The sequence below is a fragment of the Escherichia sp. Marseille-Q3837 genome (assembly GCF_916618735.1).
In the GTDB taxonomy this organism is placed as follows: Bacteria; Pseudomonadota; Gammaproteobacteria; order Enterobacterales; family Enterobacteriaceae; genus Escherichia; species Escherichia ruysiae.
The window spans coordinates 1,494,919-1,956,291 of record NZ_CAKAKC010000001.1 but is presented as its reverse complement, the minus strand read 5'-3'; the positions used below and the strand labels follow the sequence as shown (position 1 = coordinate 1,956,291).

Annotated in this window: 408 protein-coding genes, 8 tRNA genes, 2 other RNA genes, 13 pseudogenes and 1 riboswitch (2 of these 432 cut by a window edge); of the genes and pseudogenes, 191 read left to right on the top strand and 240 right to left on the bottom strand. The window is 50.5% G+C overall.

The genetic code is table 11. The features are described from left to right. On the top strand, positions 1-1,221 hold the 3' portion of the coding sequence (gene sdaB / locus LG381_RS09125; protein WP_000626400.1) for an L-serine ammonia-lyase II. 147 nt of this gene lie to the left of the window's left edge; 1,221 of the gene's 1,368 nt are visible here — the last part of the coding sequence; its start codon lies off the left edge, out of view; its stop codon occupies positions 1,219-1,221. 282 nt (positions 1,222-1,503) lie between these two features. Further along, entirely contained in the window at positions 1,504-2,259 is a 756-nt protein-coding gene (gene xni, locus LG381_RS09120) for a flap endonuclease Xni (protein ID WP_225762309.1), read from the top strand. A gap of 104 nt (positions 2,260-2,363) precedes the next feature. Here the strand turns inward: xni and LG381_RS09115 are convergent. The 5 genes and pseudogenes from LG381_RS09115 to LG381_RS09095 form a co-directional block, all read right to left on the bottom strand. Further along, positions 2,364-2,438, bottom strand: a pseudogene (locus LG381_RS09115) (hypothetical protein); the annotation flags it as partial. Between the two features lie 37 nt (positions 2,439-2,475). After that, positions 2,476-3,576, bottom strand: a complete 1,101-nt coding sequence (gene rlmM, locus LG381_RS09110) for a 23S rRNA (cytidine(2498)-2'-O)-methyltransferase RlmM (protein ID WP_001045520.1) — start codon at positions 3,574-3,576, stop codon at positions 2,476-2,478. After that, a complete protein-coding gene (locus tag LG381_RS09105) occupies positions 3,569-3,964 on the bottom strand; it encodes a DUF423 domain-containing protein (protein WP_000203904.1) in 396 nt (131 codons plus the stop codon). The genes rlmM and LG381_RS09105 overlap by 8 nt, the downstream gene beginning before the upstream one ends. An 18-nt stretch (positions 3,965-3,982) precedes the next feature. Continuing rightward, a complete protein-coding gene (gene gcvA, locus LG381_RS09100; protein ID WP_000044401.1) occupies positions 3,983-4,900 on the bottom strand; it encodes a glycine cleavage system transcriptional regulator GcvA in 918 nt (305 codons plus the stop codon). Between the two features lie 350 nt (positions 4,901-5,250). Further along, the gene (locus LG381_RS09095; protein ID WP_000750399.1) at positions 5,251-5,478 is read right to left on the bottom strand and encodes a YgdI/YgdR family lipoprotein; all 228 of its coding nucleotides are present in this window, start codon (positions 5,476-5,478) and stop codon (positions 5,251-5,253) included. Positions 5,479-5,669: 191 nt separating this feature from the next. Here LG381_RS09095 and csdA point away from each other — a divergent pair, with 191 nt between their 5' ends. Together csdA and csdE are read left to right on the top strand one after the other, a co-directional pair. Beyond that, entirely contained in the window at positions 5,670-6,875 is a 1,206-nt protein-coding gene (gene csdA / locus LG381_RS09090) for a cysteine desulfurase CsdA (RefSeq protein ID WP_225762308.1), read from the top strand. Then, positions 6,875-7,318 (top strand): cysteine desulfurase sulfur acceptor subunit CsdE, encoded by a 444-nt coding sequence (gene csdE / locus LG381_RS09085; RefSeq protein WP_000184243.1) that lies wholly within the window; start codon positions 6,875-6,877, stop codon positions 7,316-7,318. The genes csdA and csdE overlap by 1 nt, the downstream gene beginning before the upstream one ends. A gap of 49 nt (positions 7,319-7,367) precedes the next feature. Here csdE and tcdA read toward each other — a convergent pair whose 3' ends face one another. Both tcdA and mltA read right to left on the bottom strand, forming a co-directional pair. After that, on the bottom strand, positions 7,368-8,174 hold the full coding sequence (tcdA, locus tag LG381_RS09080) for a tRNA cyclic N6-threonylcarbamoyladenosine(37) synthase TcdA (protein ID WP_225762307.1): 807 nt from the start codon (positions 8,172-8,174) through the stop codon (positions 7,368-7,370). 238 nt (positions 8,175-8,412) lie between these two features. Next, on the bottom strand, positions 8,413-9,510 hold the full coding sequence (gene mltA, locus LG381_RS09075; RefSeq protein ID WP_000678631.1) for a murein transglycosylase A: 1,098 nt from the start codon (positions 9,508-9,510) through the stop codon (positions 8,413-8,415). 208 nt (positions 9,511-9,718) lie between these two features. Between mltA and LG381_RS09070 the strand changes: the two genes are divergently transcribed. The 3 genes from LG381_RS09070 to LG381_RS09060 all read left to right on the top strand — a co-directional run bounded on the left by LG381_RS09070 (position 9,719) and on the right by LG381_RS09060 (position 10,016). Next, positions 9,719-9,795 (top strand) — tRNA-Met (locus LG381_RS09070). A gap of 33 nt (positions 9,796-9,828) precedes the next feature. Then, positions 9,829-9,905 (top strand) — tRNA-Met (locus tag LG381_RS09065). 34 nt (positions 9,906-9,939) lie between these two features. Further along, positions 9,940-10,016 (top strand) — tRNA-Met (locus tag LG381_RS09060). A 78-nt stretch (positions 10,017-10,094) separates the two neighbouring features. Here the strand turns inward: LG381_RS09060 and LG381_RS09055 are convergent. The 8 genes and pseudogenes from LG381_RS09055 to amiC all read right to left on the bottom strand — a co-directional run bounded on the left by LG381_RS09055 (position 10,095) and on the right by amiC (position 17,902). Then, positions 10,095-11,042 (bottom strand): phosphoglycerate dehydrogenase, encoded by a 948-nt coding sequence (locus LG381_RS09055; protein ID WP_105289893.1) that lies wholly within the window; start codon positions 11,040-11,042, stop codon positions 10,095-10,097. A 70-nt stretch (positions 11,043-11,112) separates the two neighbouring features. Continuing rightward, positions 11,113-11,709 carry an SIS domain-containing protein gene (locus tag LG381_RS09050; RefSeq protein WP_105289892.1) on the bottom strand — a complete coding sequence of 199 codons (597 nt, stop codon included), beginning with the start codon at positions 11,707-11,709 and terminating at the stop codon, positions 11,113-11,115. Next, positions 11,678-12,775, bottom strand: a pseudogene (locus tag LG381_RS09045) (MalY/PatB family protein); the annotation flags it as partial. The pseudogene LG381_RS09045 and the gene LG381_RS09050, both read right to left, overlap by 32 nt. 58 nt (positions 12,776-12,833) lie before the next feature. Continuing rightward, complete coding sequence (locus LG381_RS09040) at positions 12,834-13,802, bottom strand: IS5-like element IS903B family transposase (protein ID WP_013815099.1); 969 nt, start codon at positions 13,800-13,802, stop codon at positions 12,834-12,836. Positions 13,803-13,835: 33 nt separating this feature from the next. Further along, positions 13,836-13,952 (bottom strand): annotated as a pseudogene (locus LG381_RS09035) (beta-cystathionase); the annotation flags it as partial. After that, complete coding sequence (locus LG381_RS09030) at positions 13,952-15,532, bottom strand: PTS transporter subunit EIIC (protein WP_222680434.1); 1,581 nt, start codon at positions 15,530-15,532, stop codon at positions 13,952-13,954. The pseudogene LG381_RS09035 and the gene LG381_RS09030, both read right to left, overlap by 1 nt. Positions 15,533-15,563: 31 nt before the next feature. Continuing rightward, a complete protein-coding gene (locus tag LG381_RS09025; protein ID WP_225762977.1) occupies positions 15,564-16,388 on the bottom strand; it encodes a PRD domain-containing protein in 825 nt (274 codons plus the stop codon). Positions 16,389-16,648: 260 nt separating this feature from the next. Further along, positions 16,649-17,902: an N-acetylmuramoyl-L-alanine amidase AmiC gene (gene amiC / locus LG381_RS09020; RefSeq protein WP_000016908.1), complete on the bottom strand. Its 1,254-nt coding sequence runs from the start codon at positions 17,900-17,902 to the stop codon at positions 16,649-16,651. A gap of 230 nt (positions 17,903-18,132) precedes the next feature. Between amiC and argA the strand changes: the two genes are divergently transcribed. Further along, a complete protein-coding gene (gene argA / locus LG381_RS09015) occupies positions 18,133-19,464 on the top strand; it encodes an amino-acid N-acetyltransferase (RefSeq protein ID WP_000237965.1) in 1,332 nt (443 codons plus the stop codon). 81 nt (positions 19,465-19,545) lie between these two features. Here argA and recD read toward each other — a convergent pair whose 3' ends face one another. The 13 genes from recD to LG381_RS22340 form a co-directional block, all read right to left on the bottom strand. Further along, entirely contained in the window at positions 19,546-21,372 is a 1,827-nt protein-coding gene (gene recD, locus LG381_RS09010; protein ID WP_032226109.1) for an exodeoxyribonuclease V subunit alpha, read from the bottom strand. Next, positions 21,372-24,914, bottom strand: a complete 3,543-nt coding sequence (gene recB, locus LG381_RS09005) for an exodeoxyribonuclease V subunit beta (RefSeq protein WP_225762306.1) — start codon at positions 24,912-24,914, stop codon at positions 21,372-21,374. Before recB ends, recD begins: the two co-directional genes overlap by 1 nt. Then, complete coding sequence (ptrA, locus tag LG381_RS09000; RefSeq protein WP_225762305.1) at positions 24,907-27,795, bottom strand: pitrilysin; 2,889 nt, start codon at positions 27,793-27,795, stop codon at positions 24,907-24,909. The genes recB and ptrA overlap by 8 nt, the downstream gene beginning before the upstream one ends. A 175-nt stretch (positions 27,796-27,970) precedes the next feature. Continuing rightward, positions 27,971-31,339, bottom strand: coding sequence for an exodeoxyribonuclease V subunit gamma (recC, locus tag LG381_RS08995; protein ID WP_225762304.1), 3,369 nt, complete (start codon positions 31,337-31,339; stop codon positions 27,971-27,973). 12 nt (positions 31,340-31,351) lie between these two features. Continuing rightward, on the bottom strand, positions 31,352-31,675 hold the full coding sequence (locus LG381_RS08990; protein ID WP_001276468.1) for a prepilin-type N-terminal cleavage/methylation domain-containing protein: 324 nt from the start codon (positions 31,673-31,675) through the stop codon (positions 31,352-31,354). Further along, on the bottom strand, positions 31,660-32,067 hold the full coding sequence (locus LG381_RS08985) for a DUF2509 family protein (protein WP_222680429.1): 408 nt from the start codon (positions 32,065-32,067) through the stop codon (positions 31,660-31,662). The genes LG381_RS08990 and LG381_RS08985 overlap by 16 nt, the downstream gene beginning before the upstream one ends. Then, positions 32,064-32,627 carry a prepilin peptidase-dependent protein gene (locus tag LG381_RS08980; RefSeq protein ID WP_105281174.1) on the bottom strand — a complete coding sequence of 188 codons (564 nt, stop codon included), beginning with the start codon at positions 32,625-32,627 and terminating at the stop codon, positions 32,064-32,066. The genes LG381_RS08985 and LG381_RS08980 overlap by 4 nt, the downstream gene beginning before the upstream one ends. Further along, complete coding sequence (locus tag LG381_RS08975) at positions 32,618-33,088, bottom strand: prepilin peptidase-dependent protein (protein WP_225762303.1); 471 nt, start codon at positions 33,086-33,088, stop codon at positions 32,618-32,620. The genes LG381_RS08980 and LG381_RS08975 overlap by 10 nt, the downstream gene beginning before the upstream one ends. Positions 33,089-33,273: 185 nt before the next feature. Next, entirely contained in the window at positions 33,274-34,068 is a 795-nt protein-coding gene (gene thyA, locus LG381_RS08970; protein WP_000816232.1) for a thymidylate synthase, read from the bottom strand. 6 nt (positions 34,069-34,074) lie between these two features. After that, complete coding sequence (lgt, locus tag LG381_RS08965) at positions 34,075-34,950, bottom strand: prolipoprotein diacylglyceryl transferase (protein WP_000204651.1); 876 nt, start codon at positions 34,948-34,950, stop codon at positions 34,075-34,077. Positions 34,951-35,100: 150 nt separating this feature from the next. Next, a complete protein-coding gene (gene ptsP, locus LG381_RS08960; RefSeq protein WP_000957932.1) occupies positions 35,101-37,347 on the bottom strand; it encodes a phosphoenolpyruvate--protein phosphotransferase in 2,247 nt (748 codons plus the stop codon). A gap of 12 nt (positions 37,348-37,359) precedes the next feature. Then, entirely contained in the window at positions 37,360-37,890 is a 531-nt protein-coding gene (gene rppH / locus LG381_RS08955) for an RNA pyrophosphohydrolase (RefSeq protein ID WP_000564488.1), read from the bottom strand. 352 nt (positions 37,891-38,242) lie between these two features. After that, complete coding sequence (locus LG381_RS22340) at positions 38,243-38,389, bottom strand: hypothetical protein (protein WP_300979950.1); 147 nt, start codon at positions 38,387-38,389, stop codon at positions 38,243-38,245. 185 nt (positions 38,390-38,574) lie between these two features. Between LG381_RS22340 and mutH the strand changes: the two genes are divergently transcribed. The 4 genes from mutH (at position 38,575) to LG381_RS08935 (ending at position 41,550) form a co-directional block, all read left to right on the top strand. Continuing rightward, positions 38,575-39,264, top strand: coding sequence for a DNA mismatch repair endonuclease MutH (mutH, locus tag LG381_RS08950; protein WP_000082203.1), 690 nt, complete (start codon positions 38,575-38,577; stop codon positions 39,262-39,264). Positions 39,265-39,332: 68 nt separating this feature from the next. Beyond that, the gene (locus tag LG381_RS08945; protein WP_000895631.1) at positions 39,333-40,046 is read left to right on the top strand and encodes a TerC family protein; all 714 of its coding nucleotides are present in this window, start codon (positions 39,333-39,335) and stop codon (positions 40,044-40,046) included. A gap of 137 nt (positions 40,047-40,183) precedes the next feature. Beyond that, the gene (ygdR, locus tag LG381_RS08940) at positions 40,184-40,402 is read left to right on the top strand and encodes a lipoprotein YgdR (RefSeq protein ID WP_000758660.1); all 219 of its coding nucleotides are present in this window, start codon (positions 40,184-40,186) and stop codon (positions 40,400-40,402) included. 107 nt (positions 40,403-40,509) lie between these two features. Continuing rightward, positions 40,510-41,550 carry an NADP(H)-dependent aldo-keto reductase gene (locus LG381_RS08935; protein ID WP_225762302.1) on the top strand — a complete coding sequence of 347 codons (1,041 nt, stop codon included), beginning with the start codon at positions 40,510-40,512 and terminating at the stop codon, positions 41,548-41,550. A 32-nt stretch (positions 41,551-41,582) separates the two neighbouring features. On the opposite strand, the gene lplT is transcribed toward LG381_RS08935, so the two are convergent. Both lplT and aas read right to left on the bottom strand, forming a co-directional pair. Next, positions 41,583-42,776 (bottom strand): lysophospholipid transporter LplT, encoded by a 1,194-nt coding sequence (lplT, locus tag LG381_RS08930; RefSeq protein WP_225762976.1) that lies wholly within the window; start codon positions 42,774-42,776, stop codon positions 41,583-41,585. After that, a complete protein-coding gene (aas, locus tag LG381_RS08925; RefSeq protein ID WP_225762301.1) occupies positions 42,769-44,928 on the bottom strand; it encodes a bifunctional acyl-ACP--phospholipid O-acyltransferase/long-chain-fatty-acid--ACP ligase in 2,160 nt (719 codons plus the stop codon). The genes lplT and aas overlap by 8 nt, the downstream gene beginning before the upstream one ends. A gap of 586 nt (positions 44,929-45,514) precedes the next feature. Between aas and galR the strand changes: the two genes are divergently transcribed. Continuing rightward, a complete protein-coding gene (gene galR, locus LG381_RS08920; RefSeq protein WP_000201036.1) occupies positions 45,515-46,546 on the top strand; it encodes an HTH-type transcriptional regulator GalR in 1,032 nt (343 codons plus the stop codon). Positions 46,547-46,552: 6 nt separating this feature from the next. On the opposite strand, the gene lysA is transcribed toward galR, so the two are convergent. Then, positions 46,553-47,815 (bottom strand): diaminopimelate decarboxylase, encoded by a 1,263-nt coding sequence (gene lysA / locus LG381_RS08915; RefSeq protein ID WP_222680424.1) that lies wholly within the window; start codon positions 47,813-47,815, stop codon positions 46,553-46,555. A gap of 121 nt (positions 47,816-47,936) precedes the next feature. Between lysA and lysR the strand changes: the two genes are divergently transcribed. Next, positions 47,937-48,854 (top strand): DNA-binding transcriptional regulator LysR, encoded by a 918-nt coding sequence (gene lysR, locus LG381_RS08910; RefSeq protein WP_000741845.1) that lies wholly within the window; start codon positions 47,937-47,939, stop codon positions 48,852-48,854. Between the two features lie 4 nt (positions 48,855-48,858). Here the strand turns inward: lysR and LG381_RS08905 are convergent, their stop codons facing one another. From LG381_RS08905 to LG381_RS08885, 5 genes are all read right to left on the bottom strand, one after another. Beyond that, positions 48,859-49,551: an aspartate/glutamate racemase gene (locus LG381_RS08905; protein WP_000848678.1), complete on the bottom strand. Its 693-nt coding sequence runs from the start codon at positions 49,549-49,551 to the stop codon at positions 48,859-48,861. Between the two features lie 128 nt (positions 49,552-49,679). Further along, positions 49,680-51,098 (bottom strand): arabinose-proton symporter AraE, encoded by a 1,419-nt coding sequence (gene araE / locus LG381_RS08900; protein ID WP_000256430.1) that lies wholly within the window; start codon positions 51,096-51,098, stop codon positions 49,680-49,682. Positions 51,099-51,413: 315 nt separating this feature from the next. Continuing rightward, positions 51,414-52,175: a 2-dehydro-3-deoxy-D-gluconate 5-dehydrogenase KduD gene (gene kduD / locus LG381_RS08895; RefSeq protein WP_000602499.1), complete on the bottom strand. Its 762-nt coding sequence runs from the start codon at positions 52,173-52,175 to the stop codon at positions 51,414-51,416. Between the two features lie 29 nt (positions 52,176-52,204). Beyond that, the gene (kduI, locus tag LG381_RS08890) at positions 52,205-53,041 is read right to left on the bottom strand and encodes a 5-dehydro-4-deoxy-D-glucuronate isomerase (protein ID WP_000383255.1); all 837 of its coding nucleotides are present in this window, start codon (positions 53,039-53,041) and stop codon (positions 52,205-52,207) included. A gap of 284 nt (positions 53,042-53,325) precedes the next feature. Beyond that, positions 53,326-54,507, bottom strand: a complete 1,182-nt coding sequence (locus LG381_RS08885) for an acetyl-CoA C-acetyltransferase (protein ID WP_000656049.1) — start codon at positions 54,505-54,507, stop codon at positions 53,326-53,328. A gap of 256 nt (positions 54,508-54,763) precedes the next feature. Here LG381_RS08885 and LG381_RS08880 point away from each other — a divergent pair, with 256 nt between their 5' ends. The 5 genes from LG381_RS08880 (at position 54,764) to LG381_RS08860 (ending at position 60,719) form a co-directional block, all read left to right on the top strand. Then, on the top strand, positions 54,764-55,993 hold the full coding sequence (locus LG381_RS08880; protein ID WP_000036849.1) for an amino acid permease: 1,230 nt from the start codon (positions 54,764-54,766) through the stop codon (positions 55,991-55,993). Between the two features lie 458 nt (positions 55,994-56,451). Beyond that, on the top strand, positions 56,452-57,084 hold the full coding sequence (locus tag LG381_RS08875; RefSeq protein ID WP_010354900.1) for a helix-turn-helix transcriptional regulator: 633 nt from the start codon (positions 56,452-56,454) through the stop codon (positions 57,082-57,084). Between the two features lie 332 nt (positions 57,085-57,416). Then, positions 57,417-58,232, top strand: coding sequence for a transcriptional regulator (locus LG381_RS08870; protein ID WP_225762300.1), 816 nt, complete (start codon positions 57,417-57,419; stop codon positions 58,230-58,232). Continuing rightward, on the top strand, positions 58,219-58,701 hold the full coding sequence (locus LG381_RS08865) for a hypothetical protein (RefSeq protein WP_225762299.1): 483 nt from the start codon (positions 58,219-58,221) through the stop codon (positions 58,699-58,701). Before LG381_RS08870 ends, LG381_RS08865 begins: the two co-directional genes overlap by 14 nt. 611 nt (positions 58,702-59,312) lie before the next feature. Next, the gene (locus LG381_RS08860) at positions 59,313-60,719 is read left to right on the top strand and encodes a winged helix-turn-helix domain-containing protein (RefSeq protein WP_000362639.1); all 1,407 of its coding nucleotides are present in this window, start codon (positions 59,313-59,315) and stop codon (positions 60,717-60,719) included. A 181-nt stretch (positions 60,720-60,900) separates the two neighbouring features. On the opposite strand, the gene LG381_RS08855 is transcribed toward LG381_RS08860, so the two are convergent. After that, positions 60,901-60,974 (bottom strand) — tRNA-Gly (locus LG381_RS08855). Between the two features lie 78 nt (positions 60,975-61,052). Then, the gene (actS, locus tag LG381_RS08850; RefSeq protein WP_010347985.1) at positions 61,053-61,808 is read right to left on the bottom strand and encodes an amidase activator ActS; all 756 of its coding nucleotides are present in this window, start codon (positions 61,806-61,808) and stop codon (positions 61,053-61,055) included. A 389-nt stretch (positions 61,809-62,197) separates the two neighbouring features. Between actS and xdhA the strand changes: the two genes are divergently transcribed. The 3 genes from xdhA to xdhC are packed head-to-tail and all read left to right on the top strand — an operon-like array spanning position 62,198 to position 65,860. Continuing rightward, positions 62,198-64,495, top strand: coding sequence for a xanthine dehydrogenase molybdenum-binding subunit XdhA (gene xdhA / locus LG381_RS08845; protein ID WP_000388092.1), 2,298 nt, complete (start codon positions 62,198-62,200; stop codon positions 64,493-64,495). A 10-nt stretch (positions 64,496-64,505) separates the two neighbouring features. Continuing rightward, complete coding sequence (xdhB, locus tag LG381_RS08840; protein WP_225762298.1) at positions 64,506-65,384, top strand: xanthine dehydrogenase FAD-binding subunit XdhB; 879 nt, start codon at positions 64,506-64,508, stop codon at positions 65,382-65,384. Beyond that, positions 65,381-65,860 carry a xanthine dehydrogenase iron sulfur-binding subunit XdhC gene (xdhC, locus tag LG381_RS08835; protein WP_001016617.1) on the top strand — a complete coding sequence of 160 codons (480 nt, stop codon included), beginning with the start codon at positions 65,381-65,383 and terminating at the stop codon, positions 65,858-65,860. Before xdhB ends, xdhC begins: the two co-directional genes overlap by 4 nt. A gap of 39 nt (positions 65,861-65,899) precedes the next feature. Here xdhC and LG381_RS08830 read toward each other — a convergent pair whose 3' ends face one another. Further along, positions 65,900-67,678 (bottom strand): sigma-54-dependent Fis family transcriptional regulator, encoded by a 1,779-nt coding sequence (locus tag LG381_RS08830; protein WP_032226135.1) that lies wholly within the window; start codon positions 67,676-67,678, stop codon positions 65,900-65,902. 479 nt (positions 67,679-68,157) lie between these two features. Here LG381_RS08830 and ygeW point away from each other — a divergent pair, with 479 nt between their 5' ends. From ygeW to arcC, 5 genes are read left to right on the top strand one after another with little or no spacing between them, the layout of a single operon-like run. Beyond that, entirely contained in the window at positions 68,158-69,345 is a 1,188-nt protein-coding gene (gene ygeW, locus LG381_RS08825) for a knotted carbamoyltransferase YgeW (RefSeq protein WP_000859787.1), read from the top strand. A 57-nt stretch (positions 69,346-69,402) separates the two neighbouring features. Then, entirely contained in the window at positions 69,403-70,599 is a 1,197-nt protein-coding gene (gene dpaL / locus LG381_RS08820) for a diaminopropionate ammonia-lyase (RefSeq protein ID WP_000110494.1), read from the top strand. A 56-nt stretch (positions 70,600-70,655) separates the two neighbouring features. After that, entirely contained in the window at positions 70,656-71,867 is a 1,212-nt protein-coding gene (locus tag LG381_RS08815; RefSeq protein ID WP_001107129.1) for a YgeY family selenium metabolism-linked hydrolase, read from the top strand. A 52-nt stretch (positions 71,868-71,919) separates the two neighbouring features. Then, positions 71,920-73,305 carry a D-phenylhydantoinase gene (hyuA, locus tag LG381_RS08810; RefSeq protein ID WP_032226517.1) on the top strand — a complete coding sequence of 462 codons (1,386 nt, stop codon included), beginning with the start codon at positions 71,920-71,922 and terminating at the stop codon, positions 73,303-73,305. 47 nt (positions 73,306-73,352) lie between these two features. Further along, positions 73,353-74,285, top strand: coding sequence for a carbamate kinase (gene arcC / locus LG381_RS08805; protein ID WP_225762297.1), 933 nt, complete (start codon positions 73,353-73,355; stop codon positions 74,283-74,285). Positions 74,286-74,461: 176 nt separating this feature from the next. Here arcC and yqeB read toward each other — a convergent pair whose 3' ends face one another. Both yqeB and yqeC read right to left on the bottom strand, forming a co-directional pair. After that, entirely contained in the window at positions 74,462-76,087 is a 1,626-nt protein-coding gene (gene yqeB / locus LG381_RS08800; protein WP_225762296.1) for a selenium-dependent molybdenum cofactor biosynthesis protein YqeB, read from the bottom strand. Between the two features lie 47 nt (positions 76,088-76,134). Next, positions 76,135-76,905 (bottom strand): selenium cofactor biosynthesis protein YqeC, encoded by a 771-nt coding sequence (gene yqeC / locus LG381_RS08795; RefSeq protein WP_225762295.1) that lies wholly within the window; start codon positions 76,903-76,905, stop codon positions 76,135-76,137. A gap of 104 nt (positions 76,906-77,009) precedes the next feature. Here yqeC and mocA point away from each other — a divergent pair, with 104 nt between their 5' ends. The 8 genes from mocA to ghxQ all read left to right on the top strand — a co-directional run bounded on the left by mocA (position 77,010) and on the right by ghxQ (position 90,497). Next, a complete protein-coding gene (gene mocA, locus LG381_RS08790) occupies positions 77,010-77,588 on the top strand; it encodes a molybdenum cofactor cytidylyltransferase (RefSeq protein WP_105280254.1) in 579 nt (192 codons plus the stop codon). A 322-nt stretch (positions 77,589-77,910) separates the two neighbouring features. Next, a complete protein-coding gene (ygfK, locus tag LG381_RS08785) occupies positions 77,911-81,009 on the top strand; it encodes a putative selenate reductase subunit YgfK (RefSeq protein ID WP_225762294.1) in 3,099 nt (1,032 codons plus the stop codon). Positions 81,010-81,011: 2 nt separating this feature from the next. Then, the gene (gene ssnA, locus LG381_RS08780) at positions 81,012-82,340 is read left to right on the top strand and encodes a putative aminohydrolase SsnA (protein ID WP_175118802.1); all 1,329 of its coding nucleotides are present in this window, start codon (positions 81,012-81,014) and stop codon (positions 82,338-82,340) included. A gap of 50 nt (positions 82,341-82,390) precedes the next feature. Further along, on the top strand, positions 82,391-83,170 hold the full coding sequence (gene ygfM, locus LG381_RS08775; protein WP_225762293.1) for a molybdopterin-dependent oxidoreductase FAD-binding subunit: 780 nt from the start codon (positions 82,391-82,393) through the stop codon (positions 83,168-83,170). Continuing rightward, complete coding sequence (locus tag LG381_RS08770; protein WP_225762292.1) at positions 83,167-86,037, top strand: molybdopterin-dependent oxidoreductase Mo/Fe-S-binding subunit; 2,871 nt, start codon at positions 83,167-83,169, stop codon at positions 86,035-86,037. The genes ygfM and LG381_RS08770 overlap by 4 nt, the downstream gene beginning before the upstream one ends. A gap of 332 nt (positions 86,038-86,369) precedes the next feature. Continuing rightward, positions 86,370-87,770, top strand: a complete 1,401-nt coding sequence (xanQ, locus tag LG381_RS08765) for a xanthine/proton symporter XanQ (RefSeq protein ID WP_001280173.1) — start codon at positions 86,370-86,372, stop codon at positions 87,768-87,770. Positions 87,771-87,787: 17 nt separating this feature from the next. Next, positions 87,788-89,104, top strand: a complete 1,317-nt coding sequence (guaD, locus tag LG381_RS08760; protein ID WP_010347969.1) for a guanine deaminase — start codon at positions 87,788-87,790, stop codon at positions 89,102-89,104. A gap of 25 nt (positions 89,105-89,129) precedes the next feature. Further along, complete coding sequence (gene ghxQ / locus LG381_RS08755; protein ID WP_000012141.1) at positions 89,130-90,497, top strand: guanine/hypoxanthine transporter GhxQ; 1,368 nt, start codon at positions 89,130-89,132, stop codon at positions 90,495-90,497. Between the two features lie 35 nt (positions 90,498-90,532). On the opposite strand, the gene LG381_RS08750 is transcribed toward ghxQ, so the two are convergent. Further along, positions 90,533-91,021, bottom strand: coding sequence for a 4Fe-4S dicluster domain-containing protein (locus tag LG381_RS08750; RefSeq protein ID WP_225762291.1), 489 nt, complete (start codon positions 91,019-91,021; stop codon positions 90,533-90,535). Continuing rightward, positions 91,018-92,940, bottom strand: coding sequence for a formate-dependent uric acid utilization protein YgfT (ygfT, locus tag LG381_RS08745; RefSeq protein WP_225762290.1), 1,923 nt, complete (start codon positions 92,938-92,940; stop codon positions 91,018-91,020). The genes LG381_RS08750 and ygfT overlap by 4 nt, the downstream gene beginning before the upstream one ends. Positions 92,941-93,374: 434 nt before the next feature. Between ygfT and uacT the strand changes: the two genes are divergently transcribed. Together uacT and yqfG are read left to right on the top strand one after the other, a co-directional pair. Beyond that, positions 93,375-94,823: a urate/proton symporter UacT gene (uacT, locus tag LG381_RS08740; protein ID WP_010347966.1), complete on the top strand. Its 1,449-nt coding sequence runs from the start codon at positions 93,375-93,377 to the stop codon at positions 94,821-94,823. Position 94,824: 1 nt separating this feature from the next. Then, positions 94,825-94,950, top strand: coding sequence for a protein YqfG (yqfG, locus tag LG381_RS08735; protein ID WP_016159664.1), 126 nt, complete (start codon positions 94,825-94,827; stop codon positions 94,948-94,950). Here yqfG and LG381_RS08730 read toward each other — a convergent pair. Further along, entirely contained in the window at positions 94,947-95,018 is a 72-nt protein-coding gene (locus tag LG381_RS08730; RefSeq protein ID WP_123056740.1) for a hypothetical protein, read from the bottom strand. The two genes, yqfG and LG381_RS08730, sit on opposite strands and share 4 nt — an antisense overlap. A gap of 54 nt (positions 95,019-95,072) precedes the next feature. Here LG381_RS08730 and idi point away from each other — a divergent pair, with 54 nt between their 5' ends. Next, complete coding sequence (gene idi, locus LG381_RS08725; RefSeq protein WP_001192779.1) at positions 95,073-95,621, top strand: isopentenyl-diphosphate Delta-isomerase; 549 nt, start codon at positions 95,073-95,075, stop codon at positions 95,619-95,621. 43 nt (positions 95,622-95,664) lie between these two features. On the opposite strand, the gene lysS is transcribed toward idi, so the two are convergent. The 5 genes from lysS to xerD form a co-directional block, all read right to left on the bottom strand. Beyond that, positions 95,665-97,182 carry a lysine--tRNA ligase gene (gene lysS, locus LG381_RS08720; RefSeq protein WP_000003093.1) on the bottom strand — a complete coding sequence of 506 codons (1,518 nt, stop codon included), beginning with the start codon at positions 97,180-97,182 and terminating at the stop codon, positions 95,665-95,667. Between the two features lie 9 nt (positions 97,183-97,191). Then, positions 97,192-98,290 (bottom strand): peptide chain release factor 2 gene (gene prfB / locus LG381_RS08715; RefSeq protein ID WP_001701073.1). Its coding sequence is split into 2 segments (ribosomal slippage): positions 97,192-98,214 and positions 98,216-98,290, totalling 1,098 coding nucleotides; the frame shifts between segments, so codons are not numbered across the junction. 90 nt (positions 98,291-98,380) lie between these two features. Further along, on the bottom strand, positions 98,381-100,114 hold the full coding sequence (recJ, locus tag LG381_RS08710; protein WP_000813172.1) for a single-stranded-DNA-specific exonuclease RecJ: 1,734 nt from the start codon (positions 100,112-100,114) through the stop codon (positions 98,381-98,383). 5 nt (positions 100,115-100,119) lie between these two features. Next, positions 100,120-100,830 (bottom strand): bifunctional protein-disulfide isomerase/oxidoreductase DsbC, encoded by a 711-nt coding sequence (gene dsbC / locus LG381_RS08705; protein ID WP_000715233.1) that lies wholly within the window; start codon positions 100,828-100,830, stop codon positions 100,120-100,122. A 24-nt stretch (positions 100,831-100,854) separates the two neighbouring features. Continuing rightward, entirely contained in the window at positions 100,855-101,751 is an 897-nt protein-coding gene (gene xerD / locus LG381_RS08700) for a site-specific tyrosine recombinase XerD (RefSeq protein ID WP_000806649.1), read from the bottom strand. A 111-nt stretch (positions 101,752-101,862) separates the two neighbouring features. Between xerD and fldB the strand changes: the two genes are divergently transcribed. Continuing rightward, positions 101,863-102,384, top strand: a complete 522-nt coding sequence (gene fldB / locus LG381_RS08695; protein ID WP_225762289.1) for a flavodoxin FldB — start codon at positions 101,863-101,865, stop codon at positions 102,382-102,384. Positions 102,385-102,423: 39 nt separating this feature from the next. On the opposite strand, the gene LG381_RS08690 is transcribed toward fldB, so the two are convergent. Further along, positions 102,424-102,831, bottom strand: a complete 408-nt coding sequence (locus tag LG381_RS08690; RefSeq protein WP_000244777.1) for a protein YgfX — start codon at positions 102,829-102,831, stop codon at positions 102,424-102,426. After that, complete coding sequence (gene sdhE, locus LG381_RS08685) at positions 102,812-103,078, bottom strand: FAD assembly factor SdhE (RefSeq protein ID WP_000354046.1); 267 nt, start codon at positions 103,076-103,078, stop codon at positions 102,812-102,814. Before sdhE ends, LG381_RS08690 begins: the two co-directional genes overlap by 20 nt. A 242-nt stretch (positions 103,079-103,320) precedes the next feature. Here sdhE and ygfZ point away from each other — a divergent pair, with 242 nt between their 5' ends. Then, positions 103,321-104,301 (top strand): tRNA-modifying protein YgfZ, encoded by a 981-nt coding sequence (ygfZ, locus tag LG381_RS08680; protein ID WP_225762288.1) that lies wholly within the window; start codon positions 103,321-103,323, stop codon positions 104,299-104,301. Positions 104,302-104,496: 195 nt separating this feature from the next. Here the strand turns inward: ygfZ and LG381_RS08675 are convergent, their stop codons facing one another. Both LG381_RS08675 and yqfB read right to left on the bottom strand, forming a co-directional pair. Further along, positions 104,497-105,156, bottom strand: coding sequence for a hemolysin III family protein (locus LG381_RS08675; protein WP_225762287.1), 660 nt, complete (start codon positions 105,154-105,156; stop codon positions 104,497-104,499). Between the two features lie 163 nt (positions 105,157-105,319). Then, positions 105,320-105,631, bottom strand: a complete 312-nt coding sequence (yqfB, locus tag LG381_RS08670) for a N(4)-acetylcytidine aminohydrolase (RefSeq protein ID WP_001182940.1) — start codon at positions 105,629-105,631, stop codon at positions 105,320-105,322. A gap of 44 nt (positions 105,632-105,675) precedes the next feature. Between yqfB and bglA the strand changes: the two genes are divergently transcribed. Then, a complete protein-coding gene (gene bglA / locus LG381_RS08665; protein ID WP_024212661.1) occupies positions 105,676-107,109 on the top strand; it encodes a 6-phospho-beta-glucosidase BglA in 1,434 nt (477 codons plus the stop codon). A gap of 61 nt (positions 107,110-107,170) precedes the next feature. On the opposite strand, the gene LG381_RS08660 is transcribed toward bglA, so the two are convergent. The 8 genes from LG381_RS08660 to ygfB form a co-directional block, all read right to left on the bottom strand. After that, positions 107,171-107,914 (bottom strand): SDR family oxidoreductase, encoded by a 744-nt coding sequence (locus tag LG381_RS08660; RefSeq protein WP_225762286.1) that lies wholly within the window; start codon positions 107,912-107,914, stop codon positions 107,171-107,173. A gap of 228 nt (positions 107,915-108,142) precedes the next feature. After that, positions 108,143-111,016 carry an aminomethyl-transferring glycine dehydrogenase gene (gene gcvP, locus LG381_RS08655; protein ID WP_225762285.1) on the bottom strand — a complete coding sequence of 958 codons (2,874 nt, stop codon included), beginning with the start codon at positions 111,014-111,016 and terminating at the stop codon, positions 108,143-108,145. A 117-nt stretch (positions 111,017-111,133) separates the two neighbouring features. After that, the gene (gcvH, locus tag LG381_RS08650) at positions 111,134-111,523 is read right to left on the bottom strand and encodes a glycine cleavage system protein GcvH (protein ID WP_002461349.1); all 390 of its coding nucleotides are present in this window, start codon (positions 111,521-111,523) and stop codon (positions 111,134-111,136) included. 23 nt (positions 111,524-111,546) lie between these two features. Then, complete coding sequence (gene gcvT / locus LG381_RS08645; RefSeq protein ID WP_000068701.1) at positions 111,547-112,641, bottom strand: glycine cleavage system aminomethyltransferase GcvT; 1,095 nt, start codon at positions 112,639-112,641, stop codon at positions 111,547-111,549. A gap of 446 nt (positions 112,642-113,087) precedes the next feature. Next, positions 113,088-114,290 carry an FAD-dependent 2-octaprenylphenol hydroxylase gene (gene ubiI / locus LG381_RS08640; RefSeq protein ID WP_225762284.1) on the bottom strand — a complete coding sequence of 401 codons (1,203 nt, stop codon included), beginning with the start codon at positions 114,288-114,290 and terminating at the stop codon, positions 113,088-113,090. Positions 114,291-114,312: 22 nt separating this feature from the next. Continuing rightward, complete coding sequence (gene ubiH / locus LG381_RS08635; RefSeq protein ID WP_225762283.1) at positions 114,313-115,491, bottom strand: 2-octaprenyl-6-methoxyphenyl hydroxylase; 1,179 nt, start codon at positions 115,489-115,491, stop codon at positions 114,313-114,315. Beyond that, positions 115,488-116,813, bottom strand: a complete 1,326-nt coding sequence (pepP, locus tag LG381_RS08630; protein ID WP_032226168.1) for a Xaa-Pro aminopeptidase — start codon at positions 116,811-116,813, stop codon at positions 115,488-115,490. Before pepP ends, ubiH begins: the two co-directional genes overlap by 4 nt. A 25-nt stretch (positions 116,814-116,838) precedes the next feature. Beyond that, entirely contained in the window at positions 116,839-117,417 is a 579-nt protein-coding gene (gene ygfB / locus LG381_RS08625) for a UPF0149 family protein YgfB (protein ID WP_001295378.1), read from the bottom strand. Between the two features lie 166 nt (positions 117,418-117,583). Here ygfB and zapA point away from each other — a divergent pair, with 166 nt between their 5' ends. The 3 genes from zapA to LG381_RS08610 all read left to right on the top strand — a co-directional run bounded on the left by zapA (position 117,584) and on the right by LG381_RS08610 (position 118,761). After that, the gene (zapA, locus tag LG381_RS08620; RefSeq protein ID WP_001276008.1) at positions 117,584-117,913 is read left to right on the top strand and encodes a cell division protein ZapA; all 330 of its coding nucleotides are present in this window, start codon (positions 117,584-117,586) and stop codon (positions 117,911-117,913) included. 41 nt (positions 117,914-117,954) lie between these two features. Next, a non-coding RNA gene (ssrS, locus tag LG381_RS08615) (6S RNA) lies at positions 117,955-118,138 on the top strand. 20 nt (positions 118,139-118,158) lie between these two features. Next, the gene (locus LG381_RS08610) at positions 118,159-118,761 is read left to right on the top strand and encodes a 5-formyltetrahydrofolate cyclo-ligase (protein ID WP_000192749.1); all 603 of its coding nucleotides are present in this window, start codon (positions 118,159-118,161) and stop codon (positions 118,759-118,761) included. 99 nt (positions 118,762-118,860) lie between these two features. On the opposite strand, the gene ibsC (LG381_RS08605) is transcribed toward LG381_RS08610, so the two are convergent. The 4 genes from ibsC (LG381_RS08605) to rpiA all read right to left on the bottom strand — a co-directional run bounded on the left by ibsC (LG381_RS08605) (position 118,861) and on the right by rpiA (position 121,701). Next, on the bottom strand, positions 118,861-118,920 hold the full coding sequence (gene ibsC / locus LG381_RS08605) for a type I toxin-antitoxin system toxin IbsC (RefSeq protein ID WP_071524576.1): 60 nt from the start codon (positions 118,918-118,920) through the stop codon (positions 118,861-118,863). A gap of 333 nt (positions 118,921-119,253) precedes the next feature. Then, positions 119,254-119,313: a type I toxin-antitoxin system toxin IbsC gene (ibsC, locus tag LG381_RS08600; protein ID WP_071525914.1), complete on the bottom strand. Its 60-nt coding sequence runs from the start codon at positions 119,311-119,313 to the stop codon at positions 119,254-119,256. Between the two features lie 238 nt (positions 119,314-119,551). Further along, entirely contained in the window at positions 119,552-120,784 is a 1,233-nt protein-coding gene (serA, locus tag LG381_RS08595; protein ID WP_001151617.1) for a phosphoglycerate dehydrogenase, read from the bottom strand. 257 nt (positions 120,785-121,041) lie between these two features. After that, a complete protein-coding gene (rpiA, locus tag LG381_RS08590) occupies positions 121,042-121,701 on the bottom strand; it encodes a ribose-5-phosphate isomerase RpiA (protein WP_024191163.1) in 660 nt (219 codons plus the stop codon). A gap of 439 nt (positions 121,702-122,140) precedes the next feature. On the opposite strand from rpiA, the gene argP reads away from it, so the two are divergent. The 5 genes from argP to scpC all read left to right on the top strand — a co-directional run bounded on the left by argP (position 122,141) and on the right by scpC (position 128,668). Continuing rightward, entirely contained in the window at positions 122,141-123,034 is an 894-nt protein-coding gene (gene argP / locus LG381_RS08585; protein WP_000828352.1) for a DNA-binding transcriptional regulator ArgP, read from the top strand. A 201-nt stretch (positions 123,035-123,235) separates the two neighbouring features. Further along, a complete protein-coding gene (gene scpA / locus LG381_RS08580) occupies positions 123,236-125,380 on the top strand; it encodes a methylmalonyl-CoA mutase (RefSeq protein WP_225762282.1) in 2,145 nt (714 codons plus the stop codon). Continuing rightward, the gene (meaB, locus tag LG381_RS08575; RefSeq protein ID WP_000606488.1) at positions 125,373-126,368 is read left to right on the top strand and encodes a methylmalonyl Co-A mutase-associated GTPase MeaB; all 996 of its coding nucleotides are present in this window, start codon (positions 125,373-125,375) and stop codon (positions 126,366-126,368) included. Before scpA ends, meaB begins: the two co-directional genes overlap by 8 nt. Before the next feature lie 10 nt (positions 126,369-126,378). Further along, a complete protein-coding gene (gene scpB, locus LG381_RS08570) occupies positions 126,379-127,164 on the top strand; it encodes a methylmalonyl-CoA decarboxylase (RefSeq protein WP_000122066.1) in 786 nt (261 codons plus the stop codon). A gap of 25 nt (positions 127,165-127,189) precedes the next feature. Beyond that, on the top strand, positions 127,190-128,668 hold the full coding sequence (scpC, locus tag LG381_RS08565) for a propionyl-CoA:succinate CoA transferase (RefSeq protein WP_001056014.1): 1,479 nt from the start codon (positions 127,190-127,192) through the stop codon (positions 128,666-128,668). Here the strand turns inward: scpC and LG381_RS08560 are convergent. The 7 genes from LG381_RS08560 to epd all read right to left on the bottom strand — a co-directional run bounded on the left by LG381_RS08560 (position 128,665) and on the right by epd (position 135,914). Next, positions 128,665-129,561, bottom strand: a complete 897-nt coding sequence (locus LG381_RS08560; RefSeq protein ID WP_000350788.1) for a LysR family transcriptional regulator — start codon at positions 129,559-129,561, stop codon at positions 128,665-128,667. The two genes, scpC and LG381_RS08560, sit on opposite strands and share 4 nt — an antisense overlap. Positions 129,562-129,729: 168 nt before the next feature. After that, positions 129,730-130,470 (bottom strand): oxidative stress defense protein, encoded by a 741-nt coding sequence (locus LG381_RS08555; RefSeq protein ID WP_000669825.1) that lies wholly within the window; start codon positions 130,468-130,470, stop codon positions 129,730-129,732. A gap of 92 nt (positions 130,471-130,562) precedes the next feature. Continuing rightward, positions 130,563-131,198 carry an arginine exporter ArgO gene (argO, locus tag LG381_RS08550; RefSeq protein ID WP_000493354.1) on the bottom strand — a complete coding sequence of 212 codons (636 nt, stop codon included), beginning with the start codon at positions 131,196-131,198 and terminating at the stop codon, positions 130,563-130,565. Between the two features lie 137 nt (positions 131,199-131,335). Then, on the bottom strand, positions 131,336-132,196 hold the full coding sequence (mscS, locus tag LG381_RS08545) for a small-conductance mechanosensitive channel MscS (RefSeq protein ID WP_000389806.1): 861 nt from the start codon (positions 132,194-132,196) through the stop codon (positions 131,336-131,338). A gap of 191 nt (positions 132,197-132,387) precedes the next feature. Further along, entirely contained in the window at positions 132,388-133,467 is a 1,080-nt protein-coding gene (fbaA, locus tag LG381_RS08540) for a class II fructose-bisphosphate aldolase (protein ID WP_225762281.1), read from the bottom strand. Between the two features lie 214 nt (positions 133,468-133,681). After that, positions 133,682-134,845: a phosphoglycerate kinase gene (gene pgk, locus LG381_RS08535; RefSeq protein WP_000111269.1), complete on the bottom strand. Its 1,164-nt coding sequence runs from the start codon at positions 134,843-134,845 to the stop codon at positions 133,682-133,684. A 49-nt stretch (positions 134,846-134,894) separates the two neighbouring features. After that, entirely contained in the window at positions 134,895-135,914 is a 1,020-nt protein-coding gene (gene epd / locus LG381_RS08530; protein ID WP_225762280.1) for an erythrose-4-phosphate dehydrogenase, read from the bottom strand. A gap of 371 nt (positions 135,915-136,285) precedes the next feature. Between epd and LG381_RS08525 the strand changes: the two genes are divergently transcribed. From LG381_RS08525 to LG381_RS08505, 5 genes are read left to right on the top strand one after another with little or no spacing between them, the layout of a single operon-like run. Further along, positions 136,286-136,717, top strand: coding sequence for a PPC domain-containing DNA-binding protein (locus LG381_RS08525; RefSeq protein WP_225762279.1), 432 nt, complete (start codon positions 136,286-136,288; stop codon positions 136,715-136,717). A gap of 22 nt (positions 136,718-136,739) precedes the next feature. Next, on the top strand, positions 136,740-137,318 hold the full coding sequence (locus tag LG381_RS08520; protein ID WP_225762278.1) for an ECF transporter S component: 579 nt from the start codon (positions 136,740-136,742) through the stop codon (positions 137,316-137,318). Next, positions 137,319-138,026 carry an energy-coupling factor transporter transmembrane component T gene (locus LG381_RS08515; RefSeq protein WP_225762277.1) on the top strand — a complete coding sequence of 236 codons (708 nt, stop codon included), beginning with the start codon at positions 137,319-137,321 and terminating at the stop codon, positions 138,024-138,026. Further along, positions 138,014-138,691 (top strand): energy-coupling factor ABC transporter ATP-binding protein, encoded by a 678-nt coding sequence (locus tag LG381_RS08510; RefSeq protein ID WP_225762276.1) that lies wholly within the window; start codon positions 138,014-138,016, stop codon positions 138,689-138,691. The genes LG381_RS08515 and LG381_RS08510 overlap by 13 nt, the downstream gene beginning before the upstream one ends. Continuing rightward, entirely contained in the window at positions 138,685-139,362 is a 678-nt protein-coding gene (locus tag LG381_RS08505; protein ID WP_225762275.1) for an ABC transporter ATP-binding protein, read from the top strand. The genes LG381_RS08510 and LG381_RS08505 overlap by 7 nt, the downstream gene beginning before the upstream one ends. Here the strand turns inward: LG381_RS08505 and LG381_RS08500 are convergent. The 6 genes from LG381_RS08500 to cmtB are packed head-to-tail and all read right to left on the bottom strand — an operon-like array spanning position 139,334 to position 144,688. Continuing rightward, a complete protein-coding gene (locus tag LG381_RS08500; RefSeq protein ID WP_225762274.1) occupies positions 139,334-140,047 on the bottom strand; it encodes a nucleoside/nucleotide kinase family protein in 714 nt (237 codons plus the stop codon). The two genes, LG381_RS08505 and LG381_RS08500, sit on opposite strands and share 29 nt — an antisense overlap. Continuing rightward, on the bottom strand, positions 140,044-140,553 hold the full coding sequence (gene fumE, locus LG381_RS08495; RefSeq protein ID WP_225762273.1) for an MltR family transcriptional regulator: 510 nt from the start codon (positions 140,551-140,553) through the stop codon (positions 140,044-140,046). Before fumE ends, LG381_RS08500 begins: the two co-directional genes overlap by 4 nt. A 21-nt stretch (positions 140,554-140,574) precedes the next feature. Next, a complete protein-coding gene (gene glpX, locus LG381_RS08490) occupies positions 140,575-141,540 on the bottom strand; it encodes a class II fructose-bisphosphatase (RefSeq protein ID WP_222687817.1) in 966 nt (321 codons plus the stop codon). After that, complete coding sequence (locus LG381_RS08485; protein WP_225762272.1) at positions 141,537-142,814, bottom strand: zinc-binding dehydrogenase; 1,278 nt, start codon at positions 142,812-142,814, stop codon at positions 141,537-141,539. Before LG381_RS08485 ends, glpX begins: the two co-directional genes overlap by 4 nt. Positions 142,815-142,828: 14 nt before the next feature. Then, on the bottom strand, positions 142,829-144,217 hold the full coding sequence (cmtA, locus tag LG381_RS08480) for a PTS mannitol transporter subunit IICB (protein ID WP_225762271.1): 1,389 nt from the start codon (positions 144,215-144,217) through the stop codon (positions 142,829-142,831). Positions 144,218-144,244: 27 nt separating this feature from the next. Next, complete coding sequence (gene cmtB, locus LG381_RS08475; protein ID WP_225762270.1) at positions 144,245-144,688, bottom strand: PTS mannitol transporter subunit IIA; 444 nt, start codon at positions 144,686-144,688, stop codon at positions 144,245-144,247. 389 nt (positions 144,689-145,077) lie between these two features. On the opposite strand from cmtB, the pseudogene LG381_RS08470 reads away from it, so the two are divergent. After that, positions 145,078-145,252 (top strand): annotated as a pseudogene (locus tag LG381_RS08470) (prohibitin family protein); the annotation flags it as partial. Between the two features lie 217 nt (positions 145,253-145,469). Here LG381_RS08470 and tkt read toward each other — a convergent pair. Beyond that, entirely contained in the window at positions 145,470-147,461 is a 1,992-nt protein-coding gene (tkt, locus tag LG381_RS08465) for a transketolase (RefSeq protein ID WP_000098618.1), read from the bottom strand. Between the two features lie 277 nt (positions 147,462-147,738). On the opposite strand from tkt, the gene loiP reads away from it, so the two are divergent. Beyond that, positions 147,739-148,497 (top strand): metalloprotease LoiP, encoded by a 759-nt coding sequence (gene loiP, locus LG381_RS08460; RefSeq protein ID WP_010347931.1) that lies wholly within the window; start codon positions 147,739-147,741, stop codon positions 148,495-148,497. Between the two features lie 208 nt (positions 148,498-148,705). On the opposite strand, the gene speB is transcribed toward loiP, so the two are convergent. From speB to LG381_RS22330, 6 genes and pseudogenes are all read right to left on the bottom strand, one after another. Next, the gene (gene speB / locus LG381_RS08455; RefSeq protein WP_000105566.1) at positions 148,706-149,626 is read right to left on the bottom strand and encodes an agmatinase; all 921 of its coding nucleotides are present in this window, start codon (positions 149,624-149,626) and stop codon (positions 148,706-148,708) included. Positions 149,627-149,761: 135 nt separating this feature from the next. Then, on the bottom strand, positions 149,762-150,493 hold the full coding sequence (locus tag LG381_RS08450; RefSeq protein ID WP_225762269.1) for a hypothetical protein: 732 nt from the start codon (positions 150,491-150,493) through the stop codon (positions 149,762-149,764). 145 nt (positions 150,494-150,638) lie between these two features. Next, positions 150,639-152,615 carry a biosynthetic arginine decarboxylase gene (gene speA / locus LG381_RS08445; RefSeq protein WP_010347927.1) on the bottom strand — a complete coding sequence of 659 codons (1,977 nt, stop codon included), beginning with the start codon at positions 152,613-152,615 and terminating at the stop codon, positions 150,639-150,641. An 8-nt stretch (positions 152,616-152,623) separates the two neighbouring features. After that, the gene (gene yqgB, locus LG381_RS08440) at positions 152,624-152,755 is read right to left on the bottom strand and encodes an acid stress response protein YqgB (RefSeq protein ID WP_001338822.1); all 132 of its coding nucleotides are present in this window, start codon (positions 152,753-152,755) and stop codon (positions 152,624-152,626) included. Between the two features lie 95 nt (positions 152,756-152,850). After that, the gene (locus tag LG381_RS22335; RefSeq protein ID WP_272941840.1) at positions 152,851-152,994 is read right to left on the bottom strand and encodes a hypothetical protein; all 144 of its coding nucleotides are present in this window, start codon (positions 152,992-152,994) and stop codon (positions 152,851-152,853) included. Positions 152,995-153,104: 110 nt separating this feature from the next. After that, a pseudogene (locus tag LG381_RS22330) lies at positions 153,105-153,356 on the bottom strand (hypothetical protein). A 55-nt stretch (positions 153,357-153,411) separates the two neighbouring features. Between LG381_RS22330 and metK the strand changes: the two are divergent. From metK to ruvX, 8 genes are all read left to right on the top strand, one after another. Then, positions 153,412-154,566: a methionine adenosyltransferase gene (gene metK, locus LG381_RS08430; RefSeq protein WP_001062128.1), complete on the top strand. Its 1,155-nt coding sequence runs from the start codon at positions 153,412-153,414 to the stop codon at positions 154,564-154,566. 482 nt (positions 154,567-155,048) lie between these two features. Beyond that, positions 155,049-156,443 carry a galactose/proton symporter gene (galP, locus tag LG381_RS08425; RefSeq protein ID WP_001112301.1) on the top strand — a complete coding sequence of 465 codons (1,395 nt, stop codon included), beginning with the start codon at positions 155,049-155,051 and terminating at the stop codon, positions 156,441-156,443. Between the two features lie 76 nt (positions 156,444-156,519). Further along, positions 156,520-157,017, top strand: coding sequence for a SprT family zinc-dependent metalloprotease (locus tag LG381_RS08420; protein WP_225762268.1), 498 nt, complete (start codon positions 156,520-156,522; stop codon positions 157,015-157,017). 94 nt (positions 157,018-157,111) lie between these two features. After that, positions 157,112-157,819 (top strand): deoxyribonuclease I, encoded by a 708-nt coding sequence (gene endA / locus LG381_RS08415; RefSeq protein WP_000286195.1) that lies wholly within the window; start codon positions 157,112-157,114, stop codon positions 157,817-157,819. 79 nt (positions 157,820-157,898) lie between these two features. After that, entirely contained in the window at positions 157,899-158,630 is a 732-nt protein-coding gene (rsmE, locus tag LG381_RS08410) for a 16S rRNA (uracil(1498)-N(3))-methyltransferase (RefSeq protein WP_010350368.1), read from the top strand. 12 nt (positions 158,631-158,642) lie between these two features. Beyond that, positions 158,643-159,593 (top strand): glutathione synthase, encoded by a 951-nt coding sequence (gene gshB / locus LG381_RS08405; RefSeq protein ID WP_000593254.1) that lies wholly within the window; start codon positions 158,643-158,645, stop codon positions 159,591-159,593. 108 nt (positions 159,594-159,701) lie between these two features. Further along, positions 159,702-160,265: a YqgE/AlgH family protein gene (locus tag LG381_RS08400; RefSeq protein WP_010347742.1), complete on the top strand. Its 564-nt coding sequence runs from the start codon at positions 159,702-159,704 to the stop codon at positions 160,263-160,265. Then, complete coding sequence (gene ruvX, locus LG381_RS08395; protein WP_000017102.1) at positions 160,265-160,681, top strand: Holliday junction resolvase RuvX; 417 nt, start codon at positions 160,265-160,267, stop codon at positions 160,679-160,681. The genes LG381_RS08400 and ruvX overlap by 1 nt, the downstream gene beginning before the upstream one ends. A 208-nt stretch (positions 160,682-160,889) precedes the next feature. Here the strand turns inward: ruvX and LG381_RS08390 are convergent, their stop codons facing one another. Continuing rightward, positions 160,890-161,870: a type IV pilus twitching motility protein PilT gene (locus tag LG381_RS08390; protein ID WP_225762267.1), complete on the bottom strand. Its 981-nt coding sequence runs from the start codon at positions 161,868-161,870 to the stop codon at positions 160,890-160,892. Between the two features lie 17 nt (positions 161,871-161,887). Here LG381_RS08390 and yggS point away from each other — a divergent pair, with 17 nt between their 5' ends. The 5 genes from yggS to hemW are packed head-to-tail and all read left to right on the top strand — an operon-like array spanning position 161,888 to position 165,193. Next, positions 161,888-162,592, top strand: a complete 705-nt coding sequence (gene yggS, locus LG381_RS08385; protein ID WP_225762266.1) for a pyridoxal phosphate homeostasis protein — start codon at positions 161,888-161,890, stop codon at positions 162,590-162,592. A 17-nt stretch (positions 162,593-162,609) separates the two neighbouring features. After that, on the top strand, positions 162,610-163,176 hold the full coding sequence (yggT, locus tag LG381_RS08380) for an osmotic shock tolerance protein YggT (RefSeq protein WP_001094831.1): 567 nt from the start codon (positions 162,610-162,612) through the stop codon (positions 163,174-163,176). After that, a complete protein-coding gene (yggU, locus tag LG381_RS08375) occupies positions 163,173-163,463 on the top strand; it encodes a DUF167 family protein YggU (RefSeq protein WP_001277222.1) in 291 nt (96 codons plus the stop codon). Before yggT ends, yggU begins: the two co-directional genes overlap by 4 nt. Positions 163,464-163,470: 7 nt before the next feature. After that, on the top strand, positions 163,471-164,064 hold the full coding sequence (locus LG381_RS08370) for an XTP/dITP diphosphatase (protein WP_225762265.1): 594 nt from the start codon (positions 163,471-163,473) through the stop codon (positions 164,062-164,064). Beyond that, entirely contained in the window at positions 164,057-165,193 is a 1,137-nt protein-coding gene (gene hemW / locus LG381_RS08365; RefSeq protein ID WP_105280227.1) for a radical SAM family heme chaperone HemW, read from the top strand. Before LG381_RS08370 ends, hemW begins: the two co-directional genes overlap by 8 nt. A gap of 62 nt (positions 165,194-165,255) precedes the next feature. Here the strand turns inward: hemW and LG381_RS08360 are convergent, their stop codons facing one another. The 5 genes from LG381_RS08360 to trmB form a co-directional block, all read right to left on the bottom strand. Continuing rightward, entirely contained in the window at positions 165,256-166,263 is a 1,008-nt protein-coding gene (locus LG381_RS08360) for a DUF1202 family protein (protein ID WP_225762264.1), read from the bottom strand. A 116-nt stretch (positions 166,264-166,379) separates the two neighbouring features. Further along, complete coding sequence (gene ansB, locus LG381_RS08355) at positions 166,380-167,426, bottom strand: L-asparaginase 2 (RefSeq protein WP_032226203.1); 1,047 nt, start codon at positions 167,424-167,426, stop codon at positions 166,380-166,382. A 175-nt stretch (positions 167,427-167,601) separates the two neighbouring features. Further along, positions 167,602-168,321 (bottom strand): DUF2884 domain-containing protein, encoded by a 720-nt coding sequence (locus tag LG381_RS08350; protein ID WP_225762263.1) that lies wholly within the window; start codon positions 168,319-168,321, stop codon positions 167,602-167,604. Positions 168,322-168,503: 182 nt separating this feature from the next. Beyond that, positions 168,504-168,830 carry a YggL family protein gene (locus tag LG381_RS08345; RefSeq protein ID WP_001107564.1) on the bottom strand — a complete coding sequence of 109 codons (327 nt, stop codon included), beginning with the start codon at positions 168,828-168,830 and terminating at the stop codon, positions 168,504-168,506. Next, the gene (gene trmB / locus LG381_RS08340) at positions 168,830-169,549 is read right to left on the bottom strand and encodes a tRNA (guanosine(46)-N7)-methyltransferase TrmB (protein WP_000786911.1); all 720 of its coding nucleotides are present in this window, start codon (positions 169,547-169,549) and stop codon (positions 168,830-168,832) included. The genes LG381_RS08345 and trmB overlap by 1 nt, the downstream gene beginning before the upstream one ends. Before the next feature lie 160 nt (positions 169,550-169,709). On the opposite strand from trmB, the gene mutY reads away from it, so the two are divergent. The 4 genes from mutY to nupG all read left to right on the top strand — a co-directional run bounded on the left by mutY (position 169,710) and on the right by nupG (position 173,665). Further along, on the top strand, positions 169,710-170,762 hold the full coding sequence (mutY, locus tag LG381_RS08335) for an A/G-specific adenine glycosylase (RefSeq protein WP_225762262.1): 1,053 nt from the start codon (positions 169,710-169,712) through the stop codon (positions 170,760-170,762). A gap of 27 nt (positions 170,763-170,789) precedes the next feature. Next, the gene (locus LG381_RS08330; protein WP_000091700.1) at positions 170,790-171,065 is read left to right on the top strand and encodes an oxidative damage protection protein; all 276 of its coding nucleotides are present in this window, start codon (positions 170,790-170,792) and stop codon (positions 171,063-171,065) included. Positions 171,066-171,129: 64 nt separating this feature from the next. Next, entirely contained in the window at positions 171,130-172,209 is a 1,080-nt protein-coding gene (gene mltC / locus LG381_RS08325; RefSeq protein WP_225762975.1) for a membrane-bound lytic murein transglycosylase MltC, read from the top strand. Between the two features lie 199 nt (positions 172,210-172,408). Beyond that, positions 172,409-173,665: a nucleoside permease NupG gene (nupG, locus tag LG381_RS08320; RefSeq protein WP_001049787.1), complete on the top strand. Its 1,257-nt coding sequence runs from the start codon at positions 172,409-172,411 to the stop codon at positions 173,663-173,665. A gap of 47 nt (positions 173,666-173,712) precedes the next feature. Here the strand turns inward: nupG and speC are convergent, their stop codons facing one another. Both speC and LG381_RS08310 read right to left on the bottom strand, forming a co-directional pair. Beyond that, on the bottom strand, positions 173,713-175,848 hold the full coding sequence (speC, locus tag LG381_RS08315) for an ornithine decarboxylase (protein WP_225762261.1): 2,136 nt from the start codon (positions 175,846-175,848) through the stop codon (positions 173,713-173,715). A gap of 162 nt (positions 175,849-176,010) precedes the next feature. Continuing rightward, positions 176,011-176,094, bottom strand: a complete 84-nt coding sequence (locus LG381_RS08310) for a hypothetical protein (RefSeq protein ID WP_212741836.1) — start codon at positions 176,092-176,094, stop codon at positions 176,011-176,013. 152 nt (positions 176,095-176,246) lie between these two features. Here LG381_RS08310 and LG381_RS08305 point away from each other — a divergent pair, with 152 nt between their 5' ends. Together LG381_RS08305 and LG381_RS08300 are read left to right on the top strand one after the other, a co-directional pair. Further along, on the top strand, positions 176,247-176,954 hold the full coding sequence (locus LG381_RS08305; RefSeq protein ID WP_000234488.1) for a DUF554 domain-containing protein: 708 nt from the start codon (positions 176,247-176,249) through the stop codon (positions 176,952-176,954). A gap of 104 nt (positions 176,955-177,058) precedes the next feature. Further along, positions 177,059-177,134 (top strand) — tRNA-Phe (locus LG381_RS08300). A 76-nt stretch (positions 177,135-177,210) separates the two neighbouring features. Here the strand turns inward: LG381_RS08300 and LG381_RS08295 are convergent. From LG381_RS08295 to tssB, 21 genes and pseudogenes are all read right to left on the bottom strand, one after another. Then, a complete protein-coding gene (locus LG381_RS08295) occupies positions 177,211-178,614 on the bottom strand; it encodes a VasL domain-containing protein (RefSeq protein ID WP_225762260.1) in 1,404 nt (467 codons plus the stop codon). Positions 178,615-178,703: 89 nt separating this feature from the next. Next, positions 178,704-179,156, bottom strand: a complete 453-nt coding sequence (gene tssE / locus LG381_RS08290) for a type VI secretion system baseplate subunit TssE (protein ID WP_001000321.1) — start codon at positions 179,154-179,156, stop codon at positions 178,704-178,706. Then, entirely contained in the window at positions 179,149-179,685 is a 537-nt protein-coding gene (gene tssJ / locus LG381_RS08285) for a type VI secretion system lipoprotein TssJ (RefSeq protein ID WP_024165233.1), read from the bottom strand. The genes tssE and tssJ overlap by 8 nt, the downstream gene beginning before the upstream one ends. After that, positions 179,666-180,769, bottom strand: coding sequence for a type VI secretion system baseplate subunit TssG (gene tssG, locus LG381_RS08280; protein WP_137598319.1), 1,104 nt, complete (start codon positions 180,767-180,769; stop codon positions 179,666-179,668). The genes tssJ and tssG overlap by 20 nt, the downstream gene beginning before the upstream one ends. Beyond that, on the bottom strand, positions 180,724-182,487 hold the full coding sequence (gene tssF, locus LG381_RS08275) for a type VI secretion system baseplate subunit TssF (protein ID WP_225762259.1): 1,764 nt from the start codon (positions 182,485-182,487) through the stop codon (positions 180,724-180,726). Before tssF ends, tssG begins: the two co-directional genes overlap by 46 nt. A gap of 584 nt (positions 182,488-183,071) precedes the next feature. Beyond that, a complete protein-coding gene (gene tssA / locus LG381_RS08270) occupies positions 183,072-184,667 on the bottom strand; it encodes a type VI secretion system protein TssA (RefSeq protein WP_225762258.1) in 1,596 nt (531 codons plus the stop codon). Then, a pseudogene (locus tag LG381_RS08265) lies at positions 184,667-188,078 on the bottom strand (ImcF-related family protein). Before LG381_RS08265 ends, tssA begins: the two are co-directional and overlap by 1 nt. Then, a complete protein-coding gene (locus tag LG381_RS08260; RefSeq protein WP_222680378.1) occupies positions 188,065-189,225 on the bottom strand; it encodes a hypothetical protein in 1,161 nt (386 codons plus the stop codon). Before LG381_RS08260 ends, LG381_RS08265 begins: the two are co-directional and overlap by 14 nt. Continuing rightward, on the bottom strand, positions 189,226-189,495 hold the full coding sequence (locus LG381_RS08255; protein ID WP_094185004.1) for a PAAR domain-containing protein: 270 nt from the start codon (positions 189,493-189,495) through the stop codon (positions 189,226-189,228). It lies immediately after the preceding gene. 286 nt (positions 189,496-189,781) lie between these two features. Next, the gene (locus LG381_RS08250) at positions 189,782-190,555 is read right to left on the bottom strand and encodes a hypothetical protein (RefSeq protein WP_222680377.1); all 774 of its coding nucleotides are present in this window, start codon (positions 190,553-190,555) and stop codon (positions 189,782-189,784) included. Between the two features lie 3 nt (positions 190,556-190,558). Then, positions 190,559-191,332 carry a hypothetical protein gene (locus tag LG381_RS08245; protein WP_222680376.1) on the bottom strand — a complete coding sequence of 258 codons (774 nt, stop codon included), beginning with the start codon at positions 191,330-191,332 and terminating at the stop codon, positions 190,559-190,561. Beyond that, a complete protein-coding gene (locus LG381_RS08240; RefSeq protein WP_225762257.1) occupies positions 191,325-193,352 on the bottom strand; it encodes a lipase family protein in 2,028 nt (675 codons plus the stop codon). The genes LG381_RS08245 and LG381_RS08240 overlap by 8 nt, the downstream gene beginning before the upstream one ends. 30 nt (positions 193,353-193,382) lie before the next feature. Further along, a complete protein-coding gene (locus tag LG381_RS08235) occupies positions 193,383-193,814 on the bottom strand; it encodes a hypothetical protein (protein WP_000776718.1) in 432 nt (143 codons plus the stop codon). Then, the gene (locus LG381_RS08230; protein ID WP_225762256.1) at positions 193,811-196,678 is read right to left on the bottom strand and encodes a type VI secretion system Vgr family protein; all 2,868 of its coding nucleotides are present in this window, start codon (positions 196,676-196,678) and stop codon (positions 193,811-193,813) included. Before LG381_RS08230 ends, LG381_RS08235 begins: the two co-directional genes overlap by 4 nt. A 236-nt stretch (positions 196,679-196,914) precedes the next feature. Further along, complete coding sequence (gene tssH / locus LG381_RS08225) at positions 196,915-199,530, bottom strand: type VI secretion system ATPase TssH (RefSeq protein WP_225762255.1); 2,616 nt, start codon at positions 199,528-199,530, stop codon at positions 196,915-196,917. A 177-nt stretch (positions 199,531-199,707) separates the two neighbouring features. Then, positions 199,708-200,199 carry a type VI secretion system effector Hcp gene (gene hcp, locus LG381_RS08220; protein ID WP_001007319.1) on the bottom strand — a complete coding sequence of 164 codons (492 nt, stop codon included), beginning with the start codon at positions 200,197-200,199 and terminating at the stop codon, positions 199,708-199,710. Positions 200,200-200,203: 4 nt separating this feature from the next. Continuing rightward, positions 200,204-201,940 carry an OmpA family protein gene (locus LG381_RS08215; RefSeq protein WP_225762254.1) on the bottom strand — a complete coding sequence of 579 codons (1,737 nt, stop codon included), beginning with the start codon at positions 201,938-201,940 and terminating at the stop codon, positions 200,204-200,206. 3 nt (positions 201,941-201,943) lie between these two features. Continuing rightward, the gene (tssL, locus tag LG381_RS08210) at positions 201,944-202,597 is read right to left on the bottom strand and encodes a type VI secretion system protein TssL, short form (RefSeq protein ID WP_225762253.1); all 654 of its coding nucleotides are present in this window, start codon (positions 202,595-202,597) and stop codon (positions 201,944-201,946) included. Further along, positions 202,594-203,931, bottom strand: a complete 1,338-nt coding sequence (tssK, locus tag LG381_RS08205; RefSeq protein ID WP_225762252.1) for a type VI secretion system baseplate subunit TssK — start codon at positions 203,929-203,931, stop codon at positions 202,594-202,596. Before tssK ends, tssL begins: the two co-directional genes overlap by 4 nt. An 18-nt stretch (positions 203,932-203,949) precedes the next feature. After that, positions 203,950-205,497, bottom strand: coding sequence for a type VI secretion system contractile sheath large subunit (gene tssC, locus LG381_RS08200; RefSeq protein ID WP_225762251.1), 1,548 nt, complete (start codon positions 205,495-205,497; stop codon positions 203,950-203,952). Between the two features lie 33 nt (positions 205,498-205,530). Then, a complete protein-coding gene (tssB, locus tag LG381_RS08195) occupies positions 205,531-206,028 on the bottom strand; it encodes a type VI secretion system contractile sheath small subunit (RefSeq protein WP_225762250.1) in 498 nt (165 codons plus the stop codon). 593 nt (positions 206,029-206,621) lie between these two features. Here tssB and LG381_RS08190 point away from each other — a divergent pair. The 8 genes from LG381_RS08190 to LG381_RS08155 all read left to right on the top strand — a co-directional run bounded on the left by LG381_RS08190 (position 206,622) and on the right by LG381_RS08155 (position 216,178). Further along, positions 206,622-207,095, top strand: a complete 474-nt coding sequence (locus LG381_RS08190) for a hypothetical protein (protein WP_225762249.1) — start codon at positions 206,622-206,624, stop codon at positions 207,093-207,095. Beyond that, the gene (locus tag LG381_RS08185; RefSeq protein WP_000789901.1) at positions 207,092-207,427 is read left to right on the top strand and encodes a lysozyme inhibitor LprI family protein; all 336 of its coding nucleotides are present in this window, start codon (positions 207,092-207,094) and stop codon (positions 207,425-207,427) included. The genes LG381_RS08190 and LG381_RS08185 overlap by 4 nt, the downstream gene beginning before the upstream one ends. Positions 207,428-208,236: 809 nt before the next feature. Continuing rightward, positions 208,237-209,220 (top strand): SIS domain-containing protein, encoded by a 984-nt coding sequence (locus tag LG381_RS08180; RefSeq protein WP_001298261.1) that lies wholly within the window; start codon positions 208,237-208,239, stop codon positions 209,218-209,220. A 71-nt stretch (positions 209,221-209,291) separates the two neighbouring features. Beyond that, complete coding sequence (locus LG381_RS08175; RefSeq protein WP_225762248.1) at positions 209,292-210,440, top strand: capsule biosynthesis protein; 1,149 nt, start codon at positions 209,292-209,294, stop codon at positions 210,438-210,440. Between the two features lie 23 nt (positions 210,441-210,463). Then, a complete protein-coding gene (locus LG381_RS08170) occupies positions 210,464-212,140 on the top strand; it encodes a polysaccharide biosynthesis/export family protein (protein ID WP_010348153.1) in 1,677 nt (558 codons plus the stop codon). Between the two features lie 9 nt (positions 212,141-212,149). After that, entirely contained in the window at positions 212,150-212,890 is a 741-nt protein-coding gene (gene kdsB, locus LG381_RS08165; protein WP_225762247.1) for a 3-deoxy-manno-octulosonate cytidylyltransferase, read from the top strand. Next, the gene (locus LG381_RS08160) at positions 212,887-214,914 is read left to right on the top strand and encodes a capsular polysaccharide biosynthesis protein (protein WP_225762246.1); all 2,028 of its coding nucleotides are present in this window, start codon (positions 212,887-212,889) and stop codon (positions 214,912-214,914) included. Before kdsB ends, LG381_RS08160 begins: the two co-directional genes overlap by 4 nt. 34 nt (positions 214,915-214,948) lie before the next feature. Then, entirely contained in the window at positions 214,949-216,178 is a 1,230-nt protein-coding gene (locus tag LG381_RS08155) for a capsular biosynthesis protein (protein WP_225762245.1), read from the top strand. Between the two features lie 627 nt (positions 216,179-216,805). Here LG381_RS08155 and LG381_RS08150 read toward each other — a convergent pair. The 27 genes from LG381_RS08150 to glcD all read right to left on the bottom strand — a co-directional run bounded on the left by LG381_RS08150 (position 216,806) and on the right by glcD (position 252,372). Next, positions 216,806-218,383: a nucleotidyltransferase family protein gene (locus tag LG381_RS08150; RefSeq protein WP_225762244.1), complete on the bottom strand. Its 1,578-nt coding sequence runs from the start codon at positions 218,381-218,383 to the stop codon at positions 216,806-216,808. Beyond that, a complete protein-coding gene (locus LG381_RS08145; RefSeq protein ID WP_001564070.1) occupies positions 218,380-218,748 on the bottom strand; it encodes a capsule biosynthesis phosphatase in 369 nt (122 codons plus the stop codon). Before LG381_RS08145 ends, LG381_RS08150 begins: the two co-directional genes overlap by 4 nt. Before the next feature lie 2 nt (positions 218,749-218,750). Then, the gene (locus LG381_RS08140) at positions 218,751-219,467 is read right to left on the bottom strand and encodes a glycosyltransferase family 2 protein (protein WP_225762243.1); all 717 of its coding nucleotides are present in this window, start codon (positions 219,465-219,467) and stop codon (positions 218,751-218,753) included. After that, entirely contained in the window at positions 219,464-220,834 is a 1,371-nt protein-coding gene (locus tag LG381_RS08135) for a hypothetical protein (protein ID WP_225762242.1), read from the bottom strand. Before LG381_RS08135 ends, LG381_RS08140 begins: the two co-directional genes overlap by 4 nt. Before the next feature lie 19 nt (positions 220,835-220,853). After that, the gene (locus LG381_RS08130; RefSeq protein WP_225762241.1) at positions 220,854-224,327 is read right to left on the bottom strand and encodes an HAD-IA family hydrolase; all 3,474 of its coding nucleotides are present in this window, start codon (positions 224,325-224,327) and stop codon (positions 220,854-220,856) included. Positions 224,328-224,369: 42 nt separating this feature from the next. Then, complete coding sequence (locus tag LG381_RS08125; protein WP_225762240.1) at positions 224,370-225,032, bottom strand: ABC transporter ATP-binding protein; 663 nt, start codon at positions 225,030-225,032, stop codon at positions 224,370-224,372. Next, positions 225,029-225,805 (bottom strand): ABC transporter permease, encoded by a 777-nt coding sequence (locus tag LG381_RS08120; protein ID WP_225762239.1) that lies wholly within the window; start codon positions 225,803-225,805, stop codon positions 225,029-225,031. The genes LG381_RS08125 and LG381_RS08120 overlap by 4 nt, the downstream gene beginning before the upstream one ends. A 1,145-nt stretch (positions 225,806-226,950) precedes the next feature. Further along, entirely contained in the window at positions 226,951-227,487 is a 537-nt protein-coding gene (gene yghD, locus LG381_RS08115; RefSeq protein ID WP_225762238.1) for a GspM family type II secretion system protein YghD, read from the bottom strand. Position 227,488: 1 nt separating this feature from the next. Beyond that, positions 227,489-228,667, bottom strand: a complete 1,179-nt coding sequence (gene gspL / locus LG381_RS08110) for a type II secretion system protein GspL (protein ID WP_225762237.1) — start codon at positions 228,665-228,667, stop codon at positions 227,489-227,491. Further along, the gene (gene gspK, locus LG381_RS08105) at positions 228,664-229,641 is read right to left on the bottom strand and encodes a type II secretion system minor pseudopilin GspK (protein ID WP_225762236.1); all 978 of its coding nucleotides are present in this window, start codon (positions 229,639-229,641) and stop codon (positions 228,664-228,666) included. Before gspK ends, gspL begins: the two co-directional genes overlap by 4 nt. After that, positions 229,638-230,243 (bottom strand): type II secretion system minor pseudopilin GspJ, encoded by a 606-nt coding sequence (gspJ, locus tag LG381_RS08100; RefSeq protein ID WP_225762235.1) that lies wholly within the window; start codon positions 230,241-230,243, stop codon positions 229,638-229,640. The genes gspK and gspJ overlap by 4 nt, the downstream gene beginning before the upstream one ends. Beyond that, complete coding sequence (gspI, locus tag LG381_RS08095) at positions 230,240-230,611, bottom strand: type II secretion system minor pseudopilin GspI (RefSeq protein ID WP_000820130.1); 372 nt, start codon at positions 230,609-230,611, stop codon at positions 230,240-230,242. Before gspI ends, gspJ begins: the two co-directional genes overlap by 4 nt. After that, positions 230,608-231,171 (bottom strand): type II secretion system minor pseudopilin GspH, encoded by a 564-nt coding sequence (gene gspH, locus LG381_RS08090; RefSeq protein WP_032226244.1) that lies wholly within the window; start codon positions 231,169-231,171, stop codon positions 230,608-230,610. Before gspH ends, gspI begins: the two co-directional genes overlap by 4 nt. 3 nt (positions 231,172-231,174) lie before the next feature. Then, entirely contained in the window at positions 231,175-231,630 is a 456-nt protein-coding gene (gene gspG / locus LG381_RS08085) for a type II secretion system major pseudopilin GspG (protein WP_001087291.1), read from the bottom strand. A gap of 16 nt (positions 231,631-231,646) precedes the next feature. Then, positions 231,647-232,870 carry a type II secretion system inner membrane protein GspF gene (gene gspF, locus LG381_RS08080; RefSeq protein WP_225762234.1) on the bottom strand — a complete coding sequence of 408 codons (1,224 nt, stop codon included), beginning with the start codon at positions 232,868-232,870 and terminating at the stop codon, positions 231,647-231,649. After that, on the bottom strand, positions 232,870-234,363 hold the full coding sequence (gene gspE / locus LG381_RS08075) for a type II secretion system ATPase GspE (protein ID WP_222679694.1): 1,494 nt from the start codon (positions 234,361-234,363) through the stop codon (positions 232,870-232,872). The genes gspF and gspE overlap by 1 nt, the downstream gene beginning before the upstream one ends. Beyond that, positions 234,363-236,423, bottom strand: coding sequence for a type II secretion system secretin GspD (gspD, locus tag LG381_RS08070; RefSeq protein WP_225762233.1), 2,061 nt, complete (start codon positions 236,421-236,423; stop codon positions 234,363-234,365). Before gspD ends, gspE begins: the two co-directional genes overlap by 1 nt. A gap of 29 nt (positions 236,424-236,452) precedes the next feature. Further along, a complete protein-coding gene (gene gspC, locus LG381_RS08065) occupies positions 236,453-237,412 on the bottom strand; it encodes a type II secretion system protein GspC (protein ID WP_225762232.1) in 960 nt (319 codons plus the stop codon). A gap of 15 nt (positions 237,413-237,427) precedes the next feature. After that, entirely contained in the window at positions 237,428-237,838 is a 411-nt protein-coding gene (gene gspS2, locus LG381_RS08060) for a type II secretion system pilot lipoprotein GspS-beta (RefSeq protein ID WP_024165221.1), read from the bottom strand. A gap of 65 nt (positions 237,839-237,903) precedes the next feature. Then, a complete protein-coding gene (gene pppA, locus LG381_RS08055; protein WP_225762974.1) occupies positions 237,904-238,713 on the bottom strand; it encodes a prepilin peptidase PppA in 810 nt (269 codons plus the stop codon). Positions 238,714-238,906: 193 nt separating this feature from the next. Then, on the bottom strand, positions 238,907-243,457 hold the full coding sequence (gene sslE / locus LG381_RS08050; protein WP_225762231.1) for a lipoprotein metalloprotease SslE: 4,551 nt from the start codon (positions 243,455-243,457) through the stop codon (positions 238,907-238,909). A 495-nt stretch (positions 243,458-243,952) separates the two neighbouring features. Further along, a complete protein-coding gene (gene glcA, locus LG381_RS08045) occupies positions 243,953-245,635 on the bottom strand; it encodes a glycolate permease GlcA (RefSeq protein ID WP_000259282.1) in 1,683 nt (560 codons plus the stop codon). A gap of 349 nt (positions 245,636-245,984) precedes the next feature. Next, positions 245,985-248,156, bottom strand: a complete 2,172-nt coding sequence (glcB, locus tag LG381_RS08040; RefSeq protein ID WP_225762230.1) for a malate synthase G — start codon at positions 248,154-248,156, stop codon at positions 245,985-245,987. A gap of 21 nt (positions 248,157-248,177) precedes the next feature. Next, complete coding sequence (locus LG381_RS08035; RefSeq protein WP_021557205.1) at positions 248,178-248,582, bottom strand: GlcG family protein; 405 nt, start codon at positions 248,580-248,582, stop codon at positions 248,178-248,180. 4 nt (positions 248,583-248,586) lie between these two features. Further along, positions 248,587-249,810, bottom strand: a complete 1,224-nt coding sequence (gene glcF / locus LG381_RS08030; protein WP_001194819.1) for a glycolate oxidase subunit GlcF — start codon at positions 249,808-249,810, stop codon at positions 248,587-248,589. Between the two features lie 10 nt (positions 249,811-249,820). Beyond that, positions 249,821-250,873, bottom strand: a complete 1,053-nt coding sequence (gene glcE / locus LG381_RS08025; protein WP_225762229.1) for a glycolate oxidase subunit GlcE — start codon at positions 250,871-250,873, stop codon at positions 249,821-249,823. Continuing rightward, positions 250,873-252,372, bottom strand: a complete 1,500-nt coding sequence (gene glcD, locus LG381_RS08020; RefSeq protein WP_225762228.1) for a glycolate oxidase subunit GlcD — start codon at positions 252,370-252,372, stop codon at positions 250,873-250,875. Before glcD ends, glcE begins: the two co-directional genes overlap by 1 nt. A 250-nt stretch (positions 252,373-252,622) precedes the next feature. Here glcD and glcC point away from each other — a divergent pair, with 250 nt between their 5' ends. Further along, the gene (gene glcC / locus LG381_RS08015) at positions 252,623-253,387 is read left to right on the top strand and encodes a transcriptional regulator GlcC (protein WP_029365893.1); all 765 of its coding nucleotides are present in this window, start codon (positions 252,623-252,625) and stop codon (positions 253,385-253,387) included. A gap of 82 nt (positions 253,388-253,469) precedes the next feature. Here the strand turns inward: glcC and yghO are convergent, their stop codons facing one another. Continuing rightward, on the bottom strand, positions 253,470-254,594 hold the full coding sequence (yghO, locus tag LG381_RS08010; protein WP_225762227.1) for a protein YghO: 1,125 nt from the start codon (positions 254,592-254,594) through the stop codon (positions 253,470-253,472). Positions 254,595-254,972: 378 nt separating this feature from the next. On the opposite strand from yghO, the gene LG381_RS08005 reads away from it, so the two are divergent. From LG381_RS08005 to LG381_RS07990, 4 genes are read left to right on the top strand one after another with little or no spacing between them, the layout of a single operon-like run. Then, a complete protein-coding gene (locus LG381_RS08005; protein WP_225762226.1) occupies positions 254,973-256,694 on the top strand; it encodes a fatty acyl-AMP ligase in 1,722 nt (573 codons plus the stop codon). Beyond that, complete coding sequence (locus tag LG381_RS08000) at positions 256,691-257,605, top strand: NAD(P)-dependent oxidoreductase (RefSeq protein ID WP_225762225.1); 915 nt, start codon at positions 256,691-256,693, stop codon at positions 257,603-257,605. The genes LG381_RS08005 and LG381_RS08000 overlap by 4 nt, the downstream gene beginning before the upstream one ends. A 31-nt stretch (positions 257,606-257,636) precedes the next feature. Continuing rightward, positions 257,637-257,885, top strand: coding sequence for an acyl carrier protein (locus LG381_RS07995; RefSeq protein ID WP_000248097.1), 249 nt, complete (start codon positions 257,637-257,639; stop codon positions 257,883-257,885). Next, on the top strand, positions 257,885-259,057 hold the full coding sequence (locus LG381_RS07990; protein WP_000524983.1) for an aminotransferase class I/II-fold pyridoxal phosphate-dependent enzyme: 1,173 nt from the start codon (positions 257,885-257,887) through the stop codon (positions 259,055-259,057). Before LG381_RS07995 ends, LG381_RS07990 begins: the two co-directional genes overlap by 1 nt. 34 nt (positions 259,058-259,091) lie before the next feature. Here LG381_RS07990 and lptG (LG381_RS07985) read toward each other — a convergent pair whose 3' ends face one another. From lptG (LG381_RS07985) to gss, 5 genes and pseudogenes are all read right to left on the bottom strand, one after another. Continuing rightward, positions 259,092-260,171, bottom strand: a complete 1,080-nt coding sequence (gene lptG / locus LG381_RS07985; RefSeq protein ID WP_225762224.1) for an LPS export ABC transporter permease LptG — start codon at positions 260,169-260,171, stop codon at positions 259,092-259,094. Next, positions 260,168-261,238, bottom strand: coding sequence for an LPS export ABC transporter permease LptF (gene lptF, locus LG381_RS07980; RefSeq protein ID WP_000779663.1), 1,071 nt, complete (start codon positions 261,236-261,238; stop codon positions 260,168-260,170). The genes lptG (LG381_RS07985) and lptF (LG381_RS07980) overlap by 4 nt, the downstream gene beginning before the upstream one ends. A 30-nt stretch (positions 261,239-261,268) precedes the next feature. Beyond that, complete coding sequence (locus LG381_RS22325; protein WP_300980035.1) at positions 261,269-261,775, bottom strand: YtfJ family protein; 507 nt, start codon at positions 261,773-261,775, stop codon at positions 261,269-261,271. Beyond that, positions 261,767-263,044: pseudogene (pitB, locus tag LG381_RS07975) on the bottom strand (inorganic phosphate transporter PitB); the annotation flags it as partial. The pseudogene pitB and the gene LG381_RS22325, both read right to left, overlap by 9 nt. Positions 263,045-263,334: 290 nt before the next feature. After that, positions 263,335-265,194: a bifunctional glutathionylspermidine amidase/synthase gene (gene gss, locus LG381_RS07970; protein ID WP_010347796.1), complete on the bottom strand. Its 1,860-nt coding sequence runs from the start codon at positions 265,192-265,194 to the stop codon at positions 263,335-263,337. A 204-nt stretch (positions 265,195-265,398) separates the two neighbouring features. On the opposite strand from gss, the gene yghU reads away from it, so the two are divergent. Beyond that, positions 265,399-266,265, top strand: a complete 867-nt coding sequence (gene yghU, locus LG381_RS07965; RefSeq protein WP_225762222.1) for a glutathione-dependent disulfide-bond oxidoreductase — start codon at positions 265,399-265,401, stop codon at positions 266,263-266,265. A 132-nt stretch (positions 266,266-266,397) separates the two neighbouring features. Here the strand turns inward: yghU and hybG are convergent, their stop codons facing one another. The 10 genes from hybG to yghX all read right to left on the bottom strand — a co-directional run bounded on the left by hybG (position 266,398) and on the right by yghX (position 274,543). Then, positions 266,398-266,646: a hydrogenase maturation factor HybG gene (gene hybG, locus LG381_RS07960; protein WP_000334896.1), complete on the bottom strand. Its 249-nt coding sequence runs from the start codon at positions 266,644-266,646 to the stop codon at positions 266,398-266,400. 128 nt (positions 266,647-266,774) lie between these two features. Next, positions 266,775-267,116, bottom strand: coding sequence for a hydrogenase maturation nickel metallochaperone HypA (gene hypA / locus LG381_RS07955; protein ID WP_000544957.1), 342 nt, complete (start codon positions 267,114-267,116; stop codon positions 266,775-266,777). Next, on the bottom strand, positions 267,109-267,597 hold the full coding sequence (gene hybE, locus LG381_RS07950; RefSeq protein ID WP_000134014.1) for a hydrogenase-2 assembly chaperone: 489 nt from the start codon (positions 267,595-267,597) through the stop codon (positions 267,109-267,111). The genes hypA and hybE overlap by 8 nt, the downstream gene beginning before the upstream one ends. Next, a complete protein-coding gene (locus tag LG381_RS07945) occupies positions 267,590-268,084 on the bottom strand; it encodes a HyaD/HybD family hydrogenase maturation endopeptidase (protein WP_001221938.1) in 495 nt (164 codons plus the stop codon). The genes hybE and LG381_RS07945 overlap by 8 nt, the downstream gene beginning before the upstream one ends. Beyond that, the gene (hybC, locus tag LG381_RS07940; RefSeq protein WP_085461188.1) at positions 268,084-269,787 is read right to left on the bottom strand and encodes a hydrogenase 2 large subunit; all 1,704 of its coding nucleotides are present in this window, start codon (positions 269,785-269,787) and stop codon (positions 268,084-268,086) included. Before hybC ends, LG381_RS07945 begins: the two co-directional genes overlap by 1 nt. After that, positions 269,784-270,962 carry a Ni/Fe-hydrogenase cytochrome b subunit gene (hybB, locus tag LG381_RS07935; RefSeq protein ID WP_000017694.1) on the bottom strand — a complete coding sequence of 393 codons (1,179 nt, stop codon included), beginning with the start codon at positions 270,960-270,962 and terminating at the stop codon, positions 269,784-269,786. Before hybB ends, hybC begins: the two co-directional genes overlap by 4 nt. After that, on the bottom strand, positions 270,952-271,938 hold the full coding sequence (hybA, locus tag LG381_RS07930) for a hydrogenase 2 operon protein HybA (protein ID WP_001081870.1): 987 nt from the start codon (positions 271,936-271,938) through the stop codon (positions 270,952-270,954). Before hybA ends, hybB begins: the two co-directional genes overlap by 11 nt. A 2-nt stretch (positions 271,939-271,940) precedes the next feature. Then, positions 271,941-273,059, bottom strand: a complete 1,119-nt coding sequence (hybO, locus tag LG381_RS07925; RefSeq protein ID WP_000145410.1) for a hydrogenase 2 small subunit — start codon at positions 273,057-273,059, stop codon at positions 271,941-271,943. A 188-nt stretch (positions 273,060-273,247) separates the two neighbouring features. Continuing rightward, complete coding sequence (gene yghW / locus LG381_RS07920) at positions 273,248-273,535, bottom strand: DUF2623 family protein YghW (RefSeq protein WP_001059138.1); 288 nt, start codon at positions 273,533-273,535, stop codon at positions 273,248-273,250. A 120-nt stretch (positions 273,536-273,655) separates the two neighbouring features. Further along, on the bottom strand, positions 273,656-274,543 hold the full coding sequence (yghX, locus tag LG381_RS07915) for a YghX family hydrolase (RefSeq protein WP_032226273.1): 888 nt from the start codon (positions 274,541-274,543) through the stop codon (positions 273,656-273,658). 156 nt (positions 274,544-274,699) lie between these two features. On the opposite strand from yghX, the gene gpr reads away from it, so the two are divergent. Further along, a complete protein-coding gene (gene gpr / locus LG381_RS07910) occupies positions 274,700-275,740 on the top strand; it encodes an L-glyceraldehyde 3-phosphate reductase (protein ID WP_222679677.1) in 1,041 nt (346 codons plus the stop codon). A 39-nt stretch (positions 275,741-275,779) separates the two neighbouring features. On the opposite strand, the gene LG381_RS07905 is transcribed toward gpr, so the two are convergent. Continuing rightward, positions 275,780-276,274 (bottom strand): TIGR00645 family protein, encoded by a 495-nt coding sequence (locus tag LG381_RS07905; RefSeq protein WP_000439331.1) that lies wholly within the window; start codon positions 276,272-276,274, stop codon positions 275,780-275,782. 190 nt (positions 276,275-276,464) lie between these two features. Here LG381_RS07905 and yghA point away from each other — a divergent pair, with 190 nt between their 5' ends. After that, on the top strand, positions 276,465-277,349 hold the full coding sequence (gene yghA, locus LG381_RS07900) for an NADP(+)-dependent aldehyde reductase (RefSeq protein ID WP_032226275.1): 885 nt from the start codon (positions 276,465-276,467) through the stop codon (positions 277,347-277,349). A gap of 158 nt (positions 277,350-277,507) precedes the next feature. Here the strand turns inward: yghA and exbD are convergent, their stop codons facing one another. Both exbD and exbB read right to left on the bottom strand, forming a co-directional pair. After that, entirely contained in the window at positions 277,508-277,933 is a 426-nt protein-coding gene (exbD, locus tag LG381_RS07895) for a TonB system transport protein ExbD (RefSeq protein WP_001240712.1), read from the bottom strand. A 6-nt stretch (positions 277,934-277,939) separates the two neighbouring features. Further along, on the bottom strand, positions 277,940-278,674 hold the full coding sequence (gene exbB / locus LG381_RS07890) for a tol-pal system-associated acyl-CoA thioesterase (RefSeq protein ID WP_000527844.1): 735 nt from the start codon (positions 278,672-278,674) through the stop codon (positions 277,940-277,942). A 251-nt stretch (positions 278,675-278,925) separates the two neighbouring features. Here exbB and metC point away from each other — a divergent pair, with 251 nt between their 5' ends. Both metC and yghB read left to right on the top strand, forming a co-directional pair. Continuing rightward, complete coding sequence (metC, locus tag LG381_RS07885; protein WP_010347810.1) at positions 278,926-280,113, top strand: cystathionine beta-lyase; 1,188 nt, start codon at positions 278,926-278,928, stop codon at positions 280,111-280,113. Positions 280,114-280,252: 139 nt separating this feature from the next. Next, positions 280,253-280,912 carry a DedA family general envelope maintenance protein YghB gene (yghB, locus tag LG381_RS07880; RefSeq protein WP_000268433.1) on the top strand — a complete coding sequence of 220 codons (660 nt, stop codon included), beginning with the start codon at positions 280,253-280,255 and terminating at the stop codon, positions 280,910-280,912. Between the two features lie 39 nt (positions 280,913-280,951). Here the strand turns inward: yghB and yqhC are convergent, their stop codons facing one another. Further along, positions 280,952-281,851: a DNA-binding transcriptional regulator YqhC gene (gene yqhC, locus LG381_RS07875; RefSeq protein WP_000817719.1), complete on the bottom strand. Its 900-nt coding sequence runs from the start codon at positions 281,849-281,851 to the stop codon at positions 280,952-280,954. Positions 281,852-282,044: 193 nt separating this feature from the next. Between yqhC and yqhD the strand changes: the two genes are divergently transcribed. The 4 genes from yqhD to yqhH all read left to right on the top strand — a co-directional run bounded on the left by yqhD (position 282,045) and on the right by yqhH (position 285,575). After that, complete coding sequence (yqhD, locus tag LG381_RS07870) at positions 282,045-283,208, top strand: alcohol dehydrogenase (protein ID WP_001058817.1); 1,164 nt, start codon at positions 282,045-282,047, stop codon at positions 283,206-283,208. Positions 283,209-283,313: 105 nt separating this feature from the next. Further along, on the top strand, positions 283,314-284,141 hold the full coding sequence (dkgA, locus tag LG381_RS07865; RefSeq protein WP_000013137.1) for a 2,5-didehydrogluconate reductase DkgA: 828 nt from the start codon (positions 283,314-283,316) through the stop codon (positions 284,139-284,141). A gap of 199 nt (positions 284,142-284,340) precedes the next feature. Next, positions 284,341-285,267, top strand: a complete 927-nt coding sequence (locus tag LG381_RS07860; protein WP_225762221.1) for a YbjP/YqhG family protein — start codon at positions 284,341-284,343, stop codon at positions 285,265-285,267. Between the two features lie 50 nt (positions 285,268-285,317). Beyond that, entirely contained in the window at positions 285,318-285,575 is a 258-nt protein-coding gene (gene yqhH, locus LG381_RS07855; protein WP_000848539.1) for a lipoprotein YqhH, read from the top strand. Between the two features lie 42 nt (positions 285,576-285,617). Here the strand turns inward: yqhH and LG381_RS07850 are convergent, their stop codons facing one another. From LG381_RS07850 to ygiW, 7 genes are all read right to left on the bottom strand, one after another. After that, positions 285,618-287,837, bottom strand: a complete 2,220-nt coding sequence (locus tag LG381_RS07850) for a YgiQ family radical SAM protein (RefSeq protein WP_225762220.1) — start codon at positions 287,835-287,837, stop codon at positions 285,618-285,620. A 110-nt stretch (positions 287,838-287,947) separates the two neighbouring features. After that, on the bottom strand, positions 287,948-289,360 hold the full coding sequence (gene ftsP / locus LG381_RS07845; protein WP_000059392.1) for a cell division protein FtsP: 1,413 nt from the start codon (positions 289,358-289,360) through the stop codon (positions 287,948-287,950). A 72-nt stretch (positions 289,361-289,432) separates the two neighbouring features. Further along, positions 289,433-290,170 carry a 1-acylglycerol-3-phosphate O-acyltransferase gene (plsC, locus tag LG381_RS07840; protein ID WP_000965725.1) on the bottom strand — a complete coding sequence of 246 codons (738 nt, stop codon included), beginning with the start codon at positions 290,168-290,170 and terminating at the stop codon, positions 289,433-289,435. A 229-nt stretch (positions 290,171-290,399) separates the two neighbouring features. Then, a complete protein-coding gene (gene parC / locus LG381_RS07835) occupies positions 290,400-292,658 on the bottom strand; it encodes a DNA topoisomerase IV subunit A (protein ID WP_032226284.1) in 2,259 nt (752 codons plus the stop codon). A 137-nt stretch (positions 292,659-292,795) separates the two neighbouring features. After that, complete coding sequence (locus tag LG381_RS07830) at positions 292,796-294,403, bottom strand: ABC transporter substrate-binding protein (protein ID WP_225762219.1); 1,608 nt, start codon at positions 294,401-294,403, stop codon at positions 292,796-292,798. A 109-nt stretch (positions 294,404-294,512) separates the two neighbouring features. Then, complete coding sequence (locus LG381_RS07825) at positions 294,513-294,995, bottom strand: GyrI-like domain-containing protein (RefSeq protein WP_225762218.1); 483 nt, start codon at positions 294,993-294,995, stop codon at positions 294,513-294,515. Positions 294,996-295,047: 52 nt separating this feature from the next. Beyond that, positions 295,048-295,440, bottom strand: coding sequence for an OB fold stress tolerance protein YgiW (ygiW, locus tag LG381_RS07820; protein WP_010347824.1), 393 nt, complete (start codon positions 295,438-295,440; stop codon positions 295,048-295,050). A gap of 151 nt (positions 295,441-295,591) precedes the next feature. On the opposite strand from ygiW, the gene qseB reads away from it, so the two are divergent. The 4 genes from qseB (at position 295,592) to LG381_RS07800 (ending at position 298,633) form a co-directional block, all read left to right on the top strand. Beyond that, positions 295,592-296,251: a quorum sensing response regulator transcription factor QseB gene (gene qseB, locus LG381_RS07815; protein ID WP_001221481.1), complete on the top strand. Its 660-nt coding sequence runs from the start codon at positions 295,592-295,594 to the stop codon at positions 296,249-296,251. Continuing rightward, positions 296,248-297,597 (top strand): quorum sensing histidine kinase QseC, encoded by a 1,350-nt coding sequence (gene qseC / locus LG381_RS07810; protein WP_032226297.1) that lies wholly within the window; start codon positions 296,248-296,250, stop codon positions 297,595-297,597. Before qseB ends, qseC begins: the two co-directional genes overlap by 4 nt. Before the next feature lie 109 nt (positions 297,598-297,706). Continuing rightward, complete coding sequence (gene mdaB, locus LG381_RS07805) at positions 297,707-298,288, top strand: NADPH:quinone oxidoreductase MdaB (RefSeq protein WP_000065430.1); 582 nt, start codon at positions 297,707-297,709, stop codon at positions 298,286-298,288. Positions 298,289-298,318: 30 nt separating this feature from the next. Further along, positions 298,319-298,633 carry a putative quinol monooxygenase gene (locus tag LG381_RS07800; RefSeq protein WP_032226299.1) on the top strand — a complete coding sequence of 105 codons (315 nt, stop codon included), beginning with the start codon at positions 298,319-298,321 and terminating at the stop codon, positions 298,631-298,633. Positions 298,634-298,680: 47 nt separating this feature from the next. On the opposite strand, the gene parE is transcribed toward LG381_RS07800, so the two are convergent. Genes parE through nudF form a run of 5 tightly spaced genes read right to left on the bottom strand, consistent with a single transcriptional unit; the run spans position 298,681 to position 303,086 of the window. Further along, positions 298,681-300,573 (bottom strand): DNA topoisomerase IV subunit B, encoded by a 1,893-nt coding sequence (parE, locus tag LG381_RS07795; RefSeq protein ID WP_000195277.1) that lies wholly within the window; start codon positions 300,571-300,573, stop codon positions 298,681-298,683. A gap of 27 nt (positions 300,574-300,600) precedes the next feature. Continuing rightward, positions 300,601-301,182: an esterase YqiA gene (gene yqiA / locus LG381_RS07790; protein ID WP_000105733.1), complete on the bottom strand. Its 582-nt coding sequence runs from the start codon at positions 301,180-301,182 to the stop codon at positions 300,601-300,603. Beyond that, entirely contained in the window at positions 301,182-302,009 is an 828-nt protein-coding gene (gene cpdA / locus LG381_RS07785) for a 3',5'-cyclic-AMP phosphodiesterase (RefSeq protein WP_000444758.1), read from the bottom strand. Before cpdA ends, yqiA begins: the two co-directional genes overlap by 1 nt. A 24-nt stretch (positions 302,010-302,033) precedes the next feature. Beyond that, positions 302,034-302,456 carry a DUF1249 family protein gene (locus LG381_RS07780; RefSeq protein WP_000833387.1) on the bottom strand — a complete coding sequence of 141 codons (423 nt, stop codon included), beginning with the start codon at positions 302,454-302,456 and terminating at the stop codon, positions 302,034-302,036. Next, on the bottom strand, positions 302,457-303,086 hold the full coding sequence (nudF, locus tag LG381_RS07775) for an ADP-ribose diphosphatase (protein ID WP_000917117.1): 630 nt from the start codon (positions 303,084-303,086) through the stop codon (positions 302,457-302,459). A 205-nt stretch (positions 303,087-303,291) separates the two neighbouring features. On the opposite strand from nudF, the gene tolC reads away from it, so the two are divergent. The 6 genes from tolC to dsbI all read left to right on the top strand — a co-directional run bounded on the left by tolC (position 303,292) and on the right by dsbI (position 310,412). Then, on the top strand, positions 303,292-304,773 hold the full coding sequence (gene tolC / locus LG381_RS07770) for an outer membrane channel protein TolC (RefSeq protein ID WP_000735301.1): 1,482 nt from the start codon (positions 303,292-303,294) through the stop codon (positions 304,771-304,773). Between the two features lie 147 nt (positions 304,774-304,920). Beyond that, positions 304,921-305,592 (top strand): DUF1190 family protein, encoded by a 672-nt coding sequence (locus LG381_RS07765; RefSeq protein WP_000831533.1) that lies wholly within the window; start codon positions 304,921-304,923, stop codon positions 305,590-305,592. Positions 305,593-305,597: 5 nt separating this feature from the next. Then, entirely contained in the window at positions 305,598-306,758 is a 1,161-nt protein-coding gene (locus tag LG381_RS07760) for a glutathionylspermidine synthase family protein (RefSeq protein ID WP_000442852.1), read from the top strand. Positions 306,759-307,242: 484 nt separating this feature from the next. Beyond that, positions 307,243-309,039: an aryl-sulfate sulfotransferase gene (locus LG381_RS07755; protein WP_225762217.1), complete on the top strand. Its 1,797-nt coding sequence runs from the start codon at positions 307,243-307,245 to the stop codon at positions 309,037-309,039. Positions 309,040-309,057: 18 nt separating this feature from the next. Beyond that, positions 309,058-309,726, top strand: a complete 669-nt coding sequence (locus LG381_RS07750) for a thiol:disulfide interchange protein DsbA/DsbL (protein ID WP_000040018.1) — start codon at positions 309,058-309,060, stop codon at positions 309,724-309,726. 14 nt (positions 309,727-309,740) lie between these two features. Beyond that, on the top strand, positions 309,741-310,412 hold the full coding sequence (dsbI, locus tag LG381_RS07745; RefSeq protein WP_225762216.1) for a protein-disulfide oxidoreductase DsbI: 672 nt from the start codon (positions 309,741-309,743) through the stop codon (positions 310,410-310,412). 48 nt (positions 310,413-310,460) lie between these two features. Here dsbI and ygiD read toward each other — a convergent pair whose 3' ends face one another. Beyond that, the gene (gene ygiD / locus LG381_RS07740) at positions 310,461-311,249 is read right to left on the bottom strand and encodes a 4,5-DOPA dioxygenase extradiol (protein WP_175119611.1); all 789 of its coding nucleotides are present in this window, start codon (positions 311,247-311,249) and stop codon (positions 310,461-310,463) included. Positions 311,250-311,391: 142 nt separating this feature from the next. On the opposite strand from ygiD, the gene zupT reads away from it, so the two are divergent. Then, a complete protein-coding gene (gene zupT / locus LG381_RS07735; RefSeq protein WP_000115866.1) occupies positions 311,392-312,165 on the top strand; it encodes a zinc transporter ZupT in 774 nt (257 codons plus the stop codon). Positions 312,166-312,222: 57 nt separating this feature from the next. Here zupT and yqiD read toward each other — a convergent pair whose 3' ends face one another. Further along, positions 312,223-312,393: a protein YqiD gene (yqiD, locus tag LG381_RS07730; protein WP_000469260.1), complete on the bottom strand. Its 171-nt coding sequence runs from the start codon at positions 312,391-312,393 to the stop codon at positions 312,223-312,225. 263 nt (positions 312,394-312,656) lie between these two features. Then, positions 312,657-313,310 carry a 3,4-dihydroxy-2-butanone-4-phosphate synthase gene (ribB, locus tag LG381_RS07725; protein WP_001076999.1) on the bottom strand — a complete coding sequence of 218 codons (654 nt, stop codon included), beginning with the start codon at positions 313,308-313,310 and terminating at the stop codon, positions 312,657-312,659. Between the two features lie 103 nt (positions 313,311-313,413). Next, positions 313,414-313,583: riboswitch (FMN riboswitch) on the bottom strand. Positions 313,584-313,704: 121 nt separating this feature from the next. On the opposite strand from ribB, the gene ubiK reads away from it, so the two are divergent. Next, positions 313,705-314,004 (top strand): ubiquinone biosynthesis accessory factor UbiK, encoded by a 300-nt coding sequence (gene ubiK, locus LG381_RS07720; protein ID WP_010347865.1) that lies wholly within the window; start codon positions 313,705-313,707, stop codon positions 314,002-314,004. A 34-nt stretch (positions 314,005-314,038) separates the two neighbouring features. Here ubiK and glgS read toward each other — a convergent pair whose 3' ends face one another. Next, positions 314,039-314,239, bottom strand: a complete 201-nt coding sequence (glgS, locus tag LG381_RS07715; protein WP_010348753.1) for a cell surface composition regulator GlgS — start codon at positions 314,237-314,239, stop codon at positions 314,039-314,041. A gap of 266 nt (positions 314,240-314,505) precedes the next feature. Here glgS and LG381_RS07710 point away from each other — a divergent pair, with 266 nt between their 5' ends. From LG381_RS07710 to ibsE, 3 genes are all read left to right on the top strand, one after another. Beyond that, positions 314,506-315,135 carry an OB-fold-containig protein gene (locus LG381_RS07710; protein WP_225762215.1) on the top strand — a complete coding sequence of 210 codons (630 nt, stop codon included), beginning with the start codon at positions 314,506-314,508 and terminating at the stop codon, positions 315,133-315,135. A gap of 26 nt (positions 315,136-315,161) precedes the next feature. Then, complete coding sequence (locus tag LG381_RS07705) at positions 315,162-316,823, top strand: flotillin family protein (protein WP_000341010.1); 1,662 nt, start codon at positions 315,162-315,164, stop codon at positions 316,821-316,823. Between the two features lie 238 nt (positions 316,824-317,061). Beyond that, a complete protein-coding gene (gene ibsE / locus LG381_RS07700) occupies positions 317,062-317,121 on the top strand; it encodes a type I toxin-antitoxin system Ibs family toxin (RefSeq protein WP_001387082.1) in 60 nt (19 codons plus the stop codon). A 119-nt stretch (positions 317,122-317,240) separates the two neighbouring features. Here the strand turns inward: ibsE and hldE are convergent, their stop codons facing one another. From hldE to ygiF, 3 genes are read right to left on the bottom strand one after another with little or no spacing between them, the layout of a single operon-like run. Continuing rightward, entirely contained in the window at positions 317,241-318,674 is a 1,434-nt protein-coding gene (gene hldE, locus LG381_RS07695) for a bifunctional D-glycero-beta-D-manno-heptose-7-phosphate kinase/D-glycero-beta-D-manno-heptose 1-phosphate adenylyltransferase HldE (RefSeq protein WP_000869176.1), read from the bottom strand. Positions 318,675-318,721: 47 nt separating this feature from the next. Continuing rightward, a complete protein-coding gene (gene glnE / locus LG381_RS07690) occupies positions 318,722-321,562 on the bottom strand; it encodes a bifunctional [glutamate--ammonia ligase]-adenylyl-L-tyrosine phosphorylase/[glutamate--ammonia-ligase] adenylyltransferase (protein ID WP_225762214.1) in 2,841 nt (946 codons plus the stop codon). Positions 321,563-321,584: 22 nt separating this feature from the next. Continuing rightward, positions 321,585-322,886, bottom strand: coding sequence for an inorganic triphosphatase (gene ygiF, locus LG381_RS07685; protein ID WP_225762213.1), 1,302 nt, complete (start codon positions 322,884-322,886; stop codon positions 321,585-321,587). Positions 322,887-323,127: 241 nt separating this feature from the next. Between ygiF and LG381_RS07680 the strand changes: the two genes are divergently transcribed. After that, positions 323,128-323,748 carry a TIGR04211 family SH3 domain-containing protein gene (locus LG381_RS07680; RefSeq protein WP_001125317.1) on the top strand — a complete coding sequence of 207 codons (621 nt, stop codon included), beginning with the start codon at positions 323,128-323,130 and terminating at the stop codon, positions 323,746-323,748. A gap of 63 nt (positions 323,749-323,811) precedes the next feature. Continuing rightward, entirely contained in the window at positions 323,812-325,050 is a 1,239-nt protein-coding gene (gene cca, locus LG381_RS07675; RefSeq protein WP_225762212.1) for a fused tRNA nucleotidyltransferase/2',3'-cyclic phosphodiesterase/2' nucleotidase/phosphatase Cca, read from the top strand. A 162-nt stretch (positions 325,051-325,212) separates the two neighbouring features. On the opposite strand, the gene bacA is transcribed toward cca, so the two are convergent. Further along, positions 325,213-326,034 carry an undecaprenyl-diphosphate phosphatase gene (gene bacA / locus LG381_RS07670; RefSeq protein WP_001305111.1) on the bottom strand — a complete coding sequence of 274 codons (822 nt, stop codon included), beginning with the start codon at positions 326,032-326,034 and terminating at the stop codon, positions 325,213-325,215. A 90-nt stretch (positions 326,035-326,124) separates the two neighbouring features. Then, on the bottom strand, positions 326,125-326,493 hold the full coding sequence (gene folB / locus LG381_RS07665; RefSeq protein ID WP_010347879.1) for a bifunctional dihydroneopterin aldolase/7,8-dihydroneopterin epimerase: 369 nt from the start codon (positions 326,491-326,493) through the stop codon (positions 326,125-326,127). 104 nt (positions 326,494-326,597) lie between these two features. Here folB and plsY point away from each other — a divergent pair, with 104 nt between their 5' ends. Then, on the top strand, positions 326,598-327,215 hold the full coding sequence (gene plsY, locus LG381_RS07660; protein ID WP_001272794.1) for a glycerol-3-phosphate 1-O-acyltransferase PlsY: 618 nt from the start codon (positions 326,598-326,600) through the stop codon (positions 327,213-327,215). A 12-nt stretch (positions 327,216-327,227) separates the two neighbouring features. Here the strand turns inward: plsY and ttdR are convergent, their stop codons facing one another. Further along, positions 327,228-328,160 (bottom strand): L-tartrate utilization transcriptional activator TtdR, encoded by a 933-nt coding sequence (ttdR, locus tag LG381_RS07655; RefSeq protein WP_000935221.1) that lies wholly within the window; start codon positions 328,158-328,160, stop codon positions 327,228-327,230. Positions 328,161-328,366: 206 nt separating this feature from the next. On the opposite strand from ttdR, the gene ttdA reads away from it, so the two are divergent. Genes ttdA through ttdT form a run of 3 tightly spaced genes read left to right on the top strand, consistent with a single transcriptional unit; the run spans position 328,367 to position 331,392 of the window. Beyond that, positions 328,367-329,278 (top strand): L(+)-tartrate dehydratase subunit alpha, encoded by a 912-nt coding sequence (ttdA, locus tag LG381_RS07650; protein ID WP_000986723.1) that lies wholly within the window; start codon positions 328,367-328,369, stop codon positions 329,276-329,278. Beyond that, positions 329,275-329,880, top strand: coding sequence for a L(+)-tartrate dehydratase subunit beta (gene ttdB, locus LG381_RS07645; protein ID WP_000722957.1), 606 nt, complete (start codon positions 329,275-329,277; stop codon positions 329,878-329,880). Before ttdA ends, ttdB begins: the two co-directional genes overlap by 4 nt. Before the next feature lie 48 nt (positions 329,881-329,928). After that, complete coding sequence (gene ttdT / locus LG381_RS07640) at positions 329,929-331,392, top strand: L-tartrate/succinate antiporter (RefSeq protein ID WP_225762211.1); 1,464 nt, start codon at positions 329,929-329,931, stop codon at positions 331,390-331,392. 42 nt (positions 331,393-331,434) lie between these two features. Here the strand turns inward: ttdT and tsaD are convergent, their stop codons facing one another. Continuing rightward, entirely contained in the window at positions 331,435-332,448 is a 1,014-nt protein-coding gene (tsaD, locus tag LG381_RS07635; RefSeq protein WP_001264365.1) for a tRNA (adenosine(37)-N6)-threonylcarbamoyltransferase complex transferase subunit TsaD, read from the bottom strand. A 237-nt stretch (positions 332,449-332,685) separates the two neighbouring features. On the opposite strand from tsaD, the gene rpsU reads away from it, so the two are divergent. The 3 genes from rpsU to rpoD all read left to right on the top strand — a co-directional run bounded on the left by rpsU (position 332,686) and on the right by rpoD (position 336,793). Beyond that, on the top strand, positions 332,686-332,901 hold the full coding sequence (rpsU, locus tag LG381_RS07630; RefSeq protein WP_001144069.1) for a 30S ribosomal protein S21: 216 nt from the start codon (positions 332,686-332,688) through the stop codon (positions 332,899-332,901). Between the two features lie 110 nt (positions 332,902-333,011). After that, positions 333,012-334,757: a DNA primase gene (dnaG, locus tag LG381_RS07625; protein ID WP_000918843.1), complete on the top strand. Its 1,746-nt coding sequence runs from the start codon at positions 333,012-333,014 to the stop codon at positions 334,755-334,757. A gap of 194 nt (positions 334,758-334,951) precedes the next feature. Beyond that, the gene (rpoD, locus tag LG381_RS07620) at positions 334,952-336,793 is read left to right on the top strand and encodes an RNA polymerase sigma factor RpoD (protein WP_000437367.1); all 1,842 of its coding nucleotides are present in this window, start codon (positions 334,952-334,954) and stop codon (positions 336,791-336,793) included. Between the two features lie 77 nt (positions 336,794-336,870). Here the strand turns inward: rpoD and mug are convergent, their stop codons facing one another. Continuing rightward, a complete protein-coding gene (gene mug, locus LG381_RS07615; RefSeq protein ID WP_000227303.1) occupies positions 336,871-337,377 on the bottom strand; it encodes a G/U mismatch-specific DNA glycosylase in 507 nt (168 codons plus the stop codon). A 125-nt stretch (positions 337,378-337,502) separates the two neighbouring features. Between mug and LG381_RS07610 the strand changes: the two genes are divergently transcribed. After that, positions 337,503-337,578: transfer RNA gene (locus tag LG381_RS07610), tRNA-Ile, on the top strand. 49 nt (positions 337,579-337,627) lie between these two features. On the opposite strand, the gene nfeF is transcribed toward LG381_RS07610, so the two are convergent. Continuing rightward, entirely contained in the window at positions 337,628-338,392 is a 765-nt protein-coding gene (nfeF, locus tag LG381_RS07605; protein ID WP_225762210.1) for an NADPH-dependent ferric chelate reductase NfeF, read from the bottom strand. Positions 338,393-338,668: 276 nt separating this feature from the next. Between nfeF and nfeR the strand changes: the two genes are divergently transcribed. After that, on the top strand, positions 338,669-339,292 hold the full coding sequence (nfeR, locus tag LG381_RS07600; RefSeq protein WP_000018005.1) for a DNA-binding transcriptional regulator NfeR: 624 nt from the start codon (positions 338,669-338,671) through the stop codon (positions 339,290-339,292). 117 nt (positions 339,293-339,409) lie between these two features. On the opposite strand, the gene aer is transcribed toward nfeR, so the two are convergent. Beyond that, positions 339,410-340,930, bottom strand: coding sequence for an aerotaxis sensor receptor Aer (aer, locus tag LG381_RS07595; protein WP_000094747.1), 1,521 nt, complete (start codon positions 340,928-340,930; stop codon positions 339,410-339,412). A 418-nt stretch (positions 340,931-341,348) separates the two neighbouring features. On the opposite strand from aer, the gene ygjG reads away from it, so the two are divergent. Next, positions 341,349-342,728 carry a putrescine aminotransferase gene (gene ygjG / locus LG381_RS07590; protein ID WP_001309772.1) on the top strand — a complete coding sequence of 460 codons (1,380 nt, stop codon included), beginning with the start codon at positions 341,349-341,351 and terminating at the stop codon, positions 342,726-342,728. A 41-nt stretch (positions 342,729-342,769) separates the two neighbouring features. Here the strand turns inward: ygjG and LG381_RS07585 are convergent, their stop codons facing one another. Continuing rightward, positions 342,770-343,102, bottom strand: coding sequence for a tRNA-binding protein (locus LG381_RS07585; RefSeq protein ID WP_000450588.1), 333 nt, complete (start codon positions 343,100-343,102; stop codon positions 342,770-342,772). A gap of 218 nt (positions 343,103-343,320) precedes the next feature. Between LG381_RS07585 and ebgR the strand changes: the two genes are divergently transcribed. The 7 genes from ebgR (at position 343,321) to fadH (ending at position 355,356) form a co-directional block, all read left to right on the top strand. Then, entirely contained in the window at positions 343,321-344,304 is a 984-nt protein-coding gene (ebgR, locus tag LG381_RS07580; protein WP_225762209.1) for a transcriptional regulator EbgR, read from the top strand. Positions 344,305-344,487: 183 nt separating this feature from the next. Continuing rightward, positions 344,488-347,580 (top strand): beta-galactosidase subunit alpha, encoded by a 3,093-nt coding sequence (ebgA, locus tag LG381_RS07575; protein ID WP_225762208.1) that lies wholly within the window; start codon positions 344,488-344,490, stop codon positions 347,578-347,580. Then, positions 347,577-348,026, top strand: coding sequence for a beta-galactosidase subunit beta (locus LG381_RS07570; RefSeq protein WP_001219943.1), 450 nt, complete (start codon positions 347,577-347,579; stop codon positions 348,024-348,026). The genes ebgA and LG381_RS07570 overlap by 4 nt, the downstream gene beginning before the upstream one ends. A 62-nt stretch (positions 348,027-348,088) precedes the next feature. Continuing rightward, the gene (locus LG381_RS07565) at positions 348,089-349,522 is read left to right on the top strand and encodes an amino acid permease (RefSeq protein ID WP_001285446.1); all 1,434 of its coding nucleotides are present in this window, start codon (positions 348,089-348,091) and stop codon (positions 349,520-349,522) included. Between the two features lie 133 nt (positions 349,523-349,655). Beyond that, on the top strand, positions 349,656-350,726 hold the full coding sequence (ygjJ, locus tag LG381_RS07560; RefSeq protein ID WP_225762207.1) for a protein YgjJ: 1,071 nt from the start codon (positions 349,656-349,658) through the stop codon (positions 350,724-350,726). A gap of 16 nt (positions 350,727-350,742) precedes the next feature. After that, positions 350,743-353,091, top strand: coding sequence for an alpha-glucosidase (gene ygjK, locus LG381_RS07555; protein ID WP_225762206.1), 2,349 nt, complete (start codon positions 350,743-350,745; stop codon positions 353,089-353,091). Positions 353,092-353,337: 246 nt separating this feature from the next. Further along, positions 353,338-355,356 (top strand): NADPH-dependent 2,4-dienoyl-CoA reductase, encoded by a 2,019-nt coding sequence (gene fadH, locus LG381_RS07550; protein WP_225762205.1) that lies wholly within the window; start codon positions 353,338-353,340, stop codon positions 355,354-355,356. Positions 355,357-355,473: 117 nt separating this feature from the next. Here the strand turns inward: fadH and rlmG are convergent, their stop codons facing one another. Continuing rightward, a complete protein-coding gene (gene rlmG / locus LG381_RS07545) occupies positions 355,474-356,610 on the bottom strand; it encodes a 23S rRNA (guanine(1835)-N(2))-methyltransferase RlmG (protein ID WP_225762204.1) in 1,137 nt (378 codons plus the stop codon). Between the two features lie 84 nt (positions 356,611-356,694). Between rlmG and LG381_RS07540 the strand changes: the two genes are divergently transcribed. The 5 genes from LG381_RS07540 to sstT all read left to right on the top strand — a co-directional run bounded on the left by LG381_RS07540 (position 356,695) and on the right by sstT (position 361,925). Further along, positions 356,695-357,198 (top strand): M48 family metallopeptidase, encoded by a 504-nt coding sequence (locus tag LG381_RS07540; RefSeq protein WP_065227709.1) that lies wholly within the window; start codon positions 356,695-356,697, stop codon positions 357,196-357,198. 76 nt (positions 357,199-357,274) lie between these two features. Continuing rightward, entirely contained in the window at positions 357,275-357,967 is a 693-nt protein-coding gene (locus tag LG381_RS07535) for a vancomycin high temperature exclusion protein (RefSeq protein ID WP_085461215.1), read from the top strand. Positions 357,968-358,045: 78 nt separating this feature from the next. Beyond that, positions 358,046-359,032 (top strand): Gfo/Idh/MocA family oxidoreductase, encoded by a 987-nt coding sequence (locus tag LG381_RS07530; RefSeq protein ID WP_225762203.1) that lies wholly within the window; start codon positions 358,046-358,048, stop codon positions 359,030-359,032. Positions 359,033-359,315: 283 nt separating this feature from the next. After that, on the top strand, positions 359,316-360,281 hold the full coding sequence (alx, locus tag LG381_RS07525) for a TerC family membrane protein Alx (protein WP_225762202.1): 966 nt from the start codon (positions 359,316-359,318) through the stop codon (positions 360,279-360,281). A 399-nt stretch (positions 360,282-360,680) separates the two neighbouring features. Continuing rightward, positions 360,681-361,925 carry a serine/threonine transporter SstT gene (gene sstT, locus LG381_RS07520; protein ID WP_000211391.1) on the top strand — a complete coding sequence of 415 codons (1,245 nt, stop codon included), beginning with the start codon at positions 360,681-360,683 and terminating at the stop codon, positions 361,923-361,925. 3 nt (positions 361,926-361,928) lie between these two features. Here the strand turns inward: sstT and LG381_RS07515 are convergent, their stop codons facing one another. The 3 genes from LG381_RS07515 to uxaC form a co-directional block, all read right to left on the bottom strand. Further along, entirely contained in the window at positions 361,929-362,480 is a 552-nt protein-coding gene (locus tag LG381_RS07515) for a YgjV family protein (protein WP_000128138.1), read from the bottom strand. An 82-nt stretch (positions 362,481-362,562) separates the two neighbouring features. Then, positions 362,563-364,050: an altronate dehydratase gene (gene uxaA / locus LG381_RS07510; protein ID WP_001199359.1), complete on the bottom strand. Its 1,488-nt coding sequence runs from the start codon at positions 364,048-364,050 to the stop codon at positions 362,563-362,565. 14 nt (positions 364,051-364,064) lie between these two features. Next, the gene (gene uxaC, locus LG381_RS07505; protein ID WP_000187442.1) at positions 364,065-365,477 is read right to left on the bottom strand and encodes a glucuronate isomerase; all 1,413 of its coding nucleotides are present in this window, start codon (positions 365,475-365,477) and stop codon (positions 364,065-364,067) included. Between the two features lie 478 nt (positions 365,478-365,955). Here uxaC and exuT point away from each other — a divergent pair, with 478 nt between their 5' ends. Then, positions 365,956-367,254, top strand: a complete 1,299-nt coding sequence (gene exuT / locus LG381_RS07500; protein WP_024165155.1) for a hexuronate transporter ExuT — start codon at positions 365,956-365,958, stop codon at positions 367,252-367,254. Between the two features lie 77 nt (positions 367,255-367,331). Here exuT and LG381_RS07495 read toward each other — a convergent pair whose 3' ends face one another. The 4 genes from LG381_RS07495 to LG381_RS07480 form a co-directional block, all read right to left on the bottom strand. Next, a complete protein-coding gene (locus LG381_RS07495; protein WP_225762201.1) occupies positions 367,332-368,417 on the bottom strand; it encodes a CfaE/CblD family pilus tip adhesin in 1,086 nt (361 codons plus the stop codon). Then, entirely contained in the window at positions 368,414-371,098 is a 2,685-nt protein-coding gene (locus LG381_RS07490; protein ID WP_225762200.1) for a TcfC E-set like domain-containing protein, read from the bottom strand. The genes LG381_RS07495 and LG381_RS07490 overlap by 4 nt, the downstream gene beginning before the upstream one ends. Positions 371,099-371,188: 90 nt before the next feature. Then, positions 371,189-371,689 (bottom strand): CS1 type fimbrial major subunit, encoded by a 501-nt coding sequence (locus LG381_RS07485; protein ID WP_225762199.1) that lies wholly within the window; start codon positions 371,687-371,689, stop codon positions 371,189-371,191. Between the two features lie 29 nt (positions 371,690-371,718). Beyond that, on the bottom strand, positions 371,719-372,435 hold the full coding sequence (locus LG381_RS07480) for a fimbria/pilus periplasmic chaperone (protein ID WP_000225830.1): 717 nt from the start codon (positions 372,433-372,435) through the stop codon (positions 371,719-371,721). A gap of 295 nt (positions 372,436-372,730) precedes the next feature. Between LG381_RS07480 and exuR the strand changes: the two genes are divergently transcribed. The 10 genes from exuR (at position 372,731) to LG381_RS07430 (ending at position 378,818) form a co-directional block, all read left to right on the top strand. Next, on the top strand, positions 372,731-373,507 hold the full coding sequence (exuR, locus tag LG381_RS07475) for a transcriptional regulator ExuR (protein ID WP_000406033.1): 777 nt from the start codon (positions 372,731-372,733) through the stop codon (positions 373,505-373,507). A 343-nt stretch (positions 373,508-373,850) separates the two neighbouring features. Further along, the gene (gene yqjA / locus LG381_RS07470) at positions 373,851-374,513 is read left to right on the top strand and encodes a DedA family general envelope maintenance protein YqjA (protein WP_000422149.1); all 663 of its coding nucleotides are present in this window, start codon (positions 373,851-373,853) and stop codon (positions 374,511-374,513) included. Between the two features lie 3 nt (positions 374,514-374,516). Beyond that, positions 374,517-374,900, top strand: a complete 384-nt coding sequence (gene mzrA / locus LG381_RS07465) for an EnvZ/OmpR regulon moderator MzrA (protein ID WP_001166774.1) — start codon at positions 374,517-374,519, stop codon at positions 374,898-374,900. Between the two features lie 146 nt (positions 374,901-375,046). Then, on the top strand, positions 375,047-375,415 hold the full coding sequence (yqjC, locus tag LG381_RS07460; RefSeq protein ID WP_010346332.1) for a DUF1090 family protein YqjC: 369 nt from the start codon (positions 375,047-375,049) through the stop codon (positions 375,413-375,415). A gap of 37 nt (positions 375,416-375,452) precedes the next feature. Then, complete coding sequence (locus LG381_RS07455; protein ID WP_225762198.1) at positions 375,453-375,758, top strand: YqjD family protein; 306 nt, start codon at positions 375,453-375,455, stop codon at positions 375,756-375,758. A gap of 2 nt (positions 375,759-375,760) precedes the next feature. Beyond that, complete coding sequence (locus LG381_RS07450) at positions 375,761-376,165, top strand: phage holin family protein (protein ID WP_000785727.1); 405 nt, start codon at positions 375,761-375,763, stop codon at positions 376,163-376,165. Further along, positions 376,155-376,454 (top strand): YqjK-like family protein, encoded by a 300-nt coding sequence (locus LG381_RS07445; protein WP_000015589.1) that lies wholly within the window; start codon positions 376,155-376,157, stop codon positions 376,452-376,454. The genes LG381_RS07450 and LG381_RS07445 overlap by 11 nt, the downstream gene beginning before the upstream one ends. A 185-nt stretch (positions 376,455-376,639) precedes the next feature. After that, a complete protein-coding gene (locus LG381_RS07440; RefSeq protein WP_000732221.1) occupies positions 376,640-377,032 on the top strand; it encodes a DoxX family protein in 393 nt (130 codons plus the stop codon). A gap of 138 nt (positions 377,033-377,170) precedes the next feature. Further along, positions 377,171-378,157: a glutathionyl-hydroquinone reductase YqjG gene (gene yqjG, locus LG381_RS07435; protein ID WP_000531183.1), complete on the top strand. Its 987-nt coding sequence runs from the start codon at positions 377,171-377,173 to the stop codon at positions 378,155-378,157. 292 nt (positions 378,158-378,449) lie between these two features. Further along, positions 378,450-378,818, top strand: coding sequence for a DUF805 domain-containing protein (locus LG381_RS07430; RefSeq protein WP_000384146.1), 369 nt, complete (start codon positions 378,450-378,452; stop codon positions 378,816-378,818). Positions 378,819-378,851: 33 nt separating this feature from the next. Here the strand turns inward: LG381_RS07430 and yhaJ are convergent, their stop codons facing one another. Further along, positions 378,852-379,748: a DNA-binding transcriptional regulator YhaJ gene (gene yhaJ, locus LG381_RS07425; RefSeq protein WP_001041002.1), complete on the bottom strand. Its 897-nt coding sequence runs from the start codon at positions 379,746-379,748 to the stop codon at positions 378,852-378,854. A gap of 104 nt (positions 379,749-379,852) precedes the next feature. Here yhaJ and LG381_RS07420 point away from each other — a divergent pair, with 104 nt between their 5' ends. Together LG381_RS07420 and yhaL are read left to right on the top strand one after the other, a co-directional pair. Continuing rightward, positions 379,853-380,554: a pirin family protein gene (locus LG381_RS07420; protein WP_000633570.1), complete on the top strand. Its 702-nt coding sequence runs from the start codon at positions 379,853-379,855 to the stop codon at positions 380,552-380,554. Positions 380,555-380,576: 22 nt separating this feature from the next. Continuing rightward, positions 380,577-380,741 carry a protein YhaL gene (gene yhaL, locus LG381_RS07415; RefSeq protein ID WP_010346326.1) on the top strand — a complete coding sequence of 55 codons (165 nt, stop codon included), beginning with the start codon at positions 380,577-380,579 and terminating at the stop codon, positions 380,739-380,741. A 140-nt stretch (positions 380,742-380,881) separates the two neighbouring features. On the opposite strand, the gene cyuA is transcribed toward yhaL, so the two are convergent. The 9 genes from cyuA to tdcA all read right to left on the bottom strand — a co-directional run bounded on the left by cyuA (position 380,882) and on the right by tdcA (position 392,615). Beyond that, a complete protein-coding gene (gene cyuA / locus LG381_RS07410; protein WP_000460496.1) occupies positions 380,882-382,192 on the bottom strand; it encodes a cysteine desulfidase in 1,311 nt (436 codons plus the stop codon). Between the two features lie 27 nt (positions 382,193-382,219). Beyond that, the gene (locus LG381_RS07405; RefSeq protein ID WP_000401618.1) at positions 382,220-383,551 is read right to left on the bottom strand and encodes an amino acid permease; all 1,332 of its coding nucleotides are present in this window, start codon (positions 383,549-383,551) and stop codon (positions 382,220-382,222) included. Positions 383,552-383,827: 276 nt separating this feature from the next. Further along, the gene (gene tdcG, locus LG381_RS07400) at positions 383,828-385,192 is read right to left on the bottom strand and encodes an L-serine ammonia-lyase (protein ID WP_000622149.1); all 1,365 of its coding nucleotides are present in this window, start codon (positions 385,190-385,192) and stop codon (positions 383,828-383,830) included. A gap of 68 nt (positions 385,193-385,260) precedes the next feature. After that, positions 385,261-385,650 (bottom strand): enamine/imine deaminase, encoded by a 390-nt coding sequence (locus LG381_RS07395; protein ID WP_000719986.1) that lies wholly within the window; start codon positions 385,648-385,650, stop codon positions 385,261-385,263. A 13-nt stretch (positions 385,651-385,663) separates the two neighbouring features. Continuing rightward, a complete protein-coding gene (tdcE, locus tag LG381_RS07390) occupies positions 385,664-387,958 on the bottom strand; it encodes a 2-ketobutyrate formate-lyase/pyruvate formate-lyase (RefSeq protein WP_225762197.1) in 2,295 nt (764 codons plus the stop codon). A 33-nt stretch (positions 387,959-387,991) separates the two neighbouring features. Continuing rightward, on the bottom strand, positions 387,992-389,209 hold the full coding sequence (tdcD, locus tag LG381_RS07385) for a propionate kinase (protein ID WP_225762196.1): 1,218 nt from the start codon (positions 389,207-389,209) through the stop codon (positions 387,992-387,994). A gap of 25 nt (positions 389,210-389,234) precedes the next feature. Further along, on the bottom strand, positions 389,235-390,566 hold the full coding sequence (tdcC, locus tag LG381_RS07380; RefSeq protein ID WP_000107715.1) for a threonine/serine transporter TdcC: 1,332 nt from the start codon (positions 390,564-390,566) through the stop codon (positions 389,235-389,237). Positions 390,567-390,587: 21 nt separating this feature from the next. Then, positions 390,588-391,577 (bottom strand): bifunctional threonine ammonia-lyase/L-serine ammonia-lyase TdcB, encoded by a 990-nt coding sequence (gene tdcB / locus LG381_RS07375; RefSeq protein WP_000548353.1) that lies wholly within the window; start codon positions 391,575-391,577, stop codon positions 390,588-390,590. Between the two features lie 99 nt (positions 391,578-391,676). Further along, entirely contained in the window at positions 391,677-392,615 is a 939-nt protein-coding gene (gene tdcA / locus LG381_RS07370) for a transcriptional regulator TdcA (protein WP_000104199.1), read from the bottom strand. A gap of 313 nt (positions 392,616-392,928) precedes the next feature. Between tdcA and tdcR the strand changes: the two genes are divergently transcribed. After that, positions 392,929-393,147, top strand: coding sequence for a transcriptional activator TdcR (gene tdcR, locus LG381_RS07365; protein ID WP_225762195.1), 219 nt, complete (start codon positions 392,929-392,931; stop codon positions 393,145-393,147). A gap of 233 nt (positions 393,148-393,380) precedes the next feature. Here the strand turns inward: tdcR and rnpB are convergent. The 4 genes from rnpB to garL form a co-directional block, all read right to left on the bottom strand. Next, positions 393,381-393,757, bottom strand: an RNA gene (gene rnpB, locus LG381_RS07360) — RNase P RNA component class A. A gap of 32 nt (positions 393,758-393,789) precedes the next feature. Then, positions 393,790-394,935, bottom strand: coding sequence for a glycerate 2-kinase (garK, locus tag LG381_RS07355; protein WP_222679652.1), 1,146 nt, complete (start codon positions 394,933-394,935; stop codon positions 393,790-393,792). Between the two features lie 96 nt (positions 394,936-395,031). Further along, positions 395,032-395,922 carry a 2-hydroxy-3-oxopropionate reductase gene (gene garR, locus LG381_RS07350; protein WP_105280914.1) on the bottom strand — a complete coding sequence of 297 codons (891 nt, stop codon included), beginning with the start codon at positions 395,920-395,922 and terminating at the stop codon, positions 395,032-395,034. Positions 395,923-395,951: 29 nt separating this feature from the next. After that, positions 395,952-396,722: a 2-dehydro-3-deoxyglucarate aldolase gene (gene garL / locus LG381_RS07345; RefSeq protein ID WP_001058058.1), complete on the bottom strand. Its 771-nt coding sequence runs from the start codon at positions 396,720-396,722 to the stop codon at positions 395,952-395,954. A gap of 544 nt (positions 396,723-397,266) precedes the next feature. Here garL and garD point away from each other — a divergent pair. The 3 genes from garD (at position 397,267) to yhaV (ending at position 399,786) form a co-directional block, all read left to right on the top strand. After that, the gene (gene garD / locus LG381_RS07340; RefSeq protein WP_032226362.1) at positions 397,267-398,838 is read left to right on the top strand and encodes a galactarate dehydratase; all 1,572 of its coding nucleotides are present in this window, start codon (positions 397,267-397,269) and stop codon (positions 398,836-398,838) included. Positions 398,839-398,986: 148 nt separating this feature from the next. Beyond that, positions 398,987-399,322: a type II toxin-antitoxin system antitoxin PrlF gene (gene prlF, locus LG381_RS07335; RefSeq protein ID WP_016159726.1), complete on the top strand. Its 336-nt coding sequence runs from the start codon at positions 398,987-398,989 to the stop codon at positions 399,320-399,322. Beyond that, the gene (gene yhaV, locus LG381_RS07330) at positions 399,322-399,786 is read left to right on the top strand and encodes a type II toxin-antitoxin system ribonuclease toxin YhaV (RefSeq protein WP_032221941.1); all 465 of its coding nucleotides are present in this window, start codon (positions 399,322-399,324) and stop codon (positions 399,784-399,786) included. The genes prlF and yhaV overlap by 1 nt, the downstream gene beginning before the upstream one ends. 54 nt (positions 399,787-399,840) lie before the next feature. Here the strand turns inward: yhaV and agaR are convergent, their stop codons facing one another. Then, positions 399,841-400,650 carry an aga operon transcriptional regulator AgaR gene (gene agaR, locus LG381_RS07325; RefSeq protein WP_225762194.1) on the bottom strand — a complete coding sequence of 270 codons (810 nt, stop codon included), beginning with the start codon at positions 400,648-400,650 and terminating at the stop codon, positions 399,841-399,843. Positions 400,651-400,899: 249 nt separating this feature from the next. Here agaR and kbaZ point away from each other — a divergent pair, with 249 nt between their 5' ends. The 12 genes and pseudogenes from kbaZ (at position 400,900) to LG381_RS07270 (ending at position 410,436) form a co-directional block, all read left to right on the top strand. Beyond that, positions 400,900-402,180 carry a tagatose-bisphosphate aldolase subunit KbaZ gene (gene kbaZ, locus LG381_RS07320; protein ID WP_225762193.1) on the top strand — a complete coding sequence of 427 codons (1,281 nt, stop codon included), beginning with the start codon at positions 400,900-400,902 and terminating at the stop codon, positions 402,178-402,180. Between the two features lie 21 nt (positions 402,181-402,201). After that, entirely contained in the window at positions 402,202-402,675 is a 474-nt protein-coding gene (gene agaV / locus LG381_RS07315; protein WP_032226366.1) for a PTS N-acetylgalactosamine transporter subunit IIB, read from the top strand. A 10-nt stretch (positions 402,676-402,685) separates the two neighbouring features. Next, positions 402,686-403,465 (top strand): PTS N-acetylgalactosamine transporter subunit IIC, encoded by a 780-nt coding sequence (agaW, locus tag LG381_RS07310; protein ID WP_000406229.1) that lies wholly within the window; start codon positions 402,686-402,688, stop codon positions 403,463-403,465. Next, complete coding sequence (agaE, locus tag LG381_RS07305) at positions 403,455-404,333, top strand: PTS N-acetylgalactosamine transporter subunit IID (protein WP_024212648.1); 879 nt, start codon at positions 403,455-403,457, stop codon at positions 404,331-404,333. The genes agaW and agaE overlap by 11 nt, the downstream gene beginning before the upstream one ends. Before the next feature lie 17 nt (positions 404,334-404,350). After that, on the top strand, positions 404,351-404,785 hold the full coding sequence (gene agaF, locus LG381_RS07300) for a PTS galactosamine/N-acetylgalactosamine transporter subunit IIA (protein ID WP_000948825.1): 435 nt from the start codon (positions 404,351-404,353) through the stop codon (positions 404,783-404,785). 420 nt (positions 404,786-405,205) lie between these two features. Beyond that, positions 405,206-406,354, top strand: a complete 1,149-nt coding sequence (locus tag LG381_RS07295) for an AgaS family sugar isomerase (protein ID WP_001114846.1) — start codon at positions 405,206-405,208, stop codon at positions 406,352-406,354. A 12-nt stretch (positions 406,355-406,366) separates the two neighbouring features. Beyond that, complete coding sequence (kbaY, locus tag LG381_RS07290; RefSeq protein WP_000022777.1) at positions 406,367-407,227, top strand: tagatose-bisphosphate aldolase subunit KbaY; 861 nt, start codon at positions 406,367-406,369, stop codon at positions 407,225-407,227. 167 nt (positions 407,228-407,394) lie between these two features. Then, a complete protein-coding gene (gene agaB / locus LG381_RS07285) occupies positions 407,395-407,871 on the top strand; it encodes a PTS galactosamine transporter subunit IIB (protein ID WP_222679656.1) in 477 nt (158 codons plus the stop codon). Positions 407,872-407,909: 38 nt separating this feature from the next. Continuing rightward, complete coding sequence (gene agaC, locus LG381_RS07280) at positions 407,910-408,713, top strand: PTS galactosamine transporter subunit IIC (protein WP_032226370.1); 804 nt, start codon at positions 407,910-407,912, stop codon at positions 408,711-408,713. Continuing rightward, positions 408,703-409,494 (top strand): PTS galactosamine transporter subunit IID, encoded by a 792-nt coding sequence (agaD, locus tag LG381_RS07275; protein ID WP_000534351.1) that lies wholly within the window; start codon positions 408,703-408,705, stop codon positions 409,492-409,494. Before agaC ends, agaD begins: the two co-directional genes overlap by 11 nt. Positions 409,495-409,555: 61 nt before the next feature. Continuing rightward, positions 409,556-409,654: pseudogene (locus LG381_RS22320) on the top strand (hypothetical protein); the annotation flags it as partial. A 68-nt stretch (positions 409,655-409,722) separates the two neighbouring features. Then, the gene (locus LG381_RS07270) at positions 409,723-410,436 is read left to right on the top strand and encodes a galactosamine-6-phosphate isomerase (protein WP_001194195.1); all 714 of its coding nucleotides are present in this window, start codon (positions 409,723-409,725) and stop codon (positions 410,434-410,436) included. 49 nt (positions 410,437-410,485) lie between these two features. On the opposite strand, the gene rsmI is transcribed toward LG381_RS07270, so the two are convergent. After that, the gene (gene rsmI / locus LG381_RS07265) at positions 410,486-411,349 is read right to left on the bottom strand and encodes a 16S rRNA (cytidine(1402)-2'-O)-methyltransferase (RefSeq protein ID WP_000809263.1); all 864 of its coding nucleotides are present in this window, start codon (positions 411,347-411,349) and stop codon (positions 410,486-410,488) included. A 64-nt stretch (positions 411,350-411,413) separates the two neighbouring features. Between rsmI and lpoA the strand changes: the two genes are divergently transcribed. Genes lpoA through dolP form a run of 4 tightly spaced genes read left to right on the top strand, consistent with a single transcriptional unit; the run spans position 411,414 to position 414,998 of the window. Then, positions 411,414-413,450 (top strand): penicillin-binding protein activator LpoA, encoded by a 2,037-nt coding sequence (lpoA, locus tag LG381_RS07260; protein WP_225762192.1) that lies wholly within the window; start codon positions 411,414-411,416, stop codon positions 413,448-413,450. After that, the gene (locus LG381_RS07255; RefSeq protein ID WP_000246839.1) at positions 413,408-413,803 is read left to right on the top strand and encodes a YraN family protein; all 396 of its coding nucleotides are present in this window, start codon (positions 413,408-413,410) and stop codon (positions 413,801-413,803) included. The genes lpoA and LG381_RS07255 overlap by 43 nt, the downstream gene beginning before the upstream one ends. Positions 413,804-413,822: 19 nt before the next feature. After that, entirely contained in the window at positions 413,823-414,413 is a 591-nt protein-coding gene (gene diaA / locus LG381_RS07250) for a DnaA initiator-associating protein DiaA (protein ID WP_001158034.1), read from the top strand. 9 nt (positions 414,414-414,422) lie between these two features. Further along, entirely contained in the window at positions 414,423-414,998 is a 576-nt protein-coding gene (gene dolP, locus LG381_RS07245; RefSeq protein ID WP_000646033.1) for a division/outer membrane stress-associated lipid-binding lipoprotein, read from the top strand. A gap of 121 nt (positions 414,999-415,119) precedes the next feature. Here the strand turns inward: dolP and LG381_RS07240 are convergent, their stop codons facing one another. Further along, positions 415,120-416,160 (bottom strand): permease, encoded by a 1,041-nt coding sequence (locus LG381_RS07240; RefSeq protein WP_225762191.1) that lies wholly within the window; start codon positions 416,158-416,160, stop codon positions 415,120-415,122. 72 nt (positions 416,161-416,232) lie between these two features. Then, positions 416,233-416,868, bottom strand: a complete 636-nt coding sequence (locus LG381_RS07235; protein WP_032226377.1) for an NAD(P)H-binding protein — start codon at positions 416,866-416,868, stop codon at positions 416,233-416,235. 127 nt (positions 416,869-416,995) lie between these two features. On the opposite strand from LG381_RS07235, the gene yhbO reads away from it, so the two are divergent. Beyond that, positions 416,996-417,514, top strand: coding sequence for a protein/nucleic acid deglycase (yhbO, locus tag LG381_RS07230; RefSeq protein WP_000037602.1), 519 nt, complete (start codon positions 416,996-416,998; stop codon positions 417,512-417,514). Here the strand turns inward: yhbO and LG381_RS07225 are convergent. Beyond that, complete coding sequence (locus LG381_RS07225; RefSeq protein ID WP_000449460.1) at positions 417,494-417,937, bottom strand: YhbP family protein; 444 nt, start codon at positions 417,935-417,937, stop codon at positions 417,494-417,496. The genes yhbO and LG381_RS07225 overlap by 21 nt on opposite strands. Before the next feature lie 50 nt (positions 417,938-417,987). Here LG381_RS07225 and yhbQ point away from each other — a divergent pair, with 50 nt between their 5' ends. Further along, positions 417,988-418,290, top strand: a complete 303-nt coding sequence (yhbQ, locus tag LG381_RS07220; protein ID WP_000189371.1) for a DNA damage response exodeoxyribonuclease YhbQ — start codon at positions 417,988-417,990, stop codon at positions 418,288-418,290. Here yhbQ and LG381_RS07215 read toward each other — a convergent pair. Together LG381_RS07215 and LG381_RS07210 are read right to left on the bottom strand one after the other, a co-directional pair. Further along, on the bottom strand, positions 418,277-418,780 hold the full coding sequence (locus tag LG381_RS07215) for a GNAT family N-acetyltransferase (RefSeq protein WP_000908553.1): 504 nt from the start codon (positions 418,778-418,780) through the stop codon (positions 418,277-418,279). The two genes, yhbQ and LG381_RS07215, sit on opposite strands and share 14 nt — an antisense overlap. Continuing rightward, positions 418,774-419,298 carry an SCP2 domain-containing protein gene (locus LG381_RS07210; RefSeq protein WP_001517154.1) on the bottom strand — a complete coding sequence of 175 codons (525 nt, stop codon included), beginning with the start codon at positions 419,296-419,298 and terminating at the stop codon, positions 418,774-418,776. Before LG381_RS07210 ends, LG381_RS07215 begins: the two co-directional genes overlap by 7 nt. A 208-nt stretch (positions 419,299-419,506) precedes the next feature. Between LG381_RS07210 and LG381_RS07205 the strand changes: the two genes are divergently transcribed. From LG381_RS07205 to LG381_RS07195, 3 genes are all read left to right on the top strand, one after another. Then, on the top strand, positions 419,507-420,502 hold the full coding sequence (locus LG381_RS07205) for a peptidase U32 family protein (RefSeq protein ID WP_000421305.1): 996 nt from the start codon (positions 419,507-419,509) through the stop codon (positions 420,500-420,502). Positions 420,503-420,510: 8 nt separating this feature from the next. Beyond that, positions 420,511-421,389 carry a U32 family peptidase gene (locus tag LG381_RS07200; protein ID WP_016159712.1) on the top strand — a complete coding sequence of 293 codons (879 nt, stop codon included), beginning with the start codon at positions 420,511-420,513 and terminating at the stop codon, positions 421,387-421,389. 80 nt (positions 421,390-421,469) lie between these two features. Beyond that, positions 421,470-422,477, top strand: coding sequence for an LLM class flavin-dependent oxidoreductase (locus LG381_RS07195; RefSeq protein WP_000130415.1), 1,008 nt, complete (start codon positions 421,470-421,472; stop codon positions 422,475-422,477). A 72-nt stretch (positions 422,478-422,549) separates the two neighbouring features. On the opposite strand, the gene mtr is transcribed toward LG381_RS07195, so the two are convergent. The 12 genes from mtr to LG381_RS07135 form a co-directional block, all read right to left on the bottom strand. Next, positions 422,550-423,794: a tryptophan permease gene (gene mtr / locus LG381_RS07190; RefSeq protein ID WP_222679660.1), complete on the bottom strand. Its 1,245-nt coding sequence runs from the start codon at positions 423,792-423,794 to the stop codon at positions 422,550-422,552. Positions 423,795-423,947: 153 nt separating this feature from the next. After that, positions 423,948-425,837, bottom strand: coding sequence for an ATP-dependent RNA helicase DeaD (gene deaD, locus LG381_RS07185; RefSeq protein ID WP_001301504.1), 1,890 nt, complete (start codon positions 425,835-425,837; stop codon positions 423,948-423,950). Then, positions 425,830-425,910 (bottom strand): protein YrbN, encoded by an 81-nt coding sequence (gene yrbN, locus LG381_RS07180; RefSeq protein ID WP_010723222.1) that lies wholly within the window; start codon positions 425,908-425,910, stop codon positions 425,830-425,832. Before yrbN ends, deaD begins: the two co-directional genes overlap by 8 nt. 106 nt (positions 425,911-426,016) lie before the next feature. Continuing rightward, entirely contained in the window at positions 426,017-426,901 is an 885-nt protein-coding gene (gene nlpI, locus LG381_RS07175) for a lipoprotein NlpI (protein ID WP_000802080.1), read from the bottom strand. 108 nt (positions 426,902-427,009) lie between these two features. Then, a complete protein-coding gene (pnp, locus tag LG381_RS07170; protein ID WP_000933927.1) occupies positions 427,010-429,145 on the bottom strand; it encodes a polyribonucleotide nucleotidyltransferase in 2,136 nt (711 codons plus the stop codon). Between the two features lie 246 nt (positions 429,146-429,391). Continuing rightward, positions 429,392-429,661: a 30S ribosomal protein S15 gene (gene rpsO / locus LG381_RS07165; RefSeq protein ID WP_000059470.1), complete on the bottom strand. Its 270-nt coding sequence runs from the start codon at positions 429,659-429,661 to the stop codon at positions 429,392-429,394. 148 nt (positions 429,662-429,809) lie between these two features. Then, a complete protein-coding gene (gene truB / locus LG381_RS07160) occupies positions 429,810-430,754 on the bottom strand; it encodes a tRNA pseudouridine(55) synthase TruB (RefSeq protein ID WP_000089704.1) in 945 nt (314 codons plus the stop codon). Beyond that, positions 430,754-431,155 carry a 30S ribosome-binding factor RbfA gene (gene rbfA / locus LG381_RS07155; RefSeq protein ID WP_001040205.1) on the bottom strand — a complete coding sequence of 134 codons (402 nt, stop codon included), beginning with the start codon at positions 431,153-431,155 and terminating at the stop codon, positions 430,754-430,756. The genes truB and rbfA overlap by 1 nt, the downstream gene beginning before the upstream one ends. Before the next feature lie 162 nt (positions 431,156-431,317). After that, entirely contained in the window at positions 431,318-433,990 is a 2,673-nt protein-coding gene (infB, locus tag LG381_RS07150; protein WP_000133059.1) for a translation initiation factor IF-2, read from the bottom strand. Positions 433,991-434,014: 24 nt separating this feature from the next. Then, a complete protein-coding gene (nusA, locus tag LG381_RS07145) occupies positions 434,015-435,502 on the bottom strand; it encodes a transcription termination factor NusA (protein ID WP_001031044.1) in 1,488 nt (495 codons plus the stop codon). A 27-nt stretch (positions 435,503-435,529) separates the two neighbouring features. After that, positions 435,530-435,982, bottom strand: a complete 453-nt coding sequence (gene rimP, locus LG381_RS07140; RefSeq protein ID WP_001300397.1) for a ribosome maturation factor RimP — start codon at positions 435,980-435,982, stop codon at positions 435,530-435,532. A gap of 206 nt (positions 435,983-436,188) precedes the next feature. Continuing rightward, positions 436,189-436,265 (bottom strand) — tRNA-Met (locus LG381_RS07135). Positions 436,266-436,612: 347 nt separating this feature from the next. Between LG381_RS07135 and argG the strand changes: the two genes are divergently transcribed. The 3 genes and pseudogenes from argG to LG381_RS07120 form a co-directional block, all read left to right on the top strand. Next, positions 436,613-437,956: an argininosuccinate synthase gene (gene argG / locus LG381_RS07130; RefSeq protein ID WP_000207675.1), complete on the top strand. Its 1,344-nt coding sequence runs from the start codon at positions 436,613-436,615 to the stop codon at positions 437,954-437,956. Positions 437,957-438,359: 403 nt separating this feature from the next. Beyond that, positions 438,360-438,464 (top strand): annotated as a pseudogene (locus LG381_RS07125) (integrase core domain-containing protein); the annotation flags it as partial. Continuing rightward, positions 438,454-438,669, top strand: a pseudogene (locus LG381_RS07120) (integrase); the annotation flags it as partial. The pseudogenes LG381_RS07125 and LG381_RS07120, both read left to right, overlap by 11 nt. A gap of 9 nt (positions 438,670-438,678) precedes the next feature. On the opposite strand, the gene LG381_RS07115 reads toward LG381_RS07120, so the two are convergent. Continuing rightward, positions 438,679-439,853, bottom strand: a protein-coding gene (locus LG381_RS07115; protein WP_225762190.1) for an IS3 family transposase whose coding sequence is annotated in 2 segments (ribosomal slippage) — positions 438,679-439,595 and positions 439,595-439,853 — 1,176 coding nt in all. Because the reading frame shifts where the segments join, the coding sequence is not laid out codon by codon here. A gap of 413 nt (positions 439,854-440,266) precedes the next feature. Here LG381_RS07115 and LG381_RS07110 point away from each other — a divergent pair. Together LG381_RS07110 and dcm are read left to right on the top strand one after the other, a co-directional pair. Then, positions 440,267-440,986: an Eco47II family restriction endonuclease gene (locus LG381_RS07110; RefSeq protein ID WP_000054478.1), complete on the top strand. Its 720-nt coding sequence runs from the start codon at positions 440,267-440,269 to the stop codon at positions 440,984-440,986. An 80-nt stretch (positions 440,987-441,066) separates the two neighbouring features. After that, positions 441,067-442,299, top strand: coding sequence for a DNA (cytosine-5-)-methyltransferase (gene dcm, locus LG381_RS07105; RefSeq protein ID WP_105280915.1), 1,233 nt, complete (start codon positions 441,067-441,069; stop codon positions 442,297-442,299). Between the two features lie 34 nt (positions 442,300-442,333). Here dcm and LG381_RS07100 read toward each other — a convergent pair. Then, positions 442,334-443,541, bottom strand: a pseudogene (locus tag LG381_RS07100) (IS256 family transposase). 177 nt (positions 443,542-443,718) lie between these two features. Further along, positions 443,719-444,411 carry a SinI family restriction endonuclease gene (locus LG381_RS07095; RefSeq protein ID WP_000032527.1) on the bottom strand — a complete coding sequence of 231 codons (693 nt, stop codon included), beginning with the start codon at positions 444,409-444,411 and terminating at the stop codon, positions 443,719-443,721. A 163-nt stretch (positions 444,412-444,574) separates the two neighbouring features. Here LG381_RS07095 and LG381_RS07090 point away from each other — a divergent pair. Continuing rightward, positions 444,575-444,751, top strand: a pseudogene (locus LG381_RS07090) (transposase); the annotation flags it as partial. A 393-nt stretch (positions 444,752-445,144) separates the two neighbouring features. Here LG381_RS07090 and LG381_RS07085 read toward each other — a convergent pair. Continuing rightward, positions 445,145-445,229, bottom strand: a tRNA-Leu gene (locus tag LG381_RS07085). A gap of 153 nt (positions 445,230-445,382) precedes the next feature. Between LG381_RS07085 and LG381_RS07080 the strand changes: the two are divergent. Then, positions 445,383-445,514: pseudogene (locus LG381_RS07080) on the top strand (alcohol dehydrogenase); the annotation flags it as partial. Between the two features lie 116 nt (positions 445,515-445,630). Beyond that, positions 445,631-447,133 carry a helicase HerA-like C-terminal domain-containing protein gene (locus tag LG381_RS07075; protein WP_225762189.1) on the top strand — a complete coding sequence of 501 codons (1,503 nt, stop codon included), beginning with the start codon at positions 445,631-445,633 and terminating at the stop codon, positions 447,131-447,133. Positions 447,134-447,321: 188 nt separating this feature from the next. On the opposite strand, the gene lptG (LG381_RS07070) is transcribed toward LG381_RS07075, so the two are convergent. The 3 genes from lptG (LG381_RS07070) to ytgA form a co-directional block, all read right to left on the bottom strand. Beyond that, the gene (lptG, locus tag LG381_RS07070) at positions 447,322-448,404 is read right to left on the bottom strand and encodes an LPS export ABC transporter permease LptG (RefSeq protein ID WP_010346283.1); all 1,083 of its coding nucleotides are present in this window, start codon (positions 448,402-448,404) and stop codon (positions 447,322-447,324) included. Next, a complete protein-coding gene (gene lptF / locus LG381_RS07065; protein WP_000584137.1) occupies positions 448,404-449,504 on the bottom strand; it encodes an LPS export ABC transporter permease LptF in 1,101 nt (366 codons plus the stop codon). Before lptF (LG381_RS07065) ends, lptG (LG381_RS07070) begins: the two co-directional genes overlap by 1 nt. 62 nt (positions 449,505-449,566) lie before the next feature. Then, entirely contained in the window at positions 449,567-449,617 is a 51-nt protein-coding gene (ytgA, locus tag LG381_RS07060; protein WP_211180521.1) for a protein YtgA, read from the bottom strand. Positions 449,618-449,770: 153 nt separating this feature from the next. Between ytgA and pepA the strand changes: the two genes are divergently transcribed. The 3 genes from pepA to valS all read left to right on the top strand — a co-directional run bounded on the left by pepA (position 449,771) and on the right by valS (position 454,714). Next, positions 449,771-451,282: a leucyl aminopeptidase gene (gene pepA / locus LG381_RS07055; RefSeq protein WP_000397144.1), complete on the top strand. Its 1,512-nt coding sequence runs from the start codon at positions 449,771-449,773 to the stop codon at positions 451,280-451,282. 133 nt (positions 451,283-451,415) lie between these two features. After that, on the top strand, positions 451,416-451,859 hold the full coding sequence (gene holC / locus LG381_RS07050) for a DNA polymerase III subunit chi (protein ID WP_000786399.1): 444 nt from the start codon (positions 451,416-451,418) through the stop codon (positions 451,857-451,859). After that, positions 451,859-454,714 (top strand): valine--tRNA ligase, encoded by a 2,856-nt coding sequence (valS, locus tag LG381_RS07045; RefSeq protein ID WP_000416362.1) that lies wholly within the window; start codon positions 451,859-451,861, stop codon positions 454,712-454,714. Before holC ends, valS begins: the two co-directional genes overlap by 1 nt. 46 nt (positions 454,715-454,760) lie before the next feature. On the opposite strand, the gene LG381_RS07040 is transcribed toward valS, so the two are convergent. Further along, positions 454,761-455,948, bottom strand: coding sequence for a DUF898 family protein (locus LG381_RS07040; protein WP_001014714.1), 1,188 nt, complete (start codon positions 455,946-455,948; stop codon positions 454,761-454,763). A 192-nt stretch (positions 455,949-456,140) separates the two neighbouring features. Between LG381_RS07040 and LG381_RS07035 the strand changes: the two genes are divergently transcribed. Further along, positions 456,141-456,644: a GNAT family N-acetyltransferase gene (locus tag LG381_RS07035; protein WP_010346276.1), complete on the top strand. Its 504-nt coding sequence runs from the start codon at positions 456,141-456,143 to the stop codon at positions 456,642-456,644. Positions 456,645-456,689: 45 nt separating this feature from the next. Here LG381_RS07035 and rraB read toward each other — a convergent pair whose 3' ends face one another. Next, a complete protein-coding gene (gene rraB, locus LG381_RS07030; RefSeq protein ID WP_000002947.1) occupies positions 456,690-457,106 on the bottom strand; it encodes a ribonuclease E inhibitor RraB in 417 nt (138 codons plus the stop codon). Between the two features lie 161 nt (positions 457,107-457,267). Between rraB and argF the strand changes: the two genes are divergently transcribed. Next, positions 457,268-458,272 carry an ornithine carbamoyltransferase gene (argF, locus tag LG381_RS07025; RefSeq protein ID WP_085461232.1) on the top strand — a complete coding sequence of 335 codons (1,005 nt, stop codon included), beginning with the start codon at positions 457,268-457,270 and terminating at the stop codon, positions 458,270-458,272. Between the two features lie 45 nt (positions 458,273-458,317). Here argF and tabA read toward each other — a convergent pair whose 3' ends face one another. After that, positions 458,318-458,770 (bottom strand): toxin-antitoxin biofilm protein TabA, encoded by a 453-nt coding sequence (tabA, locus tag LG381_RS07020; RefSeq protein ID WP_000583474.1) that lies wholly within the window; start codon positions 458,768-458,770, stop codon positions 458,318-458,320. Between the two features lie 261 nt (positions 458,771-459,031). Here tabA and pyrL point away from each other — a divergent pair, with 261 nt between their 5' ends. From pyrL to ridA, 4 genes are all read left to right on the top strand, one after another. Beyond that, positions 459,032-459,166 carry a pyr operon leader peptide gene (gene pyrL, locus LG381_RS07015; RefSeq protein WP_001296693.1) on the top strand — a complete coding sequence of 45 codons (135 nt, stop codon included), beginning with the start codon at positions 459,032-459,034 and terminating at the stop codon, positions 459,164-459,166. Between the two features lie 2 nt (positions 459,167-459,168). Beyond that, the gene (gene pyrB / locus LG381_RS07010) at positions 459,169-460,104 is read left to right on the top strand and encodes an aspartate carbamoyltransferase (protein WP_000013052.1); all 936 of its coding nucleotides are present in this window, start codon (positions 459,169-459,171) and stop codon (positions 460,102-460,104) included. Between the two features lie 12 nt (positions 460,105-460,116). Continuing rightward, positions 460,117-460,578 (top strand): aspartate carbamoyltransferase regulatory subunit, encoded by a 462-nt coding sequence (gene pyrI, locus LG381_RS07005; protein ID WP_000148581.1) that lies wholly within the window; start codon positions 460,117-460,119, stop codon positions 460,576-460,578. A 72-nt stretch (positions 460,579-460,650) separates the two neighbouring features. Beyond that, entirely contained in the window at positions 460,651-461,037 is a 387-nt protein-coding gene (ridA, locus tag LG381_RS07000; protein ID WP_000047539.1) for a 2-iminobutanoate/2-iminopropanoate deaminase, read from the top strand. Between the two features lie 205 nt (positions 461,038-461,242). Here the strand turns inward: ridA and mgtA are convergent, their stop codons facing one another. Beyond that, a protein-coding gene (gene mgtA, locus LG381_RS06995) for a magnesium-translocating P-type ATPase (protein ID WP_105279311.1) crosses the window boundary here: on the bottom strand, positions 461,243-461,373 show its end. Its footprint extends 2,566 nt past the window's final position; 131 of the gene's 2,697 nt are visible here — the last part of the coding sequence; the start codon falls outside the window, past its right edge; it ends in the stop codon at positions 461,243-461,245.

Here is a 461,373-nt window from a genome sequence, read left to right as displayed (position 1 = left end):
TACGGCTCGCTCTCTCTGACCGGTAAAGGCCACCACACTGATATCGCCATTATTATGGGGCTGGCGGGTAACCTGCCGGATACCGTTGATATCGATTCCATCCCTGGTTTTATTCAGGATGTGAATACTCATGGTCGCCTGATGCTGGCAAATGGTCAGCACGAAGTGGAGTTCCCGGTTGATCAGTGCATGAACTTCCATGCCGACAACCTTTCTCTGCATGAAAACGGTATGCGCATCACCGCGCTGGCGGGCGATAAAGTTGTTTACAGCCAGACTTACTACTCCATCGGCGGTGGCTTTATCGTTGATGAAGAACATTTTGGTCAGCAGGATAGCGCACCGGTTGAAGTTCCTTATCCGTACAGCTCAGCAGCCGATCTGCAAAAGCATTGTCAGGAAACCGGGCTGTCACTCTCTGGCCTGATGATGAAAAACGAACTGGCGCTGCACAGCAAAGAAGAGCTGGAACAGCACCTGGCGAACGTCTGGGAAGTGATGCGCGGCGGTATTGAGCGCGGTATTGCCACCGAAGGCGTGCTGCCAGGCAAACTGCGCGTTCCACGCCGTGCGGCGGCTCTGCGCCGGATGCTGGTCAGCCAGGACAAAAACACCACTGACCCGATGGCGGTTGTTGACTGGATCAACATGTTCGCTCTGGCGGTGAACGAAGAGAACGCTGCTGGTGGTCGCGTGGTGACTGCACCGACTAACGGCGCGTGCGGGATTATCCCGGCAGTGCTGGCGTACTACGACAAGTTTATCCGTGAAGTGAACGCTAACTCACTGGCTCGTTACCTGCTGGTGGCAAGCGCCATTGGTTCTCTTTATAAGATGAACGCCTCGATTTCTGGTGCCGAAGTCGGCTGCCAGGGCGAAGTTGGCGTAGCGTGCTCTATGGCAGCGGCGGGTCTGGCAGAACTGTTAGGCGCAAGCCCGGCACAGGTATGCATCGCGGCAGAAATCGCAATGGAGCATAACCTCGGCCTGACGTGTGACCCGGTTGCCGGACAGGTACAGGTGCCGTGCATTGAGCGTAATGCCATTGCGGCAGTGAAAGCGGTGAACGCCGCGCGTATGGCGCTGCGCCGTACCAGCGAGCCGCGCGTCTGCCTCGATAAAGTTATCGAAACCATGTACGAAACAGGTAAAGATATGAACGCCAAGTACCGTGAAACTTCTCGCGGCGGCCTGGCAATGAAGATTGTTGCCTGCGATTAATCTCTCTCCAGAGGCCTCGTTTTGCGAGGCCTCACATTGTTGAGAATGTGCCTGTTGTTTATGTCGGATGCGGCGTAAACGCCTTACCCGACCTACAAAACAGCGAAAATTCAATAGATTGTGATTCTTTTGTAGGCATGATAAGCGTAGCGCATCAGGTAATTTGCGTTGTCATCAATATCAGACCTCGTTTTGCGAGCTCTCTTCCCGATTTCTCATCCAGCCGTAGCCTGTTCCGACATCGAATGTTACCCTTATCGCCTGATCTTTAAGGGGGTTATCGTGGCTGTTCATTTGCTTATTGTCGATGCACTGAATCTTATTCGTCGCATTCATGCCGTTCAGGGCTCACCCTGCGTGGAGACCTGCCAGCACGCGCTCGATCAGCTCATTATGCACAGCCAGCCAACCCACGCCGTCGCCGTTTTTGATGATGAAAACCGCAGTAGCGGCTGGCGTCATCAGCGTTTACCGGATTACAAAGCCGGTCGTCCGCCAATGCCGGAAGAGTTGCACAACGAAATGCCTGCGTTACGCGAAGCCTTTGAACAACGCGGAGTCCGATGCTGGTCAGCCAGCGGCAACGAAGCAGATGACTTAGCCGCCACGCTGGCAGTAAAAGTGACCCAGGCCGGGCATCAGGCAACCATTGTTTCGACAGATAAAGGCTACTGTCAGCTCCTTTCACCTGCACTGCGTATTCGTGATTACTTTCAGAAACGTTGGCTTGATGCGCCGTTTATCGATAAAGAATTTGGCGTTCAACCTCAGCAATTACCCGATTATTGGGGGCTGGCGGGGATCAGCAGCTCAAAGGTGCCGGGTGTTGCGGGGATTGGGCCAAAAAGCGCCACGCAGTTACTCGTCGAGTTTCAGAGTCTGGAAGGGATATATGAAAATATCGACGCGGTTGCCGAAAAGTGGCGCAAGAAACTGGAAGAACATAAAGAGATGGCGTTTCTGTGTCGCGATATTGCCCGCTTACAAACCGACTTGCATATCGACGGCAATTTACAGCAATTGCGGTTGGTACGATAACGGCGTGCCGAATACTACCGATTAACACCTCATTGAATTAAATGCACTTGTAGGCCGGATAAGACGCGGCTAGCGTCGCATCCGGCATTATCACATCAGCGCATTTACCAGGCGGTATGGTAAAGCTCGACAATATCCTCAAGCGTTGCTTCACGCGGGTTGCCACCGATACAAACATCGGATGCCAGACCGGAGTCAATGCCCCTGCCAACTCACTTACCGTTCGTCGCGACGACCACCCACCGCAGCCCAGATACGACGGACATGCACCGTCACTTCTTCTCGATCGTGATACAACTGCCGCGCCTGAATCTGGGCGTTAATACCATGTTCATCAAGCTGTGCCTGAATGTACGCCAGATTGTGTGACACTTCTTCGTAGCGTTTTTTCATCGGCAGCTTAAGGTTGAAGATAGTTTCACGACACCAGCCATTAACCAGCCACTGTGCCATCAGTGCCGCAACTTTCGCTGGTTTTTCAACCATATCGCATACCATCCATGAGATGTTGCTACGTGTTGGGCGGAATTTGAAACCATCTTCCCGCAGCCACGTCACCTGTCCGGTATCCATCAGACTTTGCGCCATCGGGCCGTTATCGACGGAGTATACCCACATGTTGCGCTTCACCAGTTGGTAGGTCCAGCCGCCTGGACAAGCGCCCAAATCTACCGCCCACATTCCATTTGCCAGGCGTTCATCCCACTCATCCGCAGGAATAAACACATGAAATGCCTCTTCCAGTTTGAGGGTGGAACGGCTTGGCGCATCCGCCGGAAACTTCAGGCGTGGAATCCCCATATAGAACGGCGAATTATTATTGCTGTAGGAGTAGCCGGTATAGCAGCAGCCTGGTGCAATAAAGAATACATGCACCACCGGACGCTTCGGCGTTTCATAGTTCGCCAGCACACCCGCATCGCGCAAGGCAGCGCGTAGCGGCACGGTGAATTTACGGCAGAATTTCAGCAACTCTTTGCTTTCGTTGGTATCGGCAACTTCAACACGCAGTTCACCGCCCTTCTCTACTACGCCCTGTAACATGCCGACAATGGGGGTAATACGATCTTCTGGCGGCAAATGCTGCAGGAGCTCCCCCACTACAAACCACTGGCGAGCAAAAATTAATGAACTGAACGGCAGCTCACGGATTAACTTATCGCCATCATCAGGTTGATAACATTCATAAATGACATAACCCGCATTCTCTTTCACGCGGGCAAAACCGAAAATTTCCCGCTGGCCGGCTTTATCGGTAATTTCCGCAGCACACTCTTTTTCAAAGCCAGGACGGCACAACAATACAACCTTATTCATGATTTACGCCCTTGCGCTTTAAACGGATAGCTCCGACTAACATTAACGCCCAGCCCGCGAGGAAGCTCACGCCGCCAACCGGTGTGACAAACGCCCACAAACGCAGATGGGACAGCGCCAGGCAATAAAGGCTGCCGCTGAACAGCACCGTGCCTAACGCGAGGAAAACGCTACTCCAGTAAAACCAGATACTGATGCGACGCTGCATCGCCACCGCCAGACCTAAAATCGCCAGCGTATGGAACGCCTGGTATTCGAGGCCGGTCTGGATCCAGCCCATCTCAACGGCTCCCATGGTTTTACTTAACACATGCGCGCCAAAAGCGCCGAGAGCCACAAAAATGAAGCCGCTAATGGCGGCGAAAATCAGCATAAAACGGCTGGTCATGGTCGTACCCTACGTAAATTATTGTTCATAACGAAAGCGGAATTTTTCTTGTTCAGCAGCGGCTTTCGCCAGGATCCATTGGCGAAAGGCGGCTATTTTACCCAGTTCTGCCTGGCTGTCATGACATACCAGATAAAAAGCATTTTTACTGACCAGAACATCATTAAACGGGCAGACAAGGCGTCCGGCCTCGATTTCCGATTGCGCCATCACATTATTCGCCAATGCGACTCCCTGCCCGTGGATAGCCGCTTGCAGCACCATCGCGCTGTGACTGAAGATCGGCCCTTGTTGAACGTTGATATGATTTAACCCCAACTGGCGAGTATATGTCTGCCAGTCACGCCGGGACGCATCGTGTAATAACGTATGTTTAGCCAGATCTTCTGGCGTCTTCAAGGGTTTTTCGCCGGTTAACAGTAGCGGGGAACACACCGGCAACAAATATTCGGCATAAAGTTTTTCGACCCGCAGCCCCGGCCAGTTGCCCCGACCATAAAATATCGCCACATCAACATCATCCGCCAGTTTATCTTCCTGGCGATCGACCGCCTGGATTCGAACGTCGATTCCCGGATAAGCTGAATTAAAGCTGGAAAGTCGCGGCACCAGCCAGTGGATGGCAAAACTGGGGAGTAAACTGACCGTCAACGCCCCCTTGGCGCTACGAGCCTGGAGTTTACGCGTCGCTTCGGTTAATTGCGAAAATATCTCTTTGATATCGAGGAAATAGCTTTGCCCTTCCTCGGTCAGCAGGAGTGAACGATTACGGCGACGGAACAGTTTCAGTCCCAAAAAATCCTCAAGTGACTTGATTTGATGACTTACTGCGGCCTGGGTCACAAAAAGCTCTTCTGCTGCGCGCGTGAAGCTTAAATGGCGTGCGGCGGCATCAAAAACTCGTAAGGCATTTAGCGGTGGTAATCGTTTTGACATGGCTTTTAAACTTTGATGTTAAATGAATTTAACAATTAGATCACACTATGTAACCTATTAGTTTTTTTTATCTGAGCCATTATAAATTGTCCGTTGAGCTTCTACCAGCAAATACCTATAGTGGCGGCACTTCCTGAGCCGGAACGAAAAGTTTTATCGGAATGCGTGTTCTGGTGAACTTTTGGCTTACGGTTGTGATGTTGTGTTGTTGTGTTTGCAATTGGTCTGCGATTCAGACCATGGTAGCTAAGCTACCTTTTTTCACTTCCTGTACATTTACCCTGTCTGTCCATAGTGATTAATGTAGCACCGCCTAATTGCGGTGCTTTTTTTTACCTTGCGATCGCGAATTACTGATCCAGCTCGACCATCTCTTTCACGTCGGTACGGTTGATCTGCTGTTTGTTGCCATTAGCGTCTTTATACGAAATCATACCGGTTTCATTATCAGTTTGTGGTTTACCGTCAGAGACGATGGTACGTCCGTCATTGGTGTGCATCACATAGTTCGAACCGGAACAGGCGCTCAGGGCAAAAGTCAGCATACAGGCAGAGATAATTGCGGCAGTCTTTTTCATCTTCTTCTCCTTAAAGCGATTAATAAATCTTAATAGTATTGATTAACAGGCTAAAATTAACGCCTAACACTATTCAGCATATGTTACTGACGCGGCTTCGCCAGGATATCCAGATAATTCCGATGGTTAGCACTCTCCTTGTATCAAAGTGAATTTTGCGTCACGATCGGTGAATCAAGCCGAGGAGTACCATGAACGTTTTTAATCCCGCGCAGTTCCGTGCGCAGTTTCCCGCATTACAGGATGCGGGCGTCTATCTCGACAGTGCCGCAACCGCGCTCAAGCCCGAAGCCGTGGTTGAGGCTACCCGACAGTTCTATAGCCTTAGCGCCGGAAACGTCCATCGCAGCCAGTTTGCCGAAGCCCAACGTCTGACCGCACGTTATGAGGCTGCGCGGGAGAAAGTGGCGCAATTGCTCAATGCTCCAGATGACAAAACCATTGTCTGGACGCGCGGCACCACCGAATCCATCAACATGGTGGCGCAATGCTATGCGCGTCCGCGTCTGCAACCGGGCGATGAAATTATTGTCAGCGTGGCAGAGCACCACGCCAACCTCGTCCCCTGGCTGATGGTCGCCCAACAAACCGGAGCCAAAGTGGTGAAGTTGCCGCTTAATGCGCAGCGTCTGCCAGATGTCGATTTGTTACCAGAGCTGATTACTCCCCGTAGCCGGATTCTGGCGTTGGGCCAGATGTCGAACGTCACTGGCGGCTGCCCGGATCTGGCGCGAGCGATTACCTTTGCCCATTCAGCCGGGATGGTGGTGATGGTTGATGGTGCTCAGGGGGCGGTGCATTTCCCTGCAGATGTTCAGCAACTGGATATCGATTTCTACGCATTTTCAGGTCACAAACTTTACGGCCCGACGGGTATCGGCGTGCTGTATGGCAAACCAGAACTGCTGGAAGCAATGTCGCCCTGGCTCGGCGGTGGCAAAATAATTCACGAAGTCAGTTTTGACGGCTTCACCACACAGTCTGCCCCGTGGAAACTGGAAGCCGGAACGCCCAACGTCGCAGGCGTCATTGGGTTAAGCGCGGCGCTGGAATGGCTGGCAGATTATGATATTAACCAGGCAGAAAGCTGGAGTCGTAGCCTGGCGACGCTTGCAGAAGATGCGCTGGCAAAACGTCCAGGCTTTCGTTCATTCCGCTGCCAGGATTCCAGCCTGCTGGCCTTTGATTTCGCGGGGGTTCATCACAGCGATATGGTGACTTTGCTGGCAGAGTACGGTATTGCCCTGCGCGCCGGGCAGCATTGCGCTCAGCCGCTACTGGCAGAATTAGGCGTAACCGGCACACTGCGCGCCTCTTTTGCGCCATATAATACAAAGAGTGATGTGGATGCGCTGGTGAACGCCGTTGACCGCGCGCTGGAATTATTGGTGGATTAATGACAAACCCGCAATTCGCCGGACATCCGTTCGGCACAACCGTTACCGCAGAGACGTTACGCGATACTTTCGCGCCGTTGACGCAGTGGGAAGAGAAATATCGCCAGTTGATCATGCTGGGGAAACAGCTTCCGGCTTTACCTGATGAATTAAAAGCACAGGCCAAAGAGATTGCCGGATGCGAAAACCGCGTCTGGCTGGGGTATACCGTGGCTGAAAACGGCAAGATGCATTTCTTTGGCGACAGCGAAGGACGCATTGTGCGCGGTCTGCTGGCAGTGTTGTTGACCGCCGTGGAGGGCAAAACCGCCGCCGAGTTACAAACGCAGTCGCCGCTGGCGTTGTTTGATGAGCTGGGATTGCGTGCGCAACTTAGTGCCTCACGCAGTCAGGGGCTGAATGCGTTAAGCGAGGCGATTATCACAGCGGCGAAACAGGTTTAAGCACAAATCCAGGTCGGATAAGACGCTCGCGTCGCATCCGACATAATGGTTATTCCTTGCGCGCCGCTTTCGCCATCATCTTCTTCAGCGCATGAGAAACCGCAACAAAACCAAAGGTGGCGGTCACCATCGTTGCCGCACCAAATCCTGATGAGCAATCCATTCGCTTTGGTCCTTCCGCCGTGGCTTTCATCGCACAGACCGTACCGTCTGACTGCGGATATACCAACGCCTCGGTAGAAAACACGCAATCCACACCGAGCTTACCTTTGCTGTTTTTCACCACGCCAAAATCGCTTTTCAGGCGCTCGCGCAGCTTCGCCGCCAGCGGGTCCTGAATAGTCTTCGCCAGGTCAGTAACCTGAATCTGCGTCGGATCAATCTGCCCGCCGGCCCCCCCCGTCGTTACCAATGGGATTTTATTGCGACGACAGTATGCGATTAGTGCCGCTTTGGGGCGCACACTGTCAATGGCATCAATAACATACGAATAACCGGCATTCATATATTGCGCTACGTTATCCGGCGTCACGAAATCGTCCACCACTGTCACCCGACACTCCGGGTTAATCTGGCGAATACGCTCCGCCATCACTTCCGCTTTTGCCAGCCCGACGTTATCACGCAGCGCGTGAATTTGCCGATTGGTATTGGTGACACACACATCATCCATATCGATAAGCGTTATTGCGCCAATCCCCGTGCGCGCCAGAGCTTCCGCCGCCCAGGAACCTACACCACCAATGCCGACCACACAGATATGTGCATCGGCAAATAGTTGCAAGGCTTTCTCACCATACAGACGCGCAGTGCCGCCAAAACGCTGACGCCAGGCATCACTAATTACCACAGACATAGCACCTCAGAATTAAAAAGGGTGAGGTTATCCCCCACCCTAAACGCATAAATGCCTGATGCGCTACGCTTATCAGGCCTACATAACTCCTGCAATATATTGAATTTGCATGATTTGTAGGCCGGATAAGGCGTTCACGCCGCATCCGGCATGAACAATGCGCACTTAGTCAACAATCAGGAGATGAGGTTATCCCTCACCCTGTCGTATCCGTCAAAACGGTATACAGAATATCACATCAGCCGCTAAAGACGTTACCTGCGCCCGGAGCCGTTTTCAGCACCCAGACACGTCCATAGTGGTTGTACCAACCTGCTCGGTGTCCGGCTTCCGGCCCGATCCCTTGATAGATATCGAAATGTTGGCCTTTGATTGCGCCACCGACATCCAGCGCCACCATCAGACGCAGTTCGTACTGACCGTTAAATTTACCGTTATTATCCAACAACGGTACTTCTGCCAGCAAGGTAGTGCCTGGCGGGATGAGCGAGCGATCGGAGGCAACAGAAGCACGACCAACCAGCGGCACAGCACTTGCTCCTTTCACCGGTGCAAAAGATTGTGGCTTAAAGAAGACGAAAGACGGATTCTGTTCCAGCAGTTCGCGAACTTCGGCTTCACTGTGCGTTTCCCCCCAGTGACGAATCGCCTGCATCGACATATCTTCTTTTTTCACTTCGCCACGATCGATCAGCACCTTACCAATACTGCGATAGGCATGACCGTTCTTTCCGGCATAGCTGAAGAAGTTAAGCGGACTGCCGTCGCCAAAATCGATATACCCGCTACCCTGTACATCCATAATGAAGTTATCCATCAGGGAGTTGCTGTAAGCGAGGATATATTTATCGCTCAGTGCCCCCGCGTAGATCTCCGCACGAGACGGCAGACGGCCGCGTTTTGGCGGCATACGGTAAATAGGATACTGGAACTCGCCCTGGCGGGTATGGCGCGCCTGAATTACCGGCGTGTAATAGCCTGTAAACTGCACGTTGCCATAGTTGTCCGCGCCTTCCATCTGCCAGGCGTCAATGCCGAACTGGCGCATATTGCGGGTATCACCGCCTGCGCGCAGCCACTCTTGCACCGCGTTATAAACATTACTCTGGTTGCCATACAGACGCGGTGACGAGTTACGAATATGGTTAATTTGCTCGGCAAAATCACCGGCGTTAATTGGTGCGCCAACGGCATCTGGCTGGTTCACCAGAGAGAAAGGCTGGGTAAATTTCCCGTCTTTATATTGCTGTCCGCGATCGGTTGGTTTGGAGGAGCAGGCGGCAAGCATCGCCACAACAGCGCCCATAAGAAGGTACTTTACCCAACGTCCTTTCATTGTTCTCTTCTTCAGGTTAAAAAATAAGGCACAACGAAGATAACAAACCGTCGCGTTTAATGAAATGAGCAGACTCTCCCTGACGCAAATTTTGCACAAAAAATAGGCGGTAGTGTTTTGTTTTTGTTCAAAATCATGCCAAATCCGTGATCCGGGTAAAAAAAAGGTTGCATGAAAACGCGAGCGGAGTATAGTGCGCATCCACGGACGCGGGGTGGAGCAGCCTGGTAGCTCGTCGGGCTCATAACCCGAAGGTCGTCGGTTCAAATCCGGCCCCCGCAACCAATTAAAATTTGATGAAGTAAAGCAGTACGGTGACGCGGGGTGGAGCAGCCTGGTAGCTCGTCGGGCTCATAACCCGAAGGTCGTCGGTTCAAATCCGGCCCCCGCAACCAATCAAAATTTGATGAAGTAAAAGCAGTACGGTGACGCGGGGTGGAGCAGCCTGGTAGCTCGTCGGGCTCATAACCCGAAGGTCGTCGGTTCAAATCCGGCCCCCGCAACCAATACTTAGAATGCTGATAAACCGCAACGTGTTTCACGGATTGCGGTTTTTTTGTATCTAAAATCTTCGTTCGCTGAACTCACAGCACGTTTTTTATCTCCCTCCCCGCAAAGAAATCAATTATCGACTGGGCAACGTGTATCCCGGTTTGCTGGTATGACTCAACGGTGGAGGCTGCAATATGCGGCGTTGTAATGATATTTTTGGTATGCAGCAATGGGCTAAATTGCGCCAGCGGTTCAGAGCTAAAAACATCCAGCGCCGCAAAAACATTTCGTTCTTCAATCACCTGAAGTAAAGCGCCCTCATCCAGCAATTTTCCCCTTGCGGCATTGATGATCAGCGCGCCATTGCGCATCATCGACAAATATTTATGGCTGATGAAGTTCTCCAGATCAGGCGAAAAAGGCAAAAGAACAATGATGACATGCGATTGCATAAAGATATCTTCAATTGATACAAACTGAACTCCGGTTTTGCCAGCAACCTGATAATCGGGTTGTTTGTCAAAAGCTAAAAGCTCAACATCAAAACCGGACAACCTTTTCGCCAGGGTTTTACCTATATTACCGTAGCCAAGCAAGCCAATCCGTTTCCCCTGTAATTCACAACCATGCGACTCACCCCAGTAACCATTTTGCATTGCATAATAGCTGCCTGGGATATTTCTTATGCTCGCGAAGATAAGGCCAATGATAAATTCCGCAACCGCATTTGAATTAATCCCAACCGCATTATTGACCACAATCCCTGAATGTCGTGCCGTGCGAAGATCAACATTATCAATTCCCGTCCCAAATCTCGATATTATTTTCACACCGGGCAGTAGTGATAGCGTGTCCGCCTGATAACAATCCTTTCCGGCAATGACCGCACAAATAGATTCTCGTAATGCCGTGGATTCTGATTTAACCAGATGCTCCACATTATTCTTAATAATAAGGTTAAAATTATTCTCTCTTAGCAACTTGCTGGCGGAAACACAGCGTGCTGAAAAGCTGGGAACGGTGACCAGAACGTTTTTCATAGCTGACACTCACTTCAATGAACGCCACCCCAAAGATGGCGTGACCGGTTACTGTTTTTATATTCTGAAACTATGAGTTTGCTTTAATACCGAGCGCACCTCCTGGATGATATAAGCCGAAATCGGCACGAGTAAATTTTTTCAATTCGGAGAGTGCAAGCGCCACCGCATCACCAACAACCAAAACCACTGTAGACGAACATGACGGCGCTAAACCTAAATTATCCGCCTCGCTTTTGACGGGAATTTCAACGGATAAATCACAACTTATCGCAAGCGATGAGCGATGACTGCGAGTAAAGGAGACCAAATAATTACCCATTTTTTTCAGACTCGGTAGTGTTGCCAGAATTTCTGCCGTCTCACCACTGTTTGAAATAAGAATAACAATATCGTTTTTCGTCACCATTCCAAGATCGCCATGTACCGCTTCCGTACCGTGAATAAAAAACGAGGGAGTTCCGGTGCTGGCAAATGTTGCAGCAAGTTTTCTGGCAATAATGCCGGACTTCCCTACGCCAATAAAAACAACTTTACCCTGACAAGATTGTAATATTTTAATTAAAGCAGCAAATTCCGAAAGGGGAGAATCGATAACCTCTTCAACTGCTTTATGCTCGTTGCGCATAAAATGTTTAATAAGATGGATAAGATCCGTGTTGTTCATTTTCTTTTTCCTGATTAATATTTCTGATTACACCTGCAATGCGCGTAAGTCCCATATATAACTTTTCTCGACTGCAAGCCAGGTTCAGACGAAGATAGCCCTCCCCTTCTGTTCCATAGACATGACCCGCCATAATGCCTACTTTGCCTTCGTGAATTAATCGGCTGTAGAATTTATCAAAGGGATAACCAATGGCAGAGCAATTAATCCACGAAAAATAGCAACCAGCAGCCGGCTTCACGATTAACTCCGGAATGTTTTCATTTATATACCGCTGGGTAAATTGAATATTTGAAGAAAGATGTTTCTTTAATGACGTTAACCATTCCTCACATTCGTTATAGGCAACAATGGTCGCAATTACATTCAGTACTGATGGGGAGTTTACAAAATCGCGATACCTCGATATCGTTCTGAATTGGTGATTGAAATTCTCATCAGGTGAAATCATATACGAACCCGTTAGCGCAGGAACGTTAAATGTTTTCGATATCGAATTAAACACCACCACCTTTTCATTTATTATTTTAAGCGCAGACGTGAAGCAACGATTAAATACAAAATCACTATGGATTTCATCTGAACACAACCAAACGTTGTGTCTTGCACAGCTTGCAGCGATTTTATGCAGACAATCATCAGACCAGACGGTTCCTGTCGGGTTATGAGGATTGCATATTAACACCATCTTCGCTTTTTTAATTTTTAGATCAAAATCTTGCCAGTCGATAACGTAACCTCCCTCGTTATCTTTACTCAAAGAAGTTTCCAGCGTATTTCGTCCACTATTTTTAATTACATCAAAAAATGCGTTATAAACAGGTGTGAAAATGAGAATATTATCGCCACTCGATGTCAATAACTCTATTGCTTTAGCAATGGAATACATCACACTTGGGCTATAAGTTATCCATTCTTGTTTAATGTCTGTTTTATACTGTTTATAATACCAATTAACTATCGCATTCAGATAGTCATCATGTTGCCAACGGCTGTACCCTAAAATCGGGTGTTCCAGGCGTTTTTTTAATGCTCTGGTGATAGCTTCCGGTATCGGAAGATCCATATGGCTTTGTTGAATAAATCAGATTTCGGGTAAGTCTCCCCCGTAGCGGGTTGTGTTTTCAGGCAATACGCACGCTTTCAGGCATACCTGCTTTCGTCATTTTGTTCAGCGCTCGTACCAGGGCCATAGCCTCCGCAACCTGACCATCGTAGTCACGCAGCGTCAGTGAACCCCCGAACAGCTGTTTTACCCGGTACATCGCCGTTTCCGCTATCGAGCGACGGTTGTAATCTGTTGTCCATTTCCACCGCGCATTACTCCCGGTCATTCGCTGATTAGCCACTGCACGGTTACGGTCTGCATATTCACCGGGCCAGTAACCCGCACCTTTTCGGGGAGGGATAAGCGCGCTGATTTTCTTACGCCGCAGTTCATCGTGACAGAGCCGGGTGTCGTAAGCGCCGTCTGCCGATGCTGCCCTGATTTTTCTGTGAGTCTGCCGGATAAGACCCGGGAAGGCTTCTGAGTCCGTCACATTGTTCAGCGACAGGTCAGCGCAGATGATTTCATGTGTTTTACTGTCAACGGCGAGATGCAGCTTACGCCAGATACGGCGGCGTTCCTGGCCATGCTTTTTGACTTTCCACTCGCCTTCACCGAAGACCTTCAGCCCGGTGGAATCAATTACCAGGTGTGCGATTTCACCCCGGGTGGGCGTTTTGAAACTGACGTTAACCGACTTTGCCCGCCTGCTGACACAGCTGTAATCCGGGCAGCGTAGCGGAACGTTCATCAGAGAAAAAATGGAATCAATAAAGCCCTGCGCAGCGCGCAGGGTCAGCCTGAATACGCGTTTAATGACCAGCACAGTCGTGATGGCAAGGTCAGAATAGCGCTGAGGTCTGCCTCGTGAAGAAGGTGTTGCTGACTCATACCAGGCCTGAATAGCTTCATCATCCAGCCAGAAAGTTATGGAGCCACGGTTGATGAGGGCTTTATTGTAGGTGGGCCAGTTGGTGATTTTGAACTTTTGCTTTGCCACGGAACGGTCTGCGTTGTCGGGAAGATACGTGATCTGATCCTTCAACTCAGCAAAAGTTCGATTTATTCAACAAAGCCGATCCATATCTGAAATAGAGAATGGCAATACATCTTTTACACCAAATCTGTCCTGACAAAAGTCCCACTGGGTACAATATGTTCCTTTACGGGAAATTGGGGTATTAAAAATATCCATTAGCGTATCCCCATGTAATTATCCATATCCCGACGTAGGGCGATGACTTTAGTGCCGATAATGACTTGTAGGGTATTTTGATCAAGTTTAACAACCGCAATCCCTCCAGCTCTTTTTATCGCAACCTCATCAATTAATCCCATATCTGCGATAGTTAAACGTAAACGAGTTACACAATTATCCAGAGATTTAATATTCTCTCTACCGCCAAGTGCCTGAACCATCTGCGCCGCCGCCTGCAGCTCTGATTTATCATGAGTTGGGATATTCGCTATAGCAGTATCTTCGTGAGCGTTTATCGCGATGGGGCTGGACTCTTCACGTCCTACGGTCATCAGGTTAAATTTAAGAATGGTCCAACGGAACACAAAGTAATAAATAAAGAAATAGGCCACTTCTACACAAACCGCTATCGGCCAGCCCGTTCTTGTGCCACGTAAGACACCAAAGCTAATAAACTGAATCAGATCGCCAGTAAACCCCATCTTCACGCCCATATATGGCAGAACCATGTTAGCGAATCCATTCATAAAAGCATGGAAGACAAACAGCAGCGGACTGACAAACAAGAACAGAAATTCAATCGGTTCGCTAACGCCACCAATAATGACCGTCAGCACACCGGAAATAAGCAATGCTTCGATGGCCTTTCTGTTCTGAGCATGAGCGGTGCGATACATCGCCAGCGCGGCACCAGCCAGACCATACTGGATCATCAGTTTGCCCTGTTCCATTTTCCCCGCCAAATCCAGCGGAATAACAGTATTCTCTTTGACGTACGCCATAAACATATTCAGGGTGCCGTAATATTCTTCGCCACCAATTACTGCCGAACCGCCAATTGGGGTAAATCGGAAAACTGATGTCACCAGATGGTTTAGGCCAAAAGGTATCGTCACGCGTTCAGCAACTGCATAGAAGAAATAACCGACAGGACCGGAAGTTGAAATCCAGTGACCAATGAGCATGAAAAGATTGAAAAATGGCGGCCAGATAAAAGGAATAATCAGGCCAAACCCACTCATCACAATTAGTGTAATGATAGGCACCAGGCGCGGACCACTATAAAAACCTAATGACTCAGGAATGCGTAAGTTAACGATCTTTTTATACATGCTGGCGACTAATAATCCTGAAACAATCCCTCCCAGCACACTGGTATTATAGGACTGGATACCAAGAATGATAGTTTGTCCATGTGTCGACATTTGGTCAGCAGCGACCAATAAATCGTGTTGTTTAAGGTAAAAATTTGTTCCCAAATGCATCGCCATAAAACCAATTAAGCCAGAAAATGCACCATAGGCTTTATCATCTTTCTCTTTTAATAATCCTAATGGAATCGCTATTGCAAATAGTACAGGTAAATTAACAAAAGCAAACAAACCAAGACTAACAATGAAATCAAGTATGGTTTTAATTATTGGAATGGCCAGCAATGGAATTAACTTTGCCATGTCATCACTGGCTAAACCACTTCCCAGGCCTAACATCATGCCACATACACTTAGCAGAGCGATGGGATACATAAATGCTTTCCCCAGGCTCTGAAAAAAACTCCAGGCTTTCTTTTGTTTCATGCTGGTTATCTCATAAAAATATTATATGTAGTTAGTCCATTAATACTTTGGTGCGAATAGAGAGATATAGCTTTTCTTCTAAAATCAATTCATATTTAAACGTGCTGTACAGATACCTTTCTATTTCATGAATAGCGCGTTGCAATTGAATATCTTTTTCAAGAAACTGTTCATAGATATCGCCAATATCTTTCTGTTTTATTTTTTCATTGCATAATACTCGACAAGAAAAATACTTAAGATGCATCATAAATCTTGAATAGTTAAATGAACTCCTGTCCACCCTTCTGTTATAAATGCCCTCAATAATCTCCGTAATTTTTTGAGACAACTCAATAATTCTTACAGATTCATAATCAATTGAGTTTTCATAGTTATTTAAAATATGTAATGCAATAAAACCAATCTCGTCATCCGGAAGTTGAAAGCTAAACTGATCATTGATGATTGTTAATGCATCCCGACTTATCACATATTCTGCTTTATACAACGCTTTGATTTCCTCAAGGAAAACATTATTAATTTGTATTCCGGAGGCGATTCGGGATATTGCATTCGAAATGTGATCGGCAAGAATCAGTAGTAGCGAAGGATTTAGCTTTTTTTCAAGATTGATCTCCGCATATTGCACTATCTTTTCAGCCACAAATACATACTCAATATCCACATGCTCAATCAGTTTGTAGAGTTTATTTTTTTGCTCATTCCTGACATAAAAAATTCGGTTAGCCGGATGCTCGGGTACAGACATACCATATTTTTTGTTGTAACCGACGCCAGGTCCAGAAATGATAACCTCCTGTCCATTCATCGATGCCTGCACACAATTATTGTTCATGACTTTTTCGATGATCATTTCATGGCTCCAAAAAAAAAGGCAAGGCACGTCAGAAGTAATAATTACTTCAAACATTGCCTTGCCTGATTTAACAGTTACAAGATGATTAACTAATGCCTATACCTTACACTGGATTGTCTTTAATAAAAGAGACGCTAGGCTTATTTTTCAAGCTAACTTTCAAATATTCGACAGCAGTCACAAAATCATCGTTTAACATTCATATAAATGATATCCATTCAATTAAATATAAATTCATTGAATGGATAAATTAAACATCATCCCCTTCTCGCCAGCGTCGCTCCATCGGCAAAATACGCTTTAATTCCCGCAAGAATGGACTCTGCAACTTCCTGCTGGAAAGTCGCCGTTTTCAGTTTGCGCTCTTCCTCAACGTTACTGATAAACGCCGTTTCGACCAGAATGGAGGGAATATCAGGCGCTTTCAGCACGGCAAACCCGGCCTGCTCGACCTGATTTTTATGCAACTTATTGATTTTCCCTAGTTTATTCAGTACTGCTCTACCAAACTTCAGGCTGTCGGCAATGGTCAGCGACTGAACCATATCAAACATGGTGTGGTCGACATAGCGGTCGCCACTTTTGCTCACACCACCAATTAAGTCCGAGGCGTTCTGGGTTTGCGCCAGATATTTTGCCGCAGTACTGGTTGCGCCTTTGGTCGAAAGCGCAAACACCGAGGAGCCGCTCGGCTGGCGGCTGGTAAAGGCGTCGGCATGGATAGAGACAAACAGGTCAGCACGTTGTTTCTGTGCTTTTGCTACGCGCACTTGCAATGGAATGAAGATGTCTTCATTACGCGTCATGTACACCTTCATATTGCCCTCTTTCTCGATCAGAGAGCGCAGACGGCGGGCAATCTGTAATACCACGTCTTTTTCACGCGTTTTGTATTTCCCCACCGCGCCAGAGTCTTCGCCACCGTGGCCAGGGTCAAGCATGATGACAATTGGGCGATCGCGCCCTGCCTTACCTGGCTGCGGACCACTTTGCGCAGGCGGCACCTGTTTTTCGAGATCGCCTTTGTTGTAATCCTCCAGCAGCGCCAGCAGCGGGTCTTGCATATCCTGCGCATTGACCGGATAGAGATCCATCACCAGACGCTCTTTAAATCCGGCAACCGGCGCGAGGGCAAACATCTGTGGTTTTACGTTTTGCTTTAATTCAAAAACCATCCGCACGGTTTGCGGATCAAATTGCCCGACGCGTGCTGACTTGATGAACGGGTCGTCAGCACGAATTTGTGCCGCCATCCCCTTGAGCACCGAGTTCAGGTTTACATCTTCAATATCTACCACCACGCGCTCAGGATTACTCAACGCGAACTGCTTATATTTCAGCTGACGGTTTGATTCAACCGTCACACGGGTATAGCTGGACGCAGGCCAGACGCGCACCGCCACGACCTGGCTGACCGCAGCCAGGCTGACCTGACTTACGCTCAATAGCCACATGGCACCCGCGCCTTGCAGTAAACGACGACGGCTGATTGCAGTATTGGATCCTGACATGCCTCTCCCGAGCAAAAAAATCTAAGCTGTGTAACAAGTAAACGACCAATTTGACCGGAAACTTTAGCGAAAGACGCATAATCTGTCATCTATAAAACGGTAAACATTCTTTTTATATTCACGGCATTACTGATAAAAAAGTTGCTCATGCGTAAAATTCGCACTTGCACACGGCGAAAAAACAGAATAAAAATACATTAATTTCGAATAATCATGCAAAGAGGTGTGCCGTGGTGAAGGAACGTAAAACCGAGCTGGTCGAGGGATTCCGCCATTCGGTTCCTTATATCAATACCCACCGGGGAAAAACGTTTGTCATCATGCTCGGCGGCGAAGCCATTGAGCATGAGAATTTCTCCAGTATCGTTAATGATATCGGGTTGTTGCACAGCCTCGGCATCCGTCTGGTCGTCGTCTATGGCGCGCGTCCACAGATCGACGCGAATCTGGCGGCGCATCATCACGAACCGCTGTACCACAAGAATATACGCGTGACTGACGGCAAAACGCTGGAGCTGGTGAAGCAGGCTGCGGGGACATTGCAACTGGACATCACTGCTCGCCTGTCGATGAGCCTCAACAACACGCCGTTGCAGGGCGCTCATATCAACGTCGTCAGTGGCAATTTTATTATTGCACAACCGCTGGGCGTGGATGATGGCGTGGATTACTGCCATAGCGGACGCATCCGGCGGATTGACGAAGAAGCAATTCATCGCCAACTGGATAGCGGTGCCATTGTGCTGATGGGCCCGGTGGCGGTTTCGGTCACTGGCGAGAGCTTTAACCTGACCTCGGAAGAGATTGCCACACAACTTGCCATCAAACTGAAAGCCGAGAAGATGATTGGTTTTTGCTCTTCACAGGGCGTCACCAATGATGATGGCGATATTGTCTCCGAACTTTTCCCTAACGAGGCGCAGGCGCGGGTAGAAGCCCAGGAAGAGAAAGGCGATTACAACTCCGGTACGGTGCGCTTTTTGCGTGGTGCGGTGAAAGCCTGCCGCAGTGGTGTTCGTCGCTGTCATTTAATCAGTTATCAGGAAGATGGCGCGCTGTTGCAAGAGTTGTTCTCACGTGACGGTATCGGTACGCAAATTGTGATGGAAAGCGCGGAGCAGATTCGTCGCGCAACAATCAACGATATTGGCGGCATTCTGGAGTTGATTCGCCCGCTGGAGCAGCAAGGTATTCTGGTGCGCCGTTCTCGCGAGCAGCTGGAGATGGAAATCGACAAATTCACCATTATTCAGCGCGATAACACGACTATTGCCTGCGCCGCGCTCTATCCTTTCCCGGAAGAGAAGATTGGGGAAATGGCCTGTGTGGCAGTTCACCCGGATTACCGCAGTTCATCACGGGGCGAGGTTCTGCTGGAACGCATTGCCGCTCAGGCGAAGCAGAGCGGCTTAAGCAAATTATTTGTGCTGACCACGCGCAGTATTCACTGGTTCCAGGAACGTGGATTTACCCCAGTGGATATTGATTTACTGCCCGAGAGCAAAAAGCAGTTGTACAACTACCAGCGTAAATCCAAAGTGTTGATGGCGGATTTAGGGTAAGCGATGGAAATCGCCGGATGCGACATGCATAACACTCGTAGGCATGATAAGACGCCCATGCGTCGCATCCGGCAATCACGTTTATTCCCGCGCACCAAACAACGCTGCCAGCCCGCTACGTCGCTCGGTACGAGTGGCGATTGCCGCACTCAAAATACGCTCATCGGCATACAGAGACAAACGTCGACGCGCGCGGGTTACCGCAGTGTAAACCAGTTCTCGCGTTACTACCGGTGTACGCTGGCTCGGTAAAATCAACGCCGCATGGTCGAACTCCGATCCCTGCGATTTATGTACCGTCATCGCCCATGTGGTTTCGTGCTCTGGCAGGCGGCTCGGTTGTACTGACTTGATATTACCGTCCGGCATCGCAAACCAGACGCGCGTCCCCTGCCCGCGATCCAGCGCAATACCGATATCACCATTAAACAACCCAAGCGCACTGTCATTACGGGCAATCATCACCGGTCTGCCTTCGTACCAGCGCGAATGCGGATGACGATGAATTTTGCGCTTCTGTTGCATAAACTGTTCAATTCGCTCATTCAGTCCAGCCACGCCAAACGGCCCTTCCCGCAGGGCGCACAAAAGCTGGTACTCATTGAACGCCTGAATGATTAAATCCGGCTCGGCACGCGCTTGCAGCAGATCCAGATAACGTCCGTAACCCGCAAGAGCTTCCTCAAGCATCGCAATATAGTCTTCGCCGTTCTGCAAAAGCCGTTTTTCGATGTCAGTAAAATCCTGCTGAAAAACCGTTTTCACTGCCGTTTTATCACCACGGTTAATCGCCGCAGCTAACTGACCAATGCCAGAATCGCTGCCGAAACGGTAGCTTTTTTGCAGCAGGCAGAGACTGTCACGCAAAGATGCCGCTTCTGTGCCAGTTCCTGCCGGAACGTGAGTTCCCGTCAGGCGGCTTAGCTGCCCGGCACGCTCGGCGGTAAAGCCGGCGTTGGCATAAGCGCAGATATCGCCCAGCACAGCCCCTGCCTCAACCGAGGCCAGTTGATCGCGATCGCCAAGAAAGATCACTCGCGCATGATCGGGCAAGGCGTCGATCAGCCTCGACATCATAGGCAGATCGATCATTGATGCTTCATCTACCACCAGCACATCAAGATGCAGCGGGTTACCGGCATGATGACGTAAACGCTGGCTACCTGGCTGCGCACCCAGCAATCGGTGCAAAGTGCTGGCATCTTCCGGAATGCGTTTCTTTTGTTCATCGGTCAGCGGTAACTGGCGCAAAGCCTTGCCAAGCGATTCGGTTAAGCGCGCAGCAGCTTTCCCCGTTGGCGCGGCCAGTCGGATACGGCAGCGTTCACCGTCGGCCATCTGAATTAACGCAGCCAACAACTTCGCCACGGTGGTCGTTTTACCGGTGCCAGGGCCGCCGGAAATCACCGAGATCCGCCGCGTCAGCGCCACCGCTGCCGCCACTTTTTGCCAGTTAATTTCATCGCTTACTGGAAAAAGTTTGTCCAGGGTTTGCGCCAGTAGAGCTTCATCCACCTCAATGGCATGATTCACTTCGTTGAAAAAGCGTGCCACTGTGCGCTCGTTACACCACATGCGATTCAGGTAAAGACGATCGCCACAGAGGATCATTGGCGTTGGTTCATCTCCCCGGCTGACCGCTTGTGAAGCCAGCAAGCACTCTTCCCAATTTTGTAGCTCACCGATTTCACTGACACAGGTCGCCAACAGCGGATGCGACGCCTCATTATTTTCCAATCGTGAAAGCGGCAAACAGACGTGTCCCTCTCCGGCATCATGACTTAACAGTGCCGCCGCGAGGGTGACGGCAGGATGTTCATCTCCCGCCACAGTCAGGGCAAATTGCACATCCAGCGGGCGTAGCTGTTTGTGCTCCACAGCTTCCAGTAATTGCTTTTGCAATTTCATTACGCCTCCTCCAGGGTCATACCGGCAAACATCTCATCCATCAGGTCAATCAACCCGGCGTTGGGTCGGGTCGCGTAGATCCCTTGTTGCGGATGTTCTTTATCAACGCCACGCAGGAACAGATAAATAACGCCACCAAAGTGACGCTCATAGTCGTAATCAGCAATGCGATGGCGCAGATAACGATGCAGCGCCAGGGTATAAAGCTGATATTGCAGATCATAGCGGTGTGCCTGCATCGCCGCTGCCATAGCCTGTTGGGTGTAAGCCGAACTGTCTTCACCCAACCAGTTAGATTTATAGTCGAGCAGGTAATAACGCCCTTCGTGGCGGAACACCAGGTCGATAAAGCCTTTTAACATGCCGCGTACCTGCATGAACTCCAGCGGCGGGCAGCCAGCGGATAGCGAGTCAAACTGGCGGATTAGCGCATCAAGCTGGCTGGCAATAAGCGGCTCGCTAATCGGCAGGTAAAACTCCATCTCCACCTGTTTATCGCGGGCGGAAAGCTGACTCAGAGTGACGCCAGTTTCATTGAGCGGCGCCTGAAGAATAGCGGTGATCCACTCAGTCAACACCGGTTCCCACTGCGGTTCAAAGCCGCCAAGTTCCAGTTTTTCCCGCACCCAGTTCGGGTCAACCGGCTGGGTAAAATCGAGGTCTTCAAACAAACTGTGCAAGAATGTCCCCGGTGACGCACCGCGCGGGAACTGATGCGGTGTTAACGTCGGTTCTTCAACGACGCTGACCACGCCTGCGGCATCAACATCCAGCCGTGGCATCAGATCCTGAGCGATACCGTGACCACGCTGCTGCAAACCGGAGTAGCTGGTGACACGCCAGTTATCGCCGGGCAATCGTTGTAGCGTCCTCGCATTCAGTTCTGCTGTAGAAACATCATTAACCTGCCACGGTTGATTATCACCCGTTTGCGCCGTTTGCCAGGCAATATCCTCATCGCATAGTGCCTCAATACAGGCGCGAAGCCCTGCCGCATCTTGCGGTTCCCCTTTTTGCAGCAAACGCCCGAGCGCACTTTGGTGGACGTCGGTGTCACCTTTTTTATCACCACGACGGCGCACCAGCGGCGCAACGCCGAGACTGCAATGCCAGACCGAACGCGTCAGCGCCACGTAAAGCAAACGCAGATCTTCCGCCAGACGCTCTGCCTCGGCGAGATCGACGCTTTCTGGCGCAGCGTTAAGATCAAGTACAGCCTCAAATGAATGACGATCGTGATAGAACGCCTGATCCTGGACGCGAAAATTGGTAATAAACGGCAACCAGACCAGCGGATATTCCAGCCCTTTTGATTTATGGATCGTGACGATCTGCACCAGATGTTTGTCACTTTCGAGGCGCATTTGCTGGCTGGAGGCATTACTGTCGGGTTCGAGGATATGTTGCGATAACCAGCGTACCAGCGCATGTTCACTTTCCAGCTGCGTTCCGGCTTCTTGTAGCAGTTCGCTGATATGCAAGATATCGGTAAGACGCCGCTCGCCACCTGCCGTGGCCAGCAGGTTTTCTGCAATGTTGCGCGCCGACATCAGCGCCCGCAGCATCGGCATAACGCCGCGTTTGCGCCAGATTTGTCGATATCCATCAAATTCTTCGACGACTGCATCCCACGCATTTTCGTCATCATTCAACGTTTCGATATCCAGGGCGTTCAACCCCATCATCGACGTTGCTAACGCACTGCGCAGAGTGTTCTCACGTTCAGGCGTCATTACAGCCTGCAACAGCCAAAGCATCTCCTGCGCTTCCAGTGTTTCAAAAACACTGTCGCGGTTCGAAAGGTAAACGGAAGGGATTTCCAGCAGCGTTAAGGCATCGCGCACCTGGGCGGCCTCCTGGCGGCTGCGTACCAGCACACTGATGTCCGAGGCGCGAACAGGACGCGCGGTGTCGCCATTCATCAGCAATGCTTCGCCCCGCTGCCCGGCCTGTAGCCAGTCGCGGATTTGCGCAGCACATACCTGCGCCATGGTACTTTGATAATCGCCAATACCGCAGCTTTCACCTTCCATCAGCCACATTTTCATCGCCGGCTGCGTTTCACCTTTAAATACAAAACGCAGTGCCTGATTTTTTCCGGCTGATTTCACTGGAATAAACGGAATTTCGCGGAACATGAAAGCGTCATCAGCCTGGCTGAAAAGTTTGTTCACACTGTTCACCATTCCCGGCGCAGAACGCCAGTTGGTATCTAAGGTGTAGTGAGCGTGAACTTCGCTACGCGCCTTCATGTAGGTGAAAATGTCTGCGCCACGGAATGCGTAAATGGCCTGCTTCGGGTCACCAATCAGCAATAACGCCGTTTCCGGCTGATGGTGCCAGATACGGCGGAAAATCCGGTACTGCTGGGGGTCGGTATCCTGAAATTCGTCGATCATTGCCACTGGAAAGCGCGTACGGATCGCCGTTGCCAGCGCCTCTCCGCTTTCGCTACGCAGCGCGGAATCGAGCCGACTTAGCATGTCATCAAAGCCCAGTTCGCCACGGCGGCGTTTTTCGCGCGCTACTGTTTCGCGGATCTCAGCCAATGCGCGGGTGATCACCACATCACGGATCGACAATGGTTCGGCAAGCAGTTGATCGATCGCCTCAAACAGCGGATGTCGCGGGGTTTCCCCCCCGGCTTTCGTGCGATCTTCCAGGAAACGCTGGGAGAATTTTTCCAGCGACTCTGGCAACTGATAACTGTTGGTCTCTTCTTCTGCCCAGGCGCTGATCTTGTCTATCCATTTAGCCTGATTGCTACGGTTAAACTTGCGGCGATCAATACCGGAAGATTCGATCAGCGCATCCAGTTCACCTACTGCGTCACGCCACTGCTGTTTTACGGCATCGATACGCGCCACAATTTGCGCATGGCGGGAAGCCAGAGTTTCATCATCGGGCGGCGGCGCTTTGATAACCGGCGCTTCCCCTTGCAGATAACGGTTAATATCTCGCAGTAACGCCTGCGGCCCTTTCCAGGTTTCAAAGACGACCTGGGCAATTTCACGCGGTAACGGGTAGCAATGGCGACGCCAGAAATCGGCGCAGGCCTGGTAGCGCAGTAGAGACTCGTCTTCAATCAGCTGCTGCTCAAACAACATGCCGGATTCAAAGGCATTCAGGTTGAGCATTCGCTGGCAAAAACCGTGGATGGTAAAGACTGCTGCTTCATCCATCTGTCGCTCAGCTAACAGCAACCACTGCGCGGCTTGCGCTTTATCGTCGATCTCTTCCAGCAGGCGTGCATACAGCGGATTGTCGGTGGTTTCACGCAGACAGGCGATGCGTAATTCATGAATATTGCTACGGATACGACCGCGCAATTCTGCAGTGGCAGCCTCGGTAAAGGTTACTACCAGCAGTTCTTCAACGGTCAATGGGCGGGGAAAGGCGGAGGAACCGCCTAGTCCAAGTAACAGGCGCAAATAGAGCGCCGCAATCGTAAAGGTTTTGCCTGTGCCGGCAGAGGCTTCAATCAGGCGCTCGCCCTGTAAGGGCAAGCGCAAAGGATCTAGTGTCTCGGCGACATCACTCATTCTTTTCACTCATCAGGGGCATTGTTTGCTGCAACGCGCTGACGTTCTCCCATACTTTCCAGCCTTCAGGATGCACATATTCGGCTTTCCCGTTCTGGCTGCCGGAAATCTGCGACAGGATAGCCATGCCTTGCGGCTCGACCACCGCCTGATGGAAGAAATCGGCCAGTTTTTGCGGCGTCAGCAGTTTTATCTGTGCCACGATTTTATCACGCGAATCGAAGCGCATATTGCCGCGATCGAAATCTTTACTTAACTTCGATGCTTCTTCGCCGAGCGTTTGCGGAGCCTGCAGCATCTGGGTAATCACCGCCTGCTGGATTTGGGCAAACTCTTCTGGCTTCATCGCCCGCAATTTTGCCTCTGCGATTGGGAAAAAGGCTTTGTATCGCTCCCACAGGTATGAGGGCTGTTTATCATTGCTTTGCAGCAAGAAGCCCATGCCCCACTGGCGACCCACACTCATAGGAAACGCGAACACGGCATAGCCCAACTGTTCTTCGGTACGCAACTGATTGTAGAACCACGGCTGAACAATCTGCGCCAGCAGAGAACTGTAGGCTGAACTGGTGTATTCATCGTAGCCAGTCGGTACGAAAACCGCTGCCAGGGCAGAGTCGGTACTGTTACCGGCTTTTTCAAAGATGACGGACTGTTTTTTCTCAACCACTACATCTTTGTTACGACACCACTCTGAACCATCAGCGCCCAACTGTTTTTGCACATCGCGTGCCAGCGTTGTTGCCTGGGCTTCGGTCATGTTGCCGATAACCATAAACTCTGGTCGTGCCCCCGTTTTTAAGGCGTCGCGGTAAGCCAGCACCTCTTTCAGAGTGATGGAGGGCAAAATTTTACGTCGCTCATCTCGCGAGAAGTACGGCACCTGCGAGAGCATTTGCGCGGGCATAATCGCCTGCTCAAACGCTTTGCCCTTTTCTGCGGAATCCATCATCTGGGTATACCAGGATTTTGCCTGCTCAAGCTGATCTTCCGTAGCGGTATAGCTAAAGTACCCATCGAGCAGAGCCTGGAAAAGCTGCGGCAGACGCTGGGTGTAACCATTAGCATTAACCATAAGACCGTTGTTAGCGTTGGTGGAAAAACTAATGCCACCAACCGACGCCTGGTTGCTTAACTGATCAAGCGCCAGCCCTGCGAGATAATCATTGAGCGCAAACATTACCTGATTACGGGCGCTGTCCATGGCTTTCGGGTTACGCAAAATCAGGCTGACATCTGCTTTGGGTTCGCTGGCAAAATAACGGCTTGGCGCATACACCACACGCAGATTCGACTCATCAACAATCAGCTCTGGATGGTCGTATTTCTTCTCTGACTTAATCAGCGAGAAATCGTCAGGAATATAGGGGTTAAGCTCCGGCAAGGAGAGCGCAATGTCGGCGGCTTTTTTCTGCCAGTCAGCGAAGGTTTGTTCGCTGATTTTATCGACCTGATACGGCGCATCGACAAAGTAAGCCGTTTTATTGTGCGGCTCTTTCGGGCTGATATACCAGATACGCGCGTTCTGCGGCGTCATCATCGCCAGACGTTCTTTTACTGCTTTAGCATCGTACCGATCGGCAATATTGACTGCATCCAGCGTATGCTCAACAGGAACGCGAATCATGGTATCCGCCAACCATTCGACGTAATCCATATCACGGGTGATTGACGGATAACGGAAGTCGATATCCAGCACATTCGCCAGCTCATCGAAATACTGTTTATCAATCCCTTTTTCGCGTAACAGATTGAGGTAGCTGAAAATGGCCGCCACAACCTGATCGCGATTCGCCAGACCTTTATCGGTTAAGGACGCAGAAATCGCTAATACGCCGCTGTTACCGTTGACGATAGGATCGGAGTTGGCGCTAATGCCCTCAACTAATCCCTGCTTTTGCAGCCAGTCAGAAAGTGTACCTGGGCTGCGATTACCAATCAGATAGGTAATCAACTCATCCGTTTTACTACGGAACTTCTCCGAGTTGTTATCGATGCGAAACTCGACGCGCAGCACTTTACGCGGCAGCGCCGGGACGTAATGAATGATAATGCCCTTTTGCGCGTCGGTGACTACCGGCACGGTGATTTCCGGTTTCTGGCTCTCTTTGTTAGGCACGCGACCGAAGGTGTCCGCCGCCATTTTTGCCAGTTCCGGCAATGGTTTGTTGCTGTAGATAACCGCCTTCATCAGATTGGCAGAGTAATATTTCTCATGGAAATCTTTCAGCGCCTGCTGCACAGGATTACCGGGTTTGTCGCTTAAGGTTTCCAGGTTACCGCCAGAAAACTTTGAACCTGGGTGCGCCGGGTTAATGGTTTCTGCGCTGACCTGCGCCATGCGCATCCCGTCACGCGTGCGCGCCATGGTTAATTCAGCGTTCACTGCATTACGTTCACGTTCGGCATATTTCTTGTCGAGCAAGGGTTCTGCAATAGCATCGGCCAGGCGATCTACCGCACCGGGCAAGGCGTCGTTCTCAACTTCCAGATAGAAAGCCGTGCGATATGGTGCCGTGCTGGCATTGTGACTGCCGCCGTGCATTTTAAGATATTCAGCGAGGCTATCTGCTTGAGGGTACTTTTTCGAACCCATCAGACTCATATGTTCAAGGTAATGTGCCAGCCCCTGATACGCTTCAGGATCTTCCAGCGACCCAACGGGCACTACCAGCGCCGAAAGCGATTTAACCGCCTGCGGATCAGAAACCAGCAAGACCACCATACCGTTATCCAGACGTATAGCCTGATACTGGCGGTTATCTTTATCACTTTTACGGATGGTTTCCTGAATCGGCTGCCATCCCGTTTCTGCCTGACTTAAGGGTGCCCAAAGGGCAACAAACAACAGTAATGCTTTGAACCAGGTGCTGCGGGGCATTCACGAACCTCATTATCAACTTTATTTTTCGACCAGATTCAATAAATTAAAGAAAATCATCCGGCAGAATATAATCTTGTGCTGAACGAGTCAGCCTGTGTCTATATAACCATCAGTCCGTGACTGGTGCGCATCATAAAGTAAGCAGATGAATTGCGCAATTTTTATACAGAACTCATGATTGATTAAAACGAAATAGCGGTAACAAGAAACGCTGCGACTGATCAACGATGGCTTCCATTGTCTCTGGCGTTAATTGCCGCCAGAGCCGTTGATACCAGATATCATCACCTTCACCACGCACCATCATGTTGCCCTCGTAAGCCTGAAGGAATTTCGTTCGAGCTTTTTGCAACGTGGAATCGTCATCCAGCATGGCATCGTTTGCCGCGTCATAACAGGTTTTTAGCCATGCGCCGCCACTTTCAGGTAACACCAGCAACGGCGCGGACATTCCTTCACGATACCCCTCAATCAGTTGTGAGAGGTAATGTAAAGCCTGTTCGGCTGCAAGCGGCGGGAAACGCCACTCGCCGTCTTTGCGTAGAAAAAGGCGGCTTTCACCGTTACCACCACTGGCACAGTAGACAAGGTGTTCTAACCAAAGTTGCATTCCCTGTGCAACACTGAGCAAAGAGGGACGCCAGCGCAGCAGGCCATCCGGCTGAACCTGCGGCAACCACCCAGTAATCTGCACACCGTTGCACGCGAGATCGATTTCCATACTCTGCCCCGGCTGGCGACAGGCAATGACTCTGTCGGCAAGCTGCTGCATCTCCTGACACTGCATTTCCCAGAAAATTTCACCAAAAGCACCGTACGGTAAATCCCCTGCCGCCCGGAAGCGGCGGAACAAGCGTTCTGCATCATCCTGATCCACCAACGCATTTAATAACTGCTGATTGATTTGATAACGACTAAGCCCTTCGAGAATAAATGGCTCGGTATCGGGAATTTCGCTGTCTTCGGTACGAAAATGCACCTGTAAACGCATCTGGAAAAACGCTCGCACCGGATGCGCCCAGAATCGTTGTAGCGTTTCCAGCGGCACGGTTTCTGGCAAGGTAAACGGTAAAGGCTGGACAAATTCAGAATGCGCCTTGCCTGCCTGGCTGGCTGCCGGTAGCCACTCACGCGCATAGCTTTGTAACTCGCCAGGCTGGTAGTTTTGCGGATCAAACGGCATCCGGGTATGGAGGCACGTAAGATGCTCTTTTACTCTTGCCTCGCTTTCATCACAGTTAAGCTCTTCATCACCCGGCAGATAATGACTTTGTCCGATGTAGTCGATCAGTTCCTGCACCAGCACCGACGGGAAACGTTCACTGTTATCCTGGATGGAACGCCCGATATAGCTGATATAGAGTTTTTGCTGCGCGGAAATTAACGCTTCCAGGAACAGATAGCGGTCGTCATCGCGACGGCTACGGTCGCCACGCTTCGGTTTCTGGCTCATTAAATCAAAGCCCAATGGTGCAAGCTGGCGTGGGTAAACGCCATCGTTCATCCCCAGCAGGCAAACCACTTTGAACGGGATTGAACGCATTGGCATCAGCGTACAAATGTTAACCGGACCCGCAAGAAAACGCTGGCTGATACGTTCTTGATCGAGGCGTTGTGCCAGTTCATCACGTAACAGTGACAGCGGCACCGCGTCGCCATACTGCGCACCTAAACCTTCGGCGATAATCGCCTGCCACTGCTGCTCAATAAGCGTCATCGCCGCTTCGGTTTCCGCATCCGGCAGGAAGAAGGCGTTGAGCATATCGCGACAAACCGGCAGCCACTCCTCAAGCGGGCGCTCCTGCGCTAACCCTCGACGCCAGATATTCAGTTGCATTAGCAGTGACGCCAGATGCCCTACCAGTTCTGCAATTAAGCCGCTCGATTCGTCATAAGGAAGAACCGATTGCCACTCGCCCTGGGCGCTCTCCATTGCATAGCCCAGCAACATGCGCGTCAGGCCAAATCGCCAGGTGTGTTGCCCGGTGGCGGGGAGTTCCAGCTCGCGAACGTTGTCGTCATCAATCCCCCAGCGAATGCCGGATTCATTAACCCACAGACGTAAATAACGTAGCCCTTCTTCGGTGATATCAAACCGCGCCGCCAGTACCGGCACGTCCAGCAGCGCCAGCACGTCCTCCGACACAAAGCGGCTGTCTGGCAGTGATAACAGGCTGATAAACGCTTCCAGCACCGGATGCGACTGCCGCGCCCGACGGTCGGAAATGGCATAAGGCAGGTAACGATCCGCAGGCGCGCTACCAAATACAGCCTGAATAAACGGACTGTAGCTATCGATGTCGGCCACCATCACGATGATGTCGCGTGGAGTAAGTGTCGGATCTTCTTCCAGCATCGCCAGCAGGCGATCGTGCAAAACTTCCACTTCGCGCTGCGGGCTGTGGCATACGTGGAAGGTGACGCTGTTATCCTGCGGATCAAGCAGACGTTTGTTGTCGCTGCGGGAAAACTCGCTCAGATTCACGCCTGCGACCGCACGGTTTTCCAGTTCCAGAATATCGGACTGGATGTTATGCAACAGGCTGTCTGACGTGACATCAACGAATGCGTCCAGCTCCTGACTGCTCTGGAGATCGGCAAGCAGATAGATGTAGTCGCGCCCCAGCTTGCCCCATGAGGCCAGTAGCGGGTTACCAACATCCTGTTCGCCGTCGCTGTTAAACAACTGGCCGGCGTTTTCGCTATCGCGGAATAGCGGCAATTCGCGATCTTCAAAACTGTGTCGCCGCTGGCGAGCTAGAAGCTTTGCCAGATAAGCCGGATCTTTAATATCACCCCAGTAATAACGGCAAGGGTTGGTAAACAGAAGATGGATTTCAATATGTTTACCCAGCGCCTGTAGCGCCTGTAGATAAACAGGCGGTAACGCGGAAATACCGCATATAAAGACACGCGAAGGTAACCCCGGCGGGCAGGTCGTCGCGGACTCCAGCGTTTCGATAAAGCGCTGATAAAGATTGGCGCGGTGCCAGCGCGGTTGCCCGAGTTCGTCGGTATATTCCACCAACGCCTTCCACAACGGCGCTTGCCAGGCCTGCGCTTCTCCCAGCCCTTCAACCAAATGTCCTGTTTCCCACTGTGCCAGCCAGTCCGGACGATAGACCAGATACTGGTCAAACAGGTCCGCCGCTTTTGAAGAAAGCTGGAACAGTTTACGCTTGTCGCTATCATCAGTCAGATAATGCCGCAACAGGGTAAAGTCTTCGCGCTCCAACAGTTGCGGCAGCAGAGTCATCAGTTTCCAGCTCATGCTCTGTTTGTTAAAGGCGCTCTCTTTGGGGATCTCCGGTAACACCCGGACGAACATATCCCAGATAAAGCTCGCCGGCAGCGGGAAATCAATGTTTGCCGCAATGCCGAACTTCTGCGACAGCGTCATTTGCAGCCACTGCGCCATACCGGTACTTTGCACCAGAATCATTTCTGGCTCAAAAGGATCGTCCAGCCGTTCGCGTTCGACGATAAACTCCATCAACGCTTCCAGCACGTCCAGACGATTGGAATGGTAGACCCTTAACATAGCGGCTCCTGACTACTGACGATTCGGGCAATGCAGGCGGGTCATCTCGCCTTCTCTGCCCCCGGGTGAAACTAACGTAACGCTGATGCTGACACATCCCGCCTGCGATGTCTGCATTCGGTTAACCTGCCAGTTGGCAGGTGGCGAAATCGCGCGCAGTTGCGTTTGCTGCCAGCCATGCCGCCAGAGTTGCAGATACTGGTTTCTGCTGGCAAGACTGTTCATTAATGTTCTCTGATACCCCGATAACGCAGTGACAATCATCACCATCAGCACCATCGCCAACATCACTTCCGGCAGGCTAAAGCCTTGTTGATTCTTCAGGGAAGCTGACATAACGCCCCCTCTTTCTGCGGACAAAAATCACTCCAGCCGCGTGGCGAAAAAACAATGTTTCCATCGTTCACTTCGCCTGTTCGCCACAATGAAACGCCTTCATAACCGGCAATCAGCAAGATTTCATTATCTGCCAGTAAACGCAGACAAACCCGGGCACCGGTTGCAGCGTACTGTGAGCACTGAACTGCGGGCTGTGTCTGCCAGGAGTGCATTCTGCCCCATTCCAGCGCCGACTGTACGATAGCCTGGCGACGCAATGACTGGCTTTCCATAGTCACCCGAGAGGCAAAACTGCGATCCTGTTGGCACATTCCCTGTAGCAGCAAACTGCCCAAAACCAGCAACATCAGAACCAGTGCCAGCGATGAAACTCCCCGTTCACGGTTCACAGGTTGAATCCTGTTACGCTATAGCTGGCATCCACCACAGTTTGTGGTTCAGCCTTACTGGCGCCCCGCATATTAACCGTCAACACCGGCGAGAAGCCGCTAACATCCTGACGTACGACCTGAAAAGTGTCGATAATGATGGCATCCGGATTAGTGACTTTATCCCAGCCCTTACCTTCACAAGATGTCGCACCACGTAGCGTTTCCAGCACATGCTCCTTCAGACGAAATCCAATCTGGTCGGACTCTTTTACCGGTTCGCGCTCCCAGATACCGTTACTGTTCGCATCCCACTGTACAATGATGCAGTCACCCTGCCCGACAATGACCAGCCCCTCGCCAGTGCAGCTACCATGACAATAACCCGCTCTCTGGAGATGCTTCGCGACTGTAAATATCCGCAGCCAGATTTCATCTTCCAGCGCCAGCTTACGGGCGCTCGTCAAACTTTCACGCTGTAATGCAGGCAGAAATCGTGCAGCCCCCAGCAACAGTACGCTACTGATCGCCATAGCAATCAAAACTTCCAGCAGAGAAAATCCTTGCTCTTTTACAGACATCCTTCTGTTTCTCCTTGCTGGCAAAGCCGGAGCCTTCCCCATGGCGAAACCACCAGCCACCACTCGCCCGTTGAGTTTTTGAAGCGAATATGCCCTGCCCATGCGGTATTGCGCATGCCAAAGAAAGCAAGCGAAGGTGTCAGGTCGCTCATTTCTACGTCGGGCCAGCGTGGCACGAAGAGCAGCGGTGAACTGCCATGACAGGCATTCGCCCCTGCGGCAGAACTCACAAGACACCATAACTTCCCCTCCCTGATGACGCTGATACTGTGGTCGCGGTTATGCCAGTTGGCATCCTCACGTAAATAGAGCAAATAGTCCCGCGCCTGGCTGGCGGTTTGCCATAGCCGTTGCGACTGCTGCCAGTATTGCCAGCCATAAAGTCCACTTGCGCTTAGCATGACCAAAATCAGCATCGCAACCAGCGTTTCAATCAGCGTATAACCACGTTGTGTTTTCATGCCGGCAGTATGCGACGAGGAGAAAAAAAGACGAGGGTCAGTTTCTCATTCTTCGGCGCGTCTTCCGGACTATTTACGCTGTTGCAGGGCGTTGCAAAATTTCGGGAAGGCGTCTCGAAGAATTTAGCGAAGGATAAAAAAAACCGACGCACACTGGCGTCGGCTCTGGCAGGATGTTGCGTAATTTAGATAGCAACCGGCGCTTTAATGCCCGGATGCGGATCGTAGCCTTCAATCTCAAAGTCTTCGAAACGGTAGTCGAAGATGGATTCAGGTTTACGTTTGATAATCAGCTTCGGCAGCGGACGCGGTTCACGACTTAATTGCAAATGGGTTTGATCCATATGATTGCTGTACAGGTGCGTATCGCCACCGGTCCAGACAAAATCACCCACTTCCAGATCGCACTGCTGCGCCATCATATGCACCAGTAACGCGTAGCTGGCAATGTTAAACGGCAGGCCGAGGAAAACGTCACAGGAACGCTGATAAAGCTGGCAAGAGAGTTTGCCGTCTGCCACATAGAACTGGAAGAACGCATGGCACGGCGCCAGCGCCATTTTATCCAGTTCGCCTACGTTCCACGCCGAAACAATAATACGGCGGGAATCCGGATCGTTTTTCAGCTGGTTCAGTACCGTAGTGATCTGGTCAATATGACGACCATCTGGCGTTGGCCAGGCGCGCCACTGTTTACCATAAACCGGACCGAGATCGCCGTTTTCATCGGCCCACTCGTCCCAAATGGTGACATTGTTTTCGTGCAGGTAAGCAATGTTAGTGTCGCCCTGCAGGAACCACAGCAGTTCATGGATAATGGAACGCAGGTGGCAACGTTTGGTTGTCACTAACGGGAATCCATCCTGCAGGTTAAAACGCATCTGATGACCAAAAATGGAAAGCGTTCCGGTTCCGGTACGGTCGTTTTTCTGTGTGCCTTCGTCGAGCACTTTTTGCATCAGTTCTAAATACTGTTTCATGGTTCCTCAGGAAACGTGTTGCTGTGGGCTGCGACGATATGCCCAGACCATCATGAAAACACCCGCGACAATCATCGGGATGGAAAGAATTTGCCCCATGCTGATGTACTGCACCCATGCACCGGTGAACTGCGCATCGGGCTGGCGGAAAAACTCAACAATGATGCGAAACGCGCCATAGCCAATCAGGAACAAGCCTGAGACAGCCCCCATCGGGCGCGGTTTACGGATATACAGGTTGAGGATAATAAACAGCACCACACCTTCCAGCAGCATCTCGTAAAGTTGCGACGGGTGGCGCGGTAGTACGCCGTAGGTGTCGAAAATGGATTGCCACTGTGGGTTGTTTTGCAGCAACAGAATGTCTTCGGTACGGGAGCCAGGGAACAGCATGGCAAACGGGAAGTTCGGGTCAACGCGCCCCCACAATTCACCGTTAATAAAGTTGCCCAGACGCCCGGCTCCAAGGCCAAATGGAATGAGCGGTGCGATAAAATCAGAAACCTGGAAGAAGGAACGTTTGGTGCGGCGGGCGAAGATAATCATCACCACAATCACGCCAATCAGACCGCCGTGGAAGGACATGCCGCCGTCCCAGACACGGAACAGATACAGCGGATCGGCCATAAACTGCGGGAAGTTGTAGAACAGAACATAACCAATACGTCCGCCAAGGAAGACGCCGAGGAAGCCCGCATAGAGTAAGTTTTCAACTTCATTTTTGGTCCAGCCGCTGCCTGGACGGCTAGCCCGACGCCCAGCCAGCCACATTGCAAAAATGAAACCCACCAGATACATCAGGCCGTACCAGTGAAGCGCCACGGGTCCTATTGAGAAAATGACCGGATCAAATTCCGGAAAATGCAGATAGCTACTGGTCATCTGTCACCACAAGTTCTTGTTATTTCGCTGAAAGAGAACAGCGATTGAAATGCGCGCCGCAGGTTTCAGGCGCTCCAAAGGTGCGAATAATAGCACAAGGGAACCTGGCTGGTTGCCGGATACCGTTAAAAGATATGTATATGATCCGCGCTATAACCCCCCGCGAATCAGCCCGCCCATACCGCGACGCTCCATAAATGCCGCTACCTGATGACGAACTTCGGTCGCCAGTTGCGCTTCCAGACTGCGCTGCGCAAGATTTTCTGCTTCGGCAAAATCAATGCGCCGCAGCAGGTATTTTACGCGCGCGACAGAACGTCCGTTCATAGACAGATGGCGATACCCCAGCCCAATGAGGATTGCCACGCACATGGGATCGCCCGCCATTTCACCGCATAAACGCAGATCGATTCCCTGCGTTTCCGCCTCACGGGCGATCATCGCCAGAGCACGTAACATTCCAGGATGAAGACTGTCATAAATGTTCGCTACTCTGGTGTTGTTGCGATCAACGGCCAGGATGTATTGAGTCAGGTCGTTGGTGCCAACAGAGATAAAATCGATCCGGTTTGCCAGATGCGGCAGCATAAATACCATTGAAGGTACTTCCAGCATGATACCGATGCGTGGTTTGGGAATTGCGTAACCGATCATCTCCTCGACTTCACGTCCGGCACGTTCAATCAGGCGGCGTGCTTCGTCAACTTCATCCAGGCTTGTGACCATTGGCAACAGAATGTGCAGGTTGCCCGTTGCAGCATTGGCGCGCAACATCGCCCGCACCTGGATCAAAAAGATCTCCGGCTGATCGAGCGTAATGCGAATCCCACGCCACCCCAGGCATGGATTCTCTTCGCTGATCGGCATGTAGGGCAATTGTTTGTCAGCACCGACATCCAGCGTACGCAGGGTGACGGGTTTATCATTGAACATTTGCAGCATCCCCTGATACTGCGCCACCTGTTCTTCTTCCGACGGGAAACCACTTTGCAGCATGAAAGGGATTTCGGTGCGATAAAGACCGATACCATCAATGCGACTGCCCAGTTTTTCTTCATGTTCTGGGCTTAATCCCGCATTGAGCATAACTTTTATGCGCTCGCCGCTTTTTAACTGCGCAGGTAAATTGACATCATCTTCTGCCAGACGGCTAAGCTCAATCTCTTCGCTAATCAGCCGCTGATATTCTTGCAGCAGTACCGGCTCCGGATCGACCAGCAATTCACCGCGATAACCATCAACGATCAGCGTCCGACGATGCAGCACCGAAGGCTGAATGTCCGCGCCCATCACGGTAGGGATCCCCAGCGCACGTACCATAATCGCAGCATGGGAGTTGGCTGCGCCATCGCGCACGACAACGCCGACTAAGCGATCCTGAGGCAGCTCTGCAAGGGTTGTCGCTGACAGTTCATCTGCCACCAGAATGAAACGTTCCGGCCAGGCGTTCGCCCCCTGGTTGGCATCATCAAGGTGAAACAACAATCGCTGGCCCAGCGCACGTAAATCACCGGCTCGCTCTTTGAGATAGCTATCACTTAGCGCAGCAAACTGTTCGGCGAATTTTTCAATGACCGTTTTCACCGCCCACTCTGCAACTGAGCCTTTATCCACCTCGTCAAATAATTCGCGACGCAGACGCGTGTCAGAAAGCAGGTGTGAGTAAAGATCGAAAATAGCCGCTGTTTCTTTTTGTGCACCGGCAGCAAAGCGTTTGCTGTAGCGACGAAACTCGTTAGCCGCTTCTTCCAGCGCCCCGGTCAGTCGCTCGCGTTCCAGAGCCGGATCCAGCGTTGATGCCTGATATACCTGTTCCATTAAAGGTAACGTGGCATCCTGCCAGCCTTCAGCAATCGCCACGCCGGGCGCTGCCGGTAATGCGCGGATTCGCGTCTGGCGATATTGCCCAAACAAGGCAGTCAACTGCGACTGAGAAAGAATAGCTGCCATCTGGGTGGCAAGCGTCACCAGGAAAGATTCTTCACTTTCGTTGTACTGCCGCAACTCTCGTTGCTGTACCACCAGTACACCAAGTAACTGGCGACGTTGAATAATTGGCACGCCTAAAAACGCGCGGAAACGTTCTTCTTTTACGGAGGGGATATATTTGAAGCTGGGGTGTTTTTGCGCATCCGCAAGGTTTATCGGTTCCGCCAGCCTGCCAACCAGGCCGACGATCCCTTCATCAAACGCGAGCGTTACGGTGCGACCACGTGGCTTTTTTAATCCTCGGGTCGCCATCAGGTAGTAACAACGTCGGTCGTGATCGGCCAGGTAGACCGAACAGACCTCGGTATCCATCGCAAGACAGATGTCGGTAACCAGAATATTTAACGCCTCATTCAGGCGTGGTGCGCTGGCTACCTTTTCGACTATTTCGCGCAGGCGAGTGAGCATAATGGGCGTGACTTAACCTCTTTTACGTCGATAAGCAGATACGTTTTGTGGTTTAGGCGTATTTTCTTGCAGCGCCATCACAACACTTGCGAACTCTTTCATTACCCTACGGTAGACATCACGTTTAAATGACACCACCTGTCTGACCGGATACCAGTAACTTACCCATCGCCAGCCGTCAAACTCTGGTGTACTGCTGGTTTGCATATTGATTTCCGCATCGCCGCTCACCAGCTGCAAGAGAAACCATTTTTGTTTTTGGCCGATACAAACCGGCTTCGTGTCCCAACGCACCAAACGTTTCGGTAATTTGTAGCGCAACCAGTTACGCGTTGAAGCAAGGATTCGAACGTCTTTACGGCTTAATCCTACTTCTTCAAACAATTCACGGTACATCGCCTGTTCTGCGGATTCTCCGGGATTAATTCCGCCTTGCGGAAATTGCCAGGAGTGCTGACCAAATCGCCGGGCCCACATCACTTGCCCCTGACGATTACAAATCACGATACCTACGTTTGGGCGGTAGCCATCGTCATCAATCACCGGACTACCTCAAAATAAAGCTTTATATACGAATGATTGTTTCATACTCCAGGAAGACGGTAAACCACTCTCTGCAGGGCATTACACACTAATAACAATTGAATAACTCACAGTTAAGTGCAGAGTTATAAACAGAGGACGGGGTGGATAGCCGTTTTTATTCACCTTTTCTGTGGATAGAGTTGTGAAGAACTACGGAATTACCACGGGAAAACCCAGAGCATTCTGAATCAGTCGCTAAAATACACTTTAAAATATTCGTTATTAATCAATATATTAAACACATAAATATTGATAAAACAGAGAAATTCGTGACCCATGTCACACCACTCATTTTCGCATTGGTGAAAGATCAACCAATGTCGTATTTATCCACAGAATGTGCCACTAAGTTAAGCACCGCACCACTAAAAATTAGAGTTTCGTCGCACGTCAAGGCTGTAAATGGAAACAGTAGTGAGGGTTTTTCACAGTTATCCCAGCTTTCTGTGGATAACATGGTGTAAGATCCTGTTTATTTTCAGTGACCAGAATTGGAAAACCCACCAGGACGTTGCGCAACACCGTCACCTGTGGATTAAAAAACAAGATAAATCATAGAATTGAATAACGCTTGTGGAAAAAGTTACACTCTGAATATTCGGTACAAAATAGCTGCTTATTTTTTAACCAAGGTGTAATGCCATGTCTCAACCTCGCCCATTGTCCTCTCCTCCCGAAACTGAAGCGCAGTTATTAGCACAAGCACAGCAACTTTCTGGCTACACCCTGGGTGAACTGGCAGCACTTGCCGGGTTGGTTGCGCCGGAGAATTTAAAACGCGATAAAGGTTGGATCGGTGTGTTGCTGGAGATCTGGCTTGGCGCCAGCGCAGGGAGTAAACCTGAACAAGATTTTGCCGCATTAGGCGTGGAACTCAAAACTATCCCTGTGGATAGTCTTGGTCGTCCGCTGGAAACGACATTCGTTTGTGTTGCACCATTAACCGGCAATAGCGGTGTGACCTGGGAAACCAGTCACGTCCGCCACAAACTTAAACGGGTGTTATGGATACCGGTTGAAGGCGAGCGCAGCATCCCGCTGGCGCAGCGTCGCGTAGGAGCACCGTTGTTGTGGAGTCCGAACGAAGAGGAAGACCGCCAGCTACGCGAAGACTGGGAAGAATTGATGGATATGATTGTCCTCGGTCAGGTTGAGCGAATCACCGCTCGTCACGGGGAATATTTGCAAATACGACCGAAAGCGGCGAATGCGAAAGCTCTCACCGAAGCCATTGGCGCCCGGGGCGAACGAATTCTGACATTGCCGCGCGGATTTTATCTGAAGAAGAAGTTCACCAGCGCACTGCTGGCCCGTCATTTTTTGATCCAGTAGCCATCGCTTTGACCTGCTGCATTCCGGGCATATAATTACCGCTTCATTTTTTTGGCAGGGCTTTTTAGATGTTATTTGCATGGATAACCGATCCTAACGCCTGGCTTGCGCTCGGTACGCTGACGCTGCTGGAGATCGTTCTTGGGATCGATAATATTATTTTCCTTTCTCTGGTGGTCGCAAAGTTGCCCACCGCACAGCGTGGTCACGCGCGGCGTCTGGGACTGGCTGGAGCCATGGTTATGCGTCTGGCGCTGCTGGCGTCGATTGCCTGGGTTACGCGCCTGACGAATCCGCTTTTTACAATTTTCAGTCAGGAAATTTCCGCTCGTGATTTGATTCTGCTGCTGGGTGGTCTGTTCCTTATCTGGAAAGCCAGTAAGGAGATCCACGAATCTATCGAAGGTGAAGAAGAAGGGCTGAAAACACGCGTTTCATCATTCCTCGGTGCTATCGTACAGATTATGCTGCTGGATATTATTTTCAGCCTCGATTCAGTGATTACCGCCGTGGGTCTGTCGGATCATCTGTTTATTATGATGGCGGCCGTCGTCATTGCAGTAGGTGTGATGATGTTCGCCGCGCGTTCGATTGGTGATTTTGTTGAACGCCACCCTTCGGTAAAAATGCTGGCGCTCTCTTTCCTGATTCTGGTGGGCTTTACCCTGATACTGGAAAGTTTCGATATCCACGTACCGAAAGGTTACATCTACTTCGCAATGTTCTTCTCCATTGCAGTAGAAAGCCTCAACCTGATTCGCAATAAAAAGAATCCGCTCTGATATTCCGTTCGCTCTCCAGTGGGAGAGCGAACGTCTTCCCTTTATTCTCACAGTTTAAGACTTTCCTGCTTTCAAGATGTATAACGTCAGATTATAAACAGACTATTATCATTGATGGGCTTAATGAGGATAACCGGATGAAAAAATGGGCAGTATTAATTTCCGCAGTCGGACTGGCATTTGCTGTTTCCGGTTGTAGTAGTGATTATGTGATGGCCACTAAAGATGGTCGAATGATCCTGACTGATGGAAAACCGGAAATTGACGATGATACCGGGCTTGTGAGTTATCACGATCAACAAGGTAACGCGATGCAAATTAACCGCGATGATGTCTCGCAAATTATTGAACGTTAAAAAATAAGGTCAGCATCCGGCTGACCTTAAGATTTTTCGCTTTCCCTTTTCCCTTCCCTCTGCCATTTTTATATTCCTTATGTCGTGATTATAAAAAGGAAACGGCTATGCAATATCACCGTATACCCCACAGCTCGCTGGAAGTCAGCACGCTGGGGCTTGGCACGATGACGTTTGGTGAACAGAACAGCGAAGCCGACGCCCACGCACAACTCGACTATGCCGTCGCTCAGGGCATTAATCTTATTGACGTTGCCGAGATGTACCCTGTACCGCCGCGCCCCGAAACGCAGGGATTGACTGAAACCTATGTCGGTAACTGGCTGGCAAAACATGGCAACCGCGAAAAGTTAATTATCGCCTCCAAAGTGAGCGGACCGTCGCGCAATAATGACAAGGGAATTCGCCCGGATCAGGCGCTGGACAGGAAGAATATCCGCGAAGCTCTGCATGACAGCCTCAAGCGCCTACAGACTGATTACCTCGATCTTTATCAGGTACACTGGCCGCAGCGCCCGACCAACTGCTTCGGCAAACTCGGTTATAGTTGGACGGATTCCGCGCCTGCGGTTTCGCTGCTGGATACGCTGGATGCACTGGCAGAATACCAACGCGCAGGGAAAATTCGTTATATCGGCGTGTCGAATGAAACCGCATTTGGCGTAATGCGTTATCTACATCTGGCGGACAAACACGATCTGCCGCGCATCGTCACTATTCAGAATCCCTATAGTCTGTTAAACCGCAGCTTTGAAGTGGGTCTGGCGGAAGTCAGCCAGTATGAAGGCGTCGAGTTGCTGGCCTATTCGTGCCTGGGTTTCGGCACGCTGACCGGTAAATATCTCAATGGTGCAAAACCGGCTGGTGCGCGTAATACGCTCTTTAGTCGGTTCACCCGTTATAGTGGTGAACAAACGCAAAAAGCCGTCGCGGCGTATGTTGATATTGCCAGACGTCATGGCCTGGATCCTGCTCAGATAGCGCTCGCTTTTGTACGCCGCCAACCGTTTGTTGCCAGCACGCTGCTGGGCGCAACGACGATGGAACAGTTGAAAACCAACATCGAAAGTTTGCATCTGGAGTTAAGCGAAGACGTATTGGCTGAAATTGAAGCGGTGCATCAGGTTTATACTTATCCGGCACCTTAAGGATTAACGCCGGTTAAAACCGGCGTTAAATATTAATGACGGCGTTGCCAGACCCACAGCGCCGTTATTGCCAGCGCAAACAGCGTACCGAAGCCAATGCCAATGGGCACGACCGGGATGCCTACCATGACCGCCAGTGAATAAATCCCCAACATCAGCAACATAGCACTGTTTTCGCCCAGGTTCTGTACTGCAATCGCATTCCCCGCCCCGACGCTTTTTTTACCCCGCTCCTGTAACAACGCATTGAGCGGAACGACAAAAAAGCCGCCCAGCACGCCAATCAGCATCAGCAAGGCATAGGCTGGCAGCAGCTCATGTTGCAGGGAGAAAATCAGCACTACCACGCCAATCAAAATCCCGGCAGGCATACAGCGTGAAACGGTTTCCAGCGTGACCAGCTTCGCTGCCGCACCTGCGCCAACCACGATGCCAATCGCCACCATGGCGTTGAGATAGGTCGGCGTAGCGTTATCGGTAATGCCCAGCGCCACCGGCACCCATAGCACCAGCAGGAAACGCAGCGTGACGCCCGCTCCCCAGAACAAACTGGTGCCTACCAGCGAAAAACGCGTTTCACCATTGCGCCATAGCGAGGTGCAGGCATTCAGGAAACTGCGGGTCATGTTGATGAGATTCCACGACTGCCCCGGACGCGCCGCCGCCAGTTTTGGAATATAGATATTGGCGACGACCGCCCCGCCGTAGGCCAGCGCACATGCCGCCAGGGCGACCAGAATATGCCAGTCTGCCAGTACACCACCGGCTACGGAACCGAGCAAAATCGCCGCAATGGTGGAGGCTTCCATTAAACCGTTAGCTTTCACTAACTTACTACCCGTGGTTAATTCACCAAGAATCCCGTATTTCGCCGGTGAATACGCTGCCGCGCCAATTCCCACCAGCGTATAGCCGAGAAACGGATTGATACCAAAGCAGATACTGGCTGCGCCCAGCAGCTTCAGGCCGTTGGCAAACATCATCACCCGGCCTTTAGCGAAGCTATCCGCCACCTGCCCGACAAACGGCGCAAAAAGAATGTAAGCACCTACAAACACCATTTGCAGGATGGGCTGGCTCCACTCCGGATAGAACTGCGCTTTCAGTAACGCCAGAGTAGCAAACAGCAGCGCGTTATCACCAAACGCAGAAAGAAACTGCGCGACGATAACTGCTTTCATCCCCTTCGACCACAGCGAAGTGTTAGTGTGCACTGACTCACTCATCATGTTGTTCCGCTTCGTCTACCCAGCTTTTCAACGTGACAAAGTCAGGTTTACCGCTGCCCAGTAATGGCATCTGTTTCAGATAGCGAATGTCGCGCGGTACGGCAAGTTCCGGCACGCCGTGCTCGCGGGCATACTGTTGCAACTTATCGCGCGTCAGTTCGTTATCTGTGGTGAAAAGCACCAGCGCCTCACCTTTGCTGGCATCACTCTTAATCGCAGTGGCATGGACTTTATCTGGCGAAACACCAAGTGCCAGTTGTTCCACCATTTCCAGCGACACCATTTCGCCTGCAATTTTGGCAAAGCGTTTCGCGCGCCCCTGAATCTGCACAAAGCCCTGTTCGTCGAAACGCACGATATCGCCCGTGTCATACCAGCCGCGCTCCATCTCGCCGCGAACATTCTCGGCGGTGGGCACTTCCAGCACGCCCGGTTTCTCCACGCGCAGGTAGCCGTTCATAATGTTCGGCCCTTTTAGTTGCAGGCGACCACCGTCTTCGATACCCGGAACCGCCAGCAGTCGAGCATCCATACCAGGCAAAATACGCCCTACCGTACCTGGTTTCGCCGCCATCGGTACGTTGATGGACACCACCGGTGCACATTCCGTCACACCGTAACCTTCAAGAATGCGCAGGCCAAATTTATCCTGCCAAAGCTGTTTGGTGCTTTCTTGCAATTTCTCCGCACCTGCCACCACATAGCGTAGACGATAGAAGTCATACGGGTTGGCAAAGCGCGCGTAGTGACCGAGGAAGGTCGAGGTGCCAAAAAGCACGGTACAACTGCGGTCGTACACCAGTTCCGGCACAATGCGGTAGTGCAGCGGACTTGGATAAAGGAACACTTCCGCCCCCGTCAGCAGTGGCGTAAACAGGCCAACAGTCAGACCAAAAGAGTGGAACAGTGGCAATGCCGACATAAAGCGGTCATTGGTGGTGAAGTCGGCAATAGTTTTAATCTGCTCGACGTTCGCCAGAATACTTTTATGGCTATGGACCACGCCTTTCGGATGGCCCTCAGAACCGGAGGTAAAGAGGATCAGCGCCTCTTCTTCTGGCTGCTGTTTTACCTGTGCCAGGCGCGGCACCAGCAAATGCGCGAAGATCCACACTTTGTCGGCAGTGGTGACGTCCGCTTTTAAATCTTCCAGATAAATCCAACGCACCTGAGTAAGCTGTTCCGGCAGATGCCAGAGTTTGCCTTTATCGAGAAACTGACGGGAAGTGAAGATGGTTTTTATTTCAGCCGCCGTAATGGCGCTGGTCAGCCCTTTTACCCCGGCAGTGTAGTTCATCATGGCCGGAATACGACGACGAGCGATAGCCCCGAAAATCACTGCCGCACTGATGCCCGCATTGGGCAGCATTAAGCCAATGCGCTCTCCTTCAACACTGTATTTTTCGAGGATGCGACCAACAAACAGCGTTTTGGTAAGTAATTTGCGATAGGTATCAGGGGTAAAATTGACATCTTCGACACACTTTTTACCCGCACCGAAGCGGTACATTGCACTCAAAAAGGATTCGTACAGCGTTTCACGCGGGCGCACAGCCATACGCGCTTCCATCATAATTTGATGCAGCATTTCGCCAGCGATTTTGCGACGGTCACGGGCACGCGGCGCATCCGGCATCTGCACTTGCGTTGGTGGCAAAATATGCAGATGAATTTGCGGGAACAAGCGACGTTTAACCAGACCTTTCAGGCGGCTGAAGTGTGTAAGTTCCGCCCCTTCAATACGCACTGGAATGACTGTCGCACCTGACTTCGCAGCGACAAAACCCGCGCCATCGTAGATTTTCATCAGCGAGCCGGTTGTCGTAATTCGTCCTTCAGGGAAAATAACCACCGGTCGCCCCTGTTCAACCAGACGTACCAAATGTTTAATTGCCATGGGTTGCGTCGGGTCGAGAGGAACGAAGTCGATAAATGATTTCAGCCAACGCATATACCACTGCTGGCTGATAGAGGTGTAAACGGCAAAAACAGGGCGAACGGGTAAAAACAGCGCCAGCAATATGCCATCAATAAATGAGACGTGATTGGGCGTGATAAGAACACGCTCGCCCTTCAGTGCCTTGGTGTCGCCTGTCACGCGAACACGGTACAGGACACGGCACAAATTACGAAAAAAGCTAAAAAGCATTCCAACTCCCTTTGCTCAATCTTCAGTAAAAGCGAATGGTGCGAGATTACACCAGAAGGAGAACACGAGCGACAGTAAAATGGGGGCGAAAAAAAACCTGCGCATCCGCGCAGGCTGGTGCAAGAGACAGGGTACGAAGAGCGTACCGAATAATCTCACCAATCAATACCTCTGGGATCTTGATTGTGGTCTGCACACAGACTGTTCGCCAGCGAGAAAACGCAAAGGAGTGAAGGGAAATGCAACCAGGTGTGTAAATTATCGGTTACTGTTACAGATTGATGACAGACAAAAAAAACCTGCGCATCTGCGCAGGTTGGTGTAATTCATGTGATCAACCCGAAGTTGACTTCACCTATCAATACCTCTGGGATCACCACTTTATCAATCTGAAGCCAAACGCCACCAGCGGTCAATCGCAACAGCGTTTCGCAAAGTGTAACCAAAGGTTTGCAATCTCTTTTTTTGTCTTACTTATTTGCGTTTCGCTCACAATCCCCGCGCTGAAAGTACCACGCCCCTTGAACCAACGGACGTTTTCCGTAACACTGACAGAATGTAAGCGTTTACCCACAAAGGTATTTTCATGGCGACCATAAAGGATGTAGCCCGACTGGCAGGCGTTTCAGTCGCCACAGTTTCCCGCGTCATTAATAATTCTCCCAAAGCCAGCGAAGCTTCCCGGCTGGCTGTACATAGTGCAATGGAGTCTCTTAGCTATCACCCGAACGCCAACGCCCGGGCGCTGGCACAACAGGCCACCGAAACCGTTGGGTTGATTGTTGGTGATGTCTCCGATCCTTTTTTCGGCGCAATGGTGAAAGCGGTTGAACAGGTGGCTTATCACACGGGTAATTTTTTATTGATTGGTAATGGTTACCACAACGAGCAAAAAGAACGTCAGGCCATTGAGCAGTTGATCCGCCATCGCTGCGCCGCGCTGGTCGTTCATGCCAAAATGATTCCCGATGCCGATTTGACAGCATTGATGAAACAAATGCCCGGCATGGTGCTGATCAACCGGATCCTTCCGGGGTTTGAGAATCGTTGCATCGCACTGGACGATCGTTATGGCGCCTGGCTGGCGACGCGTCATTTGATTCAACAAGGCCATACTCGCATTGGTTATCTCTGCTCTAACCACTCTATTTCTGACGCCGAAGATCGTCTGCAGGGTTATTACGATGCCCTTGCCGAAAGCGGTATTCCGGCCAATGATCGGCTGGTAACTTTTGGCGAACCGGATGAAAGCGGCGGCGAACAGGCAATGACTGAACTGCTGGGAAGGGGGCGAAATTTCACTGCCGTGGCCTGTTATAACGACTCAATGGCGGCGGGCGCGATGGGTGTACTCAATGATAATGGTATTGATGTACCGGGTGAGATTTCATTGATTGGCTTTGATGATGTGCTGGTATCGCGCTATGTTCGTCCGCGTTTGACGACAGTACGCTATCCAATTGTAACGATGGCGACTCAGGCTGCCGAACTGGCTTTGGCACTGGCGAACAATCACCCGCTTCCTGAAATTACCAACGTCTTTAGTCCAACGCTGGTACGTCGCCATTCAGTTTCAACACCGTCACTGGAGGCAAGTCATAACGCCTCCAGCAACTAGCCGCGATTAAAGCAACTCAAGCGCCAGTAATTCTTCAATGGTCTGGCGACGGCGAATCAACCGCGCCTGACCATTATCAAACAGAACTTCTGGCAGCAGTGGGCGACTATTGTAGTTTGATGACATTGACGCACCATATGCGCCAGTATCATGCAGTACCAGATAATCCCCCGCCTTCACTTCCGGCAAAGCACGGGTTTCGACATTCCCCCCCTCCTGCTGGGTAAAAACATCCCCCGATTCACATAGCGGCCCGGCGACAACGGTTTCCACCGTTGGCGCGTGCTCAAGGGAATGACCATCAGCCGCCAGTGCGCTAATGTGATGGTAACTGCCGTACATTGCCGGGCGCATCAGATCGTTAAATCCGGCGTCAACCAGCACAAAGTGGCGGCACCCCATCTGTTTGACGCTTCGCACCTGGGTAATCAACACACCAGACTGCGCCACCAGGAAGCGACCCGGTTCAATTTCCAGTTTCACAGGGTGACCCAGATGATGAGCAATCTGCTCACGTGCCGCATTCCACAGGCCATAATAATGTTCGGTATCAACCGCTTCTTCTCCCTGCTGATAAGGCACAGAAAGCCCACCGCCAGCAGAAATCGCCTGTAAATCCTGACCAAAGTCGATAACCTGCCGCACCATCGCACCACACACCTGTTCCAGATGTGCATAGTCAACACCGGAACCAATGTGCATGTGAATGCCGACCAGCTGCAATTGATGCCGCTGTATCACTTCCAGTGCGGCGGAAAGATCGGTATACCAGATACCGTGCTTGCTGTTTTCGCCGCCGGTATTGGTTTTTTGGCTATGCCCATGACCAAACCCCGGGTTAACGCGCAGCCATACCCGATGCCCTGGCGAAACCTGGCCTAGTTGGTCGAGCATATCGACAGAACCCGCATTCACCGGAATTTGCAATTCACTGACACGCTCGAGCGTCGCCTGGTCGATAACATCAGCGGTAAAGACGATGTCATCGGGATGCGTTTGTGGATTGTAACCCGCCGCCAGCGCGCGCTCGATTTCGCCCAACGAGACGGAATCTACTTTCACGCCCTGCTCTCGCATTAAGCGCAAAATATGAATATTGGAACAGGCTTTCTGTGCGAAGCGCACCACATCAAACTGCTTCAGAGCCGCAATCTGCCGACGAATAATTTGTGCATCATAGACCCAAACCGGGCAGCCAAATTCTGCGGGCAAGCGCAGCAGATTTTCGGCGGTGAGATCGGTATCGGTGCTGAACAGTGAATGTGGCATAACAAACTCCGAATAAGTGCTTTTTTATGATTACGCCACATCATAAAAAGAATAAAAAATATCGATTTATGCCAGGTCTATGCAAAAATGATATGGATTACCGGAGAATGAGATTAAGCAGATGGCCGCCGTTAACTTACGTCATATTGAAATTTTTCATGCGGTAATGACCGCCGGAAGCCTGACTGAAGCAGCACAACTGCTACATACTTCACAACCCACCGTCAGCCGCGAACTGGCGCGCTTTGAAAAAGTGATTGGGATGAAATTGTTTGAGCGCGTACGCGGACGATTACATCCTACCGTGCAAGGGCTGCGGTTGTTTGAAGAGGTGCAGCGATCCTGGTACGGCCTGGATCGCATTGTCAGTGCCGCAGAAAGTTTGCGCGAATTTCGCCAGGGCGAACTGTCTATTGCCTGCTTGCCGGTCTTTTCGCAGTCTTTTTTGCCGCCACTGATGCAACCGTTTCTGGCCCGCTATCCTGAAGTCAGCTTAAACATTGTGCCGCAGGAATCGCCGCTACTTGAAGAGTGGCTCTCAGCCCAGCGCCATGATTTAGGCCTCACCGAGACGCTGCATACGCCTGCGGGTACGGAACGTACTGAATTACTGTCTTTAGATGAAGTCTGTGTTTTACCACAGGGGCATTCGCTGGCGGCAAAAGAGGTATTAACGCCGGAAGATTTTCAGGGTGAGAATTACATCAGCCTTTCCCGTACTGATAGCTATCGCCAGTTGTTGGATCAACTATTTAATGAACATCAGGTTAAACGCCGCATGATTGTGGAAACCCATAGCGCCGCGTCAGTCTGCGCGATGGTACGGGCGGGGGCGGGAGTTTCCGTGGTTAACCCGCTCACCGCACTGGATTATGCGGCAAGCGGTTTAGTGGTGCGGCGATTTAGTATTGCAGTTCCGTTCACCGTTAGCCTGATTCGCCCCCTGCACCGTCCGTCATCAGCACTGGTGCAGGCATTTAGTGAGCACTTACAGGCAGGTTTACCGAATCTGGTTGCCTCACTTAACGCTATTTTGTAGCGAATTACGACAGCATAAAAGCGACGGCATCCTCGGCATGAAGAGCGGTGGTATCGAACACGGGCAGGACACTGCGCTCTTCTGGCACCAGTAAACCAATTTCAGTACAGCCAAAAATGACGCCCTGCGCCCCCTGTTCTGCGAGACGAGTAATGACTTGCGCATAATAAGCGCGTGACGTTTCGGTAAATTGCCCCAGACACAGCTCTTCAAAAATAATCTGATTAATTTTCGCCCGCTCATCCGCTTCAGGCACCAGACAATCGATAGAAAATTGCTCTGCCAGCCGTCCACGATAAAAATCCTGTTCCATGGTGTAGCGCGTTCCCAGCAGCGCCACGCGCGTCATTCCAACACGGGTGATGGCACGCCCGGTGGCATCCGCAATATGTAAGAAAGGCAGTGAGCAACGAGACTCGATGACATCTGCTACTTTGTGCATCGTATTGGTACATAACACAATGCCTTCTGCTCCTGCCCGCTGTAATCCAAGCGCCGCACTGGCAAGAATCTCTCCTGTTTTGTCCCACTCACCGCGACGTTGGCACTCTTCTATTTCATGAAAATCGACGCTGTGTAGCAGCACTTGCGCAGAGTGAAGCCCGCCAAGTCGCTGTTTAATGCCTTCATTTATCAGGCGATAGTAAGGAATGGTGGATTCCCAGCTCATTCCTCCCAGCAAACCAATTGTTTTCATTCCTCTCTCCTGATGTGAGTTACCGCAACAGAGCTGATTAAGGAACGAAACAAACGCCTCAACGGCCTGGTGCCAGATCTCTATTAGCGAAAAAAAGGCCGGATGTACAGCACATCCGGCCTGTGAAATCAGACACCGATATTTCTCAATTTCTCACCAGCCATCAGTCTACGTTCGATATGTTCCAGCGTGACATTCTTGGTTTCCGGAATAAGCCAGAAGGTGATGCCAACAAACGCAATGTTCAGCGCAGTGTAGAGCCAGAACGTACCTGCCGCACCGATGCTATCGAGCAGAGTCAGGAAGGTCGCGCCGATAATCATGTTCGACACCCAGTTCGTAGTGGTCGAACAGGTAATACCAAAATCGCGGCATTTCAGCGGCTGAATTTCGGAGCACAGGATCCACACCACTGGCGCGGCGCTCATCGCATAACCGGCAATACACATCATCGTCATGCCAACAGAGAGCCAGGACAAACCACTGGAAGCCGTACCGTTATCAAACTGCATCAGGCAATAGCCCAACACCAACGTGCCCAGCGCCATCACGCTAAAACCAATTTTCAGTGCCGGTTTACGCCCCGCTTTATCTACCGTAAAGACAGCAATAAAGGTGGCGAACATAAATGTCAGCCCCACCACCAGAGTCGCAATCATCTGTTGCTCTGTGGTCGTAAAGCCCGCCATTTTGAAGATGCGCGGCGCGTAGTACATGATGATGTTCATACCAGTAAACTGCTGCATCGCCTGCAACAACATACCGAGGAACACTGCTCGACGGACATTACGGTTGATCTTAAACAGCGCCCAACCGCCCTGTTTTAATTTCAGGCTTTCACGAATTTCATTGAGTTCTTCTCGCGCTTTTTCCGACGTATCGCGCAGCATACGCAGCACTTCTTCCGCCTCAATATGACGCCCCTTTTCCGCCAGCCAGCGCGGGCTATTCGGCAGAAATACCACCAGAATAATCAACAGAACTGCCGGTAAGGCAAGAACACCTAACATCGCACGCCAGTTACCGCTATAGCTGAATGCCGTGTCGGATAAAAACGCCAGAACGATGCCAAGCGTGACCATTAACTGGTACATACTGATCATCTTGCCACGCACGTTTTCACTCGCCATTTCAGAGAGATACAGTGGCGCAGTGTAAGAGGCAATCCCCACCGCAATCCCCAGAACCACACGGGCCGCGATTAACATTTCGACACTGGTGGCAAACGCTGATCCTATTGAGCCCAATACGAACAGTACAGCACCAGCCATCAGGCTGTATTTACGTCCCAAACGGAACGACAGCCAGCCGTTAAACAGCGCACCGATTGCTGCGCCAAGCATCATGCTACTGACCACCCATTCCTGCAAACGACTGGTCAGCACAAAGTGATCGGTGATAAATGGTAATGCACCTGCGATAACCCCGATATCAAGACCGAATAACAATCCCGCGACCGCAGCAGCTACCGAAACAAACATATTCATACGCCGCGTATCACGCAGAGGGCGCGGCGTTAAAGCAGATTCCGTATTGATAGTAACCATTTTTTCCTGCCAGCACAGAGTAAGACATAGTGAAAAAATACGTGAACAATTAACTCAGGTGTCAGGTCGGAAATAGCATAAATATGGATTAAATTGCTGCCACATGCAGTTATGTGATGGACATTACACTTTTAAAATTAAGTAAAATTAATGACATTATAATTAAGCAACTAATTTTAAAGCAGTTAAAACTAACAAAACTCATCAATTGATAATTAATATGGATTATTTAATAGCCATGATATGGATTATGTTGATTATCAGAAATAAAAAACCCTGCCAATGTGACAGGGTCATAAATGTAAGCAAGATGAATTAACGTGCTAACCAGCCGCCATCCACGGCAATGGTGTAGCCATTAACATAGTCAGAAGCACTGGATGCCAGAAACACCACCGGCCCCATCAGATCGCTCGGCAACCCCCAACGCCCCGCAGGAATGCGATCCAAAATTTCCGCACTACGCTGTTCATCAGCCCGCAGTTGCTGAGTATTGTTGGTCGCCATATAACCCGGAGCAATCGCATTAACGTTGATGTTGTGTTTTGCCCATTCGTTCGCCATCAGGCGCGTCACACCCATCACGCCGCTTTTTGATGCGGTATATGAGGGCACACGGATCCCGCCCTGGAATGAAAGCATTGACGCGATATTAATAATCTTGCCGCCATTACCCTGCGCGATAAAGTGCTTCGCCGCCGCCTGGGACATGAAGAACACGCTTTTGATGTTCAGATTCATCACATCGTCCCAGTCTTTTTCGCTGAAATCGAGAGCATCTTCGCGGCGAATTAATCCGGCGTTGTTCACCAGGATGTCAATATGCCCAAATTCAGCCACCGCACGATCCAGCAGTGCTGGAATACCATCAATCTTACGCAGATCGGCGGTCAGACTTAAAAAACGGCGCCCCAGCGCAGTGACCTGTTCAATGGTCTCAGTTGGCTCAACAATGTTGATACCCACAATGTCACAGCCCGCTTGCGCCAGACCCAACGCCATTCCCTGCCCCAGCCCAGTGTCACAACCGGTGACAACTGCAACTTTACCTTCAAGAGAAAATGCATTTAAAATCATGATAATACCTTATTAATTTATATCCGCGACTAGCGCAGATCTTTAATGGCAACGTGGTCCATATCATCAAAGACCTGGTTTTCACCGACCATGCCCCAGATAAAGGTATAAGCCCGGGTTCCTACACCTGAATGGATAGACCAGCTTGGGGAAATCACCGCCTGTTCGTTATGCATCACAATGTGACGCGTTTCTTGCGGCTGCCCCATCATGTGGAAAACGCAGGCGTCATCGTCCATGTTGAAATAGAAGTAAACTTCCATCCGGCGCTCGTGGGTGTGGCACGGCATGGTATTCCACAGGTTTCCCGGTGCCAGTTCTGTCAGCCCCATACTCAACTGGCAGGTTTCCAGCACATCCGGCACAAAGTATTTGTTAATCGTGCGGCGGTTACTGGTGAGATTATCGCCCAGCGTAACCGGAGACACTTCAGATGGCGTGACTTTTTTCGTGGGATACGTCGTGTGAGCAGGTGCGCAGTTGTAATAAAACTTCGCCGGAGTGGCACTATCAATGCTGGCAAAAACAACTTCTTTTGCACCTTTACCAACATAGAGGGCGTCGCGGTGACCGATTTCATAGCATTGACCATCGACGGTAATCGTACCGGTTCCGCCAATATTGATAACCCCTAGCTCGCGACGTTCAAGGAAGTAGCTTACGCCCAGTTGCTTACCAACCTCCCCGCCAACGGAAACCGTTTTAGTTACCGGCATAATGCCGCCAACAATAATACGGTCAATGTGGCTGTAAACCATGGTGTACTCATCCGCGACGAATACCTTTTCAACCAAAAATTCATTGCGCAGCCCTTGGGTATCCAGTGTTTTCGCGTGCGCGCTATGGATGCTTTGTCTTACGTCCACATCAACCTCCGATAATCATTGAAGTGTGAAACCAGAACGATTATGAAACATCGTTTCGTTTTTCTATTGAAGGATGATAAGCCCGTGATGTGCTCTTTTCAATTAAAAATAAAACATTGTTTCATTTTTAAGATGACGATTGTAAAAAGTGTAGTATCGATCACGAATAAGCAGGGGAAAGGAAAAAGTCAGGTTCTATATGGGACATGCATAGACGTGCCAGCCATCATTATAAAGCAGCTTGATGGCGGTAGAGGTTTAACAGATAAGGAAGAAATACAGATCTAATCGTCACGCTCAATAGTTAATGCCACGCCCTGACCACCACCAATACAGAGTGTAGCCAATCCTTTACGAGCGTTGCGTTTCACCATTTCATGAACCAAAGAAACCAAAATGCGACAGCCAGAGGCGCCAATCGGATGACCCAATGCAATCGCGCCGCCATTGACATTGACCCGGCGTTCATCCCATTCAAGCATCTTGCCAACAGAAAGCGCCTGCGCGGCAAATGCTTCATTAGCCTCAATAAGATCGACATCAGCCAACTGCCAGCCTACACGCTCCAGGCAACGGCGAGTCGCATACACAGGAGCAATGCCCATCAGCGCAGGATCAACACCAACGCTGGCAAAGGCGCGAATACGTGCCAGTACGGGTAAATTCAACGCATGTGCTTTGGCTTCGCTCATCATCATTACCGCAGCCGCGCCATCATTGATGGATGAGGCATTTCCTGCGGTAACAGAACCGTGACTATCAAAGGACGGATTTAAACTAGCCAGCCCTTCGGCACTGGCATCGGTACGCGGCTGCTCATCGGTATCAACAATCAGTAACTGCCCATTGCTTTGCGTTCTGACCGGGACGATCTCATCTTTGAATCGTCCGGCATCAATGGCCGCCCGCGCTTTCTGTTGTGAGCTAAGTGCGTAGGCATCTTGTAATTGACGACTGATACCATATTCGCGCGCCAGATTTTCGGCAGTGACACCAATATGGTAATCATTGAATGCATCCCACAAGCCATCATGCACCAGGCTATCAACCAATTGGCTATCGCCAAGCTGTGCTCCGGTGCGGCTATCAGTCAAAACATGTGGCGCACGACTCATATTTTCCTGACCACCGGCAATAACAATATCAGCCTCACCACACTGAATCGCCTGAGTAGCAAGATGCAGAGCTTTTAGCCCGGAACCACAAACATCATTAATGGTAATTGCCGAAACGCTGTTGGGAAGACCACCTTTAATGGCCGATTGCCGTGCTGGATTCTGCCCTGCCCCGGCAGTAAGAACCTGTCCAAGAATCACTTCATCCACCGCATGTGCAGCAACGCCGGTGCGCTCTAATAATGCTTTCACGACCAGGCTGCCTAGTTCCACCGCAGAATGACCAGCCAACGCTCCACGAAAGCAGCCAATAGGTGTCCGTAACGCACCGACAATCACAACATCTTTCATCACAACCTCGCACCAATTAACAGCGCAATAGTAAATGATTGTTAATTTCAATTATCAAAAATGTTTAAAAAAAGTGATTTTTATCACAAAGGAAATTTACCGTAAGAAGGGAGGATGATATCTGACTGGCACGCAAGGTTTGCATCTACTAACACACCAATCCAGAGGTTGATATAGCGTTAATCTCCCATGACTGGCCTGGTTTATGGTAAATTGCCCTCCATTTTGTTTAATTTGTAGATGATACGTTCAAATAATGTCTAAAATTTGGTCAAAAGAAGAAACTCTCTGGAGCTTCGCACTCTACGGCACAGCCGTTGGCGCAGGCACGCTCTTCCTTCCTATTCAATTAGGTTCAGCAGGAGCGGTGGTTCTGTTTATTACTGCACTGGTCGCCTGGCCTTTAACATATTGGCCACATAAAGCCTTATGCCAGTTCATCCTTTCTTCAAAAACATCGGCAGGCGAAGGGATCACTGGCGCGGTAACTCACTACTATGGCAAGAAGATCGGTAATCTGATTACCACTCTGTACTTCATTGCCTTTTTTGTCGTGGTGTTGATATACGCAGTGGCAATCACCAACTCACTCACTGAACAGCTGGCGAAGCATATGGTCATTGATCTACGCATCCGTATGCTGGTGAGTCTTGGCGTTGTGTTAATCCTGAATCTTATTTTTCTGATGGGGCGTCACGCCACAATTCGGGTAATGGGATTTTTGGTTTTCCCGCTGATTGCCTACTTCTTATTTCTTTCCATCTACCTGGTCGGTAGCTGGCAGCCTTCTTTATTAACAACCCAGGTAGAGTTCAATCAGAATACCCTTCACCAGATATGGATATCGATTCCCGTGATGGTTTTCGCCTTTAGCCATACTCCGATTATTTCTACGTTTGCTATCGACAGACGAGAAAAATACGGCGAACACGCTATGGATAAATGCAAAAAAATTATGAAGGTCGCTTATCTCATCATCTGCGTGAGCGTGCTGTTCTTCGTCTTTAGCTGCCTGTTATCAATTCCACCTTCATATATTGAGGCGGCAAAAGAGGAAGGCGTCACCATTTTATCGGCACTATCTATGCTGCCAAATGCCCCTGCGTGGTTGTCAATTTCCGGGATTATTGTCGCGGTAGTTGCCATGTCTAAATCATTTTTAGGCACCTACTTTGGCGTTATTGAAGGTGCGACGGAATTAGTCAAAACCACGTTACAGCAGGCGGGAGTTAAAAAAAGCCGAGCATTTAACCGCGCGCTGTCAATTATGTTGGTATCGCTGATTACTTTCATCGTCTGCTGCATCAACCCTAACGCAATTTCGATGATTTACGCGATCAGTGGTCCGCTCATTGCCATGATTCTTTTTATCATGCCAACACTGTCTACGTATCTCATTCCTGCCCTTAAACCCTGGCGTTCCATCGGAAATCTAATTACGTTGATCGTGGGTATCCTGTGCGTATCGGTAATGTTCTTTAGTTAATCGCTGATGTGAATGGTTCAAAATAGTCCTTATTTTGAACCATTCCAGTTCTTACAATGCCTCTCCACCATTAATCACCCTCCTGACCATCTATAGCATAAACAAACAATATCAAGCTGTTATCCTCAGTAAAAATCTGAACATCTTAAATAAGACTATTTAAGATGCATCACTTAGATTTACACGATATCGTCTGGTTATTCGAAAACAATTTGCAGTATAGATATTCCTAATGCGTTAGGCACTTATCTGATTTGCAATAAGCCCAACATGGTTAACCGAGTGAAATCCAGCCATATTTAAAACTTAATGATGTATTCTTAAATATCTTATTGAGAATAATATCAAATACAGATTAAACGCAAATCCCCATTAAAAGCTTATTAAATCAGAGCGTATTGACATCATCAATAACCAATGAAATTATGCGATTATCTATGAATAGGGAGGTTATTAACATGAGACTTTGTAGTAGATATAAAAGTCTTACATGCAATAGTTGCTCAATGCATTGCCAAATAATGCCAGAAAAGTCACCGCGCTTGCAGTATTGTGCAAACGCCTGTTTTTGTATGTGGCCCGAAGATAGTTCGTATTTTAATCGTGGTGTGGTTGAAGGCATATTAAGTAAAAATCACAATGCTCGATTAAGTGGATATATTTTTGTAGATTTTTCAGTAAGTTTTTTACGTCTTTTTCTGGATAAAGACTGGATTGAGTATCTTGCAAGTACGGAAATGGGAATTGTGTTGATAAGCGACAGGAATATGCAATCTCTTGCTAATTACTGGAGAAAACACAATCCCGCAATATCAGCTATTATATATAATGATGATGGACTGGATGTTGCTAACGAGAAGATCAGGCAGCTGTTTATTGGTCGTTACCTGTCATTTACCAGAGGCAATACATTGACTCAAATGGAGTTCACCATAATGGGGCATATGGTATCTGGCTATAATCCATATCAAATTGCAGACACTCTCGACATGGATATCCGCAGCATCTACGCCTACAAGCAAAGAATTGAAAAAAGGATGGGTGGTAAAATAAACGAATTATTTATACGTTCGAACTCAGTTCAGCATTGAAACGTAACTATCGACAATAATAATTGTATATACGGGCATTTATAATGATGCCCGTGTTTTATAAGATGAGCTTCCAATTCCGCTTGTTAATTTTTAGTTTAATTATGTGAATTTTGTGTGCCATTTCAAAAATTCATGAGCGAAAAAGTCCGGGAAGTAGACGTTATAAGCGTTAAATATGTTAATACACATGGTGTTTTAAGTTGCATTAATATATTGCAATTATAATTGTCGTAGTGAATATAAAATTAATATATATTTATTAGGTAAATACTAATATACTTACCAAACTATCTCATTTCAATTTTCTTAATGCTGTGTTTTATTGACCTATGTACTGGATTATTAACAATAATATTGAGTTCTGGCCGGAACACAAGAAATTAATTTCGGTACATGACGCCGAGTTGAACGTTGTTCTGACAACGCCCGCAAGCAGGTGTTTATCGTTGCTACTCGAAGCTTTTCCAGATGTGGTCGCCCAGCAGGACTTTTTCTCCAGAGTCTGGGAAGAAGAAGGTATGCGTGTACCGGTCAACACGTTATACCAAAACATATCGATTATCAGGCGTGGGTTTCGCGCGGTTGGTGATACGACTCATTCGCTTATTGCAACCGTGCCGAGAAAAGGGTTCAAGCTCAATAACGATATCAACATAGAAAATCATACCCTACCCTCTTCAATAGATGTTCAAAAGCATAACTCTCCCCTCAATTTGAACGTTACAGATGAGGTTAAAGAGATAAATGCTGCTCCAGATAATCATGTCAGGAACATACTCTCGCGCTCTAAATTTTATTTACCAATGTTAAGTGCATTTGGTGTGGGTTTGCTTACCGCATTTTTACTATGGAATAATAACCAACCCAAACCATTCTTTAGAGATTACCGGACTGTTGCAGAAATAAATGGTTGTCATTTTAATGTTATAGAAGATAGCATCGATGGTCTGAAAGATTTCGATAAATATAAAAACCATATATTAGAGACAGGAATTGACTGCAAAAAATATCCATGGTTATATTTCCCCCTTGCCAGGTCGTTTCCGGGTTTGATTGTTATGGCCTGCAAAAAAAGCTATAGAAATAACGAAGTTACAGGCTGTTTAACTTTGTCTTATCGTGGGGTTAATCGTGACTCGTTATAAAAAAAGCCTGATACTTATTTTATGTTTTATTAGTGGATTTGTGTTTTTTATTACCTATAATTATTCTAAAGAGAAAATCGCATACAATGAAAAACGTACAGCTAACTGGGTTATTTTTAATGACCATGGACAAGCCAATCTCACCCTTGACTTTATGTATAACCAAAACAAAAAGACAGGTATAGTTGCACTGAGCGGCACATGGAAACAAAATACAAAGGCTTATAAAGCAATTCGACGTGATATTGAATACACATGGACTGAAAATTATAACACCTTGCATCTCACCTCCAATAAAATAAATAAATTCGATATTATTGATCAAGTTGAGGATGATAAACTGGCACTACTTCTTCCTGACTTCTATGTCTTTTCAGGAAAAATGATAAGCTATAATATACAAACACAAGGTAATCGCGGTTTTCTTTTTAACATTAGTAACAGAGCCATCATGTATTGTGCAAGATAACCCCTGATACGATTGAAATAAAAATAACACATGTAATATTTCTATAATTTTATAACTATGCCATCTATACAGCAACCTTCCACTCTCTAAAAATATTAGCAATGCATCCCCCTTCTCTCAGTATAATGCTCACTCTTCAAATTAATACATTGCCGGTATTAATTTGAAGAAATATCCTCATCGAGAATACTCCATTGTAGAAGTGATATACATGATTGTGTAAAAACCAAAAAATATATATTTTATATATAATAAACTGCAGAGAAAGCTATTGTTACTATAACGTTCACAAACAAGGTTCGAACTCGATACATAGCTATCACTTGGGTATTTTCTCTTATCTTAAATCAAAATCAGCACTCAGTTAAGGAATGAAAGACGTGTAAGTTTATTGTTGTCTTTCAACAAGTTATGTATAAACATGATTAAAAAGCATTAATTAAGGATATTTCAGGTTACATTCGAAACAATCCTGGATAAATTAATTCAAACAGTCATGGAATTTTATATATACAAAATCATATACAGTTTAATAAAACATATATGAATATTAGTTATATTTATTACTCATTCAGGACGCAAATAACCATAAATTTTACAGGGGTTAGCTAATGGATTTAGAAATTAAGTTTTCATATCATTTTTCTGATGGAATAATACTTACAGAAGATGGTATTCTTACAAAAGGGAATGAGCAGTCTTACATACCTCCGAAAGAGCTTGGCGTATTATTTGTATTGCTTGAATCATCTGGCAACGTTGTATCAAAAGATATGATCATCGAGTCCGTGTGGAAAAATGTAATTGTAAGTGACGAATCCCTTACACGGTGTATATATTCATTAAGATGTATTTTTGAACGCATCGGCTATACTCGCTGTATAGAAACCATATACAGAAAAGGGTATCGATTCAGTGGGCAAGTTTTCAAGATAAAAGGGAACCAAAATAATAAAGCAGGTAGTGCTGTTGCTTTATTTCCATTTATAACATCCCACAGTCATCATGATCCATTAAAACTAAATCAGGATCTTGTACAACTTATTTCAAACCAAAAAGATGATGACCTTTACATATACCCACTGGCGGCAACCCAGTATTGTATAGATAATAAATCTCAAACAGCTTTTCTGGCCAGATTCAAACCAGATTATTTTATAACTGGAAGAATTAGCCAACATGGAGCATCAAATAGCTTATATGTAGAGGTGATCGATGCAAAAAGCTTTTATCTTGTTGCCAGCACACATCTGCAAGCGGATGATATACAAAAAGTATCACAATTTATAATCAGTAACTTGAATCTGGCTATGAAGAAACCTAAAGCCGCGCAGGAAATGATCAGTCAACGCGATTCTTTTAATGACAATATTTTATCAAAAGAAATGTCTAACGGAAAAAACGCACTGAATGAGTTCACACCTGAAAGTATTGTCAAAGCAATAACAATATTTGAACACCTGAAAAAAAAATACAATATTCCGTCTCTAATAAATGAGTGTCATTGCCTGTTGGCTGAATGCTATATATCCCTGGCTCTTCATGGTATGAACGAGCATAAAGATGCAACTCAAAAAGCATTAGCATTTATAGATAAGGTGTCAGATAAAACTATTTGTGATGGAAAGATTTTAGGGATCATGGGATTGATAACCGGCCTTTCCGGACAAGCAACGACATCACGTATTTTTTTTGAACATGCGCAGACACAAATATTAGATATCGCCGCCTTATACTATTATCGATCACTGGTAAATATATATAACGATAGAATTGATGATGCAATTGCTTGTATAGATCAAGCACTGTTACTTGAGCCTAATATACATAAAGCTGTAGTAATAAAAAAATGCATTAATGCATATATTTCTGCAACGCAGAATAAAAAATGTACACACGTTTATCAAGGAACAGAGAACGAATGTCATTTGGTTATTATTAATAACATCCAAAAGTTAAAGCAATTGACAAAAACGAACAATAGTATCGATTTTAACAGTCAATATGCAGTAGCTTGAGTCGTGATAATCCTCGACTGGTATAACGAATGCAAACTCGTTTATGACTGCCGATGTCGAGGAGCACTCAAGTTCTACTTATTTTTGATTGTTGTTATTTGATTCAGCCATACCTGATGTGAGTACATTAAAAGAATGGAACGTTTCGATAAAAAAGAAAAATAAATGAGGATATAAAAACTGGAGCGGGCGAAGGGAATCGAACCCTCGTATAGAGCTTGGGAAGCTCTCGTTCTACCATTGAACTACGCCCGCTTTGAGATGCGTAAGGCATTATAAACCTTACGCTCTTCTTAGCAAGTGCCTTGCTACTGACTGCTGATTAATTCACCATCAGCACTTTGGTTTGCTGCCCTGTGGCGGCAAGTAGCGCAAAGGATCAATCGCCGTAGCACGGTAACGAATCTGGAAATGTAACCGCACGGATTCAGCATCCGTACTGCCCATCGTCGCTATCTTTTGCCCAGCCTTAACATTTTGCCCATTGTTTACCAGCATCGTGTCGTTATGAGCGTAGGCAGTGATGTAATCTTCACTGTGTTTAATCATGATGAGATTACCGTAGCCACGTAATTGGTTACCGACATACACAACCTTGCCGGCGCCAGCTGCATATATTGGTGTCCCGCGCGCTGCAGCAATATCAATCCCTTTATTGCCGCCATCCGCCATTGAGTAAGGCATGATAACTTTTCCACTCGCTGGCCATATCCAGCAGCGTTGTCCGACGGGTGGCCATGAAGATTTCGGAACCACTGGCGGTGGAGTGACTGACGCTGTTTTCGTCGTTGATTTGGCTGTATTTTTTCTCGAGCTGCGGTTACTTTTTGCCCCACCAAGCTTCAACTTTTGACCAACTTCGATGGTATAGGGTGGAGAAATGCCGTTAAGCCGGGCAAGTTCTTTTACGCTTGTTCCCGTGGTGCGTGAAATACGATAAAGCGTATCCCCCCGTTTCACGGTGTAAACGGAGCCGGAATACGTTCCTGTGTCTGATGATTTGCTACCAGAACAGCCCGCCAGAAGCAGCCCTGCCGATAACAGCATCACGATACCCAGCGTTTTTTTATTCGGGCGTCCTGCGCTCAAAATCTTTCCTCGCTCAAAAAACAAGACGCTATATCATAGCAGCCACCTGTCAGATACCCAATCCATTGCTCGGAAAATGGATGTACAAATCAAGAATTGTGAATGAATCCATTAGGATAGCGATCCCCCATTTGCACATCGTCATAACGAAAAAGAGAGCCCCCTGAATGTCGCCTAATATTCATTTATCACAATGATTTTTATCACACTCATATTGATACACTGCCCTCTCTTTCTTTGCTGATAAAAACGCATCATCCCTGGCGTTTTATTAACAACATCACACTTCCCACCTCCCACCATGTTTATAGTCGTTTCTGGCGTAATTCTTGCCTGCAAAGACTAAATCATTGCCATAAGAACCAAATGTTCAAATCAAGGGGATTTCTATGGAAGCGCGGGAAGCAACCGCTACAGGTGAATCATGTATGCGCGTAGATGCCATTGCTAAGGTTACCGGGCGGGCACGATATACAGATGATTATGTTATGGCAGGCATGTGTTACGCAAAATATGTACGTAGCCCTATCGCACATGGTTATGCCGTAAATATTAACGATGAAAAAGCCAGAAGCCTGCCGGGCGTACTGGCGATTTTTACCTGGGAAGATGTACCGGATATCCCATTCGCGACGGCAGGACATGCATGGACGCTTGACGAAAATAAACGCGATACCGCCGATCGCGCACTGTTAACCCGCCATGTTCGTCATCATGGTGATGCTGTTGCCATCGTCGTAGCCCGCGATGAGCTCACGGCAGAAAAAGCGGCGCAACTAGTCAGCATCGAGTGGCAAGAATTACCCGTTATCACCACGCCAGAAGCGGCACTGGCAGAAGACGCAGCACCAATCCATAACGGCGGCAATTTACTTAAACAAAGCATGATGTCGACAGGCAATGTCCAGCAAACAATCGATGCGGCAGATTACCAGATCGAGGGGCATTATCAGACACCGGTCATTCAGCATTGCCATATGGAAAGTGTGACCTCTCTGGCATGGATGGAGGATGACTCGCGAATTACCATCGTCTCCAGTACGCAGATCCCGCACATTGTTCGCCGTGTTGTCGGTCAGGCGCTGGATATTCCCTGGTCATGTGTGCGAGTCATCAAACCGTTTGTCGGTGGCGGTTTTGGTAATAAACAGGATGTGCTGGAAGAGCCCATGGCGGCATTCCTGACCAGCAAGCTCGGTGGTATTCCGGTGAAAGTTTCCCTTAGCCGTGAAGAGTGTTTTCTCGCAACCCGAACCCGCCACGCCTTTACCATTGATGGGCAAATGGGCGTGAACCGTGATGGTACGTTGAAAGGTTATAGTCTGGATGTTCTGTCCAACACCGGCGCTTACGCCTCTCACGGTCACTCCATCGCTTCCGCAGGCGGTAATAAAGTCGCTTACCTTTATCCTCGTTGTGCTTACGCTTACAGTTCAAAGACCTGCTATACCAATCTGCCCTCGGCTGGCGCGATGCGCGGTTATGGTGCACCGCAAGTCGTTTTTGCTGTCGAATCCATGCTGGATGACGCCGCTACTGCGCTGGAACTAGACCCAGTAGAAATTCGTTTACGTAATGCCGCTCGTGAAGGCGATGCAAATCCACTCACGGGCAAGCGTATTTACAGCGCCGGATTACCAGAGTGTCTGGAAAAAGGACGAGAAATCTTTGAATGGGAAAAACGCCGTGCAGAGTGCCAGAACCAGCAAGGCAATTTACGGCGAGGCGTTGGCGTTGCCTGTTTTAGCTACACCTCTAACACCTGGCCTGTTGGTGTAGAAATCGCTGGCGCACGCCTGTTGATGAATCAGGATGGAACCATCAACGTACAAAGCGGTGCGACGGAAATCGGTCAGGGTGCCGACACCGTGTTCTCGCAAATGGTGGCGGAAACCGTGGGTGTCCCGGTCAGCGATGTCCGCGTAATTTCGACACAAGACACCGACGTTACCCCCTTCGACCCCGGTGCGTTTGCGTCACGGCAGAGCTATGTTGCCGCGCCAGCGTTGCGCAGTGCGGCGTTGCTGTTGAAAGAGAAAATCATCGCTCACGCCGCAGTCATGCTACATCAGTCAGCGATGAATCTAACCTTGATAAAAGGCCATATCGTGCTGGTTGAAAGACCGGAAGAGCCATTGTTGTCATTAAAAGATCTGGCAATGGATGCGTTTTATCATCCCGAGCGTGGCGGACAGCTTTCTGCAGAAAGCTCCATCAAAACCACCACGAACCCACCAGCGTTTGGCTGTACCTTTGTTGATCTGACGGTCGATATCGCGCTGTGCAAAGTCACTATCAACCGCATCCTCAATGTTCATGATTCGGGGCATATTCTTAATCCGCTGCTGGCAGAAGGCCAGGTACACGGCGGGATGGGAATGGGCATTGGCTGGGCGCTATTTGAAGAGATGATCATCGACGCGAAAAGCGGTGTGGTACGTAACCCAAATCTGCTGGATTACAAAATGCCGACCATGCCAGATCTGCCACAACTGGAAAGCGCGTTCGTCGAAATCAATGAACCGCAATCCGCATACGGACATAAGTCACTGGGTGAGCCTCCGATCATTCCTGTTGCCGCAGCTATTCGTAACGCGGTGAAGATGGCTACCGGTGTTGCAATCAATACACTGCCGCTGACGCCAAAACGGTTATACGAAGAGTTCCATCTGGCAGGATTGATTTGAGGATAACATCATGTTTGATTTTGCTTCTTACCATCGCGCGACCACCATTGCCGATGCCATCAGCCTGCTGACCCACAATCCGCAGGCAAAACTGCTCGCCGGTGGCACTGACGTACTGATTCAGCTCCACCATCACAATGACCGTTATCGCCATATTGTTGATATCCACAATCTGGCGGAGCTTCGGGGGATTACGCTGGAGGAAGACGGCGCGCTGCGAATCGGCTCCGCGACGACATTTACTCAGCTCATTGAAGATCCGTTAACCCAGCGTCATCTTCCGGCGTTATGTGCTGCGGCTTCGTCAATTGCCGGGCCACAGATCCGTAATGTCGCTACCTACGGTGGAAATATTTGCAACGGTGCCACCAGCGCAGATTCCGCCACGCCAACGCTGATTTATGAGGCGAAGCTGGAGATCCACTCACCGCGAGGAGTTCGTTTTGTCCCGATAAATGGCTTTCACACCGGGCCGGGCAAAGTATCTCTTGAGCATGACGAAATCCTTGTCGCCTTTCATTTTCCGCCGCAACCGAAAGAACATGCTGGTAGCGCGCATTTTAAATATGCCATGCGCGACGCGATGGATATTTCAACGATTGGCTGCGCCGCGCATTGTCGGCTGGATAATGGAAGTTTCAGTGAATTACGCCTGGCATTTGGTGTTGCCGCTCCAACGCCGATTCGCTGCCAACATGCTGAACAGGCTGCACAAAACGCGCCCTTGAACCTGCAAACGCTGGAAGCCATCAGCGAGTCTGTCCTGCAAGACGTCGCCCCGCGTTCCTCATGGCGTGCGAGTAAAGAGTTTCGTCTGCATCTTATCCAGACGATGACCAAAAAAGTCATTAGCGAAGCCGTCGCTGCGGCAGGGGGAAAACTGCAATGAACCACAGCGAAACAATTACCATTGAATGCGTCATTAACGGAATGCCTTTTCAGCTCCGCGCCGCGCCGGGTATGCCGCTTTCAGAACTGCTACGTGAGCAAGGATTACTTAGCGTCAAACAAGGATGCTGCGTTGGAGAATGCGGCGCGTGTACTGTGCTGGTTGATGGCACCGCGATAGATAGCTGCTTATACCTTGCCACCTGGGCTGAAGGAAAAGAGATCCGCACACTGGAAGGCGAAGCAAAAGGCGGCAAACTTTCTCATGTACAACAGGCTTATGCGAAATCAGGCGCGGTACAGTGTGGCTTTTGTACGCCCGGGTTGATTATGGCCACCACGGCAATGCTGGCAAAACCACGCGAGAAACCATTAACTATTACGGAAATTCGTCGCGGCCTGGCGGGAAATCTTTGTCGCTGCACCGGTTATCAGATGATTGTGAATACAGTGCTGGACTGCGAGGAAACGAAGTAAAACGAAATCCGGCCTGAATGCAGGCCGGATTTACGGCGGTTACGCGCTTAACAATTCATATTTTTTAATCTTACGATAGAGCGTAGCAATGCCGATGCCCAGTTCATCAGCGACTTGCTTCTTGCTGTTATGACGTGAAAGCGCCTCGCGGATCATCTGTTTTTCCATCTCCTCCAGCGCCGTACCACCAGCATCATCAAGTGCCAAATGTGCTTCGCTGGCTTCTGGGCTCTCACTTTGCTCTGTCACGCCGTTATTTACCAGATTGGGCGGCAGGAGTGTGCTGTCAATGACTTCACCTGAAGGAACAACGTTGACCAGATATTCCATCAAATTGCTTAGCTCTCGCAGGTTTCCAGGCCAATAATGCTTACGCAGCAACTCAACAACATCAGGAGCAATGCCAGGATAAACCGACCCCAGACGACGGGTATGCAGATGTAAAAAGTAATGCACCAGCAGTTCAATATCTTCCTGACGTTCACGCAAAGGCGGCAACGTTATCGGAATAACATTCAGGCGATAGAAGAGATCCTCACGAAACTTACCTTCAGCAATAAACTGAGCCAAATTCTGGTTAGTTGCAGAAATGATGCGAATGTCGACCTGTATTGGGCTGCTGGCACCAATCGGCAGAATTTCACGCGCCTCAATAGCTCGTAACAATTTTGCCTGCAACATTAATGGCATATCGCCAATTTCATCGAGAAACAGCGTGCCCGTATTCGCCGCCTGAATCAGCCCTGTTTTTCCGTTGGCAGAAGCCCCCGTAAAAGCGCCTTTGACATAACCGAACAGCTCACTTTCCAAAAGCTGCTCCGGGATCGCGGCACAGTTGATAGCAATAAAGGGTTTATTCCGTCTTCCACTCAACTTATGGATTGCACGAGCGACAACTTCTTTACCGGTGCCACTTTCCCCGACCACCATTACGCTAGATGGGCTGGGCGCGATACGGCTAATGAGCCGTTTTAATTGCCGCATAACCCGGCATTCACCCACTAATTGTTCTATATGCGGTTCATCAGAAACGTTCGCCACAGAAAAACTGGTATGTGACTGGTGAAACGCCATCAAAAATAACTGTCGCCCCTGGATGTTATGCAACTGACCAATGATTAATTCACTTTTATCATCCCACGAAACGATATGTTGCATATGTCCATGAGTAAAATTACTCTCAAATGTTAATGGTCTGAAACGAATAGGTTTCCCAACCATATTATTTTGAGCAACACCAAGAGTTTTTAATGCAGTCTGGTTAACAAACTGAATACGATTGTCTTCATCAATAACTAACACTCCCTGATCCATATTATCGATCATGGTAGCGAATATTTTACTTATATTATCTCCTGGCCCCTGATCTTCCAGAAGTTTCGAGACAAAAATAGTAGATATATGGCGAACGTAATCTGAAAATTCGCGTAAATTATCACTGATATGTTCTTGTTGCTCATGAGTAACAGCAATCAAACTTATCACTCCGACACAACGATCCTGCAGAATAACGGGCGTGCCCAGGAATGCCTTTTCACGACAATTTTCTTTACTGTCACAACCTTCACAAAGGGGATCGAAGCGAGACTGTGTCACAACCTTTTCGGTTTTGGTTTCCAGGACATAGCGGAGCAAGCGTGAATTACCACTTAGCTGGCGACCAAGAAATTTCCCATATGCGCCAGTTCCAGCGACGCGACACAAGTTTTCATCAACGATCTCAACCTCAAGCTGCAAAACGCTGGCTAGCATTCTGGCAAAACGCTGAATTGTTGGTTGAATTTGCATCAATACTGACTGCGTAGTAACAAGCTCCATAGCTTTACCTTCCAGAATCACTTAAAAGTCGATCATTGAAGACGTTGATGGTTCACAGGTCATGACGATATTAACTCAGACAAATATAGCTTTGCTAAAAACATAGGATTTTTATCACTTTCTAATGAAATTATGGAAGTGATATCACATTTCTATATCAATATGAGAATTACAGGACTGCATTTATCAAACTGACGACAATTCTCCTCTCCCTTATATCTTATTTATGATACTTAGCAGCAAATAAATAACGGCAGAAAAAAAGCCAATCGTTTCCGTATATTTTTATGCTCTATAGTGCAATGTTAATTTGTGATCAGCCCCACATATTATCCGTCAAATTACTCTTTCGCAGCCGCGTGAATAATTCTGGCACACTTATTGTTAGTCCCAGGTATAGCTGTGAAAACACCAATCACTTTGGCAAGTCACAGTGAAATAAACCACTTTGCCTGTCATTCCACTATCGGGACTTTATGATGAAAACTGTTAATGAGCTGATTAAGGATATCAATTCGCTGACCTCTCACCTTCACGAGAAAGATTTTTTGTTAACGTGGGAACAGACGCCAGATGAACTGAAACAAGTACTGGACGTTGCCGCAGCGTTAAAAGCACTGCGTGCTGAAAACATCTCGACCAAAGTCTTTAATAGTGGATTAGGTATTTCCGTATTCCGCGACAACTCTACTCGTACCCGCTTCTCTTATGCTTCCGCGCTTAACCTGCTCGGTCTGGCACAGCAAGACCTTGATGAAGGTAAATCACAAATCGCTCACGGCGAAACCGTTCGCGAAACCGCTAATATGATCTCTTTCTGCGCCGACGCTATCGGTATTCGTGACGATATGTATCTGGGTGCAGGTAACGCCTATATGCGTGAAGTTGGCGCTGCACTCGACGACGGCTACAAACAGGGCGTGCTGCCGCAGCGTCCGGCTTTAGTGAACCTACAATGCGATATCGACCACCCAACGCAGTCGATGGCTGACCTGGCATGGTTGCGTGAACACTTTGGTTCGCTGGAAAACCTGAAAGGTAAAAAAATCGCCATGACCTGGGCCTATTCACCAAGCTATGGCAAACCGCTCTCTGTACCGCAAGGCATCATCGGTCTGATGACCCGCTTCGGTATGGATGTCACCCTGGCTCATCCGGAAGGTTACGACCTGATCCCGGATGTCGTTGAAGTGGCGAAAAACAATGCTAAAGCATCCGGCGGCAGCTTCCGTCAGGTCACCAGCATGGAAGAAGCGTTTAAAGATGCAGACATCGTTTATCCGAAGTCATGGGCACCTTATAAAGTGATGGAAGAGCGTACTGAACTGCTGCGCGCTAACGATCACGAAGGCCTTAAAGCTCTGGAAAAACAGTGCCTGGCGCAGAACGCGCAACACAAAGACTGGCATTGTACTGAAGAGATGATGGAGCTGACCCGTGATGGCGAAGCCCTGTATATGCACTGCCTGCCGGCCGATATCAGCGGCGTATCCTGTAAAGAAGGTGAAGTCACTGAAGGTGTATTCGAAAAATACCGTATCGCGACCTACAAAGAAGCCAGCTGGAAGCCTTATATCATCGCCGCGATGATCCTGTCCCGTAAATACGCCAAACCGGGTGCACTGCTCGAACAACTGCTGAAAGAAGCGCAAGAACGCGTGAAATAACCCCTCGGGCCGATCGACAGATCGGCTCTCTATTTACAGAGGCCAAAAGGATAGGATATGTCCGTTTTCTCATTGAAGATTGATATCGCCGATAACAAATTTTTCAACGGCGAAACATCACCGCTCTTTTCGCAAAGCCAGGCAAAACTGGCGCGCCAGTTCCATCAGAAGATTGCTGGCTATCGCCCAACACCGCTTTGTGCGCTGGACGATCTCGCAAACCTTTTTGGTGTGAAGAAAATTCTCGTTAAGGACGAATCAAAACGATTCGGTCTGAACGCCTTCAAGATGCTCGGCGGTGCATATGCCATCGCTCAGTTACTGTGCGAAAAATATCATCTTGATATCGAAACGCTGTCATTTGAACACCTGAAAAATGCTATCGGCGAAAAAATGACCTTTGCGACCACCACCGACGGCAACCACGGTCGCGGTGTCGCATGGGCAGCGCAGCAACTTGGGCAGAATGCGGTGATTTACATGCCGAAAGGCTCCGCTCAGGAACGCGTTGACGCCATTCTGAACCTCGGTGCCGAGTGCATCGTCACAGACATGAACTATGACGACACCGTTCGCCTGACCATGCAACACGCACAGCAGCACGGCTGGGAGGTGGTGCAGGATACCGCCTGGGAAGGCTACACCAAAATCCCAACCTGGATCATGCAGGGCTATGCCACGCTGGCAGATGAAGCCGTCGAGCAAATGCGTGAAATGGGCGTAACCCCAACGCACGTTCTGCTGCAAGCCGGCGTCGGCGCGATGGCTGGTGGTGTGTTGGGTTATCTGGTCGATGTCTACAGCCCGCAAAATCTGCACAGCATTATTGTTGAACCGGACAAAGCTGACTGTATTTATCGCTCTGGCGTCAAAGGCGACATCGTCAACGTTGGCGGCGATATGGCGACGATCATGGCGGGCCTGGCCTGCGGCGAACCTAACCCGCTGGGCTGGGAAATCCTACGTAACTGCGCCACTCAATTCATCTCCTGCCAGGACAGCGTTGCCGCATTAGGTATGCGCGTGCTGGGTAATCCGTATGGCAACGATCCTCGCATCATCTCCGGTGAATCTGGCGCTGTCGGTTTGGGCGTTCTCGCGGCGGTTCATTATCACCCGCAACGACAAAGCCTGATGGAAAAACTGGCGCTGAACAAAGATGCCGTGGTGCTGGTTATCAGCACTGAAGGCGACACCGACGTGAAGCACTACCGCGAAGTTGTCTGGGAAGGCAAACACTCTGTAGCACCTTAATCACACTATTGGAACAGCTCCCCGCAAAACGGGGAGCAAAAAACTGGAGAAAAATAATGGCTAAGAATATTCCATTCAAACTGATTCTTGAAAAAGCAAAGGATTACCAGGCAGACATGACTCGCTTCCTGCGCGACATGGTTGCGATTCCCAGTGAAAGCTGTGACGAAAAACGCGTAGTGCATCGTATTAAAGAAGAGATGGAAAAAGTTGGTTTCGATAAAGTTGAAATCGACCCGATGGGCAACGTTCTCGGTTATATCGGCCACGGCCCGCGTCTGGTTGCGATGGATGCTCACATCGACACCGTCGGCATTGGCAACATCAAAAACTGGGAATTCGACCCGTACGAAGGTATGGAAACTGATGAGCTGATCGGTGGTCGCGGTACTTCCGACCAGGAAGGCGGCATGGCGTCTATGGTATATGCCGGTAAAATCATAAAAGACCTCGGTCTGGAAGATGAATATACCCTGCTGGTTACCGGTACGGTGCAGGAAGAAGACTGCGACGGTCTGTGCTGGCAGTACATTATTGAACAATCTGGCATTCGCCCGGAATTTGTGGTCAGTACTGAACCGACTGATTGCCAGGTATACCGTGGTCAGCGCGGTCGTATGGAAATTCGTATTGATGTTCAGGGCGTTAGCTGTCACGGTTCTGCGCCAGAACGCGGTGATAACGCCATTTTCAAAATGGGACCGATTCTTGGCGAATTACAAGAACTGTCCCAACGTCTGGGTTATGACGAATTCCTCGGCAAAGGTACGCTGACCGTTTCTGAAATTTTCTTTACCTCCCCAAGCCGTTGCGCTGTAGCAGACAGCTGCGCAGTTTCTATTGACCGTCGTCTGACCTGGGGTGAAACCTGGGAAGGCGCGCTGGACGAAATCCGCGCCCTGCCAGCAGTTCAAAAAGCGAATGCTGTCGTTTCTATGTACAACTATGACCGTCCGTCCTGGACTGGCCTGGTCTACCCAACCGAATGCTACTTCCCGACCTGGAAAGTGGAAGAAGATCACTTCACTGTTAAAGCCCTGGTGAATGCCTACGAAGGTCTGTTTGGCAAAGCGCCGGTCGTTGATAAGTGGACCTTCTCAACTAACGGCGTATCCATCATGGGTCGTCACGGCATTCCGGTGATCGGCTTTGGCCCAGGTAAAGAACCTGAAGCGCACGCGCCAAACGAAAAAACCTGGAAATCACACCTGGTGACCTGTGCCGCTATGTACGCTGCAATCCCGTTAAGCTGGCTGGCAACCGAATAATTATTCTTAACTTATTCCCCTCCGGTTCGCCGGAGGGTTTTTGGAGTTTGCTATGCGCGTATTGATCAAAAACGGCACTGTCGTGAACGCAGATGGACAAGCAAAGCAGGATTTGTTGATTGAAAGCGGGATTGTTCGCCAGTTGGGCACCAATATTTCGCCGCAGCTCCCTTATGAAGACATTGATGCCACTGGCTGTTACGTTTTCCCTGGCGGCGTGGATGTCCATACGCATTTTAATATTGATGTCGGCATTGCGCGCAGTTGTGATGATTTTTTTACCGGTACTCGCGCAGCCGCGTGTGGCGGTACAACAACCATTATTGACCATATGGGATTTGGCCCAAATGGCTGCCGGTTACGCCATCAACTGGAAGTTTATCGTGGCTATGCCGCCCATAAAGCGGTCATCGACTACAGCTTTCACGGTGTGATTCAGCACATTAATCACGCCATCCTCGACGAAATCCCGATGATGGTCGAGGAAGGGCTGAGCAGTTTTAAACTCTATTTAACCTATCAATATAAACTCAACGATGATGAAGTGTTGCAAGCATTACGCCGCTTGCATGAGTCTGGTGCCCTGACCACTGTGCACCCGGAAAATGACGCAGCTATCGCCAGCAAGCGGGCGGAGTTTATTGCCGCCGGGTTAACCGCGCCACGCTATCACGCCTTGAGTCGACCTCTGGAATGCGAAGCTGAAGCTATCGCCCGCATGATTAATCTGGCGCAACTTGCCGGCAACGCCCCACTCTATATCGTCCATCTGTCTAACGGCTTAGGTCTGGATTACCTGCGCCTTGCCCGCGCGAATCACCAGCCTGTCTGGGTTGAAACTTGTCCGCAATATCTTCTGCTGGACGAACGCAGTTACGATACAGAAGACGGAATGAAATTTATCCTTAGCCCACCGCTGCGCAATGTTCGCGAGCAGGACAAACTGTGGTGTGGCATCAGCGATGGTGCGATTGACGTGGTGGCGACCGATCATTGCACCTTCTCGATGGCTCAACGCCAGCAAATTTCTAAAGGCGATTTCAGTCGCTGCCCAAATGGCTTGCCCGGTGTGGAAAATCGTATGCAATTGCTGTTCTCCAGCGGCGTAATGACCGGACGTATCACACCGGAACGTTTTGTTGAGTTAACCAGCGCGATGCCCGCCAGGCTGTTTGGCCTGTGGCCGCAAAAAGGATTATTAGCGCCCGGTTCCGATGGCGACGTGGTGATTATCGACCCACGTCAGAGCCAACAAATTCAACATCGCCATCTCCACGACAACGCCGACTATTCGCCCTGGGAGGGCATTACCTGTCAGGGCGCAATTGTCAGAACGCTATCCCGTGGTGAAACGATTTTCTGCGACGGAGCCTTCACAGGCAAAGCCGGACGCGGTCGTTTCCTGCGACGCAAACCGTTTGTCCCTCCCGTGCTCTAACCACTACCAGGGATCTATACACAATTAAGAATGATGAGTGAGGAAAAATGAGTAAGAAAATTGTTCTCGCCCTCGGCGGGAATGCGCTGGGCGACGATCTGGCCGGACAAATGAAAGCGGTAAAAATTACGTCTCAGGCAATTGTTGATTTAATTGCGCAGGGACATGAAGTTATCGTCACTCATGGTAATGGGCCGCAGGTAGGCATGATTAACCAGGCATTCGAAGCTGCCGCAAAAACGGAAGCACACTCGCCGATGCTGCCAATGTCTGTCTGTGTCGCCTTAAGCCAGGGATACATTGGATACGATCTACAAAACGCCTTAAGGGAAGAGCTGCTTTCTCGTGGTATTAATAAACCTGTAGCAACGCTGGTTACTCAGGTCGAAGTCGACGCTAACGATCCGGCATTCCTCAATCCGACCAAACCGATCGGGTCGTTCTTTACCGAGCAGGAAGCCGAGCAACTGACAAAACAGGGTTACACCCTGAAAGAAGACGCGGGGCGTGGCTATCGTCGTGTAGTAGCCTCACCGAAGCCTGTTGATATTATTGAAAAAGAAACGGTTAAAGCTCTGGTAGAAGCAGGTCAGGTTGTGATCACCGTTGGCGGTGGCGGTATCCCTGTGATTCGTGAGGGTAACCATCTGCGCGGTGCCAGCGCGGTTATCGATAAAGACTGGGCCAGCGCCCGTCTGGCAGAAATGATCGATGCCGATATGCTGATCATTCTGACTGCGGTAGAAAAAGTGGCCATTAACTTCGGTAAAGAGAATGAGCAGTGGCTCGACCGCCTGTCATTGGCCGATGCAGAACGCTTTATCGAAGAAGGTCATTTTGCGAAAGGTTCTATGCTGCCGAAAGTAGAAGCTGCCGCCTCGTTTGCTCGCTCTCGCGCTGGTCGTGAAGCACTGATTACCGTATTGAGCAAAGCGAAAGAAGGGATTGAAGGCAAAACCGGAACGGTAATTCGTCAGTAATTTAAAGGTCGGATGGCGACGCCATCCGACCAGATATTGCTGACAAACTGGCTCAATCGCCAATGTTGGCACGGTTTTCCCCCTCTCTCCGAAGGGGCGAGGGGACTGTCCGAACTCTTTTTGGACTTTGTCATCAGTCTCAGGCCGGGCGGGTAATACCATCCGGCCGTTTTCATTTAAGCCACTTCCAGCACTTCTTCTGTCGCTTTAACGCCCTGATGCATCAACATCATTAACGCCTCAAGGACACCGCCGCCAATCGCCCTGGCTTTATCTGAAACACTGGTGAAATCGGCCGTTTCGCCACGAGGATCGATATCACCGATTTTAAAACCACCGACCACCGCCAGTCCGTCGTTCAACAAGCCACGCACCATCCCCGTCAACGGAGCTTTAATTTCATGCTCACCAATCCAGGCAATCACATCGCCCTCTTTCACCAGATCGCCTAATTTCACATTGGATCGCATAATGCCTGCCGCCGGAGCACGGATCACACGTCGGGTGGTGTGCCCCATGATATTACCGGGAACACCGGTATTCTCCTGTGCACAACCGGAGTAAATCACCTGACCGAGCCAGTGCCCGCGATTCGTTTCAATTACCGCATGGCAATCTTTCCCTGCGGTAAACCCCGGCCCAAGCGCGATCGTCACCGGTGCCATATCTGCACGCGTACCCAAATTCTGTTTCGCAAGAATAGCGTCCACAACGCAAAGCGGTTTCAGTTCATCAAGCAGTGAACAGGCAGGATCTACCATCACCGGGATGAATCCACGTTCGGTAAGTTTCATCGCCTCCGCAGAGCTGGTTGCCAGGCGGGCTGTGACGCCTTCGACCGTCATTTCGCCGTCGAACACGGCCTGGGCAAACGCCACGGTACAACGAATCACCGTTGGCTTTTCCACTTCCAGCATGATCACTTTGAACCCCGCATGATACAAGCGTAACGCCACACCACTGGCGATATCTCCCGCGCCGCGAATTACCACCAGTTGGTGTCCGGAAGGATGCGTAGGTTTCATCATCAGCCCACCCGGCGCGTTATTTTTCACCTGTAATATTTCTGCCAGCACGCTGATGGCGATCTCCTGCGGCGTTTCCGCACCTATGTTGTAACCAACCGGCGCGTGTAAACGGGCAATATGTTCTTCAGCCACGCCTTTCTCGCGCAATTGACGCAGGAAAAGCTGCACCTTGCGGCGACTTGCCAGCAAACCCAGCCATGCAATGGGCTGTTCAATGAGTTTATCGAGGGCTTCACGATCCTGATTATTCGTGGCAATCAGGACAAAATTATCAGGGCGAATCTCCAGTGCTTCTACTGCCGCGCCAAACGAATCGGCATGGAGAAGCGTAGTTGACGGCGGGAAAAGTTCAGGATTGAGGCTTTCGCGATAAATATCGGCAACGGCGATATCAAACCCTAATAGCGCAGCACTCTGGGCAATCGCCCGGTTGACATGCCCCGCGCCGATCAACACCAGACGTGGTCTCATACCATGCACGCTGATAAACACTGACATTGCGCCTCCGCAATCTGACCCGACAGCATCCACACCGTTACGAGCCATACGTCCATGGAATAATCGCGGCTTACGTTCCTGCAATGCCTGAAGCGACTCTTCAATCACCTTCCGCTCAACCATTCCACCACCAATTGTACCGACGATAGAACCATCGGCACGCACTAACATTTGTGCAGAATGGCGGGGAGTCGAGCCTCGGCTATCCACAATTTGCGCCATCGCAAACGGACAATTTTGCTCTTCGAGTTTTGCAGCCTCTGTGAAAATATTCATACCAACCTCAATGGATATCCTTTCAGTAACCCGGAATGCCCGAGCTGCTAATTCACAAATCTGCGCGCGATTGCAGGATCTTCTTGTATATCGCCCAGCCAGATTGCCTCTACGTCGTGTTGTTGCAGCGGTTTGAGTAGCTCGCTTTGCGCAATCGCATTCTCACATTGAGAAAAACGGTTAATGAACCAGACTCGCCGACAGCCTTGCGGTACGTTTTTAAACGCCCCCTGCGGATGGCGAACCAGCGCAACGAGATCGCTCAGCTGCAAGGTTGCATCAGGTGTTAACCCTGTAATCTCAGCGAACTGCGACCAGCGATGGACATTTTCAGCACCAACTTTAGTGCCCAAAATATGCCCTCCCATCACAGCAATCACGCAGCAACTGCTTTTAGGTATGCAAGGTTCGTGCTCATCTGGCGCTTTTAACGGCATTCCACGCGAGCCATCTGCCTCAATGAGAATTACGTCACATTCTGGTCGTTGCGCCAGTACATCAATGGTATCTGGCGTAAATCCCTGCGCTTTTCCCTGTTTCGCTTTGAAGCGGTGAAAACAAAATGCAATGGGGGATGTGAGAGACGCATGAGGAAGCATGGCGGGATCGCGACAGAAAACCACGGGCCAGTGAGACGTTGGTATAAACATATGTGTCGTCGTCGTGATTAACACGCGCCTGCCACTAGACTGAAGTAACTCTGCCAGCCAAAAAAGCAGACTGGTTTTCCCCCCTGCACCAACAACAGAAATGACTGCCGGAGCGTTCTGCACGCCTAAATCAATGAATAATGCTGATGGGTCAATTATACTTTTCACGAGTCTTCATAGACCTCTCTGGGATAAATTAGCCCACAAATTCATTAACCAGGAAGTAACGCAATTTTCAGGCGTTATTAACCGATATAAATAATGGAATCACTATGTCATCTATCGACTGTATAATTACCGCTGCTGGATTATCATCAAGAATGGGACAATGGAAAATGATGTTACCCTGGCAACAGGAAACAATTCTTGATGCAAGTATCAAAAACGCGTTGCAGTTTTGTAGTCGAATTATTTTAGTTACGGGTTTTCGCGCTAATGAACTGCACCATCGCTACGAGAACACTGGCAATATTACTCTTATTTATAATCCAGATTATGAGCAGGGCTTACTGACCTCGGTGAAGGCTGCGGCTCCCGAAGTGCAAACTGAACATTGCTTTATTACTCATGGTGACATGCCAAGTCTTAATGCCAATATATTTAATAAAATCTGGAAGTTACGCAACAACGGTGCAATTCTCCCACTCCACAATGGTATCCCTGGTCATCCCATTTTAATCTCAAAATCGAGTCTGATGCAGGCTATCCAACGTCCCAACGTGGCCAATATGCGTCAGGCATTGCAAATGGGTGAACATTATTCCGTCGAAATAGAAGATGAAGAAATAATTTTAGATATTGATACCCCCGAGGACTTTATTAATGCACAAAAGTGGCATACTGAATTTTAGAAAATCAGGTTAAACGATTGCGTTCAAATATTCATTCCGCTCAGTACCCTTTTATCATAATGATAAGGAGCCACTGATTTTGAGAAATGAGAAAAAATGATAAAACCCCTGGTAATAATAACTCTCAGTAGTGATTTTAATTCTCATTTAGCACCTGTGAGATCATTCACAAAAAAACATTAAGTTTCGAGGCGCCTCACATTTTTTTATATTTCCGAGCCAACCTGGCAATAGTGGTGCGATTGTTGCTCTGTCTCCTTAAACCACCGGATTTATCAATACCGGTCACTCAATGATATCTGTATAAGCTAAGGAGAGGGTTATGGGGGATATTATGCGTCCCATTCCGTTTGAGGAACTTTTGACGCGCATATTTGATGAATACCAACAACAACGCTCAATCTTTGGTATTCCTGAGCAACAGTTTTACTCACCCGTAAAAGGTAAAACTGTTAGCGTCTTCGGTGAAACCTGTGCCACCCCCGTCGGCCCTGCCGCTGGTCCGCACACGCAACTCGCGCAAAACATCGTCACTTCCTGGCTGACTGGCGGACGCTTTATCGAACTAAAAACCGTCCAAATTCTTGACCGCCTGGAGCTGGAAAAGCCCTGTATCGATGCCGAAGACGAATGCTTTAACACCGAATGGTCAACCGAATTTACCCTGCTTAAAGCCTGGGATGAATACCTCAAAGCCTGGTTTGCCCTGCATCTTCTCGAAGCCATGTTCCAGCCTTCTGATTCTGGTAAATCGTTTATCTTTAATATGAGCGTCGGTTACAACCTCGAAGGCATTAAGCAGCCGCCGATGCAGCAGTTCATCGACAATATGATGGACGCATCTGACCATCCGAAATTCGCTCAATACCGCGATACGCTGAATAAAATCCTCCACGATGACGCATTTTTAGCCCGCCACGGATTGCAGGAAAAACGTGAAAGCTTGCAGGCCTTAGCAGCCCGTATCCCCACCAGCATGGTACAAGGCGTTACCCTCTCCACCATGCACGGCTGCCCTCCGCATGAAATCGAAGCCATTTGCCGCTACATGCTGGAAGAAAAAGAGCTGAACACCTTTGTGAAACTCAATCCGACCTTACTGGGGTACGCGCGTGTTCGTGAGATTCTTGATGGATGTGGATTCGATTACATCGGCTTAAAAGAAGAGTCATTTGATCACGACCTCAAGCTAACGCAGGCGCTGGAAATGCTGGAACGCCTGATGGCGCTGGCAAAAGAAAAATCACTCGGCTTTGGCGTCAAACTGACTAACACTCTCGGCACCATCAATAACAAAGGCGCACTGCCTGGTGAAGAGATGTATATGTCCGGCCGTGCACTGTTCCCGCTCTCTATCAATGTCGCGGCAGTTCTGTCCCGTGCCTTTGACGGCAAACTGCCAATTTCCTATTCCGGTGGTGCCAGCCAGCTGACTATCCGCGATATTTTCGATACTGGCATTCGCCCTATCACCATGGCAACCGACTTACTGAAACCCGGCGGCTATTTGCGTTTAAGTGCCTGTATGCGCGAGCTGGAAGGCTCCGACGCCTGGGGACTTGACCACGTTGACGTGGAACGACTGAGCAAGCTGGCCGCAGATGCGCTGACCATGGAGTACACCCAGAAACACTGGAAGCCAGAAGAGCGTATAGAAGTGGCAGAAGACCTGCCGCTGACCGACTGCTACGTTGCCCCCTGTGTCACTGCCTGCGCCATCAAACAGGATATTCCGGAATACATTCGTCTGCTTGGCGAACATCGCTATGCCGACGCGCTGGAACTCATCTACCAACGTAATGCCCTGCCCGCCATTACTGGTCACATTTGCGATCACCAGTGCCAGTACAACTGTACCCGCCTGGATTACGACAGTGCGCTGAATATCCGCGAACTGAAAAAAGTCGCGCTGGAAAAAGGCTGGGATGAATATAAGCAACGCTGGCACAAACCAGCGGGTTCCGGTTCTCGCCATCCGGTTGCCGTCATTGGCGCAGGTCCGGCGGGTCTGGCAGCAGGCTACTTCCTTGCCAGAGCGGGCCATCCGGTGACGCTATTTGAACGCGAAGCTAACGCCGGCGGCGTGGTGAAAAATATCATTCCACAGTTCCGTATTCCTGCTGAGTTGATTCAGCACGATATCGATTTTGTTGCCGACCACGGCGTGAAATTTGAGTATGGCTGTTCACCGGATCTGACCGTCGAACAGTTAAAAAATCAGGGCTTCCACTATGTTCTGATTGCCACCGGCACCGATAAAAACAGCGGTGTGAAGCTGGCGGGCAACAACCAGAATGTCTGGAAATCGCTCCCCTTCCTGCGCGAGTACAACAAAGGCGCAGTGCTCAACTTGGGTAAACATGTGGTGATTGTCGGTGCGGGTAACACCGCAATGGACTGCGCCCGTGCGGCGTTACGCGTTCCGGGCGTTGAAAAAGCGACTGTCGTTTACCGTCGTTCACTACAAGAGATGCCAGCATGGCGCGAAGAGTATGAAGAAGCACGACACGATGGCGTAGAGTTCCGTTTCCTCAATAACCCAGAACGTTTCGATGCGGATGGCACCTTAACGTTGCGCGTTATGTCGCTTGGCGAACCCGATGAGAAAGGCCGTCGCCGTCCGGTTGAAACCAACGAAACAGTAACGCTACACGTAGACAGCCTGATCACCGCCATTGGCGAACAGCAGGATACCGAAGCCCTGAACGCAATGGGCGTGCCGCTGGACAAAAACGGCTGGCCTGATGTCGACCATAACGGCGAAACTCGTCTGACTGACGTCTTTATGATTGGTGACGTACAGCGCGGCCCGTCCTCTATTGTCGCGGCTGTCGGAACGGCTCGACGAGCCACCGATGCCATCCTTAGTCGAGAAAATATCCGCTCCCACCAGAGCGATAAATACTGGAACAACGTCAACCCGGCGGAAATCTACCAACGTAAAGGCGATATCTCTGTCACCCTGGTGAACAGTGACGATCGTGACGCGTTTGTCGCCCAGGAAGCCGCTCGCTGCCTTGAATGTAACTACGTTTGCAGCAAGTGTGTGGATGTCTGCCCGAACCGCGCCAACGTCTCAATTGCCGTCCCTGGCTTCCAGAACCGTTTCCAGACGCTGCACCTCGACGCTTACTGTAACGAATGCGGCAACTGCGCTCAGTTCTGCCCGTGGAACGGTAAACCGTACAAAGACAAAATCACCGTCTTTAGTCTGTCGCAAGACTTTGATAACAGCAGCAACCCAGGCTTCCTGGTGGAAGATGATCGTGTGCGTGTACGTCTGAATAACCAAAGCTGGGTGCTGAATATCAATAGCGAAGGTCAGTTCGACAACGTACCGCCAGAGCTGAACGATATGTGCCGCATCATTAGCCATGTCCACCAGCATCATCATTATCTGCTGAGCCGCGTGGAGGTGTAATCATGTTGATTCTGAAGAATGTCACCGCAGTACAGTTACACCCGGCAAAAGTGCAGGAAGGCGTCGATATCGCCATCGAAAATGATGTGATTGTCGCGATCGGCGATGCTCTGACGCAGCGTTATCCTGACGCCAGCTACAAAGAGATGCATGGCCGGATTGTGATGCCTGGGATTGTCTGCTCACACAACCATTTTTACTCGGGACTTTCGCGCGGAATTATGGCGAACATCGCTCCCTGCCCGGATTTCATCTCAACGCTGAAAAATCTTTGGTGGCGGCTCGATCGTGCCCTTGATGAAGAGTCGCTCTATTACAGCGGGCTGATTTGTTCACTCGAAGCAATCAAGAGCGGATGCACGTCGGTTATCGATCACCATGCGTCCCCGGCTTATATCGGCGGGTCGCTCTCGACGCTGCGCAACGCATTTTTAAAAGTTGGCCTGCGTGCGATGACCTGTTTTGAAACCACTGACCGTAACAACGGCATCACAGAGTTACAGGAAGGTGTAGAAGAAAACATCCGTTTCGCCCGTCAGATTGACGACGCAAAGAAAGTAGCTACCGAGCCATATCTGGTGGAAGCGCATATTGGTGCTCACGCGCCGTTTACCGTGCCGGATGCCGGTCTGGAAATGCTGCGCGAAGCCGTAAAAGCCACCGGACGTGGTTTACACATTCACGCTGCTGAAGACCTTTACGACGTTTCTCACAGTCACCACTGGTACGGCAAAGATCTGCTGGCACGACTGGCGCAATTCGATCTTATCGACAGCAAAACGCTGGTCGCCCACGGCCTGTATCTGTCGAAAGAGGATATCGCCCTGCTTAATCAGCATGACGCGTTCCTGGTACATAACGCCCGCTCCAACATGAATAACCATGTTGGTTACAACCATCATCTTAGCGATATCCGCAATCTGGCACTGGGAACCGACGGTATCGGTTCAGACATGTTTGAAGAGATGAAATTCGCCTTCTTTAAACATCGTGACGCTGGTGGTTCGCTGTGGCCTGACAGTTTTGCCAAAGCCCTGACTAACGGCAACGAACTAATGAGTCGCAACTTTGGTGCGAAATTCGGCCTGCTGGAAGCAGGTTATAAAGCCGATTTAACCATTTGCGATTACACCTCGCCAACGCCGTTGCTGGCGGACAATATCGCCGGTCATATCGCTTTCGGCATGGGTTCAGGCAGCGTTCACAGCGTGATGGTCAACGGTGTGATGGTCTATGAAGACCGTCAGTTTAACTTCGATTGCGATTCCATTTATGCGCAAGCCAGAAAAGCCGCCGCCGGTATGTGGCGTCGGATGGATGCGCTGGCATAAATGACAGATACCCTCTTCCTTCAAGGAAGAGGGTTAAATAAGGAAAGAAGATGATTGAACAATTTTTCAGACCCGACTCTGTCGAACAGGCGCTGGAACTGAAGCGCCGCTTCCAGGATGAAGCCGTCTGGTTTGCCGGGGGCAGCAAACTCAACGCCACACCAACCCGTACCGATAAAAAGATTGCCATTTCCTTACAGGATCTGGAACTGGACTGGGTTGACTGGGATAACGGCGCATTGCGTATTGGCGCAATGTCTCGCTTGCAGCCACTGCGTGATGCACGATTTATTCCTGCAGCACTGCGTGAAGCCCTCGGCTTTGTCTACTCTCGCCATGTACGGAATCAGTCCACCATTGGTGGCGAAATCGCCGCCCAACAGGAAGAGTCCGTACTGCTTCCGGTGCTGCTGGCGCTGGATGCTGAACTGGTCTTTGGCAACGGCGAAACGCTATCAATCGAGGACTACCTGTCCTGCCCATGCGATCGTCTGCTGACGGAAATCATCATTAAAGATCCGTATCGCACCTGCGCGACTCGCAAAATTAGCCGTTCCCAGGCTGGGTTAACGGTAGTGACTGCGGCTGTTGCATTAACCGACCACGACGGTATGCGAATTGCGCTGGATGGCGTCGCCAGTAAAGCACTGCGTCTGCACGATGTCGAAAAACAAAATCTGGAAGGCAATGCACTGGAACAGGCCGTCGCCAACGCCATTTTCCCGCAGGAAGATTTGCGGGGCAGCGTGGCCTATAAACGCTATATCACGGGAGTTCTGGTAGCCGACCTGTATGCCGACTGCCAACAGGCTGGGGAGGAAGCCGTATGATTATTCACTTTACTTTAAATGGCGCGCCCCAGGCATTAACCGTTAATCCTGGCGAAAACGTGCAAAAGCTGTTGTTTAACATGGGAATGCACTCTGTACGCAACAGTGATGATGGTTTCGGTTTTGCCGGTTCTGACGCAATTATCTTTAACGGTAATATCGTCAACGCATCCCTGCTTATTGCCGCACAGTTAGAAAAAGCAGACATTCGTACCGCAGAATCACTGGGCAAATGGAACGAATTAAGTCTGGTTCAACAAGCAATGGTTGATGTCGGCGTGGTGCAGTCCGGTTATAACGATCCGGCTGCGGCTCTGATTATTACCGATCTTCTTGATCGCATCGCCGCACCTACCCGCGAAGAGATCGACGACGCGCTTTCTGGTCTGTTCAGCCGCGATGCAGGCTGGCAGCAATACTACCAGGTCGTTGAACTGGCGGTTGCACGTAAAAATAACCCACAGGCCACGATTGATATCGCCCCGACTTTCCGCGATGACCTTGAAGTCATTGGTAAGCACTATCCTAAAACTGATGCCGCGAAAATGGTGCAGGCGAAACCCTGCTATGTTGAAGACCGCGTAACGGCTGACGCCTGCGTCATTAAAATGTTACGTAGCCCACACGCTCACGCACTGATTACTCATCTGGATGTCAGCAAAGCCGAGGCTTTACCGGGCGTTGTTCACGTTATTACTCACCTGAATTGCCCGGACATCTACTACACCCCTGGTGGTCAGAGCGCACCGGAACCGTCACCACTTGACCGCCGCATGTTCGGCAAGAAAATGCGTCATGTCGGCGATCGCGTTGCTGCGGTCGTTGCTGAAAGTGAAGAAATTGCGCTCGAAGCACTGAAGCTCATCGACGTTGAATATGAAGTGCTTAAACCGGTAATGTCGATCGACGAAGCAATGGCGGAAGATGCACCTGTCGTGCACGATGAACCGGTGGTGTATGTCGCTGGTGCACCAGATACTCTGGAAGATGACAACAGTCATGCAGCCCAGCGCGGCGAGCATATGATCATTAACTTCCCTATCGGTTCTCGCCCACGCAAAAATATCGCCGCCAGTATTCATGGTCATATTGGCGATATGGATAAAGGCTTCGCCGATGCCGATGTGATCATTGAGCGAACCTATAACTCAACTCAGGCGCAGCAATGCCCGACTGAAACACATATCTGCTTTACCCGCATGGATGGCGATCGGCTGGTTATTCACGCCTCCACTCAAGTACCGTGGCACTTACGCCGCCAGGTTGCGCGCCTTGTAGGTATGAAACAACATAAAGTTCATGTCATTAAAGAACGCGTAGGCGGCGGTTTTGGTTCCAAACAGGACATCCTGCTGGAAGAAGTGTGCGCCTGGGCAACCTGCGTGACCGGGCGTCCGGTGCTGTTCCGCTACACCCGTGAAGAAGAGTTTATTGCCAACACTTCTCGTCACGTCGCGAAAGTCACCGTCAAACTGGGGGCGAAAAAAGATGGTCGCCTGACGGCAGTGAAGATGGATTTCCGCGCCAACACAGGCCCTTACGGCAACCATTCACTCACCGTACCGTGTAACGGGCCGGCTCTGTCGCTGCCGTTATATCCGTGCGATAACGTCGATTTCCAGGTCACCACCTACTACAGCAACATTTGTCCAAATGGTGCTTATCAGGGTTATGGCGCACCGAAAGGTAACTTCGCGATCACCATGGCATTAGCGGAACTGGCTGAACAGTTACAGATCGACCAACTGGAAATTATCGAACGTAACCGGGTACACGAAGGGCAAGAGCTGAAAATTCTCGGTGCAATCGGTGAAGGTAAAGCGCCGACCTCCGTTCCTTCCGCCGCCAGCTGCGCACTGGAAGAGATCCTGCGTCAGGGTCGCGAGATGATCCAATGGTCGTCACCGAAACCGCAAAATGGTGACTGGCACATCGGTCGCGGCGTCGCCATTATCATGCAGAAATCGGGGATCCCGGATATCGATCAGGCTAACTGCATGATCAAACTGGAATCTGATGGCACCTTTATCGTTCACTCCGGTGGTGCGGATATCGGAACCGGCCTGGATACTGTGGTGACCAAACTGGCGGCAGAAGTGCTGCACTGCCCGCCGCAGGACGTGCATGTTATCTCCGGTGACACCGACCATGCGCTGTTTGATAAAGGCGCGTATGCCTCGTCCGGTACTTGTTTCTCAGGCAACGCGGCGCGTATGGCTGCGGAAAATCTGCGGGAGAAAATCCTGTTCCACGGTGCACAAATGTTGGGTGAGCCACTGGAAGATGTTCAACTGGCAACGCCGGGCGTCGTGCGCGGTAAGAAAGGCGAAGTGAGTTTCGGGGATATTGCCCATAAAGGCGAAACCGGTACTGGCTTTGGTTCGCTGGTGGGAACAGCCAGTTATATCACGCCTGATTTCGCCTTCCCGTATGGTGCAAACTTTGCTGAAGTTGCCGTCAACACGCGTACCGGTGAAATCCGCCTGGACAAATTCTACGCCCTGCTGGATTGCGGTACGCCGGTCAATCCGGAGTTAGCGTTGGGACAAATCTACGGCGCCACCCTGCGTGCTATCGGGCACAGTATGAGCGAAGAAATCATTTATGACGCCGAAGGTCACCCGTTAACCCGCGATTTACGCAGTTACGGCGCACCGAAAATTGGCGACATCCCACGTGATTTCCGTGCCGTACTGGTGCCGAGCGACGATAAAGTCGGCCCGTTCGGGGCGAAGTCCATCTCGGAAATTGGCGTAAATGGCGCAGCACCAGCAATTGCTACTGCAATTCACGATGCCTGCGGCATCTGGTTACGCGAATGGCATTTCACTCCGGAGAAAATACTCACCGCGCTGGAAAAAATATAAGTAATAAATGGCCGCTTCGGCGGCCTGGATTGCTGACAAATGCGAAATTGCCTGATGCGCTGCGCTTATCAGGCCTACATGTCGACTGCAATATATTGAGTTAGCATGATTTGGTAGGCGGATAAGGCATTCACGCCGCATCCGGCATGAACAAAGCGCGATTTATCAACAATCTGTTACCGCTTCGGCGGCCTGTTTCTCTGTTTGAACGATGACTAAATAGTAACTGCGAAAATGAGATAAGCCGTTCTCAAGGCGTCCTGCGCCCCAAATTCGTGGGTATTTATTTTACTGATTCAGATGATCAAATTTACTTTAAAAGGAGTGAAGGGATGTCTGATATAAACCATGCAGGTTCCGACCTTATATTTGAACTGGAGGATCGCCCTCCCTTTCATCAGGCTATTGTTGGCGCAATTACCCATCTGTTGGCAATTTTCGTTCCGATGGTGACTCCCGCATTAATTGTGGGTGCGGCCTTACAACTTTCCGCAGAAACGACCGCCTATCTGGTTTCAATGGCGATGATCGCCTCCGGTATTGGAACATGGTTACAGGTAAACCGTTATGGCATCGTAGGTTCCGGTTTACTCTCCATTCAGTCAGTCAATTTTTCATTTGTTACCGTCATGATTGCGCTGGGCAGCAGCATGAAAAGCGACGGTTTCCACGAAGAATTAATCATGTCGTCGCTGCTTGGCGTTTCCTTCGTTGGCGCATTTCTGGTTGTCGGTTCTTCTTTTATCCTGCCTTATCTACGTCGGGTTATCACCCCCACCGTCAGCGGCATTGTGGTGCTGATGATCGGCTTAAGCCTGATTAAAGTCGGCATTATCGATTTTGGCGGTGGATTTGCAGCCAAAAGCAGCGGTACGTTCGGCAATTACGAACATCTCGGCGTTGGTTTATTGGTTTTGATTGTGGTGATCGGCTTTAACTGCTGCCGTAGTCCGTTGCTACGCATGGGCGGGATCGCCATTGGACTTTGCGTCGGCTATATCGCGTCGTTATGCCTTGGCATGGTGGATTTCAGCAGTATGCGCAACCTGCCGTTAATCACTATCCCACATCCGTTCAAATACGGGTTTAGTTTCAGCTTCCATCAGTTCCTGGTGGTCGGCACGATTTATCTACTTAGCGTGCTGGAGGCAGTAGGCGATATCACCGCCACGGCAATGGTTTCCCGCCGTCCTATTCAGGGAGACGAATATCAGTCACGGCTGAAAGGTGGCGTGCTGGCAGATGGTCTGGTCTCTGTTATCGCCTCCGCAGTCGGTTCATTACCATTAACCACCTTTGCGCAAAATAACGGTGTTATTCAGATGACCGGCGTCGCCTCACGTTATATCGGGCGAACCATCGCGGTTATGTTGGTTATCCTCGGGTTATTTCCGATGATCGGCGGCTTCTTCACCACTATCCCCTCGGCAGTTCTGGGGGGGGCAATGACGTTAATGTTTTCCATGATTGCCATTGCCGGTATCCGCATCATTATCACCAATGGCTTAAAACGCCGTGAAACACTTATCGTCGCCACCTCATTAGGTTTAGGTCTTGGTGTTTCCTACGATCCCGAAATTTTTAAAATATTGCCTGCCTCTATTTATGTATTAGTTGAAAACCCTATTTGTGCAGGCGGGTTAACTGCGATTTTATTAAATATTATTCTCCCTGGTGGCTACCGACAGGAAAACGTTCTGCCTGGTATTACCTCAGCGGAAGAGATGGATTAAAAGTAAAGGAGTCAATGATGTCAGGAGAACACACGTTAAAAGCAGTACGAGGCAGTTTTATTGATGTCACCCGTACAGTCGATAACCCGGAAGAAATCGCCTCCGCACTGCGTTTTATTGAGGATGGTTTACTACTCATTAAACAAGGGAAAGTGGAATGGTTTGGCAAATGGGAAGACGGAAAGCATCAAATTCCTGACACTATTCGCGTCCGTGATTATCGCGGCAAACTGATAGTTCCGGGCTTTGTCGATACACATATCCATTATCCGCAAAGTGAAATGGTCGGTGCCTACGGTGAGCAGTTGCTGGAATGGTTGAATAAACACACATTCCCCACAGAGCGTCGTTATGAGGATTTAGAATACGCCCGCGAAATGTCGGCGTTTTTCATCAAGCAGTTATTGCGCAACGGCACAACTACGGCGCTGGTGTTTGGGACTGTTCATCCGCAATCCGTTGATGCGCTGTTTGAAGCCGCCAGTCATATCAATATGCGTATGATTGCCGGCAAGGTGATGATGGATCGCAATGCGCCGGATTATCTGCTTGATACCGCAGAAAGCAGTTATCACCAAAGCAAAGAACTGATCGAACGCTGGCACAAAAATGGACGTCTGTTGTACGCCATTACACCGCGCTTCGCACCGACTTCATCTCCCGAACAGATGGCAATGGCGCAACGCCTGAAAGAAGAGTTTCCCGATACGTGGATACATACCCATCTGTGTGAAAACAAAGATGAAATTGCCTGGGTGAAAGAACTTTATCCTGAACATGATGGTTATCTGGATGTTTATCACCAGTATGGCCTGACCGGTAAAAACTGCGTCTTTGCTCACTGCGTCCATCTGGAAGAAAAAGAGTGGGATCGTCTCAGCGAAACTAAATCCAGCATCGCGTTTTGTCCAACCTCCAACCTTTATCTCGGTAGCGGCTTATTCAACTTGAAAAAAGCATGGAATAAGAAAGTCAAAGTCGGCATGGGGACTGACATTGGTGCCGGAACCACCTTCAACATGCTGCAAACACTGAACGAAGCCTACAAAGTGTTGCAGTTACAGGGCTATCGTCTCTCAGCATATGAAGCGTTTTACCTTGCCACGCTCGGTGGCGCGAAATCTCTGGGACTTGACGATCTGATCGGCAATTTTATACCAGGCAAAGAGGCTGATTTCGTGGTGATGGAGCCTACCGCCACGCCACTGCAGCAATTGCGCTATGACAACTCTGTTTCTTTAGTCGACAAATTGTTCGTGATGATGACGTTGGGCGATGACCGTTCTATCTATCGCACCTACGTTGATGGTCGTCTGGTGTACGAACGTAACTAATAATAAACCTCGTGAGGACATCATTATGTCTGGAGACATCCTACAAACACCGGACGCACCAAAGCCACAGGGCGCGCTGGATAATTATTTTAAAATTACCGCTCGTGGCAGCAGCGTTCGCCAGGAGGTACTGGCGGGTCTGACCACATTCCTCGCTATGGTTTACTCCGTTATCGTAGTGCCGGGAATGCTGGGTAAAGCAGGTTTTCCTCCCGCAGCGGTCTTCGTTGCCACCTGTCTGGTCGCTGGCTTCGGCTCTCTGCTGATGGGGTTATGGGCTAACCTGCCAATGGCGATTGGTTGCGCCATTTCCTTGACAGCATTTACCGCATTCAGCCTGGTACTCGGGCAACAAATTAGCGTTCCGGTAGCACTAGGGGCGGTCTTTCTGATGGGTCTGATATTTACAGCTATCTCCGTAACTGGCGTGCGAACCTGGATCTTACGCAATTTACCAATGGGTATTGCGCACGGTACAGGTATCGGTATTGGTCTGTTCCTGCTACTGATTGCCGCTAACGGCGTTGGTATGGTTATCAAAAACCCGATTGAAGGCTTACCCGTCGCGCTTGGTGCGTTTACCTCTTTCCCGGTGCTGATGAGCTTGCTGGGATTAGCGGTGATTTTCGGCCTGGAGAAGTGCCGCGTACCTGGTGGGATCTTGCTGGTGATTATCGCCATCTCGATCATCGGCTTAATCTTTGATCCGGCAGTCAAATATCATGGTCTGGTAGCAATGCCAAGTCTGACTGGCGAAGATGGTAAGTCTCTGATTTTCAGCCTCGATATTATGGGCGCACTTCAACCAACTGTACTTCCGAGTGTACTGGCATTAGTGATGACCGCAGTGTTCGACGCCACCGGCACCATCCGTGCAGTAGCCGGACAGGCGAATCTGCTGGATAAAGACAACCAGATCATCAACGGCGGTAAAGCCCTGACCAGTGACTCGGTTAGTTCAATATTCTCCGGTTTAGTGGGTGCAGCACCTGCGGCGGTATATATCGAATCAGCAGCCGGAACTGCCGCCGGGGGCAAAACCGGTTTAACCGCAACGGTAGTTGGCGCGTTATTCCTGCTGATTCTGTTCTTATCTCCGCTGTCGTTTCTGATCCCTGGTTATGCCACTGCCCCTGCACTGATGTACGTGGGTTTGCTGATGTTAAGTAATGTCTCGAAGCTCGACTTCAATGACTTTATTGATGCGATGGCAGGCCTGGTATGTGCGGTTTTCATCGTTCTGACCTGTAATATCGTCACCGGTATTATGCTGGGCTTTGTGACACTGGTCGTAGGCCGCGTCTTTGCACGCGAATGGCAAAAGCTGAATATTGGTACGGTTATCATTACCGCCGCACTGGTCGCATTTTACGCAGGTGGTTGGGCAATCTAATAGACTCTCCGCGCCTTTCAGCGCGGAGATTTCTTTCAGAGAGAATTCTCACCGCTGGCAGCAAGACGCTGCTGGCGGACTTGCCTGAGTTCTCTCTCAGTCATCAACTGCAACGCCTGCGTTGGGCAGGACTCAACGCACGCAGGTTCCTCTTGCCGCTGTTCGCAAAGATCACATTTCACGATGAGTTGACGAGTATGACCGGGCAACGACTGAACAGTGATCATCCCAAACGGGCACGCACTGACGCAACTCTGACAGCCAATACAACGGGCAGAATTGGCCTGCACCACCTGCTCGCCTATCGTCAGAGCCCCCACAGGGCAAGCGCCAACACAAGGGGCGTTTTCGCATTGATGGCACATCACCGGCGCACTAATGTTGTTCAGACGCTGCACTTTTAAACGTGGGAGAAAGAAACTAGCATTCAACTCCTGTTCTAACGGATGGGCGACCACGCAAGCCACTTCGCAAGTACGACAACCAATGCAGTCAGTTGAATTAACGATAATTAACGATTTCATCGCGATGCCTTCGTATTAAACATGGCTAACATATCGTGTGCTGCCTGTCTTCCTGCGGCCATTGCAGTGACGACCAGATCCGCGCCATGAACAGCATCACCACCAGCAAAGACTTTTCTCAGATGCGTCTGGGTGGGTAAATACCCGACGTCGCCGGTTTGAATCAGCCCCCATTTATCGAGCTTAACGCCACTGCCCTGCAACCACGGCATGGCATGTGCCTGGAACCCAAAGGCCATAATCAGCACATCGGCGGGCAGTTCAAACTCAGATCCCGCCACCGGACGTGGACGACGGCGACCATCAGGTCCCGGCTCACCCATTGCGGTACGAATCAAACCCACCGCTTTTAAGCGCCCGTCATCATCAAGAGCGATATATTGCGGCTGAACATTGAACTGAAACTCAACGCCTTCCTCTCGCGCATTAACCACCTCTTTTCGCGAGCCGGGCATACTGACTTCATCACGCCGATAAGCACAGGTCACGCTGGTGGCATTCAGGCGAATGGATGTGCGCAGGCAATCCATTGTTGTATCGCCGCCCCCCAATACGACAACTCGCTTACCTTCTACATCCGTCAGCGGATACTCTGCAGACTCTGGCAGCCCCATCAACTGGCGGGTATGGGCGATCAGGAACGGTAGCGCCTGAATGACACCGGGCGCATCTTCATGCGGCAGATCCGCTCGCATCATCCCGTAAGTCCCCACGCCGAGGAAAACGGCATCATATTCCGCCGTTAATTCGTTGAAAGAGATATCACGGCCAATTTCACAGTTGAGATGAAAGTCGATCCCCATCGCGGTGAATATCTCCCGCCGCTGGCTTAACACCGCTTTATCGAGCTTGAAAGGAGGAATACCAAAGGTCGACATGCCGCCAATTTCTGGATGGCGATCAAAGACATCAACATGAACGCCAGCGCGCGCCAGAATATCGGCACACCCCAGCCCTGCTGGCCCTGCGCCAATCACCGCCACTCTTTCCATACGCGGAACGACCAGGCTGACATCGGGACGCCAGCCCATCGCCAGCGCGGTATCGGTGATGTAGCGTTCCAGATTACCGATAGAGACTGCGCCAGAGTGATCTTTCAAAGTACATGCGCCTTCACAAAGACGGTCCTGCGGGCATACCCTGCCGCAGATTTCGGGTAAGGAGCTGGTCTGGTGGCAGAGTTCTGCCGCTTCAATAATCTTCCCTTCCTGTACCAGATGGATGTAATCCGGAATGGCGTTATGCAGCGGGCAATGCCAGTTGCAGTTGGCTTTTTCGGCACAATAAACACAGCGGTCACTCTCATAAGTCGCTTGTTGCGGATCCAGTCCACAATAGATTTCGCCAAAGTGGGTTTTCCGCTCACTCGCTGAAATTTTATCTGCACCTTTACGCGGGTTAACGGGGAGCAACGCTGCACGGCGAGATGACTGAGCATCTGATGACACCTTTCCTTCTGCCGTTTTGCGCTGGCGGGTCATCTTTATCTGCTGTAACCCTTTATCATCCATCAGGCGTAATGCCTGCGTTGGGCAGACCTCAATACAGGCTTGAACGCCGGAACTGCGCTGGTTACAAAGGTCGCATTTCTGCGCAATAGAACCGACCATCTCGATTACGCCAAAGGGGCAAGCGATTGCGCATCTTTTACAACCAATACACTTTTGCTCGTCCAGTTGTACGCTATCAGGCTGGAAAGTCAGAGCATTTACCGGGCAAACCGTAACGCAGGGGGCATTATTGCAATGATGACAGGCCACCGGATTCGCGTGCAGGCCTTTCCCAACAACGTGAATACGGGGTTTAAAGTCACTGTGGCTCTGCGGCCAGTTTTCTTGGTTGTGTGCCGCCGCACAGGCAATTTCACAGGCATGACAGCCTATACATTCCGCAGCTTCAGCAGCGATAAACTTATTCATTTGCATCCCTTTCATTTGATGAGTTATGTCTTCTCAAATGTCGCAATGCAATAAACGGGCATATATTATAAAACGTGTCCGCTTTAATGATATTTTGCGACTGAGGTCAAATTATTACCCCTCAATCTGTGCCGCTTTCATTAATTAAACATCGTTGCTGAAAACAGAGTAATCCAACTCAAAAACATTAAATGCGAGAGTGCGATATGCCAGAATGATTAAAGACATATCAATATGAGAAAATTAAAGATAATTCCATTATCTGATTCTTTTCTCATTTTCTCGGTTTAACCACGATTATGTGATTGCCTCCGCAATTCCTGTCTCTAACTTCCCTTCCTCGTTAAAACTGGCATCCCACGAGCATGTAATTAAACAGTTTTATTAACGTAAACGGTTGCTTTTAACTCTGGCGAGCGAAAGGAGAATGACTGATGAGCGCCATAGATTCCCAACTTCCCTCATCTTCAGGGCAAGACCGCCCCACCGATGAGGTTGACCGCATATTATCACCAGGAAAGTTGATCATACTCGGTCTGCAACACGTACTTGTGATGTATGCAGGTGCAGTCGCTGTTCCACTGATGATTGGTGACAGACTCGGCCTTACCAAAGAGGCGATCGCGATGCTTATTAGCTCCGACCTCTTTTGCTGCGGTATCGTCACACTTTTGCAATGCATTGGCATCGGTCGTTTTATGGGGATTCGCCTGCCCGTTATTATGTCGGTGACCTTTGCTGCTGTAACGCCAATGATAGCTATCGGGATGAACCCGGATATCGGGCTGCTGGGGATTTTTGGCGCAACCATCGCAGCAGGATTTATCACCACATTATTAGCGCCGCTTATTGGTCGCTTAATGCCTTTGTTCCCACCGCTGGTTACCGGTGTGGTTATTACCTCTATCGGGCTGAGTATTATTCAGGTGGGCATTGATTGGGCTGCGGGAGGTAAAGGAAATCCGCAATATGGTAATCCCGTTTATTTAGGAATCTCCTTCGCAGTCTTAATTTTCATCTTGCTTATTACTCGCTATGCAAAAGGATTTATGTCCAATGTCGCCGTATTACTGGGGATTGTATTTGGCTTTTTACTTTCGTGGATGATGAATGAAGTCAATTTATCCGGGCTGCATGATGCTTCGTGGTTTGCGATTGTTACGCCGATGTCGTTTGGTATGCCGATTTTCGACCCCGTTTCTATTTTGACCATGACCGCAGTACTCATCATCGTATTTATTGAGTCGATGGGGATGTTCCTGGCACTGGGTGAAATAGTCGGTCGTAAGCTCTCTTCGCACGACATTATTCGCGGGCTGCGCGTGGATGGCGTAGGAACCATGATCGGCGGAACGTTTAACAGTTTTCCGCATACATCTTTTTCACAAAACGTCGGTCTGGTCAGCGTGACGCGCGTTCATAGCCGCTGGGTGTGTATTTCTTCGGGGATTATTTTAATTCTGTTCGGCATGGTGCCCAAAATGGCGGTGCTGGTGGCTTCCATTCCGCAATTTGTGCTGGGCGGCGCGGGGCTGGTGATGTTCGGCATGGTGCTGGCTACAGGGATTCGGATTCTGTCGCGCTGTAACTACACCACCAACCGTTACAACCTCTATATTGTGGCAATCAGTCTCGGCGTTGGCATGACTCCAACGCTTTCTCACGATTTTTTTTCTAAATTACCGGCCGTACTGCAACCGTTGCTGCATAGCGGCATTATGCTCGCAACCCTTAGCGCCGTTGTGCTGAACGTCTTCTTTAATGGCTATCAGCATCATGCTGACCTGGTAAAGGAATCCGTCTCTGATAAAGATCTAAAAGTCAGGACAGTACGTATGTGGCTTCTGATGCGCAAGCTGAAGAAAAATGAGCATGGAGAATAATATGAATCTTTTAATGCGCGCTATATTCAGTCTGTTATTACTCTTAATGATCTCCATTCCTGTCATTTCTGACTGCGTTGCAATGGCTATTGAAAGCCGCTTCAAATATATGATGTTGCTTTTTTAAATGGTCTTTCTCTGTCGGCATCCGCTCAAAACGGGCGGTTGTCGATAAACGCTCACTTGGTTAATCATTTAACACTTCTGTTATCTATAATGACGAGTGATTAGAATTACATGTGAGAAATTATGCAAACGGAACACGTCATTTTACTGAATGCACAGGGAGTCCCTTCGGGTACACTGGAAAAATATGCTGCACACACGGCAAATACCCCCTTACATCTCGCGTTCTCCAGTTGGCTGTTTAATGCCAAAGGGCAATTATTAGTTACCCGCCGCGCACTGAGCAAAAAAGCATGGCCGGGTGTGTGGACAAACTCGGTTTGTGGGCATCCACAATTGGGAGAAAGCAACGAAGACGCGGTGATCCGCCGTTGCCGCTTTGAACTGGGTGTGGAAATAACATCACCAGAACCGGTCTATCCTGACTTTCACTACCGCGTCACCGATCCGAGTGGCATTGTCGAAAATGAAGTGTGCCCGGTATTTGCCGCACGCGTGATCAGCGAGTTACAGCCCAACAATGATGAAGTGATGGATTATCAATGGTGTGATTTAGCAGATGTATTACGCGGTATTGATGCCACTCCGTGGGCATTCAGCCCGTGGATGGTGATGCAGGCAGCCAATAGCGAAGCCAGAAAACAATTGTCTGCATTTACACAGCTTAAATAAAAAACCCCGACGGTTGCCGGGGTTATGTGCTTACGCGTAATACTTATTTTACCGGACGCATCGCCGGGAACAGAATAACGTCGCGGATAGTATGGCTGTTGGTGAAAAGCATAACCATACGGTCGATACCAATTCCCAGACCTGCTGTCGGCGGCAGACCATGTTCCAGTGCAGTAACGTAATCTTCATCGTAGAACATTGCTTCATCGTCGCCTGCGTCTTTCGCCGCAACCTGATCCAGGAAACGCTGCGCCTGATCTTCTGCATCGTTCAGTTCGCTAAAGCCGTTACCAATCTCACGACCGCCAATAAAGAATTCAAAGCGATCGGTGATTTCCGGGTTGACGTCGTTACGACGCGCCAGCGGAGAAACTTCAGCCGGGTATTCAGTAATGAAGGTCGGCTGAATCAGATTCGCTTCTGCCACTTCGTCAAAGATCTCGGTCACAATACGACCCAGCCCCCAGCTCTTCTCAACGTGAATGCCGAGAGATTCAGCAATCGCTTTCGCAGAGTCAAAGTTATCCAGGTCTGCCATGTCGGTTTCCGGGCGATATTTCTTAATCGCTTCACGCATGGTCAGTTTTTCGAACGGCTTACCGAAGTCCAGTACCACATCACCGTAGGTTACTTCAGTCTTACCGAGAATATCCTGAGCCAGAGTGCGGAACAGCGATTCGGTCAGTTCGATCAGATCTTTGTAATCCGCGTAAGCCATATAGAGTTCCATCATGGTGAACTCTGGGTTATGGCGCACGGAGATACCTTCGTTACGGAAGTTACGGTTGATTTCGAACACGCGTTCAAAACCGCCAACCACCAGACGCTTGAGGTACAGTTCCGGCGCAATACGCAGGTACATGTCGAGATCCAGCGCGTTGTGATGGGTAATAAACGGACGTGCTGCCGCACCGCCCGGGATCACCTGCATCATCGGGGTTTCAACTTCCATAAAGCCGCGATTCACCATGAACTGGCGAATGCCAGAGAGGATCTGTGAACGCACTTTAAAGGTGTTGCGGGAATCATCGTTAGAGATGAGATCCAGATAACGCTGACGATAACGCGCTTCCTGATCTTGCAAGCCGTGGAATTTGTCTGGCAGCGGGCGCAGTGCTTTGGTCAGCAGACGCAGCTCGGTGCAGTGGATAGACAGCTCGCCGGTTTTGGTTTTAAACAGCTTACCTTTTGCGCCGATAATATCGCCAAGATCCCATTTCTTAAATTGATCGTTATAAACGCCTTCCGGCAGATCATCACGAGCTACATACAGCTGAATGCGACCACCGACGTCCTGCAGGGTAACGAAAGAGGCTTTACCCATAATTCGGCGAGTCATCATGCGACCAGCTACAGCAACTTCGATGTTCAACTCTTCCAGCTCTTCGTTCTCTTTACCGTCGAAGTCTGTATGCAGTTGGTCAGAAGTATGGTCGCGACGAAAATCATTCGGAAAGGCAATCCCCTGCTCGCGCAGGTTCGCCAGCTTTTCGCGACGAGTTTTCAGTTCATTGTTAAGATCGGTTACCGCGTCAGTGCCTTGTACGTGTTGTTCAGACATGTTGGTTCCTTATAACCCAGCTTTCAAACTTGCTTCGATAAATTGATCCAGGCTGCCATCCAGCACTGCCTGCGTGTTGCGGGTTTCAACCCCGGTGCGCAGATCTTTAATGCGGGAGTCATCAAGGACATAAGAACGAATCTGGCTGCCCCAGCCGATGTCAGATTTATTGTCTTCCATCGCCTGTTTCTCAGCATTCTTCTTCTGCATCTCCAGCTCATAAAGTTTTGCTTTCATCTGCTTCATGGCCTGGTCTTTGTTCTTGTGCTGGGAACGGTCGTTCTGGCACTGGGTCACAATCCCGGTCGGGATGTGAGTAATACGCACCGCAGATTCGGTACGGTTAACGTGCTGACCGCCCGCACCGGACGCGCGATAGACATCAATGCGCAGATCCGCTGGGTTGATTTCGATATCAATATCGTCATCCACTTCTGGGTAAACAAACGCGGAACTAAACGACGTGTGGCGACGACCGCCGGAGTCAAACGGGCTTTTACGCACCAGACGGTGAACACCGGTTTCTGTGCGCAGCCAACCATAAGCGTAATCGCCGGAGATCTTGATAGTTACGGATTTGATACCCGCTACTTCACCTTCCGACTCTTCGATAATTTCAGTTTTGAAACCGCGCGATTCTGCCCAGCGCAGATACATACGCTCAAGCATACTTGCCCAGTCCTGCGCTTCCGTACCGCCGGAACCAGCCTGGATATCAAGGTAGCAGTCGGCGCTGTCATATTCGCCGGAGAACATGCGGCGGAACTCAAGCTGCGCCAGTTTTTCTTCCAGGGCGTCGAGTTCAGCAACGGCTTCGTTAAAGGTTTCTTCGTCGTCAGCTTCTACAGCCAGTTCCAGCAGACCGGAAACATCTTCCAGCCCTTGTTTCATTTGGTCGAGGGTATCGACAACAGCCTCGAGGGAGGAACGCTCTTTACCCAGCGCCTGTGCGCGTTCGGGTTCGTTCCAGACATCCGGCTGTTCCAGCTCGGCGTTTACTTCTTCCAGACGCTCTTTCTTGGCGTCGTAGTCAAAGATACCCCCTAAGAACGTCGGAGCGTTCCGTGAGGTCCTGAATGCGATTATTTACCGGATTAATTTCAAACATGGTCTGATTTCTTTTATTGAGCTAGTCAAAATGCGGTGATAAGAGCGGGATTGTACCCAATCCACACTCTTTTTTATAGAGAGGACGATGCTAAAGTGGCCAGATATTATCGATGATAATCTGTAGACTGCGGTTGCCGCGAAACTCGTTGATATCCAGCTTGTAGGCCAGTTGTACTTCACGAACGCCGTTATCCGGCCAGAGGGCGGTATCGACATTAAAAGCAATACCATCCAGCAGCGGGCCGCCGCCGACCGGTTCAACCATAACCTTCAGATGGCGCTCTCCCACCAACCGCTGTTGCAGCAGGCGAAAATGACCGTCAAACAGCGGTTCCGGGAACATCTGCCCCCACGGACCGGCATCACGCAGCAGTTGCGCAACTTCCATGGTCATCTCCGCTGCACTTAACGGGCCGTCGGAAACTACTTCACCCTGTAATAATGCCGGATCCAGCCACTCGGTAACCAGTTCGCCAAAGCGTTGCTGAAAGAGTTCGAATTTATCCTCTTCCAGCGACAATCCTGCCGCCATCGCATGACCGCCAAACTTGAGCATCATGCCAGGGTAGAGCGTGTCTAACCGCTCCAGCGCATCACGCATATGCAATCCCTGGATGGAACGACCAGAACCTTTCAGCGTACCGTCGCCCGCAGGCGCAAAGGCGATAACCGGACGATGAAAACGCTCTTTGATGCGCGAAGCCAGAATACCAACGACGCCCTGATGCCATTCAGGGTGATACATTGCCAGCCCGCCAGGCAGCGTATCGCGGCTACGCTCCAGTTGCTCGCACAAGGTCAGTGCTTCGACCTGCATTCCCTGTTCAATCTCTTTTCGCGTCTGGTTTAGTGCATCAAGCTCATTAGCCAGAACGCGCGCTTCGCCGATGTTGTCGCAAAGTAACAGTGCCACGCCAACGGACATATCATCCAGTCGTCCGGCGGCATTGAGACGCGGCCCCAGCGCAAAACCTAAATCGCTGGCAGCGAGTTTTTGTGCATCGCGGTTTGCCACTTCCAGCAGGGCTTTAATCCCCGGGCGGCATTTCCCGGCACGAATGCGACTCATCCCCTGCCAGGTCAGAATGCGATTATTGGCGTCCAGCGGCACTACGTCCGCCACCGTACCCAGCGCCACCAGATCCAGCAATTCCGCCAGATTCGGTATTGCGATACCACGCTCATCGAACCACCCCCGATCGCGCAAAAAGGTGCGTAACGCCAGCATCAGATAAAACGCTACGCCAACGCCTGCCAGCGATTTCGACGGGAACTCGCAGTCACGCAGATTAGGATTAATAATGGCTTCCGCCGCAGGTAAAGTTTCGCCAGGCAAATGATGATCGGTAACAATAACCGGAATGCCCAACGAGCGAGCATGTTCAACTCCTGCGTGAGAAGAAATGCCGTTATCAACCGTTACAATCAACTGCGCACCACGCGCATGAGCTTGATCGACCACTTCAGGACTTAAGCCGTAACCGTCTTCGAAACGGTTCGGTACAAGGTAGTCGATGTTGTCACAGCCGAGAGAACGCATCGCCAGCACGCTAAGAGCTGTGCTGGTGGCACCGTCGGCATCGAAATCCCCGACCACAATAATCCGCGTTCCTTCGCGAAAAGCGTTGTAAAGGATCTCAACGGCCTTTTCGACACCGCTCAGTTGCTGCCAGGGCAGCATACCTTTAACGCTGCGCTCCAGTTCCTGCGCGCTGCGCACGCCCCGACTGGCGTATAAACGCCGCAGCAAGGGGGGCAAGTCAGCGGGCAAGTCTGCCGTTTCGTCGACTTCACGACGACGAAGTTGTATCTGTTGTTTCACGCGAATTATTTACCGCTGGTCATTTTTTGATGTTCGTCGAGGAATTCTTTCATCGCTTTCGGCGGCTGGTAACCCGGAACAAGTGTGCCATTGCTCAGCACAACTGCCGGAGTACCGCTAACGCCAAGCTGTACGCCAAGTGCGTAATGGTCGGCAATATCAATATCGCAACTTGCCGGAGTGGCAGCTTTACCTGCCATCACATCATCAAACGCTTTGTTTTTATCTTTTGCACACCAGATGGCTTTCATTTGTTGTTCAGCCTGGCTCTCCAGCCCCTGGCGCGGGAACGCGAGATAACGCACGGTGATCCCCAGCGCGTTGTAGTCAGCCATCTGCTCATGCATTTTGTGGCAGTAACCGCAGGTAATGTCGGTAAACACGGTGATGACGTGCTTTTCTTGCGGCGCTTTGTAGATAATCATCTCTTTTTCCAGCGCATTCAGTTGCTTTAACAGCATCTGGTTGGTGACGTTGATCGGTGCCGCGCCGCTAACGTCATACATTGGCCCCTGAATGATGTGTTTACCATCATCGGTGATGTACAACACACCGCTGTTAGTCAGAACTGTCTTCATGCCTGCCACGGGTGCTGGCTGAATATCGCTGCTTTTAATGCCCATTTTGGCTAACGTTTGTTGAATTGCCGTGTCATCAGCCTGAGCAAAGCCAGAAAACGCCGTCAACAAAGTAAACAACATAAAACCTTTCTTCATAAGTCATCCCGTTCTTTTCAGCTATCACGCCCGAGGGTGATGCTGTTGATGAAGTTGCCGCAGACGCTCAGTAGCGACATGCGTATAAATTTGCGTGGTGGAAAGATCGCTGTGGCCCAGTAGCATCTGTACCACGCGTAAATCCGCACCATGATTTAATAAATGAGTGGCAAAAGCGTGACGCAACACATGCGGTGACAGCTTTTCGCTGTCGATCCCCGCCAGCACGGCATAATGTTTAATGCGATGCCAGAAAGTTTGTCTCGTCATCTGCTGCGCACGCTGGCTGGGAAACAGTACATCAATCGACACACCGTTTAGCAACCACGGTCGCCCGTGTTCCAGATAGGTTTCCAGCCAGTAGACTGCCTCTTCACCTAACGGCACCAGGCGTTCTTTATTGCCTTTACCGATTACCCGCACCACGCCCTGACGCAAGCTGATATCGCTCATCGTCAACCCTACAAGTTCAGAGACACGCAATCCGGTAGCATACAGCACTTCGAGCATCGCTTTGTCGCGTAGCTCCAGAGGCTGATCAACCAACGGTGCCTGCAATAACCTTTCGACTTGCGCTTCACTTAAATCTTTCGGTAGACGCTGGGGTAATTTCGGCGAAGCAAGATGCGCACTGGGATCGTCTTCACGAAATTTTTCGCGATAAAGATACTGGAACAATCGGCGCACCGCACTCAGCAAACGAGCGGAACTGGTGGCTTTATACCCGCCTTCCAGCCGTTCTGCCAGTAATGCCTGTAAGTCGCCGCTTTGCGCCGTTGCCAGCGTCAATCCACGATGATGCAACCACTCCACCATCATTGACAGATCGCGACGATATGCGTTCAACGTATTTTCTGCCAGATTTTTCTCCAGCCACAGGGCATCAAGAAACTGCTCGATGCGTGCCAGATCCTGTTTCACTTGCGCCCCTTATCGTTACTCGTTTGATCCATTATGCCTTATTGTGCCGTGACTAAAGCGATTCTGATACACTAGCCGCAAAAGCCACAGCAGAATCGAGAAGCTTACGTTATGAATATGGGTCTTTTTTACGGTTCCAGCACCTGTTACACCGAAATGGCGGCAGAAAAAATCCGCGATATTATCGGCCCAGAACTGGTGACCTTACATAACCTCAAGGACGACTCCCCGAAATTAATGGAGCAGTACGATGTGCTCATTCTGGGTATCCCGACCTGGGATTTTGGCGAAATCCAGGAAGACTGGGAAGCCGTCTGGGATCAGCTCGACGACCTGAATCTCAAAGGTAAAATTGTTGCGCTATATGGATTAGGCGATCAACTGGGATATGGTGAGTGGTTCCTCGATGCACTCGGTATGCTGCATGACAAACTCTCGACCAAAGGCGTGAAGTTCGTCGGCTACTGGCCAACGGAAGGATATGAGTTTACCAGCCCGAAACCGGTGATTGCTGACGGACAACTGTTCGTGGGTCTGGCGCTGGACGAAACTAACCAGTATGACCTTAGCGACGAGCGTATTCAGAACTGGTGCGAGCAAATCCTCAACGAAATGGCAGAGCATTACGCCTGATGTCACTGACGGCTTAGCGCATATGCTTTGCCGTCATCTTTATCTTTGCGTCTCTTGTTGCAACAATATCCGCCGTAAATCCCGCCATTCGGCTTCGTCCATGCTGTCGGCTGCCAGCCATAAATGTTGCCGTTTACCGCCATCAGAACGTAAACGCAGCATCATGCCGCTCTTAATCATCCACGGTGCTTTGACGATGCTCCACTCCTGCCCTTGCCAACGCAAACGCCCGTCCATCAACAAGCGAATTTCCCCCTGGCGAGCATTAATGCGTCGCTGGCTGCGAACGCAATCAAACACCACCAGCGAAAGTAACACCATCCATAACGGGGTGTAACTGAGCGGCCAGGGCATGAGTAAAATAACAGCGGCAACCAGCCCGTGGATCAGCAAGGAAAGCCACTGCGCGCGCCAGGAGACGCGCAGATCAGATTGCCACAGGACCACGTTCCCGGTTCCGTGTCTGGATGAGTCGGACCATCATTTCCAGTTCTGCATCGGCCGGTTTACCGTGATTCATCAGCCAGTTGAACAGATCGGGATCGTCACATTCCAGCAGACGAATAAAGATGCGTTTTTCGTCATCGCTTAAGCTGTCGTACTCATGTTCGAAAAACGGCATGATCGAAATATCAAGTTCGCGCATACCACGGCGGCATGCCCAATGAATGCGGGCTTTGTTGTTAATGTCCATCTTCTTCCTGTCTCACGAAAATCCAGTACCTGGCTATTGTAACGTGTTTTTCGACTTCTTTTGCGGGAATATCGGTAAACACAATCACGATCGCGAAATTAATCCACAACAATTCAAAGGCTTCATTTTTTTGGAAGTCGCCTCGCAGAAGGCACAGATCGCGTAGTGAAAGCACTTGCATTGCCTCATAGCTCTTTTACCATTAGTCATTAATACGCCGTTAAGCAACTCAGGACTCTATTATGGCTTTTACACCTTTTCCTCCCCGTCAGCCTACGGCTTCTGCCCGTTTACCGCTGACGCTGATGACGCTTGATGACTGGGCGCTTGCCACCATTACTGGCGCGGACAGCGAAAAATATATGCAGGGTCAGGTGACAGCAGATGTCAGCCAGATGACAGAAGATCAGCACCTGCTCGCCGCACATTGCGATGCTAAAGGTAAAATGTGGAGCAATTTACGTCTGTTCCGCGACGGCGATGGCTTTGCATGGATTGAACGGCGCAGCGTGCGTGAACCGCAGCTGACTGAACTGAAAAAATATGCGGTGTTCTCTAAAGTGACCATCGCGCCAGACGACGAGCGTGTGCTGCTTGGTGTTGCCGGTTTTCAGGCGCGCGCCGCGCTGGCCAATCTCTTTAGTGAACTGCCTTCGAAAGAAAAACAGGTAGTCAAAGAAGGCGCGACTACTCTGCTTTGGTTTGAACATCCGGCAGAACGTTTTCTGATCGTGACCGATGAAACTACCGCCAGTGCGCTGACCGATAAACTGCGCGGCGAAGCGGAACTGAACAATAGCCAACAGTGGCTGGCATTAAACATTGAAGCGGGTTTCCCGGTGATTGATGCGCCTAACAGCGGGCAGTTTATCCCCCAGGCTACCAACCTCCAGGCGCTGGGCGGCATCAGCTTTAAGAAAGGCTGCTATACCGGGCAAGAGATGGTAGCGCGAGCAAAATTCCGTGGTGCCAACAAACGCGCGCTCTGGTTGCTGGCAGGTAGCGCCAGCCGGCTGCCGGAAGCAGGTGAAGACTTAGAGCTGAAAATGGGCGAAAACTGGCGTCGTACCGGAACCGTGCTGGCGGCGGTCAAACTGGAAGATGGGCAGGTCGTAGTGCAGGTCGTCATGAATAACGACATGGAACCGGACAGCGTTTTCCGCGTTCGTGACGATGCGAATACATTGCATATCGAGCCGCTGCCGTATTCGCTGGAAGAGTAAATTTCTGTATCGCTTCGGGCATCTATTGCCTGATGCGACGCTGACGCGTCTTATCAGGCCTGGGAATTGGTGCCTTTTTCACAAATGGGAAGCAGCTCGTAGGCCGGATAAGGCGTTCACGCCGCATCCGGCAGTTGCGCTCCGATGCCTGATGCGACGCTGGTGTGTCTTTTCATTCCTACAAAGGCACACCAATTACGCCTGCCCAATATACAAATAAATCGCCAGAAAGTGGCACACGCTGCCGCCGAGCACAAAGCCGTGCCAGATGGCGTGGTTGTAGGGAATGCGTTTGTAGACGTAGAAAACCACGCCAAGCGAGTAAACCACGCCACCGACCGCCAGTAAGGTAACGCTGCCTGCCGCCAGCTTAACTGCCATTTCATAAATCACCACCAGCGACAGCCAGCCCATCGCCAGATAGGTCACCAGAGATAAGATTTTAAATCGGTGCGCGATGGTCAGTTTGAACAGAATCCCCAGCAATGCCAGGCTCCAGATAACAATCATCAGCCCGCGCGCTAACGGAGAATCCAGCCCCACCAGCAAAAACGGCGTGTAGGTTCCGGCAATCAACAGATAAATGGCGCAGTGGTCAAATTTCTTCAGCCACATTTTTGCCCGTTGATGAGGAATGGCATGATAAAGCGTCGAAGCGAGGAACAGCAGGATCATACTGCCGCCATAGAGGCTGTAACTGGTTATCGCCGTGGCGCTGGCATTGAGATCCACCGCCTGAACCAGTAGCAATACCAACCCGACGATACCAAACACCAGTCCAATACCGTGACTGACGCTGTTGGCAATTTCCTCTGCCAGCGAATATCCCTGCTTAATGAGAGGCTTCTGAACCATAACTTACTCCGGAGAAACGTACACGCACGTGTATACCTCTCCAGCGTAACTGAGAATAGTTCCAGTGAACACCTGTTAGCTAAAATAAATTCTGATTTGAGATTAATCTCCGAAAAATCATGAAATTAAATGCAAAATTTCAACTAACAGGCGTGAGTTCAATTTAAAGACATTTAAATTCAATCACATAAAACTGTGTCTGATCGGGATAGATGTCGGCAATGACCTTTTTCAATTCAGCCAGGGTCATATTTTCCTGTTGTGCGTGTTTTTCTGTGAGAGTATCCAGCGTCACCGTTGAGGTTGCAGTGACTTCAATGGTGCAAAAATAGCCGTCATCTTCAAAGCGCCCGACACGAAGCACATCGCCAGCTTTAAAGTGCGATTCAGACTCGTCACGGATTGTGATGGTTTTACGCCCAGCCAGAATGTCATCCTGGAATCGTTGAAAAAAAGTGATGTCGTTTGGCTGCATGGTACTATTTCCTGTAAGAATTGACTCATCTGGAGCCTATGATAGTGAAAAAACTCACCTTACCGAAAGATTTCTTATGGGGCGGCGCAGTTGCCGCTCATCAGGTCGAAGGCGGCTGGAACAAAGGCGGCAAAGGGCCGAGTATTTGTGACGTACTGACAGGTGGCGCACACGGCGTGCCGCGCGAAATCACCAAAGAAGTCTTGCCGGGCAAATACTATCCGAACCATGAAGCGGTAGATTTTTACGGTCACTACAAGGAAGACATCAAGCTCTTCGCTGAAATGGGCTTCAAATGTTTTCGTACTTCCATCGCCTGGACGCGCATTTTCCCCAAAGGCGATGAAGCTCAGCCAAACGAAGAAGGGCTGAAGTTTTACGACGATATGTTCGATGAACTGCTGAAATACAATATCGAACCGGTGATCACCCTCTCCCACTTTGAAATGCCGCTACATCTGGTGCAGCAATACGGTAGCTGGACCAACCGTAAAGTGGTTGATTTCTTTGTCCGTTTCGCACAAGTGGTATTTGAACGCTATAAGCACAAAGTCAAATACTGGATGACCTTCAACGAAATTAACAACCAGCGTAACTGGCGTGCGCCGCTGTTCGGTTACTGCTGCTCCGGCGTGGTGTATACCGAGCATGAAAACCCGGAAGAGACGATGTATCAGGTGCTGCATCACCAGTTTGTCGCCAGCGCCCTGGCAGTGAAAGCTGCGCGTCGCATTAACCCGGAGATGAAAGTCGGCTGTATGCTGGCGATGGTGCCGCTCTATCCTTACTCCTGTAACCCGGACGATGTAATGTTTGCCCAGGAGTCGATGCGCGAACGTTACGTCTTTACCGATGTCCAGCTACGCGGCTACTACCCTTCTTATGTATTGAACGAGTGGGAACGTCGCGGATTTAACATCAAAATGGAAGACGGCGATCTCGATGTACTGCGCGAAGGCACCTGCGATTATCTTGGCTTCAGCTATTACATGACCAACGCGGTGAAGGCCGAAGGCGGCACCGGCGATGCAATTTCTGGTTTCGAAGGCAGCGTACCGAACCCGTATGTTAAAGCGTCTGACTGGGGCTGGCAGATTGATCCGGTAGGTCTGCGTTACGCGCTTTGCGAATTGTATGAGCGTTACCAGAAGCCGCTGTTTATTGTCGAAAACGGTTTTGGCGCTTACGACAAAGTGGAAGAAGATGGCAGCATCAACGACGACTACCGCATTGACTACCTGCGCGCCCATATTGACGAGATGAAAAAAGCGGTGACTTACGATGGTGTGGATCTGATGGGCTACACGCCGTGGGGCTGCATCGACTGTGTATCGTTCACCACCGGGCAGTACAGCAAACGCTACGGTTTTATCTATGTGAATAAACATGACGACGGTACTGGTGATATGTCGCGTTCACGTAAGAAGAGCTTTAACTGGTACAAAGAGGTGATTGCCAGCAACGGCGAGAAACTTTAAGTAGATGAAGTACCGGATGCAATGCTTGTTGCGTTGCATCCGGTCAGACAACTTTCCTGCTTTATTTCCCACCAGCCAAATCGATAAAACTTCCCGTGACATAAGAGGCTTTATCGCTTAACAGCCAGACAATGGCCTGCGCGACCTCTTCCGCCTGTCCACCGCGCTGCATGGGGATGTTCGACTTAACGCGATCGACGCGTCCAGGTTCGCCACCGCTGGCGTGCATTTCGGTATAAATAAACCCAGGCCGCACGCCGTTAACGCGAATTCCCTGCGCGGCGACTTCCAGCGACAGTCCTGTGGTTAACGTATCAATCGCCCCTTTCGATGCCGCATAATCAACGTATTCTCCGGGTGATCCCAGCCTGGCTGCTACCGAAGAAACATTGACGATAGCGCCGCCATTACCGCCGTTTTTTAGCGCCATGCGCTTTACTGCTTCGCGGCAGCAGAGAAAATAACCCGTCACGTTGGTGGAAAGTACTCGGTTGATTCGCTCTGCGGTGAGATTTTCCACTGTGCATTGGGTAAACAATATTCCTGCGTTATTGACCAGCGCGGCTAACGGTTCATCACGCTGATCGATTGCTGTAAACATTGCGATGACCTGATTTTCGTCGCTGATATCCGCCTGGAGCACAAATGCCTTGCCACCGGCTTGCGTTATTAAGTTCACCACTTCCTGCGCCGCGTGGAGGTTTTGCTGATAATTAACCGCCACCGTATACCCTTCTTTTGCCAGCAGCAGCGCAATTGCCCGCCCAATGCCGCGACTACCACCGGTCACAAGTGCTATAGCCATTTGTTTTCCCCAAAAATAAAGGCGCCGAAGCGCCTTTCAAATTGATGACAAAGTGCGTTTTTATGCCGGATGCGGCGTGAACGCCTTATCCAGCCTACAAGATCGTGCAAATTCAATACATTGCAGAGACCATGTAGGCCTGATAAACGAAGTGCATCAGGCAATGTTGAGTTTGTCATCAGCCTCAAAGGCGCCGAAGCGCCTTTAGAAGATAGTCGAATCAGTGAATTACTGGTATTCGCTAATCGGTACGCAGGAGCAGAACAGGTTACGGTCTCCGTAAACATCATCCAGACGTTTCACCGTCGGCCAGTATTTGTCTGCCACGCCTGCCGGGAATACCGCAACTTCGCGGCTGTACGGATGCGTCCACTCGGCAACCAGTTCGCTCTGAATGTGCGGCGCGTTCACCAGCGGGTTATCTTCCAGCGGCCAGACACCGGCTTTCACTTGGTCAATTTCTGCGCGGATAGCCAGCATCGCGTCGATAAAGCGATCCAGTTCCACTTTGCTTTCAGATTCGGTCGGTTCAACCATCAACGTACCCGCCACCGGGAACGACATCGTCGGCGCGTGGAAACCGTAGTCGATCAGGCGCTTGGCAATATCCAGTTCGCTGATGCCGGTTTCTTCTTTCAGCGGACGAATATCGAGAATACATTCGTGCGCCACGCGACCGTCGCGACCGGTATACAGCACCGGGAAAGCATCCTGCAGGCGGCTGGCAATATAGTTAGCGTTGAGGATTGCCACCTGGCTTGCTTTTTTCAGCCCTTCTGCGCCCATCATGCGAATGTACATCCAGCTGATGGGCAGAATGGATGCGCTACCGAACGGTGCCGCAGAAACCGCGCCCTGACGGGTTAACATGCCTTCGATTTGCACCACGCTATGACCCGGTACAAACGGCGCCAGATGCGCTTTCACGCCGATCGGTCCCATACCTGGGCCGCCACCGCCGTGCGGAATGCAGAAGGTTTTATGCAGGTTGAGGTGCGAAACGTCCGCGCCAATAAACCCCGGCGAGGTGATGCCAACCTGGGCGTTCATGTTCGCGCCATCAAGGTAAACCTGACCGCCGAACTGGTGTACAACTTCACACACTTCACGGATCGTTTCTTCGTACACGCCGTGAGTGGAAGGATAGGTCACCATGATGCAGGAGAGGTTATCGCCCGCCTGTTCCGCTTTCGCGCGCAGATCAGTCAGATCGATGTTGCCGTTTTTATCACACGCCACAACCACCACCTGCATTCCTGCCATATGTGCAGAAGCGGGGTTAGTTCCGTGCGCAGAAGCCGGGATCAGGCAGATATCGCGATGCCCTTCGTTGCGGCTTTCGTGATAATGACGAATCGCCAGCAGACCCGCGTATTCGCCCTGTGCGCCAGAGTTCGGCTGCATACAGACGGCGTCGTAGCCGGTCAGTTTCACCAGCCACTCAGCCAACTGCGCAATCATCTGCTGATAACCTTCGGCCTGTTCTGGCGGGCAGAACGGGTGCAGTTCGGCAAATTCCGGCCAGGTGATTGGGATCATCTCGGCGGCGGCGTTCAGTTTCATGGTGCAGGAACCCAGCGGGATCATCGCCTGATTCAGCGCCAGATCTTTACGCTCCAGCGAGTGCATATAGCGCATCATTTCGGTTTCGCTGTGGTAGCGATTAAACACCGGATGAGTGAGGATTTCGTCGTCGCGCAGCATCGCAGGCTGAATAGAGCGGCTGTCGTGAGCCACGTCTTTGTCCAGCGTGTCGATGTCCAGCCCGTGGTTATCGCCCAGCAGCACGCTGAAAAGCTGCATCACATTTTCGCGCGTGGTGGTTTCATCAAGGGTGATCCCAACCGCGTTCAGAATATCGCTACGCAGGTTGATTTCAGCCGCTTCGGCACGCGTCAGTACGCCCGCTTTGTCTGCCACTTCCACACACAAGGTGTCGAAATAGTGCGCATGGCGCAGCTTCAGACCTTTTTGTTGCAGCCCCGCAGCCAGAATATCGGTCAGACGATGAATACGGTTAGCGATACGTTTCAGACCAACCGGACCGTGATAAACGGCATACAGACTGGCGATGTTTGCCAGCAGAACCTGGGAAGTACAAATGTTGGAGTTCGCTTTCTCGCGACGAATATGTTGTTCGCGAGTCTGCATTGCCATGCGTAGCGCAGTATTACCAGCCGCATCTTTCGATACGCCGATAATGCGCCCCGGCATGGAGCGTTTGTATTCATCTTTCGCCGCAAAGAATGCTGCGTGTGGGCCACCGTAGCCCATCGGTACGCCAAAGCGTTGCGCCGAACCAAAGACAATATCCGCGCCCTGTTTACCCGGCGCGGTTAACAGCACCAGCGCCATAATATCGGCGGCAACGCTGACCACAATTTTGCGTGATTTCAGTTCGCTGATAAGCGCAGTGTAGTCGTGAATCTCACCAGTAGTACCAACCTGCTGTAACAGCACGCCGAAGACTTCCTGATGATTGAGCACTTTTTGCGCGTCATCGACAATGACTTCAAAACCAAATGTTTCGGCACGAGTACGTACCACATCCAGCGTTTGCGGATGAACGTCAGAAGCAACGAAGAAGCGATTGGCATTTTTCAGTTTGCTGACGCGTTTAGCCATCGCCATTGCTTCGGCGGCAGCGGTGGCTTCATCCAGCAGAGATGCAGAAGCCATATCCAGCCCGGTTAAATCCAGCGTTACCTGCTGGAAGTTGAGTAGTGCCTCAAGGCGCCCCTGAGAAACTTCAGGTTGATACGGGGTATACGCGGTATACCAGCCCGGATTTTCCAGCATGTTACGCAGGATAACCGGCGGTAACTGCACGGCGGTGTAACCCATGCCGATGTAAGACGTGAAGCGTTTATTGCGACTGGCAATAGCCTTGAGTTCTGCCAGTGCGGCGTATTCGGTCGCCGGTGCGCCAACCTGCGGCGGAGTCGCAAGCTGAATATCTTTCGGCACAATCTGGCCGGTCAGCGCGTTTAACGATTGTGCACCAACGGCATTCAGCATTTCTTGCTGTTGCGCGGCGTCCGGTCCGATATGGCGTTCAATAAAAGCGCCGCTGTTTTCAAGCTGGCTTAACGTCTGTGTCATGAGCGATGGTTCCTGAAACGTGCAGTGAATTGTGAACCTCTCTCCTTGCGAAGAGAGTGAGGGTGAGGCGTAAATTTCCTCACCCTGATCCTCTCCCGCAGAAGAGGAATAAAGCCGTTACTCGTCTTCTAACAATGCTTCGTATGCGGTCGCATCCAGCAGTGAATCCAGTTCGCTTTCATCGCTGGCTTTGATTTTAAAGATCCAACCGCCTGCATACGGTTCGCTGTTCACCAGTTCCGGGGAATCGCTCAGTGCGTCGTTTACCGCCACGATTTCACCGCTTACTGGCGCATAAATGTCTGACGCCGCTTTTACTGATTCGGCAACCGCGCAGTCATCGCCCGCGCTAACCGTTGCGCCCACTTCCGGCAGGTCAACAAACACCATATCGCCTAACAGCTCCTGAGCGTGTTCGGTGATGCCAACGGTGTAAGTGCCGTCGGCTTCTTTACGCAGCCATTCGTGTTCTTTGCTGTATTTCAGTTCTGCTGGTACGTTGCTCATCAATCAATCTCCAAAAAAGTAAATCACGCGACGGCTTTGCCGTTACGCACAAAAACAGGTTTCGTCACTTTAACCGGCATTTCACGGTTGCGAATTTGCACAATCGCTGTTTCACCAATACCTTCCGGCACGCGCGCCAGCGCAATGCTGTAACCCAGCGTCGGGGAGAAAGTACCGCTGGTGATAATGCCTTCATGCTGGTTGCCCTGCGCGTCAGTAAAACGTACCGGCAGTTCATTACGCAGCACGCCTTTTTCGGTCATCACCAGACCAACCAGTTTTTCTGTGCCATGCTCACGCTGCACTTCCAGAGCTTCACGACCGATGAAGTCACGATCTGCCGGTTCCCAGGCGATAGTCCAGCCCATGTTGGCGGCTAAAGGAGAAATAGTTTCGTCCATCTCCTGACCATAAAGATTCATACCCGCTTCCAGACGCAGTGTGTCACGCGCGCCCAGGCCACAGGGTTTAACACCCGCTTCCACTAGCGCGCGCCAGAAATCGGCCGCTTTTTCATTGGGCAGCGCAATTTCATAACCCGCTTCACCGGTGTAACCGGTGGTGGCAATAAACAGATCGCCCGCCTGCACGCCAAAGAACGGTTTCATCCCTTCCACCGCCTGACGCTGGGCGTCATTAAACAGTGTGGCAGCTTTTGCCTGCGCATTCGGCCCTTGTACGGCGATCATGGAAAGGTCATCACGAACGGTAATTTCGATGCCGAAAGGTTCAGCGTGTTGGGTAATCCAGGAGAGGTCTTTTTCGCGGGTGGCGGAGTTTACAACAAGGCGGAAGAAATCTTCAGTGAAGTAGTAGACGATGAGGTCATCTATCACACCGCCAGAGGCATTCAACATCCCGGAGTAGAGGGCTTTACCGCTTTTGGTGAGTTTCGCCACATCGTTCGCCAATAGATAACGCAGAAACTCCCTGGTGCGGCTGCCGCGAAGATCGACGATGGTCATATGCGACACATCAAACATTCCGGCATCGGTACGTACCGCATGATGTTCGTCGATTTGCGAACCGTAATGCAGCGGCATCATCCAGCCGTGGAAATCCACCATGCGAGCGCCGCAAAGCGTGTGTTGTTCGTACAAAGGAGTCTGTTGTGCCATCTTGTCCTCATTGAATAAGCGGGGCTGACAACTTTTCATGGTGAAATTATCACCACGAAACCCAGCATCGGAGCCACTCCCGGTCCCCAACGCAATCGTTCTCTTTTGCCTGAACTTACCACTGAAACAGACTGTTAACCATAAGGTAAAATTGATCATCACATTAGCTTATGGTTAAAAAACACAAAAATCCCAACAGAATAAAAAACCAAAAATTTATTTTATTTTTATACAAATATGATGCTTTCAGGAATACGATTTGGATAAACCAATATTAAGAACTGAAAATATGCCAAAAATCACTCAATAAAAAAATCGTAACATTAGAAAATATAATGCGAAATTGGTGGTGAAATTAGTTTATTTCAAATGAGCAAAATCTCCCGGCGAAAAAACCGGGAGAAGAAAGTGTGATGGGTATCAAATAAACAGTTGAGGAGAAATTTTTAACGCAGCCATTCAGGCAAATCATTTAATCCCATAGCCTGACGGATCAGTTGTGGTTTAACGCCAGGAAGCGTATCGGCCAGTTTCAGGCCAATATCGCGCAGCAGTTTTTTCGCCGGATTGCCCCCGGAAAACAGATCGCGAAAGCCCTGCATACCAGCCAGCATCAGCGCCGCACTGTGCTTGCGGCTACGCTCATAGCGACGCAGGTAAATATACTGTCCGATGTCTTTGCCCTGACGATGCAACCGTTTCAGTTCAGCAATCAGTTCTGCGGCATCCATAAAGCCGAGATTAACGCCCTGCCCCGCCAGCGGATGAATGGTATGCGCGGCGTCGCCCACCAGCGCCAGACGGTGCGCGGCAAACTGGCGCGCATAACGCCCCGTCAGCGGAAACACCTGACGCTCGCTCTCAACCTTGCATAAGCCCAGGCGATTATCAAAAGCGATATTTAACGCGCGATTAAATTCGTCTTCGCCTGCCTGCTGCATCCGCTGCGCTTCCTCTGGCGACAGTGACCAGACAATCGAACAAAGATGCGGATCGCTAAGCGGTAAAAAGGCCAGAATGCCTTCGCCATGGAAAACCTGCCGCGCTACTGCGTCATGCGGTTCTTCAGTGCGAATGGTCGCCACCAGCGCGTGATGCTGATAATCCCAGAAAGTCAGCGGAATATCGGCTTTGTTGCGCAACCAGGAGTTTGCCCCGTCTGCGCCAATCACCAGACGCGCCGTTAACATACTGCCGTCTTTCAGCGTCAGGAAGGTTTCGTTTTCTCCCCAGGCGACCTGCTGTAATTCTGCGGGGGCCAACAGAGTGATATCTGACGACTGATGCGCTTTGTTCCACAGCGCGTAGTGAATCACTGAGTTTTCAACGATATGCCCAAGATGGCTATAGCCCATGCTCTGATCGTCAAACGAGATGTGACCAAAGCTGTCTTTGTCCCACACTTCCATGCCGTGATAGCAACTGGCTCTACGGGACATAATGTCCTGCCAGACGCCAAGACGGGTAAGTAATTTTTCGCTGGCGGCATTGATAGCCGAAACGCGCAATTGTGGTGGTGCATCCGCCGCCAGAGGTTCAGGTACGCGCTGCTCCAGTACGGCGACGCGTAAGCCGCTGCCCTGTAAGCCGCAGGCAACCGCCAGCCCCACCATGCCGCCGCCAACAATGGCTACATCAACACTTTGCATTGTTTATTCCTTAAAACCGCCTTCAACGCGCCACCCAACCGAGAGTGCGCTGCGCCAGCACATCGCGTGCCGGGGTGAATAATTCCATTGCCATCAGCCCGATGTTGCGCCCAACAACCAGCGGCGCCCAGCGGTTGGCAAAAAGATGAACAAGGCTGTCCGTGACGCCGATGGTTGCTTCGCGATCGCTCTGCCGACGCTGCTGATAACGGCACAATACGCCGTAATCCCCCATGTCGTCTCCGCGCTCCTGCGCCTGAGTCAGAGTTTCAGCAAGGCTCATGACATCACGCATACCGAGATTAAATCCTTGCCCGGCAATCGGGTGCAGGGTTTGCGCCGCATTGCCCACCAGCACGGTGCGGTGGGTAATAGGTTTGGCGGCGCGGGTTAACGCCAGCGGATAAGCACTGCGTTTTCCGGCATGAGTAATTTGCCCCAGTCGCCAGCCAAACGCAGACTGGAGTTCACGGCAGAACTCATCATCACTCCACGCCAGTACCTCTTCGCGCCGTTCCAGTGGATGACACCAGACCAGCGAACAGCGTCCGTCAGACATCGGCAACATCGCCAACGGGCCATGTTTCGTGAAGCGTTCAAAAGCGCGCCCTTCGTGCGCAACGGAGGTCGCAACGTTGGCAATCACCGCCAGTTGCTCATAAGGCTCCTGCTGCCAGTCAACGCCGCACGCGGTGGCTAACGCTGAATGGGTGCCGTCAGCGGCTACCAGCACGCTCCCCGTCAGCGTCTCACCACTCTCCAGTTTCACCTCAACGTTACTCTGAGTACGTGCAACGTTAACAACGCGATCCGGACAGTGCAGCGTTACGCCAGGCGCTTTGCGCAACAGCGCAAACAGTCGTTGTCCGACATTGTGCAACTCGACAACCTGCCCCAGCGCCGCCAGTTGATAATCTTCTGCGGCGAGGGTGACGAATCCGGCATGACCGCGATCGCTGACATGCACGGTAGTGATGGCGGTTGCGCAATCAGCCAGAGATTGCCAGACGCCGATACGTGCCAGTTGCTGGCAGGTGCCCGCCGCCAGCGCAATAGCCCGGCCATCAAAGCCCGGATGGGCATGTGACTCTGGCGCAGTCGCTTCAATCAAATGTACCGGCAGCGCCCCGTGACTTAACCGGGAAATAGCCAGCGCCAGCGTCGCGCCCGCCATGCCGCCACCGACGATGATTACGCTCATTGCTTTCTCGCAGCTGCCATCAACGCTTCGATTTCTTCCGGCTTTTTCACCACGCTGGCGGTGAGGTTTTCGTTGCCAGTTTCGGTAATCACAATGTCGTCTTCAATACGAATGCCGATACCGCGATATTGTTCTGGCACATCCGCATCCGGCGCGATATACAGACCTGGCTCTACGGTCAGTACCATGCCCGGTTCAAGAATACGCGAACGATCCTGACCATAAACACCTACGTCATGGACATCCAGCCCTAACCAATGGCTAAGGCCATGCATAAAGAAAGGACGGTGGGCGTTTTGAGCGATCAGTTCATCGACATCACCTTTCAGGATACCGAGTTTTACCAGGCCGTTAATCATAATGCGCACAACTTCACCGGTGACTTCCTGAATGGAGGTTCCCGGACGATACAGACGCAGGCTGGTTTCGAGAGACTCCAGCACAATGTCGTAGATTTCACGCTGAGCCTGAGTGAATTTGCCGTTGACCGGGAAGGTACGGGTAATATCGCCAGCGTAACCTTTATATTCACAGCCCGCGTCAATCAACACCAGGTCGCCGTCGCGCAGTTCACACTCGTTTTCGGTGTAGTGCAGAATGCAGCCGTTTTCACCGCTGCCGACAATGGTGTTATAGGAAGGATAGCGCGCGCCGTGGCGGTTAAATTCGTGGTGAATTTCGCCTTCCAGATGGTACTCGAACATTCCCGGACGGCATTTTTCCATCGCCCGTGTATGCGCCAGTGCGGTGATTTCACCCGCGCGGCGAAGTACGGCAATCTCTTCTGGCGATTTGAACAGGCGCATTTCATGAACAACAGGACGCCAATCGATCATCGTTGCCGGAGCGGTGAGATTTTGCCGTGAGCCTTTACGCAGTTTTTCCAGCGCGCTGTTCACGATTTCATCAGCATAGGTATATTCGCCCTGAGCGTGATAAATCACATCCAGGCCATTAAGCAGTTGATAAAGTTGCTGATTGATTTCGCTGAACGCCAGTGCACGGTCAACGCCCAGTTTCTCTGGCGCGGCATCCTGACCTAAGCGACGACCAAACCAGATCTCCGCCGTCAGATCGCGCACACGGTTAAACAGAACGCTGTGGTTATGAGTGTCATCGCTTTTAATCAGCACCAGCACCGCTTCCGGTTCGTTAAAGCCGGTGAAGTACCAGAAGTCACTGTTTTGACGATACGGATATTCGCTGTCGGCGCTACGGGTCACTTCCGGGGCGGCAAAAATCAGCGCGGCGCTGCCGGGTTGCATTTGCTCCACCAGAGCCTGACGGCGACGCTGAAATTCTTGCGGGGATATATCACTCATAACACTCTCCTTACGTTTTTTGTTTTTAGTGTAGAGTCGGTTTTTGTACTTCTGGCGCGGTCGGTTGCGGATGAGTAAAGGTGTCGTGGCATAACAGCGCAGCAACACGGACGTACTCGATGATCTCTTCAAGCGACATTTCCAGCTCTTCCTGATCTTCGTCTTCGTCATATCCCAGTTGCGCGATGTTACGCAGATCGTCGATGGCTTCACCGGTTTCGCCAGTCACTTTATCCAGCTTCGGCTGAGTCACGCCAAGACCAAGCAGGAAGTGATTTACCCAGCCTGCCAGCGCATCAGCGCGATCGAAAACGCTGACATCATCGCCATCAGGCAGATAAAGCTGAAAAAGGAAGCCGTCATCCTGCAGGGCATCGCTGGTGGCTGAGTGCATTTTGCGCAATGCCTGTGCCAGCTCATGACCGAAAGCCATGCCTTCGTTCGTCAGGTCGTGAAGCAGCGGCAACCATGAACTGTCGTCATTGCCACCGCAAATCATCCCGCTGATTAAACCGTGCATCTCAGCAGGGGTCAGACCCGTCCCTTGTTGGTTCAGATACTGGTTCATTTCGTTGTAACCAGGCATTTCGTTCTGTATAGACATAAGCATTCGTCATCAAAGGGAGGAAGATTCATGATATGCTACCACTTTGGACCCTGGTGAACCAGAAAAGGGCTTGTCTCTTCTCATCAGGGTAGCTATAGTTCGCCCCTTCGCAGACCATGAGTCTGAAGACGAAGGAAGCGCAGTCAATCAGCAGGAAGGTGGCATGTCTGCACAACCCGTCGATATCCAAATTTTTGGCCGTTCACTGCGTGTGAACTGCCCGCCTGACCAAAGGGATGCGTTGAATCAGGCCGCAGACGATCTGAATCAGCGGTTGCAAGATCTGAAAGAACGCACTAGAGTCACAAATACTGAACAGTTGGTCTTCATTGCTGCATTGAATATCAGCTATGAGTTAGCGCAAGAAAAAGCGAAGACTCGTGACTACGCGGCAAGTATGGAACAGCGTATTCGGATGCTGCAACAGACCATAGAACAAGCGTTACTTGAACAAGGTCGCATCACCGAAAAAACGAACCAAAACTTTGAATGACACTTTTCGGTTTACTGTGGTAGAGTAACCGTGAAGACAAAATTTCTCTGAGATGTTCGCAAGCGGGCCAGTCCCCTGAGCCGATATTTCATACCACAAGAATGTGGCGCTCCGTGGTTGGTGAGCATGCTCGGTTCGTCCGAGAAGCCTTAAAACTGCGACGACACATTCACCTTGAACCAAGGGTTCAAGGGTTACAGCCTGCGGCGGCATCTCGGAGATTCCCTTCTTACCTGGCACCAGCCATGACGCAACTACCAGAACTCCCTCTGACATTATCCCGACAAGAAATCCGCAAAATGATTCGGCAACGTCGTCGTGCGTTAACGCCGGAACAACAGCAAGAAATGGGTCAACAAGCCGCTACCCGGATGATGACTTATCCCCCGGTGGTGATGGCGCATACGGTCGCTGTATTCCTCTCTTTTGATGGCGAGCTCGACACCCAACCGCTCATAGAACAACTGTGGCGTGCCGGTAAGCGCGTGTATCTTCCAGTTTTACACCCTTTTAGTGCTGGTAACTTACTGTTCCTGAATTACCATCCGCAAAGCGAATTGGTGATGAACAGATTGAAGATCCACGAGCCGAAACTGGACGTGCGCGATGTGCTTCCCCTTTCCCGGTTAGATGTGCTGGTCACGCCGCTGGTAGCCTTTGATGAGTACGGTCAACGCCTGGGAATGGGCGGCGGTTTTTATGATCGGACATTGCAAAACTGGCAGCACTACAAAATGCAGCCGGTAGGTTATGCGCATGATTGCCAGTTAGTAGAAAAACTGCCGGTTGAAGAGTGGGATATCCCACTGCCTGCGGTGGTTACACCGTCGAAAGTCTGGGAGTGGTGAGGGCGATACACCTGCATCGCCCTGATTGACATCGTTGATTCTTTGACCTAATTTAGTGAGTAAGGGTAAGGGAGGATTACTCCTCCCTGTGACTGACTGTTAATAAGCTCCGAAACTTATCAGTAACAGTACAATCAGTATGATGACAAGTCGCATCATAACCCTTCTCCTTTAAGCCCTCGCTTCGGTGAGGGCTTTACCGTTACAGCCCCATGCTGCCCTGCCATCGTAAACTCTCTTTAAATAACCACAACGCATTGATCTACCTTTAAATCTTTTCTTCGAGCGCACTCGTAAAACGTTATGTAAGGCAGACATACATTGCAGGGATAAGGGATTAATTACGGCAGTTAACGCGGGCGATGAAGTGGCTATCCAAAAGATCGGTTCAGGGCGATGCACCCCGCATCGCCCTGATTGACATCGTTGATTCTTTAACCTAATTTAGTGAGTAAGGGTAAGGGAGGATTGCTCCTCCCCTGAGACTGACTGTTAATAAGCTGGGAAACTTATGAGTAACAGTACAATCAGTATGATGACAAGTCGCATCATAACCCTTCTCCTTCAAGCCCTCGCTTCGGTGAGGGCTTTACCGTTACAGCCCTGTGCTGTCCCGCCATCGTAAATCCTCTTCGAATAAAGGCAACGCATTGATCTGGCTTTGATTTATTTCTTCGAGCAGACTCGCAAAGGCGATTGCAGCACACTGCAAATACAGTTATAAGCGCGGGAAAAGAGATAAAAAACGGGCAAGTCAGCGACCTGCCCGTTGTTTGTCAGAGAAGGGAAATCAGTACAGCAGACGGGCGCGAATGGTGCCCGGAATCGCTTTCATTGCCTGTAATGCTTTTTCAGCAACGTCTTCATCTGCTTCAATATCAATAACTACGTAGCCCATCTGAGCAGACGTTTGCAGATACTGCGCGGCGATGTTAACGCCCTGCTCGGCAAAGATTTTGTTCAGCGCAGTCAGCACGCCCGGACGGTTTTCGTGGATGTGCATCAGACGGCGGCCACCGTGCAGCGGCAGCGAGACTTCCGGGAAGTTCACCGCAGAGAGCGTGGAGCCATTGTCAGAGTACTTGATCAATTTACCCGCAACTTCCAGGCCGATATTCTCCTGCGCTTCCTGAGTCGAACCGCCAATGTGCGGCGTCAGCAGGACGTTGTCGAATTCGCACAGCGGAGAAGTAAACGGATCGCTGTTGGTCGCTGGTTCTGTTGGGAATACATCGATTGCCGCACCAGCCAGATGTTTGCTCGCCAGTGCGTCACACAGCGCCGGAATATCGACCACAGTACCGCGCGAAGCGTTAATCAGCAGCGAGCCGGGCTTCATCAGTGAGATCTCTTTCGCGCCCATCATGTTTTTGGTAGACGGGTTTTCAGGCACATGCAGGCTCACCACGTCGCTCATATTCAGCAAGTCGGAAAGATGTTGCACCTGCGTCGCGTTACCCAGCGGCAGTTTGTTTTCAATATCATAGAAGTAAACATACATCCCCAGCGACTCCGCCAGAATGCCAAGCTGCGTACCGATATGACCATAACCAATGATACCCAGCTTTTTGCCGCGCGCTTCAAAAGACCCCGCCGCCAGTTTGTTCCACACGCCACGGTGCGCTTTGGCGTTGGCTTCCGGCACTCCGCGCAATAGCAGCAGAAGTTCACCAATCACCAGCTCAGCGACAGAACGCGTATTCGAAAACGGTGCGTTAAATACCGGAATCCCGCGTTTTGCCGCAGCATTTAAATCAACCTGGTTTGTGCCTATGCAAAAACAGCCAATAGCGACCAGCTTTTCTGCGGCATTGATCACTTCTTCGGTCAGATGGGTTCGGGATCGCAGGCCGATGAAGTGGGCATCGCGGATGGATTCTTTTAATTGTTCATCATCCAGCGCGCCTTTATGAAATTCGATGTTGGTGTAACCTGCCGCGCGAAGACTTTCCAGCGCCTTTTGGTGCACGCCTTCTACCAGCAGAAACTTAATCTTGTCTTTCTCCAGCGATACCTTTGCCATTTACCCAATCCTGTCTTTGAAATGTTGTGTGTGGATTTGCATCCGCCTTTCAACATATCAAAAAATAATATTGCGGCAATATGAACGTTTGCGTCGCGATGTTGAGGAAATATCACGAGAGGTTGATTAACAGAAGAAAATGCTGAAGATGAGACGTTCTTTAGCGTGTTAGGCAAAAGTGAGTTAAAAACGTGATAGATGTCACCAAATTTAACAATGCAAAAAATTTTTAACGGGGGACGAACTCCCCCGTCAGATCATTTCACAATGGTTTTAACGCCGTCAGGCGTGCCAATCAGCGCGACGTCCGCGCCACGGTTGGCAAACAGACCAACAGTAACCACACCCGGAATCGCGTTAATCGCATTTTCCATCGCCACCGGATCAAGGATTTCCATACCGTGGACGTCGAGGATCACGTTGCCGTTATCAGTCACCACGCCCTGACGATATTCCGGACGACCACCAAGTTTCACCAGTTGACGAGCCACTGCACTACGCGCCATCGGAATCACTTCCACCGGCAACGGGAATTTGCCCAGAATATCGACCTGCTTGGAGGCGTCCGCGATGCAGATAAATTTCTCTGCAACCGAAGCAATGATTTTTTCACGCGTCAGCGCCGCGCCGCCGCCTTTGATCATCTGCATATGGCCGTTGATTTCATCTGCACCGTCAACGTAGATGCCGAGGCTGTCAACTTCATTGAGGTCAAACACATGAATGCCAAGGCTTTTTAGTTTTTCAGTGGATGCATCCGAGCTGGAAACTGCCCCTTCAATCTGACCTTTCATCGTGCCGAGTGCATCAATAAAGTGTGCGGCGGTGGAACCTGTACCAACACCAACAATGGTTCCGGGCTGAACATACTGAAGTGCCGCCCATCCTACTGCTTTTTTCAATTCATCCTGCGTCATGATCGTTTCGCCTGTGGTATGAAATTTCAGACGCATTATATACAAAAAAAGCGATTCAGACCCCGTCAGCAAGTCGTGCGGATAACTCATCCATGAAATAACAGGCAATGGCGGGCATCCTCTTTCACCCTGGCAAATCTGGGTATCAGGAGGTATCAGGATTACCCTTCTATCCCCCATTCTGCATATCTGAAACTACGCCGATAAAGGTGAAGCACTTCAATACAACCAATTGATAATATTAATAATAAAAATAACATCTATTGTTAGCATCTCGCCCACAGAACGTTGCCTTTACGCTCTACAAAGACTAAAAAAACACGGTATTGTCAGTCAAAATTTCCATTATGGCTGCTTTTGTATACGTTAAATGCTCTGTACCCAAAGCAAAATTATGTCATAGTTCGGCATAAGAAAATTTGAGGAGCAGGTTAAAGCAATGAAACGCCCGGACTACAGAACATTACAGGCACTGGATGCGGTAATACGTGAACGAGGATTTGAGCGCGCGGCACAGAAATTGTGCATTACGCAATCAGCCGTCTCACAGCGCATTAAGCAGCTGGAAAATATGTTCGGGCAGCCGTTATTAGTGCGTACTGTCCCGCCGCGACCTACAGAACAAGGGCAAAAACTGCTGGCACTGCTTCGCCAGGTGGAATTGCTGGAAGAAGAGTGGCTGGGGGATGAACAAACCGGTTCAACCCCGCTGCTGCTTTCACTGGCGGTCAACGCAGACAGTCTGGCAACCTGGCTGCTACCGGCGCTGGCTCCGGTGCTGGCTGATTCGCCTATTCGTCTGAACTTGCAGGTGGAAGATGAAACCCGCACCCAGGAACGCCTGCGTCGCGGTGAAGTAGTTGGCGCGGTGAGTATTCAACATCAGGCGCTGCCCAGTTGTCTTGTCGATAAACTTGGCGCGCTTGACTATCTGTTCGTCAGCTCCAGACCATTTGCTGAGAAATACTTCCCTAACGGAGTAAGCCGCTCCGCGCTGCTCAAGGCACCGGTGGTGGCGTTTGACCATCTTGACGATATGCACCAGGCATTTTTGCAGCAAAACTTCGATCTGCCGCCAGGTAGCGTACCGTGCCATATCGTTAACTCGTCTGAAGCCTTCGTTCAACTCGCTCGCCAGGGAACAACCTGCTGTATGATCCCACACCTGCAAATTGAGAAAGAACTGGCGAGCGGCGAGCTGATCGACCTTACGCCAGGGCTGTTTCAACGGCGAATGCTCTACTGGCACCGCTTTGCCCCAGAAAGCCGCATGATGCGTAAAGTCACTGATGCTTTACTAGACTATGGTCACAAAGTACTTCGTCAGGATTAATCAATCACTTAATGCCTGATAGCACATATCAGGCATTTTCCTTTTTTCTTTTTATCTTCTTTGAACAACGTCACGAAACAGACAAATCTCACGCGGCAAAAAACGACGTCCCAATGCATTTTTTTTGCTGGCGACAACCCCGTGTAAAAAGCTCACCGTAAGCGCATCCCACCAATTTGATTGCGTTTTATGGAGCAAATAATGTCTAACGTGCAGGAATGGCAACAACTTGCCAACAAGGAATTGAGCCGTCGGGAGAAAAACGTCGACTCACTGGTACGGCAAACGGCGGAAGGGATAGCCATCAAGCCGCTGTATACCGAAGCCGATCTCGACAATCTGGAAGTAACCGGCACCCTTCCAGGCTTGCCGCCCTACGTTCGTGGTCCACGTGCCACCATGTATACCGCTCAACCGTGGACTATTCGTCAGTATGCCGGTTTCTCCACGGCAAAAGAATCTAACGCCTTTTATCGCCGTAACCTCGCTGCCGGGCAAAAGGGTCTTTCCGTTGCTTTTGACCTCGCCACCCACCGTGGTTACGACTCTGACAATCCGCGCGTTTCAGGCGACGTCGGTAAAGCAGGCGTCGCTATCGACACCGTTGAAGATATGAAGGTGCTATTCGACCAGATCCCGCTGGATCAAATGTCGGTTTCGATGACTATGAACGGGGCAGTCCTGCCAGTACTGGCGTTTTATATTGTGGCCGCTGAAGAGCAAGGCGTTACACCCGATAAACTCACAGGCACCATCCAGAACGACATTCTGAAAGAGTACCTCTGCCGCAATACTTACATTTATCCGCCAAAACCGTCGATGCGTATTATCGCTGACATCATCGCCTGGTGTTCCGGCAATATGCCGCGCTTTAATACCATCAGTATTAGCGGTTACCACATGGGCGAAGCGGGAGCCAACTGCGTGCAGCAGGTGGCGTTTACTCTCGCTGATGGAATTGAGTACATCAAAGCGGCACTTTCTGCTGGCCTGAAAATTGACGACTTTGCCCCGCGCCTGTCGTTCTTCTTTGGCATCGGTATGGATCTTTTCATGAACGTCGCCATGCTGCGCGCCGCACGTTATCTCTGGAGTGAGGCGGTAAGTGGATTTGGAGCCAAAGATCCGAAATCACTGGCACTGCGCACCCACTGTCAGACCTCAGGCTGGAGTCTCACCGAGCAAGATCCCTATAACAACGTTATCCGCACCACCATTGAAGCGTTGGGCGCCACACTTGGCGGGACACAATCACTGCATACCAACGCTTTTGATGAGGCACTTGGACTGCCAACCGACTTCTCGGCACGTATAGCCCGTAATACTCAGATAATCATTCAGGAAGAGTCAGAAATCTGCCGCACCGTCGATCCGCTGGCCGGATCTTATTACGTTGAGTCGTTGACCGATCAGATCGTCAAACAAGCTCGATCCATCATCGCTCAGATCGACGAAGCCGGGGGTATGGCGAAAGCGATCGAAGCGGGTTTGCCAAAACGCATGATCGAAGAAGCGTCTGCGCGTGAGCAGTCACTGATCGATCAGGGCAAACGCGTGATTGTTGGCGTTAACAAGTACAAGCTGGATCACGAAGACGAAACCGATGTCCTTGAGATAGACAACGTGATGGTACGTAACGAGCAGATTGCTTCACTGGAGCGCATTCGCGCCACCCGCGATGATGCTGCCGTAACCGCCGCACTGAATGCTCTGACTAATGCGGCACTGCAAAACGGAAACCTGCTGGCTGCTGCTATTAATGCGGCACGCGTTCGCGCGACATTGGGTGAAATCTCCGATGCGCTGGAAGCCGCTTTTGACCGTTATCTGGTGCCGAGCCAATGTGTTACCAGCGTGATTGCGCAAAGCTATCATCAGTCGGAAAAATCAGCTTGCGAATTTGATGCCATTGTTGCGCAAACGGAACAGTTCCTCGCGGATAACGGCCGTCGCCCGCGCATCCTGATCGCCAAAATGGGGCAGGATGGACACGATCGCGGGGCCAAAGTCATTGCCAGCGCCTATTCCGATCTTGGATTTGACGTTGATTTAAGTCCGATGTTCTCGACACCAGAAGAGATCTCCCGCCTGGCGGTGGAAAACGACGTTCATGTGGTGGGCGCGTCCTCACTCGCTGCCGGGCATAAAACGCTGATCCCGGAACTGGTAGAAGCCCTCAAAAAATGGGGACGCGAAGATATCTGCGTAGTCGCTGGCGGCGTTATTCCACCGCAGGATTATGCCTTCCTGCAAGAACGCGGCGTGGCGGCGATTTATGGTCCAGGTACGCCCATGCTCGACAGCGTACGTGATGTACTGAATCGGATTAGCCAGCGTCATGATTAACGAAGCCACGCTGGCAGACAACATTCGGCGCTTACGTCAGGGTGAGCGTGCCACGCTCGCCCAGGCGATGACGCTGGTAGAAAGCCGTCATCCACGTCATCTGGAACTAAGCACTCAGTTGCTCGACGCCATCATGCCGTTTTGTGGTAATGCACTACGCCTGGGCGTTACCGGCACACCTGGCGCGGGGAAAAGTACCTTTCTTGAAGCCTTCGGTATGTTGCTGATTCGCCAGGGGCTGAAAGTCGCGGTGATTGCCGTCGATCCCAGCAGCCCAGTGACCGGTGGCAGCATTCTTGGCGATAAGACTCGGATGACCGAACTGGCGCGTGCCGATGCGGCATTTATTCGCCCGGTTCCGTCATCCGGTCATCTGGGCGGCGCCAGCCAGCGGGCGCGGGAGTTAATGCTGTTATGCGAGGCGGCAGGTTATGACGTGGTGATCGTTGAAACCGTCGGCGTCGGGCAGTCGGAAACCGAAGTCGCCCGCATGGTGGACTGTTTTATCTCACTGCAAATCGCCGGTGGTGGTGATGATCTCCAGGGCATTAAAAAGGGACTGATGGAGATGGCAGATCTGATTGTCATTAACAAAGACGATGGCGATAACCACGCGAATGTCGCCATTGCCCGCCACATGTACGAGGGCGCTCTGCATATTCTGCGTCGCAAATATGACGAATGGCAGCCGCAGGTTCTCACCTGTAGCGCGCTGGAAAAATGCGGTATCGATGAGATTTGGCGCGCAATTATCGATTTCAAAACCGCACTTACCGCCAGCGGTCGTTTGCAACAAATGCGGCAACAACAATCGGTGGAATGGCTGCGTAAACAAACCGAAGAAGAAGTGCTGCACCACCTGTTCGCGAATGAAGATTTCGATCGTTATTACCGCCAGACGCTATTAGCAGTCAAAAACAATACTCTCTCGCCGCGCACTGGCTTGCGGCAGCTCAGTGAATTTATCCAGACTCAATATTTTGAATAAAGGAATTTTTATGTCTTATCAGTATGTTAATGTCATTATCATCAACAAAGTTGCGGTCATTGAGTTTAACTATGGCCGCAAACTCAATGCATTGAGTAAAGTCTTTATTGACGACCTGATCCAGGCACTAAGCGATCTCAACCGACCGGAAATTCGTTGTATCATTCTGCGTGCTCCGAGTGGTTCCAAAGTCTTCTCCGCAGGCCACGACATCCATGAACTGCCATCAGGCGGTCGCGATCCTCTCTCTTACGATGATCCGCTACGGCAAATTACCCGTATGATCCAAAAATGCCCCAAACCGATCATTTCGATGGTCGAAGGTAGCGTCTGGGGAGGTGCTTTTGAAATGATCATGAGTTCCGATCTGATCATCGCTGCCAGCACGTCGACCTTCTCAATGACCCCAGTTAACCTTGGCGTACCGTATAACCTGGTGGGCATCCACAACCTGACCCGCGACGCGGGCTTCCACATCGTCAAAGAACTGATTTTTACCGCTTCGCCAGTCACCGCCCAACGCGCGCTGGCTGTTGGCATTCTCAACCACGTTGTTGACATCAGCGAGCTGGAAGATTTCACCCTGCAAATGGCGCACCACATTTCCGAAAAAGCACCGCTGGCGATCGCGGTAATCAAGGAAGAACTGCGCGTGCTGGGCGAGGCGCACACGATGAATTCAGACGAATTTGAACGTATTCAGGGGATGCGCCGAGCGGTTTATGACAGCGAGGATTATCAGGAAGGTATGAATGCTTTCCTGGAAAAACGTAAACCTAATTTCGTCGGTCATTAATGCTCAGCGAATGAAGGAGTAAAAGATGAATATGATCTGGGCAAGGATGACCGCCGATGAAGCGGCGGAAATTATCCAGCACAATGATATGGTAGCATTCAGCGGCTTTACCCCTGCGGGTTCACCTAAAGCTCTACCTGTCGCTATTGCTCATCGTGCCAACGAACAACATGAGGCGAAAAAACCGTACCAGATTCGCCTGCTAACCGGCGCGTCAATTAGCGCCGCCGCCGATGACGTGCTCTCTGAAGCTAACGCCGTTTCATGGCGCGCTCCGTATCAAACATCATCTGGGTTACGCCAAAAGATCAATCAGGGGGCAGTCAGTTTTGTTGATCTACACTTGAGCGAAGTCGCGCAAATGGTTAACTACGGCTTCTTCGGCGACATTGATGTTGCGGTAATTGAAGCCTCAGCCATTGAGCCAGATGGACGTGTCTGGTTAACCAGTGGGATCGGTAACGCTCCGACCTGGTTACTGCGGGCCAAGAAAGTAATCATTGAACTCAATCACTATCATGATCCGCGCGTTGCGGAACTGGCGGATATTGTGATTCCTGGCGCACCACCGCGACGCAATAGCGTTTCGATCTTCCATGCGATGGATCGCGTCGGTACTCGTTATGTGCAAATTGATCCGAAAAAGATTGTTGCGGTCGTGGAAACCAACTTACCTGATGCAGGTAAGCTGCTGGATAAGCAAAATCCCATGTGCCAACAGATCGCCGACAATGTGGTTACCTTCTTATTGCGTGAAATGGCACAGGGGCGCATTCCGCCGGAATTTCTGCCACTGCAAAGTGGGGTAGGCAACATCAATAATGCGGTAATGGCGCGTCTCGGGGATAACCCGGATATTCCACCGTTTATGATGTATTCGGAAGTGCTACAGGAATCAGTAGTTCATCTTCTGGAAACCGGAAAAATCACCGGAGCCAGCGCCTCCAGTCTGACTATCTCCGCCGATTCACTGCGCAAGATTTATGACAATATGGACTATTTCTCCTGTCGGATTGTGTTACGTCCGCAGGAGATTTCCAATAACCCGGAAATTATCCGCCGCCTTGGTGTTATCGCTCTGAACGTCGGCCTGGAGTTTGATATTTACGGGCACGCCAACTCAACGCATGTTGCCGGAGTTAATTTAATGAACGGTATCGGCGGCAGCGGTGATTTTGAACGCAATGCTTATCTGTCAATCTTTATGGCGCCGTCGATCGCCAAAGAAGGAAAAATATCAACCATCGTGCCGATGTGTAGTCATGTTGATCACAGCGAGCACAGCGTGAAAGTGATCATCACTGAACAAGGGATCGCCGACCTGCGCGGCCTCTCTCCACTTCAACGCGCACGCGCTATCATCGATAACTGCGCCCATCCCATGTACCGTGACTATTTGCATCGCTATCTGGAAAATGCCCCAGGAGGGCATATTCACCACGATCTTAGCCACGTTTTCGATCTGCATCGTAACTTGATCGAAACGGGTTCAATGTTGGGTTAATTGCTCGTACCATCACGATCTTCAGCAATTTGCTGTAGTATCGTGGCGGTATAGCGATGATTTTTCAGTGAATAGAGGTATTCCTGCATATACATTGGCGTATGCGGTGCATCGAAATATTTCAGCGTTGCTGGATTCACCAGTCGCCAGGCAAAATGTGGAATGACTGTCAGAAAATGTCCGCGCTCAACGGCGCTGATTTTGGCCATAAAACTGTAGGGGCGATAAATGATTGTTGGATTGATCCCACAAGGGCGCATGTTCGCATCAATCATCGCTTCATAGTTAGCGCGGTTCTGAAAGCGCATCTGTAACCACGGTAACTCCTGTAATAACTCCTGCTCCTGACGTTCTTCAAAACGGCGGGAAACAAGAAACCCCAGTCGCAGCGGCGACAGCTCGCTGATAGTTAGATTTTCCAGCCCCTTAACACGGGCGGATACATGCTGCGGAGAGATAATAAAATCAAACTGGCGGTAGAAGAGATTATCGATAACCCCATTTTCGCTAAACTCAACCGGCTGGGCAGTCACCCCTTCATATTTATCACCAAGACTGATTAGCTGATCAAAAATAATCGTCGGATACGTATTATCGATGCCAATGACAATTTCATGAGAATGACGCCCGGAATTATGAATTTCATTATCAATAGCAGAAAGTCGTTGGTAAACCGGAAATAGTTTTTGATAAAGTTCCTGTCCGGCTTTATTGAGACTAATGTTGTTATCTTTACGGGTAAACAGCGTATAACCAATTTGTTCCTCCAGCGCGGCAATACTTTTGCCAAACGGTGAAGCCGTCATATGTATTTTTTCTGCTGCCCTGGCAATATTATTGGTTTGCGCTAATAAAATAAAATTGCGCATCTTTTTTGAAATAAAAATATCCATACCCTCTCCCCAAACATCACTGTCCGCTTAACCGTTTCAGTTATTCAATCTTTGATGATATCGCGAGCAAAGATAGGTAATTGCATCATGGTTTTACAGAAAATTACAGAAAAAGGAGACGATATAAGGTGAAGACATTAGCCCGACAAATGAGTCGGGCTAAATGTATTATTGTGCGGTAGGTGTTTTTGCCGGTTGCTGATCAACGGGTTCTAACTGGAAGACCACATCCACCTGGTCATCAAACTGAATAGCGGCCTGCTCGTAAGTTTCCTGAGTAGAAACCGGCGCGGCATCAGCTTTCATCATCCGAACCATCGGGCTGGGCTGATAGTTGGAAACATGGTAGCGCACGCTATACACCGGTCCCAGTTTGCGATTAAAGCCATTCGCCAACTCCTGCGCCTGATGAATCGCGTTATCTATCGCAGCCTTACGCGCTTTATCTTTATAGGCATCCGGTTGCGCTACTCCCAGCGAAACAGAACGAATTTCATTAAGACCAGCCTTCAGCGCGCCATCCAGCAAAGAATTCAGCTTGTCTAACTGACGAACTGTTACCTCTACCGTTCTCACTGCCCGGTAGCCTTTCAGAATACTTTTGCCATCCTGGTAATCGTAATCTGGCTGGGTACGTAAATTCGCAGAACTGATATCTTTTTTCGCGATCTGATTGAGTTCAAGGAAAGAGATATATTGCGCCACGCGCTCATCCGCTTGTTTTTTGGCGGTAGCAGCATCCTTCGCGGCCACATTAACTTCAATAGCAAGAGTGGCAATGTCTGGCACCGCATCTACGCTTGCCGTTCCTGAAGTGACAATGTGCGGACCATCTGGTAGTTCATTGGCCTGTACTGCCATCCCGCTGAAACCCATCAATGCCGCCAGGGCGATAACTTTGAACTTCACGTTAGTCTCTCCGTGTTTATTTACTTGCCCAAAATTCAAAACCTCTGTAGGCAAGCTTAGCGTCTCTGTTTTTATTTTCCATCAGATAGCGCCTAACTGAACAAGGCTTGTGCATGGGCAATACCATCTCTCGCCAGCTGTAGGGCGATAAACCACATTACGCCACCAACAATAATATTAATAATACGCTGCGCTTTGGCGGTACGCAGACGCGGTGCCAACCAGGCTGCGAGAAGAGCCAGACCAAAGAACCACAAGAAAGAGGCGCTAATCGTCCCAAGCGCAAACCAGCGTTTTGGTTCAACATCGAGCTGCCCGCCGAGGCTCCCCAATACCACAAAGGTATCCAGATAAACATGGGGATTCAGCCAGGTCACTGCCAGCATGGTGGCAATAATTTTCCAGCGTCCCTGTTTCATGACTTCAGCACTAACCAGCTCAATATTACTGCTCATCGCCGTTTTAAAAGCGCCAAAACCATACCACAGCAAGAAGGCAACGCCGCCCCAGGTGACCAGCGCCAGCAACCACGGTGACTGCATCAGTAACGCGCTACCGCCAAAAATCCCGGCGCAAATCAGAACCAAATCGCTGATTGCACAAAGTAAGGCAATCATAATGTGGTACTGGCGGCGAATACCCTGATTCATCACAAAAGCATTTTGTGGACCGAGCGGCAGGATCATAGCCGCCCCAAGTGCAAGACCTTGAAAGTAATAAGAAAACACGTTGGATATTCCGAATTAAGTATCTGATGCAGAGAATATAGCGCGGGAATGTTATTAGTGGAAATTGATATTATTAATTGGCAATCAGAATAACTAATAAGAGAGAGGCCAGATAAATTATCTGGCCTCAGCGTTGATTATGCAGCTTTGTCCTCTTTCACCCGCTTAAAATTCACATCCATTTGCGGATACGGGAAGCTGATACCAGCGGCATCAAACTCGCGTTTAATACGCTCCAGCACATCCCAGTAAACGTTTTGCAGATCGCCGCTGTTACTCCAGACGCGGACCACGAAATTAATCGAGGATGCGCCAAGCTCGTTCAGACGCACGGTCATTTCGCGATCTTTTAAAATGCGATCGTCAGACTGGATAATATCGGTCAGGATCTGCTTCACCTGATCGATATCGGAATCATACGCCACACCAATGATAAATTCGTTACGGCGCGCAGGCTCGCGAGAGAAGTTAATAATATTACCGGCAATAATTTTACCGTTCGGAATAACGATAATTTTACCGTCTGCAGTGCGCATAGTCGTAGAGAAAATCTGCACGCTCTGCACTGTACCGGCAACACCGCCGAGGTCGACATATTCACCGGCACGGAACGGACGGAACAGTACCAGCAACACACCTGCGGCCAGGTTAGACAGAGAACCCTGCAACGCCAAACCTACAGCTAAACCTGCGGCACCCAGCACGGCGATAACCGATGCAGTTTGTACCCCCACACGACCTAACGCTGCGATCAGCGTAAAAGCAATAATCGCATATCGGGCTAATGCAGAGATAAAATCAGCAACGGTGGCATCTATGTTACGGGAGATCATCAGGCGATTCACCGCGTTGGAGATCATCCGCGCGATAATCAAACCAATGATGATGATCGCGAGAGCCGCCACGATGTTTACAGCATAACTCAGCAACAGCGCCTGGTTGTTCACCAACCACGAACCTGCACCGTGTATGCTATCGACAACATTCAAATCTTCCATTCAATATTCCTTTTTAACTGACTCAAAATGGAGAAATACACTCCGCTGCCTTATGACGGGCAGTCTGACAAGGGTAAACAATAAAGCATAACTTTGCCAAATAGATCACAGATTTCTCCTGTCCATCACCTTGCTTTTGGCGAAAAAAAAGACCCGCAGAGCGGGTCTTGAGATAAGCAGAAAGGAATATCTTACAGAACGTCGATCGCGTTCAGTTCCTTGAATGCTTTTTCCAGACGAGCGATCATCGAAGTCTGACCGGCACGCAGCCATACGCGCGGATCGTAGTATTTCTTGTTCGGCTGATCTTCGCCTTTCGGGTTACCCAGCTGACCCTGCAGATAAGCTTCGTTCGCTTTGTAGTAGTTCAGAACGCCTTCCCAGGTTGCCCATTGGGTATCGGTATCGATGTTCATTTTCACTACGCCGTAGCTTACGGAGTCTTTGATTTCCTGAGCAGTAGAACCGGAACCACCGTGGAATACGAAGTTCAGGCTGTTGTGCGGCAGGTTGTGTTTCTTAGAAACATATTCCTGAGAATCACGCAGGATGGTCGGAGTCAGAACCACGTTACCCGGCTTGTAAACACCGTGTACGTTACCGAAGGACGCTGCGATGGTGAAACGCGGGCTGATTTTGCTCAGCTCGGTGTATGCGTAATCAACGTCTTCTGGCTGGGTGTACAGTGCAGAAGCGTCCATGTGGCTGTTGTCCACGCCATCTTCTTCACCACCGGTGCAACCCAGTTCGATTTCCAGAGTCATGCCGATTTTGGACATGCGCTCCAGGTATTTAGAGCAGATTTCGATGTTCTCTTGCAGAGATTCTTCAGACAGGTCGATCATGTGAGAAGAGAACAGCGGCTTGCCGGTAGCTGCGAAGTGTTTTTCACCCGCGTCCAGCAGACCGTCGATCCACGGCAGCAGTTTCTTCGCGCAGTGGTCGGTGTGCAGGATAACCGGAACACCATAATGTTCAGCCATCTGGTGAACGTGATGCGCACCAGAGATCGCGCCCAGGATAGCAGCACCCTGCGGAACGTCAGATTTCACGCCTTTACCAGCGATAAAGGAAGCACCACCGTTGGAGAACTGAACGATAACCGGCGCTTTAACTTTAGCAGCGGTTTCCAGTACGGCGTTGATGGAGTCAGTACCGACGCAGTTTACTGCTGGCAGTGCGAAGTTGTTTTCTTTTGCTACCTGGAAAACTTTCTGTACGTCATCACCAGTGATTACGCCAGGTTTTACGAAATCAAAAATCTTAGACATGTCTCTTGTCCTGTATCGTCGGGCCTTATACTCGTCATACTTCAAGTTGCATGTGCTGCGTCTGCGTTCGCTCACCCCAGTCACTTACTTATGTAAGCTCCTGGGGATTCACTCTCTTGTCGCCTTCCTGCAACTCGAATTATTTAGAGTATGAAAAAATGCGTGCTCTAAAAGCGCGCTGAAACAAGGGCAGGTTTCCCTGCCCTGTGATTTTTTACTTCTTAGCGCGCTCTTCGAGCATCGCTACTGCAGGCAGTACTTTACCTTCCACGAATTCGAGGAATGCGCCGCCGCCAGTGGAGATGTAGGAGATTTTGTCAGCAATGCCGAACAGGTCGATTGCTGCCAGAGTGTCGCCGCCGCCAGCGATGGAGAACGCTTCGCTGTCTGCGATAGCGTTAGCCACGATTTCAGTACCTTTACGGAAGTTCGGGAATTCGAACACGCCAACCGGACCGTTCCACAGAATGGTTTTCGCATTCTTCAGGATTTCAGCCAGTTCCTGAGCGGAAGCATCACCGATATCCAGGATCTGCTCGTCAGCTTTCACATCGTTAACAGACTTCAGGGTAGCCGGTGCGGTTTCAGAGAACTCAGTCGCTACGCGAACATCAGACGGAACCGGGATGTTGCAGGTGGTCAGCAGACGTTTAGCTTCGTCAACCAGGTCAGCTTCGTATAGGGATTTACCCACATCGTGGCCTTGTGCCGCGATAAAGGTGTTAGCGATACCACCACCAACAATCAGCTGGTCAGCGATTTTAGACAGGGAGTCCAGAACGGTCAGTTTGGTAGATACTTTAGAACCACCAACGATAGCCACCATCGGGCGAGCTGGTTCTTTCAGTGCTTTACCCAGCGCGTCCAGTTCAGCCGCCAGCAGCGGACCTGCGCACGCAACGTCAGCGAATTTACCGATACCGTGAGTAGAAGCTTGCGCGCGGTGAGCAGTACCGAATGCGTCCATTACGAATACGTCGCACAGTGCAGCGTATTTTTTGGACAGGGTTTCGTCGTCTTTCTTCTCGCCTTTGTTGAAGCGAACGTTTTCCAGAACAACCAGTTCACCTTCAGCAACATCAACACCGTCGAGGTAATCTTTAACCAGACGAACCGGGTTAGACAGTTTGTCTTTCAGGTAGTTAACAACCGGCAGCAGAGAGAATTCTTCGTTGTACTCGCCTTCGGTAGGACGACCCAGGTGGGAAGTTACCATCACTTTAGCGCCTTGTTTCAGAGCCAGTTCGATGGTCGGCAGAGAAGCACGGATACGTGCGTCGCTGGTTACTTTCCCGTCTTTTACTGGTACGTTCAGATCCGCACGGATAAATACACGTTTCCCAGCAAGATCCAGATCGGTCATCTTAATTACAGACATGGTGAATCCTCTCGTTGATTCTAAAAGTTTTGCAGACGCTGCTTGCGTCTTACCTGAAAGCAACAGTAGCCATAGCTAACGTCGTGTCGAGCATTCGGTTAGCAAAGCCCCATTCGTTATCGCACCAGACCAACGTTTTGATCAGGTGTGCGCCACTGACCCGGGTTTGAGTACCATCGACAATGGCACTGTGCGGATCGTGGTTAAAATCTACAGAGACCAACGGCAATTCCGTATAGTCAACTATACCATGAAATGCACCTTGTGCTGCTTTTTGCAGCAACAGGTTGACTTCATTGGTTTTTACAGGTTTCTTCACCGTCACGCTTAAATCGATTGCCGTCACATTTATGGTTGGCACACGTACCGCAATCGCTTCAAAGCGATCGTTAAATTGCGGAAAAAATCGTGTGATACCGGCGGCCAGTTTGGTATCGACCGGAATGATCGACTGGCTGGCTGCCCGGGTGCGACGCAGGTCAGGATGGTATGCATCAATAACCTGTTGATCGTGCATGGCGGAGTGAATTGTGGTCACTGTGCCGGACTCAATACCGTACGCATCATCTAACAATTTGATGACGGGAATTATGCAATTCGTGGTACAGGAAGCGTTAGAAACGATGCGATGTTCCGCACGAAGTTGATCCTGATTGACGCCGTAAACAACGGTCGCGTCGAGATCGTTACTGCCAGGATGTGAAAAGAGCACTTTTTTGGCTCCGGCGGCAATATGCGCTTCGCCATGCTCGCGGGTGCCATATACGCCGGTGCAGTCGAGAACCACATCGACACCAAGTTCGCGCCAGGGGAGCGATTGCAGTGAACGTTCATGCAATACGCGGATGGCGTCATCACCAACAAAAAGTTGATCGCGTTCCTGACGTACTTCCCATGCAAAACGGCCATGGCTGGTGTCATATTTCAACAAATGCGCCATGCCCGCAGCATCCGCCAGTTCGTTGATTGCCACCACGGTAATTTCCGCCCGACGTCCGGATTCATACAAAGCACGAACCACATTACGCCCGATGCGACCGAAGCCATTTATCGCTACGCGTACGGTCATAGATCTCCTGCAAGGTTTTCCCTGAGCAAATTTGCCAGACAGAGTAATCCAGCAAATCGTCCGGGGAAACCTTACCTGTCGCAAACTGCGACTGATTGGTTAATTGTCGAACATTTAATCGACTGAAACGCTTCAGCTAGGATAAGCGAAACGTGGAATAAAAGGAATGATTGTCCAGTCAAAGAAGACAATTATCTGACTTACGTCACGTTTTCAGCCCCGCCCCTGTGGAATTTATTCCACTTTGCAGAATCACGAATAAGCGTAGCAAAATCTTTTCGTTGTGCCGTCACAAACCCTGACTTATATCAGAATATGACTGATGCAGCGTCGATATTATCCGCAATACGTCCGAGTTTCGGAGTACTCCAATGATGACATTGCCCTACCCATATTCTTCCTCCGCACGCTTTTACGCGCTGCGCCTGCTCCCCGGGCAGGAAGTTCTCTCCCAATTGCGCGCCTTCACGCAGCAACAACAACTCCACGCCGCGTGGATTGCAGGTTGTACCGGCAGCCTGACTGATGTCGCTTTGCGCTATGCCGGGCAAGAAAACACCCCCCTTCTAAGCGGTAAGTTTGAAGTCATCGCACTGAACGGCACGCTGGAACAGACAGGCGAACATCTTCATCTCTGCGTTTCCGACCAACACGGAGCGATGCTCGGCGGTCATATGATGCCCGGCTGTACCGTGCGCACCACGCTTGAACTGGTGATCGGCTGCCTTGAGGAACTGGCGTTTAGCCGCCAGCCTTGCGCGCTTTCTGGTTACGATGAGTTGCATATTTCCCCCATTAAATAACTATTTTCAGAGAGGTTTTCTTATGGCGCGTCGCCGCTTTTCCAGCCAGGCCCTGGTGCTGATCGTTATCTCTATCGCTATCAATATGATCGGCGGGCAACTGGCCAGCATGGTCAAATTACCTATATTTCTCGACTCCATCGGCACACTTATTAGCGCGGCACTGCTTGGTCCGGTGATCGGGATGCTGACCGGCTTACTGACCAATTTACTCTGGGGATTGCTGACCGACCCGATCGCCGCCGCATTTGCGCCCGTCGCGATGGTCATCGGCCTGGTCGCCGGTTGGCTGGCGCGAGCGGGTTGGTTTCGCACCCTGCCGAAAGTCGTTGTCAGCGGCGTGATTATTACGCTTGCGGTCACAGTCGTTGCTGTACCGCTGCGTACTGCGCTGTTCGGCGGTGTCACCGGTAGCGGAGCTGATTTGTTCGTTGCCTGGATGCACTCTATGGGGCAAAACCTGGTGGAGTCGGTGGCGATTACGGTGATAGGCGCAAACCTGGTCGATAAAATTCTTACAGCGGTGATTGTCTGGCTTTTACTGCGCCAGCTGCCGATTCGCACCACGCGTCATTTTCCGGCAATGGCTGCCGTGCGCTAAATGCATCCGTTTACCTCATTAACGCTGTGGGCGCTGGCAGCCTGCACCACGCTAATCCTGCCCGCGCAGACCATTTTGCCAGTCTATAGCGCGGCGACCTTTCTCTGCCTTATTGCGTTAAAGGCCACGCGGTGGCGAGCAAAATATGTCGCCTGGCTGATGTTTTCGCTGGGGGGCGGCCTGTGGCTGGTGCACGGTGGCTGGCTGACAGAATGGATAAGCGGAACACCGCGCAATCCAGAACGTTGGGCATTTGCTATTACGCTCTGGCTGCGCATTCTGGCGATTGTTTCCACTTCGCAGTTGTGGATGCAGTACGTCCCCGTGCAACGATTTATCCGCGCTTTGTTTGCTTCTCGCCTGCCGCCGGGCGTCGCTTATCTGTTTGCCGGATCGCTGCTGGTCGTTGAGCAGTTAAAACGGCAATTAGCGATTATTCATGAAGCACAGCGTGCGCGTGGCGTGCCGCTGGATGAAAGCTGGTATCAACGCTTATGTGCGATGCCGGCGTTAATCATACCATTAACCCATAATGCGCTTAACGATCTGGCGATCCGTGGTGCGGCGCTGGATATGCGGGCATTTCGCTTACATAACCGGCGCACTACGCTATGGGCACCACCTGACAGTAAATTACAAAAAGTGGCTCGTTACACCATGATATTGCTGATGCTGGCAGAACCGGGAGTGTGGCTATGGTTACGTTAGAACAGTTTCGCTATTGCCCGACGCACTCAACGCACTCTCCATTCTGTTATGACTTTCACTATGACAACCCGGGGATGGTCGCCATCTTTGGAGACAACGGCAGCGGCAAAAGCACGCTGGCGCAACTGATGGCGGGTTGGTATCCGGACTTCCTGCCGGGTGACATCGCTGGCACGGGAATGCTCCTCAATACGCCCATTGGGCAACTCTCGCTAAGCGAACAAGCCGCTACCATTCAACTCGTCCAGCAATCTCCCTATTTGCAGCTTTCCGGCTGTACCTTTAGCGTGGAAGAAGAGGTTGCCTTTGGGCCAGAAAATCTGTGTCTTGATGAAGCAAAGGTTATGGCGCGCATTGACGCTGCCCTGACCCTGACCGAGTGCCAGCCGTTGCGTCATCGCCATCCGGCAACACTCTCCGGTGGAGAAACCCAACGCGTGGTTATCGCCTGTGCCATCGCTATGCAACCAAAACTATTAATTCTTGATGAAGCCTTTAGCCGCCTGACATCACAAGCCAGCGAAATTCTGTTGCAGCGTTTGCAGCACTGGGCGATGAAATGCGGTTCGCTGGTTATTCTGTTTGAACGTCATCCCACACCTTTTCTGAACTATTGCCAGCATTCCTGGTGGTTACATGACGGAGTACTCCAGCCATTATGTTAACGTTAAATCAGGTGACTTATCGCTGGCCTGGCGCGGCAACAGATTGTCTTTGCGACATTTCGCTGCAACTTAAACAAGGTGAATGGCTGGCGCTGACCGGCGACAACGGCGCGGGAAAATCGACACTGTTACGCATCATGGCGGGTCTTCTTCCCCCATCTTCCGGTACAGTAATATTGCAACAACAGGCATTACATACGCTTAAGAACCGCCAGCGCGCGGCAAAAATTGGCGTACTGTTTCAGGAAGCGGAAAACCAGTTGTTTCATAGCACCGTCGCCGAAGAGGTCGCCTTTGGTCTGAAATTACAAAAATTCTCACCCGCAGACATCGCAAAACGCACCGAATACGCCCTGCAATGTTGTCAGTTAGCAGACGTTGCCAGCGCGCATCCGTTAGACCTGCATAGCGCACAGCGACGGATGGTCGCCGTCGCCAGTCTGGAAGCTCTCGCCCCGTCACTGTTGTTGCTGGATGAACCCAGTCGGGATTTTGACGAAAACTGGCTGAGCGTGTTTGAGTGCTGGCTGGAAAAATGCCGCCAACGAGGCGCGAGTGTCGTGGCAATCAGTCATGACGCCGCATTTACCCGGCGTCATTTTTCCCGTGTTATCCGTCTGGAAGACGGCACTGTGAAAGAGGTCAATCTGCCAGACGATATTCGCCGCTAGCCGTCATCATTAAGGTCAAATTTGCGGGCAGACTCTGTTCAAGCACCCGGCGAACATTTGGGCCGTCGGTACGTTCATAAAAGGCTTCAGCGTCTGCCAGCGATAACCCTCCCGCCAGCTTGCGCCCCACCAGCCGTTCCCGTAACGCAGCTGCGGGCGCGTTGATAAAGATCGAGAAATCACAAAATTGCGCAAGTATGCGCCATTTCTCGTCATCCAATAACAGCCAATTTCCTTCTACGATAATGATCGGTGCAGTAACGTGTAATGCATCTTCTATGGGATCATGCTTTTGTCGATCGTACTGCGGCCACGTACAATCCCCTTCCACTGCCCGGCGCAGATTTTCCGCCAGTTTCGCCACGTCGAACGTCTGCGGTGCGCCTTTATAAGAGCGAAGCTGATGCTCATCCAGCCAGATGTTGTAATGGTGAAAACCATCCATCGGGAGCGTCTGAATAGCGGGTAGTTCCGGGTCTTGTTGCGCGAGATATTCCCAGAAGGTGGTTAGGGTAGATTTACCCGTCCCCGGCGGAGCGCAAAGAAATACCACCGCACGCCGCTGTGGATTTACCGTCTGTAAGGCCGCCAACATGCGCAGCAACGGTTTATGTACATTTTTTATCTCATCATCATGGTACTGCGCCTGTACCTTCAGCCCATTCACCGTTAATTCAATTTTCACGGCGTTAATTCCTTTAAGGTGGTCGTTACTGCCAGCGTCAGCGCCGTTTTGACCATCCCGCTAAAACGCACCTCTGACCAGACGGCGAAATCGGCGAACTTCATCGCTTTCAACGCGTCATAGAGCGTCGCATTGCGGGTTATGCTATTGACGTTGCTGATAAAATCCCAGGTCATGTCATCGGTAAATCCGGGCGTTTCATCCTGTTCGTTCAGGTAATGCCAGAACTGGGAAAAATGCGTGATATCGGCGTACAGCCATTTATCCATTTTCCCCAGCGCATAAATCAAACGCAGCGCAACATCAATATCGTCAAGCGGGCCGCTTTGGGCGAGTAACGGTTTCACTGCATATTCGACGATCTCTTCATCGTTATCGACAAATAGCGACGGCAGAAACTGGCGTATTCCCTGGAGCAAAATAGAATGCGCAGTTTTCATAAATGAATATAAATTGTCCTGTGCGTCCAGTTGCTCAAGCACATCATCTTCTGTCAGCGTCGCCATTCGTCTTCCGATAGATCACCATCAATGCAGGGAATCAATTATATTACACGTTTGGTCCGCGCCGCCGATCAGTAATGTCTGCGTCCGCACTCCATTCGCCGTCTGTTGTATACCGTTCACCAGCTCTCCGCCCGTGACGCCTGTGGCGCTAAAGAGGATATCTTTCCCCCTCACCAGTTCGTCGAGTGAGTACACACGGTTAACGTCAACCCCCATTTCCTTACAACGCTTGCGCTCCTGCTCTGCAATTTGCCGATTTTCTGTGTAGTCACCTTTGGCCTGGCAAAAATCGATTAATTCCGCCTGCATATCCCCGCCTAACGCTTTAACAGCACAGGCAGAGATAACGCCTTCCGGCGCGCCGCCGATGGTGTACATCACGTCGTAAGGATTATCCTGCCAGCAGGTCAGTACACTGGCGGCGACATCGCCATCCGGCAGAGCAAAAACCTTCACGCCAAGCTGCGTCGCTTCCTCAATCGCGGCACTCAGGCGCGGTTTATCAAGCGTAACCATACGTAACCGATCCAGTGGTTTACCTAACGCTTTCGCCACATTGCGCAAGTTTTCTGTAAGGGGCAAAGACAGATCGATTGCCCCGGCAGCCAGTCGATTAACGACCAGTTTTTTCATATACATATCGGGCGCGTGAAGCAAGCTGTCTCGTGGGGCGAAGGCCATGACCGCCAGCGCATTGCTCTGCCCCATCGCCACCATCCGCGTGCCTTCAATCGGGTCAACCGCGATATCGACTTCTGGCCCATCGCCTTTGCCCACCTCTTCGCCAATCCACAGCATCGGCGCATGGTCAATTTCCCCCTCGCCGATAACCACTCGCCCACGAAAAGCGACGTCGTTTAATGCCTGGCGCATCGCAGTGACCGCCAGGCCATCAATTTTATTTTTATCGCCACATCCGGTTTGCGGCCAGGCAGCCAACGCTGCCTGTTCCGTAACGCGAAATAATGGCCACGCCAGGGACATCATTGCGCGGCCTCCCCGATATCAACGCCAAATTGCGCCAGCAGATATTTCTCGGCCTGTTCATTCCAGATGCCGTGCGTTTCCTCAACCAGCCGCGCCAGCTCTTTAAACAGCGGATCGGTTTTGCCTTTTTCGGCAAAATCGGCAATGGCAGTGAGCGGCATGGTGACGCCGTTATAAATGAGTTTTTTACCGCCGGGGATATCCGGCAGATTGAGCACGGTTTCTGGCACCGCATCCAGCCCACCAATATGGGTCACCATAAACGACGGTTGCAACTGCCCCGTGGCGCTAAGGGCAATCGCCTCTTTCATGTCGTCCGTTGAACCGCCAGATGTACCGACGACGTGCGTGCTGTTGTAATGGACGTTGTAGAAGTTAAACGGCACTTTGAAGTTTTTATCCGTCGGGCCGGCAAAGAAGTTCAGGCAGCCGTCTTCTGCCAGCAACTCATCAGCCATCTCAACGACCGAAGGCACCGCTGCATAGACAAACACGTCATCGAACCCGGCATCTCCTGTCAGCGTCCGCAGCGTCTGGACTGGATCGCTCATCCCTTTGGTATTCACATACACCAGCTCAATGCCTTTACTGGCCGCCAGTTCTACCGGCAGCAACTTCTGCACCTGTGCCAGGCGTTTTTCGTCGATATCGACCACCACTACCCGCGACGGTTGTATGACGCCGTTAATGGCGTAATCGATAGCGCCAATTCCCATCGGGCCAGCACAGGCCAGCAGCGCAATATTGCCGCCAGGTTTGACGCCCATGCGGTGCTCATAAACATATTGCGTGGTGTGATAATTGGCATGATAAGCGCCAATTATGCAACACATCGGCTCCGCGAGCGACGCCGCAGCAAAATAAGAACCGTGATAAGGTAATACACAGCCCAGGTTAATGGCGATTTCGGGAATAATCATATAGGTGGCATTACCGCCGAAATATTCGTAGCTGTATCCGGCTGAATATCCACTGGGTAATCCCATTGCCGGTTGCAATACAAAACGCTGGCCTTTTTTATATTTGCCAGTGAGATTTTTACCCACTTCGACAATAACCCCGGCACATTCATGCCCGGTAATGACCGGATGATTTTCTAAATCGTCGGGTACGCGTTTATGTTCACTACCGAGTAACGCCGCTTTCCAGGTCGATAAACAGACGCTGTCAGAAATTACACTCACTAACAGTTCATTATCGGTAATTTCGGGCAGTTCAAATTCGCGCAGACGGACGTCCCGCTTGCCATAAATAGCAGCAACTTTGGTTTTCATTTTTATCTCTGTAATCAGTGTTTATGTTCGGCGGTTAATTGATTAAATAAGGTGTCGAGTTTTGGATCACCAATGTAGTTATTAATCAATATCAGTGGTTTGTCCGTCACACGTTTCACGCGCCCTTCCAGACTGGCGTGTGTGACCACAATATCGGCATCCGCAGGCACGTTTTCTATCGCGTAATGTTTTACTTCTATTGCCAGCCCCGCTTTTTCCAGGCGCTTACGGAAGGTGGTTGCGCCCATCGCGCTGGAGCCCATCCCCGCATCGCAAACAAAGGCAATACGCTTAACCCGGCATAACGAGAATGCACCTTCTTGTTTCATCGCTTTAACCGCATTGGCTGACTGAGCAAACTCATCTTCGCTCTCCGTTTCCACCATTTTTTCCATCTTCAGTATCAGGGAAGTGATGGCAAAGGACACCAGAGTACCGAGCGTAACACCGGCGATTGTCGCCAGGAACGAACCTTTCGGCGTCAGTGCCAGGTAGGCAAAGATAGACCCCGGACTTGGGCCTGCCACCAGACCACCGTCCAGCAAATTAAACATCCAGGTTCCAGACATACCGCCCGCAATCATGGCGATAATGGTCAGCGGCTTCATCAGCACATACGGGAAATACAGTTCGTGGATGCCACCGAGGAAGTGAATAATCATCGCACCAGGCGCAGAACGTTTACTCATCCCTTTACCAAACAAGGTAAACGCCAGCAGCAGTCCTAAGCCAGGCCCCGGATTCGACGCCACCATAAAGAAGATGGATTTGCCGTTAACCGAAGCCTGTTGCATCCCCAACGGGTAATAGACGCCCTGATCTATCGCGTTATTGAGGAAAAGCACTTTCGCAGGTTCATTGATAACAGACAGCAGAGGCAGATATCCCGCATGTACCAGCGCCTCAATACACTCTTTGACGAAAGTATTGGCAATTAACACCGCTGGACCGATAACTTCAAAACCTAGCAGGCAGAGAGCCATCCCGGCGATACCTAATGAGAAGTTATTGATAACCATCTCAAAACCAGCGGGGATGCGTTTTTCCAGTGCCTTATCGATATATTTAATCATCAGGCCGCCAAGCGGTCCCATAATCATCGAACCCAGGAACATGGGGATTTCAGCACCCACAATTACGCCAATCGTCCCTATTCCCCCCATCACCGCACCGCGTTTACCGCCGACCAGGTGACCACCGGTAGAACCAATCATCACCGGTAATAAATAGGTAATCATTGGGCCGACAATTTTGGCGAAATGTTCGTTAGGCAGCCAGCCGGTAGGAATAAATAATGCAGTAATAAAACCCCAGGCAATAAAAGCACCGATATTGGGAATGACCATAGCGGTCAAAAAGCCCCCAAAAGCCTGAACCTTTGCACGAGCAGACTTGTTTTCCATAATATTATCCTGTAGAGGAGAGAGTTATTATTCGCGGCTGATAATGTCCGCTAATTGTTTTTCTGATGATGCTGTTAAGAGTTGTTCAAGTATTTCTTCTTCGCACAGTAGTTCACTTAACGCCTGAATAGCGCCAATGTGCGAATCGGCATCGGCAGCAGAAAGCCCGATGAGTAATTTAATCGGTTCGTCATTCCCAGGAAAATAAACACCTTGTTTAAGTAACGTCAAAGACATTCCGGTTTTGAGCGCCCCACATTCTGGTCGCGCATGAGGCATTGCTACGCCTGCTGCGAGAATATAATAAGATCCGTTGTTAATGGTGGAATCTTTAATAGCCTGAATGTAATTCTCGTTGATATAATTTTTTGTTAATAATGATGCCATCGAAAAATCAATAGCCTCCTGCCATTCTTTAGCTGCATGTATCACTGAGATTGATGATTCTGGAAAATAATCAATAAGCCGCATAAATTATCCCTATTTTTAGAGTACCGACTGTCGGTGAAAATAAAATACGCGCGCAAAAAATTGAAAGCAATTGGGCTAAAAAGGCGAACCACCAGAAGAGGAAAAATAAACAAACCATAAATAACAATAAGTTGCGATTAACAATTATAAAGTCAACTTTCTGTTTGTGAGTTGGATTGCAAATAAGACAAATTTATGATTGTTGTGTTTGTGATCATGTTCACCATTTATAGCTTGAAAGTCCGGAAACAGATAAAATTAAATCTTACAGCCCCTTCTTTATAGATTCTTAATTGTTCGAGATTGACTGTTATCCTCACATCAGGGGGGCATATTCCTTGCTTTGCTCAATTTCTGACGCTTATGAGAAGTCGATTGAAGATCGAATGAAAGCGGAGACTATTGCGTAAGAGGTGCGGCTGAAGCCGAAACTATTCGCCTGCGGGGTGAAGCTCTGCGGGACAATCCCAGTCTTGTGCCCTTACCACTGCTGAGCGTTGGGATGGCAAATTACCCGATACCATGAACCCCGGCAGTACCGTTCCGTTTATCTCGACCAAGTAAAAAGAGCCGCGTTTGCGGCTCTTGAGACTGATGGCAAAGGCTAAACTGCCTGATGCGCTACGCTTATCAGGCCTACACAGTCCCTGCAATTTATTGAATTTGCATGATTTTGTAGGCCGAATAAGGCGTTCACGCCGCATCCGGTAGGAACAACACGCACTTTGCCAACAATATGAAGGGCTGCTTTCGCGACCCTTCTCACAAAGCATCTTACCGATTACAGCAGTTCTTTTGCTTTCGCTACCACGTTTTCAACGGTGAAGCCGAACTCTTCAAACAGTTGCTCTGCCGGTGCAGATTCACCGAAGGTGGTCATGCCGACGATAGCACCGTTCAGACCAACATACTTGTACCAGTAGTCAGCAATACCCGCTTCTACTGCAACGCGTGCAGTAACCGCTTTCGGCAGTACGGATTCACGGTAAGCAGCGTCCTGCTTGTCGAATGCGTCGGTAGACGGCATGGAAACCACGCGCGCTTTCACGCCTTCGGCAGTCAGTTTTTCGTAAGCGGCAACAGCCAGCTCAACTTCAGAACCGGTAGCAATAAAGATCAGTTCCGGCTGACCGGCACAGTCTTTCAGCACATAACCACCGCGCGCGATGTTTGCCAGCTGCTCTTCAGTACGTTCCTGCTGCGCCAGGTTCTGACGGGAGAGGATCAGTGCGGTCGGGCCGTCCTGACGCTCAACGCCGTATTTCCACGCTACAGCGGATTCAACCTGGTCACACGGACGCCATGTAGACATGTTCGGGGTCACGCGCAGAGAAGCAACCTGCTCAACCGGCTGGTGAGTTGGGCCATCTTCGCCCAGACCGATGGAGTCGTGGGTGTAAACCATCACCTGACGCTGTTTCATCAGCGCAGCCATACGTACCGCATTACGTGCGTATTCTACGAACATCAGGAAGGTGGAGGTGTACGGCAGGAAGCCGCCATGCAGGGAGATACCGTTAGCAATCGCGGTCATACCGAACTCGCGAACACCGTAGTGGATGTAGTTACCGGCAGCATCTTCGTTGATTGCTTTAGAACCAGACCACAAGGTCAGGTTAGACGGAGCCAGGTCAGCGGAGCCGCCGAGGAATTCCGGCAACAGCGGACCGAACGCTTCGATGGCATTCTGAGACGCTTTACGGCTGGCGATTTTCGCCGGATTAGCCTGCAACTTCGCGATAAACTCTTTCGCTTTCGCGTCGAAGTCAGACGGCATTTCGCCTTTCATACGACGGGTAAATTCAGCGGCTTCCTGCGGATAAGCTTTCGCATAAGCAGCGAATTTCTCGTTCCATGCGGATTCTTTCGCCTGGCCTGCTTCTTTCGCATCCCACTGAGCATAGATTTCAGACGGGATTTCGAACGGTGCATATTTCCAGCCCAGTTGCTCGCGGGTCAGGGCAATTTCAGCGTCACCCAGCGGCGCACCGTGGGAGTCGTGCGTACCGGCTTTGTTCGGCGAACCGAAACCGATGATGGTTTTGCACATCAGCAGGGACGGTTTGTCAGTCACTGCACGCGCTTCTTCTACTGCGCGTTTGATAGATGCCGCGTCATGACCGTCGATATCACGAATAACGTGCCAGCCGTAGGCTTCGAAACGCATTGCGGTATCGTCGGTGAACCAACCTTCAACGTGACCATCGATAGAAATCCCGTTGTCATCGTAGAACGCAATCAGTTTGCCCAGCTTCAGCGTGCCCGCCAGAGAGCAAACTTCGTGGGAAATGCCTTCCATCATGCAGCCATCGCCCATGAAGGCGTAGGTGTAGTGGTCGACAATGTCGTGACCCGGACGGTTAAACTGCGCCGCCAGCGTTTTTTCTGCAATCGCCATACCGACTGCGTTCGCAATACCCTGCCCCAGCGGACCAGTGGTGGTTTCTACACCTGCGGTGTAGCCCACTTCCGGGTGGCCCGGAGTTTTGGAGTGCAGCTGACGGAAGTTTTTCAGTTCTTCCATCGGCAGATCGTAACCAGTGAGGTGCAGCAGGCTGTAAATCAGCATGGAGCCGTGGCCGTTGGACAGCACAAAGCGGTCACGGTCAGCCCAGGACGGATTCTGCGGGTTGTGTTTCAGGAAATCACGCCACAGGACTTCGGCAATGTCAGCCATACCCATCGGGGCGCCCGGGTGACCGGATTTGGCTTTCTGTACTGCGTCCATGCTCAGCGCACGAATAGCATTGGCAAGCTCTTTACGTGAGGACATTTTGACTCCAGATCGGATGATGAAGGGCACGCCCTTAACGACTTGACGACAGCGCGTTTTGGGCTACGCCGGAAAATTTGCCAACAATTTACCGCAAGCCGCGCGTCATGTACATGGAACATCCTTTTGCCGCTTCAGAAATCTCTGGATCATGCTCGCATGTTGCGCAATCTGCTCGCCCGTCCGCTGCGCTTTTCCTTATACTGAGACTGAGCGTCGGTTCACCTGCAAACGGCGCATTTTTAGAATAATCCTGACCTTGTGCGGAAGAGAAAACATGAAAATTCGCGCCTTATTGGTAGCAATGAGCGTGGCAACGGTACTGACCGGTTGCCAGAATATGGACTCCAGTGGACTGCTCTCATCAGGAGCGGAAGCTTTTCAGGCTTACAGTTTGAGTGACGCCCAGGTGAAAGCCCTGAGCGATCAGGCATGTCAGGAGATGGACAGCAAGGCGACGATTGCGCCAGCCAATAGTGAATATGCTAAGCGTCTGACCACCATAGCCAACGCGCTAGGCAACAATATCAACGGTCAGCCGGTGAATTACAAAGTGTATATGGCGAAAGATGTAAACGCCTTTGCAATGGCCAACGGCTGTATCCGCGTCTATAGCGGGCTGATGGATATGATGACGGATAACGAAGTCGAAGCGGTGATCGGTCACGAAATGGGGCACGTGGCGTTAGGCCATGTGAAGAAAGGGATGCAGGTGGCACTTGGTACAAACGCCGTGCGAGTAGCTGCGGCCTCTGCGGGCGGGATTGTCGGCAGTTTATCGCAATCACAACTTGGTGACCTGGGCGAAAAGCTAGTCAATTCGCAATTCTCTCAACGCCAGGAAGCGGAAGCGGATGATTATTCCTACGATTTGTTGCGCCAACGCGGCATCAGCCCGGCAGGTCTCGCCACCAGCTTTGAAAAACTGGCGAAACTGGAAGAAGGTCGCCAAAGCTCAATGTTTGACGACCATCCGGCATCCGCCGAACGCGCCCAGCATATTCGCGATCGTATGAGCGCGGATGGGATTAAGTAAGGTCCGGTAGTACCGAACGTAGGTCAGATAAGGCGTTCACGCCGCATCTGACACGAATGGCACATTTGTCACCCCGTGCGCATTGCCGGATGCGATGCTGACGCATCTTATCCGGCCTACGGGTGCCGAACGTAGGTCAGATAAGGCGTTCACGCCGCATCCGACATTAATGGCACATTTGTTACCCCGTGCGCATCCTATCCGGCGCTTACTCGCCCTTTTTCGCCGCCTGAATATACAGCATCTCCAGCGCCAGCGTCGCTGCTGCCAGAGCGGTGATTTCCGACTGATCGTATGCCGGAGCCACTTCCACAACGTCCATCCCAACAATGTTGAGATCTTTCAGGCCGCGTACCAGTTTAATGGCGCGATCGGAGGTCAGGCCGCCAATCACTGGCGTACCGGTTCCTGGCGCGAATGCCGGATCAAGACAGTCGATATCAAAAGTCAGATAAACCGGCATATCACCCACAATCTGTTTCACCTGGGCGATAACATCATCCACGCTGCGATCGTTCACCTGGCAGGCGTCCAGCACGGTAAAGCCGTTGTCTTTATCAAACTCGGTACGAATACCAATCTGTACGGAATGATTCGGGTCGATCAGCCCTTCTTTCGGCGCGGTATAGAACATGGTGCCGTGGTCAAATTCACAACCGTTCGCATAGGTATCGGTGTGGGCGTCAAAGTGTACCAGCGCCATTTTGCCGAAATGCTTTGCATGGGCGCGCAGCAGCGGCAGCGTAACAAAGTGGTCACCACCGAAGGAGAGCATACGCTTACCGGCAGCCAGCAGTTTCTCGGCGTGCGCCTGCAATTTCTCGCTCATCTCACGAGCATCGCCGAAGGCATATACCAGATCGCCGCAGTCCACGACGTTCAGGCGCTCGCGCATGTCGAAATTCCACGGGAAACGGTTGTGTTCCCAGGCCAGGTTAGTTGATACCTGACGGATAGCCGCCGGACCGTGACGACCACCCGCACGACCAGAAGTGGCCATATCGAACGGTACGCCGGTAATGACCCAGTCAGCATCGCTGTCATACGGCTGGAAGTTCATCGGCAGGCGTAAAAAACCAAAGGCGTTGGAAACCAGTGAGTTATCGTATTGATGCCCTAAGGTGCTCATGGATGGACTCCTCTTACAAAGTCGATATAAAAAAACCCTTCCGCGTCGTTAGGCCCGACGAGGAAGGGTTGGATTTGCGAAACACAAGTTTGCGCTAATTATCGCCTTAAATGGGCGAGGCATCAAGCGAGGTTGCTATTTACGACACGGTGGCGGCGCATAGCCAGTGTTGTCTGCCGGAAAGGCTTGTCCAGAGCACGGCGGCAGCGCGTTTTTCTCCGAGCCTTGCAATTCAAAGGCGGCAAAGCCGATCACCCCGGTATTACGCACATCGCCTTGCGCCGAATTGGCGGCGTAGGAATCTGCAACATTGACGAACTGAAAAGCCGCTTCGGTATGTTTATCTTTGCGGAATCCTTTAATCGCTAACGAATCACCGGCATTCACAATATAGCCATTGTTATTCAACGAACCTTGTTTACCATTCAGAACATCCAGGCCATCAACCGTAGCAACGATCTCGTAATTGGTGTTTCGGCTGTAGTTACGGACATATAATTGATAATTCATCCCCACTCTGGCATGAACAATATATCGCGGTTCATTATTTGATGAATCATAAACTCGCGTAATAGGTAGAGAATTAAAATTCGCATCACGAATAGCATATTCCAGTTCGTTAATACGAATGCTATAAACACGGTCGTAGCCGGAAGGAGTATTTGTCGAATAATTAATAACGATCATCTCTGCCGGATCGCGCCAGGCGCGTTCAGCAGATACGCCCTGAACCGTTGAATGCACATCCCCACCCCAGGCGGTGCCGACATTGCCCGATGCACTGCTATTATACTGCGCATTACTTGAGCAACCAGCCAACAACACGATTAATGCCACCAACGCGCTACGTACTTTCCATTTTTTCATAACCGTTCCCTCTGCATTTAATTAATGCAGTGATTGTAGGGTGATTATTTAATAAGAAAAGCAGCCAAATTATTTTTAAGAATATATAAAAAGAAAGCGGGCCGATTTACGTAAATAAATCGACCCGCCAGCGGAATAATCTTAATTATTCATCTTCAAGATAGGTATATCCGTACAACCCTGCCTCGAACTCTTCCAGGAACTGTTGTTGCAGCTCAGCATCCAGATCGGTTTTCTTCACTTGATCACGGAACTGGGTTAACAGCGTTTTCGGATCGAGCTGTACATATTGCAACATGTCCGCAACGGTATCGCCTTCATCAGACAGCTCCACTTCTACGCTACCGTCAGGGAAGACAAACACATCTACCGCTTCGGTATCACCAAACAGGTTGTGCATGTTGCCGAGGATCTCCTGATAGGCACCGACCATAAAGAAACCGAGCATCGGCGGATTTTCTGGATCGTACTCCGGCATAGGCATTGTCGTGGCAATACCGTCACCATCGATATAGTGGTCGATAGCACCGTCAGAGTCACAGGTGATATCCAGCAATACGGCACGGCGTTCCGGCACTTGATCCAGCCCTTCCAGTGGCAGAACCGGGAACAACTGGTCGATCCCCCATGCGTCCGGCATTGACTGGAACAGCGAGAAGTTGACGTACATTTTGTCCGCCATACGTTCCTGCAATTCATCGATAATCGGACGATGAGCACGGTTTTGCGGATCCAGTTGCTTCTGCACTTCATGGCACATGCTCAAATAAAGCTGCTCAGCCCATGCGCGTTCTTGCAGGCTAAAGGTGCCGGAAGAGTAGCCGATATGAATATCGTGCAGATCCATCTGGCTGTCGTGTAACCATTCACGCAGAGAACGGCGAGTTCCCGGTTCGTGCATCTCCTGCCAGGTTTCCCACATGCTTTGCAGTGCGCGCGGCGCATCTTCTGCGGGCGCGGTCGGCACCGTGTATTCGTTACGTTCCACGCCGATGATATTAGACACCAGCACGGTATGGTGCGCAGTCACCGCACGACCCGATTCGGTGATTACCGTCGGATGCGGCAGGCCATTTTCTTCACAGGCATCGCCAATCGCCCAGATGATGTTGTTGGCGTATTCATTGAGGCCATAGTTCACCGAACAATCGGACTGTGAACGAGTGCCTTCATAATCCACGCCCAGGCCGCCGCCGACGTCAAAGCACTGAATATTGACGCCGAGCTTGTGTAGCTCAACATAGAAGCGTGCAGATTCCCGAACGCCGGTAGCGATATCGCGAATATTCGCCATCTGCGAACCGAGGTGGAAGTGCAGCAGTTGCAGGCTGTCGAGACGTCCGGCTTCACGCAGCGTTTCAACCAGTTGCAGTACCTGGGTTGCCGCCAGACCGAACTTCGATTTTTCCCCGCCGGAAGACTGCCATTTGCCAGAACCTTGTGAGGCCAGACGCGCGCGCACACCCAGACGCGGAACAACGTTCAGGCGTTCAGCTTCATCCAGCACAATGGCGATTTCTGACATTTTCTCAATAACCAGATAGACCTTATGGCCCATTTTCTCGCCAATCAGCGCCAGGCGGATATATTCGCGGTCTTTATAACCGTTACAGACGATAACGCTACGGGTCATGCCTGCATGAGCCAGCACCGCCATCAACTCGGCTTTTGAACCTGCTTCCAGTCCCAACGGTTCACCTGAATGAATCAGGGATTCAATCACGCGACGATGCTGGTTAACTTTAATCGGATAAACGAGGAAGTAGTCACCGTTATAACCGTAGGATTCCCGCGCACGTTTAAACGCAGCATTAATGGAACGCAAACGGTGCTGGAGGATCTGCGGGAAGCAGAACAGTGCTGGCAGGCGCTGCCCTTGCGCTTCGCGGGTTTTCACCAACTGCGCGAGATCGACGCGAGCTTCCGGGACGTCCGGGTCCGGGCACACGCTGATGTGACCCAGCTCGTTAACGTCATAGTAGTTATTGCCCCACCAGGCAATATTGTAAGTACGCAGCATCTTGCTGGCTTCCTGGGAGCTCATTGCAACCTCCTGCATGGAGCGTAGTACACCGTGTTCGCCCGCTGACGAAGGCAAACTCATAGACATGTCGTCAGACATAGCGAACCTCAAATTATTTTATTAAGTGTAAAACAGTTAACCACTATCGCAGCCTGAAACTGCGATAACAACCCATAAGCACACGGATTTTCCAGCAGCGTATGCTGACGCTCCGACTGCGCAACCGGTTTCTTTTTCATAACATTATTAAACACATAACCGAACGTAAGTGTGACAGTTCGGCGAAACCACGAGAAAACTCTTGTTTTTTTACAAGAGCGCCCTTGTTCAGTCTTCAGTAACTGTTGCCAGCTCTTGAATCCTGAGAAGCGCCGAGATGGGTATAACATCGGCAGGTATGCAATGCAGAGATGCAGAATGCGGGGAACGAATCTACACCAGAACGGTGCGACAGATTAAGCAGCAGACAACGATTCATTATTTCGTATCACCTCCACGGCCGCCTGCGAAGACGAACCAACAAGCTAAAACACTGATTTCAACCCGGCTGGAAGTGGCAACACGAAAGAAACGTCGTGTGCTTTTTATTTAAGCCGCGCGCCGCGTTTTATACCCCACAATGGCAGAAAATTGCAAAAGATAAATACGCAGAATGCCAGCATTGTCAGGAAAAATTTCCAGCTACGTTTTTAGCAGAATGAGACACGATTCAAAAAAAAGTGGAAATTGGGTGAAGAAGTGACCTAAAATAGCCGTCCAGATGTTAATCCATCCATACTGATTAACACTCAGACTGCCAGTGTTTTTAATCTGCAGAGTCGTGGTAGGATCCGCTACCACAGAAAATCCACACAACAGTTTGAGCTAACTAAATTCTCTTTTGGTGATATTAAATATGGCAAAACACCTTTTTACGTCCGAGTCCGTCTCTGAAGGGCATCCTGACAAAATTGCTGACCAAATCTCTGATGCTGTTTTAGACGCGATCCTCGAACAGGATCCGAAAGCACGCGTTGCTTGCGAAACCTACGTAAAAACCGGCATGGTCTTAGTTGGCGGTGAAATCACCACCAGCGCCTGGGTAGACATCGAAGAGATCACCCGTAACACCGTTCGCGAAATTGGCTATGTGCATTCCGACATGGGCTTTGACGCTAACTCCTGTGCGGTTCTGAGCGCCATCGGCAAACAATCTCCTGACATCAACCAGGGCGTTGACCGTGCCGATCCGCTGGAACAGGGCGCGGGTGACCAGGGTCTGATGTTTGGCTACGCGACCAATGAAACCGACGTGCTGATGCCAGCACCAATCACCTATGCACACCGTTTGGTACAGCGTCAGGCTGAAGTGCGTAAAAACGGCACTCTGCCGTGGCTGCGCCCGGACGCGAAAAGCCAGGTGACTTTCCAGTATGACGACGGCAAAATCGTCGGCATCGATGCTGTAGTGCTTTCCACCCAGCATTCTGAAGAGATCGACCAGAAATCCCTGCAAGAAGCGGTGATGGAAGAGATCATCAAGCCGATTCTGCCCGCTGAATGGCTGACTTCCGCAACCAAATTCTTCATCAACCCGACCGGACGTTTTGTTATCGGCGGCCCGATGGGTGACTGCGGTCTGACTGGTCGTAAAATCATCGTTGATACCTACGGCGGCATGGCTCGCCACGGTGGCGGTGCGTTCTCTGGTAAAGATCCATCAAAAGTGGACCGCTCCGCAGCCTACGCGGCACGTTATGTAGCGAAAAACATCGTTGCTGCAGGTCTGGCCGACCGTTGTGAAATTCAGGTTTCCTACGCGATCGGCGTGGCAGAACCGACCTCCATCATGGTCGAAACTTTCGGTACTGAGAAAGTACCTTCTGAACAGCTGACCCTGCTGGTACGTGAGTTCTTCGACCTGCGTCCATACGGTCTGATTCAGATGCTGGATCTGCTGCACCCGATCTACAAAGAAACCGCAGCATACGGTCACTTTGGTCGCGAACATTTCCCATGGGAAAAAACCGACAAAGCGCAACTGCTGCGCGATGCAGCCGGTCTGAAATAATCTTTTATCCCTGCTTTCAAAGGCCAGCCTCGCGCTGGCCTTTTCTTTTCTAGAGAAATGCCTGATGCGCTACGCTTATCAGGCCTGCAACCATCGCTACATGTAGACTGGATAAGCCGTTCACGCCGCATCCGGCAAAAAGCCGCCTACACGATAGCAACATTCCGTTGCTGAACACGTTTACCCGCAAATTATCACCACTACTGAAACCGATTACACCCACCACACCAACAAAATATTTATACTATTTTCACCATATTATTCAGTTTTCACAGCTGTTACATTTCTTTTCAGTAAAGTCTTAATTGCAGATAACAGCGTTTAATCTATGATGATATAACTCAATTATTTTCATGCACTTAAATCATAACTAAGATAAATGTTAGTGTAAGCGATTACACCGATGTGATTTGCCTCACATCTTTTTACGTCGTACTCACCTATCTTAATTCACAATAAAAAATAACATATTGGAGGGCATCATGCCTGACGCTAAAAAACAGGGGCGGTCAAACAAGGCAATGACGTTTTTTGTCTGCTTCCTTGCCGCTCTGGCGGGATTACTCTTTGGCCTGGATATCGGTGTAATTGCTGGCGCATTGCCGTTTATTGCAGATGAATTCCAGATAACCTCGCACACGCAAGAATGGGTCGTAAGCTCCATGATGTTTGGTGCGGCAGTCGGTGCGGTAGGCAGTGGCTGGCTCTCTTTTAAACTCGGGCGCAAAAAGAGCCTGATGATCGGCGCAATCCTGTTTGTTGCCGGTTCGCTGTTTTCTGCGGCTGCGCCGAACGTTGAAGTGCTGATTCTTTCCCGCGTTCTGCTGGGGCTGGCGGTGGGTGTTGCCTCTTATACCGCGCCGCTTTACCTCTCTGAAATTGCACCGGAAAAAATTCGCGGCAGTATGATTTCGATGTATCAGCTGATGATTACCATCGGCATCCTCGGTGCTTATCTTTCTGATACCGCCTTCAGCTACACCGGCGCATGGCGCTGGATGTTGGGTGTGATTATCATCCCGGCAATTCTGCTGCTGATTGGTGTCTTCTTCCTGCCAGACAGCCCACGTTGGTTTGCCGCCAAACGTCGCTTTGTTGATGCCGAACGCGTGCTGCTGCGCCTGCGCGATACCAGCGCGGAAGCGAAACGCGAACTGGATGAAATCCGTGAAAGTTTGCAGGTTAAACAGAGTGGCTGGGCGCTGTTTAAAGAGAACAGTAACTTCCGCCGCGCGGTGTTCCTTGGCGTACTGTTGCAGGTGATGCAGCAGTTCACCGGCATGAACGTCATCATGTATTACGCGCCGAAAATCTTCGAACTGGCGGGTTATACCAACACCACAGAGCAAATGTGGGGGACAGTGATTGTCGGCCTGACCAACGTACTCGCCACCTTTATCGCTATCGGCCTTGTTGACCGCTGGGGACGTAAACCAACGCTGACGCTGGGTTTCCTCGTCATGGCTGCGGGCATGGGCGTACTCGGCACAATGATGCATATCGGTATTCACTCACCGTCGGCGCAGTATTTCGCTATCGCCATGTTGCTGATGTTTATTGTCGGTTTTGCGATGAGCGCCGGTCCGCTGATTTGGGTACTGTGCTCCGAAATTCAGCCGCTGAAAGGCCGCGATTTTGGCATCACCTGCTCCACCGCCACCAACTGGATTGCCAACATGATCGTCGGCGCAACGTTCCTGACCATGCTCAACACGCTGGGCAACGCCAACACCTTCTGGGTGTATGCGGCTCTGAACGTGCTGTTTATCCTGCTGACGCTGTGGCTGGTGCCGGAAACCAAACACGTTTCGCTGGAACATATTGAACGTAATCTGATGAAAGGTCGTAAACTGCGCGAAATCGGCGCTCACGATTAATCTCCTCAGGCTTCCTCCCGTCGCGGAGGAAGCCGCCTCTTGCAGTCATCTTTTCTTCGCTTTATCCTCAGCCGCTATGAAAACTTCCCGTCTCCCTATCGCCATCCAACAGGCCGTTATGCGTCGCCTGCGGGAAAAACTCGCCCAGGCCAACCTGAAGCTGGGGCGTAATTACCCGGAGCCAAAAATTTCGTACACCCAGCGTGGTACATCCGCCGGAACAGCATGGCTGGACAGCTATGAAATTCGCCTCAATCCGGTGCTGCTGATGGAAAACAGCGAGGCTTTTATAGAAGAAGTGGTGCCGCACGAACTGGCGCATCTGTTGGTCTGGAAACACTTCGGTCGTGTGGCGCCGCACGGCAAAGAATGGAAGTGGATGATGGAAAGCGTGCTGGACGTTCCCGCCCGCCGCACGCATCAGTTTGAGCTACAATCCGTGCGCCGCAACACCTTCCCTTACCGCTGTAAATGCCAGGAGCATCAGCTTACCGTGCGCCGCCATAACCGCGTGGTGCGTGGAGAGGCCGTCTATCGCTGCGTTCACTGCGGTGAACAACTGGTTGCCCAATAACCAGTAGAACTATCAGGAATTTTACTGATCTGGCTGATTGCATACCAAAACAACTTTCGCTACGTTGCTCGCTCGTTTTAACACGGAGTAAGTGATGTACCGTAATTTGTCTGTGGCTGCGGTGGTACTGAGCGCAGCATTTTCCGGCCCTGCATTGGCCGAAGGCATCAATAGTTTTTCCCAGGCGAAAACAGCAGCGGTAAAAGTCTACGCTGATGTGCCGGGAACATTTTACTGCGGATGTAAAATCAACTGGCAGGGTAAAAAAGGCATCGTGGATCTGGAGTCGTGCGGATACCAGGTGCGCAAAAATGAAAACCGCGCCAGCCGCGTAGAGTGGGAACATGTGGTTCCTGCCTGGCAGTTCGGTCACCAGCGTCAGTGCTGGCAAGACGGCGGACGTAAAAACTGCGCCAAAGATCCGGTTTATCGCAAAATGGAAAGCGATATGCATAACCTTCAGCCCGCAATAGGCGAAGTGAACGGCGATCGCGGCAATTTTATGTATAGTCAGTGGAACGGCGGCGAAGGGCAGTACGGGCAGTGTGCCATGAAGGTGGATTTCAAAGAAAAAGTGGCTGAACCACCCGCTCATACGCGAGGCATCATTGCACGAACTTATTTCTACATGCGTGACCAGTACAACCTGACTCTCTCACGCCAACAAACGCAGCTTTTTAACGCCTGGAACAAGATGTATCCGGTGACCGACTGGGAGTGCGAGCGCGACGAACGTATTGCGAAGATGCAAGGCAATCATAACCCGTATGTGCAACGCGCTTGCCAGGCGCGAAAGAGCTAACCTACACTAGCGGGATTCTTTTTGTTAACCCCTACCCCACGCGGACAACCGCGTGGGGAGACGACGCGGATTTTTAACCATGCGTATCCCCCGCATTTATCATCCAGAACCACTTATCAGCAACTCTCACATCGCGCTTTGCGAAGATGCCGCCAACCATATCGGACGTGTGCTGCGTATGGGACCTGGACAGGCGTTGCAATTGTTTGACGGCAGCAACCAGGTCTTTGACGCAGAAATTACCAGCGCCAGCAAAAAAAGTGTCGAAGTAAAAGTGCTGGAAGGTCAGCTCGACGATCGTGAATCCCCGTTGCATATTCATCTCGGTCAGGTGATGTCGCGCGGTGAAAAAATGGAATTTACTATCCAGAAATCGATCGAACTTGGAGTAAGCCTCATTACGCCACTTTTTTCTGAACGCTGCGGCGTTAAACTGGATAGCGAACGTCTGAACAAGAAGCTCCAGCAGTGGCAGAAGATTGCAATTGCTGCCTGTGAGCAGTGTGGTCGTAACCGGGTGCCGGAAATCCGTCCAGCGATGGATCTGGAAGCCTGGTGTGCAGAGCAGGATGAAGGGCTGAAACTGAATCTTCACCCGCGCGCCAGTAACAGCATCAATACGTTGCCGTTACCGGTTGAACGCGTCCGCCTGCTGATTGGCCCGGAAGGCGGTTTATCGGCAGATGAAATTGCCATGACTGCCCGCTATCAATTTACTGATATCCTGTTGGGACCTCGCGTTTTGCGTACAGAGACAACTGCGCTCACCGCCATTACCGCGCTACAAGTACGATTTGGCGATTTGGGCTAACGGAGAAGAATAATGATCAAGCTCGGCATCGTGATGGATCCCATCGCAAACATCAACATCAAGAAAGATTCCAGCTTCGCTATGTTGCTGGAAGCACAACGTCGTGGTTACGAACTTCACTATATGGAGATGGCCGATCTCTATTTGATTAACGGTGAAGCCCGTGCTCATACGCGTACTCTGAGCGTTGAACAAAACTACGATAAATGGTACGAGTTTACGGGGGAGCAAGATCTGCCACTGGCCGATCTCGACGTGATCCTGATGCGTAAAGATCCGCCCTTTGATACCGAGTTTATCTACGCCACTTACATTCTGGAACGTGCCGAAGAGAAAGGTACGCTGATCGTTAACAAGCCGCAGAGCCTGCGCGACTGTAACGAAAAACTGTTTACCGCCTGGTTCTCTGACTTAACACCAGAAACGCTGGTCACGCGCAATAAAGCACAGTTGAAGGCGTTCTGGGAAAAACACACCGACATTATCCTTAAGCCGCTGGACGGTATGGGCGGTGCGTCTATTTTCCGGGTGAAAGAAGGCGATCCGAACCTCGGCGTAATAGCCGAAACCCTGACTGAACACGGCACGCGCTACTGCATGGCGCAGAATTATCTGCCTGCCATTAAAGATGGCGACAAGCGCGTGCTGGTCGTCGATGGCGAGCCGGTGCCGTACTGTCTGGCACGTATTCCGCAGGGTGGCGAAACCCGTGGCAATCTGGCTGCCGGTGGTCGTGGCGAACCTCGTCCGCTAACTGAAAGTGACTGGAAAATCGCCCGCCAGGTTGGGCCGACGCTGAAAGAAAAAGGACTGATTTTTGTTGGCCTGGATATTATCGGCGACCGTCTGACTGAAATTAACGTCACCAGCCCAACCTGTATTCGTGAGATTGAAGCAGAGTTTCCGGTCTCGATCACCGGAATGTTAATGGATGCCATAGAAGCACGTTTACAGCAGCAATAACCCAGTTTAACGAGAGGGATCTCGTTGAGACTCTGAGTGACAGCGCCCTTCTTTCCACGCATACTGGGCGCTGTTGCTTTTTTGAACCAGGAAACAGAACCTCTGACAATGAATTTACAGCATCACTTTCTTATTGCCATGCCTGCTCTCCAGGATCCGATTTTCCGTCGTTCCGTGGTCTACATTTGCGAACATAATACCAATGGCGCAATGGGGATTATCATTAATAAGCCACTGGAAAATCTCAAAATTGAAGGGATTCTGGAAAAGCTGAAGATCACGCCGGAGCCGCGTGATGAATCAATCCGTCTGGACAAACCGGTTATGCTCGGTGGCCCGCTAGCTGAAGATCGCGGGTTTATTTTGCATACTCCACCATCAAATTTTGCTTCCAGTATTCGCATTTCAGACAACACGGTGATGACCACCTCCCGCGATGTACTTGAAACGCTCGGCACCGATAAACAACCGTCTGACGTATTGGTGGCGTTGGGTTACGCCTCCTGGGATAAAGGCCAGCTGGAACAAGAGATTCTCGACAACGCCTGGCTAACCGCCCCAGCAGATCTGAATATTCTGTTCAAAACGCCGATTGCCGACCGCTGGCGCGATGCGGCAAGACTGATTGGTGTGGATATTCTCACCATGCCTGGTGTGGCAGGACACGCCTGATGAGTGGAACCTTACTCGCCTTCGACTTCGGCACCAAAAGCATTGGCGTAGCGGTCGGCCAACGCATTACCGGCACCGCTCGCCCTTTGCCTGCAATTAAAGCACAGGACGGTACGCCGGACTGGAACATCATCGAACGTTTACTGAAAGAATGGCAGCCGGACGAAATCATCGTCGGTTTGCCGCTGAATATGGACGGCACCGAGCAACCATTGACTGCCAGGGCGCGTAAATTCGCCAACCGTATTCATGGTCGTTTCGGTATTGAAGTAAAGCTACATGACGAGCGTCTTAGCACCGTAGAAGCGCGTTCCGGGCTTTTTGAACAAGGTGGTTACCGGGCACTCAACAAAGGTAAAGTCGACTCTGCCTCTGCGGTTATCATTCTCGAAAGTTATTTCGAGCAGGGTTATTAAGGCGATTTATAAGCCTGGCGAATTGTCATTACCGTCATCTTGCCGGATGCGGCGTAAACGCCTTATCCAGCCTACATGTGGCAACGGCTGTAGGTCTGATAAGACGCGTTAGCGTCGCATCAGACGTTCATTGCCGGATGCTGCGTTTGTATGCCTGATAAGCGTAGCGAATCAGGCATATTTACGAAGCTAATCAACCAATTTCGCCTCACAAACGCCCTTCCCCCACCCGCTGCTGATAACTCTGCTGAAAAGTTAACATCCCCACTTGTTGCCCGGTTTGAATAACGTGTGGTAACTGGTGGGTTTTCCCTTCGCGAATCAAATTCCCCACCGCTGGCGTGTTAATCAATAATTCAAACAGCGCCACGCGCCCTTCCTGCTTATCCACTTCCAGCTTTTGTGACAACACCGCCCGTAAACTCCCCGCCAGTTGATTACGCACGGGATCTTTTTCCTGCGCCGGAAATGAATCCACCAGCCGCTCAACGGCCTGCGCCGCACCGCGCGTATGTAAGGTCGCCAGCACCAGATGCCCGGTTTCTGCCGCCGTCAGCGCCAGACGTATTGTCTCGCTGTCACGCAGCTCTCCGAGCAATATCACATCGGGATCTTCCCGCAATGCAGCACGCAATCCCGATGCGAACGTCATACAGTGCAAACCGATTTCTCGCTGCTGGATCAAACATCGCTGGCTGGCATAGAGATATTCAACAGGATCTTCCAGCGTCAGAATATGCGCATCGACATGTTGATTGAGATAGCCAACCATCGCCGCCAGCGTGGTAGATTTGCCACTCCCCGTCGCTCCCGTCACCAGAATCAGGCCATTCTCGCTCTTGAGTAATTCCGGCAATACCGGTGGCGCACCAAGCTGTTCGAACTGTGGACGGTGCGAAGGTAACAACCGTAATGCCAGAGAAATACCTTGCCGTTGCGCGAACGCACTGCCGCGCAACCGCTGGTTTTCCGCCAGCGATACGGCAAAATCAAGCTGACCATTTTCAAGTAATATCGCCCTCTGCTCGTCATCCAGCCACTCCCGCAGTAGCTCTTCCACGTCCGGTGCGTTAAACGGTGCAGCTTCCATTCTGCCGCGAATGCGCCATCGTGCGGGCCAGGCGCTGCACAGGTGTAGATCCGAGACGTTATGCTTTACACTAAGGGCCACAATTTCTTCCATATTCATACTAAGATCCTCGGAAAATGAACGATATTGCGCATAACCTGGCACAGGTCCGGGACAAAATCTCAGCGGCTGCAACGCGTTGCGGCCGTTCTCCAGAAGAAATTACGCTGCTTGCAGTCAGTAAAACAAAACCTGCGAGCGCCATCGCAGAAGCCATCGACGCCGGGCAGCGTCAATTTGGTGAAAACTACGTTCAGGAAGGGGTAGATAAAATTCGCCACTTTCAGGAGCTGGGCGTAACAGGATTAGAATGGCATTTTATTGGTCCGCTACAGTCCAACAAAAGTCGCCTGGTGGCAGAGCATTTCGACTGGTGTCATACCATCGACCGTTTGCGTATCGCTACCCGCCTGAACGACCAGCGACCGGCAGAACTCCCCCCTCTTAACGTACTGATTCAAATTAATATTAGTGATGAAAACAGTAAGTCCGGGATTCAACTGGTAGAACTGGACGAACTGGCGGCTGCGGTTGCTGAACTACCGCGTCTACGCCTGCGCGGGCTGATGGCTATCCCGGCGCCTGAGTCAGAATATGTAAGGCAGTTTGAAGTTGCACGCCAAATGGCTGTAGCATTTGCCGGACTGAAAACGCGCTACCCGCATGTCGATACGCTCTCTCTGGGGATGTCGGACGATATGGAAGCCGCCATTGCGGCAGGTAGCACAATGGTTCGCATCGGCACAGCCATCTTTGGTGCGCGTGATTACTCTAAAAAATAAGGAATTAAAGGAACGCCATGAATACGTTGACTTTCCTGCTTTCAACGGTCATTGAGCTGTATACCATGGTGCTGTTATTACGCATCTGGATGCAGTGGGCTCATTGTGATTTTTATAACCCTTTCTCACAGTTTGTGGTGAAAGTGACACAGCCAATTATCGGGCCACTGCGCCGCGTTATTCCGGCAATGGGACCCATTGACAGCGCCTCGCTGCTGGTTGCCTATATTCTCAGTTTCATCAAAGCCATTGTGCTGTTTAAAGTGGTGACCTTCCTGCCAATCATCTGGATTGCCGGTTTATTAATTCTGCTGAAAACCATCGGCCTGCTGATTTTCTGGGTACTGCTGGTGATGGCGATTATGAGCTGGGTAAGCCAGGGTCGTAGCCCGATTGAATACGTGCTGATTCAGCTTGCCGATCCGCTGCTGCGTCCAATTCGCCGCCTGCTGCCGGCAATGGGTGGGATTGATTTCTCGCCGATGATCCTCGTTCTGCTGCTGTATGTCATCAATATGGGTGTCGCAGAAGTATTACAGGCGACAGGAAACATGCTGCTGCCGGGGCTGTGGATGGCGTTATGAGTGCCGTAACAGTTAACGATGACGGTCTGGTTTTGCGGCTTTATATTCAGCCAAAAGCCAGCCGTGATTCTATTGTCGGTTTACATGGCGACGAGGTAAAAGTCGCCATTACCGCGCCGCCGGTTGACGGCCAGGCCAACAGCCATCTGGTGAAATTTCTCGGTAAGCAATTCCGGGTAGCCAAAAGCCAGGTGGTGATAGAAAAAGGCGAACTTGGCCGCCACAAACAAATTAAAATCATTAATCCGCAACAAATCCCGCCAGAAATCGCGGCGTTAATTAATTAGGTATCCTATGCAAAAAGTTGTCCTCGCAACCGGCAATGCCGGTAAAGTGCGTGAGCTGGCGTCGCTGCTTAGCGACTTCGGTCTTGATATCGTGGCTCAAACGGAGCTTGGCGTTGATTCCGCCGAAGAAACCGGCCTGACCTTTATCGAAAACGCGATTCTGAAAGCGCGCCACGCGGCAAAAGCGACCGGTTTACCGGCGATTGCCGACGACTCCGGTCTGGCGGTAGATGCGCTGGGTGGCGCGCCAGGGATTTACTCCGCGCGTTATTCCGGTGAAGACGCGACCGATCAAAAGAATCTGCAAAAACTGCTGGGAACACTGAAAGACGTACCGGACGACCAACGTCAGGCTCGCTTCCACTGTGTGCTGGTGTATCTGCGTCACGCGGAAGATCCCACTCCGCTGGTATGTCACGGCAGCTGGCCGGGCGTGATTACCCGTGAACCTTCCGGTACTGGCGGCTTTGGTTATGATCCAATTTTCTTCGTGCCTTCCGAAGGCAAAACCGCTGCCGAACTGACCCGCGAAGAAAAGAGCGCCATTTCCCATCGTGGTCAGGCATTGAAACTGCTGCTGGACGCTTTACGTAATGGTTAAATTACCGCCGCTGAGTCTTTACATTCACATCCCGTGGTGCGTGCAGAAATGCCCGTACTGCGATTTCAACTCTCACGCGTTGAAAGGGGAAGTGCCGCACGATGATTATGTTCAGCATTTGCTTAGCGATCTGGACAACGATGTCGTTTACGCACAGAACCGTGAAGTAAAGACAATCTTTATTGGCGGTGGTACGCCGAGCCTGCTTTCCGGCCCGGCGATGCAAACGCTGCTGGACGGCGTGCGTGCGCGTTTGCCGCTGGCAGCGGATGCAGAAATTACCATGGAAGCGAACCCCGGTACGGTAGAAGCCGATCGCTTTGTTGATTATCAGCGTGCCGGTGTAAATCGTATCTCTATTGGGGTACAGAGTTTTAGCGAAGAAAAGTTGAAACGGCTGGGACGTATTCATGGCCCGCAAGAAGCGAAGCGTGCTGCAAAACTGGCAAGCGAGCTGGGGCTGCGTAGCTTTAACCTTGATTTAATGCATGGGCTACCGGATCAATCGCTGGAAGAGGCGCTTGGCGATCTGCGCCAGGCTATTGAACTGAATCCGCCGCATCTTTCCTGGTATCAACTGACCATCGAACCTAATACGCTGTTTGGTTCACGACCGCCGGTACTGCCGGACGACGACGCGCTGTGGGATATTTTCGAACAGGGGCATCAGTTATTAACCGCAGCGGGTTATCAGCAATATGAAACTTCCGCTTACGCCAAACCGGGTTATCAGTGCCAGCACAATCTTAACTACTGGCGATTTGGTGACTACATCGGCATCGGCTGCGGTGCACACGGCAAAGTGAGCTTCCCGAACGGGCGCATTCTGCGTACCACCAAAACGCGTCATCCGCGTGGTTTTATGCAGGGAAGGTATCTGGAAAGCCAGCGCGATGTTGAAACCGCAGATAAGCCATTCGAGTTCTTTATGAATCGCTTCCGTTTGCTGGAAGCCGCACCGCGCGTGGAGTTTAGCCAGTACACAGGTCTTTCTGAAGAGGTGATTCGCCAACAGTTAGACGAGGCTATCGCTCAGGGTTATCTCACTGAGTGTGCAGATTACTGGCAGATAACGGAACATGGGAAGTTGTTTTTAAATTCGCTGCTGGAGCTTTTTCTGGCGGAGTAAACTTGTAGCCGGATGCGGCGTGAACGCAGCATCCGGCTACAGGTCATACGTCGTCGCAATAATTACTTAATCACCCCATTACGTCGTAATTGTTCGGTATCTTTTTTCCAGCGATCGCTCGCCTGATTGATATCGTCAATCTTCATTAATATCGCGACTTTTTTACTGTTTATTTCTGAAACTTTCATCGTTAACGGATATTGCCCTTTCTCGAGCGTTATCCAGTCATCCTGCAATTTACGGCTAAGTTTTTGTGATTGCAGAAAGGTCTGTCGCCGCTGTTCGTTGATATCGAAATCCCGTTTCTGCTGAATCGGCACTTCATAACACTCTTCGCTTTGTTTATGACATGCCGCAATCGCCGGTTGATAAACCTCTTTGTCATATTTAACCGCGAACGCCTCGCTATCATTCTGTTTATTAAACTCATCACGCTGTTGGTGAATTTTTTTAAAGGCGTCTTCGCGGGTCATTTGCTTGCCGTTTGCATCTTTTCCCCAATATGTATCTGCTGCTTTCTGCGCCGCCGCCATTTGCTTATCAAGCTCTTTCACTTCCTTTTCCAGCGCAGGAATCGAGTTCTTCTGGGTATTCAACGCTGACTCAAGCTGACTAAAGCGATAATTGAAATCTTCGCTATTCACGATCAGATATTTATTATTCGTTTTGATATCGTCGACCACCCGTCCACGATCGCTGGCTGCTGCCTGAAAAGAGTAAAAGCTCACCGTCCAGCCAGACGCAGGTGTTCCTTTACTGGTTAACATCGCCGAAAATTTTACGGGCTTATCTTTCGTCCAGGTCTGCCCCAGTAGTTGGTAGTCTGCCAGTTGACCAACCCAGGTATAGAGATCATCACTGGAAGAAACATCGCCTTCCGCTGACCAGGTGGCCTGATTACCTTTCGCATCAAGGTTTTTTAAACTGATGGCATCAAGCTTGAGAATACCGTGATACTGCTTGTTGAATTGATCTTTTAAGACATTTTCAGTTGGCGGTTCGCCATCGGCCCAGCCATTACCAGACATCAACACAAACAGCGCCGTGCCTACAATCCATTGCTTTTTCACCAGAAAACCCTCGCGAGGAATAATTTATTCCAGTGATTATCATCAGGGTAATAACAATTGGCAATGGACGTGAGTCTGAAGTGAAAAAGCCCCGGCACGATACCGGGGCGAGGCGATTAGTACTGATTGAAAATCTGCTGGATCTGCTGTGGATCTTTGGTTTGCGTCAGTGCCAGTTGCAGCAGAACGCGCGCTTTTTGCGGGTTCAGCGTGCCAGAAGCGACGAAACCGTATTTTGCGTCATCCACTTCGGCATCCTGAGTGGTTGCGCCCGTCGGTACGCGGGAAGAACGTACTACCGCAGTGCCGTTTTTCGCAGCGGTCGCCAGGGTGTCGAACACGGTTTTATACAGATTGCCGTTACCCACACCGGCGCTAACGATACCGTCGTAGCCTGCATCTACCAGTGCTTTTACCGGAAGATCGGATGCGTTGGCGTAGTTATAAACGATGCCGACTTTCGGTAGTTCATTCAGCTTAGAGACATCGAACGGCGTGTCGCTGGTGTGCTTACGTGCCGGAGTACGCTGGTAGTCAATCTTACCGTTGTGAATGTAACCCAACGGACCGTAGTTAACAGATTTGAAGGTCGCTACATCGGTGGTATTAGTTTTGGTGACATCACGGCCATCAAGCACGGTGTCGTTCATCACCACCAGCACACCACGGTTGGCGGAGGCTTTATCGGCTGCGGTCACTACCGCGTTATACAGATTAAATGGACCGTCTGCGCTCATGGAAGTGGACGGGCGCATTGCGCCTACCATCACTACAGGCTTGTCACATTTCACGGTCAGGTCGAGGAAGTAAGCGGTTTCTTCCATCGTGTCAGTACCGTGGGTAATAACGAAGCCGTCGGTTTTATCGCAGTCGGTGTTAATTTTTTTCGCCAGCGTCAGCCAGACATTATCATTCATGTCCTGGGAGCCAATGTTAACTACCTGCTCGCCTTTAACGTTCGCAATGTCCTTCAGTTGCGGCACCGCATTGACCAGATTTTCTACGCCAACTTTACCCGCTGTGTAGTTAGATTTGGTTGCGGAGTCACCACCGCCGGCAATCGTCCCGCCGGTCGCTAAAATGGTGATATTCGGTAATGCTAATGCTGCACCACTAAAACCCATAACCAGTGCGGCAAGTGCCGTCTTTTTGAAAAACTCCATTTCATTCCTCCAGTTACGTGAACGCTACGTATTATCCCTTAGCTTTGTATGGAAAATTTGACGTTAAACAATTTACAACGTGAATGAATTTTGGAGATCTATAAAGTTAGAGGCAGGTAACAAAACGAAGAATTAAACGGCATAAAAAAGTATTATGCCGTCTTAAAATAGAGGATTATTTCAAATTCCCGACCAGGGCATTGCGGCTATCTTCCAGTGTTACGACACGGCTACAGACATCTTTGCCAAACTGCTGGAAATCTTTTTCCTGCTTTTTCCACTCGGTTTGGATTGAGGATTGCAGCCCCCCCAGGCTTCCCAGCACGTTCTGTAATGGGTTACCGCCGCTTTTCAGCACCGCTTTCGCGCCCATTTCATTAATGCTGTCCTGCAAAATACCGCCCATTGCCTGATTCACTAACTGCTGGCCTTCGGCGCGAACCTGATCGATAGCTTTATAGTGGAACGTCAGGCCATCGCTGCGCGTTTCGATAATGCGGTTCATCTGCTCTTTTAATTGCGCATCCAGTTTGGTCAGACGGCTGCGCATTTTGCTGCTTTCGCCCATCTCCTGAACGATAATTTTATCCAGCGCGACGCGAGCTTTCTCGACGCGACTTTTCGCGCCTTCATCAATCCACGGTAACGTACTGCGCAATTCTGCCTGATAATCCTTCGCCTGCTCGCGTTGGGCAGCGTTCAGAGAATATTGTTTGCCGTTGTACATCACGTTGCCGTCTGGCGTGATCACCAGATTGCCGTTTTCGCCCTTCACCTGCACGGTTTGCGGGCTGACAATCACATCGTCACGCGGCGTGACGCTGCACTGGTAGTCGGCGTGAGCGGTCATTGCCGTCACTGAAAGTGCTGCCGCCAGCAGCATTTTGCGCATCATAATCTTCCCTCAAGAACAAATCAGGCCAGCATTTGCTGGCCCAGATTGATAACAAAGTGCGCGTTGTCCATGCCGGATGCGGCGTAAACGCCTTATCCGGCCTACTCGATCGTGCATCTTTGTAGACCTGATAAGCGTAGCGCATCAGGCAGTTTTGCATTTGTCATCGCCCGTATGTTTTCTTAGTCCCACCAAACGTCGAAAAGTTCGCTGGTGCGTACCTCATCCAGTTTGCGCTCTTCCAGCCACTTACGCACAATCGCCTGATGTTCTTCGGTGCATTTGCCGATTTCCTGCATACAGATCAGACCTTCCCAGGCCAGATAGCCGCTGCCGTCAAAGGCCAGTTTGTTCGGTTCGATAACCTCGTTAATAAAGTCATCAACGGTTTTATCAATCTGTTCTTCCGATGTACCTTCCGGGAATCGCCATGCCACCGAAAATCCTAATTCCTGGAATTCGTCGATGTGCATTTTTTTACGCAGACGACGGCTACGGTTCTTTGCCATTATTTCACCCTCTCGAACATTAAGTCCCATACTCCGTGACCAAGACGATGACCACGTTGTTCAAATTTCGTCACCGGACGTGATGCCGGACGCGGTACGTAATCATTGCTCTCTGACAGGTTTTTATAACCGTCAATAGAAGACATCACTTCAAGCATATGTTCCGCATAAGGTTCCCAGTCGGTCGCCATATGGAATACGCCCCCCAGCTGCAGTTTGCTTTTTACCAGTTCGGCAAACGGCACCTGAACGATACGGCGTTTATTATGGCGCGCTTTGTGCCACGGGTCAGGGAAAAAGAGCTGCACCATGCGCAATGAATTGTCAGGAATCATTTTATGCAGCACTTCAACCGCATCGTGACACATCACGCGCAGGTTGCTTAAGCCCTCTTCATGCGCAGAAGCCAGGCACGCACCAACGCCCGGTGAATGCACTTCAATGCCGAGGAAGTCCTGCTCGGGGCGATCTTTAGCCATTGCCACCAGCGACGCCCCCATGCCAAAACCAATCTCAAGCGTCACCGGCGCTTCACGGCCAAAAAGCGCGGGGAAATCCAGCATATCTTCGCTGAACTCAACGCCCATCACCGGCCAGTAGTTTTCCAGCGCATGTTCCTGGCCTTTGGTCAGTCGCCCCTGGCGGCGCACAAAACTACGGATACGGCGCAGTGGGCGGCCGTTTTCATCAAATTCCGGTGAAATGACGTCGTTTTTCATAAAGATTTAGTCGCTTGTGAAAGTGTTCTGAAAACGGGCATTATCCAAAGTTAGTTGCCGGATGCAAGCATGATAAGGCCGTGGCTGCGGAAAGTTCCGGTTTACACCCTGCCGTCGCTGTGCTGCAATCTTGCCCCCAACAACAATGAATTCGGTGACCATGCAAGCGTCGCAATTTTCAGCCCTGGTTCTGGACTGGTACGATAAATACGGGCGAAAAACTCTGCCCTGGCAAATTGACAAGACGCCCTACAAAGTATGGCTCTCAGAAGTGATGTTGCAACAAACTCAGGTTGCGACCGTTATCCCCTATTTTGAACGCTTTATGGCGCGCTTCCCGACGGTGACCGATCTCGCCAACGCGCCGCTGGACGAAGTTCTCCACTTGTGGACCGGGCTTGGCTATTACGCCCGCGCGCGCAATCTGCATAAAGCGGCACAGCAAGTTGCCACCTTACACGACGGTAAATTCCCGGAAACCTTTGAGGAAGTCGCCGCGCTGCCTGGCGTCGGACGCTCCACTGCAGGCGCGATCCTCTCGCTTTCTCTGGGTAAGCACTTTCCGATTCTCGACGGTAACGTCAAACGCGTGCTGGCTCGCTGCTATGCTGTAAGCGGCTGGCCAGGGAAAAAAGAGGTCGAAAATAAACTGTGGAGTTTAAGCGAGCAGGTTACGCCCGCCGTCGGCGTGGAGCGGTTTAATCAGGCGATGATGGATTTAGGCGCGATGATTTGTACGCGCTCGAAGCCGAAGTGTTCGCTCTGCCCGCTACAAAACGGGTGTATTGCCGCCGCCAACAATAGCTGGTCGCTTTATCCGGGCAAAAAACCGAAACAGACATTACCGGAGCGCACCGGCTACTTTTTGCTGTTACAGCACGAAGATGAAGTATTTCTGGCGCAGCGTCCGCCGAGCGGATTGTGGGGCGGTTTATACTGTTTCCCGCAGTTTGCCGACGAAGAAAGTTTGCGGCAGTGGCTGGCGCAACGGCAGATTGCTACTGATAACCTGACGCAACTCACCGCGTTTCGGCATACCTTCAGCCATTTCCATTTAGATATTGTGCCTATGTGGCTTCCCGTGTCGTCATTCACCGGTTGCATGGATGAAGGCAATGCGCTCTGGTATAACTTAGCGCAACCGCCGTCAGTTGGTCTGGCGGCTCCCGTGGAGCGTTTGTTACAGCAGTTACGCACTGGCGCGCCGGTTTAGCGCGTGAGTCGATAAAGAGGATGATTTATGAGCAGAACGATTTTTTGTACTTTCCTGCAGCGTGAAGCAGAAGGTCAGGATTTTCAGCTATACCCCGGCGAACTGGGAAAACGCATCTACAACGAGATTTCCAAAGAAGCCTGGGCGCAGTGGCAGCACAAACAAACCATGCTGATTAACGAAAAGAAACTCAACATGATGAATGCCGAGCACCGCAAGCTGCTGGAGCAGGAGATGGTCAACTTCCTGTTCGAAGGTAAAGAGGTGCATATCGAGGGCTATACGCCGGAAGATAAAAAATAAAAACAGTGCCGGAGTACGCCTCCGGCAACTTGCATAAAAACAAACACAACACGCACCCGGAATGATGAAAAAATATCTCGCGCTGGCTTTGATTGCGCCGTTGCTCATCTCCTGCTCGACGACCAAAAAAGGCGATACCTATAATGAAGCCTGGGTCAAAGACACCAACGGTTTTGATATTCTGATGGGGCAATTTGCCCACAATATTGAGAACATCTGGGGATTCAAAGAGGTGGTGATCGCCGGTCCTAAGGACTACGTGAAATACACCGATCAATACCAGACCCGCAGCCACATCAACTTTGATGACGGTACGATTACTATCGAAACCATCGCCGGGACAGAACCTGCCGCGCATTTGCGCCGGGCAATTATCAAAACGTTGCTGATGGGCGACGATCCGAGTTCGGTCGATCTCTATTCCGACGTTGATGATATTACGATTTCGAAAGAACCTTTCCTTTACGGTCAGGTGGTGGACAACACCGGGCAGCCGATTCGCTGGGAAGGTCGCGCAAGCAACTTCGCGGATTATCTGCTGAAAAACCGTCTGAAGAGCCGCAGCAACGGGCTGCGTATCATCTACAGCGTCACCATTAACATGGTGCCGAACCACCTTGATAAACGTGCGCACAAATATCTCGGCATGGTCCGCCAGGCGTCACGGAAATATGGCATTGATGAGTCGCTGATTCTGGCAATTATGCAGACTGAATCTTCCTTTAACCCGTATGCGGTCAGCCGTTCCGATGCGCTGGGATTAATGCAGGTGGTACAACATACTGCCGGGAAAGATGTGTTCCGCTCGCAGGGGAAATCCGGCACGCCGAGCCGCAGTTTCTTGTTTGATCCTGCCAGCAATATTGATACCGGCACTGCGTATCTGGCGATGCTGAACAATGTTTATCTTGGCGGCATTGATAACCCAACGTCGCGGCGTTATGCCGTCATCACCGCCTATAACGGTGGTGCAGGCAGCGTATTACGCGTCTTCTCGAACGATAAAATTCAGGCTGCCGCTATTATAAATACTATGACGCCGGGCGATGTTTATCAGACGCTGACGACCCGCCATCCGTCTGCGGAATCTCGCCGCTATCTCTATAAAGTGAACATGGCACAGAAATCTTATCGCCGCCGATAATTTCACCTTTGCCTCTGACAATACTCCGAGGCAAAGTGTTATACGCATCACAATTTCGCTCTGCAAGTTGAGATTATTTGCAATTATTTGCCACGGGTAACAAAAAAACAGTCAGTGAAGTTGATAGAATCGCATCATCTTGCACGGTCAAATGTGCTTTTTGAAACACTCATCCGCATCATGATGTGAGGAAATTAACATGAATCTTAAGCTGCAGCTGAAAATTCTCTCTTTTCTGCAGTTCTGCCTGTGGGGAAGTTGGCTGACGACCCTCGGCTCCTATATGTTTGTTACCCTGAAGTTCGACGGTGCTTCTATCGGCGCAGTTTATAGTTCACTGGGTATCGCCGCTGTCTTTATGCCTGCGTTGCTGGGGATTGTGGCCGACAAATGGTTAAGTGCGAAATGGGTTTACGCCATTTGTCACACTATCGGCGCGATCACGCTCTTCATGGCGGCGCAAGTCACCACGCCGGAGGCGATGTTCCTTGTGATATTGATTAACTCGTTTGCCTATATGCCAACGCTTGGGTTAATCAACACTATCTCCTACTATCGCCTGCAAAATGCCGGGCTGGATATTGTGACGGATTTCCCGCCAATCCGTATCTGGGGCACCATCGGCTTTATTATGGCGATGTGGGTGGTGAGCCTGTCTGGCTTCGAATTAAGCCACATGCAGCTGTATATTGGCGCAGCTCTCTCCGCCGTTCTGGTGCTGTTTACCTTTACGCTGCCGCATATTCCGGTTGCTAAACAGCAAGCGAATCAGAGCTGGACGACTTTGCTGGGGCTTGATGCATTCGCGCTGTTTAAAAACAAGCGTATGGCGATTTTCTTCATCTTCTCGATGTTGCTGGGTGCGGAACTGCAGATTACCAACATGTTCGGTAATACTTTCCTGCACAGCTTCGACAAAGATCCGATGTTTGCCAGCAGCTTCATCGTGCAACATGCGTCGATCATCATGTCGATTTCGCAGATCTCGGAAACTCTGTTCATTCTGACCATCCCGTTCTTCTTAAGCCGCTACGGTATTAAGAACGTAATGATGATCAGTATTGTGGCGTGGATCCTGCGTTTTGCGCTGTTTGCTTATGGCGACCCGACTCCGTTCGGTACTGTACTGCTGGTGCTGTCAATGATTGTCTACGGCTGCGCATTCGACTTCTTCAACATCTCTGGTTCAGTGTTTGTCGAAAAAGAAGTCAGCCCGGCAATTCGTGCCAGTGCGCAGGGGATGTTCCTGATGATGACCAACGGCTTCGGCTGTATCCTCGGCGGTATTGTGAGCGGTAAAGTGGTTGAGATGTACACCCAAAACGGCATTACCGACTGGCAGACCGTATGGCTGATTTTCGCAGGTTACTCTGTGGTTCTGGCCTTCGCGTTCATGGCGATGTTTAAATACAAACACGTTCGTGTCCCTGCGGGCACACAGACTGTTAGCCACTAATTACGCAAAGAGAAACGGGTCGCCAGAAGGTGACCCGTTTTTTATTCTCACTTCAACACATAACCGTACAACCGTTTCATGCCATCCGCATCGGTTTCGCTATAGACACCTTGTAGCTCCGGCGAAAACCCCGGCAGCAAATTCACGCCCTCTTCCAGCGCAAGGAAATAACGCTGAACCGCTCCACCCCAGACTTCCCCCGGCACCACGCAAAGCACGCCAGGTGGATAAGGCAACGCCCCTTCTGCCGCAATTCGCCCTTCGGCATCACGAATCCGCACCAATTCCACTTCACCGCGAATATAGGCGCTATGCGCATCCTGCGGATTCATCACCACTGACGGGAAACTCTGCTGGCGGAACATCGCTTTTTGCAGGTCTTTGACGTCGAAGCTGACATACAAATCGTGCATCTCCTGACACAACTGGCGCAAAGTGTAGTCGCGGTAGCGTACCGGATATTTGTTATAAACACTCGGTAGCACCTCAGCCAGCGGCGAATCATCCTCAATATGCTGTTCAAACTGCGCCAGCATCAACACCAGTTGAGCCAGCTTCTCGTGACTTTCAGCCGGCGTTAATAAGAACAGAATGGAGTTGAGATCGCATTTTTCCGGCACAATGCCGTTCTCACGCAGATAATGCGCCAGAATCGTCGCCGGTACGCCAAAATCGCTATATTCACCGGTTTCGGCATTGATTCCCGGCGTGGTCAGTAATAGCTTGCACGGATCAACAAAATACTGGTCTGCGGCATATCCCTCAAAGCCGTGCCACTTTGCTCCTGGCTCAAAGCTGAAGAAACAGCGGTCACTGGCCAACACTGACGTCGGATAATCCTGCCACAATTTGCTATCGACAACGGGCGGAATAAACGGACGGAACAGCTTACAGCGCGCAAGAATCGCCTTGCGCGCTTCAATCCCCAACTCAACGCACTCAGCCCATAGCCGACGCCCACTCTCCCCTTCATGGATTTTGGCATTGACGTCCAGCGCGGCAAATAGCGGATAGAACGGACTGGTGGAAGCATGGAGCATAAAGGCATTATTCAACCGCTTATGTGGGCAAAAACGCGCCTGCCCGCGAATATGGTTATCTTTTTTATGGATCTGCGACGTCTGCGAGAATCCCGCCTGCTGTTTATGCACCGACTGGGTAACAAAGATCCCCGGATCGTTTTCGTTAAGTTCTAACAGCAGCGGCGAGCTATCCGCCATCATCGGGATAAACTGTTCATAACCAACCCATGCGGAATCAAACAGAATGTAATCGCACAGATGCCCAATGGTATCGATCACCTGACGAGCGTTATAGACAGTGCCGTCATAGGTTCCTAACTGAATGATTGCCAGGCGAAACGGGCGCGATTGCTCAGCTTTTTCTGGCGCAACGTCGCGAATTTGCTCGCGCAAATAATCTTCATTAAAACAGCGCGCATCAATACCGCCGATAAAACCGAACGGGTTACGCGCGGCCTCCAGATACACCGGCGTCGCACCTGCCTGAATCAACGCGCCGTGATGGTTCGACTTATGATTATTGCGGTCGAACAGCACCAGATCACCCCGCGTTAGCAACGCATTCGTCACCACTTTATTCGCTGCTGAAGTACCGTTAAGAACAAAATAGGTTTTATCGGCATGAAAAACTTTGGCTGCGAATTTCTGCGCATCCTTCGCCGAGCCTTCATGAATAAGCAGATCGCCCAGTTTCACATCGGCATTACACATATCGGCGCGAAAGACGTTCTCACCAAAGAAATCGTAAAAATGGCGTCCGGCAGGATGCTTTTTAAAGAACGCACCATGTTGATGCCCAGGGCAAGCAAAAGTGCTGTTGCCCATCTCAACGTACTGCGTCAGCGTGTCATAAAACGGTGGCAGCAAATTCTCTTCATACTGGCAAGCAGCAGACTCCAGCACCAGCCACTGCTGCTCGTTACCGTTGATAATCGCCGTAACGCCCGCAGGCACTTCAACAGCATTGTCAGAATACAAAAACACCGGCAGATGAAAACCGGTTCGCTTAAGTAACGCAAGAATGCCACTACGACTATCCGCAGCGGTAATGACGACTGCCGCGACGTCCGTAAAATCAGTATCTTCCAGCGCCACCACGCGACGATGGGTAGAAAGTCGGGAAACCAGTTCATTACTGGCGGCAATACTCATTGATTTCATAAACGCAAAACCCGTTTCGGGGAGGTAAGAATATCGGACAAGGTGAAAAACCTTGCCCCATGAGATGGGGGTCAAACTGGTCACCAGCTCCGACCGCCAGACATCAGTAAAAGCAGAAACGCTCTGATTTTACTGTTGTCCTGCAGTGAGCGTGCGTTAACTTCACCGCATGAGCAGTAACATGGAAAGGGAATATTTTCGCGCAAAACGGCGAGGAGCGAGAGAATGTAAGGAGGTGGCATGCATCAGGCAAACTCCGTACAGAGAGGAGAAAATTCGCGCAATCATGGCACCTTTCGCTAAAGCGTGCAAGCCAGGACTTTGCGTCCAGGCAAGCTATAAACGGGGCAAAAAGTTCATAATAAAAAAATCAAACAATACAGTTAACAGGAACTCTTGTGGTCATCGGCCCTTTTATCAACGCTAGTGCAGTATTACTGGGTGGCATTCTCGGCGCACTGCTTAGCCAACGTTTACCGGAACGTATCCGCGTCTCAATGACATCGATTTTTGGTCTGGCATCGTTGGGGATTGGTATTTTACTGGTGGTGAAATGCGCCAACCTTCCGGCGATGGTTTTAGCAACGCTACTTGGCGCTCTAATCGGCGAAATGTGTTTGCTGGAGAAAGGAGTCAATACAGCGGTTGCCAGAGCGCAAAATCTGTTTCGCCACTCGCACAAGAAGCCAGCGCATGAATCATTTATTCAAAATTTTGTTGCGATTATTGTCCTGTTTTGTGCCAGCGGTACAGGGATCTTCGGCGCGATGAATGAAGGAATGACCGGCGATCCGAGTATTTTAATCGCCAAGTCATTTCTTGATTTCTTTACGGCGATGATCTTCGCCTGCTCTCTGGGGATTGCGGTATCAGTGATTAGCATTCCATTGCTCATCATCCAGTTAACACTGGCCTGGGGAGCCGCGCTGATATTACCGCTAACGACACCGGCGATGATGGCGGACTTTAGCGCCGTAGGCGGTTTATTGCTTCTGGCGACCGGTTTGCGCATCTGTGGCATTAAAATGTTCCCGGTAGTCAACATGCTTCCAGCACTGCTTCTGGCAATGCCTCTTTCCGCCGCCTGGACCGCCTGGTTTGCCTGAAATGTGTGTAATAGCGGCAAAGTGATGATAGATTGTGCAGTCTGCCGTAAATTGAAGAAATTTGATTGACGAGACGAGGCGAATCAGGTTTAATGCGCCCCGTTGCCCGGATAGCTCAGTCGGTAGAGCAGGGGATTGAAAATCCCCGTGTCCTTGGTTCGATTCCGAGTCCGGGCACCACTATTCATAAGGCCTCGCTGAAAAGCGGGGCTTTTTCTTTTTCTGGCTACGATAAATTTCTGGTCGTTGTTACAGATCATTCATAACCATTCACACCTTTTAACTTCGAAGCATTCTGTTTAATGTCGGCATACCTGGCGATAAGTTGTTTCAGGCGCATCTCTGCCTGAGCCCCTGCGGCAGGAGGGAGTGGCTGCCCTACCGGCGATTGTGCCAGTATCCGCAGTTGTTCTTCAGCCGGTATGGATTGGTTAAATAGCTGCATAGCGGAATAAACAACTGATTTCAGTTCACTGACCGTCATATATTTCCCCTTATGCTCATCCAGTCCGTTCAGTCGTTCACTCAGTTTCTGTAGCGTCATCATTCCCTGATGCCAGCCATTCAGGTTTCCTGTCGGCAATGCGGCAACATTAAGTTGTTGCTGCCACTGTTGCATCAGAGGTTTTGCCCGCTCCGGCCAAATCGACTGGGCTTGTTCGACAAGTTGCCAGCCTCGGGTAATGAGCCAGTCCGGTGGTAGCTTGTCCAGAAGTGCAAGTTGCTGCTGTGTTTGCGTTATTAAAGTTTGTGGCAAGGGAGATTGCTGCCGCAATATATCCAGTTGTTCAGGCGTGAGTATTGCGGGTAATGGAGTTAAAGAGGCAGTAAGCTGGGCTTGTAATGGATCCGACCGGTGAAAATATTGCCAGCCCCATACCATTGCTGCACTTATCATCAGCATGGAACACATCCCAGCAACAAAAGATTTCCACCTTTTTACTGGCGCGGGTATTGCCGGGAGCACCTCTACGTTCGGTTGTGTAACATACACCCACTTCACCGTACCGCCTGGCCTTCGGGGATCTTCAAACAGGCTTTCAGCATGGGAACCTATTGATATATCGGTTCTATTTATTACTGTGGCAGGCGACACTATACCAGACCGAATTGTCGTCCCTGTGCTGGTTGTACCATCGCTGCTTTCCAGGCTGACAGCGTTGTTGTGTATCAGGGCACGCAAAGTATCCAGTTGGCTGAGATGCCTAAGCTCCAGACGCTGTAATACTTCCCCCAGACGGGTAAGCAGTTGTTCTGCCCGATACAACTGACCAAGGTCGCTGTATATCAGCGGCAGCGAGCGTATACGTTGCTGCAAACGCTGACTCAGATTACTCAGGATCTCCATTCGAACGTGAACAGGCTGCGGCCAGAGCACGCCCCACTCATGACTTATCAGAGCCTCCAGTATTGCCAGACCTTCATTGAGACCGAATAATCCAGCCAGTTGCGTACGAGCCAGCGTATACCAGGCTGCCGTCTGCAGCTCTACACCATTTTGATCAAACAGTGAAAGACAAAGTTTCTCGACATAATGCCAGTTCACATCCGGACGCGCCGGATGTGTAAGCTTATTCAGTTCATCGCGCAGGGCAGCATAATCCGGTAGCGTGCGCGGGTCACCGCCGGTTTTGATTTTACGTGGGGTAATGTCATTCATGACCTGTTGTCCATCTGACGTGCTTGCGGTTATAGAAGACTATCGTTTCTGCGGCATATTCAGAGCGTTGCCGAATTAAGGAAGAAACATTACATACGGGTTGTCGTGTCGAGATACTGTTGTTGCTTCAAATGCCTCAACAGAACTCGACCTTCGGGTACAAATTCGGTGCTATAACGCACCAGGCCAATACCTTTAAGTTCAGCATCAATGGCATAGCACAGCTCACCGGGAATCTCTTGTTCCAGCAAAACAACGGTTATTTTTTGCAGGCGTGGCTCATATTTGAGCAGTACAGCAGATAATGCCCCCATAAGTTCATGCGCCATACCCGGCATCCCCTGAAGGATTTTGGTCATATCCGGCAGACCGTAGTCAGGTAAATGCGCCAGCGTACCGGCACGACAGTTAAGAATGCGCTGCATATTGTCCAGCACTGAGAGGATCGTCTGGTTCTGCTCGCTAACCTGATGCAGATCCAGCCCTCCGGTAAAATTCCCAAACAGGATTTCATACAATGACGGATGGGGAGTGTCATTCATCTTTCAGCACCTTCAGAGTCAGTTGGTTGCTTCCTGCTTCAATGATTCGGGCTTTATCCGGGTCAAGATCGTCACGGCTTAACACCACCCGCCAGCTGTTACTCACCTGATCCGGCGACATAAACATGCCCGCCACCGCCACATACTGCGCACTTTCCTCCATCGGCATATCAACCATCACTGCCCCACCCGGCTGCAGGCGGATATCTTTCTCCGCCACCAGATCAGCCTTAATAGCCTGACTGTCAGACTTAAACAGCGAAGGGTAATCCGTGCTGTCGAAGGTTTTGCGATCCTTGAGCTGGTAAATGCGCACCACTATGGACAGCGCCACTTCACTGGCATTGAGGTTCAGCGCCTCGCGTGCCCGAATATCCAGATGCAGGGTTTTCACCTGTTTATAAAAAATCGATTTTGTCACGGCGACAGTGCCGTCCGTAATGCTCTGGGTCAGGCCACACCCAGCCAGCATCAGTGTGATGCCCGTAGTCAGCGCAACCAGGGGAAATTTACCAGCGATAATCGCCATCTTCATCGGTCTCCCTGCGGTGAATATTTTCCTGTACCCGCTCATAGCGGCCAAGATTGATGGTTATTGTTTTACTGTATGTAGCAGTGTCCGCCACACTCAGTGGACGCATTACGGCTGTACGCCCTAATTGCACTGCACCGACTTTAGGCTTGCTGTTCATTGTGGCATCCGGTAGCAGGCTACGGTCGACACACAACTGCAGGCGGACATCAAGGCGTGAGCCAAGATAGACATGCAGCAGAGCCATTAAATCTGTATGAAGCTCACTACCGGGTAACCAGCCCTGCACTTCAGCCGGGTCCGTCGTGGTAAGGCGCATCAACACCCGGCTGTTAACGTCAGTGGCATAGTTGCCCATCACTGGGCGATTTATCAGAGTGGAGGGATTACTCACGCTCATGGTCAGCGTTTTTTTCAGTGGCACCCGGTGTTTGTCGTGATGCCAGATTTTCGCCTGTGTATTGGGTGCCAACAAACGCACCAGAGAGGCCATACCTTCCGCAGTACGCCCCGGTAGCAACATCACCGGCAGCAACGCCAGAAAGCGTGAGGCGGGAGCGGCGATACTGTCGGTGCAGCCGTCAATCCCAAGCCCAGCCAACCCCAGCAGATACTGCGATATTTTGTCCTTACCGCCTTCTTTAAAAGTGGCCGGGTACGAGTATTTACGCCAGATGCGGTAGTATTGGGCAATCAGCCGATGGTTGAAGATATCGAGGAAATCGCTGGTGGCTTCGTACCCTTCGCGGCGTTGGGTGATGTCATCGATATAGTGCGTCGGCAATGGAGATTCCACGCCGTAAAGCCCCATAAATGTGATGCGTACCGTTGGGGGTAAGTGCGGATACTCAGGTAATTCCACACCTTTGATTTCAGAGGCCGGAAACCCCATCCCCGGATGCGGGCGAAAGCGCACCTGTTCATGTCGTACCTGCCAGGTACTACCGGTGACCGGTTGATCCGGTTGGCTTTGCTCCAGCAACTGGCAGAAGCGGTAAAAATTCATATACGACAGCCGGTCACCCCACTGTGCAATTAACCGGGCAGGCGCGGGCTGTGGTTCTCTTTCCACCGGATGCATTTTCCTTCTGGCTGGATAATGAGGGTAAGCTGGTTAAATTGGTTCATATCGGCATAGAGCACAAAGAAACGGTTAAGCATCTCACCAAACAAATGAATATCGCCCTCGCCCGTAAACCCGTTGTTGTCGAGCGTCACTTCAATATCCAGCCCTCGTAACAGGAAGCCCTGCTCGAACCGCTGCAGACGATGATGAGCCACATGCTGAATCGCCTCCAGACGCCGGATGTTCAGTTCATCATCTTGCCAGTTGTACAGCGCAAGCGTTCCACGCAGCACTTCAGCGGTACTCATCATGTTGAGGAACCCTGATCCCAGGTGGCTCAGTACTCGCCAGTGGAAACGGTCTTCAGCGGGCGGGTAAACCGGCAGCGTTGGCTTGCAGAGGTTGCGCACTGAAAGCTGCGTATCCACGACCTGCTCACAGCGGTCAAGCAGTGTACTCTGCAGCGCCCGGCGCGGCAGTTGACCGTTCGTGCCGGTGATTTGCAGCGACACAACTTCACGCTCGACAAGTCGATCATCTTCCCACTGATGCCCCCCAAGAATTAACCAGGTGTCATACAGTCCGGTCACGCTGCGCTTAACGCGCGTATGGTAATAGCGCGGAGGCGCATGGCGACGCATCATCCCCCCTTTGTGGCGGAAGCTGCTGAACGGAACATACTCTGCGTCATTGGTTCGGTTTGAACCGGTAACCGAATCCACAGCATAAATCTCGGTATGCCCGTCCTGCAGCCGTTTAGGACGCAGCAGATATTCACTTTCAAGTCCGGTGATGATGAGCGGATCAGCCTCCAGGGTAAACAGGTTAATCACCGGTACGCAGTGGAGGCGAATGGCATCATCGGTGACTGGCAGATCAGGCGGCCACGGTGTACTGAGCACCACTTCAATGTCGAAATACTCCGCCCCGGCAGGAGGTGTGATCCCCTCCAGGCCGTTGAGATGGACGAACATAAACTTATCCCGGAAGGTAAAGTATTCCAGCAGCAACTGATAGCCGCTGAAAGCACTATCGCCTTTCGGCCACAGACGGTCTTCTTCGGCAAACCCGCCCGGCGAGAAATACCCGTCAAGGCGGATACGATCAGTCTGACCGGGCAGGCGCATATACAACGCCGCCTGGCGTTTCGTTAGCATCAGGTGCAACTGGCTACTGACCGGAGCATCAGCCCCAAGATACAGGCTCAGGCAACTAAGATCAGCATTCGACCAGTCCGCCTGGCTGCTGCAGGCAAAGCGTATCCGTAGCAGCGAGCGACCGTCAGGTTCGGTGGTCATAGTGATGCCTGAAACACTGAGGGGATTGAGCATCACATCCTGCGTGGTACGGTAACGACAAACGGTGTTCTTCGGTCCTACTGGTCGGGAATACACTTCAAGACCTGCAGGCACCACTTCCGCCATTTTCATGGCGTGTAGCGCCGGGGTGAGTGCCACGACTGAAAGTGAAGGAATAGTGCGCAGATAGTGTGGCCAGAGCATACTGACCAGCCCTTCAGTAAGCTCAGGCAGGTCGTCGTCAATTTTTTCACGCAGCCGCCCCATCGAAAAGGCAAAGCCTTCAAACAGACGTTCGACATACGGGTCCGGTGTACCGGCTTTATCCATGTCCAACATCGCAGCCCGATCAGGATGAGTTTGTGCGAACTCTTTCGCCGTCTCACGAAGGTAGCGCATTTCCGCATCAAAATAGCGTAGTGTTAGATCTTTCATAAAAGAATGGCTCAATATATAGAAAAGAATGTTCCCTTCCCTAAAAGGGAATGCTATCTCACCACTTTGAGGGGAATGAGAGAAATGGGTTTTATCTTCTCATTTAACATTTCAAATCCGGCAGATATTTTTCTGAACATATTCCCCACCCAATATCTTAAAGCCAGCTCAAAATATATATTTCCGCCGACCGCCAGACATATTTCTGGGATAAATAGCGATATCTGACCATCGATAACCTTCAGTATTGAGAGCACAAAAACAGACAATTCCATCAGATGAACTAACCTTAACCTCCTCTTCTGGCATGATTCCATCTCCAGAACCAGGACAACCCGTAAGGATGAATAAACAGATATCAATAAAAGATGTATAAGCCAGAGATTTTTATTCGCTCTGTAAATTAAAGGGAAGACAACTACTGCAATGAACTCATATTTTGTTATATGGAGTGATTGACATAAATATTGCGCTATTCAGTGAAATTTCACCCAAATTTAACCTCCGTAATGTTCCTTCTTTTTTATGAGCCATTCCGATTCATCCTCCTGATAAATAAATTTTTATCCAGTTAATAACATTATCTAACTACACAACACTGCGGCTCGCGCCGGATCGAGCTGAATCAGCCCGCCGAGCAATTTTTCCATGACTGGTCCGAGCCGAACCTTGTCTGCCTCACTTCGACCGGCTTTCAGCCGCAGGAGTTTCAGATGGCGAGCCTGAACTTCAAACAACAGTTCAGGTTCCCAGTCGCTAAGAACCACTTCTCTGGCACGCTCACCCAACTCGGCAAACAGGTGCACCGCCAGATCATTTTTACCGTACTGTTCAGCAATGCGCCCCATCAACAGGCGCAACAGCCACTTCTGGCGAACTGTCGTTATGCCGGGCTGGGTCTGTAACCATCCCAATGCAGCCTCCGGGCCTTCATTATCAGCCAGTGCCACGGCTTCAGGTTCCAGCGCCAGAATGTCATCATTACTGGCTATTAGCGGGGCAGATGATGTGTCATTGCTCCATCCCCCCGTCGTATCCAGCACACTCTGTTGGAGCCAGTTCAGCGTTACTTCATCGGCAAACGGCGTTCCGTCACTGAACGCTAGCGTCTCCAGCCCGGAGAGCCGCTTCAGTAGCCCTTTCAGGTCAGCGGCGATGATGGCGGCCAAAGTGTCTTTACCGGACTTCGTCAGTGCCTGATGGATATACCACTGCAGATCCAGCCACAAATGATTAGCACCACGGGAAAAAGTGCTGTCTGCCGTTTCCAGCATTTCCGCCCAGTTTTGTTGCAGGTAAAGGCGCTTGAGCAGTGCTCGCTGGTCAGCCCTGGGAGGCTCGATACGCGTGCGTCCCTGCGCATCCGGAGCCGGAATAGCCCGCAGGGTATCGTGACGCAGACTTTTCATCAGATGGTGCGCTGACAACCAACCGTCAGGCTGTTCTCGCAGGTATTCACTGAGTGTGCGTGCCTGCGTCAGCAAATCCTGACCGGAAGTGATCCGCCCGATAGCCGGAGCATCGCTCTGGCTCGCCGTGGACGGTATCTCGGTGCCGCTGGCGTTCTGTGGTACAACCGCATCCACGCCACCCGCTTTCTGCAGGCGGTTTTCCAGTGCGCCGTACAGCGCATTCAGTTCAGGACGGGTTTCATCCGATTCGTTTTCGGTTAGCTGAGCTATCAGAAGCAGCGCACCGGTGGTACGCAACGCATCTTCCCTGACCACTTCCGGATACAGTGAAAGGGAATCAGTCATACGTGAACCAGCCAGCCACTCCAGTGCTGCCTTACGGCTGCGGTCACGCTGCGGATGCAGCTGCGTGCCGAAGCGGTCTATCAGACCGGCCAGCAGCTCAAGACCTTCTGCCAGCCCCTGCTCCCCTTCACGGTGCAGCCTGGCCCAGCAGTAATACGTCGCCACACGGATATCTTTGGCGGTGGTGGTGAGCAACTTCTCCGCCAGTCGGCAAATGAGTTCGGTATCTGCCCCGGAGAGTTTATTGACCTCCTCGCGCATTTGCTGGAAGTCATCGTCATACCCCGGGTCTTCCCCTACAGATGATGTCCCTGATAACGGCAGCAACCAGTTGTTCCACTGCACCACACGCTCACCAGTAGCGCCTAGCAGTATCGCCTGCTCTGTCTGGCAAGCTCTAAATAAAGTATCCAGCGTACTCATCAGTCAACCGCCTCTGCATTACTGGTCGCGCTGGCAAGCTGGTTTGACGCTGCCACTCTGACCGTGTTGAAGATGGTTCCCGGCAGACGAAAGTTACGCAGTTTCAACAGTGCCAGCGGCCCCTCTCCCGCCTCGGAACGCAAGGTATAATTGAGCTGGCGTCCATCCTGAGCTTTCCAGCTCAGTGTGTAGCTACTGCCGACGCCTGGATAAGCACTGATCTCAGCCTTATCAAGCAGGCGTATCCAGCCCCACGTTCCGGGAATATCCGCATACTGACGGGTGCCAGCCTGGGTACTTATCCAGCTCAGGCTCACGCCAGGCGCTTCTGTGTCCGCAGGCCAGGTGAAGCTCCTCCACGCCGGCATCTGATTCACATAGGTCAGTTTTTGGCTGTCGATAATCATGTCGGTTTGCATCACGCCATCAGAAGTGCCTGGGCGCAGTTCGAACTTCATCCCGGCATTACCTTCGGTAAAGGCAACATCCGAGATATAGCTCAATGTGTTGATAGCGTTGAGAAACGCCGGGTTAAAAGCCAGCCCTTGCGAATTGATACTGTCCGGCACCCAGTTATTCCCATTCTTGTGCAGTACGCCTTTCAGGCGTGTCTGCAAAAACTGCGAAATACGACCGGAATCGACATTGAGGTATTTGGCAAGCAGCGGCAAAGATACATCGCTGCTGGCGTTGTTGAACGGATAACTCCCGCCAAAGGCGGAGTTCCACTCGGCAACCACCGCTTGCTGCCACTGGGTATTAAGACTGTCCGCCGCAGGGGTCAGAACCAACTGCCAGGCCTGCTCCATCGGATTTACAAACACCGCGCGCCCAAAGCCACTCCACTCCTGACCAAGCCCGGCGGCAATCAGGCTGCCATAGTCACGAGTTTCGGTAAGATCTACAGCTTTACCCTGGAATACCGTCTGAGCAATTGTTTGGGTCATCGCCTGCGGATCGGCGGCATTAGTCACCTGTTGCAGGCGCAGGCGCACCTGCGTCACACGAGTCAGGTACGACTGCAGACTCTGCTCCTGTGCCCCCGTGCGGCTCTTGTCCATCAACTCCAGCACCGGGCCGAATGTTGCATCCAGCGGTCCATGTACACCTACGCTCTGGTCAATAGCATCCTTGTTGGCATCGCCCAGCAGATTTTTGGCTGATTTCACCAATGAATCTGAAATTGCTTCACCGGTCTGCCCGGTGCGCCCCTGCACGTTCAGGGTGTTCATCAACGCCACCAGAGGTGACTGACGCACGTCAGCCATCAGGGTCAACTGGTCAATGGAGTCCGACAGCGTAGCGGCCTGGTTCCAGCTCAGGCTATTAAGGAACTCCAGCCAGGCTCCGCCAAAGTCTGCGAAATAGCGATCCGTCAGGCGATTTTTCAGCGCCTCAGGGGAGGTCTCGTCCGATTTATTCGCCTGACGCTTACTGTCCGTGAGTACCCAATCGAGCTCGTCCCGCCGCGCCTTCACTACTTTTTCGATGGCAGGCTGTACCGTCTGCTCCCATGCCTGACGGGTGAACATCCCCGGCACAATTTCGGTAGTACTGAACAGGCGGGCAGCATCGGTATCACCGGTCATATCCTCCAGGCGCATATCGACATACAAGTGCGCCACCTGCGAAAGCATCTTCTGATAGAGGCTCGACTCACTGTTACGCACCCCCATCAACCGAACCAACAGCGAGCGAGCCTGGCTGACCATGCTTTCATCAGCATGGATCTTCCACTCAGGATGCGTGACCAACTGCGCAGCATAGAACGACAACAATGATGGAGCCATTCCTTGCCAGACACCGTCTTTCACACCGTGACGTTTCGGCCAGTTGTTCAGCAAAGCAGATCTGAACCAGGCGGCGTCCATATGTTCAGGACGCGCCAGCATCAGGTAGAGCTTAAGCTGTTCCCAGGTGCTTTTTGCCCTTTGCTCCCGCAGCGGGCTACCTGGTGGCAGCGCATTAAAGGCGCTGACCTGCTTTTGTAGGTGATCTGCAGCCGCATCCCGCAACAGCGGCAGTGCGATTTCCTGATAACGAGGCCAGAGTGCCGTCAGCAACGCATTGTTCTGACTTAATCCCGCCTTTTCATACCAGGGCACACCATGCTCAGAGCGATACTGCAGACGAGCCAACGTTTTTTGCAGTTCAAACAGTGCGTACAAGCGTTGCTCCAGTGGCTGGTTTTGTCGGGAAGCCATCGCTGCCTGGGTATTTGCAGTATTAATCTGACCACGATTAGTCCTCCAGGAGACGCCCATCCAGCCCCCCCCCCACCATCACCAGGGCAATAACAGACGCTATAACCTTCTGCCATGGAATGCCTGGCCTGACGGGACGCAGTGCGGCAGGAAGCATCCGAACAGATTCAGGCAGAGCATCCCAGCATTTGTCCATTCCCCATTGATGCGGCACGGCACGTTCACCGCTGGCAGAGGGTTGACTGAACACCAGCCCAGCCAGGGGCAGCGGACGGTATGGATTAAGCATCGCCGACAGCGGTGCGGTCACGCTCTCCGGTTTACGGATAAGCTGGTCGGCAAGCCTCAGCAAAAAGTTATGTTTCACCTCACCGCAGGTCTGTTGTAGCCCCTGTAAAGTCAGTTCCGGCGTCAGGATAGCCAATTGTTTAGCTAACCCTTCGGTACAACACCCGGCGGGCAGTTGGCAGCCAGCAGCCTGCACAACACGTCCTTCAGGCTTACCCGCTCGCGGATGCAATGACCAGATATACAGGGGAATCTTCCAGCCCAGCGCCTCCATGCGGCTGCTTATGGCATGAGAAAGAGAGTCCATTGCGCTTTCAGAAGGCACGGGCAACGGCTGTTCCAGACCAGGAACAGACAACTGGTCGAAAGCCGAGGTGACCCACACCAGACCATCCACCGGGCGGCGGCGCAGTTTGCGTAGTGCAGTCAACCAGATATTGTCGGCTGGCGTATTGAGATCACCGCCCCACAAAAGCAGAGTGCCACGATCTTCTTGCCAGAATTGAGCGGTCAGTTTAGGGGTCAGCAGCTCAACATCTGAGGGTGTACCGGTTATCAACAGGATGCGGGTTTTACGTCCCCAGCGACGACCGTAGAGATTACGCATGGCGAGACGGATGGTGTCGACGGTGACGTTGTGGGGTGGCGTCCTGGCAACTCTCTGTTCATCAAAAGGCAACACATTATTCTTCTGTTCCTGCCAGCGGTGATATTTTTCTCGCATAAATCGGAACACAAACGGCGTGTAACGAATAATCAGCAGGACAAGCCACACAGATACAAATGCCATCGCCTCTTTCAGGCGTGTATCGAGACCATACTGAGGGCCGAAATGCAGTATCAAACTCAGTATGGCAAGAGAAATTAGGGCAACGATGCCAACAAGCCCTCCTCTGCTCCATAAACTAGCCGACATCATTATTATTGCTCCCTGAAGTAACTGTACTGACAAAATGATCAGTTCCAGAAGTAAACAGACCTAAAACTGATGTCTGGCTAACAGATGTAATATCGGAGAGTAATGCGGCCAAAAACCATGCACTACCTGCCCCCGGAATACCGTTATATTTTTCCAGTACATCAATATCCTGGGGCGCCCATGATGTTTGATGTAATTGAGAAGCCATCATTAATTCAGCAAACCAGTCATTCCAGTGCCCATAGTCGCAATAAACTTTTGATGTCTGAGATGCGATCGTTTGTGTTTCCAGAAACAATCCCACATCAGCTTTGAAATGAGCCATATCCAGCGGCATCGGTCGCAAAATGCGGGCAAAATGAGGAAATTGATATTTTTCAGCTACATCATCGCTGGTAAGAAGCACACTCGCCAGTGCATCGGAATATTGTTCAGCCCCATGCTTCTGCAATATGAGGAGCAAATCGATATCCATAGCTGGGCTCTTAAGGCGTTCTTCAATCCAGGAAAAAGAAAGGGTTTCGCAAAAGGAAATAGAACCAGAGATAGCGCGCTCTGGATATATGCTTTCCCAGATTTTTCGAAATTGGGAATCGGAATCTGCAGAAATTTCATCACTTACAACAGTAATATTAAGTAGCACTGTATCTGGCAGCATCGCGATTGCGTTCTGCACACTGGCAAGCCCCAGCTCTAATAAAGAACCAGACATTACGGATTGAGCGTCAAAATGGCTGGTCAGTGAAAAAAGGGACGGCACATCTGATGCCTCTGATTTCGAGATAGCCCTGGCGGTTACACCTGAAGGTAACAGAATGCTGCTACCAAGCACCGCCAGATAACGCCCCGCCCAGGATTCCCACTGATGTTGCCCATATTCAGCTTCCTTCTGCAAAAACTGGTGCTCATCAAACGTTCTGCCCCAAAGCCAGCCCCGCAAGCAAAAAAGGAAAAACCAGCAAAGCACTGGGCTTGATGGCAGCCACCAAATGTTGAATCCAGACAATGCCTTAACCATGCCTGACGCATGAAGAATAAACAGCAACACACCCACAACCACGGTAGTACCACCTGCTAAAAGCCACCCCATGAAAGAGGGTTCAGAAGGTAACTCCATCGTTGTTGCTTTCGACCTTTCCCAGCCCATTTATTGTCCTACCGTACTATTCTTAGCACTCGAAATGACCTTACACCCGCACAGGCATTGGCAACCATCGACGACAACAGCACGACCGTTAAAGGTACGGTGTGGTGATCCTTCCACGATGGGATTCGTTCCATGCCCTATAATCGGACAGCAAACAAAATCACCAACTAAAGCAACCTTTTTTCCATCAACAGTAATATTGGAGGAGGCCGAGTTAACTTTGCCACCATGCGTTGTTTTATCTCCAAGTAATACCAGACCGTTAGCCACAATGAATTTATCCTGTTAAGGTTTAAAGAATTCTGTCACTAATAAAGAGTTAAAAACGAAATTGAACTATTTTGTATCTACTGATAGAAATAATGTCTTGTTAACAGTTCTACTTATGCTACAACCTGTCGATGAAAACAATACTAAGGAAAGCAGAATAATTTTTGATTGGTTATGTATTTTCAATCCCTTCTTCTCCGTATTAAGTCAATCGTAAAAATATGTTACAGGTCTGCACTTACAATAATTAACCTGCCTCATGCATTTAACAAAAAAACTGCCATTTTTATTTTTTAATTTTCATTTTATCAACCTTATCAAAATCAGGAAACACAGTCCCATCGGATATAATGCTGCCATCTGGATACTCTATTTTTGAATGCGCTCCTTTAATTTTCTTTTCTATCCCGATATATTTCACAATTTTGCTTTCATCTATTACAGGTGCAAATTTAATTTGATTTACATTATAAACACTTAAGGACAGGAAGCTTTCCTTACCTAAAAGGGACAATTCTTTCTTTTTTTCGCCTAGATTCCATTCAGATATATAGGGATAATATTTTGGTGATAAATTTAAATCGCCCTCAGTTGCAGTATATTGTCCGTTTCTGGAAGCATCATTATCAAAAGCGAGCGAAATCCCTACCGCTGTTCCGGGTACAAGATCTTTGCCAAGATGTGTAGCATCTATATATTCGATACCTAAATTGACCGCACTCAACATCCATTTGCATGAGCCGCCGCCTGTCATAGCGACTTTCCCTTTCCAGATGTCCCCACTCTCCTGCTGCATGGGGATCCCGATAACATTGTAGCTGGGCTCGGTGATAACAGAACCATCAAATCCACTGATTCTTTTTTTCATACATTCATACGAGATGTATCTGACCTCAAGCGGGAAAGGTTTCGTATACTGAGATGGATTTTTTACTTCAACATTGACCCATTTTGTATCTGGCGGTGGAGATAAAGTCTTGTTAACAGTTCTATTGATGCTGCATCCTGATGATGAAAACAAAGCTAAGGAAAGCAGAATAATTTTTGATTGATTATACATCTTCTATTTTTCCATTATCTTGATGTCGGGATGAGTTGAGCCATCAGATACGACAGTACCATCAGGATATATTATTTTATAATATGCGCCCACTCGATACTCTACTGGCGCAACCATTTTTACAATTTTTGACTCATCAAGTTTTGGCAAAAATATAACAATTACATCATTGTTGACATTGAAAATAATTCTTTTTTGTATAAAATCTTCTTTACCAAAAAGTTCTAATGCACCTTTTTCCTGAATCCTTTTGTTAGTGTGAATCAAAGGATAATAATTAGGCGCTAATTTTAATCTATTACCTGTTTCCATATAAAACTGCCCATTTCTGGAAGCATCATTATCAAAAGCGAGCGAAACCCCTACCGCTGTTCCGGGTACAAGATCTTTGCCAAGATGTGTAGCATCTATATATTCGATACCTAAATTGACCGCACTCAACGTCCATTTGCATGAGCCGCCACCTGTCATAGCGACTTTCCCTTTCCAGATGTCCCCACTCTCCTGCTGCATGGGGATCCCAATAACGTTGTAGCTGGGTTCTGTGATAACAGAGCCATCAAATCCACTGATTCTTTTTTTCATACATTCATACGAGATGTATCTGACCTCAAGCGGGAAAGGTTTCGTATACTGAGATGGATTTTTTACTTCAACATTGACCCATTTTGTATCTGGCGGTGGAGATAAAGTCTTGTTAACAGCTCTACTTATGCTGCAACCTGCCGATGAAAACAATACTAAGGAAAGCAGTATAATTTTTGATTGGTTATACATTTTCCATTACCTCTTCTCCATATTGAGCAAACCGCAAAAGCGTATCGTTGCCAGATGGCATGGACAACGTTGGGGAAAGCGATGCGTCAAGCAGTCCTTCTATATTCAGAAAAATGTTATTTCTTACTAATTCTCTCTCCGGTATGTCATTTTTATTTTCTGCCATCTGCTCTCTGAATGAATCAACGTTATACTGATGCTCAGTAAAAGTACGCTTTTCCACTATTCCAGCGTTATCAATCAGCTCTAATACTTTGTTATACATATAGGGCATATAGGAGGTCATAAAGTGGTCAAAAATATTTACATTTACGCCTCTGTCCGGATTACAACCTTTGGGGGAAAAGTCAGTTAGATCTGCTTGCGTCAGTGATGCTTTAAATTCTTTCTGCTTCTGACCTGCCTGCTGCATCTCCTGCTCCGCCAACGCAGGAACCAGGTAAAGTTTAGCTTTAAGTGGAAGTAATTTTCTGATGGTAATACACCCTGCCGGCGTTGGCAGATCTCTTTTGCATTCTTTCCATTCCCGACTCTGAGTAACCGTGAGAAAGGCTACCGTATTGCCGTGATGCCAGAAGCAATCCCCCCAGGTTACCATCTGGTAAGCCAGAAGTTCACCCAACGACCAGAAAAAGCCCAGTGCCCCCCCCAACCATCCCCATAATTTATATAACTCGTTATCCAGGTTGGCTTCTACGGGTACGGCTGGAATTGGATCATTATCGTTAACATGACGGAAATGGGTAATCTCCGACAATTGCATCACTGCATCGCGGGTAAAGGTTCGCGGCATTCCATAGGTGTAAAGTATCGGATAATAGTCCTTCAGTTTTGCTGCATGAATTAATGCTAATGCACCACCTAAACTATGCCCACAGATAAATAGCATTCTACTTTCAATGGTTTTCAATAACTCTAGTATTTCTTTATTAAATTTCTTTTCAACCCGACTATATCCACTCCAAAATCCCGTATGTACTTTTCCAGCAGAAAGTAACGTACTACATCCCGTTTTATTTATATCGCATAGTTCTGGACTTACTGGTCTGAACTCAATATCCGTTCCTACATCAAACAAGCTAGCCGTCCCACGCCAGGCAACGATTATCTTATCCACGTTATAAACATAATAAAGCTGCGTATCACCGTCTGCCTTTGTCACAGCAGTATTTTCCTTTGCCTGTGCTGTTCCATGCGAATTCTTACTGTCTACCTTAGGCGAAGTATCTCGCGAGGTATCCATAAACACTGGAGGATAATATCGATTACTGTAGGGAACATCCTGTACTAATGTATTCCATGCGGAACCATCTTTATAAAGTTGGGGTAAGCGAGAAAGATCCTGGCACTGGTTAATAAAAAAACGTGTAATTGACACCGTATCCAGAGTACTGCCATTTGCATAGGCAAGCGTCGCTGCCGCCCCAAGGTTAATTCCATTCGCAATGGAATAGTCCTTTTGATGGTGTAGAACAAGCTCCCACGATCTGAAGGGGCATATTTCTATTACATGACGTTTTTCAAGTTCATTCGTTCGGAATTTAAAGCCCTTAAATGCCGTATTTGCAGGAAAGTGATATGCGGGTAACATTTCCCCAGGTCTTAATTCAAGGTTTGGTGAACTCTGACAAAGTTCACCGATAACGGCATAATGCCAGATATACCCTTTTTCTTCAGCTTCAGGACGCACAACAGAATCATTTTCTGCATCGCGGCTAACACGTAAGGCACGTTTTTCCATTTCCGTAGCCAGTTGATTGCCATCTAACGCCAGCCTTAATTCAAGCCCATGCGGCATATCAATGCGAATAAGCCCATCTGCCTGACTTTGACCCGTATACGTAAGGTTATCAACTGGTCCGGATACTGGATGCGAACTTTCAGCACGCCATGGTATATTCGCTACGGGATCTCCCTGCTCATCAACCAACTGAATTTCAACCCAGTAAGGTTTCTGTTTTCCAGTCGTAGCTTTTTCCTCTGTATGCGTCACAGATGTTACTAATGTAGTTCCTACCATAAACATCCCTCTTTATGCAGGTTAAAAAATTTATGAGCTCTTTTCTCTTGTAAGATAAAATGTCCCAACCTTAATTATCTCCGATAAGAATACAGCGGCAAGAAATATCGCCCCTACTTTGATTGACATAGTTTTAAACATCCATGGCAATATCGAAATAGAAGGGATCATGAAGAACAATCTGAATGGTGTTTGAATATAGACAACCCAATTCACATACTTCCACTTTTTTAAGAACATTACAGCAGAAAAAACAATCGAGACATTAAGCAATAACGAAAAAGAAAAAAGGACTTGCGAATACGCCCCTTGCTGAGGATAAATATGGCTAAAAGACAATATATCATCAATTAAAGGAATTCGTCCCTGAGAGATATTCAGCCAGATAAATCTGACGATGAAAAAGAGATCAAACACCGCCCAACAATACAATATATGTTTCTGTTTTAATCTAAGTTTCATTTAATTCCCTCATAGACATCATCAGCGGTCGTTGGTTGCCAGTGCCACGACTGACCTGTAACAGCCCAGGCATCATCACCTTCCAAAAAAGTTTGCGTTACCTTTCTCTGTTCTCCGTAACGATATACTGCTGATTGCTGCTCTATCTCGGCTGTAGTATCAGATGGCAAAGGCTGCCATTCCTGGATTTTATCTCTTTTCGTATTCATATAGTCCTTCCCTTCAGAACCAAAAATACGGCCCTCATCTCCCATAGAAGTTAAACGGTTGATTGCCATAATTGCAGTATTCTTCAACCCGTAATAATCATGATCAACAGTAACCCAATGCCCAGGACCTTCATCTTTTATCTCACGTGGAAACTCAATTTTTACATTACCTGGTGTCGATGAGTAAAACGGTGCAGTCTTCCCTGACGAGTCAGATATTCCTTCAAGTACCTCGCCATCTGGAGGGGTTACTCTATAACTAGTGAATGGTTTGATATCCCCTGATTCAGGATCGGTAACAGTAAACGTTCCGCTATACCCCTTAGGGAAAGTAAGAGGTTGAGAATCAAGTGTCGCAGCTCCCGTCTGATTAACATTGGCCGCTTTCAGCAAAATATTCCCTGAACAGCCCAGTTCAATATTCCCACCACTGAGCTTTATATAAGCACCACCACAACTTAAAATCAGTTCCTTGCTGGCATTCACCTTCACGCTTCCCTCACCACTGGTGAGAGTAATGTCCTGTAATGCTGAAACATTCATGGCATCAGATTGTGCCTGAATATCAACCTTCCCTGCCCCAGCATACATTTTCATTCCTGCTGCTTGTGCAAACAAACTTACAGACTTGCTTGCCGCTACAGTGAATGATTGCCCGGCGCTAATATCGGTGTTTTTACCTGACATGAGGCCAATACTTGCCCCACCTGAAGCAAGTCGGACAGTCTCAGGACTTAGAATGCCGATTCCAGCCGGTGCAACAGCCAGCATTCCTGGCATTTTCAAATATTTCAGTGAGCTATTAAGCGTCTTTTGATTGTCGATATCAGATTCCGTTGTCTTCGCCCCTTTCGCGGCTGACTGAAGGCTTCTTGCCAGCGTAAGTGCCTGCTCCAGTTGTTCTACAGCCCGGTCCATTTCAAGCATTTTACTGCCGACGTCAGGCTGAGCATCTGCAGTAAGCAGAACTCCCTTACCACCACGAACGCTGACCCAGTCATTTGTGCGCAGCTCCGCCCCTTCCCCGCGCAGTTTGCGGGAGGCATCCACGTTATGCCCCAGATTCAGCTGCGTCTTTCCCCCGTACTCCGTACTGAGCTTGATATGCTCCTCACCGCGCCTGTCCTCCATCCGCAGTTTGTTCAGACCGGCTGTACGGATTACATTGCGCGTGTTATTGGCTTCGGTGACGGGGTCTGCGTGGCGGGAGTCGTGCAGCGCATGGGCGATATACGGCCGGTCCGGGTCGCCTTCATGGAACGCGATGGCAACCTCTGTCCCCTGTATCAGCGGAAAGTGAAAACCGTATTTATCCCCGCTGTACGGTCTGGCAAAGCGCACCGGCATACTTTCCATGCCCTGACCTTTGTCGTCACGGTCGGCATCGAACTTCACCCGGTACATCCCCGACGCATCCTGCCACGCGTGGATATCGTTGTCCCTGGCGCTGGTCACCCGCGCCGTCATTGTCCCGCTCACCACCGGCCGTTTTTTAGCTGCCGGACGCCAGCAGCGGTTTTCGTAATACGGCATCCCTTCCCACGTCACGGTCAGGGCATCCTTACGGCTCGCACTGTAAACCGTGCGGGTAATCACAATACCGTTGTCCGTTTCTGACGGCAGGGTCGGCGGAACAGCCCGTTCACTGATGGTCAGCACCTGAGCCGGGGAAAGCCGGGCATCATTACTGCATCCGCTGACCATTGTCTGCCCGGACAGAAAGCGTTCATGCTCAAGCCGCGCCCAGAAATTGCCGGTTTCCGCCGCCGGGGTGATTTTGTCGCCCCGTTCAAGATGACGCGGCAGGTAATGGTACACATCCCCGTAGGTGTTCCCTTCCCCGTCGCCACGGGTCATGTCCGCCGGCACCGACGTCAGGATGTTCTGCGCTTCACGGTGATTGTAATCATCCGCCGTCACCGAACGCGCCACCACATGATGCCGGACGTTAATCCCCCACACCGAATCCGCGCCATTGTCACTCATCCCCGACGGACTGCTGAGCGCCAGCGTTTTACCGAAGGTCCAGGCGCTCTGCCTGTCGGCAAAGTGCACCACTTCCGTCAGGGTGTCCGGCTGCAGGGTGAAAAAATAAAATATCCCCACTTCAGCCAGCAGGCGCTCAATAAACGCCAGGTCACTTTCCCGGTACTGGTTTATCTGCTCACGCTTCGGATAACCGGCTTTAAGAGTGAACTCATACTCCCAGCCTTTAAGACCATGCTCCTGCAGGACTTCGGTGACCACTTCCGGTACAGATTTATTGACGAAAAAACGGTGGGTGCGGTACTGCCTGCCCAGCAGGGACAGAAACGGCTCAATAATTATCCGGTACGTCGCCTGGTCACGTGAACCGCTGACACGACTGAAATCTGTCACCACCCCGTGCACCACTTTCTGCCCGCTCAGCCCCGTCAGTGGCCCTGTTCCCATGGTCAGCGTCGCCGGTTTACTCAGTAACTGCGATGCACTGATGTTCAGGTCACTGCTGGTAAACAGAACGGTGTACTGATACAGCCCGCTCATGCACTCCTCACCCCTGAAGGACTCCACATCCGGCGATGCGGTACAGGACGGAATATCCAGATGGTAGCGGTTCAGCCTGCCTTCAGTTAATGCAGACAGTGCGTTATTCAGCGTATCTGTCAGACTCATAATATTGACTCCATGGGATAACCCGTTGTCCATGACGCTGTTACCTACGGGCAGGTTGCGGGATTAAATAAGGGATTCAGCCGGTAAGAAAAAGAGTGATTATGGCTCCAGCCCAACGGCACTAATAATGACCTTTAATAACAACAGTCTCATTTCAAAATACCCAAATTTTTGCAGTACAAAATTATCAGCAATAATCCGTGCCTACTGTTCCATCGGATAATCACTTAGCTCCTTTAGCCAGGTTTAAACTCCAGTCTAATCCCTTCATCATCATTCCAGCCCAGCGTCAGCGAAATCGGCTTTTGTTTCGCCGCCATATGAACCAGCAATTGCTGACTCAGTACCGGCAAAATTTGCTGGTTGAGCAGGTTGTCGATATTGCGCGCTCCGGTGTCCGGTAGCAGGCAGGCACTGGTCAAAGCGTCATACAGACTCTCGTCAACATATGTGGTCAGGCCATAGTGACGATGCAAGCGCGTGCTGACCTGCAAGAGTTTCATTGCCACGATGGCACGCATCGCCGCTTCCGTTAGCGGTCGATAAATCACTGTCTGGAAGCGGGCAAGCAGCGCAGGCTGGAAGTGTTCGCGCAGGAGCGGGCGCAGCAGTTCGTGCAGGTCGCCTTCACTGGCATCAGGCTGTTCATCAAGCAACTGCATCACATAGTCACTGCCAAGGTTTGAGGTCATCAGAATGACCGTATTGCGAAAATCGATTTCACGGCCTTCGCCATCGCGCATAAAGCCCCGATCAAAAACCTGATAGAACAGATTCATCACGTCACGATGCGCTTTTTCGACTTCATCGAGCAGCACCACGCTGTACGGGCGCTTGCGCACCGCTTCGGTGAGGATGCCCCCCTGCCCGTAGCCGACGTAGCCCGGAGGAGAGCCTTTCAGTTGGGAGACGGTGTGCGGCTCCTGATACTCGGACAGGTTGATGGTAATCAGTGATTTTTCACCGCCGTACATGACGTCAGCCAGCGCCAGCGCCGTTTCGGTTTTCCCTACACCACTTGGGCCAACCAGCAGGAACACACCCTGTGGGCCATTCTCAGATGTGAGGCCTGTTTTCGCGGCACGCAGGCGCCGGGAGATGGCTTCAAGCGCCACATTCTGCCCGACTACGCGTTTGCCGATTTCGTTTTCCAGCGTCAGCAGTTCGATCTGCTCGTCTTTCATCAGCGACGACAGCGGGACGCCCGTCCAGTCAGCAATCACGGTAGCAACGGTACGCACATCCACATCGACTGAAAGTAACGGGTTGTTGTGCTGCATACCGTTCAACTCCTGTTGCAGGGAGTACGTTTTACTCTGACGGGAAATGTCCTGGCGGCTTTCCAGCAGTTGTTCGGTAAGTTTCAGCTCCTGACCGTACCGGGTTTCCAGTTCGTTGAGTTCAACGCTGAAGGTGTTCTTTTCCTGTTCTATTGCCGTCAGGCGTTCACCGTAGTTTTGACTACCGACAGCCATGTCTTCCTGTAGTGCCTGCCTCTCCATTTCAAGAGCGGTGATCCGGGAACGGATACGGGTCAGTTGTTCAGGCACGGTGTCGAGACTCATGCGCACACGGGCGCTTGCGGTGTCGAGCAGGTCAACGGCTTTGTCCGGTAGCTGGCGGCCTGTGAGATAACGTCGGGAGAGCGTAACGGCAGCGCGAACCGCATCGTCGGTGATATGCACATTATGGTGTCCGGCGTAGCGAGATTTCAGGCCACGCAGCATCAGGCAGGCGGTGTCATCGTCGGGCTCGTCCACTTTCACCATCTGAAAGCGGCGCTCAAGTGCGGCATCGCGTTCGAAAAATTGTTTGTATTCAGACCAGGTTGTAGCGGCGATGGTTCGTAATTCACCACGCGCCAGTGCCGGTTTCAACAGGTTGGCGGCATCCGCACCACCAGCCTGGTTACCCGCGCCAATGATAGTGTGCGCTTCATCGATAAACAGCAAAACTGGTACTGGTGACTGCTGCACTGCATCAATCACGTTTTTCAGACGCTGTTCAAATTCCCCCTTCACACCCGCTCCTGCCTGCAGCAGACCGAGATCAAGAGTGCGTAGCACGACAGGTTTGAGCGACTCCGGCACATTGCCTTCAGCGATTCTGAGCGCCAGCCCTTCTACCAGTGCCGTTTTACCGACACCCGGCTCACCGACCAGAATCGGGTTGTTTTTTCGGCGGCGAGAAAGAATATCCACCATCTGGCGGATTTCAGTATCACGCCCAAATACTGGATCGATTTTGCCTTCGCGGGCTTTGGCAGTGACGTCGAGGGTAAACTTATCCAGCACGTTTTGCAGTGCCGGGCTGAGTTCTCCCTCTTTTATCTCCGCGACAACGGGACTTCCAACAAACGCCAGCTCCGCTTCCTGTTGCACTTCAGGACGCTCGTCTGACTGAGCATCCAGTAACGGGCGCAGGCGTTCCAACTGACTCAGGCCCAGGGTCAATAATGGCCACAGACCATCGCAACGCACCAGGTTCTGCTTATCAACCAGTGCCATCATCAGGTGATGACTTCGGATCTGTGCCTCACCCGCCAGTGAGGCAATCAGCCAGGCTTCTTGCATCAGCGTCTGGATGTTTTCTGAAAGCTGCGGACGACGGCGCACTGAGCGCGGTTGTTTGTCGAGCCAGCCAAGCAAATCCTGCCAGAGGCTGTCCATGTCCCACTCGTAGCGACGAGCCAGCACAGTGAGATCGCCCTCGCCCTGCTCCAGCAATTTCAGCAGCCAGTGCTCCGGCAGAATTTCCGTATGCGCACGGGTCTGGCAGAGCGAAGCCGCCCCTTCCATCGCACGGGCACAGTAAGGGTTCAAACGTCGCAGCAGGATGGCTGGATTTTCCATGAATTTCTCTCTTTGTCGGTTCCTGGACACGCTACCGCCCCTCGCTGTTTCCCAGGAAGGAGACCAAAGCGCATACGGTCAGGCTGGCAGATTGTGGGTTCTTTGCTGAAAGCCCGTTGACTTCAGACGTTCAGCAAAAACGAAAAAGCGGACAGAGAAACTCTGTCCGCTCGTGACTTACGCGGTCGCGCGTTCGTTCCATGAATCGGAATGAATGATGTTGCCGTCTTTGTAGGTCCAGGTGATTTTTTCGTAGCGCAGTTCGATCTGCTCAAGGTGGTTGTGCTTCTCGAAAGAAGGATCTTTGATGTCGTGCATTACAGGGTTCACCTTCACCACTTTCACGTTCTCAAGTTTGGTGTTGAAGTACTCGACCTCCTGACCCGCATCGTTAATTTTGTACCACTTGAATTCTGCAGACTTGAGGGTCTGTCCGGTGGTCACCGCCTTGTACAGATATGGGCTGGAGGAATCGATTTCCTTGGTAAACAGGAACGGAGTGTGGATTCGGGTGCCGGTCAGCTTGCCTGTGTTGTTATCGGTCGGGATGTACAGGTTGTGTTCCTGAGCCACCACTTCGATGCTGCCTTCACGATCCTGAACGTCCACAGACCCTTTGATGTCCGCGCCGCCATCGTCCTTCAGCCAAAGATAAACAGGAATTGCCATGGAATTACTCTCTATTATGTTGTGATGCGCCATCATCCTGCGATGACGCCAGGGTGTGACCCGGTATCTGACAGGCATTAGCCTGTGATACCAGACTGATTTCGACACGGCGGTTTAGCGCACGGCCTTCCGGGGTGTCATTGGTTGCGAGCGGGCGACTTGCACCATAGCCCTGCACCGCAAAACAGCTTTCCGGCACGTCACCGGTGTCATGCATCCAGTCGCGCACCGCTTCGGCACGTTTCTGAGAAAGCGTCTGATTTCGTTGTGCGTTGCCGGTGTTATCTGTATGACCGGCGACCACAATCAGCCAGCCAGGCCTTGCCTTGACGCCCACCAGCGAATTAACCAGCATTTTGGTGGATCCGGCTTTCAGCGCCGATTTGCCGGAATCGAACAGCGACATGCTGTCAAGGCGGATAGTCGCCGGCTCCTGTACGATTTTTTTGATAACCGTCTGCGGTGACGGTGATAGTGATGGTGGTAGCGGCAAGTCATTCACGGCGGCTTCAACAGCAGGTATCAGACGCCCCCCCTGATACAACCCGAGGCGATAACGCAGAGGTTCACCGCGCCGCTGCCAGTCTTCCAGCAGTGCGCCATCAGCGCGCAGACGCTGATGTGCCTGGAGTTTAGGCGTGAGAGGGGCGTCGGAGAGACGGTGGTATAAGGCAAGATGGTCGCCGACATTGCGGATCAGACGCTGATTGTTAACCCAGGACGCCAGCATCGCCAGTGCAAGAAAAATGCCCCCCAGCAGCCCGGCATAGCGCCAGAACACCATCCGACGACTGACGCCACGACGACGCGGCAGCGCCGACAGCAGTAGTTCAGGCAACGGCAAAAGCTCACCGCTCTCCACCGTATCAGGCGGCAGCGCAGTAACAGAGGCAATGTGTTGTTGCCAGAGATTGCCGGCGAGACCGCTCACGGGAGCCATGCACAGCCCTTGTATACAGGGCTTCAGAGCTGGCAGTTCTCCCTGACGCTCCGACAGCAGACTGTTAACTGCGGTATTCAGCCAGGCAAGTCCACTGTCCAGCCATAGCACCTGGCTCAGGCGGGACAGCCACTCACCCGAAGTTGTTTCTTGAGCCCAGTCGGTCAGTGACAAATTCCCCTGACCGGGTTGATATACCTGGAGTCCTGCCCGTTGGCTGACAGTAGTAAACCAGACCGGCTCAGCATCAACACAAGCGACTGGCGGTGACAGCCAGATAACGATCCACTGCGGCGGGAGTTGACCAAGTGAGATATGGCATTGCGCAGCAGCACGCTGCCAACCACGCAGACTCTGGGTTAACTCCGCATCCGAGGTGTGGCGTTCGGGTAAGATAGCCAACAATATCGAGATCTGTGACACCAGAGCCGAACGAATCTGACTCAGGTGTTGAGCCAACAATGGCAACTGCTCTGCATCTTTTACCCACAGATACCAGCCCTGACGGGTTTCACGATGCCGTGTCCCCGCAGCAAATAATGCGCTGTTATCGCCACACACCAGAATGACTGCACCCTGAAAATCTTCCGGTGGCAGAGACTCAACCACAATATCTCTGAGCGCCGGTGCCCGTATCAGTAATGTCCGATACTGACGCCAGAGCATTCCCCCACAGACCAAAATAATCAGCAGGCTGAATGCCGCACGGCTCCCGACCGACGGTGACCAGAATCCCAGGATAAGCCACAGTGCCAGTACGCCCGCCAGGACGGTTAACAGACTCCGGTAAACATCACGCATCCTTTACCCCGGCCTGACCGTCTGACTCACCAGTTCGGTGAGGGAGGAAGAGAAGAAGTACCACAGCGCAGCCAGTACTGCCGCCCCGATAATCCAGGAAAGCCAGTACAGTCGGCGACCGCTGCGCAGACTGGATACCCTGGCGACAATCGGCGCATCCTGAGCAAGCGTAAAAGCGGGCACTCGTTCCCCCAGCGCACGCACCACGTCTTCACGACGTTCGTCATTCTGCGCCCGGTACTGTCCGACAAATCCCAGTTGTAAAGTACGGTACATACAGGTCAGCACGGCCATGTCCGGTGCGGACTCTTTCAACAGGTTGCGGATACGCTCCCATAACACCTCACCTGCGTTCAAAGTACCGAAGAAATGCGCCTGCAACGGATCACGGCGCCAGGCCAGATAACCATCGTCAGAAGTGCCCCGATTGAGAACACTTTCATCCAGCAAGGCGCACAGCGCGTATACCATGTGCTCCTGGCTGCTATCACTGTAGCCCGCATCCGAAAGCGATTTGCGCGCTTCCTGAACCAGACGACAGGCCCGGCGATAAAGCCCGTCCCCGTCCCGAACTTCTTGCCCGCCGCGTAGCTGGCTGGTCATCAACCAGCCTGGATAGAAAATCTGTTCAATCTGGCTGAGACTGGAATTATTCATGCGCGTAACACCGCAAACAGTTCAAGTTTCACCTCCCCCAGTGAGCACGGGGTGTAAAAGGTACAGCTACCCGCCTCCAGCATCGCCCGCGCCGCATCGGTACTCAGATCCAGAGAGAAGAACTGGTTTTCAAGGCGCAGAGGGATCGCCGCAGGCACATGGCTGAGTGGTTTTATAACCATGCCACTCAGCGCCACGTTCACGACATCTGAGACGTCATTGAGACTGCCCGCCTTACAAAGCTGCGGGAATTTCACTTGCAGCTCGTGATTCGGCATGGAGGAGCGAACGGAAAGATAGAAATCAGCCCCTTCACGCAAGCGGGCATCATGCAGCGATCCTTTCCAGAACTGATCGGCATGATCCAGTTGAATACTGATAACCCGGGAGGGCAGACTGGCTTCCAGCAATTTATCGAGCAGAGCCAGCAACGGCGGGAACACTCGTTCAGGCGTATCATGCTGATAAACAGGAATATCACTGGCATCGTGCTCCAGTGAAAACGTCAGCAGGCTGCCTGCCAGGCGGGTCAATTCACGGTAGAGCAACTCCGGGTGGCGTCCCGGAGTCTGCATCAGTTCGGTCAGCACGGGCTCGGCGCTATTCAGGGCATTGAGTAGCCAGAACAGAGAAACATCAGCCACCGCAAAATCGGCCAGACGCTCGTTGCTTTCGCGACGCATCGCCATCAGACGCTTACGTCGTGCCTGCAGACGAACCAACAGATCGCTCAGTTCAGCCACAAGCAAAGGGCTTGCCGTAATCGAGAGCATCGGCGGGATAAAAGACGGATCACGATTCCACTGTCCCTGCGCATTACGTGCCAGACGAGCCACCGGACAAGTCAGGTAAGCGGTATTTTCCTGCGTAGATAAACGAAGCGTGACGGCATTACGCAAAATGGCCAGTTCACCACTTTCATGCCCGGCAAGCTCCTGAACCACTAGGCGTTCAGATTTCCTGCGACGCGGGCGCTCACTGTCCTGACCATTATCCAGATTGCCACCACTGGCACTCAGCAACGGCAGCGCCACAACGACTTCAACAACCTCAGAACCGTTTGCGACGGATAAATCACAGACCGGTGGAAGATTATCCGCCAGGTCAGTATCAACCATCGTGCCGTCCTGAAAACGTACCACCAGACGGGTAGCATTCAGGCGTGACAATACAAGGGCTGCGGTATCGAATTCAGCATTCACCACGCCCCAGGGATGGGAAATTCCCATTCCTGCAACAGTGTCGGCAATATGTTCGTCCCAGCGAGCCTGCTGCTGGAACTGTTGTGGGGCCAGCGCGGCCCCATCCTCCCAAAGTGGGCGAAAAATTTTCATCCCTGATTTTCCCTCGCCTTACGACTTGGCTTTCGGCATCTGGGAAACCAGTGAGAGATTGATGTCCATCCCTTCCACCTGAAAGTGCGGTACGGCGTAGAGTTTCACGCGGAAGAAGCCCGGATTATCATCAATGTCCTCCACCACAACTTTCGCATCACGCAGCGGGGGAGATGCCTGCAACTCATCACCCGGGTCGGTCATTTCAGTCACAAGACCACGAACCCAGGTGTTAAGCTCCAGTTCCAGCAACCGGCGATCCTTGGTGGTGCCAATGTTTTCACGTTGAATCAGCTTCAGGTAATGAGCGATGCGCGACAGCAGGAAGATGTAAGGCAGACGCGCATTGATGCGGCTGTTGGCAGTAGCATCCGCAGTATCGTAGAGAGCGGGTTTTTGCGTGGAGTTCGCCGAGAAGAAACACGCATAATCGCGATTTTTGTAGTACGACAGGGGAATGAAACCAAGATTCGCGAACTCGAACTCGCGGGTTTCCGGGATCATCACCTCTGAGGGGATTTTTACCTGGTTGCCGGTGCCAAGATCATACAGGTGAATTGGCAGATCCTGCACCGCACCACCCGCCTGTGGACCACGGATTTGTACACACCAACCGTTATTGATGAAGCTTTTCACCATGTTGGCCGCAAAAGCAAAGGTGGCATTGGTCCACAGGTATTTATCGTGATCCGGGCCTTTCACCTCTTCAACATAATTAAAACTACGCACCGGTACAGTGTCCGGGCCATACGGCAGGCGACCCAGCACGCGTGGCATAACCAGCCCCAGATAACGGGAATCGTCCGTATCCCTGAAACTTTTCCATTTAATGTACTCGGCGCGGTCAAAGTAGTTACCGATATCTTTGATGGCCGCAACGTCTTCCATTGACTCTTTCAGGAAAAATTTCGGACCTGCAGAACCGATAAATGGCATATGAGCCGCTGCGGACACTTTTGATAAATTACGCATCAGCGCCACATCCTGCGCAGATGCATCAAACTCATAAGCGGAAATCAGCGCGGCAATTGGCTCGCCACCCGGCGTGTCATACTCATCAATGTAGGTATGTTTGTACAAACCACTCTGGATAATTTCCGGGCTATCTTCAAAGTCCTGACGCAGGTCTTCTTTAGATATATCCAGCAGTTCAATTTTCACGTTCTGGCGGAAATCTGTTTTATCGACCAGCGATTTCACGCCGCGCCACAGACTTTCTACCGCCTGAAAGTCCTCATGATGCATAACGGCATCAAGCTGACGGCTGATCTGGTAATCCAGTTCAGCGATATGGTGGTCAATCAGATTTTTGTCGAGCTTTTCGACTTTCGATCCCGATTTTGTCAGACACTCCAGGAACACCTGCATCCCGGCCGTTAAACGTTCATCCGCAGTGGCATCCGACATCGCCTGTGCGTCCTGCCAGATATCCAGAGAACTCAGCTCAGAGACCGGGTTGAGATTAATTTTTTCAAACAGGGAAGCATAAACTCCAGCGGCAGCAGGATGTTCAAGCACCACACTCTCGCCACCTGCGGCATTCTCATTTTTTACAGACATCAACATTTTCCTTATTAATCCGTTAAATCGTCATGACCGTTACGGCTGTTTAGGTGCCAGAGCGGAAAGTTCTGCTCTGAGTTCTGCACTTAATGCCGGGTCCAGCAAAATGTTTTCCAGTTCTTTACGGAAAGTCTGGTTATCCAGAAGGTTCGCTTTTAAATCACGAAGTAAATTACGCATGGAAAGCATGGCTTTTAGCTGTGGTATTTGTCGGGAGACCTGTTCCGGGAAGAAATCCTTTATGCTCTGGAATGTTAACCTGATGCTGTCTTCACTACCGTCATCAGCAAGTGTGTTATTAACGATAAGATTTACTTTTGGGGAATATTCAGAAAGGACTGCATCAAAATTATTTTTGTTAAGATTAACTTTTTTACGTTCAGATAATGGCGCGGATTCCTGACCATTACTAAAATCACCCGCAACCAGTAACTTCAGGGGTAATTCTGTTTTCTTACTTGCTCCCCCGGTGTGCAGATCTAATTTCAGATTAATACGGGCCTTCGGTATCTCCCGCTGGAAGCTGTCACTCATAGTTCCCTCTCGTAATTCAATTAAAGTCAAATTAATCACAATACTTCATTAGCTCGATACTAAGGCAATGTGGAAATCAAAAAAGCAATACAGATCAACATATTGAGAATAAAAAATAATGGGAAAATTGCCTGACAATAAAAATAATCGCAGCCATATCAATTGATTAAAAACGTCTTTATAAATATTCCTAATTATATTTTTATTATGTTTTTTTGTTTTTTATTTACCACAACATCTGTTAATAGACAGGCTATACATAGTGCAAAATACTGACTTACCCGCGCCTATGCCACAGATACTGTTATCTGATAGTTATGCCCATGTTGCCTAAGTAATTCATAAGTATTCGCCGTGTAATGACATTAAATTCTTGTCCGGCAATCAGGTCATCCCCGTATCCACAGGTCTCAATATCGGCGAGGAGATTTTATTTTAGGCAAGCGGAAATTTGCATTACAGCATATTCAGGCCTACACCCGAACGACCTGATTAACCATAAAAAATTGATTCAGCGCAGCATGTTAATTATTCCTGGATCTTACATTGTCATTGCACAGTAAATGTAGAAACTTATGCGTAACGGAGTATTTATGAGTTTTAAACGTTTGGTTATAATTACCGCAATATCCTGTATGTATACCGGATTTGCATTTGCAGCGAACGTCACATTGAACCCTGCCCAGGTAGAACACCTGAATAACGTCATTAATCACGAGGTAAAAGGGAAAGATGACCGTAATTTTGTCTATACCAACTGGACAGAAGCTCAACGTGTGGCCGAATTTATTTGCCGACCACTCGCACTGAAAGAACTACAGAAGCGGTATACCGACGTAGATAAGGTTATTTTCGATCAGGGAAAACATAATATGCAGCGTCTGATCTCACCTGCACTGCTGACAGGTAATGGTCAGTACCGTAGGGGGATTAACTGGACGACCTTTCACTTCGCCTGTGAACTGTCAGTGAAAACCGGAGAGGCGATGGCTTTCAGGTTGTTGAGAAATAAAACCCTGACCATGGCTCCGGGGCCCGTTATTCGCTTCGGGGAGATCGGCCAGTGAAAAATATTCTTACCGCGTTTCTCATCATCACTCTCCCTGCTTTCTCCGCCACGGCAGCCAGTTTTGACTGCCGCCAGTCCCGCAGTGCGGATGAAAAAGCAATTTGCTCATCACATAGCCTGAACGATTTGGATGTGGAGATGAGTGTTAAGTATCAGTTTCTTCATGGGCTTTACGCGATGGGAGCCGCCGGGGAACTGCATGACTCACAGGTACTGTGGCTGGCTGAACGTCGCCAGTGTGGTGGCGATACAACCTGCCTGACGAAAGCATACAAGCAGCGCCTGAAAACGTTGAACCATCTTTATGACGCGATTAATAAACCACTCTGAGTCTGGAGTGAACTGGTGGTTGTCGGAGACGCCTTCATACAAGGCACCTCCTTACCGGCGCGTGTAACGCAAAAAGAGCCTGATGATTGTTCTTCCATCGGCTCTTTCTCTGAAGTGAAAGAAGGCCCTGGACGGACGTACTCGCTGGCATATGTGGCTCCAGCTCAACCAATGATAATCACTATCGTTATTTTTTATTTAATAATAATCTCCTGAAAAATAGATGTGGCCAAAATTCAATCCTGCCTGGTTTAATTCCGCATCAATCACCAGAAATAATCAATCTCTCAACTATCATATCGTTTAATATTCACCGCCAAAATTTTATTATTTTCTTCTGCTTTACAAGGAAATTGTCAATCTGTTTATTATGTATGACTTAAATAGTTAATCGCAAAACATCATCACCATTACTGACGTGTTTTATTTATTGATAACAGTGTCATACGTTCTTTTTTTTACAATGAAACAATCAATTGCTAAATTGTTTTTTAACTCAATAGTTAAGCACGAAACGTTTTAATAAATGATAAAAATCCTAAATTCCTTGTTCATAATGTAGGGGTGTGTTAAATAGGTGGGCAAAATTTGGTTCCCCCTTCTCGCCTGTAATATTGCAGCATCTTCGCACTCCCATGAGACATTGCGACTTAATAAGAAGGTGATAAGCCCTGCATAAGCGCATGGGCTGACCATGATTTTATATTCATAAAAATATTTCGTTATAACCCATTGATTTAATATCAATAATTTATTGTGGGTTCGGGTTTATTGTGACTGTGGCATTATTTCCGTGCAAAGGAGCTGATATGTCTGAAAGACATTTACCTGATGACCAGAGCAGTACTATCGATCCATATTTAATTACCTCTGTTCGCCAGACTCTGGCAGAACAAGGCGCAGCATTACAAAACTTGTCTAAACAACTTGATTCCGGGCAGTACCAGCGTGTCCTTAATTTGATAATGAACTGTAAAGGACACGTTATTCTTTCGGGAATGGGTAAATCGGGGCATGTCGGTCGTAAAATGTCAGCGACGCTGGCCTCTACCGGTACACCGAGTTTCTTTATTCATCCGGCAGAAGCGTTCCATGGCGATCTGGGGATGATTACGCCCTACGATCTCCTGATCCTTATTTCCGCCAGCGGTGAAACGGATGAAATCCTCAAGCTAGTTCCTTCACTGAAAAATTTCGGCAACCGAATTATCGCCATTACCAATAATGGAAATTCCACGCTGGCGAAAAATGCTGATGCCGTGCTGGAACTCCATATGGCGAATGAAACCTGCCCGAATAATCTTGCACCAACAACGTCCACCACGCTGACCATGGCGATCGGCGATGCGCTGGCTATTGCCATGATCCATCAGCGCAAATTTATGCCAAATGATTTTGCACGTTATCACCCGGGTGGCTCATTAGGCCGCCGCCTGCTGACCCGCGTTGCGGATGTCATGCAGCATGATGTTCCTGCGGTGCAGCTGGATGCGTCATTTAAAACCGTGATTCAACGTATCACCAGCGGATGCCAGGGAATGGTGATGGTAGAAGACGCAGAAGGCGGGCTGGCGGGCATTATCACCGACGGTGACCTGCGTCGCTTTATGGAAAAAGAGGATTCTCTGACATCCGCCACGGCGGCTCAGATGATGACGCGTGAACCGCTGACGCTACCGGAAGACACCATGATCATTGAAGCGGAAGAAAAAATGCAAAAGCACCGCGTCTCAACGTTATTGGTGACCAACAAGGCAAATAAAGTCACTGGCCTTGTGCGCATTTTCGACTAATTAAGCAACGGGGTGCGAGAGTTTAGTCTCTCATTGAGTTTGCACCCCACCGAAACTTTGATAATCGTTACATGTTGATAAAAGTGAAGTCTGCCGTATCCTGGATGCGTGTTCGTCTGTCTGCCATCTCACTGGCAGATATCCAAAAACACCTGGCGAAAATCATCATTCTGGCACCGATGGCGGTGCTGCTGATCTATCTGGCCATCTTCAGCCAGCCTCGCTATATGAGCGAGTCGAAAGTCGCCATTAAACGCTCAGATGATTTAAACAGCGGCAGCCTGAATTTTGGTCTGCTTCTGGGCGCCTCTAACCCCAGTTCCGCAGAAGATGCGCTGTATCTGAAAGAGTACATCAACTCGCCGGATATGCTGGCGGCGCTGGATAAGCAACTGAATTTTCGTGAAGCGTTTAGCCACAGCGGGCTCGATTTTCTTAATCATCTTAGCAAGGATGAAACCGCAGAAGGCTTCCTCAAGTACTACAAGGATCGTATCAACGTTTCGTATGACGATAAGACCGGATTGCTGAATATTCAGACGCAGGGCTTTAGCCCGGAGTTTGCGCTTAAATTTAACCAGACCGTGTTGAAAGAGTCAGAACGCTTTATCAATGAGATGTCGCATCGCATTGCGCGCGATCAGCTTGCCTTTGCAGAAAGCGAGATGGAAAAAGCGCGCCAGCGTCTGGATGCCAGCAAGGCGGAACTGCTCTCTTATCAGGACAGCAACAACGTCCTGGATCCACAAGCCCAGGCGGAGGCGGCGAGCACATTAGTCAATACGCTGATGGGTCAGAAGATCCAGATGGAAGCAGACCTGCGTAACTTGCTGACATATCTGCGTGAAGATGCACCACAAGTGGTAAGTGCGCGTAATGCGATTCAGTCATTGCAGGCACAAATCGATGAAGAAAAAAGCAAAATCACGGCGCCACAAGGTGACAAATTAAACCGCATGGCAGTGGATTTTGAAGAAATCAAATCAAAAGTAGAGTTCAACAGCGAGCTGTACAAACTGACCCTGACCTCCATTGAAAAGACCCGTGTAGAAGCGGCTCGTAAGCTCAAGGTGCTGTCGGTTATCAGTTCGCCACAGTTGCCGCAGGAATCGTCTTTTCCAAACATCCCTTATTTGATCGCCTGTTGGTTACTGGTGTGCTGCCTGCTGTTCGGCACCCTGAAACTGTTGCTGGCTGTTATTGAAGATCACCGAGATTAACGCTGTCGCTGAATGAGTTTGTGATGAAATTATTTAAATCAATTTTACTGATTGCCGCCTGTCACGCGGCGCAGGCCAGCGCGGCCATTGATATTAACGCTGACCCAAACCTGACAGGAGCAGCGCCACTCCCCGGTATTCTGAGCGGACAGAAGTCGGATACGCAAAACATGAGCGGCTTCGACAACACCCCACCGCCCGCGCCGCCGGTGGTAATGAGCCGTATGTTTGGTGCTCAACTTTTCAACGGCACCAGCGCGGATAGCGGTGCGACAGTGGGATTCAACCCTGACTATATTCTGAATCCGGGCGATAGCATTCAGGTTCGTTTATGGGGTGCGTTCACCTTTGATGGTGCCTTACAGATTGATCCCAAAGGCAATATTTTCCTGCCGAACGTTGGTCCAGTGAAAGTTGCCGGGGTTAGCAATAGCCAGTTGAACACTCTGGTTACATCAAAAGTAAAGGAAGTGTACCAGTCCAACGTCAACGTCTACGCCTCCTTATTACAGGCGCAGCCAGTAAAAGTGTACGTGACCGGCTTTGTACGTAATCCCGGTCTGTACGGCGGCGTGACCTCCGATTCTTTACTGAATTATCTGATCAAGGCTGGCGGCGTTGATCCAGAGCGTGGGAGCTACGTTGATATTGTGGTCAAGCGTGGCAACCGCGTGCGCTCCAACGTCAACCTGTATGACTTCCTGCTGAACGGTAAGCTGGGGCTTTCACAGTTCGCCGATGGTGACACTATCATCGTTGGGCCTCGTCAACATACGTTCAGCGTTCAGGGCGATGTCTTTAACAGCTACGACTTTGAGTTCCGCGAAAGCAGCATTCCCGTAACGGAAGCATTGAGCTGGGCGCGCCCTAAACCTGGTGCGACTCACATTACGATTATGCGTAAACAGGGGCTGCAAAAACGTAGCGAATACTATCCGATCAGTTCTGCGCCAGGCCGTATGTTGCAGAACGGCGATACCTTAATTGTGAGCACTGACCGCTATGCCGGCACCATTCAGGTGCGGGTTGAAGGCGCGCACTCCGGTGAACACGCCATGGTGCTGCCTTATGGTTCAACCATGCGTGCGGTTCTGGAAAAAGTCCGCCCGAACAGCATGTCGCAGATGAACGCGGTTCAGCTTTATCGCCCATCAGTGGCTCAGCGTCAGAAAGAGATGCTGAATCTCTCGCTGCAAAAGCTGGAGGAAGCGTCACTTTCTGCCCAGTCCTCCACCAAAGAAGAAGCCAGCCTGCGAATGCAGGAAGCGCAACTGATCAGCCGCTTCGTGGCGAAAGCGCGCACCGTGGTTCCGAAAGGTGAAGTGATCCTCAACGAATCCAATATTGATTCTGTTCTGCTGGAAGATGGCGACGTCATCAATATTCCGGAGAAAACATCGCTGGTTATGGTTCATGGCGAGGTGCTGTTCCCGAACGCGGTGAGCTGGCAGAAGGGGATGACCACCGAGGATTACATCGAGAAATGTGGTGGCCTGACGCAGAAATCGGGTAACGCCAGAATTATCGTCATTCGTCAGAACGGTGCTGCCGTCAACGCGGAAGATGTGGATTCACTCAAGCCGGGCGATGAGATTATGGTTCTGCCGAAGTATGAATCGAAAAACATTGAAGTTACCCGTGGTATTTCCACCATCCTCTATCAGCTGGCGGTGGGTGCAAAAGTAATTCTGTCGTTGTAAGGAGTTGAAATGAGCAAAGCAGTTATTGTCATTCCGGCTCGTTATGGCTCATCGCGCCTGCCGGGTAAGCCGCTACTTGATATTGTTGGCAAACCGATGATCCAGCATGTTTACGAGCGTGCGTTGCAGGTGGCGGGCGTCGCAGAAGTTTGGGTGGCAACTGACGACCCGCGTGTTGAACAGGCCGTACAGGCGTTTGGCGGGAAAGCCATTATGACGCGTACCGATCATGAATCCGGCACCGATCGGCTGGTCGAAGTGATGCATAAAGTCGATGCAGATATCTACATTAACCTGCAGGGCGACGAACCTATGATTCGCCCGCAGGATGTAGAAACGCTGCTGCAAGGAATGCGTGACGATCCCGCGTTGCCGGTGGCAACGCTATGCCACGCGATATCTGCCGAAGAGGCGACTGAACCCAGCACAGTAAAAGTGGTTGTGAATACCCGCCACGATGCACTTTATTTCAGCCGTTCGCCGATTCCGTATCCGCGTAATGCTGAAAAAGCACGCTATCTGAAACACGTCGGTATTTACGCTTATCGTCGCGATGTGCTGCAAAACTACAGCCAGCTACCGGAGTCCATGCCGGAGCAGGCGGAATCACTGGAGCAGCTACGGTTAATGAACGCGGGAATCAACATTCGCACGTTTGAGGTTGCCGCAACCGGTCCGGGCGTTGACACCCCTGCATGTCTTGAAAAAGTGCGCGCCCTGATGGCACAGGAACTGGCTGAAAACGCATGATTGGCATTTTCTCGTCCGGCATCTGGCGTATTCCAAATCTGGAGAAATTTCTGGCGCAACCGTGCCAGAAACTTTCTCTGCTGCGCCCTGTTCCGCAAGAAGTTGATGCTATCGCCGTGTGGGGACATCGCCCCAGCGCGGCGAAACCAGTCGCCATCGCCAAAGCAGCGGGAAAACCGGTCATCCGTCTGGAAGATGGATTTGTGCGCTCGCTGGATCTTGGCGTCAATGGCGCGCCGCCGCTTTCTCTGGTGGTGGATGATTGTGGCATTTACTACGATGCCAGCAAGCCTTCAGCACTGGAGAAACTGGTAAAGGATAAAGCCGGAAATGCGGCATTGGCAGATCAGGCCAGAGAAGCAATGCACACCATCGTGACCGAAGATTTATCGAAATATAATCTGGCGCCTGCGTTTGTGGCTGATGAATCAGAACATTCAGACATCGTTCTGGTTGTCGATCAGACATTTAATGATATGTCAGTGACGTATGGTAATGCGGGTCAGAATGAGTTTGCCGCCATGCTGGAGGCCGCGATGGCGGAAAATCCTCAAGCGGCAATTTGGGTGAAGGTGCACCCAGATGTACTGGAAGGAAAGAAAACAGGTTATTTCGCCGATCTGCGCGCCACGCAACGAGTACGTTTGATTGCGGAGAATGTCAGTCCGCAATCGCTGTTGCGACACGTTTCCAGGGTTTACGTCGTGACCTCCCAGTACGGCTTTGAAGCCTTGCTGGCAGGAAAACCGGTGACATGCTTCGGTCAGCCCTGGTATGCAGGCTGGGGCTTAACGGACGATCGTCATCCGCAGTCGGCGTTGTTATCTGCCCGACGCGGTTCTGCCACGCTGGAAGAACTTTTTGCCGCTGCATACCTGCGTTACTGTCGCTATATCGATCCGCAAACGGGAGCAGTAAGCGATCTGTTTACCGTGCTGCAATGGCTGCAATTACAACGTCGACATCTGCAACAGCGTAATGGCTATTTATGGGCGCCAGGCTTAACGCTGTGGAAGTCGGCGATCCTGAAACCCTTCTTACGAACGCCAACAAACCGGCTGAGTTTTTCACGTCGCTGTACTGCGGCGAGCGCCTGCGTGGTATGGGGTGTAAAGGGGGAGCAGCAATGGCGAGCCGAAGCGCAGCGAAACTCACTGCCATTATGGCGAATGGAAGATGGTTTTCTGCGTTCATCCGGACTTGGCTCTGACCTGCTGCCGCCGCTATCGCTGGTGCTGGATAAACGCGGTATTTACTATGACGCCACACGCCCCAGCGATCTGGAAGTGCTGCTGAATGATAGCCAGCTAACGCTGGCGCAGAAGATGCGAGCGGAAAAATTACGCCTGCGACTGGTTGAGAGCAAACTGAGCAAGTACAACCTGGGAGCCGATTTCTCTCTACCAGCCGAAGCCAAAGGTAAAAAAGTTATCCTGGTGCCGGGTCAGGTAGAGGACGATGCATCTATTAAAACAGGCACCGTCTCGATTAAGAGCAACCTTGAGTTATTACGCACAGTACGCGAGCGTAATCCGCACGCCTACATTATTTATAAACCGCACCCGGATGTACTGGTGGGGAATCGCAAGGGCGATATTTCGGCAGAACTGACTGCTGAACTAGCTGATTATCAGGCACTGGACGCAGATATTATTCAATGCATTCAGCGCGCAGATGAAGTGCATACCATGACGTCGCTGTCGGGGTTTGAAGCGTTATTACATGGCAAGCACGTACATTGTTACGGCCTGCCCTTCTATGCCGGTTGGGGTTTAACCGTCGATGAACATCGCTGCCCGCGTCGCGAGCGAAAATTAACGTTAGCGGATCTGCTATATCAGGCGCTGATTGTTTATCCAACCTATATCCACCCAACACGGCTACAACCTATTACGGTTGAAGAGGCGGCGGAATATTTGATCCAGACGCCGCGCAAGCCGATGTTTATTACCAGAAAAAAAGCGGGGCGAGTAATACGCTATTACCGCAAATTAATTATGTTCTGCAAAGTCAGATTTGGCTAAACAATTACATTATTGACTATTACGCAAATTATTTATGCAAGGTAATGCACTAACCGTTTTATTATCCGGTAAAAAATATCTGCTATTGCAGGGGCCAATGGGACCCTTTTTCAGTGATGTTGCCGAGTGGCTAGAGTCATTAGGCCGTAACGCTGTGAATGTTGTATTCAACGGCGGGGATCGTTTTTACTGCCGCCATCGACATTATCTGGCTTACTACCAGACACCGAAAGAGTTTCCCGGATGGTTGCGAGATCTCCACCGGCAATATGACTTTGACACTATCCTCTGCTTTGGCGACTGCCGCCCATTGCATAAAGAAGCAAAACGCTGGGCAAAGTCGAAAGGTATCCGCTTCCTGGCATTTGAAGAAGGATATTTACGCCCACAATTTATTACCGTTGAAGAAGGCGGAGTGAACGCATATTCATCGCTACCGCGCGATCCGGATTTTTATCGTAAGTTACCAGATATGCCTGCGCCGCATGTTGAGAACTTAAAACCTTCAACGATGAAACGTATTGGTCATGCGATGTGGTATTACCTGATGGGCTGGCATTACCGTCATGAGTTTCCTCGCTATCGCCACCACAAATCATTTTCCCCCTGGTATGAAGCACGTTGCTGGGTTCGTGCATACTGGCGCAAGCAACTTTACAAGGTAACACAGCGTAAGGTATTACCGAGGTTAATGAACGAGCTGGATCAGCGTTATTATCTTGCCGTTTTGCAGGTATATAACGATAGCCAGATTCGTAACCACAGCAATTATAACGATGTGCGTGACTATATTAATGAAGTCATGTACTCATTTTCGCGTAAAGCGCCGAAAGAAAGTTATTTGGTGATCAAACATCATCCGATGGATCGTGGTCACAGACTCTATCGACCATTAATTAAACGGTTGAGTAAGGAATATGGCTTAGGTGAGCGCGTCATTTATGTGCACGATCTCCCGATGCCGGAATTATTACGCCACGCAAAAGCGGTGGTGACGATTAACAGTACGGCGGGGATCTCTGCGCTGATTCATAACAAACCACTTAAAGTGATGGGCAATGCCCTGTATGACATCAAAGGCTTGACGTATCAAGGGCATTTGCACCAGTTCTGGCAGGCCGATTTTAAACCGGATATGAAACTGTTTAAGAAGTTTCGTGGGTATTTATTGGTGAAGACGCAGGTTAATGGGGTTTATTATGGGGGCTTTAAAAAAAATGATAACCCTGTCGATAGTATCACAACCGAAGCCAATCAACTATAATATACCTTTCAATTTACACTTACTATCAAAATCATATAAAATCATCTAATTGGTTTTAAAATTCATTATTCCATTTGCAATGTTATTTATGCAAAAAAAAATATCTTTACCCAACCAACATTGCCACCACAATGAAAAAAACACAAATATAATTTAACTGCTAACTATCTCAATATATTCACCTATATAATAAAAGACCACATCCTGAGGAGGTGGCTTTTCAGAGCGTCCCCTATAAGGGGGACGGCTGTAATATACAGCTTTCTATTCTGGAAATTGTATTTGCTGTTCGTATGTTTGCTCCATCTTTTCCTGATACCTTATATATCGACTGATAGTTTCTTTGTTCATACATGCCGTATCGACAAAGTAGCCTAGCGATCAAATATGTCGATTTGTCTCCTTTTTCTTGTAGTAAACAAACAGAAATATTCCGATATGGACATTATTCTGATTATAACTTTACAGGAGCAATTATCTCTTCCCTAGGGGAGCAGCTTAAGAATAACCATTAATAATTGCTATCGCATTTTATCTTTTATTCTTTACCTTCCTTCAGAAAATAACTCAAGTAAAAGGAAAACACCACCGACAAATATAATTTAGAGGAGCCACTTAGATATTAACTTAATTGCGATAAATAAATGTAGCATAAAGTCTCAAGGCATTAGCGAGCATGGCTTTTTGTCTATCTGGCCTGTCGGCATGTAATGGAAGCATTGAAAGAAAAAGCAAAACGGTTAATGGCATGATATCTTGAGTATTAATAAAGGATATGAAACGTCTTGACATAAATTCTCTCTGAATATCGTCAACTATTTCACTCGTACTAAAATCTATTTTCACACTACTAAAAATATCACCTGACAACTTATAACGCCCGGATATAATATGATCATAAAGTCCGATCACAGAATGGCTTAGTTTTGCAAGATCGTATTTTTGATCGCCAAATATAGTTAACTCACCGAGTTGATTCATACCTCGAGGATCAATAACTTTTATTCTATCTAATCTGGAGTTAAGCAAAATATTGCTAAAGCAAAGATCTCCATGCAGTATACCAGGAATGACTGGCAGTAACGAATTTCGATTTATACAATCAATAGCGATCTCGCTAATTGAGGGTAATGTTACTGAGTCATATATGACAGGATTGTATATTGATATATCTGCTTTTTTACAGTAATTTTCTAATCTAGAGATTGTTTTATCATAATAAAGCAATTCAGAATCCTTATGAATTTTTTCAATTAAAGATTTTGTTGAGTATTGTTCAAACTGAATAGTGGAAATATTCATAAAATCGTTAAGTATATTGAATATTTTACTCCAGAAAATAACTGAGTTTCGTCCATGCACAAAAATTTCATTTAACGGATTAAATGGTAAATATTCCAAAGAATAATAATATTTCTTTGTTTTCGAATCAATTCCATCTTCAATTAACTGTGGCGTAAATATTTTCATTATGGATGGTATATTTTTAAACCAGTATGCCTCAGCCTCAATTTTTTTTGAATTTTCACCCGATTTCCATACAATACCAGAATTAATTCTCATCGAATTAAATGCTCGCTGAGTTGTTATACGCGAACGAGATATGAAATACGTATTTAAATGACCAAGATCGAGCCAATCATCAACATGAATACGTTTGAGAGGATATTTCTCATCATATTGCCTAACAGCATGCACGAAACTATCTTTGGACAATGTTAAATATTTAATAAATGTTTTTGGTCGAGAAAATGAAAAATAACCACACCAAACGAAATTATCAACTTTTTCTTTTTCCCAATTATAATCAGCATCTGATTGAGCCACTGCAATAATGTCACCTTCTAAATGAAGGTGGCTTATTAAAGTATCACCGTGTAAAATAAATAATTTTTCATTATCATTATATGATTCATATATTATATTCAAAGAGTACAATACAGATTCTGATAATGTCATATTTGCAGGTACTGGAATGATTATAACTTCAATATCATTAAACATCGACTTTTCAATGTCTGTTAATTGATAGTCTTCTGGCAATGATACGAAAATTTTGCATTTATCTTCATATTTTCTTAAGATTTCTGCTTGATATTCAATCAGAGTTTTATTCCCAATAGGTAATAGACATGGAGGAATACATCCAAACTCAATTTTTAACTCATTATCAACATAATCGCCAGATGTTATAAGAATCATCATTTTAGTCCTAGAGTTGATTTAATCTCATTTATACTTAATTTAATAAATTCATCGGGTCTGATTGCTCTGTCATCAACATAAAACCCTTCATACCCACACCAAGGTTTCCCAACATAAATTTCATCGAAAGGAACATCATTTTCATTTAGCCACTCAATGATAATTGGTAAAGTATTAGCCGTAATTAATCCTACGTTACCATTATATGTTCGCATATTCCTGCTTGTGGATATGATAATTTCAAAACCATTTTTTTTATATTCTTTCATTTTTAAAATTAGCTCTACGTTTGGTTTTGCATTTCTATAATCCCCTCCATCAGTAAAGGAAATTGTATTATCAAGATCAAATATAATACGCTTCATAATTATCGATTCTCTTTTGAAATTAACTCTTCATACTCCGCTGGAGTACCACAAAATGCCATGTCGGCAATAGATACATAAAAATATTTAATTGTTAACCCATTTTGTATTAAGTAATTATACATTGGAGCGATATAAAATTCCCCTTTACTCATTTCATTTTTCTCTTGCATTGATTCAAATATTGATTGAAACATTAACTGGCTTTTAAAATAATATAAGCCATTGCTGCAGTATTTCGATATCCTATCTTTTTCTGCCGTTCTACCAACATTAAAATTAGATAATGGCTCGATGAACGACCACTGTTCCCCATCACCTTCAAAAACTTCCAAATAACCATCACATTCATTATAGAACTTAGGTTCTGAATAATTATAACGAATCGTGTCTATATTAAATATAGTTACAGGAAAATCATCATGATATTGTTTTAATGCAATATATGCAGATTCAGCTTGCCCTCTTGTATCCTTATCAATTACAACAATATCATAATTTTTAATCTCTAATTTATTTATTTTATCTTTAACAAATGAAAAAGAGAAATCATCGTTGCGAATCACAAAAACAAATTTTTCTGAACTAAACTTTGACTCAAAGGTTTTAGTTGACCATTCAAAAATTGATTGCCCTCTATATTCCAGAGCATATTTAGGGATACGGTATCCGGCTTGGTAGAACCGGGAACTTTTCCCTGCCATTGTTATAAGAATCATTGCAACTCCTTAGTCAAAGTAATAAGAACATCTGAAGCTTCTTTGCTACCTCGTAAAGCTGCTTCACGAAGACAATCATTCGCATAATTCATTAAATTTATATCATCGCTATCTTTCAATAGACAATACAGTAAATAAAGACTACTTTTATGCTTGGATTTGGCTGCATTTTTTAGAAGAATTATAATATCATCAAAATATTTTTCTTTATTTTCATCAATTAATTTTATCGCACATCTAAAATATATCTCCTGCGCACTCACACCTTTATTTACAAGTTGAACTGTATGTTCTCTGAGAGATTTTATTGCAGTCTCTGAAATTGGTAAATAAGCTATAACGGTTGATTCTAATGCAAAATTAACATCAATAGGGTTATATGTTGTAATTTTGCTGATCATCCTTTTCTCGTTCAAACTTTCACCACTAAAAAGTTCGAAAGAATCAAGGTTTAATGATTGATAATACTCATCATTAAAATATATACCTGCGAATGCCTTTAACATGTCTTGGTTACGAGCATGCAAATCCTTTCTTGATCCACGATCTTCGATTAAGAAATGTTCTTCAGAGTTAACGTTCTTTTCAAGATATAACCACGAGTTATATTGACTATCGCCATCACCAATTAAATTAAAGTTCTCAAACAATACACTGTAATAAATCTCAAAAAAACACTTTACATCTTTCGGGATACAACTTGATTTGTTATTTATGATTTTATTTACCAGAATGGTAGATACTCGTCGAAAGTTAATATTTTCAATATACTCTCTAAATACAGGATATTTTAATATAAATGGTAATGAAAACCATCTGTTTTCTGCACCAATATTTTTATTAAAAAGACAAAATCTTTCATAAAAATCAGAGTGTAGTGTAAGCATCCGCAAGTCATCGTAATACCCCAAGAAAACTTTATCCGCAATTAAAAATGGTATCGATACTGATGCCATCTGTATCGTTACTTTATATTTAAACACTCCATTTTTTGTTTTTTGTAGAGACGCTGTGTTCTCAATATGTTTAAAAAAAGCCTCTAACAAATGAAAACACTTATCAGTTCGTACTTTAAGAACAGGAATAGATTTATTTTTTATAGCAACCAGACCAGACTCAAGACAACGCTGTTGCTGCAAGACATTACCAATGCTAGGTTGCAGTATAGTTTTATTTTCAACTACACAAACACCAGTTTTAGTTAAAATTTCACGAAGATCGTCGTAAGCATCAACCTCCCCCATCCAAGTTGATAAAATAATCTCTTCTATAATACCAGCATCACGCTTATTGATGATTTTTCGTAAAATCATCAATAGATCAAACCTATCTCTTATTGCACCACAAATTACAACATTAACTTTCATAAATAATGCCTATCTATAATTATTTCTTACCATATATTTTTCTTACCAATGGTGATTTTATATCTTCAATAAAAAGATTTCGATCTCGAACGTATTTTTTATATTTCTTTTGAGAAAGAAAATTTTTTACCAAAACTCTCTCAATCTTATATCTCAGCTTTATTCTTTCTTGATTATTTCGCAGGTTATTTTCATCTTTTTTTTCATTCGTTTTTTGTGCTGTTATATTTTTTTTGTCGATAATTGCATTCAATGTTTTTTTATTATTGTCAGATTTACGTTCAAAATAAACAATATTTGCTCCCTCTAACCAAACAGAGTTTATCTCATGATTTTTTTTACCTGGAGTAATTACAAATTTATTTGCTACTCCGCCAAGAGCATCCTCAAATTGATGACCTCTTAATAATAAGGCATCTTCGCGAGTTGGGTTAACAATAAAAGAACTTAGTGCGGACTCAGCTAAAAAAGGATCAATTCGTATCGAGTCAATATAGCTACCGAAAGATTCTATAAAATCTTTCGCAAAAAGCATTGTACCTCGATGGATTGATTCTAATAACACTCGACGATTACCAATATTTAAATCTTCCCTAAACAGGGGAATAAATTTATCTTTTTTACGCGAAATGCTAACTAAACTAGGCTCTGTGTGACAAATTAAATACTCACATAATGCTCTATTTTTAACAACCACGCTTGGGTGATTTGCTGATAGCGACTCTCCCATATAAGCTCTACATATTAAGCCTTGTTCAAGCCATCGTTCAGTTCCTTGTAAAGTAGCATAATAATATCCTAATATATTTTTGTTAGTTAAAGATGCTAAAGCCCCCTGCATATTTGCTCTCCAACCTATATCAACAACCGCAGGGTTAAGTTCATCAATAAATCCCGTACTTTCTAGGTAATCCATATAATCACGCCGTTCCATTTTTGCGTGAGTTAAAATCACTTCACTAATAATTCTACATAAACGTATAAATTTGGCTCGCCCTTGAGGATCAGCATTTAATGTTTCATTCTCATCAGTAAATCCAGCTTGTTTAAAGTAGTCTGGAGAGATTTTGTTTGCCTCAACTCCGAATCGCGCGGATAAAAGATTTCCAACAGTAACTCCGCTTTGATAAGGATGTCCAGCTAATGCTATGATATCGCTAATATTTTTCAGACCTGCAACTCGGGTTGCGCGCCTTGAGGCATATAAATAATATGAGGGAACTGCATTTTCATCCGTTGAATGTAATATGTCGTATACTTGCTTTAATAACCAGCCTTCACGAGCCAAGAAGTAAAGTTTTGATATATTATCTTTTTTTGCGTTCCGTCCCAACCATAGCATATATCCAAGAATTAATGGCCCTAACCCGGCATAACCAAGATTAAAAGGTTGTCCTTGAAAATGAGTTTTTTTCTCTAGATTTGGGTTTTCAGTATCAAATAACTTAGCCGCTGTCAACCCAGCTAAAACAGTACGAGACAATTCATTTGCCCCGCGTTTCGCCGGGTAGATACGTGAGTAATACTCATTCATCCTTAATCTTTCAATTGCACGTAGTAGTCGATATGAGCGAATCCCCCTAGATTTAGGTTGCTCATTATCAGCGATTTTATTATCTCCAATATGTAATACAGCACCTGCCGAAACTTTCAATTCATTCAATATCAAGTCAAATAAGACACCGTTTTTTTTGCTTTGTCCATATTCACTAGATACATATATTTTTGAATATCCATTATATCCTGTTCTCTCTAACAAAAGGCTTATATCATTAGATGACAAATACATATCTGATATTATAATTATAGGTTTTTTTGTTTTTTTTGCTATCTCCCATAGTTTTTTCCCAAACTCCCTTGGTCTTATGAGAGATAGTTCCGTTTCAATCTCTAAGTCTTTTATTGAATTGATAACATTTGTTTCAAGATCATAAATATCTTGTATTTTTTTATAAATATCGGTTAATGTAATTTCTAATCCATTTTTATCTTTACGAGCTTCTACTTCAGATGATTGCCTTATTTTTGAAAAATCTTCAATTATGCCGTTGGTTAATTTAAAAACCTTGCTATTCATTAATTTAAATAAATCAACAGGAACCTCAGTAGGTCTATAAACCAAAGTATCAAACACATCAAAACTAATTATTTCGACTTCTTTATCATTTACAAATCTACTGAATTTCTTGAATAGTTCAGTTTTAGTACTTATACAGATTTTTTGTGCTATTAACTGTTCTGCAGCTTTACCAGTATTAAATTGATTGAAAAGTTTATCGTGATATTCACTATCGATACTATTGAATGACGGCAAATTTCCTGGTTTTAAATTTCCTGAACGCTTTAAATCATATAATCTTTTCAGCAACTTTGAAAGAAATTGTCCATCCTTAGTAATAGAAGATGCTAATGGTTGATTCCTGTTTAGAATGTAGGAAAGAATGTTTTCCCTATATTCATAATCATTCATTAATTTTTTATTTAAGTTTTCATATGAATAAGGAGATAGGAACGTATTGCCGTATGTTTTTATATTCCGATTTAGAACGACAGCCTGCATCCCTATCGAAGAAGAACATGTCGCCACATTATCAACATGTGGCAATATGTATTGTGAAATGCCATTGATTTTATCAAATATAGGATTATATATAATATTCGGCCATTTCTTCCGTAGGGCATGAAGGGTATCATTATCTATAATTGTGTCGCTCACCCTAGGGGTTACATATTGTGTTACAACAACACCAGTATCAGAATCTACATCTTTCATTACATCTAATAAAAAATCCATCTGATTGCTATAGCTAGTATCCGTTTGAAACGCATAATGAGCACTCACTTGCAATGGTACTAAAAGTAATTTTTTATATTTATTATCAAAGTCTAAATCATGTCGAGAGAAAGGCTGAAGATCTTCAATTGCAGACTCTACCAGAAACTTGAATTTTTCAGCCACTTTATTCTCATCAGATGTAGTGACCCCAGACATTATTACTTTAGAATACTGAGTTAAACTACTATTGTTATATAACCCCCATGGGTCAAAGGTAATAGTATGCGGGTAAGGTAGCCGACTAAATACTCCAGGCATCTGATGAACAATTAGTGAATCAGGATATATTTTTTCTAAGAAAGGAACAGGTGTTTCCCATAGCAATATAACATCATAATGGCTTTCTAAATATTTCTTTATTTTATCTGAAATGCTCTCGATAAGCCTTAAATCTTTATTTTCATAAAATTTAACGGATAAATCATTTAAACAACCGAAGCAAAACAGTTGATCTTCAATCGTGAAATCGATGACATTTATCTTTTTATCTATATTAGACTGTAGAAGGCTTAAACTTTCTGGTAAAAAAAGATCAACCTCCCACCCTTCGTTTGATAAAATATTCCCTTGCGGTATCAAATGTTTTTGCACTGCATTCTTATAAAACTGGAGATCACCATGTGCGGCCCAAGGAGCTACCCAAATAAGTAATTTCATGTAACACTCTCTTTAAAAATTTCAGTACTTTATATTACTTAACTAATTGCTAATAGATTTATACTCAGATATTGCTTCATCAATATTATCAAAACGAACTATTTTTGTTGCGTCGTGAAAAACGAATGCTATATCACAATAGTCTTTTAATGAATTTAAACTATGCGATACCATTATAAAACAGGACTCTTCTTTCTTTGAGTTAAACACATTAAGACATTTTGATTTAAACCTCATATCTCCAACTGCTGTTACTTCGTCAACAAGATAGTAATCAAATTTAAAAGCCATACTTAAGCCAAAACCAAGCCGTGAACGCATGCCTGAAGAATACGTTTTCAGCGGCATATCAAAATATTTTCCAAGCTCAGAAAAACTTTCAACAAATGCAATCTTTTCATGTAGTTCATTACTTTTCGCATATAACCGCGCAACAAATTTTACGTTTTCGCGTCCAGTTAAACTTCCCTGAAATCCACCTGCAAGGCCGACTGGCCATGATATTGTTTTATTAGTGATGATCTTTCCACTGTCGGGGCGGTCAATGCCACCAATCATTCTCAGTAACGTTGATTTACCCGCACCATTACGACCAATAAAGGCAACACTTTTTCCTGAAGGGATTTCGAGGTTTAAATCCTTAAACACATAATGTCGACCCGTTGGCGTGCGATATGACTTCGTCAAATTCTCAATCTTAATCATGATGTCAGCATTGCCTCCTCACGAGTTCGGTATAACGCCAGACCAATGAACAGAGTTATCAATGTGAACATTGCCAGGTAGTTCAGACTCACACCTTCGCTGATATAGCCAGGCATAACGGCCTCACGGCTTAACTCTACGACATGCACTAATGGGTTCCAGAGTAGATATGACCAGTATTGCTTTGGAATCGAGTGTAGAGGGAACATGATGCAGGAGATGAAATACAGCGGCTTAAGCAGTATCGGCAGGACCTTTTGCATTTCAGGGAAGGTTTTGCCAACGACCATGAATATTAAGCCGACGCCACATGAAAGAATGATCAGCAGACTCCAGGTGAGCACAAGTTGTAAAAGATTTGTTATTTCGAAATATTCGCCTGCCATCCAGACGATAAGCATAAGCAATATATAAACAGCAACGTAAATCAGTGTCTCAAGCAGTGCGCGTGCAATGATCGTATCGATGGGTTTTACTGGTCGATAATTAAACAGACCCTGATTCGCTTCAATAGCACCTACAGAACGATTGCTGATACTGCTAAAGATAAAAAAGGGAATCAGGCCATTAAGTAAAAACACCGGGAACGAGATGTCTGGCATCGTGCGGTGCATAATGTAACCAAAAATGCCCAACAGTATCAGCAAATGCGCAGAGGGTTCGAGAATCGCCCACAGATATCCCAGACGGAACTTACCAAAGCGTGTTCGTATTTCTCTTAGAAATAATGCCTCTACGGTGACTTTCTGGACTTCAAATCCACTTCTTGCCATTTGGTGATGTGATCCTATTCTCTTCAGGTATGCTACCGCCCCTGGCTTAACAGCTACCAATACACTGGAGGTAATACTTGTTTGTAACTGGATAAAATTCACTCAGACGGTATGACCTTTTTAATAGCCGCAAACAATTTCAGCAGAAATTATTTCCGCAGGGATAAATTGTTCTATTTCCGTCTTATTTCTTCTAATCCATTCTTCAGGCATGAATGTATTCGGTCTTCTGGTCATTTCAGAAAACTTGCCGTTTTAGAATGTAGAGTTAATTTCTCAGGAAATTATGCGTAACTCTTTTTGCTTAGCCTGTATGGGTAAAAAAGACGTAAAGCACCATGCGTTCTGGATTACTCCGGAACACACTTATTCAAAAATGAGCTTTTAATTTCGCAAGAAATTATTTTTGCTTTTACTGTTAACTACTGGATTATAACACCACCTATAAATTTTATGCGTAGCAACACCTGCAATCTGTTTCACACCAGAACGCACGAATTTATTACCAATTAATTGTTTACTGAGAAACTATTTCCCTATTTAAAATTCACTCGTGTACTTCTTATTTATATCTTCAGTCCCCTCTTTGCGGTCATATTTGTGATATTCATCACATTTAAACAATGTTATTTAAGTCGCAGGAATAATTCCGGCAGCAATTATTGTTGTCGATTAAAATATATGTCTTGATTATTTAGCGCGTTTATTTTAACCAGCGTTACAGCCAGCACTATCCCTCAGTAGATATACCTGAGCAGACATTGTTTCAAATCGACGGATAGTTTCTGTGGAAATCATTTTACTTACTTAAAATTTCCTTTCTGATTGTCTCCAGGAATTTTAGTAATTTCCAGGCTACACAAAATACAGATCACACAAGAATTATCCTATATGTTTTGACCTATCAATTGCCACCCAATGATTCATTACATCTATTAATGGTCATGATGTATTGCCACACTTAAGCATATTTATAGGACGCTGGGCTGTTTCAGGAGAGAACTCGTATCTGTTGTTTTGCAGAACATTCAGTGATGAGAGGAATGGGATATTTCTTATTGCAAAAATATTCAATTCGGTGAGTGGATAATAAGATTATACACTCACCTTTCGGGCTGAATTTCACAGGGAATTTACTGGAACACTTATCCTCTTATCAACTCCAGTCGCTGCACATTCACCATCCCTGGCTTCTCACCTGCGCTGACATCAATTTGTGTCACCCGCAGCGCATACTTTTCATCCAGCGCGTTTAACCAGTTCAGCAGATCATTAAACACCACAGGATCTATCCAGACCTGGATATTCTCCCCGCGCTCGGCTATCCGCTTAATGACCACTGAATGCGCGGAAGCACTGTCACTGATGACCCGCGATACCTGCGCAGGCGTTGTTGTGGCGGATTTTCGCGCCGCAATGATGTCCGGCGCGGCGCTCTTCAGTCGCGCGTTCATCGCCACCAGTTGCTGCAGCATCGTCTCCTGTTGCTCAATCCGTTCGCTCAAAGGCTGCCAGATGATGACGTAATATCCGGCGCTAAACAGAAACACCGCCGCAGCCAGTAACATGCCCTTTTCGCGCGGCGAACGCCCTGCAAGGTGGTGTGCCAGCCAGTGTTCGCCACGGCTTAACTGGCGTTCACGCCATTGCTGAAAATAGTGAATAAATTTATCGCGTAACATGTTATTTCCTCCGCAACGTTACGCCGCCGGAAACCGCATCACCCTCTTTCTGTAACGCGTCCTGTTGCACAACATAATCAGTTGCCAGTGCGCTACGCAGTTTGTCGAAACTGGCAAAGTTTGCTGCCCGCAACTGAAGGTGGAACGTCTGGCGTTTTTGATCAAAGGTGAAGCCACGCATCTCGATGTCGGAAAGTGACGCCGTTTTCAGAGTGCTGGCAATCGCTGACAACTCGGCAAGCAGCCCGGTATCGTTGGCCTGTGGGCGATATTTTTTCAGCGCCATCGTCACCTGAGAGCGCAAATTCACAATCCGCTTCTGCTCCGGGAACAACGTTAAGAACTGTTTCTCAGCCTGGGCGCGACTTTGCGCCACCTGCTCGCTGACACTCCATAACGTCACGCCACGTTCCACTGCCAGCGCAACCAGAATCAGCAATATCGGCAGAACCATCACCCGCCAGCGCGCCCACTGTTTTCGGTAGCTGACGCGAGGTTGCCACTGACCGCTTAGCAAGTTCCCTTCTGGTTCTCCGAATGTGGTAATGGCTGGCAGTGCCGTGATTGTCAGGCGTTCTGCGTCCGCATCAGCCCATGTAGATAGCTCTTCCGGCGCAATACCGACCACGGTCAACGAAAGCGGTAAATCCTGCTCATTGAGCTGTGCGCGTAACATGACCGGAGCCAGCGCCCGCCCGGCGCTCCATCCCCGACATTCATCGATGCGGCAGATAACCCGTTGCGCATCGCCAGCCATAAATCCACAAGGAATGGACATCCAGTCCGGCGCGACGGTAGCGCGGGTGATGCCGTTTTCCTGCAACCACTGCGCAATGTTGCGCATATGCTGCTGGTGAATCACTGCCACGGTTGCCAGTTGCTGGTCGATTTTCAACGGCGCAAAATGCAGTTCGTCGATATCCTGGTTCAGTTCTTCTTCCAGTAAGGCGGGCAGAATAGTGGGTATCTGCTTACGGAGGACATCAGGCAGTTCAACCTGCCAGACGCTGATCCATTCGCCGGGAATGTAGAGTCGAATCGCATCGGTTTGCAGCCATTGCTGAAGCTGTTCGTTGTCGACGTCAGGCCAGATACCGCACTCCACGTCGGCGGTACGGCGCTGCCAGCGGATGGGGTCGGTGGCGCAAAGCGGGAAAAAAATCTCAAGCATGGAACTCACTCACTTTCTCCTGTCTGATGCCAGAGAACCGAAAAGTGTTGTGGCCCCATGCGGACAATTAACGAGTTCATCGTCAGTTCAATCTCATTCACGGTGATATCCGAACGCAGCCAGAAGTAATTGCTGTCCACGCTCAGGACGGTTTTTAGCTGTTTTTTAGTACGCTCATCGACGTCAGCAAGTAGCGGCTGTGCAAGAAACTGCTCGACATCTTCCCAGCCCTTCGCCGGACGTTGTTGTAATAACGCCTGCGCCTCTACAGGGCTTAACCACGGGTCAAACAGCGCCTCAAGAATCACGCTTTGCGTGACGTCTAAGGTGTTGATGTTGATTTGCTGGCGGGTCATCGGCAGCGCACAAACCAGCGGTTTCAGTTTTTGATAAAGTCCGGCGTCCATTCCCTGCACCACGCGCATCTCGCTGATATCAGCTAACGGTTGATTAGCGGCATAGAACGGCACCGAGCGGGCGAGATATTCGCTGTCTTCACGCCCCAGACGCGTCTGCACGCTGCGATCCTCGTCAATAAACTCCCACAGGCTTTCGGCTATCAGTTCGGCTCGATAAGCAGGCACATCAAGGCGCAAAATCAGGGCAATCAACTGTTGTACCGCGAGCGGACGCGACGCCGTCGTCGGCTGAGCGAGGGCATTCAGGTTAAAGCAAGCCTGTGCGTCACGCAGGGTGACGGCAATTTGCCCCTGCGGCAGAGGAAAAAAACGAGGGCCGGAAGCCCACGGCTGTGCCAGATGCACGCGTTGTTCATTTTTCAGGCTCAGACTGAGCGCGCTCAGCGCCAGGCTTTCCGCACTGGCGCTGTACCACAGCGCCTGCTGGTACTCCTGCTGGCTGCGCGTTCGCCCAAGTTGTTGCTGCATCCGCCCGGAAAGCGTGATGGTTACCAGCATTATGACCGCCAGCAATATCAGCACCACGACCAGTGCCATTCCGCGTTTTGGTGGTGAGGTGATCATGATAATTGCGGCCCGCGTAACAACCAGATGCGTTCAATCTCGCCCCATTGTGGCGAATGCAGGGTCATGCGCACCGCCACAGGGATCGCCTGCCCTGACGACCAGCTCTCCTGCCAGCGCGTGCCGTCGTAGAACTGCAAACGGAGCGAATCCGCCGGGATTAATTTTTGCGTTGTTGGCTTCACACTGCCTGCTGCATCGGTCAGCGGCCAGGACAATCGTTCAAGATAACCGTCATGAATGCGGTAACCGACGGTAAGCAGATTACTGCGCGGCAGGCGCATCAACGGATTAACCACACCGCCACGCACAAAGCGTATCCCTTCACTCTCGGATGCCAGCACGCCTGCACCCGCCAGTAACGCCGGTTCCCGCTGCCCCTGCTCGCCTCTTACCGGACGCGGCATCATTTGTGTCAGATCGTGGGTCAGAAAACTCATCGTTTGCTGCATGAGGTTTAGTTTTTGATCGTGTTCGCCGACGGCGCTATTCACGCGCGTAACGCCGTTTGTCACCTGCTGCACCATCAGTGCCAGCGAGGCAAAAATGGCGATTGCCACCAGCATTTCCAGTAATGTGAAACCAGCGCGAGTCCTTCTCACTGTTGGCCTCCCACGGCGCTAAACCAGGCGCGTCGTGACTGGATCACCGACGAAAAGTCTTCATGACGGCTGACTTCAATATCCACCGCCTGGAGCAGCGCGTTACCGGTATTCAGCGGTGTGGTGCGCCAGTACCAGCGGTTTCCAGCCATATCGCTCTCGCCCTGGTGCCTGACCGCCCGTTGTTCACGGCTCATCAGGTAGAGCAGCGCGGTCTGGTTTTCAGCTACCCAGCCCGCTACTGTTTTCTCCTCAAGAACTTGCTGATTACTCAGCGCACCGCTGGCAATCTGTAGTACCGCCGTGGCAGCCAGCGCAAAAATCGCCAGCGCGAGCATCACTTCCAGCAACGTAAATCCGCGCTTCATGGCATCCTCTCATCACATTGATTGAGGGATAACGCGCCATCGTGCGCCAGTTTTACCGCCCAACATGCGTTTTGCGCCGCCGAGTAAAAGCGCAGCGTAAACGGCGTGGCGGGTTCAAAAGGCGAAAAACGGATCTGCGGCGTCTTCTTTTTCGCCTCTTTTTGCAGCTCCAGTTCAATATCGTGCAGCGTCAGGCGACGACGTTGCAGCTCCAGCGCATATTCCTTCTGCCAGATATCACTTCCGGGTTGTAACAGCATCTGCACCTGTTTCGGCACCGTAACCTGTGCCGATAACCGGGTCGCAGAAACGGGCAACCACTGCCCCTGACGACGCTGCATAAACTGATAGCCAGGCGGGTCGATTAGCACACCGAGTGTTTGCCCTTCGATCACTGCCCTGTCCTTAAACTGCGCAAAGCGAGTCAGAAAATCCTGCGCCGCTTTTTTCGCGGGCGATTCAGAATCGGTCGCAAACGTCTGTACCACGCCCGCACTGGCAAGGCCGATAAGGAAAATCACCAGCATGATTTCCAGAAGAGTGAATCCGCGTCCAGGCACTGATTACTGAAACTCCTGCAAATTCCAGTTACCGATATCTGCGCCAGCGCCTTCCCCGTTTTCCTGACCATCTGCTCCCAGGGTATAAACATCAAACAGTCCTTTTTCACCCGGGCTGAGATACTGATAATCATTGCCCCACGGATCTTTTGGCAGTCGTTTAATGTATCCACCTGGACGGTAGTTGCGGGAATCCGCCATATTGGCCGGTTGCTGGATCAGCGCCTCAAGCCCCTGCTCGGTGGTCGGATAACGCCCGTTATCCAGTCGGTACATATCCAGCGCGTTTTCCAGCGCCACGATATCGCTGATGGCTTTTTGCCTGTCCGCTTTTTCTTTGTTGCCCAGCAGGTTAGGCACCACCAGGCTTGCCAGAACGCCAAGAATAACAATCACCACCATCACTTCCAGCAGGGTAAAACCTGCCCGTGGTTTTTGTGTGCGGGATAACGAATTCATGTGATAACTCCGTAAATTACATTCCAACCATATTGTTCAGTTGCAGCATTGGTTCGAGGATGGCAATGACGATAAACAGCACCACGCCCGCCATCATCACCACCAGCGCCGGTTCAAACAGCCCTAATGCCAGCCCCACCTGGGTATCAAATTCCCGTTCCTGGTTAACTGCGGCCTGTTCAAGCATGGTTTCCAGTTCACCGCTCTGTTCGCCGGAGGCGATCATGTACAGCATCATCGGTGGGAACAGGCGCAACTCCGCCAGCGCAGCGCGCAGACTGCTTCCTTCGCGGACGCGATCTGCCGCCAGCAGCAGTTGTTGCTCGACATAACGATTTGCCGACACGGCGGCAGCGGTCTGAATGCCTTCCAGTAGCGGAACACTGCTGGCGGTGAGGATGCTTAACGTGCGGGAAAAACGCGCCGTATTCAGCCCGCGCGCAACACGCCCCGTCACGGGCAAACGCAGCAAGGTTTTATCCCAGCGCAAGCGCATGGCAGGATTTTTGAGTAACCGTTGCCCCAGCACCAGAAGCCCCAGCAAACCTACCAGCCAGTAAACGCCGCTGGTCTGTAACGTGTCGCTCATGGCGATGAGCATTCGGGTGGAGGCAGGCAGCGCGTGTCCGAGATGATCAAACTGTTCGATAATTTTCGGCACTACCGCTGTCAGCAAAATAGTGACCACGCCCGTTGCCACCACCAGCAGTACCAGCGGATAGAGCATGGCCTGCAGCAGGCGTGATTTCAGGCGCTGGCGCTGTTCGGTGTAATCCGCCAGGCGATTGAGCACCACATCGAGATGCCCGGATTTTTCTCCGGCAGCCACCATCGAACAAAACAGAGAATCAAAGACACGGGGATGTTCGCGCAGGCTGTCCGACAGGGTATAACCTTCCTGAATCCGGCTGCGCAGCGCCATACCGAGGCTTTTTACATGCAGTTTTTCACTTTGCTCACTGACCGCCTGTAAGCAGGTTTCCAGCGGCATTGCTGCCTGCACCAGCGTTGCCAGTTGACGAGTGAACAGCGCCAGATCTGCCGCCGCCACGCGACGATGTGCGTGCCGCCGACGCTGCAACATTCCCCCTGCAGAAGCATTCAGCCGGGCTTCAATGTGCACGGGGATAAGCTCTTTACCGCGCAACAACTGGCGGGCATGACGCGCGGAATCCGCCTCAATCATGCCTTTGGTTTTGCGACCATTACGCTCCAGCGCCTGATAGTAAAACAGTGCCATTACGCCTCCATAGTTACCCGCAGCACTTCATCGAGAGAGGTTTCTCCGGCGAGCACTTTCTCAATGCCGTTGCTGCGGATACCCGCAGAGTGTTGCCGGACATAACGTTCCAGCTCCAGTTCCCCGGCCTGACGGTGGATCAAATCACGCAATGTGGCGTCCACCACGATCAGCTCATGGATGGCAGTACGTCCGCGAAAACCTTTGTGATTACAGGCGGGACAGCCCTGCGGATGGTACAGAGTGACGGTACGCGCATCGGTAATCCCCAACAGGCGTTTTTCTTCGTCGGTGGCAGGCGCGGGCTGGCGGCAGTCGGGGCACAGCGTGCGAATCAGCCGCTGCGCCATCACGCCCGTCAGACTGGAAGATAGCAGGAAAGGCTCAACGCCCATATCCTGCAAACGTGTGATCGCCCCCACCGCCGTGTTGGTATGCAGGGTTGACAGTACCAGGTGTCCGGTCAATGACGCCTGGACGGCGATTTCTGCGGTTTCGGTATCGCGGATTTCACCCACCATCACCACATCCGGATCCTGACGCAAAATCGCGCGCAGGCCACGGGCGAAGGTCATCCCGACGCGGGTGTTGACCTGCGTCTGACCGATCCCTTCAATCATGTATTCGATGGGGTCTTCAACCGTGAGAATGTTGCGCGAATGGTTGTTCAGCTCCTGCAATCCGGCGTACAGCGTGGTGCTTTTGCCGGAACCTGTCGGCCCCGTCACCAGAAAGATACCGTGTGGTTTGTGTAACAGCTGGCGCAACTGCGCGGTCAGTTCATGGCTCAACCCCAGACGCTCCAGCGTCAGGCGGGCCTGGTTTTTGTCCAGCAGTCGCAGCACCACGCGCTCGCCCCAGGCAGAAGGCATGGTGGAGACGCGCACGTCAATCGCCCGGCCGCCCAGCAGCAGCGCAATACGTCCATCCTGCGGCACGCGCTTTTCGGCAATGTCCAGCCGCGCCATCACCTTGATACGCGATACCAGCAACGAGGCCAGTTTGCGCCCCGGTCGCAGCATTTCATGTAATGTGCCGTCAACACGAAAACGGATCACCAGACTCTTTTCAAACGTCTCGATGTGGATATCCGAAGCGCCTTCTTTAATCGCCTCTGCCAGCATGGCGTTGATCAGTTTGATGATCGGCGCATCGTCGTCACTTTCCAGCAGATCTTCCGTTTCCGGCAGTTCTTCTGCGAGGGTAAAAAAGTCCTCGGCAGAACCGAGATCTTCCATCAGCTGGCGAGCCTCGGAAGAGTCACGCTGCCAGACCGCATTCAGCCGCTGTTCAAACTCGGCCTCATCGATTTGCCGCAGCGTAAAGGGCGCGTTCAGCCCCCGCTGTAGCTCCTGCAAAACAGAGAGCGACAACGGATGCACATGGAGGATCTCCAGCGACGCTTCGCACCATGCCACCAGGCTAAACCGACGGCTGAAACTGTAGGGCAGACGCACGGTGTTAGCGGTGGTTTCCTGTGCTACAGGCACCATTAACGTGTTCTCCCGGCATTGAGGAACGCGCGTACTTCCGGCGGTAAGGTCTGGTTTTGCGCTGGCAGTACCGGCTGCGCGGTGTGCGGCATCAGGCTTAAGCCTTGCTCATCGCGATAGATCTGCTCGGCGCGCATGTAGTTATATTTGCGCTGCGACACACCGTCTGCCGCCATACCGTCACGCAGAATGGTTGGACGGATAAACACCATCAGGTTACGTTTTTCTTTTTTATCCGCAGTGGATTTAAACAGGTTACCAATCAATGGGATATCTCCAAGCAGCGGCACTTTCGCCACGCTTTCTCCCGCCTGGTCGTCCATCAGACCGCCAAGCACAATCAGCTCACCATCGTTAGCCAGCACGGTAGTCTTCAGTTTGCGCTCACCAAACACCACATCGAGGCTGGTCTGCCCTTCCACTTTCGAGACTTCCTGCTCAATCACCATCTGTACCGCGTTACCTTCGTTAATCTGCGGCGTGACTTTCAGCATGATGCCGACTTTTTTCCTCTCTACCGTGTTGAAAGGATTGCTGTTATTGGAGCCAACGGTAGATCCAGTTAATACCGGAACGTCCTGGCCCACCATGAAGAAGGCTTCCTGGTTGTCCAGCGTGGTGATGCTCGGCGTGGAGAGCACGTTAGAGCTGGAGTCGTTTTTAACCGCCTGTACCAGCGCCATCCAGTCGCCTTTCACCACGCCAACCGCCGTACCGCTAAAGCCGGAAAGTAGCTGGGCGAGCGTGGAGAGATCGCCGTTGGTATCCGGGTTAATGGTGGTGGCACCGTTTTCGCTGATCACCGTGGAGCCTTTCTGCGGTTTTGCCTGAGAAATCGCCGCCCCCAGCGTGCCAATAGGGATCTGCGTACCGTTAGCAAACTGCATTAATCCGGCATCTTTCGACGCCCACTGCACGCCGAAGTTGATATTGCTGCCTTCGGCAACTTCCACGATCAACGCCTCGACATGCACCTGAGCACGGCGAATATCCAGTTGTTCAATCACGCTTTGCAGCGACTGCATGATGTCCTGCGGCGCGGTAACAATCAGGGCATTACTGTGTTTGCTGGCGGCGATGGAGACAACCTCACGCCCGCTACCAACCGTGCCTTCCGCCTCTTCTTTGGCGGCGGTGAGTGTGCCGCTGACCTGTTTCAGAACATCGACCAGATCTTCGGCTTTGCTGTATTTGAGATAGAACACCTGGCTGTTGCCGCTGCGCTCCATTTCTGAGTCCAGACGACGGATCAGGCGGCGCATTTTGTCCCGCGTGGCAGGGTCACCACTGACAATCACGCTGTTGGTGCGTTCATCGGCGACAATCTGTGATTTCAGCGTCGCTGGCTGGTTCTCGCCGCTGTTTTTAGTCAGGCTTTCCAGCACGCGAGCAATTTCCGAAGCCGAGGCGTTATCCAGCGGGATCACCTCTTCGGTGCGATTTCCCGCGTGATCCACACGCTGGATCACTTCCGTCAGCCGTTCCACGACCGAGGCACGTCCGGTAAGCATAATCACGTTGGAGGGATCGTAATTAACGACGTTGCCTGAGCCTGCGCTGTCGATCATCTGGCGCAGAATCGGTGCCAGCTCGCGTACCGACACATTGCGTACCGGCACCACTTTAGTGACCATTTCATCACCCGCGTAGTTGCCGCTACCTTCACCGACCAGCGGCAGCGGCTCGACTTTCGCGGCACTGGATTTCACCACCTTCAGCACGTCGTTTTCCATCGGTACGACGGCATACCCCTGTGCTTCCAGCAGGTTAAGGAATAGCTGGTAATACTGGCGTTCATTGAGCGGGGTCATGGTGCGAATACTCACTTTCCCCTGTACGCCCGGCCCCATAATGATGGTCTTATTAAGGTTAGCGCCGACGGTTTCGATGAACGATTTCAGGTCGGTATCTTTAAAATTAGCGGTGAAAGTGGCTTCTTCCGCCCAGACCGGTGAACTGCATAATGCCGCTGCCAGCACCAGCGGCAGTAAACACTTTTTTGTTTTGAGGCCAGTTGTCTTCTTACGCCAGACCGACAACGTAATATCACGCCAAAACACGATGAATGATTCTCCTGGATTAAATGCGGTTAGCGCAGCGCGATGGAAATATCGTAGCGCGCACCCTTGCGTAAAACCGTAAGTTGAATGGAATCCATTGAAGGTAACTGCCGCATCAGAGCAATCATTGCTCGCGGATCAGTAAAATCCTGCTGATTTAGCGCAATGGCGATATCGCCGTCCTTGAAACCGCTGGCATCGAACAGAGAACGATCTGCCCCCGGTTTCACTGCATAACCGACAATCCCCTCCTTACGCACGGGCGTAAGCTGGATATAGTTAAAAATTTTCTGCGGATCTTTCGCCAGCGCCTGACGCACGGCAGCCGGGATCTCAACTGGCGCACTAGCAGCAGGCTCAGCAACAGCTTGCTTTGCTTCGTCACTGACGGCTTTTTTGTTGGTCACGGCTACGGTGGAACGCTCCTCTTCTGCCAGACTCAGGCGCTCCATTTTTCCCTGATAGCGCAGCATCACATGGTCGCGATTGATTTCCTCAATCACCGCGTTGTGAGAGCCAAGCCGTTCACCCTGTAAATAGACCTGCTGTTTGCCGCCTTCTTCAATAACCGCGCCGGGTCTGGCACCAAAGGCGATCCCGCGCAGCACCACGTTAAGACGCGTTTCTGCCACAGGCGCAGGTTCGGGTTGTTTTACCGGCGCGGCGACGGGCTGATATTTGCCAAACCAGTTTTGCTGGCTGATTAATTGCACGTCTTTTTGCTCAAACGTTTTTGCATCCGCACGTGCCGGTTTATTCGCCGATGGAGAAGGCGATGTATATTCCGCAGAAAAGGAGATATAGCGCCAGAGTGAATACGCCATTTTTGCAGAAATAATAAGCAGCATCAGCCAGAACATCGCGCGTACAATTTTTCGCAGATGCTCTTTGTCTGTATTAAGAGATTGTCTCTGGCTAAGAGTGTGACGAATTTTAGTCAGCCACTGAATGAGATAAATTCGTGCGTCACGAAAAACAACCCGCGCCAATTTATATACCCGACGTTATGCTTTGACTATTCCACAGGTGGTACGATCCAGTTTCCGCTGATACTGGTTACCTGTACGTGTATCATTAATCGTTATGCTGTAATTAATTCCCTCAGTGATCATTAATTTCACCGTCGGGTCAGCGCACATTTGTCGTTGATAGCTGGTTAAAAAGGCGTCAGGCGTCTGCGTGGTTTGTGTACCCGCTTCGCTGATAATGGTCATTTTTACCGTCGCACCGCTACTTTGCGCCAGCACTAAGGTATATCCCGCAGATTTAATTGGCAGGTTTTGACTGATATTTTGCGCCTGTTTTTTCGCCAGTAAACTGGCGTTTTCATTATGGCTGGCGCAGCCACTTAATAATCCTGTAACGCTCAACAATAGCGATATTAATACCCTCCCTGGCATCTTTTTTATCGACATGGTTAATAATCTCTAAGGTTATTAATAAGAGTAAAAATGTTACTTCGACAATGACGCGGTTATCATTAAAGCAATGCCTGTAGATAAAGTGTTGCTATACCGCCCAGACTTAAACACGGTCCGAAAGGCAGTGTGGTTGATCCTTTTTTTGTAATAACGGCATATATCAGGCCGCAGCATGAGGCGATTAAAGCAACATTGGGCAGCGACAACGCCCCCACCCAGCCACCTAAAGCGGCGAAGAGTAATACATCGCCCATGCCTAATGCTTCTTTACGCAGAACTATTCCGGCTATCCAGCGCAGCGAGTAAAAAGTGATAAACCCCACCAGGACGCCGGTGACTGCGTCTTGTAGCGTTAACGGACTCTGCTGCGCCCATGCCGCAATAAGTCCTGTCCACAATACGCCCTGAGTAAAAACATCGGGCAGCCATTGGTGATCGAGGTCGATGACACTCGCGGCAATCAGCCAGGCGGATAATATCATCACCGCCAGCGCCCATCCACTTTCCGGCCAGACCAGACTCGCCAGCAAAAAAGCGAGTGCCGTCAATAACTCCACCAGCGGATAACGCTTGCTGATTTTCGCCTGACAGTCGCGGCAGCGCCCTTTGAGCATCAGCCAGGAGAATAGCGGAATATTGTCACGAACGCGGATGGTCTGCTGGCAATGCGGACAGTGCGAACGTGGCAGCGCCAGGCTTATTTTTGACTGCGCACTCGGAGTTTCCCCCTGAAACTCCGCCATTTGTTGGCGCAGCATGATGGGGTAACGCCAAATCACCACATTCAAAAAACTGCCGATGATTAATCCTCCAACGGTTGCCAGGATGGGCATCACCGCTGGATATTGCTGAAAAACATCAAAATGCATGGTTAAAGGTTGTTTGTTGTAATTTGCCGGATGCGGCGTAAAACGCCTTATCCGGCTTACAGGAGTCTGCCAACGCAATTAATCACGGCTTTCCCTGTAGCTCCGATAAGTTGGCGCATCGGGCACATGTGTTAACCCGGTGCGCCTTATTTCATGCCGGATGCGGCGTGAACGCCTTATCCGGCATACAGGCTTACTCGGCAGACATCTTATGCTCGGTAACCGTATTAATGGTTTCCGGCCCTTTTTCCGGTTTCGGCAGACCAAGCGCCGCGAGCGTCTTGTAAGCCGACTGGCTCACACCGCCCTCGAAGTTCATCTCGCTCACCCCCGGCAACTGGTAAGCATTCGCGCCCGGATTCCATTTCTTAAAGAACTCCGAAAGATCCGTCTGGGCTACCCAGGAGGCGCACAGCATCAGCGTGTCGGCAGCGTTACCGTTGGATTCAGCACAATAATTCTTGCCGCCGAAGGTGTTGTCGCCAACATCATCGCCGCGTGCTTTACGGTGCATCAACTGGAACAGGTTCCAGCCTTTCATCCCTTCACGATTGCTGTAGAACGCTGGCAGTTGCCCCTCTGGATACCACTTCGTGATATCAAAGTTTTTCTCTGCCCACTCCTTCAACTGTGCGTACATCAGCAGACGGTCACCCGCACCGCCGCGCGCCCATGCCTGACCATTGCTCTCGTTCAGATATTCCGGCGCAACGGTAATATCGTCAGCGACACGGTTCATCTTGCCGAGATAGCGATCCTGCATGTACAGCGCCAGCACGTTGTTCGCTACTTCAGTTGCGCCCGGTACAGTCAGCGGTGTTTCTGCAGCGTTGTGCCCTACTTCGTGCCAGATCAGCCAGTCGTTCAGCGGCGTCGTCGGCAGCGTGGTGCTGTTCGTCGAGAAGCTGCTGTTCATCACCGGATAACCAGAGTGCGCATCACCAATGGAGATCTGCACATCGTTGGCGAAACGATGTTTGTGGCCCGTCAAGTTTTTATAGGTAAACATCCGGTGCTTACCGTCTTCATCATTACGACCGTAGAAGTCATTCATCGAGCTGGCAAAGGTATCCAGATCTTTAGCGAATTGTTTCAGACCTCCATTGTAATTGCTGGCGTTCAGGTTGTTCTTCGGTGCGGTGTAGACGAAAGAGTCTGACTCCAGCTCGCCCAACGGCGCAGGGGATTTCAGATCGTTTATCCATTTACCGTCTTTATAGAACGGCGCTTTTACCACACCGGTAAAGGTGAAGCTGGCAGATTTATTATTCTCCTTGCTATCGCCCTTGATATAAATCAGACCACCGTAAGGAACCGTAAACTTCACCGTACCATTAGCATTCAGAGTATACGTTTTAGTCACTCTTGGCGGACGGTTCAGAGCAACTTCATGCTTCTCACGTCCGGTCAGGTCGTCGGCCAGCGCCACGGTGACAGTCACAGGAACGTTCGCATTGGACTTAATGGTGACCTCTTTCTGAGCCGGAGCCCACAGACCAGTAGACTGCATGTTACCCGCAAACCATTTGGTCGGATTCGAGTACAGGCTGATGGTTTTAGTAACATTCTCACCTTCAGCCGATACTGCTCCCGGATACTTCTCGACATCAACTTTGATGTTCAGATCCCACCAGGAACGCCCCAGCATCAGGCGAGTCAGCGGTTTTTCCATATAGTTGAGCGGATAGCTCGGGTTCATCATGCCTGCTTTGCTGCTACCGTCACCGTAGATCATGTTGTTATCGACAAGCGATTGTTTCAGCTCTGCGGAGCACTGCGTGCCTTTGGTGTAAGCATTGTTGGCGTAGCAGTTCAGGAACTCGGTGAACGTTTTAAAGCCCAGCTCGTCCTCCTTGCTGCTGTCATAGCTGTATTCAATTTCATTCCACAGCCAGACCGACATGTTCTGGTACAGACGTTCCAGATCGACGCTGCTCAGACGCTCACCTTTGCGACCATTGGTACGGAAATAAAGCTCGTGCTGATACAGGCGCTGAATGTTGGTGCCTAAATCCGCCGCCTGCACCATCGCTTTCGCGGTGTCGGCGCTGAGATTCAGTTGCGTATAGCGCGGAACAAACATGCCCCCGGTTACCGGAACGTTCGTGCCAGGACGATGTTCCAGGCAGTTGACCTCGTAGTGGTAGTCAGGATCCTTACACACCTCTAATCCAGGAAATGCCTTAAGGATTTTTGCCTTTGCCGCCTCCAGGGACTCGTTTGTTTCATGCTCCGCCTCATCAATAAAGGCATAGCGCTTGACCTGTTTGCCATCAACATCTTCCAGCCAGCTGGCTACTTCCAGTTTCGGCTTGTCATCAGGCTTGTTTTCTTGCTGGTATTTCCAGATAACTTCTTTCGTTGTTTCATCAATGGTATACGGCGGTTTACCGTCGACAAACGGATAACGTTCATATACCCAGATGCCTTTTTCACGCTGCTGACGAACGCGATCCGGATACCCTTGAGGATCGTTATTCACCACCGACTTGTTCAGTGCCATTGACAGGCCTGCGGCATCAAGCAGACGCACAAAGCCGGACGCACTCTCTTCCTTAAGATTGCTCATCACGTTTTCCATGATCAGCACCGATCCGCCTTTGTTCAGATAGGCGATCAGATCCGTCACATCCTGCTGAGTCAGCTTCGGTTTGCTGGTATCTGCACGCAGTGGGATTGCATAGGGATCGCCAGACCACTGAGTCACATACTCAAAGCCGTTGAGGATCAGCAAAGGAACTTCATCTGGATTCAGATTGCCATAACTGGTCAACGGTTTAACCGTGATACCTGCGAAATCCTTATGGAAAGTAAACGGTGCACTATTTCCTAATACCTGACCCGCTTTTTTGAAATAAACCGTATCCAGGTTAGTGCCCACGGTCATGCTGGTTTTCGCGTCCGGCAGCCAGCGTTCATTTGACAGATAGCGCAACACGTTCTCCATGAAGTTCTTCATGTCGTCCGGATCGCTGTCGAGCGTACACTGTCCGTCGCTATTAACCCCCCCGTTCCAGCTGTAACCGTTCGGGCAACGCAGGATGCTGTTGTAGTGCGGGTTACCGATAACCATCAGTTTGCCCTCACCAACTTGCCCCAGCGAAATAAATGGCAGATTGAAGGTGGCGGTATCGCGCGTGACGTTTTCTGGCACCACAATGGAAGGCGCTTCCGTAATGTACGCCAGCTCGTTTTTATCCCAGGCGCGTTTTTCGCCAAACGCCAGCCAGTAGTTTTTATCATTACGCGCCATCAGAATCGGGAATGCCGCGTTGGAGATATTCACCACCGCCTGACCGCGCGCATTACCGGTGCTACCATAGAAGTTGGTAGAGTCATGGAAAACGTGGAATTTCGTCACTGATTTGTAATCTTTATCCACACCCCACAGCTTGTTGATAACGCCCTGAATCTGACCTTCGTTAACATTGCGTGCAGTCAACGAGAACCAACGTTGAGAGTTGCAGCTCCCAAGGGAGTCACAAATCGCCGTATCAATCTCTTTAGCCTGCCCGGATTTAAGTTGCTCAAGAAATTCGTTCTTCCGCTCAAAGGTTTGATCGCCTTCGCTCAACGTCTCGCCATTGGATAACGAGAGATTGATAATCTCGTTGATCACGTTGGGATACTCGGCAAAGACCTGGCGCACTACATCCGGCACTTCACGCTCATCATTTTTTCCGGCCTGGGAGTAACGATGAATAAGTTGATCGATATTTGCCCCGCGAACTTCATCGCCCAGTTCCGTCAGTGCAATAGTCGACTTATTGCCGCGTACTGAGCCCAGTTCAAAGGTGTCGATGCCAAAGGAGATGGTTTCACCCCAGCTGAAGTTGAATTTGCCGTTTTCGCCAGTTACGCCACGGCCTGAGCTGGTGTAGTAATTTACGCCAACCACACCATTGCCCATGCTGTCGACCAGGCGACCTTCAGAAAGAATGATTTCCGTAGGTTGATACTGATAAAACTGTTCCGCGTTAGCCGACACGAAGGAAGCGTTCAGATCCGGTTTTGTTCCCGGCGTCGTGACGGGCACTACCGGTGAAGTATGAGTGGATGGCGCCTTATCGGTCGCGGCATTGTTTTCCACCTCTTCATTGACCAGCTTTTTGAACGCTTCCGGTGCCAGATCGATTTGCTTATACAGCGAATCGAAGCGTTTACTCTCCATCACCGAGGAGAACGTCAGGCAAACCTGTTCTGTATCTGCCGGACAACTGTTCATGGAGGTTACCAGCGAGAGCGCATTGCTTTTCTTATCGTCGGACTCCGCCAGTTCTTGCGCGTCCTCAAGGCTAAACGACACTTTTTCAACCGCACGCAGGCTACGCGCAGCTTCTGACTGAGTGTTGAAGGTGGCAATTGTCGTGTTACCCGCCACGCAAGTAACGTTCTCGCCAGGTGTAAAAGTAAAGCCGTCGCTGGATTCACCATTACAGGTAGCACCGATTACCCGCTGGCTTCCGCCCAGGGTCAGATAACCGGTTTTCGTAGGAACAGGTTCTGGCTCCGGTTCTGGCGTTGGCTCTGGATCAGGTGTCGGATCCGGCGTAGGTTCCGGGTCCGGCGTCGGCTCCGGGGTTGGCGTTGGATCGGGTTTCACTTCCGGCAAAGACCCAGTTCCAGAATCTACAGGCGGAGTATCGGAGGAAGAACCTGAACCGCCGCCGTCACAACCGGTTAATAAGGTTGCGCTTAAAATAGCCGCTAAAAGCGATTTTTTATATTTAAATTTCTTATTCATTAATAACGCAAGTGACAAAATATAGTTAAAAAATTAGTAACTGGGGGAATAGTTTTATGTTTTATCTTCTCTAATAACTTCCTCCATTCTTAAAAAACTGCATTATTGATAACGAAACAGGTGAAATTTATAAGAATATCCCCTATTCGATGTCAGACGGGGTATTTATAAAAAGATTCAACAAACAAAAAAGTAACAATTATTCACAATGTAACTATGCCAAGTTGTTGATAGTTTTAACGATTGCGATTGCAAAAGCAACAGATAGCACGGTGTTTGCTCATCAAGCGAACACAATTAATACAGACTTGTTTTGCGTGACAAAAAAAATAGACATTCTCACCACATTAATTATTTAGCGAGTTATCTAAACATGAAATATTATTTATGCATGGATAATAAACCATGAAATGATTTTGCAATTATTTAGCCAGAATAATGAAACGAGAATAGAATGAAGCCGGATGATATTGACGATCATCCGGCTTTGTTGACTTACGAGACTAACATTCCGGTAAACACATACGCCTGCAACAGCGTGATAATGCCAATAACGCTGGCAAAGATCAGACTGTGTTTCACAGTGTAGCGGAACAGTTCAGATTCTCTGCCCACCATACCTGTCGCGGCGCAGGCCACGGCGATAGATTGCGGGGAGATCATCTTGCCGGTCACGCCGCCGCTGGTGTTTGCTGCCACCAGCAGGGTGTCAGAGACGTTGATTTGCTGCGCGGTGGTTGATTGCAGTGAACCAAACAGGGCGTTCGAGGATGTGTCCGAGCCGGTAAGGAATACCCCCAGCCAGCCAAGGAACGGTGAGAAGAACGGGAACATCACGCCAGTGCCCGCCAGTACCAGCGCCAGCGTGGTGGACATGCCGGAATAGTTGGTCACGAAGGCAAATGCCAGCACCATGCCAATCGACAATATCGGCCACTTCAGGCTAATTAGCGTTTCAGCAAAGACGCCAATGCCTTTCTTGATCCCCACGCCGAGAATGAAGATAGAGATAATCGCCGCAATAAAAATAGCGGTGCCGCCAGCGGACAGCGGGTCGAATTTAAAAACCGCATCCATCGGTGTCGGCTGGGCGACAATGGGCGCCGCTTTCAGTACCTGCTGATGCAAATGAGGGATCTGGAAATTAATCACCAGCGAATAAAACGCGCCGCCCGGAGCAAATAACGCTTTAAATGGCTTCATCGTCCAGATGGTGACCAGCACCGTTAAGATTAAAAACGGTGACCAGGCGCGTATGATTTGCCCCAGACTATATTCTGAAGGCACGGGACCGCCAGAAGACGGTTTATTCACCACCATCGCACCTGCGGATTGCCCCATGCTGATTGCCGTTTCGGTATTTTTCGGCCGCCATACTTTAAGGAATAAAGAGAGTGAGACGATACTCACCAGCGCCGAAGTAATATCCGGCAGTTCCGGGCCAATATAGTTAGAAGTAAAGAACTGAGTAACCGCAAAGCTACCACCCGCAACCAGCGCCGCTGGCCACGTCTCTTTCACCCCTTTCCAGCCGTCCATCATCGCCACCAGCCAGAACGGCACAAGAACGGACAGGAACGGCAACTGACGTCCCGCCATTGCACCAATATCAAACGGATCGATTCCCGTTACCTGACCGGCAACCAGAATCGGCACGCCCAACGCACCAAACGCCACCGGCGCAGTGTTGGCGATCAGGCACAGCCCCGCCGCGTATAACGGTTTGAAACCCAGCCCCACCAGCAACGCACCGGTAATCGCCACCGGTGCGCCAAAGCCAGCCGCCCCTTCCAGCAGTGCGCCAAAGGAGAAACCAATCAGTAACACCTGCAAACGCTGATCGTCGGTGATGGAGATAACCGAGCTGCGGATAATATCAAACTGCCCGCTGGCAACGGTTAATTTATAGAGGAATACCGCTGCGACAATAATCCACGCAATCGGCCATAAGCCATAAATAAAGCCATATCCCGCAGCAGCAAATGCCATATCGATCGGCATTTTAAAGGCGAATATCGCAATCAATATCGATAATATAAGGGTTATCGCTCCGGCGACATGTCCTTTCAGACGTAATACCGCGAGTGCAACGAAGAAGAATATTATCGGGATCAAGGCGACCAGAGCGGATAGCCCCAGTCCTCCCATCGGCATATACATTTGGGTCCAGGTAACCATATTGTTCAGTCTCTTATTATCTTTATATGCTTGATATACTTAAGGTTGTAATAAGCAAAAGAGGACCGAACTGTAAAATATAGGGGTTATACTTTACAGCAACAGCACGCTGCTAACGCAATTGCTACCTCTGGCATAACAAGTATATCGGGTAAGGGTTTCTGTTCCGCACACGCAGGCGCAGAGTATCGTTAAGATGTCCATATTGTTGTTTTAATCCCGCTAGTGATGCGCTACGGGTATTTAATATTGTTAAACCCTGATAATCGCTCCGGTTATTTCCGGGATAAATGTACTACCGCAGTAACTATAATAGCCCCGACAATAAAACTTGCCGGGGCTATTGCTATTAATGACTTTCTTTTTCGCGTAAACGCCAGGCATGTAATAACGGTTCGGTATAACCGTTTGGCTGTTTCACACCGAGGAAGATTAAATCGCTGGCGGCTTTAAAGGCACACGAGTTAGCGAAATTCCCCACCATCGGACGATACGCCGGATCGCCAGCATTTTGCTGATCCACCACTTTCGCCATGTTCTCCAGCGACGCCTGCACCTGTTCTTTAGTCAGAATACCGTGGCGTAACCAGTTGGCGATATGCTGGCTGGAGATGCGCAGCGTTGCGCGGTCTTCCATCAGCGCCACGTTGTGAATATCCGGCACTTTTGAACAACCAATCCCCTGCTCCACCCAACGCACCACGTACCCCAGAATCCCCTGCACGTTGTTATCCAGCTCTTGTTGGATTTCTTGCGCCGACCAGTTAGCGTTTTCAGCGACCGGAATAGTCAGCAGATCGTCCAGCAGCGGTTCAAATTCAGCATTGAACTCGGTCTGAGCAATGTTGGCTTGCACGCTCTGTACGTTGGTTTGGTGGTAGTGCAGCGCATGGAGCGTAGCGGCAGTTGGCGACGGAACCCAGGCCGTGTTTGCCCCGGCACGTAACTGATCGCCCTTTTGGCTGTACATGTCCGCCATCAGATCCGGCATTGCCCACATGCCTTTACCGATTTGCGCTTTACCGCGCAGCCCACAGAACAAACCAGACAGCACGTTATTGCGCTCGTAGGCTTTGATCCACGGCGTCGATTTCATCTGGTTTTTACGCAGCATCGGGCCAGCTTCCATCACCGAATGCATTTCATCGCCGGTACGGTCGAGGAAGCCGGTGTTGATGAACGCCACGCGGTTGCGTGCCTGAGCGATACAGCTACGCAAGTTCAGCGAGGTTCGGCGTTCTTCATCCATAATGCCCATTTTCAGGGTATTCGGTGCCATACCGAGCATTGTCTCAACGCGGGTAAACAGTTTGTTGGCGAACGCCACTTCCTGCGGACCGTGCATTTTCGGTTTCACAATATAGACACTGCCAGTGCGCGAGTTTTTCTGCACTTTTAAATCATAGAGGGCAATCGCGCCAGTCATGACGCCATCAAGAATGCCTTCCGGGATTTCATTGCCTTCGCTGTCCCAAATCACAGGAATGGTCATCAAATGACCCACGTTGCGGATAAACAGCAACGAGCGTCCGTGCAGAGAAATTTCAGAGCCATCGGCGGCGGTGTACTGACGATCGTCATTCAGTTTACGCACGATTTGCCGACCGTTTTTCTCCATTTTCTCTTGCAGAGTCCCCTGCATCAGGCCCAGCAAGTTGCGGTACAGCAGGATTTTATCTTCCGCATCAACCGCCGCGACCGAATCTTCGCAGTCGAGAATGGTACTGATGGCAGCTTCGACGATAACATCGTTGATGTGCGCCGGATCGTCTTTGCCAATCCGCCCGTTGGCATCGATTTGCAGCTCAATATGCAGGCCGTTATTTTTCAGCAAAATGCAGGTCGGCGCAGCGGCATCGCCACGGTAACCGACAAACTGTGCTGGAGTACGTAACGTGGTTTCTTTACCATTTTTCAACTGGATGCGTAATTGTTTGTTGACCACGCTAAACGCCACCACATCCTGATAGCTGCCGTTTTCCAGCGGCAGTGATTCGTCAAGAAAATGACGAACCCAGGCAATAACCTGCTCACCGCGCTGCGGATCGTAGCCGCTGACCATCGCCCCTTCCTGCGGGATGATGTCGCTGCCGTACAGCGCGTCGTACAGTGAACCCCAGCGAGCGTTCGCCGCGTTCAGCGCGTAGCGGGCATTCATTGCCGGCACCACCAGCTGTGGCCCCGCCTGACTGGTGATTTCACTGTCGATGCCCGTGGTTTCCACCGTCACGTGCTCCGGTTGCGGCACCAGGTAGCCCAGTTCACGCAGGAAAGATTTATAGGCCGCTTTATCTTTTACCGGCCCCGGATTGCTGCGATGCCACTCGTCGAGCGCCGCCTGAATGCGATCGCGTTCTGCCAGCAACTGACGATTTTCGGGCGCCAGATCGTGAACGATCTCATCAACATTGCGCCAGAACGCCGCAGCGTCCAGTTCCACGCCCGGTAAAACTTCTTCATCCACAAAACGTTTAAAATTGGCGTCAATGCGTAAACGGCCCTGGGTTATGGTCTCACTCATTATTTATCTCCTCGTTTTCGCTTATTTCGCCAACACCGCTGCTGCCGCTTTCGCGACCTGCGCATCCTGTACTCCGGTTAAACCAGAAACGCCCACGGCACCAATAATTTGCCCATCAACAACAACCGGTACGCCGCCTTCCAGCGACGTCAGTAACGGCGCCGTCACAAACGCGGTACGTCCGTTATTCACCATCTCTTCATAGCCCTTCGTTTCACGACGCCCCAGCGCGGCGGTACGCGCTTTCTCCTGGGAGATGTAAGCCGCTATCGGCGCGCAATCATCCATGCGACTTAACGCCAGCAGATGACCGCCGTCATCGGCAACCGCAATAGAAACAGACCAGTTATTTTTCTGCGCCTCTTCCTGACCTGCGGCAATAATTGCACTCGCCATTTGCTGGCTAAGAATGACTTTAGTTTTCATTTTGTTATTCCTTTTCAAGGGCTTGCTCTACAATTTCAATCCAGTGACGCACAGAGGTACGACCGGCGCTCGCCAGATGCGTCTGGCAACCAATGTTGGCGGTGACGATCATTTCCGGTTTGCCGCTTTCCAGCGCATTCATTTTGTTATCCCGTAGCTGGCGCGCCAGATCGGGATGCGTTAACGCATATGTTCCCGCCGACCCGCAGCACAGATGGCTATCGGGAACATCGGTTAAGGTAAATCCAAGACGAAGTAACACTTTTTCCACTTCGCCGTTCAGCTTTTGCGCATGTTGCAAGGTACACGGGCAGTGGAAGGCCAGTTTTTTATCGCCGCGAATCGCCAGTTTTTCCAGCGGTTCCTCGCGCAACAGTTCGACTAAATCGACCGCCAGTTCACTGACCTGACGTGCTTTATCGGCATACAGCGCATCGTTTTTCAGCATCTGCCCATACTCTTTGACGAACGCACCGCAGCCGCTGGCAGTTTGCAAAATTGCCTCGGCACCTGCTTCAATTGCGGGCCACCAGGCATCAATATTATTGCGCGCCCGCGCCAGCCCTTTCTCCTGCGCATTAAGATGATAGTCCACCGCGCCACAACAGCCTGCTTCGTTAGCTGGCATGACGCTGATCCCCAGACGATCCAGCACTCGCGCAGTTGCCGCGTTGGTGTTGGGCGAAAGCGTAGGCTGGGCGCAGCCTTCCAGCATTAAAACCCGACGCTTATGGCGCAGCGGCGGACGCGGTTTAGCTTTCACGGTTTCGGCAGGCAGTTTTGCTCTGACCTGTTCCGGCAAAAACGGTCGCAGCACCAGCCCTACCTGCGTCAATGCGCGAAAGACCGCCGGACGCGGCACTACCTGGCGCAATCCTTCGCGCAGCATTCGCTCCGGCAGTGGGCGTTTCACTTTCTGCTCGACAATATCACGCCCGATATCCAGTAAATTGTGATAGCGCACACCAGAAGGACAGGTGGTTTCACAGTTGCGGCAAGTGAGACAGCGATCGAGATGCTCCTGCGTTTTAAGCGTAACTTCGTTGCCTTCCAGCACCTGTTTAATCAGATAGATGCGCCCACGCGGCCCGTCCAGTTCATCCCCCAGAAGCTGATAGGTTGGGCAGGTTGCAGTACAAAATCCGCAGTGAACACAGGCGCGCAGGATGCTGTCGGCTTCCAGCGCGCGCGCGTTCTGACGCATCTCTTCGGTTAATCGGGTTTGCATAGCCTGCTCCTCATAGTTCCGCGTACATGCGACCGGGGTTAAACACGCCGCAAGGGTCGAGCTGCTTTTTAAGCTGCTGGTGATAGCGGAATAAAGGAGCCGGTAGTGGAGCAAAGCCGCCATCTCCGGCACTAAAGCGAGTCGCATGACCGCCAGCGTTGCGGGCGATGCGGTGGATTTGATTGTCATCGGCTGTCGATTTCAGCCAGCGTAACGCGCCGCCCCAGTCGATCAGTTGCTCGCCGGGTAAATCCATCATCGGCGCATCGGTGGGTAAGGAAATGCGCCATAAAGTGCCCGGTAATGAGAAGAACGGCAATTGTTGTTCGCGCAATTGCTGCCAGAACTGACCAGCGACCTCTTCGCCACCCAGCAGTTCACGCGCTGCTTTTACCGATCCTTCACCGCCTTCAAGGCGGAGCCACAAGGCGTTGTCGAAATAACATAAGCCGCTAATGGGAAGTGGCTGGAGTTGCCACTGGGCGATTTCACTCATGGCTTCTTGTAGGCTGATTTCCCGCCGCAGGCTCAAGGTAGCGCGCGGTCGCGGCAACACTTTCATTGAGATTTCAGTGAGTACGCCAAGACAACCGTAGCTTCCGGCCATTAACCGCGAGAGATCGTATCCGGCGACGTTTTTCATCACTTCGCCGCCAAAGCGCAGATGTTTTCCAGTGCCGGTAATGATGCGCGTACCGAGGACAAAATCGCGTACTGAACCGCTCCACGGGCGACGCGGCCCCGCCAGCCCGCAGGCGACCATCCCGCCCCAGGTGGCTTCTTCACCATAATGCGGCGGCTCGCAGGGAAGCATTTGCCCGGCGCTCTCCAGCGCCGCTTCAATCGCCACCAGCGGCGTTCCGGCACGCGCGGTTATCACCAGCTCGGTCGGGTCGTAATTAACAATGCCGCGATGACAACGCACATCCAGCGTTTGCCCAGCGGCAGGGCGACCTAAAAAGGCTTTGCTATTGCTGCCCTGAATTACCAGCGGCGTTTTATCGCTAATCGCCTGATTCACCTGCTCCAGTAACACCTGGCTGTAATCACACTCGCGTAGCATCAGAAACGCTCCAGTTCAGGGAAAGGTAAATGACCGTGATGCACGTGCATGGCACCAAATTCAGCGCAGCGGTGCAGTGTGGGGATGTTTTTCCCTGGGTTCAGCAAACCATCGGGGTCAAACGCCGCCTTGACCGCATGGAAGGTCGTGATTTCATCGCTGTTGAACTGGGCGCACATTTGATTGATTTTTTCGCGCCCGATGCCATGTTCCCCACTGATGCTGCCGCCCACTTCAACGCAGAGTTCGAGGATCTTCCCGCCCAACTCTTCCGCGCGGGCAAATTCACCGGGTTCGTTGGCATCGAAAAGGATTAACGGGTGCATGTTGCCGTCTCCGGCATGAAAGACGTTGGCGACGCGTAAATCATATTGCTGCGATAAACGGGCAATGCCTTCCAGTACGCCAGGCAGGGCGCGACGCGGAATGGTGCCATCCATACAGTAGTAATCCGGCGAGATACGCCCCACCGCCGGGAAGGCGTTTTTGCGACCGGCCCAGAAACGCACGCGCTCCGCTTCGTCCTGTGCCAGACGGACGTCAGTCGCGCCCGCTTTCAGCAAGATGTCGTTAACCCGCTCGCAGTCTTCCTGTACGTCAGACTCCACGCCGTCCAGCTCGCACAACAAAATCGCTTCGGCATCAATGGGATAACCAGCATGAATAAAATCTTCCGCCGCGCGGATCGACAGGTTATCCATCATCTCCAGCCCGCCGGGGATAATGCCATTGGCGATGATGTCACCGACGGCGAGTCCGGCTTTTTCTACCGAGTCAAAGCTGGCTAACAGAACCCGCGCCACGGGCGGCTTCGGCAGCAGTTTTACCGTCACTTCGGTGGTCACGCCGAGCATACCTTCCGATCCGGTAAACAGCGCCAGCAGGTCAAAACCAGGCGAATCCAGCGCGTCCGATCCCAGCGTCAGCGCCTCGCCGTCCAGCGTTTGCACTTCAATTTTCAGCAGGTTATGTACGGTTAAACCGTATTTCAGGCAGTGGACGCCCCCGGCGTTTTCCGCCACATTACCGCCAATCGAACAGGCGATTTGTGAGGAAGGATCCGGCGCGTAATAGAGATTATGCGGCGCAACTGCCTGGGAGATCGCCAGGTTACGCACGCCCGGCTGCACGCGCGCACGGCGCCCAATGGGGTTAATGTCGAGGATCTCTTTAAAGCGCGCCATCACCAACAACACACCTTTTTCCAGCGGCAGCGCGCCACCAGAAAGCCCGGTGCCTGCACCACGGGTCACCACCGGTACACGCAGGCGGTGGCAGACAGCCAGAATCGCCACCACCTGTTCCATCTGCTTAGGCAGAACAACCAGTAATGGACGCGTGCGATACGCGCTCAACCCGTCACACTCGTAAGGAATGATCTCCTCATCGGTATGCAGGATCTCCAGTCCAGGGACATGCTCACGCAGTGCCATCAGTACCGATGTGCGGTCGACATCGGGTAAAGCGCCATCAAGACGCTCTTCGTACAAGATGCTCATGAGTAGGCTTCGCTTTGTTGTGTTGTGTGGCAGCTGATTTTTGCGCGCTGCTTCTGTGAACAGTTATTAAGCGGGCTTTTTGTTTTCGTCTATCTCTTTAGCTACCGGTCAGACCATTTTTTTTCCAGCTCTGTGACCTTGCATTGGTTAACTTAATGTTAAATTGATGTAACATAATCACTTACGTGATGTGCGTGTTTTGCGAATTAAGAACAGAAAAATTGGTCCTACCTGTGCACGAGGTCCGGGAATGAAAGATGAGCGTCGCCCTATTTGCGAAGTGGTTGCAGAGAGTATCGAACGGTTGATTATCGACGGCGTGTTGAAGGTTGGGCAGCCGCTTCCTTCAGAGCGCCGACTGTGTGAAAAGCTCGGCTTCTCACGCTCCGCACTGCGCGAAGGGCTGACTGTGCTGCGCGGGCGCGGGATTATTGAAACGGCGCAGGGGCGTGATTCCCGTGTGGCTCGTCTTGATCGGGTGCAGGACACCAGCCCGCTAATCCATCTGTTCAGTACGCAGCCGCGAACGCTGTACGATCTGCTCGACGTTCGCGCACTGCTGGAAGGTGAATCAGCCAGGCTGGCGGCAACGCTGGGAACCCAGGCTGATTTTGTCTTGATAACCCGCTGTTATGAAAAAATGCTCGCCGCCAGTGAGAACAACAAAGAGATTTCACTGATCGAACATGCGCAGCTGGATCACGCTTTTCATCGGGCGATTTGTCAGGCTTCCCACAATCAGGTGCTGGTATTTACTCTGCAATCATTGACCGACCTGATGTTTAATTCGGTGTTTGCCAGCGTGAATAATCTCTATCATCGACCACAGCAGAAGAAACAGATCGATCGCCAACATGCGCGGATCTATAACGCGGTTTTACAACGGTTGCCGCATGTCGCCCAGCGCGCCGCCCGCGATCACGTGATGACCGTAAAAAAGAATCTCCACGATATCGAGCTGGAAGGCCACCACTTGATTCGCTCGGCGGTGCCGCTGGAGATGAATCCGGGGTGAATGTGAGCCGAGTTTTCCTCCTCACCCTAACCCTCTCCTCGAGGGGCGAGGGGATCGCCCCTGCGCTTAATGGGAGCTGGTATTAAATGTGCTTTTCATACAATCGGTAACGTTTATACGGCTCCGCCCCAATGCGTTCCAGCATGTTATTCATGCCTGTATTGGTTTCGAGAATCCATGACATCTCCAGCGCATCGATCTTTCTGCGGGCAAACGGATCGCGTAAGGCTTCAATAAGCAACAACGCGATCACCGGGCCGATGCGGCTAAACTGATACTCGTCACGTACCCCCATCAGCGGCACTCGCGCAGTTCGCACACCGCTGACTTTTAAGCGCCACAGCAATTTTGCCCAACCGAAGGGAAAGAGCGATCCATTTAGATCGGCAATCGCCTCGTTGATGTTCGGTAAGCCGACAATAAACGCACAGGGTGCAGAATCTATCTCAGCGATGTAGATCATATCGTCCGGCACCAGGTATTTAAGTTGATCGCCCATGGTCGCAAATTCGCGTTCGGTAAACGGCACAAATCCCCAGTTGTGCTGCCATCCAGAGTTGAAAATCTCACGCAGGATCTGCATTTCTTCGGCAAACCTCTGGCGATTGATGCAGCGAATGGTCACCTTCTTGCGTACCTGCTCCATCAGTTTTTTTAGCGCCGGAGAAAAAGTGAGATCGGTTCGCTGCATCCACCACGCCAGTAGATCAATGCCTTTGCGATAACCCAATTGTTCAATATGCGCGGCATACCACGGTTTACCGTGCGGCATCATCGCGCATGGCGGTGTATCAAAACCTTCAATCAGTAATCCGCTTTCCTGATTGATATTCAGGCTGAAAGGTCCGCTGATGTTGCGCGCGCCTTGTGACTTCAACCACGCTTCCGCTGCGCCAAATAAAGCGGCAAAAACCTGCGGATCATCAATGGCATCAATCATACCGAAATGACCAGTATCTTCACCGTAACGCTCACGGTGCAAGGTATCGATTTGCGCGGTAATGCGCCCGACTATCTGCCCCGCTTTTTTTGCCACCCACGCCTGCCAGATAATATGCTTCGTCCCCGGATTCTTCTCTGACAAATGCTCGCTGCGTTCAATGAATAAAGGAGGGATCCAGTTTGGATCATCGGGATAAAGTGATGACGGAAAAGCGATAAATGCCTTAATGTCATGTTTATTTATTACTTTTTCAATTTTAATCATCAGCGTCTCGCATTCCCTACCTCAATGGCTAACAAATAATTAACGGAGGGAATACGGACAATAACCGAGATATTCGGCATCTAAATAATCCATCCGATGAATATAAAATACTGCTTTTAATTATTGCGATAAAACCATCACCTACATTATCTGAAAAATATTAATATTTAGTGCTTAATGCGGCCAGACAGGCCATTTGCTTAATATATTCACAAATCAAATATTATTCACAATAAAAACAAAAAAGTTAAAATCATTATTTAAATCAATGTTCAATATCGCACCCGTGAAAATACTATCTCATTTATCTTTTATGCATATATAATCCACCGCATTATTGTCATTTTATTTTTGATATCCAATTTTCTTGTGGTGTATATGTCTAATAAAATTTTTACGTATTCCCTGCCTATGCGCTATGCCGATTTTCCAACGCTGGTTGATGCTTTGGATTATGCCGCTCTGGGCCGCGCCGGAATGAACTTTTATGACAGACGTTGCCAGCTTGAAGATGAACTGGAATATCACAATTTAAAAGCACATGCCGAAGCAGGCGCAAAGCGGTTGTTATCGCTGAACCTGAAAAAAGGCGATCGCGTGGCGCTGATTGCCGAAACCAGTAGCGGGTTTGTCGAAGCATTTTTTGCCTGCCAGTATGCCGGGTTAGTCGCCGTCCCGTTGGCGATTCCGATGGGGGTCGGTCAGCGAGATTCCTGGAGCGCCAAATTGCAGGGCTTACTGGCAAGCTGTCAGCCTGCCGCGATTATCACCGGCGATGAGTGGTTACCGTTAGTCAATGCCGCGACGCATGACAACCCTGAGTTGCATGTGTTAAGCCATGCCTGGTTTAAATCCTTGCCGGAAGCCGACGTTACGCTCCAGCATCCCGTTCCAGACGATATCGCCTACCTCCAGTACACCTCCGGCAGCACCCGTTTTCCTCGTGGCGTCATCATTACTCATCGCGAAGTGATGGCCAATCTACGTGCTATCAGCCACGATGGCATTAAATTACGCCCTGGCGACCGCTGCGTCTCCTGGCTGCCTTTCTACCATGATATGGGACTGGTCGGCTTTCTCCTGACCCCCGTCGCCACGCAGCTTTCAGTGGATTACTTGCGCACTCAGGATTTCGCCATGCGCCCGCTGCAATGGCTTAAATTGATCAGCAAAAATCGCGGCACCGTTTCCGTTGCGCCACCGTTTGGCTATGAACTGTGCCAGCGCCGTGTGAATGAAAAAGATCTCGCTGAACTGGATCTCTCCTGCTGGCGCGTCGCCGGTATTGGCGCTGAGCCGATCTCCGCAGAACAACTCCATCAATTTGCTGAATGTTTCCGTCAGGCTAACTTTGACGATAAAACTTTCATGCCATGCTACGGGCTGGCAGAGAACGCGCTTGCCGTCAGTTTTTCTGACGAAACCTCCGGCGTTGTAGTTAACGAAGTGGATCGCGACATCCTCGAATATCAGGGTAAAGCTGTTACGCCGGGTGCTGAAACACGCGCCGTATCGACTTTCGTCAACTGCGGTAAAGCATTGCCGGAACATGGCATTGAAATCCGCAATGAATCAGGTATGCCGGTTGCGGAACGTGTGGTAGGCCATATTTGCATCTCCGGCCCCAGCCTGATGAGCGGTTACTTTGGCGACCAGGTTTCGCAAGACGAGATTGCCGCGACGGGCTGGTTAGATACCGGCGACCTCGGCTATCTGCTGAACGGTTATTTGTATGTCACCGGGCGCATTAAAGATCTGATTATTATTCGTGGCCGCAATATCTGGCCGCAGGATATTGAATACCTGGCGGAGCAGGAGCCGGAAATTCACTCTGGCGATGCCATTGCGTTTATTACCGCCCAGGAAAAAATCATTTTGCAGATCCAGTGTCGGATTAGTGACGAAGAACGTCGCAGGCAGCTTATCCACTCGCTGGCGGCGCGGATACAAAGCGAGTTTGGCGTGACAGCGGCTATCGATCTGTTACCGCCCCACCGTATTCCCCGAACGTCCTCCGGCAAGCCTGCCCGCGCGGAAGCGAAAAAACGTTATCAGAAGGCCGTCGCCGCTAATCCCCCTGTGCAGGAATCTCTCGTATGAGCCAAACGGTCGCGGTGACGGGTGCAACTGGGTTTATTGGTAAATATATTATCGATAACCTGCTCGTTCGCGGCTTTCGTGTTCGCGCGCTAACGCGTACTGCCCGCGCTCACGTCAGCGATAACCTCATCTGGGTGCGCGGTTCGCTGGAAGACACGCATTCGCTTAGCGAGCTGGTTGCCGGTGCCAGTGCGGTGGTTCATTGTGCCGGGCAAGTGCGCGGGCACAAAGAAGATGTCTTTACCCGCTGTAACGTTGACGGAAGTCTGCGCCTGATGCAGGCGGCAAAAGAGAGCGGCTTTTGCCAACGTTTTCTGTTTATCTCTTCGCTGGCGGCGCGCCATCCTGAACTCTCCTGGTATGCAAAGTCCAAACACGTCGCCGAACAACGGCTTATCGCAATGGCTGACGAAATAACGCTGGGAATTTTTCGTCCGACAGCAGTCTATGGCCCCGGCGATAAAGAGCTAAAACCGCTGTTTGACTGGATGCTGCGCGGCCTGCTGCCACGACTTGGTGCGCCAGATACACAACTCTCTTTCCTGCACGTTACCGATTTCGCGCAAGCTGTAGGCCAGTGGTTAAGCGCCGAAACTGTACCAACGCAAACGTATGAGTTATGCGATGGCGTCCCCGGCGGCTATGACTGGCAACACGTACAACAGCTCGCCGCCGTTGCCCGTCGCGGTTCCGTGCGGATGGTCGGCATTCCTCTACCGTTGCTCACCTGCCTTGCGGATATCAGCACAACATTAAGTCGTCTGTCTGGTAAAGAGCCAATGCTGACGCGCTCAAAAATTCGTGAATTAACCCATGCCGACTGGTCGGCAAGTAATAACCGTATTTCTGAAGATATTAACTGGTTTCCCGGGATTAGCCTGGAACACGCATTACGCAACGGGCTATTTTGATTGTCTTGTTTAAAGGTGTGTTAACGTTTCTATGGTAAATCGTGAAATAGTAATGGATTACATCCTTTCCTGTTTACAGGATTTGGTCGAAAACGGTGTGGAAATTAAGCCCGACAGCGATCTCGTCAACGATCTTGGCCTGGAGTCGATCAAGGTGATGGATCTCTTAATGATGCTGGAAGACAGATTCGATATTTCCATTCCTATTAATATTCTGCTGGATGTCAAAACCCCTGCGCAATTAATGGAAACACTACTTCCATGGCTGGAGAATAAATAATGGGGCTATACGATAAATATGCGCGTCTTGCTGGCGAGCGACTGCAATTTAGTGATAACGGTTTAACACCGTTTGGCACCTGTATTGATGAAGTGTATTCCGCCACCGAAGGGCGTATCGGCAATAAAAAAGTGATCCTGGCCGGAACCAATAATTATCTCGGTTTAACCTTCAATAACGAGGCCATCGCCGAAGGTCAGGCTGCGTTAGCGGCACAAGGCACCGGCACCACCGGTTCTCGAATGGCGAATGGCAGCTATGCGCCGCATCTGGCGTTAGAAAAAGAGATTGCTGAGTTTTTCAATCGCCCTACTGCTATTGTTTTTTCAACCGGTTATACCGCCAATTTAGGCGTCATCAGCGCACTTGCCGACCATAACGCCGTAGTGTTGCTGGATGCCGACAGCCACGCCAGTATTTATGATGCCTGCTCTCTCGGCGGCGCGGAAATTATTCGTTTTCGCCATAACGACGCCAACGATCTGGAACGTCGCATGATTCGCCTCGGCGAACGGGCGAAAGAGGCGATTATCATCGTTGAGGGCATCTACAGTATGCTCGGCGACGTTGCACCGCTGGCGGAAATTGTTGATATCAAACGTCGTCTCGGCGGTTATTTGATTGTCGATGAAGCTCATTCGTTTGGCGTGTTAGGCGCAACGGGGCGCGGGCTGGTTGAGGCCGTTGGCGTTGAGGACGATGTTGATATTATCGTTGGCACCTTCAGTAAGAGTCTGGCCTCTATCGGCGGTTTTGCCGTAGGCTCGGAAGCGATGGAAGTGCTGCGCTACGGCAGCCGCCCGTATATTTTTACCGCCTCCCCTTCTCCTTCCTGCATTGCGACCGTGCGCTCGTCGTTAAGAACCATTGCCACACAACCAGAGTTGCGGCAAAAATTGATGGATAACGCCAACCATCTGTATGACGGTCTGCAAAAATTGGGTTACGAGCTAAGCTCGCATATTAGCCCGGTAGTGCCAGTGATAATCGGTTCGAAAGAGGAAGGGCTACGCATCTGGCGCGAGCTTATCTCACTGGGCGTATATGTGAATCTTATCCTGCCACCTGCCGCGCCGGCAGGCATTACGCTGCTGCGCTGTAGCGTTAACGCCGCTCACAGTCGCGAACAAATTGATGCCATCATTCAGGCATTTGCCACACTGAAACAGTAATGTTAACCCGCCGTGGTGTTGCGCCACGGCGGGTTTAATGTTGACTGTCATACCAATACACCAGGCTCAACGCCACCAGCACAAACGCTATCGGTAAACCGAGCGCGGTAACAGGTGCGCTCAACGCAAATAGCAATCCCAGATTGACCATGATTTGATAGCTAATCCAGGTAAGCAAGCCAACGATGACGCCCACAGCAAGACGGCTGCCCATTCCCGGCGAACGCGGGGCGCTAAAGGTAAACGGCACAGCCAGTAAAATCATCGACAGAGTTAAGATGGGGTGTCCCAGCTTTTCCCACAGTGCCAGACGATATTCACTGCTCGGTTGCCCGGTTGCCTGCAAATAATGGATGTAATGGTTGAGCTGGCGGACAGAAAAGCTATTACCCGGCATCGATAACTCTTCGAGATTCATACTGGTGAATGCCGATTGCCACGGCAGATTATCTAATGTTTCCAGCGTTTCTTTGCCGTTAAGCCATTTTTTATGATTCACACCGTGCAGGAGCCACGTTTTATCGTCTTCGATGGTGGCGCTGCGCGCGTAAATGTAAGATTCGAGTGACAGATCGTCGCGGTAATGAAATATCTCCACACCTACCGGCTGGCCCTGTTCATTCAGCGATTTCACCGTCACAAATTCATTGTCACGTCTGGCCCACAACATGTTGCCGGTGATGTCATCGTCTACCCCTAACGCGGTGGCGGTCGATTTGATTTGCATCGCCTGTTGCTGCAATGGCGACGCTACCCACTCATCAATCGCGCCTAACGAGACTGTCCACAGCATTCCGGCGACCAGCGCCACCAGCGCGATACGGAAAATGGAAAATCCCGTGCTGCGAATGGCGGTAAGTTCACTGTTTTTCGATAACTGCCCAAGACCAACAATCCCCCCTAATAACGCGATAAACGGCGCAAGATCGACCAGTGTGCGCGGCAGGGTCATCACCACCACCAGCACCGCCTGAGTCCAGCGATAACCACCAGGGCTGACATCATCCAGCTCGTTAATCAGGTTGAAGGTGGTAAAAAGCGGCAGCAGTAGCCCTGCGGCAGCAGCAAAACCGAGAAACAGGTGACGGATTAAATAGCGACTGAAGACATTCATCGGGAAAATTTCTGCAGCAAAGAGAAGTCGCGTGCGACCAGCACTAACAAACCAGTCAACATCAGTCCAGGCACTAACCACAAACCAGGGATAACAGGAATTGCACCGTTTGCCACCAGAGTGCGGCAAACGTCTCCGCCATAAAAAATGGCAATAAACAGTAACGTTAAAGGCAATAAGGTAGAAAATCGCCCCTGCCGTGGTTTTACCCGACTTAAAGAGATAGCCATCAATGCCATTAACAACGCAGTCACGCCACGGCTTTGTCGCCATTGCAATTCGGCATGATCGGCAGGAAATACAGAATGCGCCAGCTCCGTGACCGATTTCGCTTTGCGTTTGACGTTAGGGCTTTGATCCAGCGGATTCAGATGTAATTGTAGATTGCGGTAGATCTGTTCGTTGTCGTCATTGCCCTGATGATCGAGAAGATAGGCTGTGCCGTTATGCAACATGACGGTCGGTTTGTCCGGAGAGGGATCGATAACATCAACGGAGCGGGCACGAAAAATGCGGGTTCGATTGGCTGTAGAAGTGTATATCAGCGCGTCAGTCAGGCGATTATTGTCTTGATCAACCGTCTGCGAGAGGATCATCCGCCCATTATCGTTAGTATTAAATTTCTTTGCCCGTAGCTGGCGGACATCCAACTCCGACTGCGACTGTTGCTCCAGTTGATAAATCTGCGCATAAGCCCACGGCCGACCATACATCGACAAAACGGTGACAAAAATACTTAACGGTATTGCAAGGTAAAGAACAGCTTTATACAAACGCGCCGGGCTGCCTCCCGCCGCAGAAATTGCGGTAATTTCTGAGTCGGTATACATCTGCCCAAGCGTCACGCCAACCGACACATACAGGCCAACCGGTAACAACATCTCCAGTGCAATCAGCACTTTGTAGAAAACGATATCCAGCACAACGTTGAGAGCTAAAGTGCCATTTGCCGCTTCGGTCAGATAACGCTGTGCGGAATAGCTGGCGAAAATAAAGATCAGAAAACCGACGATAATCAGCACCAGACGGCGCGTACCGCGCATGATGTAATGTTCAACCAGCTTCATCTCACTAACGCCCTCAATCCTTTGAGTTTTTTATTCATTGATCAGCTTCTGCGCCAGCGCAATAACATGATCTACCTCTTCCGGCGTCAGGCTGCCGTCCTTTGCCCACTGAATTTGCCCGGCTTTATTCAATACCAGAATGGTTGAACTCTGCTCCGGTAATAGCCAGGCAACCCGTCCCAGACCATTGCCGTCAATAACGAATTGCGCCCATGGATAGCGGCGTTTATTTTTCTCGATTTTACCGCTCACAAAATAGCCTGTACCAAAGATAGCATCATCGGTATTCACAATGGTGGTGGGCTGAAAACGATCCTGCGGAAAGTTCGCCACTTCTACTGCTTTGATTAACAGTGAGTTCTTTTTCTTTGCCGACTTGCGCCCGGCGATATACTGGATAATGCGGACTTTTCCCTTCAGTTGCGTACTGTTCCACTTTTGGTAGTAAATTTCGTCGTTATTAAGCAGTAGCTCGCCGCCTTCCTGGATATAAACAGGCGTAACCTGCTTCCCATTGATGAAATTATGCGCCGCCATACCTTGCGCATACGTCATGCCACGCTTACCAATCTTCTCACCGATGGTCATCGCCACACGACGCCAGCCAATCATGGTGCCAATACCCAGCGCCAGTGCCACCGCCATAATGATCCACACCGGAGCGTATTCAATGGTACTTAACATATCGCTGCGCAGTTTTTTCAGCAGGTTCTGGTCTTCTTTACTGACGCCTGGCAGTTTCGCCAGCTTCGCGGAAGTATCAGAGATGCAAAGCATAATGCGGCGCAGCTGACTGCGCTGAGTCACGTTTAACGGCTCATAGCTTTCCATATTGCCCGGCAACATCGTTTTAACGCGCGCGATGGCATCAAAGGTATTTGCCGGATGACAGTGAAACTCCGTCACTTGTGTGCCATCCGTCTGAGTCGCAGGCAGCGGGGGTTCCATCGTAATCAATTTCTGCGGCAATTCAGGATGCTGTTGCAGATAATGTTCAAAGTTAGTGACAGCATCGCGGGTACGGGTAATTTCATAGCCGGAAGCGTTCATATTGACGACAAACCCGGCGGGCGCAATTCCCACCAGCACCAGCATCACCAGACCGATCCCTTTTTGTCCATCGTTCGCACCATGCGAAAACGCCACGCCCGCAGCGGAAACAATCAGTGCAATACGCGTCCAGAATGGCGGTTTACGTTTGCCTTTTTTCTTTTTGCGATCTTCAGGAATGCGGTGAATACGGTCACGCTTTTTCGTGCCGCTCCAGAAGCGACGCAGCAGGAAAATCAGTCCTCCCGCAATCACCAGCCCCACAATTGGGGAGACAATCAGTGAGGAGAAAATCTTGGTCACTTCACGCAGATTTAACGCGTCCATCACCGATGAGCCGGTTAACATCGCATTAGTTAAACCGATGCCGATAATCGCGCCAATTAAAGTATGCGAACTGGAGGCCGGTAAACCAAAAAACCACGTTCCCAGATTCCAGATAATCGCCGCCAGCAGCATGGAAAAGACCATCGCCAGACCGTGGGTTGACCCCATATTCAGCAGCAAATCGGTTGGCAACATATGGACGATGGCATAGGCGACGCTAAGTCCGCCAAGCAATACGCCAAAAAAGTTAAAAAATGCCGCCATCACCACAGCAAGTTGTGGTTGCATGGCTCGGGTATAAATAACGGTTGCCACCGCATTTGCCGTGTCATGAAAACCATTGATTGCTTCGTAGAACAACACAAATGCCAGAGCAAGTAATAACAAAAGCCCCGTATATATATCAAGGCCAACAAATAAATTTAGCATATATTAGATTACGCCATTTTGAATTTACGAACGGAGGCATTATCAGTGACTTTCACGGCGCGGGCAAAGTGAAATATCATTTTTAACGATAAAAAGAGTGTTATTTCTTGTGTATCAGACAATAAGCATTCATTCAAAATTATTAGATATAATTAATACACAGACATTTCGCCAGTCCATATATTCATGCGTGAAATGAATAAATAATAAAATATATAAACATTAAATATTTTGATTAATCCCCGTACTGATTACTCTTTATAATCAGTACGAGGTTGCTACAACATGTATTACTCTTTCACCACAATTAACGGCTCAATATCACTCTCTTTTTTGATGACCAGTGATTCATCGCCGCGCAAGCAAGTCCCGCCATAGTTGCCGCCAACGGTGAAGGTACATACCTGGATGTATTTACCGTCCACTTTCGGCAAGCACCACAACTGTTGATAGATGTTTTTCTGCTCGGCAAATTTACCGCTGGTCTGATCAAGCACCTCTTCATGATGGCTGACGAGGTCAATATTGCTGCCACAGCGACCGGCAATCGGCTTCACGGCATAACCGGTTTTCACCAGTTCATCATTAACAGTGAAATCAGTATCCAGCAGATAGCGATGGTGCGGGAACAGCGACCAGAGGATCGGCAGAATCGCTTTGTTGCCGGGGATCACCGTCCACAGCGGCTCAAAGACCAGCACTTCCGGGCGCAGCAATACGTCGATAAGACGCACTTCATTTTGCGGATGCCCGGTACGAATCGGCACCGCAGCAAACTCACGGTCACTGACTTCACGAATCTGATCAAACGCGGTTTCCCACGCCCAGGTTTTCCATACGCAGTTAACCAGTCGCCCTTCCCCATCAATCAGTTGCCCGGCAGCATCCCAGCCCAGTTCATCCAGCCCGCGCAAGATACGCGTTTCAAAGCCCGCCTGTTGCAGCGCCTGCTCCATAAACTGCGCGTGATAGTTCTCCTCGATATCTTTGTCCTGCATGATATGGACAAATGGACGTGCACGACTGTGTTTCCATGCGCCTGCCAGTTCGTTAATCAGCCCTTCCGCCGGATTGAAGCCGTTGCCTTTATAGCCTTGCTCCGTCCAACGTTCGAGGATCAAGCCCGCTTCAGTATGACAAGAGGCGGAATCGGCATTGTATTCGTAGACCTTCAGGCCACGCTCATCCATACAGAAATCCATGCGACCAGTGATCATATGGTGCCGGCGACGCTGCCAGGAGAGGCGCAAACGCGGCCAGAGGATTTTTGGAATATCGAACAATGCCAGCAGGTTGTCATCTTTCAGCACCTTATCGGTAGCGTGAAGATACATCAGGTGCAGCTCGTTGGTAGCTTTAATCAGCTCCTGCTCGGCACTCTCGGTAATGGTGTAATAATGATATGGATCCTGATTGATCACCTGACCGTTGGCCTGCACATAGGCGTTTTGCAGCGGATCTTTTTCATCCAGCCATTTACCGTCAAACTGGCCTTTGTTTTCCAGGCGCGCTCCGCTGATTTTCAGCAGCTCGCCTGCAATTTCCGGCTGCGGTAAGCTGTATTCAGTATCTTCCGTCTGGATCATCCAGCCCAGAATGGTGGTGTCATCAAACGTGTCTTTGAGGGTATAGCAGCCGTTTTCGACCACCATCTCCAGTTCGCGTGTCCACTGCTGCCCTTGCGGCAACGGGGAATGAATCACGTTTTGTTCAGCAATGCGAACTTTGTTGCCATGCAATTGGGTAATGATGGCGACATGGCCGGTGTCTTTAAATTCTCCGCCTTTATCCCAGATAAGAAGCGCACCCGCGACTGGCGCACGCGGCGAACCGTTAGGAAATGCCTGCAACGGCAGGATGTTGTCGTTAACCACTTCACGCAGAAAGCGCAGCGAGAAAATCTCCCACGCCATACCCACGTCTGTGAAGACCACACCGTAATTCAGAAAGAGAAAACGGCGAGCAAATTCAACGCATTGCCATTTGTGGCCCATATATTCGTCGTCGATATAGCTACGGAATACGGCGTCATCTTCGTATTCCTGCGGATCGAGAGAACTGTAATCTGAAGAGTAGATTGCTACACCACCTGGGGCGTAGCCCAATAATGTCCCGAACGGGGCATCCTGGCTGGTCGTTCCTTTGCTCATCACTTTACCTTTAACAATACAACCTAAGCAGTTGGCGTAATTGTTGTGCTCTGATTACCTGCTCAGCGACATTAACCGGACAGAGGTCTGACTTATCATACACCTCAACGCAGCGGCTGGCGCAAAGGGTTAAAAAATTCACAATCTGTATAGCAATCGAACTGCTACACTGCTTCAACACCACCACTCAGAAGGCAATTCAGTATGACAGACAATACTTATCAGCCCGCGAAAGTCTGGACGTGGGATAAATCTGCTGGCGGCGCATTCGCCAATATCAATCGCCCGGTTTCTGGCCCGACGCATGAAAAAACGCTGCCGGTTGGCAAGCACCCGTTACAGGTCTATTCTCTGGGCACGCCAAACGGTCAGAAAGTAACGATTATGCTTGAGGAGCTGCTGGCGCTGGGCGTTACTGGTGCAGAGTACGACGCCTGGCTGATTCGCATTGGCGATGGCGATCAATTCTCCAGCGGCTTTGTGGAAGTGAATCCGAACTCGAAGATCCCCGCGCTGCGCGATCATACGCATAATCCGCCAATCCGCGTGTTTGAGTCTGGTTCGATCCTGCTTTATCTGGCAGAGAAATTTGGCTACTTCTTGCCGCAGGATTTGGCAAAACGGACGGAAACACTGAACTGGTTGTTCTGGTTACAGGGCGCTGCGCCGTTCCTCGGCGGTGGTTTTGGTCACTTTTACCATTACGCGCCGGTGAAAATTGAGTACGCCATCAACCGCTTTACCATGGAAGCCAAGCGCCTGCTCGACGTGCTTGATAAGCAACTGGCGCAGCATAAGTTTGTTGCGGGCGATGAGTACACCATTGCTGATATGGCAATCTGGCCGTGGTTTGGCAACGTGGTGTTAGGCGGCGTATATGATGCCGCAGAGTTTCTTGATGCGGGCAGTTATAAGCACGTGCAACGCTGGGCGAAAGAAGTGGGCGAACGTCCGGCGGTGAAGCGTGGGCGTATTGTTAACCGCACCAACGGACCGCTGAACGAGCAGTTGCATGAGCGCCATGACGCCAGTGATTTTGAGACGAATACGGAAGATAAGCGTCAGGGGTAAGGGTTGGTGTTCGTCGCAGCAAGCCATAAAGGCCGATGTAGACCGGATAAGGCGTTTACGCCGCATCCGGCAATCGAGCACAATGCCTGATGCGACGCTGCCGCGTCTTATCAGGCCTACGAAAGCTAATTTTCACGCGCTGGTAATGTCGTAATCCATTTGGCGCAGTGCGTCTAATGTGGCTTTGGCTTCGTCTTCGTCGATGATGCTCATGGCAAATCCGACGTGCACCAGTACCCACTGGCCCAGCAGATCGGCAGGGTTACCTTCGCAAATCAGCGCGATATTCACGTCGCGCTTGATACCACATACTTCAACCTGCGCAAGCTGGTGAATATCTTCACCGACAGCCAGCACCTGGCCTGGAACGCCAATACACATTGTTAACTCCGGTTATTTCGATTGCAGACAAACGCGAAAAAAACCTTTGGGTGTTTCCCCTCACCTTACCCCTCTCCCCGGAGGGGCGAGGGAACCGTCCGTGCGCTTTTCAGGCGTTGTCCGCAGTCTTATTCAACTTCAATACTTTTGACGATCAGCGAATCGCCGGTATCGACACGCAACCGCTCGCCATGACAGAGCGGGCACTGCGCATCGTGCTGATGAATCTCCACTACCTGGCTGCAATCCCAACACCAGGCCTGGGCGGGTTTATAGACGATATGTAAATCGCACCCTTGCGCCACCGTTCCCTGGCAGACAATTTCAAAACTAAAACGGACGGCGCTCTCCTCAACGCAGGAGAGCGCGCCAATTTCCAGCCACACGGCGGTGACGCGCTTAACATCGTGCTGCTCCGCCTGCCGTTGGATAATCTCAACGGCGCTCTGGCAAAGCGACAACTCATGCATTTTCGCCACTCCTGCGACCAAACAGCAGGGCGCGACGCCCTGCGTGTGGTACATCCGGATTGGTGACCGGCAGCGAAAGGATCATTCGCGCACAGTCATCCGTCAGGCGTTGACCCTCTTCAATCGACATGCTGTGCGAAAGCGGCGACATCAGCGAGCAGGAGAGGTATTGCGAAACACCGTCCAGTTCACCAACGGTAAAGGTCATAGTGCCATACGGCAGTTGCAGACCGATTTTTTCACTCACTTTGCGCAGCGGCCAGAGTTGATCCGGGCCGGGGAAGATAACTGCACTCAGCATCCACGGGGTGATCACACACCCCGTCCACTGACCTTCGAACAGCGTAAAGTCGGAAACATACACCGGCATTGAAGGATGCAGAAAAGAAAGATCGTGCATCGAACGCCGGGCAATTTCTTCAAACGCTGCCTGTACTTGCGCCTTCGGGGAGGTCTGGAAACCTGCTATCTCTTCAGTCATGAGCAGCCTCCCGTGGGATAGCTTCCACGCCTGATTCGCGCAACGCAGCCAGAACCTGCTCAAGCGCAGGTTCAATCATCGCTTCTACCGTCGGCGTCAAGCCGATGTGCGGCTCCAGTGATTCCGGGATCACGCCGACCAGCGTCAGCTTTTTCGGAAACTCGCCGGTGAAGCGCAGGGCCGACAATACGTCGGCCAGGCCAAGCTGATGCGGAGAGATTTTGTTAGTAAACAACGCCGGAACTTCTTCATCCCGCAGGATCATCATCGTTCCCGGCGCGTTCTTTTTCGACACAATGGCATCCGCAATGATCAGATGATCGCGATTTGCCATGTCGCCAAGCAGCTCCATTCCCGCCGTGCCGCCATCGAGGATTTCAACATAATCCGGCAGAATGTATCGTTGCTCTAACGCTTCGACAATCCGCACACCGATGGCTTCATCGGTCAGCAAAATATTGCCGACCCCTAAGACTAAAATACGCATTACAGAACCTTCACTGAAACCACTTCGTTGCCGTCGGCATCCACTACGTGTACCGCGCAGGCCATGCACGGGTCGAAGGAGTGAATGGTACGCACCACTTCCAGCGGTTTATTCGGATCAGCAACCGGCGTGCCTACCAGCGACTGTTCGTAAGGACCGACGTCATCATTGAAGTTACGCGGGCCAGAGTTCCAGGTTGACGGAACAACTGCCTGATAGTTGCTGATGATACCGTCTTTGATCACCATCCAGTGAGAGAGCATACCGCGCGGTGCTTCAAGGAAGCCAACGCCTTTGAACTCACCCGTTGCCGGAATGTTCGGCTTCACGAACGTGGTGTGGTCGCCTTTGCCGATATTGGTGATCAGTGCACTGTATTGATTTTGCAGGATATCCTGCAATTCGCAGCAGTGAACAGTACGACCAATAATACGCCCCAGCGTGGAGTGCAGTTGCGCCACTTCCAGCGTGTTGCCAGTCAGTTTCTGATAAATTGCAACGATTTCATTCAGTTTGTTCTGGGTAGACTCGCGTCCTGCCGCCAGTTTCACCAGCATGTTCGCCAGCGGACCCACTTCTACCGTTTTGCCGTAGAAAGTCGGTGATTTCACCCACGAGTATTTACCGTCGTCAGACCAGCCATCATAAGCAGGAATGGTTGTGCCTTCCCACGGTGCCTGCGGTGCTTCGTCTTTATACCAGGAGTGCTTCGCGCTTTCCTGAATCCCTTTGATCAGGTATTCATCGGAATGGGAAGTGATCGGACGATACGAGGACAGATCCGCATTCTCAATGTAGCCGCCCGGGAACAGGAAGCTGCCATTTTTGCTGTCGGTCGGGAATTCCGGCACACTCAGGTAGTTCACTGCACCTTTACCGCGCGTCAGCCATTCAGGGTAGAACGCGGCGATAACTGCGGTATCAACCTTGTAAACCTGCTCAACAAAGTCGCTCAGCTTGTCGATGAAAGACTTGATGTACATCAGGCGCTCAAGGTTCAGCACGCCCAGACCGTCGAGGTTGATTGGGTTAGCGACCCCACCTACCGCCAGGTTCTGAATGTGCGGCGTTTTACCGCCCAGCAGAGCCACGACGCGGTTAGCGTCACGCTGACACTCCAGCGCCTGCAGGTAGTGAGCTACCGCAATCAGGTTCACTTCCGGCGGCAGTTTCATCGCCGGGTGACCCCAGTAGCCGTTGGCGAAAATACCCAACTGACCGCTGGCAACCAGCTCTTTGATCTTGTTCTGAACTTTGGTGAACTCTTCCGGACTGTTCAGATGCCAGGTCGAAACGCCTTTCAGCATTTCGGAGGCTTTGGTTGGGTCAGCTTGCAGTGCAGAAGTGATGTCCACCCAGTCCAGCGCCGAAAGCTGATAGAAATGAACGATATGGTCATGCGTGGTGTGCGCAGCCAGAATGATGTTACGGATGTATTGCGCGTTAACCGGAACGTCGATATTCAGCGCACTCTCTGCCGCACGAACGGAAGACAGCGCGTGAGTGGTAGTACATACGCCACAGATACGTTGCACAATCATCCATGCATCGCGCGGATCGCGGTTTTTCACGATCTCTTCCATGCCGCGCCACATGGTTCCGGAAGCCCATGCTTTCGAAACGACGCCATTTTCGATTTCGCAATCGATGCGTAAATGCCCTTCAATACGGGTTACCGGATCAATAGTAATTCTCTGGCTCATGCTTTGCTCGCCTCATGACGATTATGATCGTTTTGTTTTAAAGGAGGAAGTATCGGCAGTAGACGAATGAGTACGATGTAAGCGCAAATCTCAATAGCCACAAAACCAATAGAAATCAACAGTTCTTCCCAGGTCGGGAAGTAGGCGTAACCGCCGCCTGGGTTAAATGCCACCAGCGAATAGGTCAGACGCCAGGTTGCACAACCTAACAGCGCGCTCAGTGCTGACAGGAACAGCATACGGGAATCATTGCGCAGCTTCGCCACACGCAGAACGACCAGCGGGAAGAGCATCAGCAGGACTTCAATCCAGAACATCACGGAGTAGAAGTCACCGGCAAACGCTAAGGACAGCTTGTCACGATAGATTAGCTCACCAAAGCGCAGCACGATGAAAATCGCCAGCAACACACTGATGGTGTTGGTCAGCTTAACGAACAGACTCTTTTCATCCGGACCGTTGCCACGCAGACCCGCCTGCACCAACGAACCTTCAAAGATGACAATCGAGAAGCCCATGATGAACGCCGTCAGCAGCGAGAACAGCGGCAACATTTCATAGCTTTGCCACAGCGGATGCACTTTATAGCCCGCCGAGATCATCAGCGACCCCATTGAAGACTGGTGCATGGTCGGCAGCAGCGCACCAAGCGCGATGATGAAGAACATCACCTTGTTCAGACGTTTGAGCGACACCTTCCAGCCCAGACGTTCAAACAGTGCCGGAGCAAACTCCAGAGCCATCACGCCGATGTAGATGGTCATACAGACCGCCGTCTCGAACAGTACCGAGTTCACGTTGAAGTGACCCGGAATGTAGAAGTACGGCAGGTTCCAGTAGCGACCCACGTCGATAGTGATCGACAAGCCACCCAGTGAGTAACCAAACAGACTCGCCAACAGCGCCGGACGCACCAGCGGATGGTATTGCCCACGGTTAAAGACGTATACCGCCCACGCCAGCGCCCAGCCGCCACAGGCGAAGCCGGTGCCGATCAGCAGGTCAAACGCGATCCACACGCCCCACGGGAAGCCGCCGTTCAGGTCGGAGACAGAGCCCAGACCGAACACCAGACGTTTCACAATCAGGAGCATACAGATGACGATTAACGGTCCAAAAATCATGACCGGTTTACTGATGATTTTGCCGCCCAGCGGTTGTGGATCATGACTCATGATCGTCTCCTCCGTCGTGATGGTCGTTTTTGGTGTTGCGACGAACCAGCACGGTTAAGCCCGCCAGCACAGCCAGTGGTAGCATCATGCCTTTATACAGGGTGTGTTGAATATTTTCGGAACGCGCACCGGTAGAAAGATCGTCCAGTTTCGGCAGGTCGAGATTTTCATAAGGCACGCCGGTCAGTACCAGAACCTGAGTACCGCCGCCCTCTTTCTCGCCGTACAGATGCGGATAATATTTCGGCACCGTGTGCAGGTAAGTGTCGCCAGATTTCAGCGTCTGACGCGGATAGTGGTATTCGCTGCCTGGCTTCAGTGCCAGACGTTTTTTCGCCTCAGCCATCAGCTCTTCACGAGTACCAAAAATCACCGCGCCCGCCGGGCACACTTCTACGCAGCCAGGCAGACCGCCTTTATCGAGACGTTCCACACCTTTCTGGTTGCACAGCTCGCACTTATGCAGCGCACCAAACGGGTTGTTGTAGTCGTACTTCGGCACGTTGTACGGGCAGGCAACCATGCAGTAACGGCAGCCGGTGCACACGTCTTTGTCGTAATGGACAATGCCGGTTTTCGGATCTTTTTTCAGCGCGGAGACCGGGCACACAGAGACACAGTTCGGATCGACGCAATGCATACACTGTTTCTTAATGTACGCGTAGCCGTTCTCTTCCTGGTCTTTGTTGACCCCCGTGCCGCTGGTCCACACCTGAATGATGTTATTGGTGTATGGCGACAGTTTGTCGTTGTTCGACCAGGTCTGTTCCCCTTGTGGGTTACGTTCAGGGAAGTTGATATCCTGACACTTGGTGACGCAAGCCTGGCAGCCTACGCACAAGGTCGAGTCATACAACATACCCAGCGATCCCGGAATTGGCGGGCGGTTTTCAGCAGCCGCATGGCTGACCGACGGCAACGCGCCCGTCAGCAATGCCCCGCAGGAGGCTGCTTTAATAAAATTACGTCTGTTCACGGTTATTCTCCCCGTGAGTCAGCGTTATCTTTCTTTTGCTGACGACCCAGTTCACGCACCGCCATCACGCTGACACCGGCAACCAGCCCAACCACGCCGCCAAGCAAACCGATAGCGCCCGCAGAGACGTTGCCGCCTTCTTTAGCATTCACGTCCGGTTTTTGTGAGCGTGGCGTCTGATTTTCGACGTTGGCAAGCTGATGGATGCCTTTATGGAAGCCGATACCTTCTTCGTTACAGCCATAGCACGGGTGACCAATCGCCACCGGCCACACGCCGCCAACGTCGCAGAATTGCAGCGTTGAGCAGTTGCCGTAAGTTTCAGGGCCTTTACAGCCAAGGTGGTACAGGCACCAGCCTTCGCGGTGGCCTTCATCACCGAACTCTTTGGCAAAACGACCAGCATCGAAGTGCGGGCGACGTTCGCAGTGTTCGTGAATCAGACGGCCATAGGCGAAGGTCGGACGATTTTTGTCATCCAGTTTCGGCGGTTTGCCGTAAGTGATGATGTGCGCAACGGTCGCAAGGAAGTTGTGCGGGTTCGGCGGACAGCCTGGAATGTTGATAACGGTTTTGCCCGGCAGAACTTCTTGCAGGCTGACCGCGCCGGTGGGGTTAACCCCAGCTGCGGCGACACCGCCCCACGCGGAGCAAGAACCGATAGCAATAATGGCTGCTGCGCCTTCCGCCGCTTTGCGGATATGATCCACAATCGGCTCACCGGCAACCATGCAGTAAATACCGTTATCTTTTAATGGGATGGAACCATCCACAACCAACACATACTGCCCTTTATACTTCTCAAGCGCGTTATGTTTGTTCTCTTCAACCTGATGGCCGAATGCGGCGGAAAGGACTTCGTGATACTCCAGAGAGATGGTCTCCAGCACGAGGTTTTCTACCGTTGGATGCGTTGCACGAAGCAGAGATTCCGTACAACCGGTGCATTCCTGCGCGCCAATCCAGATAACCGGCGGGCGCTGCGGGTTAGTGACCGATTCGGCCATCTCTGCGGCGGCTTTGCTACTCAGCCCCATGGTGGCGGCTAATGCTGCACAAAGCTTCATGAAATCACGACGATTAATGCCGTGAGAATGGATGAGGGTGTTATCTCCAGTCATTTATAGTTATTCCGTTGCGAAGACCTGGCATATATTTTGCCTCAACCGCAAAATCAATAATGCGATCGATGCGCCATTTACCACACATTTATTATGGTTATCATTGTCATGATACTGCGGCGGGGCGCTAAAACGAAGGGAAGAAGCATTAGTGTAATTAATTAAAGCAAGATAATACGTATGTTTGATCAATTTTCGAGGCGATAACCAGCCATAAAAAATCGTAATGTAGAACAGGAATTATTCTCACGAAAGAAATCCATTACCATCTCTTTATCCAGTCCATAACGGCGCGTCAGAATACCCGCTTCCCAGGCGCTGAGCTGGCGGTCACCGGTCTTTTTATACATCCGGTGCGAATAGCCTAATACAAATCCACGCTTATAATCAGCACAGAATTTAGTCACATTAACCGCACTGTCGGCATGTGTTGCTTTTAATCCCGCCATTAAGCCTTTACCAAAATGGTTATTCATCGTTTTGCCCTTAAACGTTATATATGAACCTATATAGCGATATTTTAGGCAAAGAACGACTTTTGCGCACGCTATTTTTTTCAGCATGTTAAGAATGTTATCCAGAAAGAGATAAACCCATCAGGAGAGATATTTGTCGAACCATTTCAGCGTCCTTTGCCAGGCAAGATCGGCGGCAGATTTGTCATAACGGGGCGTGGAATCATTATGGAATCCGTGATTAACCCCCGGATAAATATACGCCTCATAGACCTTATTATTCGCTTTCAACGCCGCCTCATAAGCAGGCCAGCCTTCGTTGATTCGGGTGTCCAGTTCAGCGTAGTGAAGCAGTAAAGGTGCGTCGATTTTCGCCACATCAGCGGTGGGTGCCTGGCGACCATAAAACGGCACCGCGCAGGCCAGTTCCGGATATGCCACCGCAGCCGCGTTTGAGACACCACCGCCATAGCAAAATCCAGTAATACCCACTTTGCCTGTCGCTTGCGGATAGCGTTGCATAAACTCAATTGCGGCAAAGAAATCATTCATCAACTTAGTCGGATCGACCTGCTGTTGCAGCTCACGACCTTTATCATCGTTCCCCGGATATCCACCCACGGAGCTTAAACCGTCTGGCGCCAGGGCGACGTACCCCGCCTTCGCCACTCGCCGTGCCACATCTTCGATGTACGGATTCAGCCCTCGATTCTCATGCACCACCACCACGGCTGGCGTTTTGCCGCTCATCTTTGCGGGCTTCACCAGATAACCCCGTACCTCGCCGTGACCATTTGGCGAAGGATATGTGATGTACTCAGCAACAATCTCCGGGTCGGTAAACTCTACCTGAGTCGCCAGCGCATAATTTGGCTTGAGCAAATCAAACAACGCTAATGCCGTCATCCCGCCTACCGCATACTTCGCCGCAAGGTTGAGGAACTCACGTTTCGAGATTTTCCCATGAGCGTAATAGTCGTAGTAATCCAGCAACTCTTGTGGGAAATCTTTGGCGGTTAAACGCGGCATCGTTGCACTCCTCAACTGGTGTTTTTTTAAGCAAAGCATAAGCACGTGTTTTTGCCCAGTTTTTCGTCACTCTGTGAGCCACACTACGGGATACACGCTGGCGAATCGCTAAACTAGAAACATTGTTTCGAAATTGAACGGTTGAAAGGAGAGGTCATGGTCTGGTTAGCAAATCCCGAACGTTACGGGCAGATGCAATACCGCTATTGCGGAAAAAGCGGTTTACGCCTGCCCGCGTTATCGCTCGGTTTATGGCACAATTTCGGTCACGTTAACGCGCTGGAATCACAGCGTGCGATCCTGCGTAAAGCGTTTGATTTAGGCATTACGCACTTTGATTTAGCCAATAACTATGGGCCACCTCCAGGAAGCGCAGAAGAGAACTTTGGTCGACTGCTGCGGGAGGATTTTGCCGCTTATCGCGATGAACTGATTATCTCAACCAAGGCTGGCTACGATATGTGGCCCGGCCCTTACGGCTCTGGCGGTTCACGTAAATACCTGCTCGCCAGCCTCGACCAAAGCCTGAAGCGTATGGGTCTGGAATATGTCGATATCTTTTACTCTCATCGCGTCGATGAAAATACGCCGATGGAAGAAACCGCCTCTGCGCTGGCTCATGCTGTGCAAAGCGGTAAGGCGCTGTATGTCGGGATCTCCTCTTACTCGCCAGAGCGGACGCAAAAAATGGTCGAGTTGCTGCGCGAGTGGAAAATTCCGCTGTTAATTCATCAACCTTCGTACAATTTACTGAACCGCTGGGTAGATAAAAGCGGCCTGCTGGATACCCTGGAAAATAACGGCGTGGGCTGCATTGCCTTTACTCCTCTGGCTCAGGGATTGCTGAGCGGAAAATATCTCAACGGTATTCCGGAGGATTCACGGATGCATCGTGAAGGGAATAAAGTTCGTGGCCTGACGCCGAAAATGCTCACCGAAGCCAACCTCAACAGCCTGCGCTTATTGAATGAAATGGCACAGCAGCGCGGTCAGTCTATGGCGCAAATGGCGTTAAGCTGGTTGCTGAAAGATGATCGCGTGACGTCAGTATTGATTGGTGCCAGCCGCGCGGAGCAACTGGAGGAGAACGTACAGGCGCTGAAAAATCTGACGTTTAGCGCCGAGGAACTGGCGCAGATTGACCAGCATATCGCCGATGGCGAGCTGAATCTGTGGCAGGCGTCATCCGATAAATAACCTGTTAATAACGGGCGCGAGAACCGCGCCCGAATCAGATCAGTGATTATGGCGAGTCAGTCGGTCAAGATAGCCCATCACAAACGCAGAGAGCACAAACGTCAGATGGATAATGACGTACCACATCAGTTTGTTATCAGGGACATTTTTCGCATCCATAAAGACGCGCAGTAAGTGAATGGAAGAGATTGCCACAATCGACGCTGCTACTTTGTTTTTCAGCGACGTTGCGTCCATTTTCCCCAGCCAGTTCAGCTTCTCTTTGTTCTCGGAGATATCAAGCTGCGAGACGAAATTCTCATAACCGGAAAACATCACCATCACCAGCAAACCGCCAACCAGCGTCATATCCACCAGCGACAGCAACACGAGGATCAAATCAGATTCCGCCATCGAGAAGATATTCGGTAGTACGTGAATAATCTCCTGGAAGAACTTCAGCGCCAGGGCAACTAACGCCAGCGAAAGGCCAAAGTACACGGGGGCAAGCAGCCAGCGAGAAGCATACATTGCATTTTCAAGAAAACGTTCCATACATTCCTGTCGTGTAGTTAAAACGGGCAACAGTATATCGCAATTGAGTAAACAGCGCGCAACAGCAAATCAACATATACGTTAAACCTTTGTCGCATAATTCTGAGGTTTAGGGATCTTCCTGGTTCCCTGATTAACGCATCGAGAGCGTCTACCCTTAAAGGACGTTGAACCTGAAGGGAGAAAAGCGATGTCTCATTTAAAAGACCCGACCACGCAGTATTACACTGGTGAATATCCCAAACAGAAACAACCGACGCCAGGCATCCAGGCGAAGATGACGCCGGTGCCGGATTGTGGCGAGAAAACTTATGTTGGTAGCGGTCGCCTGAAAGATCGTAAAGCACTGGTGACAGGGGGCGATTCTGGTATCGGTCGTGCTGCCGCCATCGCTTACGCGCGTGAAGGCGCTGACGTGGCGATCAGTTATCTTCCGGCGGAAGAAGAAGACGCCCAGGATGTGAAAAAGATTATTGAAGAATGCGGACGCAAAGTCGTTCTGCTGCCGGGCGATTTAAGCGATGAGAAATTTGCCCGTTCGCTGGTTCACGACGCGCATAAGGCGTTAGGCGGGCTGGATATTATGGCGCTGGTCGCCGGGAAACAGGTTGCCATTCCTGATATTGCAGACCTCACCAGCGAACAGTTTCAAAAGACCTTTGCCATTAACGTTTTCGCGCTGTTCTGGTTAACCCAGGAAGCGATCCCCCTGCTGCCAAAAGGTGCCAGTATCATCACCACTTCGTCAATCCAGGCGTACCAGCCAAGCCCGCATTTACTGGATTACGCGGCAACGAAGGCGGCGATTCTGAACTACAGCCGTGGTCTGGCAAAACAGGTCGCGGAGAAAGGTATTCGGGTGAACATTGTCGCACCTGGTCCTATCTGGACGGCGCTGCAAATTTCCGGCGGACAGACGCAGGATAAGATCCCGCAGTTTGGTCAGAAAACGCCGATGAAGCGTGCGGGGCAACCGGCGGAACTGGCTCCTGTTTATGTTTATCTGGCAAGTCAGGAGTCGAGCTACGTCACCGCAGAAGTGCACGGCGTATGCGGCGGCGAACATTTAGGCTAAAAAAATGCCCGGTTGTGTGAAGCAACCGGGCATCATCGTACTTTTAACGCTTGCCGGGTGCGGCGTGAACGCCTTATCCGGCCTACATGTCATGCAAATTCAATACGTTGTGATAGATTTGTAGGCCTGATAAGCGTAGCGCATCAGGCAATTCTGCTTTACTTCGCTTTGGCAGTTTCTTCGCCGACCAGACCTATCTTCAGATAACCCGCCTGATGCAGCGTATCCATTACCTTCATCAACGTCTCGTAATCGACGGTTTTGTCCGCTCGGAAGAAGATGGTGGTGTCTTTCTTGCCTTCGGTTAACGCATTCAACGCCGTAATCATTGTTTCATCGGTGACCGGATCGTTACCGATAAACATCGAGTTGTCTGCCTTCACCGACAGATAAACCGGTTTTTCCGGGCGCGGCTGCGGCGTGCTGGTAGAAGCAGGCAAGTTCACCTTCACATCTACCGTCGCTAACGGTGCCGCCACCATAAAGATAATCAGCAAAACCAACATCACGTCGATAAACGGCGTCACGTTGATATCATGCATTTCGCCGTTATCGTCGAGGTTTTCGTTAAGATGCATTGCCATAGCGCATTACCCTGCACGTAATTTCTGTGCGACACGAACCGGATGCGCAGCGGCGCTGGCTTCCAGATCCAGGTCACGACTTTGCAGCAACAATACCTGCGCTGCAACATCACCCAGCATCGCTTTAAAGCCGCCAATTTGGCGCGCGAATACGTTATAGATAACGACCGCCGGAATCGCTGCCACCAGACCGATTGCTGTTGCCAACAATGCTTCTGCGATACCCGGCGCAACCACCGCCAGGTTGGTGGTCTGCGTTTGCGCAATACCGATAAAACTGTTCATGATGCCCCAGACCGTACCAAACAGCCCCACAAACGGCGAAATCGCGCCAATGGTTGCCAGATAGCCGTTACCGCGTCCCATTTGACGCCCCACAGCGGCGACCCGACGCTCCAGGCGGAAGCTGGTACGCTCTTTAATACCTTCGTTATCGTCGCTGCCTTCTGACAGTTCCAGCTCGTTCTGCGCTTCATTGAGCAAATGCAGGCTTAAGCTTTTGCTACCAAAATCAGCGGCGATATCGTTGGCCTGGTTTAGGGAACGCGCTTCAGCCAGCAGTTGCTGCTCGCGCTTAAGACGGCGCTTCTGATTGAAGAACTCTACGCTCTTACTGAAGAAGATTGCCCAAGTGACAACGGAGGCCAAAATAAGCCCAATCATCACGCACTTAACGACAATATCGGCGTGCTGATACATACCCCAGACGGAAAGATCCGTCTGCATTAAATTATTACCCACTGTGTATCTCCAGGACGCAAGTCACAAAATCTGCGCATAATAATATCAAAACGACGTCGAATTGATAGTCGTTCTCATTACTATTTGCATACTGCCGTACCTTTGCTTTCTTTTCTTTGCGTTTACGCAGTAAAAAAGCCACCAGAACGCCATTTGCGAAAATTTTCTTCTTTATGCCAATTCTTCAGGATGCGCTCGCTGTTATTCATGCTAGTTTAGACATCCAGACGTATAAAAACAGGAATCCCGACATGGCGGACAAAAAGCTTGATACTCAACTGGTGAATGCAGGACGCAGCAAAAAATACACTCTCGGCGCGGTGAATAGCGTGATTCAGCGCGCCTCTTCGCTGGTTTTTGATAGCGTTGAAGCGAAAAAACATGCAACGCGTAATCGCGCCAACGGCGAATTGTTCTATGGACGGCGCGGAACGTTAACCCACTTCTCGTTACAAGAAGCAATGTGCGAACTGGAAGGTGGCGCCGGCTGTGCACTGTTTCCTTGCGGTGCGGCCGCCGTTGCCAATTCCATTCTTGCTTTTGTCGAACAGGGCGATCATGTATTGATGACCAATACCGCCTATGAACCGAGTCAGGATTTCTGTAGCAAAATCCTCAGCAAACTGGGCGTAACAACATCGTGGTTTGATCCGCTGATTGGCGCGGATATCGTTAAACATCTGCAGCCAAACACTAAAATCGTCTTTCTGGAATCGCCAGGCTCCATCACTATGGAAGTCCACGACGTTCCGGCGATTGTTGCTGCCGTGCGCAGTGTCGTGCCAGACGCCATCATTATGATCGATAACACCTGGGCTGCCGGGGTGCTTTTTCAAGCTCTTGATTTTGGTATTGATATTTCGATTCAGGCGGGAACCAAGTATCTGATAGGTCACTCGGATGCCATGATCGGCACCGCAGTATGCAATGCCCGTTGCTGGGAGCAACTACGGGAGAACGCTTATCTGATGGGACAAATGGTCGATGCCGATACCGCTTATATGACCAGCCGTGGCCTGCGCACATTAGGTGTGCGTTTGCGTCAACATCATGAAAGCAGTCTGAAAGTGGCTGAATGGCTGGCAGAACATCCGCAAGTAGCGCGAGTTAACCACCCTGCTCTGCCGGAAAGTAAAGGTCACGAATTCTGGAAACGAGACTTTACAGGCAGCAGCGGGCTATTTTCCTTTGTGCTTAAGAAAAAACTCAACGATGAAGAACTGGCGAACTATCTGGATAACTTCAGTTTATTTAGCATGGCCTACTCGTGGGGCGGTTATGAATCGTTGATCCTCGCGAATCAGCCGGAACATATCGCCGCCATCCGCCCACAAGGAAAGATTGATTTCAGCGGCACATTGATTCGCCTGCATATTGGTCTGGAAAACGTCGACGATCTGATTGCCGATCTGAACGCGGGATTTACCCGAATTGTGTAACATTGCCAAATTTGGACAATTTTGCAGACATTTAATTGTGAATAGTCTTAAATTGTTGCGTCCGGGATCAAGGCGTCCCGGACAATTCAGGAGTACAATAGGCAAATAAAGGCTTAAACGCTGTTCCACAGGAAAGTCCATGGCTGTTATTCAAGACATTATCGCTGCGCTCTGGCAACACGACTTTGCCGCGCTGGCGGATCCTCATATTGTTAGCGTTGTTTACTTTGTCATGTTTGCCACGCTGTTTTTAGAAAACGGTCTGCTGCCCGCTTCATTTTTGCCAGGCGACAGCTTGTTGATACTGGCTGGCGCACTGATTGCCCAGGGGGTGATGGATTTTCTGCCAACAATCGTGATTCTGACTGCCGCAGCCAGCCTGGGCTGCTGGTTAAGTTATATTCAGGGGCGTTGGCTAGGTAATACCAAAACGGTGAAAGGCTGGCTGGCACAGCTTCCGGCCAAATATCATCAGCGCGCCACCTGTATGTTTGACCGCCACGGTTTGCTGGCTTTGCTGGCTGGACGTTTTCTTGCATTTGTCCGCACGCTGCTACCAACCATGGCGGGAATTTCCGGGTTGCCAAACCGCCGCTTCCAGTTTTTCAACTGGTTAAGTGGATTGCTATGGGTCAGCGTGGTGACCAGTTTTGGTTATGCCTTAAGCATGATCCCGTTCGTTAAGCGCCATGAAGATCAGGTGATGACGTTCCTGATGATCCTGCCGATTGCCCTGTTAACCGCAGGCCTGTTAGGCACGCTGTTTGTGGTGATTAAAAAGAAATACGGTAACGCCTGACGTTTTTCTCCGTTCCCGGCGACTTGTCCGGGAACACATTTAACTCCCTTGCATCGCCCGCATTCTTGCCGCATCTTCCCCCGGCGTCACACCGAAGTAGCGTTTAAACTCACGGCTAAATTGCGACGCACTTTCGTAGCCGACGCGCATCGCCGCCGCGCTGGCCTTCATGCCATCATGGATTATCATCATCCGTGCCTTATGCAGTCGGTAGTTCTTCAAATACTGCAACGGCGAGGTGCTGGTGACAGACTTAAAATTATGGTGGAACGCCGAAACGCTCATGTTGGCTTCTGCCGCCAGTTGCTCGACGCTCAGGTTTTCAGTGTATTTATTCTCAATCCGTTTCAACACGCGGCTAATCAGGCTGAAATGAGTCTGCCGACTGACCAGCGCCAGTAACGCACCGCCGCAAGGTCCGGTCAGCACGTAGTAAAGAATTTCGCGAATGATCTGTTTACCGAGAATGCGCGCATCCAGCGGTCGCTCCATCACATCAAGTAACCGCTCCGCCGCGCATAAAATCTCTTCTGACAACGTAGCGGAGTTTATACCACTGGCAGCCATCGACGGCTGGAAATGCTCATCCTCACCAATGTCCATCAACAGTTCCTGTAACTGCAAAATATCAACATTGAGACGTAAACCCGCTAATGGCACTTCCGGCGTGGCATAGGTTTCGCACTCAAACGGTAACGGCACCGTCAGCAGCAGATATTCATTGGCATCATAACGAAACACGCGCTCATTGATATAGCCGATTTTATGCCCGGAAAAGAGAATTATGATGCCAGGCTCATACATCACCGGCGTACGTGCGCCGGGGTTCTCGCCATACAATAAGCGCACATCGGGCAGCAATTCAGACAAACTATTTTCTTTATTTTTCAGATTATTAATTTTGTCCGTCAGCAGGCGGCAAATCTCTTCACGTTTCATATCGCGTAATTTCTTAAGAATAATGCGTCAATTTGATTGTGCGCAATTTTGTACTATTTCTCCAGTGCTCTGGAGAAATAGGCAAGACATTGGCAGAAATGAGCATTGAGAGCAGCGACGCTGGCGACCACAATGAAAAACATCAGGCAGACCGATCTCTGCCCTCATATTGACCCAGCAAAGGGAGCACGTAATGAACAACTTTAATCTGCACACCCCAACCCGTATTCTGTTTGGTAAAGGCGCTATCGCTGGTTTACGCGAACAAATTCCTCACGATGCTCGCGTATTGATTACCTACGGCGGCGGCAGTGTGAAAAAAACTGGCGTTCTCGATCAGGTTCTGGATGCGCTGAAAGGTATGGACGTGCTGGAGTTTGGCGGTATTGAACCAAACCCGGCTTATGAAACGCTGATGAACGCCGTGAAACTGGTTCGCGAACAGAAAGTGACTTTCCTGCTGGCGGTTGGCGGCGGTTCCGTACTGGACGGCACCAAATTTATCGCCGCAGCGGCAAATTATCCTGAGAACATCGATCCGTGGCACATTCTGCAAACGGGCGGTAAAGAGATTAAAAGCGCCATCCCGATGGGCTGTGTGCTGACGCTGCCAGCGACCGGTTCAGAATCCAACGCAGGTGCGGTTATCTCCCGTAAAACCACCGGCGACAAGCAGGCGTTCCATTCTGCCCACGTTCAACCCGTATTTGCCGTGCTCGATCCGGTTTATACCTACACCCTGCCGCCGCGCCAGGTGGCTAATGGCGTAGTGGATGCCTTTGTACACACCGTGGAACAGTATGTTACCAAACCGGTTGATGCAAAAATTCAGGATCGCTTCGCAGAAGGCATTTTGCTGACGCTTCTCGAAGATGGTCCGAAAGCCCTGAAAGAGCCAGAAAACTACGATGTGCGCGCCAACGTCATGTGGGCTGCGACTCAGGCGTTGAACGGTTTGATCGGCGCCGGCGTACCGCAGGACTGGGCAACACATATGCTGGGACACGAACTGACTGCGATGCACGGTCTGGATCACGCGCAAACGCTGGCTATTGTCCTGCCTGCTCTGTGGAATGAAAAACGCGACACCAAGCGCGCGAAACTGCTGCAATATGCTGAACGCGTCTGGAACATCACTGAAGGTTCCGACGATGAGCGTATTGACGCTGCAATTGCCGCTACCCGCAACTTCTTCGAGCAATTGGGCGTGCCGACCCGCCTGTCCGACTACGGTCTGGACGGCAGCTCCATCCCGGCATTGCTGAAGAAACTGGAAGAACACGGCATGACCCAACTGGGCGAAAATCATGACATTACGCTGGATGTCAGCCGCCGCATTTACGAAGCTGCTCGTTAAGCTTTTTCCTCCTCAAACTTTCGTTTTTGGGTATTTCGTCCAGACTTAAGTTCACACCAACTCACCGGAGCAGGCTCCGGTGAGTTCATATAAAAGGAGGAACGTATGGCTAATCCAACCGTTATTAAGCTACAGGATGGCAATGTCATGCCCCAGCTGGGACTGGGCGTCTGGCAAGCAAGTAATGAGGAAGTTATCACCGCTATTCAAAAAGCCCTGGAAGTGGGTTATCGCTCAATTGATACCGCTGCTGCCTATAAAAACGAAGAAGGTGTCGGCAAGGCGCTGAAAAATGCCGCACTTGCCAGAGAAGAGTTGTTCATTACAACCAAGCTGTGGAACGACGACCACAAACACCCCCGCGAAGCACTGCTCGACAGCCTGAAAAAACTCCAGCTTGATTATATAGACCTTTACTTAATGCACTGGCCCGTTCCCGCTATCGATCACTATGTCGAGGCGTGGAAAGGAATGATCGAGCTGCAAAAAGAGGGATTAATCAAAAGCATTGGCGTCTGTAACTTCCAGATCCACCACCTGCAACGTCTGATCGACGAAACTGGCGTGACGCCTGTTATTAATCAAATCGAACTTCACCCGCTGATGCAGCAACGCCAGCTTCATGCCTGGAATGCCACGCACAAAATCCAGACCGAATCCTGGAGTCCATTAGCGCAAGGTGGGAAAGGCGTTTTCGATCAGAAAGTCATTCGCGACCTGGCGGATAAATACGGCAAAACACCGGCACAAATTGTTATCCGCTGGCATCTGGATAACGGTCTGGTGGTGATCCCGAAATCGGTCACGCCTTCACGCATTGCCGAAAACTTTGATGTCTGGGATTTCCGTCTCGACAAAGACGAACTTGGTGAAATCGCAAAACTCGATCAGGGTAAACGTCTCGGTCCCGATCCCGACCAGTTCGGCGGCTAACGGGCAAATTCTCCCGGTAGCGGTAATGTTCCGCTACCGGACTTTTCAGAAATCATTTATTCCCCTCACCTCCCGCCCGTTGTTACTCTCCCCTGCTCAGAAATGCCAAATTTAAGGACATCATCATGCAGAGCTGGGAGCTCTTTAATCAACAAAGCCTCTACAATATGGATAAACACGACGGTGAGGTCAAAAACAGATGAAAATAATACTTCTGTTTTTGGCGTTTTTTGCAAGCTTCACTACTCAAGCCCAATCATCCTCGCTGACTGTAGAACAGACAGTTCGCCAGATTTATCAAAACTATAAATCTGATGCCAGCGCGCCTTATTTTGGTGAGACAGGAGAGCAGGCGATAACGTCTGCACGCATACAAAAGGCACTTACCCTGAATGATAATCTCACGCTGCCGGGCAATATTGGCTGGCTGGATTATGATCCGATTTGTGATTGTCAGGATTTTGGCGATCTGGTGTTAGAAAGCGTAGTGGTTACTCAAACGGATACCGATCATGCAGATGCCGTTGTGCGTTTCCGTACCTTTGACGACGATAAAGAAAAGACCACGCAAACGCTGAAAATGGTGGCAGAAAATGATCGTTGGGTCATTGATGATGTTGTCAGCAACCATGGTAGCGTCTGGCAGGCAGTTAATAGCGAGAATGAAAAAATCCTGGCAACACTGGCTTCATTACAAAAAGAAGAGCCTGAAGCCTTTGTCGCTGAACTGTTTAAACATATTGCCGATTATAGTTGGCCCTGGACATGGGTTGTTTCCGACACCTATCGCCAGGCAGTCAATGAATTTTATAAAACCACCTTCAATAAAAACGGCAATTTCGATCAAGAGATGCAAATAGAACGGCAATTTATTTACGACAACCCGATTTGTTTTGGTGAAGAGTCGCTATTTGCTCGTGTTGATGAAATTCGTGTTCAGAAAAAAACCGCCGATTCCGCCCGTATTCATGTTCGTATTGCGCTGAACAATGGTAACAGTGAAGAGCAGGATTTAGTTTTACATCGGCGCGAAGGAAAGTGGGAAATTGCCGATTTTATCCGTCCAGGCAGCGGTAGCTTGCTTAAACAGATTGAAACGAAAACCGCCGCCAGATTAACGCAATGAACTGAATAAAATAAAAATTAGTCGGAACAATAAATAAAAGGGAGCACGATATGAAAACGATTTTCACCGTGGGAGCTGTTGTTCTGGTAACCGGCTTATTAAGTGGTTGCGTCAATGAGCAAAAGGTCAATCAACTGGCAGGTAATGTACAAACATTAAATGCCAAAATCGCCCGGCTAGAGCAGGATATAAAAGCATTACGCCCGCAAATTTACGCCGCCAAATCCGAAGCTAACAGAGCCAATACACGCCTTGATGCGCAGGACTATTTTGATTGCCTGCGCTGCTTGCGTATGTATACGGAGTGATAAAAATATCCCCGGTAGCATTCAGTTACCGGGGATGTTTTTTTAACGTCCAGTCGCCGCTTTAGGACGTTTCTTCGCACCGGCATTCATCGGGCGAGGTTGCGCAGACGGCGCTTTCTTTGCTCCGACAGGCGTCTGGCGCTGGGTCGCCATCGGGGTATGTTTGGTCAACGCCGGACGGGTATTACGGTTCTGACGGCGAGCTTCGCGCATCTCTTCAATGGTTGGCGCAGGCACTAAGCAATCGCGACGGCTGCCAATCAGATGCTTTTTACCCATCGCTTCCAGCGCCTGGCGGATTAACGGCCAGTTTGCCGGATCGTGGTAACGCAACAACGCTTTATGCAGACGACGCTGTTTGTCACCCTTCGGCACGAAAACGTCTTCGCTCTTATAACCAATCTTCGCCAGCGGATTTTTGCCGGTGTAATACATGGTGGTTGAGTTAGCCAACGGCGACGGGTAGAAGTTCTGTACCTGGTCGAGACGGAAGCGATGTTTCTTCAGCCACAGCGCCAGATTCACCATATCTTCATCGCGTGTACCGGGGTGCGCGGAGATGAAATATGGGATCAGATACTGCTCTTTACCTGCCTGTTTCGAGTAGGTGTCGAACAGCTCTTTAAAGCGGTCATAGCTGCCCATGCCCGGCTTCATCATCTTCGACAACGGCCCTTCTTCGGTATGTTCCGGGGCAATCTTCAGATAACCACCAACGTGATGGGTTGCCAGCTCTTTGATATAGCGCGGATCTTCCACGGCGATGTCATAACGCACGCCGGAGGCAATCAGGATCTTTTTAATGCCTTTCAGATCGCGCGCGCGGCGATAGAGATTGATCGTCGGTTCGTGGTTAGTGTCCATATGCGGACAAATATCCGGGTAAACGCACGATAAACGACGGCAGGTTTGCTCGGCGCGTGGCGATTTGCAGCGCAACATATACATGTTGGCAGTTGGCCCGCCGAGATCGGAAATCACGCCCGTAAATCCAGGAACGGTGTCGCGGATCGCTTCAATCTCATTGATGATCGAATCTTCCGAACGGCTCTGAATAATGCGCCCTTCATGCTCGGTAATAGAACAGAAAGAGCAGCCGCCAAAGCAGCCACGCATAATATTGACTGAGAAACGGATCATTTCGTAAGCAGGAATACGGGCATTACCGTAAGCCGGATGCGGCACGCGCTTGTACGGCAGCGCAAAGACGCTGTCCATCTCTTCGGTAGAAAGCGGAATAGCAGGCGGGTTGATCCACACATAGCGGTCGCCATGTTTTTGCATCAATGCGCGAGCGCAGCCTGGGTTGGTTTCGTGGTGCAAAATACGCGAAGCATGAGCGTACAGCACTTTATCGCCCTTCACTTTCTCGAAAGAAGGGAGCAACACGTAGGTTTTTTCCCACGGCTTCGGACGCGGCGGCTGCACGGTTACGGCTTTGGCTTCTTGTTTTTTCGGAGCCACCGGTTTGTTATCCGCACACGGCAAATCTTCGCCATACGGATGCGGAATCGGGTCGATTTTCCCCGGTGTATCAAGGCGAGTAGAATCCACGCCGCTCCAGCCAGGCAGCGCCTCTTTCACGATAATCGCGGTATTACGTACATCGCGGATTTCGCTAATCGGCTCGCCCATCGCCAAACGGTGTGCCACTTCCACCAGCGGACGCTCACCGTTACCGAACATCAGCATGTCTGCTTTGGAATCCACCAACACGGAACGGCGCACGGTATCAGACCAGTAATCATAATGCGCGGTACGGCGCAGGCTGGCTTCAATACCACCGAGGATCACCGGCACATCTTTCCACGCCTCTTTACAACGCTGGGTATAAACCAGTGTGGCGCGATCCGGTCGCTTACCCGCGACGTTATCCGGCGTGTAGGCATCGTCATGACGTAAACGGCGATCGGCGGTATAGCGGTTGATCATCGAGTCCATATTGCCTGCGGTCACGCCGAAAAACAGATTCGGTTTACCCAGACGCATAAAGTCGTCTTTGCTGCTCCAGTCCGGTTGGGCGATGATCCCGACACGAAAGCCCTGCGCTTCCAGCATACGACCGCAAATCGCCATCCCAAAGCTTGGGTGATCGACATACGCGTCGCCAGTAACCAAAATGATGTCGCAGCTATCCCAGCCAAGTTGATCCATCTCTTCACGAGACATCGGCAAAAACGGTGCCGGTCCAAAACAGGCGGCCCAGTACTGCGGCCAGGAGAACAGGTCGCGATCCGGTTGGATCAGGGAGATAGAGCTCATTTTGCTTCCAGAAATGATAAAAAAATAATCAAAGGCCGGGGATTATAAGCCGGAACGAAAGAGAAATCGAAAGGTATTCCATACTCGCCCTCCCAGGGCGAGTATGAAGATTACGGTACTGGATTGACCAGCAACTGCCCAATAGAGCCGCGATCCGCCATTTCCAGTGTCTGGCTACCAAAGTAAAACGGGAAATGCGCCCAGGAAGGCTGGCCGTAATAAACAAGCAGTTCCACTTGTCCATCAACCCAGACGGTATCTTTCCAGCCTCTGTCTTCCGGGAATGGCATTGCGCCATTAACATTACGGATCTGGAACATCACACCTTCAATATGGAATGATTGCGGTTCATCCGCGCGTACCGTCCAGCGTTCCCACGTTCCCTGCTGGGCAGCAACGTCAATGCGGTTAACGTCCCATAGCTGCCCGTTGATGCCGGGATCATCGCCCAGGCTTATATCACGGCTGCGAATCGGCGAACCAGCCATTATTTCAGTCGGCAGCAGGCGCATCGGCAGGCTGTCAGTCACCAGCGGCAGAAGGCCGGTCGGGCGCAGCGTTAGCACCAGCGTAGAAACCAGAATGCTGGACGGCTCAAAGAAGCCGCGAATACGATCAACAATGCTCGCCGCTTCGCCACAGGTGATCGACACTTCATCACCGTTGCTCATATCCACCAGTATTTCACGGCGTTCGCCCGGTGCCAGCGAAAGCTGCTTCACCGATACAGGAGCAGGCAGGAATCCCTGATCGCCAGAAATCACATGTAACGGGCGACCATCGCTCATCTGTAGTTGATAGCGACGGGAGTTCGATGCGTTCAGCAGACGCAGGCGCACCCAACCGCGCGAAACTTCAACGTACGGGCTTTGTACACCGTTGACCAGCAGCGTATCGCCAACAAAGCCGCCGCTTCCCGGTTCGTTGTATTCTGGCGTACCAAAGTTATCCAGCCGTTTATCCTGGATAATGACCGGAAAATCATCCACACCATAATGGTTAGGAATGGGCAGCGACTTGCTGACTTCATCTTCCACCAGCCACATCCCGGCAAGGCCGTTATAGACCTGCTGCGCCGTGCGGTTGGGGGTATTGGCGTGATACCACAAAGTCGCAGCATTCTGGCGAATTGGCAGCACAGGCGCCCAGTCAGCGTTTGGCGACATCATGCGTGCCGGGCCGCCCATCAGTGGGCCTGGCACTTGTAATCCAGCCACTGTCATTGAGACGTTTTCTGTCAGTCGGTTGCTGTAAATCAGCTTAACATCGTCGCCCTTCCAGACGCGGATAGTCGGCCCAAGGTAGCGACCATTGATACCCCAAACCGACGCGCGCGTTCCTGGCGTAAATGACCAGTGCGCGCGCTGTACTGTCATAAATAACGGTTGCCCACGGCGAGATTCAAGCAGCGGCGGAACGGGCAGTGGTTGCTGTTGACCGGCTGCGCTTGCCTTCAGGGGGACAGCACCTGCACACAGTGCAATCCCCGATGCCTGAATGAACTGACGCCGACTGAGTGACATATTTGCTCCATGTAAAACTGGCTAAAGTAATACCGTGCAGGAAAACATCCCCGCAAAAAACAGATTGCCGACTTAAACTTTTCCGGCGGCTTCGCGCTCTGCGACTTCTTTATCGAGCTCGGCGATTTTTTGTTCCATTATCGAACGACAATGAGCAGCCAGCTCGCGAACCTGATCTTTACCATATTGACTGACGTCAATCGGCGGCAGCATTTCTACGATCACTAAACCATTATTCAGTCGATTAAGATTAATCTTATTCGAAGTCGTGGAAACACACACGGGAATAATCGGGACGCCTGCCGCAATTGCCGCATGGAATGCCCCAGTTTTAAACGGCAGCAGGCCGCGACCACGGCTACGCGTTCCTTCCGGGAACATCCAGATGGAAATACGGCGTTTTTTGAAGTGGTTCACGACTTCCGCGATGGTGCCATGCGCCTTAGTACGGTTGTTTCTGTCGATCAATAAGTTACCGGTTAACCAGTACAACTGCCCAAAGAAGGGGATCCACAGCAAACTCTTTTTACCCACTGTGACCGTCGGTGGCTGCACGATGTTCGATGCTGTCACCATGTCATAGTTGTTCTGGTGGTTAGCAATATAGATAGCATTACCATAGCTTTCAGCATCAGCAGGTTTGCGGCACTCAACTTTCAGCCCGTACAGCGGCGCAAGGCGCCCAAACATATGCCCGAAGGTGGCTACATGCTTTGGATTTCGCGGGCTGAAAAGGCAGTAAATGGAGCCGAAAACACAGACTAAGATGCTGTAAATAACGGTAATAATAAGACGAAAGATATATAGCATAACACCCTCTGAAGATCTGAGAGACTGGCATTGTACGTCACCTGAAATCAGGTTAGGGCATTGTTAAAAGCCGCTCTCTGGAAAAGCGTATTGTTAATCGCAACGCATGAATAAACAACGGTTTCAAGGGAATTTTTATCGTTTCCGGGGGTTGAATACGCTGCCGGATGACGACTTAACATTTCATCCGGCATTCCTTGCAAACGGGAGAAAGCCCCCCTCCGGCATATTACTCTTCGCTATCGCCGCTGCTGGCGCGGTGAGGGGAGTCAATCTCGACACGGTCGATACGCTGTAAACCGCGCATCAAGGTGCCACGGCGACCACGCTCACCAGTCACTTTCAGCAACTCTTCCGGGCGCAGTTTAATTTTGCGTTTCCCGACATGAATAGTCAGAGTGCTCTGCGGCGGCAGTACATACAGGTGTGCCAGACCATCCTCGCCTCGCGCGGCTTCTGCCGACGGGATGTTGATGATCTTGTTGCCTTTACCCTTCGACAGTTGCGGAAGCTCGCTTACCGGGAACATCAACATGCGTCCTGCCAGGGTGATAGCCAGTAGCATATCAGAAGCATCTTCAATCACTACTGGCGGCATAACATGCGCATTTTCAGGTAAGGTAATCAACGCTTTACCAGCACGGTTACGGGCAACAAGATCGTTAAAGGTGCAGACGAATCCGTAGCCAGCATCGGAAGCCATCAACAGTTTCTTATCGTCGCTTTCCATTAGCATGTGATCAACTGTGGCACCTGGCGGTAACGTCAGTTTACCGGTGAGTGGTTCGCCCTGACCACGCGCCGACGGCAGCGTAATCGGGTCGATGGCGTAGCTACGGCCGGTAGAATCAACAAATACCACCGGTTGGTTGCTCTTGCCTTTCACCGCCGCTTTGAAGCTATCGCCCGCTTTATAGTTCAGGCCTGGTGCGTCGATGTCATGGCCTTTGGCGCTGCGTACCCAGCCCATCTGTGACAGCACAATGGTAACGGGTTCAGACGGCAGCATGTCGTGCTCGCTCATCGCTTTCGCTTCTTCGCGTTCCTGCAACGGCGAACGGCGATCGTCGCCGTAGGCCTGTGCGTCGGCCTGTAGCTCTTTCTTCAGCAGGTTATTCATCTTGCGCTCGGAAGCCAGAATGCTCTGCAACTGGTCACGCTCTTTTTCCAGTTCGTTCTGCTCACCGCGAATCTTCATCTCTTCCAGTTTGGCGAGATGACGCAGTTTCAGTTCGAGGATCGCTTCCGCCTGGGTTTCCGTAATGCCAAAACGCGACATCAGTGCCGGTTTCGGTTCATCTTCATTACGAATGATCTCAATCACTTCGTCGATATTGAGAAACGCCACCAGCAAACCTTCAAGAATATGCAGGCGCTTGAGGACTTTCTCCAGACGATAATTGAGACGGCGGCGCACGGTATCGCGACGGAACACCAGCCATTCGGAGAGGATTTCCAGCAGGTTTTTCACCGCCGGACGCCCATCCAGACCAATCATATTGAGGTTAATACGATAGCTCTTTTCCAGATCGGTCGTGGCAAACAGATGATTCATCACCTGATCCATATCCACACGATTAGAACGCGGCACAATCACCAGACGTGTCGGATTCTCGTGGTCAGATTCATCGCGCAGATCGTCAACCATCGGCAGCTTTTTGTTGCGCATTTGCGCAGCAATTTGCTCCAGTACGCGAGCGCCAGAAACCTGATGCGGTAAGGCGCTGATCACTACCGCGCCATCTTCTTTCTTCCACACCGCGCGCATACGCACAGAACCACGACCGTTCTCGTAAATTTTACGGATTTCGGCGCGGGAGGTGATGATTTCCGCTTCAGTCGGGTAGTCTGGGCCCTGCACGATATCCAGCAACTGGTCGAGCGTGGTTTTCGGCTGGTCGATTAACGCGATTGCCGCCTGTGCGACTTCACGCAGGTTATGTGGCGGAATGTCCGTCGCCATCCCGACAGCAATACCGGTGGTGCCGTTAAGCAAAATATTCGGCAGGCGGGCAGGCAGCATTTTCGGCTCCTGCAACGTGCCGTCGAAGTTTGGCACCCAGTCCGCCGTCCCTTGCCCCAGCTCACTCAGTAACAGCTCAGAATATTTCGACAGGCGGGATTCGGTATAACGCATTGCCGCGAACGATTTCGGATCGTCCGGTGCCCCCCAGTTTCCCTGCCCATCAACCAGCGGATAACGGTAAGAAAACGGCTGAGCCATTAGTACCATCGCTTCATAGCAGGCGCTGTCACCGTGCGGATGGTATTTACCCAGTACGTCACCCACAGTACGGGCCGATTTTTTAAATTTGGCGGTAGCATTCAGACCCAGTTCTGACATCGCATACACAATGCGGCGCTGAACAGGTTTCAGACCATCACCAATAAACGGCAACGCACGATCCATGATGACGTACATGGAGTAGTTTAAGTAGGCGTTTTCCGTAAATTCATGTAGCGCAAGGCGCTCTGCCATATCGCTCATTAATTCTGATTCCTCAACTTATTCGCCAGCCTTCAAAGGGGCAATATTGCCGGAGATACTACATTATCTGTCGCGTCGAGTCACAGGAGATCAGTGTGAATAGTGCCGCCGGACGTGCTCCGACGGCGATAAAGGCATCAATGTGCCTTGATATACAACTCTTTGCTGTAGACATAATCCTGGGGATTATGCAGCGGAAAACCGCCAACGTAGGGTTTAAGCAGTTTGATCAGCGGTTGATAGTAGATGGGGATGAGCGGTGCCTGCTGGTTGATAATGGCCTCTGCCTGTTGATACAGCGCATTACGCTTTGTCGCGTCAGTGGTCTGAGCGGCCTGGTTTAGTAACGCGTCATACTTTGCATTTTTCCAGTGACCGACATTTTCTTCACTATCGCTTTTGAGCGTGTTCAGGAAGCTGGAAGCATCGTTATACGTCGCATCCCACGACTGCCGCGACAACATGAAATCACCACTACGCCGGGCATCGAGATACGTTTTCCACTCCATCGTTCGCAGCGTCACCTGTGCGCCAAGCCATTTTTTCCATTCGGAAGACAAGGCTATCGCCGTTTTTTCATGCAGATCGTACTTGTTGTAGAACAGTTCAAAGCGTAGCGGATGAGAGGCGTCGTATCCCGCCTGTTTCAGCAAGGCTTTTGCCATCGCAACGCGCTCACCCATTGGCTTTTGCAGTTCCTCAAACGTTGGCGCACGAAACCCTTCTACCTCTGTCGGCGTCAATGTTGTTGCTGGCGTTCGTAGCCCAAGTATCTTTTGCGCGATTAGCGGCCTGTCAACCGTAAGATACAATGCCCGCCGCACACGGGCATCATCAAACGGCGGTTTCCGGGTGTTGAAGTTGTAATATTCGCTGTTCAGGCGAGGGATTATCCGCAGCTCGCCAGGCAGTGATTTTTCGATTGCAGGAATTTGCTGCGCCGGAACCCAGGTGAGATCAACCTCTCCCGCGCGATAGCGGTTATAACCGGTGACCGAATTATCCAGCGCCAGATACTCAACCTGCTGTAAGACCGTATGCTCGGCATCGCGGTATTCCGGATTTTTTCGGGCTGTAATCTTTTCGTTAACTACCCATTTATCAAGAACAAAAGCACCGTTGTAAACCATATGTTCTGGCTTACTCCAGCTATCGCCATACTTCGCAATCACATGATGCGGAACCGGAAACAGCGTCGGCCAGGCGAGCATGGTCGTGAACCAGGGAACGGGCTGCTCAAGCGTGACTTCAAGAGTGCGGTCATCGGTAGCCTTCACACCCAGCGATGCAACATCCGCTTTGCCTGTCACAATAGCCGCTGCATTTTTAATATGCGCCTGCGCCAGATAGCCGGCAAAAGGGCTTGCCGTTTTGGGGTCAACCGCGCGCTGCCAGCCGAGGACAAAATCCTGTGCCGTTAAGGGCTGACCATCAGACCACTGTAAGCCGTGACGTAAATGGAAAACATAGCGTTTACCGCTATCTGCCACCTCCCATGATTCGGCCTGAGCGGGTTGCACTTTACCTTCACTGTCTATCCATACCAGACCTTCAAACAGATCCAGCACAATCTGCGCAGCAGTATTCTCCTCAACCTTTTGCGGGTCGAGCGTACCGGGGTCGCTATGATTGTTGTAACGAAAGACTTGCTGTGGGGCGAGCGGTGTGTTGGCGGGAATGTCAGCAGCATAGAGAGGAGCCGCACTTACCAGGCTGACCAGCCATAATAAATTTCGCGTATACATGGTATTCCTTACCGAAGAAATTATAAGCCCGACAACAATACGCCTGTGACATTGTTAGCTCAAACTTATCGCGAGTGATTTGGCTCACACTCCGGTAAAGATTCCCCCATCACGCCAACGGCACATAGACATCCGTTTCCAGCCGCTGCTCTGACATCCCTTCAGCCAGATTAGTGTAGTGAAACAGTATTGGCGCTTTACGTATTTTCTCGCCGCTTTCAGGCAGCCACTGACGAATGATGCCCCATACCGTGCGCGAAATATCGTCCAGTTCGCCAACGTGACGAGCCACGGCATAACGTCCTCCATCAAGCTCACTATTACTCACGCCATAACGATTCTCCGGAATCGCTTCGCTAACGCTGCCGCAGATATCAAAGCGAAACGCTTCCGGCGCGGTGCTTGCAGGGTCGTCCCAGGCAACACCAAATGTCTGGCTTTGGTTAACAGGAGAAAGCCCCGTCTCTTTGCGCCACATGATAAATTTCGCCACGCTATAGTTGAGCAACTCAGGGCTACAGCGATGCGGCAACAAAGCCACGCGGGTTGAAGGGAAATTGATGATGTTCACGTCCAGTGTCAGGTTTTTCATGTTGCCTCCCTGCGAAATTATTCCCGGGAACGCGTCCCGGGAGCGGTAACAATTACGGATTCACTTTACGAATCTGTTTAACGTCGATCTCAACAGAGTTCCAGTCTTTATCGACCTCCCCCTGAATCTCAACCGTATCTTTCGGTGTAACAGTCACACCGTTCCAGCGTTTGTGGTCGATATCGACATTGATAGTACCGCTGGCATCTTTGAACACGTAGAGATCGTCAGAGATGCGTTCAACGATATTGCCGCGCAGGGTTACCCAGGTATCATCACGCAGGGATTTTGCGTTTTCTACGTTAGTTACACTGCCGTTCGGCCCCTGGAATCCTCCGGTCTGACTTTGTGTTGCCGATGGGCCAGAAAAACCACCCTGCTCTGCTGCCATAACTGGTGCGCTACACAGAGCCATTACTGCAATTACTGCTGCTAATTTTTTCATGTTTGTTACTCCCTTTAATGTCTGTTTTCGAGCATTAAACAAGATACTCCTTAACAACTTCTTAAGAAAAAAAAAGAAAATTTAGTACTGTACAGAGCACGTTACAACACGGTTTACTGGCAACGAATACAGCTATCGCAGGGATGAAAAGATGCGAATTTTACTGATAGAAGATGACATGCTGATTGGCGACGGCATCAAAACAGGTCTTAGTAAGATGGGCTTTAGTGTTGACTGGTTTACGGAAGGTCGTCAGGGAAAAGAGGCGCTTTATAGCGCACCTTATGACGCAGTAATCCTTGATCTAACCTTACCGGGAATGGATGGTCGCGATATTTTGCGCGAATGGCGGGATAAAGGTCAGCGTGAGCCTGTATTAATCCTGACCGCGCGCGATGCCCTGGCGGAACGCGTAGAAGGTTTGCGTCTGGGCGCCGACGATTATCTGTGTAAACCTTTTGCCTTAATAGAAGTCGCAGCCAGGCTGGAAGCACTGATGCGTCGAAGCAACGGGCAAGCCAGCAATGAGTTACATCACGGTAACGTAATGCTCGACCCCGGCAAACGTATTGCCACTCAGGCTGGCGAACCCTTAACGCTGAAGCCAAAAGAATTTGCCCTGCTGGAATTACTGATGCGTAACGCTGGTCGGGTACTGCCGCGCAAATTGATTGAAGAAAAACTGTACACCTGGGACGAAGAGGTCACCAGCAATGCCATCGAAGTGCATGTGCATCATCTGCGACGTAAGCTCGGCAGCGACTTTATTCGCACCGTTCACGGTATTGGCTACACATTAGGTGAGAAATGAAATTTACCCAACGCCTTAGTCTGCGAGTCAGACTGACGCTGATCTTTTTGATTCTGGCCTCGGTGACCTGGCTTGTCTCCAGCTTTGTCGCCTGGAAACAAACAATGGATAATGTCGATGAGTTATTCGATACCCAGTTGATGCTGTTTGCCAAACGGTTAAGTACGCTCGATCTTAACGAAATCAATGCGGCAGATCGTATGGCGCAAACACCGAATAAATTAAAACACGGTCACGTAGATGATGATGCGCTGACCTTTGCAGTCTTTACTCACGACGGCAACATGGTTCTTAACGATGGCGATAATGGAGAAGATATTCCCTACAGCTATCAACGGGAAGGTTTTGCTAATGGGCAACTGGTAGGTGAAGACGATCCCTGGCGTTTTGTCTGGATGACGTCACATGATGGTAAATATCGCATCGTTGTTGGCCAGGAGTGGGAATACCGTGAAGACATGGCACTGGCGATTGTCACTGGACAGCTCATTCCCTGGCTCGTCGCGTTGCCTATCATGTTGATCATCATGATGGTACTACTGGGTCGTGAACTCTCGCCACTAAACAAACTGGCGCTGGCGCTACGTATGCGCGATCCTGACTCGGAAAAACCGCTCAACGCTGACGGTGTACCCAACGAAGTGCGTCCGCTGGTCGAGTCGCTGAATCAACTTTTCGACCGTACACATGCGATGATGGTTCGTGAACGACGCTTTACCTCCGATGCCGCTCACGAACTGCGTAGCCCGTTAACGGCGCTGAAAGTACAAACCGAAGTCGCACAGCTTTCCGACGACGATCCGCAGGCACGGAAAAAAGCACTGATACAGTTACATTCCGGGATCGATCGCGCCACCCGCCTTGTTGATCAACTGCTCACACTATCGCGGCTCGACTCGCTGGATAACCTTCAGGACGTCGCGGAGATCCCACTTGAAGATCTCCTGCAATCGTCGGTAATGGATATTTACCACACGGCGCAACAGGCGAAAATTGACGTGCGGCTGACGCTTAATACACAGGGCATCAAACGCACCGGACAACCGCTATTGCTAAGTTTGCTGGTACGAAATCTGCTGGATAACGCCGTGCGCTACAGTCCACAGGGCAGCGTGGTGGACGTCACGCTGAATGCCGATAATTTCATCGTAAGGGATAACGGTCCCGGTGTAACGCCAGAGGCACTGGCGCGAATTGGCGAACGTTTCTATCGCCCACCAGGACAAACCGCCACCGGCAGTGGGCTTGGGCTGTCGATTGTCCAGCGGATCGCCAAATTGCATGGCATGAATGTTGTGTTTGGGAATGCGAAACAAGGTGGATTTGAGGCGAAAGTAAGCTGGTAGTGGTGGTATTGTTGCTAAATTCGCAAAAGACTTTGCACATTTTGCTAATTTCACCGTACCGCTCTGTGACGTACTATAGTCGGCAAACGTCTCACCTTGAGGATAAAAAATGAGCAATATCCTGATTATCAACGGCGCGAAGAAATTCGCCCACTCCAATGGTCAACTGAACGACACCCTGACCGAAGTCGCGGATGGCACGCTCCGCGACCTCGGGCATGATGTCCGTATCGTTCGCGCCGACAGCGACTACGATGTCAAAGCCGAAGTACAAAACTTTCTCTGGGCTGATGTGGTTATCTGGCAGATGCCTGGCTGGTGGATGGGCGCGCCGTGGACGGTGAAAAAATACATTGATGATGTGTTCACCGAAGGTCACGGTACGCTGTATGCCAGCGATGGTCGTACCCGCAAAGATCCGTCGAAAAAATACGGCTCTGGCGGCCTGGTACAGGGCAAAAAATATATGCTCTCTCTGACCTGGAACGCACCAATGGAAGCCTTCACCGAAAAAGATCAGTTCTTCCACGGCGTCGGCGTTGACGGCGTGTATCTGCCGTTCCATAAAGCAAACCAATTCCTCGGTATGGAACCGCTGCCGACATTTATCGCTAATGACGTGATAAAAATGCCTGATGTTCCCCGCTATACTGAAGAATATCGCAAGCATCTTGTGGAAATTTTTGGTTAACTAGAGCTCTGGCTTTAGAAGGAGTTAACCATGCTTACAGTAATCGCTGAAATCCGTACTCGTCCTGGCCAACATCACCGTCAGGCGGTATTGGATCAGTTTGCTAAAATCGTACCAATAGTACTGAAGGAAGAAGGTTGCCACGGCTATGCGCCGATGGTGGATTGCGCTGCTGGCGTGAGTTTCCAGTCTATGGCGCCGGACTCTATCGTGATGATTGAGCAGTGGGAAAGCATTGCCCATCTTGAAGCGCATTTGCAGACGCCACACATGAAAGCGTACAGCGAAGCCGTAAAAGGCGATGTGCTGGAAATGAATATTCGTATTCTGCAACCGGGGATTTAATCCTGCCTTGTTTGCCCGGCCATCCTGACCGGGCAATGTTCTTTCTTTTAAACCTCAATCTCCGCCATATCGCCTTTCTCTTGCAACCAGTTACGGCGGTCTTCCGAGCGTTTCTTCGCCAGCAGCATGTCCATCATCGCGTCAGTACGCTGATCGTCTTCATCATCAATGGTTAACTGCACCAGACGGCGAGTATTCGGATCAAGCGTAGTTTCGCGCAATTGCATAGGGTTCATTTCCCCCAGCCCTTTAAAACGCTGAACGTTCGGCTTGCCTTTCTTGCGTTTTAATTGCTCAAGTACGCCCTCTTTCTCTTCTTCTGTCAGCGCGTAATAGACCTCTTTACCCAGATCAATACGGTAGAGCGGTGGCAGAGCAACGTAAACGTGACCATGTTTCACTAGCGTGCGGAAGTGTTTTACAAACAGCGCGCAGAGCAGCGTGGCAATGTGCAGGCCATCGGAGTCCGCATCCGCGAGGATACAGATCTTGCCGTAACGTAGCTGGCTAAGATCATCGCTGTCAGGATCAATACCGATCGCAACCGAAATATCGTGCACTTCCTGCGAGGCCAGTACTTCATCGGAAGAGACTTCCCAGGTGTTAAGGATCTTACCTTTCAACGGCATGATCGCCTGATATTCACGATCGCGCGCCTGCTTGGCGGATCCGCCTGCGGAGTCCCCTTCCACGAGGAACAGTTCGGTACGGTTAAGATCCTGCGCAGTACAGTCAGCCAGTTTGCCAGGCAGCGCCGGGCCGCTGGTCAGCTTTTTACGTACCACTTTTTTGGCGGCACGCATACGACGCTGGGCGCTGGAAATCGCCATCTCAGCAAGTAGTTCCGCCGCCTGGACGTTCTGGTTCAGCCACAGGGTGAAGGCATCTTTAACCACGCCAGAAACGAATGCCGCACATTGACGCGAAGAGAGACGCTCTTTGGTCTGCCCGGCAAACTGCGGATCCTGCATTTTTACTGACAACACATATGCGCAGCGATCCCAGATATCTTCCGCCGACAGTTTCACGCCGCGCGGCAGAATGTTGCGGTATTCGCAAAACTCACGCATCGCATCCAGCAAGCCCTGACGCAGACCGTTAACGTGCGTACCGCCCTGCATCGTTGGGATCAGGTTGACGTAGCTTTCGGTCAGCAGTTCACCGCCTTCCGGTAGCCACAGTAGCGCCCAGTCAACCGCTTCAGTATCGCCAGCGAAATTACCGATAAACGGTTTTTCCGGCAGTGTCGGTAAACCGTTTACCGCTTCCGCCAGGTAATCGTTCAGACCGTCCTGATAGCACCAGCGTTGCTCAGTGTTGTTGATCTCATCTTTAAAGGTGATCTCAACGCCGGGGCACAGTACTGCTTTGGCTTTCAGTACATGTGTAAGCCGGGAAACAGAAAAGCGCGGGCTGTCAAAGAAGGTTTCATCCGGCCAGAAGTGCACGCTGGTGCCGGTATTGCGTTTACCGCAAGTGCCGACGACCTGCAAATCCTGTACCTTTTCGCCATTTTCAAACGCGATGTTATAAATCTGGCCATCGCGGCGCACGTTGACTTCTACGCGCTTCGACAAGGCGTTAACCACCGAAATCCCCACGCCATGCAGGCCGCCAGAGAACTGGTAATTTTTGTTAGAGAATTTACCGCCTGCGTGCAGACGGCAAAGAATCAGTTCAACCGCCGGTACACCCTCTTCAGGGTGAATATCCACCGGCATCCCGCGACCATCGTCAATCACTTCTAACGACTGGTCAGCATGTAAAATTACATCCACGCGTTTTGCGTGACCCGCCAGTGCTTCATCGACACTGTTATCAATAACTTCTTGCCCCAAATGGTTAGGGCGAGTGGTATCGGTATACATCCCCGGACGGCGGCGAACCGGCTCAAGCCCGGTGAGTACCTCAATGGCATCAGCGTTATAAGTTTGCGTCATGTTTAAGTTAGCAATTCGAGTTGATCGTCAGAGATGGTGCAGACCAAGAAAATCGACGATCGGGTTGAAATAATCTTCGAAGCCCGTGAATGCGTGGTTGCCGCCTTCTATTACAGTCTGGCGGCAGGAAGCGTAGTACGCCACCGCCTGGCGATAATCCAGCACTTCATCTCCCGTCTGTTGCAGCAGCCAGATAAGATCCGGCGCTTCCAGCGGGTCAATCTGCATGACTTTGAGATCGTAAATATGGCGTGACTCTAGCACATATTGCTGCCCGGTGTAGGGGTTCTCGTTCTGACCGAGATAGTCTGTTAGCAATTCAAACGGGCGCACCGCCGGGTTTACCACCACTGCGGGCAGCATAAAACATTGCGACAACCAGGTGGCGTAGTAACCCCCCAGTGATGAACCGACGATACCCAGCGAATCGCCGCCATGTTCCAGGACAATGGATTCCAGCAGTTCTGCCGCATCGGAAGGATACGGCGGCAACTGCGGAATAATCATCTCAACGTCAGGGTGATGTTCCGCCAGCCAGTTTTTCAACAAGCTCGCTTTTGCAGAACGCGGCGAGCTGTTGAAACCGTGTAAATAAAGAAGCGTAGACATCAGTAACCTTCTGAAGCGGTATCAGGTTGGAAACGCGTGTCCGCAAGGCGGTGCACTTCGGTAGTCAGCGTGCCATCAGCATGTAACTCCAGCGTACGCCAGCCGGGAGCAATGGTGTCCAGCGTGAAGTTGGAACAGTGTGGTTTAAATTGTACACAGGTCGACGGCGTTGCCATCAGGCGGCGCCCGTTCCAGTCGAGATCGAGTTCCTGATGAATATGACCACACAGCAGATATTTGACGTGCGGAAACTTCGCCAGCACATTATCCAGTTCACCTGCGTTACGCAGACTGTGTTGGTCGAGCCAGCTACAGCCTGCAGGCAGCGGATGATGGTGCAGTAGCAGCAACGTATGGCGCTCTGGCGCATCAGACAGCTTACGCTCCAGCCAATCAAGCTGAAACTCGCTCAATTCGCCGTGCGGTACGCCAAACACCTGGCTATCCAGCAGCAAGATTTGCCATTGCTCACCGATAAACACACGCTTCGCCGGGGAAATACCCGCATCCTGTAACGCGCTGTACATCGCAGGCTGGAAATCATGGTTTCCCGGCAGCCAGACGCAGGGCGCACGAAAGCTTGCGATGCCTTCCGCAAAGTGCAGATAGGCCGCAGCAGTTTGATCCTGCGCTAAATCACCTGTCGCGACAATCAGGTCGAATTCGTGCTGGTGTGGACGAATCGCCTCCAGCACAGCCTGGTAGCTCTCCCAGGTGTTTACCCCCAACAGGGCTTCGTGCTTTTGTGCAAACAGGTGAGTGTCGGTAATTTGTAAAATCCTGACTCTGGCCTCACCAGCCAGAGGAAGGGTTAACAGGCTTTCCAAATGGTGTCCTTAGGTTTCACGACGCTAATAAACCGGAATCGCCATCGCTCCATGTGCTAAACAGTATCGCAACCAATCCGCTAAAAACTGATTAATTTGATGCTTTTCGTCGCGTTGATGCAACTTTTTATTAGGATAATCATACCGCGCTTTGAAGCGAAAAATCTGCTGGCTTGAACACACTTCAGCCACCATCGCGTCATGATACAGACGCACCGTCATTGACGGAAGGCTCCAGTAACTGATCGCGGGCGCAGTCTGTTCTATTGTCACCAGGGTAGTGTATCGGGTCGATTCCACTATCGTTAGCCGATAATGTGCGTTTGCCACCTGATAGCTTATAGTTTCGCCGGGTGCATCATTGCGCGGTAACAAACGGCGCAATTGTGAAAAGTTCATCTCGCACAGGCGCATCATTTCAGGAAAGTCAGGTGTGTAACGCTTCATTTATGCCCACTCATTTTTTAACGCTTGATGATGCAGTTGCAGCCATTGCAAAGCGATGACTGACGCTGCGTTGTCGATTTTCCCCTCTTCTACCCACTGGTAGGCCTGTTCCCGGCTTACCACATGAACGCGAATATCTTCGTTTTCATCAGCCAGACCGTGAATACCGCTTGCGGTCGTGGCGTCCACTTCGCCCACCATAATTGACGAACGCTCACTGGTGCCGCCTGGGCTTGCCAGGAAACTTAACACCGGTTTGGTTCGTTTGACTATCAGCCCCGCCTCTTCAATCGCTTCGCGTCGGGCGACATCTTCCACACTTTCCCCCTCTTCAATCATCCCGGCAACCATTTCCAGTAGCCAGGGCGTTTCGCTGGTGTCATACGCGGCAATCCGTATCTGCTCAATCAACACGACTTCATCACGCACTGGGTCAAAGGGTAGCAAGACTGCGGCGTGACCGCGCTCAAAAATTTCTCTGCGGACTTCATGACTCATTTGCCCGTTGAATAGACGATGACGAAACCTATAAAGATCTAATGAAAAAAAGCCGCGATAAAGTGTTTCTCGTGCAATAATTTCTACATCGTTTTTGCCAAATGTAACGGGCAGGTTGTCTGGCTTAAGCATGGTTAATGTCCTGGCACTAATAGTGAATTAAATGTGAATTTCAGCGACGTTTGACTGCCGTTTGAGCAGTCATGTGTTAAATTGAGGCACATTAATGCCCTATGGCACGTAACGCCAACCTTTTGCGGTAGCGGCTTCTGCTAGAATCCGCAATAATTTTACAGTTTGATCAGCGCTAAATACTGCTTCACCACAAGGAATGCAAATGAAGAAATTGCTCCCCATTCTTATCGGCCTGAGCCTTTCTGGGTTCAGTACGTTGAGCCAGGCCGAGAACCTGATGCAAGTTTATCAGCAAGCACGCCTTAGTAACCCGGAATTGCGTAAGTCTGCCGCCGATCGTGATGCTGCCTTTGAAAAAATTAATGAAGCGCGCAGTCCATTACTGCCACAGCTAGGTTTAGGTGCAGATTACACCTATAGCAACGGCTACCGCGACGCGAACGGCATCAACTCTAACGCAACCAGTGCATCCCTGCAGTTGACTCAGTCCATTTTCGATATGTCGAAATGGCGGGCGCTGACCTTGCAGGAAAAGGCTGCCGGTATTCAGGACGTCACCTATCAGACCGATCAACAAACCTTGATCCTCAACACCGCGACCGCTTATTTCAACGTGTTGAATGCTATTGACGTGCTTTCCTATACCCAGGCGCAAAAAGAAGCGATCTACCGTCAGTTAGATCAAACCACCCAACGTTTTAACGTGGGTCTGGTGGCGATCACCGACGTGCAGAACGCCCGCGCACAGTACGATACCGTGCTGGCGAACGAAGTGACCGCACGTAACAACCTCGACAATGCCGTTGAACAACTGCGTCAGATCACCGGTAATTACTATCCGGAACTGGCGGCCCTGAATGTCGAAAACTTCAAAACCGACAAACCACAGCCGGTTAACGCGCTGCTGAAAGAAGCAGAAAAACGCAACCTGTCGCTGTTACAGGCACGTTTGAGCCAGGATCTGGCGCGCGAGCAAATTCGCCAGGCGCAGGATGGTCACTTACCGACGCTGGATTTAACGGCTTCTACCGGGATTTCTGACACCTCTTATAGCGGTTCGAAAACCCGTGGAGCGAACAGTGCCCAGTATGACGACAGCAATATGGGTCAGAACAAAGTGGGTCTGAGCTTCTCGCTGCCGATTTATCAGGGCGGGATGGTTAACTCGCAGGTGAAACAGGCACAGTACAACTTTGTCGGTGCCAGCGAACAACTGGAAAGCGCACACCGTAGCGTCGTGCAAACCGTGCGTTCCTCTTTCAACAACATTAATGCATCTATCAGTAGCATTAACGCTTACAAACAAGCCGTTGTTTCCGCCCAAAGCTCATTAGACGCGATGGAAGCGGGCTACTCGGTCGGTACGCGTACCATTGTTGATGTGTTGGACGCCACCACTACGCTGTACAACGCCAAACAAGAACTGGCAAATGCGCGTTATAACTACCTGATTAACCAGTTGAATATTAAATCAGCTCTGGGTACGTTGAACGAGCAGGATCTGCTGGCACTGAACAATGCGCTGAGCAAACCGGTTTCCACTAACCCGGAAAACGTTGCGCCGCCAACGCCAGAACAGAATGCTATTGCTGATGGCTATGCGCCTGATAGCCCGGCACCTGTTGTTCAGCAAACATCCGCACGCACTACCACCAGTAACGGTCATAACCCTTTCCGTAACTGATGACGACGACGGGGCTTCGGCCCCGTCTGAACGTAAGGCAACGTAAAGATACGGGTTATCTGCCGCATTCTTCCCCCTTCTCGCTTCAATTTCGACCAGCCATCCTCTATTCTGATGGGTATTTACCACTGGTCCCGGAAGACAAAAATGAAACGGACAAAATCCATACGCCACGCATCGTTCCGCAAAAACTGGAGCGCACGCCATCTGACACCTGTTGCTCTCGCGGTTGCCACTGTTTTTATGCTGGCAGGCTGTGAAAAGAGTGATGAAACAGTGTCTCTGTATCAAAATGCTGATGATTGTTCAGCGGCAAACCCAGGCAAAAGTGCAGAATGCGCCACTGCGTACAATAATGCGCTGAAAGAAGCGGAACGTACTGCGCCGAAATACGCCACCCGTGAAGACTGTGTTGCTGAATTTGGCGAAGGTCAATGCCAGCAGGCACCTGCTCAGGCTGGCATGGCGCCAGAAAACCAGGCGCAGGCTCAGCAATCCAGCGGTAGCTTCTGGATGCCGCTGATGGCCGGTTACATGATGGGACGTCTGATGGGCGGCGGCGCGGGCTTTGCGCAACAACCGCTGTTCTCTTCGAAAAATCCGGCCAGCCCGGCTTACGGCAAATACACTGATGCCACCGGTAAAAACTATGGCGCAGCCCAGCCAGGCCGCACCATGACCGTACCGAAAACAGCCATGGCGCCGAAACCAGCCACCACCACCACCGTTACCCGTGGCGGCTTTGGTGAATCTGTTGCCAAACAAAGCACCATGCAGCGTAGCGCAACCGGCACTTCCTCTCGTTCAATGGGCGGCTGATACCGATGGAAAGAGTCAGTATTACCGAGCGCCCGGACTGGCGCGAGAAAGCTCACGAGTACGGTTTCAATTTCCATACCATGTACGGTGAGCCGTACTGGTGTGAAGATGCTTACTACAAATTGACCCTCGCCCAGGTTGAAAAGCTGGAAGAGGTCACCGCTGAACTACACCAGATGTGCCTGAAAGTGGTGGAAAAAGTGATCGCCAGCGACGAGCTGATGACCAAATTCCGCATTCCAAAACACACCTGGAGTTTTGTGCGTCAGTCATGGCTGACGCACCAGCCGTCGCTTTATTCGCGTCTTGATCTGGCGTGGGATGGCACTGGCGAGCCTAAACTTCTGGAAAATAACGCCGATACGCCAACGTCACTATACGAGGCGGCGTTCTTTCAGTGGATCTGGTTGGAAGATCAGCTTAACGCGGGCAACCTGCCGGAAGGCAGCGACCAGTTTAACAGTCTGCAAGAAAAGCTCATTGACCGTTTTGTCGAGTTGCGTGAGCAGTACGGCTTTCAGTTGCTGCATCTCACCTGCTGTCGCGACACAGTGGAAGATCGTGGCACCATTCAGTATTTGCAGGACTGCGCGACTGAAGCTGAAATCGCCACCGAGTTTCTGTACATCGACGATATCGGTTTAGGCGAAAAAGGTCAGTTCACGGATTTGCAGGATCAGGTCATCGCTAACCTGTTCAAACTGTATCCGTGGGAATTTATGCTGCGCGAAATGTTCTCCACTAAGCTTGAAGATGCTGGCGTGCGTTGGCTGGAACCGGCGTGGAAGAGCATTATCTCCAACAAGGCGCTTCTGCCGCTGCTGTGGGAGATGTTCCCGAATCACCCGAACCTGCTGCCCGCTTATTTTGCGGAAGATGATCATCCGCAAATGGAAAAATATGTGGTTAAACCGATCTTCTCCCGTGAAGGCGCAAACGTGTCGATCATTGAGAACGGTAAAACCATTGAAGCAGCGGAAGGTCCGTATGGCGAAGAAGGGATGATTGTTCAGCAATTCCATCCACTACCGAAATTTGGCGACAGTTATATGCTGATTGGAAGTTGGCTGGTGAACGATCAACCTGCCGGAATTGGGATTCGTGAAGACCGAGCATTAATCACCCAGGACATGTCACGGTTTTATCCGCATATTTTCGTTGAATAATACTGTTCAATATTGCCCCATTTACTGGGGCAATTTATTATAATCCGCAAATCATCACTCCCACCTATATATAATCAACTACATCTATTACCTTTATTTAACATTAATTCCTAATTTAATATTAGATCGTCATATGCAAGCGATATTGTAATTAAATTAACTAATAAAACCACATAGTAACTTGTTGTTTTATATGCTTATTTATAACTTTTATTGCACCAAAAATAGATTTAATAATTAAAAAACAATGTCGCTGGGATCACACTACACAATATTGAATATTGTTATTGATATATTGCCCCCCTAGTATCGACTAAAAGAAAATATTTGTTACAGAGAAATACAAAAATCTAAATCAAGTAAAAAAGCATTTATAACAACTATTAGAAATACACTTTCATTCGTCAAATGAATTTATTAGTACCATCTCAACAGTCGATATTCATCATTATTATATATTTGCGTTATATAAGGAGATATATCCATGTTTGATAAATATAGAAAAACTCTGGTAGCCGGAGCTGTGGCGATAACTCTGGGTTTGTCAGCATCAGGGGTGATGGCAGCAGGTTTTAAACCTGCACCACCTGCCGGGCAACTCGGCGCAGTCATCGTTGATCCCTACGGTAATGCTCCTCTGACTGCTGTGGTTGATTTAGATAGCCATGTCATTTCTGACGTCAAAGTTACCGTCCACGGGAAAGGCGAAAAAGGCGTTGAAATCAGCTATCACGTGGGTCAGGAGTCACTAAAAACTTACGATGGTGTACCGATTTTTGGTCTTTACCAGAAATTTGCTAACAAAGTAACCGTTGAGTGGAAAGAAAACAGTAAGGCCATGAAAGATGATTACGTGGTGCAGACTTCCGCCATCGTCAATAATTACATGGATAACCGCTCCATCTCCGACCTACAGCAAACCAAAGTTGTTAAAGTCGCGCCAGGTTTTGAAGACCGCCTCTATCTGGTTAATACCCATACCTTTACTGCGCAAGGTTCCGACCTCCACTGGCATGGTGAGAAAGATAAAAATGCCGGGATCCTCGATGCGGGTCCGGCAACCGGCGCACTGCCTTTTGATATCGCGCCATTCACCTTTATCGTCGATACCGAAGGTGAATACCGCTGGTGGCTGGATCAAGACACCTTCTACGATGGTCGTGACCGCGATATCAACAAGCGTGGTTATCTGATGGGCATCCGCGAAACGCCACGCGGCACCTTTACCGCAGTACAGGGTCAGCACTGGTACGAGTTCGACATGATGGGTCAGGTGCTGGAAGATCATAAACTGCCGCGCGGATTCGCTGACGCCACTCATGAATCCATTGAGACGCCAAATGGCACGGTACTGTTGCGCGTAGGTAAGAGTAACTATCGTCGCGATGACGGCGTACACGTCACCACCATTCGTGACCATATCCTCGAAGTCGATAAATCTGGTCGCGTTGTCGATGTATGGGATCTGACGAAGATCCTCGATCCGAAACGCGATGCACTGCTCGGCGCGCTGGATGCAGGTGCAGTTTGCGTTAACGTTGACCTTGCCCATGCAGGACAACAGGCAAAACTGGAACCAGATACACCGTTTGGCGACGCTCTGGGTGTAGGGCCAGGCCGTAACTGGGCGCACGTTAATTCCATCGCTTATGACACAAAAGATGACTCAATTATTCTCTCCTCTCGTCATCAGGGCGTAGTGAAGATTGGTCGTGATAAGCAAGTGAAATGGATCCTTGCACCATCTAAAGGCTGGGAAAAACCGCTCGCCAGCAAGCTGCTGAAACCTGTTGATGCTAACGGCAAACCTATTATTTGTAGCGAAAATGGTCTGTGTGAAAACTCAGACTTCGACTTTACCTACACCCAGCATACCGCCTGGATTTCCAGTAAAGGTACGCTCACTATCTTTGATAATGGCGACGGTCGCCATCTGGAACAACCTGCCTTACCAACCATGAAATATTCCCGCTTTGTGGAATATAAGATTGATGAGAAGAAAGGCACCGTTCAGCAAGTTTGGGAATACGGTAAAGAACGTGGCTACGATTTCTATAGCCCAATCACCTCCATCATTGAATATCAAGCCGACCGCAACACCATGTTTGGCTTCGGTGGTTCTATTCATTTGTTCGATGTCGGGCAGCCAACCGTCGGTAAGTTGAACGAAATAGATTACAAAACCAAAGAAGTGAAAGTGGAAATCGACGTGCTGTCTGATAAACCCAACCAGACTCACTATCGTGCGCTGTTAGTCCGTCCACAGCAGATGTTTAAATAATTAAGAAGGGAATAAAAAATGTCGAAATTAGGGATCTCATCACTGTTTAAAAGTGTACTGCTGACCGCAGCTCTGGCGGTTTCATTTACCGCATCTGCATTCACCGAAGGCACGGATTATATGGTTCTGGAAAAACCGATTCCGAACGCCGATAAAACGCTGATTAAAGTGTTCAGCTATGCCTGCCCGTTCTGCTACAAGTATGACAAAGCAGTGACTGGCCCTGTCTCTGAAAAAGTGAAAGATGTCGTTGCTTTCACGCCTTTTCATCTGGAAACCAAAGGTGAATACGGCAAACAAGCAAGCGAAGTCTTTGCGGTCTTGATAAATAAAGATAAAGCAGCAGGCATTTCCTTATTTGATGCTAACTCTCAGTTTAAGAAGGCCAAGTTTGCCTACTACGCGGCATATCACGACAAAAAAGAACGCTGGTCTGACGGCAAAGATCCCGCTGCCTTTATCAAAACTGGTCTGGATGCCGCAGGTATGAGCCAGGCGGATTTTGAAGCAGCACTGAAAGAGCCAGCGGTACAAGAAACACTGGAAAAATGGAAAGCCTCTTATGAAGTTGCAAAAATCCAGGGAGTTCCGGCGTATGTCGTCAACGGTAAATATCTGATCTACACCAAGAGTATTAAATCCATTGATGCAATGGCAGACCTTATCCGTGAGTTAGCAAGCAAATAACAGGGAAACTGGCTATGGGTATTAAGGGAATGTGGAAAGACCTACGCACATCACCGGTGAACACGCTGGTCAAATGGCAGGAACAACGCTTTTTGTGGTTGTTAATGGCCGCTGCGATGGGCGCGCTGATTATCCTCGCGCACTCGTTCTTCCAAATCTATCTCTACATGGCACCATGCGAACAATGCGTTTACATTCGCTACGCCATGTTTGTAATGGTTATTGGAGGATTGGTTGCGGCGATCAACCCGAAGAATATCGTCCTTAAGTTGATTGGCTGCGTGATGGCATTTTACGGCAGCATTATGGGACTGAAGTTTTCGCTCAAACTGAACGATATCCACCATGCGGTACATAACCCGGATCCCGATTCACTGTTTGGCGTGCAGGGTTGCTCTACCGATCCCACTTTCCCCTTTAACCTGCCGCTTGCACAGTGGGCACCAAACTGGTTCAAACCGACCGGAGATTGTGGCTATGACGCGCCAATCGTTCCCGATGGCGTCACACTGAGTAGTATGCAGCAGTGGTTTGTAGAGATGTATCAGCAATCTGAAGGCTGGTATCTGCTACCGCCGTGGCACTTTATGAACATGGCACAGGCATGTATGTTGGCTTTTGGTCTCTGTTTATTACTGCTGCTAGTGATGAGCGGCGCATGGGGACTCAAGCTGCTGAAAAAGTAAGGTAACGAGAACCGAAGCCAGCAATGTGGCTTCGGTTCTTCTCATCTTTTAACCTACCTGCACCGACAACATGCTTAAACTGCCCATCTCTATACCATCAACCGGAACAGTCACCGGCTCCTGACCATCCCACGCACCTAACACATACAACAGTGGCAGAAAGTGTTCCGGTGTTGGATTCGATAACGCCCCACCTTCATGGTCGAGGTAGTTCACTAGTGGATGCTCTTCAACCGCCCCTTGCCACGTCAGATTCGCTTTCACATACTCATTGAACGACATCGCCCACGGGTACGGTGAACTATCGCCATGCCACTTCACCGTGCGCAGGTTATGCACCACGTTGCCACTGGCAACTAACATTATCCCTTCATCGCGCAGCGCCGCCAGCTTACGTCCCATTTCGAAATGCCAGGCGGCGGGTTTAGTACTATCGATACTCAACTGCACCAGCGGGATGTCAGCGTCAGGATACATCTTAATCAGCACGCCCCAGGAACCGTGGTCAAAACCCCAGGCTTCTTTATCCAGGGTAACAGGTACTGGCGCCAGCAATTCGACCAGTCGCTGTGCCAAAGCAGGTGAACCCGGAGCCGGATAATACGTTTCGTATAACGCCTGAGGAAAGCCGCCAAAGTCATGAATTGTCGGTGGCGTTTCCATTGCTGTTACTCCCGTGCCACGGGTAAACCAGTGCGCAGAAATAGCGACTATCGCTTTCGGGCGCGGCAATGTCTCGCCTAGCCGCTGCCAGGCCTGGGTATATAAATTATCTTCCAGCACGTTCATCGGGCTACCGTGACCTAAAAACAATGCTGGCATACGCGTTGAAGACATGATGATATCCTTAATTGAAGGTGTCATTTTGATATCCTCACAATACGCTTGTTCGGTGGGCGAAGAACCCAGATAACCATGATGATCATCATCAGTTATTTTGAAGCTCCACCTGAAGTTGAAGAATTATAAGGAGTTGTCGATGTCAGTACCTCTCATTCTGACCATACTGGCGGGGGCAGCCACGTTTATTGGCGCGTTTCTCGGCGTTCTTGGACAAAAACCCTCAAACCGACTGCTGGCGTTTTCGCTGGGATTTGCGGCGGGGATTATGTTGCTCATCTCATTAATGGAGATGCTTCCTGCCGCATTAGCCGCCGAAGGGATGTCGCCTGTGCTGGGCTACGGTATGTTTATCGTTGGTTTGCTGGGCTATTTTGGCCTGGACCGCATGTTGCCACATGCTCACCCGCAGGATTTAATGCAAAAATCAGTGCAGCCGCTACCAAAATCAATCAAGCGCACTGCTATTCTGCTCACTCTGGGTATCAGCCTGCATAACTTCCCGGAAGGGATTGCCACCTTTGTCACAGCAAGCAGTAACCTGGAGCTGGGCTTTGGTATCGCTCTGGCAGTGGCGTTGCATAATATTCCTGAAGGTCTGGCGGTTGCAGGCCCGGTTTACGCGGCAACGGGGTCTAAACGCACCGCAATTCTGTGGGCAGGGATTTCTGGACTGGCAGAGATTCTCGGTGGTGTTCTGGCATGGTTAATCCTCGGTAGCATGATTTCTCCAGTGGTAATGGCAGCAATCATGGCGGCGGTTGCAGGTATTATGGTCGCACTTTCCGTTGATGAATTAATGCCATTGGCTAAAGAAATTGATCCCAATAATAACCCCAGCTATGGCGTTCTATGTGGAATGTCAGTGATGGGGTTCAGTTTAGTACTGCTACAAACGGCAGGAATTGGTTAAAAACGGCTTCAGATGTTGTCCGGCGCATGGACAACATCTGCAAACATCACAAAAGCCCTATTCCAGCTTTTCTGCTGCCTCTTCTCTCGCACTGTTTAAGTATTTGTTCCGCGCTTCCAGCAGTGCGTCTCTGTCCTGGCGGAACGCCCGACAATAACGTTTCAGATGCAGGAAATAACCCACCACAGCCAGCGCAATCAATACAATCCAGTACCAGGCGATAAACATCCTTTTTACCCTTAACATTTAACATTACTAAACATTTGGCGCATAAATTTCACATATCCTTTTTCGGATATATTCATATGGTCGCATAATAACGAAACAATTATATGATTTTGATCATAATGAAAAAGGTTGCCTGATATTAATGAAATTTTCTCATAGAAAGAGAAGCGGAATTAACATCTTGCATAATGAAGGCAAAATAAAAACCGAAGCCAGCAACAACTTCGGTTTCTTGATTAACGCGGTAAATTAAGCAGCGATTTTCAGCTGGCTTTACGCTCATGTGCCTGACGGTATGACACCAGATCTTCGATAGTAACCAGTGCCATATTGTGTTTATTCGCAAACTCGATGCACTCTGGCGCACGCGCCATGGTGCCATCATCATTCGTCAACTCACACAGTACACCTGCCGGTTTAAAGCCTGCCAGCGTCATCAGATCAATAGTCGCTTCAGTATGACCACCGCGAGTCAGTACACCACCTGCCTGCGCGCGAAGTGGGAAAACGTGGCCCGGACGATTCAGATCTGACGGTTTCGCGCCATCGGCAATAGCAGCACGAACGGTTGTAATACGATCAGCGGCAGAAACACCGGTAGTCACACCTTCAGCAGCTTCAATGGTCACGGTAAAACCGGTGCCATAGGCACTGGTGTTATTTTCCACCATCATCGGCAGATCAAGCTGTTTACGACGATCTTCGGTGATACACAGGCAAACAATACCGCTACCGTGGCGAATGGTCAGCGCCATCTGCTCAACGGTCATCGTTTCTGCCGGGAAGATCATATCGCCTTCGTTTTCACGGTCTTCATCATCAAGCACCATTACACCGCGTCCTTCACGCAGCGCAGCCAGTGCATTTTCAACACGTTCGAAAGGCGTACCAAAAGAGGAAAGTAGCGTCTGATTCATGGTAAAAAAACCTCACTAAAATTATGGTTACCAGAATCAGGGCAGTCTTAGGAGTGGCGGCTTATAGCCAAAATAACGTGAGCGGGTCCATGCCCGACAGAATCGTTACTCTCTCCCATCCGGACTTTAACCGTCGGCCCCGGAATTACACCGGATCTGCTGTCCTTTGAGTTTGCACCCAAAGCGCTCGCGGGCTTTCAACTATGTTCATAAGCAATGTTCATACGTTGATTTACCGCCGGTGGGGAATTTCGCCCCGCCCTGAGAATAAGCGGATTCACTATAACGCTAATGATTAGCGGCGGCAACGCATAGGTTCACATAATTCTGGTTTATGCCTTACCCTTATCGCACTACAATGGCACTTAACACCTATCAGTACAGGGAAACTACAATGATTGACCCGAAAAAAATTGAGCAAATCGCTCGCCAGGTTCACGAATCAATGCCTAAAGGAATCAGGGAGTTCGGGGAAGATGTGGAGAAAAAAATCCGCCAAACCCTCCAGGCGCAGCTGACGCGTCTCGATCTTGTGAGCCGTGAAGAATTCGACGTTCAGACGCAGGTTCTGTTACGGACCCGTGAGAAACTGGCGTTACTGGAACAGCGCATCAGTGAATTGGAAGCGCGCAATAACCCGGTAGCAGAAGTTCAGTCTCCTCCAGCTATCCCACCCGTTGATAAAGCAGAATAAAGCAACACAAAAACGGGCCAAATGGCCCGTAATATCAATGTTCTAATTCCAGTTCTTTTGACTGTGTCATCCGCTGGCAATACCAGGCATAGCGGGCGCAAAACCAGGTCCGATGTTCTTCATCCATATTACCGGTGACGGCCAGAATATCGACCGGGCGGCCTTCAGAATGCATTCTGGCAAAACTACGCGCCAGGAAATCGAAATTATTTAAAGAATTAAGACTATGATCCATAAGCACATCCTCCGGTTATCGCATACCTTTTAAGGCTATATGCTTTTTCTGATTTCAGTATTCCCTAATCAGTGTAGTGCCTTTAAACATAACGTGCGTAAATATATTGTTTAGGATCACACTTTTTCTAAAAATAAAAAATAACATTAAAGGACTTCTCCTTTTAAGAACTCACTAACATATGTTATTATTAGTCAGAGCAAATGTAAGCAAGGAAACCATACCATAATAAACAATGCGTCACTGAATGGACGATGGAGTGACTGATGATTTTATTTGCCGACTATAACGCACCTTATCTTTTCGCTATTTCCTTTGTACTATTAATCGGTCTGTTGGAAATTATTGCCATTATCTGTGGCCATATGCTCTCTGGCGCTCTTGATGCACATCTTGATCATTACGATTCCATAACCACAGGTAATATTAGTCAAGCGTTTCATTATCTCAATATCGGAAGGCTGCCAGCCCTCGTCGTCCTCTGCCTGTTAGCCGGTTTCTTTGGACTGCTTGGCGTTTTGCTACAGCACACCTGCATCTTGCTCTGGCAAGCCCCACTCTCGAATCTGTTCGTTGTTCCAGTCAGTTTACTGCTCACCATTATCATGGTGCATTATACCGGCAAGATAATTGCCCCCTGGGTTCCACGTGACCATAGCTCTGCTATTACCGAAGAAGAATATATTGGCTGCATGGCATTAATTACCGGTCATCAGGCAACTTCAGGTCACCCCTGTGAAGGAAAACTCACCGATCAATACGGTCAAACACACTATTTATTACTGGAACCTGAAGAAGGTAATTTTTTTAATAAAGGTGACAAGGTGTTAATTATTTGCCGGCTTTCTTCAACGCGGTATTTAGCTGAAAAAAAACCCTGGCCAAATATATTATAAATATTTAATTAAAAGGAAATTTAGTAATGGATGATATTGTTAATTTAGTGCCTTCCTGGATGTTTATGGCGATTGTTGCCGTATGCGTTCTATTTATTATTGGTATTATTTTCGCGCGACTTTATCGTCGGGCATCTGCCGAGCAGGCATTTGTCCGTACCGGATTAGGCGGACAAAAAGTGGTTATGAGTGGCGGCGCAATTGTTATGCCGATCTTCCATGAAATAATCCCTATCAATATGAATACATTGAAACTGGAAGTCAGTCGCTCGACGATTGATAGTTTAATTACGAAAGATCGTATGCGTGTCGATGTCGTGGTCGCTTTCTTCGTGCGGGTAAAACCGTCGGTAGAAGGCATCGCCACCGCCGCTCAGACGTTAGGGCAACGAACCTTATCGCCGGAAGATTTACGGATGCTGGTCGAAGATAAATTCGTCGATGCTCTGCGTGCCACCGCAGCACAAATGACTATGCATGAGTTACAGGATACGCGCGAAAACTTCGTTCAGGGGGTGCAAAATACCGTTGCAGAAGACTTGTCGAAAAACGGTCTGGAACTGGAAAGCGTGTCACTTACCAACTTTAACCAGACCTCTAAAGAACATTTTAATCCGAACAACGCCTTTGACGCCGAAGGTTTAACCAAGCTGACGCAGGAAACAGAACGCCGTCGCCGCGAGCGTAACGAAGTTGAACAAGATGTGGAAGTCGCAGTACGTGAGAAAAACCGTGATGCGCTGTCGCGGAAGCTGGAAATTGAACAGCAAGAAGCGTTTATGACACTTGAGCAGGAGCAGCAGGTTAAAACCCGCACCGCAGAGCAGAATGCGAAAATTGCGGCTTTCGAAGCTGAACGTCGTCGTGAAGCAGAGCAGACGCGTATTCTGGCTGAACGGCAAATTCAGGAAACAGAAATCGACCGCGAACAGGCCGTGCGCTCAAGAAAAGTTGAGGCCGAACGCGAAGTTCGCATTAAAGAAATCGAACAGCAGCAGGTCACCGAAATCGCCAACCAGACGAAATCGATCGCTATTGCGGCCAAATCGGAACAGCAGTCACAAGCGGAAGCGCGTGCCAACCTCGCACTTGCAGAAGCGGTAAGCGCCCAGCAAAACGTGGAAACAACTCGTCAGACCGCCGAAGCCGATCGTGCCAAGCAGGTTGCTCTGATTGCCGCAGCACAAGACGCGGAAACCAAAGCGGTCGAACTGACCGTCCGAGCGAAAGCTGAAAAAGAAGCCGCAGAGATGCAGGCGGCAGCAATCGTAGAGTTAGCTGAGGCAACACGTAAAAAAGGCCTGGCGGAAGCGGAAGCACAACGTGCATTGAACGACGCTATCAACGTACTTTCTGACGAACAAACCAGTCTTAAGTTCAAGCTGGCGCTGTTGCAGTCTCTTCCTGCAGTAATCGAGAAATCCGTAGAACCGATGAAGTCTATCGACGGTATTAAAATAATTCAGGTGGATGGACTGAATCGTGGAGGCGCTACGGGTGATGCGACATCAGGCTGCGTTGGTGGGGGTAATCTGGCAGAACAGGCGTTATCAGCCGCCCTTTCTTACCGCACACAGGCACCGCTTATTGACTCTCTCCTCAATGAAATCGGCGTTTCAGGCGGTTCGCTGGCGGCATTGACTTCACCATTGACTCCATCGATACCCATCGCAGATAACGTAGAGTAAATCTTCTTATATCCACATCCCTGGCTCAAAAAGCCGGGGATTTTTTATATCTGCGTTCCGCTAAAAAGTGCAAATGATCAGCTTGTTACAGCGTTTTGCGAGTCGACTCGGGGAAGGTAAAACTGCATCAGAGGAAGCATTGCGCGGGGTCTGCCGCTCATCAACAATCGGGGAGTCAGTAAGGGGCTGAAACGGGAAAGCCCCTCCCGAGGAAGGAGCCTTACAGAAGGAAAGGGTTATGATGAAGTTCGTCATCATACTGGTTGTGTTGTTACTGTTAAGTTTCCCGACTTACTAACAACTCATCAGAGGGGGGAGAAATCCACCCTTACCCTTGTTCCTTTACTCTAGGTTGAAAAAACAACAGCGTCAATAGGCCTGCCAGGTACGAAACGAGATCTGTGAACCGCTTTCCGGTTAGCCTTTTTTATCCTGTTGGATCTTCTTGATGATATTGGTCGTCGAGCAACCGTCTTCAAAGTTGAGCACCAGCACTTCACCGCCGTTGGCCCAGACTTCTTCACTCCCGGCGATCTCTTCCGGTTTATAGTCGCCGCCTTTCACCAGCAGATCTGGCAAGATGCCGGCGATCAGGCGCTGCGGCGTGTCTTCTTCAAACGACACCACCCAGTCGACAGCTTCCAGTGCGCCCAGCACAATCATACGCTGTTCGAGCGGGTTAACCGGACGAGAATCCCCTTTCAGTCGTTTGGTGGAAGCATCGCTGTTCACTGCGACAATCAGGCGGTCACCCAGTTTGCGGGCGTTTGCCAGATAGGAGACATGCCCGGCATGGAGAATGTCGAAGACGCCGTTGGTCATTACCACTTTTTCACCGCGTTTACGCGCCGCCGCTACGGCCAGCTTCAGTTCCTCTTCGGTCATCACGCCAAAGCCGGTGTCCGCACGTCCACGCACCGCGTTTTCCAGCTCAATCGGCGAAACCGTGGAGGTTCCCAGTTTGCCGACCACTACGCCCGCCGCCGCATTGGCAAAGAAGCAGGCTTCTTCCAGCGAATTACCCGCCGCCAGTGTTGCCGCCAGTACACCAATTACCGTGTCACCCGCACCGGTAACGTCATACACTTCCTGCGCCTGGGTTGGCATATGCAGCGGCGCTTTACCCGGTTGCAGCAGCGACATACCCTGCTCTGAACGGGTCACCAGCAGCGCAGAAAGTTCGTAATCGGCAATCAGTTTCATGCCACGTTCAACAATCTCTTCTTCGGTCTTACATTTACCGACAACGGCTTCAAATTCTGAGAGATTTGGCGTCAGCAGCGTAGCGCCACGGTAACGTTCAAAATCGGTGCCTTTTGGATCAATCAGCACCGGAACGCCCGCCTTACGCGCCAGTTGGATCATCTGCTGCACGCTTGCCAGCGCACCTTTGGCGTAGTCAGAAAGCACCAGCGCGCCAATCGAACTTAGCGCCTGATTAATCCGCTCATGCAGCGGCTGCGGATCAACACCTTCGAAACCTTCTTCGAAATCCAGGCGGATCAACTGTTGGTTACGGGAAAGCACCCGCAGTTTGGTGATGGTCGGATGCGTTGGCACAGAAACGAAGTCGCATTTTACGTTGACGTCCGCCAGTGATTTACTCAGCGCACGCGCCGCATCATCAATACCGGTCAACCCGACCAGGCGAGCGTTAGCACCAAGAGAAGCGATGTTCATCGCCACGTTGGCTGCGCCGCCCGGACGTTCTTCAATGGTATTAACTTTAACCACGGGCACCGGCGCTTCCGGCGAGATACGGCTGGTGGGACCGTACCAGTAACGATCCAGCATCACATCACCAACCACCATCACTCCTGCACGTTCAAACTCTGGCAGCGTTACTTTCATTCCTGTCTCCTGAGAGATTCAAAATTTGCGCGCGATAATATCACACTTCATTCTTCCACCAGCCACTTCTGCCAGCTTGCCCGCACCAGTTCACGCTCTGCGGTGAAGCACTCATCCGGCACATGACCCGGTAATTCCTGTAACGCCAGATGATGAAGTTCATCGCGCAGCGTGGTGTAAGCACGGGTCAGCGCCATCGCTTCCTGCTCTTCCATAATGTCGTTTTGCGCCAGCAGTTCCAGAATGCGCACGTTGTCTGACCAGCGCGTTAACTTCGTTTTTTCATGAGCGTAGCGCAACACCAGATATTGAGTAATAAATTCGATATCGGTAATTCCGCCTTCATCGGCTTTGATATCAAAGCGATCGCGATGTTTATTGCCGAGATGAGCGCGCATTTTCTCACGCATTTCCCGTACTTCCGTTTGCAGAGTTTTACTTTCACGCGGCAGCATCATAATTTCCCGACGCACCGCGTCAAAGTGCGCAGTGAGCTGTGGATCGCCATATACCACACGCGCACGAACCAGTGCCTGATGTTCCCACGTCCAGGCCTCGTTTTTCTGATAATCAGCAAACGCTTCAGCGGATGTCACCAGCATTCCCGCTGCCCCGGACGGACGCAGCCGCGCATCCACTTCGTACAAAATGCCGGAAGAAGTGCGCGTACTAAACAGATGCATAATGCGTTGCGCCAGACGCAGATAAAATTGCCGCCCATCGATTTCCCGCTCGCCGTCGGTCATCACATCCATCGGGCAATCATGGAGGAAGATAAGGTCAAGATCGGAACTGTAACCTAACTCCCAACCGCCCAGCTTGCCATAACCGACTACCGCAAAACCACGGCCTTCGCGTTCGTTTAAGTGATTCAGCTTACCGTAGCGGGCGACCATTTGAACCCACGCCTGCTGAACGACAGCATCTATCATTGCTTCCGCCAGCCAGGTTAAGTGATCGCTCACTTTCATCACCGGTAGCGTACCGGCGATATCCGCTGCCGCAATGCGTAACAGTTGCGCCTGTTTAAACTGGCGTAGCGCCTCAAGCTGTTGTTCTTCGTCATCTTCCGGCACGCGCAGCAAATACTGGCGCAACTCATCACGGTAGGCATCGGTCGCCGTCGGTTGGTAGAGGGTATTTGGATCGAGCAGTTCATCCAGCAATAATGGATAACGCGCCAGTTGGCTGGCAATCATCGGCGATGCGGCACACAGAGAAATCAAATGCTTAAGTGCCGCCGGAAATTCACTAAGCAACTCAAGATAAGTGGTGCGAGTAACAATCCCCACCAACAAGGCGGTAATACGCGACAGCGTGACAGCAGCGTCTTCACGCGCACAGACATCACTTAGCAGATGCGGCATCAGATGGTCGAGCACCTGACGCCCGCGAGGCCCAATGGTGCGTTTATCCAACTCTTTGCGGAAATCGGCAATCAGCGTTAGCACCTGTTTGCGATCATCCTCGCTAAGATGCGCCAGCACTGGCGTGGTGTCATCTTCCTGCAACGCATCCTGCCACAGCTCACGCCACTGTTCCGACAGCGACTCTTCCTGAGTTTCGCTTTCATCGTCGCCAATCAGTTCATTAAATACCCGGCGCACATTGGTCATATGTCCGGTCAACGCCCCGGTCAATTGCGACCAGTCAGCGAAGTCCATCGCCCACGCCAGCCGCGCACGGTTAAGCTCATCAGCGGGAAGCGTCTGGGTTTGTTCGTCGTTAATGCTTTGCAGCAGGTTTTCCAGACGCCGCAGGAACAGATATGCCACTCGCAATTGTTCGGCGTCATTTTCAGAAAGCAGATGCAGTGCGGCAATGGCGCTGAGTGTCGGCAGTAAAGAGCGCGATTGCAGCGACGGTTCACGTCCGCCGCGAATGAGCTGGAACACCTGGACGATAAATTCAATTTCGCGAATACCGCCCGCGCCAAGTTTGATGTTGTCGGTCAAACCGCGTCGACGCACTTCACGGGCAATCATCCCTTTCATGTTGCGCAGCGACTGGATGACGCTGAAATCGATGTAACGGCGGAAAACAAACGGACGCAGCATCGCACGCAATTCGTTAGCATAGACGCCATCGCTATCGCCCATAATCCGCGCCTTGACCATCGCATAACGCTCCCAGTCGCGCCCCTGCTCCTGGTAATAATCTTCCAGCGCCGCAAAACTCAACACCAGCGGGCCGCTTTCGCCAAACGGACGCAGACGCATATCCACGCGATAGACAAAGCCATCTTGCGTCGGTTGATCCAACACTTTAATCAGCCGCTGGCCCATGCGGGTAAAGAACTGAGCGTTATCCAGTTCGCGGCGTCCGCCCTGCGTACAGCCATGTTCCGGCCAGGCAAAAATCAGATCGATATCTGAGGAGAAATTCAGTTCCCCACCGCCCAGCTTACCCATGCCTAAAATCAGCAGCGGTTGCGCTTCGCCCTGCGCATTGCACGGCGTTCCCCACTCGCGACAGCAGGCTTCATATAGCCAGTCACGCGCTGCGACAATCAGCGTCTCCGCCAGATGGCTGAGCTGCTGTAAAATGCTCTCTTCAGTCACCAGCGCCAGAGTTTGCGCCCAGGCGATGCGCACCATAATGCGCCGCCGGAACAGACGCAGCTCGCGCATTAAACTGACTTCATCGCTTACATCACTGAGCGCCTTCTGCAACCATGCAGCGTAATGCTGCCATTCGTCGGCCTGCGGCGACTGGCTTTCCAGTTCCGTTAGCCACTCTGGATGCGCAATTACGCTGTCCTGCACAAAATCACTAAAAGTAAGTACTGACTTCGCCTGTGTGCTAAGTGATTCCTCGGCTAAAGGCGCTGGCAGCCGCTCAACAACGGTCTGCCAGTACTGCTGTAACGGTGAAGAGAGCGGCTTCATAAGCGATTTTATCCTTGCCTGATTAACGTTTTCCGCTGTGCAACCAGAACGGTTCCTGATTGTTTGCCTCATTACGGAAATGTTCAATTTCAATGCGTTGCCCGGTCGCAATGGCGTGACGCAGTCCCTGCCAGTTCTCCAGCCAGTCTTGCGTAACGAGAGGATCGTAGTAACCCGCCAGCAACAGTATTGAGTCAATATCACGCGTCAGACGTGGTAACTGGTCACGGTAGCGATCGCCTAACGGTTGGCAAAAAACGCTTTTCAGTTCAGCGGCATGGCGGGAAAGATGGATATCGGCAAAGCGTTTAAAGGAGTCGCTCATTTTGCCCTGCGCTTTGGCATCTAAAAACGGCTGCCAGGCTTTGCTGACCAGCCATTCGGTCAACGCCAGCTTCGCCATTGCCGTTTCGGTAGAGTAGACCGCCGTCACGGCAGAAACCGCAGAAGCAATGGTCGCCTCGCATTGGGTCAGCAGGTCACGTAAGTGAGTGCTCGCTTTTCTTGGCACAATACCACCGAACAGCATCAGCGTATGGCGAACAAGACCGATGGCTGCCAGCACCTGCTCTTTCGCCGCATCGTTGCCGCGCACCCACAGCTCTTCATGATATTGCCATTGCGCTAACGCCAGCTCCAGCGCCGCTTCCAGCCCCTGTTCCACATCGGCTTTTGCCGCAACATGCAGAATGGTGGTGGGTTTGATTTCACGCGTGGGATTGCCCTGCGCCAGATGATAGCCACGCGCTGCTTTACTCAGGCTGCCCTGGCGTAATCCGGTTTGCGATACCAGTTGGTTCGCCAGTTTCAGCACCGCGCGCGTTTCACCGCTAAGCAGCTCCAGTTCCAGCTCACAGATAGGTTCAGCAAATTCACCGGCTTTCACCTCGCCCTGATCGAGAGCGATTTCAATCTGGCTGCCATCGACCTCCACCAGCCATTTTTCGCGATAAAAATCGGTGCTGAACAGCGGCTGCACGCGGGACGCGAGATCGGCAGGTAACTCACCGTTTGGCCAGACTTCCGTCGGTAACTGCGCCAGATCGAGCGTCGGTTCACTCAACGCCACGTTATATTCCGGGCGCTGGTGCAATCCGCCCGTTACCCGTCCGGCAACTTTCATGGTCATCTCATAGCGACCGTTTTCGCCACGAATACGCAGCCCCATGTCGTGCCCACGCAACCAGTTATCCGGCGTTTCGTAGTAAATGTTCAGTAACTGCACGGGATCATGATGCTCGCCGCCCAGCGTATTGAGATGGTCACGCAACGCCTCAACGGCACTGTGATTAACAATAAACTTTAATTCGATTTCCTGAGCCATGGCCTTTACTTATCGGTTATGTCACATAAGTGACGATGAACGGCGAACTAAATGCGATCTTTTTTGTCAGTAGATAGTATTTTGCGCCAAATTGCCATGCAACGAGCATTTTGACGGGCGTAAAAGTTTGAGACAGTGGCAAAAGCTGACACAGAGGATTCTGATTGATACCGAATGCTTTGCGCAGCAACACTGATGCCACTACTATCGTTCCACTTTCCATGACAATAACGACAGCCTGATGCCAAAATTACGCCTGATCGCACTAACTTTACTCGCGCTTAGCGCCACTGCCGTCTCTCACGCGGAAGAAAAACGCTATGTTTCTGACGAACTGAATACCTGGGTTCGCAGTGGTCCGGGAGATCATTATCGCCTCGTGGGCACCGTGAACGCCGGTGAAGAAGTGACATTATTACAAACTGACGCCAACACCAATTATGCCCAGGTGAAAGACAGCTCCGGCCGTACCGCCTGGATCCCGTTGAAACAACTGAGTACTGAGCCAAGCCTGCGCTCCCGAGTGCCAGATCTGGAAAATCAGGTCAGAACCCTGACCGATAAGCTCACCAATATCGATAACACCTGGAATCAGCGCACCGCAGAAATGCAGCAAAAAGTGGCGCAGAGCGACAGTGTGATCAACGGGTTAAAAGAAGAAAATCAGAAGCTGAAAAACGAACTGATTGTCGCGCAGAAAAAAGTCGATGCCGCCAGCGTTCAGCTGGATGACAAACAGCGCACCATCATCATGCAGTGGTTTATGTATGGTGGCGGCGTGCTGGGACTTGGCTTGCTGCTCGGTCTGGTATTGCCGCACCTGATCCCAACGCGCAAACGTAAAGATCGCTGGATGAACTAAATCGCCTTCTTCGTTGCACTGTCTTATTATTAGGAATTGTGTATTTGACGAAGGGAAGATGGCGTGAAGATTTATCTGGTCGGTGGTGCGGTTCGGGATGCATTGTTAGGGCTACCGGTCAAAGACAGAGATTGGGTGGTGGTCGGCAGTACGCCACAGGAGATGCTCGACGCGGGCTACCAGCAGGTAGGCCGCGATTTTCCTGTTTTTCTGCATCCGCAAACGCATGAAGAGTATGCGCTGGCACGTACCGAACGGAAATCCGGTTCCGGTTACACCGGTTTTACCTGCTATGCCGCACCGGATGTCACGCTGGAAGATGATCTTAAGCGTCGCGATCTGACCATTAATGCGCTGGCCCAGGACGATAACGGCGAGATTATCGACCCGTACAACGGTCTGGGCGATCTGCAAAATCGTCTGTTGCGCCATGTTTCCCCCGCTTTTGGCGAAGATCCGTTACGCGTACTGCGCGTGGCGCGTTTTGCTGCGCGTTATGCCCACCTCGGTTTTCGTATTGCCGATGAAACTCTGACGCTGATGCGCGAGATGACCCATGCGGGTGAACTGGAACACCTGACGCCTGAACGGGTATGGAAAGAGACGGAAAGCGCCCTCACCACCCGCAATCCACAGGTGTTCTTCCAGGTACTGCGCGATTGCGGCGCACTTCGCGTTTTATTCCCGGAAATTAACGCACTGTTTGGCGTTCCGGCCCCTGCCAAGTGGCATCCGGAAATCGACACGGGTATTCATACCTTAATGACGCTCTCAATGGCGGCGATGCTGAGTCCGCAGGTCGATGTCCGTTTCGCAACTTTATGCCACGATCTCGGTAAAGGACTGACGCCGCCAGAACTCTGGCCGCGTCATCATGGTCATGGCCCGGCGGGTGTTAAGTTAGTGGAACAACTATGCCAGCGTCTGCGCGTGCCAAATGAAATTCGCGATTTAGCCAGACTGGTGGCTGAGTTTCACGATCTCATCCACACCTTCCCAATGCTGAACCCAAAAACCATCGTCAAATTATTTGATTCCATTGACGCCTGGCGTAAACCGCAGCGTGTCGAGCAACTGGCGCTGACCAGCGAGGCTGACGTGCGCGGCAGAACCGGCTTTGAAGCGGCAGACTACCCACAAGGCCGCTGGTTGCGCGAAGCCTGGGAAGTGGCACAGTCAGTGCCGACAAAAGCCGTCGTTGAAGCAGGATTTAAAGGTGTGGAGATTCGCGAGGAGCTGACCCGACGGAGGATTGCGGCGGTAGCCAGCTGGAAGGAACAACGTTGCCCAAAGCCTGAATGAGTATAAAACTAAACGTTAGCACGAACCGTCCCCTCGCCCCTTCGGGGAGAGGGTTAGGGTGAGGGGAACAGACCAGCACCGGTGCGAACAATCACCCTCACCCCGGCCTTCTCCCTACAGAGCGAGGGAGAAAACCAAGCCTGCTCCCGAACCTTTTCTCAATCAAAAGAACACAACGTACACCGCAGCCGCCACAATAAAGCGATAAATGGCGAACGGGATAAACGAAATGCGCTTAATCAGTTGCAGGAAGGTTTTAATCGCAATCAGTGCCACTACGAAGGCGGTGATAAACCCAACGGCAAACATCGGGATATCGCCGGTTGTCAGGAAGCCCCAGCTTTTGTAGAGATCGAGCGCCGTTGCGCCCATCATCATCGGCACCGCCAGCAGGAACGAGAACTCGGAAGCAGCGTAACGGCTCACCCCCATCAGCATCCCACCTGAAATGGTCGCCCCGGAACGGGAGAAACCCGGCCACAGCGCCAGACACTGGAAACAGCCAATCATAAACGCCTGACGATACGTCATATCATCCAGACCCGGCGCACGCGGCTCTTTCGGCTTCAGGCATTCAGCGGCAATCAGCAACAGACCGCCAACAACCAGCGCATACATCACATTTATCGGGTTAAACAACGACTTAATCGTATCGTGGAACAATAGCCCCAGTACCACCGCCGGGATCATCCCCAGCAAAATGTGGATCAGCGTTAACCGACCTTTGCTTTCTCCTTCGTGCTGCAACGGACGCCCAAAGTGAATGCCAATCAGGCCAAACAGACGCCGCCAGAACATCACTACTACCGCCAGAATTGATCCTAACTGGATCACGACTTCAAAGGTTTTCGCCGTGTCGCCCTCAAATCCCAACAAATGACCGACAATAATCATATGGCCCGTGCTGGATACCGGCAGAAATTCTGTCAATCCTTCGACCACACCCAATATTGCCGCTATCAGCAGCGAGTGCATATCGCTCATCAATAAACCCCTAAATTATAAAAATGTACCGCTTGTCCGAACTACTGCAGTATGACCAGGTTATAACCGTTTGGTTTAACAGCTGTAAAATTAATTATTTTCTTTCAGATTATTGCCACGCTCAATGATGACGCCAACATTCGCCGCACGCGCCACTGCGCCTGGCTTGCTGAGTTTGATACGCACCCACGGCGAGTTAAAGCGAGTCAACAGCAGCTCCGCCACCTCTTCCGCCACGCGTTCCACCAGTGCAAAACGCGCGCCCTCGACGTGGCTGACCACCGTTTCGGCAATGTCAGCGTAGCTGAGACAATCCGCCACATCATCGCTTTTCGCCGCTTTACGGTTATCCCACGCCATTTCGATATCGAACACCAACTTCTGTTCGATCGTCTGTTCCCAGTCGTAAACACCAATAGTGGTGATTACCGAAAGTTGCTCTATAAATACAATATCCATCACGTCCTGCCTGCTTTTTGGCTAACCGGATACCACTTCCGGCGAAATGTGCGTATTATCCACAGATTCATCGTTGAACACGAATTTTCAAAACGGAACAGCTTATGAGTGCAATCGCGCCTGGAATGATCCTCATCGCGTACCTCTGCGGCTCCATTTCCAGTGCCATTCTGGTTTGCCGCTTGTGTGGGCTGCCCGATCCGCGAACCAGCGGCTCCGGCAATCCCGGCGCCACCAATGTGTTACGTATCGGTGGCAAGGGAGCAGCCGTAGCAGTGCTGATTTTCGACGTTCTGAAAGGAATGTTACCCGTCTGGGGCGCGTATGAATTAGGTGTCAGCCCCTTCTGGCTAGGCTTAATTGCCATCGCCGCCTGTCTTGGACACATCTGGCCGGTTTTCTTCGGTTTTAAAGGGGGAAAAGGCGTTGCCACCGCTTTTGGCGCAATCGCACCAATTGGCTGGGATTTAACGGGTGTGATGGCGGGAACCTGGCTGTTAACCATTTTACTCAGCGGTTATTCGTCGCTGGGAGCGATTGTCAGCGCACTGATTGCTCCGTTTTATGTCTGGTGGTTTAAGCCACAATTCACCTTTCCGGTTTCTATGCTCTCTTGCCTGATCCTGCTGCGTCATCATGACAACATCCAGCGTCTGTGGCGTCGCCAGGAGACAAAAATCTGGACGAAATTTAAAAGAAAGCGCGAAAAAGATCCGCAGTGATTTCTGGCAGGTTTACAAAACCTGATAGCCTTCGGCGGGCTTGCCCAGCCGTTGCTGGCACCACGCCGCCAGAAACTCTACGCAGACGCGCAACTTCATACTGCGATAGAGTGGCTCCCGATAGACAGCCCAGATATTGGCGCTTTGTGCATATTCCGGCAATACTCGCACCAGTTTGCCACTCTCCAGAAACGGCAGCACATCCCATTCGGAACGCAGCATAATCCCTTTACCTTCCAGTGCCCATTGCAGCACTATCTCACCGCTGTTGGAGGAAAGATGCCCGCTTACCTTCACCGATTTTTTCTCCTGACCGTTCCCCAACTCCCATATTCCGTGGGTCATATCGCGCTCTTTGGTCACCAGACAGTCATGACGACTTAATTCCTGTAAGGATTGTGGCTGGGAATATTTTTGCAGATACTCAGGTGCTGCGCATAATATTCTTTTATTTTTTGTCAAAAGATGCGCAATATAATAATCAGGGATTTCATCATTAATACGAATATCCAGATCAATATTATCCTGCACTAAATCAATTTGCCGATCGAACAATTCAAAATGCACCTGTAACTCAGGGTAATTGCGCATCAGTTCGGTAATGGCTGGTGCAATATAACTGCGCCCAAAACCAAAACTACAGCCAATACGAATCATCCCCTCCGGGCGCGTTTTGATTTGCGTGACGTCATCGACCAGTCGCTGATATTGGGTGAGGATTTCCAGCGCATGTTCGTAACAACGTTGGCCACTTTCAGTCAGTGCCACGCCGCGAGCGGAGCGGTTAAGTAGCGTCGTTGCCAGCGTGTTTTCAAGGATTTGGATTCGTTTGGTGACAAATGCGGGCGTCTGCCCAAGCGTCGCCGCTGCGGCACTAAAACTGCCGCTATGGACGATTTCTACCAGTACCTGCAAGTCTTTGGCTAAAGGCCAGCTATTCAGCATCGTTAACTATCCGCAATTTTGACTGGCTCAGTGTATTTCGCAAAACATTTCCATTCCCTGCTCTGGCGCAATATTCATTCTTATTTTCGTGTTGATTCACGAACTGTTAATTACATTTTCACGGCGGCAAGAAATATAAAACCACATTTTTAGTGGTAGTTTGTGGTGGTGAATTTTTCCAGACAAATAGAAAAACTGGAGTTGCCATGATGAGCGAATGTAATAAACAACAGGCAGTGAATAAGTTGACGGATATTGTCGCTAACTTTACCGCCATGATTTCTACCCGAATGCCTGATGACGTAGTGGATAAACTAAAACAGCTTCGGGACGCCGAAACGTCGTCGATGGGGAAAATCATCTACCACACGATGTTCGATAACATGCAAAAAGCGATCGACCTGAATCGCCCGGCCTGTCAGGACACCGGCGAAATCATGTTTTTTGTTAAGGTCGGTTCCCGTTTCCCGCTGCTTGGCGAACTGCAAAGCATTCTTAAGCAAGCCGTGGAAGAGGCGACCGTCAAAGCGCCACTGCGCCACAACGCGGTGGAAATTTTTGACGAAGTGAACACCGGCAAAAATACCGGTAGCGGCGTACCGTGGGTTACCTGGGATATCGTCCCCGACGGTGACGACGCGGAAATCGAAGTTTACATGGCTGGCGGCGGCTGCACGCTACCTGGCCGCTCAAAAGTGTTAATGCCATCGGAAGGCTACGAAGGCGTGGTGAAATTCGTCTTCGAAAATATCTCCACCCTCGCCGTAAACGCCTGTCCACCGGTACTGGTAGGTGTAGGCATCGCCACCTCGGTGGAAACCGCCGCCGTGCTCTCACGTAAAGCCATTTTGCGCCCGATTGGCAGCCGCCATCCCAATCCGAAAGCGGCAGAGCTGGAGCTACGCCTGGAGGAAGGACTCAACCGTCTGGGAATTGGCCCACAAGGGCTGACTGGCAACAGTTCAGTGATGGGCGTACATATCGAATCTGCCGCTCGCCATCCGTCTACCATCGGCGTCGCTGTCTCTACCGGCTGCTGGGCGCATCGTCGCGGTACGCTGCTGGTTCATGCCGATCTCTCCTTTGAAAACCTTTCTCACACCCGGAGCGCGTTATGAAAAAGATCCTGACAACCCCGATCAAAGCTGAAGATCTGCAAGATATTCGCGTCGGCGATGTGATCTACCTGACCGGTACGCTGGTGACTTGCCGCGACGTTTGTCACCGCCGCCTGATCGAACTGAAACGTCCGATCCCTTACGATCTCAACGGCAAAGCGATTTTCCACGCAGGCCCCATCGTGCGCAAAAACGGCGACAAATGGGAGATGGTCTCCGTCGGCCCAACAACCAGTATGCGGATGGAAAGTTTTGAACGTGAATTTATCGAGCAGACCGGCGTGAAACTGGTGGTCGGCAAAGGCGGAATGGGGCCGCTGACCGAAGAAGGCTGTCAGAAATTCAAGGCGCTGCATGTAATTTTCCCGGCAGGCTGCGCGGTGCTGGCGGCAACCCAGGTGGAAGAGATTGAAGAAGTGCACTGGACAGAACTCGGGATGCCGGAGTCACTGTGGGTCTGCCGGGTCAAAGAGTTCGGCCCGCTGATTGTCTCTATTGATACCCACGGCAACAACCTGATAGCCGAAAACAAAAAGCTGTTCGCCGAACGCCGCGATCCCATCGTGGAAGAGATCTGCGAGCACGTCCACTACATCAAATAACCCTCACGGAGAGGTTCGCCCCCTCTCCTTTTTCGCAGGCATAACACGATGAAACCTTCCACTGAATGGTGGCGATACCTTGCGCCGCTGGCGGTCATCGCCATTATTGCTCTACTTCCGGTTCCCGCAGGGCTGGAGAGTCATACATGGCTCTACTTTGCTGTTTTTACTGGCGTGATCGTTGGACTGATCCTCGAACCGGTGCCGGGTGCCGTGGTGGCGATGGTGGGTATCTCCATCATCGCCATTCTCTCGCCCTGGCTGCTGTTTAGCCCCGAACAGCTCGCCCAGCCAGGCTTTAAATTCACCGCTAAATCCCTCTCCTGGGCGGTTTCCGGTTTTTCTAATTCGGTTATCTGGCTGATTTTCGCCGCCTTTATGTTTGGCACTGGCTATGAAAAAACCGGACTTGGACGTCGCATCGCGCTGATTCTGGTGAAAAAGATGGGGCATCGCACACTGTTTCTCGGCTATGCGGTGATGTTCTCCGAGCTGATCCTGGCACCTGTAACACCTTCCAACTCAGCGCGCGGTGCGGGGATTATCTATCCCATCATCCGTAACCTGCCGCCGCTCTATCAATCACAGCCGAACGACAGCAGTTCGCGCAGCATTGGCTCCTACATCATGTGGATGGGGATTGTTGCCGACTGCGTGACCAGCGCCATTTTCCTGACGGCGATGGCACCTAACTTGCTGCTAATTGGACTGATGAAAAGCGCATCTCACGCCACGCTGAGTTGGGGCGACTGGTTCCTCGGGATGTTGCCGCTCAGTATTTTACTGGTTCTGCTGGTTCCCTGGCTGGCTTACGTGCTATACCCACCGGTACTGAAGTCTGGTGATCAGGTGCCGCGTTGGGCAGAGACGGAACTGCAAGCGATGGGGCCACTCTGTTCGCGTGAAAAACGGATGCTGGGGCTGATGGTGGGCGCGCTGGTGCTGTGGATTTTCGGCGGTGATTATATCGATGCTGCGATGGTCGGTTACAGCGTGGTGGCACTGATGCTGCTTCTGCGCATTATCAGCTGGGACGATATTGTCAGTAATAAAGCAGCGTGGAACGTTTTCTTCTGGCTGGCCTCGCTAATCACCCTCGCCACCGGACTCAACAACACCGGTTTTATTAGCTGGTTTGGCAAACTGTTAGCAGGCAGCTTAAGTGGTTATTCGCCGACGATGGTGATGATGGCGTTGATTGTGGTGTTTTATCTGCTGCGCTACTTTTTTGCCAGCGCCACGGCGTATACCTCCGCTCTCGCGCCGATGATGATTGCCGCCGCGCTGGCGATGCCGGAAATCCCGCTGCCGGTGTTCTGCCTGATGGTTGGCGCGGCAATTGGTCTGGGGAGCATTCTTACGCCATACGCCACCGGGCCCAGTCCGATTTACTACGGTAGTGGTTATCTGCCAACGGTGGATTACTGGCGACTGGGGGCGATTTTTGGGCTGATATTCCTCGTGTTGCTGGTGATTACCGGCTTACTGTGGATGCCCGTGGTGTTGCTTTAAGTGAGGACGGTGCCGGAAATTGCTCTCCGGCACCCAATAGTTTTACGCAGCGGGTAACTCCGCCAGCGGCCAGCGCGGACGCACGCTAACGCCGAGATCCGCCGTCGCGCCTGCTTTAAACCGCACCATTCCGGCATAGGCGATCATCGCGCCGTTATCAGTACAAAATTCCGGACGCGCGTAGAACACTTCGCCGCGACGCTTTTTCATCATTTCCGCCAGTTTCGCCCGCAGCGTGCGGTTAGCACTCACGCCGCCTGCCATTACCAGTCGCTTAAAGCCCGTCTGATCCAGCGCACGCTTACACTTAATCATCAGCGTATCGACCACCGCATCTTCAAAAGCGCGGGCGATATCAGCACGCGTCTGGTCGTCGGTGCCGTTATCACGAATCGTGTTCGCGGCGAAGGTTTTCAGACCAGAAAAGCTGAAATCCAGCCCCGGACGGTCGGTCATCGGACGCGGGAAGACAAAGCGCCCGGCAGTACCCTGAGCCGCCATTTTCGACAGCAGCGGCCCGCCTGGATAATCCAGCCCCAGCAGCTTCGCGGTTTTATCAAACGCTTCACCAGCGGCATCATCAATGGACTCGCCGAGCAGCTCATACTGACCAATGCCGGTAACGCTGATTAACTGCGTATGACCGCCGGAAACCAGCAATGCGACAAACGGAAATTCCGGCGGGTTATCTTCCAGCATCGGTGCTAACAGATGCCCTTCCATATGGTGCACCGGAATCGCCGGAACGTTCCAGGCAAACGCCAGAGAACGTCCCACGGTCGCACCAACCAGCAGCGCGCCGACTAATCCTGGGCCTGCGGTATAGGCCACGGCATCAATATCTTTTGCCGTCAAACCAGACTCTTTCAGCGCCGCCTGGATCAACGGTACGGTTTTACGCACGTGATCGCGGGAGGCCAGCTCAGGCACCACGCCGCCGTAGTCAGCGTGTAATTTCACCTGACTATACAATTGGTTGGCTAACAAACCTTTTTCATCGTCGTAAATGGCGATGCCGGTTTCATCGCAGGAAGTTTCAATACCCAGTACACGCATGACTTGTTTTACCTCGCTTTATTACCGCGCAGTGTAGGACCAATGCGGGTTGATGTAAAACTTTGTTCGCCCCTGGAGAAAGCCTCGTGTATACTCCTCACCCTTATAAAAGTCCCTTTCAAAAGAGGTCGCGGTGCTTTACAAAGCAGCAGCAATTGCAGTAAAATTCCGCACCATTTTGAAATAAGCTGGCGTTGATGCCAGCGGCAAACCGAATTAATCAAAGGTGAGAGGCACATGCCGGTAATTAAAGTACGTGAAAACGAGCCGTTCGACGTAGCTCTGCGTCGCTTCAAGCGTTCCTGCGAAAAAGCAGGTGTTCTGGCGGAAGTTCGTCGTCGTGAGTTCTATGAAAAACCGACTACCGAACGTAAGCGCGCTAAAGCTTCTGCAGTGAAACGTCACGCGAAGAAACTGGCTCGCGAAAACGCACGCCGTACTCGTCTGTACTAATTCCCTGAGAGCGTTGCTCTCCGATCAGACCGAGTTGTAGTTGTAAGGCCGTGCTTCCGAAAGGAATGCGCGGCTTATTTTCGTTTATGAATTGCTAAAAATCGGGGCCTATGGCTGGACGAATCCCACGCGTATTCATTAATGATCTGCTGGCACGCACTGACATCGTCGATCTGATCGATGCCCGTGTGAAGCTGAAAAAGCAGGGCAAGAATTTTCACGCGTGTTGTCCATTCCACAACGAGAAAACCCCGTCATTCACCGTCAACGGTGAGAAACAGTTTTACCACTGCTTTGGATGTGGCGCGCACGGCAACGCGATCGACTTTCTGATGAACTACGACAAGCTTGAGTTCGTCGAAACGGTCGAAGAGTTGGCAGCAATGCACAATCTTGAAGTGCCATTTGAAGCAGGCAGCGGCCCCAGCCAGATAGAGCGCCATCAACGGCAAACGCTTTATCAGTTGATGGACGGTCTGAATACGTTTTACCAACAATCTTTACAACAACCTGTTGCCACATCTGCGCGCCAGTATCTGGAAAAACGCGGATTAAGCCACGAGGTCATCGCCCGCTTTGCGATTGGTTTTGCGCCCCCCGGCTGGGACAACGTCCTGAAACGGTTTGGCGGCAATCCAGAAAATCGCCAGTCATTGATTGATGCGGGCATGTTGGTCACCAACGATCAGGGTCGCAGTTACGATCGTTTCCGCGAGCGGGTGATGTTCCCTATTCGCGATAAGCGCGGTCGGGTGATTGGTTTTGGCGGGCGCGTGCTGGGCAACGATACCCCAAAATACCTGAACTCGCCGGAAACTGATATTTTTCATAAAGGCCGCCAGCTTTACGGTCTTTATGAAGCGCAGCAGGATAACGCTGAACCCCAGCGTCTGTTGGTGGTCGAAGGCTATATGGACGTGGTGGCTCTGGCGCAATACGGTATTAATTACGCCGTTGCATCGCTGGGTACGTCAACCACTGCCGATCACATTCAGTTATTGTTCCGCGCGACCAACAATGTCATTTGCTGTTATGACGGCGACCGTGCAGGTCGCGATGCCGCCTGGCGGGCGCTGGAAACTGCGCTGCCTTATATGACAGACGGCCGTCAGTTACGCTTTATGTTTTTACCCGATGGCGAAGACCCAGACACACTGGTGCGCAAAGAGGGTAAAGAGGCGTTTGAAGCGCGAATGGAGCAGGCAATGCCGCTCTCCGCGTTTCTGTTTAACAGCCTGATGCCGCAGGTTGACCTGAGTACCCCTGACGGGCGCGCACGTTTAAGTACGCTGGCGCTGCCACTGATTTCTCAGGTGCCAGGAGAAACGCTGCGCATCTATCTTCGTCAGGAATTAGGCAACAAGTTAGGCATACTTGATGACAGCCAGCTTGAACGATTAATGCCGAAAGCAGCAGAGAACGGCGTTTCTCGTCCTGTTCCGCAGCTAAAACGCACGACCATGCGTATACTTATAGGGTTGCTGGTGCAAAATCCAGAATTAGCGACGTTAGTCCCGCCGCTTGAGAATCTGGATCAAAATAAGCTTCCTGGACTTGGCTTATTCAGAGAACTGGTCAACACTTGTCTCTCTCAGCCAGGTCTGACCACCGGGCAACTTTTAGAGCACTATCGTGGTACAAATAATGCTGCCACCCTTGAAAAACTGTCGATGTGGGACGATATAGCAGATAAGAATATTGCTGAGCAAACCTTCACCGACTCACTCAACCATATGTTTGATTCGTTGCTTGAACTGCGCCAGGAAGAGTTAATCGCTCGTGAGCGCACCCATGGTTTAAGTAATGAAGAACGCCTGGAACTCTGGACATTAAACCAGGAACTGGCGAAAAAGTGATTTAACGGCTTAAGTGCCGAATAGCGATCGGGAAGCCCCCGACAGCCGCACTGAGAGGCAGCGGCAATGATATAAGTACGCCCTCGTAATTATCGTTGGCGGTAAATAACCGTTGGATTTCAGTATTAACGTCTGAATGATATCCGGTCAATCGCCCAACACCAACCTCATGAAATAAGTGTGGATACCGTCTTATGGAGCAAAACCCGCAGTCACAGCTGAAACTTCTTGTCACCCGTGGTAAGGAGCAAGGCTATCTGACCTATGCCGAGGTCAATGACCATCTGCCGGAAGATATCGTCGATTCCGATCAGATCGAAGACATCATCCAAATGATCAATGACATGGGCATTCAGGTGATGGAAGAAGCGCCGGATGCCGATGACCTGATGCTGGCTGAAAACACAGCAGACGAAGATGCTGCCGAAGCCGCCGCGCAGGTGCTTTCCAGCGTGGAATCTGAAATCGGGCGCACGACTGACCCGGTACGCATGTACATGCGTGAAATGGGCACCGTTGAACTGTTGACCCGCGAAGGCGAAATTGACATCGCTAAACGCATCGAAGACGGGATCAACCAGGTTCAATGCTCCGTTGCTGAATATCCGGAAGCGATCACCTATCTGCTGGAACAGTATGATCGTGTTGAAGCAGAAGAAGCGCGTCTGTCCGATCTGATCACTGGCTTTGTTGACCCGAACGCAGAAGAAGATCTGGCACCAACCGCCACTCACGTCGGTTCTGAGCTTTCCCAGGAAGATCTGGACGATGACGAAGATGAAGACGAAGAAGATGCCGACGACGACAGTGCCGACGATGACAACAGCATCGACCCGGAGCTGGCTCGCGAAAAATTTGCTGAACTGCGCGCTCAGTACGTTGTAACGCGTGACACCATTAAAGCGAAAGGCCGCAGCCACGCTGCCGCTCAGGAAGAGATCCTGAAACTGTCTGAAGTATTCAAACAGTTCCGCCTGGTGCCGAAGCAGTTTGACTACCTGGTCAATAGTATGCGCGTCATGATGGATCGCGTTCGTACACAAGAACGTCTGATCATGAAGCTCTGCGTTGAGCAGTGCAAAATGCCGAAGAAAAACTTCATCACCCTGTTTACCGGCAACGAAACCAGCGATACCTGGTTCAACGCGGCAATTGCGATGAACAAGCCGTGGTCGGAAAAACTGCACGATGTCTCTGAAGAAGTGCATCGCGCCCTGCAGAAACTGCAGCAGATTGAAGAAGAAACCGGCCTGACCATCGAGCAGGTTAAAGATATCAACCGTCGTATGTCCATCGGCGAAGCGAAAGCCCGCCGTGCGAAGAAAGAGATGGTTGAAGCGAACTTACGTCTGGTTATTTCTATCGCCAAGAAATACACCAACCGTGGTCTGCAGTTCCTTGACCTGATTCAGGAAGGCAACATCGGTCTGATGAAAGCGGTTGATAAATTCGAATACCGCCGTGGTTACAAGTTCTCCACCTACGCAACCTGGTGGATCCGTCAGGCGATCACCCGTTCTATCGCGGATCAGGCGCGCACCATCCGTATTCCGGTGCATATGATTGAGACTATCAACAAGCTCAACCGTATTTCTCGCCAGATGCTGCAAGAAATGGGTCGTGAACCGACGCCGGAAGAACTGGCTGAACGTATGCTGATGCCGGAAGACAAAATCCGCAAAGTGCTGAAGATCGCCAAAGAGCCAATTTCCATGGAAACGCCGATCGGTGATGATGAAGATTCGCATCTGGGGGATTTCATCGAGGATACCACCCTCGAGCTGCCGCTGGATTCTGCGACCACCGAAAGCCTGCGTGCGGCAACGCACGACGTGCTGGCTGGGCTGACCGCGCGTGAAGCGAAAGTTCTGCGTATGCGTTTCGGTATCGACATGAACACCGACCACACGCTGGAAGAAGTGGGTAAACAGTTCGACGTTACCCGTGAACGTATCCGTCAGATCGAAGCGAAGGCGCTGCGTAAACTGCGTCACCCAAGCCGTTCTGAAGTACTGCGTAGCTTCCTGGACGATTAATCGGTAAGCCGGATAGGCGTTTACGCCGCATCCGGCACTTATCCCTCTGCACAAACGCCACCTTTTCGGTGGCGTTTTTATCGCCCACGCACGACCAGCGCCTGATCCAGTTCCCGATACGCCTCAACCAGTTTCTCCAGTGAAACGCGGCTTAAACCGCTGGGATTCGGCAACACCCAAATCTGCGTCGAACCAATGGTGAGCGTTTGTTTCCCCCATTGTGCACCGCGCTGGCTGAATCCCTGTTCATATGCTTGTTTGCCCAGAATCGCCAACGCTTGCGGCTGATAATCTTCAATTTTTTCAATCAGCTTGCGCCCGCCTGCGTGCAACTCCTGCTTTGAAACTTCATTGGCTTGCACCGTTGGACGATCTACCAGTTTGGTAACACCGCAACGATAATCCAGCAGATGCTGCGCTTCCTGTGGCTTCAACTGACGGTCGGTAAATCCGGCCTGATAAATCACCTTCCAGAAGCGATTTGCCGGATGGGCAAACGGAAAGCCAGACTCTGCGGAAGAAAGGCCCGGATTGATGCCACAAAACACCACACGCAATCCTGGCGCAAGAATATCGTCAACCATATTAACTCCTGAACAACACAACCCGCAGGAAGTATAACGAATTGAAAACACGTTGTTTATAAAAACAGCAGCCGCGCGCTAATGGCTGGATCGCGGCGCGGAGTTACTTTATAATCCGCTACCATGGCCCCTTAGCTCAGTGGTTAGAGCAGGCGACTCATAATCGCTTGGTCGCTGGTTCAAGTCCAGCAGGGGCCACCAGATACCGCAAAGGCTGACGAGAAATCGTCAGCCTTTTTTCATATATCAATTACTTTGCGTGCCAGTAAGCTGCTGCACGTACCCGCTGTGGGTCATATTGTTCTGCTTCAAAGCGGCGGCTTAAATTCTTAACCACTTTGCCTTCGCCGGTTATCCAGATGAAATAATCATCGGCAGGAATTTCCAGCTGCGCCAGACGCGCGTCCACCGCCTGCTCATCATGCGCCAGCCACTCGATGTTAAAACCGTCAAGGTGCGCGAGATAATCCTGACAGGCGTTATCCCGCACGCTGACCAGCGCGGTAACTTGCGGTTTAACGGCAAGTTTGCTCAACGTTTCCAGGCGGCGGCGCAGTGCGGGCATTCCGGATTCATCACAGACATACAGCTGATACGCGTAATCTTCCGGCACCACCAGCGAACCACGCGGTCCGGCTACTGTGAGTTTATCGCCCGGTTGCGCCTGCATCGCCCAGCCGCTGGCGACACCGCCGTCATGAATAAAAAAATCGATCGCCAGTTCATGGCGCTGCTCATCATACAGTGGCGTATAGTCGCGCGACGGCGGGCGTGACCCTTCCGGCCAGACGATACCCTCTTCTGTTACCGTTGGCGGTACAAAGTGAGCGTCAGGTTGAGGAAAGAAGAGTTTGCTGTGATCGTCAAAACCGCGCGACGTAAAACCGTCCAGTGCCTCGCCGCCGAGGACAATGCGCTGAAAACCGGCGCTGATGCGCTCAACACGCAGTACAGTCAGTTCACGGAAGCGCAGATCATTACGAACGCGCTGTGGGTAGCGGGGAGAGTTATTCATTGTTATCGCCTTCGTGATGGTAATCAGATATATCTAAATAAAATTCGCAAATGATAATGATTGTTAATCATGATAAATGCAAGCAATTTGTAGTACTGATATATCTGAAGTATGTGAAGCCATTCAGCACCGTAGCAAGGCTGCCGGATGCGGCGTGAACGCCTTATCCGGCCTACATGTTGAGTACATCTGAGTTTAAAAATCATTTTTGTACTTGCAGCAATGCTCATATCAGATATAAATTAGATATATCTAATTAAGCAAAAGGAGGCTGATATGAGCCATCATCACGAAGGGTGCTGTAAACATGAAGGCCAGCCACGCCATGAAGGCTGCTGCAAAGGTGAGAAGTCAGAACACGAGCACTGCGGGCACGGTCACCAGCATGAACACGGTCAATGCTGCGGTGGTCGCCACGGTCGCGGCGGCGGTCGTCGGCAGCGTTTCTTTGGTCACGGTGAATTGCGCCTGGTGATTCTGGATATTCTCTCGCGCGATGACAGCCACGGTTATGAGTTGATTAAAGCGATTGAGAATCTGACCCAGGGGAATTACACCCCAAGCCCGGGCGTCATCTACCCGACGCTGGATTTTCTCCAGGAGCAGTCGCTAATTACCATCCGCGAAGAGGAAGGCGGCAAAAAACAGATTGCGCTGACCGAACAGGGCGCGCAGTGGCTGGAAGAAAACCGCGAACAAGTGGAGATGATTGAGGAACGCATCAAAGCGCGTTGCGTTGGTGCGGCGCTGCGCCAGAACCCGCAAATGAAGCGGGCGCTGGATAATTTTAAAGCGGTGCTGGACCTACGTGTCAACCAGAGCGATATCACCGACGCGCAGATAAAAAAGATCATTGCGGTGATCGACCGCGCCGCTTTTGATATTACGCAACTGGATTAATCACCGATTGCCGGATGCGGCGTAAACACCTTATCCGCCTACCCACCCGTAGGCCTGATAAGATGCGCCAGCATCACATCAGGCATTGTGTACCAACTGCCGGATGCGGCATACCGATTAATGCAGCACCGTCACCGCGTCTTCCAGTCGGCTGGCGCGGTGTTTTACCATCGCCGACACCTGCGCGCTCTCCTCCACTAGCTCGGCGTTTTTCTGGGTGATCAGGTTAAGCTCATCCACCGCACGGGTCAGGCTGGAAAGCCCATCAGCCTGTTCCAGCGTTGAATGGCTAATCTGAGCAATTAACTGGGTGACGTTTTTTACCTGCACCACAATATCGTCCATCGTCCGCCCGGCGGCGTGTACCTGTTGCGAACCGGATTGCACCTTATCTGCACTGGCATCAATTAGCTTGCGAATATCGTTGGCAGCATTGGCGCTACGGCTGGCTAAATGACGTACCTCCCCAGCCACCACCGCGAAACCTTTGCCTTGTTCTCCGGCGCGCGCCGCTTCCACCGCCGCATTCAGGGCGAGGATATTGGTCTGAAACGCAATATCGTTAATCAGCGAAGTTATGGTGCCAATGCGCTGGGTACTGTCGGCGATATCATCCATCGTTTTGATCACCGTGGTCATCGCTTCCCCGCCCTGCACTGCTGCATTACTGGCAGTGATAGAAAGTTTATCGGCAGCCGACGCCGTAGCAGAGTTCTGTTTCACCGACGCCGCCATCTGGTTCATGGTCGCCACCGTTTGCTGAACGTTATCAACTGTCTGCTGGGTATGTTCGTTCAGTTCATCAGTGCCTTTCGCCAGCGTCTCGCTGCCGTTTCTGACACTGGACACCTGGCTTGAGACATCATTAATTAGCCAACGGCACATCAGGCCAAGTTGCCCTACCGCGCGTAATGTCAGCCCCAGCTCATCGCTGCGATTCAAATGCTCAACACTATTACGTTCTCCGGTCGCCACCTTCAGTGCCTGACGGGCAACATTTTCTATCGGGCGTACAATCTGCCATTCAAAACAGGCACTTGCCAACAACATCACTAGCGCACAGAGGAAATACGTCACCACCGGGGCAGCAACAAACCAGAGCATTGCCGCCAGCACGATAAACATCAGCGCCATCACTCCACGCGCCCGCCAGCGAAGCGGCAATGAAGGCTGTTTTCCCAGCCAGCCTTTACGCACCACCAGACCTTTATGAATACGCTTATTTGTACGTCCGGCATTCAGCGCCTTGTACAGCGGCTCTACCGCTGCGATCTCGTCATCCGTCGCCCGTGTACGAATCGACATATAACCACTGATTTTGCCCTCACGCACCATCGGCACCACATTCGCCCGCACCCAATAATGATCGCCATTTTTGTGCCGATTTTTCACAATACCACTCCAGGGTTCCCCCTGCTTCAGGGTGTACCACATATCAGCAAAGGCCGCTTTCGGCATATCCGGATGGCGCACCATGTTATGCGGCTGTCCCTGTAACTCTTGCAAGGTATAGCCGCTAACCTGCACAAAAGTGTCATTAGCATGTGTGATATAGCTTTGTAGATTGGTAGTAGACATCAGAGTGGTATCGTCAGCCAGCGGGATATTTTGCTGGGTGACATACGAATGAGAAGACATAATCGCGTCCTGTGCAGGTTATATTGTTGTTAACTTCTTGTCAGAAGTTATGTCGGCTCCGGTGAGGTTATCTTTAGTGGTTTAATTTGATTTAGATCGCAATTTTCGATTAAAGCACAAAACCTAATTCCTTGATTTAAAATACTTTCACTTGGGTACTATCCCGGCACGTTTATTATATTGCCCAACAATCAGGCAATTATTGCCCTGACATAGTGCATTTCCTCCTGGATAGCAGGAGGTGCGCCCGATAAAAATCGTTCAAAATAACAGCGAATGTTAACAAACAGCATTAAATATTGCATGAATGATAACCGCATTTATGTTTATCCCGATTTTCGCGATCGCAGCCGGAGTGGCGCAATCCCTGCAATACTTAAATCGGTATCATGTGATACGCGAGCCTCCGGAGCATATTTTGAACAGGTTACCTTCGAGCGCATCGGCTTTAGCGTGTAGCGCCCACGCCCTGAATCTCATTGAAAAGCGAACGCTGGATCATGAGGAGATGAAAGCACTTAACCGGGAGGTGATTGAATACTTCAAAGAGCATGTCAATCCGGGGTTTTTAGAGTATCGCAAATCTGTTACCGCCGGCGGGGATTACGGAGCCGTAGAGTGGCAAGCGGGAGGTTTAAATACGCTTGTCGACACCCAGGGACAGGAGTTTATCGACTGCCTGGGAGGTTTTGGCATTTTCAACGTGGGGCACCGTAATCCAGTTGTGGTTTCCGCCGTACAGAATCAACTTGCGAAACAGCCGCTGCACAGCCAGGAGTTGCTAGACCCATTACGGGCGATGCTGGCGAAAACCCTTGCCGCGCTAACGCCCGGTAAACTGAAATACAGCTTCTTCTGTAATAGCGGCACTGAGTCCGTTGAAGCGGCGCTGAAGCTGGCGAAGGCTTATCAGTCACCGCGCGGCAAGTTTACTTTTATTGCCACCAGCGGCGCGTTCCACGGTAAATCGCTTGGCGCGCTGTCAGCCACGGCAAAATCGACCTTCCGCAAACCGTTTATGCCGCTGCTACCGGGCTTCCGTCATGTACCATTTGGCAATATCGAAGCCATGCGCACGGCTCTTAGCGAGTGCAAAAAAACCGGTGATGATGTGGCTGCGGTGATCCTTGAGCCGATTCAGGGCGAAGGTGGCGTCATTCTGCCGCCGCCGGGCTACCTCACCGCCGTGCGTAAGCTGTGCGATGAGTTCGGCGCACTGATGATCCTCGATGAAGTACAAACGGGCATGGGGCGCACGGGCAAGATGTTCGCCTGTGAGCATGAGAACGTTCAGCCGGATATTCTGTGTCTGGCAAAAGCCCTCGGCGGCGGCGTGATGCCGATTGGCGCAACCATCGCCACTGAAGAGGTGTTCTCAGTCCTGTTCGACAACCCGTTCCTGCATACCACCACCTTTGGCGGCAACCCGCTGGCCTGTGCGGCGGCGCTGGCGACCATCAATGTGTTGCTGGAGCAGAACTTACCGGCTCAGGCTGAACAAAAAGGCGATATGTTGCTGGACGGTTTCCGCCAACTGGCGCGGGAATATCCCGATCTGGTGCAGGAAGCGCGAGGTAAAGGGATGTTGATGGCGATTGAGTTTGTTGATAACGAAATCGGCTACAACTTTGCCAGCGAGATGTTCCGCCAGCGTGTGCTGGTCGCCGGCACGCTCAACAACGCCAAAACGATCCGCATTGAACCGCCACTGACGCTGACCATTGAACAGTGTGAACTGGTGATCAAAGCGGCGCGTAAGGCACTGGCGGCCATGCGAGTAAGTGTCGAAGAAGCGTAATATCAAATCGGATGGCGATGCAACGTCGCCATCCGATCTCTTTATACGATTCGCACGCCCGCAGGCATCATCCGTTCCGGCGTTAACAGTACGCTTTCACTGCCGTCATCGGTTTCCGCACACAACAGCATGCATTCCGACGTTTCACCGCGCATTTTCGCTTTTTGCAGATTGCACAAGACCACCACCGTTTTCCCCATCAGCTCTTCTTCGCTGTAGTACGGCACCAGGCTGGTCACGGTTTGCAGCGTTTTTTCCCCCACATCAACCTGTACAATGTACAGCTTGTCGGCGTTTTCATGGCGTTTCACTTCCACAATTTTCCCGACGCGCATTTCCAGTCGCGCAAAATCAGCGTAAGCAACGGTTTCCATTGTTTCCCCCCCTCAAGTAAAATTTTACTAAACTATAGCAAAAGTTTTTCTCAATCCTGTAGGCTAAAAATGGAGAATGCAGGCGTGATCACATTCGTAAGCCGCTGTGTTACCGTTACAGCGTCAAAGAAACGCGCTTTATTTACTGAAAACAGGTGACCCGATAAGCACTTCCTCTACAATGGAGACGCACATCAGGGAAAGTAAAAAAGGTAAACATGGCAACACTAAAAGACATCGCAATCGAAGCTGGCGTATCCCTGGCGACAGTATCCAGGGTCTTAAATGACGATCCGACGTTGAATGTGAAAGAAGAGACGAAACATCGCATTCTCGAGATCGCCGAAAAGCTGGAGTACAAGACCAGTAGCGCCCGTAAACTACAGACAGGCGCAGTCAACCAACACCATATTCTGGCTATCTACAGCTACCAACAGGAGCTGGAGATCAACGATCCTTATTATCTGGCGATCCGCCACGGCATTGAAACCCAGTGCGAAAAGCTGGCGATCGAACTGACCAACTGTTATGAACACAACGGCTTGCCGGACATTAAAAACGTCACAGGCATTTTGATTGTCGGCAAACCCACGCCCGCACTGCGCGCCGCCGCCAGCGCATTGACCGACAATATCTGTTTTATCGACTTTCACGAACCCGGCAGCGGTTACGATGCGGTGGATATCGATCTGGCACGCATCAGTAAAGAAATCATCGACTTCTACATCGATCAGGGCGTTAATCGTATTGGTTTTATTGGCGGCGAAGATGAGCCTGGCAAGGCGGATATTCGTGAAGTCGCCTTTGTGGAATATGGTCGCCTGAAACAAGTGGTACGCGAAGAGGACATCTGGCGCGGCGGTTTTTCCAGTTCGTCGGGCTATGAACTGGCAAAGCAAATGCTGGCGCGGGAAGACTATCCGAAGGCGTTGTTTGTCGCTTCTGATTCCATTGCTATCGGCGTACTGCGGGCAATTCATGAACGCGGCCTGAACATCCCGCAGGATATTTCGCTTATCAGCGTGAACGACATCCCCACCGCGCGATTTACCTTTCCGCCGCTCTCAACCGTGCGCATCCATTCCGAAATGATGGGAAGCCAGGGCGTTAACCTAGTGTATGAAAAGGCTCGCGATGGTCGCGCGCTGCCGTTGTTAGTCTTCGTTCCCAGCAAATTAAAACTGCGCGGCACGACCCGCTAAATCTCCTTGCACACTGTCCGGCAATCGTTTTTGCCGGGCAGTGCTGCCGTTTATTTTCGTGATCCAGTTAAAGTAAATGCATTTACCTGCTACTTTTTAGTAAAAATTTTACTAAACTCCCCAGCAATTACACAAACTACCATCACCATGAATGGTTCCGATTTCTCTCTACCGGGAGGCCCTATGAATCGCTGGGAAAACATTCAACTCACCCACGAAAACCGACTTGCGCCGCGTGCGTACTTTTTTTCATATGATTCTGTTGCGCAGGCACGCACCTTTGCCCGCGAAACCAGCAGCCTGTTTCAGCCCTTAAGCGGTCAGTGGAATTTCCATTTTTTTGACCATCCGCTACAAGTGCCAGAAGCCTTCACTTCCGAGTTAATGGCTGACTGGGGGGACATTACCGTCCCCGCCATGTGGCAAATGGAAGGCCACGGCAAACTGCAATATACCGACGAAGGTTTTCCGTTCCCCATCGATGTGCCTTTTGTCCCCAGCGATAACCCAACCGGTGCCTATCAACGTATTTTCACCCTCAGCGACGGCTGGCAGGGTAAACAGACGCTAATTAAATTTGACGGCGTCGAAACCTATTTTGAAGTCTACGTTAACGGTCAGTATGTGGGGTTCAGCAAGGGCAGTCGCCTGACCGCAGAGTTTGACATCAGCGCGATGGTTAAAACCGGCGACAACCTGTTGTGTGTGCGCGTGATGCAGTGGGCGGACTCCACCTACGTAGAGGACCAGGATATGTGGTGGTCGGCGGGGATCTTTCGCGATGTTTATCTGATCGGAAAACAACTAACACATATTAACGATTTCACCGTTCGTACCGACTTTGACGAAGCCTATTGCGATGCCACGCTTTCCTGCGAAGTGGTGCTGGAAAATCTCGCCGCCTCCCCTGTCGCAACGACGCTGGAATATACCCTGTTTGATGGCGAACGCGTGGTGCATAACAGTGCCATTGATCATTTGGCAATTGAAAAACTGACCAGCGCCAGCTTTGCTTTTACTGTCGAACAGCCGCAGCAATGGTCAGCAGAATCCCCTTATCTTTACCATCTGGTCATGACGCTGAAAGACGCCGACGGCAACGTTCTGGAAGTGGTGCCACAACGCGTTGGCTTCCGTGATATCAAAGTGCGCGACGGTCTGTTCTGGATCAATAACCGTTATGTGATGCTGCACGGCGTCAACCGTCACGATAACGATCATCGCAAAGGCCGCGCCGTTGGGATGGATCGCGTCGAGAAAGATCTCCAGTTGATGAAGCAGCACAACATCAACTCCGTGCGTACCGCTCACTACCCGAACGATCCGCGTTTCTACGAACTGTGTGATATCTATGGCCTGTTTGTGATGGCGGAAACCGACGTCGAATCGCACGGCTTTGCTAACGTCGGCGATATCAGCCGCATTACTGACGATCCGCAGTGGGAAAAGGTCTACGTCGAGCGCATCGTTCGCCATATTCACGCGCAGAAAAACCATCCGTCGATCATCATCTGGTCGCTGGGCAACGAGTCCGGCTATGGCTGTAATATCCGCGCGATGTACCACGCGGCGAAGGCGCTCGATGACACGCGTCTGGTGCATTACGAAGAAGATCGCGATGCTGAAGTGGTCGATATTATTTCCACCATGTACACCCGCGTGCCGCTGATGAATGAGTTTGGTGAATATCCGCATCCGAAGCCGCGTATCATCTGCGAATACGCTCATGCGATGGGGAACGGACCGGGCGGGCTAACGGAATACCAGAACGTCTTCTATAAGCACGATTGCATTCAGGGACATTATGTCTGGGAATGGTGCGACCACGGGATCCAGGCGCAGGATGACAACGGCAACGTCTGGTATAAATTCGGCGGCGATTACGGCGACTATCCCAACAACTATAACTTCTGTCTTGATGGTTTGCTCTACTCCGATCAGACGCCGGGACCAGGCCTGAAAGAGTACAAACAGGTTATTGCGCCGGTAAAAATCCACGCGCTGGATCTGACTCGCGGCGAGCTAAAAGTCGAAAATAAACTGTGGTTTACCACGCTTGATGACTACACCCTGCACGCAGAGGTGCGCGCCGAAGGTGAAACGCTCGCGACGCAGCAAATTAAGCTGCGCGACGTTGCGCCGAACAGCGAAGCCCCCTTGCAGATCACGCTGCCGCAGCTGGACGCCCGCGAAGCGTTCCTCAACATTACGGTGACCAAAGATTCCCGCACCCGCTACAGCGAAGCCGGACATCCTATCGCCACTTATCAGTTCCCGCTGAAGGAAAACACCGCGCAGCCAGTGCCTTTCGCACCAAATAATGCTCGTCCGCTGACGCTGGAAGACGATCGTTTGAGCTGCACCGTTCGCGGCTACAACTTCGCAATCACCTTCTCAAAAATGAGTGGCAAACCGACGTCATGGCAGGTGAATGGCGAATCAATGCTGACTCGCGAGCCAAAGATCAACTTCTTCAAGCCAATGATCGACAACCACAAGCAGGAGTACGAAGGGCTGTGGCAGCCGAATCACTTGCAGATCATGCAGGAACATCTGCGCGACTTTGCCGTTGAGCAAAGTGATGGCGAAGTGTTGATCATCAGCCGCACGGTTATTGCCCCGCCGGTGTTTGACTTCGGGATGCGCTGCACCTACATCTGGCGTATCGCTGCCGATGGACAGGTTAACGTGGCGCTTTCCGGCGAGCGTTACGGTGACTATCCGCACATCATTCCGTGTATCGGTTTCACCATGGGGATTAACGGCGAATACGACCAGGTGGCGTATTACGGTCGTGGACCGGGCGAAAACTACGCCGACAGCCAGCAGGCTAACATCATTGATATCTGGCGCAGCAACGTCGATGCCATGTTCGAGAACTATCCCTTCCCGCAGAACAACGGCAACCGTCAGCATGTCCGCTGGGCGGCACTGACTAACCGCCACGGCAATGGTCTGCTGGTGGTTCCGCAGCACCCAATTAACTTCAGCGCCTGGCACTACACCCAGGAGAACATCCACGCCGCGCAACACTGCAACGAACTTCAGCGCAGTGATGATATCACCCTGAATCTCGACCACCAGCTGCTTGGCCTCGGCTCCAACTCCTGGGGCAGCGAGGTGCTGGACTCCTGGCGCGTCTGGTTCCGTGACTTCAGCTACGGCTTTACGTTGCTGCCGGTTTCTGGCGGAGAAGCTACCGCGCAAAGCCTGGCGTCGTATGAGTTCGGCGCAGGGTTCTTTTCCACGAATTTGCACAGCGAGAATAAGCAATGAGGATCATCGATAACTTAGAACAGTTCCGCCAGATTTACGCCTCTGGCAAGAAGTGGCAACGCTGCGTTGAAGCGATTGAAAATATCGACAACATTCAGCCCGGCGTCGCCCACTCCATCGGTGACTCATTGACCTACCGTGTGGAAAATGACTCCGCGACCGATGCGTTATTTACCGGGCATCGTCGTTATTTTGAAGTGCATTACTACCTGCAAGGGCAGCAAAAGATTGAATATGCGCCGAAAGAAACATTACAGGTAGTGGAATATTATCGCGATGAAACTGACCGTGAATATTTAAAAGGCTGCGGAGAAACCGTCGAGGTTCACGAAGGGCAAATCGTTATTTGCGATATCCATGAAGCGTATCGGTTTATCTGCAATAACGCGGTCAAAAAAGTGGTTCTCAAAGTCACCATCGAAGATGGTTATTTCCATAACAAATAACAACTACGGCGGCAAAAGGAGTTTGCCGCCACCGCTACCCTACTCATTTTCGGAGATGTGTTATGTCTGATACCAAACGTAATACAATCGGCAAATTCGGCTTGCTCTCGCTGACTTTTGCCGCCGTTTACAGCTTTAACAACGTTATCAATAATAATATTGAGCTTGGACTGGCCTCGGCACCGATGTTTTTCCTCGCAACGATTTTTTATTTTATTCCCTTCTGTCTGATCATCGCAGAATTTGTCTCGTTAAATAAAAACTCGGAAGCCGGTGTCTACGCGTGGGTAAAAAGCTCGCTGGGCGGACGTTGGGCATTTATTACTGCCTATACCTACTGGTTCGTAAACCTGTTCTTTTTCACCTCGCTGTTGCCGCGCGTTATTGCTTATGCTTCATATGCCTTCCTCGGCTACGAATATATTATGACGCCGGTCGCCACCACCATTATCAGTATGGTGCTGTTCGCCTTCTCCACCTGGGTTTCTACCAACGGGGCGAAAATGCTGGGGCCAATTACCTCCGTCACTTCAACGCTGATGCTGCTGTTAACGCTCTCCTACATTTTACTGGCAGGTACGGCACTGGTTGGCGGCGTACAGCCTGCCGATCCGATCACCGTTGACGCGATGATCCCGAACTTCAACTGGGCATTCCTCGGCGTTACCACCTGGATCTTTATGGCCGCAGGCGGCGCGGAGTCCGTCGCGGTGTACGTTAACGACGTCAAAGGCGGTTCGAAATCGTTCGTTAAAGTGATCATCCTCGCCGGGATTTTCATTGGCGTACTGTATTCCGTCTCCTCGGTGCTGATTAACGTCTTCGTCAGCAGCAAAGAGTTGAAATTTACTGGCGGATCGGTGCAGGTATTCCACGGCATGGCGGCGTATTTTGGTCTACCTGAAGCGTTGATGAATCGCTTTGTCGGTCTGGTATCCTTTACTGCGATGTTCGGTTCCCTGCTGATGTGGACCGCAACGCCGGTGAAAATTTTCTTCTCCGAAATCCCGGAAGGCATCTTTGGTAAGAAAACCGTTGAACTGAACGAAAACGGCGTTCCGGCGCGTGCAGCGTGGATCCAGTTCCTGATCGTCATCCCGCTGATGATTATCCCGATGCTCGGTTCCAATACTGTGCAGGATCTGATGAATACTATTATTAATATGACTGCCGCAGCATCCATGCTTCCGCCGTTATTCATCATGCTGGCTTACCTGAATTTACGCGCCAAATTAGATCACCTGCCACGCGATTTCCGTATGGGCTCCCGCCGCACCGGTATTATCGTTGTTTCAATGCTGATTGCGATATTTGCCGTAGGGTTTGTCGCTTCGACATTCCCGACTGGCGCGAATATTCTGACCATCATTTTTTATAACGTCGGCGGTATTGTTATCTTCCTCGGCTTTGCGTGGTGGAAATACAGTAAATATATAAAGGGATTAACGGCTGAAGAGCGCCATATTGAAGCGACGCCAGCCAGCAATGTTGATTAAGCAGAATAATAAAAAATGAGCAGGCATTTTCCCTCTTTCTGGATGGGGAGAGGGAAAATAGTTTCTGCCTTTATATTTTTATAATTACAACGATAAAAGGCTGTACTTTTTCTTTAGCTCATGGATTAACACAATGAAATTAATTACTGCACCATGCAGAGCATTACTTGCTCTGCCGTTTTGCTACGCCTTTTCTGCGGCCGCTGATGAAGCACGTCCGGCAGAACATGACGACACAAAAACACCCGCCATTACCTCGACGTCTTCTCCTTCATTTCGTTTTTATGGTGAATTAGGGGTTGGTGGGTATATGGATTTAGAGGGCGAGAATAAACATAAATACAGCGACGGCACTTATATTGAAGGCGGTCTGGAGATGAAATATGGCTCCTGGTTCGGCCTGATTTACGGCGAAGGTTGGACCGTGCAGGCCGACCACGACGGCAATGCCTGGGTGCCTGACCATAGCTGGGGCGGTTTTGAAGGTGGGATTAACCGTTTTTATGGCGGTTATCGTACCAACGATGGCACCGAAATCATGCTCAGTCTGCGTCAGGATTCCTCGCTGGATGACCTGCAATGGTGGGGCGACTTCACCCCCGATCTGGGCTACGTCATTCCCAATACCCGCGACATTATGACCGCGCTGAAGGTGCAGAACTTAACCGGCAACTTCCGCTATAGCGTCACCGCCACACCTGCCGGACATCATGACGAAAGCAAAGCCTGGCTGCATTTTGGCAAATACGATCGCTACGACGACAAATACACCTATCCGGCAATGATGAACGGTTACATCCAGTATGACCTTGCCGAAGGCGTCACCTGGATGAACGGTCTGGAAATTACCGACGGTACAGGACAACTCTATCTCACGGGTCTGCTTACCCCTAACTTTGCCGCTCGCGCCTGGCACCATACCGGACGCGCCGACGGGCTGGACGTACCGGGAAGCGAAAGTGGGATGATGGTGAGCGCCATGTATGAAGCGTTAAAGGGCGTTTATCTCTCCACTGCTTACACCTACGCCAGACATCGCCCTGACCACGCTGACGATGAAACCACCTCTTTCATGCAGTTTGGTATCTGGTACGAATACGGCGGCGGACGTTTCGCAACGGCTTTTGATAGCCGCTTCTACATGAAAAATGCCTCTAACGATCCCAGCGACCAACTCTTCCTGATGCAATATTTTTACTGGTAATAAGGACAGTAATCTCATGAAAATCAAAACTATTTTAACGCCAGTAGCCTGTGCTCTGCTGATGAGCTTTTCCGCCCATGCCGCTAACGCCGACAATTATAAAAACGTGATTAACCGTACCGGCGCGCCGCAGTACATGAAGGATTATGATTACGACGATCACCAGCGTTTTAATCCGTTTTTCGATCTCGGAGCCTGGCATGGTCATCTGTTGCCAGACGGCCCGAACACCATGGGCGGTTTTCCGGGCGTTGCGCTGCTGACGGAAGAGTACATCAACTTTATGGCCAGCAATTTCGACCGCCTGACCGTCTGGCAGGACGGCAAGAAAGTCAACTTCACGCTGGAGGCATACAGTATCCCCGGCGCGCTGGTGCAAAAACTGACAGCAAAAGATGTGCAGGTCGAAATGACTCTGCGCTTCGCCACGCCGCGCACGTCACTACTGGAAACCAAAATCACCAGCGATAAACCGCTGGATCTGGTGTGGGATGGCGAGCTGCTGGAAAAACTGGAAGCAAAAGAAGGGAAACCGCTTTCCGATAAAACCATTGCTGGCGAGTACCCTGACTATCAGCGCAAAATCAGCGCCACCCGTGATGGCCTGAAAGTCACCTTTGGCAAAGTGCGCGCCACCTGGGATCTGCTGACCTCCGGCGAATCGGAATATCAGGTGCATAAATCCCTGCCTGTGCAGACTGAAATCAGCGGCAATCGCTTTACCAGTAAGGCTCATATCAACGGTTCGACGACGCTCTATACCACCTATTCCCATCTGCTGACCGCCCAGGAAGTTAGCAAAGAGCAGATGCAGATCCGCGATATTCTGGCGCGTCCGGCGTTTTATCTCACCGCCTCGCAGCAACGCTGGGAAGAGTATCTGAAGAAAGGGTTAACCAACCCGGATGCGACGCCGGAACAGACGCGCGTCGCGGTGAAAGCAATCGAAACGCTTAACGGTAACTGGCGCTCGCCTGGCGGTGCGGTGAAATATAACACCGTTACGCCGTCGGTAACCGGGCGCTGGTTCTCCGGCAATCAGACCTGGCCGTGGGATACCTGGAAGCAGGCGTTTGCGATGGCGCATTTCAATCCGGATATCGCCAAAGAGAATATCCGCGCGGTCTTCTCCTGGCAGATCCAGCCAGGCGACGCCGTGCGTCCGCAGGATGTGGGCTTTGTCCCCGACCTGATTGCGTGGAACCTTAGCCCCGAGCGTGGCGGTGATGGCGGCAACTGGAACGAACGTAACACCAAACCCAGCCTTGCCGCCTGGTCGGTGATGGAAGTGTACAACGTCACCCAGGATAAAGCCTGGCTGGCAGAGATGTACCCAAAACTGGCGGCCTATCACGACTGGTGGTTACGTAACCGCGATCATAACGGCAACGGCGTGCCGGAATATGGCGCGACCCGCGATAAAGCCCACAACACCGAGAGCGGTGAGATGCTGTTTACGGTGAAAAAAGGCGACAAAGAAGAGACGCAGTCTGGCCTGAACAACTACGCCCGCGTGGTGGAGAAAGGCCAGTATGACAGTCTGGAAATTCCGGCACAGGTCGCTGCGTCGTGGGAATCGGGGCGTGATGACGCCGCCGTCTTTGGTTTTATCGACAAAGAACAGCTGGATAAATATGTCGCTAACGGCGGCAAACGTAGCGACTGGACGGTGAAATTCGCCGAAAACCGCAGTCAGGACGGAACGTTGCTGGGCTACTCGCTATTGCAGGAGTCGGTGGATCAGGCCAGCTATATGTACAGCGATAACCATTATCTGGCGGAGATGGCAACCATCCTCGGTAAGCCGGAAGAGGCCAAACGCTATCGTCAGTTGGCACAGCAGCTCGCGGACTACATCAACACCTGTATGTTCGACCCGACTACACAGTTCTACTATGACGTGCGCATTGAAGATAAACCGCTGGCGAACGGCTGCACGGGCAAACCGATAGTCGAGCGTGGTAAAGGGCCGGAAGGCTGGTCGCCGCTGTTTAACGGTGCGGCAACGCAGGCCAATGCCGACGCGGTGGTGAAGGTGATGCTCAATCCTAAAGAGTTCAACACCTTTGTACCGCTGGGAACGGCGGCGTTAACCAATCCGGCTTTTGGCGCTGATATCTACTGGCGTGGGCGCGTATGGGTAGATCAGTTCTGGTTTGGTCTGAAAGGGATGGAGCGTTACGGTTATCGTGATGATGCCCTGAAGCTGGCGGATACGTTCTTCCGGCACGCCAAAGGATTAACCACCGATGGCCCAATTCAGGAGAATTACAACCCGCTCACTGGCGCGCAGCAAGGCGCACCAAATTTCTCCTGGAGTGCCGCGCATTTGTATATGTTGTATAACGATTTTTTCCGTAAGTAGTAATTTTCAACGGCTGGCGGATGCGGCGTAAACGCCTTATCCGCCCTACATGTGCGTTCCCCCAGGTCGGATAAGTTCCGTAGGCCGGATAAGACGCGGCAAGCGTCGCATCCGGCGTTACCACCGGGCGTATTCTTTTTGAATCCCATCACAAACCCCGCATTCCCCTTTTCCCTTTTCCCCGGCGACGGCTAAATTAGAACTCATCCGACCACATAACAATTATTTTACATACTGGACAATTTTATGAGCTACCCGTCGCTGTTCGCCCCGCTGGATTTAGGTTTTACCACGTTAAAAAACCGCGTGTTGATGGGCTCAATGCACACCGGGCTGGAGGAATACCCGGACGGCGCTGAACGGCTGGCTGCGTTTTATGCCGAACGCGCCCGTCACGGCGTGGCGTTGATTGTCAGCGGCGGTATCGCACCAGATTTAACAGGCGTTGGCATGGAAGGCGGTGCAATGCTCAATGACGTCAGCCAGATCCCGCACCATCGCACCATTACTGAAGCGGTGCATCAGGAAGGCGGCAAAATTGCCCTACAAATTTTGCATACCGGGCGCTACAGCTACCAGCCGCATCTGGTGGCACCATCCGCATTGCAGGCTCCCATCAACCGCTTCGTTCCCCATGAGTTAAGCCATGAAGAAATCCTGCAACTGATCGACAATTTCGCCCGCTGCGCGCAACTGGCGCGGGAGGCCGGATACGACGGTGTCGAGGTAATGGGTTCCGAAGGATATTTGATCAACGAATTTCTTACCCTGCGCACCAACCAACGTAGCGACCAGTGGGGCGGCGATTACCCTAACCGGATGCGGTTTGCCGTTGAAGTGGTGCGAGCAGTGCGCGAACGCGTCGGCAACGACTTCATTATTATCTACCGTCTGTCGATGCTAGACCTGGTCGAAGACGGCGGTACTTTTGCCGAAACGGTGGAACTGGCGCAGGCCATCGAAGCGGCAGGCGCGACCATTATCAACACCGGCATTGGCTGGCATGAAGCGCGCATTCCGACCATCGCCACGCCCGTGCCGCGCGGAGCATTTAGCTGGGTCACGCGCAAACTGAAAGGTCACGTCTCGCTGCCGCTGGTGACCACCAACCGGATTAACGATCCGCAGGTTGCCGAAGACATTCTCTCGCGCGGTGATGCCGATATGGTATCGATGGCGCGACCGTTTCTTGCTGATGCGGAACTGCTGTCAAAAGCGCAATCGGGGCGAGCCGATGAGATCAATACCTGCATTGGCTGCAATCAGGCCTGTCTCGATCAGATCTTCGTTGGCAAAGTCACCTCGTGCCTGGTGAATCCTCGCGCCTGCCACGAAACCAAAATGCCGATCCTTCCTGCCGTGCAGAAAAAAAATCTGGCGGTGGTCGGTGCCGGTCCGGCGGGGCTGGCGTTTGCCATTAACGCGGCGGCGCGTGGTCATCAGGTAACATTGTTTGATGCGCACAGTGAGATCGGCGGTCAGTTTAATATCGCTAAACAGATCCCCGGCAAAGAGGAGTTTTACGAAACGCTACGTTACTACCGGCGGATGATCGAAGTAACAGGCGTGACGCTGAAACTCAATCACACCGTGACGGCGGATCAGTTACAGTCGTTCGATGAAACGATCCTCGCCAGTGGGATCGTACCGCGCATTCCGCCCATCGACGGGATCGATCATCCGAAGGTATTGAGTTATCTCGATGTACTGCGCGACAAAGCGCCGGTGGGCGACAAAGTTGCCATCATCGGTTGTGGTGGGATTGGCTTTGACACGGCGATGTATTTGAGTCAGCCGGGCGAATCCACCAGCCAGAATATCGCCGGGTTCTGTAATGAGTGGGGGATCGACAGCAGCCTACAACAGGCTGGTGGCTTAAGCCCGCAGGGAATGCAGATCCCTCGTAGCCCACGGCAGATTGTGATGCTCCAGCGCAAAGCCAGCAAACCGGGACAGGGGTTAGGCAAAACCACCGGCTGGATCCATCGCACTACCCTGCTCTCGCGGGGTGTGAAAATGATCCCAGGCGTAAGTTATCAGAAGATCAACGATGACGGGCTGCATGTGGTGATCAACGGCGAAACGCAGGTATTAGCCGTGGACAATGTGGTGATCTGCGCAGGGCAAGAGCCAAACCGCGCGTTGGCGCAACCGCTGATTGATAGCGGGAAAACTGTGCATTTAATCGGCGGCTGCGATGTGGCTATGGAGCTGGACGCACGACGTGCAATTGCCCAGGGAACACGGCTGGCGCTGGAGATTTAAATCGTGCATTGAAGTGCCGGATGCGACGCTTGCCGCGTCTTATCCGGCCTACGGGTAACGTGCTGAACGTAGGCCGGATAAGGCGTTTACGCCGCATCCGGCAGGTAACTGCCAATCTTAACGACGACGCCCCAATTTCACCGCTTTCAGCACCACAAATTTATTATTCGTAGCAATAGTGGTGCAGTTGCCGAAAATTTTCTTCAGTTTATGGAAGTAATCCAGATGGCGGTTGGCAACGATATACAGCTCACCGTTGATTTTCAGGCAGCGGCGGGCGTGGTGGAACATCTCCCAGGCGACGTTATCGGTCAGCGCATGTTGCTGATGAAACGGCGGGTTGCAGAGCACAGCATTAAAGCGGAAAGGCTCCACGCCGGAGAGCGCGTTGTTGATCATAAACTCGCAGCGATCCAACGCCTCTGGCATGTTGGTTTCAACGTTCAAACGGCTGGAAGCAACCGCCATCGGTGATTCATCGACAAACACCACTTTCGCCTGCGGGTTTTTATCGAGCAATGTCAGGCCAATAACGCCGTTACCACAGCCGAGATCGACAATCTCACCTTCTAGGTTCTCCGGCAGATGCTGCATAAAGAAGCGCGCGCCAATATCCAGCCCGGTGCGGGAGAAGACATTCGCATGGTTGTGGATAATCCAGTCAGTACCTTCCAGCTTCCAGCTTAAGGTCTCCGGCGCATCGGCCAGCGTCGGCTCGTTGAAAGTGCAATTAATCAGGCGCGCTTTTTTCCATGCCAGCGTGGTGGTGGTCGGGCCGAGCACTTTTTCGAACAGTTCCAGCGTGGAAGTGTGAATGTCACGGGCTTTGGCACCGGCAATAATACGCGTATCCGACGTGACCACTTTGCGCAGCGCACGCAGTTGCTGTTCCAGCAATGCCAGTGTTTTCGGTACTTTGATCAGCACCACACCCGGCTGTTGCGGGTAGTCGGCAGTGCTGTCGAGAAACTTCACACTCGACTCATCAATCCCGTTGAGACGTAAATTCTCGCGCGTTGCCAGTTCGCTGATATACGAGTCGCCAATGCTGTACGGCTTATGTTCTGCCAGCGCACAGCTTAACGCGCCAAAGGCATCATTCAGGATCAACACCGGGCCGCAGATTTCTGTGTCGTCCAACTGTTGCAGCAGATATTCATCCGCCGCTTCCCACGCCTGTAGCGGGTTAACGTCATCCGTCGCCGGAAAACGTTGTAGTGTCAGTGAACGGAAACCGTTGTCTAAGTGGCTCATCGGCCCTCCTGAATGATAAAATTTCGACGTTGCCCCTGAAAAGGGTGCGTGAGTATACCCTTTTTCTCTTTTTCGTGGGCGGTTATGAGCAATCTTACTTATCTTCAGGGTTATCCCGAGCAGCTACTTTCCCAAGTGCGCACGCTGATTAATGAACAACGTCTGGGCGATGTGCTGGCAAAACGCTATCCGGGAACGCACGACTACGCCACCGATAAAGCCCTCTGGCAATATACCCAGGATCTGAAAAATCAGTTTCTGCGCAATGCCCCGCCGATCAATAAAGTGATGTATGACAACAAGATCCATGTGCTAAAAAACGCGCTCGGGTTACATACCGCTGTTTCTCGTGTGCAGGGCGGCAAGCTGAAAGCAAAAGCAGAGATCCGCGTCGCTACCGTGTTTCGCAACGCGCCGGAACCGTTTTTGCGCATGATCGTCGTCCATGAACTGGCGCATCTGAAAGAGAAAGAACACAACAAAGCGTTCTATCAATTGTGTTGCCATATGGAACCGCAGTACCACCAGCTTGAGTTTGACACCCGGCTGTGGCTAACGCAGTTGTCGCTTGAGCAGGACAAAATCTGAAAATGATGCCAGGCGTTATATTTTCAACCATTAACGCCTAAAATCGACGCCCCTCTTTTCGTTAAGGATAACGACCATGCTGCGCGCATTTGCTCGCCTTCTTCGCCGCGTTTGTTTTTCTCGCCGGACTCTTAAAATTGCCTGTTTATTGTTGCTTGTGGCAGGAGCGACCATTTTTATCGCCGATCGCGCAATGGTCACCGCCAGCAAGCAGCTGACCTGGAGCGATATCAACGCCGTTCCGGCGCGTAACGTGGGTTTATTGCTGGGGGCGAGACCGGGTAATCGCTACTTTACCCGACGTATTGATACCGCAGCAGCGTTGTACCACGCCGGAAAAGTAAAATGGCTGTTAGTCAGTGGCGATAACGGACGTAAAAATTACGATGAAGCATCAGGTATGCAGCAGGCTTTGATCGCTAAAGGCGTACCGGCGAAAGTGATCTTCTGCGACTATGCCGGATTCTCAACGCTGGATTCGGTAGTGCGTGCCAAAAAGGTGTTTGGGGAAAACCATATCACCATTATCTCGCAAGAATTTCATAACCAACGCGCCATCTGGCTGGCAAAACAGTACGGTATCGACGCTATCGGGTTTAACGCGCCAGACCTCAATATGAAGCACGGTTTTTATACTCAACTGCGGGAGAAACTCGCTCGTGTCAGTGCGTTGATTGACGCAAAAATCCTCCATCGCCAGCCGAAATATCTAGGGCCATCGGTCATGATTGGGCCGTTTAGTGAGCATGGCTGTCCGGCAAAAGAATAATGCGTATCTGCGCACGTCGAAGATGAAAAAGGCGTGCTACATTGACGACAGAATCCCTTTATGGAGTATCCACGCGTTATGATACGTTTCGCTGTGATTGGCACGAACTGGATCACTCGTCAGTTCGTCGAGGCCGCCCATGAGAGCGGTAAATACAAGTTAACCGCCGTTTATTCCCGCAGCCTTGAACAGGCTCAGCACTTCGCCAATGATTTTTCTGTCGAGCATCTGTTTACATCGCTGGAAGCGATGGCGGAAAGCGATGCCATTGACGCGGTGTATATTGCCAGCCCGAATGCCCTGCACTTTTCCCAGACACAACTTTTCCTTAGCCATAAAATTCATGTGATTTGCGAGAAGCCGCTGGCGTCGAATCTGGCGGAAGTGGATGCCGCCATTGCCTGCGCACGAGAAAATCAGGTGGTGCTGTTTGAGGCATTTAAAACCGCCAGCCTGCCGAACTTTCATCTGTTACGCCAGGTGCTGCCGAAAGTCGGCAAATTGCGTAAAGTCTTTTTCAACTACTGCCAGTATTCCTCGCGGTATCAGCGTTATCTGGACGGCGAGAATCCCAACACCTTTAACCCGGCGTTCTCTAACGGTTCAATCATGGATATCGGCTTTTACTGCCTGGCGTCGACGGTGGCGTTATTTGGTGAACCGAAAAGCGTGCAGGCAACCGCCAGTTTGCTGGCAAGCGGCGTGGATGCCCACGGCGTGGTGGTGATGGATTACGGTGATTTCAGCGTTACGTTGCAGCACTCAAAGGTCAGCGATTCTGTGCTGGCAAGCGAGATTCAAGGCGAAGCGGGATCGCTGGTGATTGAAAAACTCTCTGAATGCCAGAAAGTCTGCTTTGTGCCACGCGGCAGCCAGATGCAGGATCTCACCCAACCGCAGCATATTAATACCATGCTCTACGAAGCAGAGCTGTTCGCTACCCTGGTGGATGAGCATCTGGTGGATCATCCAGGGCTGGCGGTCAGTCGCATCACCGCCAAACTGCTGACCGAGATCCGCCGCCAGACTGGAGTTGTTTTTCCTGCCGATAGCGTAAATCTATAATTGTTACCGTAAAGCAGTGTAAAAGGCATGTAACAGACCATTGACTGGCTGAATGGTCTGTCATACTTTGTTACCTGCAAAGGGGAGTAACTTCATTGCCGGTCGATCGTCATTACGATGTGTGAAAAACCACATCCGGTCACCGGGCAACCCGAAAGGAATACGCAGACGTATTCCTTTTTTGTTGTAAGTGAGACCTTGCCGGAAGGCGAGGTCTATGCATAAAAAGCAGCGGCTGACGTCTTCCGACGTTGGCCGTTTTTTTTATGTGTAAGGAACTTCTATGAATACTGTCGGCACGCCGTTGCTATGGGGCGGATTCGCTGTTGTTGTCGCCATTATGCTGGCTATCGACCTGTTGTTGCAGGGGCGTCGTGGGGCACATGCCATGACCATGAAACAGGCTGCGGCCTGGTCGCTGGTCTGGGTGACGCTGTCGTTACTCTTTAACGCCGCTTTCTGGTGGTATCTGGTGCAGACACAGGGGCGCGAAGTCGCTGACCCGCAGGCGCTGGCCTTCCTCACGGGTTATCTGATTGAGAAATCGCTGGCGGTCGATAACGTCTTCGTCTGGTTAATGTTGTTCAGCTATTTCTCTGTTCCGGCGGCATTACAGCGCCGCGTGCTGGTGTATGGCGTGCTCGGGGCGATTGTTCTGCGTACCGTCATGATCTTCACCGGTAGCTGGCTGATTTCGCAGTTCGACTGGATCCTGTATATCTTCGGTGCATTCCTGCTGTTTACCGGCGTGAAGATGGCGCTGGCTCATGAAGATGAATCAGGAATCGGCGACAAGCCGCTGGTGCGCTGGCTGCGCGGTCATTTGCGCATGACCGACACCATCGACAACGAGCATTTCTTTGTGCGTAAGAATGGCTTGTTGTACGCCACACCGCTGATGCTGGTGCTGATTCTGGTGGAATTGAGCGATGTGATTTTCGCCGTGGATAGCATTCCGGCTATCTTCGCTGTTACCACCGATCCGTTTATTGTGCTGACCTCAAACCTGTTTGCGATCCTCGGCCTGCGTGCGATGTATTTCCTGCTGGCAGGCGTAGCAGAACGTTTCTCGATGCTCAAATATGGTCTGGCGGTGATTCTGGTGTTTATCGGTATCAAGATGCTGATTGTCGACTTCTACCATATTCCGATCGCCGTCTCGCTGGGCGTGGTGTTTGGCATTCTGCTGATGACGTTTATTATCAACGCCTGGGTGAATTATCGGCATGATAAGCAGCGGGTAGAATGATTTTTAATCTGCCTAAGCCGTGTACCCTGTCATCAACATGAGCACCGTTTTCTCCCTCTCCCTTCCAGGGAGAGGGTCGGGGTGAGGGTAATTTTTCGCACCAATGCTGGCCTGTTCCCCTCACCCTAACCCTCTCCCCAAAAGGGGCGAGGGGGCTGACCGAGTACTTTTTTGACGTTGTCATCAGTCTGGAAGCCGCACGTTGGGCTTTATTTTTATGTCAAACAAATGTAACCATTAAGTTGCAAAACATGACCTCTCTTTAAAATCCAGCATTTTTCGCTTCCCGAAGCTGTAACTTTCCTTATACTCGACCTTGCAAACACTTTGTTACATCCTGAAAGATGCGTCGAAAGAACGTACCAGGGATGTACGACAACACAATGAAAGGATCGAAAAATGACTACGCAACATTCACCGGGGCTATTCCGGCGTCTGGCTCATGGCAGCCTGGTAAAACAAATCCTGGTCGGCCTTGTTCTGGGGATTATTCTGGCATGGATCTCAAAACCGGCGGCTGAAGCTGTTGGTCTGTTAGGCACTTTATTTGTTGGCGCCCTGAAAGCCGTAGCACCCATCCTGGTGCTGATGTTGGTGATGGCTTCCATCGCTAACCACCAACACGGGCAGAAAACCAATATCCGCCCTATTCTGTTCCTCTATCTGCTGGGTACTTTCTCCGCCGCACTGGCCGCAGTCGTTTTCAGCTTCGCCTTCCCTTCTACCCTGCATTTGTCCAGTAGCGCAGGCGATATTTCGCCGCCGTCAGGTATTGTGGAAGTGATGCGCGGACTGGTAATGAGCATGGTTTCCAACCCCATCGACGCGCTGTTGAAAGGTAATTACATCGGGATTCTGGTGTGGGCTATTGGCCTCGGTTTCGCGCTGCGTCACGGTAACGAAACCACCAAAAACCTGGTCAATGATATGTCGAATGCCGTAACCTTTATGGTGAAACTGGTGATTCGCTTCGCACCAATCGGTATTTTTGGTCTGGTTTCTTCTACCCTGGCAACTACCGGTTTCTCCACACTGTGGGGCTACGCGCAACTGCTGGTCGTGCTGGTTGGCTGTATGTTGCTGGTGGCGCTGGTGGTTAACCCACTGCTGGTGTGGTGGAAAATTCGTCGTAACCCGTTCCCGCTGGTGCTGCTGTGCCTGCGCGAAAGCGGCGTGTACGCCTTCTTCACCCGCAGCTCTGCGGCGAACATTCCGGTGAATATGGCGCTGTGCGAAAAGCTGAATCTGGATCGCGATACCTATTCCGTTTCTATTCCGCTGGGAGCCACCATCAATATGGCGGGCGCAGCAATCACCATTACGGTGTTGACGCTTGCTGCGGTTAATACGCTGGGTATTCCAGTCGATCTGCCTACGGCGCTGCTGCTGAGCGTGGTTGCTTCCCTATGTGCTTGTGGCGCCTCCGGCGTGGCGGGGGGTTCTCTGCTGCTGATCCCACTGGCCTGTAATATGTTCGGTATTTCGAACGATATCGCCATGCAGGTGGTTGCCGTCGGCTTTATCATCGGCGTGTTGCAGGACTCTTGCGAAACCGCACTGAACTCTTCAACTGACGTGCTGTTCACTGCGGCTGTTTGCCAGGCAGAAGACGAGCGTCTGGCAAATAGCGCCCTGCGTAATTAATGTTTAACCCCTTTCGTCAACGGCGGAAGGGGTTTTCTCTACTTTAAATGGATCAATTCCCCTTTTCTGCATCCGCCAGAAACGAATAATATTCAGGCCATTCATCAGTAGAAAACTGCCCTCAATCATCGTGCCGCCAATCGACCCGGCCCAAAAGTTGTGAATCACCCAGCAACACGTTGAAAACCACATCACGCAGCGCATGGTCAGCCCTTTACAGCGGAACAGCGCCCAGGTACTGACAATCGTGCCAATAACCGGCAATAGTTCAACAGGGTGATGGAACTTCGCCAGGCCGATTCCGCCAGTCAGCACAATAAATATCGCCATTACCCATAAGCTGCGCGTGCGTAAGGTAATCAACGTACGAATAGCATTAAGGATGGCACTGGCACCGGCAGGATAAGTGCCCAGGAGGAAAAAATGCACGCCAATAACGGCGCTATAGACCGAAAGCTGCTTTTTGAAGCGACGTTCGTCACGGTTAAAAAATGTAGTGATACCAATCAGAAAGGCGATGACACCCACGCCCTGGGCCAGCCAATACGCGGTCATGATAAATCCTTAACAGGTATGGAAAAGCAAACGGCGCTTCACATTATGAAACGCCGTTTTTTATTAACAACTCATTTCGACTTTATAGCGTTACGCCGCTTTTGAAGATCGCCAGTTCGCGGAAGTCGTTACGCTCGTTGCAAGTTTGCTTACCGTTGGCAAACTCAACGATGGTATCGATAAATTCTTCCAGCAACTGCGGCATCGCTTTTCCGTGAATCAACTGACCCGCGTCAAAGTCGATCCAGTGTTTTTTCTTCGCCGCCAGTTCACTGTTGGTGGCAATTTTCACCGTCGGCACAAAACCACCATACGGCGTACCGCGACCGGTACTGAACAGCACCATGTGACAGCCTGCGCCCGCCAGGGCACTGGTCGCTACGGCATCGTTACCCGGCGCACTTAACAAGTTCAGCCCCGGCGTTTTCAGACGCTCGCCGTAACGCAGCACGTCAACCACTTCGCTGGAACCCGCTTTCTGAGTACAACCAAGTGATTTATCTTCCAGCGTGGTGATACCGCCCGCTTTGTTCCCCGGCGATGGGTTTTCGTAGATAGGCTGGTCATGCGCAATAAAGTACTGTTTGAAGTCGTTGACCATGGTGACCAGTTTTTCAAACGTTGCTTCGTCGCGGCAATGATCCATCAGCAACTGCTCTGCGCCAAACATCTCCGGCACTTCGGTCAGTACGGTAGTACCGCCGTTAGCAATCACGTAGTCAGAAAAACGCCCCAGCATCGGGTTAGCGGTAATACCAGAAAGACCATCAGAACCGCCGCACTCCAGACCAAACTTCAGTTCGCTGAGTTTGCCTGGCTCGCGTTTATCGTTGCGCATCACGTTATACAGTTGATGCAAATGCTCGATCCCGGCTTCGATCTCATCATCCTGCTGTTGGCAGATCATGAAATGAACGCGTTCAGGATCGATGTCCCCCAGCGTTTCACGGAAGACATCGACCTGATTGTTTTCACAGCCCAGACCAATCACCAGCACTGCGCCCGCGTTCGGGTGGCGCACCATGTTTTGCAGCATAGTGCGGGTATTGATGTGATCGTCGCCCAGCTGTGAGCAGCCGTAGGTGTGGCTGAAGAGGAACACGCCGTCAGTACCTTCGGCATTGTTGGTCTCTTTCAGGAAACGATTTTGGATCTGCCGCGCGATGCCGTTGACACAGCCCACGGTTGGCAGGATCCACAGCTCGTTACGCACCCCGACATCGCCGTTAGCGCGACGATAGATCTGCACTTCACGATCTGCCGCTTGTGCTGGCAGTTCGTGAAAATCAGGTTGATAGCGATACTGATCCAGATCGCTCAGATTCGTGCGCGTATTGTGGGCGTGAACGTGTTCCCCCGCCGCAATATCCGCCAGTGCATAACCAATCGGCAGGCCGTATTTGATGACGTTGGCCCCTTTTGCGATATCCGTTAACGCAAATTTATGTCCTCGAGCGACATCCTGGCGCAGCGTAACGGTTTGGTTATCGACACTGACTTCTGTGCCTTCAGCCAAATCTGCTAAAGCAACCGCGACGTTATCCAGTGCATGGATCTTGATGTATTGCATATCAACCCCAGACCTTAGTTCAGTTCAATGGCGAAATAGTCACGCGCATTGTTAAAGCAAATGTTTTTCACCATCTCGCCCAGCAGGTTGATGTCCGCCGGTGCTTCGCCCGCTTCCACCCAGCGACCGATCATCTGGCACAGAATGCGGCGGAAGTATTCGTGACGGGTGTATGACAGGAAGCTACGGCTGTCAGTCAGCATACCGACAAAGCGGCTCAGCAGACCGAGCTGCGCCAGTTGGGTCATCTGACGTTCCATACCGTCTTTCTGGTCGTTAAACCACCAGCCGGAACCGAACTGCATTTTGCCCGGCATACCTTCGCCCTGGAAGTTACCGATCATGGTGCCCAGCACTTCGTTATCGCGCGGGTTCAGGCAGTAGAGAATGGTTTTCGGTAGCAGGTTTTCTTCGTTCTGTTTGCTCAGCAGTTTAGACAGCTCTTCTGCCATCGGACGGTCGTTGATGGAGTCAAAACCAACATCCGGCCCCAGCAGTTTGAACTGACGCAGGTTGTTATTACGCAGAGCGCCGATGTGGTACTGCTGCACCCAACCGCGACGTGCGTATTCGGCACCAAGGAACACCAGCACCGCAGTTTTAAACTGTGCCACTTCGTGCTCACTCAGGGTTTCGCCTGCCAGGCGGCGTGCCAGAATGCTGTCCAGTTCCGCTTCGTTCGCTTCAGCAAACATCACCACATCCAGCGCGTGGTCAGACACTTTACAGCCGTGAGCGGCGAAGTGATCCAGACGTTTGGTCAGGGCGGTTTGCAGGTCTGCAAAGCGGCGAATGTCGGTATCAGAAACTTCACCCAGCTTCGCCATATAGTCGTTAAAGGTCGCCTGTTCGATGTTGAAGGCTTTATCCGGACGCCAGCTCGGAAGCACTTTAATGGTGAAAGAGCCGTCTTTGGCGATCTCTGCGTGATGCTCCAGAGAATCGATCGGGTCATCGGTGGTGCCGACCATTTTCACGTTCATCTGCTGCATGATGCCGCGCGCGGAGAAGTTATCCTGCGCCAGCAGTTCGTTACATTCGTTCCAGATTTCATCGGCAGTCGACGGAGACAGCAGTTTGCCCGTGATACCGAACGGACGACGCAGTTCGAGGTGCGTCCAGTGGTATAACGGGTTGCCGATAGTGTGCGGAACGGTCGCCGCCCAGGCATCAAACTTTTCACGGTCGGAGGCATCACCGGTACACAGGCGTTCAGCTACACCATTGGTGCGCATTGCACGCCATTTGTAGTGATCGCCTTTCAGCCAGATGTCATACAAATTCTTAAAGCGATAGTCTTCTGCAATCTGCTGCGGCGGCAAATGGCAGTGGTAGTCGAAAATCGGCTGGTCTTTTGCGTAGTCGTGATACAGACGGCGGGCAAATTCAGTATCTAACAGGAAATCTTCAGTCATAAACGGAGTCATTATCGTCTTCCTCTTAACGAGTGAGCTAGCTTGCTTATGGTGCGATGCTGACAAAGTTATCACACCAATTTCCAGAGCCAGAAGATATTTTCGTGAGTTAGATCAATAAACGTAGTTAAAAAAATTACTCTCAAAGTGGTAAATATCGCTGCAAGCCGCGCCGTTACTGGCCTCGCTATCATCGTGTAATGTCCCTACAAATATTCGCACATTTGTGATGGCTCTCACCTTTTAAAGTTGTATGACAAGTTATCTTTTTGCCGTCGCAAATCATAAGTCGACGGAATGCAAATTGCCGATTCATTCTCTAGATGGATTGGATTGACCGGTACGGAAGCCGAATTAGCACGAAACTTTCATGGCAACGTTCGGGGCGTGCCGGTTTTTTTTCGGTTACCCGGTCGTAAGTAACATCTTCAGCCTCTGGCGGGATGATGGCCGCGATTACTGCGGATATAACAAAACGATGAGGTTTTACATGCGTAAAATTAAAGGGTTACGTTGGTATATGATCGCACTGGTGACGCTCGGCACCGTGCTCGGTTACCTGACGCGTAACACTGTGGCGGCAGCTGCGCCAACTCTGATGGAAGAGTTAAACATCTCCACCCAACAGTATTCCTACATCATCGCAGCTTATTCTGCTGCTTATACGGTCATGCAACCGGTAGCGGGTTATGTACTGGATGTTCTGGGTACAAAAATCGGTTACGCGATGTTTGCCGTGTTGTGGGCTGTGTTCTGTGGCGCTACCGCGCTGGCAGGTAGCTGGGGCGGCCTGGCGATTGCTCGTGGTGCGGTAGGTGCTGCTGAAGCAGCAATGATCCCAGCGGGTCTGAAAGCCAGTTCCGAATGGTTCCCGGCGAAAGAGCGTTCCATCGCAGTAGGTTACTTTAACGTTGGTTCTTCAATTGGTGCGATGATTGCACCGCCGCTGGTGGTATGGGCAATTGTGATGCACAGCTGGCAGATGGCATTTATCATCTCCGGTGCGCTGAGCTTTATCTGGGCGATGGCATGGCTGATTTTCTATAAACACCCGCGCGACCAGAAACATCTGACTGATGAAGAACGCGAATACATTATTAACGGTCAGGAAGCCCAGCACCAGGTTGGCACGGCGAAGAAAATGTCCGTTGGTCAGATCCTGCGTAACCGTCAGTTCTGGGGTATCGCGCTGCCGCGTTTCCTGGCTGAACCGGCGTGGGGGACTTTCAACGCGTGGATCCCACTGTTCATGTTTAAAGTTTACGGCTTTAACCTGAAAGAGATCGCGATGTTCGCCTGGATGCCGATGCTGTTTGCTGACCTCGGTTGTATCCTCGGTGGTTACCTGCCGCCGCTGTTCCAGCGTTGGTTTGGCGTGAACCTGATCGTCTCCCGTAAGATGGTAGTCACGCTGGGTGCGGTGCTGATGATTGGCCCAGGTATGATCGGTCTGTTCACCAATCCATATGTGGCGATTATGCTGCTGTGTATCGGTGGTTTTGCTCACCAGGCACTGTCTGGCGCACTGATTACGCTCTCTTCTGACGTGTTCGGTCGTAACGAAGTGGCAACGGCAAACGGTCTGACCGGGATGTCTGCATGGCTGGCAAGTACGCTGTTTGCGCTGGTTGTTGGTGCTCTGGCTGACACCATCGGCTTCAGCCCGCTGTTTGCAGTGCTGGCAGTGTTCGACCTGTTAGGCGCGCTGGTTATCTGGACGGTATTGCAGAACAAACCGGCGATTGAGGTGGCGCAGGAAACACATAACGATCCCGCCCCGCAACATTAACGCTTAGCGTGAGTTTTAATGTCGAAGCCGCCTGTTCAGGCGGCTTCGTTGTTTATGCGTTTGTCCGGCCTACAGGGTTAATTGATGGTTGGTAGAGATGGAGTAAAAATTACCGATAGTTTCCCCATGTAATACCCGGCCTGTTTATCCATCACGCTAAATTTATCGACCGCCAGGGTTAATGGCGTCGGCACACACATGACAGCGTAACGAATTCCTGGCAGCACAACCGGACGAACGCGCTTCAGGTTGATGCTGTTCCAGACCATATTTTCATTGTTGCGAACATCAATTTGCCCGCCCGTTTCCGGGTTATACATTTTTACCCGGTAATCAATGCGTTCTGAGGCATCTGTCGATGTTCCTCCCTGTCGATAGATCGAGAAGTCGCCATCTCTTCGTCCGGCAGCCGGGCGACCTTCATCTTTAAGCTGGATTTCATAACTGATAGCGTTGCCGTTAAAACCATCGTACAGGCACATATCCAGCGTGGTCAGATCCTGAGCATAGTTACTGCCATTGACGCTCCCCGTCGGGTGTAGATCCAACTGTACCCGTGGCGTGGCGTGGGCAAACTCCGGAAAGAAGATATCGATATGGTTGGGATCGAGCGTATTAAGCGTGATATCCGCAAAATAATCTGCTCCAGGGTTGGTAAAATGCATTTTAACGGAACCCTCCCAGACGCCACCAATCGGTAATTTTTTCATTTCTGCTTGCTCAAGATAGAGCGTTAACAGTTTTACATTGGCATTATAAGCACCGCTATTAGCTATACATCGACGAGTAGTTGTACTATCTAAAGGGAATTGCGCCGACCAGCCATCACAGTCCCCTCCAGGATTGCGGACCACAAAATTCGTATATCCTTTAAGGTTAACTGGCCAACGCATACCACTGCGTTTTTCTGTCATATAAATTTGCACGTTTGAATAATTACCAGATGGTGTACAAATCTGCTGTTGATCAGGGAAATTGCACTGATAACTTGACCATGCGGTGTTGTAGTTTATAGCAGGGGGTTCTTCCTTGTTCCAGATGTAATAATCTGCCCTGCCGACTGCCAAATCATAAGTAATTTCAGCCGTAACGTTGGGTGACGCCTGAACGCCAGTAATCGAGCCAAATAAGCCCAATATCGCAGCAATCAATCGCTTTCTCATGGTGCAACCTCCCTTTGCGCCGTTTGTACGCTCTCACGTAATTTAGGCTGTTTTAACTGCGCCTGAACCTGAATCGACTCTGGCAATTGCGAATAACTCACGACGCTACAAGTCACATCGCCGCTGTAACGAATGCTGGCGCGTTTCTTCACAACAGTCAGCGGACATTTAAGGAATTCGTGTCCGGAAAGCAGATACAGTTCTTTATCATTGCCGCTAATTTCCAGCGTAAATCCGCCATCTTCAGCCACCAATAACATGGTGCTGTTCAGACCAATCAGCGGGAATTTCTCTACTGATGCTGGTAATAACAAGCGACCAATATAGTTGTAGTTAAAGCTGGCAGTGACTTCGCGATAACGTAACTTACCGGGCAGCAACATTAATTCCCGGTTTCCCGCGCCATTGATAATATTGGTTGTTCCCTGCTGGTTGCCCTGGTTGCTGTCCCTGACGTCAACAAAGCCCGACTGGAATCCAGCATAGGGGAACAACACACTGTCACTTTGACCAAGTTGCAGAGTTCTGCTGCCCGCAACCCGAGCTTCGAATTGCAGATCCTGGCTCTCTTCATCCTGTTCAGTAAATCCTTTTACATCGACTAATACAGCGCCGAGCAGATCATCTGTTCCACTGGCTCCCAGATTAATTCCGTAACGACTCACCGCCAGTGTGGAACTGTAAGACCCTGTAAAGGCAGAAAGATGATCATGGTTCTTGCGATCGTAACTGTCTGATACAGTTCCGTTGAGATTACCGTACTGCCCTTCCCAGCGACCGTTAACCGCGCTGTTTATGGTATCGGTGTTCAGACCACCGACGGTCACGCCAAGTTCTTTATGGCTGAATGAATCGTTATAAAAGGTATGCGATAACTGCCATGAAGTTTGGTCGCCATCCTGATCGCTATAGCGATAGTCAGTCGAAACATTGGTTGAGTGGCTGTTATTATTGCTGTCCATCGTTGGTGTATCAGATAACGAAAACGATAAGTACAATCCGTTGTCGTCGTTATCTCCGCCGTTGTCGTTACGATGGAAAACCCCGACAGAAGTGCTCAAAATCCAGTCACGCATTACAAAAGCGCGAGACGCGCTAAGCTGTACGGTTTCAGAAATACTTTGCGCAGAAGTCTGGCGAAGATAGTTATTTTCAAAACTCTGCTGTTTGTCCCAGCGTAAGCTGTCGTCGGTGTTATTTTGCGTGCGGGTATAACCCAGCATCAGGTTCCAGCCGATAATATTCTGTGAAATCGTAGCGGATATGCTTTCATAACAGCTTAAGGCGTTGTAGCTATCTCTGCTGTCGGTTGTACAAGCATCTCCGTCGGAGTTGGTACGATAAAAGCCCAGCGTCGGCCATCCCGAATTACTCCAGTTAACCTGCTGCATATCACCTTTGCCGCCATCGTCATTGCGGAACAGACTGGCACCTACGGCAAGATTCCCCACCCCGCCTAAATCCGCCGTCCAGTTATTACCTAACTCGAAAGCATTCACATCATCGGCATTCGCCAGCCCTGCGTAGAGCTCATATTGTGGATGTAACGGCAGGCGAAAACCCAGTTGATAAGCTGAACTTTCGTCATCGGCAGCCTGGGAGGTGGTTTTACCGGCCTGTAAGAACCACTGCGCATTTCCGTCCGTCAGCCCCCCTGTTTTGGTAAAAGGGACAAGTTCAGTGCGGGTGAGTTGGTTGTTCTCATAAACTTTTAACGCCACGCTGTAGCTGCCTGGCGGAAAGGAACCAGTATCAATAAATTGCGAACCACTATTGAGATAAAACGATCCCAGAAGTTGTTCATTACGATAAGCGTCAACACGAGAATTGCGCGAAAGCAGGACCATTACTGGCGTTCCTTGCTGACTCTGCGCCTGGTTTAAATAACTGAGTGTTGACCCGATACGCATTCCATCGATTGCACCGAGTGGCAGAAAGTTAAAAGTAAAATTCCCGCCTTGTGCATTAAATAGCGTGCGGTTGTCCATTCGCCCCGCCTGCACATAATAACGACGTAAAAAATCATAACGATAATAGAGATCGCTGACATCAGCATTATTATCGCTGACATCTTCTGCCTCATAGCCATTGAAATTCCAGTGCCCGCCAATATAACTATTCTCTGTGACACCCAGCGCACCATTGCCCTGAATGGAGAACGATTGGTAATCATCCTGCACCAGCACGTTAATATCCTGCTGATGAATAAATGCATTAATCGCGTTTCTGTCTGGATTTAAATATAGCGATTTTGAATTTAACGAAGAACTCCATTGGGGATTCAGAAAGAGGGTGGCGGAACTCTCTTCATCATTAAAAATAATGTCAACAGAATCGGTATTGAGAAAGCCACATCCTGAATCGGTCTGCGCAAAACCACAAGCCAGTTCACCATGACGCGCCAGTGGTTGTGCCAGTCTCGCTTTTACGGCTTGAGTGATTTTTTGGTCTTTGGTATCCAGCTCCAGCTTATTATATAAACTTGCTGAATCCAGAAATGTTACCGCATCAAGATTAACCATTGCATAATATTTACCGAGACTTTTCCCGGCATAATAGACTTCAATATACTCCTGCTGTCCCTGCGCAATAACCTCAAACCCAGCGGGAATTTTAGTTAATGCTGCCTTTGCCGGGCTGAGACTCGCCAGGATCAAAAGAGCCAGTAATTTTTTATCCATGGCAACCCTGTAATCCATAACAACGACTAAAATAGTTAAAATAAGGGAGGACAAGCCCCCCTTTATTACGTATTAATTCTGTTATCCGGATTAGATATCCTGGGACAGATAGATGCTTACCACGCCACGGTAAATACCGGTTTCCAGTACACCTTTGGTGGTCTGAGCAAAAATCAGGTTTTTAGCCAAAGAACCGTTGGTTAAAGCATCGGAAGCAAAAATTTTGGTTGCTTCAAAAGTGGTAGCGGCATCGGACTTGATTTCAGTACCACCCCAGGTCACAGTCAGCGGAACAGTTTTGCTGCCGTCCAGGTTATGAACCAGTTGCGCAGGGGAAACCAACTGCATTTTAATGTCTTTAGTCACATCGTTAGACCAAATTTTAGTCATCAACTGATAAGATTGCAGACCCTGACCCGGCAGATATTGCATTTCAACTGCTTTCGGCAGTGCGCTGTTATCGGTTTGCGTCATATCCAGAGCGGCATCAACATTAGCTGTTACAGTAATATCTTTTTGTACTGCTAACGCGGAGCCTGCTACAGAGAATAACGCTGCTACCAGAAGAGATTTTGCAAATGCCTTTTTCATTACTATTCCTTCGTTTATGACAATGATAATTAATGGATCGCCAGCTCAAACTCGCCATTATCCTTAGTGATCCAGTTATTATATTTGACAACGATCTTGTCGTAGCCAGATATGCTTTCAAGATTTATTTCCTGACCAGGGAAGATATTTTTATTTACGGTCTGCATCTTACAATTATCTTTGCTATTATTTTTGCAATAAGCGATCGTTAAAAGTTTTAAACGTTGATTCCCTGCATTAAATAATTTTTTGGCAGGATTTACTTCTAACTTAGCAATAGGTTGTTGGGGTGGAACACTAACAACAATCCCCCAAATCAAGTTAACTGTTAACTGCATAGAGAGATCTTTTTTATCTGTGGCAACGTCATCAATACTGGGAACTGCTTCAAATTTAACGCGGTAATTTTTCTCTTTTTGCTCTGGTTCCATTGCGACAAAGCGCACGGTTTTGCTGCTACCGGCTGGTAAGGCGAATTTGGGTGGCATAACGACCAGATGATTTGCATCACCGGATTTAATCTCAACTTCATTTTCCTGAGGCGTCGATGGATTATCGATACGGAATACTGTCGCCTTGATATACTGAACTTCATTACTTTTAGATATTACACGAACGTTGCCTTCACCCTGACTATTAATAGAAACAGCCATAGGATAAACAGTCATATTTGACTGTGCAAAAAAAGGAGCGAACACGAATAAAAGCGGCGTAAGCCGTGATAAGAGTTTAATTTTCGCCACCATATAGAATTGATCTTACAAAATTGTTTCAAAAAAGTTAGTGCATTAGAAATGTAGATTTATTGTAAGTCAATATAAAAAAGCATTTTTAGTTAATATTAATTTAAAAAGCGAAAAATTAAGTTACTGAAACATAGTAATTTTCACAATATCGACGCTTAATTTTTAGGAATTTATAAATATTCACAATGTTAATTAAATACATTATTTCAATCACCATATTTATATATGAACAATGGCATACCCATAAATAAAGTGGTATGATAACTTTGTCCGCATTCCATTCCGGGAGACGCATATGGAAATCTCTGAACCACGCCGTTTGTACCAACAACTTGCTGCTGACCTGAAAGAGCGCATTGAGCAGGGCGTCTATCTGGTGGGTGATAAACTGCCCGCTGAACGTTTTATTGCCGATGAAAAAAACGTCAGCCGAACGGTAGTTCGTGAAGCCATCATCATGCTGGAAGTTGAAGGCTATGTGGAGGTGCGTAAAGGTTCAGGTATTCACGTGGTTTCCAACCAGCCGCGCCATCAGCAGGCGGCTGACGATAATATGGAATTTGCCAATTACGGCCCGTTTGAACTGCTACAGGCTCGCCAGCTTATCGAGAGCAATATTGCCGAGTTTGCCGCAACCCAGGTGACCAAACAGGACATCATGAAATTGATGGCCATCCAGGAGCAGGCTCGCGGCGAACAATGCTTCCGCGATTCCGAGTGGGATTTGCAGTTCCATATTCAGGTTGCCCTGGCGACGCAGAACTCAGCCCTGGCAGCCATCGTTGAGAAGATGTGGACCCAGCGTAGCCATAACCCGTACTGGAAAAAACTCCACGAACACATTGATTCCCGTACCGTCGATAACTGGTGTGATGACCACGATCAGATCCTTAAGGCGTTAATTCGCAAAGATCCCCATGCCGCTAAGCTGGCAATGTGGCAGCATCTGGAAAACACCAAGATAATGTTATTTAACGAAACCAGCGACGATTTCGAGTTCAACGCCGACCGTTACCTGTTCGCAGAAAACCCGGTTGTGCATCTGGATACGGCCGCCAGCGGCAGCAAATGAAATTCCCATCGGGCAGGCGCTACAACGCGCCTGTACGCTTTGTCAGTAAGCAAAAAGTATAAAGTGTCAGCCTGTGTAAATCCTCTCGCCACCCTCCCCTGCAATCAGCAAAATCAGACTCCACGGACATGTAATTTTGATAACGAACAACGTTGACCTTTGTTACAATTAGATTCAATTTGAATTTATGCTATTAAATGTTTTCTTATCTCACGTTTTAACAGGGAATAGTTCAGGCCGTGTTGGTGCTCCGACCCGCAATCCATACAAAAACAGCAATAATCTGGCGGGAGTGCATCATTTAAAACCGGCGTGGCGTTAACCGATTCACCAGGAATAATGAATGGAACTTTTGACCCAATTACTGCAGGCCCTGTGGGCGCAGGATTTTGAAACGCTGGCCAATCCGTCGATGATTGGCATGTTGTATTTTGTCTTGTTTGTAATTTTGTTCCTTGAAAACGGCTTGCTTCCGGCAGCCTTTTTACCGGGCGACAGCTTACTGGTGTTGGTCGGCGTATTGATTGCTAAAGGCGCGATGGGTTATCCACAAACGATTTTGCTATTGACCGTAGCCGCCAGCCTTGGCTGCTGGGTCAGTTACATACAGGGGCGATGGCTGGGCAATACCCGCACTGTGCAAAACTGGCTTTCCCATTTACCCGCGCACTATCACCAACGCGCACACCATCTTTTTCACAAACACGGTTTATCGGCGCTATTAATTGGTCGCTTTATTGCGTTTGTCAGAACACTGCTGCCGACCATTGCCGGGTTATCAGGGCTGAATAACGCACGCTTTCAGTTCTTCAACTGGATGAGCGGTTTGTTGTGGGTGTTGATCCTGACAACCCTGGGTTACATGCTCGGCAAAACGCCGGTATTTTTGAAGTACGAGGATCAGCTAATGTCATGCCTGATGCTGCTCCCGGTGGTACTGCTGGTATTTGGCCTGGCAGGTTCTCTGGTCGTGTTATGGAAAAAGAAATATGGAAATCGGGGGTAAAGGATGCAAATACCTCGCATGTCGCTTCGCCAGCTAGTCTGGTTCGGCGCTGCTTTATTGCTGGTCGGCACGCTGTTGCTGGCCTGGTCTGCGGTTCGTCAGCAAGATTCAACGCTGGCGATCCGTGCCGTTCATCAAGGCATGACGATGCCAGACGGTTTTTCCATCTGGCATCACCTTGACGCTCACGGCATTCCTTTCAAAAGCATTACCCCCAAGAACGACACTCTGTTAATTACGTTTGACTCCAGCGACCAGAGTGCCGCCGCAAAAGCAGTCCTCGACAGAACATTGCCCCATGGCTACATCATTGCGCAGCAGGACGATAACAGTCAGGCCATGCAGTGGCTGACCCGGCTGCGGGATAATTCTCATCGCTTCGGATAACTTCCTGTTATCCGAAACATATCACTCACTTTGGTGATTTCACCGTTACTGTCTATGATTAATGAGGCGGTGGTTAACACTACCGCTTCGTTGTCTGGACAATCGTTCCTTTGTAATAGGTTCGAGTCACAATGGAAGGTTCAAGAATGAAATACCGCATTGCTTTAGCTGTTTCTCTTTTTGCTCTTAGTGCCGGTAGTTATGCCACTACCCTGTGTCAGGAAAAGGAGCAAAATATCCTTAAGGAGATCAGCTATGCCGAAAAACACCAAAACCAGAATCGTATTGACGGTCTGAATAAAGCCCTGAGTGAAGTCCGGGCCAACTGTTCAGATAGCCAGCTTCGCGCCGATCATCAGAAAAAAATCGCTAAGCAGAAAGATGAGGTGGCGGAACGCAAGCAAGATTTAGCCGAGGCGAAGCAAAAAGGCGATGCGGACAAGATTGCCAAACGCGAACGGAAACTGGCAGAAGCGCAGGAAGAGCTGAAAAAGCTGGAAGCGCGCGACTACTAATTCACAATAGTCATTACTTACTCACCTGGAGAAAACTATGTCGAAAGAACACACTACGGAACATTTGCGTGCAGAGTTGAAATCCCTGTCTGATACGCTGGAAGAAGTACTAAGCGCCTCAGGAGATAAGTCGAAAGAAGAGTTGAGTAAGATTCGTAGTAAAGCAGAGCAGGCGCTAAAACAGAGCCGCTATCGCCTGGGTGAAACTGGCGAGGCAATTGCCAAACAGACTCGTGAAGCGGCGGCGCGTGCCGATGAGTACGTGCGTGAAAATCCGTGGACGGGTGTGGGCATTGGCGCTGTAATCGGTGTAGTGCTCGGCGTTCTGCTGTCGCGTCGTTAATTATGGCGGACACTCATCACGCGCAAGGGCCCGGTAAAAGCGTTCTGGGCATCGGGCAGCGAATAGTCACCATCATGGTCGAAATGGTGGAGACACGTCTGCGGCTGGCGGTGGTGGAGCTGGAAGAGGAAAAAGCCAATCTCTTTCAACTGTTACTGATGCTGGGCCTGACGATGCTTTTCGCTGCATTTGGTCTTATGAGCCTGATGGTGCTGATTATCTGGGCGGTTGATCCGCAATATCGCCTGAATGCGATGATTGCCACCACCGTGGTGTTGCTGCTACTGGCACTGATTGGCGGTATCTGGACGTTACGCAAGTCACGGAAATCGACACTGTTGCGCCACACGCGCCATGAACTGGCGAACGATCGGCAACTGCTCGAGGAGGAGTCCCGTGAGCGGTAAAGTCGAACGTGAACGCCGCAAGGCACAACTACTTAGCCAGATCCAGCAACAACGGCTGGATCTTTCCGCCAGTCGTCGAGACTGGCTGGAAGCAACAGGCGCTTACGATCGTCGCTGGAATATACTGTTGAGTCTGCGCTCCTGGGCGCTGGTTGGCAGTAGCGTGATGGCTATCTGGACAATTCGCCATCCGAATATGCTGGTTCGCTGGGCCAGGCGCGGTTTTGGCGTATGGAGTGCCTGGCGTCTGGTTAAAACCACCCTCAAACAGCAACAGCTGCGCGGTTAACGTCTTTCTGGCCGGAGCCATTCCGGCCTTATCCCTCAAAATTTTTGAAAAAATTTGACAGTTTTCCTTGCTAACAATCACCATTCACTACGTTTATGCTTCTCTCCATCGACAGCAACGACGCTAATACCGCGTCAATGCACAAAAAAACAATCAGCAGCCTGAGCGGCGCAGTGGAGAGTAAGATGAAAAAATTAGAAGATATTGGTGTACTGGTAGCGCGTATTTTAATGCCGATTCTGTTTATTACGGCAGGCTGGGGAAAAATTACAGGCTACGCGGGTACGCAACAATATATGGAAGCAATGGGCGTCCCCGGCTTTATGCTGCCGCTGGTGATTTTGCTTGAGTTTGGCGGTGGTCTGGCAATTCTGTTTGGTTTCCTGACTCGTACCACGGCGCTGTTTACCGCTGGCTTTACACTGCTGACTGCGTTTTTATTTCACAGCAATTTTGCAGAGGGCATGAACTCGCTGATGTTTATGAAAAACCTGACCATTTCTGGCGGATTCCTGCTGCTGGCAATTACGGGGCCGGGCGCATTCAGCATCGACCGCCTGCTGAATAAAAAGTGGTAAGCAGAGACTATACTTAACGATATTTGTTGGTCGGATAAGATGCGTAAGCATCGCATCCGACAATCAAAAATGTGCACTTTGCCAGCAATCTGAAACGAGGAGAAACACTCCTCGTTTTTGCTATTGGAGGAGAGAAAAATGGGTCAACTGATTGACGGCGTCTGGCATGACACCTGGTACGACACCAAATCCACCGGCGGTAAATTTCAACGTTCAGCTTCCGCATTTCGTAACTGGCTCACCGCTGACGGCGCACCAGGACCTACCGGCAAAGGCGGTTTTGCCGCAGAAAAAGATCGCTACCATCTCTATGTTTCACTCGCCTGCCCGTGGGCGCACCGCACGCTGATTATGCGTAAACTCAAAGGTCTGGAACCGTTTATCTCCGTTTCCGTGGTGAATCCGCTGATGCTGGAAAACGGCTGGACCTTCGATGACAGTTTTCCGGGTGCAACCGGTGATACGCTCTATCAACATGAGTTTCTGTATCAGCTTTATCTCCACGCCGATCCACACTATAGCGGACGTGTCACTGTTCCCGTGCTATGGGACAAAAAGAACCACACCATTGTCAGCAACGAATCGGCGGAAATCATCCGCATGTTCAATACCGCGTTTGATGCACTGGGCGCGAAAGCGGGAGATTATTATCCTCCTGCGCTGCAAACTAAAATTGACGAACTTAACGGCTGGATTTACGACACCGTCAACAATGGCGTGTATAAAGCCGGTTTTGCTACCAGCCAGGAAGCCTACGACGAGGCGGTGGTGAAAGTGTTTGAATCGCTGGCGCGACTGGAGCAGATCTTAGGTCAGCATCGCTATCTGACCGGTAACCAGTTAACCGAAGCTGATATTCGCCTGTGGACCACGCTGGTGCGTTTTGATCCGGTGTATGTCACCCACTTCAAATGTGATAAGCACCGCATCAGCGATTACCTGAATCTGTACGGCTTCCTGCGCGATATCTACCAGATGCCGGGGATTGCCGAAACTGTCAATTTTGATCACATCCGTAATCACTACTTCCGCAGCCATAAGACCATCAACCCTACGGGGATTATTTCGATTGGTCCGTGGCAGGATCTTGATGAACCGCACGGGCGGGACGTTCGCTTCGGCTAGACAAAGGCACCCTTCGTGGTGCCTCTGATTGCTAGCTAAGTGCGTGTTGTTCATGTCGGATGCGGCTTGAACGGCTTATTTGACCTAAAAATATTGTACATTCAATACATTGCAGAGAACTCACAGGCCAGATAAGCGTAGCGCATCTGGCGATTTTGCGCTTGCCATCAGTCTGAAGTTCCGTTCATTGCGCCTTATTAATTCATCATAGTGATATTTACTGCCATTTCATTCATGTCTATTCTTAATTTGCTGCTTTAAAAACAAGTGATTGAGCAAAATTGAGGCAAAAATGGACTGGTATCTGAAAGTACTAAAAAATTATGTCGGATTTCGGGGTCGTGCGCGGCGCAAAGAGTACTGGATGTTTATTCTGGTCAACATCATCTTTACGTTCGTGCTGGGACTACTGGATAAAATGTTAGGCTGGCAACGCGCCGGTGGCGAAGGCATCCTGACGACAATCTATGGCATTCTGGTGTTTTTACCGTGGTGGGCAGTTCAGTTCCGCCGCCTGCACGACACCGACCGCTCGGCGTGGTGGGTACTGCTGTTCTTAATCCCGTTTATCGGCTGGCTGATTATCATCGTCTTTAACTGCCAGGCGGGTACACCGGGTGAAAACCGCTTTGGGCCAGACCCGAAACTGGAACAGGAATAATAATTAAGCACCTTGTGAAAGGTGCTTAATCGTTTATTTTCCGGCGAACAACTTTGGAATTTCCCGCAAACACCAGGATTTTGCTTCTCCCATACTGTCGCGACGCCAGGCCATAATAATATCGATCTCGCTGGTCGATTCCGGGCTAACGACACGTAGCCGTCCTTCAGCAATATCTTTTTCCACCATCGGATACGGCATAGTTGCGACACCCAGCCCCGCCAGTAACGCCTGGCGTTTATCTTCAATGGTGCTGACCGTTAAGCGCGGCTGTTTGTCCAGCAACTGCACCGTCAATACCGGACGCTCACGAGCGGTATCCGCAACCGCAATTCCGCGATATTTCACGCGCGTCACCTCAGAAAGCGGTTCCGGCTCCTGGTGAATCGGGTGATCCGGCGCGGCAACGTAGACGTTCATTAAGGTATAGAGCTTGCGCGAGTTGATCTCCGACGAGGAACGAAAATGCATATCCGGCGCGATAACTATATCTGCTCGCCCCTGCTCCAGCCGCTCCCACGCGCCCGCCAGCACTTCGGTGATAATTGCCAGTTGGGTATTGGCTTTCACCGCCAGTTTGTCGATCAAAGGGAAAAAGGCAGCCGTCGGCACCAGCGCCTCGGTCACAATGGTGAGATGCGTTTCCCAACCGCGCGCGAGGGCTTCCGCATCAGTAGTCAGTTTATCTGCCGCTTCCAGCAGAACGCGTCCTCGCTCCAGCAACATACGCCCGACATTGGTGAATTTGGTGCGATGGCCAGAGCGGTCAAACAGTACCACATCCAGCTCTTCTTCCAGTTTTTGCATGGTGTAGCTAAGCGCAGAAGGCACGCGTCCCAGCTCATCTGCCGCCGCCGCAAAACTGCCACGGCGATCGATCGCGTCCATAACACGCAGTGCTTCCAGCGTTAATGCCCTTTCTTTGGCCATGTCGTTCTCATTCAGGAAATTTGAACATACCGGGCAGAATATCTGGCTAACAATGTAGCGTCCAGCCCCTTACCATAAAAGGAAGTAAAGAGAGGTCAATAATTATGATTACTACCCGAACTGCCAGGCAGTGTGGACAAGCAGACTACGGATGGTTACAGGCCCGGTATACTTTTTCCTTTGGACACTACTTCGACCCTAAATTGTTAGGCTACGCCTCCCTGCGCGTGCTCAATCAGGAAGTGCTGGCTCCAGGAGCCGCCTTTCAGCCACGAACCTATCCAAAAGTCGATATTTTGAATGTGATTCTGGATGGAGAAGCAGAATACCGCGACAGTGAAGGCAATCATGTTCAGGCCAGCGCCGGTGAAGCCTTATTGCTTTCTACTCAGCCGGGCGTGAGTTATAGCGAACATAACATTAGCAAAGACAAACCGTTAACGCGGATGCAGCTTTGGCTGGATGCCTGCCCGCAGCGAGAGAATCCGCTGATTCAAAAACTGGCGCTTAATATGGGCAAGCAGCAATTAATCGCCTCGCCCGATGGCACAGAGGGTAGCCTGCAACTGCGCCAGCAAGTGTGGTTGCATCATATTGTGCTCGCTAAGGGCGAAAGTGCGAACTTTCAACTTCACGGCCCGCGCGCCTATTTACAATCGATTCACGGCCAATTTCATGCGATTACGCATCATGAAGAGAAAGCGGCACTGACCTGCGGTGATGGTGCATTTATTCGTGACGAGGCTAACATTACGCTGGTTGCTGATTCCCCGCTGCGCGCTTTACTGATAGATTTACCTGTCTAGTTGTTTTTACAGGGAGAAGATGATGAGTAAAAAATCGGCGAAGAAACGCCAGTCAGTGAAGCCCGTTGTGGCGAAAGAAACCACTCGCGCAACTAAAAACTTTGGCTATGAAGAGATGTTGAGCGAGCTGGAAGCGATAGTAGCTGATGCCGAAACGCGGTTAGCCGAGGATGAAGCCGCCGCATAAAGACAGGTTGCCGGATGCGGCGTAAACGCCTTATCCGGCCTACAAAACCCAACAGCATCAATAAATTGCGCATCCCGCAGGCCGGATAAGATGCGCCAGCATCGCATCCGGCTTCAGGTACGATACCCAAGACTCGCCGCTTATCTGGCCTTGCTCGCCATAATCTCGATAATCTGCCGATCCGTTTGCTGCATCGAATGGCTTGCCAGCGCACACAGATTGGCAATCGACTGCTCAACATCATGCGCCACAATCCCTTCATTGCCGGTCACGGCGGTATCATCCAGCGCCATTAACACCGCTTTCCACGCTGCCGAAGCACTGGTCGAAACCTTCATCGCACAACTGTTCGACGCACCATCGCAAATCATGCCGCTGACATCGCCGATCATACTGCTGATAGCCATAGAGATCGTTTCATAACGCCCATCCACCAGCCACGCCATCCCAGCGGCAGCCCCCATTGCTGCCGTCGTCGCCGCGCACAGCGCGGATAAACGCGGCAACTGGTTATGGATGTAAATCGCGCTCAAATGCGAAAGCATCAGCGCGCGTGCCAGCCGTTCATCATCCACCCCGAAGTGTTCCGCGACCACCACTACGGGCATTGTCGCGGTGATCCCCTGGTTACCAGAACCGGAGTTACTCATCGCCGGAAGCGTTGCGCCGCCCATACGCGCATCAGATGCCGCGCTGGTACGAATCACAATCGACGAGGAGAGATCCTTCGCCAACAAACCGCGCGCACACTGTTTTTCCAGCGTTGCGCCAATATGCAGCCCCCAGTTGCCACTCAAACCTTCCTGCGATAATGCACAGTTTAACTTCGCAGAATCGAGAATAAAGCGGATCGCCTCAAACGGGACTTCATTGACGAACTTCAGGATCTCGGCGAGCGTCGTTCTGGAGAGCACCGCCAGCGGCGACTCTTGCTCCCCCTCTGTCACACATGCCTGCTGGGCAAATACCACGCCATTGTGCGTCTCAATATGCACAATGTTGGTATGTCCACCGACGATGGTGACACACGCCCACTTCTCGCCGTTCCAGACTTTGGCGCGTGAGAAGAGGATCTCGTCGCAAGGTTCCTGGATCTTAACCGAGACTTTCCCCGCCGCCAGCAATGCTTTGGCATCAGCAATCGCCTGCGCAGTTGCGTCTTTCAGCACTTCCAGCCCGGCTTTGGCATTTCCACCTAACGCTCCCAGCGCCGCCGCAATCGGCAGTCCCACCATTCCCGTGCCGGGAACAGTAACGCCCAGACCGTTCTTCATCAGATTTGGCGAAACCCAGGCTTCTACACGTTCAACCGGACCTTCCAGTTCTGCCGCAGCAACCGCCGCTGCCAGCGCCAGTGAAATAGGTTCAGTACATCCCAGCGCCGGTTTTACTTCCTCCTGAACGGCGAGGATGTAACGCTGCCATAACGGATTTAAAGTCGAATCAAACATAATAAAAACCTTAAAATTTCAGGTAAATCAAGAAAATGCCAGGAACGGAGAAACGCAAAGCAACAAACCGGTGACGATAATCAGGTACAGAGACATCCCTTTGTATTTGTGCAATGCCGGTACTTTGTAAACCAGCCACGCCGGGATCAGGCACCCTACCATGCCGAATATCGGGCTACAGATAGAGGTGAAGCTCAACACCGGCGCGTTCAGTACGATGGCGCTCCAGGCCAGTAAAATGGCGAAAATCATGATGCCGCGCTGAACGAGAGTTTCGTTAATCTTCTCGGCCGGTATCTTGCGGCGCAGGATGTTCATTACGATCCCTTGCGTTGCTTCACGGAAGCCTAAATAGACGCCAAAAAACGCGGTCATTACGGCAAAGATATTGAGAATGACACTAACCACTTTTACCCACGCTGCACCGTCACCGCTAATAAACTGTGCGGCAATCGCCAGCGCGGAAATATTCTGCTCGTAGGCTTTTACCGCTTCGTCATGTCCCATCGCCAGCGTGAACGACACGGCGTAGAAAAAGACGGTAACAAACAGAATGCCGAACGCGATGTTCATTGCCCGCAACGCTTTATGCCGCGCTACTTCAATCGATTTTTCCCGCGAGCGATAGGAAATCACCATCGGGCTTAATGTCTGGATAAACAGAATCGACGTCAGGGTAAACGGCAGCGTAATAATGGCGTTTTTCACCAGTAGCCCCAGCGGCGGCAGCGAACCCACGTTATACAGATGCCACATTCCCACCATCGACACGCCCAGCGCCGCGACCACCAGTAGCTTGGTCAGAACCATGCCAGTCGAAATCTTGAATAACAGTTTCTCGCCGCGTGAGGAGATGGCTACCAGAATGCAAATCAGTACCAGTCCATAAAACGGATTGTCTGATAGCACGCTTTCCGTCACGCCAAAAGTATGTAAATAGGAGGCGCTATCGTTGGTGATGGCGGTGGAATAGACGAACATCCAGATCACCAACATCACGAAATAGAGTGCACCTAACAGGATGCCCCAGTTTTTACCTAAATAACCGCTGATGACGCTGGGGTAATCTTTACACTCCGGTGATTCTGCCAGCGTATTAATAAACAACCGCTGAAACAGATACATTGCCGGGTAACCAATCACTGATGAGAGCAAAAATACCCACAATCCCATCAATCCGACCTGTACCGGGAGAAAAACAATCCCCGCGCCAATCGCCATCCCGATACTCATAATCACCCAGCCGGTGTCGGTACTGTCGAATTTGATTGCTTCACGCCATTCACTTTCACTCATTCCAGCACGACCCGCCGGGGTCGAAGCGTCTGCAATAACGCCTTTATTCGTTGCAATTTCCATAATTTCTCGCTCAATATTTTGTAGGGCTTTTTATTTTTTTCGAGCCGCATCAAGGCGATACGCGGTCTACGTTTTTTGCAGGCGAGTTATTAGAATGAAGAAATGATACGCGTGAGGTTAGAGAAAATCTTCACAATCAAGACTTTGAAATAGCAGTTATGGATAATAATTTTCTATAAAATCAACAGAAAAGAAACAATTATTCTCTATTTGCGGCAGATCACAATAAAAAAGGGTGCACATTTTGTGCACCCAAAGATAAATGCGGATGAAATATCAGCCGCAGACCACTTTTATCGCCAGTCCTCCGCGTGAAGTTTCGCGGTATTTATCGTTCATATCTTTGCCGGTTTCATACATCGTCTCGATCACTTTATCGAGCGAAACACGCGGTGCAGAGGTACGCCGCATTGCCATCCGCGCGGCGTTTACCGCTTTCACAGCGTTGATAGCGTTACGTTCAATACACGGAATTTGCACTTGTCCGGCAACCGGATCGCAAGTCAGCCCAAGGTTATGCTCCATAGCGATTTCCGCCGCATTGCATACCTGCGCCGGGCTGCCGCCCAGCAGTTCGGTTAACCCTGCCGCCGCCATCGAACAGGCCACGCCAATTTCGCCCTGACACCCCACTTCCGCACCAGAGATGGAGGCATTCATTTTATACAGCGCGCCAATAGCGCCAGCCGCCAGTAGAAAACGGGCGATGGATCGCTCATTGAGCGGACGGCGGAATTTATCGTAATAGGCCAGCACTGCCGGAATAATACCGCAAGCGCCGTTAGTTGGTGCTGTCACTACACGTCCGCCAGCGGCGTTTTCTTCGCTGACCGCCAGAGCAAACATATTGATCCAGTCGATGACGTTCATTGGATCGTTAGAGATATTGTCACTAGAGACCAGCAAACGGCGCAGCGCCACCGCCCGGCGTGGGACATTGAGCGGGCCAGGCAATACGCCTTCGGTATTCATGCCGCGTTCAATACCGTCGTGCATCACCTGCCAGATACGAGCAAACCCTGCATCAATTTCCGCTTTGCTGCGCAGCGCCAGCTCGTTATGCATCATCAGGCCAGAAATAGACAGGCCGTTGTAATCACACATTTTCAGCAGTTCGCCTGCCGAGTGGAAGTCATAAGGTACGGGTGTTTCGACATCGTGCGACAGGCCGAAGTGTTCTTCTTCAACGATAAAACCGCCGCCGACAGAGTAATAGGTTTTGCTTAATAGCTCTTCCTGCCCGTTCCAGGCAGTAATCCGCATCCCGTTCTCATGACGAGACAACATTTCGGGATGGAAGATAATGTTCTTTGCTACAGGAAAATCAACAATATGCGCACCAGAAGCCACCGGCAGTCGCCCACTGCGCGTCACAAGTTCAATAAATGCAGGGATCTCATCAATAACAACATCCTGCGGGCTGTTTCCTGCCAGTCCCATAATGATGGCGATATCCGTGGCATGGCCTTTGCCCGTCAGTGACAACGACCCGTAAAGATCGACCACAATATGACTTGTTGCAGTTAATAAGCCACTACTCACCAGTCGGTCGATAAAACTTTTTCCAGCATTCATTGGCCCCACGGTATGCGAACTGGAGGGGCCAATACCAATTTTGAAAATATCGAATGCACTAATCATAACCACACTCTCGGATTGCCATTCTGTGAAGAGGGCGGGACGACTCTGCAATCGCCCCGCTCCGGGCTTTACACGCTACGTACTGCGATAGCTTCAATTTCCAGCTTCACATCTTTCGGCAAACGCGCGACCTGCACGCAGCTACGGGTCGGGTAAGTCGCCTGATGCTCATCGAAGAACTGCTTATAGACTTCATTGATAGTGGCAAAGTCGTTCAGATCGGTGATGAATACCGTCATCTTGATGATATCGCCCACGGTGAGGCCAGCAGCAACCACGATCGCTTTGACGTTTTCAAGGCTTAAACGCGCCTGATCTTTCACATCAGCCGGGATCTCGCCGGTCTGCGGGCAAACCGGAATTTGCCCGGAGGTGAAGACCATGCTGCCTAAATCAACGCCCTGAACATAAGGGCCGATTGCGCCAGGGGCACGTTGCGTTTCGATAATCTTTTTCATACATCCTCCGGCGTCAGAGCGCCTGGGTAAAGGTACGTGAAATCACATCCTGTTGCTGTTCGCGGGTCAGCGCGTTAAAGCGCACAGCGTAGCCAGAGACACGGATTGTCAGGTTCGGGTATTTTTCCGGGTGCTCAATGGCATCCAACAACATTTCCCGATTCATAACGTTAACGTTGAGATGTTGACCGCCTTCGATGTCCGCTTCGTGATGGAAATATCCATCCAGCAGACCAACAAGGTTGGTTTTGCGTACCGGATCTTCTTTACCCAGCGCCGCCGGGACGATCGAGAAGGTGTACGAAATACCGTCTTTGGCGTAAGTGAACGGCAGTTTCGCCACGGAAGTCAGCGAGGCTACCGCGCCTTTGCGGTCACGACCGTGCATCGGGTTAGCGCCCGGCGCAAACGGCGTACCCGCGCGGCGACCGTCCGGTGTGTTACCGGTTTTCTGTCCGTACACCACGTTAGAAGTGATAGTCAGGATCGACTGGGTCGGCACGGCGTTGCGATAGGTTGGCAGTGCTTTAATTTTCTTCATAAAGCGTTCAACCAGGTCACAAGCGATGCTGTCTACGCGCTCGTCGTTGTTACCGTACTGTGGATATTCGCCATCGATTTCAAAATCCACCGCCAGACCGTTTTCGTCACGGATGGGTTTCACACGGGCATATTTAATGGCGGAAAGTGAATCCGTCGCCACCGACAGACCCGCGATGCCGCAAGCCATGGTGCGATAGACATCACGATCGTGCAGCGCCATCAGCGAGGCTTCATAGCTGTACTTGTCGTGCATGTAGTGGATGATGTTCAGCGCGCTGATGTACTGCACCGCCAGCCAGTCCATGAAATGATCGAGGCTGTCCATGACTTTGTTGTAATCCAGCACGTCGTCCATCAATGGTGCCGTTTTCGGGCCGACCTGAATCTTCAGCTTCTCGTCCACCCCGCCGTTGATTGCGTACAGCAGTGTTTTCGCCAGGTTAGCGCGTGCGCCGAAGAACTGCATCTGCTTACCAATCACCATTGGGCTGACGCAGCAGGCAATCGCGTAATCGTCGCTGTTGAAGTCAGTACGCATCAGATCGTCGTTTTCATACTGCAAAGAAGAGGTGACGATAGATACTTGCGCCGCATATTTTTTGAAGGCAATCGGCAATGCTTCCGACCAAAGAATGGTCAGGTTAGGTTCCGGTGCTGGCCCCATAGTGTGCAGGGTGTGCAAATAGCGGAAGGAGTTTTTGGTCACCAGCGTACGACCGTCCAGCCCCATCCCGCCGATCACTTCCGTCGCCCAGATGGGGTCGCCGGAGAACAACGAATCAAATTCCGGTGTACGCAGGAAGCGCACCATGCGGATCTTCATGATGAAGTGGTCGATCAGTTCCTGCGCCTGCTGCTCATTAAGCACGCCGGCTTTAAAGTCGCGCTCAATGTAGATATCGAGGAACGATGCGGTACGACCCAGAGACATTGCGCCGCCGTTTTGCGATTTCACCGCCGCCAGGTAAGCGAAGTAGAGCCACTGCACCGCTTCCTGCGCATTCTGCGCCGGACGGGAGATGTCGAAGCCGTATTTCGCCGCCATTTCCTGAATCTGCAACAGCGCATGACGATGTTCTGCCAGCTCTTCACGCAGACGGATGGTGGCTTCAAGATCCTCACCTTTTTCCAGACGAGACTGGAGATCGGCAAATTGCAGTTCGCGTTCACGTACCAGATAACTGATGCCGTACAGCGCCACGCGGCGATAGTCACCAATAATGCGCCCACGACCATAACCGTCCGGCAAACCGGTCAGAACGCCAGATTTACGGCAGCGCAGCATATCCGGTGAGTAAACATCAAATACGCCCTGATTATGGGTTTTACGCAGATCGGTAAAGATGTACTCAAATTCGCTGTCCATTTCACGGCCATATGCGTGGAATGAACTTTTAATCATATTAATGCCGCCAAACGGATGCAGCGCGCGCTTTAACGGCGCATCGGTTTGCAGACCAACAATTTTTTCCAGCGGCTGATTAATATAACCAGCATCATGGGCGGTAATGGTAGTGGCAATATTAGTATCGAAATCAACCGGCGCGTGGGTCGCATTTTCGATACGAATGCCTTCCATTACTTTTTCCCACAATGCCGTGGTCGCTGGCGTTGCTTCAGCAAGGAAAGATTCATCACCTTCATAAGGCGTATAGTTGTGTTGAATAAAATCGCGGACATTAATTTCGTTTTTCCAGTCCGTACCTTTAAAGCCAAGCCATGCGTCGGCGTACAGCTTATCGCTGGTATCAATATCTACCTTCATGAAAAATAATCTCTCTACAAGACTTCAACTAAATTATGCAAATTCTGCAAATTCTGCGGGAGCGTTAACTTTGCCTAAATGAATTGCATCTAAGGCAATCATTTTTTCTTCATTAGTCGGAATAACGGCGCAAATTACGCGCGCATTTTCACTGGAAATAATACGTTCACCGTAGGAATTAGATTGATTATTCATTTCCACATCAATCTCAACGCCTAATACGGCTAAATGTTCCATGACCAGACGACGAATTAAACTTGAGTTTTCGCCTATTCCGCCGGTAAATATAATGCCATCCAGACGATGTAATGAGGCAGCGTGTCCGGCAATATGACGGGCAATTCGATGAACAAAAGTTTTAATTGCCAGTTGTGCGCGCTCGTGTCCTTCATGCCAGGCTTTTTCCAGTACGCGCAGGTCGGAAGAAAGACCGGAAATACCTAATAATCCCGACTCTTTATTCACTATGCGTTCCAGATCGCCCAGGCTCTGATTGGTTTGACTGGCAACCCAGGACATCGCGCCGAAGTCGACATCACCACTGCGCGTCCCCATCATCAAGCCTTCCAGCGGCGTCATTCCCATTGAGGTATCTACGCTCTGACCGTTACGAACCGCGCAGATTGACGCGCCATTACCAAGATGCGCCACAACCAGCCCGGAGTCATCTTCCGCCAGGTCCAGCAGCGAATGGGCGCGCTGGGAAACATAGCGGTGCGAGGTTCCGTGGAAACCATAACGGCGCACACCTAACTCTTCATAATATTTCCACGGCAGGCCGTATAAATAAGCCTCTGGAGCCATCGTCTGGTGGAAACTGGTATCAAATACCGCCACCTGAGTTACGCCAGGAAATAATTGCTGCGCCGATTCAATGCCACTTAAATTGGCGTAATTATGCAGCGGAGCCAGTGGAGAAACGCGGCGGATATTATCAATGACCTCATCGGTAATAATAGCGGACTCGGTAAAAATACTGCCGCCGTGGGCGATGCGGTGGCCAATTAAGGCCACACTGTCATTTAAATTCCGTTTTTCCAGTTCAAATGCGATTGCCTTCAATGCACCTTCGTAGCTGTGGTGAGCCAGCGGTGCTGGCTCTCCCCCATTTACGGATAAGAATGCATTTTCCGAGTTAATACCATCGGCAATACCTGACATTAATACTTCACAGTCACAGGTATCGAGCACGGAAAACTTAATCGAAGACGAACCACAGTTAATAACCAAAACAACCGGAAATTCATTCATCTCTTTTCTCATCCTGAGTTATGGATTAAAACAGTTTGTATACGATGTTCAGGATGGTCAGCAGACCAATCACAGTAACAAACACGTTATCCAGACGACCACGGTATTTCGCCAGAGACGGCGCCTTACGGATGGCGTACATTGGCAACAGGCACAGCAGGGATGCGATAATCGGTGCGCCCATGGCTTCAATCAGATCCAGGATGTTCGGGTTGGCGTAGGCAACAACCCAGGTTGAACCCATGATGAAGATCATGCTGAGAGTATTCAGTTTACCCAGCGACACTTTGGTTTTGTCGCCTTTATAACCGAACTTCAGAATCAGACCGTTCAGACCTTCCAGCGTCCCCAGATAGTGACCGAAGAAAGATTTGAAGATAGCAACCAGCGCGATGATGGACGCCGCATATTCCAGAATAATAGCGAACGTCGTTTTGGTGCCGGTCATGGATGCAAAGTGGTTAGCCAGGTAAGAAAGCACCGGAATATTCTGCGCTTTTGCTTCCGCCATGTTCGCCGGAGACAGCGTAAACAGGCAGCTGAAGGCAAAGAACATGACCACTGCAACCATCAGCATACTGGCGCGAGAGATGATTTGTGAACATTTCTGCTCAGTGAAGTCGCGACCAAAGTCTTTCTCATACTCTTCACGCTTAGAAACGACGAAAGAAGAGACGATTGGTGAGAAGTTAAAGGAGAAAACCATGATGGAAATCCCCAGCCAGACGGTGATCAGGATACCGTCATGACCTGTTAACGACAGCGCACCAAGGTCAACTTGATCGATAACCGCAGAGTTCCAGTAAGGGATCAGCGACAGAGAAATCAGCACCAGGCTGGCGATAAAAGGCCATACCAGGTAGCTCATCACTTTAACCATCAGATCTTTACCAAACCAAATGACGAACGCCATCAGCAGCAGCAGGAACAGCGCCACGAAGCCACGATTCAGCGGTGCAAAACCGAGCTGGTTTTCCCAGAAGGTCATAAAGGTGTTGGTGATGGTAACGCCATAAATCCACAACAGTGGGCAAATCGCGAAGAAATACAGGAACGTGATGACCACACCGCCGGTTTTACCAAAGTGCTCTTCTACCGTTTCCGTAATGTTGCCGGAAGGGTTAGAGCCAGAGAGACACAGACGCGCCAGCGCCCGGTGGCAATAAAACGCAATCGGGTATGCCAATACCAACATCAGAAGAATCGGGATCAGTCCGCCAAAACCTGCGCGGATAGGGAAGAACAGCACCCCGGCGCCGATTGCCGTACCAAACAAGCCTAACGTCCATGTGGTATCTGATTTACGCCAGGACGATTGTTTTGTCTGGCTGGATACAATGCTATCTGAAGTACTCATATCCTATCCTCAACGAATTAATTAAGCGTCAACGAAACCGGTGATTTGAGAGACGCGAGAAAGATCGATATTACCGCCAGAAATAATACTGACGGTTTTTCTGTTTTGAATATATTGGTCTAATTTACCGCTTAATAATGCAGCACATGCCAAAGCGCCTGCACCTTCGGTAACGACTTTATTACGCTGAATTAAGGCAATCATACTGTTTCTGATTTCGTCTTCACTAACCAGCACGATGTCATCGACTAATTCACGAACGATTTCGTAAGTTAAATTACCCGGGCGGGCGACATCACAACCATCCGCCAGGGTGCCGGTAGTTCGGTGCGTGGTTATTTCTCCGGAGTGGAAAGAAGCCGCCATGCCGTGAACGTTTTCTGACTGCACACCAATAACACGAATGGTCGGGTTAATAGATTTAATTGCCACCGCAATACCGGCAATTAAACCGCCACCGCCAATTGGCACAATGACGTTATCGACATCATAAAGATCTTCCATAATTTCCAGCCCAATGGTTCCCTGACCGGCAATCACTTTCGGATCATCATAAGGTGGAATAAAGATGCGACCTTCCGTTTCGACAATTTCGCTCACTTTGGCGATGGTGTCGTTGAAGTTGTCGCCGTGCAGTACCACTTCAGCAGAGTAGTCACACGTTGCCGCAACTTTGGATTTTGGCGCGCCTTTCGGCATTACAACTTTACCATCAATCCCCAACATCGCACAGGAGAGCGAAACCCCTTGCGCGTGGTTCCCTGCTGAACAGGCCACTACACCTTTACGTTTCTCAGCATCAGTTAAGGAGCTTAATTTATTAAATGCGCCACGAATTTTAAATGACCCGGTACGCTGCATGTTTTCAAACTTAAGGAATATTTCACCTTTGCAACGTTCGCTAAAATAGTTAGATCGAGGCATGCCTGTTTTATAAATTCGCCCAGCCAGACGTTGTTTTGCTTCAATAATGTCATCAATAGCAACCGGCAGATCGTATGTAATATGCATTATAAAACCTCTTAGCCTGAATTAAATATGTAGGTAACCGTAACCAGCACCTGCAAAAAGGCAGGTGGATTATTTATGTTTAAATAAAAAAACAAATAACTAACAAGATTCTATTAATTGCTTTCGTCTACACCCATTATAAGATGAATATTCTTTGGCTAATTCCACCAAAACCGATGCTGCTTTTTTAATACGATAATTTTTCGACCATACTGCGGCATATTGCGCTACCGGTAATGTTTCCTCAACCGGAATGGTAATAAATTGATTAGAACCAAAAGGTGAAGTCATATCGCAGGGAATCACGGTTAAGAAATCAGCATTGAGAACAAGATTATAAATTGTCACGACTGAGTCGGTTTTAACAATGTTTTCAATACTGATGCCATTTCTTTGTAACGTGGTGAGTAGTTCGCTGTAGTATCCCATATTCGTTTGCGGCAACACCCACTGTTCGTTTTTCAAAGACTCCAGCGTGGTGGTGCCGGTGGATGTTCGGGACTTACTGGCAACCAGTACGAACTCTGACTCGAACAGCGGCTCGACATGCAAATCCTGAAGCTTCATTTCTGCACTTAACGTACCTATCGCAAAATCCAGACGCCCGTCGCGGATAGCCGGTAAGAACGAGGACAATTGCGCTTCATACATTGAGACCTGCGCTTTCGGGAACACCTCTTTGAATTTGTTGATCATCCCGGACATAAAGGTAAAGCCGATCAGCGATGGAAAACCAAATGAGACCTCCACGACTGCATCAGAGGACATACCGCTAATCTCATTAACCATATTTTTCATTTCGCGGGTAATGGATTCGGAGCGTGAGAGCAACAATTGACCCGCTGGCGTCAGCGTTACACCGGTATTTTTCCGCACCACTAATTCCACGCCAAAATAATCTTCGATATCGTTAATGATTTTACTGACCGCTGGTTGAGTTAACCCTAATTCTTTTGCAGCCGAGCCAATAGAGCCACTTCTGATGACTTCCTGAAAGACTACCAGGTGTTGCGTTTTAGGAAGAAGAATAGTGCTCATAACAACCCGCGTTAATTACCTCATTGACGGTATGAAGTGTATCAAAATGCAATGAATAGGATATGTGCGACCACTCACAAATTAACTTTCATTAGTTTTCCAGGTATATCCTTAAAGGCATATAACCATTTAATATCAATGAGTTAGATAAATAAAATCAACACAAAGGCTGACTTTTATCAAAAAAATGAGGGGGGATAACCATATTTTATGGCGATAACGACACACTTAATTTTTGTTATTAAAAAATGCTCTTAGGCGATATTTCAAGCAATTATCGTGTATTTCGCAGACGACTTTTAAGTTAAATTTAATGAGCAAGTTATCAAGTTTTATTATAAATAAATCATTTCCACAGATAAATAATGCGGTACATCACATTTTTTTGCGCTATTTGTTGGAGATAGAACATTTATTTTATCAATATTTTAAAATCTCGAATACAGATATTGATCATCTCGAACAATTGATTAACGTCATTCATTGTCTCTTTTGCAGAACGTCATTTTGTGAATGCAATCGTTTTCCATGATTTATTCTCGCATTCCGGTTGCAGAACAGTATTTTGTGTTGAGGATCACAAAACTAATAATTGCCATTCGAAGTAAGTTATCAGAAGAGAGCACGGGGTGACTAAAAAGAGTGTTTATATTGAACCAACAGGCCGCTTTCTTTTGGGTATAGCGTCGTGGACAGTCATTCATCTTACTGCCTGCTTCAAAAGCAAAAACCCGCCAGTTTTGCACTGGCGGGTTTCTGTTGAAGAGGTGAAACTGACCGATAAGCCGGGTTCTGTCGTGGACAGTCATTCATCTAGGCCAGCAATCGCTCACTGGCTCAAGCAGCCTACCCGGGTTCAGTACGGGCCGTACCTTATGAACCCCTATTTGGCCTTGCTCCGGGTGGAGTTTACCGTGCCACGGACTGTTACCAGCCGCGCGGTGCGCTCTTACCGCACCCTTTCACCCTTACCTGATCCCACTTGCGTGAGCCATCGGCGGTTTGCTCTCTGTTGCACTGGTCGTGGGTTTCCCCCCCAGGCGTTACCTGGCACCCTGCCCTATGGAGCCCGGACTTTCCTCCCCTCCGCCCGTCTCCCCCGAAGAGGACGACGACGAAGCGGCGACTGTCTGGTCAGCTTCGGCGCGAAGTATAGAGGGTTTGCGCGCCCTTGTCACCCCGCGTTACGCATTCCAATCGCCAGCGTCGCGGCGATATTGCGTGAAGCACGGTAAATATTGTCATAAGCCCCGCTGAAAGCTTCATCCAGCGTAACAATACTGTTCAACACGCTGAATACAGCATCGATGCCATGCTGATGCACAACGCCGACATCCTTCGTTAGACTACCCGCAATACCAATTACCGGTTTATTGTATTTCTTCGCGACGTTCGCTACGCCAATCGGCACTTTGCCGTGAACGCTCTGGCTATCGATGCGACCTTCTCCGGTGATCACCAACGAGCAATCATAAATATGTTCTTCCAGATTGAGCGCCGTCGTCACAATCTCAATGCCGCTCTTTAGCTCTGCGCCAAGAAACGCCATTAGCGCCGCCCCCATACCGCCTGCAGCCCCTGCACCGGGGACGTATTTCACATCAACATGCAGCGATTTTTTGATGACATCAGCATAGTGAGAGAGATTCTTGTCCAGCTCGATAATCGTGGCTTCATTAGCCCCTTTTTGCGGGCCAAAAATACGCGAAGCACCGTTATCGCCCACCAGTGGATTAGTGACATCGCAGGCGACGCGAATAGCGCAATCTTTTAAACGCGGATCGAGGCCGGAGATATCAATATCATTCAGGGTATTAAGACTGCCGCCGCCAAAACCGATTTCATTACCGTTGACATCGCTTAACTTCGCCCCCAGCGCCTGCATCATCCCCGCACCGCCGTCGTTGGTGGCACTGCCGCCGATGCCAATAATAATACTGGTCGCGCCACTCTCCAGCGCCTGCAAAATTAACTCTCCCGTGCCGCGAGAAGTCGTCACCAACGGATCACGCTTTTCCGACGGTACTAACGCCAGCCCACTGGCCGCCGCCATTTCAATAAACGCGGTTTTACCATCGCCAGAGATCCCCCAACTGGCATTCACCTTCTCGCCCAGTGGCCCTGTAACCCAGGCGTGACGTTCGGAACCCTGGGTAGCTGCAATCATCGCTTCCACCGTTCCTTCGCCGCCATCAGCAACCGGAACAGAAACGTACTGTGCATCAGGAAAAATTTCCCGAAATCCTTTTTCTATCGCCTGCGCAACCTCGCTGGCAGATAAACTTTCTTTATAAGAGTCTGGGGCGATTACGATTTTCATACCTGTGCCTGTTACCACATGACGCCGGAGGGCGTTTCTCTTATTCGGCCTGGATTCCAGGCCCGGATTGCAATACGCCATCCGGGCGCGACGTCATTAACGAGTAACTTCGACTTTCGCCAGTTTTTCGTAGTAGCACGCCAGGGCGCTATGATCCGCCGTTCCCAAACCATCGGCACGTAGTGCCTGCATCATCTCCATAACCGCAGCAGTTAGCGGCAATTGCGCACCAACGCCGTGGGAGGTATCCAGCGCATTTGCCAGATCCTTAATATGCAGATCAATACGGAAGCCTGGCTTGAAGTTTCTGTCCATGACCATAGGCGCTTTGGCGTCAAGAACGGTACTGCCCGCCAGTCCACCGCGAATTGCCTGATAAACCAGATCCGGGTTAACGCCCGCCTTGGTTGCCAGCGTTAACGCTTCTGACATCGCGGCAATATTCAGCGCCACAATGACCTGGTTTGCCAGTTTGGTGACGTTACCTGCACCGATTTCCCCGGTATGCACCACGGAACCCGCCATCGCTTTCATCAAATCATAGTATTTGTCGAAAATAGCCTTGTCGCCGCCCACCATCACTGACAGCGTACCGTCGATGGCTTTCGGTTCACCGCCGCTCACCGGGGCGTCCAGCATATCAATACCTTTCGCTTTCAGTGTTTCGCTGATTTCACGGCTTGCCAGCGGAGCGATTGAACTCATATCGATCAATACCGTACCTGGCTTCGCGCCTTCAATGATGCCATTTTCACCCAGCGCCACCTCTTTCACATGAGGGGAGTTTGGCAGCATGGTTATGATGACGTCGCACTGTTCAGCGATAGTTTTAGCCGTAGACGCTGTTTCTGCGCCTGCGGCAATCACTTCAGCAATGGCTTCAGGGTTACGGTCAGCAACCACCAGCGAGTAACCTGCTTTCAGGAGGTTTTTACTCATTGGTTTACCCATAATACCCAGGCCAATAAAACCAACTTTCATAGTCATATCAATCATCTCTCTTGTTGCGGTGGTGGTTATTTTTTAAAGGTATCTGCCAGTTTCTGCGTGGCGGAACGGAATACGCCGAGATCGCTGCCGACGGCCACAAACGTAGCGCCCCATTCCAGATAACGACGCGCATCGGCTTCGACAGGGGCGAGGATGCCGCAGGGTTTGCCGTTGGCTCTGGCGCGATTAAAAATATGTTGAATCGCTTTTTGCACATCTGGATGCGACGCATTGCCGAGATGGCCTAATGCCGCTGCCAGATCGCTGGGGCCAACGAAGATACCGTCCACGCCTTCGGTTGCGGTGATAGCATCAACGTTATCAACGCCTTGCTGGCTTTCAATTTGCACCAGAATGGTGATGTTCTTATTCGACTGAGCGAAGTAATCCGCCACGGTGCCAAACATATTGGCGCGGTGAGAAACGGAGACGCCGCGAATACCTTCTGGTGGATAACGGGTAGATGCCACCGCCTGCACCGCTTCTTCTTTCGTTTCCACAAAGGGGATCAGGAAGTTATAAAAACCGATATCCAGCAGACGCTTGATGATCACCGGTTCGTTGGTCGGTACACGCACCACTGGCGCGCTGACGCTCCCCTTCAGAGCCATCAACTGAGGAATGAACGTGGAGATATCGTTTGGCGCATGTTCGCCATCCAGCACCAGCCAGTCAAAGCCAGCTAAACCAAGAACTTCCGTGCTAATTGGGTTAGAAAGTGCTGACCAGCAGCCAATCTGTACCTGTTTCGCTGCCAACGCGGCTTTGAACTTATTTGGGAAAATATCGTTATTCATCGCTTATACCTTTGCTTATTTCTGCAATTCCATACGTTTAATGTCGCCAATCAGGCTTCCTGGTGCAGTATTGAAAGAGGGCAATCTCTTCGATGACAATAAAAATAGGCAGTAAGATTAAAAAGGCACATGCGTTCCTTATTCATCAATCCCACTAATCATGTTTATATTCAGTCGATAGCAAAAAGGTCAGTGCTATTTATTAAATATTCTATTAACGAATATTGGCCACTGCACAATAATAAATCCGTTTTCGACAATGAGTATAATCAGCACAGAAACAATAGGCATTGTGCAAATGCTCATTATGTTTGTCTGATATAAATATTATTTTGAGCATATGCCTATCACGCTGCGTGCCAATGCACATATTTACGCTTTGCCTGCCCCGGTTGCCCTGCTATCACGATAATTAGTGATGTTGATCACATACTGACTTTTCATCTCCTGACACTCTTATTCCATCTCGCAGATAAAATTATTTCTGTCATCAGAATCAATCAACATAAATTTATTATTACCAGCGACCGGAGAAAACGGGATAATGGCCAACATCGAAATCAGACAAGAAACGCCGACTGCGTTTTATATAAAAGTTCACAACACAGATAATGTGGCAATTATTGTTAATGATAATGGCCTGAAAGCAGGAACGCGTTTTCCGGATGGGCTGGAATTAATTGAACATATTCCCCAGGGGCATAAAGTCGCATTGCTGGACATTCCGGCTAATGGTGAAATTATTCGTTATGGCGAAGTGATTGGTTACGCCGTGCGCGCGATCCCACGCGGAAGTTGGATCGACGAATCAATGGTAGTACTGCCGGAAGCGCCGCCATTACACACGCTGCCACTGGCAACTAAAGTGCCGGAACCCTTACCGGCGCTTGAAGGTTATACCTTTGAAGGCTATCGCAATGCCGATGGCAGCGTGGGAACCAAAAACCTGCTCGGCATCACCACCAGCGTCCACTGTGTGGCGGGCGTGGTGGATTACGTGGTGAAAATCATTGAGCGTGACCTGCTGCCGAAATACCCGAACGTCGATGGCGTGGTGGGGCTGAATCATCTGTACGGTTGTGGCGTGGCGATTAACGCTCCGGCGGCGGTGGTGCCTATTCGTACTATTCACAACATTTCGCTTAACCCAAACTTTGGCGGTGAGGTGATGGTGATTGGTCTGGGTTGCGAGAAATTGCAACCTGAGCGCCTGCTGATCGGCACGGATGATGTACCGGCTATTCCAGTGGAAAGTGCCAGTATTGTCAGCTTGCAGGATGAAAAACATGTCGGTTTTCAGTCAATGGTCGAGGATATTTTGCAAGTTGCCGAGCGCCATCTGCACAAATTAAATCAACGGCAGCGAGAAACCTGTCCTGCTTCAGAACTGGTTGTCGGTATGCAGTGCGGCGGCAGCGATGCGTTTTCTGGTGTAACGGCAAACCCGGCAGTGGGTTATGCATCTGATTTACTGGTGCGCTGCGGCGCAACGGTGATGTTCTCAGAAGTCACGGAAGTGCGTGACGCCATTCATCTGCTGACGCCGCGCGCTGTTAACGAAGAGGTTGGCAAGCGCCTGCTGGAAGAGATGGAGTGGTACGACAACTATCTCAATATGGGGAAAACCGACCGCAGCGCCAACCCTTCGCCGGGTAACAAAAAAGGCGGTCTGGCAAACGTGGTGGAAAAGGCACTCGGCTCCATTGCTAAATCAGGTAAAAGCGCGATTGTAGAAGTGCTGTCACCCGGTCAGCGTCCGACCAAACGCGGATTAATTTACGCCGCGACGCCAGCCAGCGATTTCGTCTGTGGCACCCAACAGGTGGCTTCAGGGATTACCGTGCAAGTATTTACGACCGGTCGCGGCACACCGTACGGTCTGATGGCGGTGCCGGTCATTAAAATGGCGACCCGCACCGAACTGGCGAACCGCTGGTTTGATTTGATGGATATTAATGCGGGCACTATCGCCACCGGCGAAGAGACCATTGAAGAGGTGGGCTGGAAGCTGTTCCACTTTATTCTCGATGTCGCCAGCGGGAAGAAGAAAACCTTCTCGGATCAATGGGGACTGCATAACCAACTGGCGGTGTTTAACCCGGCGCCGGTGACCTGATTTCTTTTGGAACGCGCCTCGCAAAACATGGCCTTAGTGCCATGTTTTTATTGTTTCAAGTCCCGTCATCCATTAATAATGCATTTGCATTACCTTAGTTGAAGATTATAATTTGAGCAGAAAAAAGGCTGTAAAAGGACAGTGAACAATGCCCGCTAATGCTCGCTCTAACGCTGTACTGACCACTGAATCAAAGGTCACGATACGCGGACAAACAACTATCCCCGCGCCAGTGCGTGAGGCCTTAAAACTGAAGCCAGGCCTGGACAGCATTCATTACGAAATCCTGCCTGGTGGGCAAGTATTTATGTGCCGCGTGGGAGATGAACAGGAGGATCATACTATGAATGCATTTTTGCGTTTTCTGGATGCAGATATCCAGAACAACCCGCAAAAAACTCGTCCATTCGAAATTCAACAAGGAAAGAGACTTGTCGCTGGCATGGACGTCAACATTGATGATGAGATTGGCGACGACGAATAATGGATTTTCCACAAAGGGTTAATGGTTGGGCGCTATATGCTCATCCCTGCTTTCAGGAAACCTACGACGCTTTAGTTGCCGAAGTTGAGACATTAAAGGGGAAAGATCCTGAAAATTATCAGAAAAAAGCCGCCACAAAGTTATTGGCAGTAGTACATAAAGTTATTGAGGAGCATATCACGGTCAATCCATCATCACCGGCATTCCGTCATGGCAAGTCGTTAGGCTCAGGAAAAAATAAAGACTGGTCACGGGTAAAATTTGGCGCTGGTCGTTATCGTCTCTTCTTTCGTTACAGCGAAAAAGAGAAAGTCATCATTCTGGGATGGATGAACGATGAAAACACGCTGCGCACCTACGGTAAAAAAACAGATGCCTATACCGTATTCAGCAAAATGTTAAAAAGAGGACATCCTCCTGCCGACTGGGAAACCCTCACCAGAGAGACTGAAGAAACCCATTGATGGTGTTCACAATGCCCGCCGAACGCATCCGTTTTGACCAGCGGGCACCATTTCTCACTCCCCGACCAGAATCACCTCAACCCCAGCCTTTCGCAGTCCTTCCAGACTATCCGCAGGAATGCCTTCATCGACAATGATCATATCGATCCGCTGAGTATCGATGATCTTATGTAAACTGGAGCGGTTGAACTTACTGGAATCGGTGACCACGATGATCCGTTCCGCAACTTCGCACATCCGGCGGTTTAAACGAGCTTCATCTTCATTGTGCGTGCTGATGCCGCGCTCCAGATCGATAGCGTCCACGCCGAGAAACAGCATATCGAAGTGGTAATTTTGCAGCGATTGTTCAGCCTGATCGCCGTAAAAAGATTGCGACTGGCGGCGCAGATGCCCTCCGGTCATCAGCAGTTCCACCCCTTCAGCTTCCAGCAACGCATTAGCCACGTTCATACCGTTGGTCATCGCAATTACGTCGGTGTGCTTGCGCATCAGACGGGCAATCTCAAAGGTGGTGGTTCCGGAATCGAGGATCACCCGATGACCAGGCTTAATTAACTCAACGGCAGCTTTCGCAACGCTGCGTTTCATCGCCGTGTTCAGCGCGCTTTTATCTTCCACCGAAGGCTCAACTGACGGCGTCGTGCCATCGCAGATCAACGCGCCACCATACGCACGCACGGCGATCCCCTGTTTTTCCAGAAACGCCAGATCATTGCGGATCGTCACGGTAGAAACGCCAAATAATGCTGACAGATCGTTAACCTGCACACTCCCTTGCTGACGCAGGCGCTGAATGATCTGCTCTCGTCGTTCGCTGGTGCCAGTCACTCGTTTCTCACCTGATGCGTCGGTATTACTCATAGAAAATCCTTTCGTAAAGCTTTCGTTTCATTTCGTTTTTATTATTAATACCGTTCTATTAAGCAAATGCAAGCCCACCTTGCCCGTTGACGCAAGCGACTCCTGTTTCAGAAGCTTTCATTATGTTTCTTTTGTGAATCAGATCAGAAAACAATTACCTTTCGTTTTATTTTTACCTCACCATGACGCAGTATCAACTGAAACAAAACGAAAGATCAGCAATGGCAGTTATCTGGCCTGGAGAGGAAAGTGAAATATCTGATAGAAATGGTGAGACAGCACAAAGAGGGCAAAACAAATGGGATTTATGCCGTTTGCTCCGCGCATCCGCTGGTACTGGAAGCCGCCATCCACTACGCCTTCGCAAACCAAACGCCGTTACTGATTGAAGCAACCTCCAATCAGGTGGATCAGTTCGGCGGATATACCGGAATGACGCCCGCCGATTTTCGCGGCTTTGTTTGCCAGCTTGCCGACTCGCTGAATTTCCCGCAAGACGCGTTGATTCTCGGCGGTGACCATCTGGGGCCAAACCGCTGGCAGAATCTGCCTGCCGCTCAGGCGATGGCCAATGCCGATGATTTGATTAAAAGCTACGTCGCGGCGGGGTTCAAAAAAATCCATCTTGATTGCAGTATGTCCTGTCAGGGCGATCCGGTTCCCTTAACCGATGATATCGTGGCTGAACGCGCTGCCCGTCTGGCGAAAGTGGCGGAAGAAACCTGCCGCGAACACTTTGGCGAAGCCGATCTGGTGTATGTCATTGGTACTGAAGTGCCGGTGCCTGGCGGCGCTCATGAAACCTTAAGCGAACTGGCGGTCACCACGCCGGATGCCGCCCGCGCCACGCTGGAAGCTCATCGTCACGCTTTTGAAAAGCAGGGTCTGAATGCCATCTGGCCACGCATCATTGCCCTGGTAGTACAACCCGGCGTCGAATTCGATCACACCAACGTTATTGATTATCAGCCAGCCAAAGCGACCGCCTTAAGCCAGATGATTGAACACTATGAAACGCTGATTTTCGAAGCTCACTCTACCGATTATCAAACGCCGCAATCGCTGCGCCAGTTGGTAATCGACCACTTTGCCATTCTGAAAGTTGGCCCGGCGCTGACCTTCGCCCTGCGTGAGGCCCTGTTTTCTCTGGCGGCGATTGAAGAAGAGCTGGTGCCAGCGAAAGCCTGTTCCGGTCTGCGTCAGATACTGGAAAACGTGATGCTCGATCGCCCGGAATACTGGCAAAGCCACTACCACGGTGACGGCAACGCACGTCGTCTGGCACGCGGTTACAGCTACTCAGATCGCGTGCGCTACTACTGGCCGGACAGCCAGATTGATAACGCTTTCGCCCATCTGATTCGTAACCTGGCGGATGCCCCAATTCCGCTGCCGCTCATCAGCCAGTATCTGCCGCTGCAATACGTCAAAGTTCGCTCCGGCGAGCTACAACCAACGCCGAGGGCGCTCATTATCAACCATATTCAGGACATCCTGGCGCAGTACCACACAGCCTGTGGAGGCCAATAACCAAAACAAGAGGAACACGCTATGCCAAATATTGTTTTAAGCCGGATTGATGAACGCTTGATTCACGGTCAGGTCGGCGTTCAGTGGGTCGGATTTGCGGGGGCAAATCTGGTTCTGGTCGCCAACGACGAGGTAGCCGAAGATCCGGTACAACAAAACCTGATGGAAATGGTACTGGCAGAAGGGATCGCCGTGCGTTTCTGGTCATTGCAAAAAGTGATCGACAACATCCATCGCGCCGCTGACCGGCAGAAAATCCTGCTGGTTTGCAAAACACCAGCCGATTTCCTGACGCTGGTAAAAGGTGGTGTCCCGGTGAGTCGCATTAACGTTGGCAATATGCATTACACCAATGGCAAGCAGCAAATCGCCAAAACGGTTTCTGTGGATGCGGGTGATATCGCGGCGTTTAACGATCTGAAAACCGCCAGAGTGGAATGCTTCGTTCAGGGCGTCCCGACAGAACCTGCTGTGGAGCTCTTTAAATTACTTTGAGGGATTCATTATGGAAATCAGTCTGTTGCAGGCATTCGTGTTGGGCATTCTCGCCTTTATCGCTGGCCTGGATATGTTTAACGGCTTAACCCATATACATCGCCCGGTGGTTCTTGGACCGTTGGTTGGGCTGGTACTTGGCGATCTACATACCGGTATTTTAACCGGCGGTACGCTGGAACTGGTATGGATGGGACTGGCTCCGCTGGCGGGCGCACAGCCGCCTAACGTAATTATCGGTACTATAGTCGGTACGGCATTTGCTATTACCACCGGCGTGAAACCCGATGTCGCGGTCGGTATCGCCGTACCTTTCGCCGTCGCGGTACAGATGGGGATTACCTTCCTGTTCTCGGTGATGTCTGGCGTGATGTCCCGTTGCGACCGGATGGCGGAAAATGCCGATACGCGCGGCATTGAGCGCGTGAACTATCTGGCGCTGCTGGCGCTCGGCATCTTCTATTTTCTCTGCGCTTTCCTGCCGATTTACTTCGGTGCGGAACATGCCAAAACCATCATTGATGTCCTGCCGCAACGCTTAATCGACGGCCTCGGTGTCGCAGGCGGCATCATGCCAGCAATCGGTTTTGCCGTGCTGCTGAAAATCATGATGAAAAACGTCTACATCCCCTACTTCATCCTGGGCTTTGTTGCCGCCGCCTGGCTCAAGTTACCAGTGCTGGCTATTGCTGCTGCCGCGCTGGCGATGGCGCTGATCGACCTGCTGCGTAAATCTCCTGAACCGATTCAACCTGCGGCACAGAAAGAGGAATTTGAAGATGGCATCTAATCAAACGACCCTGCCGAACGTCAGTGAAAACGAAGAAGCACTGCTGACTGGCGTCAATGAAAACGTATATGAAGATCAAAGCATTGGCGCGGAGTTAACGAAAAAAGATATCAATCGCGTCGCATGGCGTTCCATGCTGTTACAGGCTTCTTTCAACTACGAACGTATGCAGGCTTCCGGCTGGTTGTACGGTCTGCTGCCTGCACTGAAAAAGATCCATACCAATAAACGCGACCTGGCGCGCGCCATGAAAGGCCATATGGGCTTTTTCAATACTCACCCGTTTCTGGTGACGTTTGTGATCGGCATTATCCTTGCGATGGAGCGTTCTAAGCAGGACGTTAACAGTATTCAGAGCACCAAAATTGCTGTCGGTGCGCCGCTCGGCGGGATTGGCGATGCGATGTTCTGGCTGACGTTGCTGCCAATTTGCGGCGGGATTGGTGCCAGTCTGGCGTTGCAAGGCTCTATTCTCGGCGCCGTGGTATTTATCGTGTTATTCAACGTGGTGCATCTCGGTCTGCGTTTTGGTCTTGCGCATTACGCTTATCGAATGGGCGTGGCGGCGATCCCGCTAATTAAAGCGAATACCAAAAAAGTCGGTCATGCGGCGTCTATCGTCGGGATGACGGTGATCGGCGCGCTGGTAGCAACCTATGTCCGATTAAGCACCACGCTGGAAATCACGGCAGGCGACGCAGTGGTTAAGCTACAGACTGACGTTATCGACAAACTGATGCCTGCCTTCTTACCGCTGGTCTATACCCTGACCATGTTCTGGCTGGTACGTCGCGGCTGGAGTCCGCTGCGCCTGATTGCAATCACTGTGGTTCTCGGCATCGTCGGTAAATTCTGTCATTTCCTTTAAATACAATGAGGTATTAGATGTTAAGTATTATTTTGACAGGGCATGGTGGATTTGCCAGCGGCATGGAAAAAGCAATGAAGCAAATCCTCGGTGAGCAATCACAGTTTATCGCCATTGATTTTCCGGAAACCTCAAGCACCGCGCTGCTTACATCGCAGCTTGAAGAAGCCATCGCCCAACTGGATTGTGAAGACGGCATTGTTTTTCTGACGGATTTGCTGGGCGGCACACCGTTTCGCGTAGCTTCAACGCTGGCGATGCAAAAACCGGGCTGTGAAGTGATCACCGGCACCAATTTGCAACTATTACTGGAAATGGTGCTGGAGCGCGAAGGGTTAAGCGGAGAAGAATTCCGTGTGCAGGCGCTGGAGTGCGGACACCGTGGGCTGACCAGTCTGGTGGACGAGTTAGGCCGCTGCCATAAAGAATGTCCGGTCGAGGAAGGAATATGAGGTAAGCGCCCCGCCGCTGTTAGTAAAAGACAGTGAGTGGCGTTTACACTTTCATTTCTTTATCTGGCTTTTACTTCCCCCCGAGGCTTTTTTTCTTTTGTTTTGACTTTTGCACCGGTGTCGGATGCGACGCTGACGCGTCTTATCCGACCTACGGTTGGTGACAGCCAGGCGGATAAGGCGTTTACGCCGCATCCGGCAATCGGTGCAAATATCCCCCCATCAAACAATCCCTTTATCTTCCCTTGTCTTTTCTTTCAACGATCACAAATTTCGTTTTATTTCTTTTTTCTTCATTGAACTTTCAGTTTCTTTTCTATAAATTTTAATCAACGAAAGATATCACCAAGTGAAATGAAACGAAAGGCAAGCGAAAGCTATAACGCCCGACGTCAAGTTCATCAGACTAAGGATTGAGTTATGCCAGAAAATTACCCCCCTGCCACCACCGGCACATGGACTGAAGAAGAGATCCGCCATCAGCCTCGCGCGTGGCTTCGTTCGCTCGCCAACATTGACGCGCTACGTTCCGCGCTCAATAACTTTCTTGAACCGTTACTGCGCAAAGAGAACCTGCGGGTAATCCTGACCGGTGCCGGAACCTCGGCATTTATCGGTGACATCATCGCGCCGTGGCTCGCCAGCCATACCGGCAAAAACTTCAGCGCCGTACCGACCACCGATCTGGTTACCAATCCGATGGACTACCTGAATCCAGCGCATCCGCTGCTGCTGATCTCCTTCGGTCGATCCGGCAATAGCCCGGAAAGCGTCGCCGCCGTGGAACTGGCAAATCAATTTGTACCGGAGTGCTATCACCTGCCGATCACCTGCAATGAAGCGGGCGATCTCTATCAAAACGCGCTCAACAGCGATAACGCGTTTGCCCTGCTGATGCCCGCAGAAACGCACGATCGCGGCTTTGCGATGACCAGCAGTATTACCACCATGATGGCCAGCTGCCTCGCGGTTTTCGCGCCTGAGACAATCAACAGCCAGACCTTCCGCGACGTGGCGGATCGTTGCCAGGCGATCCTGACCTCGCTCGGCGATTTCAGCGAAGGCGTGTTTGGTTACGCGCCGTGGAAACGGATCGTTTATCTCGGCAGCGGTGGCTTACAGGGCGCGGCACGTGAGTCGGCGCTGAAAGTGCTGGAACTGACGGCGGGTAAACTGGCGGCTTTTTATGATTCCCCGACCGGATTCCGTCATGGCCCGAAATCGCTGGTCGATGATGAAACGCTGGTCGTGGTGTTTGTCTCCAGCCACCCCTACACCCGTCAGTATGATCTTGATCTGCTGGCAGAACTCCGCCGCGACAACCAGGCAATGCGCGTGATCGCCATCGCCGCTGAAAGCAACGACATTGTTGCCGCCGGCCCGCATATCATCCTGCCGCCATCCCGTCACTTTATCGACGTTGAGCAGGCATTTTGCTTCCTGATGTACGCCCAGACGTTTGCACTGATGCAGTCGCTGCATATGGGCAATACGCCGGATTCCCCATCAGCCAGTGGCACCGTAAACCGCGTGGTGCAAGGCGTAATTATTCATCCGTGGCAGGAATAAGAGGATCGCATTATGAGCATTATCTCCACCAAATATCTGTTACAGGACGCTCAGGCCAATGGCTACGCGGTGCCTGCGTTTAACATCCATAACGCCGAGACGATCCAGGCGATCCTCGAAGTGTGCAGTGAAATGCGATCGCCGGTGATCCTCGCCGGGACGCCAGGGACTTTTAAACATATCGCGCTGGAAGAGATCTACGCCCTGTGTAGTGCCTATTCCACAACCTACAACATGCCGCTTGTGCTGCATCTCGACCACCACGAATCGCTCGATGATATTCGCCGTAAAGTCCACGCTGGCGTGCGCAGCGCGATGATCGACGGCAGTCACTTCCCGTTTGCTGAAAACGTAAAACTGGTGAAATCGGTCGTCGACTTCTGCCACTCGCAGGATTGCAGCGTGGAAGCGGAACTGGGTCGTCTGGGAGGCGTGGAAGATGATATAAGTGTTGACGCCGAAAGCGCGTTCCTCACCGACCCACAAGAAGCCAGACGCTTTGTCGAACTGACTGGCGTCGACAGCCTGGCGGTGGCGATTGGTACGGCGCATGGCCTGTACAGGAAAATACCGAAAATTGATTTTCAGCGGCTGGCGGAAATTCGTGAAATGGTAGACATCCCTCTGGTATTGCATGGCGCCAGCGATGTCCCGGATGAATTTGTTCGCTGGACTATTAAACTGGGTGTGACGAAAGTTAATGTCGCCACGGAATTGAAAATTGCCTTCGCCGGCGCGGTTAAAGCCTGGTTTGCGGAAAACCCGCAGGGTAATGATCCTCGCTATTATATGCGCGTCGGTATGGATGCAATGAAAGACGTTGTCAGGAATAAAATTAATGTCTGTGGTTCGGCGAATCGAATTTCAGCATAACCATTAAATTTATACGATTTATTAATAAGTACTGCTCGACTAATATCGGATAGTGCCTTAATGGCAAAGGAAATGAGTAAACCTTAATTAATACATCAGTACAATGTCGCAACGATAATATATTTAAAAAAATTATATTATTAAACTTTTATGGTGAGGATTACATAATGAGCAGTCCAAATATTCTCTTAACCCGTATCGATAACCGTCTGGTTCATGGCCAGGTTGGCGTGACCTGGACATCCACCATCGGTGCGAATCTGCTGGTGGTCGTGGATGATGTTGTCGCTAACGATGATATCCAACAGAAACTGATGGGTATTACTGCGGAAACCTACGGCTTTGGTATCCGTTTCTTTACTGTCGAAAAAACCATTAATGTCATCGGCAAAGCTGCACCACATCAGAAGATCTTCCTGATTTGCCGTACGCCGAAAACGGTACGTAAATTAGTAGAAGGTGGCATTGATCTGAAAGATGTCAACGTCGGCAATATGCATTTCTCGGAAGGGAAAAAGCAAATAAGTAGTAAAGTTTATGTCGATGACCAGGATCTCACGGACTTACGTTTTATTAAACAACGTGGTGTGAATGTTTTTATTCAGGACGTCCCGGGCGATCAAAAAGAACAAATCCCTGACTAAATCTAACATCGCCTTAATACTGGTTTGAGGTAATAAAAATGCATGAAATAACCCTACTTCAGGGATTATCCCTGGCGGCATTAGTTTTCGTTCTGGGGATTGATTTTTGGCTGGAAGCCTTATTTTTATTCCGCCCGATAATCGTTTGTACCCTTACAGGTGCTATTCTCGGTGATATTCAGACTGGCTTAATTACCGGTGGCTTGACAGAGCTGGCTTTCGCCGGATTAACCCCTGCCGGGGGTGTTCAGCCGCCCAACCCAATTATGGCGGGTCTGATGACCACCGTCATTGCGTGGTCTACGGGCGTCGATGCCAAAACGGCAATTGGTCTTGGCCTGCCGTTTAGTTTGTTAATGCAATACGTCATTCTGTTCTTCTATTCCGCTTTCTCATTATTTATGACCAAAGCCGATAAATGCGCACAAGAGGCGGATACAGCAGCGTTTTCCCGACTTAACTGGACAACGATGCTGATTGTTGCCTTTTCGTATGCGGTGATTGCTTTCCTCTGTACTTACCTGGCGCAGGGTGCGATGCAGGCGCTGGTAAAAGCAATGCCCGCCTGGTTGACCCACGGCTTTGAAGTGGCTGGCGGCATTCTGCCTGCCGTTGGTTTTGGCCTGCTGCTGCGCGTGATGTTCAAAGCGCAATATATTCCTTACCTGATCGCCGGTTTCCTGTTTGTTTGCTACATCCAGGTCAGCAACCTGTTGCCAGTTGCCGTACTGGGCGCAGGCTTTGCGGTGTATGAGTTTTTCAATGCGAAATCCCGGCAGCAAGCGCAACCGCAGCCCGTTGCCAGTAAAAATGAAGAAGAGGACTACAGCAATGGGATCTGAAATCAGTAAAAAAGATATCACCCGCCTGGGCTTTCGTTCGTCGCTGCTGCAAGCGAGCTTTAACTACGAAAGGATGCAGGCAGGCGGTTTTACCTGGGCAATGTTGCCGATCCTGAAAAAGATTTATAAGGACGACAAACCGGGCTTAAGCGCGGCAATGAAAGATAACCTCGAATTTATTAATACCCACCCAAATCTGGTCGGATTCCTGATGGGGTTATTAATTTCGATGGAAGAGAAAGGGGAAAACCGCGACACCATTAAAGGTCTGAAAGTGGCGCTGTTTGGCCCAATCGCGGGAATTGGCGATGCGATTTTCTGGTTTACCTTGTTGCCGATTATGGCGGGGATTTGCTCATCATTCGCCAGCCAGGGAAACCTGCTGGGGCCGATTCTGTTTTTCGCCGTTTACCTGCTTATCTTTTTCCTGCGCGTCGGTTGGACCCACGTCGGTTATTCGGTCGGCGTGAAGGCGATCGATAAAGTACGAGAGAACTCGCAAATGATCGCCCGTTCGGCAACCATCCTCGGAATCACGGTAATCGGCGGGCTGATTGCCTCGTATGTGCATATTAACGTGGTGACGTCGTTTGCTATCGACAGTACCCACAGCGTCGCACTGCAACAGGATTTCTTCGATAAAGTCTTCCCGAACATTTTACCGATGGCCTACACCCTGCTGATGTATTACTTCCTGCGGGTGAAAAAAGCGCATCCGGTGCTGTTAATCGGCGTGACGTTTGTGCTCTCTATTGTTTGTTCCGCATTCGGCATTTTGTAAATGGAACGAGGCACTGCATCTGACGCAGCCTCAGATTGTTGACAAAGTGCGCTTTGTCCATGCCGGATGCGGCGTGAACGCCTTATCCGGCCTACAAAATCATGCAAATTCAATATATTGCAGAAACAATGTAGGACTGATAAGCGTAGCGCATCAGGCAATTTGGCGTTTGTCATCGGTCTCCGTATCACACCTGGTGGTGCCTCTCTACACAAGGAATTTCTCCTCATGCAAACCTTACAGCAAGTTGAAAACTATACGGTGTTAAGTGAACGCGCCAGCGAATATTTATTGGACGTGATCCGTAGCAAACCAAATGCCGTGATTTGCCTGGCGACCGGAGCGACGCCATTACTGACGTATCATTATCTGGTAGAAAAAATCCACCAGCAGCACGTTGATGTCAGCCAACTGACCTTCGTGAAGCTCGACGAATGGGTGGATCTGCCATTAACCGTGCCCGGCACCTGCGAAACTTTCCTTCAGCAGCATATCGTGCAGCCGCTGGGGTTACGTGAAGACCAGCTCATCAGCTTTCGCTCCGAAGAGATAAACGAGACAGAGTGCGAGCGGGTAACGAATCTGATTGCGCGCAAAGGCGGTCTCGATTTGTGCGTTCTCGGACTAGGGAAAAACGGTCATCTTGGGCTGAACGAACCGGGAGAAAGCCTGCAACCGGCCTGCCATATCAGCCAACTTGACGCGAAAACCCAGCAACATGAGATGTTAAAAACCGCTGGTCGTCCCGTGACTCGCGGGATCACCTTAGGCTTGAAGGATATTCTCAATGCCCGCGAAGTTTTGTTACTGGTGACTGGCGAAGGAAAGCAGGATGCGACAGAACGTTTTCTCACGGCTAAAGTCTCCACCACGATCCCGGCTTCGTTTTTATGGCTGCATAACCACTTCACATGCGTAATTGATGAGATGTGTCGCCGTTAACTCACCAAGTACAGGCATCGCAGCTCTATTCCTGCTGCAATGCCTGTAATCACTCCCCTTGCTGCTCCAGCGCATACTTATACAGCGCGTTTTTCTTCACGCCGTGAATTTCTGCTGCCAGCGCCGCCGCTTTTTTCAGCGGCAGTTCTGCCTGTAGCAGCGCCAGCGTGCGTAGTGCATCGGCGGGTAAGTCTTCTTCCTGTGCTTTATGGCCTTCGACAATCAGCACCATTTCGCCTTTGCGACGGTTTTCATCTTCTTTGACCCACGCCAGCAGCTCGCCAACGGGCGCGCCGTGAATGGTTTCCCAGGTTTTGGTCAGTTCTCGCGCCAGCACCACGTAGCGGGACTCCCCCAGCACCGCGACGATATCTTCCAGGCTATCTAACAGACGGTGGGTCGATTCATAAAAAATCAGCGTGCGCGGTTCCGCTTCAATCGCTTTTAGCGCATCACGGCGACCTTTCGATTTGGCGGGCAGAAAGCCTTCATAACAAAAGCGATCGGATGGTAAACCAGCGGCGCTTAATGCAGTGATAGCAGCACACGGTCCCGGTAGCGGCACCACGCGAATCCCCGCTTCACGGCAGGTACGCACCAGATGGTAGCCAGGGTCGTTAATCAGCGGCGTTCCGGCATCAGAAACCAGCGCAATGTTTTGTCCCTCTTGCAGCTTCGCCAGCAGCGTTTCGGCTTTCTGTTGTTCGTTATGGTCGTGCAGGGCGAACAGTCGGGCGTTTATCCCAAAATGTTGCAGCAGCAAACCGGTATGACGCGTATCCTCGGCGGCAATCAGATCAACGGCCTGTAATACCTCCAGCGCACGCTGGGTGATATCCGCCAGATTGCCGATTGGCGTCGGTACAATGTAGAGCTGACCTTGAGAATTATCCGCCGATTGGTGTTGTTTCATTGTGTCGTCCGTATTGCCGATTTAATATTGAGAATTGCGTAAAAAAAATATCACTGGATACATTATGGTACCCTCAACATTTTCTCGTTTGAAAGCCGCGCGTTGTCTGCCTGTTGTTCTGGCAGCCCTGATTTTCGCCGGTTGTGGCACCCATACCCCCGATCAGTCCACTGCCTATATGCAGGGCACGGCGCAGGCCGATTCTGCCTTTTATCTTCAGCAGATGCAGCAAAGCTCTGATGATACCAGGATCAACTGGCAATTACTCGCCATTCGTGCACTGGTGAAAGAAGGTAAAACCGGGCAGGCGGTTGAACTGTTTAACCAGCTGCCGCAAGAACTGAACGATATCCAGCGTCGCGAAAAATCTCTGCTGGCGGTAGAGATTAAGCTGACACAAAAAGATTTTGCTGGCGCGCAGGCCTTGCTGGCTAAAATTACTCCGGCAGATTTAGAGCAAAACCAGCAGGCGCGTTACTGGCAGGCAAAAATCGATGCCAGTCAGGGACGTCCTTCCATTGATTTATTGCGCGCATTAATTGCTCAGGAACCGTTACTCGGTGCGCAAGAAAAACAGCAGAATATCGATGCCACCTGGCAGGCGCTCTCCGCCATGACCCAGCAGCAGGCGAATACGCTGGTGATCAACGCCGACGAAAACATCCTACAAGGCTGGCTGGATCTGCAACGCATCTGGTTTGATAACCGCAATGACCCCGACATGATGAAAGCCGGGATCGCCGACTGGCAGAAACGTTACCCGAACAATCCGGGCGCGAAAATGCTGCCAACGCAGTTGGTAAATGTAAAAGCGTTTAAACCTGCGTCAACCAACAAAATCGCCCTGCTGTTGCCGTTGAATGGTCAGGCCGCAGTGTTTGGCCGCACTATTCAGCAAGGCTTTGAAGCGGCGAAAAATATCGGCACTCAGCCAGTAGCGGCTCAGGTAGCAGCCGCGCCTGCCGCTAACGTAGCAGAACAACCCCAGCCGCAAACCGTAGACGGCGTTGCCAGCCCGGCACAAGCGTCTGTTAGCGATCTGACAGGTGAAGAAACCGCCGCACAGCCGGTGCCTGTAAGCGCCCCTCCGGCAAGCACCGCAGCGGTAAGCTCTCCGGCGAATCCATCCGCAGAACTGAAAATCTACGATACCTCATCACAACCACTTAGCCAGATCCTCAACCAGGTTCAGCAGGATGGCGCGAGTATTGTAGTCGGTCCACTGCTAAAAAATAACGTTGAGGAGTTGCTCAAGAGCAACACCCCGCTGAACGTGCTGGCACTCAATCAGCCGGAAAATATCGAAAACCGCGCCAATATCTGTTACTTCGCGCTATCGCCAGAAGATGAAGCGCGCGATGCAGCGCGTCATATTCGTGACCAGGGTAAACAAGCACCGCTGGTACTGATCCCACGCAGTTCATTGGGCGATCGCGTAGCCAATGCGTTTGCGCAAGAGTGGCAGAAACTCGGCGGCGGCACCGTTTTGCAACAAAAATTTGGTTCCACCAGCGAATTACACGCGGGTGTTAACGGCCGTTCAGGTATCGCTTTAACAGGTAGCCCGATTACACCCAGAGCGACAACCGACTCCGGCATGACGACCAACAATCCAACCCTGCAAACCACGCCGACCGGAGACCAGTTCATCGATAATGGCGGTCGTGTCGATGCGGTGTACATTGTGGCAACGCCAGCCGAAATCGCCTTCATCAAACCGATGATCGCCATGCGTAACGGCAGTCACAGCGGTGCAACGTTGTACGCCAGCTCCCGCAGCGCAGGAGGCTCTGCTGGCCCGGATTTCCGACTGGAGATGGAAGGCTTGCAGTACAGCGAAATCCCGATGCTGGCAGGCGGTAATCTGCCGTTAATGCAGCAGGCGCTCAGTGCGGTAAATAATGATTATTCGTTGGCGCGCATGTATGCGATGGGCGTCGATGCCTGGTCACTGGCGAATCATTTCTCGCAAATGCGCCAGGTTCAGGGTTTTGAAATCAACGGTAATACCGGAAGTCTGACGGCTAACCCGGATTGCGTGATTAACAGGAAGTTATCATGGCTACAGTACCAACAAGGTCAGGTAGTCCCCGCCAGTTAACCACTAAACAGACCGGCGATGCGTGGGAAGCACAAGCGCGTCGCTGGCTGGAAGGCAAAGGACTGCGCTTTGTCGCCGCTAACGTGAACGAGCGTGGCGGCGAGATTGATCTGATAATGCATGAAGGCCAGACCACCGTTTTTGTCGAGGTGCGTTACCGCCGTTCTGCACTTTATGGCGGCGCGGCAGCCAGTGTGACCCGCAGCAAACAACACAAATTATTACAGACTGCCCGCTTGTGGCTCGCACGTCATAATGGGAGTTTTGATACTGTGGATTGCCGGTTCGATGTGGTAGCCTTCACCGGGAATGAGGTTGAGTGGATTAAGGACGCCTTTAATGACCACTCATAATTAAGGTTTAAGGATTAGCGTGCAAGAAAGAATCAAAGCTTGCTTCACTGAAAGCATTCAAACTCAAATTGCAGCGGCAGAGGCGCTTCCGGATGCCATCTCCCGTGCAGCCATGACGCTGGTTCAGTCTCTGCTCAATGGCAACAAAATCCTCTGTTGTGGTAATGGAACTTCCGCTGCCAATGCACAGCATTTTGCTGCCAGCATGATCAACCGTTTCGAAACGGAACGACCCAGCCTACCTGCCATTGCACTAAATACTGATAATGTTGTCTTAACGGCGATTGCCAACGATCGCTTACATGATGAAGTGTATGCAAAACAGGTGCGGGCGCTGGGACATGCGGGAGATGTGTTATTAGCCATTTCCACCCGTGGCAACAGCCGCGATATCGTAAAAGCAGTTGAAGCCGCCGTGACACGTGATATGACCATTGTGGCATTGACCGGCTATGACGGCGGCGAACTTGCCGGTTTGTTAGGGCCACAGGACGTGGAGATCCGCATTCCTTCGCATCGTAGTGCTCGCATTCAGGAAATGCATATGCTGACGGTAAATTGCCTGTGCGATCTGATCGATAACACGCTTTTCCCTCACCAGGATGATTAAGGAGAATACATGAAGGCATTATCGCCAATCGCAGTCCTTATTTCCGCGCTGCTGTTGCAAGGTTGTGTTGCCGCTGCCGTAGTAGGTACTGCCGCTGTGGGTACTAAAGCGGCGACCGACCCCCGCAGTGTCGGCACCCAGGTGGACGATGGTACTCTGGAAGTGCGCGTGAACAGCGCATTGTCAAAAGACGAACAGATTAAGAAAGAAGCACGCATTAATGTAACGGCCTATCAGGGCAAAGTGCTGCTGGTTGGGCAGTCTCCAAATGCTGAACTTTCGGCTCGCGCCAAACAGATTGCTATGGGCGTAGACGGTGCCAACGAAGTGTATAACGAGATTCGTCAGGGGCAGCCGATTGGTCTGGGCGAAGCGTCTAACGATACGTGGATCACCACCAAAGTGCGTTCGCAACTGTTAACCAGCGACCTGGTGAAATCGTCCAACGTGAAAGTGACCACCGAAAACGGTGAAGTGTTCCTGATGGGACTGGTGACTGAACGTGAAGCGAAAGCGGCGGCAGATATTGCCAGCCGGGTGAGCGGCGTGAAGCGGGTGACCACGGCGTTTACGTTTATTAAATAAGCCATTGATCGGTCGTTGAAGTAAATATTCACACCTTAGCCGACCTGTTCCCCTCACCCTAACCCTCTCCCCAAAGGGGAGAGGGGACCGTCCAGTGCTGTATTCAGGAGCATCCAACATCTTAGGCCAACAGCGCCAACCCGCCGACAATCACACCAGACACTGCCACCATCGCCCCTGTCAGCCATAAGGCTTTCGCCGGGAACGCTTTACGCAACATAATCAGTGACGGCAAACTCACCGCCGGGAGCGTCATCAACAATGCCAGCGCCGGAGCGGTTCCCATGCCTGCCAGCATCATCGTTTGTACAATCGGAATTTCTGCTGCCGTGGGAATGACAAACAAGCATCCTGCCACCGCCATCGCCACCACCCACATCAGGCTGTTATCGACAGCACCATCGGCATGGGGGAATAGCCAGACGCGAGCGGCACCCAACACCAGTACTGCAAGGATGTAAACCGGGATTGTACTCCAGAAAAGCGTCCATAGCGCCCTGCCCCAGCGGATAAAAAATCCGCCCTGCACTTCTGGCATGTCAATTTCGACCGGAGCCTGCGTTTGCGGTGTTTCACGCACCCATTTTTGCACCAGTGTCGCAATCAACAACACCATCACCAGCCCCGCAACCAGACGAATCGCCGCAAAGCCCCAGCCGAGAACAAACCCCATAAACACCAGCGTCGCCGGGTTTAACAACGGATTCCCCATCCAGAATGCCAGCGCACCGCCCATCGACACCTGCTGGCGACGCATCCCCGCCGCGACCGGTGCCGCACAGCAGGTACACATCATACCTGGTAGCGAAAACAGCGTTCCCAGCAGCGTCCCGCGAAAGCGCGATTGCCCAAGCGTACGCAGCAACCAGTCACGTGGAATCAGCACCTGAATCAACGACCCAAGCATCACCCCCAGCACCGCCGCTTTCCATACCGCAAGGAAATAGATCATCGCGTAATCCCACGCTGCCTGCCACGGATTGGCATCCGCCTGCGTGAGGATAGATTTACCGATACTGTGGGTTTCGGCGGCGGTAAACGCTTTGCCGTAGTAGGGTTGCCATTTCACATACCAAAGTCCGGCAATGACAACGAGAAAGAAAAGCGCGGGTTTCCACCACTGAATGGGCGTTGCCGCCTGAGATGAAGACTGACCAGTCATAGCATTCCCCAGGAATAAGTTATGATAATTGAGCGCGTGAATATTACGCTCACTATCAATCCTTGGGAATAATTATTCAGCTCTTTTGCGTAGTTCTGAAGAGCTTAAAATAGTCACCCCTTCATGTTCAGGCCGCATGGCTTCTGCCAGCATGACCCGCGCCACATCCCGTGCATCAATGGATTTCCAGTTGCCAGGCAGCAAACGAAACAGCGGCGCAAAAAGCGTTTCGTTCATCCGCTGTTTGCTACGATCGCCCAGCAACATCGACGGACGCGCAATGGTCAGTTTCGGCCAGTTCTGGGCAATTAGCGCTTCTTCCATCTCCCCTTTGACGCGGTTATAGAAAAACGGCGAATGCGCGTTTGCGCCCATCGCACTAACCACCAGCATATGCTGTGCACCCAGCCGCCGTCCGGTTAACGCGGTGTCCACGACCAGCGTGTAATCGGCATGAATAAACGCTTCTTTGCTACCCGCCTCCCGCCGCGTGGTGCCAAGACAACAAAACACAATATCTATCGGATCGGTGACCTGCGCCAGCGCGTCGGTCAGTTGTGGATCATGGGGATTAAACACGCCTGGCATATCGCCCAACGGGCGTCGCGTCGGCGCAGTAATGGCGTTTACTTTCGGTTCGTTAATCAACATCCGCAGTAGATGACCGCCCACCAGCCCCGTTGCGCCTGTAATCAGTACCTGACTCATCTTCGCTCCTTTACAGAATTGTCCGCCTTGCACTCCCCGGTACATGCACCAGGCTTAATAGTCTACGAGGTAATTATCCCCGATTGTGGGAAATTCGCCTCATTCAATGCAACAACGCGGAGGAAGCATGAGTAAAAAGATTGCAGTTTTAATCACTGATGAATTTGAGGATTCAGAATTTACTTCACCCGCAGATGCATTTCGTAAAGCCGGACACGAAGTTGTCACCATTGAAAAGCAAGCGGGTAAAACGGTGAAAGGAAAAAAAGGGGAAGCCAGCGTGACTATCGATAAATCCATCGATGAAGTGACGCCAGCAGAGTTTGATGCCCTGCTGCTTCCTGGTGGTCATTCACCGGATTATCTGCGTGGTGATAATCGTTTTGTCACCTTCACGCGAGATTTTGTGAATAGCGGTAAACCGGTCTTCGCTATCTGCCACGGCCCGCAACTGCTGATTAGCGCCGATGTGATTCGCGGTCGTAAGCTGACCGCCGTTAAACCGATTATTATTGATGTTAAAAACGCGGGCGCGGAATTTTACGATCAGGAAGTGGTGGTCGATAAAGATCAGCTGGTTACCAGCCGGACGCCGGACGATCTGCCAGCGTTTAACCGCGAGGCGTTACGCCTGCTCGGTGCCTGAGTCACGTAACCAAATTATTTTTTTACCAAAGCCCAGCGTGTTGTCGGTGAATTTGATTTCATCGAGCCGGATTTCCCAAACCGGTGCCGACAGCATTCTGGCAACCGGAAAGCGGCGATTGTACGCCTGACGCGCAAGGTCGCTTTCCTCACCTTCCAGTTTGCGGATCTCACCTTTAAATTGCACGCCACGAATTAACGCTACTGTTTTCGGCTGACCGTTTACCGTTCCAGCAACAGCCGCCTGCGATCCGCTCATCTGCGCGTGACGCGTTTTTTCTTCCGTCAAAATGTAGAAGGCGACTTTCTGTGCATCAAAAAGATAAAAGGCATTGGCGCACCACAGTTCCCCTTCCTGCTGCACACACCAGGTGACAACATGTTGTTTTGCCAGCCAACGGCTGATGGCGGTGAGTGTTTCCATTGCTGTTCTCTTTTATACTGTTGGCCTGACCTTAACATGTGACACAAACGATGACACCCTGGTATCTCTATTTGATTCGTACCGCCGATAATAAGCTTTATACCGGGATTACCACGGATGTCGAACGTCGCTATCAGCAGCACCAGAGCGGTAAAGGGGCGAAAGCACTGCGTGGGAAAGGTGAACTGACGCTGGCGTTTTCCGCACCAGTTGGCGACCGTTCGCTGGCGTTACGGGCAGAATATCGCGTTAAGCAACTAACCAAACGGCAGAAAGAGCGTCTGGTAGCGGAAGGCGCAGGGTTTGCAGAGCTGTTAAGCAGTCTGCAAACCCCGGAGATTAAAAGCGATTGAAATGATCGTGGTATTCAACCAGACCAGTTACGCCATTCAGCGCGTCATCCGCTAAACGATGTACCTGGAAGGCGCTTTCAGTGCCCGGCCAGCGGCAACGCAGATCGTGATGTGCCGCCAGTTCAAAGCCGAAACGACTGTACAGCGCCGGATCGCCCAGCGTCACCACTGCGGCATAGCCGAACTCATTAAGCGAATCGAGTCCTTCATAAACCAGTTGGCGTGCCAGCCCCTGTCCACGGTATTTTTCATCAACCGCCAGCGGTGCCATGCCAACCCATTGCAGATCTTCGCCCTGCACATCTACCGGACTAAATGCCACATAACCAATGACCTGACCTTCGTCATCTGTCGCCACCAGCCCCAGCGTCAGAAAGCCATCTTCACGCAGATCGTGAACCAGCTTCGCTTCCGCATCGCTTTCGAATGAACGACGCAGCAGGGCATCAATACCCGGCGCATCAATGGGAATTTCTACTCGAATTAGCATGGTTCACCTACCGATGTCTGTTTGGTTTCAGGCGTGGTTTTCATTCCCGCCTCAACAAAATCCGCCAGTTGCAGCAGCATCATGCGTAAGGCTTTCGGCATTTGCTCCAGTTCAATGGCGTCCATCAGGTTTTTCACATACAGCCCCAGCTCCGTATCGCCTTCAATCACCAGTCGACGCTGGAAGAAGAGCGTATCCGGATCCTGTTTACGCGCCGCAATCATCAGCAGATCGCTGGCGTCGGCACTAAAACTCACATCAGCTTGCGCGTTCTGGCTGACAACCAGTTTGCCATTCACCACCGAGGTAAACCATTGCAGGTCAATATCACGCACATGAATACTTAACCAGCGGCCTTCAAGAAACTCAAGCTCGCCGTCGTCCAGCGCCTGACGGAATTGCCAGCTTAAGACCTGCTCAAGAACCTGGCGTTTTAGCGCAAATGGCGTCAGTTTTACCGGTACACTCAACAGAGATGGCCCCAAATGCACAATACGGGAACGCAGTTTATCCAACACGAGTTTTACTCCCTGTTTCAACAATCGTCCTATTTTGCCATATCAGGAAAATAACATAGCGGTATAAATCAACAATTCCATATGAAATTGCTGCTACCACCAATACAACTTTAACTGCCTTAAATCAAAAATTGTCGCAGCAAGGTTAACTAAAATCCCAGTTCGTTAACATTTTTGCGCTTTGATAGCGCAACCTTCAGGAAAAATTATGGAGCTGCTCTGCCCTGCCGGAAATCTCCCGGCGCTTAAGGCGGCCATCGAAAACGGCGCAGATGCTGTTTATATCGGGCTAAAAGATGATACCAATGCCCGCCACTTCGCCGGCCTTAACTTTACCGAGAAAAAATTGCAGGAAGCGGTGAGTTTTGTCCATCAACATCGCCGCAAACTTCACATCGCGATTAACACTTTTGCGCACCCGGACGGTTACGCCCGCTGGCAGCGCGCCGTGGATATGGCGGCGCAGCTGGGTGCCGACGCGCTGATCCTCGCCGACCTCGCCATGCTGGAGTACGCCGCCGAGCGTTATCCACATATTGAGCGTCACGTATCGGTGCAGGCTTCAGCGACCAATGAAGAGGCGATTAACTTTTATCATCGCCATTTTGATGTTGCCCGCGTGGTGCTGCCGCGCGTGTTGTCGATTCATCAGGTGAAACAACTGGCACGGGTCACACCTGTCCCGCTGGAAGTGTTTGCTTTCGGCAGCCTGTGCATTATGTCGGAAGGCCGTTGCTATCTGTCGTCGTATCTGACGGGTGAGTCGCCCAACACTGTGGGTGCGTGTTCTCCGGCCCGTTTCGTGCGCTGGCAGCAAACGCCGCAGGGGCTGGAATCTCGCCTGAACGAAGTGCTGATCGACCGTTATCAGGACGGCGAAAACGCAGGTTATCCGACGCTGTGTAAAGGGCGTTATCTGGTGGACGGCGAGCGCTATCACGCGCTGGAAGAACCAACCAGCCTCAATACCCTGGAACTACTGCCAGAGTTAATGGCGGCAAATATTGCTTCGGTGAAAATTGAAGGCCGCCAGCGTAGCCCGGCGTATGTCAGCCAGGTGGCGAAAGTCTGGCGTCAGGCTATCGACCGTTGTAAAGCCGATCCGCAAAACTTCGTACCGCAAAGCGCGTGGATGGAGACGCTCGGGTCGATGTCCGAAGGCACGCAAACCACCCTTGGCGCGTATCACCGTAAATGGCAGTGAGAAAAGCAATGAAATATTCCTTAGGGCCAGTGCTGTGGTACTGGCCAAAAGAGACGCTGGAAGAATTTTATCAGCAGGCCGCCACCAGCAGCGCCGATGTGATTTATCTCGGTGAAGCCGTGTGCAGCAAGCGTCGGGCAACCAAAGTTGGCGACTGGCTGGAGATGGCAAAATCGCTCGCCGGGAGTGGCAAGCAGATTGTGCTCTCCACGCTGGCGCTGGTGCAGGCATCCTCCGAACTGGGCGAACTGAAACGCTATGTTGAGAATGGTGAGTTCCTGATTGAAGCCAGCGATCTCGGCGTGGTGAATATGTGCGCTGAACGTAAACTGCCGTTCGTCGCCGGGCACGCGCTAAACTGCTACAACGCGGTGACGCTGAAAATATTGCTCAAACAGGGCATGATGCGCTGGTGTATGCCAGTGGAGCTTTCCCGCGACTGGCTGGTGAATCTGCTCAATCAGTGCGATGAGCTGGGCATTCGCAACCAGTTTGAAGTGGAAGTCCTGAGCTACGGTCATCTGCCTCTGGCGTACTCTGCCCGCTGCTTTACCGCGCGTTCGGAAGACCGCCCGAAAGATGAGTGCGAAACCTGCTGCATTAAGTATCCGAACGGGCGCAACGTGCTGTCGCAAGAGAATCAGCAAGTGTTTGTGCTCAACGGCATTCAGACCATGAGCGGCTATGTTTACAACCTCGGTAACGAGCTGGCATCCATGCAGGGGCTGGTTGATGTGGTTCGTCTGTCGCCGCAGGGTGCTGACACTTTCGCTATGCTCGACGCCTTCCGCGCCAATGAAAATGGCGCTGCTCCACTGCCATTGACGGCAAACAGCGATTGTAACGGCTACTGGCGACGGCTGGCTGGGCTGGAGCTGCAAGCGTAAGTAAATAGCTCACTTTGTTAACAACTTTAACTACTCTTTAATGCAGTATTAAAGATTAATCGGTAACAAAGTGAGCTGTTATGACTGATAAAACTATTCCTTTTTCGCTACTCGATCTGGCTCCCATCCCCGAAGGTTCTTCAGCGCGGGAAGCGTTCTCCCACTCTCTCGATCTCGCCCGTCTGGCTGAAAAGCGCGGCTATCATCGCTACTGGCTGGCGGAACACCACAATATGACCGGCATTGCCAGTGCTGCCACATCGGTGTTAATTGGCTATCTGGCGGCGAACACCACCACGCTGCATCTGGGTTCCGGCGGCGTGATGTTACCTAACCACTCACCGTTGGTGATTGCCGAACAGTTTGGCACGCTCAATACGCTCTATCCGGGGCGAATCGATTTGGGGCTGGGTCGTGCTCCGGGCAGCGATCAACGGACAATGATGGCACTGCGTCGCCATATGAGCGGCGATATTGATAATTTCCCCCGTGATGTTGCAGAGCTGGTGGACTGGTTTGACGCCCGCGATCCAAACCCGCATGTGCGTCCGGTGCCGGGCTATGGTGAGAAAATTCCCGTGTGGTTGTTAGGTTCCAGCCTCTACAGCGCACAACTGGCGGCGCAGCTTGGTCTGCCGTTTGCGTTTGCCTCACACTTCGCGCCGGATATGCTGTTCCAGGCGTTGCATCTTTATCGCAGCAACTTCAAACCGTCGGCACGGCTGGAGAAACCATACGCGATGGTGTGCATCAATATTATCGCCGCCGACAGCAACCGCGATGCCGAATTTCTGTTTACCTCAATGCAGCAAGCCTTTGTGAAGCTGCGCCGTGGCGAAACCGGGCAACTGCCGCCGCCGATTCAGAATATGGATCAGTTCTGGTCGCCGTCCGAGCAGTATGGCGTGCAGCAGGCGCTGAGTATGTCGTTGGTAGGTGATAAAGCGAAAGTGCGTCATGGCTTGCAGTCGATCCTGCGCGAAACCGACGCCGATGAGATTATGGTTAACGGGCAGATTTTCGACCACCAGGCGCGCCTGCATTCGTTTGAGCTGGCGATGGATGTGAAGGAGGAGTTGTTGGGGTAAGTGCATTTTCCGCGCCGGGCAGTCCCCTCTCCCTGTGGGAGAGGGTTAGGGTGAGGGCATCAGACCTCACCCTTACTGATACACCGGCAGCAAATTAAAGCTCGATAAAATATGCACCAGTGCGTTGCCAATGCCAAACACCAGAATCAGGACAATCATCGGCTTGCCGCCCCAGACGCGGAATTTCGGGCTACCGAAGCGTTTACGCGATGCGCGAGCCAGCAGCGCCGGAACAATTGCCGCCCAGATGGTAGCCGCTAAGCCAGCATAACCAATGGCATACAGGAATCCGTTCGGGAACAGCAGGCCACCCACAACAGGCGGTGCAAAGGTCAACAGAGCCGTTTTAAAGCGACCCAGAGCCGAGTCGTCGAAACCAAACAGATCTGCCAGATAATCGAACAGACCAAGCGTTACGCCGAGGAATGAACTCGCTACCGCAAAGTTAGAGAACACCACCAGCAGCAGATCCAGACTACGGCTGTTCAGCACGCCACTTAATGCCTGTACCAGCACATCTATATTGCCGCCCTTCTCTGCGATGCCGATAAACTCCGGACGTGGGATGTTACCCATCGTCGCCAGCAACCAGATGGTATACAGCGCCAGCGCCATCAGCGTACCGTACACCAGGCATTTGACGATGGTTTTCGGATCTTTACCGTAATATTTCATCAGGCTCGGCACGTTACCGTGATAACCAAACGACGCCAGGCAGAACGGCAGGGTCATCAACAGATACGGTGCATAAGACGCATTGCTTTCGGCGACGTTGAACAATGTCGCAGGCTGTACATGCCCCAGCAGGCTGCCGAAAGTGAGGAAAAACGTAATGACTTTCGCCCCCAGCACAATCGCCGTCATGCGGCTGACAGCTTTAGTGCTCAACCACACCACGAACGCCACCAACAGTGCAAAACCAAATCCCGCCGCCCGTGCAGGCACATTTAGCGACATCTCTGCGAAGGTGTGATGCAGAATCGAACCGCTGGCAGAAATATAAGCGTAAGTCAGGATATAGAGCACAAAGGCAATGGAAATGCCGTTGACCACGTTCCAGCCTTTGCCCAGCAAATCTTTGGTGATGGTGTCAAAGCTCGAACCGATTCGATAATTGAGGTTAGCTTCCAGAATCATCAAACCGGAATGCAGCATACAAAACCAGGTGAAGATTAGCGCCGCCATTGACCAGAAGAACCACGCACCGGACATGACCACAGGCAGAGAAAACATTCCTGCGCCAATAATGGTGCCGCCGATAATCACCACGCCGCCAAGCAGCGACGGTGACGTTTGGGTGGTGGTTAGTGTTGCCATAAGGGCTTCTCTCCAGTGAAAAATAGTGCGACTGCGTTGTTATGTGTTGCACTGTACCAGTACGCGAGTACAAAAGACAGAAAAAAAGCCCCGATTGTTAAAATCGGGGCTGTATATATTATTTTACAGATTGTTTTCGCTGTTCAGCGATGATTACGCATCACCACCGAAACGACGACGACCGGTAGAGTCATCACGACGCGGTGCGCGGCCTTCACGACGTTCGCCGCTAAAACGACGACCATCACCACGACCACCTTCACGGCGTTCACCGCTGAAGTTACGACCGCCTTCACGACGTTCGCCACTGAAACCACGACCACCGCCACGACGCTCTCCGCCAGTATGCGGCTGTGCATCGCCCAGCAACTGCATGTTCATCGGTTTGTTGAGAATGCGAGTACGCGTAAAGTGTTGCAGTACTTCACCCGGCATACCTTTCGGCAGTTCGATGGTGGAGTGAGAAGCAAACAGCTTGATGTTACCGATGTAACGGCTGCTGATGTCGCCTTCGTTAGCAATTGCGCCAACGATATGACGAACTTCAACACCATCATCACGACCCACTTCAATGCGGTACAGCTGCATGTCGCCAACATCACGACGTTCACGACGCGGACGATCTTCACGGTCGCCACGCGGGCCACGGTCGTTACGATCGCGCGGACCACGGTCATCACGGTCACGGAATTCACGTTTCGGACGCATCGGCGCATCTGGCGGAACAATCAGAGTACGTTCACCCTGTGCCATTTTCAGCAGTGCGGCTGCCAGAGTTTCGAGATCCAGTTCTTCACCTTCTGCAGTCGGCTGAATTTTGCTCAGCAGTGCACGGTATTGATCCAGATCGCTGCTTTCCAGCTGCTGCTGTACTTTCGCGGCAAATTTTTCCAGACGGCGTTTGCCCAGCAGTTCTGCGTTCGGCAGTTCTACTTCTGGAATGGTCAGCTTCATAGTACGTTCAATGTTGCGCAGCAGACGACGCTCGCGGTTCTCAACGAACAGCAGCGCGCGGCCAGCACGACCTGCACGACCGGTACGACCGATACGGTGAACGTAAGACTCAGAATCCATCGGGATATCGTAGTTAACCACCAGGCTGATACGCTCAACGTCCAGGCCACGAGCCGCAACGTCGGTCGCAATCAGGATATCCAGACGACCATCTTTCAGGCGTTCCAGAGTCTGCTCACGCAGCGCCTGGTTCATGTCACCGTTCAGCGCGGCGCTGTTGTAGCCGTTACGCTCAAGGGCTTCAGCCACTTCCAGAGTCGCATTTTTGGTACGAACGAAGATAATCGCCGCATCAAAATCTTCCGCTTCCAGGAAACGTACCAGTGCTTCGTTTTTACGCATACCCCAGACAGTCCAGTAGCTCTGGCTGATGTCAGGACGGGTAGTCACGCTGGACTGAATACGCACTTCCTGCGGCTCTTTCATAAAGCGGCGGGTAATGCGACGAATCGCTTCCGGCATAGTGGCGGAGAACAGAGCGGTCTGATGACCTTCCGGGATCTGCGCCATAATGGTTTCAACGTCTTCAATGAAGCCCATGCGCAGCATTTCGTCAGCTTCATCCAGAACCAGACCGCTCAGTTTAGAGAGATCCAGAGTGCCACGTTTCAGGTGGTCCAGCAGACGGCCCGGAGTACCGACAACGATCTGCGGCCCCTGACGCAGGGCGCGTAATTGCACGTCATAACGCTGGCCGCCGTACAGGGCAACCACGTTTACGCCGCGCATGTGTTTAGAGAAATCCGTCATTGCTTCAGCAACCTGTACCGCCAGTTCGCGGGTCGGTGCCAGCACCAGAATCTGTGGTGCTTTCAGCTCAGGATCAAGATTCTGCAACAGAGGTAAAGAGAATGCTGCAGTTTTTCCGCTCCCCGTCTGGGCCATACCCAGAACGTCGCGGCCATTCAGCAGATGTGGAATACACTCTGCCTGAATTGGAGATGGTTTTTCGTAACCCAGATCGTTAAGGGCTTCAAGGATAGGAGCCTTCAGGCCCAGATCTGCAAAAGTGGTTTCGAATTCAGCCATGTAGTACGTGTGCCTCAAAATTAATGGCGGCCAGTCTACATAACTCATCATGAAATTGATCAGCAATTTTCATTGAAAAGTGTGAACCGGCTCAAAGTAGGTGTATTAACGAACAACAACGCCCTCACCCGTTAAGGTGATGGCAATCAAATAAGATTACGGGCTGATGTGTACGTCAGCTATTGCTGGTCCGATTCTGCCAGGTCATCTTGGTCCTGGCCCAGGAGCGATAATTCCAACAATGCGTATCGGTGCTCAACAAAGTTATGAACGTTGTTGGCAACCGCCAGTTTGAACAGTGCCGTGGCGCTGTCCAAATCCCCCAGACTTAGGTAGTACTTACCTAAATAGAAGTTGGTTTCACTGAGATGCTCAGCGAGCGAGGTGTTATCCGTTGCGTCCGCCTTGAGCCTTTCCATTAACGTTTGTTCGCTAATGTTGCCCAGGTAGAACTCGACAATGTTCCATCCCCACTGCTCCTTGTCCGATTTTTCGAAGTGCTGTTTCAACACTTCTTTAGCCTGCTTCTCATCGAGCTTCTGCTCGGCGAGATAAAGCCACAGACTACGGAAAGGATCATTGGGATCGTCTTGATAAAACGCCAGCAGATCATCTTGCGCTAACTTGTCACGACCGCCGTAATATAATGCGATCCCGCGATTCAAGTGCGCGTAGTTGTAAGTTGGATCAAGCTCAAGTACAGAATCAAACGCTTCATAGGCAGCATCAAAATTGCCTGCCTGCGTTAAATATATGCCTAAGTAATTGAATACTTCAGGCATATCCGGTCGGATTGCCAGCGCCTGCGAAAAATCGTTACGCGCTAATGCCCTCAGACCGAGACTATCATACAACACTCCGCGCTCATATAAAAGCTGTGCGCGCTCGTCATCGGTTAAAGCCCGACTGGCAAGGATCTGTTCCATACGTGCCAGAATCACTTCCTGCTGTAAAGTCGGTTGCAATGGCACTGCGAGGACTTCACTTTTACGCCAGGAAGTATTACTGCATCCTGCAAGCGTAAGTGCTGTCGCAACGAAACACCAGCGCAAAAAAGGCTTCATTTCCCACTCCCGAAGACCACGGTTGAATGAACGTCCTGTTCCCGGTTGCTAACAAGGCGTCCTGCCCGGTTAAAAGCCCCCCGCCGCAGCGGAGGGCAAATGGCAACCTTACTCGCCCTGTTCAGCAGCCGGAGCTTCCGGTGCTGCAGCAGGTTGAGACTGCTCAGTCGCTTCTTTAATGCTCAGACGGATACGGCCCTGGCGATCAACTTCCAGAACTTTCACCGGCACTTCCTGACCCATCTGCAGGTAATCGGTCACTTTCTCAACGCGTTTGTCAGCGATCTGAGAGATGTGTACCAGACCTTCTTTACCGCCACCGATGGCAACAAATGCGCCAAAGTCAACGATACGGGTCACTTTACCATTGTAGACGCGGCCCACTTCGATTTCTGCAGTGATCTCTTCGATACGACGAATAGCATGTTTCGCTTTCTCGCCGTCGGTCGCTGCGATCTTCACAGTACCGTCATCTTCGATTTCGATGGTTGTGCCGGTTTCTTCGGTCAGGGCACGGATAACAGAACCGCCTTTACCGATAACGTCTTTGATCTTGTCCGGGTTGATCTTGATGGTATGGATACGCGGAGCGAACTCAGAGATATCGCCACGTGGCGCGTTGATCGCCTGTTCCATTACGCCCAGGATATGCAGACGCGCACCTTTAGCCTGGTTCAGCGCAACCTGCATGATCTCTTTGGTGATACCTTCAATTTTGATATCCATCTGCAATGCAGAGATACCGTCGCGGGAACCCGCAACTTTGAAGTCCATATCGCCCAGATGGTCTTCGTCACCCAGAATGTCAGACAGTACAACGTAGTTGTCGCCTTCTTTCACCAGACCCATTGCGATACCCGCAACGGCGGCTTTGATCGGCACACCTGCGTCCATCAGCGCCAGAGAAGCGCCGCACACGGAAGCCATAGAAGAGGAACCGTTGGATTCGGTGATTTCAGACACAACACGTACGGTGTACGGGAATTTGTCCATATCCGGCATTACAGCCAGCACGCCACGCTTCGCCAGACGACCGTGACCAATTTCACGACGCTTCGGAGAACCGACCATGCCAGTTTCGCCTACGGAGTACGGAGGGAAGTTGTAGTGGAACAGGAAGGTATCGGTACGCTCGCCCATCAGTTCATCAAGAACCTGCGCGTCACGTGCAGTACCCAGCGTTGCGGTAACCAGCGCCTGAGTTTCACCACGGGTGAACAGCGCAGAACCGTGAGTACGCGGCAGCACGCCAGTACGGACATCCAGACCACGGATCATATCTTTTTCACGACCGTCGATACGCGGTTCGCCTGCCAGTACGCGGCTACGAACAACGTTTTTCTCGATAGCGTGCAGAATTTCACCCAGTTCGTTTTCGTCCAGGGTTTCGTCTTCAGCAAGCAGCGTCGCGATGGTTTCAGATTTGATCACGTCAACCTGCGCATAACGCTCTTGTTTGTCGGTGATGCGGTAAGCATCGCTCAGACGAGCTTCAGCCAGTGCAGCAACGCGTGCGTTCAGCTCTTCGTTTACCGGCTCCGGCTGCCAGTCCCAACGCGGTTTACCGGCTTCTTTCACCAGTTCATTGATGTTCTGAATAACAACCTGCTGTTGTTCATGACCGAACACCACTGCGCCCAGCATCTGGTCTTCGCTCAGCAGTTCAGCTTCAGATTCAACCATCAGTACAGCGGCTTCAGTACCCGCAACAACCAGATCCAGTTTGCTCTCTTTCAGCTCGTCCTGGGTCGGGTTCAATACGTACTGATCATTGATGTAACCCACACGGGCAGCACCAATCGGACCATTGAACGGAATACCAGACAGAGACAGTGCTGCAGAAGCACCAATCATCGCGACGATATCCGGGTTAACCTGCGGGTTAACAGAAACCACGGTGGCGATAACCTGAACTTCGTTGACGAAGCCTTCCGGGAACAGCGGGCGAATCGGGCGGTCAATCAGACGCGCGATCAGGGTTTCGCCTTCGCTTGGGCGGCCTTCACGACGGAAGAAGCTACCCGGGATACGACCAGCAGCGTAGGTACGCTCCTGATAGTTAACGGTCAGTGGGAAGAAATCCTGACCTGGTTTGGCTTTTTTCTGACCAACAACGGTAACGAATACCGCAGTGTCATCCATACTAACCATAACAGCGGCAGTGGCTTGACGCGCCATCATGCCAGTTTCCAGAGTTACGGTGTGTTGACCGTACTGGAATTTACGAACGATCGGATTAAGCAATGTAATATCCTTTCTCTTTCTTAGACAGCACCTTAACGGCGCTGGTGTTAATACCCGATCTTCTGCGCATCCTCGCGACTAATGACAACCCTAACCCAGCCTGATGTGGGTAAAGCCTCTCATTAGCCGCGCGAACCTCTGCAACGGAAGATCATTCATAGCAACAATACATTAGTTTCCAGTGAATTGCTGCCGTTAGCTTGAAAAAAGGGGCCACTCAGGCCCCTTTTCTGAAACTCGCAAGAATTAGCGACGCAGACCCAGACGCTCAATGAGCTGGGTGTAACGTGCTACGTCTTTACGTTTCAGGTAGTCGAGCAGTTTACGACGCTGAGAAACCATGCGCAGCAGACCACGACGGCTGTGGTGATCTTTTTTGTGCTCTGCAAAGTGACCCTGCAGGTGGTTGATCTGTGCAGTCAGCAGTGCTACCTGAACTTCGGTAGAACCGGTGTCGTTTTCACCACGACCAAACTCAGAAACGATTTTAGCTGTTGCTTCAGTACTTAGAGACATTTTAAAACTCCAAAGTATATAGAATGAAAGGACGCCGATCTCTAATTCAGCGATCCCAGTGTACGTTACGCAAAGTGTTAAACAATTTACGCGACGTTAAGCGGCAGTATTCTACTCGTAGCGACCTGTTATCGCAAGACGGTTAACATTACGCCGGGTATTCAACCACCAGGCGACGAGGCGCGACACGGCCTTCATCGTCAATTTCGCCCATACCGATAAACTTGCCGTTCTCACCTTCTGTAACACGAACCAGTCCTTCCAGCGGCGCACCAGATGTACGAACCGGGTTACCATTTTTGAAGTAAACAGAAGATGTTAACGGAAGATTCACTACCGGGTAGTCCGAAGCTGGACTGTCCATTGGCATCAATAATGGATCAAGCAATTGTGCCGCCGGAATCTCTTGCTGTTCAGCTTGCTCAACCAATTCACGCAGATGTTCCAGAGTCACCATCCGTTCGACTGGATATTTACTTACCGCCAGACGGCGCAGGTAAATAACATGCGCGCCACAGCCGAGTTTTTCCCCCAGGTCGTCAATGATAGTGCGGATATAGGTGCCTTTTGAGCAATGAATTTCCAGCTCCAGCTCATTGCCTTCATGACGAATAAACAGCAATTCATAAACGGTAATCGGACGCGCTTCGCGTGGGACTTCAATGCCCTGACGCGCGTACTCATACAGTTTTTTGCCCTGATATTTCAGCGCCGAATACATCGAAGGGATCTGTTCGATATCGCCACGGAACGTATCCAGTGCTGCCGCCAGTTGCTCTGCACTAAAGGTTACCGGACGCTCCTCAACGATTTGTCCGTCAGCGTCGGAAGTATCGGTACGCTGCCCAAGACGCGCAATCACCCGATAACGTTTGTCGGAGTCCAGCAGATACTGGGAAAACTTCGTCGCTTCCCCAAGGCAAATCGGTAACATGCCGGTCGCCAGCGGATCCAGCGCACCGGTATGCCCGGCACGGTTGGCGTTATAAATCCGTTTCACCTTTTGCAGCGCATCGTTGCTGGACATACCCTGCGGTTTATCCAGCAACAAAACGCCGTTAATGTCGCGACCGCGACGACGAGGACGACTCATTAGTCCTCCTTGCTGTCGTCCGGGTTAACACGACGTTCTTCGTCATGTTTGACCACGCTGGTCACCAGGTTTGACATTCGCATCCCTTCAACCAATGAGTTGTCGTAGAAGAAGGTCAGTTCCGGCACGATACGCAGACGCATCGCTTTGCCCAGCAGGCTGCGGATGAAACCAGAGGCTTCCTGCAACGCTTTGATGCCCGCTTTTACCGCATCTTCATCTTTGTCGTTGAGGAAAGTGACATACACTTTGGCATACGCCAGGTCACGAGACATTTCGACACCGGAAACGGTGGTCATCATGCCCAGACGAGGATCTTTAATTTCGCGTTGCAGGATGAGAGCGATCTCTTTTTGCATTTCCTGCGCTACGCGCTGCGGGCGACCAAATTCTTTCGCCATAATAAATTCTCCTGACAAAAAAGGGGCCATAAGCCCCTTTTTAAAATTAATTTCAGGTGGAAGGGCTGTTCACGTAGGCCTGATAAGACGCGCCAGCGTCACATCAGGCAACGGCTGCCGGAAGTGACTCAAACGCCTTATCCGGCCTACACCCAATCAACCTTAGGCAATCGTACGCTGAATCTCGATGATTTCGAATACTTCGATCACATCGCCAGTGCGGACGTCGTTGTAGTTCTTAACGCCGATACCACATTCCATACCGTTACGGACTTCGTTAACGTCATCTTTGAAGCGGCGCAGGGACTCCAGCTCGCCTTCGTAGATAACCACGTTGTCGCGCAGAACGCGGATCGGGTTGTGACGTTTAACCACACCTTCGGTAACCATACAGCCTGCGATGGCGCCGAATTTCGGTGATTTGAACACGTCACGCACTTCTGCCAGACCGATGATCTGCTGTTTCAGTTCCGGAGACAGCATACCGCTCATCGCCGCTTTAACTTCATCGATCAGGTTATAGATGACGGAGTAGTAACGCAGATCCAGGCTTTCCGCTTCAATCACTTTACGCGCAGAGGCATCAGCACGAACGTTGAAGCCAACCAGAATCGCGTTGGATGCAGCCGCCAGGGTCGCGTCGGTTTCGGTGATACCACCTACGCCAGAACCGATGATCTTCACTTTAACTTCGTCAGTAGACAGTTTCAGCAAGGAATCGGAAATCGCTTCCACAGAACCCTGAACGTCAGCCTTCAGTACGATGTTCACTTCATGAACTTCGCCTTCGGTCATGTTGGCGAACATGTTCTCGAGTTTAGATTTCTGCTGACGCGCCAGTTTAACTTCACGGAATTTGCCCTGACGGTACAGTGCAACTTCACGAGCTTTCTTCTCGTCACGAACAACGGTAACTTCGTCACCCGCAGCCGGAACACCGGACAGGCCAAGGATTTCCACCGGAATGGACGGGCCTGCTTCCAGCACTTCCTGACCGAGTTCGTTACGCATTGCACGAACACGACCGTATTCGAAGCCACACAGAACGATGTCGCCCTTGTGCAGAGTACCTTCACGTACCAGTACAGTTGCAACCGGACCACGGCCTTTATCGAGGAAGGATTCGATAACCGCACCGCTCGCCATCCCGTTACGCACGGCTTTCAGTTCCAGAACTTCAGCCTGCAGCAGGATCGCATCCAGCAGTTCGTCGATACCTGTACCTGCTTTTGCAGATACGTGTACGAACTGGCTTTCACCGCCCCACTCTTCCGGCAGAATGCCGTACTGGGACAGTTCGTTCTTAACGCGATCCGGATCGGCTTCTGGCTTATCGATTTTGTTCACAGCAACCACAACCGGCACACCCGCCGCTTTCGCGTGCTGGATTGCTTCAATGGTCTGCGGCATTACGCCGTCATCTGCAGCGACAACCAGAACTACGATATCCGTTGCCTGCGCACCACGTGCACGCATTGAAGTAAACGCGGCGTGCCCCGGGGTGTCCAGGAAGGTGATCATGCCGTTTTCAGTTTCAACGTGGTATGCACCGATGTGCTGGGTAATGCCACCTGCTTCGCCAGAGGCCACTTTCGTTGAACGAATGTAGTCCAGCAGGGAGGTTTTACCGTGGTCAACGTGACCCATGATGGTCACGACCGGCGCGCGCGGTTCAGCCGCAGCGCCAGTATCACGGTCGCTCATTACCGCTTCTTCCAGTTCGTTTTCACGACGCAGGATAACTTTGTGACCCATCTCTTCGGCAACCAGCTGTGCGGTTTCCTGGTCGATGACCTGGTTGATGGTTGCCATTGCGCCCAGTTTCATCATCGCTTTGATGACCTGAGAGCCTTTAACCGCCATCTTGTTCGCCAGTTCGCCAACGGTGATGGTTTCACCGATCACCACGTCACGGTTAACGGCCTGAGCTGGCTTCTGGAAGCCCTGCTGCAGTGAAGAACCTTTGCGTTTTCCGCCTTTACCGCCACGTACTGCTGCGCGCGCTTCTTCGCGATCGGCCTTAGATTCAGAGTGTTTGTTGCCTTTTTTCGGACGCGCTGCTTTCGCGTTACGACCACGGCCACGGCCGCCTTCGACTTCACGATCGCTTTCGTCTTCTGCCTGGCGAGCATGTTGAGAGGTTGTAACGTGATAATCGCTGGAATCTTCGGTCGGTTCCGCGCTATCAGTCCATTTGTTTTCTTCCGCCATACGACGTGCTTCTTCAGCAACGCGACGTGCTTCTTCTTCGAGTTTACGACGCGCTTCTTCTTCAGCTTTACGCTTGAGCTCTGCAGCTTCCTGCTCACGGCGGGCTTTTTCAGCCTGGGCGTTTTTAGTCATATCGTCTTGTTGATTGCTCACTTTGTCTTTTTCCGCAGCTTCACGTTTCGCTTGTTCAGCGGCTTCACGTTTAGCTTGTTCTGCGGCCTCACGTTCAGCTTTTTGTTGCGCCTCGCGTTTGGCCAATTCTTCTGCCTCACGACGGGCTTGCTCTTCCGCTTCACGCTGCGCTTGCTCTTCCGCTGCAAGGCGTTCAGCCTCTTGCGGATCACGTTTCACAAAGGTGCGTTTCTTGCGGACTTCGATTTGTACCGATTTGCTTTTTCCACCGGTACCAGGAATGTTAAGGGTGCTACGTGTTTTACGTTGCAGCGTTAATTTGTCCGGCCCTGAATTTTTCTGATTCAGGTGGTCAATTAAAGTCTGTTTCTCTTGTGCAGTCACAGAGTCGTCAGCAGACTTCCGGATACCTGCATCAGCAAATTGCTGTACCAGGCGTTCCACGGAGGTCTGTCGCTCTGCGGCCAGCGTTTTAATCGTTACATCTGTCATGCTGTTCCTTCCTGCTACAGTTTATTACGCTTCGTCACCGAACCAGCAAATATTACGGGCAGCCATAATCAGTGCTCCGGCTTTTTCGTCGGTCAACCCTTCGATATCAGCCAGATCATCAATGCCCTGTTCGGCGAGATCTTCCAGCGTACAAACGCCACGGGCGGCCAGTTTGAATGCCAAATCACGATCCATCCCTTCAAGGTTCAGCAGATCGTCAGCCGGTTTGTTATCACCGAGGCTTTCTTCCTGGGCCTGTGCAATGGTGGCCAGTGCATTTTTAGCACGCTCGCGCAGTGCTTCAACAGTCGGCTCATCAAGGCCTTCAATTTCCAACAGCTCTTTCATCGGCACATAGGCCAGTTCTTCCAGCGTCGAGAAGCCTTCTTCTACCAGGACAGTGGCAAAGTCTTCGTCAATGTCGAGATAACGGGTGAAGGTATCGATCGCTGCGTGTGCTTCCGCCTGATGTTTAGCCTGCAGGTCGTCAACGGTCATTACGTTGAGTTCCCAACCACTCAGCTGCGAAGCCAGACGCACGTTCTGACCGTTACGGCCAATTGCTTGCGCCAGATTACCAGCTTCAACGGCGATATCCATGGTGTGTTTATCTTCATCCACCACGATAGAAGCAACGTCTGCCGGTGCCATCGCGTTGATCACGAACTGCGCCGGGTTATCATCCCACAGGACGATATCGATACGCTCGCCGCCAAGCTCGGTGGAAACTGCCTGAACACGGGCACCACGCATACCGACACAAGCACCTACTGGATCGATACGTTTATCGTTGGTTTTCACCGCGATTTTCGCACGAGAGCCAGGATCGCGAGCGGCAGCTTTAATTTCAATCACTTCTTCGCCGATTTCCGGCACTTCAATGCGGAACAGTTCGATCAGCATTTCCGGTTTGGAACGGGTGACGAAAAGCTGCGCGCCACGCGCTTCCGGGCGAACGGAATAAAGCACGCCACGAACGCGGTCGCCAGGGCGGAAGTTTTCACGCGGCAGCATGTCTTCACGCAGGATGACAGCTTCAGCATTGTTACCCAGATCCAGAGAGATGTTATCGCGGTTTACTTTTTTCACCACGCCGGTGATGATTTCACCTTCGTGTTCACGGAACTGATCAACAACCATCGCGCGTTCGGCTTCACGAACTTTCTGCACGATAACCTGTTTTGCCGTCTGGGTCGTAATGCGGTCAAAGGTGACAGACTCAATCTGATCTTCAACGTAATCGCCCAGGTTCAGGCTTTCATCTTCAAAACGCGCAGCTTCAAGGGTGATTTCTTTGGTCGGCTGTGTGACTTCATCAACAATCAGCCAGCGACGGAAGGTGTCAAAATCACCACTTTTGCGATCGATCTGTACGCGAACGTCGATCTCTTGTTCATATTTTTTCTTGGTTGCTGTAGCCAACGCGCTTTCCAACGCTTCGAAAATTTTCTCGCGAGGCAGCGCCTTTTCATTGGAGACGGCTTCAACTACAGCCAAAATTTCTTTGTTCATCGCGGGGTTTTCACCTCATCCAGACTATTAAAAGTGGGGAACCAGGTTCGCCTTCTGGATATTACTCAGCGCGAACACTTCATCTTTACCTTCGACGGTAACTGTGATCATTTCACCGTCTACCGCTTTGATAACGCCCTGCCATTTACGACGGTTTTGTACCGCCATGCGGAGAACCAGAGTCACCTCTTCTCCGACGAAACGGGCGTAGTGTTCAGCCGTGAACAGTGGGCGATCGAGACCCGGTGAGGAGACTTCCAGGTTATAAGCAACGGTGATGGGATCTTCAACATCCAACACGGCACTTACCTGGTGGCTCACATCAGCACAATCATCAACATTGATGCCATCTTCACTATCAATATAGATGCGCAGTGTGGATGTGCGACCGCGAATAAACTCGATGCCAACCAGTTCAAAACCCAGGGCCTCAACTGGCGCAGTAATCATCTCTGTTAATTTTTGCTCTAATGTGGACAAGCCCACCCCCAAGACATAAAAAAAGGGCCTAAAGCCCAGTTATTCTGTAGTCAGATAACAAAAAACCCCGATAAATCGGGGCTTTATATAACTGAACCCTATAACCGCAAATGCGGTCTGGAGCACTTTCCAGAAGGATTTTTTCAAATCCCACTACGAAGGCCGAAGTCTTCACAGTATATTTGAAAAAGAACTCTAAGGGAAAGTGGTTGCGGGGGCCGGATTTGAACCGACGACCTTCGGGTTATGAGCCCGACGAGCTACCAGGCTGCTCCACCCCGCGCCTGAAACGTGGCAAATTCTACTCGTTTTGAGTAAAAAATGCAAATACTGCTGGGATTTGGTGTACCGAGACGGGACGTAAAATCTGCGGTCATTATAGTGATCCACGCCACATTTTGTCAACATTTATTGCTACTCACGTGAATGGATATCCTGTTCACTTTCATTGATTGAATAATTTCTACCTCACCTTACTTCTCTTAAGCGCATTATTTTACAAAAAACGCACTAAACTCTTCCGGTCTCCGATAAAAGATGATTAAATGAAAACTCATTTATTTTGCATAAAAATTCAGTGAGAGCGGAAATCCAGGCTCATCATCAGTTAATCAAGCAGGGTGTTATTTTATGACGACGATTCTCAAGCATCTCCCGGTAGGTCAACGTATTGGCATCGCTTTTTCTGGCGGTCTGGACACCAGTGCCGCACTGCTGTGGATGCGACAAAAGGGAGCTGTTCCTTATGCATATACTGCAAACTTGGGTCAGCCAGACGAAGAGGATTATGATGCGATCCCTCGTCGTGCCATGGAATACGGCGCGGAGAACGCTCGTCTAATCGACTGCCGCAAACAACTGGTGGCCGAAGGCATTGCTGCTATTCAGTGTGGTGCTTTCCATAACACCACTGGCGGCCTGACCTATTTCAACACCACGCCGCTGGGCCGTGCCGTGACTGGCACCATGCTGGTTGCTGCGATGAAAGAAGATGGCGTTAACATCTGGGGTGATGGCAGCACCTATAAAGGAAACGATATCGAACGTTTCTATCGTTACGGCCTGTTGACCAACGCAGAACTGCAAATTTACAAACCGTGGCTTGATACTGACTTTATTGATGAGTTAGGCGGTCGTCACGAAATGTCTGAATTTATGATTGCCTGCGGTTTCGACTACAAAATGTCGGTCGAGAAAGCCTACTCCACCGACTCCAACATGCTTGGTGCCACGCACGAAGCGAAAGATCTGGAATATCTCAATTCCAGCGTCAAAATCGTCAACCCGATTATGGGCGTGAAATTCTGGGATGAGAGTGTGAAGATCCCGGCAGAAGAAGTCACGGTACGTTTTGAACAGGGTCATCCGGTGGCGCTGAACGGCAAAACCTTTAGCGATGATGTGGAAATGATGCTGGAAGCCAACCGCATCGGCGGTCGTCACGGCCTGGGCATGAGCGACCAAATCGAAAACCGTATCATCGAAGCGAAAAGCCGTGGCATCTACGAAGCTCCGGGGATGGCGCTGCTGCATATCGCTTATGAACGTCTACTGACCGGTATTCACAATGAAGACACCATCGAGCAGTATCACGCGCATGGTCGTCAGTTAGGCCGTTTGCTGTACCAGGGACGTTGGTTCGATTCCCAGGCATTGATGCTACGTGACTCTCTGCAACGCTGGGTTGCCAGCCAGATTACAGGTGAAGTTACTCTGGAGCTGCGTCGCGGGAATGATTACTCCATCCTCAATACCGTCTCTGACAACCTGACTTACAAACCAGAACGTCTGACGATGGAAAAAGGTGACTCGGTGTTCTCGCCAGATGATCGTATCGGTCAGCTGACCATGCGTAACCTGGATATCACCGATACTCGCGAGAAACTTTTCGGTTATGCCAAAACGGGTCTGCTCTCATCTTCTGCCGCTTCCGGCGTACCGCAGGTTGAGAATCTGGAAAACAAAGGCCAGTAATTCGACGTTAACCCTGCCCATCAAGGGCGGGGTTATCTGGATTTCCTCTGTAAAATCTTTTCTGACAGTCAAATAAGCAAAGATGTCATGATTTGCATTAACAATGTGTGCCAGTGAGCAGCGAAGTAGATGTCAACATTGCGGAGTTCATAGCCTTTGAAAAACTCTTTTCCTCACCGCTTATAAAAACATCACATCTCATTTTACTGGCAACGCCGTCAGAGAGTGCTTTGACACGATGTCATTCATCTTATCCACCCGAACCAATCAATGGAAAATGATATGCCTGCTGCCCTTCGGGTCATAGGGAAGGATAAATAACTCGTCATCAAATATCTGCTCATGGGGATGAGCAGAGAAACATGCAGTAACACTGGAGTTTATCTAGTGGATAAGCCGATGCAGAACGCTGAATGAAGTACGGGAAATCACGGAGAAATGGTTATCAGAATATAACTGTGAACGCCCACATGAATCACTGAACAATATGACACCAGAGGAATATCGACAGCACCATTATTTGGTGGGGAACTAAAACGGATCTACTTACAACCCCAAACCATCCAGAACTAAGCGCAGAGATGGGATCTGGCACACCATCGCTATCATGATAAACCACTTCAGACAATCCTCAGCGCAGTCATGCTCTCGGAACAAAAAGCAGTAAGGTTAGCTATAACGTCTTCACACCGGGAGAGCAGACGAAGGTCTATGTGTAGTGGTCAACAAAAACTGGCCACAGCTTTAGAGTTTTTCCAGAACAATCGTTCTGATTCATTCGGCGTCAAACCACCATTATATTGATGAGGTCTGAGCTGGCTGTAATATCCTGTGATGTAATTCGTTATTGCCGTGCTGGCTTCGCTAAAATTCGCGTAGCCATTATCCGGTACCCACTCTGTTTTCAGGCTTCTGAAGAACCGTTCCATTGGGCTGTTATCCCAGCAATTTCCCCGGCGACTCAGGCTTTGCTTTATCTGATATCTCCACAGTAACTGTCTGAAATTCCTGCTGGTATAGTGACTGCCTTGATCCGAGTGATACAGTAAATTAGCCGGTTTCCCCCGTGCTTCCCAGGCCATCGGCAGGGCTTTACCTGTCAGTGCGGAATCAGGGAAAAATGACATCGCCCAGCCAACCGGTTTGCGGGAAAACAAATCGAGTACAACAGCCAGATAAGCCCAGCGTTTTCCCGTCCAGATATAAGTCACATCACCGCACCAAGCCTGATTAGGCTCGGTAACAGCAAACTGGCGATCCAGATAATTAGGGATCTCAATGTGTTCCTTAGACGCCTTCTTATAACGATGGCCAGGTTGCTGACAGCTGATAATATTGAGCGCTTTCATCAGCTTTGTTGCCCGCCAGCGGCTCAGTTTTATACCTTTGGTGGTGACCATTGCGGCAATGCTTCGCGCTCCTGCTGAACCGTTACTTTCGTGATAAACTTCACGCACAAGGCTCAGTAATGCCACTTTCGTGGCGTCAGGCTTCCTGGGCTGCCGCCAGTATTTATAACTGCTGCGATGAACCCCAAACACGTTGCACACAACGGCAACAGGAAACCGCGCCCTGAGTTTCTCAACTAATGAGAATTGTTCAGGGAGTCTGACATCAAGAGCGCGGTAGCCTTTTTTAATATATCCCTTTCCATTTCAACGCGTTGAAGTCTTTTCTTCAACTCACGTATTTCAATCTGCTCAGGTGTCATGGGTGAAGCTATGGGTGATTTTCCCGCTCGCTCTTCTTTCAGTTGTCGAACCCATTTATCCATCGTGGATTTGCCGACATTCATCGCAGTGGCAGCGGCGGCAACGGTGTAATGCTGATCGAGTACAAGCTGGGCAGCCTCGAGGCGAAACTCGGGGCTAAAATTGCGTCTGTTACGTCCGGTCATAATGTCACCTGTTTTGACTATGAGGTGATGATATCACCTCTATTCAGGTGGCCAAATTCACTATGCCACTACAATGTCTTTCTTGATAATAAGATGAAGGTGGTAACGACTATTGGTGTATCGCGATATATAGAATTAATTATTTATCTTAAAATTTAGGTGTTAAAATCCTCTATCACTGTAACATATTGCTCGAATCCTCAGCACAAGCCATTCAAATCCCGCCACAACAAACATACGCCCTTTAAGTGCTTATTGATCGTTTTCATCTATGTCTGTAATCGTTATGATTAGAAAACTTGCTCCAGTGTCGTTTTTGAGAGCTGTCGTGTAATTAGCCGCAACCGCAATAGTCCCCAAAGGTTATTACGCGAAAAACTTATTGAATTATAAAGAATGATGGAGAGATAACTATGTCATTACTTGAATATATCAGTGATGAAGATCTTTTTAACGAAGTTGAAACCTTATTAACGAAAGCTAAAAAGAAAAAAGACGCCGCTGAGAAGACTTTTACCAGCAATGTGATTGACCCTTTTGGTGCACTTTTTGAAGCTCCGGGGTTCTCATCCCATGAAGAGTGGCGAAACTCCGAACTTGCACGACAACAGCAGAAAACCATTCAAAATCATGTTGGTACGTTTCACCAAAAAATTCTCGGCCATGTTGAAGGATGGCGGGATATGGGGATTGGTGGCATCGTTGATCTTCTCAACGAAGAAAGAAGAATCATCGCTGAGGTGAAAAATAAATACTCAACGGTTACTGGCGGGGATTTAGCAGATAAATATAAAGGCTTAGATGAGTTGGTATCACCAAAACATAGCCGATTTAAGGATTACTGTGCGTACTTTGTTAATATAATCCCTCGTAAACCTATCAGATATAACAGCCCCTTTACCCCTTCCAATAAAGGTAGTGGTACTCTGTGTCCTTCGAACCCTAACATTCGAATCATTGATGGTGCGAGTTTCTATGAGCTTGTCACTGGCAGACCAGATGCTCTGCAAGAACTCCATAGTGCTCTTCCTCACGCAATTGAGTATATTTTGAGCGAACGTCTTGGGCAGCAAGGTTTTTCCATCCCTGATAAAGATAGTTTTATTAAGTATTTTGGGCTCGCTTACGGCTGATAACCATGATCAACGTTTGACAAAGCACATGTAAACCCATACAGTAGTAACCATGACTAATGTTGGCATGGTTACTAAATATGTTAAAGGAAGAGTTTTCACTTTCAGAAGTTGCAGACATTTTGGGCGTTTCAAAAGAAACTTTAAGGCGTTGGGATACTGCTGGAAAATTAGTTTCTCAAAGAAATGACGAAAACAACTATCGATTTTATAAAAAAGAGCAACTTAAAAATTTTGAACAAGCTCAGTTTTTATTTAAAAGCCAGTGGCCTGATGAGACTAAAATAAGCAATAATATTTATACTGTATTAGAGTTATTTGCTGGCGCAGGGGGGATGGCTTTAGGTTTAGAAAAAGCCGGTTTAAAATCTGTTTTACTAAATGAAATTGACTCCCATGCTTGTAAGACGTTACGAAAAAATAGGCCTGAATGGAATGTGGTTGAAGGTGATGTGAGCCAAGTAGACTTCACCCCTTATAGGAATACCGTTGATGTGCTGGCTGGTGGCTTTCCTTGCCAGGCATTCTCTTATGCAGGCAAAAAACTTGGTTTTGAAGATACACGGGGCACCCTTTTCTTTGAATTCGCCCGAGCCGCTAAAGAAATCAATCCGAAAGTTCTTTTAGCAGAGAATGTTCGAGGGTTGCTAAATCATGATGATGGACGAACTTTAGAAACAATAAAAAATATTATCACAGACTTGGGCTACACTTTATTTGAGCCAAGAGTGCTTAAGGCTATTTTCTACAAAGTGCCGCAAAAACGCGAGCGTTTGATCATTGTAGCTGTAAGAAATGATCTTGCTGATGGCATCGATTATGAGTGGCCTTCTTCTTACAATAAAATATTAACCCTTAAAGATGCATTAAAAAAGGGAGAGCTGTACGATAGCGACGTGCCAGAATCTGAAGGACAAAAATATCCCAAAAGAAAAGCAGAGATCCTAAGTATGGTTCCTCCCGGTGGCTACTGGAGAGATCTTCCTGAAGATATTCAAAAAGAATACATGCTCAAGAGTTTTTACTTAGGTGGGGGCAAAACTGGTATGGCTCGTCGCTTGTCATGGGATGAACCAAGCCTAACATTAACATGCGCCCCAGCACAGAAACAAACAGAGCGTTGCCACCCAGAAGAAACAAGACCATTAACTGTGCGTGAGTATGCAAGAATACAGACCTTCCCCGATGAATGGGTATTTGAAGGCCCAATGTCAGCGAAATATAAGCAAATAGGAAACGCTGTTCCTGTTAATCTGTCATTTGCTGTTGGCAAATCTGTGGTACATCTTTTAGATAAGATAAATAAAAGATAGACCCTGTAAATAATTCTGTGTAATTGCTGCCATATTAAAGGTGATCGCTCAGGCGGTCACCGGACTCGATAATAAAGCGACTCATCGCCAGCCGCCAGCTCTGGATTGGCATATTCCATTTTTTTGATGCATCCTTGATCGCCAGAGAAATGACCTTCCGCAGCGAGTCGTCAGTCGGGAACACTTTACGCTTCTTAATGGCCGCACGGATCACGCTGTTCAGCGATTCGATAGCGTTCGTGGTGTAGATGGCCTTGCGGATATCGGGCGAATAGCCGAAGAACGTGTTGAGATTTTCCCAGTGCGCACGCCAGCTTTTGCTGATTTGCGGGTATTTATCGTCCCAGACATCCGAGAACTGCTCCAGTGCCACTAGCGCCGCCTCTTCTGTTGGCGCCTGATACACCGTTTTTAACCCGCCGGTGACGGCTTTGTAGTCCTTCCACGATACGTATTTCAGGCTGTTGCGCACCATATGAATGATGCACAACTGGATGTGCGTCTGCGGATACACGCTGTTTATCGCATCCGGGAAGCCTTTCAGACCGTCCACGCAGGCAATAAGGATATCCTGAAGCCCCCGATTCTTAAGCTCTGTCAGCATACCCAGCCAGAACTTCGCCCCTTCGTTCTCGGCCAGCCACATGCCCAGCAACTCTTTCTGGCCTCCAGTATTAATACCGAGTGCAAGGAACACCGCTTTGTTAATTACGGTGCCACCTTGACGAACTTTCACCACGATACAGTCAAGGTAAACAATGGGATACAGTGCATCCAGAGGTCGATTTTGCCATTCTGCAACCTGCTCTTTGACCGCATCAGTGACTTTACATATCAGCGTGGGTGACACATCTGCGTCGTACATCTCTTTGAAGGTGGCGACAATTTCGCGGGTAGTCATATCTTTGGCGTAGAGGGATAAAATCTGGCTGTCCATCTGCGTAATGCGCGTCTGGTGCTTCTTAATCAACTGCGGTTCGAAGGTGTTTTCACGGTCACGCGACGTGTTCAGTTCGATCTCGCCGTCATCGCATAACACCGTTTTGACGAGTAGCCATTGCGGGTGTTTGAGCCTGTTTTGGGCACATTTTTCTCATACCCGAGGTGGTCAGTCAGCTCCGCATTGAGCGCCGTTTCGACGGTACGCTTCGTCAACATGCGGGAAAAAGCATTGAGATCTGCTTCGGTTTTAAGGCCTTTAGCCAGTTCAGCCACAAGGGCTTTGAGTTTCTTTTCGTCCATAATTGCCTGTCTCCGTTACTGGAGTGAACATATCAAAATCAGGCAATTACACAATTTTAATCACAGTCTCTACAGGGTAGGTTTCATGGCCTACCCTTTTATTCTTACTCTATGTTGGATGCGTTAGATTTATTCCAGAATAATTATTATGATAAAAATGAAGTGTTTTCCTCCTCTTTATATTATTTTTACCAAATAATTTTTAACAAAAGCTCTGAAGTCTTCTTCATTTAAATTCTTAGATGATACTTCATCTGGAAAATTTTCCCAATTAGTAGCATCACGCTGTGAGTAAGTTCTAAACCATTTTTTTATTGTTGTATTATCTCTAATCTTACTACTCGATGAGTTTTCGGTATTATCTCTATTTTTAACTTGGAGCAGGTTCCATTCATTGTTTTTTTCATCATAGTGAATAAAATCAACTGCTTTAACACTTGTGCCTGAACACCATATCCATCCAGAAGGTTCTAGTTTTTCAGCAAGATACCTTTCAAGCAAATCACCTACAATATTCTCAGCAGCCATCGACAATCTATGTTCTTCTTTTATTCTCTCAAGATTTTCAGGCTGTATATTAAAACTTATATTAAGAACTATGCTAACCACCTCATCAGGAACCGTTGTAGGTGGCGTGGGTTTTCTTGGCAATCGACTCTCATGAAAACTACGAGCTAAATATTCAATATGTTCCTCTTGACCAACTTTATTCTGCATTTTTTTTGAACGAGGTTTAGAGCAAGCTTCAGGAAACTGAGACAGGAATTTTATTAAAAATTTAAATTTTGAAGAAAGTTCAGGGTTAATAGCATCCATTTTTTGCTTTGCAAGTTCCTCAGCATTCTTAACAAAAGACGTCTCTTTTGACATTGTATTCTCCCGACATCCATTAAGTGTTTGGATGTAGTATAATTTTCTGACTTTGAAAGTTACAGCAAAAGTTTTACTCTCTCACAACTTATGTCGTGGTTTACTGAATTTGGCCACCTGAACAGAAGTGATAAGCCCACCTCATAACAACACAGGTGCACCAATGAAAAGAAGAAGTTTTAGTCCAGAATCCAAACGCGAATCCACTCAACTGGTTGTTGACCAGAACTACACAGTGGCAGATACCTTCAAAGCTATGGATGTCGGCCTTTCCACGATTACAAGGTGGGTCAAACAACTGCGTAATGAGTGTCAGGGCAAAACACCCAAAGCCTCCCCCGATAACTCCGGAACATTATCAGGATAACTGTGTACCTTTGCAGGGGCATGGCTGAAATGCTGGCAGAGCCTGCATATCGTTTACAGATACACACCACCATAGACTTGTTTACGCCGCCATTCAGATCTCAAAATCAGATACAGGAAGACAGCACATCGGGCTTGAATGCTTAGTTAGTCTGCTTTGGAAGGATTTATAGACGTGGTATCGTCATCAGCTTCGAGTTTTTAATACCTGTTCGAGCAGTACAACTAGAGGCCGTTACAGTTAAGATCTCCCATTACCATCATCAACCATAGCGGCAGTCCAAGGTAATAGATTACGGGAAAAGATTAGTAGCAATAGACAGGGTTTTCACCATAACTCGTTGAAAAACAAGCTATTGCAAACTAATGGTGCCGAAGGCCGGACTCGAACCGGCACGTATTTCTACGGTTGATTTTGAATCAACTGCGTCTACCGATTTCGCCACTTCGGCACTGAAGAGGTATGCGGAAAACGTTGTGGATTATACCTGTCATGCGCCGCCATGCAAGCGTCAGCTTGCACCCACATTGCTAAGTGCTGAAAATTTCAGCATTGTCTTCCACGATGTGTAACCTCTATCACACTCCAGGAACCCCACCCGACCATGCTCTACACTTCCCGCAGCAAAGTCGCACCAACAACCGAACGGTTCCCGATGTCGAAAATTAACGATGCCATCCAGCATGTACGTGACGGTAAGGCGCGCTACCGCGTGGTTCTGAAAGCTGTCTTCTGATCCCTTTACCAGGTCGATTCTGCCCGGCCTTTAAGACATCTCGCAATCGGCTGAATTTAGTGGTGAAAACTTTTCAACCGTGCCTATACTCCAGGCAGGGAACTGGAGGAAATCTCATGAGCGAACCACTTTTAATTGCACGCACGCCTGACACGGAACTGTTTTTATTACCCGCTATGGCTAACCGTCACGGGCTGATTACTGGCGCAACGGGGACGGGTAAAACCGTCACGCTGCAAAAACTAGCGGAATCACTGTCAGAAATCGGTGTACCTGTGTTTATGGCCGATGTGAAAGGCGATTTGACCGGGGTTGCACAGGAAGGTACGACCTCGGAAAAACTGCTCGCTCGGTTAAAAAGTATCGGTGTCAACGACTGGCAACCGCATTCGAATCCAGCGGTGGTGTGGGATATTTTTGGTGAGAAAGGCCATCCAGTAAGGGCAACGGTCTCCGATCTGGGGCCGCTGTTGCTTGCACGACTGTTAAATCTTAACGACGTGCAAACTGGCGTGCTGGATATCATCTTCCGCATTGCTGACGATCAGGGACTGTTGTTGCTCGACTTTAAAGATCTTCGGGCCATTACCCAGTACATCGGAGATAACGCCAAATCATTCCAGAATCAGTATGGCAATATCAGTAGCGCATCTGTTGGTGCAATCCAACGCGGATTACTGTCGCTGGAGCAGCAAGGAGCGACGCATTTCTTTGGTGAACCGATGCTGGATATCAAAGACTGGATGCGTACTGATGCTAACGGTAAAGGCGTCATCAATATCCTTAGCGCCGAAAAGCTCTACCAGATGCCAAAACTGTACGCTGCCAGTCTGCTGTGGATGCTTTCTGAATTGTATGAGCAACTGCCGGAAGCAGGGGATCTGGATAAACCGAAACTCGTCTTTTTCTTCGATGAGGCGCATCTGCTGTTTAACGATGCACCGCAAGTGCTGCTGGATAAAATTGAGCAGGTCATACGGCTTATCCGCTCGAAAGGCGTGGGCGTCTGGTTTGTCTCGCAAAACCCTTCGGATATACCCGACAACGTACTCGGGCAGTTGGGGAATCGCGTTCAACACGCTCTGCGCGCCTTTACGCCGAAAGACCAGAAAGCGGTGAAGACGGCAGCGCAAACCATGCGACCCAATCCAGCGTTTGATACAGAAAAGGCGATCCAGGAGCTGGGAACCGGCGAAGCGTTGATCTCATTTCTTGATGCGAAAGGTAGTCCTTCTGTGGTGGAGCGTGCAATGGTGATTGCACCTTGTTCACGGATGGGACCGGTGACAGAAGATGAGCGTAACGGCCTGATTAATCACTCCCCGGTGTATGGCAAGTATGAAGATGACGTGGATCGGGAATCTGCCTATGAGATGCTGCAAAAAGGTGTGCAAACCAGTACCGAACAGCAAAATAATCCACCAGCCAAAGGAAAAGAGATGGCTGTGGATGACGGTATTCTCGGTGGGTTAAAGGACATTTTGTTTGGCACTACCGGACCGCGTGGCGGAAAGAAAGATGGCGTAGTACAGACTATGGCGAAAAGTGCCGCCCGCCAGGTCACGAACCAGATTATACGCGGTGTGCTGGGGAGCTTGCTTGGGGGGAGAAAAAGGTAAGTCTGGTGCGATTTGTCTTTGCCTGATGCGACGCTATCGCGTCTTATCAGGCCTACGCCACTGCAATATATTGAATTTGCATGATTTTGTAGGCCGAACAAGGCATTCACGCCGCATCCGGCATGAACAAAGCGCACTTTGCCAACAATGTAAAAGGGAGCTTTCGCTCCCTTTCTTCACTCATCTGGTTACGATTTTCTCATTAACAGCCACAGGCTGATTAAGAAGAAACTTGCACTTGGCAACAGTGCGCCGATGATCGGCGGGATGCCGTAAACCAACGTCAGCGGGCCGAAGATCTGATCCAGTACATAGAACACAAAACCGAAGCTGATACCGGTAACCACGCGCACGCCCATCGGCACGCTACGCAGTGGACCGAAGATGAACGACAGTGCCATCAGCATCATCACCGCCACGGATAGCGGCTGGAAGATTTTGCTCCACATGTTGAGCTGATAACGTCCGGCGTCCTGACCGCTCGACTTCAGATACTTCACATAGTTGTGCAAACCGCTGATGGAGAGTGCATCCGGATCCAGCGCCACCACGCCCAGTTTGTCTGGCGTGAGGTTGGTTTTCCAGGTGCCGCTCACGGTCTGAGAACCGGTGATTTGTTTTGGATTGGTCAGGTCAGATTCATCAACCTGCGACAGACGCCAGACTTTATGTTCAGGATCAAACTTCGCGGAAGCGGCATAGCGCACAGATTGCAGACGACGATTTTCGTTAAAGGCATAAATACTGATACCCCCTAACTCTTCGTCACCTTTAACCCGCTCAATGTAAACAAAGTTGTTGCCATCTTTCGCCCATAAGCCTTGCTGGGTAGAGAGCAACGAGCCGCCGTACATCGCCTGCGCACGGTAGTTACGTGCCATCTGCTCGCCCTGCGGCGCGACCCATTCTCCGATCGCCATCGTCAGCAATACCAGCGGAATGGCGGTTTTCATTACCGACAACGCTACCTGCATACGGGTAAAACCAGAAGCCTGCATCACCACCAGTTCGCTGCGTTGCGCCAGCATCCCAAGACCAAGCAACGCACCCAGCAGAGCCGCCATCGGGAAGAAGATTTGCACATCTTTCGGCACGCTCAGCAGGGTATACATTCCTGCGCCTAACGCGTCGTAACTCCCCTGCCCGGCTTTTTTCAGCTGATCGACAAATTTGATAATGCCGGAGAGCGACACCAGCATGAACAGCGTCATCATGATGGTGGTGAAAATAGTTTTACCGATATAGCGGTCAAGTACGCCAAAAGGTTGCATCACACCGCTCCTTTACGCGAAAAACTGGCGCGCAGGCGGCGAACCGGCACCGTGTCCCAAAGGTTGAGAACAATCGCCAAAGCCAGATAAATCAGGTTAACGGTCCACATCCACAGCGTCGGGTCCAGCTTACCTTTGCCGCCGTTCGATTTCAGGGAGGTCTGGATCAGGAAGAAAAGCAGATACAGCAGCATGGCAGGCAGCATCGACAGTACACGCCCCTGACGCGGGTTAACCACACTCAGCGGTACGACCATCAACGCCATCATAAACACGGTGAATACCAGCGTGATACGCCAGTTTAGCTCCGCACGGGCGCGATCGGTGTCGGTGTTCCACAATGTACGCATGTCCATCTGGTCGGTATCGTTCGGGTCGAGCGCCACCGCCTGGTGACCAATGATCGCCTGATAATCCTGGAAGTCAGTGATGCGGAAATCACGTAACAGTGCAGTGCCTTCGAAACGCGTTCCCTGATTGAGAGTCACCACCTGAGAGCCATCCCGCAACTGAGTTAAATGTCCGGAATCGGCCACTACCACGGAAGGACGTGCATTACCTTTTGGTCGGATTTGCGCGAGGAACACATCTTTGAAGTCGCTGCCGTCAACGCTTTCGATGAACAGCACCGAGCTGCCATTGGTCGCTTGCTGGAATTGCCCTTGCGCCAGCGCCGCCATGCCTGGGTTAGCTTTCGCTTCTGCCAGCACCTCATCCTGATGACGCGATGACCACGGCCCCGCCCACATGACGTTAACCGCCGCGACAATCGCCGTGAACACCGCGAGAACCATTGCCGCTTTCACCAGAACCGCTTTGCTCAGGCCGCAGGCATGCATTACCGTAATTTCACTTTCGGTATACAGTTTACCCAACGTCATCAGCAGCCCGAGGAACAGGCTTAATGGCAGGATAAGCTGCGCCATTTCCGGCACGCCCAACCCGAGAAGGGAGAGCACCAGGTTCGCCGGAATGTCGCCGTCAACCGCTGCGCCGAGTATCCTCACTAACTTTTGACAGAAGAAGATCAAAAGCAAGATGAAGAGTATCGCCAGCTGGCTTTTGAGCGTCTCCCGCACCAGATATCTTATGATTATCACTTTAAATACGCCCGTAAAAACTCGTCTTTTGCAGGATTTTAGCTTGTTTCATGGCTTAAACGTCATTTATTCTCTTGAGTCGTCGAAATCGTCGCTAAGATAATTATACTCAACGGATTCACCTCTCAGATTTTGTTCTGACGTGCCAATGCCGTAATAACGTTAAGATTAACACGAAGTCATCGCAACAGCGGACATGAGTTACGAAAGCTTGCAATTCTATCTGTAGCCACCGCCGTTGTCTTTAAGATTCAGGAGCGTAGTGCATGGAGTTTAGTGTAAAAAGCGGTAGCCCGGAGAAACAGCGGAGTGCCTGCATCGTCGTGGGCGTCTTCGAACCACGTCGCCTTTCTCCGATTGCAGAACAGCTCGATAAAATCAGCGATGGGTACATCAGCGCCCTGCTACGTCGGGGCGAACTGGAAGGAAAACCGGGGCAGACATTGTTGCTGCACCATGTTCCGAATGTACTTTCCGAGCGAATTCTCCTTATTGGTTGCGGCAAAGAACGTGAGCTGGATGAGCGTCAGTACAAGCAGGTTATTCAGAAAACCATTAATACGCTGAATGATACTGGCTCAATGGAAGCGGTCTGTTTCCTGACTGAACTGCACGTTAAAGGTCGCAATAATTACTGGAAAGTGCGTCAGGCGGTCGAGACAGCAAAAGAGACGCTCTACAGTTTTGACCAGCTTAAAACGAATAAGAGCGAGCCGCGTCGTCCGCTGCGTAAAATGGTGTTCAACGTGCCGACCCGCCGTGAGCTGACCAGCGGTGAGCGCGCGATCCAGCACGGTCTGGCGATTGCCGCCGGGATCAAAGCCGCGAAAGATCTCGGCAATATGCCGCCGAATATCTGTAACGCTGCTTACCTCGCTTCACAAGCGCGCCAGTTAGCTGACAGCTACAGCAAGAATGTCATCACCCGCGTTATCGGCGAACAGCAAATGAAAGAGCTGGGGATGCACTCCTATCTGGCGGTGGGTCAGGGTTCGCAAAACGAATCGCTGATGTCGGTGATTGAGTACAAAGGCAACGCGTCGGAAGATGCGCGCCCGATTGTGCTGGTGGGTAAAGGTTTAACCTTCGACTCCGGCGGTATCTCCATCAAGCCTTCAGAAGGCATGGATGAGATGAAGTACGATATGTGCGGCGCGGCGGCGGTTTACGGCGTGATGCGCATGGTTGCAGAGCTGCAACTGCCGATTAACGTTATCGGCGTGCTGGCAGGCTGCGAAAACATGCCTGGCGGACGAGCCTATCGTCCGGGCGATGTGTTAACCACCATGTCCGGTCAAACCGTTGAAGTGCTGAACACCGACGCCGAAGGCCGCCTGGTACTGTGCGATGTGTTAACTTACGTTGAGCGTTTTGAGCCGGAAGCGGTAATTGATGTGGCGACGCTGACCGGTGCCTGCGTGATCGCGCTGGGTCATCACATTACCGGTCTGATGGCGAACCATAATCCGCTGGCTCATGAGCTGATTGCCGCGTCTGAGCAGTCTGGCGACCGCGCATGGCGTTTACCGCTGGGTGACGAGTACCAGGAACAACTGGAATCCAATTTTGCCGATATGGCGAACATTGGCGGACGTCCTGGCGGGGCGATTACCGCAGGTTGCTTCCTGTCGCGCTTTACCCGTAAGTACAACTGGGCGCACCTGGATATCGCGGGAACCGCCTGGCGTTCTGGTAAAGCAAAAGGCGCAACCGGTCGTCCGGTAGCGTTGCTGGCACAGTTCCTGCTGAACCGCGCCGGATTTAACGGCGAAGAGTAAGTTTGCGTTTTACCCTCACCCTAACCCTCTCCCTAAGGGAGAGGGAACCGATCGAGCGCAATAGAAATTCATTGCTCATCTTTCAGGGTGAGGAATGCAGCAATATTTAAATCCACCACAAGAAGCCCCATATATGAAAAACGCAACGTTCTACCTTCTGGACAATGACACCACCGTCGATGGCTTAAGCGCCGTTGAGCAACTGGTGTGTGAAATTGCCGCAGAACGTTGGCGCAGCGGTAAGCGCGTGCTCATCGCCTGTGAAGATGAAAAACAGGCTTACCGGCTGGATGAAGCCCTGTGGGCGCGTCCGGCAGAAAGTTTTGTTCCGCACAATTTAGCGGGAGAAGGACCGCGCGGCGGCGCGCCGGTGGAGATCGCCTGGCCGCAAAAACGTAGCAGCAGCCCGCGCGATATATTGATTAGTCTGCGAACAAGCTTTGCAGATTTTGCCACCGCTTTCACAGAAGTGGTAGACTTCGTTCCTTATGAAGATTCTCTGAAACAACTGGCGCGCGAACGCTATAAAGCCTACCGCGTGGCTGGTTTCAACCTGAATACGGCAACCTGGAAATAATGGAAAAGACATACAACCCACAAGATATCGAACAGCCGCTTTACGAGCACTGGGAAAAGCAGGGCTACTTTAAGCCTAATGGCGATGAAAGCCAGGAAAGTTTCTGCATCATGATCCCGCCGCCGAACGTCACCGGCAGTTTGCATATGGGTCACGCCTTCCAGCAAACCATCATGGATACCATGATCCGCTATCAGCGTATGCAGGGTAAAAATACCCTGTGGCAGGTCGGTACTGACCACGCCGGGATCGCTACCCAGATGGTCGTTGAGCGCAAGATTGCCGCAGAAGAAGGTAAAACCCGTCACGACTACGGCCGCGAAGCTTTCATCGACAAAATTTGGGAATGGAAAGCGGAATCCGGCGGTACGATTACCCGTCAGATGCGCCGTCTCGGCAACTCCGTCGACTGGGAGCGTGAACGCTTCACCATGGACGAAGGCCTGTCCAATGCGGTGAAAGAAGTTTTCGTTCGTCTGTATAAAGAAGATCTGATTTACCGTGGTAAGCGCCTGGTAAACTGGGATCCGAAACTGCGCACCGCTATCTCTGACCTGGAAGTGGAAAACCGCGAATCGAAAGGTTCGATGTGGCATATCCGCTATCCGCTGGCTGACGGCGCGAAAACTGCTGATGGCAAAGATTATCTGGTCGTTGCGACTACCCGTCCGGAAACCCTGCTGGGCGACACCGGCGTGGCTGTTAACCCGGAAGATCCGCGTTACAAAGATCTGATTGGCAAATTTGTCATTCTGCCGCTGGTTAACCGTCGTATTCCGATCGTTGGTGACGAACACGCCGACATGGAAAAAGGCACCGGCTGCGTGAAGATCACTCCGGCGCACGACTTTAACGACTATGAAGTGGGTAAACGTCACGCCCTGCCGATGATCAACATCCTGACCTTTGACGGTGATATCCGTGAAAGCGCCCAGGTGTTCGATACCAAAGGCAACGAATCCGACGTTTATTCCAGCGAAATCCCGGCAGAGTTCCAGAAACTCGAGCGTTTTGCTGCGCGTAAAGCAGTCGTTGCTGCGGTTGACGCGCTCGGCCTGCTGGAAGAAATTAAACCGCACGATCTGACCGTTCCTTACGGCGACCGTGGTGGCGTGGTTATCGAACCGATGCTGACTGACCAGTGGTACGTGCGTGCCGATGTACTGGCGAAACCGGCAGTTGAAGCGGTTGAGAACGGCGATATTCAGTTCGTACCGAAGCAGTACGAAAACATGTACTTCTCCTGGATGCGCGATATTCAGGACTGGTGTATCTCTCGTCAGCTGTGGTGGGGTCACCGTATCCCGGCATGGTACGACGAAGCGGGTAACGTTTATGTTGGCCGCAACGAAGACGAAGTGCGTAAAGAAAATAACCTCGGTGCGGACGTCGCGCTGCGTCAGGACGAAGACGTTCTCGATACCTGGTTCTCCTCCGCGCTGTGGACTTTCTCTACGCTCGGCTGGCCGGAAAACACCGACGCCCTGCGTCAGTTCCACCCGACCAGCGTGATGGTTTCTGGCTTCGACATCATCTTCTTCTGGATTGCCCGCATGATCATGATGACCATGCACTTCATCAAAGATGAAAATGGCAAACCGCAGGTGCCGTTCCACACTGTTTACATGACCGGTCTGATTCGTGACGACGAAGGCCAGAAGATGTCTAAATCCAAGGGTAACGTGATTGACCCGCTGGATATGGTCGACGGTATTTCGCTGCCAGAACTGCTGGAAAAACGTACCGGTAATATGATGCAGCCGCAGCTGGCGGACAAAATCCGTAAGCGCACCGAGAAGCAGTTCCCGAACGGCATTGAGCCGCACGGTACTGACGCGCTGCGCTTCACCCTGGCGGCGCTGGCTTCTACCGGTCGTGACATCAACTGGGATATGAAGCGTCTGGAAGGTTACCGTAACTTCTGTAACAAACTGTGGAACGCCAGCCGCTTTGTGCTGATGAACACAGAAGGTCAGGATTGCGGCTTCAACGGTGGCGAAATGACGCTGTCGCTGGCGGATCGCTGGATTCTGGCGGAGTTCAACCAAACCATCAAAGCGTACCGCGAAGCACTGGATAGTTTCCGCTTCGATATCGCCGCAGGCATTCTGTATGAATTCACCTGGAACCAGTTCTGTGACTGGTATCTGGAGCTGACCAAGCCGGTAATGAACGGTGGAACTGAGGCCGAATTGCGCGGTACTCGCCACACGCTGGTTACGGTACTGGAAGGTCTGCTGCGCCTCGCGCATCCGATCATTCCGTTCATCACCGAAACTATCTGGCAGCGTGTGAAAGTGCTTTGCGGCATCACCGCTGACACCATCATGCTGCAGCCGTTCCCGCAGTACGATGCATCTCAGGTTGATGAAGCGGCGCTGGCCGACACCGAGTGGCTGAAACAGGCGATCGTTGCTGTACGTAACATCCGTGCAGAAATGAACATCGCGCCGGGCAAACCGCTGGAGCTGCTGCTGCGTGGTTGCAGCGCGGATGCAGAACGTCGCGTAAATGAAAACCGTGGCTTCCTGCAAACGCTGGCACGTCTGGAAAGCATCACCGTGCTGCCTGCCGATGACAAAGGTCCGGTTTCCGTTACTAAGATCGTCGACGGCGCTGAGCTGCTGATCCCGATGGCTGGACTCATCAACAAAGAAGATGAGCTGGCGCGTCTGGCAAAAGAAGTGGCGAAGATCGAAGGTGAAATCAGCCGTATCGAGAACAAGCTGGCGAACGAAGGCTTTGTCGCACGTGCACCGGAAGCGGTCATCGCAAAAGAGCGTGAGAAGCTGGAAGGTTATGCGGAAGCGAAAGCGAAGCTGATTGAACAACAGGCGGTTATTGCCGCGCTGTAATACGCACAGTGAAAACGAAGGCCGGAGAATGCTCCGGCCTTTTTATTTAGATAAACGGAACATACGGCATAATACCGCGAGATATCCACATTAACGGACCGCTATCCTGCGGTTTTTCATCATTCGCTAACGCCAGTGAATCAAGGTCACCCTGCACATGGGTATTATTGGCAATCCAGCTAATCATCCACATTTTCAGCCAGGGATAAGCCAGTCCACAGGTAATTGAAGAACCCATTAATACCGCAAACATGCGTAAAAGCACACCGAACGTGGTAACGGACGAATGAAAACGAATTGTTCCATTTGCCAGTGTCAGGTTATTCAGAAACAAACTACGTAACGTGACATAGAGATAACTGGCAAAAACAAAAATCGCAACAAAATAAAGGAAATAAGAAGCCATAATCTGTGGGTAATATTGCAATACAAGCTCACCACCAGCATCAGACCTACCCAACATGGTCATCATCATTACCTGCTGAAATACTGGCGCAATCATAATACCAATCACAATGATGAAAGGAACCATGGTTAATATTGCGAGCATACAACCTTTAATGCATTCTTTTACGTTTACCTGAACAGAAAACTTATGAATGCCAAAAGTTGCATTGTTACCCAGCAATGGCATCCATTTACTGTAGGTTATACCATTGACGACACCCAGCCCGATGGCAGAAAGCAAACTTAACGCGACTAAGTTAAAGAATAATCCTCCTATCGATGTCGTCAATTGCGCAATAAGATACAGTGCGAACCAAAACGCTAACGCCAACAAAACAGGCAGACCTAACATAACCCACCATGCACGGAGCATCGAGCAGTTAAAGCCAAAGCGAATGCCATTCAGTGAGGTCATGTTCGCCTGATATTGTAGACTCTTCACTGCCATGCAAGGAATACCGCAACTCAAGAGAGCAAACAGGAGAAAACCAAGAACAAAGTGCTGGCCTGAAAAACAAGAAATACTGAGAAGATAAACGACAATAATAAGGAACATGCTAACGAAAATGGCACCACCAGTTCCCTTATAACTAAATGGTTGCCCATTGAGTGTCACATGTTGATAAATATAACGACGGCATTTCACCAATGCCCACGGCCCATATATTCCCAGAGTAATAATTGTCAGTAAAAAATTCACAAGACAAATAAGAAAATACTCACCACCTTTGCCTGTAAAAACAAATGAGTGACGAGAGTTATCTTTCCCGACGTTTACACCATTCATGAATCATATCCCTAAAATAAATCCCATTCATATAGATAATAATCCCAGTAAATTAATACTGGTACGCCTAGAATACGCTTTCTCAAAGAGATATATGCTTAATATTTTCTGATTTATCTTCTTCTTGCACCGCATAAGCGAGGGTGGTATTAAAGTGAGCTATAAATCATACATTTGAAATTGAGCTATGCTATGAATGTTGTCACTTCTCCCGCGCTCCGTTTGCGCAAACTTACTGCCGCCGATAATCCCGCCATCGCCAGCGTCATCCGCCAGGTATCCGCAGAATACGGTCTTACCGCTGATAAAGGCTACACCGTCGCCGATCCCAATCTCGACGAATTGTATCAAGTGTATAGTCAGCCCAGTCATGCGTATTGGGTAGTTGAATACAATGGCGAAGTGGTGGGTGGCGGCGGGATTGCGCCATTAGCAGGTAGTGAATCGGACATTTGCGAACTGCAAAAGATGTATTTTCTTCCTGCTATTCGCGGTAAAGGACTGGCGAAAAAACTGGCCTTAATGGCGATGGAGCAGGCGCGAGAAATGGGCTTCAAACGCTGCTATCTGGAAACGACCGCTTTTTTAAAAGAAGCGATTGGTTTGTATGAACATTTAGGTTTTCAACATATCGATTACGCACTTGGTTGCACGGGCCATGTCGATTGTGAAGTGCGGATGCTGCGTAAACTCTAAAAAAATGCCCGCTAGTGTGTACTAGCGGGCATTTTAATCAATTAATTAGTGACGAACACCGTCATCGTCTTCGTCGACATAATCTTCATCGTCGCCATCTTCGCCGTTAGGATCTTCAAAGTAAGTACCCCAACCGTCGTATTCAACGTCGAATTTCTCTGCCAGGTTCATCAATTGCTCAACCTGGGCGTCGATCAGATCGGCATTCAACGCGCATTCGCTGAGGATGTCACAGCAAATTACGATATCGCCATCTTCCACTTCCAACTCTTCCGGATCGGTCACTTCGTAACCGAGTTTAAACGCTTCAACCGCTGCTTTTTCCAGGGTTTCCAGATCGTCTGCGGAAAGGTGATGTTCGATGGTGTACAGCGCGTCCGGATCGCTGCCATCTTCCAGTAATTCTTCAATAATCAAACGCGTTTCTTCACGCTGTTCTTCCAGTTGTTCCGGGTTTGCCATGGCTCATTCCTCTTAATGTCCTGCCGATACTCTTATTGTCACACACCACTGACATTGCCTCCACCTTTGTGACAAAGATTTATGTTTTAGGCTTGCAAATGAATAATCATCCATATAAATTGAATTTTAATTCATTACGGCGTTAGCTACAGGAGGGATCTATGTCCGGGTTTTATCATAAACATTTCCTGAAATTACTCGATTTCACGCCAGCTGAACTCAACAGCCTGCTGCAGTTAGCTGCGAAGCTGAAAGCCGATAAGAAAAACGGCAAAGAAGAAGCCAGACTCACAGGTAAAAATATCGCGCTCATCTTCGAAAAAGACTCGACCCGTACCCGATGCTCTTTCGAAGTTGCCGCATATGACCAGGGTGCTCGCGTCACTTATCTCGGCCCCAGCGGCAGCCAGATTGGCCATAAAGAGTCGATTAAAGATACCGCCCGCGTGCTTGGTCGCATGTATGACGGTATTCAGTATCGCGGCTATGGTCAGGAGATTGTCGAAACGCTGGCGGAATATGCAGGTGTGCCGGTATGGAACGGCCTGACTAATGAGTTTCATCCTACACAGCTTCTGGCGGATTTGCTGACCATGCAGGAGCATTTACCAGGTAAAGCGTTCAATGAGATGACGCTGGTTTATGCCGGAGATGCACGCAACAACATGGGTAACTCAATGCTGGAAGCTGCGGCGTTGACCGGTCTGGATTTACGCCTGGTAGCGCCACAAGCGTGCTGGCCGGAAGCTTCGCTGGTTACGGAATGCCGCGCCCTGGCACAGCAAAATGGCGGGAATATAACGCTGACAGAAGATATCGCAGCAGGCGTTAAAGGTGCCGACTTTATTTACACCGATGTGTGGGTGTCGATGGGGGAAGCGAAAGAGAAATGGGCAGAACGTATTGCATTACTGCGTGATTATCAGGTGAATAGCAAAATGATGCAGTTAACCGGTAATCCAGACGTCAAATTTCTGCACTGCCTGCCCGCGTTTCATGACGACCAAACGACGCTAGGTAAAAAGATGGCTGAAGAGTTTGGCCTGCACGGTGGGATGGAAGTGACGGATGAGGTCTTTGAATCTGCCGCCAGTATTGTTTTTGATCAGGCGGAAAACCGTATGCATACCATCAAAGCGGTAATGGTTGCGACGCTCGCCCAATAACGCCAGTACCGGAGGCGGCGTAACGTCGCCTCCGGCATAATCCACTTACGCCATCAGCATTTTCACAACCGCTTTGCGAACCTGGGCTGGCTCGCCCACTGCGCACAGTGGCTTGTGTACTTCACCCGGATAGAACACGACAAAGTCGCCTTCATTGAGGATAACTGTTTTCTCCTCAACACCTTCTGGCAAAAAGGCGATGTCTTTATCGGCTAACCAATCGGTATCCGGCGTGCCCGCAGGTTGTGTGCTGAAGGTCATGCCTTCCTGCCCTTTTAGCACAATCTGAATATCGAGATAGCGGGCATGGTACTCGGCGCGGCGTGCTTCATAAGGCTCAGTCATATCTTCAGAGATAAGATAAAACAGACGGTTGCCTTCGATGTCGTGCTTACCTTTTGGCGTTTCTGCCGTAACGTGCGCTTTAATATACTCAATCGCCTGACGTAATTCTTCCGGCAACCATTGCTGGAGATTATGAATATTTCCGATGATCATTTTTTCATTCCCTCAATTAAAACATCGTTTCATTTCTCTTGTTATACGTAATTCCTTACTGCCATACCAGCATTTTTTGCCGCCTGATTGCGCCAGCGCATATTTTCCCCCCACATTCCCCCCCTAAATTCATTTCGTTATAAATTCAAATTTGAAGCATATAAATTCACAACAATCGTTTACCTTGGAAGTTTCTTGCATTAATCGCTTGATCCCACTTTCTGGCTGAGTATAATGCCGGACAATTTGCCGGGAGGATGTATGGTTCAGTGTGTTCGACATTTTGTCTTACCGCGTCTGAAAAAAGACGCTGGCCTGCCGTTTTTCTTCCCGTTGATCACCCATTCCCAGCCCCTCAATCGAGGGGCTTTTTTTTGCCCAGGCGTCAGGAGATAAACATGGCTAATCCGCTATATCAAAAACACATCATTTCCATAAATGACCTTAGTCGCGATGACCTTAATCTGGTGCTGGCGACAGCGGCGAAACTGAAAGCAAACCCGCAACCAGAGTTGTTGAAACATAAAGTGATTGCCAGTTGCTTCTTCGAAGCATCAACCCGCACCCGCCTCTCTTTCGAAACCTCGATGCACCGCCTGGGTGCCAGCGTGGTGGGATTCTCTGACAGCGCAAACACCTCACTGGGAAAAAAAGGTGAAACGCTGGCTGATACCATCTCGGTTATCAGCACTTACGTCGATGCAATTGTGATGCGCCATCCGCAGGAAGGTGCGGCGCGCCTGGCAACCGAGTTTTCCGGCAATGTGCCGGTGCTGAACGCCGGTGATGGTTCCAACCAACATCCGACGCAAACCTTGCTGGATCTGTTCACCATTCAGGAAACCCAGGGACGTCTGGACAATCTTCGTGTCGCAATGGTCGGCGACCTGAAATATGGTCGCACCGTTCACTCCCTGACCCAGGCGCTGGCGAAATTCGACGGCAACCGTTTCTACTTCATCGCCCCGGATGCGCTGGCAATGCCGCAGTACATTCTGGACATGCTTGATGAAAAAGGTATCGCCTGGAGCCTGCATAGTTCCATTGAAGAAGTGATGGCGGAAGTGGACATTTTGTATATGACCCGCGTGCAAAAAGAGCGCCTGGATCCGTCCGAATACGCCAACGTAAAAGCGCAGTTTGTCCTGCGCGCCAGCGATCTTCACAACGCCAAAGCCAATATGAAAGTGCTGCATCCGCTGCCGCGTATTGATGAAATTGCGACGGATGTCGATAAAACGCCGCACGCCTGGTACTTCCAGCAAGCAGGCAATGGGATTTTCGCTCGCCAGGCGTTACTGGCACTGGTTCTGAATCGCGATCTGGTACTGTAAGGGGAAATTGAGATGACACACGATAATAAATTGCAGGTTGAAGCTATTAAACGCGGCACGGTAATTGACCATATCCCCGCCCAGATCGGTTTTAAGCTATTGAGTCTGTTCAAGCTGACCGAAACGGATCAGCGTATCACTATCGGTCTGAACCTGCCTTCTGGCGAGATGGGGCGCAAGGATCTGATCAAGATCGAAAATACCTTTTTGAGTGAAGATCAGGTAGACCAACTGGCGCTGTACGCACCGCAAGCCACGGTAAATCGTATCGACAACTATGAAGTGGTTGGTAAATCGCGCCCCAGCCTGCCGGAGCGCATCGACAATGTGCTGGTCTGCCCGAACAGCAACTGTATCAGCCATGCCGAACCGGTTTCTTCCAGCTTTGCCGTGCGAAAACGCGCCAATGACATCGCGCTCAAATGCAAATACTGTGAAAAAGAGTTTTCCCATAATGTGGTGCTGGCCAATTAATTGCGGTTGGTAATAAAAGTCTGGCTCCCTATAATGAGCCAGACTTTTTACCGCTGTAATAAAGGAGAAATCATGAGCAAAACTATCGCGACGGAAAATGCACCGGCAGCTATCGGTCCTTACGTACAGGGCGTTGATCTGGGCAATATGATCATCACCTCCGGTCAGATCCCGGTAAATCCGAAAACGGGCGAAGTACCGGCAGACGTCGCTGCACAGGCACGTCAGTCGCTGGATAACGTAAAAGCGATCGTCGAAGCCGCTGGCCTGAAAGTGGGCGACATCGTTAAAACCACCGTGTTTGTGAAAGATCTGAACGACTTCGCAACCGTAAATGCCACTTACGAAGCCTTCTTCACCGAACACAACGCCACCTTCCCGGCACGTTCTTGCGTTGAAGTTGCCCGTCTGCCGAAAGACGTGAAGATTGAGATCGAAGCGATCGCTGTTCGTCGCTAATCTTGATGGAAATCCGGGCTATCGTGCCCGGATTAAGTCTGATGACAAAAGCAAAATCGCCTGATGCGCTACGCTTATCAGGCCTGGGTGATTCCTGCAATTTATTGAATTTGTAGGCTGGATAAGGCGTTTACGCCGCATCCGGCATGAACAAAGCTCACTTTATCTGCAATCTGAATCCGGGCCACCATGCCCAGCTTATTCTTTACTGCCAACCATAACGACGGCTATAGAACCCTTTCACCAACTGCGTTAACGTCATATACCCTGCCAGAATCGCAATCAGCCACGGGAAGTAACTTAACGGTAGCGCCTGCAATTGCAGATAACTGGCCA

Excerpts from the sequence above, each read along its gene's own strand:
- truB (WP_000089704.1), bottom strand. The coding sequence starts at position 430,754 with ATGAGTCGTCCTCGTCGTCGCGGTCGCGACATTAACGGCGTTTTGTTG.
- LG381_RS08345 (WP_001107564.1), bottom strand. The coding sequence starts at position 168,830 with ATGGCAAAGAACCGTAGCCGTCGTCTGCGTAAAAAAATGCACATCGAC.
- LG381_RS08515 (WP_225762277.1), top strand. The coding sequence starts at position 137,319 with ATGCATCCGTTTACCTCATTAACGCTGTGGGCGCTGGCAGCCTGCACC.
- ygeW (WP_000859787.1), top strand. The coding sequence starts at position 68,158 with ATGAAAACTGTTAATGAGCTGATTAAGGATATCAATTCGCTGACCTCT.
- ebgR (WP_225762209.1), top strand. The coding sequence starts at position 343,321 with ATGGCAACACTAAAAGACATCGCAATCGAAGCTGGCGTATCCCTGGCG.
- garL (WP_001058058.1), bottom strand. The coding sequence starts at position 396,722 with ATGAATAACGATATTTTCCCAAATAAGTTCAAAGCCGCGTTGGCAGCG.
- LG381_RS07075 (WP_225762189.1), top strand. The coding sequence starts at position 445,631 with ATGAGCGAACCACTTTTAATTGCACGCACGCCTGACACGGAACTGTTT.
- hldE (WP_000869176.1), bottom strand. The coding sequence starts at position 318,674 with ATGAAAGTAACGCTGCCAGAGTTTGAACGTGCAGGAGTGATGGTGGTT.
- mutY (WP_225762262.1), top strand. The coding sequence starts at position 169,710 with ATGCAAGCGTCGCAATTTTCAGCCCTGGTTCTGGACTGGTACGATAAA.
- ptsP (WP_000957932.1), bottom strand. The coding sequence starts at position 37,347 with ATGCTCACTCGCCTGCGCGAAATAGTCGAAAAGGTAGCCAGCGCACCA.
- yggU (WP_001277222.1), top strand. The coding sequence starts at position 163,173 with ATGAGTGCCGTAACAGTTAACGATGACGGTCTGGTTTTGCGGCTTTAT.
- LG381_RS07705 (WP_000341010.1), top strand. The coding sequence starts at position 315,162 with ATGGATGATATTGTTAATTTAGTGCCTTCCTGGATGTTTATGGCGATT.
- LG381_RS08830 (WP_032226135.1), bottom strand. The coding sequence starts at position 67,678 with ATGGAGCTTGTTACTACGCAGTCAGTATTGATGCAAATTCAACCAACA.
- mug (WP_000227303.1), bottom strand. The coding sequence starts at position 337,377 with ATGGTTGACGATATTCTTGCGCCAGGATTGCGTGTGGTGTTTTGTGGC.
- LG381_RS08215 (WP_225762254.1), bottom strand. The coding sequence starts at position 201,940 with ATGCGTGATGTTTACCGGAGTCTGTTAACCGTCCTGGCGGGCGTACTG.
- lptG (WP_225762224.1), bottom strand. The coding sequence starts at position 260,171 with ATGAATGTCTTCAGTCGCTATTTAATCCGTCACCTGTTTCTCGGTTTT.
- tssC (WP_225762251.1), bottom strand. The coding sequence starts at position 205,497 with ATGTTGATGTCTGTAAAAAATGAGAATGCCGCAGGTGGCGAGAGTGTG.
- ribB (WP_001076999.1), bottom strand. The coding sequence starts at position 313,310 with ATGAATCAGACGCTACTTTCCTCTTTTGGTACGCCTTTCGAACGTGTT.
- argF (WP_085461232.1), top strand. The coding sequence starts at position 457,268 with ATGTCCGGGTTTTATCATAAACATTTCCTGAAATTACTCGATTTCACG.
- LG381_RS08235 (WP_000776718.1), bottom strand. The coding sequence starts at position 193,814 with ATGAAACTTAGATTAAAACAGAAACATATATTGTATTGTTGGGCGGTG.
- tcdA (WP_225762307.1), bottom strand. The coding sequence starts at position 8,174 with ATGTCTGTGGTAATTAGTGATGCCTGGCGTCAGCGTTTTGGCGGCACT.
- idi (WP_001192779.1), top strand. The coding sequence starts at position 95,073 with ATGCAAACGGAACACGTCATTTTACTGAATGCACAGGGAGTCCCTTCG.
- tdcB (WP_000548353.1), bottom strand. The coding sequence starts at position 391,577 with ATGCATATTACATACGATCTGCCGGTTGCTATTGATGACATTATTGAA.
- LG381_RS08370 (WP_225762265.1), top strand. The coding sequence starts at position 163,471 with ATGCAAAAAGTTGTCCTCGCAACCGGCAATGCCGGTAAAGTGCGTGAG.
- garD (WP_032226362.1), top strand. The coding sequence starts at position 397,267 with ATGGCCAACATCGAAATCAGACAAGAAACGCCGACTGCGTTTTATATA.
- yqjA (WP_000422149.1), top strand. The coding sequence starts at position 373,851 with ATGGAACTTTTGACCCAATTACTGCAGGCCCTGTGGGCGCAGGATTTT.
- LG381_RS07455 (WP_225762198.1), top strand. The coding sequence starts at position 375,453 with ATGTCGAAAGAACACACTACGGAACATTTGCGTGCAGAGTTGAAATCC.
- LG381_RS08450 (WP_225762269.1), bottom strand. The coding sequence starts at position 150,493 with ATGAAAAAATGGAAAGTACGTAGCGCGTTGGTGGCATTAATCGTGTTG.
- LG381_RS07440 (WP_000732221.1), top strand. The coding sequence starts at position 376,640 with ATGAAAAAATTAGAAGATATTGGTGTACTGGTAGCGCGTATTTTAATG.
- mtr (WP_222679660.1), bottom strand. The coding sequence starts at position 423,794 with ATGGCAACACTAACCACCACCCAAACGTCACCGTCGCTGCTTGGCGGC.
- tdcR (WP_225762195.1), top strand. The coding sequence starts at position 392,929 with ATGAGCAAGTTATCAAGTTTTATTATAAATAAATCATTTCCACAGATA.
- ygjJ (WP_225762207.1), top strand. The coding sequence starts at position 349,656 with ATGAAATTAATTACTGCACCATGCAGAGCATTACTTGCTCTGCCGTTT.
- hybE (WP_000134014.1), bottom strand. The coding sequence starts at position 267,597 with ATGACTGAAGAGATAGCAGGTTTCCAGACCTCCCCGAAGGCGCAAGTA.
- gpr (WP_222679677.1), top strand. The coding sequence starts at position 274,700 with ATGGTCTGGTTAGCAAATCCCGAACGTTACGGGCAGATGCAATACCGC.
- kdsB (WP_225762247.1), top strand. The coding sequence starts at position 212,150 with ATGAGCAAAGCAGTTATTGTCATTCCGGCTCGTTATGGCTCATCGCGC.
- lplT (WP_225762976.1), bottom strand. The coding sequence starts at position 42,776 with ATGAGTGAGTCAGTGCACACTAACACTTCGCTGTGGTCGAAGGGGATG.
- LG381_RS08935 (WP_225762302.1), top strand. The coding sequence starts at position 40,510 with ATGCAATATCACCGTATACCCCACAGCTCGCTGGAAGTCAGCACGCTG.
- exuR (WP_000406033.1), top strand. The coding sequence starts at position 372,731 with ATGGAAATCTCTGAACCACGCCGTTTGTACCAACAACTTGCTGCTGAC.
- endA (WP_000286195.1), top strand. The coding sequence starts at position 157,112 with ATGTACCGTAATTTGTCTGTGGCTGCGGTGGTACTGAGCGCAGCATTT.
- LG381_RS08350 (WP_225762263.1), bottom strand. The coding sequence starts at position 168,321 with ATGATGCGCAAAATGCTGCTGGCGGCAGCACTTTCAGTGACGGCAATG.
- tssH (WP_225762255.1), bottom strand. The coding sequence starts at position 199,530 with ATGGAAAATCCAGCCATCCTGCTGCGACGTTTGAACCCTTACTGTGCC.
- xdhA (WP_000388092.1), top strand. The coding sequence starts at position 62,198 with ATGGAAGCGCGGGAAGCAACCGCTACAGGTGAATCATGTATGCGCGTA.
- nupG (WP_001049787.1), top strand. The coding sequence starts at position 172,409 with ATGAATCTTAAGCTGCAGCTGAAAATTCTCTCTTTTCTGCAGTTCTGC.
- agaV (WP_032226366.1), top strand. The coding sequence starts at position 402,202 with ATGCCAAATATTGTTTTAAGCCGGATTGATGAACGCTTGATTCACGGT.
- epd (WP_225762280.1), bottom strand. The coding sequence starts at position 135,914 with ATGACCGTACGCGTAGCGATAAATGGCTTCGGTCGCATCGGGCGTAAT.
- exbD (WP_001240712.1), bottom strand. The coding sequence starts at position 277,933 with ATGGCAATGCATCTTAACGAAAACCTCGACGATAACGGCGAAATGCAT.
- LG381_RS08000 (WP_225762225.1), top strand. The coding sequence starts at position 256,691 with ATGAGCCAAACGGTCGCGGTGACGGGTGCAACTGGGTTTATTGGTAAA.
- metK (WP_001062128.1), top strand. The coding sequence starts at position 153,412 with ATGGCAAAACACCTTTTTACGTCCGAGTCCGTCTCTGAAGGGCATCCT.
- LG381_RS07270 (WP_001194195.1), top strand. The coding sequence starts at position 409,723 with ATGCAAACCTTACAGCAAGTTGAAAACTATACGGTGTTAAGTGAACGC.
- ygdR (WP_000758660.1), top strand. The coding sequence starts at position 40,184 with ATGAAAAAATGGGCAGTATTAATTTCCGCAGTCGGACTGGCATTTGCT.
- LG381_RS08520 (WP_225762278.1), top strand. The coding sequence starts at position 136,740 with ATGGCGCGTCGCCGCTTTTCCAGCCAGGCCCTGGTGCTGATCGTTATC.
- tssK (WP_225762252.1), bottom strand. The coding sequence starts at position 203,931 with ATGAAAATTTTTCGCCCACTTTGGGAGGATGGGGCCGCGCTGGCCCCA.
- rpiA (WP_024191163.1), bottom strand. The coding sequence starts at position 121,701 with ATGACGCAGGATGAATTGAAAAAAGCAGTAGGATGGGCGGCACTTCAG.
- recD (WP_032226109.1), bottom strand. The coding sequence starts at position 21,372 with ATGAAATTGCAAAAGCAATTACTGGAAGCTGTGGAGCACAAACAGCTA.
- LG381_RS07430 (WP_000384146.1), top strand. The coding sequence starts at position 378,450 with ATGGACTGGTATCTGAAAGTACTAAAAAATTATGTCGGATTTCGGGGT.
- tssE (WP_001000321.1), bottom strand. The coding sequence starts at position 179,156 with ATGAATGACACTCCCCATCCGTCATTGTATGAAATCCTGTTTGGGAAT.
- tdcE (WP_225762197.1), bottom strand. The coding sequence starts at position 387,958 with ATGAAGGTAGATATTGATACCAGCGATAAGCTGTACGCCGACGCATGG.
- LG381_RS08945 (WP_000895631.1), top strand. The coding sequence starts at position 39,333 with ATGTTATTTGCATGGATAACCGATCCTAACGCCTGGCTTGCGCTCGGT.
- gspF (WP_225762234.1), bottom strand. The coding sequence starts at position 232,870 with ATGGCACTGTTTTACTATCAGGCGCTGGAGCGTAATGGTCGCAAAACC.
- pgk (WP_000111269.1), bottom strand. The coding sequence starts at position 134,845 with ATGTCTGTAATTAAGATGACCGATCTGGATCTTGCTGGGAAACGTGTA.
- scpA (WP_225762282.1), top strand. The coding sequence starts at position 123,236 with ATGTCTAACGTGCAGGAATGGCAACAACTTGCCAACAAGGAATTGAGC.
- hypA (WP_000544957.1), bottom strand. The coding sequence starts at position 267,116 with ATGCATGAGTTGTCGCTTTGCCAGAGCGCCGTTGAGATTATCCAACGG.
- ftsP (WP_000059392.1), bottom strand. The coding sequence starts at position 289,360 with ATGTCACTCAGTCGGCGTCAGTTCATTCAGGCATCGGGGATTGCACTG.
- lysA (WP_222680424.1), bottom strand. The coding sequence starts at position 47,815 with ATGCCACATTCACTGTTCAGCACCGATACCGATCTCACCGCCGAAAAT.
- fbaA (WP_225762281.1), bottom strand. The coding sequence starts at position 133,467 with ATGTCTAAGATTTTTGATTTCGTAAAACCTGGCGTAATCACTGGTGAT.
- LG381_RS08160 (WP_225762246.1), top strand. The coding sequence starts at position 212,887 with ATGATTGGCATTTTCTCGTCCGGCATCTGGCGTATTCCAAATCTGGAG.
- LG381_RS07850 (WP_225762220.1), bottom strand. The coding sequence starts at position 287,837 with ATGAGCTCTATCTCCCTGATCCAACCGGATCGCGACCTGTTCTCCTGG.
- dpaL (WP_000110494.1), top strand. The coding sequence starts at position 69,403 with ATGTCCGTTTTCTCATTGAAGATTGATATCGCCGATAACAAATTTTTC.
- yhaL (WP_010346326.1), top strand. The coding sequence starts at position 380,577 with ATGAGTAAAAAATCGGCGAAGAAACGCCAGTCAGTGAAGCCCGTTGTG.
- pppA (WP_225762974.1), bottom strand. The coding sequence starts at position 238,713 with ATGCATTTTGATGTTTTTCAGCAATATCCAGCGGTGATGCCCATCCTG.
- ghxQ (WP_000012141.1), top strand. The coding sequence starts at position 89,130 with ATGTCTGGAGACATCCTACAAACACCGGACGCACCAAAGCCACAGGGC.
- hcp (WP_001007319.1), bottom strand. The coding sequence starts at position 200,199 with ATGGCAATTCCTGTTTATCTTTGGCTGAAGGACGATGGCGGCGCGGAC.
- gcvP (WP_225762285.1), bottom strand. The coding sequence starts at position 111,016 with ATGACACAGACGTTAAGCCAGCTTGAAAACAGCGGCGCTTTTATTGAA.
- infB (WP_000133059.1), bottom strand. The coding sequence starts at position 433,990 with ATGACAGATGTAACGATTAAAACGCTGGCCGCAGAGCGACAGACCTCC.
- hybB (WP_000017694.1), bottom strand. The coding sequence starts at position 270,962 with ATGAGTCATGATCCACAACCGCTGGGCGGCAAAATCATCAGTAAACCG.
- LG381_RS08295 (WP_225762260.1), bottom strand. The coding sequence starts at position 178,614 with ATGAATGACATTACCCCACGTAAAATCAAAACCGGCGGTGACCCGCGC.
- ruvX (WP_000017102.1), top strand. The coding sequence starts at position 160,265 with ATGAGTGGAACCTTACTCGCCTTCGACTTCGGCACCAAAAGCATTGGC.
- mltC (WP_225762975.1), top strand. The coding sequence starts at position 171,130 with ATGAAAAAATATCTCGCGCTGGCTTTGATTGCGCCGTTGCTCATCTCC.
- aas (WP_225762301.1), bottom strand. The coding sequence starts at position 44,928 with ATGCTTTTTAGCTTTTTTCGTAATTTGTGCCGTGTCCTGTACCGTGTT.
- galR (WP_000201036.1), top strand. The coding sequence starts at position 45,515 with ATGGCGACCATAAAGGATGTAGCCCGACTGGCAGGCGTTTCAGTCGCC.
- agaB (WP_222679656.1), top strand. The coding sequence starts at position 407,395 with ATGAGCAGTCCAAATATTCTCTTAACCCGTATCGATAACCGTCTGGTT.
- sslE (WP_225762231.1), bottom strand. The coding sequence starts at position 243,457 with ATGAATAAGAAATTTAAATATAAAAAATCGCTTTTAGCGGCTATTTTA.
- yghB (WP_000268433.1), top strand. The coding sequence starts at position 280,253 with ATGGCTGTTATTCAAGACATTATCGCTGCGCTCTGGCAACACGACTTT.
- LG381_RS07225 (WP_000449460.1), bottom strand. The coding sequence starts at position 417,937 with ATGGAAACACTCACCGCCATCAGCCGTTGGCTGGCAAAACAACATGTT.
- LG381_RS08250 (WP_222680377.1), bottom strand. The coding sequence starts at position 190,555 with ATGTATAATCAATCAAAAATTATTCTGCTTTCCTTAGCTTTGTTTTCA.
- mdaB (WP_000065430.1), top strand. The coding sequence starts at position 297,707 with ATGAGCAATATCCTGATTATCAACGGCGCGAAGAAATTCGCCCACTCC.
- yqfG (WP_016159664.1), top strand. The coding sequence starts at position 94,825 with ATGAATCTTTTAATGCGCGCTATATTCAGTCTGTTATTACTCTTAATG.
- mutH (WP_000082203.1), top strand. The coding sequence starts at position 38,575 with ATGTCTCAACCTCGCCCATTGTCCTCTCCTCCCGAAACTGAAGCGCAG.
- dkgA (WP_000013137.1), top strand. The coding sequence starts at position 283,314 with ATGGCTAATCCAACCGTTATTAAGCTACAGGATGGCAATGTCATGCCC.
- glcA (WP_000259282.1), bottom strand. The coding sequence starts at position 245,635 with ATGGTTACCTGGACCCAAATGTATATGCCGATGGGAGGACTGGGGCTA.
- LG381_RS08980 (WP_105281174.1), bottom strand. The coding sequence starts at position 32,627 with ATGTCTGTAAAAGAGCAAGGATTTTCTCTGCTGGAAGTTTTGATTGCT.
- LG381_RS07760 (WP_000442852.1), top strand. The coding sequence starts at position 305,598 with ATGGAAAGAGTCAGTATTACCGAGCGCCCGGACTGGCGCGAGAAAGCT.
- LG381_RS07495 (WP_225762201.1), bottom strand. The coding sequence starts at position 368,417 with ATGAGAAAGCGATTGATTGCTGCGATATTGGGCTTATTTGGCTCGATT.
- galP (WP_001112301.1), top strand. The coding sequence starts at position 155,049 with ATGCCTGACGCTAAAAAACAGGGGCGGTCAAACAAGGCAATGACGTTT.
- ygfT (WP_225762290.1), bottom strand. The coding sequence starts at position 92,940 with ATGAATAAGTTTATCGCTGCTGAAGCTGCGGAATGTATAGGCTGTCAT.
- dsbI (WP_225762216.1), top strand. The coding sequence starts at position 309,741 with ATGGGTATTAAGGGAATGTGGAAAGACCTACGCACATCACCGGTGAAC.
- agaF (WP_000948825.1), top strand. The coding sequence starts at position 404,351 with ATGTTAAGTATTATTTTGACAGGGCATGGTGGATTTGCCAGCGGCATG.
- LG381_RS08155 (WP_225762245.1), top strand. The coding sequence starts at position 214,949 with ATGCAAGGTAATGCACTAACCGTTTTATTATCCGGTAAAAAATATCTG.
- parE (WP_000195277.1), bottom strand. The coding sequence starts at position 300,573 with ATGACGCAAACTTATAACGCTGATGCCATTGAGGTACTCACCGGGCTT.
- LG381_RS07530 (WP_225762203.1), top strand. The coding sequence starts at position 358,046 with ATGATACGTTTCGCTGTGATTGGCACGAACTGGATCACTCGTCAGTTC.
- LG381_RS08975 (WP_225762303.1), bottom strand. The coding sequence starts at position 33,088 with ATGAAAACACAACGTGGTTATACGCTGATTGAAACGCTGGTTGCGATG.
- LG381_RS07205 (WP_000421305.1), top strand. The coding sequence starts at position 419,507 with ATGGAGCTGCTCTGCCCTGCCGGAAATCTCCCGGCGCTTAAGGCGGCC.
- LG381_RS07565 (WP_001285446.1), top strand. The coding sequence starts at position 348,089 with ATGTCTGATACCAAACGTAATACAATCGGCAAATTCGGCTTGCTCTCG.
- metC (WP_010347810.1), top strand. The coding sequence starts at position 278,926 with ATGGCGGACAAAAAGCTTGATACTCAACTGGTGAATGCAGGACGCAGC.
- LG381_RS07450 (WP_000785727.1), top strand. The coding sequence starts at position 375,761 with ATGGCGGACACTCATCACGCGCAAGGGCCCGGTAAAAGCGTTCTGGGC.
- glcE (WP_225762229.1), bottom strand. The coding sequence starts at position 250,873 with ATGCTACGCGAGTGTGATTACAGCCAGGTGTTACTGGAGCAGGTGAAT.
- scpC (WP_001056014.1), top strand. The coding sequence starts at position 127,190 with ATGAATATGATCTGGGCAAGGATGACCGCCGATGAAGCGGCGGAAATT.
- aer (WP_000094747.1), bottom strand. The coding sequence starts at position 340,930 with ATGTCTTCTCATTCGTATGTCACCCAGCAAAATATCCCGCTGGCTGAC.
- kbaY (WP_000022777.1), top strand. The coding sequence starts at position 406,367 with ATGAGCATTATCTCCACCAAATATCTGTTACAGGACGCTCAGGCCAAT.
- LG381_RS07255 (WP_000246839.1), top strand. The coding sequence starts at position 413,408 with ATGGCTACAGTACCAACAAGGTCAGGTAGTCCCCGCCAGTTAACCACT.
- fadH (WP_225762205.1), top strand. The coding sequence starts at position 353,338 with ATGAGCTACCCGTCGCTGTTCGCCCCGCTGGATTTAGGTTTTACCACG.
- mocA (WP_105280254.1), top strand. The coding sequence starts at position 77,010 with ATGTCATCTATCGACTGTATAATTACCGCTGCTGGATTATCATCAAGA.
- rraB (WP_000002947.1), bottom strand. The coding sequence starts at position 457,106 with ATGGCAAACCCGGAACAACTGGAAGAACAGCGTGAAGAAACGCGTTTG.
- yghD (WP_225762238.1), bottom strand. The coding sequence starts at position 227,487 with ATGTTACGCGATAAATTTATTCACTATTTTCAGCAATGGCGTGAACGC.
- yqgB (WP_001338822.1), bottom strand. The coding sequence starts at position 152,755 with ATGAAAAAGAAACCGGTTGCGCAGTCGGAGCGTCAGCATACGCTGCTG.
- ubiH (WP_225762283.1), bottom strand. The coding sequence starts at position 115,491 with ATGAGCGTAATCATCGTCGGTGGCGGCATGGCGGGCGCGACGCTGGCG.
- yqfB (WP_001182940.1), bottom strand. The coding sequence starts at position 105,631 with ATGCAGCCAAACGACATCACTTTTTTTCAACGATTCCAGGATGACATT.
- ygfK (WP_225762294.1), top strand. The coding sequence starts at position 77,911 with ATGGGGGATATTATGCGTCCCATTCCGTTTGAGGAACTTTTGACGCGC.
- tssB (WP_225762250.1), bottom strand. The coding sequence starts at position 206,028 with ATGAGTGACAGCTTCCAGCGGGAGATACCGAAGGCCCGTATTAATCTG.
- yqhD (WP_001058817.1), top strand. The coding sequence starts at position 282,045 with ATGAACAACTTTAATCTGCACACCCCAACCCGTATTCTGTTTGGTAAA.
- exuT (WP_024165155.1), top strand. The coding sequence starts at position 365,956 with ATGCGTAAAATTAAAGGGTTACGTTGGTATATGATCGCACTGGTGACG.
- gss (WP_010347796.1), bottom strand. The coding sequence starts at position 265,194 with ATGAGCAAAGGAACGACCAGCCAGGATGCCCCGTTCGGGACATTATTG.
- LG381_RS08880 (WP_000036849.1), top strand. The coding sequence starts at position 54,764 with ATGTCTAAAATTTGGTCAAAAGAAGAAACTCTCTGGAGCTTCGCACTC.
- uacT (WP_010347966.1), top strand. The coding sequence starts at position 93,375 with ATGAGCGCCATAGATTCCCAACTTCCCTCATCTTCAGGGCAAGACCGC.
- LG381_RS09095 (WP_000750399.1), bottom strand. The coding sequence starts at position 5,478 with ATGAAAAAGACTGCCGCAATTATCTCTGCCTGTATGCTGACTTTTGCC.
- trmB (WP_000786911.1), bottom strand. The coding sequence starts at position 169,549 with ATGAAAAACGACGTCATTTCACCGGAATTTGATGAAAACGGCCGCCCA.
- rlmM (WP_001045520.1), bottom strand. The coding sequence starts at position 3,576 with ATGAATAAGGTTGTATTGTTGTGCCGTCCTGGCTTTGAAAAAGAGTGT.
- prlF (WP_016159726.1), top strand. The coding sequence starts at position 398,987 with ATGCCCGCTAATGCTCGCTCTAACGCTGTACTGACCACTGAATCAAAG.
- nfeR (WP_000018005.1), top strand. The coding sequence starts at position 338,669 with ATGAGCCATCATCACGAAGGGTGCTGTAAACATGAAGGCCAGCCACGC.
- bacA (WP_001305111.1), bottom strand. The coding sequence starts at position 326,034 with ATGAGCGATATGCACTCGCTGCTGATAGCGGCAATATTGGGTGTGGTC.
- yrbN (WP_010723222.1), bottom strand. The coding sequence starts at position 425,910 with ATGAAAATTGCTGATCAATTTCATGATGAGTTATGTAGACTGGCCGCC.
- folB (WP_010347879.1), bottom strand. The coding sequence starts at position 326,493 with ATGGATATTGTATTTATAGAGCAACTTTCGGTAATCACCACTATTGGT.
- LG381_RS08145 (WP_001564070.1), bottom strand. The coding sequence starts at position 218,748 with ATGAAGCGTATTATATTTGATCTTGATAATACAATTTCCTTTACTGAT.
- rsmI (WP_000809263.1), bottom strand. The coding sequence starts at position 411,349 with ATGAAACAACACCAATCGGCGGATAATTCTCAAGGTCAGCTCTACATT.
- LG381_RS07095 (WP_000032527.1), bottom strand. The coding sequence starts at position 444,411 with ATGTCAAAAGAGACGTCTTTTGTTAAGAATGCTGAGGAACTTGCAAAG.
- LG381_RS07830 (WP_225762219.1), bottom strand. The coding sequence starts at position 294,403 with ATGTATACGCGAAATTTATTATGGCTGGTCAGCCTGGTAAGTGCGGCT.
- pyrI (WP_000148581.1), top strand. The coding sequence starts at position 460,117 with ATGACACACGATAATAAATTGCAGGTTGAAGCTATTAAACGCGGCACG.
- pepA (WP_000397144.1), top strand. The coding sequence starts at position 449,771 with ATGGAGTTTAGTGTAAAAAGCGGTAGCCCGGAGAAACAGCGGAGTGCC.
- yghA (WP_032226275.1), top strand. The coding sequence starts at position 276,465 with ATGTCTCATTTAAAAGACCCGACCACGCAGTATTACACTGGTGAATAT.
- ansB (WP_032226203.1), bottom strand. The coding sequence starts at position 167,426 with ATGGAGTTTTTCAAAAAGACGGCACTTGCCGCACTGGTTATGGGTTTT.
- dsbC (WP_000715233.1), bottom strand. The coding sequence starts at position 100,830 with ATGAAGAAAGGTTTTATGTTGTTTACTTTGTTGACGGCGTTTTCTGGC.
- glnE (WP_225762214.1), bottom strand. The coding sequence starts at position 321,562 with ATGAAGCCGCTCTCTTCACCGTTACAGCAGTACTGGCAGACCGTTGTT.
- ridA (WP_000047539.1), top strand. The coding sequence starts at position 460,651 with ATGAGCAAAACTATCGCGACGGAAAATGCACCGGCAGCTATCGGTCCT.
- LG381_RS07765 (WP_000831533.1), top strand. The coding sequence starts at position 304,921 with ATGAAACGGACAAAATCCATACGCCACGCATCGTTCCGCAAAAACTGG.
- LG381_RS07860 (WP_225762221.1), top strand. The coding sequence starts at position 284,341 with ATGAAAATAATACTTCTGTTTTTGGCGTTTTTTGCAAGCTTCACTACT.
- LG381_RS08905 (WP_000848678.1), bottom strand. The coding sequence starts at position 49,551 with ATGAAAACAATTGGTTTGCTGGGAGGAATGAGCTGGGAATCCACCATT.
- LG381_RS08870 (WP_225762300.1), top strand. The coding sequence starts at position 57,417 with ATGTACTGGATTATTAACAATAATATTGAGTTCTGGCCGGAACACAAG.
- LG381_RS07990 (WP_000524983.1), top strand. The coding sequence starts at position 257,885 with ATGGGGCTATACGATAAATATGCGCGTCTTGCTGGCGAGCGACTGCAA.
- cmtB (WP_225762270.1), bottom strand. The coding sequence starts at position 144,688 with ATGCGGCTTATTGATTATTTTCCAGAATCATCAATCTCAGTGATACAT.
- LG381_RS08175 (WP_225762248.1), top strand. The coding sequence starts at position 209,292 with ATGTTGATAAAAGTGAAGTCTGCCGTATCCTGGATGCGTGTTCGTCTG.
- agaW (WP_000406229.1), top strand. The coding sequence starts at position 402,686 with ATGGAAATCAGTCTGTTGCAGGCATTCGTGTTGGGCATTCTCGCCTTT.
- LG381_RS07040 (WP_001014714.1), bottom strand. The coding sequence starts at position 455,948 with ATGAATGGTGTAAACGTCGGGAAAGATAACTCTCGTCACTCATTTGTT.
- yhbQ (WP_000189371.1), top strand. The coding sequence starts at position 417,988 with ATGACACCCTGGTATCTCTATTTGATTCGTACCGCCGATAATAAGCTT.
- ebgA (WP_225762208.1), top strand. The coding sequence starts at position 344,488 with ATGAATCGCTGGGAAAACATTCAACTCACCCACGAAAACCGACTTGCG.
- ttdT (WP_225762211.1), top strand. The coding sequence starts at position 329,929 with ATGAAACCTTCCACTGAATGGTGGCGATACCTTGCGCCGCTGGCGGTC.
- gspI (WP_000820130.1), bottom strand. The coding sequence starts at position 230,611 with ATGAAGCGCGGATTTACGTTGCTGGAAGTGATGCTCGCGCTGGCGATT.
- LG381_RS08420 (WP_225762268.1), top strand. The coding sequence starts at position 156,520 with ATGAAAACTTCCCGTCTCCCTATCGCCATCCAACAGGCCGTTATGCGT.
- ttdB (WP_000722957.1), top strand. The coding sequence starts at position 329,275 with ATGAAAAAGATCCTGACAACCCCGATCAAAGCTGAAGATCTGCAAGAT.
- yqiD (WP_000469260.1), bottom strand. The coding sequence starts at position 312,393 with ATGTTTATCGCCTGGTACTGGATTGTATTGATTGCGCTGGCTGTGGTG.
- rpsO (WP_000059470.1), bottom strand. The coding sequence starts at position 429,661 with ATGTCTCTAAGTACTGAAGCAACAGCTAAAATCGTTTCTGAGTTTGGT.
- plsC (WP_000965725.1), bottom strand. The coding sequence starts at position 290,170 with ATGCTATATATCTTTCGTCTTATTATTACCGTTATTTACAGCATCTTA.
- LG381_RS07490 (WP_225762200.1), bottom strand. The coding sequence starts at position 371,098 with ATGGATAAAAAATTACTGGCTCTTTTGATCCTGGCGAGTCTCAGCCCG.
- LG381_RS08005 (WP_225762226.1), top strand. The coding sequence starts at position 254,973 with ATGTCTAATAAAATTTTTACGTATTCCCTGCCTATGCGCTATGCCGAT.
- lptF (WP_000779663.1), bottom strand. The coding sequence starts at position 261,238 with ATGAAGCTGGTTGAACATTACATCATGCGCGGTACGCGCCGTCTGGTG.
- LG381_RS07540 (WP_065227709.1), top strand. The coding sequence starts at position 356,695 with ATGAGCAATCTTACTTATCTTCAGGGTTATCCCGAGCAGCTACTTTCC.
- argG (WP_000207675.1), top strand. The coding sequence starts at position 436,613 with ATGACGACGATTCTCAAGCATCTCCCGGTAGGTCAACGTATTGGCATC.
- ssnA (WP_175118802.1), top strand. The coding sequence starts at position 81,012 with ATGTTGATTCTGAAGAATGTCACCGCAGTACAGTTACACCCGGCAAAA.
- LG381_RS07585 (WP_000450588.1), bottom strand. The coding sequence starts at position 343,102 with ATGGAAACCGTTGCTTACGCTGATTTTGCGCGACTGGAAATGCGCGTC.
- xdhC (WP_001016617.1), top strand. The coding sequence starts at position 65,381 with ATGAACCACAGCGAAACAATTACCATTGAATGCGTCATTAACGGAATG.
- LG381_RS08170 (WP_010348153.1), top strand. The coding sequence starts at position 210,464 with ATGAAATTATTTAAATCAATTTTACTGATTGCCGCCTGTCACGCGGCG.
- LG381_RS08260 (WP_222680378.1), bottom strand. The coding sequence starts at position 189,225 with ATGGGCTGGGAAAGGTCGAAAGCAACAACGATGGAGTTACCTTCTGAA.
- glpX (WP_222687817.1), bottom strand. The coding sequence starts at position 141,540 with ATGATGTCCCTGGCGTGGCCATTATTTCGCGTTACGGAACAGGCAGCG.
- LG381_RS07420 (WP_000633570.1), top strand. The coding sequence starts at position 379,853 with ATGATTACTACCCGAACTGCCAGGCAGTGTGGACAAGCAGACTACGGA.
- agaC (WP_032226370.1), top strand. The coding sequence starts at position 407,910 with ATGCATGAAATAACCCTACTTCAGGGATTATCCCTGGCGGCATTAGTT.
- yghW (WP_001059138.1), bottom strand. The coding sequence starts at position 273,535 with ATGAATAACCATTTTGGTAAAGGCTTAATGGCGGGATTAAAAGCAACA.
- arcC (WP_225762297.1), top strand. The coding sequence starts at position 73,353 with ATGAGTAAGAAAATTGTTCTCGCCCTCGGCGGGAATGCGCTGGGCGAC.
- LG381_RS08610 (WP_000192749.1), top strand. The coding sequence starts at position 118,159 with ATGACGCAACTACCAGAACTCCCTCTGACATTATCCCGACAAGAAATC.
- csdE (WP_000184243.1), top strand. The coding sequence starts at position 6,875 with ATGACAAACCCGCAATTCGCCGGACATCCGTTCGGCACAACCGTTACC.
- LG381_RS08120 (WP_225762239.1), bottom strand. The coding sequence starts at position 225,805 with ATGGCAAGAAGTGGATTTGAAGTCCAGAAAGTCACCGTAGAGGCATTA.
- LG381_RS07195 (WP_000130415.1), top strand. The coding sequence starts at position 421,470 with ATGACTGATAAAACTATTCCTTTTTCGCTACTCGATCTGGCTCCCATC.
- yhaV (WP_032221941.1), top strand. The coding sequence starts at position 399,322 with ATGGATTTTCCACAAAGGGTTAATGGTTGGGCGCTATATGCTCATCCC.
- tkt (WP_000098618.1), bottom strand. The coding sequence starts at position 147,461 with ATGTCCTCACGTAAAGAGCTTGCCAATGCTATTCGTGCGCTGAGCATG.
- agaE (WP_024212648.1), top strand. The coding sequence starts at position 403,455 with ATGGCATCTAATCAAACGACCCTGCCGAACGTCAGTGAAAACGAAGAA.
- hybG (WP_000334896.1), bottom strand. The coding sequence starts at position 266,646 with ATGTGTATTGGCGTTCCAGGCCAGGTGCTGGCTGTCGGTGAAGATATT.
- tssA (WP_225762258.1), bottom strand. The coding sequence starts at position 184,667 with ATGAGTACGCTGGATACTTTATTTAGAGCTTGCCAGACAGAGCAGGCG.
- parC (WP_032226284.1), bottom strand. The coding sequence starts at position 292,658 with ATGAGCGATATGGCAGAGCGCCTTGCGCTACATGAATTTACGGAAAAC.
- ygfB (WP_001295378.1), bottom strand. The coding sequence starts at position 117,417 with ATGTCTATACAGAACGAAATGCCTGGTTACAACGAAATGAACCAGTAT.
- valS (WP_000416362.1), top strand. The coding sequence starts at position 451,859 with ATGGAAAAGACATACAACCCACAAGATATCGAACAGCCGCTTTACGAG.
- glcD (WP_225762228.1), bottom strand. The coding sequence starts at position 252,372 with ATGAGCATCTTGTACGAAGAGCGTCTTGATGGCGCTTTACCCGATGTC.
- qseC (WP_032226297.1), top strand. The coding sequence starts at position 296,248 with ATGAAATTTACCCAACGCCTTAGTCTGCGAGTCAGACTGACGCTGATC.
- tdcC (WP_000107715.1), bottom strand. The coding sequence starts at position 390,566 with ATGAGTACTTCAGATAGCATTGTATCCAGCCAGACAAAACAATCGTCC.
- LG381_RS08505 (WP_225762275.1), top strand. The coding sequence starts at position 138,685 with ATGTTAACGTTAAATCAGGTGACTTATCGCTGGCCTGGCGCGGCAACA.
- serA (WP_001151617.1), bottom strand. The coding sequence starts at position 120,784 with ATGGCAAAGGTATCGCTGGAGAAAGACAAGATTAAGTTTCTGCTGGTA.
- yqiA (WP_000105733.1), bottom strand. The coding sequence starts at position 301,182 with ATGTCTACGCTTCTTTATTTACACGGTTTCAACAGCTCGCCGCGTTCT.
- LG381_RS22340 (WP_300979950.1), bottom strand. The coding sequence starts at position 38,389 with ATGTTATCCACAGAAAGCTGGGATAACTGTGAAAAACCCTCACTACTG.
- LG381_RS09050 (WP_105289892.1), bottom strand. The coding sequence starts at position 11,709 with ATGAACAACACGGATCTTATCCATCTTATTAAACATTTTATGCGCAAC.
- csdA (WP_225762308.1), top strand. The coding sequence starts at position 5,670 with ATGAACGTTTTTAATCCCGCGCAGTTCCGTGCGCAGTTTCCCGCATTA.
- hyuA (WP_032226517.1), top strand. The coding sequence starts at position 71,920 with ATGCGCGTATTGATCAAAAACGGCACTGTCGTGAACGCAGATGGACAA.
- LG381_RS07755 (WP_225762217.1), top strand. The coding sequence starts at position 307,243 with ATGTTTGATAAATATAGAAAAACTCTGGTAGCCGGAGCTGTGGCGATA.
- LG381_RS07235 (WP_032226377.1), bottom strand. The coding sequence starts at position 416,868 with ATGAGTCAGGTACTGATTACAGGCGCAACGGGGCTGGTGGGCGGTCAT.
- LG381_RS08750 (WP_225762291.1), bottom strand. The coding sequence starts at position 91,021 with ATGAAATCGTTAATTATCGTTAATTCAACTGACTGCATTGGTTGTCGT.
- lgt (WP_000204651.1), bottom strand. The coding sequence starts at position 34,950 with ATGACCAGTAGCTATCTGCATTTTCCGGAATTTGATCCGGTCATTTTC.
- tssL (WP_225762253.1), bottom strand. The coding sequence starts at position 202,597 with ATGAATAATTCCAGTCTCAGCCAGATTGAACAGATTTTCTATCCAGGC.
- qseB (WP_001221481.1), top strand. The coding sequence starts at position 295,592 with ATGCGAATTTTACTGATAGAAGATGACATGCTGATTGGCGACGGCATC.
- LG381_RS08510 (WP_225762276.1), top strand. The coding sequence starts at position 138,014 with ATGGTTACGTTAGAACAGTTTCGCTATTGCCCGACGCACTCAACGCAC.
- LG381_RS07215 (WP_000908553.1), bottom strand. The coding sequence starts at position 418,780 with ATGCTAATTCGAGTAGAAATTCCCATTGATGCGCCGGGTATTGATGCC.
- ygiD (WP_175119611.1), bottom strand. The coding sequence starts at position 311,249 with ATGTCTTCAACGCGTATGCCAGCATTGTTTTTAGGTCACGGTAGCCCG.
- fldB (WP_225762289.1), top strand. The coding sequence starts at position 101,863 with ATGAATATGGGTCTTTTTTACGGTTCCAGCACCTGTTACACCGAAATG.
- LG381_RS08140 (WP_225762243.1), bottom strand. The coding sequence starts at position 219,467 with ATGATTCTTATAACAATGGCAGGGAAAAGTTCCCGGTTCTACCAAGCC.
- recC (WP_225762304.1), bottom strand. The coding sequence starts at position 31,339 with ATGTTAAGGGTCTACCATTCCAATCGTCTGGACGTGCTGGAAGCGTTG.
- rpsU (WP_001144069.1), top strand. The coding sequence starts at position 332,686 with ATGCCGGTAATTAAAGTACGTGAAAACGAGCCGTTCGACGTAGCTCTG.
- LG381_RS08125 (WP_225762240.1), bottom strand. The coding sequence starts at position 225,032 with ATGATTAAGATTGAGAATTTGACGAAGTCATATCGCACGCCAACGGGT.
- gcvA (WP_000044401.1), bottom strand. The coding sequence starts at position 4,900 with ATGTCAAAACGATTACCACCGCTAAATGCCTTACGAGTTTTTGATGCC.
- LG381_RS07800 (WP_032226299.1), top strand. The coding sequence starts at position 298,319 with ATGCTTACAGTAATCGCTGAAATCCGTACTCGTCCTGGCCAACATCAC.
- cyuA (WP_000460496.1), bottom strand. The coding sequence starts at position 382,192 with ATGTTTGATTCGACTTTAAATCCGTTATGGCAGCGTTACATCCTCGCC.
- LG381_RS08245 (WP_222680376.1), bottom strand. The coding sequence starts at position 191,332 with ATGTATAACCAATCAAAAATTATACTGCTTTCCTTAGTATTGTTTTCA.
- LG381_RS08130 (WP_225762241.1), bottom strand. The coding sequence starts at position 224,327 with ATGAAATTACTTATTTGGGTAGCTCCTTGGGCCGCACATGGTGATCTC.
- zapA (WP_001276008.1), top strand. The coding sequence starts at position 117,584 with ATGTCTGCACAACCCGTCGATATCCAAATTTTTGGCCGTTCACTGCGT.
- LG381_RS08485 (WP_225762272.1), bottom strand. The coding sequence starts at position 142,814 with ATGAAAACCAAAGTTGCTGCTATTTATGGCAAGCGGGACGTCCGTCTG.
- tdcA (WP_000104199.1), bottom strand. The coding sequence starts at position 392,615 with ATGAGCACTATTCTTCTTCCTAAAACGCAACACCTGGTAGTCTTTCAG.
- LG381_RS08560 (WP_000350788.1), bottom strand. The coding sequence starts at position 129,561 with ATGGATATTTTTATTTCAAAAAAGATGCGCAATTTTATTTTATTAGCG.
- LG381_RS22325 (WP_300980035.1), bottom strand. The coding sequence starts at position 261,775 with ATGGCGGCGCATAATTTCATCAATGGGAAGCAGGTTACGCCTGTTTAT.
- LG381_RS09030 (WP_222680434.1), bottom strand. The coding sequence starts at position 15,532 with ATGAAACAAAAGAAAGCCTGGAGTTTTTTTCAGAGCCTGGGGAAAGCA.
- nudF (WP_000917117.1), bottom strand. The coding sequence starts at position 303,086 with ATGCTTAAGCCAGACAACCTGCCCGTTACATTTGGCAAAAACGATGTA.
- LG381_RS07480 (WP_000225830.1), bottom strand. The coding sequence starts at position 372,435 with ATGGTGGCGAAAATTAAACTCTTATCACGGCTTACGCCGCTTTTATTC.
- LG381_RS08885 (WP_000656049.1), bottom strand. The coding sequence starts at position 54,507 with ATGAAAGATGTTGTGATTGTCGGTGCGTTACGGACACCTATTGGCTGC.
- LG381_RS08525 (WP_225762279.1), top strand. The coding sequence starts at position 136,286 with ATGATGACATTGCCCTACCCATATTCTTCCTCCGCACGCTTTTACGCG.
- pyrB (WP_000013052.1), top strand. The coding sequence starts at position 459,169 with ATGGCTAATCCGCTATATCAAAAACACATCATTTCCATAAATGACCTT.
- lpoA (WP_225762192.1), top strand. The coding sequence starts at position 411,414 with ATGGTACCCTCAACATTTTCTCGTTTGAAAGCCGCGCGTTGTCTGCCT.
- glcB (WP_225762230.1), bottom strand. The coding sequence starts at position 248,156 with ATGAGTGAGACCATAACCCAGGGCCGTTTACGCATTGACGCCAATTTT.
- LG381_RS08230 (WP_225762256.1), bottom strand. The coding sequence starts at position 196,678 with ATGAGTCTGACAGATACGCTGAATAACGCACTGTCTGCATTAACTGAA.
- LG381_RS07780 (WP_000833387.1), bottom strand. The coding sequence starts at position 302,456 with ATGAAGCGTTACACACCTGACTTTCCTGAAATGATGCGCCTGTGCGAG.
- dcm (WP_105280915.1), top strand. The coding sequence starts at position 441,067 with ATGTTAAAGGAAGAGTTTTCACTTTCAGAAGTTGCAGACATTTTGGGC.
- xdhB (WP_225762298.1), top strand. The coding sequence starts at position 64,506 with ATGTTTGATTTTGCTTCTTACCATCGCGCGACCACCATTGCCGATGCC.
- guaD (WP_010347969.1), top strand. The coding sequence starts at position 87,788 with ATGTCAGGAGAACACACGTTAAAAGCAGTACGAGGCAGTTTTATTGAT.
- pyrL (WP_001296693.1), top strand. The coding sequence starts at position 459,032 with ATGGTTCAGTGTGTTCGACATTTTGTCTTACCGCGTCTGAAAAAAGAC.
- gshB (WP_000593254.1), top strand. The coding sequence starts at position 158,643 with ATGATCAAGCTCGGCATCGTGATGGATCCCATCGCAAACATCAACATC.
- garK (WP_222679652.1), bottom strand. The coding sequence starts at position 394,935 with ATGAAAATCGTAATCGCCCCAGACTCTTATAAAGAAAGTTTATCTGCC.
- tssF (WP_225762259.1), bottom strand. The coding sequence starts at position 182,487 with ATGAAAGATCTAACACTACGCTATTTTGATGCGGAAATGCGCTACCTT.
- yqhC (WP_000817719.1), bottom strand. The coding sequence starts at position 281,851 with ATGAAACGTGAAGAGATTTGCCGCCTGCTGACGGACAAAATTAATAAT.
- ygiW (WP_010347824.1), bottom strand. The coding sequence starts at position 295,440 with ATGAAAAAATTAGCAGCAGTAATTGCAGTAATGGCTCTGTGTAGCGCA.
- yghU (WP_225762222.1), top strand. The coding sequence starts at position 265,399 with ATGACAGACAATACTTATCAGCCCGCGAAAGTCTGGACGTGGGATAAA.
- yqhH (WP_000848539.1), top strand. The coding sequence starts at position 285,318 with ATGAAAACGATTTTCACCGTGGGAGCTGTTGTTCTGGTAACCGGCTTA.
- ptrA (WP_225762305.1), bottom strand. The coding sequence starts at position 27,795 with ATGCCCCGCAGCACCTGGTTCAAAGCATTACTGTTGTTTGTTGCCCTT.
- LG381_RS07945 (WP_001221938.1), bottom strand. The coding sequence starts at position 268,084 with ATGCGTATTTTAGTCTTAGGGGTCGGCAATATTTTGCTGACCGATGAA.
- LG381_RS07485 (WP_225762199.1), bottom strand. The coding sequence starts at position 371,689 with ATGAAAAAGGCATTTGCAAAATCTCTTCTGGTAGCAGCGTTATTCTCT.
- garR (WP_105280914.1), bottom strand. The coding sequence starts at position 395,922 with ATGACTATGAAAGTTGGTTTTATTGGCCTGGGTATTATGGGTAAACCA.
- LG381_RS08660 (WP_225762286.1), bottom strand. The coding sequence starts at position 107,914 with ATGGCTATAGCACTTGTGACCGGTGGTAGTCGCGGCATTGGGCGGGCA.
- glcC (WP_029365893.1), top strand. The coding sequence starts at position 252,623 with ATGAAAGATGAGCGTCGCCCTATTTGCGAAGTGGTTGCAGAGAGTATC.
- hybC (WP_085461188.1), bottom strand. The coding sequence starts at position 269,787 with ATGAGCCAGAGAATTACTATTGATCCGGTAACCCGTATTGAAGGGCAT.
- rsmE (WP_010350368.1), top strand. The coding sequence starts at position 157,899 with ATGCGTATCCCCCGCATTTATCATCCAGAACCACTTATCAGCAACTCT.
- glgS (WP_010348753.1), bottom strand. The coding sequence starts at position 314,239 with ATGGATCATAGTCTTAATTCTTTAAATAATTTCGATTTCCTGGCGCGT.
- argP (WP_000828352.1), top strand. The coding sequence starts at position 122,141 with ATGAAACGCCCGGACTACAGAACATTACAGGCACTGGATGCGGTAATA.
- LG381_RS08875 (WP_010354900.1), top strand. The coding sequence starts at position 56,452 with ATGAGACTTTGTAGTAGATATAAAAGTCTTACATGCAATAGTTGCTCA.
- LG381_RS09105 (WP_000203904.1), bottom strand. The coding sequence starts at position 3,964 with ATGACCAGCCGTTTTATGCTGATTTTCGCCGCCATTAGCGGCTTCATT.
- LG381_RS07905 (WP_000439331.1), bottom strand. The coding sequence starts at position 276,274 with ATGGAACGTTTTCTTGAAAATGCAATGTATGCTTCTCGCTGGCTGCTT.
- tdcG (WP_000622149.1), bottom strand. The coding sequence starts at position 385,192 with ATGATTAGTGCATTCGATATTTTCAAAATTGGTATTGGCCCCTCCAGT.
- LG381_RS22335 (WP_272941840.1), bottom strand. The coding sequence starts at position 152,994 with ATGAATCGTTGTCTGCTGCTTAATCTGTCGCACCGTTCTGGTGTAGAT.
- yqjG (WP_000531183.1), top strand. The coding sequence starts at position 377,171 with ATGGGTCAACTGATTGACGGCGTCTGGCATGACACCTGGTACGACACC.
- xanQ (WP_001280173.1), top strand. The coding sequence starts at position 86,370 with ATGTCTGATATAAACCATGCAGGTTCCGACCTTATATTTGAACTGGAG.
- LG381_RS07240 (WP_225762191.1), bottom strand. The coding sequence starts at position 416,160 with ATGACTGGTCAGTCTTCATCTCAGGCGGCAACGCCCATTCAGTGGTGG.
- LG381_RS08990 (WP_001276468.1), bottom strand. The coding sequence starts at position 31,675 with ATGTCAGCTTCCCTGAAGAATCAACAAGGCTTTAGCCTGCCGGAAGTG.
- uxaA (WP_001199359.1), bottom strand. The coding sequence starts at position 364,050 with ATGCAATACATCAAGATCCATGCACTGGATAACGTCGCGGTTGCTTTA.
- ygjK (WP_225762206.1), top strand. The coding sequence starts at position 350,743 with ATGAAAATCAAAACTATTTTAACGCCAGTAGCCTGTGCTCTGCTGATG.
- gspK (WP_225762236.1), bottom strand. The coding sequence starts at position 229,641 with ATGATCACCTCACCACCAAAACGCGGAATGGCACTGGTCGTGGTGCTG.
- amiC (WP_000016908.1), bottom strand. The coding sequence starts at position 17,902 with ATGTCAGGATCCAATACTGCAATCAGCCGTCGTCGTTTACTGCAAGGC.
- yqjC (WP_010346332.1), top strand. The coding sequence starts at position 375,047 with ATGAAATACCGCATTGCTTTAGCTGTTTCTCTTTTTGCTCTTAGTGCC.
- tdcD (WP_225762196.1), bottom strand. The coding sequence starts at position 389,209 with ATGAATGAATTTCCGGTTGTTTTGGTTATTAACTGTGGTTCGTCTTCG.
- dnaG (WP_000918843.1), top strand. The coding sequence starts at position 333,012 with ATGGCTGGACGAATCCCACGCGTATTCATTAATGATCTGCTGGCACGC.
- zupT (WP_000115866.1), top strand. The coding sequence starts at position 311,392 with ATGTCAGTACCTCTCATTCTGACCATACTGGCGGGGGCAGCCACGTTT.
- LG381_RS07405 (WP_000401618.1), bottom strand. The coding sequence starts at position 383,551 with ATGGAAATTGCAACGAATAAAGGCGTTATTGCAGACGCTTCGACCCCG.
- yggS (WP_225762266.1), top strand. The coding sequence starts at position 161,888 with ATGAACGATATTGCGCATAACCTGGCACAGGTCCGGGACAAAATCTCA.
- rbfA (WP_001040205.1), bottom strand. The coding sequence starts at position 431,155 with ATGGCGAAAGAATTTGGTCGCCCGCAGCGCGTAGCGCAGGAAATGCAA.
- LG381_RS08135 (WP_225762242.1), bottom strand. The coding sequence starts at position 220,834 with ATGAAAGTTAATGTTGTAATTTGTGGTGCAATAAGAGATAGGTTTGAT.
- tolC (WP_000735301.1), top strand. The coding sequence starts at position 303,292 with ATGAAGAAATTGCTCCCCATTCTTATCGGCCTGAGCCTTTCTGGGTTC.
- pepP (WP_032226168.1), bottom strand. The coding sequence starts at position 116,813 with ATGAGTGATATATCCCCGCAAGAATTTCAGCGTCGCCGTCAGGCTCTG.
- sstT (WP_000211391.1), top strand. The coding sequence starts at position 360,681 with ATGACTACGCAACATTCACCGGGGCTATTCCGGCGTCTGGCTCATGGC.
- deaD (WP_001301504.1), bottom strand. The coding sequence starts at position 425,837 with ATGGCTGAATTCGAAACCACTTTTGCAGATCTGGGCCTGAAGGCTCCT.
- tsaD (WP_001264365.1), bottom strand. The coding sequence starts at position 332,448 with ATGCGTGTACTGGGTATTGAAACTTCCTGCGATGAAACCGGCATCGCC.
- kduD (WP_000602499.1), bottom strand. The coding sequence starts at position 52,175 with ATGATTTTAAATGCATTTTCTCTTGAAGGTAAAGTTGCAGTTGTCACC.
- thyA (WP_000816232.1), bottom strand. The coding sequence starts at position 34,068 with ATGAAACAGTATTTAGAACTGATGCAAAAAGTGCTCGACGAAGGCACA.
- LG381_RS07295 (WP_001114846.1), top strand. The coding sequence starts at position 405,206 with ATGCCAGAAAATTACCCCCCTGCCACCACCGGCACATGGACTGAAGAA.
- mzrA (WP_001166774.1), top strand. The coding sequence starts at position 374,517 with ATGCAAATACCTCGCATGTCGCTTCGCCAGCTAGTCTGGTTCGGCGCT.
- LG381_RS07570 (WP_001219943.1), top strand. The coding sequence starts at position 347,577 with ATGAGGATCATCGATAACTTAGAACAGTTCCGCCAGATTTACGCCTCT.
- LG381_RS07680 (WP_001125317.1), top strand. The coding sequence starts at position 323,128 with ATGCCAAAATTACGCCTGATCGCACTAACTTTACTCGCGCTTAGCGCC.
- LG381_RS07395 (WP_000719986.1), bottom strand. The coding sequence starts at position 385,650 with ATGAAAAAGATTATCGAAACGCAACGTGCCCCTGGCGCAATCGGCCCT.
- LG381_RS07825 (WP_225762218.1), bottom strand. The coding sequence starts at position 294,995 with ATGAAAAACCTGACACTGGACGTGAACATCATCAATTTCCCTTCAACC.
- cmtA (WP_225762271.1), bottom strand. The coding sequence starts at position 144,217 with ATGGAAAACAAGTCTGCTCGTGCAAAGGTTCAGGCTTTTGGGGGCTTT.
- rlmG (WP_225762204.1), bottom strand. The coding sequence starts at position 356,610 with ATGAGCCACTTAGACAACGGTTTCCGTTCACTGACACTACAACGTTTT.
- LG381_RS07035 (WP_010346276.1), top strand. The coding sequence starts at position 456,141 with ATGAATGTTGTCACTTCTCCCGCGCTCCGTTTGCGCAAACTTACTGCC.
- LG381_RS08035 (WP_021557205.1), bottom strand. The coding sequence starts at position 248,582 with ATGAAAACTAAAGTCATTCTTAGCCAGCAAATGGCGAGTGCAATTATT.
- lptG (WP_010346283.1), bottom strand. The coding sequence starts at position 448,404 with ATGCAACCTTTTGGCGTACTTGACCGCTATATCGGTAAAACTATTTTC.
- speC (WP_225762261.1), bottom strand. The coding sequence starts at position 175,848 with ATGAAATCAATGAGTATTGCCGCCAGTAATGAACTGGTTTCCCGACTT.
- LG381_RS08400 (WP_010347742.1), top strand. The coding sequence starts at position 159,702 with ATGAATTTACAGCATCACTTTCTTATTGCCATGCCTGCTCTCCAGGAT.
- LG381_RS08190 (WP_225762249.1), top strand. The coding sequence starts at position 206,622 with ATGAGTTTTAAACGTTTGGTTATAATTACCGCAATATCCTGTATGTAT.
- ubiI (WP_225762284.1), bottom strand. The coding sequence starts at position 114,290 with ATGCAAAGTGTTGATGTAGCCATTGTTGGCGGCGGCATGGTGGGGCTG.
- agaD (WP_000534351.1), top strand. The coding sequence starts at position 408,703 with ATGGGATCTGAAATCAGTAAAAAAGATATCACCCGCCTGGGCTTTCGT.
- nfeF (WP_225762210.1), bottom strand. The coding sequence starts at position 338,392 with ATGAATAACTCTCCCCGCTACCCACAGCGCGTTCGTAATGATCTGCGC.
- ygfM (WP_225762293.1), top strand. The coding sequence starts at position 82,391 with ATGATTGAACAATTTTTCAGACCCGACTCTGTCGAACAGGCGCTGGAA.
- LG381_RS07535 (WP_085461215.1), top strand. The coding sequence starts at position 357,275 with ATGCTGCGCGCATTTGCTCGCCTTCTTCGCCGCGTTTGTTTTTCTCGC.
- yghX (WP_032226273.1), bottom strand. The coding sequence starts at position 274,543 with ATGCCGCGTTTAACCGCCAAAGATTTCCCACAAGAGTTGCTGGATTAC.
- gcvT (WP_000068701.1), bottom strand. The coding sequence starts at position 112,641 with ATGGCACAACAGACTCCTTTGTACGAACAACACACGCTTTGCGGCGCT.
- glcF (WP_001194819.1), bottom strand. The coding sequence starts at position 249,810 with ATGCAAACCCGATTAACCGAAGAGATGCGTCAGAACGCGCGCGCGCTG.
- sdhE (WP_000354046.1), bottom strand. The coding sequence starts at position 103,078 with ATGGACATTAACAACAAAGCCCGCATTCATTGGGCATGCCGCCGTGGT.
- LG381_RS08770 (WP_225762292.1), top strand. The coding sequence starts at position 83,167 with ATGATTATTCACTTTACTTTAAATGGCGCGCCCCAGGCATTAACCGTT.
- holC (WP_000786399.1), top strand. The coding sequence starts at position 451,416 with ATGAAAAACGCAACGTTCTACCTTCTGGACAATGACACCACCGTCGAT.
- LG381_RS08860 (WP_000362639.1), top strand. The coding sequence starts at position 59,313 with ATGGATTTAGAAATTAAGTTTTCATATCATTTTTCTGATGGAATAATA.
- yhaJ (WP_001041002.1), bottom strand. The coding sequence starts at position 379,748 with ATGGCCAAAGAAAGGGCATTAACGCTGGAAGCACTGCGTGTTATGGAC.
- tssJ (WP_024165233.1), bottom strand. The coding sequence starts at position 179,685 with ATGGCGATTATCGCTGGTAAATTTCCCCTGGTTGCGCTGACTACGGGC.
- LG381_RS09055 (WP_105289893.1), bottom strand. The coding sequence starts at position 11,042 with ATGAAAAACGTTCTGGTCACCGTTCCCAGCTTTTCAGCACGCTGTGTT.
- LG381_RS08675 (WP_225762287.1), bottom strand. The coding sequence starts at position 105,156 with ATGGTTCAGAAGCCTCTCATTAAGCAGGGATATTCGCTGGCAGAGGAA.
- LG381_RS07750 (WP_000040018.1), top strand. The coding sequence starts at position 309,058 with ATGTCGAAATTAGGGATCTCATCACTGTTTAAAAGTGTACTGCTGACC.
- lysS (WP_000003093.1), bottom strand. The coding sequence starts at position 97,182 with ATGTCTGAACAACACGTACAAGGCACTGACGCGGTAACCGATCTTAAC.
- yggT (WP_001094831.1), top strand. The coding sequence starts at position 162,610 with ATGAATACGTTGACTTTCCTGCTTTCAACGGTCATTGAGCTGTATACC.
- plsY (WP_001272794.1), top strand. The coding sequence starts at position 326,598 with ATGAGTGCAATCGCGCCTGGAATGATCCTCATCGCGTACCTCTGCGGC.
- LG381_RS09025 (WP_225762977.1), bottom strand. The coding sequence starts at position 16,388 with ATGATCATCGAAAAAGTCATGAACAATAATTGTGTGCAGGCATCGATG.
- LG381_RS07515 (WP_000128138.1), bottom strand. The coding sequence starts at position 362,480 with ATGACCGCGTATTGGCTGGCCCAGGGCGTGGGTGTCATCGCCTTTCTG.
- LG381_RS08310 (WP_212741836.1), bottom strand. The coding sequence starts at position 176,094 with ATGCATGCCACCTCCTTACATTCTCTCGCTCCTCGCCGTTTTGCGCGA.
- hybO (WP_000145410.1), bottom strand. The coding sequence starts at position 273,059 with ATGACTGGAGATAACACCCTCATCCATTCTCACGGCATTAATCGTCGT.
- lysR (WP_000741845.1), top strand. The coding sequence starts at position 47,937 with ATGGCCGCCGTTAACTTACGTCATATTGAAATTTTTCATGCGGTAATG.
- mscS (WP_000389806.1), bottom strand. The coding sequence starts at position 132,196 with ATGGAAGATTTGAATGTTGTCGATAGCATACACGGTGCAGGTTCGTGG.
- yghO (WP_225762227.1), bottom strand. The coding sequence starts at position 254,594 with ATGATTAAAATTGAAAAAGTAATAAATAAACATGACATTAAGGCATTT.
- LG381_RS08815 (WP_001107129.1), top strand. The coding sequence starts at position 70,656 with ATGGCTAAGAATATTCCATTCAAACTGATTCTTGAAAAAGCAAAGGAT.
- ttdA (WP_000986723.1), top strand. The coding sequence starts at position 328,367 with ATGATGAGCGAATGTAATAAACAACAGGCAGTGAATAAGTTGACGGAT.
- ubiK (WP_010347865.1), top strand. The coding sequence starts at position 313,705 with ATGATTGACCCGAAAAAAATTGAGCAAATCGCTCGCCAGGTTCACGAA.
- fumE (WP_225762273.1), bottom strand. The coding sequence starts at position 140,553 with ATGGCGACGCTGACAGAAGATGATGTGCTTGAGCAACTGGACGCACAG.
- gspS2 (WP_024165221.1), bottom strand. The coding sequence starts at position 237,838 with ATGTCGATAAAAAAGATGCCAGGGAGGGTATTAATATCGCTATTGTTG.
- scpB (WP_000122066.1), top strand. The coding sequence starts at position 126,379 with ATGTCTTATCAGTATGTTAATGTCATTATCATCAACAAAGTTGCGGTC.
- araE (WP_000256430.1), bottom strand. The coding sequence starts at position 51,098 with ATGGTTACTATCAATACGGAATCTGCTTTAACGCCGCGCCCTCTGCGT.
- uxaC (WP_000187442.1), bottom strand. The coding sequence starts at position 365,477 with ATGACTCCGTTTATGACTGAAGATTTCCTGTTAGATACTGAATTTGCC.
- loiP (WP_010347931.1), top strand. The coding sequence starts at position 147,739 with ATGAAAATTCGCGCCTTATTGGTAGCAATGAGCGTGGCAACGGTACTG.
- meaB (WP_000606488.1), top strand. The coding sequence starts at position 125,373 with ATGATTAACGAAGCCACGCTGGCAGACAACATTCGGCGCTTACGTCAG.
- LG381_RS08180 (WP_001298261.1), top strand. The coding sequence starts at position 208,237 with ATGTCTGAAAGACATTTACCTGATGACCAGAGCAGTACTATCGATCCA.
- nusA (WP_001031044.1), bottom strand. The coding sequence starts at position 435,502 with ATGAACAAAGAAATTTTGGCTGTAGTTGAAGCCGTCTCCAATGAAAAG.
- nlpI (WP_000802080.1), bottom strand. The coding sequence starts at position 426,901 with ATGAAGCCTTTTTTGCGCTGGTGTTTCGTTGCGACAGCACTTACGCTT.
- LG381_RS07710 (WP_225762215.1), top strand. The coding sequence starts at position 314,506 with ATGATTTTATTTGCCGACTATAACGCACCTTATCTTTTCGCTATTTCC.
- agaR (WP_225762194.1), bottom strand. The coding sequence starts at position 400,650 with ATGAGTAATACCGACGCATCAGGTGAGAAACGAGTGACTGGCACCAGC.
- ygiF (WP_225762213.1), bottom strand. The coding sequence starts at position 322,886 with ATGGCTCAGGAAATCGAATTAAAGTTTATTGTTAATCACAGTGCCGTT.
- LG381_RS08240 (WP_225762257.1), bottom strand. The coding sequence starts at position 193,352 with ATGGTAGGAACTACATTAGTAACATCTGTGACGCATACAGAGGAAAAA.
- hemW (WP_105280227.1), top strand. The coding sequence starts at position 164,057 with ATGGTTAAATTACCGCCGCTGAGTCTTTACATTCACATCCCGTGGTGC.
- mltA (WP_000678631.1), bottom strand. The coding sequence starts at position 9,510 with ATGAAAGGACGTTGGGTAAAGTACCTTCTTATGGGCGCTGTTGTGGCG.
- tssG (WP_137598319.1), bottom strand. The coding sequence starts at position 180,769 with ATGCATCCGGTGGAAAGAGAACCACAGCCCGCGCCTGCCCGGTTAATT.
- ttdR (WP_000935221.1), bottom strand. The coding sequence starts at position 328,160 with ATGCTGAATAGCTGGCCTTTAGCCAAAGACTTGCAGGTACTGGTAGAA.
- LG381_RS07200 (WP_016159712.1), top strand. The coding sequence starts at position 420,511 with ATGAAATATTCCTTAGGGCCAGTGCTGTGGTACTGGCCAAAAGAGACG.
- gcvH (WP_002461349.1), bottom strand. The coding sequence starts at position 111,523 with ATGAGCAACGTACCAGCAGAACTGAAATACAGCAAAGAACACGAATGG.
- yhbO (WP_000037602.1), top strand. The coding sequence starts at position 416,996 with ATGAGTAAAAAGATTGCAGTTTTAATCACTGATGAATTTGAGGATTCA.
- rpoD (WP_000437367.1), top strand. The coding sequence starts at position 334,952 with ATGGAGCAAAACCCGCAGTCACAGCTGAAACTTCTTGTCACCCGTGGT.
- alx (WP_225762202.1), top strand. The coding sequence starts at position 359,316 with ATGAATACTGTCGGCACGCCGTTGCTATGGGGCGGATTCGCTGTTGTT.
- recB (WP_225762306.1), bottom strand. The coding sequence starts at position 24,914 with ATGAGTGATGTCGCCGAGACACTAGATCCTTTGCGCTTGCCCTTACAG.
- gspG (WP_001087291.1), bottom strand. The coding sequence starts at position 231,630 with ATGAATTCGTTATCCCGCACACAAAAACCACGGGCAGGTTTTACCCTG.
- LG381_RS08390 (WP_225762267.1), bottom strand. The coding sequence starts at position 161,870 with ATGAATATGGAAGAAATTGTGGCCCTTAGTGTAAAGCATAACGTCTCG.
- LG381_RS07110 (WP_000054478.1), top strand. The coding sequence starts at position 440,267 with ATGTCATTACTTGAATATATCAGTGATGAAGATCTTTTTAACGAAGTT.
- LG381_RS08150 (WP_225762244.1), bottom strand. The coding sequence starts at position 218,383 with ATGATGATTCTTATAACATCTGGCGATTATGTTGATAATGAGTTAAAA.
- speB (WP_000105566.1), bottom strand. The coding sequence starts at position 149,626 with ATGAGCACCTTAGGGCATCAATACGATAACTCACTGGTTTCCAACGCC.
- gspE (WP_222679694.1), bottom strand. The coding sequence starts at position 234,363 with ATGGTGCCTGTAGCACAGGAAACCACCGCTAACACCGTGCGTCTGCCC.
- dolP (WP_000646033.1), top strand. The coding sequence starts at position 414,423 with ATGAAGGCATTATCGCCAATCGCAGTCCTTATTTCCGCGCTGCTGTTG.
- ygfZ (WP_225762288.1), top strand. The coding sequence starts at position 103,321 with ATGGCTTTTACACCTTTTCCTCCCCGTCAGCCTACGGCTTCTGCCCGT.
- LG381_RS08330 (WP_000091700.1), top strand. The coding sequence starts at position 170,790 with ATGAGCAGAACGATTTTTTGTACTTTCCTGCAGCGTGAAGCAGAAGGT.
- LG381_RS07995 (WP_000248097.1), top strand. The coding sequence starts at position 257,637 with ATGGTAAATCGTGAAATAGTAATGGATTACATCCTTTCCTGTTTACAG.
- yqeB (WP_225762296.1), bottom strand. The coding sequence starts at position 76,087 with ATGAATATTTTCACAGAGGCTGCAAAACTCGAAGAGCAAAATTGTCCG.
- speA (WP_010347927.1), bottom strand. The coding sequence starts at position 152,615 with ATGTCTGACGACATGTCTATGAGTTTGCCTTCGTCAGCGGGCGAACAC.
- tabA (WP_000583474.1), bottom strand. The coding sequence starts at position 458,770 with ATGATCATCGGAAATATTCATAATCTCCAGCAATGGTTGCCGGAAGAA.